General features: G+C 57.1%; 416 protein-coding genes, 22 tRNA genes, 1 other RNA gene and 5 pseudogenes (2 of these 444 running past the window's edge). 286 read left to right on the forward strand and 158 right to left on the reverse strand.

Annotation, left to right across the window (positions count from 1 at the left end; all coding sequences use genetic code 11):
• Positions 1 to 506: the 5' end (the start) of a PhoH family protein gene (locus ABGT66_RS06180; protein WP_346689543.1), read on the reverse strand. 862 nt of this gene lie to the left of the window's left edge; only the first 506 of its 1,368 coding nucleotides appear in the window; its start codon is at positions 504 to 506; the stop codon falls past the left edge of the window.
• Between the two features lie 185 nt (positions 507 to 691).
• Here ABGT66_RS06180 and ABGT66_RS06185 point away from each other — a divergent pair, with 185 nt between their 5' ends.
• The 5 genes from ABGT66_RS06185 to ABGT66_RS06205 all read left to right on the forward strand — a co-directional run bounded on the left by ABGT66_RS06185 (position 692) and on the right by ABGT66_RS06205 (position 3,966).
• On the forward strand, positions 692 to 1,513 hold the full coding sequence (locus tag ABGT66_RS06185; protein ID WP_346689545.1) for a TatD family hydrolase: 822 nt from the start codon (positions 692 to 694) through the stop codon (positions 1,511 to 1,513).
• Entirely contained in the window at positions 1,500 to 2,624 is a 1,125-nt protein-coding gene (gene tgt / locus ABGT66_RS06190; protein ID WP_346689546.1) for a tRNA guanosine(34) transglycosylase Tgt, read from the forward strand. Before ABGT66_RS06185 ends, tgt begins: the two co-directional genes overlap by 14 nt.
• Before the next feature lie 19 nt (positions 2,625 to 2,643).
• On the forward strand, positions 2,644 to 3,651 hold the full coding sequence (locus ABGT66_RS06195; RefSeq protein ID WP_346689547.1) for an L-threonylcarbamoyladenylate synthase: 1,008 nt from the start codon (positions 2,644 to 2,646) through the stop codon (positions 3,649 to 3,651).
• Between the two features lie 149 nt (positions 3,652 to 3,800).
• Positions 3,801 to 3,876 (forward strand) — tRNA-Gly (locus ABGT66_RS06200).
• Between the two features lie 15 nt (positions 3,877 to 3,891).
• A tRNA-Ala gene (locus ABGT66_RS06205) sits at positions 3,892 to 3,966 on the forward strand.
• Positions 3,967 to 4,728: 762 nt separating this feature from the next.
• Here the strand turns inward: ABGT66_RS06205 and ABGT66_RS06210 are convergent.
• Both ABGT66_RS06210 and ABGT66_RS06215 read right to left on the reverse strand, forming a co-directional pair.
• Positions 4,729 to 5,103, reverse strand: coding sequence for a helix-turn-helix transcriptional regulator (locus tag ABGT66_RS06210; protein ID WP_346689549.1), 375 nt, complete (start codon positions 5,101 to 5,103; stop codon positions 4,729 to 4,731).
• Between the two features lie 106 nt (positions 5,104 to 5,209).
• A complete protein-coding gene (locus ABGT66_RS06215; protein WP_346689550.1) occupies positions 5,210 to 6,706 on the reverse strand; it encodes an RNA-binding domain-containing protein in 1,497 nt (498 codons plus the stop codon).
• A 421-nt stretch (positions 6,707 to 7,127) separates the two neighbouring features.
• Here ABGT66_RS06215 and ABGT66_RS06220 point away from each other — a divergent pair, with 421 nt between their 5' ends.
• From ABGT66_RS06220 to ABGT66_RS06370, 31 genes are all read left to right on the forward strand, one after another.
• A complete protein-coding gene (locus tag ABGT66_RS06220; RefSeq protein WP_346689552.1) occupies positions 7,128 to 9,851 on the forward strand; it encodes an Ig-like domain-containing protein in 2,724 nt (907 codons plus the stop codon).
• Entirely contained in the window at positions 9,848 to 11,569 is a 1,722-nt protein-coding gene (locus ABGT66_RS06225; protein WP_346689553.1) for an Ig domain-containing protein, read from the forward strand. Before ABGT66_RS06220 ends, ABGT66_RS06225 begins: the two co-directional genes overlap by 4 nt.
• A gap of 149 nt (positions 11,570 to 11,718) precedes the next feature.
• On the forward strand, positions 11,719 to 13,314 hold the full coding sequence (locus tag ABGT66_RS06230) for a dockerin type I domain-containing protein (RefSeq protein WP_346689554.1): 1,596 nt from the start codon (positions 11,719 to 11,721) through the stop codon (positions 13,312 to 13,314).
• 102 nt (positions 13,315 to 13,416) lie between these two features.
• Entirely contained in the window at positions 13,417 to 14,391 is a 975-nt protein-coding gene (trbB, locus tag ABGT66_RS06235; RefSeq protein WP_346689556.1) for a P-type conjugative transfer ATPase TrbB, read from the forward strand.
• A 7-nt stretch (positions 14,392 to 14,398) separates the two neighbouring features.
• Positions 14,399 to 14,737, forward strand: coding sequence for a TrbC/VirB2 family protein (locus ABGT66_RS06240; protein ID WP_300260855.1), 339 nt, complete (start codon positions 14,399 to 14,401; stop codon positions 14,735 to 14,737).
• Positions 14,738 to 14,742: 5 nt separating this feature from the next.
• On the forward strand, positions 14,743 to 15,051 hold the full coding sequence (gene trbD / locus ABGT66_RS06245; RefSeq protein WP_346689558.1) for a conjugal transfer protein TrbD: 309 nt from the start codon (positions 14,743 to 14,745) through the stop codon (positions 15,049 to 15,051).
• 4 nt (positions 15,052 to 15,055) lie between these two features.
• Positions 15,056 to 17,467, forward strand: a complete 2,412-nt coding sequence (locus ABGT66_RS06250) for a hypothetical protein (protein ID WP_346689560.1) — start codon at positions 15,056 to 15,058, stop codon at positions 17,465 to 17,467.
• A 74-nt stretch (positions 17,468 to 17,541) separates the two neighbouring features.
• Complete coding sequence (locus ABGT66_RS06255) at positions 17,542 to 18,189, forward strand: hypothetical protein (RefSeq protein WP_346689562.1); 648 nt, start codon at positions 17,542 to 17,544, stop codon at positions 18,187 to 18,189.
• 2 nt (positions 18,190 to 18,191) lie between these two features.
• Positions 18,192 to 19,457 (forward strand): type IV secretion system protein, encoded by a 1,266-nt coding sequence (locus ABGT66_RS06260; RefSeq protein ID WP_346689563.1) that lies wholly within the window; start codon positions 18,192 to 18,194, stop codon positions 19,455 to 19,457.
• Positions 19,454 to 20,095, forward strand: coding sequence for a type IV secretion system protein (locus tag ABGT66_RS06265; RefSeq protein ID WP_346689564.1), 642 nt, complete (start codon positions 19,454 to 19,456; stop codon positions 20,093 to 20,095). Before ABGT66_RS06260 ends, ABGT66_RS06265 begins: the two co-directional genes overlap by 4 nt.
• A gap of 17 nt (positions 20,096 to 20,112) precedes the next feature.
• Positions 20,113 to 21,090, forward strand: a complete 978-nt coding sequence (trbG, locus tag ABGT66_RS06270) for a P-type conjugative transfer protein TrbG (RefSeq protein ID WP_346689566.1) — start codon at positions 20,113 to 20,115, stop codon at positions 21,088 to 21,090.
• Positions 21,091 to 21,148: 58 nt separating this feature from the next.
• The gene (locus tag ABGT66_RS06275; RefSeq protein WP_346689567.1) at positions 21,149 to 21,286 is read left to right on the forward strand and encodes a hypothetical protein; all 138 of its coding nucleotides are present in this window, start codon (positions 21,149 to 21,151) and stop codon (positions 21,284 to 21,286) included.
• A 6-nt stretch (positions 21,287 to 21,292) separates the two neighbouring features.
• On the forward strand, positions 21,293 to 21,523 hold the full coding sequence (locus ABGT66_RS06280) for a hypothetical protein (protein WP_346689568.1): 231 nt from the start codon (positions 21,293 to 21,295) through the stop codon (positions 21,521 to 21,523).
• Between the two features lie 413 nt (positions 21,524 to 21,936).
• The gene (locus ABGT66_RS06285) at positions 21,937 to 22,584 is read left to right on the forward strand and encodes a TrbI/VirB10 family protein (protein WP_346689570.1); all 648 of its coding nucleotides are present in this window, start codon (positions 21,937 to 21,939) and stop codon (positions 22,582 to 22,584) included.
• Positions 22,585 to 22,673: 89 nt separating this feature from the next.
• A complete protein-coding gene (locus ABGT66_RS06290; RefSeq protein WP_346689572.1) occupies positions 22,674 to 23,810 on the forward strand; it encodes a type IV secretory system conjugative DNA transfer family protein in 1,137 nt (378 codons plus the stop codon).
• Complete coding sequence (locus tag ABGT66_RS06295; RefSeq protein WP_346690450.1) at positions 23,716 to 25,026, forward strand: type IV secretory system conjugative DNA transfer family protein; 1,311 nt, start codon at positions 23,716 to 23,718, stop codon at positions 25,024 to 25,026. The genes ABGT66_RS06290 and ABGT66_RS06295 overlap by 95 nt, the downstream gene beginning before the upstream one ends.
• A complete protein-coding gene (locus ABGT66_RS06300) occupies positions 25,010 to 25,549 on the forward strand; it encodes a S26 family signal peptidase (protein ID WP_346689573.1) in 540 nt (179 codons plus the stop codon). Before ABGT66_RS06295 ends, ABGT66_RS06300 begins: the two co-directional genes overlap by 17 nt.
• 2 nt (positions 25,550 to 25,551) lie before the next feature.
• Positions 25,552 to 26,784 (forward strand): hypothetical protein, encoded by a 1,233-nt coding sequence (locus ABGT66_RS06305; protein ID WP_346689575.1) that lies wholly within the window; start codon positions 25,552 to 25,554, stop codon positions 26,782 to 26,784.
• Between the two features lie 350 nt (positions 26,785 to 27,134).
• Positions 27,135 to 29,723, forward strand: a complete 2,589-nt coding sequence (locus ABGT66_RS06310; protein WP_346689577.1) for a Helicase associated domain protein — start codon at positions 27,135 to 27,137, stop codon at positions 29,721 to 29,723.
• A gap of 5 nt (positions 29,724 to 29,728) precedes the next feature.
• The gene (locus tag ABGT66_RS06315) at positions 29,729 to 30,352 is read left to right on the forward strand and encodes a sugar transferase (RefSeq protein ID WP_346689578.1); all 624 of its coding nucleotides are present in this window, start codon (positions 29,729 to 29,731) and stop codon (positions 30,350 to 30,352) included.
• The gene (locus ABGT66_RS06320; RefSeq protein ID WP_346689580.1) at positions 30,352 to 31,218 is read left to right on the forward strand and encodes an NAD-dependent epimerase/dehydratase family protein; all 867 of its coding nucleotides are present in this window, start codon (positions 30,352 to 30,354) and stop codon (positions 31,216 to 31,218) included. The genes ABGT66_RS06315 and ABGT66_RS06320 overlap by 1 nt, the downstream gene beginning before the upstream one ends.
• Positions 31,211 to 32,386 (forward strand): glycosyltransferase family 4 protein, encoded by a 1,176-nt coding sequence (locus ABGT66_RS06325; RefSeq protein ID WP_346689582.1) that lies wholly within the window; start codon positions 31,211 to 31,213, stop codon positions 32,384 to 32,386. The genes ABGT66_RS06320 and ABGT66_RS06325 overlap by 8 nt, the downstream gene beginning before the upstream one ends.
• A complete protein-coding gene (locus ABGT66_RS06330; protein ID WP_346689584.1) occupies positions 32,386 to 33,342 on the forward strand; it encodes a glycosyltransferase in 957 nt (318 codons plus the stop codon). Before ABGT66_RS06325 ends, ABGT66_RS06330 begins: the two co-directional genes overlap by 1 nt.
• A 65-nt stretch (positions 33,343 to 33,407) precedes the next feature.
• Entirely contained in the window at positions 33,408 to 34,433 is a 1,026-nt protein-coding gene (locus tag ABGT66_RS06335) for an EpsG family protein (protein ID WP_346689585.1), read from the forward strand.
• Positions 34,434 to 34,479: 46 nt separating this feature from the next.
• On the forward strand, positions 34,480 to 35,538 hold the full coding sequence (locus ABGT66_RS06340) for a polysaccharide biosynthesis protein (RefSeq protein WP_346689587.1): 1,059 nt from the start codon (positions 34,480 to 34,482) through the stop codon (positions 35,536 to 35,538).
• A 31-nt stretch (positions 35,539 to 35,569) separates the two neighbouring features.
• Positions 35,570 to 36,688 carry a capsular polysaccharide biosynthesis protein CapF gene (locus ABGT66_RS06345; protein ID WP_346689588.1) on the forward strand — a complete coding sequence of 373 codons (1,119 nt, stop codon included), beginning with the start codon at positions 35,570 to 35,572 and terminating at the stop codon, positions 36,686 to 36,688.
• A 51-nt stretch (positions 36,689 to 36,739) separates the two neighbouring features.
• Positions 36,740 to 37,879: a UDP-N-acetylglucosamine 2-epimerase (non-hydrolyzing) gene (gene wecB, locus ABGT66_RS06350; protein WP_346689590.1), complete on the forward strand. Its 1,140-nt coding sequence runs from the start codon at positions 36,740 to 36,742 to the stop codon at positions 37,877 to 37,879.
• A gap of 38 nt (positions 37,880 to 37,917) precedes the next feature.
• Positions 37,918 to 39,168, forward strand: a complete 1,251-nt coding sequence (locus ABGT66_RS06355) for a glycosyltransferase (protein ID WP_346689592.1) — start codon at positions 37,918 to 37,920, stop codon at positions 39,166 to 39,168.
• A gap of 2 nt (positions 39,169 to 39,170) precedes the next feature.
• Complete coding sequence (locus ABGT66_RS06360) at positions 39,171 to 40,340, forward strand: glycosyltransferase (RefSeq protein WP_346689594.1); 1,170 nt, start codon at positions 39,171 to 39,173, stop codon at positions 40,338 to 40,340.
• Positions 40,340 to 41,401 carry a glycosyltransferase gene (locus ABGT66_RS06365; RefSeq protein WP_346690451.1) on the forward strand — a complete coding sequence of 354 codons (1,062 nt, stop codon included), beginning with the start codon at positions 40,340 to 40,342 and terminating at the stop codon, positions 41,399 to 41,401. The genes ABGT66_RS06360 and ABGT66_RS06365 overlap by 1 nt, the downstream gene beginning before the upstream one ends.
• 259 nt (positions 41,402 to 41,660) lie before the next feature.
• Complete coding sequence (locus ABGT66_RS06370) at positions 41,661 to 43,145, forward strand: hypothetical protein (RefSeq protein ID WP_346689595.1); 1,485 nt, start codon at positions 41,661 to 41,663, stop codon at positions 43,143 to 43,145.
• A 28-nt stretch (positions 43,146 to 43,173) separates the two neighbouring features.
• Here the strand turns inward: ABGT66_RS06370 and ABGT66_RS06375 are convergent.
• The 7 genes and pseudogenes from ABGT66_RS06375 to ABGT66_RS06405 form a co-directional block, all read right to left on the reverse strand.
• Positions 43,174 to 43,470 (reverse strand): annotated as a pseudogene (locus tag ABGT66_RS06375) (ISAs1 family transposase); the annotation flags it as partial.
• Positions 43,471 to 43,721: 251 nt separating this feature from the next.
• Entirely contained in the window at positions 43,722 to 44,468 is a 747-nt protein-coding gene (locus ABGT66_RS06380; RefSeq protein WP_346689596.1) for an ISAs1 family transposase, read from the reverse strand.
• Positions 44,469 to 45,600: 1,132 nt separating this feature from the next.
• Positions 45,601 to 46,503: a hypothetical protein gene (locus tag ABGT66_RS06385; protein ID WP_346689597.1), complete on the reverse strand. Its 903-nt coding sequence runs from the start codon at positions 46,501 to 46,503 to the stop codon at positions 45,601 to 45,603.
• 40 nt (positions 46,504 to 46,543) lie between these two features.
• A complete protein-coding gene (locus ABGT66_RS06390; protein WP_346689599.1) occupies positions 46,544 to 53,644 on the reverse strand; it encodes an NADAR domain-containing protein in 7,101 nt (2,366 codons plus the stop codon).
• Positions 53,645 to 53,901: 257 nt separating this feature from the next.
• A complete protein-coding gene (locus ABGT66_RS06395) occupies positions 53,902 to 54,264 on the reverse strand; it encodes a TnpV protein (RefSeq protein ID WP_346689601.1) in 363 nt (120 codons plus the stop codon).
• Positions 54,265 to 55,003: 739 nt separating this feature from the next.
• Positions 55,004 to 57,703, reverse strand: a complete 2,700-nt coding sequence (traI, locus tag ABGT66_RS06400; RefSeq protein ID WP_346689603.1) for a TraI/MobA(P) family conjugative relaxase — start codon at positions 57,701 to 57,703, stop codon at positions 55,004 to 55,006.
• Complete coding sequence (locus ABGT66_RS06405; protein ID WP_346689605.1) at positions 57,700 to 58,065, reverse strand: hypothetical protein; 366 nt, start codon at positions 58,063 to 58,065, stop codon at positions 57,700 to 57,702. Before ABGT66_RS06405 ends, traI begins: the two co-directional genes overlap by 4 nt.
• 276 nt (positions 58,066 to 58,341) lie before the next feature.
• Here ABGT66_RS06405 and ABGT66_RS06410 point away from each other — a divergent pair, with 276 nt between their 5' ends.
• Together ABGT66_RS06410 and ABGT66_RS06415 are read left to right on the forward strand one after the other, a co-directional pair.
• Positions 58,342 to 58,665 (forward strand): hypothetical protein, encoded by a 324-nt coding sequence (locus tag ABGT66_RS06410; protein WP_300260962.1) that lies wholly within the window; start codon positions 58,342 to 58,344, stop codon positions 58,663 to 58,665.
• A 313-nt stretch (positions 58,666 to 58,978) separates the two neighbouring features.
• Positions 58,979 to 60,280: an ATP-binding protein gene (locus ABGT66_RS06415; protein ID WP_346689606.1), complete on the forward strand. Its 1,302-nt coding sequence runs from the start codon at positions 58,979 to 58,981 to the stop codon at positions 60,278 to 60,280.
• 40 nt (positions 60,281 to 60,320) lie between these two features.
• Here ABGT66_RS06415 and ABGT66_RS06420 read toward each other — a convergent pair whose 3' ends face one another.
• A complete protein-coding gene (locus tag ABGT66_RS06420) occupies positions 60,321 to 60,770 on the reverse strand; it encodes a helix-turn-helix transcriptional regulator (RefSeq protein WP_346689608.1) in 450 nt (149 codons plus the stop codon).
• A gap of 124 nt (positions 60,771 to 60,894) precedes the next feature.
• Between ABGT66_RS06420 and ABGT66_RS06425 the strand changes: the two genes are divergently transcribed.
• Genes ABGT66_RS06425 through ABGT66_RS06435 form a run of 3 tightly spaced genes read left to right on the forward strand, consistent with a single transcriptional unit; the run spans position 60,895 to position 62,399 of the window.
• The gene (locus ABGT66_RS06425; RefSeq protein ID WP_346689610.1) at positions 60,895 to 61,095 is read left to right on the forward strand and encodes a helix-turn-helix transcriptional regulator; all 201 of its coding nucleotides are present in this window, start codon (positions 60,895 to 60,897) and stop codon (positions 61,093 to 61,095) included.
• A gap of 52 nt (positions 61,096 to 61,147) precedes the next feature.
• Positions 61,148 to 61,924, forward strand: coding sequence for an AAA family ATPase (locus ABGT66_RS06430; RefSeq protein ID WP_346689611.1), 777 nt, complete (start codon positions 61,148 to 61,150; stop codon positions 61,922 to 61,924).
• Positions 61,908 to 62,399: a helix-turn-helix domain-containing protein gene (locus ABGT66_RS06435; protein WP_346689613.1), complete on the forward strand. Its 492-nt coding sequence runs from the start codon at positions 61,908 to 61,910 to the stop codon at positions 62,397 to 62,399. Before ABGT66_RS06430 ends, ABGT66_RS06435 begins: the two co-directional genes overlap by 17 nt.
• Before the next feature lie 233 nt (positions 62,400 to 62,632).
• Here the strand turns inward: ABGT66_RS06435 and ABGT66_RS06440 are convergent, their stop codons facing one another.
• The 7 genes from ABGT66_RS06440 to ABGT66_RS06470 form a co-directional block, all read right to left on the reverse strand.
• Complete coding sequence (locus ABGT66_RS06440; protein WP_346689615.1) at positions 62,633 to 63,445, reverse strand: hypothetical protein; 813 nt, start codon at positions 63,443 to 63,445, stop codon at positions 62,633 to 62,635.
• On the reverse strand, positions 63,405 to 64,241 hold the full coding sequence (locus tag ABGT66_RS06445) for a hypothetical protein (RefSeq protein ID WP_346689616.1): 837 nt from the start codon (positions 64,239 to 64,241) through the stop codon (positions 63,405 to 63,407). The genes ABGT66_RS06440 and ABGT66_RS06445 overlap by 41 nt, the downstream gene beginning before the upstream one ends.
• Positions 64,242 to 65,491: 1,250 nt before the next feature.
• Complete coding sequence (locus ABGT66_RS06450) at positions 65,492 to 65,794, reverse strand: hypothetical protein (RefSeq protein ID WP_346689617.1); 303 nt, start codon at positions 65,792 to 65,794, stop codon at positions 65,492 to 65,494.
• A 576-nt stretch (positions 65,795 to 66,370) separates the two neighbouring features.
• Positions 66,371 to 67,378 (reverse strand): Fic family protein, encoded by a 1,008-nt coding sequence (locus ABGT66_RS06455; RefSeq protein WP_346689618.1) that lies wholly within the window; start codon positions 67,376 to 67,378, stop codon positions 66,371 to 66,373.
• Positions 67,379 to 67,606: 228 nt separating this feature from the next.
• Entirely contained in the window at positions 67,607 to 68,944 is a 1,338-nt protein-coding gene (locus tag ABGT66_RS06460) for a tyrosine-type recombinase/integrase (protein WP_346689619.1), read from the reverse strand.
• A gap of 379 nt (positions 68,945 to 69,323) precedes the next feature.
• A complete protein-coding gene (locus ABGT66_RS06465; protein ID WP_346689621.1) occupies positions 69,324 to 70,661 on the reverse strand; it encodes a sodium-dependent transporter in 1,338 nt (445 codons plus the stop codon).
• Between the two features lie 31 nt (positions 70,662 to 70,692).
• Positions 70,693 to 72,033: a glutamate--tRNA ligase family protein gene (locus tag ABGT66_RS06470; protein ID WP_346689622.1), complete on the reverse strand. Its 1,341-nt coding sequence runs from the start codon at positions 72,031 to 72,033 to the stop codon at positions 70,693 to 70,695.
• 163 nt (positions 72,034 to 72,196) lie between these two features.
• Here ABGT66_RS06470 and ABGT66_RS06475 point away from each other — a divergent pair, with 163 nt between their 5' ends.
• From ABGT66_RS06475 to ABGT66_RS06555, 17 genes are all read left to right on the forward strand, one after another.
• The gene (locus ABGT66_RS06475; protein WP_346689624.1) at positions 72,197 to 74,752 is read left to right on the forward strand and encodes a DNA polymerase; all 2,556 of its coding nucleotides are present in this window, start codon (positions 72,197 to 72,199) and stop codon (positions 74,750 to 74,752) included.
• 127 nt (positions 74,753 to 74,879) lie between these two features.
• A complete protein-coding gene (gene rpmE, locus ABGT66_RS06480; RefSeq protein WP_087363321.1) occupies positions 74,880 to 75,116 on the forward strand; it encodes a 50S ribosomal protein L31 in 237 nt (78 codons plus the stop codon).
• Between the two features lie 102 nt (positions 75,117 to 75,218).
• Positions 75,219 to 75,899 carry an FAD-dependent thymidylate synthase gene (gene thyX, locus ABGT66_RS06485; protein ID WP_346689626.1) on the forward strand — a complete coding sequence of 227 codons (681 nt, stop codon included), beginning with the start codon at positions 75,219 to 75,221 and terminating at the stop codon, positions 75,897 to 75,899.
• Complete coding sequence (locus ABGT66_RS06490; protein WP_294193615.1) at positions 75,896 to 76,852, forward strand: DUF1385 domain-containing protein; 957 nt, start codon at positions 75,896 to 75,898, stop codon at positions 76,850 to 76,852. Before thyX ends, ABGT66_RS06490 begins: the two co-directional genes overlap by 4 nt.
• Positions 76,836 to 77,909: a peptide chain release factor 1 gene (gene prfA / locus ABGT66_RS06495; RefSeq protein WP_300261005.1), complete on the forward strand. Its 1,074-nt coding sequence runs from the start codon at positions 76,836 to 76,838 to the stop codon at positions 77,907 to 77,909. Before ABGT66_RS06490 ends, prfA begins: the two co-directional genes overlap by 17 nt.
• 2 nt (positions 77,910 to 77,911) lie before the next feature.
• Complete coding sequence (gene prmC, locus ABGT66_RS06500; RefSeq protein WP_346689629.1) at positions 77,912 to 78,760, forward strand: peptide chain release factor N(5)-glutamine methyltransferase; 849 nt, start codon at positions 77,912 to 77,914, stop codon at positions 78,758 to 78,760.
• Positions 78,761 to 78,845: 85 nt separating this feature from the next.
• A complete protein-coding gene (trxB, locus tag ABGT66_RS06505) occupies positions 78,846 to 80,039 on the forward strand; it encodes a thioredoxin-disulfide reductase (protein WP_300261011.1) in 1,194 nt (397 codons plus the stop codon).
• Positions 80,040 to 80,195: 156 nt separating this feature from the next.
• Positions 80,196 to 81,305 (forward strand): M48 family metallopeptidase, encoded by a 1,110-nt coding sequence (locus ABGT66_RS06510; protein WP_346689630.1) that lies wholly within the window; start codon positions 80,196 to 80,198, stop codon positions 81,303 to 81,305.
• 51 nt (positions 81,306 to 81,356) lie between these two features.
• The gene (dnaX, locus tag ABGT66_RS06515; RefSeq protein WP_346689631.1) at positions 81,357 to 83,126 is read left to right on the forward strand and encodes a DNA polymerase III subunit gamma/tau; all 1,770 of its coding nucleotides are present in this window, start codon (positions 81,357 to 81,359) and stop codon (positions 83,124 to 83,126) included.
• A 3-nt stretch (positions 83,127 to 83,129) separates the two neighbouring features.
• The gene (dnaE, locus tag ABGT66_RS06520) at positions 83,130 to 86,546 is read left to right on the forward strand and encodes a DNA polymerase III subunit alpha (RefSeq protein WP_346689633.1); all 3,417 of its coding nucleotides are present in this window, start codon (positions 83,130 to 83,132) and stop codon (positions 86,544 to 86,546) included.
• Positions 86,547 to 86,561: 15 nt separating this feature from the next.
• On the forward strand, positions 86,562 to 86,807 hold the full coding sequence (gene mtrB, locus ABGT66_RS06525) for a trp RNA-binding attenuation protein MtrB (protein ID WP_294193622.1): 246 nt from the start codon (positions 86,562 to 86,564) through the stop codon (positions 86,805 to 86,807).
• Positions 86,808 to 86,834: 27 nt separating this feature from the next.
• A complete protein-coding gene (pyk, locus tag ABGT66_RS06530; RefSeq protein ID WP_346689635.1) occupies positions 86,835 to 88,592 on the forward strand; it encodes a pyruvate kinase in 1,758 nt (585 codons plus the stop codon).
• Positions 88,592 to 89,437: a deoxyribonuclease IV gene (locus tag ABGT66_RS06535; protein ID WP_346689636.1), complete on the forward strand. Its 846-nt coding sequence runs from the start codon at positions 88,592 to 88,594 to the stop codon at positions 89,435 to 89,437. Before pyk ends, ABGT66_RS06535 begins: the two co-directional genes overlap by 1 nt.
• Before the next feature lie 91 nt (positions 89,438 to 89,528).
• Complete coding sequence (gene cdaA, locus ABGT66_RS06540) at positions 89,529 to 90,356, forward strand: diadenylate cyclase CdaA (protein ID WP_303150057.1); 828 nt, start codon at positions 89,529 to 89,531, stop codon at positions 90,354 to 90,356.
• Entirely contained in the window at positions 90,349 to 91,662 is a 1,314-nt protein-coding gene (locus tag ABGT66_RS06545) for a CdaR family protein (RefSeq protein ID WP_346689639.1), read from the forward strand. The genes cdaA and ABGT66_RS06545 overlap by 8 nt, the downstream gene beginning before the upstream one ends.
• Before the next feature lie 38 nt (positions 91,663 to 91,700).
• Positions 91,701 to 93,080 carry a phosphoglucosamine mutase gene (gene glmM / locus ABGT66_RS06550; RefSeq protein WP_346689640.1) on the forward strand — a complete coding sequence of 460 codons (1,380 nt, stop codon included), beginning with the start codon at positions 91,701 to 91,703 and terminating at the stop codon, positions 93,078 to 93,080.
• Positions 93,077 to 93,973 carry a UTP--glucose-1-phosphate uridylyltransferase gene (locus ABGT66_RS06555; protein ID WP_346689642.1) on the forward strand — a complete coding sequence of 299 codons (897 nt, stop codon included), beginning with the start codon at positions 93,077 to 93,079 and terminating at the stop codon, positions 93,971 to 93,973. The genes glmM and ABGT66_RS06555 overlap by 4 nt, the downstream gene beginning before the upstream one ends.
• A 332-nt stretch (positions 93,974 to 94,305) precedes the next feature.
• Here ABGT66_RS06555 and ABGT66_RS06560 read toward each other — a convergent pair whose 3' ends face one another.
• Genes ABGT66_RS06560 through ABGT66_RS06570 form a run of 3 tightly spaced genes read right to left on the reverse strand, consistent with a single transcriptional unit; the run spans position 94,306 to position 96,407 of the window.
• Positions 94,306 to 95,403, reverse strand: a complete 1,098-nt coding sequence (locus tag ABGT66_RS06560; protein ID WP_346689644.1) for a hypothetical protein — start codon at positions 95,401 to 95,403, stop codon at positions 94,306 to 94,308.
• Positions 95,404 to 95,437: 34 nt separating this feature from the next.
• Positions 95,438 to 95,971 (reverse strand): Synerg-CTERM system glutamic-type intramembrane protease MrtS, encoded by a 534-nt coding sequence (gene mrtS, locus ABGT66_RS06565; protein ID WP_346689646.1) that lies wholly within the window; start codon positions 95,969 to 95,971, stop codon positions 95,438 to 95,440.
• 10 nt (positions 95,972 to 95,981) lie between these two features.
• Positions 95,982 to 96,407 carry a Fur family transcriptional regulator gene (locus ABGT66_RS06570; protein WP_294193631.1) on the reverse strand — a complete coding sequence of 142 codons (426 nt, stop codon included), beginning with the start codon at positions 96,405 to 96,407 and terminating at the stop codon, positions 95,982 to 95,984.
• 212 nt (positions 96,408 to 96,619) lie between these two features.
• Between ABGT66_RS06570 and ABGT66_RS06575 the strand changes: the two genes are divergently transcribed.
• The 17 genes from ABGT66_RS06575 to ppdK all read left to right on the forward strand — a co-directional run bounded on the left by ABGT66_RS06575 (position 96,620) and on the right by ppdK (position 116,192).
• Positions 96,620 to 96,695: transfer RNA gene (locus ABGT66_RS06575), tRNA-Gln, on the forward strand.
• Between the two features lie 49 nt (positions 96,696 to 96,744).
• Complete coding sequence (glmU, locus tag ABGT66_RS06580) at positions 96,745 to 98,154, forward strand: bifunctional UDP-N-acetylglucosamine diphosphorylase/glucosamine-1-phosphate N-acetyltransferase GlmU (RefSeq protein WP_346689648.1); 1,410 nt, start codon at positions 96,745 to 96,747, stop codon at positions 98,152 to 98,154.
• Between the two features lie 49 nt (positions 98,155 to 98,203).
• Complete coding sequence (locus ABGT66_RS06585; RefSeq protein ID WP_294191963.1) at positions 98,204 to 99,175, forward strand: ribose-phosphate pyrophosphokinase; 972 nt, start codon at positions 98,204 to 98,206, stop codon at positions 99,173 to 99,175.
• Between the two features lie 53 nt (positions 99,176 to 99,228).
• Positions 99,229 to 99,894: a 50S ribosomal protein L25 gene (locus tag ABGT66_RS06590; protein ID WP_294191961.1), complete on the forward strand. Its 666-nt coding sequence runs from the start codon at positions 99,229 to 99,231 to the stop codon at positions 99,892 to 99,894.
• 199 nt (positions 99,895 to 100,093) lie between these two features.
• Complete coding sequence (gene pth, locus ABGT66_RS06595; protein WP_300261049.1) at positions 100,094 to 100,678, forward strand: aminoacyl-tRNA hydrolase; 585 nt, start codon at positions 100,094 to 100,096, stop codon at positions 100,676 to 100,678.
• Positions 100,665 to 103,778, forward strand: coding sequence for a transcription-repair coupling factor (gene mfd, locus ABGT66_RS06600; RefSeq protein WP_346689650.1), 3,114 nt, complete (start codon positions 100,665 to 100,667; stop codon positions 103,776 to 103,778). Before pth ends, mfd begins: the two co-directional genes overlap by 14 nt.
• Positions 103,779 to 104,615 carry a nucleoside triphosphate pyrophosphohydrolase gene (gene mazG, locus ABGT66_RS06605; RefSeq protein ID WP_346689652.1) on the forward strand — a complete coding sequence of 279 codons (837 nt, stop codon included), beginning with the start codon at positions 103,779 to 103,781 and terminating at the stop codon, positions 104,613 to 104,615.
• A 19-nt stretch (positions 104,616 to 104,634) separates the two neighbouring features.
• Complete coding sequence (locus ABGT66_RS06610) at positions 104,635 to 104,868, forward strand: NifU family protein (protein ID WP_294191950.1); 234 nt, start codon at positions 104,635 to 104,637, stop codon at positions 104,866 to 104,868.
• A gap of 14 nt (positions 104,869 to 104,882) precedes the next feature.
• Positions 104,883 to 105,890 (forward strand): PhoH family protein, encoded by a 1,008-nt coding sequence (locus tag ABGT66_RS06615; RefSeq protein WP_346689654.1) that lies wholly within the window; start codon positions 104,883 to 104,885, stop codon positions 105,888 to 105,890.
• Positions 105,841 to 107,955: an HDIG domain-containing metalloprotein gene (locus tag ABGT66_RS06620; protein WP_346689656.1), complete on the forward strand. Its 2,115-nt coding sequence runs from the start codon at positions 105,841 to 105,843 to the stop codon at positions 107,953 to 107,955. The genes ABGT66_RS06615 and ABGT66_RS06620 overlap by 50 nt, the downstream gene beginning before the upstream one ends.
• Positions 107,930 to 108,421 carry an rRNA maturation RNase YbeY gene (gene ybeY, locus ABGT66_RS06625; protein ID WP_346689657.1) on the forward strand — a complete coding sequence of 164 codons (492 nt, stop codon included), beginning with the start codon at positions 107,930 to 107,932 and terminating at the stop codon, positions 108,419 to 108,421. Before ABGT66_RS06620 ends, ybeY begins: the two co-directional genes overlap by 26 nt.
• A 1-nt stretch (position 108,422) precedes the next feature.
• Positions 108,423 to 108,854 carry a cytidine deaminase gene (locus ABGT66_RS06630; protein WP_346689659.1) on the forward strand — a complete coding sequence of 144 codons (432 nt, stop codon included), beginning with the start codon at positions 108,423 to 108,425 and terminating at the stop codon, positions 108,852 to 108,854.
• Positions 108,851 to 109,765: a GTPase Era gene (gene era, locus ABGT66_RS06635; RefSeq protein WP_346689661.1), complete on the forward strand. Its 915-nt coding sequence runs from the start codon at positions 108,851 to 108,853 to the stop codon at positions 109,763 to 109,765. The genes ABGT66_RS06630 and era overlap by 4 nt, the downstream gene beginning before the upstream one ends.
• Positions 109,766 to 109,938: 173 nt before the next feature.
• A complete protein-coding gene (locus tag ABGT66_RS06640) occupies positions 109,939 to 110,478 on the forward strand; it encodes a DNA repair protein RecO C-terminal domain-containing protein (RefSeq protein ID WP_346689662.1) in 540 nt (179 codons plus the stop codon).
• 45 nt (positions 110,479 to 110,523) lie between these two features.
• Positions 110,524 to 111,423, forward strand: a complete 900-nt coding sequence (gene glyQ / locus ABGT66_RS06645) for a glycine--tRNA ligase subunit alpha (protein ID WP_346689664.1) — start codon at positions 110,524 to 110,526, stop codon at positions 111,421 to 111,423.
• A complete protein-coding gene (gene glyS, locus ABGT66_RS06650) occupies positions 111,423 to 113,477 on the forward strand; it encodes a glycine--tRNA ligase subunit beta (RefSeq protein ID WP_346689666.1) in 2,055 nt (684 codons plus the stop codon). The genes glyQ and glyS overlap by 1 nt, the downstream gene beginning before the upstream one ends.
• A gap of 81 nt (positions 113,478 to 113,558) precedes the next feature.
• Positions 113,559 to 116,192, forward strand: coding sequence for a pyruvate, phosphate dikinase (gene ppdK, locus ABGT66_RS06655; RefSeq protein ID WP_303150099.1), 2,634 nt, complete (start codon positions 113,559 to 113,561; stop codon positions 116,190 to 116,192).
• Between the two features lie 625 nt (positions 116,193 to 116,817).
• Here ppdK and ABGT66_RS06660 read toward each other — a convergent pair.
• The 6 genes from ABGT66_RS06660 to ABGT66_RS06685 form a co-directional block, all read right to left on the reverse strand.
• A tRNA-Gly gene (locus ABGT66_RS06660) sits at positions 116,818 to 116,892 on the reverse strand.
• Positions 116,893 to 116,949: 57 nt separating this feature from the next.
• Positions 116,950 to 117,026: transfer RNA gene (locus tag ABGT66_RS06665), tRNA-Asp, on the reverse strand.
• A gap of 32 nt (positions 117,027 to 117,058) precedes the next feature.
• Positions 117,059 to 117,133: transfer RNA gene (locus ABGT66_RS06670), tRNA-Gly, on the reverse strand.
• A gap of 13 nt (positions 117,134 to 117,146) precedes the next feature.
• Positions 117,147 to 117,222: transfer RNA gene (locus ABGT66_RS06675), tRNA-Phe, on the reverse strand.
• A gap of 6 nt (positions 117,223 to 117,228) precedes the next feature.
• Positions 117,229 to 117,305 (reverse strand) — tRNA-Asp (locus tag ABGT66_RS06680).
• 16 nt (positions 117,306 to 117,321) lie between these two features.
• A tRNA-Val gene (locus tag ABGT66_RS06685) sits at positions 117,322 to 117,396 on the reverse strand.
• 209 nt (positions 117,397 to 117,605) lie between these two features.
• On the opposite strand from ABGT66_RS06685, the gene ABGT66_RS06690 reads away from it, so the two are divergent.
• The 5 genes from ABGT66_RS06690 (at position 117,606) to ABGT66_RS06710 (ending at position 122,462) form a co-directional block, all read left to right on the forward strand.
• Positions 117,606 to 118,526, forward strand: a complete 921-nt coding sequence (locus tag ABGT66_RS06690; RefSeq protein ID WP_346689668.1) for a PfkB family carbohydrate kinase — start codon at positions 117,606 to 117,608, stop codon at positions 118,524 to 118,526.
• A gap of 885 nt (positions 118,527 to 119,411) precedes the next feature.
• Positions 119,412 to 120,602 (forward strand): site-specific integrase, encoded by a 1,191-nt coding sequence (locus tag ABGT66_RS06695; RefSeq protein ID WP_346689670.1) that lies wholly within the window; start codon positions 119,412 to 119,414, stop codon positions 120,600 to 120,602.
• A gap of 94 nt (positions 120,603 to 120,696) precedes the next feature.
• Positions 120,697 to 121,548 carry a hypothetical protein gene (locus tag ABGT66_RS06700; protein WP_346689672.1) on the forward strand — a complete coding sequence of 284 codons (852 nt, stop codon included), beginning with the start codon at positions 120,697 to 120,699 and terminating at the stop codon, positions 121,546 to 121,548.
• Positions 121,529 to 122,131, forward strand: coding sequence for a hypothetical protein (locus tag ABGT66_RS06705; protein ID WP_346689674.1), 603 nt, complete (start codon positions 121,529 to 121,531; stop codon positions 122,129 to 122,131). The genes ABGT66_RS06700 and ABGT66_RS06705 overlap by 20 nt, the downstream gene beginning before the upstream one ends.
• Positions 122,132 to 122,186: 55 nt before the next feature.
• A complete protein-coding gene (locus tag ABGT66_RS06710) occupies positions 122,187 to 122,462 on the forward strand; it encodes a hypothetical protein (RefSeq protein WP_346689675.1) in 276 nt (91 codons plus the stop codon).
• 99 nt (positions 122,463 to 122,561) lie between these two features.
• On the opposite strand, the gene ABGT66_RS06715 is transcribed toward ABGT66_RS06710, so the two are convergent.
• The 6 genes from ABGT66_RS06715 to ABGT66_RS06740 form a co-directional block, all read right to left on the reverse strand.
• Positions 122,562 to 123,509, reverse strand: a complete 948-nt coding sequence (locus ABGT66_RS06715; RefSeq protein ID WP_346689677.1) for a DUF1848 domain-containing protein — start codon at positions 123,507 to 123,509, stop codon at positions 122,562 to 122,564.
• Positions 123,510 to 123,516: 7 nt separating this feature from the next.
• The gene (locus tag ABGT66_RS06720; protein WP_346689678.1) at positions 123,517 to 124,452 is read right to left on the reverse strand and encodes a hypothetical protein; all 936 of its coding nucleotides are present in this window, start codon (positions 124,450 to 124,452) and stop codon (positions 123,517 to 123,519) included.
• 26 nt (positions 124,453 to 124,478) lie between these two features.
• Positions 124,479 to 124,694, reverse strand: a complete 216-nt coding sequence (locus tag ABGT66_RS06725) for an Ada metal-binding domain-containing protein (protein ID WP_346689679.1) — start codon at positions 124,692 to 124,694, stop codon at positions 124,479 to 124,481.
• Positions 124,695 to 124,725: 31 nt separating this feature from the next.
• On the reverse strand, positions 124,726 to 124,899 hold the full coding sequence (locus ABGT66_RS06730) for a hypothetical protein (protein ID WP_346689681.1): 174 nt from the start codon (positions 124,897 to 124,899) through the stop codon (positions 124,726 to 124,728).
• Positions 124,900 to 124,962: 63 nt separating this feature from the next.
• Positions 124,963 to 126,126, reverse strand: a complete 1,164-nt coding sequence (locus ABGT66_RS06735) for an ankyrin repeat domain-containing protein (RefSeq protein WP_346689683.1) — start codon at positions 126,124 to 126,126, stop codon at positions 124,963 to 124,965.
• A 32-nt stretch (positions 126,127 to 126,158) separates the two neighbouring features.
• The gene (locus tag ABGT66_RS06740; RefSeq protein ID WP_346689684.1) at positions 126,159 to 126,608 is read right to left on the reverse strand and encodes a helix-turn-helix transcriptional regulator; all 450 of its coding nucleotides are present in this window, start codon (positions 126,606 to 126,608) and stop codon (positions 126,159 to 126,161) included.
• A gap of 129 nt (positions 126,609 to 126,737) precedes the next feature.
• On the opposite strand from ABGT66_RS06740, the gene ABGT66_RS06745 reads away from it, so the two are divergent.
• The 24 genes from ABGT66_RS06745 (at position 126,738) to ABGT66_RS06860 (ending at position 147,778) form a co-directional block, all read left to right on the forward strand.
• Positions 126,738 to 127,016, forward strand: coding sequence for a helix-turn-helix transcriptional regulator (locus ABGT66_RS06745; protein ID WP_346689686.1), 279 nt, complete (start codon positions 126,738 to 126,740; stop codon positions 127,014 to 127,016).
• A complete protein-coding gene (locus tag ABGT66_RS06750) occupies positions 127,013 to 127,324 on the forward strand; it encodes a hypothetical protein (RefSeq protein WP_346689688.1) in 312 nt (103 codons plus the stop codon). The genes ABGT66_RS06745 and ABGT66_RS06750 overlap by 4 nt, the downstream gene beginning before the upstream one ends.
• A 177-nt stretch (positions 127,325 to 127,501) precedes the next feature.
• Positions 127,502 to 128,386: a hypothetical protein gene (locus ABGT66_RS06755; protein WP_346689690.1), complete on the forward strand. Its 885-nt coding sequence runs from the start codon at positions 127,502 to 127,504 to the stop codon at positions 128,384 to 128,386.
• A gap of 199 nt (positions 128,387 to 128,585) precedes the next feature.
• Entirely contained in the window at positions 128,586 to 128,969 is a 384-nt protein-coding gene (locus ABGT66_RS06760) for a helix-turn-helix domain-containing protein (protein ID WP_346689692.1), read from the forward strand.
• Between the two features lie 226 nt (positions 128,970 to 129,195).
• A complete protein-coding gene (locus tag ABGT66_RS06765; RefSeq protein ID WP_346689694.1) occupies positions 129,196 to 129,750 on the forward strand; it encodes a hypothetical protein in 555 nt (184 codons plus the stop codon).
• Positions 129,747 to 129,995 carry a hypothetical protein gene (locus ABGT66_RS06770; RefSeq protein ID WP_300260417.1) on the forward strand — a complete coding sequence of 83 codons (249 nt, stop codon included), beginning with the start codon at positions 129,747 to 129,749 and terminating at the stop codon, positions 129,993 to 129,995. The genes ABGT66_RS06765 and ABGT66_RS06770 overlap by 4 nt, the downstream gene beginning before the upstream one ends.
• Positions 129,996 to 129,997: 2 nt before the next feature.
• The gene (locus tag ABGT66_RS06775) at positions 129,998 to 130,222 is read left to right on the forward strand and encodes a hypothetical protein (protein ID WP_300260414.1); all 225 of its coding nucleotides are present in this window, start codon (positions 129,998 to 130,000) and stop codon (positions 130,220 to 130,222) included.
• Positions 130,223 to 130,561: a hypothetical protein gene (locus ABGT66_RS06780; RefSeq protein WP_346689696.1), complete on the forward strand. Its 339-nt coding sequence runs from the start codon at positions 130,223 to 130,225 to the stop codon at positions 130,559 to 130,561.
• Positions 130,562 to 130,619: 58 nt separating this feature from the next.
• A complete protein-coding gene (locus ABGT66_RS06785) occupies positions 130,620 to 132,887 on the forward strand; it encodes a VapE domain-containing protein (protein WP_346689697.1) in 2,268 nt (755 codons plus the stop codon).
• A gap of 354 nt (positions 132,888 to 133,241) precedes the next feature.
• Positions 133,242 to 133,688, forward strand: a complete 447-nt coding sequence (locus ABGT66_RS06790; protein WP_346689699.1) for a sigma-70 region 4 domain-containing protein — start codon at positions 133,242 to 133,244, stop codon at positions 133,686 to 133,688.
• A gap of 246 nt (positions 133,689 to 133,934) precedes the next feature.
• A complete protein-coding gene (locus ABGT66_RS06795; RefSeq protein ID WP_346689701.1) occupies positions 133,935 to 134,585 on the forward strand; it encodes a terminase small subunit in 651 nt (216 codons plus the stop codon).
• Complete coding sequence (locus tag ABGT66_RS06800; RefSeq protein WP_346689703.1) at positions 134,560 to 135,978, forward strand: hypothetical protein; 1,419 nt, start codon at positions 134,560 to 134,562, stop codon at positions 135,976 to 135,978. Before ABGT66_RS06795 ends, ABGT66_RS06800 begins: the two co-directional genes overlap by 26 nt.
• Before the next feature lie 17 nt (positions 135,979 to 135,995).
• The gene (locus ABGT66_RS06805) at positions 135,996 to 136,487 is read left to right on the forward strand and encodes a hypothetical protein (protein ID WP_346689704.1); all 492 of its coding nucleotides are present in this window, start codon (positions 135,996 to 135,998) and stop codon (positions 136,485 to 136,487) included.
• A gap of 3 nt (positions 136,488 to 136,490) precedes the next feature.
• A complete protein-coding gene (locus ABGT66_RS06810; RefSeq protein ID WP_346689706.1) occupies positions 136,491 to 137,159 on the forward strand; it encodes a hypothetical protein in 669 nt (222 codons plus the stop codon).
• A 15-nt stretch (positions 137,160 to 137,174) separates the two neighbouring features.
• A complete protein-coding gene (locus ABGT66_RS06815; protein ID WP_294191887.1) occupies positions 137,175 to 138,836 on the forward strand; it encodes a portal protein in 1,662 nt (553 codons plus the stop codon).
• 4 nt (positions 138,837 to 138,840) lie between these two features.
• Positions 138,841 to 139,263, forward strand: a complete 423-nt coding sequence (locus tag ABGT66_RS06820; RefSeq protein ID WP_346689708.1) for a hypothetical protein — start codon at positions 138,841 to 138,843, stop codon at positions 139,261 to 139,263.
• The gene (locus tag ABGT66_RS06825; RefSeq protein WP_346689710.1) at positions 139,181 to 139,900 is read left to right on the forward strand and encodes a hypothetical protein; all 720 of its coding nucleotides are present in this window, start codon (positions 139,181 to 139,183) and stop codon (positions 139,898 to 139,900) included. Before ABGT66_RS06820 ends, ABGT66_RS06825 begins: the two co-directional genes overlap by 83 nt.
• Before the next feature lie 25 nt (positions 139,901 to 139,925).
• Positions 139,926 to 140,909 (forward strand): major capsid protein, encoded by a 984-nt coding sequence (locus tag ABGT66_RS06830; protein WP_294191881.1) that lies wholly within the window; start codon positions 139,926 to 139,928, stop codon positions 140,907 to 140,909.
• Positions 140,910 to 140,920: 11 nt separating this feature from the next.
• Positions 140,921 to 141,277, forward strand: coding sequence for a Bbp16 family capsid cement protein (locus tag ABGT66_RS06835; RefSeq protein ID WP_346689712.1), 357 nt, complete (start codon positions 140,921 to 140,923; stop codon positions 141,275 to 141,277).
• Positions 141,278 to 141,329: 52 nt separating this feature from the next.
• Positions 141,330 to 141,929 carry a hypothetical protein gene (locus ABGT66_RS06840; protein ID WP_346689713.1) on the forward strand — a complete coding sequence of 200 codons (600 nt, stop codon included), beginning with the start codon at positions 141,330 to 141,332 and terminating at the stop codon, positions 141,927 to 141,929.
• The gene (locus ABGT66_RS06845; RefSeq protein WP_346689714.1) at positions 141,926 to 144,259 is read left to right on the forward strand and encodes a hypothetical protein; all 2,334 of its coding nucleotides are present in this window, start codon (positions 141,926 to 141,928) and stop codon (positions 144,257 to 144,259) included. Before ABGT66_RS06840 ends, ABGT66_RS06845 begins: the two co-directional genes overlap by 4 nt.
• Positions 144,252 to 144,770 (forward strand): hypothetical protein, encoded by a 519-nt coding sequence (locus tag ABGT66_RS06850; protein WP_346689716.1) that lies wholly within the window; start codon positions 144,252 to 144,254, stop codon positions 144,768 to 144,770. The genes ABGT66_RS06845 and ABGT66_RS06850 overlap by 8 nt, the downstream gene beginning before the upstream one ends.
• On the forward strand, positions 144,770 to 145,843 hold the full coding sequence (locus ABGT66_RS06855) for a hypothetical protein (RefSeq protein ID WP_346689718.1): 1,074 nt from the start codon (positions 144,770 to 144,772) through the stop codon (positions 145,841 to 145,843). The genes ABGT66_RS06850 and ABGT66_RS06855 overlap by 1 nt, the downstream gene beginning before the upstream one ends.
• Before the next feature lie 12 nt (positions 145,844 to 145,855).
• Entirely contained in the window at positions 145,856 to 147,778 is a 1,923-nt protein-coding gene (locus tag ABGT66_RS06860) for a hypothetical protein (RefSeq protein WP_346689719.1), read from the forward strand.
• A 126-nt stretch (positions 147,779 to 147,904) separates the two neighbouring features.
• On the opposite strand, the gene ABGT66_RS06865 is transcribed toward ABGT66_RS06860, so the two are convergent.
• On the reverse strand, positions 147,905 to 148,162 hold the full coding sequence (locus ABGT66_RS06865; protein ID WP_300260367.1) for a Txe/YoeB family addiction module toxin: 258 nt from the start codon (positions 148,160 to 148,162) through the stop codon (positions 147,905 to 147,907).
• Positions 148,163 to 148,166: 4 nt separating this feature from the next.
• Positions 148,167 to 148,466 carry a type II toxin-antitoxin system RelB/DinJ family antitoxin gene (locus tag ABGT66_RS06870; protein WP_346689720.1) on the reverse strand — a complete coding sequence of 100 codons (300 nt, stop codon included), beginning with the start codon at positions 148,464 to 148,466 and terminating at the stop codon, positions 148,167 to 148,169.
• A gap of 67 nt (positions 148,467 to 148,533) precedes the next feature.
• Here ABGT66_RS06870 and ABGT66_RS06875 point away from each other — a divergent pair, with 67 nt between their 5' ends.
• Together ABGT66_RS06875 and ABGT66_RS06880 are read left to right on the forward strand one after the other, a co-directional pair.
• Positions 148,534 to 149,901, forward strand: coding sequence for a hypothetical protein (locus tag ABGT66_RS06875; RefSeq protein WP_346689722.1), 1,368 nt, complete (start codon positions 148,534 to 148,536; stop codon positions 149,899 to 149,901).
• A 4-nt stretch (positions 149,902 to 149,905) separates the two neighbouring features.
• Positions 149,906 to 151,189, forward strand: coding sequence for a hypothetical protein (locus ABGT66_RS06880; RefSeq protein WP_346689723.1), 1,284 nt, complete (start codon positions 149,906 to 149,908; stop codon positions 151,187 to 151,189).
• Here ABGT66_RS06880 and ABGT66_RS06885 read toward each other — a convergent pair.
• Positions 151,163 to 151,432: a hypothetical protein gene (locus tag ABGT66_RS06885; protein ID WP_346689725.1), complete on the reverse strand. Its 270-nt coding sequence runs from the start codon at positions 151,430 to 151,432 to the stop codon at positions 151,163 to 151,165. The genes ABGT66_RS06880 and ABGT66_RS06885 overlap by 27 nt on opposite strands.
• Positions 151,433 to 151,978: 546 nt before the next feature.
• Between ABGT66_RS06885 and ABGT66_RS06890 the strand changes: the two are divergent.
• The 6 genes and pseudogenes from ABGT66_RS06890 to ABGT66_RS06915 form a co-directional block, all read left to right on the forward strand.
• A pseudogene (locus ABGT66_RS06890) lies at positions 151,979 to 152,269 on the forward strand (hypothetical protein); the annotation flags it as partial.
• Between the two features lie 304 nt (positions 152,270 to 152,573).
• Entirely contained in the window at positions 152,574 to 157,325 is a 4,752-nt protein-coding gene (locus ABGT66_RS06895; RefSeq protein ID WP_346689727.1) for a hypothetical protein, read from the forward strand.
• A 53-nt stretch (positions 157,326 to 157,378) separates the two neighbouring features.
• The gene (locus ABGT66_RS06900; protein WP_346689728.1) at positions 157,379 to 158,404 is read left to right on the forward strand and encodes a hypothetical protein; all 1,026 of its coding nucleotides are present in this window, start codon (positions 157,379 to 157,381) and stop codon (positions 158,402 to 158,404) included.
• Positions 158,397 to 158,912, forward strand: coding sequence for a hypothetical protein (locus ABGT66_RS06905; protein ID WP_346689730.1), 516 nt, complete (start codon positions 158,397 to 158,399; stop codon positions 158,910 to 158,912). Before ABGT66_RS06900 ends, ABGT66_RS06905 begins: the two co-directional genes overlap by 8 nt.
• Positions 158,913 to 159,424: 512 nt before the next feature.
• Complete coding sequence (locus tag ABGT66_RS06910; RefSeq protein WP_346689732.1) at positions 159,425 to 159,766, forward strand: hypothetical protein; 342 nt, start codon at positions 159,425 to 159,427, stop codon at positions 159,764 to 159,766.
• A complete protein-coding gene (locus ABGT66_RS06915) occupies positions 159,763 to 160,317 on the forward strand; it encodes a hypothetical protein (protein WP_346689734.1) in 555 nt (184 codons plus the stop codon). Before ABGT66_RS06910 ends, ABGT66_RS06915 begins: the two co-directional genes overlap by 4 nt.
• A gap of 194 nt (positions 160,318 to 160,511) precedes the next feature.
• Here the strand turns inward: ABGT66_RS06915 and ABGT66_RS06920 are convergent, their stop codons facing one another.
• Entirely contained in the window at positions 160,512 to 160,895 is a 384-nt protein-coding gene (locus ABGT66_RS06920; protein ID WP_346689735.1) for a type II toxin-antitoxin system death-on-curing family toxin, read from the reverse strand.
• Positions 160,892 to 161,131: a type II toxin-antitoxin system Phd/YefM family antitoxin gene (locus ABGT66_RS06925; RefSeq protein WP_346690452.1), complete on the reverse strand. Its 240-nt coding sequence runs from the start codon at positions 161,129 to 161,131 to the stop codon at positions 160,892 to 160,894. The genes ABGT66_RS06920 and ABGT66_RS06925 overlap by 4 nt, the downstream gene beginning before the upstream one ends.
• 76 nt (positions 161,132 to 161,207) lie before the next feature.
• Between ABGT66_RS06925 and ABGT66_RS06930 the strand changes: the two genes are divergently transcribed.
• The 5 genes from ABGT66_RS06930 to ABGT66_RS06950 are packed head-to-tail and all read left to right on the forward strand — an operon-like array spanning position 161,208 to position 162,982.
• The gene (locus ABGT66_RS06930; RefSeq protein ID WP_346689737.1) at positions 161,208 to 161,741 is read left to right on the forward strand and encodes an N-acetylmuramoyl-L-alanine amidase; all 534 of its coding nucleotides are present in this window, start codon (positions 161,208 to 161,210) and stop codon (positions 161,739 to 161,741) included.
• The gene (locus ABGT66_RS06935; protein WP_346689739.1) at positions 161,738 to 162,082 is read left to right on the forward strand and encodes a hypothetical protein; all 345 of its coding nucleotides are present in this window, start codon (positions 161,738 to 161,740) and stop codon (positions 162,080 to 162,082) included. The genes ABGT66_RS06930 and ABGT66_RS06935 overlap by 4 nt, the downstream gene beginning before the upstream one ends.
• On the forward strand, positions 162,063 to 162,329 hold the full coding sequence (locus tag ABGT66_RS06940) for a hypothetical protein (protein ID WP_346689740.1): 267 nt from the start codon (positions 162,063 to 162,065) through the stop codon (positions 162,327 to 162,329). Before ABGT66_RS06935 ends, ABGT66_RS06940 begins: the two co-directional genes overlap by 20 nt.
• Positions 162,307 to 162,654, forward strand: a complete 348-nt coding sequence (locus ABGT66_RS06945; protein WP_346689742.1) for a hypothetical protein — start codon at positions 162,307 to 162,309, stop codon at positions 162,652 to 162,654. Before ABGT66_RS06940 ends, ABGT66_RS06945 begins: the two co-directional genes overlap by 23 nt.
• Positions 162,572 to 162,982, forward strand: coding sequence for a hypothetical protein (locus tag ABGT66_RS06950; RefSeq protein ID WP_346689743.1), 411 nt, complete (start codon positions 162,572 to 162,574; stop codon positions 162,980 to 162,982). Before ABGT66_RS06945 ends, ABGT66_RS06950 begins: the two co-directional genes overlap by 83 nt.
• Before the next feature lie 75 nt (positions 162,983 to 163,057).
• On the opposite strand, the gene ABGT66_RS06955 is transcribed toward ABGT66_RS06950, so the two are convergent.
• The 3 genes from ABGT66_RS06955 to ABGT66_RS06965 form a co-directional block, all read right to left on the reverse strand.
• Positions 163,058 to 163,132 (reverse strand) — tRNA-Val (locus tag ABGT66_RS06955).
• A gap of 152 nt (positions 163,133 to 163,284) precedes the next feature.
• Positions 163,285 to 165,327: a ferrous iron transport protein B gene (gene feoB / locus ABGT66_RS06960; RefSeq protein WP_346689745.1), complete on the reverse strand. Its 2,043-nt coding sequence runs from the start codon at positions 165,325 to 165,327 to the stop codon at positions 163,285 to 163,287.
• On the reverse strand, positions 165,324 to 165,548 hold the full coding sequence (locus ABGT66_RS06965; protein WP_294191837.1) for a FeoA family protein: 225 nt from the start codon (positions 165,546 to 165,548) through the stop codon (positions 165,324 to 165,326). Before ABGT66_RS06965 ends, feoB begins: the two co-directional genes overlap by 4 nt.
• Positions 165,549 to 165,751: 203 nt before the next feature.
• Between ABGT66_RS06965 and ABGT66_RS06970 the strand changes: the two genes are divergently transcribed.
• The 14 genes from ABGT66_RS06970 to ABGT66_RS07035 all read left to right on the forward strand — a co-directional run bounded on the left by ABGT66_RS06970 (position 165,752) and on the right by ABGT66_RS07035 (position 173,099).
• Positions 165,752 to 165,835: transfer RNA gene (locus ABGT66_RS06970), tRNA-Leu, on the forward strand.
• Between the two features lie 85 nt (positions 165,836 to 165,920).
• A tRNA-Arg gene (locus tag ABGT66_RS06975) sits at positions 165,921 to 165,997 on the forward strand.
• A 30-nt stretch (positions 165,998 to 166,027) separates the two neighbouring features.
• Positions 166,028 to 166,104: transfer RNA gene (locus tag ABGT66_RS06980), tRNA-His, on the forward strand.
• A gap of 10 nt (positions 166,105 to 166,114) precedes the next feature.
• A tRNA-Lys gene (locus tag ABGT66_RS06985) sits at positions 166,115 to 166,190 on the forward strand.
• A gap of 30 nt (positions 166,191 to 166,220) precedes the next feature.
• A tRNA-Lys gene (locus ABGT66_RS06990) sits at positions 166,221 to 166,296 on the forward strand.
• Between the two features lie 260 nt (positions 166,297 to 166,556).
• Positions 166,557 to 167,138: a glucosaminidase domain-containing protein gene (locus tag ABGT66_RS06995; protein ID WP_346689747.1), complete on the forward strand. Its 582-nt coding sequence runs from the start codon at positions 166,557 to 166,559 to the stop codon at positions 167,136 to 167,138.
• A gap of 4 nt (positions 167,139 to 167,142) precedes the next feature.
• Entirely contained in the window at positions 167,143 to 167,508 is a 366-nt protein-coding gene (gene acpS / locus ABGT66_RS07000) for a holo-ACP synthase (RefSeq protein WP_346689749.1), read from the forward strand.
• A 6-nt stretch (positions 167,509 to 167,514) separates the two neighbouring features.
• Positions 167,515 to 169,047 carry an NAD(P)H-hydrate dehydratase gene (locus ABGT66_RS07005; protein WP_346689751.1) on the forward strand — a complete coding sequence of 511 codons (1,533 nt, stop codon included), beginning with the start codon at positions 167,515 to 167,517 and terminating at the stop codon, positions 169,045 to 169,047.
• Positions 169,022 to 169,528, forward strand: a complete 507-nt coding sequence (tsaE, locus tag ABGT66_RS07010; protein ID WP_346689752.1) for a tRNA (adenosine(37)-N6)-threonylcarbamoyltransferase complex ATPase subunit type 1 TsaE — start codon at positions 169,022 to 169,024, stop codon at positions 169,526 to 169,528. Before ABGT66_RS07005 ends, tsaE begins: the two co-directional genes overlap by 26 nt.
• A complete protein-coding gene (gene tsaB / locus ABGT66_RS07015; protein ID WP_346689753.1) occupies positions 169,528 to 170,190 on the forward strand; it encodes a tRNA (adenosine(37)-N6)-threonylcarbamoyltransferase complex dimerization subunit type 1 TsaB in 663 nt (220 codons plus the stop codon). Before tsaE ends, tsaB begins: the two co-directional genes overlap by 1 nt.
• A gap of 160 nt (positions 170,191 to 170,350) precedes the next feature.
• Entirely contained in the window at positions 170,351 to 170,554 is a 204-nt protein-coding gene (locus ABGT66_RS07020) for a 4Fe-4S dicluster domain-containing protein (protein WP_346689755.1), read from the forward strand.
• A complete protein-coding gene (locus ABGT66_RS07025) occupies positions 170,554 to 171,684 on the forward strand; it encodes a 2-oxoacid:acceptor oxidoreductase subunit alpha (protein ID WP_346689756.1) in 1,131 nt (376 codons plus the stop codon). Before ABGT66_RS07020 ends, ABGT66_RS07025 begins: the two co-directional genes overlap by 1 nt.
• Positions 171,685 to 171,686: 2 nt before the next feature.
• Complete coding sequence (locus tag ABGT66_RS07030) at positions 171,687 to 172,517, forward strand: thiamine pyrophosphate-dependent enzyme (protein ID WP_346689758.1); 831 nt, start codon at positions 171,687 to 171,689, stop codon at positions 172,515 to 172,517.
• A 12-nt stretch (positions 172,518 to 172,529) separates the two neighbouring features.
• Positions 172,530 to 173,099: a 2-oxoacid:acceptor oxidoreductase family protein gene (locus ABGT66_RS07035; RefSeq protein ID WP_346689760.1), complete on the forward strand. Its 570-nt coding sequence runs from the start codon at positions 172,530 to 172,532 to the stop codon at positions 173,097 to 173,099.
• A gap of 230 nt (positions 173,100 to 173,329) precedes the next feature.
• Here ABGT66_RS07035 and ABGT66_RS07040 read toward each other — a convergent pair whose 3' ends face one another.
• Positions 173,330 to 173,842, reverse strand: coding sequence for an O-acetyl-ADP-ribose deacetylase (locus ABGT66_RS07040; RefSeq protein ID WP_346689762.1), 513 nt, complete (start codon positions 173,840 to 173,842; stop codon positions 173,330 to 173,332).
• A 21-nt stretch (positions 173,843 to 173,863) separates the two neighbouring features.
• Positions 173,864 to 174,262: a signal peptidase II gene (locus ABGT66_RS07045; RefSeq protein ID WP_346689763.1), complete on the reverse strand. Its 399-nt coding sequence runs from the start codon at positions 174,260 to 174,262 to the stop codon at positions 173,864 to 173,866.
• 128 nt (positions 174,263 to 174,390) lie between these two features.
• On the opposite strand from ABGT66_RS07045, the gene rlmD reads away from it, so the two are divergent.
• The 16 genes from rlmD to ABGT66_RS07125 all read left to right on the forward strand — a co-directional run bounded on the left by rlmD (position 174,391) and on the right by ABGT66_RS07125 (position 197,448).
• On the forward strand, positions 174,391 to 175,749 hold the full coding sequence (gene rlmD / locus ABGT66_RS07050; protein ID WP_346689765.1) for a 23S rRNA (uracil(1939)-C(5))-methyltransferase RlmD: 1,359 nt from the start codon (positions 174,391 to 174,393) through the stop codon (positions 175,747 to 175,749).
• Between the two features lie 291 nt (positions 175,750 to 176,040).
• Positions 176,041 to 178,758 (forward strand): DNA-directed RNA polymerase subunit alpha C-terminal domain-containing protein, encoded by a 2,718-nt coding sequence (locus ABGT66_RS07055; RefSeq protein ID WP_346689767.1) that lies wholly within the window; start codon positions 176,041 to 176,043, stop codon positions 178,756 to 178,758.
• 2 nt (positions 178,759 to 178,760) lie between these two features.
• On the forward strand, positions 178,761 to 179,969 hold the full coding sequence (locus tag ABGT66_RS07060; protein ID WP_346689768.1) for a hypothetical protein: 1,209 nt from the start codon (positions 178,761 to 178,763) through the stop codon (positions 179,967 to 179,969).
• Complete coding sequence (locus ABGT66_RS07065; protein ID WP_346689770.1) at positions 179,969 to 181,828, forward strand: DEAD/DEAH box helicase; 1,860 nt, start codon at positions 179,969 to 179,971, stop codon at positions 181,826 to 181,828. Before ABGT66_RS07060 ends, ABGT66_RS07065 begins: the two co-directional genes overlap by 1 nt.
• A gap of 1,745 nt (positions 181,829 to 183,573) precedes the next feature.
• The gene (metK, locus tag ABGT66_RS07070; protein ID WP_300260304.1) at positions 183,574 to 184,776 is read left to right on the forward strand and encodes a methionine adenosyltransferase; all 1,203 of its coding nucleotides are present in this window, start codon (positions 183,574 to 183,576) and stop codon (positions 184,774 to 184,776) included.
• A 125-nt stretch (positions 184,777 to 184,901) separates the two neighbouring features.
• On the forward strand, positions 184,902 to 185,531 hold the full coding sequence (locus ABGT66_RS07075; protein ID WP_346689772.1) for a phosphoribosyltransferase family protein: 630 nt from the start codon (positions 184,902 to 184,904) through the stop codon (positions 185,529 to 185,531).
• A 57-nt stretch (positions 185,532 to 185,588) separates the two neighbouring features.
• Complete coding sequence (gene pfkA / locus ABGT66_RS07080; RefSeq protein WP_294191810.1) at positions 185,589 to 186,551, forward strand: 6-phosphofructokinase; 963 nt, start codon at positions 185,589 to 185,591, stop codon at positions 186,549 to 186,551.
• Positions 186,552 to 186,596: 45 nt separating this feature from the next.
• Positions 186,597 to 187,475: a glutamate cyclase domain-containing protein gene (locus tag ABGT66_RS07085; protein ID WP_346689774.1), complete on the forward strand. Its 879-nt coding sequence runs from the start codon at positions 186,597 to 186,599 to the stop codon at positions 187,473 to 187,475.
• A gap of 163 nt (positions 187,476 to 187,638) precedes the next feature.
• Positions 187,639 to 188,016, forward strand: coding sequence for a hypothetical protein (locus ABGT66_RS07090; protein ID WP_294191808.1), 378 nt, complete (start codon positions 187,639 to 187,641; stop codon positions 188,014 to 188,016).
• 595 nt (positions 188,017 to 188,611) lie between these two features.
• The gene (rho, locus tag ABGT66_RS07095) at positions 188,612 to 189,877 is read left to right on the forward strand and encodes a transcription termination factor Rho (RefSeq protein ID WP_294191966.1); all 1,266 of its coding nucleotides are present in this window, start codon (positions 188,612 to 188,614) and stop codon (positions 189,875 to 189,877) included.
• A 47-nt stretch (positions 189,878 to 189,924) separates the two neighbouring features.
• On the forward strand, positions 189,925 to 191,331 hold the full coding sequence (locus tag ABGT66_RS07100; RefSeq protein WP_303149046.1) for a peptidoglycan DD-metalloendopeptidase family protein: 1,407 nt from the start codon (positions 189,925 to 189,927) through the stop codon (positions 191,329 to 191,331).
• 32 nt (positions 191,332 to 191,363) lie between these two features.
• The gene (locus ABGT66_RS07105) at positions 191,364 to 192,983 is read left to right on the forward strand and encodes a CTP synthase (protein ID WP_346689776.1); all 1,620 of its coding nucleotides are present in this window, start codon (positions 191,364 to 191,366) and stop codon (positions 192,981 to 192,983) included.
• Positions 192,980 to 194,107: a hypothetical protein gene (locus tag ABGT66_RS07110; RefSeq protein ID WP_346689778.1), complete on the forward strand. Its 1,128-nt coding sequence runs from the start codon at positions 192,980 to 192,982 to the stop codon at positions 194,105 to 194,107. Before ABGT66_RS07105 ends, ABGT66_RS07110 begins: the two co-directional genes overlap by 4 nt.
• A gap of 113 nt (positions 194,108 to 194,220) precedes the next feature.
• Positions 194,221 to 194,658, forward strand: a complete 438-nt coding sequence (locus ABGT66_RS07115; RefSeq protein ID WP_346689779.1) for a hypothetical protein — start codon at positions 194,221 to 194,223, stop codon at positions 194,656 to 194,658.
• A 50-nt stretch (positions 194,659 to 194,708) separates the two neighbouring features.
• On the forward strand, positions 194,709 to 196,484 hold the full coding sequence (locus ABGT66_RS07120) for a hypothetical protein (protein ID WP_346689780.1): 1,776 nt from the start codon (positions 194,709 to 194,711) through the stop codon (positions 196,482 to 196,484).
• A 22-nt stretch (positions 196,485 to 196,506) separates the two neighbouring features.
• Positions 196,507 to 197,448 carry a D-alanine--D-alanine ligase gene (locus tag ABGT66_RS07125; protein WP_294191794.1) on the forward strand — a complete coding sequence of 314 codons (942 nt, stop codon included), beginning with the start codon at positions 196,507 to 196,509 and terminating at the stop codon, positions 197,446 to 197,448.
• 72 nt (positions 197,449 to 197,520) lie between these two features.
• Here ABGT66_RS07125 and greA read toward each other — a convergent pair whose 3' ends face one another.
• Positions 197,521 to 198,009 carry a transcription elongation factor GreA gene (greA, locus tag ABGT66_RS07130; RefSeq protein WP_300260277.1) on the reverse strand — a complete coding sequence of 163 codons (489 nt, stop codon included), beginning with the start codon at positions 198,007 to 198,009 and terminating at the stop codon, positions 197,521 to 197,523.
• Between the two features lie 436 nt (positions 198,010 to 198,445).
• Here greA and thrC point away from each other — a divergent pair, with 436 nt between their 5' ends.
• The 45 genes from thrC to ABGT66_RS07355 all read left to right on the forward strand — a co-directional run bounded on the left by thrC (position 198,446) and on the right by ABGT66_RS07355 (position 244,770).
• Positions 198,446 to 199,486, forward strand: coding sequence for a threonine synthase (gene thrC / locus ABGT66_RS07135; RefSeq protein ID WP_346689781.1), 1,041 nt, complete (start codon positions 198,446 to 198,448; stop codon positions 199,484 to 199,486).
• The gene (gene thrB, locus ABGT66_RS07140; RefSeq protein ID WP_346689782.1) at positions 199,483 to 200,445 is read left to right on the forward strand and encodes a homoserine kinase; all 963 of its coding nucleotides are present in this window, start codon (positions 199,483 to 199,485) and stop codon (positions 200,443 to 200,445) included. Before thrC ends, thrB begins: the two co-directional genes overlap by 4 nt.
• Complete coding sequence (locus ABGT66_RS07145) at positions 200,446 to 201,678, forward strand: aspartate kinase (protein WP_346689784.1); 1,233 nt, start codon at positions 200,446 to 200,448, stop codon at positions 201,676 to 201,678. It abuts the gene before it with no gap.
• Positions 201,678 to 202,682, forward strand: a complete 1,005-nt coding sequence (locus tag ABGT66_RS07150) for an aspartate-semialdehyde dehydrogenase (RefSeq protein ID WP_346689786.1) — start codon at positions 201,678 to 201,680, stop codon at positions 202,680 to 202,682. The genes ABGT66_RS07145 and ABGT66_RS07150 overlap by 1 nt, the downstream gene beginning before the upstream one ends.
• 131 nt (positions 202,683 to 202,813) lie before the next feature.
• The gene (locus ABGT66_RS07155; protein ID WP_346689788.1) at positions 202,814 to 204,997 is read left to right on the forward strand and encodes a TaqI-like C-terminal specificity domain-containing protein; all 2,184 of its coding nucleotides are present in this window, start codon (positions 202,814 to 202,816) and stop codon (positions 204,995 to 204,997) included.
• Positions 204,998 to 205,052: 55 nt separating this feature from the next.
• Positions 205,053 to 205,973 carry a DMT family transporter gene (locus ABGT66_RS07160; RefSeq protein WP_346689789.1) on the forward strand — a complete coding sequence of 307 codons (921 nt, stop codon included), beginning with the start codon at positions 205,053 to 205,055 and terminating at the stop codon, positions 205,971 to 205,973.
• Between the two features lie 68 nt (positions 205,974 to 206,041).
• Positions 206,042 to 206,119 (forward strand) — tRNA-Pro (locus ABGT66_RS07165).
• A 153-nt stretch (positions 206,120 to 206,272) separates the two neighbouring features.
• The gene (gene tig, locus ABGT66_RS07170) at positions 206,273 to 207,628 is read left to right on the forward strand and encodes a trigger factor (RefSeq protein ID WP_346689790.1); all 1,356 of its coding nucleotides are present in this window, start codon (positions 206,273 to 206,275) and stop codon (positions 207,626 to 207,628) included.
• 39 nt (positions 207,629 to 207,667) lie between these two features.
• Positions 207,668 to 208,252: an ATP-dependent Clp endopeptidase proteolytic subunit ClpP gene (gene clpP, locus ABGT66_RS07175; protein ID WP_300260259.1), complete on the forward strand. Its 585-nt coding sequence runs from the start codon at positions 207,668 to 207,670 to the stop codon at positions 208,250 to 208,252.
• A gap of 64 nt (positions 208,253 to 208,316) precedes the next feature.
• Positions 208,317 to 209,642: an ATP-dependent Clp protease ATP-binding subunit ClpX gene (gene clpX / locus ABGT66_RS07180; RefSeq protein ID WP_346689791.1), complete on the forward strand. Its 1,326-nt coding sequence runs from the start codon at positions 208,317 to 208,319 to the stop codon at positions 209,640 to 209,642.
• Positions 209,626 to 211,956 carry an endopeptidase La gene (lon, locus tag ABGT66_RS07185; RefSeq protein ID WP_346689792.1) on the forward strand — a complete coding sequence of 777 codons (2,331 nt, stop codon included), beginning with the start codon at positions 209,626 to 209,628 and terminating at the stop codon, positions 211,954 to 211,956. Before clpX ends, lon begins: the two co-directional genes overlap by 17 nt.
• 4 nt (positions 211,957 to 211,960) lie before the next feature.
• Positions 211,961 to 212,641: a ribosome biogenesis GTP-binding protein YihA/YsxC gene (gene yihA, locus ABGT66_RS07190; RefSeq protein ID WP_346689793.1), complete on the forward strand. Its 681-nt coding sequence runs from the start codon at positions 211,961 to 211,963 to the stop codon at positions 212,639 to 212,641.
• A gap of 47 nt (positions 212,642 to 212,688) precedes the next feature.
• Positions 212,689 to 215,352, forward strand: a complete 2,664-nt coding sequence (locus tag ABGT66_RS07195) for a valine--tRNA ligase (protein WP_346689795.1) — start codon at positions 212,689 to 212,691, stop codon at positions 215,350 to 215,352.
• Between the two features lie 6 nt (positions 215,353 to 215,358).
• A complete protein-coding gene (locus ABGT66_RS07200; RefSeq protein ID WP_346689797.1) occupies positions 215,359 to 216,657 on the forward strand; it encodes a folylpolyglutamate synthase/dihydrofolate synthase family protein in 1,299 nt (432 codons plus the stop codon).
• Positions 216,647 to 217,426, forward strand: a complete 780-nt coding sequence (locus ABGT66_RS07205; RefSeq protein ID WP_346689799.1) for a polyphenol oxidase family protein — start codon at positions 216,647 to 216,649, stop codon at positions 217,424 to 217,426. Before ABGT66_RS07200 ends, ABGT66_RS07205 begins: the two co-directional genes overlap by 11 nt.
• A 46-nt stretch (positions 217,427 to 217,472) precedes the next feature.
• The gene (locus ABGT66_RS07210; RefSeq protein WP_300260238.1) at positions 217,473 to 218,444 is read left to right on the forward strand and encodes a Gfo/Idh/MocA family oxidoreductase; all 972 of its coding nucleotides are present in this window, start codon (positions 217,473 to 217,475) and stop codon (positions 218,442 to 218,444) included.
• Positions 218,445 to 218,567: 123 nt separating this feature from the next.
• Complete coding sequence (locus ABGT66_RS07215) at positions 218,568 to 218,780, forward strand: flagellar biosynthesis protein FliR (RefSeq protein WP_346689800.1); 213 nt, start codon at positions 218,568 to 218,570, stop codon at positions 218,778 to 218,780.
• Positions 218,781 to 218,843: 63 nt separating this feature from the next.
• A complete protein-coding gene (gene meaB / locus ABGT66_RS07220) occupies positions 218,844 to 219,779 on the forward strand; it encodes a methylmalonyl Co-A mutase-associated GTPase MeaB (protein ID WP_346689802.1) in 936 nt (311 codons plus the stop codon).
• Positions 219,780 to 219,808: 29 nt separating this feature from the next.
• Positions 219,809 to 220,909, forward strand: coding sequence for a uracil phosphoribosyltransferase (gene upp / locus ABGT66_RS07225; protein WP_346689804.1), 1,101 nt, complete (start codon positions 219,809 to 219,811; stop codon positions 220,907 to 220,909).
• Positions 220,910 to 220,949: 40 nt separating this feature from the next.
• Positions 220,950 to 221,813, forward strand: a complete 864-nt coding sequence (locus ABGT66_RS07230; protein ID WP_346689805.1) for an MraY family glycosyltransferase — start codon at positions 220,950 to 220,952, stop codon at positions 221,811 to 221,813.
• A gap of 17 nt (positions 221,814 to 221,830) precedes the next feature.
• Positions 221,831 to 222,955, forward strand: coding sequence for a UDP-N-acetylglucosamine 2-epimerase (non-hydrolyzing) (gene wecB / locus ABGT66_RS07235; protein ID WP_346689807.1), 1,125 nt, complete (start codon positions 221,831 to 221,833; stop codon positions 222,953 to 222,955).
• Entirely contained in the window at positions 222,956 to 224,248 is a 1,293-nt protein-coding gene (gene murA / locus ABGT66_RS07240) for a UDP-N-acetylglucosamine 1-carboxyvinyltransferase (RefSeq protein ID WP_346689808.1), read from the forward strand. It begins immediately after the preceding gene.
• Positions 224,249 to 225,085, forward strand: coding sequence for an Asp23/Gls24 family envelope stress response protein (locus ABGT66_RS07245; RefSeq protein ID WP_346689810.1), 837 nt, complete (start codon positions 224,249 to 224,251; stop codon positions 225,083 to 225,085).
• A complete protein-coding gene (locus tag ABGT66_RS07250) occupies positions 225,082 to 225,744 on the forward strand; it encodes a uracil-DNA glycosylase (RefSeq protein ID WP_346689812.1) in 663 nt (220 codons plus the stop codon). The genes ABGT66_RS07245 and ABGT66_RS07250 overlap by 4 nt, the downstream gene beginning before the upstream one ends.
• 7 nt (positions 225,745 to 225,751) lie before the next feature.
• Complete coding sequence (gene uppS, locus ABGT66_RS07255) at positions 225,752 to 226,444, forward strand: polyprenyl diphosphate synthase (protein ID WP_294191735.1); 693 nt, start codon at positions 225,752 to 225,754, stop codon at positions 226,442 to 226,444.
• Complete coding sequence (locus ABGT66_RS07260; RefSeq protein ID WP_346689814.1) at positions 226,431 to 227,264, forward strand: phosphatidate cytidylyltransferase; 834 nt, start codon at positions 226,431 to 226,433, stop codon at positions 227,262 to 227,264. Before uppS ends, ABGT66_RS07260 begins: the two co-directional genes overlap by 14 nt.
• Positions 227,265 to 228,434, forward strand: coding sequence for a 1-deoxy-D-xylulose-5-phosphate reductoisomerase (locus ABGT66_RS07265; RefSeq protein ID WP_346689816.1), 1,170 nt, complete (start codon positions 227,265 to 227,267; stop codon positions 228,432 to 228,434).
• On the forward strand, positions 228,431 to 229,486 hold the full coding sequence (gene rseP / locus ABGT66_RS07270) for an RIP metalloprotease RseP (RefSeq protein WP_346689818.1): 1,056 nt from the start codon (positions 228,431 to 228,433) through the stop codon (positions 229,484 to 229,486). The genes ABGT66_RS07265 and rseP overlap by 4 nt, the downstream gene beginning before the upstream one ends.
• 27 nt (positions 229,487 to 229,513) lie before the next feature.
• Positions 229,514 to 230,569, forward strand: coding sequence for a (E)-4-hydroxy-3-methylbut-2-enyl-diphosphate synthase (gene ispG / locus ABGT66_RS07275; protein WP_346689820.1), 1,056 nt, complete (start codon positions 229,514 to 229,516; stop codon positions 230,567 to 230,569).
• A gap of 162 nt (positions 230,570 to 230,731) precedes the next feature.
• Positions 230,732 to 231,970, forward strand: coding sequence for an arginine deiminase (locus ABGT66_RS07280; protein ID WP_346689822.1), 1,239 nt, complete (start codon positions 230,732 to 230,734; stop codon positions 231,968 to 231,970).
• 67 nt (positions 231,971 to 232,037) lie between these two features.
• Positions 232,038 to 232,991 carry an ornithine carbamoyltransferase gene (argF, locus tag ABGT66_RS07285; RefSeq protein WP_300260196.1) on the forward strand — a complete coding sequence of 318 codons (954 nt, stop codon included), beginning with the start codon at positions 232,038 to 232,040 and terminating at the stop codon, positions 232,989 to 232,991.
• A 134-nt stretch (positions 232,992 to 233,125) separates the two neighbouring features.
• Complete coding sequence (locus ABGT66_RS07290; protein ID WP_346689824.1) at positions 233,126 to 234,229, forward strand: class I mannose-6-phosphate isomerase; 1,104 nt, start codon at positions 233,126 to 233,128, stop codon at positions 234,227 to 234,229.
• A gap of 89 nt (positions 234,230 to 234,318) precedes the next feature.
• Positions 234,319 to 234,394, forward strand: a tRNA-Gly gene (locus ABGT66_RS07295).
• A gap of 7 nt (positions 234,395 to 234,401) precedes the next feature.
• Positions 234,402 to 234,477, forward strand: a tRNA-Thr gene (locus tag ABGT66_RS07300).
• Between the two features lie 172 nt (positions 234,478 to 234,649).
• On the forward strand, positions 234,650 to 235,360 hold the full coding sequence (locus tag ABGT66_RS07305) for a histidine phosphatase family protein (RefSeq protein ID WP_346689826.1): 711 nt from the start codon (positions 234,650 to 234,652) through the stop codon (positions 235,358 to 235,360).
• A gap of 94 nt (positions 235,361 to 235,454) precedes the next feature.
• Positions 235,455 to 236,060, forward strand: a complete 606-nt coding sequence (locus tag ABGT66_RS07310) for a sigma-70 family RNA polymerase sigma factor (protein ID WP_346689828.1) — start codon at positions 235,455 to 235,457, stop codon at positions 236,058 to 236,060.
• A 34-nt stretch (positions 236,061 to 236,094) separates the two neighbouring features.
• A complete protein-coding gene (locus ABGT66_RS07315; protein ID WP_346689830.1) occupies positions 236,095 to 236,697 on the forward strand; it encodes a hypothetical protein in 603 nt (200 codons plus the stop codon).
• A 43-nt stretch (positions 236,698 to 236,740) separates the two neighbouring features.
• The gene (locus ABGT66_RS07320; RefSeq protein WP_346689832.1) at positions 236,741 to 238,714 is read left to right on the forward strand and encodes a POTRA domain-containing protein; all 1,974 of its coding nucleotides are present in this window, start codon (positions 236,741 to 236,743) and stop codon (positions 238,712 to 238,714) included.
• A gap of 106 nt (positions 238,715 to 238,820) precedes the next feature.
• Positions 238,821 to 239,969, forward strand: coding sequence for a hypothetical protein (locus ABGT66_RS07325; protein ID WP_346689833.1), 1,149 nt, complete (start codon positions 238,821 to 238,823; stop codon positions 239,967 to 239,969).
• A 22-nt stretch (positions 239,970 to 239,991) separates the two neighbouring features.
• Complete coding sequence (gene lpxD, locus ABGT66_RS07330) at positions 239,992 to 241,035, forward strand: UDP-3-O-(3-hydroxymyristoyl)glucosamine N-acyltransferase (RefSeq protein ID WP_346689834.1); 1,044 nt, start codon at positions 239,992 to 239,994, stop codon at positions 241,033 to 241,035.
• Positions 241,022 to 241,846, forward strand: a complete 825-nt coding sequence (lpxC, locus tag ABGT66_RS07335) for a UDP-3-O-acyl-N-acetylglucosamine deacetylase (protein ID WP_346689835.1) — start codon at positions 241,022 to 241,024, stop codon at positions 241,844 to 241,846. Before lpxD ends, lpxC begins: the two co-directional genes overlap by 14 nt.
• A gap of 45 nt (positions 241,847 to 241,891) precedes the next feature.
• The gene (fabZ, locus tag ABGT66_RS07340; protein ID WP_294191701.1) at positions 241,892 to 242,368 is read left to right on the forward strand and encodes a 3-hydroxyacyl-ACP dehydratase FabZ; all 477 of its coding nucleotides are present in this window, start codon (positions 241,892 to 241,894) and stop codon (positions 242,366 to 242,368) included.
• Complete coding sequence (lpxA, locus tag ABGT66_RS07345) at positions 242,365 to 243,177, forward strand: acyl-ACP--UDP-N-acetylglucosamine O-acyltransferase (protein WP_294191699.1); 813 nt, start codon at positions 242,365 to 242,367, stop codon at positions 243,175 to 243,177. Before fabZ ends, lpxA begins: the two co-directional genes overlap by 4 nt.
• 1 nt (position 243,178) lies before the next feature.
• Entirely contained in the window at positions 243,179 to 243,658 is a 480-nt protein-coding gene (locus tag ABGT66_RS07350) for an HAD-IIIA family hydrolase (RefSeq protein WP_346689837.1), read from the forward strand.
• Entirely contained in the window at positions 243,655 to 244,770 is a 1,116-nt protein-coding gene (locus tag ABGT66_RS07355; RefSeq protein ID WP_303147893.1) for an LptF/LptG family permease, read from the forward strand. The genes ABGT66_RS07350 and ABGT66_RS07355 overlap by 4 nt, the downstream gene beginning before the upstream one ends.
• An 89-nt stretch (positions 244,771 to 244,859) precedes the next feature.
• Here the strand turns inward: ABGT66_RS07355 and ABGT66_RS07360 are convergent, their stop codons facing one another.
• On the reverse strand, positions 244,860 to 245,345 hold the full coding sequence (locus tag ABGT66_RS07360) for an Lrp/AsnC family transcriptional regulator (protein WP_346689839.1): 486 nt from the start codon (positions 245,343 to 245,345) through the stop codon (positions 244,860 to 244,862).
• 346 nt (positions 245,346 to 245,691) lie between these two features.
• Positions 245,692 to 246,168 carry an Lrp/AsnC family transcriptional regulator gene (locus ABGT66_RS07365; protein WP_346689840.1) on the reverse strand — a complete coding sequence of 159 codons (477 nt, stop codon included), beginning with the start codon at positions 246,166 to 246,168 and terminating at the stop codon, positions 245,692 to 245,694.
• Between the two features lie 212 nt (positions 246,169 to 246,380).
• Between ABGT66_RS07365 and ABGT66_RS07370 the strand changes: the two genes are divergently transcribed.
• Positions 246,381 to 246,557, forward strand: a complete 177-nt coding sequence (locus ABGT66_RS07370) for a hypothetical protein (protein WP_294191687.1) — start codon at positions 246,381 to 246,383, stop codon at positions 246,555 to 246,557.
• A gap of 83 nt (positions 246,558 to 246,640) precedes the next feature.
• Here the strand turns inward: ABGT66_RS07370 and selD are convergent, their stop codons facing one another.
• The gene (gene selD / locus ABGT66_RS07375) at positions 246,641 to 247,672 is read right to left on the reverse strand and encodes a selenide, water dikinase SelD (protein ID WP_346689842.1); all 1,032 of its coding nucleotides are present in this window, start codon (positions 247,670 to 247,672) and stop codon (positions 246,641 to 246,643) included.
• An 11-nt stretch (positions 247,673 to 247,683) separates the two neighbouring features.
• The gene (locus ABGT66_RS07380; RefSeq protein WP_346689844.1) at positions 247,684 to 248,694 is read right to left on the reverse strand and encodes a biotin--[acetyl-CoA-carboxylase] ligase; all 1,011 of its coding nucleotides are present in this window, start codon (positions 248,692 to 248,694) and stop codon (positions 247,684 to 247,686) included.
• Positions 248,695 to 248,795: 101 nt separating this feature from the next.
• On the opposite strand from ABGT66_RS07380, the gene prfB reads away from it, so the two are divergent.
• Together prfB and ABGT66_RS07390 are read left to right on the forward strand one after the other, a co-directional pair.
• Positions 248,796 to 249,906, forward strand: a protein-coding gene (gene prfB / locus ABGT66_RS07385) for a peptide chain release factor 2 (protein ID WP_294191681.1) whose coding sequence is annotated in 2 segments (ribosomal slippage) — positions 248,796 to 248,867 and positions 248,869 to 249,906 — 1,110 coding nt in all. Because the reading frame shifts where the segments join, the coding sequence is not laid out codon by codon here.
• A 20-nt stretch (positions 249,907 to 249,926) separates the two neighbouring features.
• Positions 249,927 to 252,101, forward strand: coding sequence for a SpoIVB peptidase S55 domain-containing protein (locus ABGT66_RS07390; RefSeq protein WP_346689846.1), 2,175 nt, complete (start codon positions 249,927 to 249,929; stop codon positions 252,099 to 252,101).
• 84 nt (positions 252,102 to 252,185) lie between these two features.
• On the opposite strand, the gene ABGT66_RS07395 is transcribed toward ABGT66_RS07390, so the two are convergent.
• Complete coding sequence (locus ABGT66_RS07395) at positions 252,186 to 252,863, reverse strand: ATP-binding protein (protein ID WP_346689847.1); 678 nt, start codon at positions 252,861 to 252,863, stop codon at positions 252,186 to 252,188.
• Between the two features lie 148 nt (positions 252,864 to 253,011).
• On the opposite strand from ABGT66_RS07395, the gene ABGT66_RS07400 reads away from it, so the two are divergent.
• From ABGT66_RS07400 to ABGT66_RS07475, 16 genes are all read left to right on the forward strand, one after another.
• On the forward strand, positions 253,012 to 253,695 hold the full coding sequence (locus tag ABGT66_RS07400; RefSeq protein ID WP_294191673.1) for a response regulator transcription factor: 684 nt from the start codon (positions 253,012 to 253,014) through the stop codon (positions 253,693 to 253,695).
• 54 nt (positions 253,696 to 253,749) lie between these two features.
• Positions 253,750 to 254,811, forward strand: a complete 1,062-nt coding sequence (locus tag ABGT66_RS07405; protein ID WP_346689849.1) for a lysylphosphatidylglycerol synthase transmembrane domain-containing protein — start codon at positions 253,750 to 253,752, stop codon at positions 254,809 to 254,811.
• Entirely contained in the window at positions 254,808 to 255,392 is a 585-nt protein-coding gene (locus ABGT66_RS07410) for an isoprenylcysteine carboxylmethyltransferase family protein (RefSeq protein ID WP_346689851.1), read from the forward strand. Before ABGT66_RS07405 ends, ABGT66_RS07410 begins: the two co-directional genes overlap by 4 nt.
• A 22-nt stretch (positions 255,393 to 255,414) precedes the next feature.
• On the forward strand, positions 255,415 to 255,876 hold the full coding sequence (locus ABGT66_RS07415; RefSeq protein ID WP_346689853.1) for a low molecular weight protein-tyrosine-phosphatase: 462 nt from the start codon (positions 255,415 to 255,417) through the stop codon (positions 255,874 to 255,876).
• Positions 255,877 to 256,420: 544 nt separating this feature from the next.
• Positions 256,421 to 257,611 carry a DegT/DnrJ/EryC1/StrS family aminotransferase gene (locus tag ABGT66_RS07420; protein WP_346689854.1) on the forward strand — a complete coding sequence of 397 codons (1,191 nt, stop codon included), beginning with the start codon at positions 256,421 to 256,423 and terminating at the stop codon, positions 257,609 to 257,611.
• 7 nt (positions 257,612 to 257,618) lie between these two features.
• Positions 257,619 to 258,302 carry a sugar transferase gene (locus tag ABGT66_RS07425; protein WP_346690453.1) on the forward strand — a complete coding sequence of 228 codons (684 nt, stop codon included), beginning with the start codon at positions 257,619 to 257,621 and terminating at the stop codon, positions 258,300 to 258,302.
• A 15-nt stretch (positions 258,303 to 258,317) separates the two neighbouring features.
• Positions 258,318 to 259,565 carry a glycosyltransferase family 4 protein gene (locus ABGT66_RS07430; RefSeq protein WP_346689856.1) on the forward strand — a complete coding sequence of 416 codons (1,248 nt, stop codon included), beginning with the start codon at positions 258,318 to 258,320 and terminating at the stop codon, positions 259,563 to 259,565.
• Positions 259,566 to 259,600: 35 nt separating this feature from the next.
• Complete coding sequence (locus ABGT66_RS07435; RefSeq protein ID WP_346689858.1) at positions 259,601 to 260,482, forward strand: LicD family protein; 882 nt, start codon at positions 259,601 to 259,603, stop codon at positions 260,480 to 260,482.
• A 21-nt stretch (positions 260,483 to 260,503) separates the two neighbouring features.
• Positions 260,504 to 261,205, forward strand: coding sequence for an IspD/TarI family cytidylyltransferase (locus ABGT66_RS07440; protein WP_346689859.1), 702 nt, complete (start codon positions 260,504 to 260,506; stop codon positions 261,203 to 261,205).
• 10 nt (positions 261,206 to 261,215) lie between these two features.
• Entirely contained in the window at positions 261,216 to 262,265 is a 1,050-nt protein-coding gene (locus tag ABGT66_RS07445) for an NAD-dependent epimerase/dehydratase family protein (protein ID WP_346689861.1), read from the forward strand.
• A 23-nt stretch (positions 262,266 to 262,288) separates the two neighbouring features.
• Positions 262,289 to 263,389: a glycosyltransferase gene (locus ABGT66_RS07450; RefSeq protein WP_346689862.1), complete on the forward strand. Its 1,101-nt coding sequence runs from the start codon at positions 262,289 to 262,291 to the stop codon at positions 263,387 to 263,389.
• A gap of 47 nt (positions 263,390 to 263,436) precedes the next feature.
• A complete protein-coding gene (locus ABGT66_RS07455) occupies positions 263,437 to 264,906 on the forward strand; it encodes an O-antigen polysaccharide polymerase Wzy family protein (RefSeq protein WP_346689864.1) in 1,470 nt (489 codons plus the stop codon).
• Positions 264,903 to 265,922, forward strand: a complete 1,020-nt coding sequence (gene galE, locus ABGT66_RS07460; RefSeq protein ID WP_346689866.1) for a UDP-glucose 4-epimerase GalE — start codon at positions 264,903 to 264,905, stop codon at positions 265,920 to 265,922. Before ABGT66_RS07455 ends, galE begins: the two co-directional genes overlap by 4 nt.
• 70 nt (positions 265,923 to 265,992) lie before the next feature.
• Entirely contained in the window at positions 265,993 to 267,060 is a 1,068-nt protein-coding gene (locus tag ABGT66_RS07465; RefSeq protein WP_346689868.1) for a glycosyltransferase family 2 protein, read from the forward strand.
• Positions 267,061 to 267,070: 10 nt separating this feature from the next.
• The gene (locus ABGT66_RS07470; protein ID WP_346689869.1) at positions 267,071 to 268,579 is read left to right on the forward strand and encodes a hypothetical protein; all 1,509 of its coding nucleotides are present in this window, start codon (positions 267,071 to 267,073) and stop codon (positions 268,577 to 268,579) included.
• 183 nt (positions 268,580 to 268,762) lie between these two features.
• Complete coding sequence (locus ABGT66_RS07475) at positions 268,763 to 269,293, forward strand: hypothetical protein (RefSeq protein WP_346689871.1); 531 nt, start codon at positions 268,763 to 268,765, stop codon at positions 269,291 to 269,293.
• A 165-nt stretch (positions 269,294 to 269,458) separates the two neighbouring features.
• Here the strand turns inward: ABGT66_RS07475 and ABGT66_RS07480 are convergent, their stop codons facing one another.
• A complete protein-coding gene (locus ABGT66_RS07480; protein WP_346690454.1) occupies positions 269,459 to 270,664 on the reverse strand; it encodes an IS256 family transposase in 1,206 nt (401 codons plus the stop codon).
• Between the two features lie 117 nt (positions 270,665 to 270,781).
• Here ABGT66_RS07480 and ABGT66_RS07485 point away from each other — a divergent pair, with 117 nt between their 5' ends.
• Both ABGT66_RS07485 and ABGT66_RS07490 read left to right on the forward strand, forming a co-directional pair.
• Entirely contained in the window at positions 270,782 to 271,816 is a 1,035-nt protein-coding gene (locus ABGT66_RS07485) for an MBOAT family O-acyltransferase (protein WP_346690455.1), read from the forward strand.
• A gap of 15 nt (positions 271,817 to 271,831) precedes the next feature.
• Complete coding sequence (locus ABGT66_RS07490) at positions 271,832 to 273,238, forward strand: hypothetical protein (RefSeq protein WP_346689872.1); 1,407 nt, start codon at positions 271,832 to 271,834, stop codon at positions 273,236 to 273,238.
• 70 nt (positions 273,239 to 273,308) lie between these two features.
• On the opposite strand, the gene ABGT66_RS07495 is transcribed toward ABGT66_RS07490, so the two are convergent.
• The 3 genes from ABGT66_RS07495 to ABGT66_RS07505 all read right to left on the reverse strand — a co-directional run bounded on the left by ABGT66_RS07495 (position 273,309) and on the right by ABGT66_RS07505 (position 275,761).
• Complete coding sequence (locus tag ABGT66_RS07495) at positions 273,309 to 274,070, reverse strand: YdcF family protein (protein WP_346689874.1); 762 nt, start codon at positions 274,068 to 274,070, stop codon at positions 273,309 to 273,311.
• 114 nt (positions 274,071 to 274,184) lie between these two features.
• The gene (locus ABGT66_RS07500) at positions 274,185 to 275,054 is read right to left on the reverse strand and encodes an MBL fold metallo-hydrolase (RefSeq protein ID WP_346689875.1); all 870 of its coding nucleotides are present in this window, start codon (positions 275,052 to 275,054) and stop codon (positions 274,185 to 274,187) included.
• Complete coding sequence (locus ABGT66_RS07505) at positions 275,048 to 275,761, reverse strand: SprT family zinc-dependent metalloprotease (RefSeq protein WP_346689877.1); 714 nt, start codon at positions 275,759 to 275,761, stop codon at positions 275,048 to 275,050. Before ABGT66_RS07505 ends, ABGT66_RS07500 begins: the two co-directional genes overlap by 7 nt.
• Positions 275,762 to 275,830: 69 nt before the next feature.
• Here ABGT66_RS07505 and ABGT66_RS07510 point away from each other — a divergent pair, with 69 nt between their 5' ends.
• The 4 genes from ABGT66_RS07510 (at position 275,831) to ABGT66_RS07525 (ending at position 281,685) form a co-directional block, all read left to right on the forward strand.
• The gene (locus ABGT66_RS07510; protein ID WP_346689879.1) at positions 275,831 to 277,648 is read left to right on the forward strand and encodes a YgiQ family radical SAM protein; all 1,818 of its coding nucleotides are present in this window, start codon (positions 275,831 to 275,833) and stop codon (positions 277,646 to 277,648) included.
• A gap of 48 nt (positions 277,649 to 277,696) precedes the next feature.
• Positions 277,697 to 278,797 (forward strand): ISAs1 family transposase, encoded by a 1,101-nt coding sequence (locus ABGT66_RS07515; RefSeq protein WP_346689881.1) that lies wholly within the window; start codon positions 277,697 to 277,699, stop codon positions 278,795 to 278,797.
• Between the two features lie 119 nt (positions 278,798 to 278,916).
• The gene (locus tag ABGT66_RS07520; RefSeq protein WP_303149275.1) at positions 278,917 to 279,339 is read left to right on the forward strand and encodes an OmpH family outer membrane protein; all 423 of its coding nucleotides are present in this window, start codon (positions 278,917 to 278,919) and stop codon (positions 279,337 to 279,339) included.
• A gap of 258 nt (positions 279,340 to 279,597) precedes the next feature.
• A complete protein-coding gene (locus ABGT66_RS07525; RefSeq protein WP_346689882.1) occupies positions 279,598 to 281,685 on the forward strand; it encodes a glutamine synthetase III in 2,088 nt (695 codons plus the stop codon).
• An 88-nt stretch (positions 281,686 to 281,773) separates the two neighbouring features.
• Here ABGT66_RS07525 and ABGT66_RS07530 read toward each other — a convergent pair whose 3' ends face one another.
• Positions 281,774 to 281,929, reverse strand: a complete 156-nt coding sequence (locus ABGT66_RS07530) for a hypothetical protein (protein WP_294195268.1) — start codon at positions 281,927 to 281,929, stop codon at positions 281,774 to 281,776.
• Positions 281,930 to 282,475, reverse strand: coding sequence for a flavin reductase family protein (locus ABGT66_RS07535; RefSeq protein WP_346689885.1), 546 nt, complete (start codon positions 282,473 to 282,475; stop codon positions 281,930 to 281,932).
• A gap of 176 nt (positions 282,476 to 282,651) precedes the next feature.
• Here ABGT66_RS07535 and ABGT66_RS07540 point away from each other — a divergent pair, with 176 nt between their 5' ends.
• Genes ABGT66_RS07540 through ABGT66_RS07550 form a run of 3 tightly spaced genes read left to right on the forward strand, consistent with a single transcriptional unit; the run spans position 282,652 to position 285,820 of the window.
• Positions 282,652 to 283,572 (forward strand): MBL fold metallo-hydrolase, encoded by a 921-nt coding sequence (locus tag ABGT66_RS07540; protein WP_346689887.1) that lies wholly within the window; start codon positions 282,652 to 282,654, stop codon positions 283,570 to 283,572.
• Positions 283,573 to 283,593: 21 nt separating this feature from the next.
• Positions 283,594 to 284,934 (forward strand): sodium-dependent transporter, encoded by a 1,341-nt coding sequence (locus ABGT66_RS07545; protein WP_294195261.1) that lies wholly within the window; start codon positions 283,594 to 283,596, stop codon positions 284,932 to 284,934.
• Between the two features lie 22 nt (positions 284,935 to 284,956).
• Positions 284,957 to 285,820, forward strand: a complete 864-nt coding sequence (locus ABGT66_RS07550) for a VIT1/CCC1 family protein (protein WP_346689890.1) — start codon at positions 284,957 to 284,959, stop codon at positions 285,818 to 285,820.
• A 76-nt stretch (positions 285,821 to 285,896) separates the two neighbouring features.
• Here the strand turns inward: ABGT66_RS07550 and gltA are convergent, their stop codons facing one another.
• Both gltA and ABGT66_RS07560 read right to left on the reverse strand, forming a co-directional pair.
• Complete coding sequence (gene gltA / locus ABGT66_RS07555) at positions 285,897 to 287,309, reverse strand: NADPH-dependent glutamate synthase (RefSeq protein WP_300260027.1); 1,413 nt, start codon at positions 287,307 to 287,309, stop codon at positions 285,897 to 285,899.
• Complete coding sequence (locus ABGT66_RS07560; protein ID WP_346689892.1) at positions 287,300 to 288,145, reverse strand: sulfide/dihydroorotate dehydrogenase-like FAD/NAD-binding protein; 846 nt, start codon at positions 288,143 to 288,145, stop codon at positions 287,300 to 287,302. The genes gltA and ABGT66_RS07560 overlap by 10 nt, the downstream gene beginning before the upstream one ends.
• A 250-nt stretch (positions 288,146 to 288,395) precedes the next feature.
• Here ABGT66_RS07560 and ABGT66_RS07565 point away from each other — a divergent pair, with 250 nt between their 5' ends.
• Both ABGT66_RS07565 and ABGT66_RS07570 read left to right on the forward strand, forming a co-directional pair.
• Complete coding sequence (locus ABGT66_RS07565) at positions 288,396 to 288,641, forward strand: glutaredoxin domain-containing protein (protein WP_346689893.1); 246 nt, start codon at positions 288,396 to 288,398, stop codon at positions 288,639 to 288,641.
• Positions 288,642 to 288,770: 129 nt separating this feature from the next.
• Positions 288,771 to 290,123 carry a glucose-6-phosphate isomerase gene (locus tag ABGT66_RS07570; RefSeq protein ID WP_346689895.1) on the forward strand — a complete coding sequence of 451 codons (1,353 nt, stop codon included), beginning with the start codon at positions 288,771 to 288,773 and terminating at the stop codon, positions 290,121 to 290,123.
• 90 nt (positions 290,124 to 290,213) lie between these two features.
• Here the strand turns inward: ABGT66_RS07570 and ABGT66_RS07575 are convergent, their stop codons facing one another.
• Entirely contained in the window at positions 290,214 to 290,402 is a 189-nt protein-coding gene (locus ABGT66_RS07575) for a hypothetical protein (RefSeq protein ID WP_294194671.1), read from the reverse strand.
• 279 nt (positions 290,403 to 290,681) lie between these two features.
• On the opposite strand from ABGT66_RS07575, the gene ABGT66_RS07580 reads away from it, so the two are divergent.
• Genes ABGT66_RS07580 through ABGT66_RS07595 form a run of 4 tightly spaced genes read left to right on the forward strand, consistent with a single transcriptional unit; the run spans position 290,682 to position 295,950 of the window.
• Positions 290,682 to 292,082 (forward strand): sodium:solute symporter family protein, encoded by a 1,401-nt coding sequence (locus ABGT66_RS07580; protein ID WP_346689897.1) that lies wholly within the window; start codon positions 290,682 to 290,684, stop codon positions 292,080 to 292,082.
• Entirely contained in the window at positions 292,075 to 293,379 is a 1,305-nt protein-coding gene (locus ABGT66_RS07585) for an ATP-binding protein (protein WP_346689899.1), read from the forward strand. The genes ABGT66_RS07580 and ABGT66_RS07585 overlap by 8 nt, the downstream gene beginning before the upstream one ends.
• Positions 293,376 to 294,725 carry a sigma-54 dependent transcriptional regulator gene (locus ABGT66_RS07590; RefSeq protein ID WP_346689901.1) on the forward strand — a complete coding sequence of 450 codons (1,350 nt, stop codon included), beginning with the start codon at positions 293,376 to 293,378 and terminating at the stop codon, positions 294,723 to 294,725. Before ABGT66_RS07585 ends, ABGT66_RS07590 begins: the two co-directional genes overlap by 4 nt.
• On the forward strand, positions 294,718 to 295,950 hold the full coding sequence (locus ABGT66_RS07595) for a hypothetical protein (protein ID WP_346689903.1): 1,233 nt from the start codon (positions 294,718 to 294,720) through the stop codon (positions 295,948 to 295,950). Before ABGT66_RS07590 ends, ABGT66_RS07595 begins: the two co-directional genes overlap by 8 nt.
• Before the next feature lie 23 nt (positions 295,951 to 295,973).
• On the opposite strand, the gene ABGT66_RS07600 is transcribed toward ABGT66_RS07595, so the two are convergent.
• Complete coding sequence (locus ABGT66_RS07600; protein ID WP_346689905.1) at positions 295,974 to 296,174, reverse strand: hypothetical protein; 201 nt, start codon at positions 296,172 to 296,174, stop codon at positions 295,974 to 295,976.
• A gap of 58 nt (positions 296,175 to 296,232) precedes the next feature.
• Here ABGT66_RS07600 and ABGT66_RS07605 point away from each other — a divergent pair, with 58 nt between their 5' ends.
• Genes ABGT66_RS07605 through ABGT66_RS07625 form a run of 5 tightly spaced genes read left to right on the forward strand, consistent with a single transcriptional unit; the run spans position 296,233 to position 300,883 of the window.
• Complete coding sequence (locus tag ABGT66_RS07605; RefSeq protein ID WP_346689906.1) at positions 296,233 to 297,429, forward strand: NRAMP family divalent metal transporter; 1,197 nt, start codon at positions 296,233 to 296,235, stop codon at positions 297,427 to 297,429.
• A gap of 57 nt (positions 297,430 to 297,486) precedes the next feature.
• Positions 297,487 to 298,218, forward strand: a complete 732-nt coding sequence (gene pxpB, locus ABGT66_RS07610) for a 5-oxoprolinase subunit PxpB (RefSeq protein ID WP_346689907.1) — start codon at positions 297,487 to 297,489, stop codon at positions 298,216 to 298,218.
• 6 nt (positions 298,219 to 298,224) lie between these two features.
• Positions 298,225 to 299,289, forward strand: coding sequence for a biotin-dependent carboxyltransferase family protein (locus ABGT66_RS07615; RefSeq protein WP_346689908.1), 1,065 nt, complete (start codon positions 298,225 to 298,227; stop codon positions 299,287 to 299,289).
• Between the two features lie 14 nt (positions 299,290 to 299,303).
• Positions 299,304 to 300,077 carry a 5-oxoprolinase subunit PxpA gene (locus ABGT66_RS07620; RefSeq protein WP_346689909.1) on the forward strand — a complete coding sequence of 258 codons (774 nt, stop codon included), beginning with the start codon at positions 299,304 to 299,306 and terminating at the stop codon, positions 300,075 to 300,077.
• Positions 300,074 to 300,883 carry a putative hydro-lyase gene (locus ABGT66_RS07625; protein WP_303149228.1) on the forward strand — a complete coding sequence of 270 codons (810 nt, stop codon included), beginning with the start codon at positions 300,074 to 300,076 and terminating at the stop codon, positions 300,881 to 300,883. Before ABGT66_RS07620 ends, ABGT66_RS07625 begins: the two co-directional genes overlap by 4 nt.
• An 85-nt stretch (positions 300,884 to 300,968) precedes the next feature.
• Here the strand turns inward: ABGT66_RS07625 and ABGT66_RS07630 are convergent, their stop codons facing one another.
• Entirely contained in the window at positions 300,969 to 301,826 is an 858-nt protein-coding gene (locus ABGT66_RS07630) for a DMT family transporter (RefSeq protein ID WP_346689911.1), read from the reverse strand.
• A 197-nt stretch (positions 301,827 to 302,023) separates the two neighbouring features.
• Here ABGT66_RS07630 and ABGT66_RS07635 point away from each other — a divergent pair, with 197 nt between their 5' ends.
• The 17 genes and pseudogenes from ABGT66_RS07635 to ABGT66_RS07715 all read left to right on the forward strand — a co-directional run bounded on the left by ABGT66_RS07635 (position 302,024) and on the right by ABGT66_RS07715 (position 311,758).
• Positions 302,024 to 302,380, forward strand: a complete 357-nt coding sequence (locus tag ABGT66_RS07635; protein WP_346690456.1) for a hypothetical protein — start codon at positions 302,024 to 302,026, stop codon at positions 302,378 to 302,380.
• A pseudogene (gene nadE, locus ABGT66_RS07640) lies at positions 302,335 to 302,541 on the forward strand (NAD(+) synthase); the annotation flags it as partial. The gene ABGT66_RS07635 and the pseudogene nadE, both read left to right, overlap by 46 nt.
• 79 nt (positions 302,542 to 302,620) lie before the next feature.
• Complete coding sequence (locus tag ABGT66_RS07645) at positions 302,621 to 302,767, forward strand: hypothetical protein (RefSeq protein ID WP_346689912.1); 147 nt, start codon at positions 302,621 to 302,623, stop codon at positions 302,765 to 302,767.
• A 36-nt stretch (positions 302,768 to 302,803) separates the two neighbouring features.
• On the forward strand, positions 302,804 to 303,361 hold the full coding sequence (locus ABGT66_RS07650) for a YebC/PmpR family DNA-binding transcriptional regulator (RefSeq protein ID WP_346689914.1): 558 nt from the start codon (positions 302,804 to 302,806) through the stop codon (positions 303,359 to 303,361).
• Positions 303,316 to 303,552 (forward strand): YebC/PmpR family DNA-binding transcriptional regulator, encoded by a 237-nt coding sequence (locus ABGT66_RS07655; RefSeq protein WP_346690457.1) that lies wholly within the window; start codon positions 303,316 to 303,318, stop codon positions 303,550 to 303,552. Before ABGT66_RS07650 ends, ABGT66_RS07655 begins: the two co-directional genes overlap by 46 nt.
• Positions 303,542 to 304,063, forward strand: a complete 522-nt coding sequence (gene ruvC / locus ABGT66_RS07660) for a crossover junction endodeoxyribonuclease RuvC (RefSeq protein ID WP_294194647.1) — start codon at positions 303,542 to 303,544, stop codon at positions 304,061 to 304,063. Before ABGT66_RS07655 ends, ruvC begins: the two co-directional genes overlap by 11 nt.
• A 3-nt stretch (positions 304,064 to 304,066) precedes the next feature.
• Positions 304,067 to 304,669, forward strand: coding sequence for a Holliday junction branch migration protein RuvA (ruvA, locus tag ABGT66_RS07665; RefSeq protein ID WP_346689916.1), 603 nt, complete (start codon positions 304,067 to 304,069; stop codon positions 304,667 to 304,669).
• Between the two features lie 12 nt (positions 304,670 to 304,681).
• Entirely contained in the window at positions 304,682 to 305,749 is a 1,068-nt protein-coding gene (gene ruvB, locus ABGT66_RS07670) for a Holliday junction branch migration DNA helicase RuvB (RefSeq protein WP_346689918.1), read from the forward strand.
• On the forward strand, positions 305,746 to 305,976 hold the full coding sequence (locus ABGT66_RS07675) for a hypothetical protein (protein ID WP_346689919.1): 231 nt from the start codon (positions 305,746 to 305,748) through the stop codon (positions 305,974 to 305,976). Before ruvB ends, ABGT66_RS07675 begins: the two co-directional genes overlap by 4 nt.
• On the forward strand, positions 305,882 to 306,202 hold the full coding sequence (locus ABGT66_RS07680; protein WP_346690458.1) for a hypothetical protein: 321 nt from the start codon (positions 305,882 to 305,884) through the stop codon (positions 306,200 to 306,202). The genes ABGT66_RS07675 and ABGT66_RS07680 overlap by 95 nt, the downstream gene beginning before the upstream one ends.
• A gap of 427 nt (positions 306,203 to 306,629) precedes the next feature.
• Positions 306,630 to 307,361, forward strand: a complete 732-nt coding sequence (locus ABGT66_RS07685) for a hypothetical protein (protein ID WP_346689921.1) — start codon at positions 306,630 to 306,632, stop codon at positions 307,359 to 307,361.
• A 49-nt stretch (positions 307,362 to 307,410) separates the two neighbouring features.
• Positions 307,411 to 308,315, forward strand: a pseudogene (gene queA / locus ABGT66_RS07690) (tRNA preQ1(34) S-adenosylmethionine ribosyltransferase-isomerase QueA); the annotation flags it as partial.
• Between the two features lie 76 nt (positions 308,316 to 308,391).
• On the forward strand, positions 308,392 to 308,466 hold the full coding sequence (locus tag ABGT66_RS07695; protein ID WP_346690459.1) for an S-adenosylmethionine:tRNA ribosyltransferase-isomerase: 75 nt from the start codon (positions 308,392 to 308,394) through the stop codon (positions 308,464 to 308,466).
• A gap of 12 nt (positions 308,467 to 308,478) precedes the next feature.
• Positions 308,479 to 308,817, forward strand: coding sequence for a glutaredoxin domain-containing protein (locus ABGT66_RS07700; protein ID WP_346689922.1), 339 nt, complete (start codon positions 308,479 to 308,481; stop codon positions 308,815 to 308,817).
• A 128-nt stretch (positions 308,818 to 308,945) separates the two neighbouring features.
• Positions 308,946 to 309,383, forward strand: coding sequence for an SMI1/KNR4 family protein (locus tag ABGT66_RS07705; RefSeq protein ID WP_346689924.1), 438 nt, complete (start codon positions 308,946 to 308,948; stop codon positions 309,381 to 309,383).
• 370 nt (positions 309,384 to 309,753) lie between these two features.
• On the forward strand, positions 309,754 to 310,227 hold the full coding sequence (locus tag ABGT66_RS07710; protein WP_346689925.1) for a flavodoxin: 474 nt from the start codon (positions 309,754 to 309,756) through the stop codon (positions 310,225 to 310,227).
• A gap of 163 nt (positions 310,228 to 310,390) precedes the next feature.
• Positions 310,391 to 311,758 carry an MATE family efflux transporter gene (locus ABGT66_RS07715; protein WP_346689927.1) on the forward strand — a complete coding sequence of 456 codons (1,368 nt, stop codon included), beginning with the start codon at positions 310,391 to 310,393 and terminating at the stop codon, positions 311,756 to 311,758.
• An 88-nt stretch (positions 311,759 to 311,846) separates the two neighbouring features.
• Here ABGT66_RS07715 and hutI read toward each other — a convergent pair whose 3' ends face one another.
• The 3 genes from hutI to hutH form a co-directional block, all read right to left on the reverse strand.
• Positions 311,847 to 313,097 (reverse strand): imidazolonepropionase, encoded by a 1,251-nt coding sequence (gene hutI, locus ABGT66_RS07720; RefSeq protein WP_346689928.1) that lies wholly within the window; start codon positions 313,095 to 313,097, stop codon positions 311,847 to 311,849.
• Positions 313,097 to 314,020 (reverse strand): glutamate formimidoyltransferase, encoded by a 924-nt coding sequence (gene ftcD, locus ABGT66_RS07725; RefSeq protein WP_294193635.1) that lies wholly within the window; start codon positions 314,018 to 314,020, stop codon positions 313,097 to 313,099. The genes hutI and ftcD overlap by 1 nt, the downstream gene beginning before the upstream one ends.
• A 135-nt stretch (positions 314,021 to 314,155) precedes the next feature.
• The gene (gene hutH / locus ABGT66_RS07730) at positions 314,156 to 315,682 is read right to left on the reverse strand and encodes a histidine ammonia-lyase (protein ID WP_294193636.1); all 1,527 of its coding nucleotides are present in this window, start codon (positions 315,680 to 315,682) and stop codon (positions 314,156 to 314,158) included.
• A gap of 323 nt (positions 315,683 to 316,005) precedes the next feature.
• On the opposite strand from hutH, the gene ABGT66_RS07735 reads away from it, so the two are divergent.
• From ABGT66_RS07735 to ABGT66_RS07750, 4 genes are all read left to right on the forward strand, one after another.
• On the forward strand, positions 316,006 to 318,024 hold the full coding sequence (locus ABGT66_RS07735; RefSeq protein WP_346689930.1) for a urocanate hydratase: 2,019 nt from the start codon (positions 316,006 to 316,008) through the stop codon (positions 318,022 to 318,024).
• Between the two features lie 154 nt (positions 318,025 to 318,178).
• A complete protein-coding gene (locus tag ABGT66_RS07740) occupies positions 318,179 to 318,979 on the forward strand; it encodes an MBL fold metallo-hydrolase (RefSeq protein WP_346689932.1) in 801 nt (266 codons plus the stop codon).
• A 234-nt stretch (positions 318,980 to 319,213) separates the two neighbouring features.
• A complete protein-coding gene (locus ABGT66_RS07745) occupies positions 319,214 to 320,215 on the forward strand; it encodes an MFS transporter (protein ID WP_346689934.1) in 1,002 nt (333 codons plus the stop codon).
• Positions 320,212 to 320,478 (forward strand): hypothetical protein, encoded by a 267-nt coding sequence (locus ABGT66_RS07750; protein WP_346689935.1) that lies wholly within the window; start codon positions 320,212 to 320,214, stop codon positions 320,476 to 320,478. The genes ABGT66_RS07745 and ABGT66_RS07750 overlap by 4 nt, the downstream gene beginning before the upstream one ends.
• An 89-nt stretch (positions 320,479 to 320,567) precedes the next feature.
• Here the strand turns inward: ABGT66_RS07750 and rbr are convergent, their stop codons facing one another.
• The 5 genes from rbr to ABGT66_RS07775 form a co-directional block, all read right to left on the reverse strand.
• Positions 320,568 to 321,101 carry a rubrerythrin gene (gene rbr, locus ABGT66_RS07755; RefSeq protein ID WP_294193640.1) on the reverse strand — a complete coding sequence of 178 codons (534 nt, stop codon included), beginning with the start codon at positions 321,099 to 321,101 and terminating at the stop codon, positions 320,568 to 320,570.
• 171 nt (positions 321,102 to 321,272) lie between these two features.
• The gene (locus ABGT66_RS07760) at positions 321,273 to 322,442 is read right to left on the reverse strand and encodes an ADP-ribosylglycohydrolase family protein (RefSeq protein WP_303149402.1); all 1,170 of its coding nucleotides are present in this window, start codon (positions 322,440 to 322,442) and stop codon (positions 321,273 to 321,275) included.
• Positions 322,443 to 322,485: 43 nt separating this feature from the next.
• On the reverse strand, positions 322,486 to 323,130 hold the full coding sequence (locus tag ABGT66_RS07765) for a histidine phosphatase family protein (RefSeq protein ID WP_346689937.1): 645 nt from the start codon (positions 323,128 to 323,130) through the stop codon (positions 322,486 to 322,488).
• A 4-nt stretch (positions 323,131 to 323,134) separates the two neighbouring features.
• Positions 323,135 to 324,781 (reverse strand): phosphoglycerate dehydrogenase, encoded by a 1,647-nt coding sequence (gene serA, locus ABGT66_RS07770; protein ID WP_346689938.1) that lies wholly within the window; start codon positions 324,779 to 324,781, stop codon positions 323,135 to 323,137.
• Between the two features lie 52 nt (positions 324,782 to 324,833).
• Entirely contained in the window at positions 324,834 to 325,925 is a 1,092-nt protein-coding gene (locus ABGT66_RS07775) for an alanine--glyoxylate aminotransferase family protein (RefSeq protein WP_346689940.1), read from the reverse strand.
• A gap of 372 nt (positions 325,926 to 326,297) precedes the next feature.
• Between ABGT66_RS07775 and mltG the strand changes: the two genes are divergently transcribed.
• The 4 genes from mltG to ABGT66_RS07795 are packed head-to-tail and all read left to right on the forward strand — an operon-like array spanning position 326,298 to position 331,307.
• The gene (gene mltG / locus ABGT66_RS07780) at positions 326,298 to 327,308 is read left to right on the forward strand and encodes an endolytic transglycosylase MltG (protein ID WP_346689942.1); all 1,011 of its coding nucleotides are present in this window, start codon (positions 326,298 to 326,300) and stop codon (positions 327,306 to 327,308) included.
• Entirely contained in the window at positions 327,305 to 327,556 is a 252-nt protein-coding gene (locus ABGT66_RS07785; protein WP_346689944.1) for a DUF4911 domain-containing protein, read from the forward strand. The genes mltG and ABGT66_RS07785 overlap by 4 nt, the downstream gene beginning before the upstream one ends.
• Positions 327,553 to 328,920, forward strand: a complete 1,368-nt coding sequence (locus ABGT66_RS07790) for a TldD/PmbA family protein (protein ID WP_346689945.1) — start codon at positions 327,553 to 327,555, stop codon at positions 328,918 to 328,920. The genes ABGT66_RS07785 and ABGT66_RS07790 overlap by 4 nt, the downstream gene beginning before the upstream one ends.
• Positions 328,917 to 331,307 carry a DNA translocase FtsK 4TM domain-containing protein gene (locus ABGT66_RS07795; protein WP_346689946.1) on the forward strand — a complete coding sequence of 797 codons (2,391 nt, stop codon included), beginning with the start codon at positions 328,917 to 328,919 and terminating at the stop codon, positions 331,305 to 331,307. Before ABGT66_RS07790 ends, ABGT66_RS07795 begins: the two co-directional genes overlap by 4 nt.
• Positions 331,308 to 331,364: 57 nt before the next feature.
• Here the strand turns inward: ABGT66_RS07795 and rpmB are convergent, their stop codons facing one another.
• On the reverse strand, positions 331,365 to 331,559 hold the full coding sequence (rpmB, locus tag ABGT66_RS07800) for a 50S ribosomal protein L28 (protein ID WP_087367852.1): 195 nt from the start codon (positions 331,557 to 331,559) through the stop codon (positions 331,365 to 331,367).
• Between the two features lie 111 nt (positions 331,560 to 331,670).
• On the opposite strand from rpmB, the gene xseB reads away from it, so the two are divergent.
• From xseB to tpiA, 17 genes are all read left to right on the forward strand, one after another.
• The gene (gene xseB, locus ABGT66_RS07805) at positions 331,671 to 331,880 is read left to right on the forward strand and encodes an exodeoxyribonuclease VII small subunit (RefSeq protein ID WP_294193649.1); all 210 of its coding nucleotides are present in this window, start codon (positions 331,671 to 331,673) and stop codon (positions 331,878 to 331,880) included.
• Between the two features lie 4 nt (positions 331,881 to 331,884).
• On the forward strand, positions 331,885 to 332,790 hold the full coding sequence (locus ABGT66_RS07810) for a polyprenyl synthetase family protein (protein WP_346689948.1): 906 nt from the start codon (positions 331,885 to 331,887) through the stop codon (positions 332,788 to 332,790).
• 20 nt (positions 332,791 to 332,810) lie between these two features.
• The gene (dxs, locus tag ABGT66_RS07815; RefSeq protein WP_346689950.1) at positions 332,811 to 334,673 is read left to right on the forward strand and encodes a 1-deoxy-D-xylulose-5-phosphate synthase; all 1,863 of its coding nucleotides are present in this window, start codon (positions 332,811 to 332,813) and stop codon (positions 334,671 to 334,673) included.
• Positions 334,670 to 335,545 carry a TlyA family RNA methyltransferase gene (locus tag ABGT66_RS07820; RefSeq protein WP_346689952.1) on the forward strand — a complete coding sequence of 292 codons (876 nt, stop codon included), beginning with the start codon at positions 334,670 to 334,672 and terminating at the stop codon, positions 335,543 to 335,545. Before dxs ends, ABGT66_RS07820 begins: the two co-directional genes overlap by 4 nt.
• A complete protein-coding gene (locus ABGT66_RS07825) occupies positions 335,508 to 336,395 on the forward strand; it encodes an NAD(+)/NADH kinase (protein WP_294193653.1) in 888 nt (295 codons plus the stop codon). The genes ABGT66_RS07820 and ABGT66_RS07825 overlap by 38 nt, the downstream gene beginning before the upstream one ends.
• The gene (locus tag ABGT66_RS07830) at positions 336,396 to 338,033 is read left to right on the forward strand and encodes an AAA family ATPase (protein WP_346689954.1); all 1,638 of its coding nucleotides are present in this window, start codon (positions 336,396 to 336,398) and stop codon (positions 338,031 to 338,033) included.
• 269 nt (positions 338,034 to 338,302) lie between these two features.
• The gene (locus ABGT66_RS07835) at positions 338,303 to 340,252 is read left to right on the forward strand and encodes a DUF2185 domain-containing protein (RefSeq protein ID WP_346689955.1); all 1,950 of its coding nucleotides are present in this window, start codon (positions 338,303 to 338,305) and stop codon (positions 340,250 to 340,252) included.
• Positions 340,253 to 340,316: 64 nt separating this feature from the next.
• Complete coding sequence (locus ABGT66_RS07840; protein ID WP_346690460.1) at positions 340,317 to 340,490, forward strand: Imm17 family immunity protein; 174 nt, start codon at positions 340,317 to 340,319, stop codon at positions 340,488 to 340,490.
• A 31-nt stretch (positions 340,491 to 340,521) separates the two neighbouring features.
• The gene (locus ABGT66_RS07845) at positions 340,522 to 341,604 is read left to right on the forward strand and encodes a DUF4261 domain-containing protein (RefSeq protein ID WP_346689956.1); all 1,083 of its coding nucleotides are present in this window, start codon (positions 340,522 to 340,524) and stop codon (positions 341,602 to 341,604) included.
• Positions 341,605 to 341,618: 14 nt separating this feature from the next.
• Complete coding sequence (locus ABGT66_RS07850; protein ID WP_346689958.1) at positions 341,619 to 341,945, forward strand: DUF5713 family protein; 327 nt, start codon at positions 341,619 to 341,621, stop codon at positions 341,943 to 341,945.
• A 159-nt stretch (positions 341,946 to 342,104) separates the two neighbouring features.
• Complete coding sequence (gene rapZ / locus ABGT66_RS07855; RefSeq protein ID WP_346689960.1) at positions 342,105 to 342,989, forward strand: RNase adapter RapZ; 885 nt, start codon at positions 342,105 to 342,107, stop codon at positions 342,987 to 342,989.
• Between the two features lie 131 nt (positions 342,990 to 343,120).
• On the forward strand, positions 343,121 to 344,104 hold the full coding sequence (locus ABGT66_RS07860; protein WP_346689962.1) for a gluconeogenesis factor YvcK family protein: 984 nt from the start codon (positions 343,121 to 343,123) through the stop codon (positions 344,102 to 344,104).
• Between the two features lie 8 nt (positions 344,105 to 344,112).
• Positions 344,113 to 345,027 carry a DNA-binding protein WhiA gene (whiA, locus tag ABGT66_RS07865; protein ID WP_346689963.1) on the forward strand — a complete coding sequence of 305 codons (915 nt, stop codon included), beginning with the start codon at positions 344,113 to 344,115 and terminating at the stop codon, positions 345,025 to 345,027.
• Positions 345,002 to 346,960, forward strand: a complete 1,959-nt coding sequence (locus ABGT66_RS07870) for an amylo-alpha-1,6-glucosidase (RefSeq protein ID WP_346689965.1) — start codon at positions 345,002 to 345,004, stop codon at positions 346,958 to 346,960. The genes whiA and ABGT66_RS07870 overlap by 26 nt, the downstream gene beginning before the upstream one ends.
• Before the next feature lie 153 nt (positions 346,961 to 347,113).
• Positions 347,114 to 348,133, forward strand: coding sequence for a type I glyceraldehyde-3-phosphate dehydrogenase (gene gap / locus ABGT66_RS07875; RefSeq protein ID WP_346689967.1), 1,020 nt, complete (start codon positions 347,114 to 347,116; stop codon positions 348,131 to 348,133).
• A gap of 4 nt (positions 348,134 to 348,137) precedes the next feature.
• Positions 348,138 to 349,328, forward strand: coding sequence for a phosphoglycerate kinase (locus ABGT66_RS07880; RefSeq protein WP_346689969.1), 1,191 nt, complete (start codon positions 348,138 to 348,140; stop codon positions 349,326 to 349,328).
• A gap of 178 nt (positions 349,329 to 349,506) precedes the next feature.
• Positions 349,507 to 350,292, forward strand: coding sequence for a triose-phosphate isomerase (gene tpiA / locus ABGT66_RS07885; protein ID WP_346689971.1), 786 nt, complete (start codon positions 349,507 to 349,509; stop codon positions 350,290 to 350,292).
• A gap of 456 nt (positions 350,293 to 350,748) precedes the next feature.
• Here the strand turns inward: tpiA and ABGT66_RS07890 are convergent, their stop codons facing one another.
• The 21 genes and pseudogenes from ABGT66_RS07890 to ABGT66_RS07990 all read right to left on the reverse strand — a co-directional run bounded on the left by ABGT66_RS07890 (position 350,749) and on the right by ABGT66_RS07990 (position 367,958).
• On the reverse strand, positions 350,749 to 351,474 hold the full coding sequence (locus ABGT66_RS07890; protein ID WP_346689973.1) for a 2-dehydropantoate 2-reductase: 726 nt from the start codon (positions 351,472 to 351,474) through the stop codon (positions 350,749 to 350,751).
• A gap of 130 nt (positions 351,475 to 351,604) precedes the next feature.
• A complete protein-coding gene (locus ABGT66_RS07895; protein WP_346689974.1) occupies positions 351,605 to 351,976 on the reverse strand; it encodes an HIT family protein in 372 nt (123 codons plus the stop codon).
• 2 nt (positions 351,977 to 351,978) lie between these two features.
• Positions 351,979 to 352,341 carry a ribosome silencing factor gene (gene rsfS / locus ABGT66_RS07900; protein WP_294194476.1) on the reverse strand — a complete coding sequence of 121 codons (363 nt, stop codon included), beginning with the start codon at positions 352,339 to 352,341 and terminating at the stop codon, positions 351,979 to 351,981.
• Positions 352,342 to 352,431: 90 nt separating this feature from the next.
• Positions 352,432 to 353,739, reverse strand: a complete 1,308-nt coding sequence (locus ABGT66_RS07905) for an LCP family protein (protein WP_346689976.1) — start codon at positions 353,737 to 353,739, stop codon at positions 352,432 to 352,434.
• Between the two features lie 176 nt (positions 353,740 to 353,915).
• Entirely contained in the window at positions 353,916 to 354,386 is a 471-nt protein-coding gene (gene nadD, locus ABGT66_RS07910; RefSeq protein WP_346689978.1) for a nicotinate-nucleotide adenylyltransferase, read from the reverse strand.
• The gene (locus ABGT66_RS07915; RefSeq protein WP_346690461.1) at positions 354,379 to 354,567 is read right to left on the reverse strand and encodes a hypothetical protein; all 189 of its coding nucleotides are present in this window, start codon (positions 354,565 to 354,567) and stop codon (positions 354,379 to 354,381) included. The genes nadD and ABGT66_RS07915 overlap by 8 nt, the downstream gene beginning before the upstream one ends.
• Positions 354,501 to 354,704 carry a hypothetical protein gene (locus ABGT66_RS07920; RefSeq protein ID WP_346689980.1) on the reverse strand — a complete coding sequence of 68 codons (204 nt, stop codon included), beginning with the start codon at positions 354,702 to 354,704 and terminating at the stop codon, positions 354,501 to 354,503. Before ABGT66_RS07920 ends, ABGT66_RS07915 begins: the two co-directional genes overlap by 67 nt.
• 86 nt (positions 354,705 to 354,790) lie before the next feature.
• Complete coding sequence (gene cgtA, locus ABGT66_RS07925) at positions 354,791 to 355,708, reverse strand: Obg family GTPase CgtA (RefSeq protein WP_346690462.1); 918 nt, start codon at positions 355,706 to 355,708, stop codon at positions 354,791 to 354,793.
• Positions 355,709 to 355,842: 134 nt separating this feature from the next.
• Positions 355,843 to 356,104 (reverse strand): annotated as a pseudogene (gene rpmA, locus ABGT66_RS07930) (50S ribosomal protein L27).
• 26 nt (positions 356,105 to 356,130) lie between these two features.
• Positions 356,131 to 356,442, reverse strand: a complete 312-nt coding sequence (rplU, locus tag ABGT66_RS07935) for a 50S ribosomal protein L21 (RefSeq protein WP_294194466.1) — start codon at positions 356,440 to 356,442, stop codon at positions 356,131 to 356,133.
• Positions 356,443 to 356,550: 108 nt separating this feature from the next.
• The gene (aroQ, locus tag ABGT66_RS07940; RefSeq protein WP_346689982.1) at positions 356,551 to 356,994 is read right to left on the reverse strand and encodes a type II 3-dehydroquinate dehydratase; all 444 of its coding nucleotides are present in this window, start codon (positions 356,992 to 356,994) and stop codon (positions 356,551 to 356,553) included.
• The gene (locus ABGT66_RS07945; protein ID WP_346689983.1) at positions 356,991 to 357,191 is read right to left on the reverse strand and encodes a hypothetical protein; all 201 of its coding nucleotides are present in this window, start codon (positions 357,189 to 357,191) and stop codon (positions 356,991 to 356,993) included. Before ABGT66_RS07945 ends, aroQ begins: the two co-directional genes overlap by 4 nt.
• Complete coding sequence (locus ABGT66_RS07950; RefSeq protein ID WP_346689985.1) at positions 357,188 to 358,219, reverse strand: shikimate kinase; 1,032 nt, start codon at positions 358,217 to 358,219, stop codon at positions 357,188 to 357,190. Before ABGT66_RS07950 ends, ABGT66_RS07945 begins: the two co-directional genes overlap by 4 nt.
• Positions 358,219 to 359,370: a bifunctional chorismate mutase/prephenate dehydratase gene (locus tag ABGT66_RS07955; RefSeq protein WP_300263772.1), complete on the reverse strand. Its 1,152-nt coding sequence runs from the start codon at positions 359,368 to 359,370 to the stop codon at positions 358,219 to 358,221. The genes ABGT66_RS07950 and ABGT66_RS07955 overlap by 1 nt, the downstream gene beginning before the upstream one ends.
• Before the next feature lie 33 nt (positions 359,371 to 359,403).
• Positions 359,404 to 360,498, reverse strand: coding sequence for a chorismate synthase (aroC, locus tag ABGT66_RS07960; RefSeq protein ID WP_346689987.1), 1,095 nt, complete (start codon positions 360,496 to 360,498; stop codon positions 359,404 to 359,406).
• Positions 360,499 to 361,743, reverse strand: coding sequence for a hypothetical protein (locus ABGT66_RS07965; protein ID WP_346689989.1), 1,245 nt, complete (start codon positions 361,741 to 361,743; stop codon positions 360,499 to 360,501). It abuts the gene before it with no gap.
• On the reverse strand, positions 361,740 to 362,819 hold the full coding sequence (gene aroB, locus ABGT66_RS07970; RefSeq protein WP_346689991.1) for a 3-dehydroquinate synthase: 1,080 nt from the start codon (positions 362,817 to 362,819) through the stop codon (positions 361,740 to 361,742). Before aroB ends, ABGT66_RS07965 begins: the two co-directional genes overlap by 4 nt.
• Positions 362,816 to 363,664, reverse strand: coding sequence for a prephenate dehydrogenase (locus ABGT66_RS07975; RefSeq protein WP_346689992.1), 849 nt, complete (start codon positions 363,662 to 363,664; stop codon positions 362,816 to 362,818). The genes aroB and ABGT66_RS07975 overlap by 4 nt, the downstream gene beginning before the upstream one ends.
• A gap of 3 nt (positions 363,665 to 363,667) precedes the next feature.
• Positions 363,668 to 364,684, reverse strand: a complete 1,017-nt coding sequence (aroF, locus tag ABGT66_RS07980) for a 3-deoxy-7-phosphoheptulonate synthase (protein ID WP_294194449.1) — start codon at positions 364,682 to 364,684, stop codon at positions 363,668 to 363,670.
• A 395-nt stretch (positions 364,685 to 365,079) separates the two neighbouring features.
• Positions 365,080 to 365,343: a metal-sensing transcriptional repressor gene (locus ABGT66_RS07985; protein WP_294194447.1), complete on the reverse strand. Its 264-nt coding sequence runs from the start codon at positions 365,341 to 365,343 to the stop codon at positions 365,080 to 365,082.
• Positions 365,340 to 367,958, reverse strand: coding sequence for a heavy metal translocating P-type ATPase (locus tag ABGT66_RS07990; RefSeq protein WP_346689994.1), 2,619 nt, complete (start codon positions 367,956 to 367,958; stop codon positions 365,340 to 365,342). The genes ABGT66_RS07985 and ABGT66_RS07990 overlap by 4 nt, the downstream gene beginning before the upstream one ends.
• Before the next feature lie 1,025 nt (positions 367,959 to 368,983).
• Here ABGT66_RS07990 and ABGT66_RS07995 point away from each other — a divergent pair.
• The 5 genes from ABGT66_RS07995 to ABGT66_RS08015 all read left to right on the forward strand — a co-directional run bounded on the left by ABGT66_RS07995 (position 368,984) and on the right by ABGT66_RS08015 (position 375,498).
• Positions 368,984 to 369,181 carry a hypothetical protein gene (locus ABGT66_RS07995; protein WP_346689996.1) on the forward strand — a complete coding sequence of 66 codons (198 nt, stop codon included), beginning with the start codon at positions 368,984 to 368,986 and terminating at the stop codon, positions 369,179 to 369,181.
• Between the two features lie 506 nt (positions 369,182 to 369,687).
• Positions 369,688 to 370,104, forward strand: a complete 417-nt coding sequence (locus ABGT66_RS08000) for a hypothetical protein (RefSeq protein ID WP_346689997.1) — start codon at positions 369,688 to 369,690, stop codon at positions 370,102 to 370,104.
• A gap of 1,222 nt (positions 370,105 to 371,326) precedes the next feature.
• A complete protein-coding gene (locus tag ABGT66_RS08005) occupies positions 371,327 to 373,267 on the forward strand; it encodes a YadA-like family protein (protein ID WP_346689999.1) in 1,941 nt (646 codons plus the stop codon).
• A gap of 645 nt (positions 373,268 to 373,912) precedes the next feature.
• On the forward strand, positions 373,913 to 374,545 hold the full coding sequence (locus ABGT66_RS08010) for a PBECR4 domain-containing protein (protein ID WP_346690001.1): 633 nt from the start codon (positions 373,913 to 373,915) through the stop codon (positions 374,543 to 374,545).
• Between the two features lie 29 nt (positions 374,546 to 374,574).
• Positions 374,575 to 375,498, forward strand: coding sequence for a hypothetical protein (locus ABGT66_RS08015; protein WP_346690003.1), 924 nt, complete (start codon positions 374,575 to 374,577; stop codon positions 375,496 to 375,498).
• 376 nt (positions 375,499 to 375,874) lie between these two features.
• On the opposite strand, the gene ABGT66_RS08020 is transcribed toward ABGT66_RS08015, so the two are convergent.
• The 29 genes from ABGT66_RS08020 to ABGT66_RS08160 form a co-directional block, all read right to left on the reverse strand.
• Positions 375,875 to 376,690, reverse strand: coding sequence for a MogA/MoaB family molybdenum cofactor biosynthesis protein (locus ABGT66_RS08020; protein ID WP_346690004.1), 816 nt, complete (start codon positions 376,688 to 376,690; stop codon positions 375,875 to 375,877).
• The gene (gene moaC / locus ABGT66_RS08025) at positions 376,687 to 377,178 is read right to left on the reverse strand and encodes a cyclic pyranopterin monophosphate synthase MoaC (protein ID WP_303149625.1); all 492 of its coding nucleotides are present in this window, start codon (positions 377,176 to 377,178) and stop codon (positions 376,687 to 376,689) included. The genes ABGT66_RS08020 and moaC overlap by 4 nt, the downstream gene beginning before the upstream one ends.
• A gap of 4 nt (positions 377,179 to 377,182) precedes the next feature.
• A complete protein-coding gene (gene moaA, locus ABGT66_RS08030; RefSeq protein ID WP_346690006.1) occupies positions 377,183 to 378,163 on the reverse strand; it encodes a GTP 3',8-cyclase MoaA in 981 nt (326 codons plus the stop codon).
• Positions 378,154 to 380,067: a molybdopterin biosynthesis protein gene (locus ABGT66_RS08035; RefSeq protein ID WP_346690008.1), complete on the reverse strand. Its 1,914-nt coding sequence runs from the start codon at positions 380,065 to 380,067 to the stop codon at positions 378,154 to 378,156. Before ABGT66_RS08035 ends, moaA begins: the two co-directional genes overlap by 10 nt.
• The gene (locus ABGT66_RS08040; RefSeq protein WP_346690010.1) at positions 380,058 to 381,296 is read right to left on the reverse strand and encodes a molybdopterin molybdotransferase MoeA; all 1,239 of its coding nucleotides are present in this window, start codon (positions 381,294 to 381,296) and stop codon (positions 380,058 to 380,060) included. Before ABGT66_RS08040 ends, ABGT66_RS08035 begins: the two co-directional genes overlap by 10 nt.
• Positions 381,297 to 381,378: 82 nt before the next feature.
• Positions 381,379 to 382,041 (reverse strand): SPOR domain-containing protein, encoded by a 663-nt coding sequence (locus ABGT66_RS08045; RefSeq protein WP_346690011.1) that lies wholly within the window; start codon positions 382,039 to 382,041, stop codon positions 381,379 to 381,381.
• A 42-nt stretch (positions 382,042 to 382,083) separates the two neighbouring features.
• Positions 382,084 to 383,502 (reverse strand): radical SAM protein, encoded by a 1,419-nt coding sequence (locus ABGT66_RS08050; protein ID WP_346690013.1) that lies wholly within the window; start codon positions 383,500 to 383,502, stop codon positions 382,084 to 382,086.
• 111 nt (positions 383,503 to 383,613) lie between these two features.
• Positions 383,614 to 384,933, reverse strand: coding sequence for a cell division protein FtsZ (ftsZ, locus tag ABGT66_RS08055; RefSeq protein ID WP_294194041.1), 1,320 nt, complete (start codon positions 384,931 to 384,933; stop codon positions 383,614 to 383,616).
• A 27-nt stretch (positions 384,934 to 384,960) separates the two neighbouring features.
• On the reverse strand, positions 384,961 to 386,310 hold the full coding sequence (gene ftsA / locus ABGT66_RS08060) for a cell division protein FtsA (protein WP_346690016.1): 1,350 nt from the start codon (positions 386,308 to 386,310) through the stop codon (positions 384,961 to 384,963).
• A gap of 108 nt (positions 386,311 to 386,418) precedes the next feature.
• Positions 386,419 to 387,282, reverse strand: coding sequence for a hypothetical protein (locus ABGT66_RS08065; protein WP_346690017.1), 864 nt, complete (start codon positions 387,280 to 387,282; stop codon positions 386,419 to 386,421).
• Positions 387,254 to 388,138, reverse strand: coding sequence for a UDP-N-acetylmuramate dehydrogenase (murB, locus tag ABGT66_RS08070; protein WP_346690019.1), 885 nt, complete (start codon positions 388,136 to 388,138; stop codon positions 387,254 to 387,256). The genes ABGT66_RS08065 and murB overlap by 29 nt, the downstream gene beginning before the upstream one ends.
• Before the next feature lies 1 nt (position 388,139).
• Complete coding sequence (gene murC / locus ABGT66_RS08075; protein ID WP_346690020.1) at positions 388,140 to 389,552, reverse strand: UDP-N-acetylmuramate--L-alanine ligase; 1,413 nt, start codon at positions 389,550 to 389,552, stop codon at positions 388,140 to 388,142.
• Positions 389,553 to 389,573: 21 nt separating this feature from the next.
• Entirely contained in the window at positions 389,574 to 390,659 is a 1,086-nt protein-coding gene (locus tag ABGT66_RS08080) for a UDP-N-acetylglucosamine--N-acetylmuramyl-(pentapeptide) pyrophosphoryl-undecaprenol N-acetylglucosamine transferase (RefSeq protein WP_346690022.1), read from the reverse strand.
• Positions 390,637 to 391,794 (reverse strand): putative peptidoglycan glycosyltransferase FtsW, encoded by a 1,158-nt coding sequence (locus ABGT66_RS08085; protein ID WP_346690024.1) that lies wholly within the window; start codon positions 391,792 to 391,794, stop codon positions 390,637 to 390,639. The genes ABGT66_RS08080 and ABGT66_RS08085 overlap by 23 nt, the downstream gene beginning before the upstream one ends.
• 3 nt (positions 391,795 to 391,797) lie before the next feature.
• On the reverse strand, positions 391,798 to 393,171 hold the full coding sequence (gene murD, locus ABGT66_RS08090) for a UDP-N-acetylmuramoyl-L-alanine--D-glutamate ligase (RefSeq protein WP_346690025.1): 1,374 nt from the start codon (positions 393,169 to 393,171) through the stop codon (positions 391,798 to 391,800).
• A gap of 56 nt (positions 393,172 to 393,227) precedes the next feature.
• Positions 393,228 to 394,256 (reverse strand): phospho-N-acetylmuramoyl-pentapeptide-transferase, encoded by a 1,029-nt coding sequence (locus ABGT66_RS08095; RefSeq protein ID WP_346690027.1) that lies wholly within the window; start codon positions 394,254 to 394,256, stop codon positions 393,228 to 393,230.
• Positions 394,257 to 394,258: 2 nt separating this feature from the next.
• On the reverse strand, positions 394,259 to 395,653 hold the full coding sequence (murF, locus tag ABGT66_RS08100) for a UDP-N-acetylmuramoyl-tripeptide--D-alanyl-D-alanine ligase (protein ID WP_346690029.1): 1,395 nt from the start codon (positions 395,651 to 395,653) through the stop codon (positions 394,259 to 394,261).
• A complete protein-coding gene (locus ABGT66_RS08105; protein ID WP_346690031.1) occupies positions 395,653 to 397,155 on the reverse strand; it encodes a UDP-N-acetylmuramoyl-L-alanyl-D-glutamate--2,6-diaminopimelate ligase in 1,503 nt (500 codons plus the stop codon). Before ABGT66_RS08105 ends, murF begins: the two co-directional genes overlap by 1 nt.
• Before the next feature lie 41 nt (positions 397,156 to 397,196).
• The gene (locus tag ABGT66_RS08110) at positions 397,197 to 398,879 is read right to left on the reverse strand and encodes a penicillin-binding transpeptidase domain-containing protein (protein WP_346690033.1); all 1,683 of its coding nucleotides are present in this window, start codon (positions 398,877 to 398,879) and stop codon (positions 397,197 to 397,199) included.
• Positions 398,866 to 399,273 carry a hypothetical protein gene (locus ABGT66_RS08115; protein WP_300264229.1) on the reverse strand — a complete coding sequence of 136 codons (408 nt, stop codon included), beginning with the start codon at positions 399,271 to 399,273 and terminating at the stop codon, positions 398,866 to 398,868. The genes ABGT66_RS08110 and ABGT66_RS08115 overlap by 14 nt, the downstream gene beginning before the upstream one ends.
• Positions 399,254 to 400,207 carry a 16S rRNA (cytosine(1402)-N(4))-methyltransferase RsmH gene (gene rsmH, locus ABGT66_RS08120; RefSeq protein WP_346690035.1) on the reverse strand — a complete coding sequence of 318 codons (954 nt, stop codon included), beginning with the start codon at positions 400,205 to 400,207 and terminating at the stop codon, positions 399,254 to 399,256. Before rsmH ends, ABGT66_RS08115 begins: the two co-directional genes overlap by 20 nt.
• Positions 400,204 to 400,629 carry a division/cell wall cluster transcriptional repressor MraZ gene (gene mraZ, locus ABGT66_RS08125; RefSeq protein WP_346690037.1) on the reverse strand — a complete coding sequence of 142 codons (426 nt, stop codon included), beginning with the start codon at positions 400,627 to 400,629 and terminating at the stop codon, positions 400,204 to 400,206. Before mraZ ends, rsmH begins: the two co-directional genes overlap by 4 nt.
• 390 nt (positions 400,630 to 401,019) lie before the next feature.
• Positions 401,020 to 401,988, reverse strand: a complete 969-nt coding sequence (locus tag ABGT66_RS08130) for a mechanosensitive ion channel family protein (protein WP_346690039.1) — start codon at positions 401,986 to 401,988, stop codon at positions 401,020 to 401,022.
• Between the two features lie 132 nt (positions 401,989 to 402,120).
• A complete protein-coding gene (locus tag ABGT66_RS08135) occupies positions 402,121 to 403,116 on the reverse strand; it encodes a peptidyl-prolyl cis-trans isomerase (RefSeq protein WP_346690041.1) in 996 nt (331 codons plus the stop codon).
• Positions 403,117 to 403,229: 113 nt separating this feature from the next.
• Complete coding sequence (locus ABGT66_RS08140; RefSeq protein WP_346690043.1) at positions 403,230 to 405,692, reverse strand: ATP-dependent Clp protease ATP-binding subunit; 2,463 nt, start codon at positions 405,690 to 405,692, stop codon at positions 403,230 to 403,232.
• Complete coding sequence (locus ABGT66_RS08145) at positions 405,693 to 406,187, reverse strand: UvrB/UvrC motif-containing protein (protein WP_300264241.1); 495 nt, start codon at positions 406,185 to 406,187, stop codon at positions 405,693 to 405,695.
• A gap of 12 nt (positions 406,188 to 406,199) precedes the next feature.
• Entirely contained in the window at positions 406,200 to 406,685 is a 486-nt protein-coding gene (locus ABGT66_RS08150) for a CtsR family transcriptional regulator (RefSeq protein WP_346690045.1), read from the reverse strand.
• 331 nt (positions 406,686 to 407,016) lie between these two features.
• Complete coding sequence (locus ABGT66_RS08155) at positions 407,017 to 407,682, reverse strand: nucleotidyltransferase domain-containing protein (RefSeq protein WP_346690047.1); 666 nt, start codon at positions 407,680 to 407,682, stop codon at positions 407,017 to 407,019.
• A 99-nt stretch (positions 407,683 to 407,781) separates the two neighbouring features.
• A complete protein-coding gene (locus ABGT66_RS08160; RefSeq protein ID WP_346690048.1) occupies positions 407,782 to 408,939 on the reverse strand; it encodes an aminotransferase class I/II-fold pyridoxal phosphate-dependent enzyme in 1,158 nt (385 codons plus the stop codon).
• 298 nt (positions 408,940 to 409,237) lie between these two features.
• On the opposite strand from ABGT66_RS08160, the gene ABGT66_RS08165 reads away from it, so the two are divergent.
• Positions 409,238 to 409,313, forward strand: a tRNA-Lys gene (locus tag ABGT66_RS08165).
• 5 nt (positions 409,314 to 409,318) lie between these two features.
• Positions 409,319 to 409,394: transfer RNA gene (locus ABGT66_RS08170), tRNA-Glu, on the forward strand.
• Positions 409,395 to 409,512: 118 nt separating this feature from the next.
• Here ABGT66_RS08170 and bioA read toward each other — a convergent pair.
• Genes bioA through ABGT66_RS08190 form a run of 4 tightly spaced genes read right to left on the reverse strand, consistent with a single transcriptional unit; the run spans position 409,513 to position 413,061 of the window.
• Complete coding sequence (gene bioA, locus ABGT66_RS08175) at positions 409,513 to 410,853, reverse strand: adenosylmethionine--8-amino-7-oxononanoate transaminase (RefSeq protein ID WP_346690050.1); 1,341 nt, start codon at positions 410,851 to 410,853, stop codon at positions 409,513 to 409,515.
• The gene (bioD, locus tag ABGT66_RS08180; RefSeq protein WP_346690052.1) at positions 410,850 to 411,542 is read right to left on the reverse strand and encodes a dethiobiotin synthase; all 693 of its coding nucleotides are present in this window, start codon (positions 411,540 to 411,542) and stop codon (positions 410,850 to 410,852) included. Before bioD ends, bioA begins: the two co-directional genes overlap by 4 nt.
• Positions 411,539 to 412,501 carry a biotin synthase BioB gene (gene bioB, locus ABGT66_RS08185; RefSeq protein ID WP_346690054.1) on the reverse strand — a complete coding sequence of 321 codons (963 nt, stop codon included), beginning with the start codon at positions 412,499 to 412,501 and terminating at the stop codon, positions 411,539 to 411,541. The genes bioD and bioB overlap by 4 nt, the downstream gene beginning before the upstream one ends.
• Positions 412,501 to 413,061: a biotin transporter BioY gene (locus tag ABGT66_RS08190; RefSeq protein WP_346690056.1), complete on the reverse strand. Its 561-nt coding sequence runs from the start codon at positions 413,059 to 413,061 to the stop codon at positions 412,501 to 412,503. Before ABGT66_RS08190 ends, bioB begins: the two co-directional genes overlap by 1 nt.
• Before the next feature lie 147 nt (positions 413,062 to 413,208).
• Here ABGT66_RS08190 and ABGT66_RS08195 point away from each other — a divergent pair, with 147 nt between their 5' ends.
• Entirely contained in the window at positions 413,209 to 414,840 is a 1,632-nt protein-coding gene (locus ABGT66_RS08195; RefSeq protein ID WP_346690058.1) for an NFACT family protein, read from the forward strand.
• Here ABGT66_RS08195 and ABGT66_RS08200 read toward each other — a convergent pair.
• Both ABGT66_RS08200 and ileS read right to left on the reverse strand, forming a co-directional pair.
• The gene (locus tag ABGT66_RS08200) at positions 414,833 to 415,837 is read right to left on the reverse strand and encodes an RluA family pseudouridine synthase (protein WP_346690060.1); all 1,005 of its coding nucleotides are present in this window, start codon (positions 415,835 to 415,837) and stop codon (positions 414,833 to 414,835) included. The genes ABGT66_RS08195 and ABGT66_RS08200 overlap by 8 nt on opposite strands.
• Positions 415,821 to 418,601: an isoleucine--tRNA ligase gene (gene ileS, locus ABGT66_RS08205; protein WP_346690062.1), complete on the reverse strand. Its 2,781-nt coding sequence runs from the start codon at positions 418,599 to 418,601 to the stop codon at positions 415,821 to 415,823. The genes ABGT66_RS08200 and ileS overlap by 17 nt, the downstream gene beginning before the upstream one ends.
• 204 nt (positions 418,602 to 418,805) lie before the next feature.
• Here ileS and ABGT66_RS08210 point away from each other — a divergent pair, with 204 nt between their 5' ends.
• Positions 418,806 to 419,162, forward strand: a complete 357-nt coding sequence (locus ABGT66_RS08210; protein WP_346690064.1) for a diacylglycerol kinase — start codon at positions 418,806 to 418,808, stop codon at positions 419,160 to 419,162.
• Between the two features lie 105 nt (positions 419,163 to 419,267).
• Here ABGT66_RS08210 and ABGT66_RS08215 read toward each other — a convergent pair whose 3' ends face one another.
• From ABGT66_RS08215 to ABGT66_RS08295, 17 genes are all read right to left on the reverse strand, one after another.
• Positions 419,268 to 419,999: a pseudouridine synthase gene (locus tag ABGT66_RS08215; protein ID WP_346690066.1), complete on the reverse strand. Its 732-nt coding sequence runs from the start codon at positions 419,997 to 419,999 to the stop codon at positions 419,268 to 419,270.
• Complete coding sequence (gene scpB / locus ABGT66_RS08220; RefSeq protein ID WP_294195350.1) at positions 419,992 to 420,621, reverse strand: SMC-Scp complex subunit ScpB; 630 nt, start codon at positions 420,619 to 420,621, stop codon at positions 419,992 to 419,994. The genes ABGT66_RS08215 and scpB overlap by 8 nt, the downstream gene beginning before the upstream one ends.
• Positions 420,608 to 421,396 carry a segregation/condensation protein A gene (locus tag ABGT66_RS08225; RefSeq protein WP_346690068.1) on the reverse strand — a complete coding sequence of 263 codons (789 nt, stop codon included), beginning with the start codon at positions 421,394 to 421,396 and terminating at the stop codon, positions 420,608 to 420,610. Before ABGT66_RS08225 ends, scpB begins: the two co-directional genes overlap by 14 nt.
• Complete coding sequence (locus tag ABGT66_RS08230; protein ID WP_346690069.1) at positions 421,383 to 422,174, reverse strand: Nif3-like dinuclear metal center hexameric protein; 792 nt, start codon at positions 422,172 to 422,174, stop codon at positions 421,383 to 421,385. The genes ABGT66_RS08225 and ABGT66_RS08230 overlap by 14 nt, the downstream gene beginning before the upstream one ends.
• Before the next feature lie 131 nt (positions 422,175 to 422,305).
• Positions 422,306 to 422,654: RNase P RNA component class A (rnpB, locus tag ABGT66_RS08235), an RNA gene on the reverse strand.
• Positions 422,655 to 422,684: 30 nt separating this feature from the next.
• On the reverse strand, positions 422,685 to 423,785 hold the full coding sequence (locus ABGT66_RS08240) for an aldo/keto reductase (protein ID WP_346690071.1): 1,101 nt from the start codon (positions 423,783 to 423,785) through the stop codon (positions 422,685 to 422,687).
• A 94-nt stretch (positions 423,786 to 423,879) separates the two neighbouring features.
• On the reverse strand, positions 423,880 to 424,506 hold the full coding sequence (locus ABGT66_RS08245) for a V-type ATP synthase subunit D (protein WP_294192633.1): 627 nt from the start codon (positions 424,504 to 424,506) through the stop codon (positions 423,880 to 423,882).
• 17 nt (positions 424,507 to 424,523) lie between these two features.
• Positions 424,524 to 425,939, reverse strand: coding sequence for a V-type ATP synthase subunit B (locus ABGT66_RS08250; RefSeq protein WP_294192632.1), 1,416 nt, complete (start codon positions 425,937 to 425,939; stop codon positions 424,524 to 424,526).
• Complete coding sequence (locus ABGT66_RS08255; protein WP_346690072.1) at positions 425,926 to 427,725, reverse strand: V-type ATP synthase subunit A; 1,800 nt, start codon at positions 427,723 to 427,725, stop codon at positions 425,926 to 425,928. Before ABGT66_RS08255 ends, ABGT66_RS08250 begins: the two co-directional genes overlap by 14 nt.
• A 24-nt stretch (positions 427,726 to 427,749) precedes the next feature.
• Complete coding sequence (locus ABGT66_RS08260; RefSeq protein ID WP_346690074.1) at positions 427,750 to 428,091, reverse strand: V-type ATP synthase subunit F; 342 nt, start codon at positions 428,089 to 428,091, stop codon at positions 427,750 to 427,752.
• Complete coding sequence (locus ABGT66_RS08265) at positions 428,078 to 429,094, reverse strand: V-type ATPase subunit (RefSeq protein WP_346690076.1); 1,017 nt, start codon at positions 429,092 to 429,094, stop codon at positions 428,078 to 428,080. Before ABGT66_RS08265 ends, ABGT66_RS08260 begins: the two co-directional genes overlap by 14 nt.
• A gap of 16 nt (positions 429,095 to 429,110) precedes the next feature.
• Positions 429,111 to 429,695 carry a V-type ATP synthase subunit E family protein gene (locus tag ABGT66_RS08270; protein ID WP_346690077.1) on the reverse strand — a complete coding sequence of 195 codons (585 nt, stop codon included), beginning with the start codon at positions 429,693 to 429,695 and terminating at the stop codon, positions 429,111 to 429,113.
• Positions 429,696 to 429,714: 19 nt separating this feature from the next.
• Positions 429,715 to 430,212: a V-type ATP synthase subunit K gene (locus ABGT66_RS08275; protein ID WP_294192624.1), complete on the reverse strand. Its 498-nt coding sequence runs from the start codon at positions 430,210 to 430,212 to the stop codon at positions 429,715 to 429,717.
• 40 nt (positions 430,213 to 430,252) lie between these two features.
• Positions 430,253 to 432,265 (reverse strand): V-type ATP synthase subunit I, encoded by a 2,013-nt coding sequence (locus ABGT66_RS08280; RefSeq protein ID WP_346690080.1) that lies wholly within the window; start codon positions 432,263 to 432,265, stop codon positions 430,253 to 430,255.
• Positions 432,252 to 432,578, reverse strand: coding sequence for a hypothetical protein (locus ABGT66_RS08285; RefSeq protein ID WP_294192622.1), 327 nt, complete (start codon positions 432,576 to 432,578; stop codon positions 432,252 to 432,254). The genes ABGT66_RS08280 and ABGT66_RS08285 overlap by 14 nt, the downstream gene beginning before the upstream one ends.
• 557 nt (positions 432,579 to 433,135) lie before the next feature.
• Positions 433,136 to 433,211: transfer RNA gene (locus ABGT66_RS08290), tRNA-Glu, on the reverse strand.
• A gap of 14 nt (positions 433,212 to 433,225) precedes the next feature.
• Positions 433,226 to 433,299: transfer RNA gene (locus ABGT66_RS08295), tRNA-Gln, on the reverse strand.
• Positions 433,300 to 433,488: 189 nt separating this feature from the next.
• Here ABGT66_RS08295 and dpaL point away from each other — a divergent pair.
• Positions 433,489 to 434,700 (forward strand): diaminopropionate ammonia-lyase, encoded by a 1,212-nt coding sequence (gene dpaL / locus ABGT66_RS08300; protein WP_346690082.1) that lies wholly within the window; start codon positions 433,489 to 433,491, stop codon positions 434,698 to 434,700.
• A 230-nt stretch (positions 434,701 to 434,930) separates the two neighbouring features.
• On the opposite strand, the gene ABGT66_RS08305 is transcribed toward dpaL, so the two are convergent.
• The 10 genes from ABGT66_RS08305 to ABGT66_RS08350 all read right to left on the reverse strand — a co-directional run bounded on the left by ABGT66_RS08305 (position 434,931) and on the right by ABGT66_RS08350 (position 448,353).
• Complete coding sequence (locus ABGT66_RS08305; protein ID WP_346690084.1) at positions 434,931 to 435,326, reverse strand: SMI1/KNR4 family protein; 396 nt, start codon at positions 435,324 to 435,326, stop codon at positions 434,931 to 434,933.
• Between the two features lie 16 nt (positions 435,327 to 435,342).
• Complete coding sequence (gene rlmB, locus ABGT66_RS08310) at positions 435,343 to 436,140, reverse strand: 23S rRNA (guanosine(2251)-2'-O)-methyltransferase RlmB (RefSeq protein WP_346690086.1); 798 nt, start codon at positions 436,138 to 436,140, stop codon at positions 435,343 to 435,345.
• 2 nt (positions 436,141 to 436,142) lie between these two features.
• On the reverse strand, positions 436,143 to 438,962 hold the full coding sequence (gene uvrA, locus ABGT66_RS08315; RefSeq protein ID WP_346690087.1) for an excinuclease ABC subunit UvrA: 2,820 nt from the start codon (positions 438,960 to 438,962) through the stop codon (positions 436,143 to 436,145).
• Positions 438,886 to 440,937: an excinuclease ABC subunit UvrB gene (gene uvrB / locus ABGT66_RS08320; protein WP_346690089.1), complete on the reverse strand. Its 2,052-nt coding sequence runs from the start codon at positions 440,935 to 440,937 to the stop codon at positions 438,886 to 438,888. Before uvrB ends, uvrA begins: the two co-directional genes overlap by 77 nt.
• 122 nt (positions 440,938 to 441,059) lie before the next feature.
• Positions 441,060 to 443,048, reverse strand: a complete 1,989-nt coding sequence (ftsH, locus tag ABGT66_RS08325; RefSeq protein ID WP_346690090.1) for an ATP-dependent zinc metalloprotease FtsH — start codon at positions 443,046 to 443,048, stop codon at positions 441,060 to 441,062.
• A 42-nt stretch (positions 443,049 to 443,090) separates the two neighbouring features.
• Positions 443,091 to 443,627, reverse strand: a complete 537-nt coding sequence (hpt, locus tag ABGT66_RS08330; protein WP_346690092.1) for a hypoxanthine phosphoribosyltransferase — start codon at positions 443,625 to 443,627, stop codon at positions 443,091 to 443,093.
• Between the two features lie 64 nt (positions 443,628 to 443,691).
• Positions 443,692 to 444,753 carry a tRNA lysidine(34) synthetase TilS gene (gene tilS, locus ABGT66_RS08335; protein ID WP_346690094.1) on the reverse strand — a complete coding sequence of 354 codons (1,062 nt, stop codon included), beginning with the start codon at positions 444,751 to 444,753 and terminating at the stop codon, positions 443,692 to 443,694.
• Positions 444,719 to 445,405, reverse strand: a complete 687-nt coding sequence (locus ABGT66_RS08340; RefSeq protein ID WP_346690096.1) for an endonuclease III — start codon at positions 445,403 to 445,405, stop codon at positions 444,719 to 444,721. Before ABGT66_RS08340 ends, tilS begins: the two co-directional genes overlap by 35 nt.
• Positions 445,405 to 447,939: an ATP-binding protein gene (locus ABGT66_RS08345; RefSeq protein WP_346690098.1), complete on the reverse strand. Its 2,535-nt coding sequence runs from the start codon at positions 447,937 to 447,939 to the stop codon at positions 445,405 to 445,407. The genes ABGT66_RS08340 and ABGT66_RS08345 overlap by 1 nt, the downstream gene beginning before the upstream one ends.
• A gap of 210 nt (positions 447,940 to 448,149) precedes the next feature.
• The gene (locus ABGT66_RS08350; protein WP_087363698.1) at positions 448,150 to 448,353 is read right to left on the reverse strand and encodes a cold-shock protein; all 204 of its coding nucleotides are present in this window, start codon (positions 448,351 to 448,353) and stop codon (positions 448,150 to 448,152) included.
• A gap of 343 nt (positions 448,354 to 448,696) precedes the next feature.
• On the opposite strand from ABGT66_RS08350, the gene clpB reads away from it, so the two are divergent.
• Together clpB and htpG are read left to right on the forward strand one after the other, a co-directional pair.
• Positions 448,697 to 451,327 (forward strand): ATP-dependent chaperone ClpB, encoded by a 2,631-nt coding sequence (gene clpB / locus ABGT66_RS08355; protein WP_346690099.1) that lies wholly within the window; start codon positions 448,697 to 448,699, stop codon positions 451,325 to 451,327.
• A 148-nt stretch (positions 451,328 to 451,475) separates the two neighbouring features.
• Complete coding sequence (gene htpG, locus ABGT66_RS08360; protein ID WP_346690101.1) at positions 451,476 to 453,347, forward strand: molecular chaperone HtpG; 1,872 nt, start codon at positions 451,476 to 451,478, stop codon at positions 453,345 to 453,347.
• Between the two features lie 50 nt (positions 453,348 to 453,397).
• On the opposite strand, the gene ABGT66_RS08365 is transcribed toward htpG, so the two are convergent.
• From ABGT66_RS08365 to ABGT66_RS08380, 4 genes are all read right to left on the reverse strand, one after another.
• Entirely contained in the window at positions 453,398 to 453,691 is a 294-nt protein-coding gene (locus ABGT66_RS08365; RefSeq protein WP_346690102.1) for a hypothetical protein, read from the reverse strand.
• 174 nt (positions 453,692 to 453,865) lie between these two features.
• Positions 453,866 to 455,026, reverse strand: a complete 1,161-nt coding sequence (locus ABGT66_RS08370) for an MFS transporter (RefSeq protein WP_346690103.1) — start codon at positions 455,024 to 455,026, stop codon at positions 453,866 to 453,868.
• Positions 455,027 to 455,089: 63 nt separating this feature from the next.
• A complete protein-coding gene (gene fusA / locus ABGT66_RS08375) occupies positions 455,090 to 457,177 on the reverse strand; it encodes an elongation factor G (protein ID WP_294192591.1) in 2,088 nt (695 codons plus the stop codon).
• Positions 457,178 to 457,332: 155 nt separating this feature from the next.
• On the reverse strand, positions 457,333 to 458,232 hold the full coding sequence (locus ABGT66_RS08380) for a LysR family transcriptional regulator (protein WP_346690104.1): 900 nt from the start codon (positions 458,230 to 458,232) through the stop codon (positions 457,333 to 457,335).
• A gap of 142 nt (positions 458,233 to 458,374) precedes the next feature.
• On the opposite strand from ABGT66_RS08380, the gene ABGT66_RS08385 reads away from it, so the two are divergent.
• Positions 458,375 to 459,751 carry an MATE family efflux transporter gene (locus tag ABGT66_RS08385; RefSeq protein ID WP_346690105.1) on the forward strand — a complete coding sequence of 459 codons (1,377 nt, stop codon included), beginning with the start codon at positions 458,375 to 458,377 and terminating at the stop codon, positions 459,749 to 459,751.
• Between the two features lie 75 nt (positions 459,752 to 459,826).
• Here the strand turns inward: ABGT66_RS08385 and gatB are convergent, their stop codons facing one another.
• Together gatB and gatA are read right to left on the reverse strand one after the other, a co-directional pair.
• Positions 459,827 to 461,284, reverse strand: a complete 1,458-nt coding sequence (gene gatB / locus ABGT66_RS08390; protein WP_346690107.1) for an Asp-tRNA(Asn)/Glu-tRNA(Gln) amidotransferase subunit GatB — start codon at positions 461,282 to 461,284, stop codon at positions 459,827 to 459,829.
• Positions 461,285 to 461,296: 12 nt separating this feature from the next.
• On the reverse strand, positions 461,297 to 461,373 hold the final stretch of the coding sequence (gene gatA / locus ABGT66_RS08395) for an Asp-tRNA(Asn)/Glu-tRNA(Gln) amidotransferase subunit GatA (RefSeq protein ID WP_346690109.1). 1,381 nt of this gene lie beyond the right edge of the window; the window shows 77 of its 1,458 coding nt (coding positions 1,382-1,458); the start codon falls outside the window, past its right edge; its stop codon occupies positions 461,297 to 461,299.

Here is a 461,373-nt window from a genome sequence, read left to right on the forward strand (position 1 = left end):
TTGAAGCCCTGCATGTTCTCGTCTGCGGTGTAGACGGAGGCGCGCCCCGTGTACTGCTCCGCGAGCTTCGGCGACTGCTCCGTCGTGAAGTCCTCGGCGGCGAGCCCCATCATCTGCGCCTTGAGGCGGACTATTATATCCTTGCTGACGAGTACGACGCGCCCGCCCCTGTCCGCGAGCGCGCGGCAGATTTTCAAAATTCTGTTGTCGCTCTTGGACTCGGGCAGCCCCTCCGGCAGCTCTACTCCGGTGCAGTTCGCCTCGACGCGCAGCGTGCCTCCGCCCGGCAGGGGTGCGCCTTCGAGAAGGTTGCCCGAGACGCGCAGCTTTTCGAGAAAACGGATGCACTCGCGCGCGTTCGCGCCGCGCTCGCCGTCGTCGCCCTTGAGCCTGTCGAGCTCTTCGAGGCACACTATCGGAAGGACGATGTCGTTGTCCTCGAACGAGAGCAGGGCGAGCGGAGACTGTATCATTACGTTGGTATCCAGCACATATACCTTTTTCATGCGCATCCTCCCAGAGCCGCGGCGCGGCGTCGTTTGTTCAAAATCATTGTAATAAGGCAAGGTAACGCGAAGCGCGCGAAAAGCGTAACGCTTCGGTAAAAACATCGCATCGGCGGCGGGCGTTCCGCCGATGATGTATAATGTTACGGCTGATGTAAATTTTGCGGCGAAAGGGAATTTTTGCGATGTTTTTGATAGACAGCCATTGTCATCTGAATAAAGAGTATTACCCCGACGGCCTCGGCGGCGTCTTTGAGCGCGCCGCGGGCGCGGAGGTGAAGCGCATGATATTCGCGTCGGCCGACGCCGCGACGAGCCGCGAGGCTGCGGAGCTTGCGCGCGCGCAGACTGCGGGGCCGGAGATTTACGCGCTTGCAGGCGTACACCCGCACGAGGCCGCGGCGGCGTCGCCGTCGTACCTGGACGAAATCCGCGAGCTGGCGCTTGAGCCGCGCGCCGTCGCCGTGGGGGAGATAGGGCTTGATTATTTCTACGACATCTCGCCGCGCGACACGCAGCGCCGCGTCCTTCACGAACAGCTTGAACTTGCAAAGGAGATAAAAAAGCCGGTCGTCATCCACGTGCGCGACGCGAAGGAGAGAAGCGAAGGCGACGCGAACGGCGAACTGATCGCGATACTGCGCGAGCACGGCGCGGATAAGATAGGCGGTGTCATACATTGCTTCTCCGGCTCCATGCGCGACGCTGAGGCGGCGCTTGAGCTGGGGTTCTACATTTCGTTCGCGGGGCCGGTGACCTATCCGAAGAACACCGCGCTGCGCGAGGCCGCGATGGCCGTGCCGCTCGACAGGATTCTCTGCGAGACCGACTCGCCTTACCTTGCGCCGCAGGGCTTCCGCGGAAAGACCAACGAGCCGTTCCACGTCCGCGAGGTTTACGAATACGTCTCGATGCTGAAGGGCGTCCCGATGGAGGAGTTCGCGGCGGCCGTGAAGGAGAACGTCGAAAGAGTGTTCAGACTGGAGGCGCGCAATGTTCGAGTATAGACTTATAGCCCGGTGCCCCGAGACCGGCGCGCGGGCCGGGGAGTTCGTCACGCCGCACGGCGTTATCGAAACGCCGGTATTCATGCCCGTCGGCACACAGGCGACCGTCAAGGCTATGACGCCCGACGAGCTCGAAGGCCTCGGCGCGCAGATAATACTCGGCAACACCTACCACCTGCACATGCGCCCGGGCGAAGATTTAGTCGATGAGGCGGGCGGCCTGCACCGCTTCATGAACTGGAAGCGCCCGATACTGACCGACAGCGGCGGCTTTCAGGTATTCTCGCTCGCTAAGCTCAACAAGATAGGCGACGACGGCGTGGAGTTCCGCTCGCACATAGACGGAAGCCGCCATTTTATGCGCCCCGAAGATTCCATGACGATACAGCAGAAGCTCGGAAGCGACATAGCGATGGCATTCGACGAATGCGTTTCGCTGCCCACCACGCCCGAGTATTCGCGCGAGGCGATGGAGCGCACGATACGCTGGGCGCGCCGCTGCCATGACTTTCACAGCCGTCCGGACCAGGCGCTCTTCGGCATAGTGCAGGGCGCGCTCTACGAAGAACAGCGCATCGAGTGCATAGAGCGGCTCGAAGAGATAAATTTCCCCGGCTACGGCATCGGAGGCCTCTCGGTCGGCGAAAGCCACGCCGAGATGTACCGCATACTCGACGCGCTCGCGCCGCATATGCCGCAGAACAAACCGCGCTACCTTATGGGGGTCGGCTTCCCGACGAATTTGGTCGAGGGCATAGCGCGCGGCATAGACATGTTCGACTGCGTGCTGCCGACGCGCAACGGGCGCAACGGGCAGCTCCTGACGCGCTTCGGCAAAATGAATATAAAGAACCTCGCCTTCGCGCGCGACTTCACGCCCGTAGACCCGCAGTGCGGCTGCTACGTCTGCCGAAACTTCACGCGCGCCTACCTGCGCCACCTCTACATGGCGGGCGAGATACTCTCGGCGCGGCTCTGCAGCTGGCACAACCTTTACTTCCTCGTCAACCTCGTCAAGGAGGCACGCCGCGCGATAATCGAAGGCCGCTTCCCGGCCTTCCGGCGCAATTTTATGGAAAACTTCATGGAAGGCGCGTATCTCAATGACTGACGGCGGAGAGGTAAAAACAGTGTCAGGGAGGGGAATCGAAGCCGCGGCCTCGAACGTCGATGCGCGCGTGGAAAATAAGATATCGGCGCTCGCGCCCGAGCAGCTCAAAATCGTGAGGCGCGGCGCGGAAATCATAAAGTCCGGCGGCCTCGTCGCCTTCCCGACCGAAACGGTTTACGGTCTCGGTGCGAACGCGCTCGACGCGGAGGCCGTGCGCCGCATATACGAGACCAAGGGCCGCCCGTCGGACAACCCGCTCATCCTGCACGTATCGTCGATAGAGATGACGGAGGGGCTCGTCGAGCTCAACTGGCGCGCGCGCATGCTCATGGAAAAATTCTGGCCCGGCCCGCTTTCGATAGTCCTTCCCGCGAGGGAGGTAATCCCGTCGCGCACGCGCGGCGGCCTGCCGACTGCGGCTGTGCGCATGCCCGACGCAGCGATCGCGCTCGCGCTCATAAAATTCTCCAACCTTCCGATAGCCGCGCCGAGCGCGAACATCAGCGGACGCCCCAGCCCGACCGACGCCGAGACCGTGCGCCGCGACGTCGGCGATAAAATCCCGCTCGTAATAGACGGCGGAGAGACGCGCTTCGGCGTGGAATCGACCGTCATAGACATGACCGGCGAACACGCCGTCCTCCTGCGCCCCGGCGGCCTCGCCAAAGAGAATATAGAGGCCGAGCTCGGAGAAGAAGTCCTCCTGCCGCAGGACCAGACGATAATCAAACGCTCGCCAGGCACGCGCTACCGTCACTACGCGCCGAACGTCCCGCTTATACTCGCCGCGCCGGACGAAATCCCTGCGGACGCCGAGAACTGGGCGTGGATGGGCGTCTCCGAGCCCGCCGGAAATCCGGCGAAAAAAATAAAATTCCGCGACGACGCGGAATACGCGCGTGAGCTCTTCCGCGCGATGCGCGCGCTCGAAAAAAGCGGCGTCTCCGCAATCTACGCCGAAATCCCCGAAGAACGCGGCATCGGCCTAGCGCTGAAAGACCGCCTAGTAAGGGCGGCCGGCGGTTAAACCGGAGAGAATGACGGCGACGCGACGCAAACGCCATACAAACACCCACCGGACCGTATGCGCGTCGGCTCCGGCAAAAAATGTTTGAAACGGCGAAAATTTTTGCTTGACGATTCTGCGCATGGGTGATAATATACTCTGCGTTGCGGGCGGAAATAGCTCAGTTGGTAGAGCGATGGCCTTCCAAGCCGTAGGTCGCGGGTTCGAGTCCCGTTTTCCGCTCCATTTTTCTCGCACAATGGGGCTGTAGCTCAGCGGGAGAGCACTTCCCTCGCACGGAAGGGGTCGGGCGTTCAAATCGCCTCAGCTCCACCAGTAATATCAAGGGTTTTCGGGACTTTACCGGAAGCCCTTTTTTAGTGCCGTATGCTGAGCGTATGCAGAGTCGAATTTCCAAATTTTTTACCATCTTCCCTCTCCTTAACTGAGTGAACTTTTTATGTCAGTTATCTCTAATTTTGCCTCCGATTTTTGATTTTCTTGCAATCTCTTTCTCTCGCTTTGACGCAGAAAATTTTATACTTGTTGATCCATGCAATGGTATCTTCATGCTCCCATAATGAACCAATAGCCAGCTAAAGTTCAGCATTAGCACCATGTTTATAGATCTTGGAATCTCCTAACGTATGCAGAAGTAATCACCCTCTTTCATGCCCCATACCCCAAACGGAAACGCCATAGACAGGACGTCGCGATGTACAAATTTCCCGAATAGGGTATTAAAAACTTTTATTTTTTCTTCTCAAACGTCGCGCAAATAACGATTCTCACAGCCTCCGGAATCAAGCCGTAAAAGATAAGGCATATTCAAACTATATGTAAGACGGGCCACAAATACTGTATGCAAGCAGATATGCTGTAGTTTTCCTGTTTGTCTCATATAGACCCTTTATAGTTGGAGCAATCGCGCCGCTCGCCGCCATCCTTGAAATATTTGACAGCGGCTTAGAGTAACCTCACAGGCTTTCCACAAGCATCACAGTCGTTTTTATCATATCCTCACCTCATAATCCCACAATAATGGATTATATGGAGAAAATCAAGAAATTCATCAGTAACTGTTATTCCATGCGGTTTTTATTTTTCCGCTGCCTCCTTATTCGAGTAGACTTTGAACACGAGCCTTCTCAGTTCTCCTGCCTTTAAGGACAATGCTTCGGCTTCCTCCGGGCTGAAAAATACATATCCGGTGTCTGCGGCGATAGTGTCTTCCAGTTTGGACAAGGCGAGCATGGCCGCAAGCAATTCGGTACGTGCGTCTATGTTTGATTTCGGCGCTGCGCTTGCCGGCTGCATAAATATCTCAGAATCGTCGATATCAAGAATACGGCACAGTTCTTCAAGCCGTTCGTCGGTCGGCGTATATAAATTGCTCTTCCACCCGGAAATCGTTGCGCGCGAGATTCCCATCTCCTTCGCCAGTGAAATCTGGGTGAAATGCTTTTTCTTCATTTGCCGCTCTATCAAAGCCCAATTCAATTCTATAAGCCGTCTTTTTCTCGTGTTTATTTCAATCGCCGCCCTTTCCGGAAATTATCTATATGTGTTATGTCGAAAACTACATGTTGTTTTTGACAAGCCACTTCCCGCTGCGGTTAGAACCTACCCGGGCCACAACGCCGCGTTTTTGCATTTCAGCTAAGGTGCGCTTCACCGTGACCGCAGAGACAGACAAAAGCCGGGCAATATCTTTTTGTGTAATACTTGGATTACTTCTGATAATCTCTAACAACCGTCCCTCTCTGTCATCTTTGCCCCTATGGTTCTTGTAATTATGTGGATTGTGGTCACCGGTATTATTGGGATCTCGATTGGGATCTACGGGGTCATTTATGAGGTCATTGGGTTCATGAGCGGCTGTATTATCTGCCGCCCTTGCGCTTTGATCCCTATATATGTTGACCTTTAAGTCTATATCTCCGCCGATAAATTCTGGGGGGCGAAGCCCTGCCGTATTGATTATTTCAATGATACGCGGAATGCCGCTTCCCCAATGTTCGATTAAGTTCATATAGGAGAAAGCAGAAGCAAGAGCTTCATTCCTGATTCTTGAATAGCCTTGTTTCATACGTTCCAATGTTTGTCCCATAGGCAGTTTGCCTGGCGAAAGAACTTCAAGACGGTCGTCATAGATTGCAATCTGAATATTTCCGTGATCTAAATAGCTGCGATGAACGACAGCGTTGATGATAAGCTCACGTATGGCGTCTGGAGGGATTTCATATATGTCCTGCCGGTAAATCCCTTTTAACGTCGCGCCTAAATGGATGTTTCTCAACACGAATAGATATGCTTGTTCTATCTGTTCCCAAATAGGCCCATTATATTCGCGCCTGTCAACAAAAATAGCTTTGGTCGTCCCTTTAAAAAGTGCGCACTGTATTGCTGTAGGCAATATATCGCAGCCGGTAAGGATAGCGTAAGCGTTAGTTGGGTAAAGGTTTCCATTTTGTTCTATAAGCACGCCCCACGACAGCAGCTGTTGGATGCCTACGCTTTTGATGCTTTCCCTGAACTCGTCGCTGCGCGCGTTCTTTTGCGCTTCACCTTTCATAGACTTGCATAATCTTTGGATGTCAGATTCTGATATTTGCAGCCCCCTGCAAGGCATTTTATCGAAACATACGTTGTTCCCTTCAAAAGAAAGTTCGCGCACAATTGATTCATCCGCCTGGCGGGTGGTTGCTCCAATACGTACATAGACGCCCTTTTCTTTTCCAAGAGCTTTAATATAATATGGACGTTGCCTGCCTTCGCTGATTTCTACACAAATTATTGTTTTCTCCTCTATCGTTTGCAATGTGATATCAGGAATAATAGCTGGTTCGCAGCTATCCGATATAGCGTTGGCTATGGTATCCATCATTTTGAAGACCACGTCATTGGCAATGCCTACTACTTCGTGTGTCTCGTCAGCGATGCCGAAAATGATCCTGCCTCCGATTCCGTTGGCAAAGGCGACCACGGTCTTCATGTACTTTATGCTTTTTTCAGGGAGGCTTTCCTTGAATTCGATATATTTAGATTCTCCGGCAAGTATGTCTTGAATAGTCATACATATCCCCCCATATTTTAAAATCCGCTTGCTGCTTAAACCGTTCATTACGATACACAGCACAATTTTATATATAGTATATAAAAGGCCTTGACAAAGCAAAGCATAAAAACATATTATGAAAAGTAAATACTTAACATAGCTCTTGATTTTCTGCTAATGTTAAGCAATATCTTTCTTTCTGTTGCAGATTATAGCAGATTGACGTAAAGCATTGCAACGTCTGTGTAAAGAAAATAGCTAAACACTATGAGAAGGAGCGAGGCAGATGCAAGAAAATAATTCTCAGCCTATGTACAAAAAGCGGATTTGCGCGTTACTTCAGTTACGAATTGAGGCTGTACAGGATGTGCTTATGATTGCGCGAAGGGCATACGCTGCTCTCATTGCAGCCATATGCACATGCTGCATGCCAGCGTATATGGCGCTCGCCGCCGAACCCGTTAACATCGTCCATGATCCTGCCGCCACTTACGGCGTCAAGGCTGGGACCTATAAAAGCCTGCGTGTAAGCGACAGTCAGTATACACTTACTTTGCCGTCGTATGTCGACAAAGTAAAAGTCACCTGCGTCGGAGCCGGCGGCGGCCCGAGCCATTCAGGCTATCTTTCAACTAAAGCTGTTTACGGCGGCGGAGGCGGGGCTGTCGTACAGAACACTGTAATAAATATTGGGAGCAATAAAACACTTACAATCGTCGTCGGCAAAGCGGGCTCATGGGGCGAAAACGGCGGTGCAAGCTATGTAATTTACAACGGACAACAGTATGGCACTGCCGCGGGCGGCAAAGGCGCAACAACATCGGCGGCCGGCGCTTCGGGAGGAAGCGGCGGCGGAGTCGGCGGAGCCGTGCGGATCAGCGGCGTTATTAACAACGCAGGATCTGGCGTCGACGGTACGGCAGGGGGACGTACCTATGTCCAAAACGCATCGGGGGGGCATATAACGGCTGGAGGCGGCGCTTCATGGAAACCTGGGCTCCAGTTCAACTGGGTCAACGGAGCGTTTGCCGTGAGTTCATCATATGCAACGGCTTGCGGCAGCGGGGCTGCAGTCTATCATTCTCAATCGGAAAGCACAAACTACACTTCCTATGCAGGCGACGGGCTAGTCGCTGTCTCATACGCCGTGCAGGTAACAGGCATTTCTATCTCACGTTCCTCGCTCTCTCTGGCGCCTGGCAGTTCGGCGAATCTCAGCGCAACTGTCTCTCCGGCAGACGCCCAGAACAAAAGCGTTGTGTGGAGCAGCAGCAATGCAAACGTGGCCACGGTGTCCTCCAGTGGAAAGGTCACAGGGGTGGCTAACGGGACAACTATAATAACCGTCAAATCTGCGGACAAGCCGAGTATAAGCAGAACCTGCACCGTCACAGTAACGACGCCCGCAAGCGGCGTAACCGTCACGCCTGAATCGGCGGTCCTTAATAAAGGCGAAACGAAGCAGCTTTCCGCTGTAGTTGCGCCGTCCTCCGCTACCAACAAATCTGTGACGTGGACGTCGGATAATCCAGGTGTCGCTTCAGTCAATTCATCCGGCTTGGTGACCGCAGTATCGGACGGGACTGCTGTAATAACAGCGAAAACCTCTTCAGGCGGCTATACGGACACCTGTAAAGTGACGGTGAAAACGCCGGTATCTGGAATATCTATTTCGTCATCCAGTATTGAGCTGAATAAAGGTGAGACTCAGCAGCTTACCGCAACGGTGACTCCGCCAGACGCGACGAATAAAAAAGTCGTATGGAGTTCGACCGACGATGCAATCGCCGAAGTATCACAGGATGGAACCGTCACAGCCGTAGGCGGCGGAACGGCAGTCGTTACAGCTACAACGGAAGACGGAAGCTACTCAGCTAAGTGCAGCGTCGTCGTAAACGTGCCGGTTACTGGAATCCAATTCAACGACACATCATCGAGCGTCGGAGTCGGGAACGAAACAAGGCTCGGCTACACACTCACTCCGCCGGACGCCACAAACAAGACAGTAACGTGGCAGTCGTCAGATGCCGCCGTCGCATGGATAGACGAGGCGACGGGAATTGTTACTCCTATCTCGCCAGGCGGAGCAGAAATTACCGCAACGACAGAAGACGGCAGATTTACAGCCACGACACTTCTTGTAGTTACTAACACTATGAATCTCGTCAGGCTGAAACTCGTTACCGAAAGCGGAGAATATCCTGCATTCGGCACGGTGCATTTTAAGTCCGCCGGCAACGCCATTGAATACCCAGGAACTATGATAGGCGGAAACGGAGAAATGGACGCCTCCATTCCATCGTCTCCGTCTGGCTGCCGTCTCGGAGTCTCCCTTCTCAACACGCTTATATCAGGCATGACGGTTGAACCGGATACGGAAGACGTTTCCAGCACACCACTTTATATGGTCGAAGGCGATTTCAACTCGGACAACGTAATAGACGGCGCAGATTGGGCGCTGCTCGTTCAGCGCAAGTTATACGGCGGCGGGGAAACGCAATACGGCCTCGTTGGAGACATGAACTACGACGGCGCAGTAGACGACCTCGACCTCCTGCTTTTCAACAGCCCAATAACGCATACCGGCGCGCAGCGTTTTATGTCCTGCGGCTACGCGATACATGACTTCCATGATGGAGAATCGCCGAAAAAGAGCGCCGCCGCTCCGGCTAAAAGCATTATTGCAATAAACAGGGCGGAAGACGGGCGTTACGAAGTTTCTCTAAGCGAACCGTCGGATTCGATCAATATGTTCCAGCTGTCCTTGGAAGGAAATATATCAGACGCGTCATATTCCGCTCCTGACGGGTTCAAGCTTCTGGGATCACATATCGAGGACGGCAGAACGGTTATGGCTATAGGAACGGATAAAGAGGGAGGCGATACGATACCGTCCGGGGAACCTTTCGTCACAGTCGCCGCGTCGGATACGCCCTGCGTGAAATATGGTGCAAACGACACGACTATGCTGCTTGCTGCGGAAGAGGGCGTAGAAGCTGTTTCTATGGAATCCGGCAAAAACGCCGCAGACACCGACAGCGCAGTCTCAAGCGGCGGGTCGTCAGGCTGCAATGCAGGAGTCGCAACCGCAGGATTATTTGTCGTTGTTCCGTTAGTCGTATTCCGTTCATTCAAATCGTTCACAAGGGGGAATAATAAGTGAGAAAAATTTTGTTCGCGGCTCTTTTCACCGCGCTCGCCGTTATCGTGACCTTCGTCGCCGCATACTCCGCGACGCCTGACAAGCCAATGCTCGAGCTAATCGACAAGGGCTCAGGCGTCTACGACCTCGTGCTCAACGAAGATACGCCGAGCATCACGACCTTCCAGATCGCAATCAACGGCACAGTAACGGAAGACTTCGACGTGACAATGCCAAGCGACAGCTGGATGATACTCGGCGGCGCGAAGTCCATCACTTCGGAGCGCACAACATGGGCAATGGGCAATCTTACAAGCGGCGGCGAGGTCTTCCCCGCCGGAAAGATAGCGACGATCAATACGTCGACACCGCTTGAAATCGCATACGACGGCCAGGCGCATACCGCAATGGAAGTCGCAACTCCGCAAGGCTACGATAAGCTGCTGTTCGGTGTTTCGCTCGACGTGACGGAGCGCGGGCTTGCGACAGGAGACACATTGCAGCTTACGGCTTCGCCGTTTCCGGCGGACGCGACGAATAAATCGGTTACATGGTCTTCGTCCGACACGTCTGCCGCGACGGTAGACGGCAACGGACTCGTAACGGCGGTCGCTGAAGGCTCGTCCGTCATTACGGCGACGACGGTACAGGGCGGCCACACCGCGACATGCACTGTTACGGTGCAGGAGAAAGAAATACCGGTGACAGGCGTTTCTATATCATCGGAATCTTTGACGCTTGAAGAAAACGAGGCGCACCAGCTTGTCGTCACATTCGAACCGGAAAACGCCACCAACAAAGCTATAACGTGGAATTCAAGCAATCCAGAGGTCGCAGAAGTAAGCGCCGGCGGCCTTGTTACGGCCATTGCCGCCGGTAGTGCCACGATAACCGGAACGACAGCCGACGGCGGATTCACAGTAACCTGTACGGTCACAATAACCTCAGCCGGCTACGGCAATGAAGATTCAAAGTGGCGGCCTATTCGCCCCATTAAGCCCATACTCCCGACGACCGGAACTCCGGAAGATTTAACGCTTATCTGCGTCAAGCCGGAGGCTACGCTCGTAACAAGCGATGCCACAAGCGACGACCGCTATGCTGCGCTTGAAAGAGTAGCCGGAGAGATGGTCTACACCGAACCGGAAGACCTCACTGTTGACGGCATGGACTACGTAGTCGGCACAGCCGAGCTGCTTGCCGCAGGAGACACGACGGTACTCTCTTCCGACATACTCGGTCTGCCGGTCGTCACGGCTGATATAGACAATGGAACGGTATTAGCCGGAGGCTTCGAAATGGAAGGCGGTTATCTCAAGGTCGAGAAGCCTGAAGACATCCTGTTCTACGTCTATAAGGCTGACCATACTCCGACGCGGTTCTCATACGTATCTAACCTCGGTGAAATTCGCAGCGGCACATTTATCCTCATGGACCGCTGGAACCGCATGGTCTCCGGCGTTATAGATCCGTACCACATGTACAGGCTCGTTTATTTCATAGGAGACGGGAGCCCATACGACATAGACGGACACACGAACGGCCACGTTATCGGCCTCATGTCCATATACACGACTCTCAAAGCTCCAGAAATCCCTGAAGAACCAACTTCAGGCGATGTTGTGCAGCATGGAGGAGGTGGCGGCGGATGTAACGCGGCAGGATACGGAGCACTGGCGCTTATCGCTTTAATTCCCGGATTTTACCTTGCAGGTCAAAAAAACAAAGAAAAGAGGTAAACAAAATGTACAGAATCAAAAGACTCGCACTGCTCATTGTTTCACTAACAATTTTCGCCGCACAAACAGCGTTCGCCGCGACCGCGGTGCCTGTGTATACGCTTACCGTGCCGGAAAGCGTATCGCGCGGCGACATATTCAACGCTACAGTGACAATAAAGTCAGCCGCAGCACCAGGAGTGGATTACTCCGCCGACGCGGGAGAATATAAGCTCACCGGCGCGATGTTCAAACTCACTTTCCCCGCCGACGACCTCGAAATGGTCAACGCGCCGCAGCTTGCATCCGCAATCTCTTCAAGCGGCCTATCTATCACGGATTACTACGTCGTAGGCGGCGAGTTCCACATGACTCTGGACAAGGCTTCGCCTGACACGCAGGTGACGCCGGTCTCCATTCCCATAGATTCAGAGACGCAGTTCATCACTCTGACCTTTAAAGCAATCCGCAACAGCGAAGGTTCAGACGAAACTGGCGTAGACTGCGAAATAACGATTCCGGCAGACGAAGACAATACAGTCATATACCAGACCGGCTATGACAATCCCGATTCTGACGAGACTGAAACGGTACACATCAACTCGGACAGCGAAACCTCCGGCGGCGAGGGCGATCAGACTAAACGCGATATAAAGGCGAAGATTGAGCTTGAATATCCGAAGGACGGATCGCACGCGACTACTCTCTCCGCCCTCTACTGGCAGGCGGACGACTCAAACTATGTATCATACCCCGGCGTGACCTCCACCGCTGAAGGCGAAGTACAGATCCGCATGGAGCGCATAGCTGGCAAGATATACAGAGTCGGCTTCAAACGCGCCTCCAGCCTCATCTCCGGCGTCGAAGGGGCGGACGAGCTTACCTCCGACTTTACCTCTACAGTCTTCAAGCTCGTCGAAGGCGACCTCAACAGCGACAATCTTATCGACGGCACTGACTTTACACTCTTAAGTCAGCTTATCAACTGGCCTCCGCAGTACGTTGAGGGCGTCAACAAGACCGGAGACATCAACAACGACGACGCTGTAGACCAGCTCGACGTATTCGCCTTCAACAACGTAATTCAAGGCACATCAACGCCGCGCTATCTCAAAGAAGGCTTCGACATGCTCAACCCAGGCGGAGTAAATCCTGCCGCCGCTCAGTCTGCGAACGCGCTTATGAGAACCACGTCATTGGCGTCCGTCAAAAGCGTCGCATCGGCGGCATCATCAGCGAATGTGATAAACGGACGCTCATACAGCGCGCCGAAATACTCCATAATCAACGTCACTCCGTCTGAAGAAGAGGGCAAATACAACATAAGCCTTACGGAAGATACAAAGCCTATTACAATGCTCCAGCTATCCGTCTCCTGCACCGCGAACGAAGACGGACTTACGGTAAACACTCCCGCAGGCTGGACTGAGATAGGAAGCAAAGTCGGAACAGACAGGGCTACATTTGCAATAGGCAACACAAATGCTGAAGGCGAAGTCATAACGAAAGACACTGTTATAGCGACGGTAGAATCCACAACCGTTCCCGAAGTCATATACACAGGACGTCCTGCGTCAACGATGGAGCTTGCAACAGAAAACTCCGTCGTTACCTACGACTTTGAAGCTTCGTCAGCGTCGGACGGCGTGCCGACTTCTCCGTCCGGAGGGAATAGCGGAGGTTCAGGCGGATGCAACGCAGGATTCGCTGGACTCGCCATAATCGCCTTCGCTCCATTTGCTGTAAAGAGGATGCGCAGCCGTTAGGCATAGGGCGCGTATTCTGCTTTTCTGTTTTAAATAACGGCACGCTGCCGGAGGCGCGCCGTTTTTTTATGCCTTTACGAAAATCGACGGAGGAAAAACGTTATGCGCGACGATATGTGGATGAAGAGCGCAGGGGAAAAGATAGCGCGAGAACTAGGGGCGGAGATAACTGCGTTCCTTGACGACGAAAGCGTCACGGAAATCATGCTCAACCAAGATGGGACGGTTTGGATAGATCGTATGGGGGAAGGAATGTCGAGAACCGGCGTCGTGATGGCGAGAGAAAGAGCCATGCTCATCATAGGCTCGGTAGCGGCATACAAGCACACGACGGTCAATGAGAAAAAGCCGCTGCTCTCGGCGAACCTCCCGGGCGGACAGCGCTTTCAGGCGATGATAGAACCGGTTACGACGGCTCCCGTGTTTTCAATAAGGTGCGGCAGAAAAGTCGTGCTCGATCTGCTCGACTACGTACCGGAGAGAATGGCGGAGCGGATATACCGGCTCCTGCAAAAAGCCGTATCGGAACGGCGGAACATAATCGTATCCGGCGGCACCGGTTCAGGCAAGACGACTCTTTCGTCCGCTCTGCTTGCAGAGATAGGGAGGCTCTGCCCGGACGACCGAATAGCCGTAATGGAGGACACTCCGGAACTCCAAATCGTCAACAGAAACGCAGTCTTCGAACGCATAACGGACAACGCCTGCGCAAGCGCTCTGCTCGCCGCGAACCTGCGGATGCGTCCTGACAGGATAATCCTCGGCGAGACGCGCGGCGCTGAGGCGATGGAGCTGCTCAAGGCGTGGAACACCGGACATCCAGGCGGAATATGCACGATACACGCAAATTCCGCCACGTCCGCGCTCTCACGCCTTGAAACGCTCATTCTCGAGTCGAACATCTCCGGCATGACGCTCCCATTTATCAGGAGCCTAATTGCAGATGCCGTGAACCTCGTCGTCCACGTGCAGAAAGACAGGCGGATAGGTCCGGTCGTATCGGAAGTGCTTGAAGTATCCGGCCTAGACATCGACGGCGCATACCAGACCTCCGTCGTAGAAAAGAGAAAGGATTGAAATATATATGGTAAACGACAACATCTCATACCGCAGCGTTTTATTCGTATTCTTCTGCGCAGTAGTGCTGCTTGTTATAGCAGCCTCGCCTTCTTTAGCAGGTACCGCCATCGGATGGGAAGGGGAAACGATACTTGAAAAGATAGCGGAGTCATTAAGCGGCCCGATCGCTAGGAACCTGGCCATAATATGCCTAGTCGTCGGCATCGGAGGCCTCGCCATGCAGGGGATAGACTTCGCCTCATGGGGAAGCAGGCTCAGCTGGCTGTTTCTCGGGATAAGCGTTTTCTGCTTCGCGAAGAGCTGGCTCGACAAGCTCGGCGTAAGCGGCAGCCTCATCTTCTAGGCGCTATGGAAAGGACGGTAATCCATCAGAGCCTCGTGCGTCCGCAGCTTTTCATGGGCTGCGACCGCGAGCTCTACTTTGCTTTAGTGGCTCTCGCGCTCGTCCTCGGCGGCCCGTCCGGGATAATGGAGATGAATTACGCGAACGTGGCATACGCCGCAGCCGTATGGTTTATCGGGCAGAACATACTGCTGCGCATGGCGAAAAAAGATCCTTACATGAGACAGGTTTTCAACCGCAGCGTGCGCTACAGACGTTTTTATCCTGCCTGCGGGCGTATCTGGGAAGATCTGCCGGAATATAAAAGATGGTGAGAGAATGCGCGCCGAATCGTTTGAATCGCTTATACGCTACGAAGCGCTCATATCGGATAATGTCGTGCTCATGAAAGACGGCTGTCTGCTTTCTGGCTTCCGTTATATAGGGGCCGACCTGGACGCAGTTCCGGCGGAGGAAAAACAGTCCGTCGCCGCCGTAGCGAACAACGCTCTGAAACATCTCGGAGGCGGCTATATGCTGCACTTCGAGACGGTGCGTGTACGGACGACGGCTTATCCAAAGGGCGAGTTTTCCGAGCTCGTCACGAAGATAATAGATACAGAACGTGAGCTGCAATTCAAAAACTTCGGAAGTCACTACGAGACGGAAAATTATATCTTTCTTACGTGGGAACCTCCAGTCATGGAGAAATCGACGCTTTTGAGAAAAGCAGCTGCGTTCTTCACCGGAACCGGCGCAGAACGGGACTTCGCCGTCGATGCTTGGCTCGAGTCCTTCGAGAACGACTTCGGCGACTTCATGAACTCGCTCTCCGCAATATTCCGAATAGAGCCGCTGCACGGCGAAAAACTTTTGAGCATGCTCAATCTATGCGTCACGGGCCGCCGTTCGATGTGTATGCCGGAAACGCCGTTGAACCTGTCTGCGCTCTTTGCCCGCGACATGACAGTAGGAGATCCTCTTATCTTAGACGACGAATATGTCGCCGTTCTTTCCATAGACGGTTTCCCGCAGCAGTCGGAGCCCTCCGTGCTCGACGTGCTTGGGCGCATGAGGTGCGAATACAGATGGTCCACACGCTTTATCCCTATGGATTTCCGCGCGGCGCATTCCTATATCTCGAAGATACACAGCAAGTGGGCTCTGAAGACGATACCGCTTCTTGCGCAAATCTCGGGCAAACCTACAACGAAGATAGACAAAGACGCGCAGCGCCAGTCCAACGACGCGAACGACGCGCTCCAGCTCCTGAACGAAGGGCTAGTATCCTTTGGGCACTACACTGGAGTCGTGATCCTACGCGCATTTTCCGAGAAAGAGCTTGACGAAACCGCCGCTGCCTTCAAACGCGCTATAGAAGAGATATTTTTCAGCGTCCGTATAGAAAGGCGCAACGCTGTAGAAGCTTTCATCGGCAGCCTACCGGGACACGGCTATGAAAACGTCAGGAAGCACCTCGTCCACTCTCTGAACATCTGCCATTTCGTATCTCTGAGTTCGATGTGGGCGGGGCTGAAATATAACCCGTGCCGCTTCTACCCGGAACGCTCGCCGGCGCTCATGCAGGCCGTCGCCTACGGCGACAACCCATTCAGGCTCCATCTGCACGTCGGAGACGTCGGCCACACTCTCATACTCGGCCCTACGGGGGCCGGAAAGTCTACGCTGCTCGCCGCGATCGCCGCGCAGTTCGACCGTTATCCCGGCTCGCAGATATTCGTATTCGACAAGGGACGCAGCATGTTCCCGCTCATATCGGCGATGAACGGCTCGGTCTTTTACAACTTGGGAGGAGACGATTCCCCGCCGCTTTGTCCGCTTGCCTCGCTCTCCGCGCAGTCGGATGTCACATGGGCCATGGAGTTTATAGAGACTCTCGTTGCGCTGAACGGCGGAGAAATGACGCCGGAACGCCGCAGGATCGTAGCCGGCGCGCTCCGCGTCATGCAGTCGGCGACGCGCGACGCGAGCGAACGTTCCCTGACTGCTCTGCACATAGACATACAGGACGAGCACGTAAAAGACGCGCTTGAAATATACACGCACGGCGGCGTCTACGGGCAGTATCTCGACGGTACCGAGAGCGGGATAACCTATTCTAAGGTTACGGCGTTTGAGATAGGCGAGCTTATGCAGCGCGGAGAGAAAGTCTATACACCGGCACTTCTGCACCTGTTCCACGAAATAGAGCGGAGGGCCGATGGAAGGCCGACTCTCATAATAGTCGATGAAGCGTGGGTTGCGCTCTCCACGCCGCTTTTTGCCGAAAAGCTACGCGAGTGGCTGAAGGTGCTCAGAAAAGCGAACGCCGCAGTGATACTCGCGACTCAGAGCCTTGAAGACATCGCGCGCTCTGAAATAGCCTCGAGCGTCTTCGACAGCTGTCCGACCAAGATACTGCTCCCGAACCCCGCCGCTAAAAGCGACGCTATGCGCGACATATACGTGCGTCAGCTTCATCTAAACAGCGCTGAGATTTCGGCAGTCGCAAATTCTACGCCCAAGAGAGACTATTTCTACATCTCTCCCAACGGACGGCGTATGTTCCGCCTAGACCTAGGCGACGTGGCGCTGGCCTTTCTTGCGTCGTCCGGTCCCGACGAACTCAAGCGTATAGACGAGCTTATAGCCGGACACGGCAAAGAGTGGCCGCCCTACTGGCTCGAAGAAAAAGGCTCGGAAGACTGGGCCGGATATTGGCGAAAGCTCGCAAGGGAGTCGAGAATATGAAGCGCCGGATTCTGATCCTTTCTATATTCCTCTCTATGCTTCCATTCCCTTCGTTTGCAGGAGGCGGCGGACCTATGGGCGGGGCCACTGAGATGACGCAGCTTGCCAATAACACGGAGCTTGTCAATATCCTGGGGCAGGAATACGAACAGGTGGCGAACCAGGTAAAGCAAATAAGCTATCAGGTGCGTCAGGTAGAAGAACTTGTGCGCCAGGGGATGCGGCTGACGGACAGGATAACCACTCTCACTGAAGGACAGTTCGAAAGCTTATCCCGCGCTGTAAACGCTGCGACCGGCCTCTACCGCGACGGGGTAAACTTCGGACGCGCGCTTTCCGACGCATTTGAAAAATCCGAGACCTCCGGCACAACGGCGGAAGAACGTCGAGATTCCTCGAAAGCCACGGCGCAGTCAGCTGCGAACGCAGTCACAGAAACAGCGAAGCAGCAGGAAGACGACATAAGCAGCCTTCAGAAGATGTACGAGCGCAATTACAGTGCGGAAACTCCGATGCAGGCTCAGCAGATACAAAATGAAATAGGACTCATGACGATAGAACAGCTCGTCAAATCTCGCACAGACGTGAGCACGCTCTCGATACTCATGCTTGAAGAGCGCCAGCGCCGGATAGAAGAGATTGAGGCGGGAGAGCGTTTCTACCGGGATCAGAAGACAACGCTCGGAGGCGTCGGCCTCGAGTACAAGAGGCGGGGCGAATAATCATGTACCGTCGTTTAGCTTTAGCTGCGATCATCTGCCTGGCCGCGCTTCAGGCTCCGTCGCTTGCAGCGCCCCTTGAGCCGGTGCAGGCCGTCATAAATTCATTTGAAAGTGCGGTTACGGACAGCGGCATAGAGGCGAGGCTCATAGGCGGAGCAAAGCTTCTTTTCTATTTCCTTGCGCTCATCCAGATAAGCTGGGCCGTAGGAATGGAAATGCTCGGCGGTTCCGGGACGTTCCAGTCAGTCGTCGCCTGCGTGGCGCGTCAGTCGCTGCACATAGCTTTCTTCTATCTGCTGCTCGTACCGACGCCGCTGACAGGGGGAGACAACATTCTGAGAGTCATAGTGGACGGTATAGAGAGCATGGGAGTCAGTCTCACAGGAGTGACGAACTTCAACGACATATTGTCTATGGGCGTCGAGGTCGCCGCGATACTTTGGAAGCAGATAAACGAGCACTGTTCGCTATTTTCCCCAGTAACTTCGCTAGGAGCGATAATCATAGGCGGTCTCTGCACGATAGTCATACTGCTGTCCTTCGCGCTAGCCTCGCTCTCCATTGTGATAACGTTGTGCCGCATATATCTCACTACCTCGGTTACGGTATTCTTCCTAGGCTTCGGCGGAAACCAGTATACGAAAGACATTGCTATAAACGCGCTGCGCTCCGCTTTCATCGCGGGTATGGAGCTTTTTGTTATGTACGTCTTAGCAAGCGTCGGGGGCGACATATTCCGGACGATCGCCGACTGGAGCGACAACGGGATAACGGACGACAATGTATTCGCCGTCACCTTCTCGCTCACAGCCGCTGCAATCATATTCGCAGGCTGCCTCAAAACGCTTCCCGGCTATGTTTCCGGCGTCGTAAGCGGCGCGTCAGGCGGCATGGGCGGCGCTTCGCTTCCAGGCGTCGCCGGAGCGGCTGCAATGATAGCTGGCGCGGCTGCGGCAGGTGCCGGAATAGCGGGAGGAGCGGCGCTCGGCGGCTTCCGCAATTCCGCCGCCGGAGGCGGCGCAGGCGGAGTCGCCTCTGTCTTGAAAGGGGCGGCGCTCGGCGGCTACGCCGGAAGCCAGGGAGGTTTGCAGCAGCTCGTCAGGAGCGCTGGGATGAAGACGCTGCGCGGCAACGGTAGTCCCAAAGCTCCGGACGGTCCGGCGCAGCCTTCGTACAACAACATAACAGGAGCGCCGTCCGGCGGCAGGGTGTCGCCTCCATCGAACGAAAACGCTCAGGAAAAGACCGAAGATGGAGATAAGTCATGAATATCCTAAAAGCAAAAGAACACACGAAAGACATTTTCCGAAACATGAAGAAGACGGCTGACGCGTGGCGGCTCATAGCCTTCGGACTGCTCGCCGCAAATATCGCGCTGGCTGCTGGATTTGCCGCTGTCGCCTCGCAGAACCGCGTCGTCCCGTACATAGTCCAGGTGGACGAACATGGATACGAGATAGCGGTGAAGCCTGCGGAAGTACTGCCACAGATAGACGAACGGATAATCATAGCGAGGGTGGGGACGTTCGTGGAAAGGCTGCGCACGGTAGTATCCGACTCCGGCGCGCAGAAGAACTATATGCGCTGGGTTTACGCCTCCATCCCGGAGGGCTCGCAGGCGCTCGCCGCGACGAACGCGTTTTATAAAGACAACGATCCGTTCAAGGAAACGGCTGCGCTGCGGACAAAGACGGTAGAAGTCCTGAGCGTCCTGCCGATTTCGAAAGACACCTGGCGCGCCCAGTGGCGCGAAACGGTAAGCCAGAACGGGACTCCGCAGGAAAGCTCCGAGTGGAGCGGACTTTTCACAGTAGGCATGTCGCCGGTGAAAGAAATGCGCTCCGTAATACGCAACCCGCTCGGTATCTACATCGTCGAGTATTCGATGACTCCGAATTACAGTTAAATGAAAGGAAGATACAGATGAAAAGATGTGCCGCGATATTCACAGTAGCAGCGATGCTCTTCGTTCAGTCTCCGGCGCTCTGCGCGGAAAAGGCGGCTGACGAGGTCGTATTTGAGGAGATATACGGAACGGTAAAAGAATCCGTACCGCCGAGGGAGATAGACAAGGCGGCATATGAGCTGCACCGGAATTACTCGTCAGGGAAAAGTTCGCCTCCGCCGCAGATGGGACGCGGCGGTACCATCGTCTACGCCTTCGGCACAACCGTGCCGCGGATACTCTGCAAGCCGCTGCGCATAACCGACGTCGAGCTCGAACGCGGAGAGGTCATAACGAATCCTCCGTTTATAGGGGACGGGGTGAACTGGCAGATAATGCCGTCAACCTCCGGCAAGGGCGACACACTGACATTCCATATAATGATAAAACCCTCGATGCCGGACATAAGCACCAACCTCGTCGTCCATACAGACAGGCGGACCTACCACATGGAACTTGTGAGCAGCGCCGGGCGGCACATTCCGCACATAGCCTTCTCGTATCCATATGACTCCGACGATACGGAGTGGAATAAATTCCTTGCGCGGGTGCTTGCGCGCGGTGAAGACGAAGGCTTCACCCCGCCGCACAAAAGGCCGGAAACAGGCGGGACGGTAGACGCCGGCTACGAGGTAACGGCGAAGAACAAAAATATTCCGTGGCTTCCTACTCGCATCTACAACGACGGGCATAAGACTTACATAGTATTTCCAGAAGCCCTCGCTTCGACAGAAGCTCCCGTCTTCATGCTGCTGCGGGGAAAGTCGAAAGAGATAGTCAACTACAGGCTTATGGGGAACACCTACGTAATAGATTATGTCGTGGAAAAAGGGATACTGACTTCGGGCAGCGGCAAAGGCGCGAAAAGCGCCGTGATTTCGCGCGTTCAGAAAGACAGAAAGAAAGCCGCGTCGGACGGCGGACCTGAAGAGAGAGGATCGGAAAACAGAGCTTAAGAAAGCGGCGGTTCAGCCTTCACAGTCCGGCAGGAAATACCCGTTCCCGCTCTCGCTTATGAACTCGATAGATTCCGCAATGGGCGGAAACGCAGCAGGCGCTGCGGCGGAAGGGAAAAACAAGGACGGGTACACCTTCGAGGATTATCTCAACGAACGGAGAAGCGGCGCTGAGCGCGCCGAAGTGGGGAAATAGAGGCTCATGGAGAAGAACGAAGATAAGGTCTACGGAACCGAAGCGCCCGATTACGCCGGCGCGTCGCCGAAGAAGAACCGGCCATACGGCAAGCGTGCTGCGTTTTCAGCTATTTTGGCGGCGGCGTTCATCGTATACGCGATTTTCTCTACGAACGGAGAAGAAGAACAGAAAAACGGCGGCAAGGAGCGCCGGACGAACTATATTCGGCGCTCGCTTCCGCGAACGCGCAGATAGAGAGCCGCCAAAGAGAGGCTCTGAACGCACATTTCAAAGACAATTCGGAGGAACCGCCGACTGTTCAATCGGCTGAAGCGGAAGAACCGGAACTCCATATACCGGAAGAAATTGAGAACCCGGATTATACAGCGCAGCAGGAGAGCGACACAAAAGAAGAATATCTGAAGGAAGAACGCGCCATGCGGCGCGAGTGGGTGGAACGCCAGCGCGAGGCGTTCCTAGCGCGTCCTGTTGCTGAGGGGGAATGGACAGTAAAAGCTTCAGCCGCGCTCCCAGCAAGCGAAGGGAACGGAAGCCGCGCGCCCTACCAGCCCCTTTCTCTTCTTGAGAGATTGCAGACACAGGGTGTGCAGGCCGATATGCGCAGCCGCGCGGAGCGTTTTTTCGAGTCTCCGGCTGAGGGCGGATATTTGAACGCTACAAGGCAGAAGGGCATCTCTCCTTATGTCCTGCCATCCGGCACCGTGATACAGGCATCGCTCGTCTCAGGCATAAACAGCGACCTTCCAGGAAACGTTACCGCTATGGTGACTGCAAACGTCTACGATTGGTCAGATCCGCGCGTATGCCTCATCCCGCAGGGTTCGCGCCTCTTCGGCATTTACGATTCAAACGTGGATTTCGCGCAGAAGCGCATACAGGTGAAATGGAGCCGCCTCATATATCCCGACGGAAGCACCATCGACCTCGGCGGCATGGCGGGAACCGACAAGCAGGGATACGGAGGGCTGCGCGACAAATTCTACGGACATTACGGGCGCATGATGACGGCCGCCGTGCTTACGACTGCATTCGGGATAATACCCGAACTTATAGCGGACAACAACAGCTCCGACGGGACGTATATCTCGGTAGGCGGGCAGACGGTCTACATACCGGAGACCGACGACAATATCCGAGACGCTGGAGAGTCCGTCGCCGACGAACTTGGCGAGATAGGCAACAAGTATTTCGACAAGGCGCTTAACGTAAAGCCTACCGTCTTGGTCCGTCCCGGTACGAGGTTTAACGTCGTGGTGAACAAGGACATTCCGTTCTTCGAAGCCTGGACGCGGTAACGGCTATGAAGCGTTCTCGCACGTGGGTAGAGTCCGGCGAATTTTCGTATCCAAAGAAGCGAACGCTCCCGCCTCCTGCCGTCGGAGCTGTGAAGGCGCTGTTCGCTTTATGCTACGCCGCAGCTTCGTCTCTCGGTCTTTCGCATTTCTGGGGCCGGTATTTCGCTGCCGAGCCGCGCGGACTCGAGCGGCTGTACTGGGGGTGGAAGACGCATATATCTCTCGTACGAAGCTACGGTTTCTCGCCAGACGAGATATTCGGCGTGACGCTCGCCTTGCTCCTGTCTTTCGCGCTCTACGTAGTCGTATCCCGTTTTGTGCTCGGCGGGATATTTACGAAGAACAGAGGACGCATAGACGAACTGCTGGGGTCGGCGCATTGGGCCACGAAACAGGAGATAATACGCGCGGGGCTCATACCGCCTGACGATGCTTGGGGAAAGCTGCGCAACCGCTGTAGGGAACTATGGCACAGAGGCGGAAGTAAAAAGGTTAATCCCGGCGTCGTCCTCGGGGGCTGGGTCGACGAAAACGGCAGGATCATCTATATGCGCGACGCAGGACCGAAGCACGCCATCATCGTCGCGCCGACGCGCTCGGGCAAAGGCGTCGGCGTCATAGTCCCGACACTTCTGACTTGGACGGAATCGGCGATAGTGCTCGATATAAAAGGCGAGAACTGGCTTCTGACCTCCGGCTGGCGCAGCAAGGCCGTCGGGCCGTGCTACCGCCTCGACTTCACGGATCCGGAGAGCGCCTGCACATATAACCCGCTCAAAGAGATACACATAGGCACCGACAGAGAAACGGCGGACGTGCAGAATATCGTTTCCATAATCATGGATCCGGACAGCAAGGAAGAGGGCGACCACTGGAAGGAATCCGCAAAGACGCTTGTAACGGGCGCGATTACTCACGAGCTTTACCGCGCGCGGCGCGAGAAGGACGAGCCGACTTTTGAGAACGTCTTAAACAGCATAATAGAGGACGAGTCGAAGGCCGCGCTCACGAAGATGCAGAGATACCGCCATTTGGACAAGGAAGATCCGATAACCGGCTGGTGCCATCCGGTCGTTTACCGCTGTGCGAACGATATAAAAAAACCGTCCCGACGAAGAGCGCGGCAGCGTCATATCGTCGGCCTCAGCGCAGCTCAATCTCTTTTACGACAAGGTGATAAACCGCAACATTGCGGAGAGCACGGTGCGCGTCGACGACCTCGTTAACGCCGAAAAGCCCGTCTCGCTCTATCTCGTCGTACCGCCTTCGGATATAGTGCGCGTGAGGCCGCTGCTGCGTCTGCTCGTCACGCAGATAGTCCTAGGGCTCACTCGGCAGATGGTCGAGACGAAGCACGGCGTCTCTTCGGGCCACAAGCACAAGCTGCTGCTCATGCTCGACGAGTTCCCGCAGCTCAAGAAACTGGAGGTGCTCGAGTCCGCTATGGCGCAGATGGGAGGATACGGCCTCAAGGCCTTCATCGTCTGCCAGTCTTACCGTCAGCTGTACGACATATACGGACAGCATGAAACTATATCGACGAACTGCCATTATCATGTCCTCTATGCCCCGAACGACGAGGAGACTGCGAAACAGATAAGCGAAAAGGCCGGCAAGACGACGATAACCGTAGGCTCGTCGAATATCTCCGGCAACAGGTTCGCCTTCGCAAGAAACAACGAAAGCATATCGTTCTCACAGCACGTAAGGGATCTCGTGACTGCGGACGAAGCGAAGCGCCTTCCCGGTGCTCTGATACGCGACGGGAAATGGATAGAGTCCGGCGACCTTTTCCTTTTCGCCGCCGGAACGGCTCCCATTTACGGACGGCAGACTCCGTATTTCTTCCCCGAGGGCAACGTACTCCACCTACGGTCGCAGATTCGTCCGCCATTCTCGAAGCTGAAGGAGGAAAAGAAGGATTTCATGGAAACCGTAATAAAAGACAACATTGCAGACGTACCGACGCATCCGCACCTTTCCGAAGAATACCTCGCCGAGCGCGAGAAGCTTATAAATAAGGCAATCGAAGATGAGTACCAAACGGCGAAGAAAACGCTCAAAGATGAAGAGAAACGGCTGAAGGCTCCGGCCTTTATGGCTTCTTTCTGCGATATGGAGTATGAACGGCTCTCCGTCGAACGCCGGTATCTGCAAAGCGATTTGGAGGACATGAGGGCTAAGCGGTACCACGGCGGGCGTTTTAAGAACGAGGAGGAGGTAGCCGAAGCTCTGTCCTCCGTCGAGGGCAGTCTTGTCAACTTTGAAGAGCACGTCTTTGAGCGCATAGCGAAGATTGCGCGCGAGCGTTTCCCGCGCGAGGCCGAGATTGTAGAGAACTGGGAGAAAAAACAACACAATGAAATGGAAGATGCGATGCCTCCGTCTTCCTCCGACGATTCAGAGGCGGAGGAAGAGTTCAGCGATGAATATGGAGAATAACGCCGTGGCGCGTGATAAAAGCTTATTTTACCGTCTTGCCTTAATCGCGGCGCTGGCTGTGTCTGTTAGTTTTATTCCTTACGCAGCAATGCGTTTCACCGGACTTTATATAAACTTGACCGACAGTATGGCCCGCGGAATATGGAAAGCTTATGAAATACATTTAGGAGCGCCGCTTAAAGGCGAGGCCGTCATAGTCAAGCGAGGCGACTTGCCTTTGGACGGAAGGCTTGTTAAAAGCGAATATCTTTTGAAGCGCGTCGCAGCGGTCGAAGGCGACACCGTTGATTACAACGCCGCTAACGAGCGAGTCTATATAAACGGGACGCCTCTGTCTAATTCAAAGATCTTTCTCAGCGGCAAAAACGGAATAACGCTCCCCCATCCTGAATATCCATATGCAGTTCCGAAGGATTGCGTTTACCTGAGCTCCGAGCATATTTACGGCTATGATTCAAGATATTTCGGCCCCGCGCCGCTCTGTTCCGTAATAGCCGTGGCGCGGCCTGTGTGGTGCCGGTGATTATGATGAACCTTAGAATCTCCCTTACGGGCAGATATACAAAAGACGCGGCTTTCGCACTTTTCGGAGCAGTCGTAGGCTTCCTAGCCTTGGGACACGATTCCCCTTCCGCACTGGCCTTCACCGCGCTTTTCCCTGTGGGATGGATTATGGCGCGAGGGCGTTTGCAGGCCTTCCTGTTCGCCTTCTCGTACTACGCGGCGGCCTCGCGCGGCGTTCCTTTAGGGGCTGCGATATTCTTCGGCGAGGGAGCGGGAATCTCCGCCGGAATTGTTATGTGGACTCTCTCAAGCCTGTGCCTCGCCGCTCCGTGGGCGGCTCTTTATTACGGCGGTAAAAAGCCTCATATCTGTGCCGCGCGTTATTTGTTCGCTCTTGTCTGCGTCACTGTGCCGCCTGTGGGGATCATAGGCTGGGCGAGTCCGCTTTATGCCGCGGGCATCCTTCTTCCGGGGAGCGGATGGCTCGGTATAGCGGCGTTCGGCTTGTTGCTGCCGTTTCTGCTCGCGCGGCTGCGTGCGGCACGGAAAAGGACGGGCGCTGCCGCCGCCGCGTTTGTCTTCGTATGCGCCGCCCTTTTCGCCGGCTTTGCGGAAAGCGAAACGAAGCTGCCGCAGGGCTGGATGGCTGTCGATACACATTTCGGGAAATTGAGCCGCAATGGGAATCTGCACCGTCAGTCTCTGCTTCGCGCCGCCGCAATAACGGAGAAGGTCGTGAGCGCTCCGCCTGGCGTCCGGTATATATTATTGCCGGAGACGATAACGGGCGCGTGGTTCGGAGCGTCGGAAGAATTGTGGGAGCCGGTAGGACGGTATCTGGCGCTGAAAGGGCAGACGGTCGTCGTCGGGGCTGAAATCTACGACGCTGTTCTGCGTTACGACAACGCGCTCATATTCCTAGGAGACGACGGCGGCTTTTCTTACCGCCAGAGAGTTCCTGTCCCCGTCTCGATGTGGGTTCCCTTCGGAGGGCGCGGCACAGCCAAGTCGCACCTTTTCGACAACGGGATAATACGCCTGAAAAACGGACTGAGCGTTCTGTGTCTGCTCTGCTATGAACAGTTCATAGCGTGGCCGGTTCTTTATTCGATAGCGCTGGCCTCCCCAGACATGATAGCGGCTTCCGCAAATCTCTGGTGGGGCGGCGGAAGCATAACGAAGATACGGCATCAGGCCGTTGTGGCATGGACCTTGCTGTTTGATTTGCCCGTGGCTTCGGCAAGTAATAACTAAAGTCTGCGACAGATAATAGACCGCCTCGGTACGTTCCTAGTCGTCACATTGCTGTACGACGAAATTGCAATCTAAAGATATTTTATAATCTTACAATAAACAATAAGTAAAAAATAAGTGTAACGCTTATTGTTGTCAGCATGACTACATTTAGTTGTCACTAAGAGAAAGTGGCGAAAAAGGTGTACCTTTCTCGCCACTCAACATCGCTTTATAAAACGTTCCTAAATACATTAAACAACAGCCAAAATTTTCGTTTGGCTTCTCCATATTATTACAACACCTACCACAAAAGTCAATCTCACTCTGGCGAGAAAAGTACACGTTACGAGCCACCGCGAGGCTGAGAGATGAGAGACGACGGAGGTGAGGCTGCGATGATAGATTTGTTCGAACACAATCAAACCGCATACGGCAAGGCAGTCTCTATGCTCGCCGAGCGCGGCAAAGCAGCCGTCGTACACCCTACCGGCACAGGCAAGTCCTTCATAGCCTTCAAGCTAGCGGAGGACAATCCTTCGTCGCGTATACTCTGGCTCTCGCCAAGCGAATATATATTCCGCACGCAGCTCGAGAACATTAAATCCGTCTGCGGCTATGAGCCACACAACATAGAATTCCGCACCTACGCCAAGCTCATGCAGTTGGATATGGAAGCAATCGATGAGCTCAAGCCGTCGTACATAATCCTCGACGAATTCCACCGTGTAGGAGCCGAGATGTGGGGTAAGGGCGTGGAGAGATTATTCGCCGCGTATCCAGATGTACCTGTTCTCGGTCTCAGCGCCACCAACATCCGTTACTTAGACAACCGCCGTGACATGGCCGACGAACTCTTCGACGGCAACGTAGCCTCCGAAATGACCTTAGGCGAAGCCGTAGTCAGAGGCATACTAACGCCTCCAGAATACGTTTTGTCCATCTACTCCTGCTCTAAGGACATAGAAAAATACCAGTCCCGTATTCGCAGAGCTAAGACGAAAGCCACTCGTGACGAAGCCCAGAAAAAACTCGACGCCTTACGCCGTTCCTTAGAAAACGCAGAAGGCTTGGATATGGTATTTACCAAACACATCAAAGACAGACACGGTAAATACATAATTTTCTGCTCGAACGTCGAACACTTGCGTGAAACAGAGACGCACATACACGAATGGTTCAAAGGTGTAGACAGCAATCCAATAATCTACAAAGCCTACTCCGAAGACGCAGAATCATCGAAAGCGTTTGATTCTTTCCGGCAAGACGATTCAGAACACCTAAAACTCCTTCTCTGCATAGACATGCTCAACGAAGGCATCCACGTAGACGGGGTAGCTGGCGTAATACTTCTGCGTCCGACGGTATCTCCTATCGTCTACAAACAACAGATCGGCAGAGCTTTATCCTCCGGTAAAAGCTGTAAAGATAAGAACAGTGTGCCTGTAATAGTAGACATAGTAAACAACATAGAAAACCTGTACTCCATCTCCGCCGTACAGGAAGAGATGAACACAGCCATAAACTATTACAGAGGCACGGGACAGGAAGACAAAATAATAAACGAGACCTTCACCATAACGGACGAGACAAGAGACAGCAAACAGCTCTTCTGCGAACTCGAAGAGACGTTATCCGCCTCATGGGACTCCATGTATAAGCTGGCAAAAGCCTACTACGAAAAACACCATAACCTCGACATAGAAAGACGCTACGTAACCCCCGAAGGCTACACACTAGGCTCGTGGCTTAATACACAGAAGCTTGTACGCGCTGGGAAGATACACGGCATACTCACGGAAGAGAGAATAAAAAAACTTGAAGCCATAGGAATGGACTGGCAGAGCAAATACGACAGAGCGTGGGATAAGTATTATAACGCACTCTGTAAATACCGTTACGATAACGGCAACATAGACATAAAAGCGAACTACGTTACGGAAGACGGAGTAGAACTTGGCGCGTGGATATCCAACCTCCGCACCGCGAAAAACAACCGCAGAAGAGGCTACTATCTCACAGACGAACGCATATCCATGCTCAACAAGCTCGGCATGATTTGGGACAAAATAGACTTTCAGTGGGAAAAGAACTACCAAGCCTGCGTAGAATACTACGAAAAACACAGGAACCTCGACATTCCAGCGAACTACACAACCGCTGAGGGACTTCGTGTAGGCGCGTGGATCAGAAGAATACGCAAAGCCAGAGACGGAAGGCTCAAAGGCGGAGCAATGCTCACCAACGAACAGATAGCACGTTTAGACGCTATAGGCATGAACTGGCAGGACGCCTATACCCAGCGCTGGGAATACGGTTACGGCAAAGCAAAGGCATACTACACGGAACACGGCAACCTTGAGGTACCGACTATGTACGTCACTGAAGACGGCTTTCCTCTGGGCAAATGGCTTAAAGGACACGTACAGATAAACGATAAAACTAGGCGTCTTTCCGTAAAGCTGACATCTGAGCGCAAAGCGAAACTTGACGCGCTCGGTTTCAAATGGGAGCAGGAAGACTCTTGGTTCAGGCGCATATCGGCGTGTAGAGAATATCATCAAGAGCACGGCGACTTAAATGTTTCATCACAATATGTGACAACGGATGGAATATGGCTCGGCAAGTGGTTATACGAATGCAGGCGAGTCTACCGCGGTGAAAACAGCAACATCGTAAAGATGCTGACAAAAGAACAGATTCACGAACTTGAATCTTTAGATATGGACTGGCGCACTTCTGCTGAAAAGGCATGGGAAGAAAAATGCCAAGCCGCTGCGATAATGCTTGAAAAAATGAAACAGATAAATGACAAAGCATTGATAAATACAGAATATCCGCCGAGTCATAGCCTGCGTCAATGGCTTGTGAGACAGCGCAGTCTGTTAAGACAGGGAAAACTAACAAGTGAGCAAATAACGCGGCTCAACGCGCTGAATGTGGTACGCCGGGCGAGGTAATCCTTATGTACAGACGTTACATCAAACGACTTTTAGATATAATATTGTCATTCTGCGGTCTTGCTGTACTGGCTATCCCTATGGCCGTAATCGCCGTCATAGTAAAGCTGGATTCAAAAGGTCCTGTGCTATTCTGGCAGAAGCGTGTCGGAATACATAAGTCTATATTCATGATGCCGAAATTCAGAACTATGTATACTGATACTCCTGCAAACATACCGACACATATGCTGAACGATCCTGATAGATGGATAACAAAAAGTGGTAGATTGCTTCGTAAACTTTCACTAGACGAACTTCCGCAGATATTATGTATCTTAACAAATAAAATGTCTGTCATCGGCCCCCGTCCCGCGCTGTGGAACCAGTACGACTTAATAGCCGAACGTGACAAATACGGGGCAAACGATGTCCTGCCGGGGCTCACCGGCTGGGCGCAGATAAACGGGCGTGACGAGCTCCCCATATCCGTTAAAGCCGCCTACGACGGCGAATACGTCCGCAATATGAGCTTCGCCTTCGACTGCAAATGTTTCTTCGGTACGATAGCCTGCGTGCTCAAAAAAGAAGGGGTAGTAGAAGGCGGCACCGGAACGCTCGAAAAACAAGCGAAAGAGGAAGCCAAGTAATGAAAAACATCCTAATCACCGGAGCCGGCAGCTACGTAGGCACCTCCTTCGAAAAATGGCTCAGCCAATGGCCGGACAAATACCATGCCGACACTATAGACATGATAGACGGAACGTGGAGAGAGAAATCCTTCAAAGGATATGACGCCGTATTCCACGTCGCGGGGATAGCGCACGTATCCGCTGACCCGTCTAAGAAAGACCTGTATTACAGAATAAACAGAGACTTAGCCATAGAAACAGCACAGAAAGCCAAGGCTGACGGAGCAAAACAGTTCGTATTCATGAGCTCCATGATAATCTACGGGGCAGACGAACCTGTAGGCAAAGAAAAAATAATAACAAAAGATACCAAGCCTGCACCTTCTGACTTCTACGGAGACAGCAAACTCCAGGCCGACATCGCCATTCAGAAGCTGGCGGATGATAGCTTCATCGTCTCCATAATGCGCCCGCCGGTGATCTACGGCCCCGGCTGCAAAGGCAACTTCCCGAAACTGCTCAAGCTCGCGAAGTATGCCTTCATATTCCCAAACATAGACAACCGCCGCAGCATGATCTACATAGACAACTTCTGCGAGTGCGTGAGGCAGGTAATAGACGAAAACAAAGGCGGCGTATTCTTCCCGCAGAACGAGGAATACGTCTCAACGAAAGACGTGATAGTCAAAGCCAGAAAGCTGGCCGGACACGGGACGCTGCTACTTCCGTGCCCTAAGTTTGTCATCAATCAGTTCAGCAAAAATGCGACATTCAACAAAGCATTCGGCTCCAAAATATATGATAGAAGCCTGTCTCAATGCAATAAGTATATAACCGTCGGTTTTAATGACGGGCTGAAAAGGATGCTTGCAGACCATGCGTGACAAAGTATTGATGCTCGCATCCGTCGCTTCGATGATAGACCAGTTCAACATCCCTAACATCAAATTGTTGATAGACATGGGGTATAAGGTGGATGTTGCCTGCAACTTCTTAGAAGGCAGCACCTGCTCTGACGCGAAAATTGATAAACTGAAAAACAAACTCACAGCAATGGGCGTGGACTATTATCAGATAGACTTTGCAAGAAGCGTCAGACATATATTGCAAAACCTAAAGGCTTATCGCCAGGTACTAAGACTTATGAAAGCCAACCGGTACAAATTCATACACTGCCATTCTCCGATAGGCGGAGTATGCGGAAGACTCGCCGGACACAAGACATATACGAAAGTCATATACACAGCCCACGGATTTCATTTCTACAAAGGCGCGCCGTTGCTGAACTGGTTCGTGTACTACCCGATAGAAAAATATCTGTCGCGTTATACTGACGTGCTGATAACGATCAATAAGGAAGACTACGCCATAGCCAGAAACAAAATGCACGCGAAACGGACGGAATATGTTCCAGGCGTCGGCATAGATATAGAAAAAATCAAAAGCGTAAAAGTTGATAGAAACAAAAAACGTGCGGAGCTTGGGATTCCTAAAGATGCCATTATGCTCTTGTCTGTCGGAGAACTATCTAGGCGAAAGAACCACGAAGTTGTGATTCGTGCTTTGGCGGAAATGAAGTATAGAAATGTAGTCTATGCGATTTGTGGAAAAGGAACATTGGAATCATATCTAAAAAAACTTGCCGATAATCTTGGTGTTTCAGACAGAGTCTTTTTACTTGGATTCCGAACTGACGTAACAGAGATTTGTAAAGCTGCCGATATTTTTGTATTCCCATCTTTGCAGGAAGGGCTTCCAGTCGCGCTGATGGAGGCGATGGCATGCGGACTTCCAGTTGTGTGCTCAAATATTCGTGGTAACATCGACTTAATTAATGACAATGAAAATGGCATTTTGTTTAATTCATTGGATATCGATGCAATGGCTGTAGCTATGCGAACGATGCTTGACAATATCAAGTTCCGGAAACAGTGTGCTTTAGGTAACATAGAGATTGTAAAACAATTTGACCTCCATCGAAGCCTTTCAGCAATGGAAGAAATATACATAACGACAGAAAAAATTGAAACACTTACAGGAGATAGCAAATAATGGAATATTTACCATTGGTCTCCATAATCATACCGGTATATAACGGCAGTAATTTTTTAAGAGAAGCTATAGACAGTGCTCTTGATCAGACATACAAAAATATCGAAATAATAGTGGTAAACGACGGGTCTTCTGACAACGGTGCAACTGAGTCCATTGCGCTAAGTTACGAAGATCGTGTTCGCTATTACAAGAAAGACAACGGCGGAGTTTCTTCTGCGCTTAATTTAGGCTTGAAACAAATGCGGGGAGATTATTTTTCGTGGCTCTCGCACGATGATAAATATACCTCTGAAAAAATTCAGAAAGAAATAGAATTGCTGGCAGCTTATACGAATAAGAAAGTAGTCGCATATTGCGGCAGTCAATTAATAGATAAGGATTCAAAAGCTTTGGCCTATAGGCATTTACATACGAGTTTATCCGAAGTGCAGCTAAATACATGGCAGGAAGCTTTAAAGCTTTTATTCGTTGAAGGTACATATAACGGGTGTGCTTTTCTTATACCGAGGGCGGCTTTCGATTCTACAGGATGGTTCGATGAGGATCTTAGATTCAATCAAGATGCGTTGATGTGGGCAAAGCTCTTTCTGAATGAATATGGAATAGTTTATACCTCGTATATTGGGGTATTGTCGCGTGTTCATAATGCGCAGCTTACGCAGAGAGGACAGGATATTTTTCACCGGGACTGTTGTCGGATGAGCGACTTCTTGGTACATGAATTACTAAAGATAAAAAGTACGCAAGATAACTTTCTTTACTATTACGCGATGAATAATGCAAAATACCAAAATAAAGAGATAGTAGAAAAATGCCTATGTGCGGCTAACTGCAAGCGACTTTTTTCATGTCGTCAAATAATGTCGATTTATGGAATGTCTGCATATGGATGTATAAGGCCGTTGCTTAGGAAAATATATCATAAAGTATTTAACAATATAAGCACACGATAACAGGGTAAATAGATATGTTAGCCTACTATTTAATGCTAATCCTACCTACGTTTGAGAAATTGTCATTGGCAATAATAGATAAATCAAGACGAGGCCAAAAAATCGTATTGTTTACATTTTTTTTAATATTGATTGTTATATTAATGTTACGTAACACTAATGTCGGATGCGATTTGCCTGCCTATGAGTATTATTTCGACTATATTGCAAAGACGTCATGGCTGGATATTTTAAATCCTTTCTACGTTAGGGATATAGAGTGGGGATACGTGATTTTCAATAAAATTACATCTTTCGTGTATTATAACTTTCATTTCTTTTTGGCTGTAACTGCTTGCTTGGCGGTACTGCCAATCGCTTTTTTATACATAAGTGAGTCAAAGCTGCCTTTTTTGACAATCATCCTATTTGTAAATATGCCGACGTTTGTGTTATTGTTTTCTGGATTAAGACAGGCCATTGCTATTGCGATCGGGGGAATTGCGTTTAGTTTTGTAAAAGCTAGGCGCCCTATAAAGTTCATCTGTGCTGTCATTTGTGCCTGTTTGTTTCATATATCTGCACTTATTCTGTTAGCAATGTACCCAGCCTATCATAAAAGCGTTACCTCAAAATCTCTGCCTTTTATCTTAGTGATATTCATTTGCTTAGTTCTCTTTGCAAAAGAAATATTTCTAACGATTGTACCGTTTTTAGGCTCTAAATACGCTTCACGTTATACTGCTATAGAAGAAACAGGCGCTTATGCTATGTTGCTTTTATTCTTTCTTTTTACAATTTTTTCTTTTGTGTTTGTTAATGAGAAGCGAGTCTCACATGAATTATTAGGGTTCCGTAACTTTTTGCTCATTAATTTATTTATCCAAGCTTTTGCGCCTATTAATGCGATTGCGATGCGTTTAGGCTATTATTATCTGATATATATCCCACTATTGATACCGATGGTTATAACGCAAGGAAAGCGCCGGTATAAATTTATGCTGAATATGGCACATATAGTAATGCTGGTGTTTTTCTTTGTTTACTATTTTTGGAACGCATATCACGGAGAGGATATATTGCATGTATATCCATACGAAATGTTTATTTGATGCTATTTGCTTGGCAAGGCGACTATTGAATAGGAGAATATAAATAATGTTTACAAATAGCATGTTACTCATCACCGGCGGCACGGGTTCCTTCGGCCACGCGGTCCTAGACCGTTTCCTCGACACGGACGTACGTGAAATCCGTATCTTCTCACGCGACGAGAAGAAACAGGACGACATGCGCACCGAATACGGCAACGACCCGAAGATAAAATTCTACATCGGCGACGTCAGGGACATAAACAGCGTCAAAAACGCCATGCACGGCGTGGACTACATATTCCATGCAGCCGCCCTGAAGCAGGTGCCGTCGTGCGAGTTCTTCCCGCTCGAAGCCGCCAAGACCAACATCATAGGCACGGACAACGTGCTGTCCGCTGCTATAGAATACGGCGTCAAAAAAATAATCTGCCTATCGACAGACAAGGCTGCATACCCCATCAACGCCATGGGTACGTCCAAAGCCATGATGGAAAAAGTTGTCATAGCAAAATCGCGTACTGTAGACCCTGTAAAGACCACGATCTGCTGCACTCGCTACGGCAACGTAATGGCCTCTCGTGGATCCGTCATCCCGCGCTTCGTCGAACAGATAAAAGCGGGCAAGCCCCTGACCATAACCGAGCCCGCCATGACGCGCTTCATCATGAGCCTTGAAGAAGCCGTTGAGCTCGTAGTATTTGCATTCGAACACGCTGAAAACGGAGACATCATGGTACAGAAAGCTCCTGCCTGTACCATATCAGTGCTTGCCGAAGCCGTAAAAGAACTCTTTGATCCGCAGGCCGAAACAAAAATAATCGGCATCCGACACGGCGAAAAAATGTACGAAACATTACTCACCAAAGAGGAATGCGCCCACGCCGAAGACATGGGCGACTTCTTCCGCGTCCCCTGCGACAAACGCGACTTGAACTATGAGAAATACTTCGACAAAGGCAGGCCGAAAGAGACAGCCATAAAAGAATTCAACTCGGACAACACGGAACTCCTGGACGTCGAAGCCGTAAAGCAAAAGCTTCTCTCGCTCAAATACATAAAAGAAGAGCTAGCCGCATGGGAAGAACATAAAAACAAAGGCAAAAGAAACAAAATTGGCGAATAGATAAAGACAAACAGGAAGGAGGAAGCGGAAAATGAAAATACTCGTAACCGGAGCAAGAGGCTTCATAGGCAAAAACCTAACAGAAGAACTAAAACGACAGGGACACGAAATCCTAGCCTATGACATAGACAATACCGAAGAACAGCTTGACGAATACGCCTCAAGCTGCGAATTCGTATATCATCTCGCCGGAGTAAACAGGCCCGAAAATCTGGAAGACTTCATGTCCGGCAACTTCGGCTTCACATCGGTACTGCTCGACAGCCTCAAAAAGCACGAGAACAAAGCTCCCGTAATGCTCTCCTCCTCCATACAGGCCGAGCTCGACAACCCGTACGGCAGAAGCAAAAAAGCCGGAGAAGAACTCATATTCCAGTACGGCAAAGACAACGGCGTGAAAGTCTACGTCTACCGCTTCCCCAACGTATTCGGCAAATGGTGCCGTCCGAACTACAACAGCGCGGTAGCCACCTTCTGCCACAACATAGCGAGGAATTTGCCTATACAGGTAAACGAATCTAACCCGACACTGACATTGGTCTACATAGACGACCTTGTCAAAGAACTCGTAAACGCGCTTAGCGGAGAAGCGCATATAAGCACAAAAGACGGCTATACGTATTGCTCTGTACCGGAACAGTACCAAGTCAAACTGCTCGACATAGTAAACATACTCTACACCTTCAAAGAGAGCAGAAAAGACCTATACATCCCGGACATGAAAGATCCGTTTGCGAAAAAACTCTACGCGACATATCTTTCATATCTGCCCGAAGACAAATTCAGCTACGGGCTCACCATGCACTGTGACACCAGAGGCAGCTTCACAGAAATGCTCAAATCGCAGGAAAGAGGCCAGGTATCGGTAAACATCTCAAAACCCGGCATAACCAAAGGCAACCACTGGCACAGTACAAAAAATGAGAAATTCATAGTGGTAAGCGGCAAAGCGAGAATATCGTTCAGAAAGATAGGTTCTGCGGAAGTTATATCCTACGACGTAAGCGGAGACAAAATAGAAGCCGTAGACATCCCGCCTGGCTACACCCACAGCATAACCAACACGGGAGGGACGGAGCTCGTGACCGTAATGTGGGCAAACGAACCCTTTGATCCGAATACCCCGGACACCTACTACGAAGAAGTATAGGTAAAACATATAAAGCAAAGTAAAGAGAATAAGAATAAGGGATAGAAAAAGATGAAAGACATAAAAAAACTGAAACTTATGACCATACTAGGGACGAGGCCGGAAATAATACGTCTCTCCGAAGTCATAAAAAAATGCGACAAATACTTCGACCACATACTGGTCCATACAGGACAGAACTGGGACTACACCCTCAACCAGATATTCTTTGAGGACTTGAACCTCCGCGCCCCCGACTACTACCTTGACTCGGTAGGAGAAGACTTAGGCGAAACCATAGGCAACATAATAGCCAAGTCATACAAACTTATGGGAGAAATAAAGCCTGACGCGCTGCTCATACTCGGAGACACCAACTCCGCGCTCTCCGCCATATCCGCAAAGAGGCACAAGATACCGATCTTTCACATGGAAGCCGGCAACAGATGCTTTGACGAAAACCTGCCGGAAGAGATGAATAGAAGAATAGTGGACCACATAGCCGACGTGAACCTCTGCTACAGCGAACACGCCAGACGCTACCTCAACGCCGAAGGCAGGCCGAAAGAAAGGACATACGTCACAGGCTCGCCTATGGCCGAAGTCCTCACGGCGAACATAGACAAAATAAACAAAAGCAAAGTACTCGAAGAACTCGGCCTTGAGCCCAAGAAGTACATTCTTCTCTCTGCTCATAGGGAAGAAAACATAGACATAGAGAAAAACTTCTTCTCACTAATGAACGCGGTAAACGCCATGGCGGAGAAATACGACATGCCGGTAATCTACAGCACGCACCCGAGGAGTAAGAAGTTCATAGAACAGAGGAACTTCAAATTCCACAAAAACGTAAGAAGCATGAAGCCCTTCGGCTTCAGCGACTACAACCATCTACAGATGAACGCCTACTGCGTGGTCTCCGACAGCGGCACGCTGCCGGAAGAGGCCTCGTATTTCAGGAGCTTCCCCGCCGTATGCATAAGGACCAGCACCGAAAGGCCGGAAGCCATAGACAAAGGGAACTTCATCATAGGCTCCATCACTGAAGAAAGCGTCCTTCAGGCTGTAGAGGCCGCGGTGCAGATGCAGGAAAACCATGACTTGGGAGCACAGGTGCCGGACTACACGGATGAGAACGTATCTACAAAAGTCGTGAAGATCATTCAAAGCTATACGAGTATCGTTAACAGGATGGTTTGGAGAAAAGTATGAAAGTTCTGTGGCTTTGCAACATAATTTTGCCTGACGTTATGAAGCAGTTCGGCAAAGAGCCGACGCCTATCGGCGGATGGCTGACTGGAATGTTGGAAGGAATACTAGACTCAGTCTGTAATGTCCAGATTGAGGTATGTATGCCGTGCAATTGGATCGACAGTTTAGTGATAGAAAAAACGGAGCGATATGAGTATTGCCTGTTTCCATGCTCAAGAAAAGATATATATAGCTTTAACGCAAAAACAGAGAAGCATTTTGAACAAATCCTCTTGCAAAGCTGTCCAAACGTTATTCATATATGGGGTACGGAATATCCCTATGTTCTATCAATGGTTAATGCCTGCAAGAAATTAGGACAGCTCGATAGGGTTGTTATCAATATCCAAGGACTTGTCTCAATATATGCACAGCATTACTACGCTTCACTCCCGTGGAATGTCGTCTACGATTTTATGACCCCTCGCCATCTAGTTTTTCACGATTCTATTGCGCAGCAGAAAAAAGCCTTTGAAAAACGCGGAAAATATGAAATAGAAGCTTTGCGCAAAGTCAAGCATGTCATTGGTAGGACTGACTGGGATAAAGCGTGTGTTACTCAAATAAATCCTGATATTAACTATCATTTTTGCAATGAGATATTAAGAAAAAGTTTTTATAAGCATGAGTGGAATTTTGAAAAATGTGAGAGATTCTCAATCTTTGTCAGTCAGGCTGCTTATCCGATAAAAGGGCTGCATTTCGTCCTTGAAGCGCTCCCCTTGATTCTAAGGCAATATCCGCAGGCACATTTGTACGTTGCCGGTTCGGATGTTACTTGCAGCACTGGAAGCCTCAAAAATAGATTAAAACTCACTGCATACGGTAAATACATAAAGAAATTAATCAAGAAGTATAATCTCGAACAAAATATCACCTTTTGCGGACCGCTCGATGAAGAACAAATGTGCGCAAGATATTTGCGCTCTAACGTGTTTGTGTCCGCGTCGAGCATCGAAAATTCCCCTAACTCTGTTTGCGAAGCGATGATACTTGGAATGCCTGTTGTTTCTTCAGATGTGGGGGGCGTTAAAAATTTACTGGAACATGGTAAAGAAGGCTTTATATATCAGTATGATGCGCCGTATATGCTGGCGTTTTATGTTCTCAATATCTTTAGCGACACAAAATTAGCTTGCCAGTTAGGATATAATGCGAAATTAAAGGCGTTAAAAACAAACAATACAGAGGATAATGTCAAGATTACTTCGATAGTGTATCAGAATATATCTAGCGATAGGGGAGAGTAAATTTGAAGGTTGCTTTTATCTCAAATTATTTATCTCATCATCAGATACCGTTCTGTAAGGCCATGAATAACATACTTGGTGATGATTTTTGTTTTATATCTACGATGCCGATGGAGCAGGAGCGTATTAATTTGGGATGGCAGTCCAATGCCTCTTACTTGTTTGAACTGAAGTCATATCTTACAGACAGCGCGAGAAAGCGCGCCTATGAAATTGCGAACACTTATGATGTCGTAATTATAGGCTCGGCGTCTGACAGCTTTATTGTAAAGAGACTGAAAAATCATAAGCTCACTCTGAAGTATTCAGAACGCTTCTATAAAAAAGGCCTAAGCTACAGGAATTATTTAAGAGCGTATATCGGGAGCTGGCTGCATCACGGCAGATTTCAGAAATATCCGATTTATATGCTGTGCGCCAGCGCATACACTCCTTATGACTGCGCACGATTCGGCAATTATGAAAATCGCTTGTACAAATGGGGATATTTTCCAGAAGCTCGGAAATATGACGACATTGAGGCTTTGATTAGCAAAAAAGAATCAATGTCCTTGCTTTGGGTAGGGCGGATGATTGATTGTAAGCACCCTGAAGCTGCTGTAGAGATTGCCAGAAAATTAAAAACGGACGGGTATGATTTTACCCTTAACATGATAGGAACTGGAATTTTAGAAAATGAAATAAAAACGCTCATAGAATCATATGGACTGCAAAAGCACGTGCAGATGCTTGGCTCTATGTCCCCTGATTCCGTTCGCTCATATATGGAGCGATCTGAAATTTTTCTTTTCACCTCTGACTTTAACGAAGGATGGGGGGCTGTGCTGAACGAAGCTATGAACAGCGGGTGTGCCGTAGTAGCCAGTCATGCAATTGGAGCTGTACCGTATCTCATTCAAGATGGCAAGAACGGCATCATATATGAAAATGGAAACATTTTGGATTTATATTTTAAAATAAAAACAATATTGGAATATAAGTCTCTAGTGACATTAGGTATAAACTCATATAATACGATATTAGGATTATGGAACGCGGAATGTGCAGCAAATAGGTTAATAAATTTTACTAATGAATTAACGGTAACTAGAAAATGTAGCAAATATGATAATGGGCCACTTAGCATTGCTTCAATTTTGCACAACGATTGGATTTACAATAGGTATATGTGATGTGTGCTGTATATGCAAAAAAAAATGCGCCCGTAATTAGTGTTATTGTGCCAGTATATAACGTGGAAACGTTCTTGCATAAATGTATTGATTCAATACTAGAGCAAACGTTTGTTGATTTTGAACTTATAATTATTGATGATGGTTCATCCGATTCATCTGTGATAATCAGCAAATCATATGTTCAAAAAGATGAGAGGGTAAGACTTATTTGTTCTGAGAACGGCGGGGTGTCTATCGCTAGAAATATTGGACTACGTGAGGCAAAAGGACAATATGTTACGTTTGTAGACAGTGATGATTTTTTGGAAAACAGAGCATTAGAAATATTACATTCTGAAATGCTAAAAGGGCAATACGATTTAACATGTGCGTCTTATAACCGACTTTACATAAGTGGAGAACGTGTACCTTATATTTGGCCATCACGTATACTACATTCGCCTTATGATCTTGCATATGTTTCTTATGAAACAAATATGACACTTTTAGGTGGTGTATGGGGAAAATTATATCGCCGTGATATTATCAATCGTTATAATATTAATTTTCCAGAAAAGATAACTTTATCGGAAGATAATATATTTAACATTTTATATTATTCACACGTAAACAATGCGAGATTATTATCAGATACAATATATAATTATCGACAGACTCCAAATTCATTATGCACAAAAATAACTTATAAACGTGCAAAGGATCAGATATTAGCTTTTAAATGCAGAGAAGAATATTTTGAAAAATTTGTAAAAATTTTTGATAAACAGAACTTTGCAAGCCGCATGTTGCCTGTTATTGGTATGTTATTACGCTCTGCAATGTGTAACGAAAAGAGTGTGTTTAAACAAATCCAATTTATAAAAAGCAGTCTAATGATGGAATTTGTTAGTAATTGCATTCGCTTGGGGGAATCATTACCGGGTATGTCGCTAATTGATAAAATTTATGTGCATATATTAAAATGTAATTCGATATTATTTATATTTTTAGCATTTTGTTTGATAAATATGTTTTCTACAGTACGAAAGGCCATAAAAAATGCAATACCCTTAAAATAAATTTGACATGAAAATGCTGGCAAACGACCTAAATAGGGAATTCAAGGATTTAGAAGGTGTAACCTTTTATATCGCTTTATAATTCTCTATCCATTTAAATATACTATTTAAGGTTTGTTTGCTATTGTCATTTTGTCATTTGAAGTGAGTAGCTCGTGAACCTCAGAAACATGATTTTTAATATACATATTCAAATGTTAATTTTAATAGAAAGCTGTTGTTGTACTAGTTGAATAGAACATCAAACACACTCAGAAATATGAAATTTGCCACAGTCGGACAAATTCTTGGAATATTGATCGGCTTTGTCTCACGTAAAGTATTTGTTATGTGTCTTTCCGCCGAATATCTTGGACTCAACGGTTTGTTTTCAAACATTCTCTCTATGCTTGCGCTAGCAGAGCTTGGCGTCGGGAGTGCGATTGTTTACAGTCTTTATAAACCAATCGCACAAGAAAACACAGAAGAAATAAAGTCGCTTATGCGGCTTTATAAACAAATATATACTGCCGTCGGTGTCTTTATACTTATTGCCGGCAGTGCGCTCACACCGTTTCTGCACCTGTTTATAAGAGAATTACCAAATATTCCTAACATCAGGCAGATATATTTTATATATGTCGTCAATTCGGCAATTTCTTATTTTTTCACTTATAAGCGCTCTATTATAATTGCGAATCAAAAATGGTATGTTGTAACAATGTATCATTATTCATTATATTTTTGTATGAATGTAGCTCAGATGTTTGTGCTATGGTTGACACGTGACTTTATATTATTTTTGCTGATTCAGACGGCAAGCACTTTTGCAGAAAATGTTCTCTTGTCTCGGAAAGCAGATTCTCTATATGCATATTTAAGAGATAAAGTGATACAACCACTCTCGCTGGATGTAAAAAACGAAATTAAAAAGAATGTTTTTGCCATGATATTCCATAAAATAGGTAGCGTAGTTGTATTCAGCACAGACAATATACTGATTTCAAAGCTTGTTGGATTGACTGCAGTGGGCATCTATTCAAACTATATGCTTATCCGTGTGGGAGTGAATACAATTACTAGCATTGTGTTTCAATCCGTATCTGCCAGCTTTGGTAATCTCAATGCGCTGGCAAGCGATGAGAAGAAAATAGAAGTATTCCAAATAATAAATTTTGCTGGAGCTTGGATATTTGGCTTTTGCTCTATTTGTTTTTTTGTCCTCGTAAATCCATTTATATCTTTATGGCTAGGTGATGAATACCTCTTCCCCATTACAACAGTTTTTTTATTCGTAACGTCATTCTATCTTACAGGAATGCGGCAGGCATGTCTTACTGTCCGTGATGTTATGGGCTTGTTCTGGTACGACAGATACAAGCCTGTGCTGGAGGTTCTCATCAATCTCATCGTATCTGTCATATTAGGACAAATTTGGGGAGTCAACGGGATTCTAGCCGGAACAGTAATAAGCACTTTAACAACATGTTTCTGGATAGAGCCATATGTGCTTTACAAATATGGCTTTCATTGTCCTATGAGTGAATATTTTGTAAAATATAGTATGTATTTCACAGCTACTTTTCTTGCCGCTATAATAACAACCTTAATCTGTAATATTATACCTGATTATGGAATTAAGGCGTTTTTCGGGAAGCTGGTTGTATGTGGAGTTATGCCTAATTTAATATTTATAGGATGTTATAGAAACACATTGGAATTTAAATATATTATTTCAGTAATACGCATGTTGTTGTCAAGATAGGATGTGATGCTGCTCATGGCGACAGCATTTACTTTTTCAAATCAAACAAGACGTTGAGCATGATCTGAGGAGCTATCTCAGCCCTAAACCTTATTATTCTCTTGCTGACACGTCCGTATCTGGCCTTGTTGAGCAGTGGCAGCGCTGCCTTTTTCAGGACGTTCATGTTCAGCGGCAAGTTGTCTTTTCTGGCTCTCTCCGCGTCTTCCCTGAATATCACGTCTAACAACCAGTGGAGGTTGTTCTCGGTCGACCAATGGCTTCTTATCGCGTGGGCGAACTCTTTCACGCCGGGCAGCGTCGTTATGAAGTGCCTCGTATGCTCACGCGTTGCCCCTTCTCATATATCACGCTTTTTGCTTCGCATACGGGGCTTTGAGCCCTTTCCATTTCCTGCGTGTTTTCAGTCACGATATGTCTGTCAGCAGCCTGTATTTGCGGCGTTCCGTGCGTCCGTGGCCATTGTTCAGGCGCCGCTCCGCTTCTAGCTCGTTTCCGAACGTGTCAAAGTACAGCCTGACGTTTTCGTGCCGTTCCGGCTGGTTGTCTTTTAAGACAAGTACATAGTCTGCTTTTTTACCTACTATTTTTATCTGCTATCTTCTTCTGGTAGCCCGCCGCGTCTATTGTGATTATCTGCCCTTTTATATCTACAAGGTCTAGCAGCTCCGGTATCGCCGTTGTTTCGTTCGTTTTGCCGGGCACAGCTATTTCGCCTAATGTGATTTGATTCTCATGGACGAAGGCACAGACGGCGTGATAGGCTTTGTGCTCCTCGTTAGCGCTGCCGCATATCGTCTTACCGTCGACCGCGACTACTGCACGTTTTGCGTGTTCAACTTCAAGCCAGTATGAAAGGCATTGTGAGAGCTCTTTCGGGTCCAGCCGTTCAAATTTTAGGCTATAAAGTAAATGCTGTTGCCCTGCAAGATAAAGCGCTTTCTGAAGCGCCTGGTCGTGCGGAAAGGCGCTGTGCTCTGACCGTTCATAAGATACCCGCTTTACCATACCGACTTTCCTGAAGTTGTTGTTTTCGATATATTCGTTGACAGCTTGCGGCATTCCGCTGACGAGCATATATAATCTGAAGTCGTGCATAAGCCTGCGATTCAGCTGTTCCCCAACTGACTTACGTCGGTCGGTTAAGTCGCGCAGAAGGGGAGCTGTAGCGCAGTCGCCCAGAGCCCAGAGGAATTCTTCGTAATCCATAGGATACATATTGATTTTGTCCTCTTTGCTGAGGATAAGTATGTTTTTTACATTTTTCTTTATTGAGATGAACGACCTTGTTTCAATATAGTCGTAGCGACCGTCTGTGACCAAAGCTTTGATTGCCTACCTCGCCGGAGGGCACAGCTGTACTTCGTCAAAAACAATCAGGGACTTCCGCTCTGTAAGATCTGTCCGATAAAGAAGCTGAAGGAACAAATAGTTGAGGTCAGATAAATCATTGAACAAATCTTTTACCGTCTGGGATGCCGTTGAGAAATCGACCATTATATAACTTACATATTCTTTTTTACCGAACTCTTCCACTACGGTAGATTTACCAACGCGCCTGGCTCCCTCGATCAGCAGTGCCGTTTTACCTTGAGCCCCGTTTTTTCACTGTAATAACCGATCGTAGATTTTTCTCTTATACATAAGCTTATCACCCCTTTGCAGCAACAGTATATACAAAATATAAGTTTTTAACAAAGCCCAATTATGCAAAATTTATATTTTTATATATCATAAATCACGCAAAATTTATATTTTTTCGACTCTTTGTACTTGTCAATAGCAGTGGACACGGGAAATATTATTCTTGGGATTGGATCTCCAAAAGTGGGCATACGCAGCATTTTTATGAATTTTTGTTTTTCAAAAGTAGACACCGGCGACATTTTAAGATGTATTTATTTTCAAACGTAGACATATGCTGGCAAACGCCTATAAATCCTGTGTTTATAGGCTGTTTAAGCCTGGACCTATCTTAGGTGGCTGGGCACAAAGCGGCAACAACGCTGTCTCTTTTTTCACGCCTCTGATAAAGATGAACATTCTGCTGGAATCGCGCATCGCGTTAGTCACGCGCTGTATAGTCCCATCGGCATCGCGACTCCACAGATGTTGCCGTAGATTATGTTAGATTGTCTATCAGAATCACAGCAGTTGCAGCTTGTTTTATGTCGGCAAAGGCAGTCAATATCCTGCTGAAACGAAACTGTATCATCAAGTAGCGTCAATATGGATTTGCAGAATCCGTCATTAATTTTTCTAATTATAGGTTGCTTTCTATCTGGCAATCGTCATATGAATCGTCGCTTTTTATCTTCAATCGCCACATCGATCATCACATTATTACATCCAATCAACACATTATCAAACCAAACGCCACATAGCGTGAATAAATTCTGCTTGAATGGCTGCAACCTTTGCCCTGCGCGCTGCGTCCAATAGGCAATTAAACAGGCTATCTGCGTATTGCCTTGGATTGCACCTGCTGTTCATTCTGTTCTTTCAGCTCTGCTTCTTTCTTGATATATTTCGATAAAATCACCGGTTCGAACGTCACGATGTTGTTGTGCCACTTCCCGTTTGCGTCTTTGTAATCGAACAGCCTGTAAGCGCCTTTCAGGCTCAGGCGCTGCGGGTGCTCTTTAGTCGAAATAAAAGATTGAACGTCTATCGGTTCTTTCGTTACCATATCGACTTTCGTGTATTCGTATTCGGCTCTGCCATCCTTGCCTACAGCCCTCTTCCCTTCGACGTATTTGGGCGAAGATACGGAAAAGCGGCTGACGTAGCCGTACAGTCCAGCTTCGCCGCGGTCTGTCATGTAGCTTATTCGCTCGTTAAAAACAGAATATCTGCTGTTGAAAACATAGCCTGTAAGCAGCTCGTTCGCCGCTCTGTAAAATTCCGTCTTCGTCATCTTATCTGCTAGGATCACAGTCTCTATTATCTCGGGCCTGTTGTTTTCGCCGAGTACGGCGCTGTGTACCGACCTGGCAAAGAGGACCGGCCTGCGCTCTCCAGCAGTGTGTCCGTCTTTATCGCGCGGCGTGACGAGAAATCTCTGTCCCGTGACGGCGAGCAGCGCGCCGTGTTCGAACGGACTCATGTCTATTGGCTCCATGCTGCGTATATCGACGGAAATCGCCGGGACTTTCGCCTGCAGCGGCTTCAGGTCAAATACCGCCGTGTAGATTTGCGTTCCGTCATCTTTCTTCGTTATCGTGGTCTTCTTCACCTCGCCAGAAATCGTCCCGACTATCGTTTTCCCTCTGTCGTATGACCTGTGGACGAAAGCGCTCCCGCTAAGCAGGTCTTCCGTCTTGCGCTCGTACTGTTCTTTTTCGCGGTTGTCTGCCATATCAGTATCTCCTTCTATACAAAAATATATTTCATTTTCGTTACCTGCATCTCACCGAAACGGCTGTTGACATGACGCGCTCGTCCGCTGTGAGCGGCAGTGTGTGTTTTGCGGACTCTTCCAGCGCGCGGGCTGCCGCTTTGCCGTTAAGATTCCTTAAACCAGCGATGTGTTCCTTGACCAGCATCAGTATCTTGCCAAGATGGTTCTCTCCCTCCCCGGTGTTCGCGTCGACGCTCCAGAATTTGCCCTGTCCTCCGTTTTTGTACGTGAGCGCGCTGTCGTCCGATGCGGCGAGTTTCGCCGCAAGCTCAGGATTCTGCGTAAATTTTGCTTCTACGACGTCTTTCATCGCGTCCAGGCTCCCCGAAAAATACCACCCGTCGCGCACCGGCGCGCCTACGACAGCGGCCTGTGCCTCCGAAGGAGACGCGGCTGCGAGCACCTTTTCGCGGTCGTCCTGTTCTTTGCACATGAAATAGAGATACGCCTGCGACGCTGAGCCAAAGACCTCGCCGTCCAGCTCTATGCGGCATGGAAAGTCGTTGGATAAAAACGCGTCGTCAGAAGCCTCTTCAGCCACAGGCTGCGGAATCGCGATATCCTCGTGTTTTCCGCATCTCGCACCGTCGAGGTTGAGAAGCGTATCAAGCTCGTTCAGTCGTTTGGATTTTTCCTCAAGCTCAGCCTCGTATGCAAACGGCTTACCCAACTCCTTGGAATATCCTTCGAGCTTGCGGTTCAGTTCTTCAAGCCGCATTTGCTCGACTTCGAGCGTTTTCGGTATTTCGTTCAGCGCGTTGTTTACGCGGGTAACGCAGCCGACCGCGTCGCTGCCGAGCGTGACGTGGTGCTGCAGGCCGCCTTCGCGGTGAAGCGTAAGGACATATTCGCCGCCGAAAGTGCGGTAAGTGAGGTACATAGCAAAACCTCTATATTCTCCGATATGAATGGGCTCGTCCTGCTTGGCAAGTTCTTTCGCCATAAGGATGGTTTCGCCCGCTGACTTTCTCGTCGTGCATACCTTGTTGAAAAGAGTCGAGCTCATAGGCGAGAATTTCTCTTCGTTATCGTCGTGCGTATTATGTGTCAGATGCTCGGCGTCTCCCTTGAGCTTCTCAACGACGTCCCTGCACTCAGCGAGCTCTTTGGGAATAGCTACGGCGACCTTGTGCTCAAGGTCATACCTATTGTTTTGATAGGCCGACTTAAGCATCCGAAGCCGTCCCACCTGAACGTCCAAATCCATTTTTTCTTTTATCCTCGGGTCTCCGGCACAAAGCGCTTTGACCTCGGCGTATTGCAGAACCGACTCGTCCACGTCCCCGCAGCTGCGCAGAGGATTCTTGCTCGTCATTATCTGTGCGATGAATTTCTGTTTGTTTTCGATTGTTTGATACAAGTATGCATCGAACGTACGCTCAGTGACGTACCTGTAGATATAGACCTCTTTATTGCGGTTTCCCTGACGGATTATGCGTCCCGCGCGCTGTTCGAGATCCGCGGGCCGCCACGGGCAATCTAAATCGTGCGAGGCTACGAGCCGCTCCTGCACGTTAGTCCCGGCTCCCATCTTCTGCGTGCTTCCCATAAGGACGCGGACGCTGCCCGCGCGCACCTTTGAAAACAGAGCCGCCTTTTTTACCTCTGTATTCGCGTCGTGGATAAAAGCTATTTCGTTCTCGGGCACTCCGGCCTTTATCAGCTTGGCTTTGATATCGTCGTATAAATTGAATTCCCTGGACGGCGTGGAAAAGTCGCAGAATATGAGCTGCGTGGACTTCTGCTCTTTCGTCTCTTCCCATATCCGAAGAACGTTGCGGACGCAGGCGTTGACCTTGCTGTCAGGGTCGTCGTCGAGTCCGCTGTCCATGAGCCTCTGGTCGAGGCCTATCTTCCTGCCGTCTGAGGTGATTTTAAGCATGTTGTCCTGCCACGGCTCGACGCGCTTGTTCCTGACGTCTTCGGCCCGTTCCGCGAGCTTTTCTATCATTTTCAACTGCTCGCCGGTGGGTGGGACGGCCACGTTTTCGAAGTGCGCCTCCGGCACCGGCAGATTCAGAAGATCGGCGGTCTTTATATCTGCCACTTCGCGGAACATGGCCATCAATTCCGGAAGGTTGAAAAATTTAGAGAAACGCGTCCGCGCACGATAGCCGTTGCCCTCCGGTGAAAGCTCTATAGATGTGATCGTTTCCCCGAAAGTGGAGGCCCAAGCGTCAAAATGCGTAAGCCCGTGTTTCTCGAGCTCATTAAGCTGGAGATAGCGCTGCATCGTGTAAAGCTCTACCATACTGTTGCTGACCGGCGTGCCGGTCGCGAATATTATCCCAGTCCCGCCCGTTATCTCGTCTATATAACGGCACTTGAGATATAAGTCGTTGCTCTTCTGAGCGTCGCTCGTGGATATCCCGGCTACGTTCTGCATCTTGGTGTAAACCATAAGATTTTTGAAGTTGTGCGCTTCGTCTATATAAAGCCTGTCCACCCCAAGCTCCTCAAAAGTAATGACGTCGTCTTTTCTCGCGTCCATACGATCGTGCAGACTTTTGAGCTTTGCTTCGAGAGAGATTTTCATTTTTTCGAGACGCTTCACCGAGTAACGCGGCGCGTCGCTTTGTTTCATATCATCTATGCCGAAAACGATGTCGTCTATCTGCTGCTGGATGTACCGTTCCTGACGCTCTTCGCTCACCGGGATTTTTTCAAACTGCGAGAAACCTATAATTACAGCGTCATATTCCCCCGTCGCGATCCTCGCGCAGAAGGTCTTGCGGTTTTTCGTCTCAAAGTCGCGCTTCGTCGTCACGAGTATATTCGCGGCGGGGTATAACTTCATAAACTCAGATGCCGTCTGTTCAGTGAGATGGTTCGGAACGACTATCATGCTCTTGCGGCACAGGCCGAGCCGCTTGCTTTCCATCGCGGAGGCAACCATCTCAAATGTCTTCCCGGCTCCGACGACGTGGGCGAGCAGCGTGTTAGGGCCGTAAAGTATCCTCGCTATCGCGTCCCGCTGGTGCTTCGTCAGCCGTATCTCCGGGTTCATGCCGGAAAATGTGATATGCGAGCCGTCGTATTCTCTCGGCCTCGTCGTGTTGAAGATGCTGTTGTATTTTTCGACAAGCACCTCGCGCCGCGCCATGTCGCCGAAAATCCAGTCTTTGAACTTATCTTTTATAGTCTGCTGTTTCTGCTGCGCGATAGCCGTCTCTTGCTTGTTTACCTCGCGCGTCTCCTTGCCGTCGGGCAGTGTCTCCGTATCGTAGACTGTAGTCGTCCGTCCGTTGAGCGCGTCCTCTATAAGCCTGTAGGCGTTTGCTCGCGCAGTGCCGTATGTCTGCGTCGCCATTACGTTGCCTGCGTCTCGGTTTTTACCGTCTATACGCCATTCTGCTGTATATTTGGAATAGGAGACCTTAAGCTCCCTCTCCACAAAATACGCGCGTGGTTCAAGCAGTTCCACGATGAAATCCCGCACGTACTTTGCGTCCACCCATGTGCTGCCGAGACGCACGTCGATGTCGGCGGCGGTGAGTTTTTCGGGCTGGACCTTTTCAAGCGCGGCAATGTTGTCGGAATATTTGCCTGGACTAGCCTCTTCCGCCATGCGCGCGAAGGCAAGTTTCTGCACCACGTCGCCCGAGAGATACTCGTCGCTGTTCTCGTAAACGCCCTCGCCTTGCGCCGACTTCGCGGGATTTTTGAATATGACGCCGCGCAAATCCGCGACTATTTCATCTTCGCTCTTTCCTGTAAGGCCGCTCATATAAGGGACGTCGACGCAGGCTCTCTCCGATATTGAGACAGCCAAAGCCTCGACCGCCGTATCTACCTTATCCGGCACCGCCTTGAATCCGATGGTCCTCTTCGTGAACATGTCGGCCAGCCCCTTAAGATTGCCTTCGGAGTCCAGTACTTCAAGAGAACATAAAAGGAAATAACCGGAGTCGGCCTCGAAAGCCTGTGCGTTGCCGCGGCTGTTTATGATTCCGTATTTACGCGTATAACCGTCGTATATCTGCCGCAGCTCGCGCTGCTTGGCCTCTATATCCTCGTCGGAGTATCCGTAAAGCTGGTAGTCTATAAGCTCGCGCGTACAGTCGCGCAGCGCGACGAGCCCCTTTATTCGTTCAGCCCTCGTCCCTACGGCCTTTTCTGGTTTATACATAACGGCGTTTTCGCGGTAGTATACTTCGCCGCCTACGATTGTATAGCTGAAATTCCTGACGTTCGGATCGGCCGGTATCGTTTCAAGCGCCCTTTCTTCGTCCTCGTCGAGTACGATAGAGCCTTCCATTACTCGTCCTTCTATATGAGACAGCGCAGAATTGAGCAGTTCATCAAGCGACCCATCTTCTCTTGCGCTGCACGTCGGCACGGGACCGTATGCGGAGCTAGCCAGTTCTATCTTCCCGCATATCATTTCCGGATGCTTGAGATAGTATTCATTTATAGGAATGCCGTCGTCCGTCTTGCCAGTGAATATCCATTCCGGTTCGACGTCCATAAGGCGCTCCCTCTTCTGGAAGATAAGGATATCCGAAACTGCATCCGTTCCAGCCGCGCGCTTAAATACGGTGTCGGGCAGCCTCACCGCGCCGAGCAGTTCCGCCCGTTGTGCGATATATCTCCGTACTGACGGGTTTTCCTTGTCCATCGTGTAGCGCGACGTGATAAAGGCGACGACGCCTCCCGGACGCACCTTGTCCAGCGTTTTTGCGAAGAAGTAATCATGGATGCTGTAGTTAAGCTTGGCATATCTTTTATCGGCGACTTTGTACTGCCCGAAAGGCACGTTGCCGATCGCGGCGTCAAAGAAATTGTCAGGGTAGTCGGTATCTTCATATCCGCAGAGACTTACGGCTGCGCTCTGGTAAAGCTGCTTGGCGATTCTGCCGGTGAGTGAATCCAGTTCGACGCCGTAAAGCCTTGAATTTTTACGCATGTTATCCGGCATCGTCCCAAAGAAATGGCCTATCCCCATAGCCGGCTCCAATACGTTGCCTCCGGTGAATCCCATGCGTTCGAGTGTCGAGTACAGGGCCTTCGTCACGACAGGAGGCGTATAGTACGACGTGAGCGTGGAGGCGCGTGCCGAACGGTATTCATCCTCTGAAAGCAGTCCCAGAAGCTCGTGATACTCTGTGTCCCAGCCGGAATCACGATCGTCGAACACGCCGGATAATCCGCCCCAGCCTACGTACTTCGCGAGGGTTTCCTGCTCTTCGGCTGAGGCCGCGCGCCCGGACGCTTCAAGTCCTTTCAGCAGCTTGATTGCGGCGATGTTGTTTGCGTACCGTTCTTTCGGCGTTCCGACGCCGATATTCTCGTCCGTTATCCGGTAGTCCAGCGGAATATGCGGAGTTTCCGGATTATTTTCATTGCGCGCCGGAACATCGGGTTCCTCGCTCTCGACGTAGCGCTCTTGTACAGCTTCGCGTTCTTCTCGTGTTATATATGTTCCTTTTTCTATTTCTCCAGCTATTACTTTTGCGACTTCTGCATATGAAAATGAGGCTTTTACATCGGCTTTTTCTACGCTGACGTTTCTGCCGTCGTAACTGACAAATCCCCATAGGCCAGAGGGATAAACGAACGTATGCCCGCTTTGCCCGTATATCGCCTTCAAAGCCTTCTGTCTTTCGGATGAAGTCGGAGTCTTTTGAAATGCGTTAAAGATTTTTTCTCTGGTGGAAATATGATCCGCACGGCATATCTCGGCGACATCGGCTTCAGTGATTTGTCTTCCGCCTGCAACGACGTCTTCCGCCAGGCTGCGGTCTTTTTCGTCGAGATACGTTCCGCGTTGTATAAGGTCTTCAAGAATATCGCTGATTCTGCCGCCGTCTATAAGCGTTAGCCTTTGAGCAGAAGGGGCGTTCCATGCACCGTTTTTTGTCTTTTCATAGCGCATTCCGTCAACTTTGTTGATGTTGATGGAGTTGTATATCCTTGCGCCGCCGTCGTCGCGCGTATCAAAGCCGTATCGTGCACCCTCGTATTCCGTAAAAAGCGCCTTTTCCATCGCCTCGCGCCCGCCGGAAACGTAGGCTCCCGCGATGCGGTTTTTCGCTCCCGGGAACCCGGTGCCTCCGCGCAGAAACGCACGTATTTCCTCTTCGTTCACAACAAGAGTCTCGTTGTGAACGAAGTCGGGCCCTGTACCAGACAGATACTTGTCTTCGGCTATGAGCTTTTCTATATGTTCTTTGGCCTCTTCCCAACTGAGAAAAGCATATTCGACGTTTCTGACGCCTCTTTCGCTGACGTTTTCCATGTCGTAGACATGTATTCTCATCCCGTCTTCGTCGTAATATATACAGACAGCTTCGTGCGTGTTATCGCGTGACAGCAGCGTATCCTGCGCGCCTACGGGATAGCAGTTTTTGAGGGCAGACAGCTTCGTCTCGCTATCCAATTCCGAATTTAGTATGTCGCAGATTTCTTTTTTGCCCCACGCAGAAGCCGGGCCTATACAGAGTATGGCGTCTGCCGCTTCATGAGTGAGCAGCCGGTTGTCTTCGTAATATTTTTCGTAATATGTACCGTCTGCGACAAATTCAGCTATCCGCTCATACGCTTGCCGCACGGAGACAAATAACGGCGCGTGTCCCGGTTTTTCTATGTAAACGCCGTCGTCGCCCGCTTCGACGCGCCCAACTGTTCCGTCGCGGAAATGATATTGCAGCGCAGCGTGGGGCGTATAGCTGTTTTTTACGAATATCGAGTCGTATGTAAGGTCTCCGCCCTTATTTTCCGAGACTATTTCGTATACAACGTTTTTGCTGTATTCCGAACTGGAAGGCGGCATTATTATTCTGTCTATATCTTTTTGTGGAATCTGTGGAAGTGAAGAGACGGGATGCCCAGCCCTCACAGACAGTTCTTCTTCGCTGATGAATTTTCTTTCATGTATAAGGTCAAGCAATACAACGCGGGCCTGCGTCCACGATATCTTTATCTCGCTGCTTCGCGAAGTTGCGTCTTGTATTGCGATCCTTATTCCCTTGATGTCGTATGTGGTAAACGCTTTTTTCTGTCCGTCGCCGTCAGGTAGAGTAATCCACGACGGCACAGTGTTTTTATGTATGTCGCGCAGCCAGTTCGACACGACAGCAGCGTTCGGCTCGCGCGTCAAATTCTTGTATACCAGGTATTTTTGCGATAAAAGCGTCTCGTCGGCAAGCAGGATATGCCGGATATCCAGTATCTCATTCGGCGTAAGCTTCTTGCCTCCTGAAGTCTTTATCCTGGATATGTCCGACTGCCGGGATTCTATTTCTTCAATCTGTTCTTCCTCGGTTGGGAAGAGCGACAGCTGCCTAACACTCTCACCGCGAGTTCTGGCTTTCGCCGGAAGAGGTTCCGGCGAAAGCTCAAGTTCCGGTTCATCTTCTAGTTGTAAATCAGCTCTGCCGTAGTCAACTCCGTCGCTTGTTCCCGTATCATGTTCATGTGCGCCGTCCAGCCCATCTGATCCTTTGCCTTGTCCGGCGCGGGGTTCTTCTCTAGAAGCTCTTTCTCCAGACGGCTCACCATTTCTTCCGCTTCCTCGTCGATCCGGCTCAGATACGAGTTCAGCTCGCAGCGGCATATCAGACCGTCGTAAAGAGCTTTCCTGTTCTCGCGTATGAACTTCAGCCTCATTCTTCCGAAGCGTCCCGCCGCCTTCTGTTCCGGTATTTCCAGCTCCGGTATCCAGTAATCTCTCCGTTTCACGTAGGTTATCCCGTTTTCTGTCTTCGTTTCTTGCTGCATTGAGTTTTCTCCTTTCTCTGTGTTCGTTCAAAATCGCCCGTTCTACTGTGCGCAGTATCTCTCCCGCGGCGTAGTTGGAAGCGTTTCCGAGAAGTATGATATCGTCATATTCGATGGTTTCTATAACCCGCACGTCGGGCAGAGCTTCCTCCGTCAATCCCATCCTTGAAAGGACCGCGATGCTAGCGCTGTTTGCGGCGAGGGAGAGAAGCTCGTTTGAATCCACTCCTGCGTCGTTGAGGTAATCGTAGGCCAGCGAGAGGGCAGCCGTTCCGACAAGCCGTCCGATGTCTTTCGCGTCGCTCCCGTAGGCTTCCGATATTGCTTTTGCCGCAGTTTCACGGAATTCCTCTCCGCACAACCAGAGCCGCGGGAAGGCGCTGCGGCCTCCGGTATCGGAGACGTCGAAGACATACCGCAGCTTCTGCGTTCCGCCGTCCTCTTCAAGCAAGGCTATGCCGGTACTTCCTCGCTTTACGTAACGTTCCAGCCTGTTCCACAGCGAAAACGATGCACACGCCGTAGCATCCGGCCTCTGGGCGAATATAAGCGCCTGGTCTGCGAAGTTGTATTTGTAGAATTTCGCTCCGGCTGTAGACAGAAATCCGCTCCACCGCTCGGGCGACGAAGACACGCCGTCTATCGTGCGCGCGAGCAGCTCTTGTACTTTCGCCAGTTTTTCGCTGTGTTGGTAGGCCATGTTCAGCGTCTCTCTTTCATGTCGTAGTTTGGCTGAATATCAGCGGTGCATACGGGATGCGCTTTCTTCAGTCTGCTTTCTGCCTCCGTCGTATCGCCGTTCCAGCGACAGCCATGCGTTCCTCTTGTGTTCTATCTTTCTGGCCTCGGACTGTCCCGCCGGCGTTTCTGGGTACTTCGCCGTCCTCGCGCCGTAGCTTGGCCAATGGTGCTTGCCTTTCTCCGACAGCGGACGGATGTCTTTCGCGCCTTGAGCGATTGCGTCCGCCCTTTCCGCTTCCGAATAGCCCGTGACGTACATCCGTACTGCAATCATGGCGTCTAAGCTGCTCCAGTCGCTTATAGACCCGTAATGTGCGATGAGGTCCTCGGCGTGGCACATATAAGCCTCGTATGGTGAAAGGGAACGCCTGTCGTTTTCTCTAGGCTTGTACATCGCATTTCTTTTGGCTGCCTCGGCTTCTTTTATTTCCTTTTCTATCGCTTGCGCCAGCGAGCGGCTGTGTTCCAGCGCTTTGGCGCATATCTGTTTTCTTGCCGATATGAGTTTTACTTCAGGAAACGTCCCGTCTGGCCTTCTGTGTTTTGCTTTGTTGTTGTGCGTTCCCGGAATCCTGTGCGGGTGCACCGCCGCCCTTATCTTCGGGTCGCCGTACTTTTCGTTGAGTTCGCGCATCAGCCTGTTCGCAGTCTCTCTGTCGAACCCGCAGTGAAGTTTGGGGACGTTCAGTACCGCCTGGTAGTTGCCTGGGCTGCTTTCCAGTATGACGGCTGGAGAATAACCGTCCTTGAGAAGCAGTTCTAGCTTCTCTTTTGTAAGGTCGTCTACAAGTATGTGGTGCATGTCGCCGCTGATAGGCGTGTAATAGAGATTCCTGCCTTTACGATCCAGTACGTCTATTTCGGACATCCTCTCCTCGATTTCTTCTTTCGTAAATCCTACCGACTCCATGCCCGGTTCTTTGTCGAGAATGAATGCGCGGCGTTTGCCGTCGTTTCCTTCGTACATCGCAGTGACGCGGTATCTCTCCGCGCCTATGGCCTCGTCGTATGCTTTGAACGCGGCTCCTAAGCCTCTCATTCTCGCTCCCCATATATGGCGGTCATTGGTGCTGCGTTTTGCCTGTTCTTCTTTTTCTATGCGGATCATCTCCTGTAATTCAGGGTTGGATAACGCTATTCCGTTTTCAACGGCGACTCTGACGCAAAGAGCCTTATAGCAGTCGCTTCCGTTGACAGTAAGTCCTCCGCCCCATTTTTGCGCGGCGAGTTTAAGCGCGTCTTTCAGCGTCTCTTCGTTTCTCCAGTTCATTACGTCGATCCGCTTTCCAAGGTCTGCAAACTGAGCCTGTTCTGCCTCGTCTTTGCTGCCGTTGTAATATAAGAGAGCGCTCAGGCCGCCGTCCCAGCGTTCTTTTATGCATGTCCGGTACTTGATTGGCACGCGGCAGTAGTCTTTCGCTTCTCCTTCTCCTGAAATTGTTCCTGCGGCGCTCGACCGGTAACGCCAGCGCATCGCGCTCCGTTCGTCTTCGTTGGCCGCGAGCCATTCTTTATAAGAAGGGAATGTCTGCTTCTGTTGTTTTCTGAGTTCTTTTCTTCTGATTTGCTTGCTTTTCGCCCATTCTTCGCGTTCCGTCATCTGACGCCACGCTAGGACGCTTCGCAGTGCGTTCAGTTCCGCTCCGGCTCCTCGCCACGAAGCACGCGATTCGAATAGCTCTTTGCGTTCCCGTCTGTGTTTTTCGCGCAGTTCTTTCTGTTCTTTATCGAAGAGGGAATTGAGCGCGCGGCGCGCGCCTTGTCTCGCTTTGTAGAAGGCGCTGCGTTCCTCCAGGTATTTCCTGTTCGCAGTCTCTTCGGTCATAGGCTCGGTACATGACCGGTTTGATTCATTTTCACGCTGCGCCGAGGCTTTGCGGCTTGCCGCCTCGAACGCTCCGAGCCTTGATTCCATTTTCTTCATAGAAAGGCTCTGACTCACGCGCGAGAGCTTTACCGGGATATCTCCGACGAAAAGCACCGCGCCCGAACCTTTCCGTTCGATACGGCACCCATTTTCTGCAAGCGACTCGTGGACTTCTTGCCACGACTGTGCGCCGAAGAGTATCGCCGCGCATCTTTCACGCGCTACGCGCTCTGCGCTTTTTGTCGAGGCCGCGTTCTCAAAGTCTTTAGCTTTACCGCTAAGCGATGTAATCCGGCGTTTGGAAGTGCGTTCGTATATCTCTCCGTCGACGACCTCGTAGAAAACTCCGCTTCTTTCTATCTCCCATCCCTGGGCCAGCTCTATCCTGCGGGCGGCTCTCTCGTCCGCCTTCTTCCAGAGTCCGCCTGCCGGGTCTATTGCTTTCAGCGAAACGGGGTCTACGCGGTTCACGCATAGGTGGATATGTAGATTCTGTGTGTTGCGGTGAGCGCCGTAGAAACACTGGCAGTCCTCCAGTCCCATCTCTGCAAGGTAGATGTTTACCGCCTCGTCTATCTGTTCCGCGCTCGGCTCTTCTCCTTCGCGGAAAGAAAGTATTCCATGAAACACCGCGTCTTTTACTCGTTTATTGAGAGCCGCCGTATACTCCATCTCTTTTGCTATTTCCGCGGCGTTGTTTATCTTGAAGTCGAAGCCTCGGCTGTTTGTGTAAAGCGTTTTCTCTGCATTATCCGACGCCGCTATGTAACTGATTAGGTCACGGAAGCTGCTATTCCCGTCATTTCTGCGCTCTCCGACGACAGCGATCATTTTTTCTCGCCCCTTTCCATTTCCTTCTCGAGGCGTTCGATGAAGAGGCTGATTCTGAATAAAGTATCCGTCTGCTTGTTGAGAGCGGCGGCGCTTTCTTCCGGCGAGACAGGATTTACGTTGTACAGGTGTTTTATAAGCCCGCCCTGACGTGCCGCCTCGCGCCGCAGCGCGCGCAGCTCGGCGATGAATACGGCGTAGTCTCGGTTCGGTATTCTGATGCCTCGCAGCTTTCTGCGTATGATTTCCCTGACAGTAAGGTTGGAGAGGCAGGCGGCTTCTTCAAGAGCGCGTTTCATAGACGGAGTACACCTTATGTTGATAATCTCGCTGAGCCGCTCTGTGTCTGTTTTTCTTCTCACGACTGATCCCCTCCGCTGCTGCGCGCAGCGCCAAGCCCGATACACGAGAAGCGCAGCGCCGAGTGTTCGCAGGAAGTGGTTACAAAACTACGGAAGTAGTTTTGTAACCCACTTCCCGGCTTGTCCGAGTCTTCAGACACACATCCGCATATTTGTTGTATTTCTGTGTGTCTAGTTTATGTCATGTAATATAATTTTATATTCGGCCATTGTCAAGCAAAAGAATAGATATTACTATACATGATACAGAACAAAAGTCGATACGGAGGTAACTGTATGACGAAGATGATTGCAAGGGAACAGATAGAAAAGGTGAAGGATTCGCTCGGCACGATGGAGAAACCGCAAAAGGAGAAATTCAGCCGTAAAGAAGCGGTAGAGCAGCTTAGAGGGACTATACGGACTCTGCTCGCAAAAGGCTGGGATTTCGCCGATATTGCGGCGGTGATAAGGAATGCCTCTGATAAAACGATGAATTATCGGCCTAACGACCTGCGGAAATATTATGAGGAGACAAGCTCGGCAAGCGGTGTGCGAAGACGGAAAATAAAAGGCAGCGGGGAAGATAATGTCAGCCATGATGAGGAGGAGAAAGGGTAAAAATATGGATTCTGTATGTTTTATACCATTATAAGCCGACATGTACCTCTGGAAATCTATGCCGCTAGCTTGCCTGATTGAAATGATATAATACTTTATCGTTAAGTCTACCGTACTTTTGGGAGCCATGTAATTTTTCAGAAGCCGTTTGCTGATTAACGGATTCTTGTTTGTCGGGGTATATTTTACAAATAAAAATTGCGTCTATCCGCAAAAATTTTTCGTGCTATCGTTGACTCTGTACATCGGCTGCCATATACTTATCTCGAAGAGAAAATGCGGATAACCGCAAAAATTTTTCGAGGTATGTCTTATGATAATTAAAAGGGACAGATACTTACAGAAGCTGATTGCGAAAAAGGATAACGGGCTGATAAAAATCATCACCGGCATCCGGCGCTGCGGCAAGTCGTTTCTGCTTTTTAACCTATATCACGAATATCTGAATTCCGTCGGGATAGACGACGTACATATTATCGAGCTTGCTTTGGACGAGGCGATGAACGCACGCTATCGTAACCCGATGGAGCTGGACGCTTATATAAGAAGCAAGGTAAAAGACTCGTCTCAAAGGTATTACATATTTATCGACGAGATACAGATGACCGTAAGCATCCCTAATCCATATATCAACGACAAGTCCGCTAGGATCGGTTTCGTAGATGTCCTACTTGGACTTATGAAAATACGGAACGCAGATATATATGTCACCGGAAGCAATTCTCGTATGCTTTCGTCGGACATAATGACTGAATTTCGGGGACGGGGAGACGAGATACGTGTCAGTCCTCTTACATACGGCGAGTTCTATTCCGCGTTTGAAGGGGATAAACGACACGCATGGAGGGAATATTACACTTACGGCGGAATGCCGTTGATTCTCTCCCAAAAGAGCCACGAGGAAAAGAGCAAATACTTGAAGGACCTCTTTGCTAAAACTTATGTGACGGACGTGCTGGAGCATAACAGAATAGCAAACGATCAATCCGTATTAGAAGACCTGCTCAATGTCGTCTCGTCTTCAGTCGGCTCGTTAACCAACCCGACGAAGTTGTCGAATACCTTCAAAAGCGTAAAGCACACGCAGATCAGCTCGAATACCATAAGCAAGTATCTTGATTTCTTTATCGACGCCTTTATTATGAGAAAGGCTCAGCGCTATGACATAAAGGGCAAGCGTTACATAAACAGTTTGATGAAATACTACTTCACGGACGTCGGTCTGCGCAACGCGCGCTTGAACTTTAGGCAGCAGGAAGAAAATCATATTATGGAAAACGTGATATTCAACGAGCTGGCAGCAAGGGAGTTCGACGTCGATGTCGGAGTTGTAGAGTACAACCACCTGGATGAAAAAGGTAAAAAAGTACGGACGCAGCTGGAGGTAGATTTTGTAGCAAATAATGGAAGCCGGCGGTATTATATCCAGTCGGCCTTCTTAATAGACAGCGAGGAAAAGAGAAAACAGGAGATAAACTCTCTGATGAGAGTACCTGACTCTTTTAGAAAAATCGTAGTTGTAAGAGACGATATTCTCCCGTGGCACGACGATAACGGAATTCTTTATGTCGGGATAGAACAGTTCCTTTTAGATGAACGAATAATGGATATTTAATATGCCGTTTTACGGGGGAGCTGGATTTGACTGCTAAGTATCAGCCAATCGCTCTCCCGAATTCGTTATCATCCTCAGACATAGTTCGCTGACAGGCGGCTAGGGAATCGGATAGCAAACGCCTGTCTGGTTCGGCTAGCATATTGTGGTTCAAGTTTGTAAGATAAACCCGAAGCTCTGAAATCAGCACTATAATCTCAGGTACAGAATATCGGCTCAAATCTTTTGGGACAGAGCTTGCCGGTATCTTTTGCGGTAAGTTTCTCTCGTGTTCTTCACCCTCGGAATAGTCTTGGAGCATCGGAAGCCAGAATGAAGCGTCGACGTCGGCTTTTTGGACGATTTGCAGGAACAGGTTCATCGACGGCTTTTTCTTTCCGCGCTCAAGCTCGCTGTAATACATCGGCGTGATATCGAAAAAAGCCGCCATTTCCCCCTGCGTCCTGTCTCCCCTGTATTTTCTCAGTAGTTCCGCAAACGTCTTTCTCATGTCCTTACTATATGAATTTCAGCTCGCACAAACAAGAAGCTGTTAGCTTATATTATATCCTATTTATATTGACTAAGTAAGCCCTATGCTTATAATATTTATAAAAAACTTGGAGGTGGAGTCGTTGGGATTTAATCGTCATTTGCTGGCGGAATGGCAGAGGCGTAAGGATATTTCCGGCGCACAAGCGGCAAGAAAAATAGGCATATCCGAGATGTTCTATTCAGAGCTGCTGCGCGGCGTAAAAAATCCCAGCCTTAAGATGCTGGATAAAATCAGTAAGAAGACGGGGCTTGCCGTCAAAGATCTTATTTCTGAAGATTAGCGGTGTTAATCGTGCATTGCAGATATTTTGTTAACCGTTTGGGAAATTAGACATGGACGCAAGAATTATTGCAGCAGGCAATCAAAAGGGGGGCGTCGGCAAAACGTCTACAATTCAAACGCTGGCAGCCGCATTGGCCGCTCTTAGGCAAAGGGTGCTGATTGTTGATTTGGATCAGCAGTGTAACCTAACGAGCTGCTATTTTGATCCGTCATCGGTCTCTGCATCTTCATACGATATACTTCTCAATAAAAAGGGGGCAGAACAGTGCATATGCAGAGTTTCGGAACGGATAGACCTTATCCCCGCGTCAAATATGCTTTCGGCTATTGAGATAGATTTAGGAAACAAGGCTGGCAATCAGGTACGCCTTGCCAAAGCTCTGCGGAAAGTAAAAAACGGCTACGATTTCATCCTCATAGATACGCCTCCTGCTCTTGGCCTGGCAAGCATCAACGCCTACACAGCTGCCGACGAGGTTATAATTCCATGTCAGGCGGATTTATTTTCTATACAAGGGCTTGATATGCTCTCTGAGACAATAACTGCGGTAAAGGAATACTGTAATCCAACGCTGAAGATAAGCGGGATTCTTCTTGTCAGATACAATCGTCGCACAGTATTAGGCCGTGAGATAAAAGCTCTACTACACAAGATAGCGGAAAGCTTTGAAACCAAAATATTTAACACCGCTATTTCAGAGTGTATCGCCGTAAAGGAGGCGCAAATCAACCGTACCGACGTTATAAGCTATAAACCGTATTCGACAGCTGCTCTCGACTATAAAGCTTTTGCCGACGAGGTACTGGCAGATGAGAAAGAGCTTTAAGGATTCGCCTGCACTTAGATTTCTAGTGCAGGTTGACGATAACACAACAGAAAATGAGACGAAGCCTTATTCTATTGATGCTTCTGAGAACGAACCGTCCGATATTCAGAAAAAACGGCGCAGACACGTCAAGCATGAATTCACCTTCGAGGAAGAGATGGCACGTGCTGATTACTCGGGGAGACAGGCTCGTATCGCTGGAACAGTTATACTCGATCCAAGGCTAAGCTACAGCGATTTCAAGCTCTTTGCAGTTCTGTGTCTGTATCAGAATTATAAAACAGGGGTGTGTTGGCCTTCATACTCAGAGATAAACCGCAGATTCGGCTTTCCCATTTCTTCAATTAAGGCATCAATAAACCGGCTTATTGAGTATGGGTATGTCTCTCGCCGTAAAGAAGACGGGATACGCACCTATTACACACTCTATCCCTTCAACGTTGCAGAAGAAAAAGAAAAACGCAAAAAAGAATAACGCCCGCCTGCAAAACTTTTCGCTACAGCACTATCTTTCTACAGTTTGTGCCGAATCGGAAATTCAACTGAGCAAAAAACTTCGCTAGAACCCATTCCATTCCATAAAAGTATTTGCAGCCAGTATAAACTTAAGCAACATCATGAGACATCCGCCTTGTTCGATAATAGTCATAATCCTTAGTATTTTCTATAGGACAGCGTACTGTAATTACAGATGGCAATATGACATTACTATGACGGTCGTATTTGCTCTATGTCAGACCTTAGGTATAGACTGTACTTGTCCTTTTCCACGATTGGATTAAGTTTGCCGCGTTTGCGCAGTGCGTTGACGTTTTGAGGGCTGCATGCCAATAGCTTCGCCGCGCCTGCTGTATCGAGAATCCTGTCGCGTATGAATCCTACGACGTCTTCGTAAGACAGTGGTATGCTTATTCCCGAAGAATATAAATCTCCGTACAATATCTCTGTTTCCCCAGTTCCCCAACCGATGCCGTAACCGTCGTGCAGAACGGACAAGGCGCTGAAGACGCTGCCTCTGGCAATAGAACGGAACTCCGGCTTTGCAAGAATCCAATGCAGGTCGCATACTTTCGTCTCTCCATTTTGGAAGAACACGGCAAGGCGGCAGTCGTCCATCGGCATGATGTCGCGGACGCGTTTTGCCAGCCGTTTTCGGAGGTTCGCCGGAAGCTTCGACTCTGAGGTATGTGCGATGTAATAGTCGTCGTGCGAGCATCGGCCTTTTGTATATTCCAACAACTTGAATTCATCGTACGCTTGCAGCTTAAGGTCAGCCAATATCTGCGCGATATTCTGTCTATCCGGCGGGACTATTCTGAGCCTGACCCATTGCATGCTTTCTTCAGAACCTACGGTGCGTATCCCCCTTTTGTACAAACTGTCCAGAGGCATGGGGATATTCAGCGGGTCAACTTCGTCCGGCAGCTCTATGAAGAACATCTTGCCGGCCGGAGAGTATATGAGCCACATGAGCGGAGTCTTACAGATTCCCGCTTCGTCTTTGACTGCGAATATCTTCATACATCTTCCACCTCCCTGATATCATATCCCATATCTTATCGAGCCAGGCTTTGTCGATCGCGCCGTCCAGACCGGCAAATAATTCTTCCCTGCTCAGTTTGCTATATTCCGGTAATTCAAGCATCTCTTCTGGAGGTATGAGTCCAAGATTACGTATCGCCGAATTTCCTCCGATAAACGACTGTACGCGCTTATCCGCAAGTGCGTCGAATTTATCCAGCGTTTCCCTGTCTTTACAACTGAATACAAGCGATAGCCCATTGTCGAAAAGCGGGGCGAGCCGTATTCTCCCATTTCTGCGGTTGCGCAGAACCTCTATATTGGCTCCATGACGGTCTCTGTTTAAAATAAGAAAGTCGCATACCAGCATTTCCCATATATTCCTGCACCAGCCCATACGTACACAAAAATCTAATACAGCCTCACCCTGATAGGCGTTGTTCCTGTAATACGTTTCCAGCGGGATCTTATCCTCACCAGGACGTTTGAAATCCAGCGAAGCGGTCAGCCAAGTGTTAAAGATTTTGTCTCCCACACGTATGTCTGCGTGTATCAGTTTGTATCTAAGGTGCGGAATTTCGAGCAGCGTCAGCAGCCTGTCCGCAATCAGCTCGTTGATGCATTCGTGCCCGACGATGCCGGCGCTCATGTCGCAGTCCGACAGTTTATAGTAGATTTTCCGGCCGTCCTCGGCTGAATAAGATTTAAGAAACGTGCCGGCAGTCCCGGACGATGTGCGCGTAAGGCTCCAGCTCAGCCAAGTCAGATCCTGCGTTTCGAGAATAATATCATCCATATTCTTCACCGCCCAGATAAATTATAGCAATATAGTTGTCGTATAACAATTATATTATTAGAATCAAGTAAAAATATAAAAAATATATTGAAAATCAACAATCTATTATTAGATATATTATTCAGGACAGAAAAAACCGACTACTATATACCATACACTATCGCAGCACTTCATTCATGTAAATATCTACCTTTGGGTATAGTGTTAGGTATTTCATATCGTTGCGCAAAACGGCATAATCCAACCTTGCGTTGTCCAGTTCCAGTAACCCAAATTCACTTATTACCGTGCGTTCTGGCTTTCCATTAGAATAGGCTTTCACAAGCTGAGAGCACAGCTTTTCAAGAGTATGGGACACATGTGCTGGTTGCAAAGCAATCAAGCGGCAATTCGTTGAATGTTACGGCAGAATCTTTCTCAATTTTGATTTTTGCGAATACATATTGCACCGAAACTCAGATAACCAGTCTTGTCTTAATCTCTTGTTTTCTGAAGTTTTGTATCCAGTCCAATTCTTTATCCGTACTTCCTATCCACAATTTTGGTTCTGCGTAACGTCGGTGTGGCAAATATTAACTCGGTTGATTGCAAGCTGAGCTAAAAACGAACACGGACAAAATTTAGCAGTGCTAAAATTTATATATTTCGAGAGTTGTCCACAGCCCATTACTGGGCGTCCCTCGCGCGCGCGTTAGGTTTTTATAATACAAGTTATTAAATACAAGTTCGGGGTCAAAAATTAGCCCTGCTAAAGCTAAAATTAAGCTGGGTAATATGCGACGAATCCAGTTATACACCGACTTATTCACGAAGCTGTCCACAACAGCCGTCCACCTTTCCCTTGGTAATTTCTGCCTCAGCTAAGTTTTAACATGGCCTGAAATAAACCCAGCTGAAAATTGACTATGTTGGTTTTTGCCATGACAAAAATCGGCCCAGTTGAAAATTAGCTGTTTATCGCCGTCTGTGCCTGCGGCAAGACGCAGCGCAGTCACATGTATTTTTTACGAGAAGGCTGAAATATTCTGCCAAGTCGAGATAAGTCCACTCAGGACGCCATCTGCCGTTATCAGCAAGCTCGTCGCGCAGAGCCGCACTTATTTGCCCCCATCCGTAGCCGCGGTCTCTAGCTCCTCTTATTTCACCAATGTAACAACGAATCGTCTCATAGAAATCGACATTGACAGGATTACTGCAACGACAAAACGGTCCGTCCTTATAATCCCCATTCTCAAGCCTATGAAGCAGCGTCATAACTCACAATCCATCCGTTTGCCGTATATGCGTTTCCACTCTTCAAGGTCTGACTTCATGTATCTTATATATCCGTTGGGAAGTGTTATGTACTTGGGCGTTGGACAGTACTTCCTGTGTGCGTCTAGTTTTTCGCGCTTATTCATACGCCCTTTTTCAAGCCAGCTTTTCGACATATTGATGTAAATGGCGGCCTGAACGGTGTCCAGCATATCGGTATACGGTATCTTCGCAAGCCGCCTCTTGAGACGCTCTTCCCTTTCTTCGTAAGCCTGCTGTTCTGTGCGCTTTACCCTCATGATGAATCCTCCCGGCAAAAGCCCGTGCTGACGTGGGCAGAGTATGAAATGCTTTGAATCACATTATAAGCAAATAGCATATTTTATAAAACATATAGCATGATTATTCGTGTGAAAAATTTAGCCGGGTTAAATTTTGGCTAGCCTGATATGCCTGCATAACTTACAAGAATCGCTAAGTTATAATTACATAAATGATAAAAGATGATGGGGTGAATCCTGGACATTTATATTTCTTACATAGCTTTAAAGCAGATCCGCCCAAATATATAGCATAGAGCAGAATTCATAGCTGCGACTTTGGCGGATGTTATGGAGATTTTCATAATACGACAATAGTTTTAAGTTTATCCATCGAGGATGTATGTTCATTACTGCGGTTGGAATCGACCAGCAATATGGACAACCGGCAGGTAGGCATTATTCTGTGCGCCAACAAGGTGGATTACTGACACAAAGAATATTTTGATCTTGAAAATGCTGCTCTGCCGGGAAACACAAAATTGCAGCCTTCGTTAATAACGCACTGTTGTTAGTATTAAACGCACGAACCGTGCGTTTCTGTGCGATATGCGTTTATTGTTCATGTGTCAGCAACTTCTTGACGTATCTCTGATTCCGGCTAGTCGGCCTGTCCGGTACGGTCATCTCGACCATGCCAAGGGCTATGGCCGGGTTTATGTAGTGTTTGCGAAAGGTCTCTTTGGATTTGAGATTCAGCTTCTCCATTATTGCAGAGGCGGTATAAGGCACGCCGTACTCCATGACGGAGAGGAGTTTCTTCACGTATTCAGAGGTTATCTCATCTTCGCCCGCCGTTACGGAGATTTCGTCTAAGAGGCGGTCTGTCTGTTCCAGCATAAACTCAATGAATAAATCAGAATTCCCGGCTTTGTGACATTCCGCAATAGCGCGGTAGTAATCTTTCTGAAATTTCTCGATTTGATTCTCCAGCGGAATGTACGCAAAGACAGGCTTCCATTGTGCGAGGATAGCTGTGTGCCATAATCTTGCCATTCTGCCGTTTCCGTCCGTGAATGGGTGGATGAAGACGAATTCATAGTGGAATATAGATGACAATATCAGCGGGTGTACTGTCTTACGCGCCTCGTTCATCCATCCGAACAGATTTTCCACGAGCTGAGGGACGAGCCGCGCGGGAGGGGCCATGAAGATGCAGCGATCCCCGTTGAACACGCCTTCCTCTCCTTTACGGAAAGTACCGGATTCATCTACTGTGTACTGCGTCATCACCTCGTGCAGTCTAAGAAGGTCGGCTATTCTGTATGGATTGATTTCGTTCAACATTCCATACGCGGCATAGGCGTTCTTCACTTCCTGAATTTCTTTTCTATCTCCGATAACGTTGCGCCCAGCAATAACCTCGCGTACCTGTCCCAGAGACAGAGAGTTCGCCTCGATCTTCAGCGACGAATGGATGGAACGGATTCTGTTGTTCTTCCTGAGGTGCGGCTGAGATTCCAAGTTATGCAGCACGCTTATTCGTCCAAGCTTCTCTGAAATAGAGGCTGTCATGGTCAGCATCACGTCCGTTATTCTGTATGGAGGCTTGTGCTTTTCCATGATCGGCTCCTCAGTCCTCGACTTACTTATTATCTTACGTATTATCTTAGCATATTATAGCTACACATACATGTGTATAGGGATAAATATGAAACAAAGCCTTTGAATAAACTACCGTAGTGGAAATCTAAATATCAGCGCCTTTTACTTGTCCCTGCACCTCACAGGGACGTCTCTTAAAATTTGCGTGAATATTTATTTTATACACCTCAGTCTCAAAGAGTGTCCTCATCGTAGAGAGTTCACAGCCGCTTTCTTACGTTCCGGAGCTAAGTGCGCATACCTCATCGTCATGGTTAGGTTCGAATGTCCCAGCAGTTCGCGAACGGTATTCAGGTCTATACCATTCATAACCAGCCTAGATGCGAAGTCATGGCGCATATCATGCCACCGAAAATTTTTTATATCTGCTTTTATCAACAGCTCGGCCCATGCTTTTTTGAGTGTGTCGAACTTTTTACCTGTCTCTGGATTCGGAAACACGAGGCCATGCGGCGTGCTGGGCTGTGTCTGCTGTTTCCAATGGCTGAGCGTGTTAAACACAACGTCGTTTATTGGTATGATAAGGCTTTTTTGGCTTTTCGCATTTTTTGCTTTAAGAAGAATGCTCCTTGTGCCTAAATCTATATCCTCCCAACGAAGAGAAAATAATGCATTGCGGCGTATGCCAGTATTAATAGCTGTCAATACCATCGGTTTCAAATGGTCTGCAAAGTAAACTTTATCCAAGTCAGGCAAATAACGTCGGTTTTGGTGCATACGTGAGCGTCGTCTTGCGGCGCGCAATTCTTCCTCTCTAGCATCCAGCGCGTCATAAAGGCGTTGCCTCTCATCATCCGAGAGATATCTTGTAACCTCAAGAGAATCTGTTTCGCGTAATTTTTTTAATCCTGCTATTGGGTTGCTTGGGATGATTTCCCTTTCTGCCGCCCAATTCAGCATTGCTTGCAACTGACTCATGTAACGATTGATGGTATTACGTTTTATTGCCTTTTGTGTATGCCTTATCAACTGTCTGGCGTCGTTCGTATTCGTGCGCTGCTGCGGGACAGAGGATATGTCTGTCTCATGCTGAAGCTCATCGCTCGCCTTGTTTTTCTCTAAGAGATTTACACGCCAAGTCTCAATATCGATAAGTCTTAGCTCCGATATCGGCAAGTCCATAAACTCGCTGAAATTGACCGTCATCCTTTCTAATGCTTGTTGTCTTCCGGAATGCAGAGGAGCCCATACCTTTTTATATTCTTCAACGATGTCAGATAGTAATGGATTTTCCTTACGGCGCGCCCTTTTATCTATATTCGCGCCTAAAGTAGCCTGCGCTAACAGGTCTTTTGCCTTTTCCCTCGCTTGTGTAACGGAAAGAACAGAGGCATCTCCAATTTTCATGCTATTGCGTTTTGATGTTCCGTCTGAACTTTCACATGTGTATTGTATATTAAAGGTCTTACGGCCAGAAGGTAGCACTGAGACGAATAACCCTTGCACGATCGAATCAAAGACAATGTAGCGCTTATCCTTAATTTGTAACTGTGATACAAAAGAGTTGGTGAAGCGTTCAGGCATTTTTATACTCCTTTCAAAAACGCGTATGCTGAGCGTATGCAGATAGTTATAAAACAAAGGGAAAAATTATGCAACAAAAAGAAATTGACTAATTTTGAAAAATGTTGATATTACAGAAAAAAGCGTTGTAATGGGTTTCATCTTGTTGCATAGATTTTCACCATTTATCCCGCTCGCACGGAAGGGGTCGGGCGTTCAAATCGCCTCAGCTCCACCAGAAATACCAAGGGTTTTCGGATTTTCCGAGAACCCTTTTTTGTTGCCTGTACTCATTATATACTCAACGCTCTATATTTGGCTATCCGCCGATAACGATAAAGGCCGGCTGCGGTTCAGCTGGCCTTTGAGGTTTTTGCTTATTGACTTCGTGCGTCCGTCTCTACCATTTCAGCCCGGTCGCGAAGATGCAGAGTATTGCGGCGGGGGCTATGACCTTCATCATGATTTTCCAGAGGCCGTAGGTGGGGAAGTTTATCGTGCCGTTGTTGGTGAGCTCGGCTTTCAGCTTCTCGTCTTTGAGGCTCCAGCCCGCGAAGATGCAGCAGAGCATCGAGGCGAGCGGCATCATGATGCTGTCGGTTAGGTATCCGGCGGCGTCGATGAAGTCGCGGCTGCCGATTTTCAGGCCGCCCGCAAGCGATATGGCGGAGGGCAGGCCGACGAGGAATATCAGCAGGGCCATGATGAGCGTCGCGTGCGTGCGCTTGACGCCGTGGTCTATGAGGTATCCGGTCGGCGCTTCGAGCAGCGATATCGACGAGGTGAGCGCCGCGAGGAAGAAGAGCAGGAAGAATATCGCGGAGAATATCATTCCGCCGGGCATCTGCGCGAAGAGCCCCGGCAGCGTGATGAAGGTGAGTCCGGGGCCCGCTTCGGGCGGCGCGTTGAAGGCGAATACGGCGGGGAACACCATGAGCCCCGCGAGGAACGCCACTGACGTGTCGATGAGGCATATCTGCCGCACGGATTTTATGATATTCGCCGTCTTCGGCAGGTAGCTGCCGTAGATGAGTATCGCGCCCGCGCCGAGCGAGAGCGAGAAGAAGCCCTGTCCGAGCGCGGCGAGCACGGTCTGCGCCGTTACTTTGGAGAAGTCCGGATAGAGGTAGAACTCGATTCCCTTCATCGCGCCCGGCAGAGTTACCGCGCGGACGATGAGGACTAGCATCGCTATGAAGAGCATCGGCATCATTATTTTGCAGCTCTTCTCTATGCCGTTTTTGACTCCGAGCAGGACGAGCGCCGCGGTGATGACCATGAAGAGCGCCTGATAGAATACGACCTCGCCGCTGTTTGAGACGAATACGCTGAAGACCTCGGCGCTTTTGCCCTGCGCGGCGAGCTCGATGAGCCCCGTGAAGGAGTGGATCATGTAGCGGATTATCCAGCCGCCTATGACAGCGTAGTACGAGAGGATGATGAAGGCGCAGGCGATGCCGGACCAGCCGACGGGCTTCCAGCGTCTGCCTCCGAGCTTTTCGAAGGAGTCCGCGGCGTTGAGGCCGCCCATGCGCCCTACGACGACTTCGCACATCATCGCCGTCACGCCTATGCAGAGGATGATGACGATGTAGATGAAGAGGAAGGCCGCGCCGCCGTTCATCCCCGCGAGGTAGGGGAATTTCCAGAGGTTGCCGAGGCCGACTGCGGAGCCGGCCGCGGCGATGACGAAGCCGATGCGGCTTCCGAATGATTCGCGCGTTGTCTTGTCCGTCATGGCTTTATGCCGGCTCCCTTCGCGGCGTCCGCTAGACTAAATTGTAGTATTCGAGCCTGCGGCGGCACTCGCCGCGTCCGAGCTGCTCCGCGACCTCGAATACGCCGGGGCTGACCTTGCGCCCCGTGAGCGCCCAGCGCAGAGGCATGCAGACTACCTTCATCGAGCTGTCGTTGGCGGCTATCCACTCTTTCGTGAATTCTTCCATCTTGTCCGCCTTCCACTCGGCGCAGTCCGTGAGCAGCGCGTTGTAGAATTTCTTGACGACGGCGCGCGTCTCGTCCTTTATCTCGGAGGCGTCGTAGCGTTCCTTGACGACGTCGAAGGTCACGAAGTAGTCGCTGTATTCGGCGAGCTGCTTCGTCGTCTGCCCGCGTCCGCCCATTGTGTGGAGCGAGGAGGCGAGGTACTCGTCGCTGAGGCCCGAGAGGTCGAAGCCCATCTCGACCCAGAAAGGACGGATGACGGCGAGGAGCTTCATCGGGTCCATTATCTTCATCTGCTCCTGGTTGATGTGGTTGAGCTTGTCCATGTCGAGGACGGCGGCCTTGCGCGTGACGGCGGAGATGTCGAACATCTCGACGGCCTCCTCTCGCGAGAAGATCTCCTGTCCGTTCTTCGGCGACCAGCCGAGGAGCGCGAGGAAGTTGAAGACGCCGTCGGGCAGGTAGCCCATGTCGTTGTATTCAAAGACGCTCGTCGCGCCCTGGCGCTTCGAGAGTTTTTTCTTGTCCTTGCCGAGAATCATCGGAAGGTGCGCGAAGCCCGGCGCTTCGAAGCCGAGCGCGTCGTAGATGAGGAGCTGCTTCGGCGTGTTGATGATGTGGTCCTCGCCGCGGATGACCATGTTGATGCCCATCGTGTAGTCGTCGATGACGACGGCGTAGTTGTAGGTGGGCATGCCGTCGCGCTTCATTATGACGATGTCCTTTATTGTGCCGTCTTGGTTGACGGAGGCGTTCTCGCTCTTGAAGTCGAGGTTGCCGTAGACCTCGTCGCGGAATTTCAGCTCTTTGCCGGGGACGACCTTGAAGAATACTGCGCCGTCCTTCTCGTAGGCCTTGCCCTCGTCGAGAAGCTGCTGCATATATTTCTTATAGAGGTGCATACGCTCCGACTGGCGGTAGGGGCCGAAGTCGCCGCCCTTGTCGGGACCTTCGTCCCAGTCGAGCCCCATCCAGCGCATGCCGTCGAGGATGCTCTGCTCGTATTCCTTCGTCGAGCGCTCCATGTCCGTGTCTTCTATGCGGAGTATGAACGAGCCTCCGTTCCTGCGCGCGTACAGCCAGTTGAAGAGGGCCGTGTGCGCGCCGCCGATGTGCAGCGATCCCGTGGGGCTCGGCGCGAATCTTACTCTTGGTTTGTCGGTCATTGTGTATTCCTCCAGATTTTTATTTGCTCTTCGTATGCGGCGCCGCGCGCTGAAAATTTCCTTAAAAGCGGACTTTGGAGTATTATAAACCCAAGCGCCGGGCGGGCGCATAACGTGCGCCGCAATTAGCAATTATATCCTAAATATAGTAAGGATGTGTCAAATGAAAAAAGATCTGCTTCTCATAGACGGCCACGGCCTCGCATTCAGGGGCTTCTACGCTCTGCCGCCGGAGCTTTCCGCGGCGGACGGCACGCCGACGAACGCCGTGCTCGGATTTTTCAACATGATGCTCAAGGTTCTGGACGAATGGCCCGTCGAGGGGCTCGGCATATTCTTCGACCCGAAGGGGCCGACGCGGAGGCACGAGCTCTTCACGGAGTACAAGCAGACGCGCAAGCCGACGCCCGAAGCTTTCCGCGTGCAGATGCCGCTTATCATAGAGCTCTGCCGCGCTATGGGCTTCCCCGTCTTTTCGCGCGACGGCGTCGAGGCCGACGACTACATCGTGTCGACCGCGAAGGCCTGCGCGGCGTCGGGCTGGGACGTGAAGATACTCTCGGCGGACAAGGACCTGTTCCAGGCGATAGGCGACGGAATCTCCGTCATCCGCCCGTCGCGCGGCGTGACGGATTTCACGCTCTACGACGGCGTGAACTTCCGCGAAAAGTACGGCTTCGAGCCGCCGTTTATGGCGGACTACCTCGCGCTGCTAGGGGACTCCGTCGACAACATTCCCGGCGTGCCGGGCATAGGGGAAAAGACGGCGCTCGACCTCGTCGGCAAATTCGGACGACTTGAGGATATTTACGAAAACCTCGAAAGCGTCCCGAAGGCGCGGCGCGGCAAGCTCGAGGCGGGACGCGAGGCGGCCTTCATGAGCCGCGTCCTCGTCGTGCCGCAGGAGACGGAGCCAGCGCCGGAGAAGGATCTGACGCCGAAGGAGCCGGATATGAGCGAGCTGTTCGCGCTTTGCGCGCGGCTCGGGCTAAAAAAAATTTACGCGCGCTTCGTAGACGAAACGGAGACTGCAGCTATGGCCGCAGCCGCGGCCGAGGTATCCGAGCCGTCCGGCGAGGAGACGGAGCTGGAAAAGCTGCTCGAGGCGGAGGAGATAGCGCTTTCGCCAGCCGTCATAGACGGAGCGCCGAGGTTCTTCGCCGCGGCGGCCGACGGCAGAGTAGCATCGTTCGACGGACGCGGCGACGAAGAACGCGCGCTGTTCCGCGAATGGGCGAAGCGCGGCAGGCTGCTGCTCTGCGGCTACCGCGAAATCATGAGCGACTATCCCGACTTCCCGCTGCCGGAGCGCGAGCGGATATACGACGTGGAGACGGCGCACTACCTGCTCCACCCGGACCGCGGCGGCGTGGCGGGAATGGAGAGAAGCTTCGGCGAGCCGGTAAAGGCTGGGAGCGGCCTCGCGCTGCGCCTTTTCAGGTACAGGGACACGCTTGCGCACGGAATTGATAAATACGGCCTCGCGAAGGTCATGGACGAGATAGACATGCCGCTCGCTCCCGCGCTCGCCGGGATGCACACGCTCGGGATGCACACGGACGCCGGGAAACTCGAGGCGCTCGGCGCGGAGCTGGCGCAGAGCATCGCGAAAGGCGAGGCCGACATAAAGGAATACACCGGCGAGAACATAAACCTCGCGTCTCCGAAGCAGGTGGGAGACCTGCTCTTCGGCAAACTGATGCTGCCGCCGATAAAGACGACGAAGGGCGGCGGCTCGTACTCGACGAGCATCGAGGTGCTCGAAGAGCTCGCGAAGCTGCCGGAGCCGCTCTGCGTCGTGCCGAAGATGCTGATAAAGCACAGGGAGGAATCGAAGATATTCTCGGCCTTCGTGCAGCCATTCATAAAATATTCACGCGACGGCGGCGGAGTCGTCCATTCGACCTTCGACCACCTCGCGACCGGGACCGGAAGGCTGGCGAGCCGCGACCCGAACGTGCAGAACATGCCGGTCTTCGGCGAATGGGCCGACCGCTTCCGTTCGTGCTTCACGCCGCGCACGGAGGACGGCGTGTTCGTCGCCGCGGACTACTCGCAGATAGAGCTGCGCGTCCTCGCCGAGCTGACGGAGGAAGAGAAGCTCATCCGCGCCTTCCACGACGGCAGCGACATTCATCTCGAAACGGCGTCATGGGTGTTCGGCCTGCCCGCGGAACAGATAACGGCGGAGCAGCGGCGCTTTGCGAAGGTCGTCAACTTCGGCCTGCTCTACGGAATGAGCGCCTTCGGCCTCGCGCAGCGCCTCGGCGTGCCGCGCCCCGCCGCGCAGCAGATTGTGGACAGGTACTTCAGCGTTCTGCCGAGCGTGAAAAATTACATCACTGAAAGCGCGAACGAGGCGAAGGAGCGCGGCTACACGCGCTCGCTCTTCGGACGCATACGCCCGCTCGCCGAGGTCTCGACGACGGAGGGGCGCGGCGCGGGCGCGATAAACCGCGTCGCCGTCAACACGCCGATACAGAGCACCGCCGCGGACATCGCGAAGATAGCGCTCTTCCGCCTCGACGCGGCGCTCGCGGAAAAATTCCCGGGCGCGCGCATAGTGCTCCAGGTCCACGACTCGATAGTCTGCGAGTGCGCGCGCAAAGACGCTGAGGCCGTGCGCGAGCTTCTCGTTAAAACGATGGAGAGCGTGGACATTTTGAGCGTACCTCTCAAGGCCGAGCCTAAGAGCGGAAATTCGCTGAAGGATATATAATATAGAACGGAACCCCGCGCGGGACGCTTCGGCAAAACGCATGTTCCCGTCTTGCGCGCGCGGGGAAAGTGGAATATAATACGTTGCTGTATGTTAGACGTACTTAGTACATCTGGAGGTGCGACAGTTGAAAAAGGGTATTCATCCGAAATACGAAGTCTGCAAGGTGACCTGCGCCTGCGGCAATACATTTGAAACAAGGTCGACGGTGGGCGACATGAGAGTTTCCGTCTGCAGCGCTTGCCACCCCTTCTACACCGGCAAAAAGGGCCGCGTGATCGAAGCCGGACGCCTTGAGAAGTTCCGTCAGAAGTATGCCGGCGTGAACTACGGCCAGAAGAGCGCCAAAGAGACCGCCGAATAGCTTTTTTATCGAAAAGGGGGGAGCGCGCTTTGCGGACTCCCCTCTTTTCTTATCTTTTCAGCCCGGTAAGACAAAGGAGAAGGTGAAGCGATGTCCGTATATGTGAAGCTGATTGCGTCCACGCCGGACGCCGACAAGGTCGTAGCGGCCGCGGCGAAGATATGCTACAGCCCCTCGGGAGCCGCGGAAATACTGGACGGCCTCGACGAGGGGAAAACGGCGTCGTTCCTCGCGATGCTGAGAAAGGCGGGACATTTTTCGCCGTTCGAGCACGCTTCGTTCACCTTCGCTATAGAGGGGCTGAGCCGCGTCGCCACGCACCAGCTAGTGCGCCACAGGGTCGCAAGCTATTCGCAGCAGAGCCAGCGTTACGTTGAAATGAAAGGCAACTGCTGCATAGTGCCGCCGTCGGTCGCGGAGAACGCGGAGGCGAAAGCCGTCTTTGAAAAACAGGCCGAGGCCGCGTTCGAGACCTACCGGAAGCTCGTAGATCTCGGCGTGCCGCGCGAGGACGCGCGCTTCATCCTGCCGCACGGCTTCGAGACGCGCCTCGTCGTAACGATGAACGCGCGCGAGCTGCACCACTTCTTCGCTCTGAGGCTTTGCCGCAGGGCGCAGTGGGAGATACGCGAGACCGCGCGCGGGATGCTGCGCGAGGCGAGGGCCGCCGCGCCGCAGCTTTTCGACATCGCCGGGCCGTCGTGCGTGACGGAGGGAAAATGCGCGGAAGCGCACCCGTGCGGAAATCCCTACAAAGACATGGAGCAGTTGCTCTCCGAATGACCTTTGCGGGCCGCGCCTTTCATCTCATAATTTCCGCCTTCGCCGAAGCCGCGCCGAAAAGAATACCGGTCGGCGGGCAGGCGGTTATTGAAGGCGTCCTCATGAAGGGGCCGGAGCACTGGGGGCTTGCCGTCCGCGAGCCCGGCGGGAAGATATTCCTCAAATCGTGGCTCGGCTCCGAATGGCTCAAAAAAGGGATATGGAAATATCCCGTCGTGCGCGGCTTTGCGACGATGGTCGAGATGATGCGCGTCGGTATGCGCGCGCTCTCGATGTCCGCCGACATAAGCCTCGGCGAAGAGGAGAAGATAACGCCGTTTGAGACGGCTCTTTCCGTCGCCGCGGCGCTGCTCGGAGTCGTCGCCATCTTCGTCGCGCTTCCGATGTTCGCTTCGGAATTTCTGACGGAGCGCTTCGGCTTTACTCACTTTGAAAAAAACATAGCGGAGGGCGTGATACGCGGCGTCATCTTCGTCGCCTACGTCGCGCTCATCTCGCTGTGGAAGGATATAGCCCGCGTCTTTGAGTACCACGGCGCGGAGCACAAGACTATCAACGCCTACGAGAGCGGTGCTGAGCTGACCCCCGAGAACGCCGCCGCATATTCGCGGATACACCGCCGCTGCGGCACGTCGTTCCTGATAATCGTCATCCTGGTCAGCATAATAGTATTCTCCGCAATCGACGGCGGCGGCGTGCTCTGGCGCGTTGGTAGCCGCGTCGTGCTGCTCCCGCTCGTGATAGGCGTATCGTACGAATTTATAAGGGCCGCCTCAAATTCCGACACATGGGGCGTATGGAGCATAAAGCCGGCCCTTCTGCTCCAATATATAACGACGAGGGAGCCATCGCCCGACCAGCTCGAAGTCGCTATAGCGGCGCTCGGCGTGGCCCTCGACCCTTCAAAGGATATTTCTACGGCAGGTGGTGCTGAAGATGGAACTGATAGATAAGCTAAAAGAGATTGAGGCCAGCTACAGGGAACTCGAAAAGAAGATGGCCGACCCGGAAATCGTCAACGACCCGCACGAGATGCAGCAGCTCGGCAAAAAGCACGTCGAGCTGACGCCGATAGTCGACGCCTTCTCCGAGTACGAGAAGGTGCTTAACGGCATCGCCGAGGCGAAGGAGATGGCGGAAGGCGACGACGAGGAGATGCGCGAGCTCGCGAAGGACGAGCTTGCCGAACTTGAGGCCCGCGTGCCGGAGCTCGAGCGCGAGATACGCATCCTGCTTCTCCCGAAGGATATGAACGACGAAAAAAGCGTCATCATAGAAATCCGCGGCGGCGCTGGCGGAGACGAGGCCGCGCTCTTCTCCGCGGACCTCTTCCGCATGTACACGCGCTTCGCGGAACGCCAGCGCTGGAAGACTGAGATAATATCGATGAGCGAAACGGGCATCGGCGGCTTCAAGGAAGTCATCTTCCGCGTCGACGGGACGGCGGCCTTCAGTATGCTCAAGTTTGAAAGCGGAGTCCACCGCGTGCAGCGCGTGCCCGAGACCGAGGCGAGCGGACGCATCCACACCTCTACCGCGACTGTCGCGGTTCTGCCCGAGGCCGCGGAAGTCGACGTCGAAATACGTCCCGAGGACCTCAAGATAGACACCTACCGTTCGAGCGGCGCGGGCGGACAGCACGTCAACATGACCGACTCGGCCGTGCGCATCACGCACCTTCCGACCGGCATAGTCGTTACCTGCCAGGACGAGCGCTCGCAGATAAAGAACCGCGCGAAGGCGATGCAGTTCCTTCGCACGAAGCTCTACGACGCCGAGCTCCAGCGCCAGAACGCCGAGCTCGCGGCGGAGCGCAAGGGACAGGTCGGCACCGGCGACCGTGCTGAGCGCATCCGCACCTACAACTTCCCGCAGAACCGCCTCACCGACCACCGCATCAACCTGACGCTCTACAAGCTCGACCAGATACTCGACGGCGACCTCTACGAGCTCATCCGCATGCTGACGGAGGCCGACCAGGCAGAAAAGCTCAAAGCGCTCTCGGTGTAACGGTGCGCCTGCAGGAGCTGCGCCGCCGCGCGCGGAGCCTTCTCGTAAGCTCCGGCGCGGCGCGCCCCGAATATTCCGCAGATTTGATTCTGGCGTCGGCGCTCGGTCTTCCGCGCGCCGCGCTTTTATGGAAGGACGACGAAGTGCCGCATGACAAGCTTGCGCGCGCCGAGTCCATGACGGCCCGCCGCGCCTCCGGCGCGCCGCTTTCCTACGTTCTTCACGAAGCCGAATTTTACGGATACATATTCAAGGTCGGCCGCGGCGTCCTGATTCCGCGCCCGGAGACGGAGCTGCTCGTCGAAGAGGCACTTCGCCTATTCCCGCGCGGGACGGCGGCGCGCTTCGCCGACTGGTGTACGGGCAGCGGCTGCATTGCCGCCGCGCTGCTCTTGGAGAACCCGGCGCTCTCAGCGCTCGGCGTCGACAAAAGCCGCAGCGCGCTAAAATGGGCCGCGATCAACAGAAAGCTCCACGGCCTCGAGGAACGCTTCGAGCTCCTGCGCAACGCTGAGCCGTCGCTCGCGCCCGTCGAGGACGGCTCGCTCGACTTCATCGTGACGAACCCGCCCTACATACCGCGCCGCGAGCTCGACGGGCTCATGCGCGAGGTGCGCGACTACGAGCCGCGCATGGCGCTCGATGGCGGCGAATGCGGCACGGAGCTCTACGCGAAATTTTTCGCGGCGTTCCCGCGCATACTCAAGCCCGGCGGGCTGCTCATGGCGGAGACCGCGGGCGCGGAGCAGATTTGTTCTCTTGTCGATATGGCTTCGCGCGAGTTTGTTCTCGTGAATAAAATATCGGATTACAACGGAATAATTCGCCATGTAATATGGCGCAAACGATAAAATTTTATATAATATAGTATATGTGAAGAAATTCGTAAGCAGTACGCGCAAAGCAAGATTAAAAATAAGAGAGGATGTTTTCGCTATGGAAAAGAGAGAACTTGTAATACTCGGCGCCGGCCCTGCCGGACTTGCGGCCGCGGTCTACGGACGCCGCGCCGACCTCGACACGCTCATTCTTGAGAAGGGCGCCGCGGGCGGACAGATCAACATCACCGACGAAATCGAGAACTGGCCCGGAACGATTCACTCGACCGGTTCGGAGCTCGGAGAGACCTTCCGCAAGCACGCCGAGCACTTCAAGGCTGAGTTCAGAAGCTGCACCGTGCAGAACATTGAAATCCGCAACGGACACAAGATCGTCGTTACCGACAAGGGCGAGATAGAGGCCGAGGCCATCATCATCGCCACCGGCGCGAGCTTCCGCAAGCTCGGATGCCCCGGCGAAGCCGAGTTCACCGGCGCCGGAGTCAGCTACTGCGCCGTCTGCGACGCCGCCTTCTTTGAGGGCGAGGTCGTCGCGGTCGTCGGCGGCGGCAACGTTGCCGTCGAAGAGGCCGGATACCTCACGCGCTTCGCGGACAAGGTTTACATCGTACACCGCCGCGACGAGTGGAGAGCCGACCGCCACGCCATCGACCAGGCGCTCGCCAACCCGAAGATCGTCCCCGTATGGAACTCCGTCGTCGAGTCGATCGAGGGCGAGGGCGTAGTCGAGAAGCTCGTCCTTAAGAACGTCAAGACCGGCGAAATCTCCGACCTCCCCGTCGCTGGATGCTTCGTCTTCGTCGGCACCGAGCCGAACGTCTCCTACCTCAAGGAGAACGAGCTTGTGAAGCAGTCCAAGGGCGGCTGGATCGTCACCAACGAGAAGATGGAGACCTCCGTCGAGGGTATCTTCGCGGCCGGCGACGTCCGCGACAAGTTCCTCCGCCAGGTCGTCACCGCGGCTGGCGACGGCGCTGTCGCCGCTATGTCCGCCTACGCCTACATTTCCGAGCAGCTCCACCTCAACTCGGTCCTCATCGAGCCCGAAGAGGTAGTCGCGCTCATCACCTCGAGCATTGACCAGGATCAGGTCAAGCTCCAGGTCGAGGCCGAGAAGTTCGCGAAGGAGAGCGGCAAGAAGATCGCCTTCATCGACGGCTACAGAAACGGCAAGATGGTCGAGAAGCTCGGCATCGCCGAACTCCCCGCGATCATCGAGATGAAGAAGGGCACGATGGCCCGCTCCGCGAAGCCCGCGTCGATTGACGACGTCAAGAACTTCGTAGCGTAAGCGCGAGCCGTAAACCAATAAGACCTGCAAGCGGCGGGAGGCGTCCATGCGGCGCTCTCCCGCCGCCGTTTTTTTGTGTTGTATAATATGAATGCGGAAGATTCGCGGCGAGCACGCGCGCCGCGGAATGAATCGCAAAGCAGGGAGCGTGACCGGATGGCGAAAAAATTTTTTTCTTTGATAATCGCGCTCGCGCTTCTCGCGGCGGCCGGAGCGGCATACGCTGCCGCGTCGCCGGAGCCGAGCGATAAGACCATAAAACGCGAAATAAAGCTGGGCCGCAAGAGCGCGGCCGAAATAGAGAAGCACGTGCCGCGCGTCCTCAACCCGTCGGTCGAGGCGAAGCTCTCGATGATAGCCGCGCGCCTCATCCCGCACATGCAGCGCGAGCTCGAATACGAGGTGCGCATACTCGAGATGGAGCAGCCGAACGCCTTCTCGCTGCCCGGCGGCATGACCTACATCACGACGGGGATGCTCGATTTCCTCAAAAGCGAGGACGAGATAGCCGCGGTGCTCTGCCATGAATTCGTCCACGCAGACCGCGCGCACGGCATCGTGCAGGCGCGGCGCAACAACAGGCTGAACCTGCTGACGCTCGCCGGGCTCATAGCCGCAACGCAGGCCGGAGAGGGCGGCGCGGGAATAGCGGCGATGGCCGGCGGCATCCAGACGGCGATGATGAACACTTACAGCATAGATTTGGAAAAAGAGGCCGACGCGATGGGTATCGACATACTTTACCGCGCTGGCTACAACCCGGCGGCGATGCTCACGATGATGGAGCGCATGAACGTCGAGCGCCTTAAGCGCGCGCAGTACGAGCTCGGCATATTCCAGACCCACCCCGAGGCTGACGAGCGCGTCGACGCGGCGCTCAAATATCTCCGCGAAAAAGGCATAGACATACAGCGCAAGGACGTAGTGAAGAAGCTTCGCGTCAAGGTCGACGAAGAGGGCGGCAGGGTCGTGCTGCGCATAGACGAGACGGAGTTCCTTTCCGCGCCTGCCGGCGGCGAAGCGCGCGCGCTTCTCGACAAAACGGCGAAACGGCTGGACGAGACGCTCGAGCTTGAGCTTCTGCCCTACGACATCCGCGTGAGCGAGCTCGGCGGCGAACGCAGCCTCGTCATCGGACGCGAGACGATTCTGCGCGAGGACGAGCTGCTTCCCGGAATGCCGGAGCTTCCGGCGCTGCGCGACCGCGTCATGGAGGCGGTCAACCTTGCGCGCCGCGGAGGCATTCTCACCGATTATTATGAATAAAGGCCGCCTGTCCGCGTCGAGCGGCGCGGCGTGGCTTTGAGGAGGAGTTATATGTATATATCTTTGTACCGCCGTTACAGGCCGCAGACCTTCTCCGACATGGTCGGGCAGAGCGCGGCGGTCGGAGTTCTCATGGAATCCCTGCGGGAGGGCTCACTCGGCCACGCCTACCTCTTCTCGGGGCCGCGCGGCTGCGGCAAGACCTCGGCGGCGCGCCTCGTCGCGAAATCGCTCGACTGTCTGAATCGCAAGGACGACTGTGAGCCGTGCGGCGTCTGCGAAAACTGCCGCGCAATAGCGGCGGGCGAACACCTTGACGTAATAGAGATAGACGGCGCGTCGAACCGCGGCATCGGCGAGATACGCGACCTCAAGAGCCACGTCAACCTGAAGCCGCTCTCCGCGGCCTACAAGGTCTACATCATAGACGAAGTCCATATGCTCACCGAGCAGGCCTTCAACGCGCTGCTCAAAACGCTGGAGGAGCCGCCGTCGAACGTCGTATTCCTTCTCGCGACGACGGAGCCGCACAAGGTCCCCGTCACGATACGCTCGCGCTGCCAGCACATCCCGTTCCACAGAATAACGATAGCGGACACCGTCGACAGGCTGAAATATGTCTGCGCGCAGGAGAACATCGAGGCGGAGGACGAGGCCGTCTGGGAGCTCGCGCGGCAGGCCGACGGCGCGCTGCGCGACGCGCTCTCTCTGACGGAGCAGGCCGTGGCGCTGGGACGCGGACGGCTTTCGCTCGACAGCGTAAAAGAGCTGACCGGCGGCAGTAGCCGCACGGAGCTCGAAAAATGGGTGACGCAGATGCGCGCCGCCCCGCAGGAGGCCGCCTCAGCGCTCCATTCCATAATGGCGCGCGGCATATCGTCGGAACGGCTCTGCGAGTCGCTTTTCGTGCTCTTCCGCGATTTATGGCTCTACTCGCTGTGGGGCGAAAAGGCGCTGGAAGCGCTCGAAACCTCCTCGGCCGAGCGCGATTACCTCGCCTCGGAGGCGGCGCACTGGGACGCGGCGAAGCTCAAGGCCGCATGCGAGCTATGCAACGGCCTGCTGCCGCGCGCGCACTATGGCATGAAGGGCGACATATTCAGCGGAGTCGTATTCATGGAGCTGCAGAGCATAATCAACGGAGAGGTTCGCGGCGAGCAGGCGCGGAGCGTCGCGCAGAGCCGCGCCGCCTCGCCCGCAGCCGCGGCGGTAAGCCGGGCGCCGGAGCCGGAAGCCTACGCCGCGCCGCAGCCTCGCGCTGAAAACGCGCCAGCCGCTCCGCAGCCGGAAAAGCCCGCCGCCGCGGAAACGCGCGCGGAGCGTCCTCAAAGCGCTGCGCAGCCCAAGCCTCGGGTCAACGAGGATGCAAGCTGCCGCCCGGCTGGAGGCGCGGAGCTTTTTATGAAGCTTGCGTCGCTTCTGCCCGAGAGCGACAGGCTCGCGGTCTCCGCCGCGCTGCTCGACGCTGCGCTTGTCCGCGGAGATAAGGGAATAGAGATAGAATTCGAGCGCGAGATGCCGGCGAGGAACTTCCTCTCCGGCGCGCACAACAGGAAGGAGCTGTGCGCCGCCGCAGCGAAGCTGTGGAACATCGAGGGCGCGGCCGAGGCGCAGCTGACGGAGGCCGTGCGCGCGGAGCCGGAACAGGTTCCCCCCGCCGCGCAGCCGGAGCCCAAGCCGCAGCCCCGCGAAGAGGCGCGCCCGGCGCAGCCCTCCGCGGGCGCCCCGCTCTCGGCGATACTGCGCAAGGCCGGAGCGGAGCTGCTCTACGTCAGAAGCGCGGACATGAGCGACGAAGAAACGCCGGAAGGAAATGAATAAATAATGTCTGATAAACCATTCGTACATCTTCACGTACATACGGAATACAGCCTTCTCGACGGAGCCAACAAATGCTCCGCGCTCGCCGCCGCGGCGCAGGAGATGGGGATGGACTCCGTCGCGATAACAGACCACGGCGTCATGTTCGGCTGCGTTGAGTTCTACAACGCCTGCAACGCCGCCGGAGTCAAGCCGATACTAGGCTGCGAGGTCTACGTCGACCCGAACGGACACACCTGCCGCGAAGGCAAGGGCCAGAACCATCTTATACTGCTCGCCGAAAACGAAGAGGGCTACTACAACCTCACGAAGCTCGTCTCAATCGCGAACACCGACGGCTTTTACTACAAGCCGCGCATAGACCATGACCTTCTCGCGCGCTACAGCAAGGGGCTGATATGCTCGTCGGCCTGCCTCGGCGGCGAGATACCGCAGCTCATCATGAGCGGCGACATAGAGGGCGCGGAGCGGCGCGCCGGCATGTACAGCGACATAATGGGGAAGGGCAATTTCTTCCTCGAGGTGCAGTCGAACAGCATACCGGAGCAGGCGCTCGTCAACAAGACGCTCGTCGAAATGTCGAAGAAGCTCGACCTTCCACTCATCGCGACGAACGACTCCCATTACATGAAGCAGAGCGACGCGGAGTGGCACGACATACTTCTCTGCGTGCAGACGGGCAGCCTCGTTTCGGACGAAAGGCGCTACCGCTTTCAGGGGAACGACTACTACTTCCGCTCGCCGGAGGAGATGTGGGCGATTTTCGGAAACGACCTGCCGGAGTCGCTGATCAACACGCAGCGCATCGCCGACCGGTGCAGCGTAAAGCTCAAGATGGGTCACTACTATCTGCCGGAATTCCCGCTCCCCGAGGGCGAGACGCTCACGACGCACCTGCGCAGGATGGCCGCCGAAGGGCTGCGCCGCAGGCTCAAGACCGAAAATCCGCCGCAGAACTATCTCGAACGTCTCGAATACGAGCTCGACATAATAGAGCAGATGGACTTCCCGGGATATTTCTGCATAGTCTCAGACATCATAGTCGCGGCGAAATCGAAGCACATCCCGATAGGGCCGGGACGCGGCTCCGCCGCGGGCTCGCTCGTCGCCTACTCGCTCGGCATCACCGACCTCGACCCGATACGCTACAATCTGCTCTTTGAACGTTTCCTGAACCCGGAACGCATAAGCATGCCGGATATCGACACCGACGTATCCGACAAAGGCCGCGACGAGCTCATCGCCTACATAGTGGAGAAGTACGGCTCGGACAAGGTCTCGCAGATAGTCACCTTCGGACGCATGAAGAGCCGCGGCGCGATAAAGGACGTCGGCCGCGCGCTCGGCATATCGATACCTGAGGTCAACGCGATAACGAAGCTCATCCCGGCGATGCCGACCTCTGACATCAAGGACATCAAGAGCGCGCTCGCAGGCGTGCCCGACCTCAAAGCCGCCTACGACTCGAAGCCCGAGATAAAGAAGCTCATCGACACGGCGATACATATAGAAGGCCTCGCGCGCCACTGCTCGCAGCACGCGGCGGGCGTCGTCATAACGCCGAAGCCGACCAACGACATGGTGCCCGTGCGCAAATTCGGCGAGAACCAGATAGCGACGCAGTACTCGATGGAATACGTCGAGAAGCTAGGCCTCGTCAAGATGGACTTCCTCGGCCTTCGCACGCTATCCGTCCTCGACGGAGCCGTCAAGAACATCGAAAGCAACGGCAAAGGGCACATCGACCTCAACGAAATACCTATAGACGACGCGAAGACCTACGACATGCTCCAGCGGGGTGACACGCTCGGCGTATTCCAGCTCGAATCATCTGGCATGACGGCGCTCGTGCGGCGGCTTCGCCCCGACTGCTTCGAGGACATGATCGCGCTCGTCGCGCTCTACCGCCCAGGGCCGCTCGAAAGCGGAATGGTAGACACCTACGTCAAGTGCAAGCACGGCGAGGAAAAGGTCCACTATCTCCACCCGCGGCTCGAGCCTTACATGAAGGACACCTACGGAGTCATCCTCTACCAGGAGCAGGTCATGCAGAGCGCGCGCGAGCTCGCGGGCTACACGCTCGGCGAAGCGGACCTTCTGCGCCGCGCGATGGGAAAGAAGAAAAAAGAGGTAATGGAGAAGGAGCGCGCCAAATTCGTCGACGGGGCCGTGAGCAACGGCGTCGACGCGAAGCAGGCGGGCGACATCTTCGACATCATAGAGAAGTTCGCGGGCTACGGCTTCAACAAATCGCACAGCGCCGCCTACGGCCTCATCGCCTACTGGACCGCGTGGCTCAAGGCCAACTACGGAGCCGAGTACCTCGCCTCGTACCTCTCGAGCCTTATCGGCTCGAAGATGGAGGTGCTCGGGCAGTACATCCGCGCCGTGCGCGACGCGGGATACGACGTACTGCCGCCAGACATCAACGAATCGAAGGAGGATTTCACCGTCATCGGCGAGGTCATCAGGCTCGGGCTCTCGGCAATCGGCAAGGTCGGAGACGCGGCCGTCGCGAACATCATAGAGAACAGGACGAAGGGCGGAAAGTTCGCGTCGCTGTGGGACTTCCTGTCGCGCATAGACACGCGGCAGGTGAACCGCGGCGTTGTCGAAAACCTCATAAAGTCCGGAGCCTTCGACAGCCTCGACCCGAACCGCGCGAAGCTGCTCAACGCGTTGCCCCAGCTCACGGAGCTCGCCGCGCGCAAAGCGCAGAACACAAACCAGGCCTCGCTCTTCGGCGACGACGAGGAGGACTTCTTCACGCCCGAGATGGAGGAGGTTCCCGATTTCAGCGAGCGGCAGAAGCTCGACCTCGAGAAGGAGAGCATGGGGCTCTACATATCGGGCCACCCGTTCGACCAGTACGAGCCGTCGGTAGAGCCGTACATCACCTGTCCCGTCGGCGACCTGCCGAACTGGCGCTCGCACCAGCCCGCCGTCACCGCTGGGCTGCTGACCAACTTCACGGAGAAATTCAGCAAGGCCGGCAACCCGTTCGGCACCGCGGTCATCGAGGACAACAGAGGCACGGTCGACATGCTCATATTCGGCAAGCGCTGGCCGCTCTACAAGCACACGCTACAGAAGGGCGCGCTCTATTTCGTGAAGGGGCAGCCGAAGGACGACCGCGGCGTCTCGCTGATGGTCGACGACATATATTCCGAGGAAGAGTACAAAGAGAAGCTCGAGCGGCGCGCCGTGATAACAGTCGAAAGCGACGGCCTCGGCGACAAATTCTACGACGGGCTCTTCTCGATACTGCGCGCGCACCCGGGCAGGTGCGAGCTGATAATCAAGCTGCACGGTTCGGCGGAGACTTCCGTCTCGCTGATAAGGAACATAAAGGTAGACGTTACGGACGAGCTCAGAAAAGAGCTCGAAGACTACTCGAACGGGCTTGTGAGCTGCCTTTAGGAAAGAGGGAGAACAATGACGAACAGCGGCGAAAACGGAGGAGCCGGAGACTACATCGCCATCAAGGCGCTTGAAAGCGGCGTCACCGTGACCGGAGTCACGCGCGGCGCGGAGAACAGATTTCTTCACACGGAGAAGCTCGAGGAGGGCGAAGTGTGGATCGCCCAGTTCACGGAGCACATCTCCGCGATGAAGATACGCGGCCACGCAAAGGTGCTGACCGCATACGGCGAGATTGAAAGCGGAAAACAGGAGAAATAGGAGAAAGCACAGAGGTATAGTAAAGGTATGGAAAGAATCAAACGCAACGTAAAGATAGTATGCACCATCGGCCCGGCCTGCTGGGACTACGACAAGCTCTTCGCGCTCGCGAAGGCGGGAATGAACGTCGCGCGGCTCAACTTCAGCCACGGCGACTACGAATCGCATCTGCGGACGCTCAAGAACGTCCGCGCGGTCGAGCAGGAGCTCCAGACGCCGATTGCCGTGCTGCTCGACACGAAGGGGCCGGAGATACGCACAGGAGAGCTGCCGGGTCACGGCAAGGTTACGGTGAAGTCCGACGGCGAATTCACGCTCTTCTTCGAGAAAAAAGAGGGGGACGAGCACGGAGTCTACATCGACTACCCGAAGCTCGCGAACGAGGTCAAGAAGGGCCAGAACATATTCATAGACGACGGCGCGATACATCTCGAGGTCGTCAAGACCTCGCCCGAGGAGATAAAGTGCCGCGTCATAGTCGGCGGCGAGCTAGGCGAGCACAAGGGCGTCAACGTCCCCGGAGCCGACCTGTCGGTGCCCACGCTGACGGAGAAGGATATAGCCGACCTCAAATGGGGCGCGGAGAACAACGTCGACTACGTCGCGGTCTCCTTCGTGCGCAGCAAGGAGGACATCATAGAGGTGCGCCGCGTCCTCGAAGCCGCGGGCGCGTCGGCGAAGATAATCGCGAAGATGGAGACGCGCCAGTCCGTCGACAACCTCGACGCGATACTCGAGGTTGTCGACGGCATGATGGTCGCGCGCGGCGACCTCGGAGTGGAGATGCGCACCGAGGACGTGCCGATGATACAGAAGGAGATAATCGAGCGCTGCCGTATGCAGGGCAAGCCCGTCATAGTGGCGACGCAGATGCTCGACTCGATGATACGCAACCCGCGCCCGACGCGCGCGGAGTCGAGCGACGTCGCGAACGCCGTCATCGACGGCGCGGACGCAGTCATGCTCTCTGGCGAGACCGCGGGCGGAAAATATCCCGTCGAGTCCGTCGAGACGATGAACAGGATAATAGTGCGGACGGAGCAGGACGTCGCGCTCTGGTGCCGCAAGCCGCGCTCGCTCCCCGCGGTCTGCGAGACGGCGGACGCCGTGAGCCACGCGGCGCGCGACGTGGCGAAGGAGGTTGCGGCCGCGGCGATAGTGCCTCTCACCTCGAGCGGCATGACGGCGCGCATGGTCAGCAAATACCGCCCGACCTGCCCGATAATAGCAATGACGCCGTCGCTCTCGACGTGGCGGCAGCTCTCGCTCGTATGGGGCGTAATGCCGTGCATCTGCCCGATTACGCACCAGCTCGAGGAATCTCTGAAAAACGCCATCTCGCTGATAAAGCGCGAGTCGCTCGTCGCGAACGGCGACAACGTCGTCATAATGTCCGGAATGCCGCTCGGCGAGCCCGGCAGCACGAACATGATAAACGTCATCCGCATAGCGAACGTCATAGCGCGCGGCCTCTCGCTTGTGCGCCGCCGCGTCACGGGCGTCGCATGCAAGGCTTCGTCTCCTCAGGAGGCCTTGAAGAAAATTTCCGAAGACAAGATACTCGTCATAAAAAAGAGCGAGAAGGAATACGTCCCGGCCTTAGAGAAGGCCGCGGCGGTCGTCACCGAGGAGGGCGGCCTCACCTCGCACGCGGGCGTCATATCGCTTGACCGCGGCATCCCTTGCATCACGGACGCGGCGGGCATCATGGACAAGATAGAAGACGGAATGACCCTCACGATAGACGGGGTCCACGGCGTCGTCTACGCCGGAAAAGCCGACTGATGGCGCTGATCGGCGCGCACATGTCCGTCGCGGGCGGGCTCGACAAGGCGTTCGAACGCGCGGACGCGCTCGGCTGTGAGTCGATGCAGATATTCACGCGCAGCCAGCGGCAGTGGCAGGCGCGCCCGGTCTCTCTGCAGGAGGCGGAGGGCTTTTACCGCGCGTGGCAGCGCTCGAACGTAAAGGCAGTCGTCTCGCACGCCTCGTACCTCATCAACATAGCCTCGCCCGACGCGGCGGTGCGCGCGAAAAGCGCCGCCGCGCTGCGCGAGGAGGTCGAGCGCTGCCGCCACCTGAACATCGACGACATAGTGCTGCACCCGGGCTTCGCGATGGACGCGGGCATTGACGCCGCGACGGCGAACATCGCGGAGACGCTGCTGCGCCTCTTCGACGCGACGCAGGAATACAAGACGCGCATACTGCTCGAAACGATGGCGGGGCAGGGCACCTGCGTCGGCGGGGACTTCGCGCACTTCACGGAGATTCTCGACAAAGCAAACTGGCACCCGCGCATCGGCCTCTGCATAGACACCTGCCACGTCTTCGCCGCGGGTTACGACCTGCGCTCGTCGGACGCATACGAGCGGCTCGTCGCGGCGGCGGACAAGCACGTCGGCCTTTCGCGCGTGCGCTGCTGGCACCTCAACGACAGCAAGGCCGCGAGGGGGACGCACCTCGACCGCCACGCGCATCTCGGCGAGGGCGAGATCGGGCTTCATCCCTTCGCGCTGCTGATGAACGACGAACGCTTCGAAGAGACGCCGACGATACTCGAGACGCCGAAGGAGGGCGTCGGAGACGAAGGCAACCTCTCATTTCTGCGGAAGGTGCGCGGACAGTAGCGCCGCGCGCCGCCGCGCCTTCTTTTTTGTTCCGCTTCGCGCCGCTCTTGCGCTATAATAGCTGAAAGATACTCGCGAGAGGGGTGCGCCGTTGGCTTTCTTCAACCTGCGCTGGCAGGACTTCCTGGACATACTCATAGTCGCTTTCCTCATATACAGAATCCTGCTTCTGCTCGTCGGCACGCGGGCGATGCAGCTTATCCGCGGCCTTCTGATAATCGGCCTTATCGGCGCGGCGGCGAACCTGCTCGACCTTCGCAGCCTCTCAAACATCATGGGCCGCATGATCGGCGCCCTCATCATCATCATACCGATACTGTTCCAGCCGGAGCTGCGCCGTATGCTCGAAGAGCTCGGCAAGGGCCATCTATGGAAGGTCGGCAGCAGCACGCAGGAGATAGACCAGCGCGCGGAGCAGCTCACGAAGGCCCTGCTCTACTGCCAGTCGCAGCGCATCGGCGCGCTCGTCGTGCTCCAGCGCGACACGAGCCTCAAGGACGTGTGGCGCACCGCCGTTTTGCTCAACGCGGACATAACCGAAGAGCTGCTGATTTCGATATTCTGGCCCGGCACGCCGCTGCACGACGGCGCGGTCGTCATCGACCAGCGCGAGATAGTCGCGGCGGGCTGCTATCTGCCGCTTACGGAGAAGACCGACATCTCGCGCTGGTACGGCACGCGCCACCGCGCGGCGCTTGGCGTCACGGAGATGTCCGACTCGATAGCAATAGTCGTCTCCGAGGAGCGCGGCGAGATAAAGGCCGCAGTCTCGGGCCATTTCTCGCGCCCGCTCAACGAGGCGCAGGTGCGCAAGATGTGCAGCCACTACTTCAGCCACGAGGCGAAGGAGACGAATTTCATGGACCGTCTGCGCGACGAGCTCCAGCAGCAGTGGGCCGGAGGCGATAAGAATGTCTAAGGATACGAAAAGGCTCATCATAGCGAAGCTGCTGTGGCTGCGCGAGTCCGCGGCGAAGCTCGGCGCGAAATTCAACTACAAGGGCGGCAACTTCCTCCAGTCGAAGATGTTTTTGGGCGGCGTCTCGCTCTGCATCTCGCTGCTGCTTTGGTCGCTCGTCGCGCTCGACAACAACGCGGAGTCAGCGCGCACGATGCGCGACGAAATAGAATACAGGAACCTCGGCGCGGGGTACTCGGTCAACGCGCCGGTCAAAGAGGTCGAAATAAAGCTCGAGGGTAAAATCAACGAGCTCTCCGGCATTGAGCCCTCAGACATAGTGTCCGAGGTGGACCTTGCGAATCTCAGGACGGGACGCTACACCCTGCCCGTGCGCTTCGAGGCCCCGACCTTCGCGCGCGTCCGCAGCTGGCAGCCCGCGCTCGTAGAAGTCGAGATATACCGCAACGTCGAGCGCCGAGTCGAGATAACGGCGGAGACGACAGGCGAAGCGCCCGACGGCAAGGTCGTCTCGTCGATAGTAGTCAGCCCGGACCACGCGGTCGTCAGCGGGCCGGAGACCGACGTGCTCTCCGTTCAGGGACTCGAGGTGCGCGTAAACCTCGACCATCTTATGGAGAGCGGCAAGGTCAAGGTCCCGGTTATGATAAAGGATTCATCGTCCTCCGAGGAACCGGCGCCGCGTCACAGGCGCGTCTCCGTCTCGCCGCAGGAGGCCGAAGTCGCAGTCACGTTTGAGGACGAAATCGTCGGCGAGCGCATACCGGTCAAGGTCTCCGTCACAGGCGAGCCGCACGCGGGGCTACAGGTCGAGTCCGTGAAGGTCATCCCGGACAGCGTCTCGATACGCGGCAGCGCCGCCGCCGTCCGCAGCATCGACTCTCTCGTGCTCGCGCCGGTCGACATAACGGGGCTCGAGCAGGACATACAGCTCATGATACCGATGGAGCCGACGCAACTCCCGCCGGGCGTTGAGATAACGGGGACGGACCGCGCTCGCGTCGAGATACATCTCTCCAAGAAAATGAGCGTGAAGACCTTCCAGAACGTCCCGCTGATGATAGCGGGGAACACGGCGTCGAAGGAATGGCGCTTCTCGCCGCCCTCCGTCAGCCTCACGATAGAGGGGCCGGAGACGGCGGTCGAGGCGCTCGAAGGACAGCATCCGCCCTGCGAGCTCTACGTCGACGTATCGAACATAGTTTCGCAGCACTCCGAGCTCCCGGTGCTCGTGCGCGGCCTGAGGCCGGGATTCCAGGTCGTCAGGACGGAGCCGGAGCAGGTCTCTGTGACTTCTGTGGAATAGAATAAACAACGGATAGAATATAAATTTTGCTCTGCGAGGTGGCCCTTTTGAACGAAGCGAAAGGAAAGAAAAGGCAGTTCTTTGGTACCGACGGAGTGCGCGACATCGCGAACCAGGGCATGATGACGCCCGACGCCGCGATGCGCCTCGGCTCCGCATACGCCGTATTCCTCATGGAAAACGGCGTCGAGCGCCCCAAAATAGCGGTCGGGCGCGACACCAGACTCTCCGGCGAAATGCTCCAGTCCGCGCTCATGGCCGGCATAGCTTCGTCCGGCGGCGACGCGGTAGACCTCGGCGTCATACCGACGCCCGGCGTCAGCAGCGCGGCCCTGCGCGGGCCGTTCAGCGGCGGCGCGGTCGTCAGCGCTTCGCACAACCCGGCGGAGTACAACGGGATAAAGTTTCTCGACGGCGACGGCTTCAAGCTCACCGACGACGACGAAGCCGGCATCGAGGAAATATTCCTCGACGACGAACGCCGCCGCCGCGCCGCGCCCGAACGTATCGGCACGGTGCGCGACGGCTCCGAATACCGCGCGGGGTACGTCGAGGGGCTTGGAAAGCTCTTCCGCGACATCAAAGACCGCTCGTACCCGATAGTCATAGATGCGGCGAACGGCGCGGCCTCGTCCTACGTCGGCCCGCTCTTCTCAGAATGGAGCGGCGGCGTCACCTTCATGGCGAACGACCCCGACGGCACGAACATCAACAAAAACGTCGGCGTCACGCACATAGAGACGCTCGCGGCGAAGGTGTGCGAGACCGGCGCGGCGCTCGGCATCGCCTACGACGGCGACACGGACCGCGTACTGATGTGCGACGGCAGAGGACGCGTCCTCGACGGCGACATAATGCTCTGGGTCATCGGCCGCTGGCTCGCCTCGCGCGGAGAGCTCGGCGCGGGCGTCGTCGCCACCGTCATGTCCAACATGGTGCTCGAGGACCTGCTCGCGCAGGAGGGCATAAAGGTATTCCGCTGCCCCGTAGGCGACCGCTACGTCCTCGACACGATGAAGCGCGAGGGCGCGCGCATCGGCGGCGAGCAGTCGGGCCACATCATAGCGCTCGACTACGCGAACACCGGCGACGGCCTCTGCTCCGGAATTCTGTTCCTAAAGGCCGTCGGCGAGCTCGGCGAGGACGTTTCGACGCTCGTCGACCGCTTCGACCGCTATCCGCAGGTGCTGCGCAACATGAAGGTCAAGGACAAGAACGCCGTAATGTCGAGCCCGCTCGTCGACGCCGCGGCGAAGGAGGCGGAACGGCTGCTCGCGGGCAAGGGCCGCATGCTTCTGCGTCCCTCTGGCACGGAGCCGCTCATCAGGATATTTGCGGAATCGCGCGACGCGGAGCTCATGAACCGCGCCGCGGACATAATGGAAGAGGCGATAGGAAAGGTTGTGAACGCACAGTGAGCGCGGCAGCGGAATATAAAAAGATAAGGACGGCGGTATTTCCAGTCGCGGGCCTAGGGACGCGCTTCCTCCCGGCGACGAAGGACATCCCAAAGGAGATGATGCCGCTCATCGACCGCCCGCTCATCCACCACGGCGTAGACGAGGCGGTAGCCTCCGGTTGCTCGCGCGTCGTGTTCGTGACGGGGCAGGGCAAGGAGAGCATCTGCCGCTACTTCGAGCCGTCGTTCGAGCTCACGGCGCTGCTGCGCGAGCGCGGCAAGGCGGAGCTCGCCGACGCCGTCGATTCGATATACAGGCTCGCGGATTTCCATTACGCCTACCAGGCGAAGCCGCTCGGCCTCGGCCACGCGGTGCTCTGCGCAGAGGAATTCTGCCGCGACGAATATTTCGGCCTGCTGCTGCCCGACGACGTAATGATCGCCGAGCCTACGGCGCTGTCGCAGCTTGAGGCCGTCCGCGAAAAATACGACGGCTCCGTGCTCTGCCTCGAAGAGGTCGCGCCCGAGGACGTTTCGCGCTACGGCATAGTCGACGCCGAGGAGATAGAGCCCGGCGTCTACCGCGTCCGCGGCCTTGTCGAAAAGCCGAAGCGCGAGGAAGCCCCGTCGCGCCTCGCAATCATGGGCCGCTACCTGCTCTCGCCGAAAATCTTCAAGCATCTGAAGAACCTCAAGCGCGGCGCGGGCGGCGAGTACCAGCTCACCGACGCGATAGCCTCGCTGCTCGAGGAAGAGCCGGTCTACGCGACGATATACAAGGGCCAGCGACTCGACTGCGGCGTAAAAGAGGGCTGGATTGAGGCGACCGTCGTCAAGGCTCTCGAGGACGAAAAGCTGCGCGAGATAGTGCTCAAAGCAGTGGAGGATTTCAAAGCGGCGCATGGCGCGTAAAAAATAACGGAGCGCCGCGATGTTTGGGCGCTGTGTGTATAGTAATTAAACTTATAAATAAAGACAGCCATATCGTCATGCCGGGCTTGACCCGGCATCCAGCGGCTCTAAATCACGTACGCCACGGTATTTAACGTCGCTGGATTCCGCGTCAAGCGCGGAATGACAAAATAAGCTGTTGTTTCGCTTCAAAAGTTTAACGACTATAAAACTATAAAAGACGGCGAAGCCATCGAGGCGCGCCGTCTTTTTTGTCTTTGCCGAAAAAATGCCGCGGGGGCGAATTTGTCCCGCACGGCGTAGATTTATGACCTTTCTCTGAAATACGCTTCCTACATTCCGCTCTGTATCTCTTCGGTAAACGGATAGTAGATTCGCAGCTCCGTGATGCCGCGCAGTGAATTGTCGTTCCTGCCCGCGGATTTGTGCAGCCGTTCCCAGCCGCCGTTCCCGTAGCGCGCGAGGACCATCGACCTGCGCCCGTAAGAGGACCACATATCCCACAGCTGTTCGCCGCCCGCGGGGCCGGAGACGAGTCCGTGCTTGAAGAGCGGCGGAGTGCCGCCGAGCTTCGATTTCCCGTCCGCGGGGCCGACGACGAGCCACTGCGTCATGGACCATACGCCCTGCATCTCCTTCGAGGCGAGCGCGTGGTCCCACGGCACTATCTGAAATCCGCCGGTCGTTCCGCGCGGCGTCGTGCTCACGTCGATGACGCCGCTGTGGTTCGCGCGTATCGCGCCGACGCGCTGGAAGAGCGTCCCCTCGAAACGTCCCGTGCCTCCGAGCGCCACGAGGACGCGTCCCAAAATTTTATAGCCGTCCGAATACCAGGCGACGACCCTGCCGCCGGGGCGGTTCTCTATATCGACCATGTAGGGCAGCGACGGGTCCTCGAATACCTCGATCACAAGAGTGTCGCCCGCTTTTGGCAGGTTGTCCGCCGCGAGCGGCGCGGTCGAGCCGTCCGTGCCGCGCACGGAAACGCGCGAGCCGACAGCGGGAGCCCACGCGCCGAAGACGCTTTCGCCGGCTTTGGCGTCGAGCACTATCGAAGCGCCGGGGCCCGCCGCGGGCGCAATCGTCTCCTTCGGGATGATGCTGAGTGTGCGCCCCCTGCCCTTTTCGACGGAGACGAGCATGTGCACCGCGTTGACCGCGGAGGCGCAGACGGAGCCGGGCTCGCCCCACGCGCTTGCAGTGTAGCTCGGGTAACGCGTTTTGGTCGGGAGGGCAGCGACAGACGCGACGGAGAAGGTTTTGCCGTTCGCCGCCGTCACAGTGACTTCCGCGCCCTTCTGCATCGGTATGTCGATTTCAAAAATTTTCTTCGCTTCGGCCTCCGCGGCGTCCGCGCAGAAAAGCGCCGCGCAGGCGAGAAGCGCCGCGAACGCGAAGCCGAACGATTTTTTCAGTTTTCGCAGATTCAATGCAACCGCCTTCTTTTATAAGATAATGAAATTTTTAAAATCCCACGGGCGAAGGGAAGAACCATATCGCCCAGACGTTTCCGAGAAAATGGAAGAGCGCCGGAGGCAGCAGGCTGTCGTGCCTGTACTTGAGCCAGCCCATGACGAGCCCGGGGAAGAACGTGCAGAGCGAAATCCAGTAGGGCGCGGCGAAGAGATGCACCGGCGCGAATATCAGATTCACGGCGACGATCGCCGCGTATGGGCCGAGTCTCCTCGCGAACACCGGCTGGAGCCATCCGCGGAAGAAGGTCTCCTCGATGACCGCCGCCGCGAGCCCCGAAGCCGCGAGTTCGAGCACGGCGCGCAGCCCGCGCCGCCTCGGCAGCTCCTCCCACGGCCACGCGAGCGCGACGACAGTCAGCACTGCGAGCACCGCGGCGGTCACGGCGAGCGTCTCGGCGACGGCACGCCTGTCCGCGCTCCACCGGAGGCCATAAAGTTCGGGGTCTTCCCTTCTGTACCAACACCAGAGGTAAGGCCAGTACAAGAGAAGGACCCCGATGCAAAAGGCTGCTATTGAGCCCATGCCGATGGAGCTATATCTTCAGGCAGTCGGAGCACAGGCCGTAGAAGAATATCTCCGTGTGTTCAATCTGGGCGATATTGTCGCGCACTGTCGACGCCGACCTGAAAATCTCGTCCTCGTTGACCGGGATGTCGAAGAGCTTGCCGCACTTACGGCAGAGGAAATGTCCGTGCGTCTCCGTCGTTGGGTCAAAATAGACTCTCTTGTCGTCTATGCTGAGGATTTTGATAAGGCCGGCCTCGGCGAGAAGCTGGGCCGTGCTGTAAAGCGTCGCGACGGACATCGTCGCGTACTCCGAAGAAAGCTCCCTGTAAAGCGTCTCGGCCGAAGGATGGTCCTTGCGCCCCTCAAGCTTCTGAAGGATGGCGATGCGCTGGGCCGTTATCTTCGCGCCTCTCTCCCTAAGTACCGCTATCCCGTCATCTACAGTCCACATAGATAAACTCCCCCAATAAGACTTTAAATGATTTTAATTATTATAAATCACGGCGCGGCGTTTGTGTCAACTCGCGGAGATAAAAATGTATTTTTTTTAAAAACTGAGGAGATGCGGACTGCGCGGGCGCTATTCCGCGCGCGGTCGGGGAAAAATGATTTTCAGACTTGCGGATTTACTCGATTTAACGTTATAATGACCGTTGCACATAATGGGGTGTAGCCAAGCGGCCTAAGGCAGCGGACTTTGACTCCGCCATCGATGGTTCGAGTCCATCCACCCCAGCCATTTTTTTGAAGCCGCAATATCTGGGGCGTTTCTGAAAGGGGCAGGAATCGTGAATCAGCCTGAAAAATCGTGCGGGGTGCTCCTGCTGGCCGCGGGCAAAGGCACGCGAATGCGCAGCAAAACTCCCAAGGTCCTTCATCTTATGTTGGAAGAACCGATTCTTTATTATCCCCTGAGGGCCTCTCTCGACGCCGGGTTCGAACATACGGCCGTAGTGGTCGGCTATGAAGGCGAAGCGGTCGAGCACTGGGTCAAAGAAAACTTCCCCGACTCTTCTATAATCTGGCAGCGCGAACAGCGTGGCACAGGTCACGCAGCGAAGCTGGCCCAGGAATGGTGGAGCGCCTACGAGAACGTGATAGTGCTCGCAGGCGACGCGCCGCTGATAACCTCCGAGACTCTCAAATATTTGGCTGAACGGCACATTTTAGGCGGCAGCGACTGCAGCTTCCTAAGCTTTGTGCTGGACGACCCGACGGGATACGGGCGCGTGATACGCGACGGCGATAAGGTCCGCGTGGTTGAGCACAAAGACGCGACCGAATCAGAACGCGCCGTGCGCGAGGTCAACAGCGGCATGTACATATTCCGTACGGAGGCGCTCGCCTCCGTCATCGACGATTTGTCCTGCAAAAACGCTCAAGGCGAATATTATCTGCCCGACGCGCTTGCGCTCATCGCCGCGCGCGGCGGCAAGGTCGAGGCGGTACTCGCCGGAGACTCGGAACAGTTCCTCGGCATCAACGACCAGATACAGCTCGCGAACGCGTCGCGCATAATGCGCGACAGGATCGTATTCTCTCTTATGAGAGACAACGGCCTTCACTGCATGGACCCGTCGAGCGTGTGGATAGGGCCGAAGGTAAAGGTCGGACGCGACGTTACGATACACCCATCAGTTCAGCTTTGGGGTGAGACAGTCGTAGAGGACGGCGCTTTCATCGGAAGCTTCTCCGTTCTGCGCAATTCCGTCGTCCGTGAAAACGCGAATCTGAAAGGCTCGGTGCGCCTCAACGACTCGACCATAGGGCCGCGCGCCTCAGCCGGGCCGTTCTCCTTCATGCGCGAACACGGCGAACTGCTTGAAAACGCGCACATGGGGCGTTTCGTGGAGATAAAAAAGAGCGTCGTCGGCAAAGATTCAAAGGTGCCGCATCTCTCGTACATCGGCGATACCGTGATTGGCGAGAACACTAACATAGGCGCCGGTACCATAACCTGCAACTACGACGGCGTCAAGAAGAACAGAACCAAGATCGGCAGCAACTGTCTCATCGGCAGCGACACCATGTTCGTCGCGCCGGTTGAAGTCGGTGACGAAGTCTCGACGGCTGCGGGATCGGTTATCACGAACCGTATACCGGACGGCGCCCTCGGCGTCGGCCGAGCGAGACAGTCTAATATAGAAGGCTGGAGCGAAAGGCGCAGAAAAAAGTTGACGGAAGGTAAGGTTTCGTAGCCGAAGGGCGCGGAGCTTTGTTCTTAATTTCTTAAGGAGGATAATCGATATGTCCGCAGGATTGAGAGAAGTAAAAATATTTTCTGGCAGCGCCGACCCACAGTTTGCGGAGAACATCTGCATGAATCTCGGCGTGCCGCTTTCGGCGTCGAAGCTTTTCCGTTTCTCGGACGGAGAGATCGGCGTTTCCATAGAAGAAAGCGTGCGCGGTGCGGACGTATATGTCGTTCAGCCGACCTGCGAGCCGGCCAACGAGCACCTTTTCGAACTTCTGATAATCGTCGACGCGCTCAAGAGGGCGTCGGCCTACCACGTTAACCTCGTCATGCCCTATTTCGGCTACGCGCGCCAGGACAGAAAGACGCGCTCGCGCGAGCCTATCACGGCGAAGCTCGTCGCGAATCTTCTTGAGAAGGCCGGAGCCGACCGCGTGATTTCCGCCGACCTTCACGCCGGACAGATACAGGGCTTCTTCGACATCCCCGTCGACCACCTCACCGGCATTCCGCTTCTTGCCTCCTACTTCCGCAGGACGCTCTCGGCAGAGATGGAGCAGGGGCTCGTCACCGTCGTTTCGCCGGACATCGGCGGCGTCGTCCGCGCGCGCAAATTCGCGGGACAGATGAACAACGCCGACCTCGCCATCGTCGACAAGCGCCGCTCGCATGAAGTTGCTAACCAGTGCGAGGTCATGGAGATAATAGGAAACATCGAAGGCAAGACCTGCGTCCTCGTCGACGACATCATCGACACGGCGGGAACGATAGTCAAGGCCGCCGAGGCCCTCAAAGAGAGAGGCGCGAAGGAAGTCTACGCCTGCGCGACGCACGGCGTCCTCTCCGGCCCCGCCATCGACAGGCTGCGCGACTCCGTCATCAAGGAAGTCGTCCTCACCGACACGATTCCGCTCAAGGAGCACAAGAAGATCGACAAGATCCGCCAGCTCCCCATCGCGCCGCTCTTCGCGGAAGCGCTGAGAAGAATCCACTCCGAGCATTCGGTAAGCATTTTGTTCCGTTAATCAACGGAAGAAATCTTTCATAAAAGTTTTAAAACCATTGAGGAGGAAACACCATGGCATCAAAGCATCAGACTGTAAAACTCGAATTCGCGAAGAGAGAGGGGACGGGCAAAGGCACCTGCCGCAAGCTCCGCTCCAAGGATCAGCTTCCCGTCGTCCTTTACGGTCCCGAATATAAGAACGGACTCGCCGGCGTCATCTCCGCGAGAGCCGTAGCGCCCGTGGCGAACAGCGCCCACAGAGAGACGACGCTCATCGAGCTCGACTTCGCCGACGGCGGCAGCGCGACCGCCCTTATCCGCGACGTACAGCGCCACCCGCTCACCCGCCGCGTAATCCACATCGACTTCTATCAGGTCCTCAAGGGACACATGATCAAGGTCGAGGTTCCTATCCGCGTCATCAACGAAGAGCTCTGCAAGGGCATCAAGGACGACGGCGGAGTCCTCGTCTACGGCGAGCGCGCCATCCTCGTCGAGGTCCAGCCGAGCGACATCCCCGAGGAAATCGTATTCGACGCCCAGGCCCTTGAGGTCGGCTCCGAAGTATTCGTCAAAGACCTCGCCCTTCCCGAGGGCGTAACCGCCGTCACCGACGCCGACCTGCTCGTCCTCCACGTCGAGCAGCCGAAGGAAGAGGCTGAGGCGGCTCCGGCTGAGACCGAGGAGAACACCGAAGTCGAAGTCGTGGCGAAGGGGAAGGCCGCGAAGGAAGAATAACCCAGACCTCTTCCGTTCGACCGTTTTCTGCGGCCCGGCTGCGCCCGTCCTGCGCGGCGGAAGTTTGCGCCGCGGGGGAGATTTCTTCCCCCGCGCGGAAATTCCGGCGCGCGCCCTCGCTTCGAGGGGCGGAGGCCGGGCCGCGGTTTTTTTGCGGATTCGCGGAAAATCCGACAATTTATAGAAAGACCTGTCATATATGAAACTGATAGTCGGCCTGGGCAATCCGGGCTATCAATACGTATGGACGAGACATAACTCCGGCTGGATAATTGTCGACTCCTTCGTCGCGCGTCTCGGCCTCGGCGAACCGCAGATAAAGTTCCGCGGCGCGTACTGGGGGCCCGCGATATGCTGCGGCGAGCGCGTCGGCTTTCTCGAGCCGCACACGTACATGAACCTCAGCGGGCTTTCCGTCGGCGAGGCCGCGCGCTACCAGAATCTCGAGCCTTCGGACATACTCGTGGTCTCCGACGACGTGGCGCTGCCGTTCGGGCGCATCCGTATGCGCAAGAGCGGCTCCGCGGGCGGCCAGAACGGACTGAAATCGGTCCTCGGCGCGCTCGGCACGCTCGACGTGCCGCGCCTGCGCATCGGCGTCGGCTCTCCCGACGTGAAGATGGACCTCGCCGACTGGGTGCTCGCAAAGATACCCCAGGACCAGCGCCGCGAATGGGGCAAAATCGAGGACGCCGCGTGGGAGGCGCTGAACCTCTGGCTCACTGAGGGAATCGACGCCGCGATGACGAAGGCCAACGGTTTCAGACTAAATGCCGGAGAATAAGTCTCTTTACGCAGGAAGCTCGCTCGCCGTTCTCGACGACGGCCTCTGGTACAGAAACAAGGGCGTCCACCTCGCGTCGAAGGGCGCGATGCGCCCTTGGGTCTGCCGCGATATAGACTTCCCTCTACTCGCGCTCCTTCCCGACGCGCGCCAGGTGCGCGACTTCGCCGCCGACGCGGACGAGCTCGGAGTGCTCGGGCGCGTCAAGGTGCTGCCCGAGCTGCCTATGTCCGAGGACGAAACGCGCGGCGACGCGCAGAAGATGGCGCGCGGCGACGTGCTCGAAGATTTCAAGTACCGCGGCGGCGTCCTCGCCGCGACCCCGGCCTCGCTCATGTCTCCTTTTTCGACCGGAGGCGATTTCCGCGAGCTCGAGGTGGGGAAGGAGGCGGGGCGCGACCGCCTCGCAGACTGGCTCGCGCAGAAGGGCTACGAACGCGGCGACCTCGTCTGGACGCCGGGGCAGTTCGCCGTGCGCGGCAGCATCGTCGATATATTCAGCCCCTCCGACATGTATCCGATCCGCGTCGAGTTCTTCGACGACGAGGTCGAGGATATACGCTACTACGTCCCCGACACGCAGAAAAGCCTCAAAAATATAAAAAAATGCTCGATACAGAGCCTAGTCGCCAAGAGCGACAACGTGCTCGAAAACTACTTCCCGAAGGATATGCGCGTGCTCTTCTTCGACCCGCACGGCCTCGACATGACGGCGGAGAACTCCGTATGGCTCTGGAACAACCTCGACCGCGACAGGAAGGACGCCGTGCCGTGGGAGCGCTGGGAAAAGATATGCGCCGCGCTCGCGGCCTACCGGCGGCTCCGCATCCTGCCGGACGTGAAAAACTGCGCCGCGCGCATGAGCGTTTCGCAGTTTCCGAACTTCCGCGGCAAGCTGCGCGAGGTTGAGAGCTACTGCCTTTCGCTGATAAACGACGGATATAAGATAAAGGTTTTTTCCGAGACGGAGCGCAATCTGCAATGGGCCGCCGTCAACGGCTTCGAGCAGAAGCGCGGCGTGCTCAGCGAGGGCTTCATAGATTCCGAGTCGCGCACGGCTGTAATCACCGACCTTGAATTATCCGGCATCACAGTCGCGCGCCGCCGCATCGAGAACCACGCGCCCGCCGACTGGGGCGCGGGGCTCATGCCCGGGCAGTGGGTCGTTCACGACGATTACGGCGTCGCGCGCTACTTAGGCGCTGAGCAGGTGAAGACCTCCGACGGCGAGCAGGAGTACCTAGTGCTGCAGTTCGCCGAGGAACGCCGCCTGCTCATCCCTGTCATGCAGTTCCACAAGATTTCGCCGTGGTCGCCATTGCCCGGGCAGGAGCCGGCGGCGGACAGGCTCAAGGGCTCGCTCTGGAAAAAATCGGCGGCGAAGGCGCGCGAGATGGCGGAGCGCGTCGCCGCGGAGCTGATAAAAATTTACGCGGAGCGCGAGGTCAGCAAGGGCTTCGCTTTCCCGGAGAACCGCGAGATGATGCGCGAGCTTGAGGAAAGCTTCCCGTACAAAGAGACGGCGGACCAGCTCCGCGCCATCGAAGAGGTCGAGGATGACATGGAGCGGCCCGTGCCGATGGACCGCCTCGTCGTCGGCGACGTAGGCTTCGGAAAAACCGAGGTCGCGATACGCGCGGCGGGCAAGGCGGCCTTCGCGGGCAAGCAGACCGCCATAATGGTGCCGACGACGCTGCTCGCGCAGCAGCACTTTGAATCCTTCTCCGCGCGCTTTGCCGAAACCGGCGTACGCGTCGAGACAGTCTCGCGCTTCGTCACGCCCGCGCGCCAGAGGAAGATACTGGCTGACCTAGCCGACGGCAAGGTAGACATAATCATCGGGACACACAGGCTGCTTGCTGACGACGTAAAGTTCAAGGACCTCGGCCTCGTGATAGTCGACGAGGAACACCGCTTCGGCGTCATGCACAAGGACCACATGAAGAAAGCGTTTCCCGGCGTCGACATGCTCATGCTCTCGGCGACGCCGATACCGCGCTCGCTCTCGCTCTCTATGAGCGGCCTGCGCGACATGTCCGTGCTCCAGACGCCGCCGCAGCGCCGGCTTCCCGTCATCACCGTCGTCCGCCCCTTCTCCGAGGAGCTTCTGAAAAACGCCGTGCTCCGCGAGAAGAACCGCGGCGGTCAGATATTCTTCGTACACAACAGAATAAGCGACATAGAGGAGCGCGCCGTGATGCTAAAGCGCCTCTTCCCGAAGCTGAAGATAACCGTCGCGCACAGCAAAACGCCAGAAGCCGCGCTCGAAAAGATAATGTCCGAGTTCGCTGCGGGCGTGACGGACATCCTCGTCTGCACGACGATAGTCGAAAGCGGCCTCGACATACCCGCCGCGAACACGCTCATCGTCGACGATGCGCAGGAGCTCGGCCTCGCGCAGATGTACCAGCTGCGCGGGCGCGTCGGACGGCGCGAGGACCAGGCCTACGCCTTCCTCTTCTATCCGAACGACGTGCATATCTCCGTCGAGTCGAGCGAGCGCCTCGAAGCTATAGCGGAGCTCGACGAACTAGGCGCGGGCTATCAGCTCGCGCAGCGAGACCTGCAGATACGCGGCGGCGGAGACCTCGTCGGAATCTCTCAGCACGGCAACTCCACGAAAATCGGCTACCAGCGCTACTGCGATCTGCTCGCGGAGGAGATTGCGAAGATAAAGGGAACCTACAGGCCGCAGATAGAGCTCGAGGTCGGCTTCCCCGTCTCGATACCGGCGAGCTACCTTCCGCAGGAGAACCTGCGCGTCACGCTCTACCGCAGAATGCTCAAGGCCGAGTCCGACGGCGAGGTTCGCGCGCTGCGCGAGGAGACCGCCGACCGTTTCGGCAAGCTGCCGCCCGAGGTGGAGTTCCTCTTCGACGCGGCTGCGGTTCGTAACGCGGCATACAGGTACGGAATCACGAAGGTCCTCGCGGGCCGCTACGAGCTGATAGTATTCTGCACGCCGGACGAAAATTGGGAGAAGCTCGCGCTTCCGCAGCGCTGGCGCAAGCGCGCCGACGGCCTCATCGGCCCGGGCGGCTTCGCCGGGATGCGCGAAATGGCGCAAATGCTGTGCCGCAGGGACGCAGCCGCGCAATAAATGATAAAATATAGCGGAATTGGGGGAATGTGCGTGACGCAGAACGAAACCGCGATGGCGGAAAAATTTGTGAAGCTGGTTAACGTTATGAAAAAGCTCCGCGAGCCCGACGGCTGCCCGTGGGACAGGGAGCAGACCTACATGTCGCTGCGGCGCTACATAGTCGAGGAAGGCTACGAGCTGATACAGGCGATAGAGGACGGCAACGTTCCGAACATGTGCGAGGAGTGCGGCGACCTCATGCTTCAGGTCGTCTTCGTCTCGTGCATGGCCGAGGAGCGCGGCGACTTCACCGTATGCGAGGTTCTCGACGGACTCACAAACAAGCTGATACGCCGCCACCCGCACGTCTTCGGCGAGGTACACGTCGATAATTCCGACGACGTGCTGAAAAACTGGGAGCAGATAAAATCCGCGGAGCGCAAGAAGAAAGAAGAAGACTCGTCCTACATGGCGGGAATCCCGCGCGGAATGCCCGCGCTGCTGCGCGCATACCGCATACAGGAGCGCGCCGCGAAGCCCGGCTTCGACTGGCCCAAGGGCGACTGCGCGCCGGTGATGGCGAAGGTCGAGGAGGAAGTTGCGGAGCTCAAGGAAGCCGCCGCGTCGGGCAACAAGGCGAAAATCGAAGAAGAGCTCGGCGACCTGCTCTTCGCTTCGGTGAACCTTTCGCGCCACCTCGGCGCGGACCCGGAGATAACGCTCCACCGCGCCTGCGAGAAATTCGCGGCGCGCTTCAGAAAAGTGGAGAAGTCCGTGGAAGAGTCGGGCCGTCCGTGGAAGGACTTCACGCTCGACGAACTTGAAGAATTCTGGCAGAAAGCGAAAAATCAATAAAACCACTGGAGGAATTGCAATGACCACAGAAGAGAAAATCAAAGACGTACTCGCCAACAAGGTTTCGCCCGCGCTTCAGATGCACGGCGGCGACTGCTCGTTCGTGAAATACGACGAGCCGACGGGGACGCTCTACGTCGCCATGCAGGGCGCATGCGGCACCTGCCCCTTCGCGCTCGAGACGCTCCGCATGACCGTCGAACAGGCGATTATCGCCGAGGTGCCCGAGGTCAAGGCCGTAGAAAGGGCGTAGGCTCCACGGAAATAATGAAAGAAACAAGCCGGGAACCGGAGACGCTCCTGTCGTCGACGGACGCCTCCGTAGTCCGGCTGCTCGCCGAACATGACGAAATACTGCGCCTCGTCGAGCAGATCTTTCCCGTAAAGGTCTACGCGCGCGGCAGCTCCCTCTCGATAAAGGGGGGCGACGGGCAGCTGGTCAAAAAAATCGAAAACCTGCTGGTTCAGTACGCGGAGCTCTCGCTGTCGGGACACAAGTTCAACAGCGCAGAGATCCGCTACGGGCTGCACAGCATAGAACGCGGCGAGACGGTCAACCTGCGCTCGCTCTACAACGACGTCGTCTGCATAAGCAACAGGGGCAAGGCGATACGCCCCTACACGAACGGACAGAAGGACTACGTCCGCGCGATACGCGAGAACGACATAACCTTCGGCATCGGCCCCGCGGGCACGGGCAAGACCTACCTCGCCGCGGCGCAAGCCGTCGCATACCTCAAGTCGGCGAAGGTGAGCCGCATAATACTCGTGCGCCCGGTCGTCGAAGCCGGAGAACGGCTCGGCTATCTTCCGGGCGACATGAACGAGAAGGTCGCGCCCTACCTCCGCCCGCTCTACGACGCTTTTTACGAGCTTCTCCCCGCGGAGAAGTTCGACCGCTACTTCGAGAAGGGCGTTATCGAGCTCGCGCCGCTCGCCTACATGCGCGGGCGCACGCTCAACGACAGCTTCATCATCCTCGACGAAGCTCAGAACACGACGCCCGAACAGATGAAGATGTTCCTGACGCGCCTTGGCTTCGGCTCGAAGGCCGTCGTCACGGGCGACATAACGCAGGTCGACCTGCCCGGCTCGAAGGAGTCCGGGCTCAAAGTCGTGCGCGATATTCTGAAAGACATCCCCGGAGTCGCCTTCATCAACCTCAGCGACGGGGACGTCGTGCGTCACGAAATAGTGCAGAGAATAGTGAGGGCGTACGAAGACTATGACAGACGGAGAAGAGAAGAAAAGCAGCCTGCTGCTGGACAGCTTTAAGGAAGTCCTCGGCAGGTTCTCATACAGGCCGGAGAACCGGCAGTACATCATATTCCGCGCCATACTGCTCTGCGTCGCGGCGCTGCTCGTCGGCTTCAACTGGTACCTCTTCGAACGCAAGGAGAACTACCAGATAGGGCTCCCGGCGCAGAAGACTTACTTCGCGCTCACGTCGGCGCGCTACGAGGACAAGGCGGCGACGCTCGAGCTGCGCCAGCGCGCGACCTCGCGCATAATCGCCGTCATGGTGCAGGACGAGAAGATAGCCTCCGAGGTGTCGCGCCGCATCGAGCTTCTGAAGGACGGGCGTCTGACGGAGCTCTTCAACGCGCCGCTGCTGAACATCTACAACAAGCAGAGCGCCGCGTCGCAGAAAGCGATAAGCGAGGCCGTCGCGTCGATAGGGCCGAAGGTGCTCAACGAATCGGCCGACCGCGAGCAGCAGACCTCGCTGATATGGAAGTACCTCAAGCAGACGGCTCTGACGCAGTCGGAGCGCAACGTCGCCTTCCAGATGCTCGACGTAATCATGAACCCGTCGCTCCAGTCCGACAGCGAGATGCTGATGAAGCTCAAGGACGACGTGGCTGCGCAGATTCCCGCCGTAATCAAAGAGATACGCCCCGGCTCCGTGCTCGTCCAGAAAGGCGAGGTCGTCACGCCGTCGACGGCGCGGCTGCTTGCCTCGCAGGGCTATCCGGACGCGGACTTCCCGTGGCGGCATCTGATATTCGTGCTCGGCGTGATAGTCGTATGGAGCTTCTGGCCCGTCTGGATATCCTCCGGCCTCAAGGAGAAGCTCTCGATGCGCGAGTGGATATACATCGCGGTCGTCCTCTCCGTCGTCTGGACGCTCGAGGTCGTCTTCGCGCGCCTCGGCGGCTACTCGATGGCTGTGCTCGGCCTCACGGGCTGGCTCTGTCTCACGATGCCGGTCTCGCTGTCCTTCCACGTGATATTCGGCGGCGGCCTGATAAGCGTCATCATAGGCTACGGGACGAACCCCGGCGTCGTATGCCTCGGCTGCATACTCGCGGGCTTCTCGGGCGGCATAGGGCGCATAATGTTCCTGAACCCGCCGAACCACCGCATCACGATATGGCGCAACCTCTTCCTGCTAGGAATAGCGCTCGGCGTCGTATCGGTCTGCGTTTACTGGGGGCTCGACCTGTACTTCGACCGCAACATAGCCTTCGGCACGGTGCTCTTCAGCGCCGTCTGGGCGACGATCGTCGTCGCGCTGCTCCCGCTGTGGGAGAACATCTTCGACGTAATCTCGCCGCTGCGCCTGCTTGAGCTGAGCCACCCGTCGCAGCCGCTCATCAAACGCCTGCAGATGGAAGCCCCCGGCACCTACAACCACGTGCTGATGGTCGGCACGCTCGCCGAAGCCGCGGCGGACAAGCTGCACATGAACGGCCTCTACGTAAAGGCCGGCGCGTACTATCACGACATCGGCAAGCTTAAGAACCCGCAGTATTTCGTCGAGAACCAGCGCCCGGGCAAGAACATCCACGACAGCCTGCCGCCCGAGCTCTCCGCGAAGGTGCTCATCTCGCACGTGAAGGACGGCCTCGACATCGCGGCGCAGACGAACCTTCCGAAGGCGCTGCGCCCCTTCATACGCGAGCACCACGGCACGACGATTCAGAAATATTTCTACGAAAAGGCCAAGGCGCTCGGCGAGGACGTGAAGGAAGAGGACTTCCGCTATCCTGGGCCGCGCCCGCAGACGCGCGAGACGGCGCTCGTGATGCTCGCCGACTCCGTTGAGGCTGCGATAAAGGCGCGCAACAAGCCCTTCGAGAGCGACGACGAGCTGTCCGCCTTTATCAGGCAGGTCATACAGAGCAAGGTGGACGCGGGGCAGATGAACGACGCGGACTTCACGCTGCGCGAGATAGCGAACATCGAGGAGGCCTTCCTCAACGTATTCCGTTCGACCTATCATTCGCGCGAGGTCAAGGACATCAACGAGATAATAAAAGAGGCGCGGCGCAAGCGCGGCGGCTCCGAAACGGCGAAGGAGGACGAAAAAAATGAAAACGACGATACACTGCGGTGATCTGCGCGGCGGGGCTGAGAACCTCTGGAACGCCGGAATGGCCGAACGCATTGAGAAGGTCATATCCGACTATATCGAAGCGGAGAAGCCTCTGCCCGAGGCGGCGCAGGAGTGCGAGATATCGCTGACCTTCGCCGGAGAGGCCCAGATGGCCGAAATCAACAAAGAATACCGCGAGACGGAGGGGCCGACCGACGTGCTCTCCTTCGCAATGTGGGAGAACGAAGAGGGCGCTTTCGAGCCGCCGGCGGACTGGGAGAGCCTTCCGCTCGGCGACATAGTCGTATGCCCCGAGGCGGTCGCGAAGAACGCCGCGGAGAACGGCAAGAGCGTCGAGAGCGAAACGGTCCTCGTCATATGCCACGGCTTCCTGCACCTCATCGGCTTCGACCACGCCGAAGAGGACGAGCGCGCCGATATGTGGGCGCGGCAGGAGCGCATGGTCAAGGAATTTTTCGGAGAATAACATGAGCGAGAAGAAGGAGAGCGCCGCTCTCCCGGCAGAGACCGCGGAGATGCTGATGGCCGAGGCCGAAAAGGCGCGGGCCAGGGCCTACGCGCCCTACTCGGGCTTTTCCGTCGGCGCGGCGCTGCTGTTCGAGGACGGGAGCGTCGTCTCCGGCTGCAACGTCGAGAACGCGAGCTACAGCCTGTCGATATGCGCGGAGCGCAACGCTATGACCACCGCCGTGGCGATGGGGCTGACGCGCCCGACGGCGGCCGCCGTCGCCGGGCCGGACGGCGTATTCTGCCCGCCCTGCGGCTCGTGCCGCCAGTTCCTCGCGGAGTTCAACGGCGCGATGCCGGTGGTTATCAAGGACGCGCGCGGCTTCCGCATAATCGCGCTCGACGAGCTGCTCCCCTCCGGATTTTCGCTGAAAGACGGTGAAACAGAATGAGCTCTGAACATTACAAAAGCGGATTCGTCGCGCTTCTCGGACGGCCCAACGTCGGCAAGTCCTCTATAATAAACGCGCTGCTCGGCGAAAAGGTCGCGGCCGTCTCGCCGAAGCCGCAGACGACACGCAACGCCGTCCGCTGCATATACACGACGGACAACGAACAGATTATATTCGTCGACACGCCCGGCATACACACGCCGAAGCACGCGCTCGGCGACTTCATGATGAAAGAGGCCGAAGAGGCCCTCATGCAGGTCGACGCAATATGCTACGTCGTCGAGGCGCAGGACAGGGCCGTGAGCGAGAAGGACCGCGTGATTTTAGCGGCGCTCGCGGGCGTGAAGCTGCCGATAGTCCTCGCGGTGAACAAGACCGACAAGCTCGGAAACGCCGCGGATTACATGAAAAGCGCGGAGGTTTACGCGAAGCAGATAACGCCGGCCGCGGTCGTCCCCGTCTCGGCGGCGGAGAAGCGCGGTCTGAAGGAGCTTGCGTCGGCGATAAGCTCCGTGCTCCCCGCGCAGCCCGCGATTTATCCCGAAGACATGCTGATGGACTCGACGGAACGCTTCTTGGCGTCCGAGGTCATACGCGAGAAAATATTCCGCCACACAGACGAAGAGGTGCCGCACGGCGTCGCCGTCGTCATAGACGAGTTCAAAAGCCCCGACGAATATCCCGAGCTCAAGGTCTGCACGATACGCGCCACCGTGGTCGTCGACCGCCCGGGGCAGAAAGGCATCATAATAGGAAAGAACGGTGGCATGCTCAAACTGATAGGCAGCGAGGCGCGCGCCGAGCTTGAAGAGAAGTTCGGCTATAAGGTGTTCCTCCAGCTCTGGGTGAAGGTGCGTCCCGGGTGGCGCAAATCTCCTGAAGAGCTGCGGCGGCTTGGGTACGGCGCGTGATCGCCGGACAGCTCCGTCAGGGATACTATCAGGCGAGCGGGACCGTGCTCCTCAGGAAAGAAGCTTCTAGGGGAGGGCGGTCCCTTCTGTTATTCCTGCGCGGCTTCGGTCCCCGCTGGGCCGGAGCGCCTTCGGCCGGCGGGAAAAACCGATTCGGAGGCGGCGCGGAGCCGATGGTGTGGGGAGCATTCTCGCTCTATCAAAGCCCGTCTCGGCTATATGTACAGTCCGTCGACGTGAAAGAAGATTTTCTGGCGCTGCGTAGGTCGCCCTCCGCGCTGCGCTGCGCCGCGCGCATATATAAGCTCACCGCAGGCGAAACTCCGCAGGGCTGCGAAAACGACGGCCTGCTGCGCACGCTTTGGAGCGCGATGCTCCAGCTCAGCGCTGGAGCTATGCCCGCCGCCGTGGAATTCCGCTACAAGTGGCGTCTGCTCGCCTCGATGGGCATGGCCCCGTCGCTCGAATACTGCGCCGGCTGCGGCGAAAGACTCACGCGCGGCGGCGTCTTTACCGACGAAGGGATACTCTGCGGACGCTGCGCCGCGCAGGCGAAAGGTCTGCCGCTTTCGGAGCGTGAGCTGACTATTATGCGCGCCGCTGCGGCCCTTTCGCATGATAAGTTTGTGGAATGGAGCGCAAACTGCGGCTTCGAAGAAATTTTTGCGACAAATATAAAAAAATTGTCGTCATATTTTAGAAACTTGCTGTAAAATGAGTCAGTAATTATTTGTCTACCATAAGGGAGGTAAGAGAAGGTGAACTTTCAGGATCTAATTATGCGCCTGGAACATTTTTGGGCTTCTCAGGGCTGCGTAATACAGCAGCCGTACGATTTGGAGGTAGGCGCTGGTACTATGAATCCGGCCACGACTCTGAGAGTCCTCGGTCCGGAACCATGGCGCGTCGCATACGTCGAACCGTCGAGAAGGCCGACCGACGGGCGTTACGGCGAGAACCCGAACCGCCTTCAGCACTATTACCAGTATCAGGTCATCATCCAGCCGGCTCCGGACAACATCCAGGAGCTGTACATCGAGAGCCTTAAATACCTTGGCATTGACCCGGCCGAGCATGACATCCGCTTCGTCGAGGACGACTGGGAAAACCCGACCACCGGAGCCTGGGGGCTTGGCTGGGAGGTCTGGCTCGACGGAATGGAGATAACCCAGTTCACGTACTTCCAGCAGATGGGAGCCGTCGATATGGACGTCGTCCCCGCAGAGCTGACCTACGGGCTTGAAAGAATCACGATGTTCGTCCAGAAGGTCAACAACGTCTATGACCTTCAGTGGGTCGACAACGTCACCTACGGCGACGTGCATCACAAAGGCGAGGTCGAGCATTCGACATACAACTTCGAGGTCGCCGACACCGACATGCTTTTCGAGCTTTTCAACAAGTATGAAGCTGAGTCGAGAAGAGTGCTCGAGACGGGGCTTGTGCTTCCCGCCTACGACTACGTGCTCAAGTGCTCGCATTCGTTCAACCTGCTCGACGCGCGCAACGCGATAAGCGTCACGGAGCGCACGAGCTACATCAGCCGCGTCCGCACGATTGCAAGCGCCTGCTGTAAAGCGTATCTCAAGCAGCGCGAAGAGATGGGCTACCCGCTGATGCATAAATTCGACAAATTTATAAAAGGAGGCGCGCAGTAATGACCGACCTTCTGTTTGAAATAGGAACCGAAGAAATCCCCGCGAGGTTTATGCCCAAGGCGCTCGCCGACCTCGCGCAGTACGCCGCGGAAGAGCTCGACGGCGCTCATATCGCCCACGGAGAGATAAAATCTGAGTGCACGCCGCGCCGCCTCGTCCTCAAGGTCAAGGACGTCGCCGAACGTCAGGACGATGCAGTCGAAGTCTCCAAAGGACCGCTCAAAGCTCAGGCATTCGACGCCGACGGAAATCCGACGAAAGCCGCGCAGGGCTTCGCGCGCAGCCGCGGAATCGATGTCTCGGCACTGAAGGTCGAAACGATCGGAAACGCTGAATACGTCGTCGCTGAGAAGCGCACCGAGGGACAGCCCTCAGCCGACGTGCTTCCGCAGCTCCTTGAGAAAATCATGCACCGCCTCTCCTTCCCGAAGAGCATGTACTGGGCGGAGAAGACGGTCCGCTTCGCGCGTCCCGTCCGCTGGCTAGTCGCGCTCTACGGAGACAAGCCGCTCGAAGTAGCCTTCGGCGGAGTCAAGAGCGGCACGACCTCGCGCGGGCACCGCTTCATGGGCAAGGAAGCCGTCGAAATCAAGGACACCGCCTCCTACGACGCCGCGATGCGCGAGAACTGCGTCATCACCGACCCCGAGGAGCGCAAGGCCATGATCCTCGCCGGAGTCGCCGAGATAGAAAAAGAACTCGGCGCGAAGGTCACGGTAGACCCCGAGCTGCTCGAAGAGAACGTACACCTCAACGAGTACCCGATACCCTTCTACGGAAGCTTTGAGAAGGAATTCCTCGACATCCCCGCCGAGGTGCTCATCCTCTCGATGGCGAAGAACCAGCGCTACTTCCCGGTCCACGGCGCGGACGGCAAGCTTATGCCGAACTTCATCGGCGTCAGCAACAACCGCGCGAAGGACATGAGCGTCGTCCGCGAAGGCAACGAGCGCGTTCTGCGCGCGCGCCTCTACGACGCCGCCTTCTTCTGGAAAGAGGACCAGAAAAAGTCCCTCGACGCCCACGCCGAGGAGCTCAAGAACGTAACCTATCAGGAAAAGCTCGGCACCGTCTACGACAAGGTGCAGAGAATAAAGAAGCTCACGCTCTGGCTCGCCGAGACGCTCAAGGCCGACGTCGACATGGCGAAGCTCTCGCGCGCCTGCGACCTCGCAAAGGCCGACCTCGTCACCAACATGGTCTACGAGTTCTCCGACGTACAGGGCATCATGGGCCGCGAATACGCGCGCAAGGCCGGAGAGCCCGAGGAAGTCGCGCTCGCTATCTACGAGCAGTATCTGCCGCGCTACGCCGGCGACGAACTGCCCTCTCAGATGGGCGGAGCCCTTCTCGGCATCGGCGAACGCCTCGACACCCTCTCCGCCATCTACAAGATAGGCATGGAGCCGACCTCGTCGCAGGACCCCTACGGACTGCGCCGCGCCGCGAGAACCATCAACGAGCTCATTTGGGGCCTCTCGCTCGACATCGACCTCGACGAAGCCCTCGGCATGGCGGCGGAACTGCTTGAGATGCCGCAGGAGCGCCTCGAGAAGCTCAAGGCCTTCATCGCGCAGCGCCAGCAGGTACAGCTCCGCGAGAAGGGCTTCAGCCACGAAGCCGTAGCGCTCGCCGTGCAGACCGCGCCGTCGCGCCCGCTCCAGCTCTACCGCCTCGCCGAAGTCCTCACGAAGGCCGCCGGCGAGCCGTGGTTCGCAGAGCTCGTCACAGCCGCCGTCCGCGTAAAGAACCTCCTCGCGAAGGCGGAGGGCGAGCCCGGCAAGGTAGACCCGTCGAAATTCGTCGCGGACGCCGAGCGCAGCCTCTACGAGGAGCTCGAAAAGCTCACCGGCAAGGCGCACGAAGCGGTGGAAAAGTGCGACTGGGAGACGCTCGCCGCGATAATGGCGGAGCTCGCGCCGGTCATCGCGCAGTTCTTCAACGACGTCCTCGTCATGGACAAGGACCCCGAAATCCGCGCGAACCGCATAGCGCTCCTCAGCGCCTGCCAGACGTTCTTCATGCAGATAGGCGATTTCAGCATCTTGAAATAAGAGCCGTCTGTGATATAAATTATACTGTAGTCAATAACGGCCGGAGCCGTTAAATCAAACGATACATTGGGAGGTAACTTGATGTCGTCAACTAAGTACATCTACGATTTCAGCGAAGGCAGCGCGGACATGCGCCTGCTCCTTGGCGGCAAAGGCGCGAACCTCGCGCAGATGTGGAAGATCGGGCTTCCGGTGCCGCCGGGCTTCATAATTACCACTGAGGCGTGCCATCAGTACTGGAAAGAAAACGACTTCATAGCCGGAATCTGGAGCGATGTGGAAGCCGCCATCGGCCGCGTAGAGAAGCTCACCGGAAAGAACTTCGGTTCCTCCGAGAACCCGCTTCTCGTATCCGTCCGTTCAGGAGCCCCCGTCTCGATGCCCGGCATGATGGACACCATACTGAACCTCGGCCTCAACGACGACACTGTGAAGGCCCTCGCGAAATCGTCCGGAAACGAGAGATTCGCCTACGACAGCTACCGCCGCTTCATCCAGATGTTCTCGGACGTCGTTCTCGGCGTGGATCTCGACAAATTTGAAAAGCGCCTCGAGCAGGCGAGAGACGCCGCGGGAGTCAAGGAAGACTACAAAATCCCGGCCGAAGAGCTCAAGAAGCTCGTCGAAGACTACAAGCAGATAGTCGCCGACGCCGGACACACCTTCCCGACCGACCCGTGGAAGCAGCTCCGCCTCGCCATCGACGCCGTCTTCCGCAGCTGGAACACGCCGCGCGCCATCACCTACCGCAAGATCAACAACATCCCCGAGGACTACGGCACGGCGGTCAACGTCGTAACGATGGTATTCGGCAACCTCGGCGACGACTGCGGCACCGGCGTCTGCTTCACGAGAAGCCCCTCGACCGGCGAAAACAAGCTCTTCGGCGAATATCTCATCAACGCGCAGGGCGAAGACGTCGTCGCGGGTATCCGCACGCCTATGCCCATCGCCTCGCTCGGCGAGACCATGCCGGAAGTCTACAAGCAGTTCTGCGATATAGCGAAGCTCCTTGAGAACCACTACCGCGACGCCCAGGACATCGAGTTCACGGTAGAGAAGGGCAAGCTCTACATACTCCAGACGAGAAACGGAAAGCGCACTGCCGCCGCTGCCGTCAGAATCGCCATGGATATGCTCCACGAGGGCCTCATCGACGCCGAGACCGCCGTTTCGCGCGTCGCCCCCGAGCAGGTCGAGCAGCTGCTCCATCCGCAGCTTGACCCGAAAGCCAAGCGCAACGTCCTTGTCAAGGGACTTCCCGCCTCTCCGGGCGCGGCCGTCGGTAAAGTCGTATTCGACGCCGACGAAGCGGCCGAGCGCGGCGGAAAGGGCGAGAAAATCATCCTCGTCCGTCCCGAGACCACCCCGGACGACATCCACGGACTCTTCGCGGCCCAGGGCGTCCTTACGAGCCACGGCGGAATGACGAGCCACGCGGCCGTCGTCGCCCGCGGACTCGGCAAGCCCTGCGTCTCCGGAGCCGAAACCGTAAAGATCGACCTCGCCGCCGAAACCTTCACCGTCGGCGACGTGACCGTCAAGAAAGACGAATACCTCACCCTCGACGGAAGCAACGGCGACGTCATAGTCGGCAAGATGGAACTCATCGACCCGCAGTTCGACGACAACTTCCGCGAGCTCCTCGACGATGCCGACAAGATCGCGAAGCTCCAGGTCTGGGCCAACGCCGACACGCCGGAAGACGCCCGCCGCGCCCGCGCCTTCGGAGCGAAGGGCATCGGCCTCTGCCGCACCGAGCACATGTTCATGGACGCCGACCGTCTGCCCGTCATGCAGGAGATGGTAGTCGCCTCGACGAAGGAAGAGAGAATCGTACAGCTCGACAAACTCCAGGTCATGCAGGAATCCGACTTCTACGGAATCTTCGAGGCCATGGAAGGGCTGCCCGTCACCATCCGTCTCCTCGACCCGCCGCTCCATGAGTTCCTTCCGAAGATACCGGAGCTCACGAAGGCCCTCGAGACCCTCGACCCGAACAGCGCCGAGGCTCAGAAGATACAGGCGACCATCGCCCGCGCCCGCGAACTCCACGAGCAGAACCCGATGCTCGGCTTCCGCGGATGCCGCCTCGGCATGATCTATCCTGAAATCTACGAGATGCAGGTACGCGCCATCTTCGACGCGGCGTGCAAGCTCACGAAGAAGGGCGTCAAGGTCATCCCCGACATCATGATCCCGCTCGTCGGAACCAAGTTCGAGATGAAGGCCATGCGCGACCTCGTGGACGAAGTCGCGAAGCAGAAGCTCGCCGAGCACGGCGTAGAGCTCGAATACATGGTCGGAACCATGATAGAGCTCCCGCGCGCCGCGATGGTCGCCGACCAGCTCGCCGAGTACGCACAGTTCTTCAGCTGCGGAACCAACGACCTCACGCAGACCACCTTCGGCTACTCGCGCGACGACGCGGAAGGCAAGTTCCTCGGACAGTACGTCGAAATGGGCGTCTTCGAGCAGAACCCATTCGCGCAGCTTGACCGCGACGGCGTAGGCGGACTCATGACGATAGCCGCCGAAAAGGGCCGCAAGACCCGCCCCGGAATCCAGATCGGAATCTGCGGCGAACACGGCGGAAACCCGTCGAGCATTGCGTTCTGCAACTCGCTGAACTTCAACTACGTCAGCTGCTCGCCGTTCCGCGTCCCCGTAGCGAGACTTTCCGCAGCCCTCGCCGCAATGGGAGTAATCAAATAACAAACTACGCACAGCGTAACTAAATCAACACCGCGCCCCGTCGTCATACGACGGGGCGCGGTGTTTGTCTATATTACAGTCGCTTAACTACACAATAAAAACTATGTCATGCCAGCAAAGCTTGCGGCTGGCATCTCCGGCATGAATCGTTAGCGGCAGAAACGAAGCGTATAGGGTACTTTACTCTGCCTCAAACGTCTTATGGCCCCTCCAAGCAAAAGATTCTTGGAGCAGGCTGTGCATAAAATTCACGCGGCTGCATATTTTGCATATTTGCCCTGTGCTTATGTTAGTCAAGTTATATATAAAAATCACTCCATACTATGTCTGGAATTAGTAATGCTAATAGCGCTATGAGCGGAAGCTCATCTGATCTATTATAAGGACGTCCGCATGCGTTTTAGCGGCGCACAGAGGCGGCCTAACAGGGCAGTATGAAGACTGGAACAGGCAGAACCCCGCGAAGCCTCCACGAAAGAAAAGGATTCGAAATATATAGACATCACGGTATCATAGGCAGATTGAACAATGAAACTCAGGACGTCAAATCCGCATTCCCGCATTATCAGTATGGAACATGTAAATATTTAATTGTATAAACGAGGTTGCTAGAAAGGCAAAAAAATGGAGCGGAAGACGGGATTCGAACCCGCGACCCCAACCTTGGCAAGGTTGTGCTCTACCCCTGAGCTACTTCCGCTTACTTCTTTATTATATCATTTTTTATCAGCTTTGTGCTGATTTCCGCCTTAAAAAGTGGCGGAGCTGACGGGACTTGAACCCGCGACCTCCGGCGTGACAGGCCGGCGCTCTAACCAATTGAGCTACAGCTCCACGCCTATGACTCAATGTCAAGTTTCTTAAAATGGAGCGGAAGACGGGATTCGAACCCGCGACCCCAACCTTGGCAAGGTTGTGCTCTACCCCTGAGCTACTTCCGCGTCTTTTAATAGATGGTGGCGGGACCCAGAATTGAACTGGGGACACACGGATTTTCAGTCCGTTGCTCTACCTACTGAGCTATCCCGCCATAGAGTGGCGGAGCTGACGGGACTTGAACCCGCGACCTCCGGCGTGACAGGCCGGCGCTCTAACCAATTGAGCTACAGCTCCACTCTTGTTGCGCTTTTGGTGGGCGGAATAGGTTTCGAACCTACGACCCCCTGCGTGTAAGGCAGGTGCTCTCCCGCTGAGCTATCCGCCCGCGACATTGTTGCTTGCCCGTACCGCATCAGCGACAACGAGAGATATTATAGGGTTTTTTCTTAAAATGTCAACTGCGACAAGGCGATTTTTCCGAGATTTTTTATTTTTTCTCTGTGCGCCGTTTGATGCTCTTTTTCACGCGTTTCTGCGCTGCTTCCGCGTTTCATGCTAAGATAGTGCCAATGTTCTATTAAGGGAGCGTGTTACATGCATTCCGGCACTGTTGTATTCGGGACTGTTTTTATGGATTGTAAGGGCTTCGCTGCAAACCGCTACGACCCGCTTGGGCGCAATGTAGGGAGCGTGCGTTTCATTCACGGAGGCGTCGGACGCAATGTCGCTGAAAACCTCGCGCTCGCAGGCTCCTTGCCTGTTTTTGTTTCATCGGTGGACGCCGGCGGCCTCGGCGAAGAAGTTCTTGCACGTCTCTCCGCGGAGGGCGTCGACGTCAGCCGCGTGCGCCGCGCGGAGGCGTCGGGCATGGGAATATGGCTCGCGGTGATGGACGAGCGCGGCGAGCTCGCGTCGTCGATTTCTCAGATGCCGGACCTTTCTATCATGGAGGCGATTATCAGAGAGGAAGGCGAAGAGATCATACACGGCGCGGAAAGCGTCATCCTTGAGATCGACCTCAACGACTTCATCTCGGGCGAAGTGCTTCGCCTCGCGCGCAAGTATTCGAAGAAAGTTTACGGAATCACCGGCAATATGGAGGTCGTCCTGCGCAACAGGCATTTCCTGCGCGAGCTCGAGTGCTATATATGCAACGAGATGGAAGCCGGACGGCTTTTCGGCGCGCCAGTCCCGGCCGGCGAGCCGGAACGTGTGCTGGAGACGCTTGTGAACTACGTCGACGCGGAAAGGCTGAAGTCTATGGTTGTGACGCTCGGCGGGGCGGGCTCGGTTTTTTACGACGGTGCGGAGCGGAACGGAGGCTTCTGCCCGTCGCTGCCGACCGAGGTGCGCGACACAAGCGGAGCGGGCGACGCGTATTTTTCCGGCACGGTTGAAGCTATGATACGCGGCATCCCGCTCGGCGACGCCGTCATGTACGGCACGAAGCTGGCCTCATGGACGATACGCGAGGAGGGACCGACCTGCCGCACGTTGCCTGAGCCGCTTTTCTGATTTTCAGCGGAATTTCGTAGAATTCGCGGCGGCGTAGGGATGTTCTGCGCCGCTGATTTTGATCTGTGCTATGGGGACATCAGTTCTGAATTCTTTTCTTTTCAGAGGTCCCAACTGTAGAGCTTAAGTACGAATTGCCCAATGCTCGCTGATTCCTAGGCTGTAGGGATAGCTTTACGGCGTCGTTGCAGTACACTGTGCTGGGCTGCAAATCTGTGCATCAAAGGCCGCTACTTGCAGATAACTCTTTATAGTGTATATTACAGCGCAGCGCGTAGTTGTTTCCTGTCTTGTTCGGTTCGTTTAAAAAAAGGATTCGGCGGTTACAGGGCCTGCAGCTGCAGGTGCAGGGACTGCGATACAAAGACTTCTATATCCTCTGCGGTAAAAAGAGCTCTTTTTACCGCAAGGACATTTTTCCAAGCCACAGGAGGACATGTATCGTCGGTCGCTGAGACTACGCTGTCGTGCATGTAGGCCACCATAGTTTAGTCTTTAGGCTATACGGTTCTGCAAGAACGTTGTATATCGCTGTATGTGGCTCCTATCCAGCACGGCCTGCTGCGTAGTCACATTACGCATTTGACGTAGGCCCTATGACTGTAAACGTTTGTATGTAAAAAGACAAAGAAAAAGGACTTTCGGAAAAACCCGAAAGTCCTGTATTTCCAATGGTGGGCGATATTGGGTTCGAACCAACGACTTCCACCGTGTGAAGGTCTTTGGGGGTATAAATCAAGGGATTAGCTGAATTTGAAAAATCGCGGTTTCCTTGATTATCACTGAATTTATAGCGTTGTGTGTCTTCCTGCTTTTCTTGCCGTGATATAATTTTTTAAGAAAAATGGTAGACGAACGGTAGACGAAAAACAGGGAGGCGCGGGCGTGAAGGTTAAGCTTACTCAGACAATGATAGCCTCTATTCCCATTCCTGAAAAGAGGACGGATTATCGGGACAGCGCCGTCCAGGGGCTTACGCTGCGCGTCGAGCCTTCGGGGCGGAAGTCGTGGTATCTGGATTACAAGTTCGACGGCAGGCGGCGCTGGTGGTTTATCGGCCGCGCCGCTTATATTTCGCTTTCGGACGCGCGGCGCGAGGCGCATGCTTTTCTCGGGATTCTCGCGAAAGGGAAGGACCCGCTCGCCGTCCCGGAGCCGGAGCTTACCTGCGGACTTTTGCGCGAGAAGTATTACGCGCCGTGGGTGATAGAGAACCGCAAGAGCGGTGGGGAGACCGTGAAGGGGCTGAAACGTTATTTTTCGCGCTTCGACGAGCGTTCGGCGGCGAGCCTTACGGTTGGGGATATGGAGCTGTGGCGGCGCGAGATGCGCGAGACGCGGAAGCTGAAAGCGGCGACGCTGAACCGCGCCGCTACGTACCTGACGGCTATGCTCAACTGGGCGGTGAAGCGTAAGCTGATTTCAGCGAACCCGCTGGAGGAGCTCGACCATCTGAAGGAGACGGATTCAAAGAAGAGCTGGCGTTTCCTCTCGAAAGAGGAGATTGCTGTGCTTAAAGAGGCTCTGAGGGCGCGCGACGAGGCGGTGCGCGCAGGAGCACAGCCGTGCATATATGCTGAGCCGCTGGGCGGCGCTTTCGCTGATCCGCTTGAGCCTATGGTTCTGGTGTCGCTGAATACCGGCGTGCGCTGGGGAACGCTGGTGACGCTGATGTGGCGTAATATCGACCTTGTTCATGGCACTATGTATATCGAGGCGGGCGGCACGAAGTCGGAGACGGCGCAGACGCTGCCGCTGAACAGCGCGGCACTCGATACTCTGAGGAAGTGGCACGACGAGATGCCGGAGGCGGGGCCTGTCTCGCTTGTTTTCCCAGCGCCGATGGGCGGGATGTTCTATAACGTGAACAAGGCGTGGTACAGGCTGCTTGCGGATTCCGGGCTCGGGCATCTCCGCTGGCACGACCTGCGGCATACTTTCGCCTCGCAGCTCGTCATTGCCGGCATCCCGCTGAACACGGTGCGCGAGCTGCTGGGACATAAGAATATAAAGACGACGCTAAGGTACGCGCATCTCGCGCCGCAGGGACTGCGGGCGGCGGTGGAGTGCATTTGATACACTAAGATGGGCATATAAAATTAGACTATTTAAAGTTGTATGTTTAACGTTATAATGGTAGATAATATCTTTTTTATAGGAGATTATTTATATGTCCGAATACCAAGAAGCATATCTATGCAGGGTGAAAGTATTTAAAGATAAACAAGCAAAGCTTTTTGAGTTAGATGATTTGTCTGTTCAAGAACTATTGAAGCAAACTGTTGAGTCTAAACCAAGAGCAATTTTGAAACGAAACGTCGAGTGGGAGATTGCAAATATCGAAGAAGTAGACGAAAATGCGATTTATTTCCGGTTAGGAAGAACGAAGAACACTGTCTTAGGAATGAAAGATAAGGTTAGCGGTGATTATCAAGACGAAGCTGCTCAAATAAATCCCAATACAAGTGTTTTGCTCGATTGGAAAATGGAATTGTTGATGTTTATTCCCAACTCAGATTTGTGTCAGCCTGATGCTTTTCCGAAAAGGCTTCAAGAATTATTGAATTCATGTGAATTTGCAAAGGAAAAGGGAATTATTTTTGAGGTTGGGCTTATTGAAGATCCAATTTCTTTTATTAATTGGATAGAACGAGTCTATAAGGTGATTTCTTTTGGAATGACCTTTACGCCATCTAATCTTTTTGATACAACAGAAGATTTTGAGAAACCGCTGTCTAAAATAGCGGATGCGTTGGGTGCTTCTCCAGATTATAACAGAATAGAGTTATCAAACAAAAAACGTGGGCTGAACAAGAAAGTCATTATCCGTATTGTAAAAGGTGCTGCGGCAAGTGGTGCAAAAGCTTCTGCACGTGCTTTAGTACGACCCGGTCAAAAACCACACACTCGAAAACTAAAAAATAATCTTGCTGTTATGCAGACAGGTGATATACGCGATAAAAATGGCCGTAAAGAAGCCTTATATAAGATGAAGGAGTTATATGAAAAAATCAGGTATTAGCAATGGATTAAATTTTAAATATTGGTTTTTGGTAGGGTATGGGTATAAACCAGGTTATAGGCGTTTGATAGATAGACATTCTTTTATTGATGTCTTTATTGGTACTGTTCTTGCCTGTTGCGTTCCTACTTCATTAAAAGAGGCGGCTACAACGATATTGTTTCCTCTTACTGGTATCTTAGTGGGGGTCTGCGCCTCTTGGGCTGGACCTGCACAAGAAGTGCTAACCTCTAAAGATGTAATTCCTTTTCTCGAAAAGCACAAGGGAGGGATTCAGGAGTATTTTTTCATATTACAAACAGTAATATTTGTCATGTTAGTTTCTATTATTTTGTGGGGACTTGCCGGCATCGGCATTTTTGAGACGTTAGGCAACAATGAAAATAATTGTGTCAGGCACATCTATATCGGTGTTTCGTTTTTATTATATGCGGTTTTAAGTTTGTCTATTAGAACATGTTGGGAAGCTGTATCATACGCTCATCATATAATGTACACAAAAATCCAGCTACAAAAAATCAAACAACAAAAAGAAGGTAGAGAATATAATAAACCTATTATTTACAGGAAAAGATGTAATTAGTCTTACCCACTATACCAGATTATTGTCCCAATAATTCGTACAGTGATTTTTTTTCATGTCTTCTATGGTTTTGCAGTGTTTGCAGCAGGGGACAGCTGCTTTTGCCAAGGATGGCAGCCATGAGTATTATGAAGATTCAGAGTGGCAGGCGAATAATTTTGCCGGAGAGTTGTTAGCTCCGATATATTTGTTGGACGGTATGGGGATTATTCAGATTTCGGAAGATTTTGGCGTCTCTCATACCACGGCGAATATCCAGCGTGATCATGCAGCAAAAATAAAAGCGGCAACCTCAAGTGGGCGCTTAAGGTTGCCTAAACGGTGGAAATGAGAAATTTCCTAACATACACACATACTCTAAACCAAATCGGTATTGTAGGAAAGGGGCTGTAGGCCCCCTTTTTATCATTTATGGCAAAATTTAGGAACGTTATTCTGCCTCGAATATTTTCTGCTGACTGCATACAGCGCAGGATTTTACGGGCCTTTCTGTGATTGTATCTTCGTCCGTAATCTCGCCGCATATAACCGGAGACGTTGGCGAATGTTTGTGCGAGTTGGTCGCTACGGACTTGGGGCTGTAATTTGCGTAACAGTATTTGCAGCCGTTACGGCACGTGTTATACATGCCGATGTCAACGCTGGCGACACATCCGCAGCTGAATCTCTGGTTCTTATCTTTCTCGACCTTCAAAGTGCGCCCTAAAAGTTTCCCGAGCAAACGGTCGTCAACGCATCGAGCGTGCGTTATACCGAACTGGTCGAGGTCAATGTCCTCAGCGCAGGTGTCGATTGAAAGGCCGTAAGAATGTGCGATTTCAGAAAGTCCCTTTGCAATGGCAAGCTTGTGCTCCTCAGTCAGCGTAATAAGCTCAAGCCCTTTGACGTTATTCTGCGTATTCCGATAAAAATCTATGAAGCTGAACGTGCATTTCTTTGTGTACGGGTGCAGCCGCTTGGCAAGATTTGCAAAATATTTCAGATGGTAGCCGATGGAATATTTTGTGTTGAGCAGTATCGGGTCATACCTCCATATTACACGCTCGGGGCCAATCATATCGGACAGCTTCTGAAAGGCTGGAATGATGTATTTTGATTTTAACGGGATGGACGGCTCTATATCGTCCGCGTATGAGTTCAGCGTAAACTGGAAATAATAGGTGTACTCCGAAAGCTCGCCGAGGCGCGGAAGCATTGGTATCGGGTTCTTCGTCCAGAAGACAATACCGTCAACTACATCAGGAGTAATTTTTATTTTGCTCAACTGATGATAGTTCATCGGATTTCTCACAAGGGCATACCCGTCGCGTATTCTGTTGAAGAACCACTCAGAATAGTACGTCGGTATATCTGTTCTTCTGCTTGCACTGAGTATCATTTTCTCCTCACCTACGTCCAGTAACGATTATTCTCTGGGCGCTTGCACAATATTTTTTAGGGGAAAATTTTCGTATTGTATCTAGCGGTATTATTTCAGAAAAATGTAATTTATTCGTGTGGTACTTTTCCCCATATCCGTAAGTTCCTTTTCCTACGCTATCATTATAGTCGTTAGCAAAGTATTTTTTTGTGTCTGAGAGGCGTATTTTGTGTGGCAATTGCTTTACTAGATAATCAAAATAATCTAATCCACCGCCACAGTCGTTTGTGAGATTAATATCATTCATTATTATAACAGAGGACGGCATCTCATTTATTATGTATTCTGCAATTTTATCAGCGTAGTCAAAAATTGTTTTAGGCTCTGAACGCTTTGCCATATCTGAGAATACATACTGGAATACGATAACGTTAGGTTTAATTTGAAAATTCTCTAAATAAGTAAAAATATCATACGCATCATCATAATTAAAAACAGTGTCATATGTATTATCGTGGGCATAGTTGCAAATATCACGATGGATTCTTGACCAGACATCATTATAGTTTAAGTCCGTTCCGTAGTATTGTAACGAAGCAATCCGCTTTTTATGCAATAAGTAATCAAAAGCAAACAAATCCGTACATGGGGCACAACCAAGAGAGAGTACGGATATCTCAGATTCTTGATCGCCCAATACGTTTTCAAGAGCATATAACATTTCACTGGCATAACGTAGGCCAAATTGCAAAACATAATAATCAGCCATGCGGGCGCAATCATAATTTCTGCCTTTAAATATCTCAGGTGCTTTGTGTTGGAAATGGATGTGGCGGAGACATTGTCCACAATCGTTTGAACAAAACTCGTTATATTTACATTGCTCGGTATTATCACATGGCTCGAAGAAATGTCTATACTGACACTTGTCAAAAATATTTTTGATGAGATATTCCGTCATTTCATACACCTTTCTATATATTGAGTTTATGGTTTGCAGACTTTGCAGGGGCGGTGGCCGTCGGCTAGGGCTTGGGCTCGGGTTTCGTAGTAGACGGCGTTTTCGGGGGCGATTTTTGCGGCCCAGCGGCAGGTGACGCGGTGGAAGGGCGTGCGGAGGACCGAGGCCACGTAGGGGGCGGAGGCCTGCGCCGCGGCGGTAAGGATGAAGACGGATAACAGCGCCGTGAGTATGAGTTTCATCTTGTTTCTCCTCCTTTATCTCCTTTACCTGTCAGTTTCCCGTCCACTTGTGCGTCCTTCGGAAGCCGGCGGATTCGGCTTGGAGGATGGTGGCGGCGTAGAATTCGCCGTGGGCGGGGTCTATGACGGTTTTGTCGCAGCCCTTGTCGAACGGGAGGTGGTAGATTTTCTCGCCGCTCAGTCTGTTTATGTTGCACTTGATCATTGGGTGGTCGCCTATCTCTTCGTGCTCGTGGACTTCGATGTTCTGAGGCTACTTTTGTAAAAATTATCTTTTCGACGAACGCCGCGCAATGGTCACGTCATTGATGGCTTTGTTCAATTCCGTGATTTTGTTTGCCATCTCTTGAGTACTAATAAAATTACTGTTTTTGAGCTTTGTTATTTCAGAGATAAACATTTGGCGTAATATCCGCCCTTCAGGACGCAATGAACCTTCGTAGTAATGATATTTACCAGATGCTATCTCTTCATGTATGTTTGATGTGATTAGAGCTGCCAAATACACTTCTGGGCCGCGTCCGCATGAATTGATATGCTGGTACATTGACTCTGGACGCTGTATCAATAATTTATGGAATGTAGATAAAAAATCAAACGCACCAGGGCCTGGATTCTCTCGTTCGACGACTCTTAGATATACAAGTGCGTCTTTAATAATTTTTTGCTGATGTTTTGGTAAATCTTTAATTGCTAGTTGGCTAGTGTCGTTTGCAATATTTTGTTCTTTTAATTGACCTGACAGTTTCCGTGTGTTAAGCGTCATCGTGATTAAGGCTTTGGAAAAATCAACGTCTATTTTGGTGTCATGCAGCTGATGTCCTATAAATGATTCGAATGTCAACGGCATTTTTGCTCCATGAGAGAGCAAAAGATTGTAGACTCTATCTATTTCCCACTGATTTTTACCGGGAGAGTCGTCTTGATGTAGTCTATCAATTTTATCAAATACTGAATCCCCATATTTGTTTACAGCATTTACATCTGCGTTCCATTCGATAAGTTCTTCAACGATTTCATAGACAGGGCAATGATGTGGAAAATTTTTTCTTAATGAAAAGCTAGCAAGGCTAATAGCCCACATAAGAGCGGTGTTGTTCTGGATGTCTTTCGCCTCAATCTCAGCATAGTTTTCACACAGGACGTTTATAACTTCGCGATACGGGCTGACTGCGGCTGAAATCATCAATGGTGATAGCTGCACTTCTCCGTCCTGAACATTGACGTTTGCGCCATGAGCGATGAGTTTCTCGAATACGTCTGGCGTGTAACCGTTGTAAGCTGCTATTTCAATTGGGGTCATTCCATATTTATCTTTGGCTCCAGCATTTGCTCCGCGCGCCAGAGCTTTGTCCATGAGCGCCATGTCTCCATGAGTGAGAGCATCAATTAAGTCTTTGTTGGGGTTGCTGAAAAGGTTGAAAAAAGCCATGTGCATTTATCTCCTTTTAGCGAATATATAGATTACGCCGTCTTTGCCGGTTGTTCTGTTATCGTAGAGTTCTTTTCTCTTAGTTCTATGTCGTTTATATCGGCTAGGGCGGCTTGAAGCGCCGTTTTTATGATTAAGCGGTCTTGCTGGCAGAGCATAGGGTATGCGCGTCTGATGGATTCACGTAGCTTCACCGTGCCGTAGGAAAGCGCTTCTTCGCCGTGCAGGTCATCTGGTATGTATGCACTGTATGACGGTACGGTGGGTTCCGTCACTTCTGCGTCAGTTTCTCCTATGAGGTAAGCTACCGTCGTGTTCAGAATCCGCGCAATTTTTTTTAGAGTCTCTATGTCCGGCGTTCTATTGCCGTTAGCCCAGCGTGTGAAAGTATTTGGCTCGACGTCTAACATTTGCGCGACTTCTTTTTGCGTGATAGCTCTCTCTTTGATTCTCTCTTTGATTCTTTCTCCGATTATATTCATAACTATACAATACCACAGCGGCAATTTATTATGAATTGCCAATTATGATTTGACAATACCGTTTTGTCATTTTATAATAATTGCCGCAACGGTATGACATGAAATTTTCAGAGGTAAGGAGGTGTTATCGTGTCAATTCGCATCAAAGAATATTGTGAAAAAATCGGCATCAAACAGGCTGATTTGGCTGAGCGGCTCGGCGTTGAAGCCAATACTATTTACAGATGGACAAGTGGAGCCCGTATTCCGCACTGGAATGACATATTGGCAATGTGCAAGATTTTTAATTGTACAGCTGATGAGCTTATGGGTAACGATGTCGAAAACCCTCAGATTCCCCGGAAGGTGGCGAGGAAACGTGTTCCGCGGGAGTCCGGGGAGAGGCAGGCGCAGAGCCTCCGGCTTTGAGGCTGGAGATTGTTATACGTGAGGAAGGAGCGAGGATTATGACTAATTTGCAATCTGCGGGAGTTCAAAACGAGGTGAGGGTGCAGCTCGCTTTCGTAGCGGGGAGGCCGCACGTGGAGTTCTGCGGCACTAGTCGTGCGGACGCGAGCGAGGCGGATATTTCCGAACTTTTCGACAAGGCGAAGGGGGCTGCTATCGCGGCGCTTCGGTCCCTGGATGGGGACGGCGGGAATGGTGCCGTTTCAGACGACGCGGGCGGCGATCCGTTCCGCCGGAGCGTGATGCGGAAGTTTACGCGGACGGAGTGAGGCGGGACAACGCCGCTGGATTCCGGCTCAAGGCCGGAATGACTTGAGTGTACGATGCACCTTGACAATCGAATACCGGGCGTTTAGGGAGTTGATTTCCTGTTGTACAGTCTGTTTTATTGTTATAATCATAATCAGCGTCTTTTACGTCATCTTTTGTACAGAGGAATGGTCGGGTTGGCTGAGGAGAGGAAAATCGTATTCAAGTACGAGCTCGCGGGCGATAGACACGACGTCGACGTTGTGGCGCTTTCGAGCGGCTTGGGGCATTTCTGCGCGCTTTTGAATTTTTTCTGCGACAACGAGCGTGAGGACGCCGTGCTGAGTATCAGGGCGGAGGCTTTTCGTTCCGGCAGTTTTGAGGTCTGGCTGAGGCTTTTCGAGATAGGACAGGGCGTGCTTGGAACTGTCGTCGCCAATAATTTCGTCGATTCTATCGACAATGTGCTTGAGATGTTCAAGCAGTATATTGAGCTTAAGATGATGCTTGGGAGCAGCAAGGCCGATTCTGTCACTGCGAACGACGACGGAACGGTGAACGTCATCCACGGCGATAACAATATAATCATTTCACCCAAAGTTCTGAATGTATATATGAGCGATAAGGCGGCTGACTCATTTCTCAGCGGCGGAGCTTCCGCCGTACTTTCCGACGGATGTATCGACGGGCTGCGCGTGCAGGAGGTTGTCGCGGGCGCAATGCGGGATATTGTTTCACTTGATAAGGCGCAGCTTGGGAGGGCGGCTTCGCAGAACGGTTATTTGGCTGAGGAATCACGCGTTTCGACTGTGGAGGACGCGAAGCTGCTTCTTGTCGGCGTCAATTTCGAATTTCGCGGCGTCTGGCGTTTCCAGTATGGGAAGCGGACGATTACGGCAGAGTTTGCCGATGATGATTTTATCAATAAAGTGCGTGGGGGAGAGCTTGATTTCAGGAGTAAGGACATCCTGACTGTGGATATGAGGGTGAAGCAGGTGCTTGACCCGAGGTCAGGTCAGTGGGACGATAAGGATTTTGTTATTACTAAGGTCAAGGCTATCAATAATTTGAGGAATTTGTAGCGCGTTAGTTCTGTTGTAAGTTTATTCAAACGCCCGGTATCCGATTGTCGAGGTGCCGGGCGTTTGTGTGTTTGAGAAGAAAGCGAGGAATAGAGCTGTTTCCCTATGCGGTATTGGCCGTACCGCATAGGGAGGAGCAACAGCTTGTAAAAACAGTGTCCCGTTATTTTATCACGGGGTTTGATTGGAGGTCGAGGTTATGGCGGGTTCGGAGTTGTTTTCTCCTATGATGGCGGTCGATCCGGAGGCGCTTCTGGCGCGGCTTGCGGCTATCGACGAGAAGCTCGGCCGGCTGCTTGATGCGAAGCGTATCGAGATGCTCGCGGACGGGGTGGACCCGAGGAATATGTCTACGGCGGAGGCGGCGGCTTTTCTTAAGGTGTCGAAGGGGTTTCTTTGCAGGAGCAGGATGCCGAAGAGCAAGACCGTGGGGCCGCCGTATCACAAGAAGGGGAGCCTCGTGTATTACACGCTGGAGGACTTGGAGGCGTGGCGCGATTCTACAAAGCGGGAGTGCGTGCAGAGCCTTACGCCTATGGAGCGGCGGCTGCGCGCTGTGTCGGAAGGGGGCGGCGCGCGGTGAGTACTGTCTGCCGTATGGTTGCTTCGTGCGACCGGCTTGAGCGGAAGCATGTTTTCGGCGAGCGCGATAACAGGACGCAGATGTCTGTGCTGCGCGATATCGCGAAGGTCGCGCTGCGGTGCCGGTTCTGCGATTTGTATGAGGAGAGCCCGTATGCCAAGGGGATGTGTCGCGCGATGCATGTGCGGTATGCGCCGGTTAAGCTGGGGAAGTGAGGTTTTCGGTTATGGCTTTTGAGTGTAATTTCGATTTTCTTTCGCCGGAGCAGAATGAGAAGTTCGCGGCGTTCGTGAACGAGATGCGGGATTTTTCAGATAAGGGCGGCGAGGTTATTCGCCTTTCGCGCGAGCTGCGCGCCGTTACTAAGGAGCGCGACAATTATAAGGCTATGCTCGAGGGGGCTTCCAAGGCCTGCGAGAATCTGCGGCGTGAGTATAAGGCTTTCCGCGACGGGGTGGCCGCCGTTTCGGAGAACGCGAATGAGGCGGCGGAGCTTTCCGCTGCTTTGGAGCGCTGGCGTATCGAGGCTGAGGATTTCCGCGAGCGGCTGAAGTGCGCGAACGCGGAGATTGCGCGTCTGCGCGAGGAAGCCTCGTCGCGCGAGGATTCGGCCACTTCACTCGAGAAGATGCGCGAAAAGTATGAGAAGAAGATTGCCGTGCTCGAGGATAGGCTGCGCGGGTATCGCGATTATGCGAAGCGGATGGCGCGCATGGCGGCTATGGAGCCGGAGGCCGGGACAGTACGTGAGTTTATACTGAAGGAGGAGGGCGCGTTATGACGGTGTTCGGGGATAATTTCATGCTTGAGGGGCTTAGGCTGCCGAGCGTGCGCGAACGGGTCGAGGCTGTCGCTGCGCGGCTTATGCGGATAGACCCCGCGTATTTCGCGGTGTGCTGCTGCTCCGACCGCGACTGTTACGTCGGGCGCGAGAGGCCGGAGCGTGTTCCGCTTGAACCTCTGGGGTGTATGAAGTGTCCGAAGTTCGCGCGCGGCTGCTGGGGGCCGAGGGTGGAGAAGCGATAGAGATGGCTGAACTTGAAAAGCGAAAATACGAATATCGCGGAAGGGTTCTGTGCGTATGGCAATTTCTGAGCGACCGTACTTACGGCGTCGTAAGCTTCGACACGCAGGCGATATCGTCTTACCGCTCCGTCAGGAACAAGGACTTGGGCAGGTATAAAGACCGCGACGCGGCGCAGGCTGCGCTCGACGCCTTTGCCGCTAAGAAGGGGCTTAAGGAGGCGCGCTAGATGGCTGACTTTGATATGCCCGGTATAGGCAGGGCGCGGATGGGGCTGACTGAGCTGGCGCGGTCTCCGGCCAGGTGCGGCGGGTGCGCCGCTGTGAAGTATGAGCTCGTGAAGAATCTTTATACGGAGATTCGCGCGGCGCGGCTCGCGGGGCATTCCTGGGAGGTTATCAAGAATTCTATCCGAGGAAGCGTCGACGTCCGTATTTCGGTTAAGGCTCTGGCTGCCTTTTTTACCGAGATAGACAAGCGTTATGAAGCGGAGACTGGCGTGAAGGCTCTTCCGGAAACGGGCGCGAAGCGTAAGCGCGGGCGGCCGAGGAAGTACGTTTCTGAGTAGGCTTCGTTTTTGTTTGAAGGCGAGGTGAGGCAAGATAGCGGATTTCAATTATTACGACGTGGAGCGCGCTTTTCTCGATGCGATGGCGGAGGCTGGGATTCCTCCGGCGGATAATGATACTTTACGCCTGGATGGGCGCAAGCATCGTTATAGGGTGCGCGGCGACAAGGGCCGAGAGAAGTCCGGCGAGTACTGCGTCTATATGGACGAGTCGCCCGCCGGGTATTTCAAGAGCTATAAGGCCTCTCACGGCGTTCCTTATACGACTTGGTTTTTCCGCAACGGAGCTGCTTCCGGCTGGACGGATGAAGAGCGCCGCCGGTATGTCGAAGAGTGCGCCGCGCGCAAGGAAGAGAGTGACAAAGAGAAGGCCATAGCGCGCGAAAAGGCTATAAACGTCGCGCGGGTGAAGTGGGAGACGGCTTCTGAGGCTAATCCGCTTCACAAATATATTCTGAAAAAGGGGCTTTCAGGCGCGCACGGCGCGAGACAGCTTGGGGATTTGCTTGTAATCCCTTATTATTTCCCTGACGGAAGCATCGCTACGGTACAGACTATTTCCGGCGACGGTTCCAAGCGTTTTGAGAAGGACGCTCCCAAGATGGGGAATTTCTGTTTTCTTTCGGGGAAGCGTGAGCTTGCCGAAGGGGGTAAAAAGGCCCTTTCCACGAACGAATGTTCGAAGAGCGGCGGACTGCCGTCTGTGATTTCAGCGCGTTGTTGGGTTTGCGAGGGCTGGGCTACCGGTAGCACCATTGCGGATGCTCTGGGAGACGACGTGATTGTCGCAGCTGATTGCGGTAACCTGCGCCCTGTTATAGACAACGTGCGCGAGAAATGGGGACAGACGGAGTTTGTCGTCGCGGCGGACAACGACCGTTATAAGAGAATGGGCAACTCCGGAGGCGCGGCCGCATTCAAGATATTCGAGGAGACAGGGATTCCGTTCGTCTTCCCTGATTTTGAGGAAGGCGAGAAGCTGTCCGACTGGAACGACTACGCCGCGAAGTACGGGCTGAAGAAGACGCGCGCCGCTATGCTGGGCAAGCTGGAACGTTTCAAGGCGCGCTCGGAATACATAGAGCGGCATTCTTTTCCTCAGTTTGTGCATATAAGCGAGACTACGGGGCGGCCGAAGGGGACTATTGCAAATCTCGAAGCGCTGCTCGCTTACGCGGGTATCAGTGTAAAATATGACGAGATAAAGAAGGAGGGCATCATCGGCGTGCCCGGGCGCGAGTACTGCGGCGACGACGTGAAGAACGCGACGCTGGGGCATATTCTTTCGCTCTGCGCGCAGTGGGGCTTTCCTTCGAGCAACGTTGACCCGTTTCTTTCTGAGGTGGCGGCGCGGAACGTTATCAATCCTGTGCGCGAATGGATTCTCTCCGAGCCGTGGGACGGGATACATCGTATCGGAAACGTTTACGATTCCGTCGTAGAGGAGAAGGGCTTTCCCCGCGCTTTTAAGGAATTGCTCATGCGCAAGTGGCTTGTCTCCGCGGCGGCGGCTGCCTTTCATCCGCGCGGGTTTCACTACCGCGGCGTGCTGGTGCTTATCGGCGGCCAGGGGATAGGGAAGACGACGTGGTTCCGCAATCTCGCGGGGCGCGACGAGTTTTTCAACGAGGGCATAGGGCTCGACCCGAACGACAAGGACAGCCTGAAGCGCGCTATTTCCTTCTGGATTACGGAGCTGGGCGAGCTGGAGGGGACTTTCAAGCGGTCGGATATGTCTGCGCTGAAGAACTTCCTGACGCGCAGCACGGACGTGCTTCGTATGCCGTGGGGGCGGCGCATGAGCGAGTTCCAGCGTCGGACGGTCTTCGGCGCTACGGTGAACCAGCGCGAGATTCTCATAGACGACACGGGGAACTCCAGATGGTGGTGCATTCCGGTGGAGCGCATGGATATGATTGACCGCCGCGACATGCAGCAGATATGGGCCGAGGTCTACGAGGATTATTATCTGCGCGGCACGGAAGACCCGCTCGGGCAGTGGTGGCTTACGAAGGAAGAAGAGGCGGAGCTTGCGCGTCAGAACTGGCAGTTCGAGGCGCCGAACCCGATAGAGGACCTTCTTACGGAAGGATTGAATTGGGAACTTGACCGAGGCTTCTGGCGTGAAATGACGGCCACCGATGCGCTTATACAAGCCGGTTTTGTCGGCGTGCCGCGTCCTGGCGACGCTATGAAGGCGGCGCGTGTGCTTCGCAAGCTCACGGGAACAACGAGTAAGCGCAGTGGGCATGACCGTGCCCGCATGTGGCTCCTTCCTCCCAAGAAAGAGAAAGGCGGCGCGGACATTCCATATCTCTACCGATAAACGTCCGCATTTAAGAATTCAGTCATAGCAAGGTTTTTGAAGGTACGGCGCGGACACTCTGAAAGTGTCCGCAGAAGTGTCCGCAAAAAGAAAGCCGTTGATATGACGGGATTAGTGTACCCTTTACGGACACTTGGACGCTTTTTTTCGGTATAAATTTAGGAATTTTTCTCTCGTATGATTTTTCTAATTTATGAGCTCTAAAGTGTCCGCAGTGTCCGCAAAGTATATATAAATATAGGTATAGACAGGTTTTTTCGTTTGCGGACGTTTTCGCGGACGTTAGGAAAAGCGACCGCAAGTGTCTGCATCTTATAGGCTGATATTGGAGACGAAGGATAACACAGAGGAGGAATGACGGTGGCGTCGTACAGGCACAGGATCGCCGAGGGGGCGGTGAAGGATTTTCCGGCTATCAAGCGGGATTATGACGGGTACAGGCTTATGCTGGACGCGAGGGCGCTCGCCGGCGGCTGTCTTTACGGCGAGCGCGTGGACGGCGGAAGCGCGTCATGCGCGGCGGACAGGTATCTCGACCGATACGACGACTCGGTGCTTCGCAGGCTTTCGGCTCTTATGCTCGGCATTTACGAGCCTTACTGCAAGCTTCCGGCCGATGAACGGCGCATTTTGGCGCTGCGGTATTGGCAGAAGATGGAGGTCGCCGACGTTGCGGTGGAACTTATGTTCAGCGAGAGGAGCGTCTACAGGCATATCAGCCACGCTCTGAACCGCCTTTACCGCCCTGTTCTTGAGGTGCAGCCGCTGCTTGAGGACTGGCGCATGGGCGCGCTGAAATGAACTTTTGCACGGCCTAAGTAAAGCGTATGTCATTCCTCTAGTGTCCCCGGCGGCGTATTGGTCAAAAAGTCAAAGGTCAAATTGTGTCTGAATTGTTGTCAGTAAATTGACAGCTTTTTTTGCTATAATTTTTATGCTGGCGAAAGCCGCAGATAAACGAACCGCCCGCAGGGGCGGAGGACAAGAAGATAGAGCCGCTTTTCCTCGTTTGAGGGGGCGGCTTTTTTCATGCCTATTTTTTGCCGTATGGAGGTGGTAAATGTGGCCGTCGAACTGAACGACAGACAGGAGAGATTCTGCCAGGCGTATGTCTTTGAGTGCCGTGGCAACGGAACGGAGGCGGCCATAAGGGCCGGTTATTCCGAGAACAGAAAGTCGGCAGGCGAGCATGCGTCTAGATTGTCAAGAAACGTCAAGATACGGGCGCGTATTGCTGAGCTCAAAAAAGAACGACTCGCAGCGAGCGGTTGGGACCGCGATATGCTCAAGGACGTCTGCATTGAGGAACTCGTCGGCATGGCTACGGCAAGGCTGACGGATTTCGTGAATATCTCTCCGGATAAGGACGACCCCAATCGCGAGGCGGTTCTTAAGGAACTTGCCGCGTGCCACGGCGGCCAGACGCTGCTCGACTTTGGGGATATGCTCATCACTCCGACGCATGCCCTTACAGACGACGAAGCGGGGGCGCTTAAATCAGTGAAGCAGGGTAAGTTCGGAATGGAGATAGAGATGTACGACCGCATCGCGGCCATTAAGCTGCTGGCCGAGATTGCAGGATTCAAGGAAGCCGACACCTCCGTGAGCGTGAACGTCTCGCCTTCGCTTATCCTTCAGCAGGCGGAGGCGCGGCGGCGGCCGGCCGCAGTACATGAAGGAGTCCCAGGCGATGGATAGCGATATGGAGCAGCTTGTCGGGCTTGTCGAACGCTGGCGGGCTTCGCCTTATGATTTCGTCGTCGAGTGTATCGGGGCGGTGCCTACGGAACAGCAGCGCGGCGTGCTTGAGGCTATGGCTTCGCCGGGGGCGCGCGTCTCCATACGTTCCGGCCACGGGACGGGGAAGTCGTGCCTTTTCGCCTGGATAGGGCTGTGGGGGATTACATGTTTCTGGGACGTTAAAATTCCCGCTACGGCCCCGACGGCTCACCAGCTTTCTGACATCATCTGGCCCGAGGTCGAGAAGTGGCGCTCGCAGATGCTTGAGCCTTGGCGCTCCGCCGTAAAGATAAAAGGCGACAAGATAACGATGGACGGCACGCCGGGCTTTATCGCGGCAAGAACCGGACGCAAGGAAAACCCGGAGGCGCTTCAGGGCTTTCACGCGGAGCACATGATATTCCTTATCGACGAGGCCTCAGGTATTCCAGAGGTCGTCTTTGAAGTAGCGCGCGGCGCGCTCTCCACCGAGGGTGCGCGTATCCTTATGGCGGCGAACCCGACGAGGCTTACGGGGTATTTCTACAACTCGCACCACAAGAACCGCGACCTCTGGACGCGCTTTCAGTTTTCGTGTCTGGATTCGCCGCGCGTCTCGCCCGCTTACGCGAAGGAAATAGCGGAGGAGTACGGCGAGGACAGCGATATGTACCGCGTGCGCGTGCTGGGCGAGTTTCCACACGCCTCGGAGATGCAGTTCATGCCCGGGGATATCGTCGAGGCCGCTATGGGCCGTCACCTGCGCGAGGAGATGTTCGACTTCGCTCCCGTCGTCATAGGCGTTGACGTGGCTATGTTCGGCGGGGACAGGAGCGTCGTATTCCTGCGCCAGGGGCTTATGTCGAAGATTCTCTATCAGAAGCGCGGCGTGAAACCCGAAGAGCTTGCCGCGCGTGTCGCGATGTTCGAGGACGAATACAGGGCCGACGCGGTCATCGTCGACGCCACGGGCGTGGGCGAGGGCGTGATGTCGAGCCTGCGGCTTATGAACCGCTCGCCCATCGCTTTTTACGCCGGCGAGAAGGCGCTGCTCGACAACTGCCACAACAGGCGCGCGGAGGTCTGGTACAAGATGCGCAAGTGGTTCGCCGAGGGCGGCGCGATTCCCGACGATTCGGACCTCAGAGACGACCTCGTTGGGCCGGAGTACAGCACGAACAGCCGCGGTCAGATTCAGCTCGAGCGCAAGCAGGATATGAAGAAGCGCGGGCTCGCGAGCCCGGACCTGGCCGACGCTCTGGCTGTGACGTTCGGCGCGGAGGTGCGGAAAAAAGAACGAAATCCGGTCATGCGGAGCGCAGGACGGCAGCCGGACTACGACGCATATGATCCTCTGGGTCTCGGAGGATGAAAGGAGGGGATACATAAATGGGAGCGGTAGGAACGCTCATCGGGGCAGTCATAGGCGCGGGCGCGACTATATACGGCTCATACCAGAGCAAGAAGGCGCAGGAGGAGGCTGCGCGCATCCAACAGCAGCAGGCTGAACGCCAGGCCGCAATCCAGGCCGAACAGAACCGCCTTCAGGAGGAGTATCAGGCCCGTCAGCTCGAGATGTCCAAACAGCAGGCGGAATACCAGAAGCAGTTCCAGGAGGCGCAGCTCAAACAGCAGCAGGCTTCGCTCGAAGCTCAGCAGCAGATGAGCCAGAGGACTTACGAGCTCCAGCAGGAGCAGCTCAACAGCCAGGCCTCGCAGACGCCGACATACGAGGAGAACCTCACGGCCGAGGTGAACGCCATGACGGAGCTGGAACGCAAGAGGCGCGCCGCGCAGGGCTACAGGAGCACCGACACGACGGGCGGGCTTCTTTCGAGCTCGAGCGCCGCTACGAAGAAGAAACAGCTTTTAGGAGGGTAGAATATGGCGGACAAGTACAGCGACAAGTATGTGGAGCAGTTTCTGAATACGTATGTGCTTCCGGTGTATACGAATCCGGTCAACGGGACTATCCGAAACATCTGGAATCTCATGGGTAAGCAGAGCAATGTGTACGAGGACTATGCAATCGGGCAAGGCGCTCTCTATGCCAAGCAGGCGATGAACGAGCTCAATTCCAACGGTAAACTCAGCGCGAGTACGAAGCAGGGGCTTATCAATTCTTTTTCAAGGACGGACGAGCAGTCTGTCGGAGACTACCGGGAATATTTCGGCTTCGACAGCTACGACAGCGCGGTCAAGTCCTGGGTCGACACGGATACGGAGACCGAACGCATGGAGGCTGAGCTCGAGGCGCAGCGCCAGGCGCTCGAGGAACAGAAGAAGGCGGCCGAGGAAGAGGCGAAACGTCAGGCCGAAGAGCTCGCAAGACAGCAGCAGCTCGCGCAGGAGGCGGCAGCGCGCGAGGCGGCGAATCAGCCGAACCGCTCAGCGGGGAACGTGCAGCGTACTTCTCTCGCCGAGGCGGCCGAGGTCATCTACGGCAACAAGGCGCAGAAGAAGCGCCGAGTCGGCTACGGCGACACGCAGGCGACCGAGGGCGGCAACTTGGGCAATCCGAACGTCGTGCGCAAGCAGCTGCTCGGCATGTAGGAGGCTCGGAATGACGTGAGACGCGAATCTACCGTTACCGAGCTGAACAAAAGGAAGGCCAACCTCATAGCCGAGCGCGAGGACTGGCTGCCGAGATGGCGGAGGATTCAGGAGGTCGTCGCGCCCATCTTCGGCTACTTCCACGACACGGACAGGCAGGGGCGCAGGAAATGGGGCTCGCTCTACAACGACACGCCGCTCTTCGCCGTGCAGGTGCTTTCCGCAGGGCTCCAGTCCGGGCTTACCTCGCCGAACAACCAGTGGTTTCACCTTACGGACGCGGACCCCGCGATTAACGAGGACTACGCCGTCCGCAAATACTGTATGGATTGCGAGGAGATTATGTCCGCGGATATGCTTTCGTGCGGCATATACGACGCATACGCAGGTACGTACAACAACCTCGGGCCGTTCGGGACCGGCGGCTTTCTGCTTCTCGAGGACACGAAGCAGCCTTTTATATGCGTGCCGCTCGAGATAGGCGAATACTGCATCGGAATGGACTACAGGCGGCAGCTGAACGAGTTCTTCCGCACCGTAGAGCTTACGCCGGCGCAGATGGCCGAGCAGTTCGGCAAGGAGCGGCTGCCGGAGACGGCGCGCCGCGCTTTCGAGACGGACCAGCGCGTGAAGTTCAAGGTGCATCACCTTATCGCGCCGAACGACGGCCGCATCGAGGGCGAGCGCGGGCTTAAGGGCTTCGCCTATCTTTCGTTCTACTGGCTCGACGAGAGCGAAAAGCCGCTCGCCGTCGGCGGGTACAACGAATTCCCGTTCATCGGCGGAAGATGGTACCAGATAGGGCAGGACGTTTACGGCTACGGCCCCGGGGAGATGGCCTTCGGCAACTCCGCGCAGCTCCAGGCTATGGAGAAGGACATGACGACGGCTCGGCAGCTTCTGCTTCAGCCGCCTATTCAGATTCCCTCGACCATTGCGGACAAGGTGAGCCTGCTTCCGGGCTCGAAGATATATTACGACCCGACGGGAGCGGACGCGCCTATCAAGCCGGTGCTTGCTGCGGGACTCGACGTGCGCGGCACTATGGAGGGCATTATGCTCGTTGAGGAGCGCATCAAGCGCGCGTTCTTCACGCAGCTGTTTATGGCTATCCTCGACCGCGCGGACCAGAATCCGCAGAAAACCGCCACGGAGATACAGGAGATAATCGCGGAAAAGTCCTCGATGATAGGGCCGGTGCTTCAAAGGCTCGACCGCGAGGTGCTTCGTCCGTCCATCAACCGCGTCTATGCCATCGAGGCGCGCGCGGGGCGGCTGCCCGAACCGCCTGAGCAGCTTGTCGGGCGTGAGCTGAGCATAGAGTACACCTCGCCGCTGATGCTCGCGCTGAAGGCGAAGAAGACTACTAGCATCGACAGATTCCTGCAGTTCTTCAGCGGCGTCGCCTCTGCGAAGCCGGAGATACTCGACATCATCAACGGTGACAAGATGGCGAGGCTTTACGCGAATTATCTCGACGTACCCTCCGAGTGCATCAACACGGAGGAAGAGACTGAGCAGATACGGCAAGCGAGGGCGAGAGCGCAGAACGAGGCGCAGCAGCGCGAGGAGGCGCTCCAGATGGCGCAGATCGCGCCGGGCGCGCTTAAGACGATGAGCGAAACGTCGATAGGCCCCGGCAATCTGCTGGGCGATATCACCGGTATGGGAGGATGAGCCTTTGATTGAGCACAAGACGGCGCTCGAGGTGCAGCGCCAATGGGTTACAAAGGATAACGAAGCTTTTGCGCGGCTGTCCGAGAACGAGGACGGGCGCGCTTTTTTATGCCGTCTCATAGCCGAGTGCGGCGTATTCGAGCGCAATCTTGAAAGCGACGCCGCGCGCATGGCGTTCAATGAGGGGCGGCGCTCGGTCGGGCTTTGGGTGCTCGAGCTTCTCGAAACGGCGAAGCCCGGAAGCTCCGGCGCGCTGCTGTCGCTCTTCGGGAACGCCGGAAGCTTTCTCGGCGGAATAATTAAGGAACAGAACGAAAAACGAATGGAAATGGAGGCAGTCGTCTATGGAAGAAATGAAAGCGGAGAACACAGTACTGGAGACGCCGGCGGAAGCGCAGCCGTCGGAGACGATTCAGCAAAACGATAACGGCGCGGCGGGCGCTGAGCCCGCGCTTGCGCCCGAGAGTACCGAAGGAAAGGAGGAGGGCGGAAATGGTACAGGAAGCAGAGGGCTCTTAGGCGGCGAGCCGTCTCAGCCGTCCGGCGAAGGAGAGAAAGCCGTCGAGGAGCCCGGAAAGGAGGACGGGCCTCCCGAGGATTACGGCGATTTCAACTTTATGGAGGGCGTTACGCCGAACGACGCGGCGCTCGCGGATTTCAAGACGCTTGCGCGCGAATTCGGCCTGAGCAAGGCTAAGGCGCAGAAGCTCGTAGACCTTCAGAACCGCATCGCGCGCGAGGGCTTCGACGCCGCGGTGAAGCGCTACGACGAAGAGCAGAGGGCCATAACGGATAAGTGGGAAGCCACAGTCAAGGCCGACCCGGAGCTTGGCGGTACGGCGTTCAAGGAGAATATGAAAATTGCCAGAAGCGTATTCGCAAAGCTCGATGTTCCTGAGGCTTACGACGTGATTATGGAGACGCCGCTTTCTTCTAACCCCGCAATCCTGCGGCTGCTTTACAGGGCGGGGAAGGCGCTGGGCGAGGCTTCTTTCGTACACGGACGAAACGAGGGCGCGGCTCCCGTGAGCGCGGCTAAGGCTATATATCCCGAGATGAATTAGTTATTTCAAACAAGGAGGAATGCATATGGCGACTATTGGAAGCATTGCGACGCTTCTCGATTTTGCGAGGAGGTCCGACCCGAACGGCAAGATTATGAAGATTGTAGAGCTTATGTCCCAGGACAACCCTATCCTTCAGGACATGCTCTGGATGGAGGGCAACCTTCCGACTGGGCATCTTACGACTGTGCGCGTAGGGCTGCCGTCCGTGGCGTGGAGGATGCTCAACTACGGCGTTCAGCCGAGCAAGAGCAAGACGAAGCAGGTTACGGATACCTGCGCGATGCTCGAGGCCTACGCAGAGGTCGACAAGAAGCTCGCGGACCTCAACGGCAACAGCGCGGAGTGGCGTCTCGGCGAGGACAAGGGCTTCCTGGAGGCTATGCAGCAGGAGATGGCCTCGACGCTCTTCTACGGCGACGACATTGTTGCGCCGGCGAAGTTCGTCGGCCTTGCGCCGCGCTATTCGGCTCTTTCCGGCGCGGACAGCTCCGAGAACGTGCTTTCCGCGGGCGGCACGACGGCGAATAAGGAAACGTCGGTCTGGTTTATCACCTGGGACCAGATGGCGACGCACGGCATTTTCCCGAAGGGCAGCAAGGCGGGATTCCAGCATCAGGACCTCGGCGAGGTGACGCTCTTCGACGCGGACGGCGGGCGCTACCAGGGGTACCGCAGCCATTACACCTGGGACTGCGGCCTTACGGTGCGCGACTGGCGCCGGAACGTCCGTATCTGCAACATCGACACCTCGAAGCTCGGAACTGAGAGCGAGCCGAAGCTTTTCGAGCTTCTGACGAAGGCCTATCACAGGCTTAAGAGGTACGGCGGCCGCAAGGTCATTTACTGCAACGAGACCGTGGCGACTTACCTCGACCTCCAGGCACAGAACAAGAGCAACGTCTTCTTCACCTTCAAGGAGGTCGACGGCGAGGCTATAACGAATTTCCGCAATATACCGATTCGAGTATGCGACGCGATACTCGACACGGAAGCGGTCGTGGCATAGGAGGTTTTGAGATGATACTGGATAAAGAGCTTATTTTCAGCGAGGGGCAGTCTCTTTCTGCGGCGGGGCCTTCTTCGAACGTCGTGGACCAGGGCGCGGCGGGCGACGCCTATGTCGCGCTGTGGCTTGTGGTGAACGCGGCGGACGTTAGCGGGACGCTCGGCTTTGACCTTGAGACGGATTCCGCGGAGGCTTTTTCTTCCGCGGAGACGCTGATGTCCGTCACCGCGGCGGCGCGCAGCGCGGACGGAACCGTTTTCAAGGGGCGCGTGCCGCGCGGGGCGAAGAAGTATCTGCGCGTGAAGTACACGGGGACGCTTACGGCGGCGACCGTGACGGCCTTCCTGACGAAGGACGTAGGCATATAGGCGACGGCGGGCTTTTCGCCCGCCTTTATCTTTTCCTGAGGCGGTGGTTTTCATGACGTCGGACATAAACATCTGCAATATGGCGCTGGGGAATATCGGCGCGGCCCCCATCGTCTCTTTCAGCGACGAATCGCAGACGGCGCGGATATGCGCGAGCTATTACGAGCATGTCAGGAAGTATCTGCTTTCGGCTTATCCGTGGAGCTTCAACCGGAGGCACGTGCGGCTCGTGCCGCTGCCGAAGGGCGAGGAATACGAGGACGAGCCAGTTTTCCTCTACGCGTATCCGACGGAGGCGCTTTATATCAACTGCGTTTACTCGAAGGAGTTCCCAGGCAGAAAGCTGCGCTATGACGTGAGGGTATGCGGGGAGGGCAAGAGACGGCTGTTCGCGGATGTGCCTGGGCCGCTTTTCGCCGATTGCCGCGCCGACGTCGAGGACGTGTCGGTGTGGCCAGCGGTCTTCTGCGAGACTGTTTCTTGGGCTTTGTCGATGAGGATAGCGCTTGCGCTTGCGAAGGACAACGGCGTCGCGTCGAACTGCAACGGGATGTATCTGCAGGCGCTGGGGCGCGCGCTCTGCGAATGCGCGAACGAACCGGATATGCCTATGGACGGCGGCTCTTCGTGGCTTGAGGCTCGGGAAATATGAATCTTTATCAGGGCTCTTTCGTCACCGGCGAGATTACGCCGGAGCTTTACGGGCGCGTTGATTTGCAGAGGTATCAGTCTTCCGCGGCGAAGCTCAAGAATTTCACCTGTCACGTCTACGGCGGCATTTCGCGCCGTCCCGGGACGATTTATCTCGGAGACGTGAAGTATCCTGCTAAGAAGTGCAGGCTTATCCCTTTTGAATACAAGAACGCTTCGAACCAGACTTACGCGATGGAGTTCGGAGACTGTTATATCCGCTTCTGGACGCACGACGGAGTGATCGCGGATGAGGACGGAGAGATATACGAGATTGAATCGCCTTACGCCGAGGACGAGCTGCGCGAGATAACGTGGGTGCAGTCCGCCGACACGGTTTTCCTTTTTCATCCGTCGCACCAGCCGCAGAAGCTCGTGCGCTACGGACATGCCGACTGGGAGATAGCGGATTTCGTCACCTCGGGCGGGCCGTATATGGACGAGAATACGTCGGAGATAACGATAACGCCGTCTGTCGGAGACGACGGCGAGACGGTGACGCTGACGGCGAGCGGAGAGCTTTTCACCTCGCGCCACGTCGGGCGCGAGTTCCGCATACGTCAGCGCGTTTCCGAGAAGAGCGAGACGGACGAGGTGGCCTCGGAGACGGAGGTCTCGGGCACGCTCGGCCCTATGTCGATATGGGGCGACTGGGAGGTTATAACTACCGGCCAGGGGCCTACCGTCTCGGACTGGTGGAGCGGCAGCGTGACGATTTACAGGAAGTACCCTGACGGGGACTGGCAGGCGATACGCAAGTTCTCGGTAGACAAGGACAGGGACCTCGCGATTTCCGGCAACGAGGATTTGGATTTCGCGCAGTATAAGGTCGAGTATACCGTCCGCACGAACATGAAGGAGTCGACGACGAACGGCGAGACGACGAAGACGCCTTCGGAGATGACTATACAGCTTCACAACCTCGCGCATACGAAGATAGGTTCGGTGCGCATATCCGCGGTGACTTCCGCGACTGTCGCGACGGGCGAGGAGGTCGAGGCTGTCGGCGAGTGGAACGTCGCGACGGCTTTGTGGGCCGAGCCCGCGTGGGGCGGAGATTACGGCTTTCCGCGCTGCGGCGCGTTTTTCCAGGACCGGCTTTATATGGCGGGGAGCAAGAAGCAGCCGCAGACTATATGGGCGAGCAAGACGGGAAGCTACGACCAGTTCGGAATTTCCGAACCCATACAGGACGACGACGGCATAAACAGGACGCTCGTGTCGCGCAAGATGTCCGAGATTCTCGCGATGGTGCCGCTGGACGTGCTTATTGTGCTTACTTCGGGTACTGAGTACAGGATATCGTCCTCGGACGGCAACGTCACGCCGGTGAATTTCGACGCGCGGCCGCAGAGCTATTACGGCGCGGCGAACGTTATTCCCGAGGTGCTCGCCGACCATGTTTTCTTCGTTCAAAGCACAAACAGGGAAATCCGCGACCTGAGTTACGCATGGGAGAGCGACGCCTATGCCGCGAGCATCCTTTCGCTGCTTTCGAGGCATTTGCTGAAAGAGCGAAAAGTTATTGACCTTGGCTGGCAATTATGGCCGGATTCCATTTTGTGGTGCATCTGCGACGACGGCGTGCTGCTCGGATGTACTTATCTGAAGGAGCAGGATGTTACGGGATGGCACCAGCACGAGACGCAGGGAAAATTCGAATCGCTCTGCTGCGTCGGCGGCGACGGGCAGACGGACGTATATTTCTCCGTGCTGCGGAACGGCAAGCGTTTTATAGAGCGGCTTTCTCCGAAGATGGAGGGAGAGGCCGAGGATTCGTTCTATGTGGACTGCGGGCTGACCTACGAGGGCGAGCCGGTCTCGGGAGTCTCGGGGCTGTCGCATCTCGACGGCATGACGGTCTCTGTGCTCGCCGACGGCAACGTGGAGCCGGAGCAGACTGTCGTAAACGGGCAGCTGAAGCTGAGCAAGGTCGCTTCGGCGTCGAAGATCACAGTCGGGCTTGCTTATTCGAGCGAGCTTGAAACGCTGGATGTGGAAGTCCCCAATTCCGGCGGGGCTTATCAGGGGACTATGAAGAAGGTCTCGGCGGTCAAGGTGCGTCTGCTTGATTCGCGCGGAGGCGAGTTCGGTCCTAATTTCGAACGCATGGACCGTTTTGCAGAGCATAAAGGAACGCAGACTGGTGCATGCCTGCCGCTTTGGAGCGGGATAGAAGAGATCATCCTGCCGTTTGACTGGAATTCCAACGGACGAGTCTGCATACGGCAGCGCGATCCGCTTCCTATGAATGTGCTGGCCGTCATGGCGGAGGTGAAACAAGGTGGATAGGCGCATTTTTTACGAAGGACGGGGGCGGCTGGTCTCGGCCGTCATGGCAGACGCTTCAGAGCTCGCGCCTTATGTCCGTGAGCGCGAGCTGCGCGAGATGGCCTTTTTTGACGGCGGGTCTGTAGAAGAGCGCATACGGCTGTCTATAGAGCGCTCCGAGAAGGCTTTCGCCTTTTTTTCAGACGACGGCACGGCGCTTATTTTGTGCGGCGTCGCGCCGATTGAGCGCACGTCATGCGTTTCGCGCCGTCTGGGGCTGCTCGCGGGAAGGTGCGGCCTTCCTTGGGCTCTGTCCAGACCTGAGGCGAGCGGGTATAAGCTCGAGATAGTCGGCCGCGCCGCGCCGGTGTTCTTTCGGGAGATAAAGGCAGGATACGACTATTTAACCTGCTGGGCCGGAGGTTGGATGACGGAGCTTTTCAAGCTGTTCGCGCGGCATGATTTCTTTCCAGCGGAGAGCGCAGAGTATATGGGCGAGACGCTTGTGCGTATGGAATGGAGGCGGATGTGATGGGCGATTTTCTTGCGAGCAGCGGCGGGCTTGGGGCGATAGGGACGCTCGCGCAGGGCGTGGGCGGATTCCTTTCCTCCGGTGCCGCCGGCGGCGCGGCGGAAGCCCAGTACGGAGCCGCCGCGACGAACGCGATGATAGAGGCTTCGGCGCTTTCAAGCCAGTATAAGGTCGGGGCCATAAACATGATTTTGCAGGCGGAGGCTCAACAGGCGGAGTACGAGTCTGCCGCCGTGAATTATGAGCTTGAGGGCATGGGGAAGCGCGGGAGCGCCTCCATGTACGATATGCAGGCGGCGCTGTCTCTCCTGAATAAGGCGAACACCCTTCGCAGCGCGGCGTCGCTCGGCGCTTCGGCTCTCGACGCGGTGCGGCAGGGCGCGGAGGCGGAGAGCAAGCTTCGCGAGGAGGGCCGTCTTTTCCGCGGGACGCAGCGCGCGGCCATAGCGGCGGGCGGCACGGACGTGCAGAGCGGGAACGCGCTCGACATCCTGCGCCAGACCGACGAGGGGATTGAGAGCGACAGCGCCTCGATACGGCTTTCGGCGCAGAAGAACAGGTACAGCCTGCTTCAGCAGCAGAAGAATATGTGGATGCGCGCAGAGGCGGAGCAGCTCGAGAGCGAGAATTACCGCATCGCGGCGGAGAATCTGCGAAACGCCGCGGAGGTTTCCGACCTCGCCGCGGACAACATGCGCAAGATGGGCGACCTGGCTTATTCAAGCGGGCAGGCCGGAGCCGATATGTATAACAGGTTCGCGGAGCTCGCATTGCAGTCCGGCCAGATATCCGCCGGCGCTTACAGGCAGCTCGGTTCCGTTGCTTCGGGCGCTGCGCGGACTGCTGGATATGCCGGGCTTCTCGCCTCCGTGGGCGAAGCGGCCGGCATGCTCGCCGTGAAGCCCTCCGGGAATAAGGACGCGGGCGGCGTCGCGGATTTCAGGTATTCGATGCTGACGGAGGACGGATGGGGCGATATTTCGTATTCCGCGGGGACTTCGGACTGGTGGAAGAAGAACGAGTATAAGCTCGGCTCTTTCGTCCCGAAGGTCAAGACTTACGGCGGCATTTAAGGGGGCGTCGTTATGCCGAAGGTGCAGAGTTACAGAAAAAGCGCGGGAAGCGGGGCGCTTCAGCCGGTCCGCGCCGGAACAGATATGAGCCTTGCGAGCCAGGAGGCCGTGCTGCGCAGCGGACTGCCGGACGGGACCGCGGCGCGCGCTCAGCGCGATATGAGCATGGCCGGAGTGCAGCGCGGCCGTCAGGCGGCGGAGCTTATGGCGGCCGGCGCGAAGCTGAACGAAATGGGCGGGCGCGAGACGGCGCGCGTGGCCGATATGTCCGCGCGGGCCGAGCGGCTTGCATTGGATTCTTCCGCGCAGATCCTCACGGCTATGGGCGCGCGGTTCGTGAAAATGCAGGAGGACCACGACGCCGCCGAGGTTATGGAAGCCGCCAACGAGTGGCACGAGTATGTCAACCAGTATTTCAACGACCCCGAGAAGGGTATGAAGGCGACGCGGCAGCTCGCCAACGCGAAGGGGCTTTACGACGACACGTCGAAGTATCTCGAGGTCGTGACCGAGCGCTGCGCGCAGAATCTCCGCACACCGCAGCAGAAGCAGGCTTTTTTGAAGTCCGTCGCCGGAAGCCGCCTCTCCGCAGAGGAGAAGGCGAGCGTCTACGAGGCGCAGGAGATGGGCAAATACGCGAAGCAGACGACGCAGCAGACCGTGCAGAGCGCCATCGCCTCAGTCGCGGAGGACCCGACGCCTACGAATTTCAACGCGAATTTTGAACGCGCGCGCGACGCCGTGCTGTTCTACATGCGCGGCGCGGACGAGGAGAGCCAGAGAATCGCAGTCGAAGGGCTGCGCAGCGACTTCCACGCCGGCATAATCACGAACCGGATGCAGACGGACCCGATAACCGCGGAGAAGTATTTCGAGCAGGTGAAGGGCGAAATTCTGCCCGAGGCGCGCGTGAAGCTGGAGACAGACGTGCGGAACGCGGCGCTTGAGGCGCATCTTCAGCAGGATACGCCGCTGCTTTTCGAGGAGTACGGCTTCGACGGCCTTGCGGACGCGAGGGCGTATATTCGGGACAATTACAGCGGAGACGAAGAAGAGAAGCGTATTTCGGCGGCGGAGTCGTATTGGCGGGAGCAATGGAGCGACAGGAAGTTCCGCGAGGAGAAGTCCGCGGACGACATCCTTGGCATGATGGACGCGGGCGCTTCGCTGAAGGCTGTGAACGACGCAATTTCAGCCGTTGACTGGACTTCAAACGGCGCGCGGCGCGCGTTGGAGCGCGAGCGCGACGAGCATTTCCGAATCGGAGACTTCGCGCCTGGCGGCAAGGGCTTCCGCATAGACTGGGACGCCGTTCTTGAGGTCGACGAACTTAGGAAGAACGGGAAGATTCTAGAGATCTGCCCAACGATAAACGATTTCAAGGACAAATACGGCGCGCGGGTCGGAAGCGACATATTAAAAGAGTTCAGGAAATATTACAACGAGCTGAACAAAGGCGCGTCCGACGTAGAGGTTAAGATGGACATCAACTATTCAGGTATTTTTAAGAAAAAGCTGGAAGAGGCCAAGATAAAAGACCCGGGCGAACAGGGCAGATGGATGCGCATCTATACAAACTATTTCGACGCTATGAAGAACGACCCGAATAAAAAAGGACCGATAACGCCAGACCTGGCTATTGGGCTTATGGATACGATACTTGCGCCTGAGGTCGTCGGTACGACGAAGAACTGGCTCGGCAACACGGTGGAGCGGCGCGTCAGACGCGGCTATATCCCGCCGGGAGCTGAACAGGTGGGCGGAAGCTGGTATATCAAGGACGCCGACGGGCAGTATCACGAGTTGTTCTTCCCCGACGGGAGCGGCGTCGATATAGACGGCCCTGTGGAAGTTTCGCCGCAGGGATTCGATGGCATACCTATGGGGACGATTTCGGCTCCGGTGCCTGACGAGGCTGAGATATGGAGAAGATAGGAAAGATATAGGATAAGCCGGGCGGGGCGGCGCTCCCGCATCTCCTACCTCGCGTATTGCGAGCGGCGACGGCTGCCCGTTCCGTCCTCCGGCTTATAGCTTATTCTAACAGAGTATGAGTATTTGTTATTCGTAGTGACCGCGGCACTGGAGTATTTCGAGCGCATTTTCAGCGATGCGGTAGACGAGGCGGTTGGTTTCGTCTATGCGGCGGCTCCAGAATCCGCTCAGTTCGCCTTTGAGGGCTTCGGGCTTGCCTATACCCTCAAAAGGGCTGCGCTCGATGTCTCTGATGAGTGTGTTGATCCGTTTCAGCGTCTTTTTGTCCTGGGTCTGCCAGTATAGGTAATCGTCCCAGGCTTCGTCGCACCATGTTTTTTTCATGGGGTTAGTCTTCTATCAGCTCGTGTTCTTTGCCTTTGCCGGCGTTGAGCTGCGCTATGCCGCGGCGCAGGTGTTTCATGTTTGTTTCAGAGTAAAAGGGGTCGCGCGTTATCTCAAACGGCAGGCGGTTTTCTCGCAGCATGGCTTTGAAGAAAAGGTTTACTGCGGTCGACGGGTTCATGCCTACGTCGGCGCAGAAGGCCTCGACTTCTCGTTTAGTTTCTTCTTCTACTCTTATTGACATGGTTGCAAGCGTCATTGTTATCACATCCTTTAACGGAATTATAGCATAAAACGAATACATTGTATTGCATTGTAATAAATAGATGCCGCTCTTTACGGGGCGGCTTTTTTGTTGCCGGAGGTGCGTTATGGGAGTTTACGACGAGGTGAGGAGCAGGACGGGGAGCGGCGTTATGGTTGGGCCAGCGCTTTCGGCGGACGAGGCTCACGCGCTGGGGCTTTCTTCGGTCAATCCGCTGGTGGACGAGCTTGAGCGCAGTTACGAGCGTTACGTCACGGAGAATCCCGAGGAGTCGGCGGCGCGCATATGGAACGCCGAGCGCGTGGGCGTGCCGCTGTGGGTGCAGGAGCGCAGCGAGAAGTACGCGGACGAGGCGAAGAAGCGCCTCGCGCTGCTTGAGAAGGGGACGCCGGACTGGAAGCGGCTCGCGGACGCTTCTCCCGTGACGGCTTCGTTTATGACGGGCGACGGCGTTATGGCTTCGGCCTATGACGACGTTCAGGCGCTGGCTGACATCGAGGACGTGACGCACAGCCTTTCGTATCTGCGGCTGAATTATAAGGACAAACTCGCCTATCTGCGAAGCGAACGAATTGCGCCGAGGCTGTCCGTGCCTGCGCTTGACGTGAAGGACCGCCCCGGGATGATAGCTTCTCTACCGGTTATGAATCCGCGGGCTATAGGCAGGGATTTCGACATCAACATCTCTGCGGAGGAGCTTGCGCGCCTGCGCGACAAACCCGTAGCTCAGATGGTTTCTGAGACGCTGACGGAGCTTGACCGTTGGGCGGCGGATACTTCGTTCAGCAGAGGTATGTCTTCCGGCTACGAGATGAGCGCTATAGCGACTGAGGCATATAATCAGTTTCTTTCCAATTCGTTCGGCACTCCCGCCGACGAGGCTAAGTGGGTGGAGCTTGAGAAGCGGGTTCTCGCGCTCGACCGCAGGAAGCCGGAGGGCTGGCTTTCCGGCATGCTATACGAGACTGGGAAGTTTATAGGTCAGCAGGCGGGCGGCGCATGGACTACTGGTATTATGTCGACCGCCGGAGCAGGGCTCGGCGCTTATGCCGGTTCGTTGGGCGCGGCTGCTGTCGGCGGCTCTATGCTTACTCCAGTAGGCGGGGCTATTTTGGCGGGAGCTGCTTTCGGCTGGATGCTCGGCACGAAGGCGGGCGTTTTTACTCAGGCGGCTAAGACGGAGATGGGGCTCGACCTTATCGACCGGCGCATGATGAAAGGGGCTGACGGCGAGTATATTTCGGATTTCGCCGCGGGGCTCGGCAGTCTTGCGGTCGGGGCCGTGAACGGCGCTCTTGAGCTTACGGAGTGGACTGTCGCGGGCCGTCCATTTACCGGCGTAGCGCGGCGCGTGGTTCCGCCGCAGACTATGGCCTCAGTTTCGAGGAATATCGCCTCGAGGCTTTCCGCGCTTCCTAGCCTCGGAAAGTACGGGCAGGCGGCGCGCTACTGGGGGGAGCAACGTCTTTTCTGAGTCTATGACGGAGGTCTTTCAGGAGCTTGTGCCGATAACGATCGACGAGATGCAGAAGCACGCGCTGCTCGACGGCTATAACGCGCGCAGGCTCGGCGACGTTACGGCAGAGCTGACGGAGACTTTCGTGTCGTCCTTGTATTCCTTCGCGCTTATCTCGGCTGCCGGCCCGGTCGCGGGGCTTGCCGCGGGGCGTTTCAACGGCGAGCTGACGCGCAGGGAGTTCGAGGCTGCGCAGACGAAGCTGTTCAATATGAAGATGGACAATTTCAAGGAGCGTATAGGCGCGTCGAAGATTTTGAAACGTTTCCCCTCCATGAGCCGCGAGCACCGCGAGGCGGTTCTTGCCGGCGCGGACCTCAGCCGCGCATATATCGGCGCGGAGAAGGTGGAGACGCTTTTCCAGCAGGGGCTTCTGCCCGGTTCGGAGGAGTACGCGAACGCTTCAAGCTGGGCGCAGGATTATCTCGGCGTCACGGAGGACGAATACAACGAGTCGATGCAGACCGGCTACGAGATGGAGCTCGCGGCCGCAAAGCTCTTCGACGCAGTGGAGTCCGCCGAGGAATCCAAAACCGGGGCGATTTACGACGCTCTCGCGAAGGATATACGTTTCGCTCGCGACGGCATGACGCTGACGGAGGCCGAAGCGGCGGACAAGAGCATCCAAGAGATACGGCGAGAGGACTTCTTCCGCATGGCTCCGGCTATGGAGGCTGCGCAGGAAGAGGAGGCGTCGGCCAATCGCGTATTTGAAGCGGGCCGTATGCAGATGGAGGCGGAAGGGATAGACGCCGAGACTGCGGCGGCCGACTCTTATATAAGGAGCAGGGCGTATCACCGCCTTGCGCGTATGTACAATTCCGCGTTAAACGAAGAGGCGAGGGGCAGCAAAACTTTGCTTGCCGAAGATATGGAGCGAATGTTCCCGCTCGTCATAGAGAAAGACGACGCAGGGAAGGTTACCGGGCTGACGTTCCAACAAACCGCGTGGCACGGCTCGCCCTTCCGCTTCGACAGGTTCAGCACGGAACATATTGGCGAGGGCGAGGGCGCGCAGGCGTTCGGCTGGGGGCTGTACTTTGCGGGAAACAAGAAGGTCAGCGAGTGGTATCGCGACAACCTCACAAGACCGAAATACGAAGATATATTTGAAATAAAGTACGATGGCCGCAATATAGAGGAATGGTGGAATTATTTAGAGGAGCGGGTAACTTCTGACAAAGAAAAAGCTCAGCTATACCGTGATTGTATGGAGATACTAGACACGTTTTCGATACCACGGTAATCCTGTCAAAACGATAAACGAAGCGAAACAAAAAGGCTGTCCCCAGAAGCGATAGAATGGTTTGATAAAACTTTCGCGCATTACAAAATACATCCCGGCGCGTTGTATCAAGTCGATATTCCTGACGACGGGGATTATCTGCTCTGGGATAAAGATGTTCCCACAGAGCAGGCCGATAAGGTCTTCGCGGCGCTCGAAAACAAAGGCGTTGGGCTTCCGAAGGATTTGCTGCTTGACGGCCATAGCTTAGCGGACAGCGATGCAGTGGTCTTAAGGAGATGTACGGCGGCGACGGCGCGCATGTGATACTCCGAATAAAGAACGAAGTCTTTTATGGTTCATCGCTTGAGGAAGCCGTAAATTCGACGCGGCAATATTATAAAAACGGGAAGAACGAAGCGTCAGAAAACAGACTCGCATGGGCTCGAAGAGAATAAAGACCGTTTCTCAGTGCATGATATGCCGCATGATGCACTGGTTAAATTATGGGGCGGAAATGGCAGAAGCTTTTACGAGGAATTGAGCGACCTTCTCGGTTCGGACAGAGAGGCAAGTCTGCTACTTAAAGATGCAGGTATTCCCGGAATAAAATACCTCGACGGGAACAGCAGGTACTTGGGCGAGGGCAGTATAACTACGTCATTTTCGACGACGCGGATGTGAATATCGCCGAGACATATTATCAGGCCGCGCCTGTGAATAACAATCCTGTTCTCGTTGATACTACACTGCTAGGCGCATTGACGTTTCTAAAAAAGACGAGATGAAGGCGCTGAGAAAGAAAGCTCTGAATGGTATCGCGAAAATCTCCAGACGCTGGACGCAGAAGGCAATCAGAAAAATCCGCCCGCCGTTCATCCGGTTTTGGGCGAGGTGCGTTTTTCGAGAAGAGGCGGCGTTGAGAGTACTTTTATCAGAAGGAACGACAAAGAAAAGCTGTATCTCGTCCCTTATCTGAGGGAACTGATTGAGAGCGGAAAACTCGTAGAAAATAACGACGGCGGCGTCGAGTTTTCCTGTAATGGCGGAAAAGAGGAAGAGCGGCGAGGCGGATATTCTTGCATACTGCTACTTAGATAACACCGTTTATATAAGGCGTTCCGGCGACAGCATTCCAAGGCTTTACAATGTGCGGCTTTCTCTTGAAAAGCATACCGACGGGATGTGGCATTACGATATAAGCAGGCTGAACAGAGCGGACGAAGAAGCTCCCTCCGGTACCATCGGGGCTGCCTCCGCGGCGGCTGTCAGCCGAGCTTCGGAAGGAGCTTTCAACGAAGAATCCCCTTCCGGTAACATCGGTCTTGCCTCCGCGGCGGGTACTAGCCGAGCTGCAGAAGGAGCTTCTGACAATATTATAGGACAAGACGGAGACGGCGGCAATTTGCAGCTTTATCAGATAAGCGGCGCAGGCTCGCGCGGCTCCATCACTTTCCCTCAGTACGAGGGCGCGCCCGTCACTATCCGGCTCGGGAAGGACGCGGACCGCTCTACCTTCGTGCATGAGTTCGCGCATCTGTATTTCTGGCATCTGCGGAATCTCGCTTCGCTGGACACTGTGCAGAATAAAGCAACGTGGGACGGGCCCGAGGCGGAGTGGAACAGGGATTTGAAAGTTGTCTCTCGCTGGTGGGAGGAGAACGCGGAGGACATCGCGCGCCAGGCGGCGCAGTTCGTCCCGGACGGCGAACGCGGCGGGCTTTCCGCCGAGGGATTCCGCGCGTGGCTCGCCTCGGGCATGGAGCGGAAGAGCGTCGCCGGAGCGGCCTACGACCGCGCGGCGCAGGAGTATTTCGCGCGCGGCTTTGAGCGCTATCTTATGGAAGGCAAAGCGCCGGTGCCGTCGCGCGAGCTGCTTGCCGTTTTCCGGCGTTTCAAGAAGTGGCTTTGCGAGATTTACAGGGCGCTGACGGAGCTCGACGTGGAGCTGTCCGACGAGGTGCGCGGCGTGTTCGGCCGCATGGTCGCGACTGACGAGGCTGTGGAGCAGCTGCGCGCGGAACGCGAGACCGACGCTCTCATCGCGGCGCGGCGCGAGGCGGCGGACGCAGAGGAGCGAGAAACGGACGAGGCGAACGCGGCTTTCGCCCCTACTCGCGAGCCGGAGCCGGAATACGATATCTCTTACGACCCATACGAGGATGCTAAGGAAAATGTGCTGGGCATACTATTCTCCGAGGATACGCCGGAGCGGCGGCGCGAGATGGCGGAGCGCGCCGAGGAGATACGCCCGCAGGTGCTCCGGGCCGTTCTAGCAGAACCCGGGTACAAGGCTCTCGCAATGATGGAGCAAGAGCCGGAGCTGAGGCTCAATCCCGAGGCCGTGATGGATATGTTCAGCGAGACGGTGCTTTCCGCGATGCCGGAGGGCAGCCTTGCCGCGGACGGCATGACGGACCTTGAGACCGCGGCGCGCAGCCTTAACTTCAACAGCGCGAAGGAGATGATAGACGCGATTGCCGGACGGCGGTCTATAAAAGAAGAGGTGGACGCGCGCGTGCGCGGGATCGTCGCGCGCGAGTTTACGGACACTCTTTCGTCTCCGGCGGCTATGGACGCGGCGGCTGAGGCTGCGCTTTACGACAACGAGGAGCACGGCGAGCGGCTCGCAGCGGAGACGGAAGCGAGCTTCGACGAGGCTCTCGAGCTTGCTGCGCGCGAGGAGGAGGCTGAAGCCGAGTTTCGCGCGATATTCGAGGCCGACGAGGCTGCGCGTGTTGAAAACGAAGACCCCGCGTCTCGGACGAACGTAGTCAAGTGGATGCGCGCGCACGGGCGGCCTCGGTACTCATACGTCGCGCGCGAGATTGGGCAGGAGGACGCGCAGGCCTTGCTCAAACGCTACGGGCCGTCGTTTTTCTCAAAGGAGGGGCGCGGCCTCGACGACATAGCGCAGGAGCTCGACGGCATGGGGATTCACGTCGGCGGCGAGGCAGGGCTTTTCAATCTATTGATGTCCGAGGCTGTGCCGGAGTCACCGCTCGACCTTGCGCGCGAAGAGGGGCGGCGCGAGGTGATGGACGAATACCGCGAACGTTATAAAAAGCACGTCGCGGGGCAGGAGCGCCGCGCCGCACGCAACGCGGAGAGGATAAAAAGGATAGAGGCCAAGGCGGAAGAGAAAACCGGCAAGGAGAAGGCCCGATATAAAGCCGCTGCCGAACGGCTTAAAGCTAAGACACATGAGGATCACCAAAAGACTGTCGCGCTGCGTAAGGAGATACGCGGCAGTTACCAGAGGCGTGTTGCGAAACTTGAAGAGAAATATAAGAGGATGGACGAGCGGCGCAAGGCTTCGTTCATCGAGCAGAAAAATCGTGAATGGACGCAGCGCGCTCTGAAACGTTATCTGAGCGGCTTCAAAACGCACATCCTAAATAATGAACACAGACGCAACACGCTTGATATCGCCAAGTTGAACGCGCGGAACAGAGTCACCGGTATGAAAATCCAAGAGCTTTACAACGTCACAGGCTGGGTGCGCGTTGAGAAGGATTCGCGAGCGGCGGCGGACAAAGCCCTGCGGAATTTCGACGAGGAGGCTTTCCGTGAAGCTCGGAGGAAAGAACTCTACGCCCACGAGATGATACGCGCTATGTACCGCGCGCGGCGCAACGTCGAGTATATCCGCTCGCGCATGGCCAGATACGCGAAGCGCAAGCAGAAGCAGACCTTTGGCATGGACCCGAGGTTTCTGTATCAGCTGGATATGCTGCTGACGAGGTTCGACTTCACCAAACGGACTAAAAAAGAGGTCGAGGCGCTTACGCCGAAGGATATTCTTCAGGAGGCGAAGTCTCTTTCAGATTTCATAAAGGAGCAGGCGGAAGCGGGCGTGCCTCTGCTTATGCCCGACTGGATAGCGCAGAGCATCACTCAGATGAAGTACGAGGGGCTTTTCGTGCATCAGCTTGAGAGCGCTTTCAAGGCCGTCCAGAATATCATGCAGGCGGGACGCGACGAGAAGAAGACTATTGCGCGTCAGAAGAATATCGAGCTTGCCGGAATCGAGGAGAAGGTGGTCGAGCGCGCGCAGGAGTATTTCGGCAAGGATAAGGTCGACGGCGATACGCACGTCGCGGTGGCGCGGAAGGATCCGAACGTCGTCGCGGACGTGCTGCTCGATTTGAATACTATCGAGGCTATGTGCCGCGGGTTGGACGGCTTCGAGGACGACGGGCCGATGCAGGATTATTTCTTCCGCCCTGTGCGCGAGGCTGTGAGCCGCGAGTATGCGGAGCTGAACCGAATGTTCGGCGAGTTCCGGAATCTCAAGCTGCGCGTCTACGGCACGGATTTCAAGGCTGACATGAAGCCGAAGGATATCGGCGTATGCGAGTGCAAGCGCGTCACCGACCGGGAGACGGGCAAGGTGTTCCACGTCCCCACAAAGAAGATGAGCCTTTTCACGCAGGAGAATATCATCTGCGCGGCGCTCAACATGGGCAACGCGGACAACCTCGCGCGCCTGAAGGACGGCTGGGGCTGGACGGACGCGGATATCGAGAAGATAAAGGCGAAGATGTCGCGGAAGGACTGGGAATATGTCCAGGGCGTCTGGGACCTGCTCGATACTATGTGGCCGAAGATAAAGAAGGTACATGAGCTTATGACGGGGACGACTATCGAGAAGGTCGAGGCGAAGCCGGTCGTCACGGAGTACGGCACTTACCGCGGCGGGTATTATCCCATCGTGACGGACCTGCGCTATTCGGAGACGGCGGCGGCGCAGAACGAGCGGCAGGAGATCATGGCCTCAGCGCCATGCAATTTCCTAGATAAGCATACGAAGAGCGGCCATCGCAAGGCGAGAGCGGAAAACGTGCTGGGGCGGCCGCCGCTGCTTTCGTTCTCTGTGCTGGACAACCATGTCGCGAACGTCATACACGACTACGAGATGGCCCCGGTTATCCGCGACGCATGGAAAATTCTGCGGCGCGATACCATAAAAAGCGTCATAACGACGGTCTACGGCGACAGAGGATACAGAAATTTCGGAAAATGGCTGAACGACATCGCGGCGAACACGAAGAACAACGGCGTGGCCTCCGGCTCAGATTCCGGCGGTAGGATAGTAAACGGAATCAAGAGCAAGACGGCGATGTTCGCGCTGGGCGGCAATATAGGCGGCGCGCTTATGCAGCCGCTGGGCTATTTCGCGCTCGCGCACAGGATAGGCTTCGTCAATACGGCTTTGGCTATCGCCGAGGGGCTGAATCCGAATACGAGGACATACGCCTTCGCGCGCGAGAAGTCGGCCTTTATGCGCGAGCAGATGGACGATGGCAATTCCGAGGTGCGCAAGCTGCGGCAGAACTGGACGACTAACGACCACGGCATTTCGCGCGCCGCGGATTTCTTCCTATCCGTCTATCCGCTGTTCCAGAATATGTGCAATGTGCCGGGCTGGGTGCAGTGCTACAAGATAGGGCTCAAGCGCTACGGCGACGAGGCGAAGGCGGTCGCCTACGCGGATTCGGTCATACGTCAGACGCAGAGTGCCTCGACGATAGCGGACCTCTCGACCTTCGAGCGCTCCGGGCCTATAGGGCAGCTGACGACGATGTTCTATTCGTGGTTCCGCGTCATGTACCAGATGCAGAACGAGGCGATCATGCGCGTGAAGTACGAGCACGGGATAAACCGCGTGAAGGACCTCGCGAGCTATGCCTTCTATATCCTTGTAGCGCAGAGCGTTGCGGAAGCGCTGCTTCGCGGCGGCGGGCCGGAGCCGGAAGACGACGAGAGCCGCATGTGGAGCTGGGCGAAGTGGACGACTGCGAGGGTGGCGCTGTCGCCGTTCACGACAGTGCCGATAGCGAGGGAGATAAGCAACGTCGTAAGCGGCGGCTTCAAATACGGCGTGCAGCTTACGCCGGCGCAGGGCGCTCTCGACAGCGTGGCGCGGCTTGTGAAGATAGCCTATAAGCAGGGCGGCAACGCGCTCAGCGGAGAGGATATCGAATGGGGCGACATTGCGGAAGGTGCGGCGACGGTGGCGGGGTACCGCTACGGCGTGCCGAACCGCAAGATGATTCAGGCGGCGAAGGCCTTCTGGGCGTGGTACGACGAGGACGAGGCCATACCGTGGGCCTATCTGGTGCTCGGGAGCGGCTTCAAGCCGAAGGATGAATAAGGAAACAAGCGCTCCGCACGGGGCGCTTGTTTATATGGAAGGGAGATGATGTCGTGACGGTATCTTGCGAGACCAGGCGGTTTACCTATGCCTGCGACGGAGAGACGCGGAAGTGGCCGGTCGAGTTCAACTATATCGACGGCGGGACGGTGAAGGTGTTTCTCATAAGCGCCGGCGGAGATGAAAGCGAAGTGAAGAACATTACTGTCTCCGGCGGCTATGTGACGGCTCCGGCGACGGGCGAGCCGTTTGCGGTGGGGAACAGCGTCCGTGTGGAGAGGATTCTGCCTTTTACGCAGCTCGACGACTACACGGCGCAGGGCAACTTCACGCCGGAGAATATGGAACGGACTGCGGACAACATGGTGATGCTCGCGCAGCAGATCCGCGACGTCGCCGATGATACTGAGGGCTATGTCTCGGACAACCTCGGGAAAATTGAGGAATATAAGGACGCAGCGGCCGCATCCGCCGAGGCAGCCGCGTCGAGCGCGTCGGCGGCTGAAAGCGCGAAGGAGAGCGCGTCTTCGTCGGCTGCGTCGGCCTCGGACGCCAAAGACGACGCTGTATCAGCCAAACAGGACGCGGAGGCAGCTAAAACGGCTGCTGAAACCGCCGCCACGAACGCCGAGACCTCGGAGACGAACGCCGCGGACTCCGCGACAGCCGCGGCGAACAGTGCGACGGACGCAGCGGACGCGAAGGACGACGCCGTAGCGGCCAAGACCGCCGCCGAAAGCGCGAAAACCGCCGCCGAGACAGCCAAAGGACAAGCCGAGACCGCGGCGACGAACGCCTCCGGCTACGCAGACGCAGCCTCGGACAGCGCGGACGCCGCGGCAGAATCCGCCTCTCAAGCGGCAAGCAGCGCCGCGAGCATGACGCCCTCGACCGCCGCCCCGCTCCCCGCCGCCGACGTAGGCAGCGCAGGGACGAGTGCACAGTACGCCAGAGGCGACCACGTGCACCCGCGGGAGGCAGGAGTGAGGTTGTATGTAGACGGAGAGACGGACGAAACGGTAATTGCCGACACAATCATCGATGACTTAGTTGTAAGGAGGGTAACGATAGATGAGTGATGTAATGACTTTCAGCAAACGCACCGCGGCGGGGCTCGAGGAAGTGCTCCGGACGCTGCTGCTCGACTCGGAGAATAAAGTCCCGGCAGACAGGCTGCGCATTGTTGGTGCACTGGCCGACGGAGCGATTATTGAGCAGGGCTCCAATAGTAATGGAGACTGGATTAGATTCGCGAATGGGCTGCAAATCTGCATGAGCACTATTGCGTTGACGGGGATGAATAGAACACCGGATCAATCGATTTGGGACGCCGGCCAGTATACGCCACCTGCAGCTTTTGTCGGAACATATCATAAAATAATCGTCAATGCTACGGCTCTAAATGACGATGCCGACCATCAGACATATTCAATAGTCGGCTTAGTCTTTTCCAATGGCGCCCCAATTTTATATAACACAGGCGCTTCTCATTATCGTGAGAACCTTGGTGAAGGTGTCAGAACTGGCGGGACATTTAACGTAGTAGCAATCACGATACAAGTGGTAGCCATCGGCAAATGGAAATAGCCCTCACGCCTTCCAGCGGCCGATAGCGATAAGTTTCGCCTCTCCGTTGTAAAGTTTACCCCCAACCAATGTTTGAGCAGCAATCATGCAAGACGTGGTAGTTGTCGTAGCGTTTTTCACGGCATAAATTGTTGACGTAGCCAAACTTGAATCAATATTTTCGGCATTTATCGTTATTGCTGGTAATATAACGGGGGGCTCTGAAAATACAGCAGGAAATGTAACGGTTACACTTGCTGTGTAGCTAGCTCCGAGACGCCCCGAAGAAAAACGACATATCTGTAGCCCGTTGGCGAATCTCACATATTCACCGTTTGCATTTTTACCTTGCTCTATAATAGCTCCCGCGCTCAGCGCACCAACAATGCGCAGCGAACGGGGACGCAGAGCAAGCGGACGCGTCTATGTGTAACTAGTGTGTAACAGCTTCAAAAAATACAAACAACAACCACGCAGGCGCGCACCTACTGCATGGCGCGTGGCTGTGTAACTTATGTGTAAGGAGTGATGAAATGTTCAAGATAAACCTAAGCCCGCAGGTGCGGGAAGACAGCATATCCGTCTCTGTCAGCGGCTCCTCGATAACGATAAACGGTCAAACCTTCGACCTTTCTCCGCTTGTCGACGGCGCGACTTTGCCACGGGACGCATTCGCTACGGAGTTTATCGTATCTGACGTGACACGCAGCGGAAACGTCATCGAACTGACGCTATTATATCCTATACCGCACAACGCGACGGAAGAGCAGCGTTTTCCCCAACCTATTTATGTCGACGAATCCGGCCAGGTTGTCACGGTTGATGAGCTCGGTGCGGAAGACCAGGCCATTGAACCGGAGGTGGTGGAAGAATGACGGAGCTTACGCAGCTGATCGACTGGTCGAAAATGATAACGCCGGAAATGCGCGAGGCGCAGAAGCAGGAACAGCTCAAAGCGCAGGCCCAGCGCGAAGCCGACGCCGTCCTCGAAGCCAAGTCCCGCGCGGCACTCGTACAGACCGCGAGCTTCACCGCCGCGGAGTTCTCCCTTCTCGCCAAAGCCGAACTCTTCCCAGTCTGGACGGCGGGCGAGACATACCCGCAGGGCCGCAGAATCCAGCACGAATGCGTAGTCTACGAAGTAGTCGCGGCGGACGGCGTGACGGCGGAGGCCCACCAGCCGCCGAACGGCGAAGGGCTACTCGCAGTCTACCGCCCGCTCTCGGCAGACCCAGAAACAGGTGAAACACCCACGGGCACGCAGGACGACCCCATACCATACATAGGCGGCATGGACGTGGAGGAAGGCAAGTATTACAGCTACAACGGTAAGCTCTACAAAGCCAATCTCACGATGCCCGCCTGCGTCTGGCCGCCGGACACCGCGGGCCTCTGGCAGTGGACGGAGGTGACGGAGACGGCGTAGAATGGAGGCGAGAGGTGAATGACGATGGACGCCTGTAAGCATAAGAGCCTTAAGGAACGTATTGCTGAGTGCGAAGAGGAATATGTTTTTGAGGAATGGGACACAGGAGAACCCTGCGGCGACGAAGTTCTTTAACCTAAAACGACATTATGAGCAGCGGAGAGCCCGGCAGTGCGTCGGGCTCTTTTGCTTATCTATGAGTCTGAGTCATGTTCGTTTATCCAGGCAAGCAGGTCTTCGTATTCCGCCTCTCCTGCTGCAAGCTTCAGGAATATGTCTGACAGCTCCTGCTGCGTGTAGCGCGGCTCGACGCCGTTGAGGGCGAGGAAGGTGAGCATCGCGTGCGCGGCTATCCTTTTGTTGCCATCCACAAAGGCGTGATTTCGGACGAGGCCGTATCCGAGGCGCGCGGCTTTCTGTACGAGCGTAGGATACAGCTCTTCGGAGCCGAACGCCGCGAAGGGTGCGGCGAGGGCAGATTCGAGAAGCCCTTCGTCTCGAAGCCCGGGCTGTCCGCCCGTCTCTGCGATAAGGTGCTCGTGCAGAATCAGTATCTGGCGCTTGCTTAGTGTCCTCACTGTGCGAGCACCTTATACGCCTCGCGGTTCTGTTCTATAAGGCGCTTCGATATGCTCATGACGTCCTCGTCCGAAGCCTCCTGCATCTCCTCTGCGCGGCTGAACTCTACGACGATATAGCGCGGCACGTTGTTCTTGAGAATGACCGCCGCGCCTTTTTCCTCGACCATCCTTGTGACCTTTGAAAAATTCTGATTCGCTTCGGTTATTGAGATAAGGTTGTCTGTGTTTACCATCACAGCAATCACATCCTTTCCGGAAATATTATAACTCAAATAGGAGAAATATAACCTATATAAAGGAGGCGCAGATATGAAAACAATCTGCATCGATGCAGGCCACGGAGGCAAAGACCCAGGAGCCTGCGCAGGCGGCGTCCGCGAGAAGGACATCGCGTTATACACAGTCTTCAAAATTGGCACCCTACTCGCGGATTACGAACTTATCTACACGCGCTTCACAGATGTGTATGTCAGCCTCTCAAAACGCGCTCGGATAGCCAACGCCGCAGAGGTCGACTTGTTTGTCTCAATCCACTGCAACAGCGCGCCCAACTCGTCGGCCAACGGCATGGAGGTTTATGTCCACACCTCCCGCGGCGCAGACTCCACGCGCGCGGCACACGCGATATACGACCGGCTGCTTCCGGCCTCCGGCCTCCGTGGTCGCGGCATCAAGTCCAAAGACCTCGCGGTGCTGCGTGAGACCGACATGCCCGCGGTGCTCGTCGAGCTTGCCTTTATCTCAAACGACAACGACCGCGCGAAGCTCGTCTCCGATGAATGGCAGGAGCGCGCTGCGGAAGCTATAGCCGCCGGAATAATGGAGGTAATAGGCAAACCATGAGCCAGCAGGAGATAAGCGACTTCTTCGAGAGCTGCCGCAGGGTGTTCACGCTGCTATTCCCGTTTCTTATGGTGGGGCTCGTTACCTCTTTTGTCGACTTCTTGCAAAAGCACCTCGGCAAAGAGCGCTTTAAGCTGACGAAACTGATAGTCGGAATGATTTCCGACATGTTCTTAGCCTTCGTCGTGACGTGCATAGGCCGCGAACTTGACCTCGGCTCTTACGGCATAGCCGCGATGGTGGCCGTAGCGGTACACAAGGGCGGCGGGTGGATAGACAGGATTGTCGACCAGAGGCTCGAAGTTGGGAGGATGAAAGACGATGAAGGACGGAAAAATTAGCAGGCTCTTCGGCTTCCTCAACACTTTGCCGTGGACGAAGCCGCTTGCGATACTGACGTGGGGCGTGAATATGCTCGTCTTCGTCGGTGCGTGGCTGCTGTCCAAGGATATCCCGGCGAACGCGAAGGAACTCGGCATATACTTCGGCGGCGTCGTCTTCGCGGCCGCAGCTGGGAAGTCAGGGTACGAGGCCGTGAAGCGGCCGCGAGGAGGATGCTATGAGTGTGAGCCTGAAAGAGATATTTAACGAGCATAAATGGCTGTGGCTTGCCGTGGGTGTCCTCATATTCGCCGCCGGCTGTGTGACGGCAGTGTGGCTCAATGCAAGGAACGCGGAACACATCGACGTGCCAGTCATGGAGGCGACTGTAACCGACGACGCGTCCCGAAAGATAGGCGAATCCATAACAGAGGCGCAGCAGAGAAAGAACAGATTGCCGGAGGTGGTGAAGAATGCGAAGAATAACGTCATGCGCGATGTTGCTGGCGTTGATGATGCTTGTATCGCTGATCGCTGGAACGGCATCCTGGGGCGATACCGGGAAAGTCGAACTCCGACCGGCGGGATATAAGCTGACCGCGCCGGCCTATGTCGTGCCGGTCCGCGACGGGCGCGACACGGTCGAGCTTATAGAAACGCAGGCGGCGGAGCTGAGCGCGTTGCGCGAGTACCTTGCCGCGCAGAACGCGAGCCTCGAGCGGGTAGCGGCTGAGTTCGAAACGCTGGAGACCGCCGTAACGGATGAGCGTAAAGCGTGGCAGAGCGAAGTCGAGAAGCTCGCGCAGCGCAACGAGCGCCTTAGCTCGCCGTGGTCGATTGGCTTCTTCGGTGGATATGACCCGTTCAGAGACGAGGCTGTCTGCGGGGTTGGGGTGACGTATGCGGTTATACGGTTCTGATACGGTTAGGTAGACGAGCGGTAGACGAAAAAGAAAAAGGACTTTCGGAAAATCCCGAAAGTCCTGTATTTCCAATGGTGGGCGATATTGGGTTCGAACCAACGACTTCCACCGTGTGAAGGTGACACTCTACCGCTGAGTTAATCGCCCGCCGCAACAGTTAGATATTATATCGGCAAAGCCGTGATTTTTCAAGAGCGGCGGCGTGGCAATTTGTGAATGCCGTCATCGGAGCCGAAGCTCGGCTTTTGAGGTTTTCCGCAAGTGCTTAGCTTTTACGTCCGCTTCCGTTCTGACGCGCGTTACAAAATCATCGCGCCGATTTGGTACACCGCGAACGTCACGAGCCATGCTACGGCGAGCTGGAAGAAGGCTGCGAAGCACATCCAGCTCCAGCTGTTCGATTCCTTGCGTATGGTGCTCAGCGTTGCGGCGCAGGGGATGTAGAGCAGGCAGAATACCATCAGGCAGAAGGCGTTGAACTGCGTGAAGCCTATGGCCTGGAGCTCGCGGGCGAAGGAGAACATCCCCTCCGGCGAGCTGGCGTTGACTATGCCGAAGAGGACGGCACAGCTCGATACGACGACCTCCTTCGCCGATATGCCGGCTATGAGCGCCACGTCTATCTGCCAGAAGCCGAGGCCGATCGGCTCGAAGAAGGGCACGAGCAGCTTGCCTATGATTGCGCCGAAGCTTTTAGACATGTCCGCGGAATATCCGCCCGGACCGAAATTGAGCAGCGCCCATATAATCAGCGTCGCGACGAATATCGTCGTCCCCGCCTTGCCGAGGTAGTCCTTCACCTTTTCCCAGACGTATATCGCGACTGTGCGCGAGTCGGGCGTCTTGTACTCCGGCAGCTCGATGAGCAGATAGTTGACGTTTTTCTTTCTGTCGAGCAGGTGGATGATTGCGGAGACGGCTATCGCGACCGCGATGCCGATGAGGTACATCGAGTAGGCCGCAGCCATTGCGTTGTCGCCGAAGAACATTTCGGAGAAGAGTATATAGATGGTAAGCCGCGCGTTGCAGCTCATGAACGGCGTGACGAGCATGACCTTGTAGCGGTCGCGCTCGTTTTCAAGCGCGCGCGAGGCCATTATCGCGGGCACGGTGCATCCGAAGCCGAGCAGCATCGGGATGAACGCCTTTCCTGAGAGGCCGAGCCTGCTCATGACGCCCTCCATGATGTAGGCGACACGCGCCATGTAGCCGCTGTCCTCGAGCAACGCAAGGCATAGGAACATTATCAAAATGTTCGGCAGGAAGGTGACGATGCTGCCGACCCCCGCGATTATGCCGTCGATGACGAGCGAGGTGACGACCTCGCCCGAGCCCGTCGCGGCGAGCAGGCTGCCCGCGATGCCGGATATCCAGTCGATGGCGGCCTCGAAATATCCCTTTATCCAGTCTCCGACCGTGAAGGTGAGGAAGAAGATGACCGCCATGATGCCGAGGAATATCGGAATGCTCCACAACGTGCTTGTAAGAACTCTGTCGGCGTTCTCCGTGAGCATATCCTGGCGCTCTTTGTGGAGCATGACCTCTTTTATTATCTCGCTTATGAAGTCGTACTTCTGATTGATGATGTCCGACTCGTAGCTCCTGTCGAGCACCTCGGGCAGCTCTACGGGATATTTCGCGCATATCTCCTTGTCGCCTTCGAGCAGCTTCAACGCATGCCAGCGGTAGTTGATCAGGTCCGGATAGCGTTTCTTGAGCTCCGGGATGAGCAGGTCTATCTTATCCTCGATGGCGTCGGAATAGACCATCGCAAATTCCGAGTGGTGGTCGTGGGCGTGCTGGGATGTGTACTTATGGATATGGATGAGCCTGTCCGTCGTCGCGTGGTCCTTGTGGTGTATCGCCGCGTGGAGAAGTACGTCGAGGCCGCGGCGCTTGCGGGCCGAAACGGGAATGACCGGAATGCCGAGCATCTCCGGCAGGCGGTGAAGGTCTATCTCCATCCCGCGTTTTTCTACGATGTCCATCATGTTGAGCGCGAGCACTACCGGCCGTCCGAGCTCCAGAAGCTGGAGCGTGAGGTAGAGGCTACGTTCCAGCGCCGAAGCGTCCACGACGTTGATGACGACGTCCACCTCGCCGCTCATTATGAACTGGCGCGAAACGGTCTCCTCCATTGTGTACGAGGTGAGGCTGTACGTCCCCGGCAGGTCCACAAGGCGGATGTCGACGTCGTGATCCTTTATCGCGCCCTCCACCTTTTCTACAGTGACTCCGGGCCAGTTCGCCACCTTTAGGTTCGCCCCGGTGTAGGCGTTGAACAGAGTCGTCTTTCCGCAGTTCGGGTTCCCGATGAACCCTATAGTCATTTGTTCGCTCATTGCGCGAGTCTCACTTCTATATTCCTGGTAATGTTGCTCCCGAGCGCGAAGCGCGTCCCGCGGAGCTTTATGATTAAAATGCCGTCGCCCTTCCTGTTCAGGACGGAGACAGATGTCTCGTTCGTCATGCCGAGCGCTTCGAGCCTGCGCTCAAGCTGGAAGGGCAGATTCATCTTTTCGACGACGCATGTCTGGCCGATGAGGGCGTCCTTCAGAAGCATATTTTCCCCTCCTAAGAAACTACGCGGAATTTCAACCGCAAATTTCATTCTACATTGCAGAAAAACGGTAAGTCAACGATAACTATTAGCGGAACGCAACGCGCCGGCGGAGAAAACCGCGTCCGGCACGCTGAGAGAACGGCGGCATTTTCTCCTTGCCTAAAAGTGGAATGCAATGTAGAATTCTTCTAGCCGTGAAGCGTGCGGGAATGGCGGAATTGGCAGACGCGCAAGACTTAGGATCTTGTGTCCATGACGTAGGGGTTCAAGTCCCCTTTCCCGCACCAAATTAAAAAGGCCGCGAATTTTATGTTGACAGAAACGCTTTTTCGGATATAATAATTCGCGTGCTTTGGCAGAGGCAGTGAAGTTGCGCCTGTAGCTCAGTTGGATAGAGCAACTGCCTTCTAAGCAGTGGGCCGGGGGTTCGAGTCCCTTCAGGCGCGCCACTTTCATAGCACAGGGCACAGGCGGTTATGGTGAGTGTAGCTCAATTGGTTAGAGTTCCGGATTGTGGTTCCGGCGGTTGCGAGTTCGATTCTCGTCACTCACCCCACTTTTTTGATGGATCGTTAGCTCAACTGGCAGAGCATCTGACTCTTAATCAGGGGGTTACAGGTTCGATTCCTGTACGATCCACCATTTTTTAAAATTGACTAGCTTCTTTTGTGTGGATCGTTAGCTCAACTGGCAGAGCATCTGACTCTTAATCAGGGGGTTACAGGTTCGATTCCTGTACGATCCACCATTTTTTTATCCTTTTACCTTTAACCTAATAAATTCCCAATCAAAAAACAAACGACGCCTCGCGCCGAATTTGTCGTCTTGTCTCGCGTTTGCTCTTGCTATATCATTTTTACGTAGACTGCGCCGAAGCCGGCGCGGGCCATGTCTGTATGAAAAGGAGCCTGAAAGATGGGACGATTCTATTCAAATTCCGCCTTTGATAAATTTTTGAGAGCAACCGGGCGCGCAAGGCCGCGCGGCGCTGCTGTGTGCTTCGCGGCCGTGCTTCTGGTTATTTTCTGCTTCGCGAGCCAGGCGAGCGCGATGTCTGCGCGCGAGTTTTACCGTTACGCGAAAAAATATAAATGTCAGAATCCCTTCGCCGCCACCGTTCAGAGCGCGCACGAGACGGCGAACTGGACGAGCGAGCTCTGGGTGAAGGCGCGCAACGGCGCGGGCATAAAGGCGGACAAGGCGTGGCGCGCGGCGCGCAAGCCCGTCTATAATAAATCGAGCGTCGAGCACGTCGGCAATCGCAACGTGAAGCGCGTTTCCGCTTTCAGAAAATATTCAAGCACGAAAGCGTTCCTCAAAGACTACGCAAAGAAGATAAGGGAAGATTATCCGCAGTCCGCGAAGCAGAAGGACAACGTCTGGCTCTATTTCGCGGGGCTCTACAAGGGGCGCCACGGCAAATGGGCGACCGACCGCAACTATTATTCAAAGCTCGTTACAAAAGCGGTGAAGATTGCGCCGCAGATATACGGCTCGAAGTGGAAGACGAAGCTGCGCTCGCAGTTCAAGAAGGCGCAGAAGCGGCTGGAGCCGTGGCAGGCGCAGGCCGTCAGAAAAGCGATAGGCTAGCGTCATGGTCCTAGGCATCGGCGTCGATTTGTGCGACATAGGCCGGATGAAGAAGGCCGTCGCGCGCGAGGGCTTCGCCGTCCGCGTCTTCTCGAAGGTCGAAATCGAGTACGCCGAGGGACGCGGAGACCCCGCGGCCCATTACGCCGCCGCCTTTGCAGCCAAGGAGGCCCTCGCGAAGGCCGGAGGCTGGGGGCTCGGCGCTATGGGGCTCGACTCCTGCGAGGTCGTGCGGACGGAGCGCGGGCCGCGCTTTGACTTTTCAGAAGCGTTCAAAAAACGCCTCGAAGACGAGGGAATAAAGAAAGTTTTTCTGAGCATATCGCACGAGGCCGGCATGGCCGTCGCGATGGTCGTTCTGGAGGGGTAACAAAAAATGAAAAATTTCTATATGCCGTCCGACGTGCGCGCGGCGGACGGAACAGCCGCGGAGCGCTATAAGGTTCCGTCCGTCGTGCTGATGGAGAACGCCGCGCGCGCGGCTGCGGACGCGGCCGAGGCTATGGCGCGCGTGGACGGACCGTTCGTCATACTCGCGGGCCACGGCAACAACGGCGGCGACGGCTTCGCGGCGGCACGTCATCTCATGCTGCGCGAGCATTGCGTGACGGTGCTGAAAACGGCGGAGGACGGCAGATACAAAAACGACGCCGCGGTGAATCTGCGGATAATCCGCGAGCTTGAGGGAGCTGAGCTGCGCATAGCGGACTCCCCGTCGCTCGACGACCGCGAGGTGAAAGAGCTGCTCGGCGGCGCGGCGGTCGTTCTCGACGCGCTTCTCGGCACCGGCACGACCGGCGCACCGCGCGGCGAAGCGGGGCGTCTAATAAAACTCTCCGCCGGATGCGAAAATATCCTGGCGCTCGACATACCGTCCGGAATAGACCCGGAGGGCGGGGCCTGTTACGAGCCGTGCGTCCGCGCCGCCGCGACGGTGACGTTCCTCGCCCCGAAGAAGGGCATGGCCTTTTCTCCGGCGCTCGAAGCCTGCGGCAGGATAATAACCGCAGACATCGGCGTCCCCGCTTCAAAGGTTCTTCCGCAAACCCCGGCGCTTTCTTTATATTGTGAAGAAGATATAAAAAATATGCTCCTGCCGCTTTCGCGCTCGATACACAAGACCGAACGCGGCTCGCTGCTTATATGCGCGGGCAGCGCTGCATACCGCGGCGCGCCTTTGCTTGCGGCGCTCGGCGCTCTGCGCGCGGGGGCGGGGCTCGTCTACCTCGCCGTGCCGGAATTCATGGCGTCGGAGATTTCCGCGGCGCTGCCGGAGGCCGTCATCCTGCCCCTGCCTGCGCGCGGCGGCGCGGTCGTCGCGGAAGAGGCCGAGGCGATGATAGCCGAATGGATGCCGAGATGCGGCGCGGCGGCGATTGGTCCCGGCGTGGGGCGCGGCGAGGGGGCGGGCGAGCTTTTCTCGTGGTTTTGGAACAACTGGCGCGCGTCTCTGCTTATAGACGCGGATATGCTATATTTCTTCGCGCGCGATTTTGACAGGCTTGAAGAACGCGGCGACGTCCTGCTGACCCCGCACGGCGGCGAGGCCGCGCGAATACTCGGCGTCAGCGCCGCGGAAGTCGGCGCGTCTCGCGAAAAGTCCGTGCGCGCGCTGACGAAAAAGGCGGGCCATGCGCTGCTGAAGGGGCGCAATACGCTGATAACCTCGTCGTCCGGCGAGCTCCGCATGATAGCCGCGGGGTCTCCGGCGCTCGCCGTCCCGGGCTCGGGCGACGTGCTGAGCGGCGTCGCTGGCGCGCTTATGGCCTCCGGCCTTTCCGTTATGGACGCGGCGACTGTCGGGGCGCTCGCGCACGGCGCGGCGGGGGAGCGGCTGGAAAAGAAAAACGGCGTGCGCGGCACGCTGGCGAGGGAGATTGCGGATGAAATTCCTCAGCTCCTGCGCTAATTCATTTTCGATAATCAGCGAGAGCCCCGACGACACATTCGCCGCGGGACGCGCGCTCGGCGAATCGCTATATCCCGGCCTGCTGATACTGCTGAAAGGCGATTTGGGCATGGGCAAGACGCGCTTCACGCAGGGGATAGGCCGCGCGTTGGGGTACGACAGGGTCAAGAGCCCGACCTTCGTGATAATGAACGAATACGACGCGGAGGTGCCGTTTCTTCACGCAGACCTATACCGCCTCGAGGACGAGGATGAAATAGAGTCGCTCGGCATAGAGGAGTATCTCAACGACGGCTTCGCCGCGGCGGTGGAGTGGGCTGAAAGATGGCGCGAGCGCCCCGAGGAACGGCTCGAGGTCGAATTGCTGCCAGTCCCCGGCGACGCGGAGGCGCGGACGCTCGTCTTTGAAGCCTTCGGAAAGCGCGATACGGGGCTGCTCGCCGCAATAAAAGCAAAATTATTTCCCGGAGAGGATAAATAATGGCTGTACTTGGAATAAACTGTGCGGGACGCTGGACGAATGTCGGCGTCGCGGAGGGCGGCGCGATACTCGCCGAAACGAACAGGGAGCCGGCGCGCCGCCAGTCCGAGCTGCTTCCGTTGATAACGGAGGAGACGCTCGCGTCGGCGGGCGCCGCGCTCGGAGACATATCTTTGGTCGCGCTCGGCACGGGGCCGGGCTACTACACGGGCATCAGGGCCGGGATAGCCTACGGCGCGGCGCTCGCGCGCGCTCTCGGCGTGAAGGCCGTGCCGCTTTCGTCGCTCGAGCTCTTCGTCTGGGACATGAGGGACGAATATGAGCTCCTCGCGCCCGTCTTCCGCGCGCGCGCGTCGCACTGCTACGCGGCGCTCTACGAATCGCGCGGCGGCGCGCTGAACGAACTCATAGAGCCATGCTTCATCCGCGTCTCTGAACTTGCGGAAAAACTCGCCGCATATCCATCCGCCGCCGTAGTCTCTCCCGACCTGGGGCAATATCCGGCGCTTGCGGGGTGCGGCTGCCGCCTCGTGCCGCGCGAGAGCGCCTCGGGCGGAGCATGCGCGCTGATGGGAAGTGAACGCGCCGCGCTTGCGGTCTCGCCGGAGACGATACGCGGGACGTATCTGCGTGCGCCGGACATCGGGCCTGCAAGTTTATAAAATATTTTCAATACTCACAAAGTGTCAGAAAATAGAGAAATCACGCTACACCTTGAATATATGCAAAAGTTTTGGCATAATTAGCGCAGTTATGCCAATCATATATCGTTTCTGGTTGACAGACAAAACTGATTAGATGTGTGGAAGGAAGGTGGGTCTTTTGGCGAAGAAGTTCAGCATCGAGGTAGTTGAAAAATGGTGCAAAGGATGCGGCCTCTGCGTCTCTATATGCCCCAAGAAGGTTCTCGAGCTTAACGATAGGGTTAAGTGCGAAGGCGTCCGTCAGGACGACTGCATCGGCTGCCGTCAGTGCGAAAATATCTGCCCGGACCTGGCAATCACTGTGAAGGAGCGTGAGCAGTAATGGCTCAGAACGAATTCTGGCAGGGCAACAAAGCCATAGCTATGGGCGCTATCGCCGCCGGATGCAGATATTTCGGAGGCTACCCGATCACCCCGTCGACGGAAATCATGGAAGTCATGTCCGAAGAGCTTCCTAAGCTGGGCGGCAAGTTCGTCCAGATGGAAGACGAAATCGGAGGCATCGCCTCGGCCCTCGGCGCGTCGATCGCCGGCAAAAAGGCGATGACCGCGAGCTCCGGCCCCGGAATCTCGCTCAAGCAGGAGCTTCTCGGCTACGGCTACATCGCGGAAATCCCGCTCGTCGTCGCCGACGTACAGCGCGGCGGCCCCTCGACCGGACTTCCGACGAAGGTCTCCCAGGCCGACGTAATGCAGGCCAAATGGGGAACGCACGGCGACCACGCCACGATAGCCTACGCCCCGTGCTCCATCCCCGAGTGCTACACCCTCACGATAGAGGCGTTCAACATGGCGGAGCGCTTCCGCCAGCCCGTGCTCGTCATGGCCGACGAAGTCATCGGACATATGCGCGAGAAGATAACCATCCCCGAACCGGGAACTTACAAAATAGTCAACCGCAAGAAGCCGACCGTCGCTCCGGACGACTTCATTCCGTACCGCCCGGACGAGGACGACGTTCCTCCGATGCCGGCCTTCGGCGACGGCTACCGCTGGCACGTCACGGGACTCACCACCAACGAGTGGGGCTTCCCGACGAACGACGCGCCCGACATCGACCTCAAGGCGAACCGCATCATCCGCAAGGTCGACCGCTACCGTGACGAAATAGTTTCCTACAGAGAAGACTTCATGGAAGACGCCGAGATAGTCGTAGTCTCCTACGGCTCCGTCTCCCGCTCGTCGCTCCGCGCCATCCGCGAGCTCCGCGAGCAGGGCGTCAAGGTCGGACACTTCCGTCCCATCACCATCTGGCCGTTCCCGGACAAAGAGATCGCCGCTTTCTCGAAGAGAGTCAAGCACATCATCGTCCCCGAACTCAACGCCGGACAGCTCGTCCACGAAGTCGAGCGCGCCGTCAAGGGCAACTGCGAAGTCCACGGCAAGAGCCTCATCAACGGCGAACTCTACAAGCCTGCGGAAATTATGTCCTTCATCAAGGAGGTGGCGTAACGATGCCACGCGAAGACGTTAAGAAACTTCTGCGTTCCAAGTTCATGCCCCATATCTGGTGCCCCGGCTGCGGACACGGAATCATCATGCACGCTATACTCCGCGCCCTCGCCGACCTCCAGATACCCAAGGAGCAGATATGCATTTCGTCCGGTATCGGCTGCTCGAGCCGTATGCCCGGATATATAGACGCCTGCACGCTTCACACCGCGCACGGACGTTCGCTCGCCTTTGCGACCGGCGTTAAGATGGCGAATCCCGAGCTCACGATAGTCAACGTCATGGGCGACGGAGACGGAACCGCCATCGGAGGCAACCACTTCATCCACGCCTGCCGCCGCAACATAGGCATCACCGCCGTAGTCATGAACAACAACATCTACGGCATGACCGGAGGCCAGGCCTCCCCGACGACGCCTGAAGGCGCCTTCGCCGCCACCGCCCCCTACGGCGCGATCGACCCCGTCTTCGACATCTGCAAGCTCGCGGAGGGCGCCGGAGCGACCTTCGTAGCGCGCGCCACCGTCGCCAACCCGATGCAGTGCGAGCAGATACTCAAGAAGGCCATCGAGCACCAGAAGAAGGGCTTCGCGGTCGTCGAAATCGTCACCTACTGCCATACGCAGTTCGGACGCAAGAACAAGCGCAGCCGCCCGACCGACAACATCAAGTACCTCAAGGAGCACACCGTCCTCAAGGCCCAGGCCGACAAGATGTCGCCCGAGGAGCTCAAGGACAAGATCGTCGTCGGCGAGTTCGTCAACATAGAGACCGCCCGCGAGTACACTGACCGTTACAACGACGTCATTGCGCGCGCGCAGGGAAAGGCATAGGAGGTTCGGATCATGGGCGATCGTTTTGAAATTCGCGTTGCTGGATCCGGCGGACAGGGAGTCATCCTCGCCGCGGTGATCCTTGGTGAGGCAGCCGCTCTCCGTACGGAAGGCCTCAACTCGGTGCAGAGCCAGGCCTACGGGCCGGAAGCCCGCGGCGGCGCTTCCAAGTCGGAAGTCGTCTACGACCGCGGCGAAATAGACTACCCGAAGGCGGCCCATCCGAACCTTCAGGTAATCCTCACGCAGAAGGCGTGCGACACCTACAGCCACGACACGGCTCCCGGCGCTACGGTCATCCTCGACGACTTCTTCGTCACCGACCCGCCGAAGCTCGACGCCGACATCTACCTTCTGCCGATCGTGCGCACCGCGCGCGAGAAGCTCGGCCGTGAGATAGTCGTCAACATGGTCGCGCTCGGCACCGCCGCGAAGGTCCTCGAAGACAAGGGCCTCGTGAAGCCGCAGGCCGTCAAGGACGCCATCCTCGCGAGAGTCCCGAAGGGAACCGAGGAGCTCAACGAAAAGGCCTTCGACGAAGGCTACAAGATGATGTCCGAAGCGGTAGCCGCCAGAAAGTAACGGCGCGCCGTAAAGACAGCGAAACATAAAAGCGGCGGGGATTTTCCCCGCCGCTTTTTCGTATGCGCGATTTACAAATTTTATTTTTGGATGTTGCACCCGCGTCATCTAGTGACGTGATTTGCGTTTCCGCCGGTTAGACTGAACGGCAAAAATAAATCGCACCGGCTGCGCTTCGGCGAAGCGATACAGTCCAGCCGAGAAAACGCGGCTCGCAGAACGGAATTCGTTCAGCAGCCAGTACACAAATCGCAGAACAGTTCTTTTGCGGTACGGCACGCATCCGCATCGAAAAGCGCGATGTAAACCTTCATGTCGTTATCCCGCAGAAAAGCGCTTATTGTCTCCACGGCGACTTGAAGCGCCTGCTCCTTCGGATAGCGGTAAACGCCCGACGAAATCAGCGGAAAGGCGACCGTCTCACAGCCGCGCTCCTTCGCGAGCTCGAGAGACCTGCGGTAACACGAAACGAGCTTCTCGCGCTCGCCGCGTCCGCCGCCGCGCCACACCGGGCCGACCGTGTGGATTACATATTTGCAGGGCAGATTGTACGCGCCCGTGACCTTAGCATCTCCGGTATCGCAGCCGCCTAGCAGGCGGCACTCGTCGAGCAGCCGCGGCCCCGCCGCCCGGTGTATGCAGCCGTCCACTCCGCCGCCTCCGAGCAGAGAGCTGTTGGCGGCGTTCACAATCGCATCCACCTTCATCTTCGTTATATCGCTGCGTACAATTTCAAGCGGCATTACATCATCCCTCCCAAAATTTCAATCTCGTCCGCCGCGCGGGAAAAACAGCCGAAAGACCAAAATCCCCGCGCCCGCGATGAGCCACAGGTCGGCGGCGTTAATCCACAGCGTCCCGAAAAACGGACATGGCAACGGCAGCCAGTCGACGACGCGGCCGTAGACGAGCCTGTCCGTAAAATTTCCCGCCGCGCCCGCGGCAAGCAGCGCGAGCGGCGCGCAAAGCCCCGCGCCGTTATCTCTGCGCAGAGCGCGCGCGAAAGCGAAAAGCATAACGGCAAGGACGGCGGCGTTCATCAGCGTCGAAGCCTCCGCTCCGCACTCGCGGAACAGGCCGAACGAAACGCCCTCGTTGAACGACAGCGCGCGCCCCGACGCGAGCGCGAAGCACTTGACCGCCGCGTCCGCCGCGTAGAGCATAAGAGCAAAAAATATATAAAAACGCCGCCTTCCGGCCCGAAGCACCGTCGTCCACCACGCCCCTCAAAATCCGCCGCGCGGACGGAATTTATAGCGCCGCGCGCCATATCAATGGTATAGTATCACACATGAGACAGGGAGATATACTTAACGTAACGATAACGGGACTCAACAACGAAGGCGAGGGCGTCGTCCGCGTCGGAGACGAGGGATTCGTCCTCTTTGTGCCGGGAGCGCTCCCCGGCGAAAGCGCCGAAGTGCGCCTAGTGACGAAAAAGAAAAATTACGGCGTCGCGAAGGTTCTGAGCCGCGGCGGCGACGCTCCGGCGCGCGCAAAGCCGCGTTGCCCGCTCTTCGGACGCTGCGGCGGCTGCCAACTCCAGCACATTTCCTATGAAGAACAGCTCGCGATGAAACGCCGCACAGTCGAGGACGCGCTGCGCCGCATAGGCGGATTTGCGGAGCCGCCAGTCGCCGCATGCGTGCCGTCGCCCTCCGTATGGGGATACAGAAACAAAGCCTCGCTCCCCGTGCAGTCCGCGCGCGGCGAAAACTTCGCGGCTGGCTTCTACAAAACGCGCAGCCACGAAATAGTGCCGTACCGCGGCTGCTCCGTGCTCCTTCCCGAAATAGACGAAGGACTGCAAAAAATAACGGCGGCGCTGCGTGCCGCCGGCTTCCGCGGCGCGCGCGAAAACGGAGGACGCCCCGCGGGCCTCGTGCGCCACATCGTAATGCGCCAGGCGCGCTTCACGGGAGAAAAACTCATCGCCGTCATAGCGACGCGCCTCCCGTCGGACAAAGAACGCGCGCTCCTATCGCGCGCCGCCGCAGGAATAAAAGGCCTCGCCGGCATCGTCTGGAACGTCAACGCAAACCCCGGAAACTTTATATGGGGCGGCGAGACAGTCACGATTTGCGGAAAGCCGGTAATAACGGAAAAACTCGGCGAATATTCATTCACCTTTGAAGCCTCGTCCTTCTTCCAGGTAAATTCGGAACAGGCGCTCGCGCTCTACCGCCGCGCCGCGGCCCTCGCCTCGGAGGGCGGCGCGCGCGAAGTGCTCGAACTCTACTCCGGCGTCGGCAGCCTCACCGCCTTCCTCGCCGCGCGCGCCCGCCGCGTCGCCGCGGTCGAAAGCTGGCTCCCCGCCGCGAAATACATAAAACAAAACCTCGCGCGCAACGGCATGGACAACGTCGAGCCGCGCACCGCGCAGGCCGAAGACATAGCCGAAGAGCTGGCCTCGCGCCGCTTCGACACCGTAGTCCTCGACCCGCCGCGCACAGGCTGCGATGAAAAAGTCATCGACGCGATACTGAAAATATCCCCCGAGCGCGTCGTCTACGTCTCCTGCAACCCAGCGACCTTGGCCCGCGACGCAAAGCGCCTCGCCGCCGGCGGCTACAAACTCTGTGATGCGACGCCATTCGACATGTTCCCGCAGACGGGGCACGTGGAGACGGTCGCGCTGATAATACGATAAATTGACAGTGAGCTGCCACTGCAATGGCCGTCATTTTGGTTGGAAGTCTCCCAGGAAAGTCATGGTTTGTTCTTTAGGTTTGATGTAACAGGTGTTTAACAAACCTATAATTTAGTTCTGATAATTTGGATATCTTTTATTGATTTCATTTGCCGGTTGGAGTATCATAACTAATATTCGGTTATATTAGTCTGATAGGAACTGTAGTGATAAAATTTTTTCAGTTCTAAAGGTCGCGGAGCGATATGGTGATGCATCCTGACGCGCAAAAACTCAAACTGACAGAAAGGCGTGGAAGCCACTTTGTCCTACATTACCAGACAAAACGATATTTCTGTGTTACCGCTATCTATTCGCTCATTAAACTGTTTACGAAAAGCTGGTATTCATACGATTGGTGAATTGCTAAAATATCCAAGCGATGAATTTATTGAAATCCCTAGAATGGGTAAAAAAAGCGTCGAAGAGCTTCAATCCTGTATTTATAAATTGAGAGAAGGAACTGGCGAATTTGTGTTGGATGACGCTGGCGATAGTTCTGCTGATTTAGCTACTTTACAAGTAAACAAAGAAGACGTTGTTGCAGTCTTTGTTATTGAGGCTGGTATTGTTGTCCATGATGTCCGTATAGTGGATCTTCCTTTGCCTGACAGAGCAAAAAATCGTTTGACTATCAACGGATATGAATTTGCTTCTCAATTAGCTAACATCACTTGTGGCAAATTGACGACGCTGCGAGGAATGGGAAAAAGCACTGCAGAGGATGTAATTGCTTATATTAAGAAAATTACTGTTCAGAGTAAAACTTGTATTGCACAAATTGAAACTGATGGATACTACAATGATCTTGCAGTCGAAATGTACTGTGCTTATGGTGAAACGAAAAGCATATGGCTGAACGAAATACTAGCTGTTAAAGCACAGTTTCCAGAAGCAATGTGTGAAACGTTAATTGATCATCTCTATGACAGTATTTTTGTGCGCGGCACAGTAAAAGCAGTAATTTTAAAAATGATTGAAGATAACGATGACAGGATTTCTATGGCATCGTTGGAAGAATGTTTGCCCAAACATTTAAGCAATACGACGATATTGGGAAAAATATTGCATGAACTTGAATCTTTTTCCGTTATTGAAATAGACGAAGCTATGATCTATCGTCAATACCTCTCTATCATCCAATATGCTGCACAGATACAAGATGAGCGGCAGCGAGAAGTGCTTCAAGGACGGTTGGGCGGCAAGACGCTCCAAGAGATTGGAGAGTATTATGGTATTACGCGAGAATGGGTTCGCCAGCTTGAGCGGAGTGCATTAAGGGGAAAACCTTATTTGAGAGAAGATAAGTATATATATATTTATGATCATTATGACTTCTCTCTTGAGGATTTTACGCTTGCTTTTGATGAGCAAGCAGAGACCTATTATTATCTGGAAATGATCTGTGCTACCAGTCGGGGACAGAGAAAACCTTTAGATGAAATTCTAACTGATACCACCATTGACCCCAAATTTAGGAAAAAAGCAGAGCGGGCAATCTATAGGTACTATATTTACACTGATGGCGTTTGTTTTAAGAAAACTCGTCCGAATTTAGTCAAGCACTTTGTCAAAACATACTGTAAAGAATTGACAGAGTATAAAGTTTTCTTAGACAAGTACAAAGAATGGCTAGAGACGTTTGGATTAGGTGAAAATACTGCCTTTACCATTGAATCTAATGATTCTTACCAAAATAAGTTAAGCGAGTGCGATTTTGTTTTGTGGCATCAGCGAGAAAGCTTCAGATATTACAATATTCCAGAACGCGATTTTGAGGAGTTACTCTCAACGATTGATTTGGAGAAGTTTGAAGATACTGTGTTTTCAACGTTGAGGCTGTTCAAAGATTATCCTGATTTAATGCGTCAGTACGATATTCATGATGAATATGAATTGCATAATCTTCTGAAAAAGATTTGGCCTGCCGAAAAGAGTGATGTTAAGTTTGGAAGAATGCCTACTATTAAGATTGGGAAGGCTAATGTTTCCGATCAAGTAATATCGTTGCTTCTTCAATATGCACCAATCAGTAAAAATGATTTAGTTGCTCGATATGAAGAAAAATATGGTGTAAAAAGACAATCTGCAATAGGCAATTATTTGAAGCCGATAAATAACTATTATTTTAATGGAGCATATTCTATTGATTATGCTGCTCTGCCTTCTATTCAATTTGATCGAATGAAGTCTATTTTAGATCGTGATTTCTACACTATTTCTGACGTAAAAAAGCTGTATAAGCGGGAATTCCCTAACTCAGATGATTCATTAATCAACCCATATACAATGAAAACTTTAGGGTTTCATGTTTACTCAGGATATTCTGGCTATATTGTAAAAAACACATTTGCAGGCGCAGCAGACTACTTTCGTTCAATATTGACTCACGATATCGTGGATATAAACAACTATGATGAATCAATTAGGAGTATTGCACAGTTTTTCAATGAACTAGGTCGACTGCGCAGCATATATGAAATGATAGAATTTTCCCCTTCGCAATACATCAACATTCGCAGGTTAGAAGAGGCCGGTATTACTAAAGGACATCTAAAAGCCTACTGTAGTGACGTCGCTCACCATTATGAAAAAGGCGAATATTTTACGGTTCTTTCTTTGCAGCAAGAAGGTTTTGTGCATGAATTGGACAAACTTGGGTTTGATGATTGGTTCTATTCTTCAATATTGCTCGAAGATAGACAAAAATTTTCTTATCAAAATATCGGAGGCACTCGTCTATTTCTGTGTGGAAAAACAGGTGCAAACTTAGGGGACATGCTTGTTTGGCTTCTGGGAAAATACCAGAAAATTGATTTCTATGATTTGATGGATATACTCAAAAACCATTACGGTATTAAACTTCCCAAAGACAAATTAATTACCATCATTGGCGGCACAGAGCTTTACTATGATACCATTATGGAAGCTGTTTACATTGACTACGATACTTATTTTGAGGAGATTTGATTATGAATTTATTAAAAGATGGCATTGAAGCAAAAGCTGTTCAAGAAACAACTCAGACCCGCAGACTGACAGTAGATGGGCTGACAGATATCTACAAGGTGTACAAGGTTCGTCTGGATTGGCTTTTTTATAACGACCAGAATGACCGTATTGCTACATGGATTAGTCAGTACAAAGCACAGCATAATGGGAAAGCGCCCGATGTATCTGACAGGGAGAAATACAACCAAATTATCGAGCAGTTTATTGTCGAAAGCAATGCGGATGCAATTCATAGAACTCAGAACAATATCGAAATGGTTGATCAGCGTGAACCTGGTGTCGTTCTGGCTGACGGCAGAATAGTGGACGGCAATCGTCGTTTCACCTGCTTGCGGAGACTGGCAACGAAGAAAGATCGATTCAATTATTTTGAAACGGTTATCCTTGACCGTAATATTGAAAACAGCGCAAAGCAGATTAAAATGTTGGAATTGTATCTTCAGCACGGCGAAGAAGGCAAGGTGGAATACAACCCCGTTGACCGACTGGTAGGTATCTATAATGACATCATCTCAACAAAATTACTTTCCGTGGCAGAATACGCCAGAAGTACTAATGAATCTGAAGCCGAGGTTAGAAAACGCGTCGATGTCGCAAAGCTGATGGTTGAATTCCTGGAATTCATTAATGCTCCAGAAGAGTTCTATATCGCTCGCGATTTACAGCTTTATTATCCAATGGAAGAATTGCAAAAATTAATAAGAAGGTGCAGTAAAGAGGATGAAATCGAGGATCTGAAGATAGCAGCCTTTGACAACATCTTGATGCAGCCTGCCGGTGATATGACTCGTTTTATTCGTGGCATGAAAAGTATTGTCGGTTCCGAATATCAGGAAGAATTTTTTGAGGAACAAAAAGAGCTTGCTGCTAAAGTGATTGATACGCTCCCCAAACAAGGCAAGGTAACAACAGCGGACATTCGTGGTATTGTCAGAGAGAACGACGAAGTTGTTCAAGAGCTGGAACGCTCCATGGAAAAGACTCTGACTAAGGTGAAGAAGAACGAAACCAAAAATAGGCCCATTCAGTTGGCTGAAAAGGCGACTACCTTCCTTGAGGGGATGGATACCAACATTCTGAAAAAGATGAACGACAGTGAGCTGAAGAGGCTTGCTTGTCAACTCGATAGACTGGAACAGATCATTGCTGAGATTCGGGAGAATCTGTAATGTGGGAACTGGACTATGACGGGGGGTTGCTGCTCCGCGTGCCAGCAGAAACAACGGATACCCTGAAAAACAGTGCTTTTTTCAGGATATATCTGCATAGGTATGTACACGAAGTTCTTCTAGGATTCGTGCGTTTCAAACCAACGCTGACCTATGTGGATTACAAAAAAATTATTAAATTGTGCCAGAAGGAAGCGAGCAAACGTAAAGTTTTGCTTGTCGTGAAGGACTCTCTTTGTGAGTATATAAAGAGCCGCGATCTTTACATTGATACACGTTCTCGACTGGGGGTAGAGTTGAAAGAACATCATTCCAAACTCCAAGAACAATTTGAAAGCTACCGTTCGGTCGTGGATAGCGAGATGGCAAGGAAGCTTCGGGATCAGCAGATGTGGGATTCTTTCTTCATGTGCTTCATGCAAAAGTCTGCAAACTTTTCTGTTCCAGGCTCCGGCAAGACAGCGTCTGTTCTGGGAATGTACGCTTATCTCCGGCACAATAACCTTGTAAAGAGAATTATTGTCATTTGTCCGAAGAACGCTTTCGGCTCATGGATGGATGAATTTACTATCTGCTTCGATAGCATTGAACCGCTTCGAGTCCTGAACATCCACGCTCCTGTTTATATAAATGCACAACAACGAAACAATGCACTCCTTTATCGCTCAGGACCGTGCAACCTAATTCTCGTGAATTATGAATCTGTGGGCAGCGTGTTGAATTCTTTGGTGCAGATATTGGACGAACATACGCTCCTCGTTTTTGATGAAGTCCACAAGGTGAAGCGCATCAACGGCGAATATGCTGAAAACGCGCTGCGGTTGTCTCGTAAAGCTAAGTATGTTGTCGCAATGACAGGAACGCCCATTCCGAATTCCTACACAGACATTTATAACTTGCTGCATATCCTATTCCCCGACGAATACGATGAATTTTTTGATTTCTCCGTTTCTATGCTTTGCAACCCCGGTGTACGTGATGTTGCTGCAATCAATGATAAACTCCAGCCATTCTTCTGCAGAACTACAAAGGATCAGCTGGGCGTACCCAAAGCAAACAGCGATATTCTGTGTGTTTCTGAGGCGACAGAGGAAGAAGATAGACTTTTGAAAATTCTGCAAATGCGGTATAGAAACAAGTTAGCTTTGTTTGTGCGAATTCTTCAAATGGAGAGCAATCCGAAGATGCTCTTGGAAAAGCTGGATCTGGCAGACTTTGCTTATTTGCTGGATGATTCTGTGGAGGCTTCTGAAATTGACTATGCCGATTATAGTGAAGAAGTAGAAACACTGATTGAATCTTGTGGCAAAACAACAAAGTTCAAGAGTTGTATTGAACTTGCCAATTCCCTTGCAGGACAGGGGAAAACGATCATTATTTGGTGTATGTTCGTTAACTCTATTCACTTGCTCTCTGATGAATTGGAAAAAATTGGCATTCAGACACGCTGTATTTACGGTGAAGTACAACTGGAAGAGCGTCAACAAATCCTGTCTGATTTCAAAAGCGGAAAAATTCAAGTGCTAATAACTAACCCTCACACATTGGCTGAGTCTGTGTCGCTACATAGCGTTTGTCATGATGCAATTTACTATGAGTACAGCTACAATTTGGTACATCTTTTGCAGTCAAAAGATCGTATTCATCGCTTGGGACTGCCAGATGGTCAATACACACAGTACTATTATCAGCAAATATCCTATAAAACAGATGACGGCCTGTGGTCTTTAGGCGAAGCTGTGTACAACCGCTTAAAGGAAAAGGAACAAATTATGTTAGACGCGATTGACAACCATGTTCTTGAAGCGATGCCAACTAGTGAAGAGGATCTTGAAATTATTTTTTCAAAGTTTTTCTAAATATTGAGAGTATAAGTTTAGTAAGACACCGATGCACCAATCATCATGACTGGTGCGTCGGCTTGCTCTGTTTCTGTATGATGTCGTGCTAGTGTCAATCTATGTTCGCAAAAACATCTGTTCCAAGTACAAACATGGCTCATGTTTATACGGCATTTTGTATAATTCCATGTACCGCTTTAAAAGATATTCCGTTATGCTTTTCTTGCATCGGTAGATTTCTTCCTGTGCGCTGTGCGCAACTATCGTGCCGCCCTGCGTGCCGTCGCCGTGGCCCATGTCCATTATGTAGTCAGCGTTGTGTATCACGTTGAGGTTGTGTTATATGACTATGACGGTTGCACCACTGTCTATCAGGTTTGGGGAAACTTCCAACAAAATTTCTACGTTGAGCTGATACAGGCCGATCGACGGTTCGTTGAGCACATGGAGCATGTTGTCCGTCGTCCTGTTGTGTATGGCGCGTACGAACTACATACGCTGGCACTCTCCAGTTAACAGCATGGATGTGCTGTAGTCGAACTTTGGGTAGGAAAGGCCAAGTCTACCACTCGTTTTGTAGCGCGTGGAACGAGTCGCAGATACTTTCTGCCATCGTCGCATCTCCGCCGGAGGCGAGCCAGGCATTACTGGGACCCATTTGGGCCGTTTCGCGAGCGTCATTTTACAGGCTTTGGCGAGTGATATTCCGCGCAGTCTTGGCGCGCGCCGTTTCGAAGAGCTTCGTGCTGCCGAATGCGGGGACATGTCTTGACGCAGAAATTTCTTGATGCGCTTTATGCTTTTTCGGCTTTCACATGCGCTAGCGCGTTCTCAAGATAGTAAGTCGCGTTGAAGTATGCGAAGGCCATGTTTCCTACAGCTCTGCTGATCTTGTTCTGTAGATGATGTTCTCCTTGACCGCAGGCCGTAAAAGTAGAATACGATGTCGAGCTTTTTGGGCATCAGCTCCTTAAAAGGTACGTTTGTTCTACCGTCTGTCTCGTTGGAGATGGTCGTCTTCCATTAGAAATCACACCAGAGTCTGTCTCAGAGGTACTGCCCCCTGTTTATGGTCAAATTTTTGCTAGGGACGAGCGTCGATTCGTAGAAAACGGTGCGGACTATTCCTGTGCCGTAATAGCGCTTGCACATCTACATGCTGGTGAACGCTGGGCCTTGAGATCCAGGCTCGAAGAAGCGCTCTCCGCATACGGTGTACGTAAGTTCAAGACACGTGGCGACGTTTAGCAACGGCTCGAGACAGTACCCGTTCGGTCAACGGTGACTAACGAGCCACGAATACACCAATTTCAGCCTGTTGGGTAGCTTCGTTCATGTACTAAAGATGCTGTCTGCGCATGCCAGGGATTGTTGGGGGCTTCGCACAACGCGAGTGCCTCGCGGATGTAGAACACGTTGTCGGTCTGCTTCATTCGCTGTCACATATATGAAAGGAGCACTTTGGGTGGCGCTGAGAGCCTGCCGCGTAAAGAATGCCGTAAGCTATCGATGATTTTCATAAGCCGAAAACTCTGGTTATTGCAACGGTTTTTCTGGAAAGGTACATTTCTGCGTCGATATTTTTTAGATTGTGCACACGTTCGCTGCTGCATGGCTTTCTTTGCATCGATGGGGTGCTGAAAATATCACATATGTTTCGGCTCGCTTTTCCCTCAGACTTTTTGCCGCGCACGTATATAAAAATCACAGCACTGATGCTACAATAACCAGGGTATCACAAAACTACACGGAGGTTTTTGTTTATGAGCAAAGAAAGGTATCTTATTTCGTCGGAATCGGTGACGGAAGGGCACCCTGACAAACTCGCAGACCAAATATCCGACGCCGTCCTCGACGCTATTCTCGAAGCGGACCCGATGGGCCGCGTCGCGTGCGAGACGCTTGTGACGACCGGCCTCGTCATGGTCGCGGGAGAGATAAGCACGAGCTGCTACGTCGACATCCCGAAGATCGCGCGCAAGACGGTCAAGGAAATCGGCTACACGCGCGCGAAGTACGGCTTCGACGGCGACACCTGCGCGGTGCTCACGACGATAGACGAGCAGTCGTGCGACATAGCTCTCGGCGTGGACAAGGCGAAGGAAGCGAAGGAGCTTTCTGACGACGAAATCGACGCCATCGGAGCGGGCGACCAGGGGCTTATGGTCGGCTACGCCTGCAACGAGACCGAGGAGCTGATGCCGCTGCCCATATCGCTCGCGCATAAGCTTTCGCGCCGCCTCGCCGAGGTCCGCAAGAACAAGACTCTGCCGTATCTGCGTCCCGACGGAAAGAGCCAGGTGACCGTCGAGTACGAGAACGGCAGGCCCGTCCGCGTCGATACGGTCGTCATCAGCACGCAGCATCATCCGGCCATCGACCAGAAGCAGATCGAGGCCGATATTATAGAGCACGTCATCAAGCCCGTCATTCCGGCGGAGCTTATCACGGCGAAGCCGCGCATCCTCGTGAACCCGACTGGGCGTTTCGTCCTCGGAGGCCCGCAGGCCGACAGCGGCCTCACTGGGCGCAAGATTATCGTCGACACCTACGGCGGCGCGGTGCCGCACGGCGGCGGCGCGTTCTCGGGCAAGGACCCGACGAAGGTCGACCGCTCCGGCGCGTACATGGCGCGCTACGCGGCGAAGAACGTCGTCGCGGCGGGTCTCGCCGACGCCTGCCAGATTCAGGTGGCCTATGCCATCGGCGTCGCGAAGCCCGTCTCGATAATGGTCGAGACCTTTGGCACGGGCAAGATAAAGGACGAGGAGATCACGGAGCTGCTTCGCGAGAACTTCGACTTCCGCCCCGCGGCGATAATCCGCGACCTCGAGCTGCGCAAGCCGCAGTACAAGCGCCTCGCGGCCTACGGCCACATGGGACGCATCGACCTCGACCCGATGCCGGCGTGGGAGCGCACGGACAAGGCCGAGACTCTTAAGAACGCGGCCAAGCGTTTCGCGTAAACGGAAATTTTTCGGGGCGGTCTTCGGGCCGCCCTTTTGACTTGATTTTGCCTTTCCCGCATATTTTCGACGAATTTCTTCATATTTTCTTTCCGAGCGGCTGTCCCGCCTGTGGACGGCTCGCTGTGCCGTTCTGCGAAGAGTGTCTCGATGAGGCCGCGGCGTCGCCGCTTCCGCCGTTCTGCGCTGAGTGCGGCGGCCCTTACGGAAAGCCCTGCTGCGCCGACAGCGTCCCGTGCTTCGCCGCCGCGGTTCACGACGGCGCGACGCGCGATTTTATACTCGCGCTCAAGTATCGCAACGTGCGCGCGCTAGGCTTCGCTATGGGCGAGCGCATGGCGGCGGCCTTCGCGCGTCCCGAGGCAGACTGCGTCGTGCCGCTGCCTCTGCACGTCGGCAGCCGCCGCGCATACAATCAGACGGAGCTCATCGCGCGCGGCCTCGCCTCGCGCTGGGGGCTTCCGGTAGAGGCGCGCGCCGTGAGCTGGGCAGTGCGCCGCGAGCCGCAGACGCGGAGGAGCTCCGCGGAGCGCGCGGGGATTTCGCCCGACGCCTTCGCCGTCTCGGATTCTCTGCGAGGGCGGCGCGTCGTGCTGGTCGACGACGTTTACACGACGGGCGCGACGGTGCGCGCGGCTCTCGCTGCGCTGAGAAGGGCTGGCGCGCGTCCCGCGGCCGTCGCGCTGTGGACGCGGCGGCTCGGCGGCGGAGAAGCGCCGGCGGCGTGGCCGGAGGATGCGGAATCGCTCTTGTAATATCTGCTATAATGTCACTGTATAAAATAATAAAGCGGCGTCAAGGAGGAATAAACTATGCTTCGCAGGGTCGGTGTTTTGACGAGCGGCGGCGACTCGCCGGGGATGAACGCTTCGATACGCGCGGTTACGCGCACGGCTTTATATCACGGGCTTGAGGTTATCGGAATCAGGCGCGGCTACGAAGGGCTGCTCGACGGCGACTTCGTGCCGATGACGCGCAGCACCGTCGGAGGCATACTCATGCACGGCGGCACGATACTGCGCACCGCGAGATGTCCGGAGTTCATGCGTCCCGAGGGGGTCAACGCGGGTGTTTCTAAGCTGAAGGAGAACGACATAGACGCGCTCGTCGTCATAGGCGGCGACGGATCTTTCCACGGCGCGCTCGAGCTTCACAAGCGCGGCGTCCAGGTCGTCGGCGTGCCGGGGACGATAGATAACGACATGGCGGGGACGGACTGCACGATAGGCTTCGACACCGCCTGCAATACGGCGCTCGAGTGCATCAGCAAGCTGCGCGACACGGCGTCTAGCCACGACCGTATGTTCATCGTCGAGGTCATGGGCCGCCACGCGGGCTTCCTCGCGCTCGAAACGGCGGTGGCCTGCGGCGCTGAGTTCGTGCTTGTGCCGGAGATTCCCGCAGATATAGAAGCGATAATAAAGAAGATACATTACGCGAAGGAACACGGCAAAACCCATTCGATAATCGTGCTCGCGGAGGGCGTCATGCCGGCGCACGAGCTCGCCGACAAGCTGAAGGGGCGCTGCGACTACGACCCGCGCATAGTCGTCCTCGGGCACATCCAGCGCGGCGGCGCGCCGTCGAGCTTCGACGCGGTGCTAGCCTCGCGCCTCGGCTACGCCGCGGTGGAATGCCTGCTCGCAGGACAGAGCGGCGTGATGGTCGGGCGCGTCAAGGGCGAGATACTGGCCTCGCCGCTCCAGAGGGCATGGGAGGAGCGCAGGCCGCTCGACCAGGACATGCTCCGCATAATGGATACACTCAGCATTTAGCGCCGGGAAAATATGGACGCCGCGCGCGTAAAGGAGGACTCAGCCGTGAACGAAGCCTTGTTTGAAAGCTTTGCGAAGGAGCTGACGGCTCTCGTCGCGCGCGACGAAGCAGGGCGCGGCGCGTCGAAGCTGAGCAGCCCGCGCGAGCTTATGCGCGCAGCGTCGGCTTTCGCGCCGCTCCGTAAATTGGCGGTCGTGTCGGGGTTTTACGTCCCCGCCGCGGGCGCGCCGGAGACTGACGGCCCCGGCGGCGCTGCGATACTCGCGCGGGCCTTCCAGCGCGAGGGGCGCGAGTGCGAAATCTGGACCGACGCGCGCTGCATCGAAGTCATTGCGGAATGCGCGAAAGCGGCGGGCTGCGCGGAAAACACCGCGCGAATCGCGCCCGCGTCGCTGAAGGAGCGCGCGCCTGACGGAATCATATTCGTCGAGCGTCTCGGACGCGCAGCCGACGGGCGTTACTACAATTTCAAAAAACAGGACATAAGCGAATGGACCGCGCCTCTCGACGCGCTCGCGGACGAGGCGGCGGGCCTGGGAATTCATACTATAGGCATAGGCGACGGCGGCAACGAGGCAGGGATGGGAAATTTCTACGCCGAACTCTGCGCTCTGCTGCCCGGCTACGCGGCGTGCCTCTCCGTCGTGCGCGCGGAGTTCGCGCTGACCGCGGATGTGAGCAACTGGGGCGCCTACGCGCTCGCAGAGGCGCTCTCGTTCGTCTGGGGCGTCCGGCGCGGCATAGAGCCCGGCGAAGAGACGAAAATGCTCGAGGCCGCGGCGCGCGCCGGCGCGGCGGACGGAATCAGCGGAAAATGCGAAACGTCGGTCGACGGCTTCTGCGCCGCGGCGCTTGAAAAGAAAATCACCGAGCTCGACGCGCTGAGCAAAAAATACGCCGCTCTGCGCGCCGCCGGAAATTGAAAAATTTCACCGAAAAATGCACCGCCGTCTATATATTTTCCCATAAACTCATGCTAGAATAACTTTTTAGAGACTGGTGGCACAGATGGAACGAGATCACGGAAAGAGTTCTGGACGTCGGCCCCTTCTATTGCTCGGAGCGGCGGTCGTAGTCCTTGTAATATTGAGCGTTATTAGTCTTAGAACAGGTCTCCTCGGCAGCTCTTTCTCCATTGACAAAGCGGTCGTATGTATCGAACTCGACAGCAACCGGCTCCCGCACAAGGTAAGACAGACGATTCAATACGGCGTGCGCCAGGTATGTCTGTGGTTCCAATATTCCTCGGCCCCCGAGGGGAACCACCTGGAAATTTCATGGTACTACGAAGACGAAAAGGTGCTTTCCGAATCGCTGAAGCTGATGACGAAGGACGGAATGAGAGCCTTCTATCTGCTTCAGGAGGAGGGAACGCCCCTTCCCGCGGGGAAATACCGCGTTACCATTTCAAGCGCGACCAAGGTGCTGAGCAGCCTGGACTTTGAGATCATCAGAAAGAAATAAAAAAGACACAACATAATTGGAGGCTATCGACTTGCCAAGAAAGAAAGCAGAATCAGACGACGAATCGACCAGCGTAAAGCGAAGAACAAGGACGAAGAGCCAAGCCGTCGAAGAGACGGTGGCTGAAGCGCAGGCCGCGCCCGCGGAGGCTGCGGACGGCGAAGAGACGCAGGTCAAAAAGAAAAGAAGCTACGCAAGAAAGCCGGTCGCGGCGGAGGGTGAAGAAGAGACGAAGCCGCGCCGCGGAAGAAAGAAAAAGGAAGAGGCTGAGGCCGCGGCCGCGCCCGAGGCGGCGGAGGCCGAGGAACAGAAGCCCGCGAAGCGCGGACGCCGCGTAAAGGAGGCAGATGAGCCTCGCCAGGAAACCATCTTCGGCGCGGAAGAGGGCGGAGAAGCCCGTCCCGAAGAGCCGAAGGCCGAAGAACCGGCGGCAGCCGCGCAGCCGGAAGAACCACAAGAGCCCGCCGCAGAATACGGCGCCGCGCAGGAGCCGGAAGCGGAATACGACGAAGCGCCGGCTTCTGAAGAACCGTCGGAACAGCCGGCGGAGGCCGAGGCCCCGCAGCCCGAAATACAGCGCAACGAACGCGGGCAGATACGCCACCAGCATCCCAAGCTCGGATTCAGCCAGCTCGCCGGAGAGACCCTCGCGGAGCTCAGAAAGATCGCGAAGGACACCGGCGTCACCTCGATAACCACGAGAAGAAAAGACGACCTCATCAACGACATACTCAAAACGCAGGCGGAGGCGCTCGGCTACCGCTACAACGGCGGAACACTCGAGTGCATGCCCGAGGGCTACGGATTCCTTCGTCCGTCGGGGCTTCTGCCGAGCAGCAACGACATCTACGTCTCGGCCTCGCAGATAAGACGCTTCGGCCTGCGCAACGGCGACGTCGTCTGGGGCATCATCCGCCCGCCGAAGGACCAGGAACACTACGAAGCGCTGCTCCGCGTCGAAAACGTGAACTTCACCGACCCCGAGGAGGCGCGCAGGCGTCCGCACTTCGAAGCCCTGACGCCGATATTCCCGAACGAAAAATTGCAGCTTGAGACTGACCGCCGCCAGATAGCGACGCGCATCGTCGACATATTCGCGCCGATAGGCAAGGGTCAGCGCGCGCTCATCGTCTCGCCGCCGAAGGCAGGAAAGACGACGCTGCTCAAGAGCCTCGCCCACTCGATAACGACCAACCATCCCGAGGTCATCCTCATGGTGCTGCTCATAGACGAGCGTCCCGAGGAAGTCACCGACATGGCTCGTTCCGTCGACGGAGAAATCATCGCCTCGACCTTCGACCGCCCCGCGGAAGAGCATCTCCGCGTCGCGGGCCTCGCGCTCGAAAAGGCGAAGCGCCTCGTCGAAGTCTCGAAGGACGTCGTGCTGCTGCTCGACTCCATCACGCGCCTCGCGCGTGCCTCAAACCTCGTCGTCCCGCCCTCCGGACGCACGCTCTCCGGCGGTATGGACCCCGCGGCGCTCTACTTCCCGAAGAAATTCTTCGGCGCGGCGCGCAACATAGAAAACGGCGGAAGCCTTACGATAATCGGCACGTCGCTCGTCGAGACCGGCAGCCGCATGGACGACGTAATATATGAAGAGTTCAAGGGAACGGGCAACATGGAAGTCCATCTCTCGCGCAAGATAGCGGAGCAGAGGATATTCCCCGCGCTCGACATCACGAAGTCCGGAACGCGCAAGGAAGAGCTCATGGTGCCGGAGGCCGACCTCCAGCGCATCTGGGCGCTGCGCCGCAAGATCGCGAACATGGACGAAGCAGAGGTGCTGAATCTCATCCTCGATAAATTAAGAAATACCCCCACGAACCGCGATTTTCTTGCTACAATAAAGGTCGGTTAAAATTTTCTGCGTTCTGACACGCGGCACAGCTCATAAGAGGTGGACTGATGAAGGATAAGTCCAATATGTATAAAGCCGGATTGAGGAAAAAGATATATCTCATCGTCTTCCTGATGCTCGCCGTCGGAGGCGCGGTCGTCTGCGCGGCCGTCGCGGCCGAGCGTTCCGGTATGTACTGGATAGGGCTGGGCGGGGAGGTTTCGGCGGAGAACCCCGAGGACAACAAGGGCTTCTTCACGGTCGACGTCTCCGACTTCCTCAACACCGCCGGAACTGGCGGAGGCGAAGCCGCGGACGAGGGCTCCGAGCTCGTCCCTCTCGCGATAGGGCCGCTGCCGAGCATACCGACGCTCACCGACGAGGAGCTGAAGCTCTACGGCATCCTCTCGAAAAACGACGGAAGGATATCGGAAGAAGACAAGACCGCGCTCGACAAGGACATACATTGGACTGAAGTCGTCCTCGAACCGGGCGAAACGCTGAAATCCATATCGGAAGAATTCAATATATCCGAAGAAGACCTGCGTCAGGCCAACGGACTGCGGAAGGGCGAGAAGCCCAACCCCTCCGAGGTGCTCTACGTGCCGGACAGCCACGACGACGTAGTCGCGACGCTGCTGTTCGTGCGCAACCTCCAGAAGGAAGAGCTAGCCTTCGCGAAGAAGGGCAAGCTGCTCGAGGTTCACGAGTACGTCGTTAAAGAAGGCGACACGCTCTGGGGAATCTCCGGCAAGTTCGACCTCGACGTCGACACGCTCGTCGGATGCAACCAGCAGGTGCTGGGCGGCAGCATACACAGGCTCAAGCTCGGCATGAAGCTCCGCGTGCCTAACCAGGACGGCGTATTCGTCAAGGTCGCAAAGAACGACACGCTAGGCAAGCTCGCCGACAAGTACGGCTCGTCCTCCGACGCGGTGAAGCTCGCAAACGCTATGAAGAGCGACAAGCTCATCCTCGGCGAGGAAATATTCCTGCCCGGCGGCAAGCTCATCGCCGACACCGAGGTCCGCATAGCGTCGAAGGGACGCGGAGGCGTCCGCCGCGCTTCGGTCAAGATAACGGGCGGCTCGCGCAGCTTCCGCTGGCCGACGATGGGGCGCATATCGAGCAACTTCGGCTGGAGAAAGAGCCCGTTCGGAAAACGGCGCGTGTTCCACTCCGGCCTTGACATCGCGGCTCCGCGCGGCACGGCGATAAAGGCGCCGGCCAACGGCACGGTCGTGCATTCCGGCTGGATGGGCGGCTACGGGCGCACGATAGTCCTCTCGCACTCCAAGGGGCTCACGACGCTCTACGGACACTGCAGCAAACTTCTTGTAAGAAAGGGCGCGAAAATTTCACGCGGCCAGACTATAGCCCTCGTCGGAAGCACGGGAAGGTCGACGGGGAACCATCTGCACTTTGAGGTGCGCGTCGGCGGGAAACCGAGAAACCCGCTGCAGTACCTTAGATAAATAAGATATGCCAGAAGGGGCGTTTGCAATCAATGACTAAGTATATTTTCGTCACCGGAGGAGTTGTGTCATCTCTCGGCAAGGGAATTACAGCCGCGTCGCTCGGCGTTCTTCTGAAACGCCGCGGGTATAAGGTAAGCATCATCAAGATGGACCCTTATATCAACGTAGACGCAGGAGCAATGAGCCCTTTTCAGCATGGAGAAGTATTCGTAACGTGGGACGGGGCTGAGACGGACCTCGACCTCGGCCACTACGAACGTTTCATAGACGAAACGATCAAGGGAGAAAACAGCTGCACGACGGGAAAGGTATATTCCGCCGTCATACAGCGTGAACGCGCCGGCGGCTACAACGGCGCGACGGTGCAGGTCATACCGCACATCACGAACGAAATTCAGGACAGAATAGAGCGCGTCGGCAAGGACAAAGACATCGTCATCGCCGAGATAGGCGGAACGGTCGGAGACATCGAAGGTCTGCCCTATCTCGAAGCGATTCGCCAGTTCGCGAGCCGCGTCGGGCGTTCCAACATTCTTTACTGCCACGTCACGCTCGTCCCATACATTGCGGCGTCTGGAGAGCTCAAGACGAAGCCGACACAGCACAGCGTCAACGAGCTGCGCAGGATAGGCATCCAGCCCGACGTGATAGTCTGCCGCTCGCAGTACACGGTCGGCCCGGAGCTTCGCGAGAAGATAGGGCTCTTCTGCAGCGTCCCTTCGGATTCCGTATTCGAAGCCGTCGACTCCGACACGATATACAGAATACCGATGGTACTGCACTCGCAGAAATTCGACCACCTCGTCCTCAAGAAGCTCGGCCTGCCGACGAAGGGCTCGCCCGACATGAAGGACTGGAAAGAATTCCTGCATAAGTACGACACGCGCAAGGAGGCGCTCACCGTCGCTCTCGTCGGGAAGTACACCGAAATAAAGGACGCCTACCTCAGCGTCAACGAGGCCGTCCTGCACGCCGGCATAGCGAACGGCGTCAAGGTCAACATCTTCCCCGTCGAAGCGGAAGACCTGGAGACCGGGAACGTTGCCGAGATACTCGGAAAGGCTGACGCAATACTTGTTCCCGGCGGCTTCGGACAGCGCGGCGTCGAAGGCAAGATAGTCGCCGCGAGATACGCGCGCGAGAACGGCGTGCCGTACCTCGGCCTCTGCCTCGGAATGCAGGTCGCAGTCATAGAGTTCGCTCGCAGCGTCCTCGGCTTCGCCGACGCGAACAGCCTCGAGATGGACGAAAGCACGACGCACCCCGTCATCCACCTTATGGAAGAACAGAAAAACGTCGCGGGCATCGGCGGCACGTCGCGCCTCGGCACCTATCCGTGCGAGATAAAGCCCGGTACGAAGGCCGAGAAGATTTACGGCACGACGCATATCGAGGAGCGCCACCGCCACCGCTTCGAGTTCAACAACGAATATATAAAGGAGTTTGAGGCCGCCGGAATGCGCGTCGCGGGCGTCTGCCCGATGGGCGGACAGGTCGAGATCATGGAGAACGACAACCACCCGTGGATGGTGGGCGTCCAGTTCCATCCGGAATTCCTCTCGCGCCCCGTGCGTCCGCATCCGCTTTTCAAGGATTTCATAGCGGCTGCTCTCGACATCAAAAAGCAGAAGGAGGCAAAAAAAGCATGAAGAAAACCACGCAGAAAATCGCCGCGCTGATAGCGGCGTTCTCCCTGACCTTCCCGGCCTATTCGTTCGCGGACGATGCGGCTCCCGAGCCCGCAAACGCGCCCGCCGCGGAGTCGGCGCAGACCGAAACGGCCGAGGTCAAAACGCCCGGCCCCGCCGTCATCTCTACCGGGACGGCCAACACGATAATCAAGCCGGACAAATCCGCCCCGGCATTTGAAATGCTCGAAAGGATAGAGACCATCATCTACGGAAGCAAGCGCGAGGGCGGCCTCCTCAACAGGCTCAACGACGTAGAGAGGACAATCTTCGGGCGCGAGCTTCCGGGAAGCCTCACCGAGCGCCAGACGGCGCTGATAGACTTCCTTGAAAGAGGAACGGACACGCAGCCGTCGGTTCTCTTCAAGCTCTCCGTCGCTGAATGGGGTGTAAGCCAGGAGATACATCCGACCTGGCCGCTTACGAGACGCATCGACGCCATGGAGGCGATACTCGAAGGAGCCAACCAGCCCGGACCGCTCGTCTCGCGCCTCGAGCGCCTGCTTATGAAGCTGCTCCCAGAGGGCATCATGGCGACGCAGTTCGAGCTGCCGAAGGAGACCATAGTTAAAGGAATACTCCGCGACACGCTCACCGTCAGAAACGTCAAGGTAGGCGATATAATCATCCTCGCGCTGAACGAGCAGATTATGGTAGGCGACATGCTCGTCGCGCCGAAGGGCAGCCGCGTCTTCGCTCACATCACGACTGTGAAGCCGCCGCGCAGCTTCGGACGCTCCTCGGTAATAGAGATGGAGATAGACGGCGTCGAGGTGCTCGGGCCGTACGTTGTGCCGGTTAACATCGGCGACGCGGCTAAGAAGGCGATGGAGGCGGACAGCGCGATGATAGGCGCGGCCGGCGCGAGCCTCGCGGGCGCGGTTCTTCTCGGCCCCGTCGGACTCGCGGGCGGCTTCCTGATCCGCGGCAACGACAAGCAGCTGAAGGAAGGAACGCTCTTCTACGCGCAGACCTCCGAAGCGACGCCGATAACCGCCTATCAGATCCCCTCGCAGATAGCGCCGCTCACCCAGCCGGGCGGGCTCGCTCCGCAGGGCACGCGCTCGGACCCTAATCAGTACTGAGGCAGTCCGTGCGTATAAAAAAATTAACGAAACGTGAAGCCATCGTCCTGGCGGTGATCCTTGCGGTCGCCGTCGGGGCTTTTTACTTGTGGCGGGACCTCCATCTCGGCGCTATGAAAAACGTGCCGCTGCCCGACATCATCGTGGAGGACATAGAGATAGAGCGCGTCGTGAACGGCAAGACGTGGATAATAATTTCGCCGCGAGCCGAGCACAAGGAAGGCGTTATATACGGGACCTCTGTCGACATAACGATTAAAGACCCCAACGGGCGCAACACGCACATCTACGCCGACGGAAGCACCTTCACGCGCGAGAACAACGACATAACCCTGACCAACGGAGACGGAACGATGACGGAGAAGGGCAAGACATACGACATGCAGTCCGGCTTCGTCGAATACGACGCCGATACGGAGCGCTGGAACTTCTCGAAGGGCGTAACGCTGAGCTCTGAGAATATGGTGATAAGCGGGGACGCTGGCGTCTACGACACGCGCAGCGGAGACTGCTATATAACGAACGGGGGCACAGTGACTTGGACAAATTAAAAATCGGCCGCGCGCATTCCGGCGCCGCGCTGCGCCTGGCCGTATGCTTTTTGCTTATATCTGTTGCCGCAGCTTTCCCCGCAGCGCCGCAGGCACTTGCGTCGGAGCAGGACGACGGCATATTTATGCCGTGGGACGCGGGCGTCGAGCCCATGCCCTACGGTGAGCCGGAGCCGCCTGCGTTAGACGAAGCGCCGGCTGTGACGCCTAAGGTGGAGACGGCTGAAACGGCGCAGTCTGCGTCCGGCGACTCCGCTCAGCAGACGGCTAAAGTTCCGAACGAAGTATTCCTCGACGCCGACGAAATCAGCTTCGACGAATACACGGGCATCGCCATAGCCGAGGGCAACGTTCGCGTCCGCAACAAGGACGTGCGCATGTTCGCCCCCTACGTCGAATATGACACGAAGTCGCACGTCGTCGACGCATACTCCGACTATCGCGAGAACGTCGTCGTCTACTCCGGCATTGAGAAATATATAGGCAAGCACCTGAAATACAACGTCGAGACGCGGCGCGGAATCTTCACGCAGGTCTCCGGCGAGTCCGGGCCGATGCACATGCGCGGCGGAAGAGTCAGGTTCATGCCCGACAGCGACGCCGCCGAGCTCGGCATAATACACGCGCCGCGGCGCAGGAAAAACAGCCCGAAATCTCAGAACGTCGCCGAATGGATGGGCGTCACCTCGACCACCTGCGACTTCACCAAGCCGCACTATAAGTTCGTCACGAAGCGCGCCGTCATATTCCCCGGCAAGAAGACGGTGCTCAAGCGCCCGCGCTTCTACATCGGCGACTCTCTCGTAATTCCCTATCCCTTCGACTACGTCATGACCAGCCGAAAGAAAGAGGGGATCCAGCCCATATTCAACTACGACTCCGACCTCGGAGCGGGCTTCGGGCTGCGCGGCCCGCTCGACCTCGGACAGTACGGGGAGCTCGACCTTGAGGCGATGTACTGGACGCAGGGAGAGTTCGAGACCACCATCAACTACCGCTACCGCTTCACAGACCAGTTCAGCGTCTTCGCCGACATCCGGCGTCTCTACAACGACGACACCGAGGACACCCTGTGGCGTCCGTCGTGGGGAATGGAGTACGAGAACGCCGGATGGAAGGCGCGGCTCTACTGGGCGCAGCGCGAGCTCGTCTCGACTGAGGTCGCGACCGACGTAACGGAAGACCGCGACGTCTGGCGCGATCCGGAATTCTCGATATCGTCCCCGTGGTTCAGCGAGCCGCTGACCGGCGGCGAATTCCGCCTCTACACCGCATGGGGCCGCTACGGCGACAACATTACGCGCCAGGAGTGGACGGAGCGTATCGCCTACGTCGCGCAGTACCGCGGCAGGCCGCAGTGGTCGATAGGCATCTTCAAGCCGTTCTACGGCGCGAGGTACAGATACTTCGATTACTACAACGAGGACAGGAACCAGAAGGCGACCGACGCCTGGGGCGGCTTCAGCTACAAGATAGGCGCGTTCAACTTCGCAAGCTCCTACTACCGCCGCTGGGTCGAAGAGGGCAAGAGCCCGATGGCGTGGGACCGCTATACGAACAGCGAGACGTTCTTCCAGTCCGTCTCGTTCCCGCTGCCGATAGGCGCGCCGTGGGAAAGATGGACGGTCTTCATCGGAGCTAACTACGACATAGAGATAGAAGACTTCTCGTCCATCTTCTATTCGCTCACCTACAACATGCACTGCATGACGTGGGAGCTCTGGTACAAGGACAAGCGCTCCGAGGACGACTATAAGATAGGGCTGACGCTCTTCATCAACGCATACCCGGACCGCAAGCTAGAGATAGGCTCGAAGGACGATTAGCCTGAAGGAGGACTTTGAAGCGATGGACAAGATTGTTGTGCTGTGCGGCGGCGTGAGCCCGGAGCGCGAGGTTTCGCTCAACTCCGGCGCGGCCGTCGCGGAAGCGCTGAACGGCTGCGGCTGGGAAGCGCAGCTCTACGACATAAAATCAATCAAAGAGTTCGTGAGGTTATGGGAAAGCTTCAACGCCTGCGGCGTCTTCATCGCGCTGCACGGCGGCTGGGGCGAGAACGGCAGGATACAGACCGTGCTCGAAGCTCTCGAAATCCCGTACACCGGCTCAGGCCCGGAGGCTTCGATGCTCGGCATGGACAAGCGCCTCGCGAAGACGCTCTTCGCTGAAGCGGGCGTCAAGGTCCCCGACGGCTTCACGGCGACGCGCGAGTGCGCGAACGAAGCGCTCGCCGCGGAGTATCTTAAAAAGTACGGCAAGCTTACGGTCAAGCCGAACGGCGGCGGAAGCACCGTCGGCCTCTCGTTCATTACCGACGCCGCCGATTACGCCAAGGCGCTTGAAGCGGTCTGGCAGCTCGAAGATTTGGCGCTCGTCGAGCAGTACATACCGGGCGAGGAGGCGACCGTCGCCGTATGGGAACGCGAGGACGGAGCAGTCGAAGCGCTGCCCGCGGTGCATATCAAGCCGAAGAGCGGATTTTACGACTACAAGAACAAATACACGCACGGCTGCACGGAGTATATCTGCCCGGCGGATTTCTCGCCGGAGGTGAACGCGCGCATCGCGGCGGACGCCGTCGCGGCGCATCGCGCGCTCGGTTGCCGCGGATACAGCCGCGTCGATTTCAGAATAACGCCGGAGGGCGAAGCCTACGCGCTTGAAGTCAACACCGCGCCCGGCATGACCTCCACGAGCCTCGTGCCGAAGGCTGCGAAGGCGCGCGGCGTATCTTTCGGAGATTTCCTCTCCGCTGTAATCAGACGCTCGTTCTCCATAAAGCGCGGCTAAGCGCGCGGCGGGCGCAAAGGACAGAAAAAAGCGGGGCGCTTTCGCGTCCCGCTTTTCATATATCCGCCGCTGTTACTTGAGCTGAATCTTCGTGACCTTGAGGTGGCGGACGCCGCGCGGCGTTCTCACCATCACCTCTTCGTCTGCGCGCTTGCCCATGACGGCCTTGCCGACGGGGCTCGCCGCGGAGATGCGGTTCTCTTTGATGTCGGCCTCTTCGGTGCCGACGAGCGTGTAGACAAAGGTCTTCTTGAGGTCGAGGTCCTCGAGCGTAACGGTCGTGCCGAGGCTGACGACGCTCGTGTCTATGTCGTGCGCCTCGACGATCTGCGCTTTGCTGAGCTGATATTCGAGCTGAAGGATGCGGTTCTCGAGCTTTTCCTGCTCTTCCTTCGCCGCGTGGTACTCGGCGTTCTCGCTGAGGTCTCCGAAGGCTCTCGCCTCTTCGAGCTTCGCCGCCACTTCCGAGCGTCCGTCGCTGCGGAGGGAGACGAGCTCGGCCTTGAGCTTTTCGTAGCCCTCGCGCGTCATTACGACTTTATCCGATGCAGATTTTGCCATTTGAATTATCCCACCTAAAAACCATAAAACTTAATTCCAGAGAATTCTATCAGAAAGGAGACAAAATATCAAATATCAATTGATACTTGACAATCATAATTGCGAGTAGTATAAACTCTGACATTGAACTTGATAATCTCGCAGCGATGACGGGGATAGTAAAGTTCGGACTCTTCACAGAGAGAGGGCTGAAACGCTGAAAAGCCTTCGTCGAGCCGGATTTGAATACCACCTCCGAGCTGGCGCCGAAGCCGCGCTCGTGTGACGCGCGGATAAGACGTCCGGGAGCGCCCGAAACAGCGCGGACGAGGGCCGTTGGTATGGCGGCCGAATAAGAGTGGAACCGCGGTAAGGATTCAACGCCGCCTCTGTAAACGATGCAGGGGCGGCTTTTTTTGTAACGACAGGCGAAAGCCGCTGGAATGGAGGAGTTTTTATGGGAGTTATCGACAGGTACGCGGAGCTTCTTCCGGTAACCGACAAGACGCCGCGCATTACGCTCGGCGAAGGTTCTACGCCGCTCGTGCATCTCGACGGCATCAGCCGTATGCTTGAGATAGAGCTTTGGGCGAAGCTCGAGGGCTGCAACCCCTCCGGTTCGTTCAAGGACAGGGGAATGGTCATGGCCGTAGCGAAGGCGCTCGAGGACGGCGCGAAGGCGCTCGTCTGCGCCTCGACGGGCAACACCTCGGCCTCGGCCGCAGCATACGCCGCGGCAGCGCAGGTTCCGTGCTTCGTCCTGCTTCCGGCGGGGAAGGTCGCGCTCGGCAAGCTGGCGCAGGCTCTCATGTACGGAGCGAAGGTCATCGCCGTGCGCGGAAATTTCGACCGCGCGCTAGAGATGGCGCGCGAGGCTGCGGAGCGCGAGGGCTTCGCAATCGTGAACTCCGTCAACCCCTACAGGCTCTGGGGACAGCGCAGCGGCGCGTGGGAAATCTGCGAGGCTCTAGGCCGCGCGCCCGACTGGCACGCGATTCCCGTCGGCAACGCGGGCAACATCAGTGCCTACTGGGCTGGCTACAAGCAGTATAAGGAGCTTGGAAAGATAGACAAGCTGCCGCGCATGATGGGCTTCCAGGCTGTGGGCGCGGCTCCGCTCGTGACGGGACAGCCCTGCCCGAATCCGGAGACGATAGCCACCGCGATACGCATCGGCAATCCCGTCAGCGCGCACCTCGCGAAGGAGGCCGTCGCGCAGTCGTCGGGCGAGTTCAACTCCGTCACCGACGAGGAAATACTCGCGGCGCAGTACATACTTTCGTCAAAGGGCGGCGTATTTGCGGAGCCCGCTTCGTGCGCGCCGCTCGCCGGACTTATCAAATTGAAGAAGGAAGGCCGCCTGCCGCGCGGAATCACCGCCGTCATGATACTTACGGGCAACGGCCTCAAAGACCCCGACACTGCCATGTCGCAGGTCGGACGCCCCGTGGAGATCGGGGACAGCTTCGATGAGCTCATGGAGGTGATGAAGGGGTGAACGCGCTGATAACGCTCCGCGTTCCGGCGACGAGCGCCAACCTCGGCTCTGGCTTCGACACGATAGGCATGGCGGTCTCGCTCTACAATATATTCAAGGTCACGGAGCTTCTGCCCGAGGGCGAATATAAGGTCGAGGCGCTCGGCGAGGGCGCGCGCGAGCTTTCTTCGCCCAAGGCCAACCTCGTAGTCAAGGCATACGAGGAAACCTGCAAAAGATGGAACGTCGCCGGGCCGGGCTTCGCGCTCTGGTGCCACAACATAATACCGCTCTGCCGCGGCCTCGGCAGCTCGGCGGGCGCGGTCGTCGCTGGCGTGCTTATCGCGAAGTACCTCACGGGCTATGACGCGGACGACGACGAGCTGCTGCGAGCGATGACGGTGATAGAGGGACATCCCGACAACGTCGCGCCCTGCTTCCTCGGCGGCATGGTCGTCAGCTGCTGGGACGGCAAGGAGCTGCGCTACGTCAAACTTCCCGCGCTTCCGCCCGAGGTGCTCTGCGTCGTCGCGGTGCCGGACGAGCGCGTGAAAACTTCCGACGCGCGCAACGCGCTGCCGAAGGAGGTCCCCTTCAGCGACGCCGTCTTCAACGTCGGGCGCGCCGCGCTGCTGACGGCGGCCTGGGCGACCGGCAAGTGGGACTATCTCAAATGGGGAATGGACGACAGGCTGCACCAGCCCTACAGGAGCAAGCTCTTCTCGGGAGGCGAGGTCATCTTCTCGCGCGTCGAGGCTCTGCCGGAGTGCATAAGCGTCGCGATAAGCGGCTCCGGGCCGAGCGTCATCGCGCTAGTCAAGGGCTCGACGCAGCGCGTCGCCGAGGCGATGTGCCGCACCTTCACGGAGCACGGCGTGCGCTCGCAGTTCTTCGTCCTCGACGGCAGCGCCCAGGGCGCGCGCGTCGACGTGGATATGGAGTTCCCCAACATGCTTGAGGAATACCGGAGGTGCAGATAGATGGAATGGGAGAAACTTCCGCTGACAGTCCTTAAATTCGGCGGCTCCTCCGTCGCTGACTCGGCGCGCATGAGGCACGTCGCGCAGATAGTAAAGAAAACGCGCGAGGAGGGCTACCGCGTCGCCGTCGTCGTATCCGCGATGGGCAACACCACGGACGACCTGCTCGCGCTCGCAAGCGACGTAGCCTCAGAGGCCGACGGCCGCGAAATGGACCAGCTCTTGGCGACCGGCGAGCAGCAGAGCGTCGCGCTCTTGGCGCTCGCGCTGAAGCAGTTCGGCCTTCCTGCGCAGTCCTTCACGGCGCAGCAGGCGGGCATACGCGCGAAGGGCTTCCCGATGGAGGGACGCATTTACAGGATAGAGCCGGACGCCGTCGAAAAGGTGCTTAACGAGGGCAAGGTCGCCGTCGTCACCGGCTTCCAGGCGATAACGGACAACGGCGACGTGATAACGCTCGGACGCGGCGGCTCCGACCTTTCGGCGGTCGCGCTCGCGGCCTCGCTCGGCGCGCAGTCCTGCCGCCTGCTGAAGGACGTGACGGGCGTCATGACCGGCGACCCGCGCGTCGTGAAAAATCCGCGCAAGCTGAAGCAGATAGGCTTCGACGAATGTATGGAAATGGCGGTGCAGGGCGCGAACGTCCTTCAGGCCAGGAGCGTCGAGATGGCGGCGCGCTACGACGTGCCGCTTTACGTAGGTTCAAGCTTTGTAGAAGAGGAGGGCACATGGGTAATGAGCAATCCCGTAACGGAGGGACTTATCATAAAGGCCGTCGTCCATGACATGAAGGCGGCGAAGGTCGTGCTGCTGGGAGTTCCCGACATCCCCGGCGTCGCGGCGCGTCTTTTCGCGAACCTCGCGGAAAAAGGCGTCGGCGCGGAGATGATAATTCAGAACAACATGCGCGGAGGCGTCAACGACATCGGCTTCCTCGTCAAAAAGACGAACCTCGAAGTCGCCAGCCAGGTCTGCCGCGAAATGTGCCGCGAGGTGGACGCGCAGGGCGTCTCCTTCGACACTGAGATAGCGCGCGTCTCGATAGTCGGCGCTGGCATAGCCAACCATCCAGAGATACCGTCTAAGATGTTCAATATACTCGCGGAGGCGGGCATAAATATAGAGATGATCGCCTCAACCGCGCTCGCCATCACCTGCGTCGTCGGCTCGTCGCGCGCGGAGGACGCGGTGCGCGAGCTGCACGACCACTTCATAGACGAGGTGGCCTTCTGATGAGCGGCAGGAGAGTCGCCGTCCTCGGCGCGACGGGCCTCGTCGGGCGCGAGATGCTGCTGACGCTCGAGCAGCGCAATTTCCCCGTCTCGGAGCTCGTGCCGCTCGCCTCTGAGCGCTCCGAGGGGAAGAAGGTAACGTTCCGCGGCGAAGAGGTCACCGTGCGCGCCGTAAAAGAAGACTCCTTCAAGGACGTGGATATAGCGCTCTTCTCTGCGGGCGGGAAAACCTCCAAACGCTGGGCTCCCGTCGCTGCCGCCAGCGGAGCGACGGTCGTCGACAACAGCTCCGCATGGCGCATGGACCCCGAAGTGCCGCTGATAGTGCCCGAAATCAACCCCGGCGACGTAAAGCTCGCGGAGAAAAAGGGAATCATAGCGAACCCGAACTGCTCCACGATACAGGCCGTCGTCGTGCTCTATCCGCTTCACAAGGCGGCGGGGCTCAAATATATAAACATCAGCACCTACCAGTCGGTGGCGGGCACGGGCAAGGCCGCGATAGAATCTCTGCGCGACGGCTCGAGGGCCGCGCTCGCGGGCGAAGGCTACGACGAAAAGGTCTATCCGCACGGCATAGCCTTCAACCTGCTGCCGCACATCGGCCCCTTCGACGACGAGGGAATCTCCGAGGAAGAGTGGAAGATGGTCAACGAGTCGCGCAAGATAATGCACCTGCCGGAGCTGCGCGTCAGCGGCATCACGGTGCGCGTGCCGATATTCCGCTGCCACGGCGAGAGCGTGACGGCGCAGTTCGAGCGCCCAATCACGCCCGACGAGGCGCGCGCCGTGCTCTCGAAGGCTCCCGGCGTCGTCGTGCGCGACGATCCGAAGTCCGCGGAGTATCCGCTGCCGCTCGACGTGGCGGGCACTGACGCCGTCTGCGTCGGACGCATCCGCCGCGACACGGGGCTCGACAACGCGCTCGCGATGTGGGTCGTCGGCGACAATTTGAGAAAGGGAGCCGCGCTCAACGCCGTCCAGGTCGCGGAGCTGCTTCTGTAAAATATTGAAGGCCGGGGCCACACGCTCCGGCTTTTTTCATAAATTCGCACGCCGCGCAAAACGGGATATATTTTTAGCGCGCTATGCCTTATACTTAAAGGCACGAATACTGCGAGCGGGTGGTGTCTGATATGCCGAAGGGAACTCCGTCCCTGTTGTACAGCGCGCCGTGCGAAGCCGGCTTCGACGCGGAAAAATTTCTCTCGTTGGCGCATTCCGTCTTTTCCAACGTCTCCGCCGGAGACGGACGGATACGCTCCGGCCGCCACATCCCGCGCGGATTCAAAAACCTCGTCTCGTCTTACAAAATAATCGGAAGCCACACGCCGCTCATGGGCGGCGGCAGAATAGACGTCGCCGTCGTGAAGCTCTGCCCCGGCGCGGAGCTGACGCCGGAAAAGGGAGAAAGCGTCGTCCGCTTCGTCGAGGCCTGCGCGGCGTCGGACGGCTGCGGCGGCGTGCTCGCATGCGTGCCGCCGGCGGGAGAGCGGCGCGGCCTCGTCGCGCTCGCCGTATCGTCGCCCGTCAAAAGCGTCGAAGTCCCGCGCGAGCTGATGGATTTCATCTGCGCCGAGGGGCTCAAGATGTACATCCACAAAAGCTGCGGCCTCAGCGAAGCCGCGCTCGACGGCTACGTCGCGGACGACAGGATACTCTTCGACGACAGCCTCGTGCGGCTGCACGCGGTGCAGATAGACGAGGCGCTCGCCTCGATGCGCTTCTGCGACGTAGCGGCATCGGACGGGAAGATAGCGCTCGCCTTCGTCGAAAAGCTTGCCGAGGCGCGCGTCAAGCTCAACAAATACCTCGGCGCCGCGGGACGGAGCGCCGGGAGGTTCGCGGCGGAATTTGTCGCAAACGGCCTTTGCGCCACGGACTGCTCCGCTGCGGCGCTCGACGCGCTGCGCGCCGCGCTCATGCTGAAATACGGCGCAGCCCCCGCGGACGGACATTTCGCGTGGGGCAGCGTCCTAGTCGACGGCGTCATGGACGGCGAGGAATTCGATCTGATAATCTCCAAGCCTCCGCACGTCCGCGGCGAGCACTTCTCATCCATAAAGCCGCTGCTCGGCGGCTACGCCTCGTCGCAATTCGGCGCCGACCTGTACTGCTACTACGTGGAGAAGGCGGCCGCGATGCTCTCCCAGGGCGGAAGCGCCGTCATGCTCGTTTCCAACAAATGGATGAAGTCGCGCTACGGAGAGGGGCTGCGCCGCTTCTTCGCGCTGCGCCCGCCGCGCATGGTCGCGGACCTCGGCAGCGCGCCGCAGATAACAGGCTCCGCGATGCCGCTCTGCGTGCTCTCGTTTTATAAAGAAGCAGTACACGACGAGCCGGTCCTCGTCATAGAGGCCGAAGGCGCGTGGAACGGGCTGCCGCGCGGCCGCGCCTCGGTGCAGCCGTATGTGCGCGGCGCGGAAGAGCTAGGCGAAGCGCCGTGGAACTTCACCGAGGGCGATAAAAAAAGCCTTGAGGAAAAAATTTACGAAAAAAGCATACCGCTCGCCTCGTGCGCCGGCGGCGTCTACCGCGGAGTGCTGACCGGCCTCAACGAAGCCTTCGTCCTCGACGCGGCGGAGGCGGAGGAGATAGCGGCGAAGGAGCCGGCCTCGGCCTCCATGCTCGTCCCCTTCTACACGGGGCGCGAGGTGAAGCGCTACTATCTGCCGGAGGCGAAGAAGCGGCTTATCTTTATGCCGAAGGGATACACCGACCGTCGCCGTGAGCTTGAAGAGCCGGACCGCTGGTTCGCCGCCGCCCACCCGCTCGTCGCATCGCGCCTCGCTCCGTTCGAGCGCAGGGCCGCGAAGCGCCGCGACAAAGGCGACTACTGGTGGGAGCTGCGCCCGTGCAAATACTACGGCGTTTTCGAGCGCGGCAAGATAATCCTGCCCGTCATCACGAAGCGCCTCTCCGCCGCGGCTTCAGAGGGCGCGGCCTACGTCAACGACAAATGCTGCGTCATAGAGGGCTGCGACTGGTTCCTGCTCGCGCTGCTCAACTCCAAGCTCATGGACTACGTCTTCCGCGCGCGCTCGCCCGAGCTGCTCAACGGATATTTCGAGCTGCGCACCTCCGCGCTCTCGGCGCTTCCCGTGCGCCGCGTCAACCTCGAAAACGCATCTCAGCGTGCGCTCAAGGAAGAGATAGAGGCCGCTGGCAGAAAGCTCTCAACGCTCTACTCGCAGAATCCGCCAGGGAAATACAAAAAAATTTCCTCCGAGACGGCGGAGGCGGAGAAGTCGCTCGACAGGGCCGTCTACAAACTATATAATCTTTCCGCTAAAGAGATAAAGCTCGTCGAAGACAACTGAGCCGTACGGCCTGTCGCTCTCCGGCGCGGCTCTGAGGACTCGGGAGGATTTCGCAATGCTAAAAAGACGCGCCGTTTCGACCGCAATGCTGGTCTCCTGCGCGCTAATATGGGGCACGTCCTACATAGCCCAGATACTCGGGATGCAGGAGATCGGGCCGCTGACCTTCTGCGCGAGCCGCTACGTCGTGAGCGTCGCGGCGCTCTCGCTGATGCTCGCGCTGATGGGAAAACGCAGCGGCTTTGATGAAGCGCGCGGCGAACTCACGCCGGAGGAAAAACGCGCCGAAAGAATGAAAATACTCCGCCACGGCGCGATATGCGGCCTCGCGCTCTTCTCAGGCTCAGTGCTCCAGCTTGCGGGAATGCAGGGAACGACGGCGGGGAAGGCGGCCTTCATCACCGACACCTTCATCGTCATCGTCCCGCTGTACGGCATCTTCGCCGGCAAAATTCCGTCAAAGACCGCAGTCTTCGCCATCTTCATGAGCATGGGCGGCCTCTACCTGCTCTCGATAAAAGACGGCTTCACTGTAGGGCGCGGCGACCTTCTCATCTTCCTCAGCGCCTTCTTCTGGGCGGCGCACATCATGGCCTGCTCGGTATTCTCGAGAAAGAGCGACCCCGTGAAGCTCTCCGCGGTGCAGTTCGGCACCGTGGCGCTGCTCGCCACGACAGGCGCTCTGATATTCGAGCGCCCGGACCTCGCCTCCGTCGCGGCCTCGTGGCCTCCCATCGTCTACGCGGGCCTCGTCTGCACATGCGTAGCCTACACCTTCCAGATGTCGGCGCAGCGCTACGTCCAGCCGCTGGCGACATGCATCATAATGAGCACCGAATCCGTGTTCGCGGCGATTTTCGGCTACCTCGTCTTCGGCGAGGTGCTCTCGGCGCGCGAGCTGACCGGCTGCGCCGTCCTCTTCGCCGCGACGCTCATCGCCCAGCTCGACGACGTGAAGAGCGGAACGGCGGATTGACGCGCGGAGGACAAAATAAGCTTCATCCTCTTTAATATCCGCAAAGTCATGGTATAATCTCATAGTCTCGGGATGTAGCGCAGTCTGGTTAGCGCACCTGCTTTGGGAGCAGGGGGTCGTCGGTTCGAATCCGACCATCCCGACCAGAATTAAGCAATTCTTGCGGGGTTTACCGAGCCTCGCATTTTTTATGCGCCGGAAAATATTTTTCCTGGCGCATAGTGTATAATGCGCGCTGTTATGGTACAATGCGGTGGTTATGCTATGGCAGTCGTAATATTGGGAAAGGGGAAAATAAATTGAAGACCGAGATTTTATCGCAGGAAAAAAATGTTGTGGAGGCCAAGGCCCAGTTCACGGCAGAAGAGGTAAACAAAGCGATAGAAAATACATATAAGGATATATCGAAGAAAGCCAACATCAAAGGCTTCCGCAAGGGCAAGGTGCCCCGCAGAATGCTCGAGCTCTACTTCCCGAAGGACGCGGCCTGCGCCGAGACCCTTGAGAAGCTGCTCGGCGACGCGATAGACAACATGGTCGAAGAGTTCGAGCTCAAGCTCATCGCCGACCCCGACCTCAAGCCGGAGCCGCTTAAGGAGAACGAGCCCTACGAGTTCACCGTCACCTTCGAGGTCACTCCGGAAGTCACGCTTCCCGAGCTCGGCGAGATAGAGGCGGAGAAGACCATCTACGAAGTGACCGACGCTATGGTCGACGAGAGAATAGCCAACATCCTCGACTCGCGCGCTGAGATAGTCCCGACCTATGAGGAGCGCCCGCTCGCGAAGGACGACTACGTCTCCGTCAAGTACGATACCTATGTGACCTACGAGGACGGCGAGGAGAAGAAAGAGCAGGACGGCATGAAGACCGAAATATTCCTCGGCTCAGAGACGATCCGCCCCGAGGTCGCCGAAGCCCTCATCGGAAAGAACCCCGGCGAGAAAGCTTCGATAGAGCTTCCGAACGAAGGCGAAGAGGCCAAGAAGGCGAAAGCCGTAAAGAGCCGCTACGAGATAGAGGTCCTCGGCATAATGAAGAAGAACACGCCGGAGCTGACCGACGAGCTTGCCGCCGAGATTACGCACAACGCGCATAAGACCGTCGATGAGTTCAAGGCGAGCATCAGAAAGCAGCTCGAGACCTCCGCAGAGCGTCAGAGCGAGTCGAGCCTCAAGGACTCCGCGGTAGAGAAGGCCGTCGAGCTCTCCGAAGTCGAGATCCCCGAGAAGATGATAGAGCGCCAGAAGGACGCCATGAGAGAGCAGCAGGCCGAGCGCATCAAGCGCGAGAACGACATGACCATGGAAGACTTCTTCGCGAAGAGCGGCATGGACAAGGATTCCTACGAAGCCGAGCTCGACTCCGCGGCAAGAAAGATAGTGAAGCGCTCGCTCGTCCTCGAGGCGATAGCCGACGAGAACGACATCAACTGGACCCCCGACGAGCTGAAGCAGGAGATCAACTCGCTCGCGCTCATGTCCGGCGTCGAGCCGCAGAAGCTTCAGGAATACATCTACGGAGACCGCAACAGGCTCTACGATATAGCCGAGAGACTCCGCGCGCGCAAGACGATAGACTTCGTCGCCAAGGCGGTGAAGAGCGTGGACGTCCCCGAGAAGAAGGACGCTCCCGCGGAGAAGGAAGCGGAATAGCGTCCGCACGCAACTTTGCAGAGAAGGAGGAATATTATAATGTCCTATTACGTGCCTATAGTAGTTGAGCAGTCAGGGAGAGGCGAACGTTCCTACGATATCTACAGCCGTCTCCTGAAAGACAGGATAATATTCCTGGGCACGGCTATCGACGACACGGTGGCCAATTTGGTCGTGGCGCAGCTTCTCTTCCTGGAGAGCGAAGACCCCGACAAAGACATCTCAATTTATATAAACAGTCCCGGAGGTTCGGTTACGGCCGGGCTCGCGATATACGACACAATGCAGTATATCAAGCCCGACGTTTCGACGATATGCATCGGTATGGCCGCGAGCATGGGGGCGGTGCTCCTCACGGCGGGAGCCGAGGGCAAGCGCATAGCTCTTCCCAACTCGCGTATAATGATCCATCAGCCGATGGGCGGAATGCAGGGGCAGGCTTCGGACATAGAGATACACGCCAAGGAAATTCTCAAGACGAGGGCGAAGCTGAACGAGATACTCGCGAAGCATACAGGCCGGCCGCTTGAGAAGATAGAGGCGGACACGGACAGAGATTTCTATATGTCAGCCGAAGAAGCTCAGCAGTACGGGATCGTCGATAAGATAATCGAAAAACGCTAGGACACAGTCTGACGGGGGGATTCCGTACGGGGTCCCCTCGTTTTATTGCGAGGTGCCAGTTCGCATGTACGAGAACGGAAATATATTCAAAGACAGAAAAAAGAATTATTGCTCGTTCTGCGGAAAGTCGCAGGACGAAGTGCCGAAGCTCTTTTCCGGCCAGCTTCCCAACGTTTTTATCTGCTCAGACTGCGTGCATATATGCAGCATAATGCTGAGGGGCGACCGCCCGCAGCCGGATATTCCCGCAAAAGGACGCAGGAAGGCCGAAAAATATGATTATGTCTCGCTTCCGGCGATGGAAGAACTGCCCAAGCCCGCCGAGATAAAGGAATTCCTCGACCAGTACGTCATAGGGCAGGCGCAGGCGAAGAAGGTCCTTTCAGTCGCGGTCTACAACCACTACAAGAGACTGCTGAACCCGGCCTCGGACGACGACGATGTGGAGCTTCCGAAGAACAACGTCCTGCTCGTCGGCCCGACGGGCAGCGGAAAGACACTGCTCGCTCAGACGCTGGCGAAGATGCTGCACGTCCCGTTCGCTATGACCGACGCGACTACGCTTACGGAGGCGGGCTACGTCGGCGAAGACGTCGAGAACATTCTGCTCCGTCTGCTTCAGGCCGCCGATTTCGACATTCAGTCCGCGGAGCGCGGAATTATATACATAGACGAAATAGACAAAATCGCGCGCAAATCCGAGTCCACCTCGATAACGCGTGACGTCTCCGGCGAAGGCGTCCAGCAGGCGCTGCTCAAGATAATCGAGGGCACGGTTGCGAACATTCCGCCGAAGGGCGGGCGCAAGCACCCGAGCCAGGAGATGATACCGATCGACACGAGCAACATACTATTCATCTGCGGCGGAGCATTCGACGGCTTGGAAAAAATCATCTCGCACCGCGTGAACGAAAAGCAGCTCGGTTTCGGCGGAGACATAAACTCCAACGTCAACAAGCACAACTCGACGGAACTGCTGAAGAAACTTGAGCCGGACGACCTGCGCGCCTACGGTTTCATACCGGAGTTCATCGGACGTCTGCCCGTGCTAGTCGCTCTCGAAGCGCTTACTGAAGACGCTCTCGTGCAGATACTCAAAGAGCCGAAAAACGCTCCTCTGAAGCAGTATAAGAAACTCTTCAAACTTGAAGGAATAGATTTGGAATTCACCGACGAAGCTGCGAGGACGATCGCGCAGAAAGCGCTCAAGCTCAACACGGGCGCGCGCGGCCTGCGCACGATTCTCGAAAAGCTTATGCTCGATCTGCAGTACGAGATACCGAGCAAGCATTCGCATGTAGCTAAGCTGACGGTGACGAAAGAGGCTGTCGAAGGAAACGCGCAGCCGGTAGCTGAAACGGACGGGACGAACAATGACGGAGCAGAATAAGACGCTTGTATATCCTGTGATCCCGATTCGGGATCTCGTCATATTCCCCGGCATAGTATCGCCGCTTTTCATAAGCAGGCCGAAGTCCATCCGTGCCGTAGAAGAGGCGGCCGACCGTGACCGCACGCTCTTCATCGTCTCGGAAAAGCGTCCGTACAGCGACACGCTCCAGCCTGAGGGGCTTTATAAGGTCGGCACGGTCTGCAAGATGCTCCAGAACGTCCGCCTGCCGGACGGCACGCTCAAGGTCGTCGTCGAGGGCGGACGCCGCGCCGAGGTCAAGAAAATGGCGTCTAACGACTCCTTCATGCTCGCGTCCGTCGTTATCTTGGACTCCGAACGTCCGGCGGTTTCGACTGAGCTGCGCGCGCTGATGCGTGCCGTCCTGCGCGGATTTGAGGAGAACGTGCGCCTCGACCCGAAGCTCCCGGAGGAGATAGCGCGCTCCGTGCGCGACATCGACGACCCAGAGGTGCTCTGTGACATCATAGCCTCGCACGGGAACTTCGACATCACTGACAAACAGAAAATTCTCGAAACGGTCGACGCCGAAGACAGACTCAACCTTTTGATGAAGATGCTCGTGAACGAGAACGAGCTGCTCGGCTTTGAGCGCGACCTCGAAGAAAAGGTCCGCTCCGAAATCGACCGCGACCAGCACAACTATTATCTGCGCGAGCAGCTAAAGGTGATAAACGACGAGCTCGGCGAAGAAAGCCCGACCTCGGAGGCCGACGAGCTGAGGGAGGCCGCAGCCAAGTGCGGGATGCCCGAGGATATTTTGCAGAAGGTCAATAAGGAAATAGGCCGCTTCTGCAAGCTGCCGCCGCTTTCGCCCGAGGCCGCTGTCGCGCGGAACTACATCGAGACGCTGACGGAGCTCCCGTGGAACGTCTCGACGGAGGACAACCTCGACATTGCGAACGCGCGCAAGGTTCTCGACGAAGACCACTACGGACTCGAAGACGTAAAGGAGCGCATACTCGAATTTCTTGCCGTCAAAAAACGTGCGGGCGACGATATGCGCGCGCAGGTCATCTGCTTCGTCGGTCCGCCCGGCGTGGGCAAGACCTCGCTCGGAAAATCCATCGCGCGCGCGATGGGGCGCAAGTTCGTCAACATTTCGCTCGGAGGCATGCACGACGAGGCGGAGATACGCGGACACCGCCGCACCTACGTCGGCGCTCTTCCCGGACGCATCATCCACAAGCTCAAACAGTGCGGGACGAACAATCCGCTCATACTCATGGACGAGATCGACAAGCTCGCCTCGGATTACCGCGGCGACCCCGCGTCGGCGCTGCTCGAGGTGCTCGACCCCGAACAGAATAAAAACTTCACCGACAACTTCCTCGAAGTCCCCTTCGACCTCAGCCGCGTGATGTTCATCACAACGGCCAACTCGACCGCGACGATACCGCGGCCGCTGCTCGACCGTATGGAGGTAATTTCGCTCCCGGGCTACGTGATGGAGGAGAAGCTGAAAATCGCGAAGAAGCACCTCATTCCGCGCATCCTGAAGGAGCACGGCCTTTCGTCCGAAGAGTTCTCCGTCACGGACGCGGCGATAAAGGAGATAATTTCTTCGTACACGATGGAGGCCGGAGTGCGCGGCCTTGACCGGCAGCTCGCAAAGGCTGCGCGCAAGGTGACGGCATCGCTCGCCGGCGAGGGCGAAGAGATTAAAGGCCAAATAACGAAGGAAAAGCTCCACCTGCTCCTCGGCGCGCCTAAGCTCTACGCGACGAAGATACCGAAGGGCGGCTCGGTCGGCACGGCCATCGGCCTCGCATGGACCGAGGCCGGAGGCGACGTGATACTGATAGAGTCGGCCGTCATGGACGGCGCGGGCAAGGTCGCCTACACGGGCAACCTCGGCGACATCATGCAGGAGTCGGCGGTCACGGCGCTCGCCTACCTGCGCTCCAACGCAGAGCGCTACGGCCTTGCGAACTTCGAATGGAACAAGAAGGACATACAGATACACGTACCCGCGGGCGCTGTGCCGAAGGACGGCCCGTCGGCGGGAATCACGCTCGCGCTCTCGCTCTGCTCGTCGCTCACGGGACGTTCGATAAACACCGAGTACGCGATGACCGGCGAGATGACGCTGCACGGCAACGTACTGCCGATAGGCGGCGTCCGCGAGAAGATACTTGCGGCGAAACGCCTTGGCATCAGAGACGTAATACTGCCCGACGACAACAAACCCGACGCTGCGGAGCTGAGCCCGTGGGTGCTGAAGGGCATGAAGCTCCATTACGTCTCAAACGTCACGAAGGTTTTCGAGCTCGCGCTGAGGCCGGGCGAGTAACGCTATGGCGCACTGGAAGTCGGAGCTTTTCTGCACGGCGTTCAACAAAGGCCAGCTTCCTCCGCCCGAGAGGCCGGAGATAGCTTTCGTCGGCCGCTCGAACGTCGGGAAGTCGACGCTCATCAACGCGCTGCTCGGCAGGAAGATAGCAAAGGTCAGCTCGAAGCCGGGCAAGACGCGCAGCATAAACTTCTACAACGTCGACTGCGGCGAGCGCAAGTTCTCGCTCGTCGACCTTCCGGGCTACGGCTACGCCGCGCGCGGTATGGACGAACGACGCAGCTGGTGGAAATTTATAGAGGAATACTTTAGCGCGGACCGTCATATATCCTACGTCGTGCATCTGATAGATTTCCGCCACGGGCCGCTCGCGAACGACGAAGAGCTGATCGCGTGGCTCGACCGCATGGATATGCCGCGGCTCGTCGTCTTCACGAAAGGCGACAAAATATCGCCGGGCCGCCGCAAGGGGCAGTATAATACGATAATGCGCGGAGGCCTTGACTCCGTGCTGCCGCCCTTCATCACCTCGGGGATCAACAACGCGGAGATGGAGAAGCTGCGCGAAGGGATAACGGACATCCTGAGCGAGATGGAGCGGCTCGACGCTCTCGAAGCCGCGCGCGGGAGTAACTTACGCATACGCATCCCGATGTTCCGGAACGGCCGGCTGTCGGGAATGTGAATAGAAATGACGCGGCCACCAGGCGCGTCTGTTGAGGAGGAACACGGATGGATTCCGAGAGAACGCAGTTGGGCAAGAGTTACGACCCCGCGCCCATTGAGGACAAATGGTATTCCCAGTGGGTTGAGAACGGGCTCTTCAAGGCCGACGCTTCGTCGCCGAGGCCGGCATTTTCGATAGTCATTCCGCCGCCGAACGTCACGGGTTCGCTGCACGTCGGCCACGCTTTGGACAACACGCTCCAGGATATACTGAGCCGCACGAAGAGGATGCAGGGCTACGAGGTTCTCTGGCTCCCCGGCACTGACCACGCCGGAATCGCGACGCAGAACGTCGTCGAGCGTTCGCTCGCGAAGGAAGGAATCTCGCGCCACGACCTCGGACGCGAGGAATTCGTCAAAAAGGTCTGGGAGTGGAAGGAGCTCTACGGGAGCACGATAATCAACCAGCTAAAGAAGCTCGGCGCGTCGTGCGACTGGAGCCGCGAGCGCTTCACTATGGACGAGGGCCTCTCGCGCGCCGTGCGCAAGATATTCGTCCAGCTCTACAAGAAGGGGCTCATCTACCGCGGCAAATATCTTATAAACTGGTGCCCGCGCTGCCAGACGGCGCTCTCCGACCTCGAAGTCGAGCACGAGGACGAGGACGGCAAGTTCTACGAGGTCGCCTATAAGTTCGCGGACGGCTCCGACGGAGCGGTCGTCGTTATGACGACGCGTCCCGAGACCATCCTCGGCGACAGCGCGATAGCGATACACCCGCGCGACGAAAAGAACCGCCATCTCATCGGCAAGAAGGTCGTCGTGCCGCTCGTCGGCCGCGTCATCCCGGTCATCGAGGACAACATGGTCGACCCTGAGTTCGGCTCCGGCTGCGTCAAGATTACGCCGGCGCACGACCCGAACGACTTCCTCGTCGGCCAGCGCCACAACCTTGAACAGATACAGGTCATCGACGGACGCGGCATAATGAACGAGAACGCCGGCAAGTACGCCGGAATGGACCGCTTCGCCGCGCGCGACGCCGTCGCAGCCGACCTTGAAAAAGAGGGCGCCCTGCTCTCCGTCAAGGACCTCCGCCACTCCGTCGGACACTGCTACCGCTGCCACACCGTCGTTGAGCCGTACCTCTCAGAGCAGTGGTTCGTCCGCACGCGCACGCTTGCGGACGCCGGCGTCGCATCGGTGCAGGCCGGAAAGATAAAGTTCATCCCAGAGCAGTGGACGAACGTCTACTATCAGTGGATGGAGAATATACGCGACTGGTGCATCTCGCGCCAGCTCTGGTGGGGCCACCGCATCCCGGCGTGGTACTGCGAGGAGTGCGGCGAGGTCATAGTTGAGGAGACCGCGCCGGAGAAATGCCCGAAGTGCGGAAGCACGCATCTGCATCAGGACGAGGACGTGCTCGACACGTGGTTCTCAAGCGGACTCTGGCCCTTCTCGACGATGGGCTGGCCCGACGATACGGAGACGCTGCGCAAGTTCTATCCGACCTCGGTGCTCGTGACCGGCTTCGATATAATCTTCTTCTGGGTTGCTCGCATGATAATGTTCGGCCTCGAAGCGAAGCATGAAGTTCCGTTCCGCGACGTCTACATCCACGCGCTCGTCCGCGACGAAAAGGGACAGAAGATGAGCAAGTCGCGCGGCAACGTCATCGACCCGCTCACGATAGTCAAGGACTACGGCGCGGACGCGCTGCGCCTCACGCTCGCGGCGCTCACTGTGCAGGGACGCGACATATTCCTCTCGACGGAGAGAATTTCGACCTACCGCCTCTTCATGAACAAGCTCTGGAACGCGAGCCGCTTCGCGCTCATGAATCTCGAAGACGCGGAGGCCGGTCAGAGGATAGACGAGAACGAGCTTCAGCTCCAGGACAAATGGATACTCAACCGCATCTCGCAGGTCTCCGCTGAGATGACGCGGCTGCTTGACGGATACTTCTTCGGCGAGGCGGCGCGCCTCATGTACGACTTCACGTGGAGCGAGCTCTGCGACTGGTACATCGAGCTTGCGAAGCCCGCGCTGCGCGGCGAAGAGGGCGAAGCGCGCAGAAAGACGGTGCAGGCCGTCATGCTCGCGGTGTTCGAGGACGTCCTCAAGCTCATGCACCCGATCATCCCGTTCGTGACAGAAGAGCTGTGGCACGCCTTCCCGTTCGGCACCGACTTCATCATGCGCAGCGGATGGCCGAAGCCGAGGCTCGCGGAGATAGACGACAAGGTCATCGCCGACATGAACTTTGTGCAGGAGACGATACGCGCGGTCCGCAACCTCAGAGCCGAGGCGCGCATCGCCCCGCAGCAGACGATTCCCGGCGTCACGCTCGCCGTCCACGACGCGGTGAAGCTCGCGCTGCTCAAGGAATGCGAGAAGCAGCTGAAGCTCCTGACGAAGGTCGAAGCCGTGACCTTCGCGGGCGAAGGCGACGGAAAGCCCGAGAAGAGCCTCGCCTCCGTGCTCGACGGCGCGCAGATATACCTGCCGGTCGGCGAGCTGCTCGATGTCGAGAAGGAGATGCAGCGCCTCAGGAACGACCTCGCGAAGCTCGAAAAGGACATCGAGAAGAGCAAGGCGAAGCTCGCGAACGAGAAGTTCGTCGAGCGCGCGCCCGCGGAAGTAATAGAAAAGGAGAAGAACACGCTCGCGGACAACGAAGCGAAGGCCGCGAGAATGAAGGCGAACCTCGCCAGCCTCTCCGAATAAGACGCGATGAACGAAAAAAATAATTTTGAGCTTGTCGAATCAAAGCTGGCTCAGCTCGCGAGCCCGGGCATACGCCCCGGGCTCGCCCGTCTTGCGCGCCTTCTGCGCGAAGCCGGCTCGCCGCAGGGGAAGTTCCCCATCGTCCACATCGTGGGGACCAACGGCAAAGGCTCGACCGCGGCGGGAATTTATTCCGTGCTGCGCGCGTCGGGCTATAAGGCCGCGCTATATACGAGCCCGCATCTCGTAGACTTCTCGGAGCGGCTCGTGATAGACGGCGAACGCGCGGCGGCGCGGGAGTGGCTCGACGCCGCCTCCGAGCTCGAAGATATAGTCCGCAGGACGGACTACTTCAAGGACAACCATCCGACATATTTTGAATTTATAACGGCCGCCGCGATTATGATACTCGCGCGCAGGCAGCCCGACGCCGCAGTATTCGAGGCGGGAATGGGCGGACGGCTCGACGCGTCGAACATCCTGACGGACGTCGCGCTCAGCGTCGTCGTGCCTATAGGCATGGACCACACGGACTTCCTCGGCGACACGCTCGAAAAGATAGCGGCGGAGAAATTCGCCGTCATGCGCAAAGGAACGCCCGCGCTCTTCTTCGGTGACGAACGGCTCGACGGGCAGTTCCTCGACGCCGCGGCGCGCTGCGGCGCGGAGCCGCACATCTTCCGCGGCGAATACAGGATAACGGGGCGCGCCTACTCGCTCGACGGTACGCGCTTCACTTTGTCTGACGCTGCCGGCTCGCGCGAATATTTCACGCCGCTCGTCGGCTCGTTCCAGGCGGACAACGCCGCGATGGCCGTCGCGGCGTCGCGCCTACTTTCGAAGCGTTTCCCGCGCGTCTGCGAAGATACGATAAAGCGCGGGATTGCTGAGACTCAGTGGCAGGGGCGCATGGAGATAGTGCGACGCTCGCCGCTGGTAATAGTCGACGGAGGGCACAACCCGCACGCGATGAAGCGGCTTTCGGAGACGCTGGCGGGAATTTTCCCGAACGGCGGCCTTTCGATAGTCCTCGCAATGATGAAGGACAAGGACATAAGCGGCGCGCTGTCGCTGCTGCGTCCGCTCGGCGCGGAAATCTACTGCACCGAGGTGCCGGAGCTCGAACGCTCGCTGAGCGCCGCGGGGATGAGAGAAACTGCGGAGCGCGCCGGCCTTTCCGTCGCGGGGACCTACGGCGACCCGCTCGACGCGATACGCGCCGCGTCTGGCAAAGGGCTGCCCGTCGTCTGCTGCGGCAGCCTCTTCCTCGTGGGATACGTGAAGGCCCATCTCGATGAGCTGTAACGAATACGAAGGCTTCCGTCTGAGCCGCACGGCGCGCGGCGTGGAATTGGAATTCGTCATGCCGCGCGAGCTTGAAGGAAAATTCTTCGCGCGTCTCTACGCGCGCGGCCCGCTTAACGACGAAGCGCAGGGCGACCCCTCGCGCGTCTGGGCCGCGCTCTCTGCCGAGTACGGCGGACGCCCGCTCGCCGCGCCGCATCAGGTCCACGGCGTAAATATTATAGAGGCGTCGAAGCGCGAGGCGCTTCCGGCAAGGAGCGAGGCCGACGGAGTTTTCATCGGCGCGGGCTGCCGCGCGCTCGCGAGCCTGCGCTTCGCGGACTGCACGCCCGTCGTCATAGCCGGAGCAGGCGGCGAGCCGTGGATGATGATTCTGCACTCGGGCTTCAAAGGCACGCTGCTGAACATATCCGCTGCCGCGCTCGAGCGTTTCGGCGGCGGGCGCGCAGGCGGGAAGATCTGGGCGTGGATAGGGCCGCGAATCGGCGCGTGCTGCTACTCGCGCCGCGCCGACGACCCGGTGACGCGCGAGGCGCTCGCGAAATTTTCGCCCGAGTGCGCGAAGGAGAAGGACGGCCTCGTATTCTTCGACATCGGCGGCGAGATACGGCGGCAGCTTTCGGCGAGCGGCGTGCCGGAGGAAAATATATTCGACTTCGGCGGCTGCACGCGCTGCGAAAACGAAATATTCTATTCGTACCGCGCGGGCGACGAAGAAAAAAGGAATTTTTTACTTGCGGGACGCTCCACAAACCGCGAAAATATGTGAAAATAATTATATAGGCAGCAAACCGCGTTCCGAGGAGTGAAGCATTGTGGACACAGTACGGGTAGGAGTCGTGGGCGTAGGGCATCTCGGAATGCACCACGCGAGGGTTTATACGGAGATCTTGGGAGCTCAGCTCGTCGGCGTCGCCGACGTCAACGAGGAGCGCGCCCAGTCTATAGCCGAGCCTCTCGGCGTCAACGCCTACGGCGACTTTGAAAAGCTCATAAAAGAAACGCATCCGGACGCCGTCAGCATCGTCGTGCCGACGGTCGGGCATTACGAAGTGGCGAAGCTTGCGATGGAGCACGGCATACACGTGCTCGTCGAGAAGCCCGTGACGACGAGCGTCGACGAGGCGGAGAAGCTCCTGAACCTCGCGGTCGAGAAGGACGTGATACTCCAGGTCGGCCACATCGAGCGCTTCAACAGCGCGGTGCAGCACGCGCGCGAATTCATCAAAGACCCTTATTTCATACAGACGCGCCGCATGGGCCCCTTCTCGCCGCGCATCAGCGACGTCGGCGTCGTCCTCGACCTCATGATACACGACGTGGACATCATCCTTTCGATGGTGCATTCCGACCTCGTCTCGATATCGGCGGTCGGCAGCTGCATACGCACGCCGCACGAGGACATCGCCTCCGTGCAGCTTCAGTTTGCGAACGGCACCATAGCGCAGATACTCGTTAGCCGCGTCTCGGAAAAGCGCCAGCGCCAGATGGAGATAACGGAGGCCGAGCGCTACATCACGGTCAACTACGAGGCGCAGGACATCACGGTGCAGCGCTGCGTGCGCCAGAGCGGCGGCAACATCGTCGAGGTCATGGAGCACCCGGTCTTCCCGAAGACCGAGCCGCTCAAGATGGAGCTGCAGCATTTCGTCTCCTGCGTGCGCGACGGACGCCAGCCGATGGTCGGCATCAAGGACGGCAAGCGCGCGCTCGAGGTCTGCGTCGCAGCGCTGCGCCAGATACACGAGGAAAAGCGCCCCGCAGCATCCATTCTTTCCGCAATATAGCGCGAAAGGCATGACATTCGGCAAAATAAGCGTTATCATGTAAGAGAGAGGGACGTTTCCTCTCTCTTTTGTTTATTTCTCGTCCGCGAAAGGGTGAGCTCGTTGTTCGATTTTCTTAAAGACGTGCCTTCCGTAAACCTTCAGGCGTTTGTGGCGCTCGCCCTCTTCGGAGTCTCGCTCTTCCTCGCGCGCATGGTCGTCAACATCAGCTCCGGCAAATGGCCAGGCGGCGCGATGTGGGTGACGTACCTGCGCATGGTCCTCGGCTTCACCTTCGCGGCGTCGATCGGCCTCGGCATATACAGCTTCGCCGGCGTCGACATACTCTTCAAATAGCGCAGTCATGAATGAAGGCAATGATTTCACCTCACAAAATAAAAACAGGGAGCGTTCGATACCATGGATAAGTTGCTAACTCGCGCTTTCGACGGCGACCCGAGATCCATCGGCCGCCTTATCAGTCTTGTGGAGGCAGAATCTCCAGAGTCCAAAGAAATTATGAAAAAGATATATCCGAGGACCGGCAAGGCCCACGTCATCGGAATCACGGGAAGCCCCGGCGCGGGCAAGAGCACCTTCGTCAACAGGCTCATCTCGCAGTTCAAGGCCGAGGGCAAAAAGGTCGGCGTAATAGCGATAGACCCGTCGAGCCCCTTCACGGGCGGCGCTATTCTCGGCGACCGCCTGCGCATGCAGGACCACGCGGTCGAGGAGGGCGTCTTCATCCGCAGCATGGGCTCGCGCGGAAATCTCGGCGGCGTCAGCCGCGGAACGCACGAGGCCGCGCTCATACTCGACGCCTGCGGCTTCGACGCGGTCATCATAGAGACGGTCGGCGTCGGCCAGTCCGAGGTCGACATCGTGAAGATAGCGGACACGGTCTGCCTCATCCTCACGCCGGGAATGGGCGACGACGTGCAGATAATGAAGGCCGGCATCATGGAGATAGCCGACGTCTTCGTCGTCAACAAGGCCGACAAGGAAGGCGCCGACAAGGTGGCCGCCGACGTGCAGGTCATGCTCAAGATGCTCAGCGAACGCGAGTGGGTTCCGCCCGTCGCGCTCGTCTCGTCCAACAAGAACACCGGCGTCGACCGCGTGAAGGAAATCATCACGGAGCACGCGAAGTACCTCGCCGAGAGCGCCGAGGGCCGCCGCCGCCGCTGGTCGCAGCTCGAGATGGAGGTCGAGTCGATACTGCGCGGAGAGATATCCGCGATAGTGGAGAAGTCGTGGAAGGCGAGGAAGAGCGACGAACTGATGCAGAGCCTCTCCGAGCGCCGCGCCGACCCGTATACGCTCGCTGGCGAGATAATGGAAGAAATAATAAAGTAAAAAATAAAATTTCTGACGGAGGAATAAAAATGAAAATATCGATGGGCGCTGACCACGCCGGTTATAAACTCAAAGAGGAAATCAAGGCCTCTCTTATAGAGGCGGGGCACGAAGTCATAGACTGCGGCACGGCGTCGGGCGAGGTCCGCGTCGATTACCCCGACTGGGGCTTCATGGCCGCCGAGGCCGTCGCGAGCCACAAGGCGGAGCGCGGCATACTCGTCTGCGGCACCGGCATCGGCATGAGCATCGTCGCGAACAAGGTCAAGGGCGTCCGTGCGGCGCTCTGCCACGACCATTTCACGGCTGTCATGAGCCGCCGCCACAACGACGCGAACGTGCTCGTCCTCGGCGCGCGCGTGCTCGGCTCCGACGTCGCCGCCGACATGGTCAAGGCGTGGCTTGCCGAGCCCTTCGAGGGCGGCCGCCACATCTACAGGCTCGAGAAGATAAGCGCCTACGAGAGCGCGAACTCGAACGCCATCGAGTCGGCTCCCGCCGGCGGACGCACAGTCGTCATCGACCATCCGCTTGTGCGCCACAAGCTCGGCCTCATGCGCAACAAGGAGACCTCGTCGAAGGACTTCCGCGACCTCGTGCAGGAAGTCGCCGGCCTCATGGTCTACGAGGTGACGCGCCACCTGCCGCTCGAGGAGATCGAGATAGAGACGCCGGTTGCTAAAACGAACGTCTTCACGCTCTCCGGCAAGAAGCTTGCGATAGTTCCCGTCCTGCGCGCGGGCCTCGGCATGGTCGAGGGCATCCTCAAGCTCGTGCCTAACGCGAAGGTCGGTCACATCGGCCTCTACCGCGACCCCGCGACGCTGAAGCCGGTAGACTACTACTGCAAGCTCCCCGCCGACATATCGGAGCGCGACATCTTCGTCGTCGACCCGATGCTCGCGACTGGCGGCTCGGCCGCAGCTGCGGTCAGCCACATCAAGGCGCGCGGCGGAAAGCGCGTCTCGCTCGTCTCTCTGCTCGCCGCGCCCGAAGGCATCGCGAAGTTCCACGAAGAGCACCCCGACGTCGACATCTACGTCGCCGCCGTCGACAGCCACCTCAACGACCACGGCTACATAGTGCCGGGACTCGGAGACGCGGGCGACAGGCTCTTCGGCACAAAGTAAAACGGAGGCGTTCTTGTTTCCCGTATACCTTTTTACGCTTATGACCTTCCTCTGGGGGCTCGTCGGCACGCCGATGGCGATTGCGCTCGCCGAGAAGTTCCGGCTGCTCGACGTCCCCGGAGGCAGGAAGAAGCACCGCAGCGTTATGCCGCGCGGCGCGGGGCTCGTGCTGTGGAGCGGCTACCTGCTCTGGGCGCTCTTCACGGGCAACCCCGGCGTCGAGGTGCCGTATATCGCGACGGGCGCGACGATGATTTTCATCGTCGGCTACATGGACGACATGCACCCGCTGCCGCCGCTCGTCCGCCTCATCTTCCACCTGATGGCGGCTGCTTGGGTCGTCTGGCCTCTGCCCGTGCCTCTGTGGCAGCGCGCTCTGTTGATACTCTGGATTGCCGGCGCGACGAACGCCTACAACCTCATCGACGGCATGGACGGGCTGTGCCTCACGATAACTTTGATTACGTCGCTCTGCGCGCTCATCGTCGGAAGCGGCGGCGTATGGCTGCCGTTCGCGGGGCTCGTCTTCGGCGTGCTGCTCTGGAACTTTCCGCAGCCGCGCACCTTCCTCGGCGACGGCGGAAGCACGCTGCTCGGCTATATATGTTCGTCGCAGCTCGCGTGGAGCATTTTCCCGAATATCTTTGAAACCGGATTCTTTCATATCGCCTTTGTGCTATTATTTTTAGGCGGCGTCCCCGTCGTCGATACGCTCGTCGCGATGACGCGGCGCATATTGACGCATAAGTCGCCCTTCGAGCCGGACCGCGGACACGCGCATCACAAGCTCCAGGACGCGGGACTGCCGAAGTTCGCCGTGCTCATCGTTCTGGGCGCGGCTCACGGCGTCTTCCTGAGCTGCGGAATGCGGTTGCTGGGGCTGCCGGTCTTTAATTTTTTATAGAATAACGGAGGTTCCCTATGGATAGAAAAAAAATCGTCTGCGTGGTTGGAACCCGTCCCGAGGCCATAAAAATGGCGCCCGTCGTCATCGCTTTGCAGAAGCAGGACGCTTTCGACGTGCGCGTGCTCGCGACTGGGCAGCACGCGGCGATGCTCGACCAGGTGCTCGACTTCTTTAAGATAACGGCCGACAAAAATCTCCATATAATGAAGGAGCGCCAGTCGCTAGACTACATCACGGCCTCCGTGCTCACGGGCGCGGGGGAGTACTACGACGAGGCGAAGCCCTCCGCCGTGCTCGTACACGGAGACACGACGACGACATTCGCGGCGGGGCTCGCGGCCTTCTACCGCGGCATACCCGTCGGCCACGTCGAGGCGGGGCTGCGCAGCTGGAACATGCGCCTGCCCTTCCCCGAGGAGATGAACCGCGTCCTCGTCGACAAGTTCGCGGCCTGGGGCTTCGCGCCGACCGAACTCGCCGCCGAGAACCTGAGAAGAGAGGGGATGGCGGAGAGCGCGATAAGCGTCACGGGCAACACCGTCATCGACGCGCTTTTCTACACCGTCGCCGCGCGCACGAAGCCGGACTGCGAAGAGCTGAAGGCGCTGCCCGACGGCGCGCCGTTCGTGCTCGTAACGGCGCACAGGCGCGAGTCGTGGGGCGCGCCGCTCGAGGGAATCTGCTCCGCGCTCACCGACATACTCGACGCGCATCCCGAGCTCTGGATGGTCGTACCGATGCACAAAAATCCCGCCGTGCGCGAGATTATACATAAACACCTCGACGGGCGCGGCAAGGTCATACTCTGCGACCCGCTCGACTACCCGGACTTCGTCTGGGCCATGAACAGTTCGAAATTCATCCTGAGCGACAGCGGCGGAGTGCAGGAGGAGGCCTCCGCGATAAAGAAACCGGTCCTCATTCTGCGCGAAGTGACCGAACGCCCCGAAGCCGTGGAACACGGCAGCGGCGTGCTCGTCGGCGTGGACAGGGACAGAATAAGAGAAGCCGCGCTGAAGCTGCTTGAAGACGCGGAGGCGATACCGGCGATAGAACGCCGCTGCGCCGCGCAGCCCTTCGGCGACGGCACGGCGTCGCTGAAGATCGCCGAAACCTTGAAGGAGAGTCTGCTTAATTAAATGGGGACGCACGGAGAGAAGAGACTAGCTGACGAAATGACGCTGACGGGCGGCAGGCCGCTCGCCGGCACGATAAACGTACAGGGCGCGAAAAACGCGGCGCTCCCCGTAATGGCCGCCGCGATACTGCTGCGCGGGCAGAGCCTGAGGCTTGAATGCGTGCCCGACCTTTACGACATCAGGACCATGTGCCGCCTGCTGTGCCATCTCGGCGCGGAGGTGGAATTTGAAAACGGCTGCATGACGATAAACGTCCCGGACGAAATAGAGTGCGAGACGCCGGTCGAGCTCGTGCGCAAAATGCGCGCGTCGTCGCTCGTCCTCGGCCCGCTCACGGCAAGATGCGGGCGCGCCGTCATGCCGCTGCCCGGAGGCTGCGACCTCGGAAGCCGCCCGCTTGACTTCCATCTCAAAGGGCTTGCGAAGATGGGCGCGGACATCGAGCTGAAGGGCGGGGCCGTGACAGCGACGGCGGGACGTCTCAAGGGCGCGACGATAACGCTCGACTTCCCGTCTGTCGGCGCGACTGAGAATTTAATGATGGCGGCGTCGCTCGCCGAAGGCACGACCTTTATAGAAAACGCAGCGAAGGAGCCGGAGATTTCCAACCTGGCGGAAATCCTGCGACTCATGGGCGTACAGATAAAGGGCGACGGCACGGAGATAATCCGCATAACCGGCATGAACGAGCTGCACTCGGCGAGCGGCGAGATAATCCCCGATCGCATAGAGGCGGCGACCTACCTCATGGCCGGAGTCATAACGAAGGGCTGCGTCACGGTGCGCGGCATCGGGCCGGAATTTCTTGAATCGGTCCTCAACAAGATGGAAGAGGCTGGCGCGGACATCGACGTCTTCAACGGCGAGATAACCGCCAAATGGAAGGGGCCGCTTCAGGGCGTCACGGTCAAGACCCTGCCCTACCCGGGCTTCCCGACCGACACGCAGCCGCAGATGATGGCGCTGCTGACGCTCGCGAACGGCAACAGCGTCATACACGAGAGCGTATTCGACTCGCGGCTGCTGCACATAGACGAATTCAGAAAGATGGGCGCGAAGATAGAAGTCCAGGACAACGTTGCCATCGTCACGGGCGTGAGCAAGCTGACGGGCGCGGATGTGCTTTCGTCGAACCTGCGCGCCGGAGCCGCGCTCATCATGCTCGGCCTGGCGGCGGAGGGAAAGACGACCGTGCGCGGCCTTGAGCACGTCTGGCGCGGATACGAAGGGCTCGTCGAGAAGTTCCGCTCGCTCGGCGCGGAGATAGAAATAGCGGAGCCGGCGGTGGATTAAATGGCGGGCGGCGCCTTCATCCACGGAGTAAAAACATCTGCATTCGTCGGCCCCGCCGGGACCGGCAAGAGCCAGCGCGCGCAGCTCGTAGCCTCGCTCGTCAACGCCGACTTTATCATCGACGACGGCCTCGTTATACACAAGGGCAGCATCGTCTGCGGCAAGAGCGCGAAATCCGAGCGCAACCAGATAAGCGCGATACGCCGCGCGCTCTTCGAGTTCGACGACCACCGCCGCGAGGTCGTCTCCTACTTCCGTTCCGTCGCGCCCTGCTCCGTCATGGTCATTGCGACCTCGGACAACATGGCGCTGAAGATTCTTAGAAAGCTCGACCTTCCCGCGCCGGAGCAGATAGTCCACATAGAGGATGTGGCGACGCCGGAAGAAATAGTAAAGGCGCGGCGCGAGCGCTTCGGCAAGGGGCAGCACGTCATCCCCGTCTCGCACGTGCTCGTGCGCAAAAATTTTGCCGGCAAGCTCGTCGGCCAGCTGCGCGTATTCTGGAAGTCGAAGGACAAGCACGAGGGCGAGAAGACCATCGTCCGCCCGCCGTTCAGCTTTTACGGCGAAGTGCATATAGAGACGGAGGCGATAGAGCAGCTCGCCTCGTTCATAGCGGGGCGCACCTCGCAGGTCGTGAAGGTCAACGAGGTCAAGGCCTCGCCGGGCGAGGAAGAAACGCTCTCGATCGACCTCAAACTCACAGTCACGGTGGGCGACAAAAACCTCATCGGCGTAGCGTCGCTCGTCAAGGAGCGCATCGCGGCGAGCCTGCGCTACTTCACCGGCCTCGACGTGAAGAGCGTCAACGTAGTCATCGCGGAGGTGGTCGTATGAGCGAAGAGAGAGAGGTTCTTCTGAAGCTGTCGCCGGAGGAGCGCGCCGCGGTGAAGCGCACGCTCTGGGACGAGACGTGGAAAAGCACCCTCGCCTGTACCGCCTGCCCGCTCGCTGAGACGCGCCACAAGGTCGTCTTCGGCGACGGAGACCCGGACAGCAGGCTGATGTTCATAGGCGAAGGGCCCGGCGCGGACGAGGACGAGCAGGGGCTGCCTTTCGTCGGGCGCGCGGGCCAGCTTCTCACGCAGATACTGAATGCCGCGGGAATCAGCCGCAAAGAGGTCTATATAACGAACATAGTCAAGTGCAGGCCGCCGGGAAACCGCGTGCCGACCCCGGAGGAGAGCGTGATGTGCGGACGGCATCTCCAGACGCAGATAATGCTTATCAACCCAATGCTGATCGTACTGCTCGGCAACACGCCGACGCGCTGGATGCTTCAGACGACCGAGGGCATAACGAAGCTGCGCGGCCGCTGGTTCGAATGGCGCGGAGCGGCGGTCATGCCGATGTTCCACCCGAGCTACCTGCTGCGCAACGCGAGCTCTAAGGAGGGCAGCCCGAAGCATCTGACCTGGATAGACATACAGGAGGTAAAGCGCCAGTGGGAGGCAGTGAAGCGCACCGGCACGCTGGACTCCGTTAAGTTCGGATAAATCTGAGATGGAAACGACGAAGAAACTCGAACACGTAGCGATAATAATGGACGGCAACGGCCGCTGGGCGAAGTCCCGCGGGCTGCCGCGCGTGATGGGCCATCACGCGGGAGTCAAGGCCGTCGAGCGCACCGTGCGCGCGGCGAAGGAGCTGGGCATTCCCTACCTTTCGCTGTACGCATTCTCGACCGAGAACTGGAAGCGCCCGCGCGGCGAGGTGCTCGGCCTCATGGGGCTCTTCCGCTACTATCTGCGCTCGAAGCTTGAAGAGCTCTGCAAGGAAGAGGTGCGGCTGCGCTTCGCGGGAGAGCTGACGGCGCTGCCGGAGGACATCGTCGCGATACTCGACGAGACCGCGGAGAAGACGAAGGAATTCCGCGGCACGCAGCTGATAACCTGCGTTAACTACGGCGGACGGCGCGAAATTCTCGACGCGGTGAACAAAATGCTCGCGGCGGGAGAGACGGGGCCGGTGACGGAGGAGACGCTTCAAAGGTATCTCTATCTCCCCGACGTGCCGGATCCGGACCTGATTATACGCACGAGCGGAGAGCTGCGCCTCTCGAACTTCTGGCTCTGGCAGAGCGCGTACAGCGAATATTATTTCACCGATAAATACTGGCCCGATTTCGACAAGCAGGACCTTCTCGACGCGGTCGGAGATTATTACGAAAGGGAGCGGCGTTATGGAAAAGCTTAAGGAATTTTTGAACTCGAGCCCCGACATTCAGCTTCGGGCGTTCAGCAGCGTCTTTATCGTGCTCGCCATAATGGGCGGCGTCATACTCGGAGGCTTCGTCTGGGACGTCATCGCCTCGGCCGCGGCGCTCTTCTCGCTCTGGGAGTTCTATAAGCTCCAGTCGCCGCGCGTACACTCCTCGCTGCTGCTCGTTATGGGAGCCGCGGTATTTATCCTCTTCGGCACGTCGCTGGGGCTCATGGACCTGACCGCGATACTCTGCTCGATATCGGCCGTCGCCTTCATCGCGCTGTTCCTCGAGGTCATGCGCCGCCAGGTCTCCGGCGAGAGCGACGCGCTCGCCTCCGTCGGCGCTACGGTCGGCGGCATCGTCTACATCGTTCTGCCGTGGACCTTCATGATGCTGATACGTATGCGCGAGCACGGCGCGATGTTCCTGCTCACGCTCTTCTTCTGCACATGGTGCTGCGACGTCGCGGCGTACTTCACCGGCAGCCACTTCGGCAGGACGCCGCTGTGCAGCCAGGTCAGCCCGCATAAGACGTGGGAGGGCTTCGCGGGCGGAGCCGCGGCGAGCCTTATGTGCGGCGGCCTGCTCGCGCTGATATTCTCCTTCCCGCCGCTTCCGCTGCTGCTGCTCGGCCTTCTCTGCGGAGTAGCGGGGCAGCTCGGCGACCTTGGTGAGTCGGTGCTCAAGCGCGAGGCCGGCGTCAAGGACACGGGGAATATAATTCCGGGACATGGCGGCATGCTCGACAGGTTCGACAGCATACTTGTGAACGGCACGCTCGCCTTCGTAATTTTCGAGCTGGTGGGATAAGTGGCTGAAAAGATACGCCTTGCGATAACGGGAGCGACGGGCAGCGTCGGCGGCGCTGTCCTCGACATCTGCGCGCGCTTCCCCGAGATTTTCGAAATAACGGCGCTCGCCGCGCGGCGCGACGCGAAGAAGCTCGCGGAGCTCGGACGCAGGCACGGCGCGAAGATCCTCTGCCTCACCGAGCCGGACGGCCCGGCGTGGCGCGAGGAGGGCTTCGTCTGTATGACCGGCGAGGCGGCGCTGACGGAGATCGTCCTCGACGCGCATGTGGACCACGCGGTCTTCGCGTCGTCGGGCATCACTGCGATAAAGGCGCTGCAGGCGGCGCTCGAACGCGGAATAGACGTATCTCTCGCAAATAAAGAAAGCATAGTGGTCGGCGGCCCGTGGGTCATGCCGCTAGTGAAGCGGCGCGGGCAGCTGCGCCCGATAGACAGCGAGCACAGCGCCGTATGGCAGTGCCTGCGCGACACGGAAAACGCCGAGGTCTCGCGCGTATGGCTCACGGCGTCTGGCGGCCCGTTCCGCAGCTGCACGGCGGAACAGATGGAGAAGGTCACGGCGGCCGAAGCGCTGAACCACCCCGTTTGGAGGATGGGGCCGAAGATAACGATAGACAGCGCGACTCTGATGAACAAGGGCATCGAGTGCATCGAGGCGATGCAGCTTTTCGGCCTTCCGGCGGAAAAGGTCGGCGCGCTCGTACATCCGAAGTCGCAGATACACGGCGTGGTCGAGTTCATAGACGGCACGGCGAAGCTGCTTCTGTCGCAGGCGGATATGCGGCTTCCCGCCGCCGCCGCGATAGCGTGGCCGCGCAGGCTTCCGCTCGAGGCGAAGGGCTTCGCGCCCGTAGAGCCGTCCGCATGGGATTTGAATTTCAGCGAAATAGACGAAAGCCGCTTCCCTTGCTTCGCGCTCGCGCGCGAGGCGGGACACATGGGCGGAGCATACCCCGCGCTGCTCGTCGGCGCGGACGAGAGCGCCGTCGAACATTTCCTGAACGGAGAAATTTCATATCCCGGCATTGCGCGCCTCATATCGTCGGTGCTAGAGGAATACCGCGGCGGCGCTCCGTCGTCGCTTGACGAGGCCGTAGCGCTCGTGGAAGAGGGGCGGCGCGCCGCGGACGAAAAATGCAAAAATTTCAGCGGAGGCATAAATAGTTGATAAGTCTGATATCTTTCCTGATAGTCATAGGCATATGCGTCATCTCGCACGAGGGCGGCCATTTCCTCGCCGCGCGCTTCCGCGGCGTGCTCGTGCACGAATTTTCCTTCGGCATGGGGCCGGAGCTGTGGCATCGTAAAAAGGGCGAAACTCAGTACTCGTTCCGCGCATTCCCGATAGGCGGCTACGTGAAGCTCGAAGGCGAGGACGCCGACGACGATTCCGAGCCGAAGGAGCCGGGCTTCGACCCGAGCCGCTCGCTCGCGAACAAGAAGCCCTGGGAGCGCATGCTGATAATGGGCGCGGGCGCGTTCGTGAACATAGCGCTCGCGTGGCTGCTCACAGCCTTCTACCTCGCGGGACACGGCGCTTACGACATGAGCGTGCCGCAGCTCGGCAACATCATGGAGAACACCCCGGCCTACACGGCGGGGCTGAAAAGCGGCGACATAATCAAAAGCATCGACGGCAAGCCGCTCGAAAAATGGGTGGACATACAGAAAACGCTCCGGAGCAAAGACAAGGCAGGCGACGACTTTGAAATCGTGATTTCGCGCGACGGTCGGGAACAGAAGCTTTCGATAAATATTCCTTTCTCCGAAAAAGCCAACGGGCGTCTGCTCGGAGTCCAGCCGGTCTATAAGAAATATCCGCTCATCCAGGCGCTCGGCGCGTCGTTCAGCTACTCGTGGAGCATGAGCATAACGATACTCAAAAGCCTGTGGCTTACTGTTACGGGACGCATAGCGGCCGACGTGACGGGGCCGGTCGGCATAGCAGTGATGGCGGGCGACGCCTTCACAGCGGGCTTCTGGGCCTTCATAGGCTTCCTCGGCATCATCAACCTCAACCTCGGCTTGCTGAACCTTCTGCCGTTCCCGGCGCTCGACGGAGGACGCATAGTCTTCGTCCTCATCGAGATGGTGACGCGGCGCAAGGTCCCCGAGAAGGTCGAAACGATAATCCACTACGGCGGCTTCATCGTGCTCATAGCGCTGATTGTGCTCGTCACGGGCAAGGATATTTTCAGACTGTTCCTTTCCAACCTATAACATATACAGCGACGGAGGCTGATAAAAATGGGAAGCGCTCGCTCGGTAACGATAAACGGATTGAAGATTGGAGGGGGCGCTCCCGTAAGGGTCGAGAGCATGCTCAAAAGCCGGCTCACAGACCTCTCGGCCTGCCTGAGTGAGACGGAGCGGCTCGCCGCCGCGGGCTGCGAGCTCGCGCGCGTCGCGCTGCCGGACATCGCGCTCGCGCCTGCCTTCGCCGCGCTCGTGAAGCAATCCCCGTTGACGCTCATGGCCGACATACACTTCGACCACAGGCTCGCGCTTGCAGCAATCGACGCGGGCTGTCCCTCGGTGCGCATCAACCCGGGAAACATGAGCCATGCGGCTGGGCTAGCCGAAGTCGTCGCGGCGGCGGAGGCGAACGGCGTCGTCATACGCATCGGCGCGAACGGCGGTTCGCTCAACAACGCGCAGCTCGAACGTTGCGGCGGCGACCGCGGCGCGGCGCTCGTCCTCGCTGTCGAAGAACAGCTGCGGCTGCTGCTCGACAAAAACTTTTCAAACGTCATCATCTCGGCAAAATCTTCGTCGGTTGCGGAGACTGTGCGCGCGAACCTCCTGCTCGCGAACAAATACCCGTTCCCGCTCCACGTCGGCATAACGGAGGCCGGCAACGGCAACTCCGGCGTCGTCAAGGGCGCGGCGGGCATCGCGCTCATGCTCTCGCAGGGGGCGGGCGACACGCTGCGCGTCAGCCTCACCGCGCCGGGCGAGGAAGAGGTAGAGACGGGCTACAACATCCTTGCGGCGCTCGGCCTCCGCAGCCGCGGCTGGGAGCTCGTGAGCTGCCCGACCTGCGGCCGCCGCCGCGTCGAGGTCGCGGAGCTCGTCGCGCGGCTGAAAAAGCTGCTGCCGCCAGCGGCCGCGCCCGGCGTCACGGTCGCCGTCATGGGCTGCGAGGTCAACGGCCCGAAGGAGGCCGCAGGCGCGGACTTCGGCGTGGCGGGCTGCCCGGACGGCTTCATCGTATTCAAAAAAGGCGCCTTCGTCTGCCGAGGCTCGATGGACGAATTTGAGGAAATCGTCACGCGGGAATTCGCGGAGCTTCTAAACCAATAAAAATAAAAAGTTCATAATATCTTTTCGTCTTCGTGTGTTGACTTATCTTCGATAAAAATATAAGATAAGTGTGCAACGTTGATAATTCAGTTTTTTCGCTCAAAGTAACAATTTGCGCCGCAGATTTGCGTTCTGATGCCGGAAGTTAAAAGAGGAGTAAAAATGAACCAAAAATCTGAGTTTAGTGTATTCTCGGAGACCGGACAGCTCAAGCAGGTCATGCTTCACCGCCCCGGACGCGAGATCGACCGCCTCACCATCGACAACATGGACGAGCTTTTGTTCGACGACCTTCTATGGCTCGAACAGGCGCAGCGCGAGCACGACAACTTTGCGGATATACTGCGCGCCAACGGCACGGAGGTCCTCTATTTCAACAGGACTCTCGCCGAGGCGATAGCGCGTCCCGAGGTCAGGGAAGAGCTGATCAACGACGTCTTCCGCTTCGAATGCCTCGACAGGCGCATATCCGACGAATTCCGCCCCGTGCTCATGGATATGGCGGCGCAGGAGCTCGCCGACCACCTTATAGAGGGCTGGACGAAAGAAGAGGTCAACGGCGTCTGCGACCGTTCGCTGAGCCTCGTCGCCTCCGTGTCGAACGGCAGCAGCTTCGTCATTCACCCGATACCGAACCTCTATTTTCAGCGCGACCCGGCCATCACCGTCGCCGACGGCATAATCCTCGGGCAGATGACCTTCGAGGCGCGCAGGATAGAGCCTCTCTACTGGAAATATATTCTGCGCTTCCACCCGAGATTTTCTGGAATGCGCATACTCTTCGGCGACGCGCCGGACGAGGTATGGCCGCAGAAGGCCGAGGGCGGCGACGTACTCGTGCTCTCGGATAAGGCCGCCGCTATAGGCGTCTCGCAGCGCACCGCTCCGACCACGGTGCAGCGCATAGGCCGCAACCTCGCAGCGAAGACATCGATAAAGCGCGTATTCGCATTCGAGATACCGCGCGGGCGCTACTGCATGCACCTAGACACAGTCTTCACGATGGTCGATAAAGACGCCTTCTGCATCTATCCGCCGCTACTCGAGTCGCTCAAGGTGTGGCAGCTAGATTATTCCGACGAGGGAATACTTATGAAGCTCGAGCAGAAAAAGGACTGGCGCAGCGCCGTCGCAGAAACGCTCGAAGTCGAGAAGCTGCGCCTCATAGTCATGAACGGGCGCGACGAGGCCGAGACGGCGCGCGAGCAGTGGCACGACGGCTGCAACACGCTCGCCGTGGCCCCGGGCAAGGTAGTCACCTACAACCGCAACAAGAACGCCTCGAAGCTGCTACGCGACAACGGCGTAGAGGTGCTCGAGCTCGAAGGGCCGGAGCTCGGGCGCGGACGCGGCGGCCCTCGCTGCATGTCGATGCCGCTGAACCGCGGCCCCGTCCGCTGAACGCCGAAAATCAAAAGCGCAATAAGAACCACAAACCAATACAAAACTCATGAAGGGAGCAATCCAAATGCCTGTGAATCTTCGCAACCGCCACCTTATCTCTCTGAAGCACCATACGCCGGCGGAGATTGAATATCTCCTCGACCTTGCCGCCGACCTCAAGAATAAAAAGCGCGCCGGCATAAAGGGCAACCTGCTTGAGCGCAAGAACGTCGCGCTCATCTTCGAAAAGCCATCGACGCGCACACGCTGCGCCTTCACCGTCGCGGCGATCGACGAAGGCGGACATCCCGAGTACCTCGGCAAGAACGACATCCAGCTCGGCCATAAGGAAGACGTCGCCGACACGGCGCGCGTCCTCGGCCGCATGTTCGACGGCATCGAGTTCCGCGGATTCAGCCAGAAGGTAGTCGAAGACCTCGCGAAGTACGCGGGCGTCCCCGTCTGGAACGGCCTCACCGACGACTATCATCCGACGCAGGTCCTCGCCGACTTCCTCACGATTCGCGAGAACTTCGGACGCCTCAAGGGCATCCGCCTCGTCTACGTCGGAGACGGACGCAACAACGTCGCGAACTCCCTCATGATAGGCGCGGCGAAGATGGGCATGCACTTCGTAGTCGGCTCGCCGAAGGAACTCTTCCCCGATCCCGCGCTCGTCGCCGAGTGCGAGCAGATCGCGAAGGACTGCGAGTCCGGCGCGACGATAACCATCACCGACGACCCGAAGGCCGCCGTCAAGGGCGCCGACGCGATATACACCGACGTCTGGGCGTCGATGGGCGAAGAGGCGAAGGCCGCCGAGCGCAAGGCGCTGCTCCAGCCCTACCAGGTCAACAGAGAACTCATCGAAGCGACCGGCAACGACGACGTCATCTTCCTCCACTGCCTCCCCGCGGTGAAGGGCAACGAAGTGACCGAAGACGTCTTCGAGTCCCGCCACGCGCGCCAGTTCGACGAAGCCGAAAACCGTATGCACACAATCAAGGCCGTCATGGTCGCGAGCATCGGCAACTTCTAACGCCGCAGCTTTTGCCGCAAAAGTAAATTCAAGGGAGCGTCCGCCGCTGGCGCTCCCTTTTCGTATCTCGGAAAGACGCGCAGCACTCTCGTCCACGGCGGCGATGTGCTAAACTGTAGCGAGAGGTGTTGAACGTGGAAAACATTGCGAAAGACAAAGAAGCTCTCATCCGCCTGGACAACCCCAGAGTCTGGAGAACCTACCTCGGCGGACGCATGATAGACGCGCTGCACGGAAAAACGAACGGCGAGGATGGACATTTTCCTGAGGAATGGATAATGTCCGTGGTCGCCGCAAGAAACGTCGGGCGCGAGGACGTGAAGGACGAGGGGCTCAGCCATATATACGGAACGCAGACCGCGCTGAAAGAGCTGATTGAAGCGAATCCCGCGGAATACCTCGGCGCGGGACACGCGGCGGGGGAGAAGTGCGACCTCGGCGTACTCGTCAAAATCATCGACAGCTCCGAACGGCTTACGATACAGGCGCACCCAGACATCCCGACGGCGCGAGCGCTCTTCTCAAGCCCGCACGGCAAGACGGAATGCTGGCACATCCTCGGCGGGCGCGAAATAAACGGCGAAAAGCCGTGCATCTACCTCGGTTTCAAGCGCGGCGTCACGCGCGAGCGCTGGAAAGAGCTCTTCGACAAGCAGGACCTCGACGGCATGCTCGACTCGCTTGAGCGCTTCGACGTCAAAGCCGGCGACACGATACTCATCGAAGGCGGAATGCCGCACGCGATAGGCGCGGGATGCTTCCTCGTAGAGATACAGGAGCCGACGGACTTCACCATTCTCGTTGAGCGGACGACGCCGAGCGGCTTCGCCGTCGACGACTTCCTCTGCCATCAGGGGCTCGGCTTTGACAAAATGTTCGACGTGTTCCATTACGAAGAGACGAGCCGCGAAGAGATAATGCGGAAGTACTTCATCAAGCCGTCGAACGTGAAGACCGGCGAAGCAGGCGAATCGGCTACGCTTGTGGGATACGAAAACACGCCGATGTTCCGCCTCGACGAGCTGCGTGTCTCAGGCAGCCTTACCGTCCCCGGCCTGCCGTCGTTCAGCGGCCTCTACGTACTCGAAGGATGCGGAAGCTGCGCGGCGGGAGGACGCGAATACCGCCTCGAAAAAACGGCGCAGTTCTTCGTCCCCGCCGGAGCCGGAGACATGACCTTCAGCGCCGGGCCAGGCAGCCCGCTGCGCATACTGCGCTTCCGCGGCCCGCGCGCGTAATGGAGAAAAAACGCGAAAATTCGCCGCCAAATTTGAAAAAAACAGTGGCGCTAATTCAAAAGATGTGATATTATATCCCGCGTTGAATCGCGGACATAGCTCAGTTGGTAGAGCATTAGCTTCCCAAGCTAAGGGTCGCGGGTTCGAATCCCGTTGTCCGCTCCAAAGAGAGGCCAGCGTAGCTCAGTTGGTAGAGCAGCGCACTCGTAATGCGCAGGTCTCCGGTTCGAGTCCGGACGCTGGCTCCATTCATAGAATATATAGCTCTCCGTTACGGAGGGCTTTTTTATTGCTTTTGTGCAGCAGCGCTTCCGTAATATAAATATGAAACTTTTCACGCTGCGCGCCTCGGATATTGTCAACTTAATGAACGGTTGATATTATAAAATTAAGTGAAACTTTGAAAAGAGGCGCAAAGGATTGACAGTTGATTATAAAAAGGACATAGACGAGGCGCCGGGGCTGAGCGCGCCAGACGGCGGGCGGAAGATATACTTCGTCCGTCACGGCAAAACCGAGTGGAACAATCAGTTCCGTTATCAGGGAGCGACGAACGTTCCGCTCTGCGCCGAAGGAATGGAGCAGGCGAATCGCGCGGGGCTTCGTTTGTCAAAGCTCGATATAGACGCCGTTATATGCAGCCCGCTCGACAGAGCCTTCGAGACGGCCGGACGTATCGCCGCCTATCATCCCGGGCTCCGGATAGAAAAGAATCCGCTGCTTTCGGAGGTGAACTTCGGCGAGTGGGAGGGGCTCACCGTCCCGGAGATAAAAGCGCACAGCGGCGAGGAGCTTTTCTATAAGTGGCGCAGGAACGAGCTTCACGTCAGCGTCCCCGGCGGCGAGTCAGCCGACACCGTTTACGAGCGCGCGTCGCGCGCGGCGGAAGAGCTGGTGTCGCGTCACGAGGAGCGTATAGTCGTCGTAGGGCATGGCGCTATGTTCCGCGCGCTTTTCCTGCCTCTGCTCGGCATCCCCCGCTCGAACATCTTCTGGAAAATGCGCATCGACAACTGCTCTATATCGGCGGTCAGCGTGGATAAGAACGGAAAGGTCACGCTGTCGTTCCTCAACGATACGCTGCACATGCTCGTCCCGGAGGATGAAATCGCAGATTTGCCGCTCGCATAGCGCAGATGCGCGCCGCGTGTGGTAAAATAGAAAAAATTGTGCAGACCTTCGTCCGTCCGCAGTTATGCGGGCGTGGGCAAAAAGGCGGGATAGCATGAAAAAAACTACGGAATACGAAGCCGGCGCGCGCCGGGACGACTCAAAGCTCTGGGCCGAGTGCGCCGCCGGAAGCGACGAAGCGAGAGAACAGCTCATACTCGCCAACAGGCCGATGGTCTATTGGCTCGCGAAGAAATTGAAGGTTCCCTACAACACCTACCAGGATTTGATTCAGGAGGGAATGCTGGCGCTCATAAACGCCGTCGATTCCTTCGACCCAGGCAGGAATATCTGTTTCTCAACGTACGCCTATTATAAAATCAACGGCAGAATGATAAATTTCCTGCAGCGCGTGGAGGCCAAGGCCCCGACGCCGGTCGAGGACGCGGCCTTTGAGAGCCGCGAGGAAGAGGGCGCGGCGTTCAGCGACGCATCGAGCCGCAGCGAGTGGTCGATAGACCTCGAAAAGGCGCTTTCGCAGCTTTCGGAACGCGAGTCGGATATAATCAACGCGCTGGTCATGGAAGGGCGCGTCGCAAACGAAGTTGCGGCGGAGAAGTCTCTCGACGTGAGCAACGTTTACCGGATACGCAGAAAGGCCCTGTCGAAGCTGAAGACATGGCTTGGCATCGAGGGCTCGCAGGCGGCATCCAAGGCCTAGACGCAGGCCGCTGAAGCGGCCGGGGATGATTTAAATGACTAACAAAACAGCAAGACTTCAAAGATGGCTCGACCGGCTGACGGCGGCCTGTGAAAATAAAAAGTGGAAATCCGCGGTCGCCGAGGCTGACTGCCTGTCGGCGGAGCTTCGCATGGTCCGCGACGAGCTGTGGGAGAAGGCGGAGGAATCCGTCGAGCCGAAGCGTTCGTTCAATTTCAGAACGTGCGCTTCCTTCGGCGCGCGCTCCTTCGGCATCGCGATGGCGATTGTGTGTCTCTGCACATTTCCGATAGCCGTCGAAAGCGGAAAACCGCAGAATATAGCCGCGCTTCCGACTGGAGCGGAGAATAAATTCGAGGAATTCACGCTCGTCACAGCGGAGGAAAAAGAGCTTCTGCAGATGCTTCGCGCTAATCTGAAGGAAAGCAACGTCGCGATTCGCAAGGCGGAGAAAGAAGCGCCCGCAGCAAAGCGCAAGCTGACGGCGAGGATGGTGGAGCGCCAGATTACCGACGTTCCGGAAAAGGCTCCGGCGCCGCGCGCCGACAGAATCAAGCCGGAAGAGCTGCTGACGCTGATACAGATTGGAGAAAAAAGCCTCAGAGGGGACACCCCTGCTATAAAGATAATAAATTAGGCTTGAAGCTGATTCAGTTTTTTGTTTCAAGGAGTGGTATTTTGTGTTGAAGCGAACCAAATTGCTGGCGCTCTCTCTAGCCGCGCTTATGATGGCCTCGCAGACGGGGTATGCGGCTGACGGGAGCCCGGATGCCCAAGACAGTATGCCGTCCGGCTTCTCTTCGGGAGCTTTCAGCGGCGGCTTCTCTTCTCCGAGCGGCATGCAGACGCCGCAGCATGAGGAAGCCCTTCCCGAGCCCCCGTCTATGGCGGAGCTCGCAGGGCCTGTCATAATGAACATAGGCCTCGAAGGGAACAGCGAAGTGGCGTCCGAGCACATTATGAGCGTCGTAACGACGAAGGTCGGCGAGCACGTAGACGACGAGAAGCTGCGCAAGGACGCCGAAGCGATATTCGAACTCGGTTTCTTCAACGCAACCGACTATAGAGTCACAGATGTCGAAGGCGGTGTGAACGTAACCTTCCTCGTCCAGGAGAACCCGAAGGTCGGAGAGATACGCTTCGTAGGCAACACGGTCTACTCGAGCGAAGAGCTGAGCAAGATCGTATTCACGCAGCCGGGAATGATCTTCAACCGCACATTCTTCCGCAACGACCTCCAGAGAATCAAAGAAAAATACCAGGCTGACGGCTACGTAATGGCTAACGTCCGCGACGTAAAGATCGACGGCGACATCATTACAGTCGAAATACTTGAGCCGAAGGTCTCAGAGATAGTCATTCAGGGCAACAGAATCACAAAGACGAAAATCATAGAGCGCTACATAAGGGTCAAGGTTGGCGAGAAATTCAACTCGAACGAGCTGCGCCTGACGCTGAACCGCCTGCAGGGGCTCGGATATTTCAGCGACGTGAACGTCAACTTCGAGCCGGGCGAGAATCCGGACGAAGTCATCCTAGTTCTCACAGTTGAAGAGGCACGCACGGGCCGTCTCGGCTTCAACGTAGCCTACGGAACGCAGAGCGGCTTCGGCGGCGGTATGAGCTACGAGAACTCAAATATTTGGGGAACGGGCAACAGGCTCAGCGTTGGCTTTGAGCTGGGCGACCGTGAAGAGTATTGGCTCACAATCGAACAGCCGTACATGAGCAGCAAGATTTTTGCATGGCGCGTCGGAGTTTATAAACGCGCGTGGGACGACATTTACTACTATGAAGACGATACGGAATATATTGAGTATGACAGAGAGCGCTTTGGTGCCTTTGTCGGGTTTGGTAAGAAATTTGCAGAGGAATCTCAGTATAACTGGTATTTGCTGTTAGACTGGCATAATACAAAAAATGATAACCTCAGATTTGATGAGAATAGTTCTATATGGGACCACTATCCGGGGCGTCAACACTATAATTCCGTGAACGAGATTATACGAGATATAAGAGAAGAAGAATTAGGTGAAGGCGACTACTATTCTGCGACAGCGACTTTCCGTCGTTTCAATCTTGATGAGTATCTGCCTTACCAAAAAGGTGATATTGAGTCCATCAACGTTCAAGTCGGACAGGCAGACGTTGAGGGAGTCAGCTATGACTATGTTAAATACTGGTTCGAAGGCCGTTTCTACTATCCGATCGGGAATTTCCTCAAAGATATATTCGAGACCTCATTCCTTGACGGTGTAGATGGCAAGCCTGTCATTCTTGCTGCGCGTGTAGTGGCTGGTTCTTCGAGCGGAGACGTGCCGTACGACGAGCTTTATGAGGTCGGCGGAGACACAACTCTACGTGGCTATGATGACGACTACTACCACGGACGCAACATGGTGCTCGCTAATGTTGAGCTTCGCATCCCTGTCCAGAAGATGTTCAGTCTAGTATTTTTCTACGATATAGGTAGGGCATGGGATTCTGGACGGACTTACCCAGGAACAGGTGAAGAGAAAATTTACGGAGATGATGATTGGGGAGACTCTCCCGGGGTTGGGATAAGACTCAACACTCCGCTCGGCAACCTGCGTCTCGACTATGCAAGTGGTAATGAAGATAGATTTGTTTTTGGCTTCGGAGAGCTCTTCTAAGTCTCTAAAAAAGTCATATAAGAGTATAGTTGCGGCAATTTTTATTGCCGCAACATTTTTGCTTGCCTCCGGACCGGCGTGGGCCGTTTCTATAACGGCCGAAGGGTTGAAGGAGTGGCAGGAGGAGCTTGCCGTTCAGACGCTGACCGCGGTTGCGGAAAGTATTCCGCAGTCCGGCAGCCCGGCGTATCGCGCGGAGATTCTGCAGACGGTGGCTCGGAGGCTCTTTTCGGGCTACCGCATATCGGCTGTGTCGCGCGGGAGCGGCTCCGCGGTTGTGAAGTTCGACGCCGCGGGCGAGGAGCTTTTCTGGCGCGTCGACGTGTCCGTGCCGTCGTTGCGCGATATGCCGCTTGAATGGTTCCAGGAGGACATGGTTGGGCTTGCGGATGAAATTTCCGTGCTTCTTCAGGGAGTGCCGCTTGCGTCCCTCTCGTGGTCCGACAGGGCTCTGCAGGAAAAAATCAACGCGCTCGCAGAGGAGCGGCTTCCCGGCTGGACGCCGGAGATGCTCGTCACGCGCGGCGACGCCGAGGCGGTGCTTTCAGTCTCGTTTGTCCCGCAGATGCCGATGATCCTCGCTGTCAACCCGTCGTTCACGTCGACGTCGCTCCCGACGCTTCTCTACGGAGAGTTCCGCGACGACCTTCAGGGGCATCTCGCGCCGCTCGTGGGACTTCCGGTCAAATGGGCGTCCAAACATTCGGCGGACCTGGCGCGGTGGACAGAGGGCTATATCAACGACCAGATGCTGGTGCGGCGTTCGAACTCGTCCGCCGAGGCGTCGTTCCAGGCCTCGCAGATATCCAACATGAACGTCAGGATAGAGAGCCGCAACTACACAATCGCCGCCTGGGCGACGATTTACGCCGGCACCTCCGATAAGTCTGCGGAGCTTGGGCTCCACCTTGGGCGCAAGGTCGAAATTATCCGGGATTTGGATATGGAGGCCTACGCGGAAGGAATACTAGGGCTGCGCGATTGGGATATCGACGGGCGTTTCGGCCTGCGCTGGAGGCCTATGGTGCGTAATCTCTGGCTCGGCGGCGAATGGGACACCGAGGACGAAATGTGGTGGGGAAAGCTGTCGCTCGACGCGGAGCTTCACAAGCCGTACGCATGGATTCGCCTGCGCGAGGACGGCGTCTTTAACGGCGCTCTCGGCTGGCGCGCCACGGAATATATATCTTTTGAAGTCGAATACGACGAGCGCGACGAAGACAGGTGGAGCCTGAAAATGATAGGCAACCTGTAGCGCGCGGAGAGGAATGAACGACATGGCTAAAGTCATAACTCTTGCACAAATCGTGGAGCTCACGGGCGGGAGCGTGGTCGGCGACCCGGAAATTAAAATATCCTCCATATCCGACCCGAGAAGGCCGAAGGATGGGGCGATTTCCCCGCTCTGGGAGAAAAAGCTTGAAAAGTTCGCCGCAGGATGCCCCGTGCTCTTTACGAAAAAAGGCTGGGTCAAGGAAGGGCAGAGCGGCGTCGAGCTTGACGAGCCGCGCGCCGGGCTCATCGCGCTGCTGAAATTCTTTGACGAAGCGCCGGAGCGCGAGCGTACCGTCTCGGAGCGCGCGCTCGTCGATAAAGACGCGACGCTCGGAGAAAACGTCGCCGTCGGCGCGGGAAGCGTGATAAAGGCCGGAGCCTCGGTCGGCGACGGCACAGTCATTATGGAGAACGTGTTTATCGACTGCGGCGTGACTGTCGGGAAAAACTGCGTAATAGAGCCCGGCGCGGTAGTCTTTCACCACAGCGTGCTCGGCGACGGCTGCGTGCTTCACGCGAACGCCGTGGTCGGATGCGACGGCTTCGGCTTCCTGCCGGACCCGAAGGCGGGCATGGTGAAGATTCCGCAGATAGGCATCGCGCGCCTTGACGACGGCGTAGAGATCGGCGCTTTCAGCTCGGTCGACCGGGCGACCTTCGGCGAGACCTACATAGGCAAGTGCACGAAGATTGACAGCCACGTGAAGATAGGCCACAACTGCCAGATAGGCGCCTACACGATAATAGTCGCGCAGTCCGGCATAGCCGGCAGCAGCCATATAGGGAACAGGGTCATCATGGCCGCGCAGTCCGGCACGGCGAACCACGCTTCGGTCGGCGACGGCTGCACGGTCGGCGGGCGCGGCGGCGTGACGGCCGACGTTCCGGCCGGCTCAATAGTCTCGGGCTTCCCGGCCCAGGACCACAGGAAAGAGCTTCGTCTGCAGGCGGCGGTCCGCCAGCTTCCGGAGATGGCTTCGAGCGTGAAGGAGCTCGGCAAGCGCATGGCGGCGCTCGAAAAGAGGCTCGAAGATGAAAACGCTTAAAAACGAGATAAAAATATCGGGCGTCGGCCTTCATTCCGGAGAGAAGACGACGGTTCGCCTCATGCCGTCGGAGCGGCCCGGCATCTGGTTTGCCAACAAAGCTGGCGAACTCTCCAACGTCGTCGAGGCGGTAGTCGAAGAGGACCAGCGGCTTACCGGCTTCTCGCTTCCGAACCGCGTCGCCGTAAGGACCGGCGAGCACATGCTCGCGGCGATAGTTGGCATGGAGCTCGAGGCCGTCGAAATAGTCCTCGAGGGCGGCGAAGTGCCGATAATGGACGGCAGCGCCTTTCCGTTCGCGGAAGCGATAAACGAAACCGGCTTCGCCGACGCGCCGGGCGAAACGCCTCGCCGCGCGCTCTCCGCCCCGATAGCGCTCGAGGAGAACGGCGGAAAGCGCTTCCTCGCCGCCGTCCCCTCGGAAAAGCTCTGCGTCAGCTACGTCATAGATTATTCCGGCACTCCGGTCGGCACACAAAATGTCACTTACGATGTCACACGCGAGACTTTTTATAATATAATCTCTAAAGCAAGAACGTTCGGACTCACGTCCGAGCTTGATTATCTTAGGCGGAACGGCCTCGCAAAAGGTGGAAGCCTCGACAACGCGCTTGTATTCGACGGCGAAGGACTTGTGGGGGACGCTTCACTGCGTTTCCCGCTCGAGTGCGTCACGCATAAGGTGATAGACCTGCTCGGCGACCTGACGCTCGCCGGACCTATTCCGACGGCGCATTACGTCGCGATAGCGGCAGGCCACAGTATTCACGGCAAGCTCGCGAGAAGGATACGGACGATTTTTCCATTATAAATTTTTCAGGCGCTGCCGAGGCACCGCCAGGGAGGAAGATTTTTCATGCAAATTAACATCAACGAGATAATGGGGCTGCTTCCGCACAGATACCCCTTTCTGCTTGTTGACAGGATCGAGGAGGTCATCGACACCGACACGGTGAAAGAGGTGACGGGCTACAAGAACGTCACCTTCAACGAGCCTTTCTTCCAGGGACATTTCCCCGACGAGCCCGTGATGCCGGGAGTGCTCATCCTTGAGGCGATGGGGCAGGTCGGCGCGGTGCTCATGAAGATGCAGAAGGAATTCCAGACGGGCGAGCGCAAGCTGGTCTATTTGACTTCCATAGACAACGCAAAATTCCGCAAGCCCGTAAAGCCCGGCGACCAGCTCCGCACGACCGCGAGGCTCAAGAGACGCCGCGGCAGCATGGGCAAATTCGAGTTTGTGGCTACGGTCGACGGCGAGATAGTCGCGCAGGCGGAGATGGGCTTCCATATCGCTTCGGGCCTTACGCTAGAGGCGGAAGACAAGAAATGAGCGTTCAAATACACCCTACCGCGATAGTCGCCAAAGAGGCGAAGCTCGGCGAAAACGTAAAGATAGGCCCCTACTGCATAGTCGACCCTAAAGTCGAGATAGGCGACGGCTCCGAGCTGCGCGCCTTCTCGCGCGTATGCGATTACACGAGGATGGGCGCCGGCTGCGTGATTCACGAACACGCGGTTATCGGCGGGTTGCCGCAGGACCTCAGCTACCGCGGCGAAGAGACGTGGGCCATCCTCGGCGACAGGGTCGTCTGCCGCGAGTTCGTCACGGTGAACCGCGCCGCGGGCGAGGGCAACGTGACGCAGGTCGGCGACGGATGCTTCATCATGGAGAACGTCCACCTCGCGCACAACGTCCGCATCGGCCATGACTGCACGATAGCGAACAAGTCCGGCATCTCGGGCCACGTCGTCGTCGGCGACTACGTCGTAATAGGCGGCATGACCGGCTTTCATCAGTTCACCCATATAGGCTCCTACTGCATGATAGGCGGCCTTTCGCGCATAACGCAGGACGTGCCGCCCTACTGCCTCGCGGCGGGGATACCGCTGCGCGTATTCGACATCAACAAGGTCGGCCTGCGCCGCCGCGGCTTCGAGTCGTCCACGCGCCGCAAGATTCGCGACATGTACAAGCTCATATACAATTCGGCGCTTCCGATGAAAGAGGCGCTGAAGCAGCTCGCGGAGAAGTACCCCGGCGACGCGGAGGCGAAGATGATACTCGACTTCGCCGCGGAGAGCACGAGGGGCTTCACGCCGCGCGTGACGCACGACTGGGAGCGCAAGGCGGAGGAATAGCTTGATAAAACTGTTCGCGATGGACGTCGACGGCACGCTGACCGACGGCGGCATCTACATGGACGGCGCGGGCGGCGAGATGAAGCGCTTCGACGTGCAGGACGGGCAGGGGATAGCCCGGCTCCTGAGGAAGGGCGTCAAGGTCGTCTTCATCAGCGGGCGCTTCTCGGCCCCGACGCAGAGGCGCGCGGAGGATTTGAAGATTACGCGCTGCGTCAACGGCATAAAGGACAAGCTGCCTGAGCTTGAAAAAATCGCAGCTGAGTTCGGAGCGAGCGCGGCGGAGACCGCGTACGCCGGCGACGACCTGCCCGACATCGACTGCATACGCTGGGCGGGCCTCGGCATAGCTGTCGCCAACGCGCGCCCCGAGGTGCTCGAAGCCGCGCGCTACGTTACGCGCAGCGCCGGAGGGCGCGGCGCGATCCGCGAGTGCGCCGACATGATAATCAGAATCAACGACGGAGAGAATATCTGTTGAATATATCATCGTTTAAGATAAGAGCTCTTGACCGTTTCATACTGAACGAGCTGAAAGCGCCGTTTTTCTTCGGCCTCGTCGCCTTTACGATAATCCTCGTCGCGGGCGGCCTGCTCTTCCAGATGGCGGAGCTCATAATACAGCAGGGCGTTTCTATAGGCATAGTCATAAGACTCTTCATCTATTACATGCCGAGGCTCGTCGTCTTCACTATACCGATGAGCTGTCTGCTCGCCGCGCTGCTCGGCTTCGGAAAGCTTTCCGCGAACTCCGAGATAGTCGCGCTCAAGTCCGCGGGGCTCTCGTTTCAGCGCATCGTGCGCCCCGTCGTCGCGGCAGCCTTCGTCATATCGATATGCGCCCTCGTCATCAACGAGAGCATCGTCCCGATGAGCGAACGCGCGGCGGCGAATGTCATGAAGTACGAGGTGCTCCACGAGTCCGCGCCGGTCTTCAAGGCGAAGGTCTTCCTCAAGGAAGAGGGCGGCGGCGCGGTCGAGCGCGTCATCTACATCGACAAGATGGACAACAAGACTAAGCAGATGGAGAACGTCGTCGTCGAGGAATTCGAAGGCGGCCGCCTGGCGCGCGTCATCGCGGCTAAGACCGGCGAATGGATCTCCGGAAGCTGGTGGCTCACCGACGGCGCGGTCTACGAGATAAAGGAGACGAAGGAAGTCGGCCTGCTCTTCAAGTTCAACCGCCAGGCGCTCATGCTCAACATGGCCCCGGACGAGATTTCAGCGAACGACAGAAAGCCGGACGAAATGACGATACCGGAGCTGCTGCGCGCGATAGAGATACGCGGCAAAACAGGCGCGGAGGCGGGAGACCTCTGGATGGCCTTCCATCTGCGTCTCGCGGTGCCGTGGGCCTGCCTCATCTTCGGCATACTCGGCGCGGCGCTCGGCAGCAGGCCGCAGCGTTCCAGCTCGAGCGTCGGCCTCGGCTTCAGCGTCATAATAATCTTCGTCTACTACGTGATAATGTCCTTCGGGCGCGCGCTCGGCGAGAGCGGCTCGCTCCCGCCGCTGCTTGCGGCCTGGGTTGCGAACCTCGTCTTCCTCGCGATAAGCGTCTTCTTCTGCCTGAGGGCGAACCGTCTCGGCTGAGGCGAGTTTCAGAAACTTCGCGGCGGCTTCCCGACAAAACGGAAAGCCGCCGCTTTTTTGTGCTTTTTACGCCGTAACGTCTACGTGCGTTACTTTGCGGCCTCCGGCGGAAAGGCCGGAAGCTCGCCCGTATCTTCGAAAACTATGTAGGTCGTCGTGTGAAGCTCGAGGTGGTGCAGCTTGTCGAGAAGCTCGTCCAGCTCCTTCATCGAGGGCACGGCGGCCTCCGCTATGCATACGACGTCGCCAGTCACGTCCCACGCGCGCACGATGCCCTCCAGCTCGCGCACGGCGGGGAGCAGGCGGAAGTAATGCTTTTCGGCGACGCGGGAGTCGCTCTTCGACTTCATCAGGATTATCGCCTTTATGCCGATGCCCATCACGGAGTAGTTAAACACGGGACGGTAACCCTCTATCAGCCCAGCCTCCTCCATGCGCCGCACGCGCTCGCGCGCGGCTGGAGAGGTCAGGCCGACGGCGCGCCCTATCTCCGTGAAGGTCGCCCTTGCGTTCTCCCTGAGAGCCCTTATTATGCGCCAATCCGTCTCGTCAAGCTGTATAGTCCTTTCGCGCACCGCGCCGCCCGCCTTTCGCAGAAAAAATAACCGCGTCTGATTATACCAGAGCGCGCGCGGCAGCCGCGGAGAAGGCGGAAAAAGAATTAAAGCGCCGCGGCCGATTTAATTTAATTTTGTTGAAAAACGGGGCGAGACGCTTTCGTCTCAGCGTGGCGGCGAAAAAATTTTTTTGATATATTTACAGCCGCCTCGGGGCGAAGGCGTTTTAGGGGAAACGCGGCCGCCCGGAGCAACACCTCAAACTCTCGCCGTCATGCACCGGCGGCGACAAATAATCAACGGGCGTGTGGTGACTCCGCGCCCGTGATTTATTTTTCCCGTCCTGGATTTTTGTATGAACCTGCTACTTGCCGCTGCCGTCTGGGGAGGCCGGAAGCTCGCCCGTGTCCTCGAGCACGAGGTATGTCGTCGTCGCGAAGCCGAGCGCGGAGAATTTCGCGAGGACGGCGTCGAGCTCCTTCATCGACGGCACCGCCACGTCGGCGATGCACTCGACGTCGCCCGTCACGTCCCACGCGCGCACGACGCCGTCTATCTTCCTGACAATAGATACGTTGTGCCTTTCTGTCAGCCTGTCGTAGCTCTTGACCTTGAGCATGACCATCGCGCGGAGCTGGCGTCCGAGCATCGTATAGTCGATGTCGGCGCGGTAGGATTTTATGAGCCCCGCCTGCTCCATGCGCACGACGCGCTCCTTGACGGCGGGGGAGGTGAGCCCGACGGCGCGGCCTATCTCCGTGAAGGCCGTCCTCGCGTTTTCCTGAAGTATCGCGAGTATCCGCCGGTCCGTATTGTCGAGGGTTATTCTGTAGTCGTCCATTCATCCTCCGCCTTTTCGGAAATCTCCGATTTGATTATATCAGAAAGGGTTTTGAACGCCATAATAATTAAAGCGGGATTTTTTATTCGGATTAATGATTAAAGCGAAACGGCTTCGCCGCTTTGACGGAGGGGTGGCGAAAGCGCGCGTCCTCTGCAATAATATGTGCCGCCCGATAAGTGGCGCTGATTTTGAAAAAGAGGTGCGCAGCAATGAATGAAGTAAGAAAGACGATAATAAATCCGCAGGAGACCGCGGGCGAGGGCATGAAGGTTAACGGCATGACGCGCGGCATGCTCTACGGCAAAGATTTCAGCAAGGCCGCCGCTCTCTGCGCGAAGATCGCAGTCCCGATGGCGGTAATTCTCGCGGTCGCGGTAGCGTTCTAAGGCATCAGACGCAAGCCGTTATGAAGGCGATATAAAAGCGGGTCTTTCAACAAGGCCCGCTTTTTTCGTGCTTTCTGATTTTTTTACTTCAAATAGAGCTTCTCGTCGCCCGCGACGAACCTTCCGATTATCTCTGAACGCTCGAAGCCGTTTGCGCGCAGAATGGGGAGCATCTCTTCGCAGGCCTCGCGCGGCGCGGCTATGAGCAGCCCGCCGGAGGTCTGCGGGTCGAAGACTATATCCTCCGCGAAGCGTCCGAGCGGCGACTGATTTATCACCCTGCCGCCGACGTATTTTTTGTTCTCGTAAGAGCCCGCGGGGATGAGCCCCATGTTCGCCATCTCGCCGATGCCGGGAAGCAGAGGCACCTTCGCGCAGTCTATTTCGAGCGACGTGTGCGGCGACGCGAGGTCGAGCGCGTGGCTGCCGAGGCCGAAGCCCGTCAGGTCGGTGCAGGCGTGGACCTTTTCGCGCAGCTCCTTCGGGAAGAGCGGCGGCACTGCGTTCAGCTTCGCCATGTTTTCCTCGGCAGCCTTCACGTTTTCGGGCGCGAAAAGCCCCGCCTTTATCGCCGTCACCGCGATGCCGGTGCCGACGGGCTTTGTGAGCAGCAGGCAGTCGCCCTCCCGCGCCGTGCCTACGGTCCACATAGCCTTGGCGTCCACCTCGCCGAATACGACGAGGCCGTACTTCGGCTCTTCGTCCTGCACGCTGTGTCCGCCCGCGAGCATCGCGTTTGCCTCGATTATTTTGTGCGCGCCGCCGTCCAGTATCTCCTGAAGGACGGAGATGGGCTCGCACGAGGTCGGGAAGCATACGACGTTGAGCGCGATCAGAGGCTCGCCGCCCATCGCGTAGACGTCGCTCAGCGAGTTCGCCGCGGCGATTTCGCCGAAGCGCCTCGGGTCGTCTACGACCGGCGTTATAAAATCTATCGTCAGTATGCCTATTCTGTCTTCGGTTATCTTCCACAGCGCCGCGTCCTCTCCGTGGTTCCACGACGCGAGCAGCCTGTCGGTCTTGAGGACCGGCAGCCCTCTCAGAATTTTGTCAAGCTCCGCCGGAGCTATCTTCGCCGCTCAGCCGCTTGTGCGCGCGCGTTCCGTCAGCCGCATTTTCACCACTCCTATACCGCGCGCAGATGCTGCACGTCCGCCGCGGCGAATATTTTTTCTTCGGAATTTATCTCGACGACGAGCGCCCCCTCGGCGGTCACGCTCTTCGCGCGCCCCGTGAAGGTTTCGTCGTCCTGTATGACCTTTACCTCTTTGCCGAGCGTGTCGCACTCGCGCCTGTATATCGAAAGCAGCTCCGCGCCGCCGGACTTCGTGTCGAGCAGCTCCGCGTATCGCGCGAAGGAGCCTAGCAGCGTCACGAGCACGCGCCAGCGGGGCAGTATCTTGCCGCTCTCAATCAACGCCGAGGTCGCGACTTCGCGCAGCTCCGGCGGCAGGTCGTCCGTCTCCATGTTCACGTTCAGGCCGATGCCGGTCGCGGCGTAGTATATCCTGTCCGGCTCGCCGGCCGCCTCGCTGAGTATGCCGCAGAGTTTGCGCCCGCGGCAGAGTATGTCGTTCGGCCATTTGAGCTCGGCCGGTATGTTGTACATCGAGCGCAGCGTCTCCTTTACCGCGAGCCCCGCCGCGAGGTTCAGCAGCTGCACCTCGCCTGGCTTGAGCTTCGGGCGCAGAAGGACGGAAAAGGTGAGGTTCTTCCCCGGCGTTCCGGCCCAGCTGCGGCCGCGCCGCCCGCGCCCCGCGCTCTGCGTTTCGGCGCACGCGACTATCCCGGCCGGAGCCTCCTGCCGCGCGAGGCTTTTTATGACGCTCTGCGTTGTGTCTGCCTCTTGGAAATATAGGAATTTGCCGAAAAGTGGATTCGCGCGAAGAAAATACTCCACTGCCGTCGGCGCGAGCGCCTGCACGGCCTCCATGTCGCCGAGGCGGTAGCCTTTCTGCGGCAGCGATTCGACCGGCAGCCCCTCGTCGCGCAGGGCGCAGGCGGCTTTGAATACGGCCTGGCGCGACGCGGAGAGGCGCTCCGTCACGCGCGAGCTTGAAACGACCTCGCCCGGGTTCTCGATCAGCAGCTCAAACAGCTTCGTCCTGCTTGTCTCCTCGCCTGCGGTTTTCGCCATCGCGCGTTTCCTCCTCGTCTAAAAATCCACTAGATTATATACGATTTTGCGCCGGTGAGGTTATAATAAAGGTTAATTTGTATATTGGGGAGGGGTAATCGATGGTTTCGCTTCCAACGTCGACCGTCATTACAAACCTGCGTTCATCGTTCGATGAGCTGCGTGAGAGTCTTTGACCTGCCCGCGTCAGAGACAAGAATCGAAGAACTTCGCAAAATAACGGAAAAGCCGGACTTCTGGGGCTCAGAGGGCTCGCAGGAGGTCACGCGCGAGCTTTCGCGCCTTCAGAACAAGCTCGACAAGGTCTCCGAAATGAGCGGCGAGCTTGACGAGATATCGGCGATAGCGGAAATTCTGGCCGAGGAGGCCGACGCCGAGCTGGAGGAAGAATTTTACGCACGCGCCGAAAAACTTTCAAAAACGATAGAAGATTACCAGACCTTCGTCCTTCTCGACGGCGAGTACGACGCGGGGGACGCGATAATGACGATACACGCGGGGGCCGGCGGCCTCGACTCGCAGGACTGGGCGCAGATGCTCTGCCGCATGTACATGCGCTGGACCGAGACGCGCGGCTACGCCGTGAAGGTCATAGACGAGCTTCCCGACCAGGAGGCCGGCATCAAGAGCGTGACCTTCTCCGTATCCGGCGACTACGCCTACGGCTACCTCAAGGGCGAGCAGGGGGTCCACCGTCTCGTGCGCATATCGCCCTTCGACTCCGCGAAGCGCCGCCACACGAGCTTCGCCTCGGTCGAAGTCGTGCCCGTCCTGCCCGAAAGCGTGCAGATAGAGATACGCCCCGAGGACCTCAAGATGGACACCTTCCGCTCGAGCGGCGCGGGAGGCCAGTACGTCAACATGACCGACTCGGCGGTGCGCATCACGCACATCCCGACGGGGATAATAGTATCCTGCCAGACGGAGCGCTCGCAGCACATGAACCGCGCGACGGCTATGCAGGTCCTGCGTTCCAAGCTCTTCGAGCGCATGATGCGCGAGCGGCAGGAGCAGCTCGACAGTATCCAGGGCGAAAAAAGGTCGATAGCGTGGGGCAGCCAGATACGTTCGTACACGCTCCAGCCCTTCCAGCTCGTGAAGGACCACCGCTCGGGCTGCGAGATAGGCAACGTCCAGGCCGTCCTCGACGGCAGCATCGACGAGCTGATAATCGCCTACCTGCGCTTCCTGAAAAGCGACAAAAAACAGTAACGGAGATGAGATTCCATAAGATGAAAAGATTTACAGCCATAGCGGCGGCGCTCGTCCTCGCTTTCGCGCTCTGCGCGGGCGCCTGCGCAGCCGAAAAGCCGCAAAAATTCGTCCCGACCGAGCCTGTCATGCCGCTCTCGCAGATAAAGCCCGGAATGACGGGATACGCGAAGACGGTGTTCTCCGGCACGAAGATAACGCCCTTTGAAATCAGCGTCATAGGCGTGCTGCCGCGCAAGACGAGCCCGAAAAACCTTATCGTCATAGAGGTCAAGGACGAATATGTGCGCGCCCACGGCGGCATAGCGGCGGGCATGAGCGGCTCGCCCGTCTACATAGACGGAAAGCTCATCGGCGCGATAGGCTACGGGTGGACCTTCGCCGACAGCAACCTCGGCATGGTGACGCCGATAGAAGAGATGGTGCAGGCGATGAACTGGGAGGACGAGATACCGGACTTCAAAATCCCGCCCGTGCCGCTCGAAAAGCCGCTGAGCGCAGACGTAAAGCCGAAGCCCGCGGCAAAGGATAAAACTGCCCAGAAAGCCAAGAACGACAAGAAGCCCGAAGCCGCGGGCGAGCCGAAGCTCCCCGCCGAAGGTAAGCTTGAAAAGAAAATGATGCCGCTCATGGTCGACGGCATAAGCGATAGGATGTCGAAGCGTCTTGAAAAGCAGTTCGGCGTCGAGGTCGTCCCCTTCGGCACGAAGGCGGAGGCCGGAAGCTCCGTCAACCTCGGCTGGAGGCCCGAGCCGGGCGCGGCGATAGGCGCGGCGCTCGCGTGGGGCGATTTCTCCGCTGGCGGCATAGGCACGCTGACGGCTCTCTCGAAGGACGGGCGCTTCGTCGCCTTCGCGCATCCGATGTTCAACCGCGGCGCGGTCTCCTACGCGATGACCGAAGCGGGAATCGTCAAGATAATCCCGAGCCTCACAAGCTCCTTCAAGCTAGGCTATATCGACTCGATAGCGGGCGTCATAACGCAGGACAGGCCGCAGGCGATAGGCGGACATCTCGGACGGCTCGCCGCGGCCTACAGCTACACGGTGAACTTCAAGGACGCCGACACGGGCCGCAGCGCGACGAAGCGCTTCCAGACCGTCGCTGACCCGTTCATCGGCCCGGAACTCGGCGCGACTGGCATAGTCGGCCTGATTGACGCGGAATGGTCGCACAAGGGGCAGGGCACCGCGATGCTCACATATTCGGTCGACGGCGGCAACATGAAGCCCGCGTGGGCGCGCCGCGACATCTTCTTCTCGGAGAAGGACATAGTCAAATCCCTCCAGAAAGAGGTCGAGGCTATGAACAAGGTCATCGCGCACAACAAATTCCGCGAGATAGCCCCATACGGCGTGACGGTGAATGTCGAGCTGACGCAGGAGCCGCGCATAGTCTACGTGGAGAAGATTGAAATCCGCGACAAGAAGGAGCTCTACAGCCCCGGAGACAAGCTGACCGTAGACGTCACCTTCCGCCCATGGCGCAAGGACGCCGTCGTCAAGACCTTCGAGCTGACCGTGCCGGAGAACGCCATGGCCTTCTGCGAAGTGACGGCGCGCGGCGGCGGCATAGAAGAGCCGGTGCAGGAGCCGCTAGTGACCGGAACGCGCGCGATAACCTCGTTCAAGGAGCTCATTCGCGAGCTCAGCGCGAAGGAGGCCAACAACCAGCTGATAGTCGAAATAGGCGGCCCGGAGGACCCGACTGAGGGCAAGGACGAAAAGGCCGAACCCGGCAAGAACCGCGGCAAGCTCGCCTCTGACGCGACGGCGGGCAAAGACGGCGGGAAGGACAAGGCAGGCAAGGCTGGAGCGCAGCGCGGCAAGAAAGACGCAAAAGAATCCTTCTCGCCCGCAGACCTGCTCGAAGACCGCTTCGTCAGCGAAATCAAGGCAGAGCGCATCAAATCCGGCGCTCTGGTCATCGCAGACACGAACTACTACGTCGACGGCGTGCAGCGCACCTTCATCAAAATCAAGCCGAACGCCGGCGGCGAAGAGATGAGCGACGAACAGCTCGCCGCGCTGATAGCCGCCGTCCAGTCCTCCAAATCAGAGGAAAAGGTCAAAACCGCCGATGGTGAAGACTCCGAATCGCCCGACGGCGACGGCGATGAGGGCGACGGCGGGGACGACGACGATGACGGCGAGGATGAAGAAAGCTTCACGATAGTCTCGCAGAGCCGCAGATAAATCCGGAAACGTAAAATAAAAGCGGGGGCCGTCCTAGACTAACGGCTCCCGCTTTTTGTAATTCCCGCGCGCATCGCGCAAATGCTACCCGTTCAGCATCCCGTCGGGCCAGCCCTCGGACTCGCGCATATTTTTCAGCGCGTGGATGATGTTGCTCTTCAGCTCCGGCGTCTCCGCCATCAGGCGCGCGAGCGTCTCCTTCGCCTCGTCGCGCTTCGTCGCGCCGCCGAAGGGACAGCAGGAGCTCGTGACCGGCAGGGCCAGCCGCTCCGTTTCGAGGCGTATGCTGCGCTCCTCGACGTAAATCATAGGGCGGATTACGCGAATCTGCGTGCGGCTCATGTAGAGGTGCGGGTGGAAGCATTTGAAGCGCCCGCCGTAAAACAGATTCATCAGCACCGTCTCCGCCGCGTCGTCCTTATGATGGCCGAGCGCGAGCACGCCGCACCCCGCGGCGCGCGCCGCGTTCGCGAGCATCCCACGCCTCATGTTCGCGCAAAGGCTGCACGGCGACCGTTCCTCGCGCTCCTTCATTATCTGGTATGTCGGGTGAGTAATCGTCGTGACCGGGATGCCGAGCTCCGCCATGTAGCCGAGCACGGCCCCGGTCTCCATCGAGCCGCCTGACTGGTCTATCATGCAGGCGCGCAGCTCGAACTTCACCGGGCTGCGCTTGCGCAGCGACGCGAGCGCGAGCGAGAGCAGCAGGCTGTCTTTCCCGCCCGAAAGGCCTATCATGACGCCGTCTCCCGCTTTTATCATGCTATAATCCCTTATGGCTTCTCCTATGAAGCGGGATATTTTCTTTGAGATGGGGTAATGTTCCTCAAAATCCTTCAGCTGGATCGCTCCCCTTCGAAGATGTCATATTACGATATGCTAGCATAGATTTTGCCGGAGGTGCGCCGTAATGAAAAAAATTGAGATAATTCTCGCCGACGCGGATTCTCTGTTCACCGACGCGCTGCGCGCGGCGCTCCGCAGCGTCGAGGATTTCGAAGTAAGCGCGGCGGACGGCGGCGCCGCGGGACTGCGCGAGGTGTTCGTGCGCGGCCAGGGAATCGTCGTCATCCACCGGCAGATACCGGACGCGGAGACCATACACATGCTGCGCGAGGGAAAGCGCGACAGGAAAGAGCTGCGCGCGCTGCTCATAGTGAAGGAGCCCACCGGCGACCTTCTGTCTCTCGCGGGCGAAAACGCGGGCATCGGCGTCATGTCGAGCTCGTCGGATATAGAGGAGCTAGTCTCCGCGCTGCGCTCGCTCGCGCGCGGCGAGCGCTACGTCAGCAAAAAAGTCCTCGCCGCCGCCGGCGGCAGAAGCGGAGCGGAGCGGCTGAGCGACCCGCTCGGCGAGATAACGCCGCGCGAACGCGAGGTACTCTACTGGCTCGCGCTCGGCCTTACGAATAAGGAAATATCGAAAAAAATGATTCTTTCCGAAAAAACGATAAAGAACCACGTCAGCCACATTCTGAAAAAGCTCGAGCTCACCGACCGCACGAAAGCCGCCGCGCTCGCGTGGCGCGAGGGGCTGCCGCAGATATCGGAGGATTTTTATTCCCTCTCTTCCGCAGAGCCTATGTTAAAATAGTAAGGTGCGCGGCGGCATTGCTTCGCCGTTCCGTTTTGTCTTAGGGAGGACAGAATGAGCGTAAAAAAGAGCTTTTCGATATTTGTCATAATCGTCGTACTGTCTATAGTCGGCGTGCTGTTCTGCAGTATAGACGCTTCGACCTTCGCGATGCTCGGCGACGCGAACCCGTCGCTTCTCGCATGCGCGGCGGCGCTCGTCGTACTCATGTGGTTCCTCGACGCCTTCAAATTCATGACGCTCGCGCGCGCCGCCGGCGAAAAATTGTCGCTGCGCTGCACGCTCTCCGTCGTCTGGATAAACTACTTCGGCAGCGCCATCACGCCGATGCAGAGCGGCGGCGGCCCCTTCCAGGTCTACCTGCTCTACAGGAACGGCGTATCGGTGGGGAAGTCCGTCGCGATAACGCTCGTGCGCACGCTGCAGGTGCTCTTCCTCCTCGCGATGGTCGTCCCCTTCTCGATGATCGCCGAGCCCGACCTTCTGCAAAAATACTCATATCTGCGCTGGTACGCCTGTTACGTCGTGATCTTCATCGGCGGCTGCGCATTCCTGCTCGTCGTCAGCATAGTGCGCCCGCGCTGGATAAAACGCTGGGTCAACGCCGTGCTCGTCTGGGTCAACAAAATAGGCTTCCTCAAGTCGAAATACCTCCTGCGCGCCGCGCGCTGGATAAACCATGAAATAACCTCGTACAACGACAACATCAAGCTCTTCACCTCGACAGGCAAGGGCTGGTTCGCGCTCTCGGCGCTGCTCGCCGCGGCGCACCTCGTCACCTACATGTCGGTGATGCCCTGCCTCATACTCGCGGCGGGCTTCAAGGTCAACTATCTCCAGTGCCTTCTCGCTGAATCGCTGCTTCTCTTCATGCTATACTTTATCCCGACGCCCGGCGCGAGCGGCGCGGCCGAGGGAGGCGCGGTGGCCGTTTTCGGACTCTTCGTTCCGTGGAGCGTCGCGGGGGTCATGGCAGTCACATGGCGGCTGCTCTCCGAATACACGGGGATCGCGATAGGCACCTTCATAGTGGTAAGAATGCTCGGATGGGGCGGAGCGGATAAAGTCCTTTCCGACGAGAACAACAAAATAGAAAAAGGCGGATGCGGCGAATGAAAGTAAGCAAAAAGGTAAGTTCAACGGCGTTTAAGTGCAGAGGGCTCTTCTGGGGCGTCTTTGCGGCGGGTATATTGATATTCCCCGGCGAGTTTGAGATAGTGCGTTTCACGATAGGTCTCGCGCTCGTCCTCGGCGGCCAGCTCCTTCGCTTCTGGGCGGCGGGCTACATCCCGAAATACCGCACCGAAGTCATCGGCGCGCCCGTGCTCGTGACGTGGGGCCCATATAAATGGGTGCGCAACCCGCTCTACGCCGGCAACGCGATAATGGGGCTCGGCTGGTCGCTCATGGTCGGCTGGGGTTGGGTCATAGCCTTCGTCATAGCCTTCATGCTGCTCTACTCGATGATAATCATCCCTGCGGAAGAAGAATTCCTCGCAGACAAGTTCGGCGCGGAATACGCCGAATTCAAAAAGCGCGTGCCGCAGCTAATCCCCTTCCCGCGCGGCGGCTTCCCCGACAAATCCCCGAACGAAAAACCCTTCGACTCAAAACGCGCGCGCGAAGAAGAAATCTACTCCATCCGCGTCAACATAATCGTCACAATAGTCATCATCGTCAGGCTATTCCTGTTCTAACACAGCCGGCCAAATAACTCAGATGAAAAAGATATTATTTGTCTGTCACGGGAATATATGCCGCAGTCCGATGGCCGAGTTTATCATGAAAGATATGGCGGAGAAGGCCGGGCTTGCGGGAAAACTTGAAATCGCGTCGGCTGCTACGAGCGCGGAGGAGATAGGTAATCCGGTTTATCCGGAGGCGCGGCGCAAGCTTGCGGAGCATGGGATAGACTGCGCGCGGAAAACCGCGCGGCGGCTGACGCGCGCCGACGGCGTGGAATATGACCTGCTTATCGGTATGGACGCCGCCAACATACGCGACATGAAGCGCATCTGCGGCGCGGAAGCCGAGGACAAAATCCACCTTATGCTCGACTACGCAGGACGCCGCGGCGCGTCTGTCTCCGACCCGTGGTACACGCGCGACTTCGACAAAGCGTGGAGCGATATAGAGGCAGGCTGCAGAGGGTTGATCAAGTTTTTAGAAGCTCAATTATAGATTTGTCAATCAGTTGCTGCTGCAAGCAGAGAACGAGAAAAATTATAATTTCCCAATGAGACTTCAAACATAGAGGTATCATTGGGAAATTGTTGTATGGATGGTTATGGATGGGCAGCCATATAACAAAATACGCATTCATAACTTTTTCTGTACAACACTGTGTATATCTTATCCAATGAAAAATTCAGAGAGCGTATGCTCGACGTGACTCTTACTCATGTCACTTATGTATGAAAAATCTATATGAAATTATGCTATTTTTCTTACAACAAGATTGACATTTGAATATAGTCCTTGGCATAATATATAGAAGCCAAATGAGATAGATTGGCTGTTATTTATTGCTTAATGCAATGGTAAGCATAAACAAATAATATATGAAAGAAGATTTGCAGAACTGACAAAAAGCCGGACGTCTCTTAAAAATTATTATTAGATGAGTTATCATAAATTATAAATTTATTAACAAGTAAAATCTGTGAACATGCCCTTGTATAGCATAGGCGTAACGCGGTAGGGAGCAGGTAAGAAGATGACACGAATGATACCGTTTAGCCCTCCGGATATAACGGAAGCTGAAATCAACGAAGTCATAGAGACGCTGAAATCAGGCTGGATAACGACAGGCCCCAGGACTAAAGAGCTGGAACGTCATGTCGCCGACTGGTGCAATACGTCAAAAGCCGTTTGTCTGAACTCCAACACAGCATGCTCAGAAATGACGCTCCGCCTCCTCGGAATAGGACCGGGCGATGAAGTTATAGTTCCCGCGTATACCTATACAGCCACGGCAAGCGTAGTAAATCACGTCGGTGCGAAAATAGTCATGGTTGACTGCGAACCAGGTCAATACTCTATGGACTACGAGGCGCTTGAGCGCGCCATCACGGACAAGACTAAGGTCGTAATCCCTGTCGATCTCTTCGGAATCCCGGCAGATTACGACCGTATATTCAAAATAGCTGAAAGCAAAAAAGCGCTCTTCAAGCCATCCTCTAACGAAATACAGTGGGCTATCGGTCGTGTAATAGTGATGGCGGACGCAGCGCATTCATTCGGTGCTTTATATAAAGGCATGCCAGTAGGCGGTATCGCGGACTTTACCAACTTTTCCTTCCATGCCGTCAAAAACCTTACTACGGCAGAGGGCGGAGCGATAACGTGGAAGGACATAAACGGCATAGACAATGAAGAAATCTATAAGCAATATATGCTCTTCAGCCTCCACGGGCAAAACAAAGACGCATTGGCAAAAACAAAAGCCGGGGCATGGGAATATGACATCGTCGGCCTCTGGTACAAATGCAACATGACCGATATACACGCAGCCATAGGCTTGTCGCAGATAAAAAGATATGACGGGATACTCAAAAGAAGAAAAGAAATCATTGAGTATTGGGACAACGCATTCAAGAACATGCCGGTTGAGACCGTCAGCCACTACACCGCAGAATACTCGTCGTCAGGCCATCTCTATCCGATAAGATTATTAGGCAAGTGCGAGAAAGAAAGAAACAAATTCATAGAAAAAATGGCGGAACTTGGCGTATCGACCAACGTCCACTACACACCGCTGCCGATGCACACCGGGTACAGGAAACTGGGCTTTGACATAAAAGACTACCCGAACGCATACGAACAGTACAAAAACGTAGTCACTTTGCCGCTCCACACAAAATTGAGTGACGATGATGTTGCTTACGTGGCCGACTGCGTAAGGAAATGCCTGTAAGACGATGCTGAGAAAATGGGAGGAACTGCCTGACTTCATGAGAACCGAAGCTGTGCGCCCGTACTACGATATATTGAGCAAAAAGAAAAAGTCGCTCGCCGCGAAGCGCGTCTTTGACATAGCTATGGCCTCGCTTCTGCTCGTGCTTCTCTCACCCATCATGCTAATCATCGCTGTAGCTGTGAAACTCGACAGCAAAGGCGAAATCTTCTTCCGTCAGGAAAGAGTGACGCAGTACGGAAAGATATTCAAAATCTATAAATTCAGAACCATGGTCAAAGACGCGGACAAGCTGGGCAGCCAGGTAACAACCCAAAACGACGCCAGAGTGACGCGCATAGGCAGATTCCTCAGAAAGTACCGCCTGGACGAGACCGCGCAGCTGCTCAATGTGCTCTCAGGCGACATGAGCTTCGTAGGCACCCGACCGGAAGTGCCGAAATATGTAGAAAGATACACCGATGAAATGTACGCGACGCTGCTGCTACCCGCCGGCATAACTTCTGAGGCAAGCATCATGTACAAGGACGAGGAGAAGCTGCTGGCTGAGGCGGTATCGGCTGATGATGTGTATGTCAACCATGTATTGCCCCAGAAAATGGAATTCAACTTAAAAAATATAAAGAATTTTAGTTTGTTAGGCGATATAAAAACTGCGCAGCACACGGTATGTGCTGTCTTAGATATATAGGAATGGGTAAGTACTATGAAAAAACCTATGGTGTGGATTATTAGCTATTTTGCTGGAGGTCCATCTTATTGTCCAAGAATTCCTGATTACAGCCTAGCAAAGTATTTACGTGAGCATGGGTATGATGCCTTAGTATTTGCTGGAAGTGCGCTCCATAACACAGATATTAACTTTATTACAGATAGAGGAAAATACAAAGAGCAGATAGTAGATGATGTTCCTTTTGTGTATATCTATACTCGCTCATATAAAAGCATGAAGGGTGAATGTCTAAGTTTTATAGATTTTTATCTAAATTTGATGAAAAGCTATAATGAGTTTAAAAAACCAGACATTATTATTGCCGCTATGCCACAGCCACTGGCATGTCTTGCTGGTTATAGAATAGCTAAAAAACTGAAAGTACCATACATTACGAGCATAGTTGATTTATGGCCATTATCAATAGTAGAATACGCAGATTTCTCTCCCAGAAACCCTATTATCTTAGCGATGTATATGTATGAAAAATGGCTCTATATGCATTCTGATGAGCTAGTTTTCACGTGGGAAGGTGCTTACGATTATATTGTAGATAAAGGCTGGGATAAACAAATACCACACAACAAATTTCATTATATTAATATAGGCGTGAATTTAAAAGAATTTTATGAGAATATGATGAAGGTTAAGATCGATGACGCAGATCTTCAGGATGACAAATTTCGTGTCATGTATTGTGGAAGCATAAGAACAGCTAATGATATAGGGACTATCGTATCTTGCGCTAAACGTCTAAATGCAGATGGATACATGGATAAAATAAGATTCATTATTTATGGAGATGGCCCCGATAGAGAAATATTAAAAAAACGTTGTGAAGATGAAAAAATTTCTAATGTTGTATTTAAGGGAAATATAGAGAAAAAATATATTCCATATGTCCTTTCAAAAAGTAGTCTTAATATTTTAAATTTAAAACCATCATCTACACAAAAATATGGGAATAGCTCAAATAAATTATTTGAATATCTAGCGGCTGGCAATCCTGTTATTGCCAATATAGATGAAGGTAAATATCCAATAATCACAAAATACGGATGTGGAATAGTTGTAAAAGCCGGTTCTGTTGATGACTATGCAAAAGGAATTGAATATTTTTGTAATTTATCTAGCGAAAAATTGTCAGAATACAAAATACGGTCTCTAAAGGCAGCGCAATTATTTGATACAGATAAATTAAATGAAGTTTGGATGAAAATAATCAGTTGTAAACTTACATAGTATCCTATAAATTTTATAAAAGGCTAACATTTATAATGGCAAATTATACATCAAACGAACTTAAAAACTTGCAACAAATCAATCTGTTTATGGCGCAGTACTTTGTCTCATTCTGTAACGAGCATGGGCTACTTTGCTATTTGGCTGGCGGCGGCTGTATCGGAGCCGTTCGTCATCATGGATTTATCCCATGGGATGACGATCTGGATTTTTTCCTTCCTAGAGAAGATTATGAGAAATTGTATCCTCTCTGGAATAAATATGCAGATAATTCACGATATCGTATATGTAAACAATCCATAAATTTTTTTGACGCCAATCAATTTATCACTATTCGTGACTGTAGCACTACACAGGTAAAACCATATCAGCAGCATTTGGATATTCCTCATGGCGTCGCTCTTGACGTATTTCCTCTTGACGGATGCCCAGATGGGACTTTTGCACGCATATCGCAGTATTTTTGGGCAATGGTTTACTCACTTTTTTGTACACAGCAGATTCCACGAGCACACGGTACTTTAATGCGGTTTATTGCGACGCTGTTGCTGTGCATAGTTCCATCTCAGAAATATAAATACAAAATATGGAAATATGCAGAAAAACAAATGTCGAAATATTCTATATCAAAGTGTAATTGTATAACTGAATTATGTGCTGGGCCGCACTATATGAGGAATAAATACCCTAAAACTATATTTGATAAGGCAAAATATATGCCGTTTGAGAATATAACGCTTCCTGTGCCAATTGGATACGACAAATATCTGCACATTGCATTCGGGGATTATATGAAGCTTCCGCCAGAAGAAAAACGACGGGCGCAGCACGACTGTGTCTTCATGGATTTGGTCCATGGCTATGAGCGTTATAAGGGAATTTATTTTTGTACACCAAGTTCAAACACAAATATTTGACTATAAAGAGAGGCTCTTAGTATGAATGTAGCTTTGATTTTAGCTGGCGGTGTTGGCGCTCGAATGAACTACGAAATTCCTAAACAGTTTATAAACGTCAATGGCAAGCCGATTTTAATATATACACTTGAAGTGTTTCAAAAACACCCTAGCATAGATAAGATAATGGTTGTATGCCTCGACGGATGGACAGATCTTCTTAGCAAGTATGCTCAGCAGTACGGAATTGCAAAACTTAGCTGGATTGTTCCTGGCGGTAATACAGGACAGGAATCAATCAGAAATGGTGTCTATAATCTTAAGAATTATTGTAAAGATGATGATATTGTAATTATACATGACGGCATACGTCCAATGGTCGACGACGCGGTATTGTCAGATGTGATAGTAACTTGTCAAAAATATGGCAATGCCGTCACTTCTCTACCATATAACGAGCAAATATTTATAAAATGCGATGAATACAGCACCAATAAATATATTCCACGAGAAACGCTGCGCCGAGTATCGACACCTCAGGCATATCGATTTGGAAAACTACTTTGGGCTTATGAAAAGGCTTTTTCCGAAAAAATAGGAATATATGGCTCGTCTTATACAAATACAATGATGGTTGACCTTGGAGAAACCTTATATTTCGCTATTGGCTCAGATAAGAATATCAAAATTACGACAAGAGACGACCTTGAATTATTCAAGGCATTCCAAAATATGCAGAAATAGGAGACTAACAATGTTCAGTACGCATCCTCTTTATACTGAGGATATAGACAATATCTTAAAACTTAATATTCAGTGGAACGCTCTTGATGGCGCAAAGGTATGCATCATTGGAGCTACAGGTATGATTGGGACGGTTATAGCTGATACCATCATGGCGTTGAACGAGCGCAGTAATGCATGCATTGACTTGTGGATCATGGTTCGAGATAAAAATCAAGCTATAACGCGATTCCGGGATTACATAGGATCAAAAAATTTTCATGTTTTTGTAAATGATGTCAATAATGGAATAAACGCAAATATTAGTTTTGATTATATCCTTCATTGTGCAAGCAATACTCACCCACTGGCGTATTCGTCTGATCCAATCGGTACTATTATGACGAACATTATAGGTACCTATCATGTTTTAGAATATGCCAGAAAAATTTCTGCCAGAAGAGTCATGTTTTTATCGTCCGTGGAGATATACGGAGAGAATAGAGGCGACACTGAGAGTTTTTCTGAAAATTACTGCGGCTATATAGATTGCAATACATTGCGCGCTGGTTATCCAGAAGGCAAACGCGCGGGGGAAGCATTATGTCAAGCGTATAGAGCTGCATATGGCATGAACATCGTTATTCCAAGAATAAGCCGCGTATATGGGCCGACAATGAGGATGACGGACAGCAAGGCCTTATCTCAATTTATAAAAAAAGCGATTAATCATGAAGATATTGTTTTAAAAAGCACAGGCGAACAGCTCTTTTCTTATTGTTACGCGCTATCTCAGAGTTCGGCCCTCATGTATATATTGCTAATTGGTGCAGATGGTGAAGCCTATAACGTAGCTGGCCCTGATACACACGTGCGCTTAAAAGATATTGCTGCATTTCTTGCACAGCAGAACGGCAAGGAGGTCCGGTTCGAGATCCCTAACGTTATGGAAGCGAGAGGGTATTCAAAGGCGCAAACGGCAATTCTAGATACGGACAAACTGGCAACTTTAGGATGGAAGGCAATGTATAGCATGAAAGACGGACTAGAGCGTACTATTAAAATATTGAGCCGTGACTGAATTGATTAGGTTTGAATTCTATTATGAAGATATGTTTTATTAATATGGATATGTCAATCATAGGAGGGGCTCAAAGCGTTACAAATAAGTTAGCATCATCTTTGTCACCATTCTATGATGTATATATAATGAGTATCCAACATCAGACAGATAATACACCATATTTATGGCCGAAAGGTACATCTTTCACTTACTTGTTGCCATTTGGAAGATCTCAAAGGCTTCGAAAATGTTTTTATAGTGTATATAAACAAATCATAGAATATATCAATGAACATGAAATTGATATTGTTTTTATGATGGGAGAATATGCAGCAAGTATATCTATTCTAACGAAATTTAAAACAAAGGCTACGTACATATATTGTGATCATTCGAGCTTTACAAAGCAAAGCAACAAAAAGGAATTGTTGATTCGTTTTTATAGTGCTGTGTTGGCCGATAGAATAGTAGTACTTACAAAATATTCTATGTATATTTATATCAATCTATTGCATATAAAGAAAAGTAAAATTACTTATATATATAACTGGATTGATAATAATCTAATAGATAACAGCCGACAATATCATAGACAATCTAAAGTTATTATTACAGTTGGGCGTTTAGCTCCAGAGAAAGGATTTGATTTATTAGTTAAAGTGGCTCAAAAAACGTTGCCATTTTTGCCTGATTGGGAATGGCATATTTATGGAGACGGCCCATTACATGACGACATCTGCAAGAATATAAAAGAGTCTGGATTGGACAAGCAATTATTATTAAAAGGTTGTTCTAATGATATAGAAACAATATATGGCAGTGCATCGTTAATAGTCCTTACTTCATATAGGGAGGGCTTGCCTTTGGTATTACTTGAAGCAAAAGCATATAAACTGCCGTCTGTTGCTTTTGACGTTATAACAGGTCCAAGTGAAATTATTGCCAATAATGTAAACGGTTATCTGATAACGCCGTTTGACATAGACAACATGGCGCAGAAGATTAAGTACCTTGCAACACATGAGGATGTTCGTGTAAATATGTCGTCGCATTCTTATGACGGCATTGATAAATTCAGTCAATCAATGATTCTGGATCGTTGGAAAATGCTGATCGAACAATTATCTGAAAAAAATATATAACTTGGTTAAGACTACATAAAATTAGAAGAATCAGGTGGCATGGCGCAATGGCTGTAATTATGCAAAATATATGTCTAATATTGGCATCTCTGTTTTTTTGTATCTCGCTACTTTTGGGAAATTATCTGTTGCTTTTATTGTGTTCTGTCATGATGTGGAGCAATAATATGATATATGCAGTACGGAGCATCAATAAACGCGTCATTTTTTTGTTTCTCAATATTACTATCGGCATCTTTCTATTATTTCGGCCAGTTATAGATTATTGTATAGGCAATGATTTTGTAAGTGTTGTAAAGAATAGTTATTGTTCCAAGGCCGATGTATGGACTGGGCTGGTACTGTTATGCGTGGCGTTGTTTTTCCTATTTTGCGGCACGGTGATCGGTGGCATTAATGAAGTACGCGATAATATATGGCATATTGGTAAGTCATATAAATTTGTTTACAGCGTTAGATTTATATCGCTAGTTATATATTGCATATCATTAGTATTCTCTTTTATCCTAGGATATGAACAAATTCAATTCAGACAGACGCATTCTTATACAGATTATTATATTTTATATCGAAGTCACTTACCGTATTTCGTTTATGTTATAGCATCCTTCACACGATATTGCATGTGTTTCTTTCTAGCTACATTACCTTCTAAAAAATATGCGTTTATTGTATTGGCGTTTTATGTCTTGTCTACTATTCCGACTCTTATAGTTGGGGCTCGCAGTGACTTTGTTGCCGCCTTGATGTTTTCTTTAATTTATTATATTTTACGCGACTTGCATGGGCACAGCAAAATGTGGTTCGGAAAAATAGAGAGAATTTTGTTGATTATTTTTGTGCCGTTAGGACTTTTCTTTTTAGGGCTCTATAACTATCTGCGTGACGGTGTTTTTTATAGTATTGATAGCTTTTTCAATGTGATTCTTGATTTATTTTATAAGCAGGGAGTATCGTTTGCGTGGTTCTGCTCCGGACTTGGAGTTTACGAATCCTTGCCTCAAAATACCGTATCGTATACTTTTGGCGGATTTATAGATTATTTACATTATGGCGTCATAGGACAAATACTGTGGGGGAATAACGGCCTAGGCGTTGGTAATAATTTAATGCGTGGAGAAATGGGCAACAGTATGGCTCATCACTTATCTTATCTGCTATTGGGCGATGCCTATTTACAAGGGCATGGATGCGGGTCTTCCGGTTTTTTGGAAGTATTTGTAGATTACGGATATATAGGTATTATTATATATTGTGTATTACTCGGGATTTTTTGCGTACGTGCCTTTAATTTTTCACAATATAATCTTATAAAACTTAGTCTTGTATTATTAACGATAGACGGCATCCTGTATATGCCAAGAGCGCAGGCAATGCAGCCGTTTTTATTCGTACTACAATTACAGTTCATTTGTCCTTTTATTATATGTTTTGGTTATGCACTGTTAATATCTTCTGGAATTGTACATTTGTGGAAAAACAATGCATCAGATGTCCATGGGGTGAAGTTGTCATGATATTGCTTACAGGCGGAGCCGGGTATATAGGATCTCATACAGCGACGCTATTGCTGAACAATGGTTATGATGTTGTAATCGCAGATAATTTTTATAATAGTACGCCGGATGTCATTCGCTTCATCGGCCAAATAACAGGGAAAGTTTTTCAAGTATATAATATCGATGTTACTGATAAGGATGCCTTAGCGCAAATTTTTATATGTAATCCGATAGAAGCTGTCATCCACTTCGCCGGTTATAAAGCTATAGGTGAATCCGTACAGCATCCTGTTAAATACTATCGGAATAACATCGATTCTACATTGTCATTGCTTGAAACAATGAACGAGTATCATGTAAATCATCTGATATTCAGCTCTTCTGCAACAGTCTATGGGCAATCTCCGATTATACCGATACCAGAATCGGCACCAACTGGACATTGTATAAACCCATATGGCTGGTCTAAATATTTTATTGAACATATCCTTACGGATACAGCGAATGTTTCGTCGAACATGTCAGTCGTAATTTTAAGGTATTTTAATCCTATCGGGGCTCATGAAAGTGGTTTGATTGGAGAGCGTCCTAATGGCGTTCCCAATAATTTAATGCCATATATAACACAAACAGCAGCTGGAATACGCAATATCCTTCATGTATTTGGCAATAATTATCCTACTAGGGACGGTACATGTGTGCGTGATTATATTCATGTAATGGATTTAGCTCAAGGACATATTTCGGCCTTAGAGTATTTATTGGGACATCGTAATCATGGCAATACCGAAATCTTTAATTTAGGGACAGGCAAGGGATATAGCGTACTCGAAGTAATAAAAACTTTTGAGCTCTCGACTGGCATAAAAATACCATTTATTTTTGCACCGCGACGTGCTGGTGATGTACCTGAATGTTACGCAGATGTAAAGAAGGCTGCCAGATTATTAGGCTGGTCATCCCGAAAAACGCTTGCCGATATGTGTATTGATGCGTGGCGTTGGCAGGAATTTTGTCTTAAACAACATATTTAATTTATATATAATGTTTTATATATAATGTTGAAAATCTGTTTGTTAAATAACCCAAAAGGGAAAAATTCTAATGAAGAAAGATATAATGACGATCATTAATCACCCTGCAATTAGCGTTATTGTACCATTCTATAATATGGAACAATTCCTTAGTCGTTGTATTGAAAGTATTCTGCATCAGACTTTTGACGATTTTGAATTAATTCTAATCAACGACGGTTCATGTGATAATTCTGTACTGATAGGTGAAAATTATACATATGATAAAAGAGTTAGGATATTTCACCAATCGAACCGAGGCGTATCTGCTGCGAGAAATGTTGGCCTAGACAATTCGAAAGGTGAATATGTCCTTTTTGTTGATGGTGATGATTATCTTGACCCTAATGCATTGGAAATTCTATATACCAATATGCGCTGCGGATATGACTTAGTTTGTGGATCTTACCGGCGTGTTACGAATACATGCTGCCTGTACGAGCGTAAATTCAACTTAAGTTGTGTCTCATCAGGACAACTAGCGCAACTATGTTGGGATATGCATTTCGATATCATTCTAGGAGGTGCATGTGGTAAATTATACAGCAATAAAATTATAAAAGAAAACGATATATATTTCCCTAAAACGATATCATATTCAGAGGATAGTATATTTAATATCCGATATTATCAGAGAATTAATAAGGCTATGTTGTTAGATTCTGTTGTTTATAACTATTTTTATAATACAGAATCGCTGACAAGTGTAATTAGCAAAAAATCATTTTTTGATCATTTAAGAGTTTCCAAAATAAGAGAGGAATATTTTAAGACTTCTTTGCCCGATTTTTTCGAACTCGAGAATTTTTCTAATCAATATATAGCCTTGTTACTAATACCTAGCCTCAGACTAATGGCAAGGCAATATAACAGGAAAAATTCATATAAACTAATACAATGTTTACTAAAAAATAAAAAAATTAAGAGATATATTTATTATAGTCGTCCTACAACTAAATTAAATATATATACTAATATATTAATATTTATCCTTAAATTGGGAAAAGCTAGCTTGCTTTTATACTCTTTAGCGTTAATCAATTATATTGCTTCTATTAATATAATCAGAAATCTCTATAGCAAATTGGCTATAAAATAAGGGGTTATGAATGGGACGTATCTCTAATACTATTCGCAATATGAAAGTTGCTTTATTTGGGCAATTCTTAGGTATTATCATCAATATTATATCTCGTAAGGTTTTCGTTTTATTCTTGCCAATTGAGTATTTAGGTCTCAACGGTTTGTTTTCTAATATATTATCTATGCTTTCCTTGGCCGAGTTAGGAATAGGCTCGGCTATTATATATAGTCTATATAAGCCTATTGCAGATAGCAATATAGATGAAATCAAATCTTTAATGCGGTTGTATAAAAATGTTTATTGCGCTGTAGGGATATTCATCCTTGCGGCTGGAGCTTCTCTTGCTCCTTTTTTAGATCTATTTATTAAAGAATTGCCTGATATACCTAATATCAGGCTTATATATCTGATTTTTGTCATAAATACTGCAATTTCATATTTTTTTACCTATAAGCGCTCTCTTATTATAGCAAATCAGCAACAATATATTGTAATCGCATACCACTATGCATTTATGGTTTTACTGAATATAGAACAAATACTTATTTTATATATAACGCAGAATTTTATTCTATATCTGCTTTTACAAGCGGTTAACACACTACTTGAAAATTTTTCACTTTCAAAAAAAGCCGAACGCACGTTCCCATATATAAAAGAAAAAGACATTTTACCACTGAATAAAAATGTAAAGGCAGAAATAAAGAAAAATGTATGCGCTATGTTTTTTCATCGTATCGGTGGTGCTATGGTATTTGCCACTGATAATATTTTAATCTCAAAACTTGTAGGACTAAGTACCGTAGCAATATACTCAAACTATATGCTGATTAGAACTGCTCTTAGTAGTATCACAGGTCAGATTTTTCAATCGGTATCTGCAAGTTTCGGTAATCTTAATGCGCAGGGGACCGCACAACAAAAGCTTGATGTTTTTTATGTCATGAATTTTGCAGGTGCGTGGATATTTGGTTTTTGTTCAATCTGTTTCTTTAATTTAGTGAATCCGTTTATTACCGTATGGTTGGGAGAAAAATACCTTTTCCCTAAAACAACAGTTTTTTGGATAGTGCTTGTGTTCTATATATCTGGCATGCGCCAACCATGCCTTACGGCAAGGGAGGCGATGGGGTTATTCTGGTATGATAGGTACAAGCCTGTATTTGAGATCATTATAAATCTTTTTTTCTCAATTACGCTTGGAATAAAATTCGGTGTTTGCGGTATTATGGCCGGAACAGTGATAAGTACTATGGCAACTTGTTTCTGGATCGAACCATATATTGTGTATAAATATGGCTTTTGTACTTCTATGCAGACATATTTCATAAAATATATTATTTATACAACCATTACACTTATGTGTGCCGTCATTATTTATATACTATGCAACTTTATAACATATAAGGGTGTATATGAATTGGCTGCAAAATTGATTATTTGCGGAATAGTCACAAATATTATATTTATATTGTGTTATATGAACACATGGGAATTTAAATATATTTTTACAATAATACGAAAAATAACATGACATATCTAGACGATTATTATGGAGCTATATAGTAATAAGTTCGTGTATAACATGAACAATGTATATATGCTTTTGTGTTACGGACGACGTAAATCAACATATTAATAAATTCCGTGAAAGCTTTGCAATGTTGTAAAACGTAAATTAAAGAAAGAATTAATTAATTAAGGGGAGAGAAAAACTGTGGTATTCACAACAACAATTTTCTTATTCATCTTTCTGCCGATAAGCATGTTCATATATCTTGCAGCGTATAAACTGGAGAGGCTGAGCATGTTCGCCGTCTTGCGCAAATGCAGGATAAGCGACTGTATTTTAATTGTGCTCAGCCTTGGGTTTTATGGCTGGGCCTGTTTTGATAATATTCATAAACTGTGTGGTTACATTGCCATAGTATATTTGCTGACATTTTTGATGGGGAGGGGCACTAAAGTTCAATATTTGTTAATTGCGGACTGTCGGCCAGATGGAAATCAACGACGCATCCTACGTTTTGATAAGACAAAGGTAGCTTATATCATAGGACTGTTGCTTACACTGTCCGCACTTTTCTATTATAAGTATTTCAATTTTACGATAGACAATTTAAATGCGCTCTTCGGGTTAGGTATGAAAGATAAAACGATTCTTGCGCCGTTGGGGATATCTTTCATTACTTTTTCCGCGATTTCATACCTATCGGATGTTTTTACAGGAAAGGCAAAGAGCCTGTGAAGTTCTTTCTGTAAGTTATCCAAGACTGCCGCTGCTGTGGCAGTTGATTTTGATGTGGCGGCGTCTTTTCGCCAGACGCCGTCACGTTTCTACTATAGGGTATAGGCCGCTAAGCGTCAATTTCTCAATTTGACACCGGTATCGTTTTTTAGCATGAAGTCACGGCTACTCAGGCAGCCTCCCCTCGTACATTATCGACAGTTCTCCGTATATTTTCCCCCAGTCGCGTATTGGAAGCCTCCATTTCTTCGTGGCTTCCATTGTGGCGAGGTACAGCGCCTTGAGTAAAGACTGGTCTCCGGGAAATGAACTGCGCTGGCTGTTCAGACGCCGGTATATGGAATTCAGGCTCTCTATGGCGTTCGTCGTATATATGACGCGTCTTGTCTCTGACGAAAATTTGAAGATTGGAGATATGGCGTCCCAGTTCTTGTACCACGATTTCATCGAGTTAGGATATTTCTGCTGCCATTTCTCAGCGGCTCGGTCAAGCTCGCCAAGGGCGAGTTCTTCGCTGGGTGCGCCGTATATCCTGCGGAGGTCGTTCGCGAACGCCTTGCGGTCTTTGTCGCTTACATATTTCAGCGTGTTCCTGACTTGATGTACAATGCATCTTTGATATTCGGTCTGCGGGAAGGCCGCCTCTATGGCGTCTTTGATACCGGTAAGGCCGTCGGCGCAGACAATGAGGATGTCTTTGACGCCTCGGTTCTTGAGCTCATTAAGTACGGACAACCAGTATTTGGCGCTCTCGTTCCCTCCAATGTAAATGCCAAGAACGTCTTTGTGTCCGCTCGCAGATATGCCGAGAACAATATACGCGGCCTTCCTGCGGACTCCGACTTCATCTCTCACTGCATAGTGGATGGCGTCGATGAAGACTACCGGATATACATCTTCGAGCGGACGTGACTGCCATTCCTGTATCTTAGGCAGAAGCTTATCAGTAACGTCTGAAATGAATCCCTCTGACACCTCAAAGCCGTATATATCCATGATAGTGTCGGAAATATTGCGTGTCGTCATTCCTCGTGCGTACATGGCGATTATCTTCTGCTCGATGGCGTTGATATCCTTCTGTCCCTTCTTCACAACATTTGGTTCAAAGGCTGAGTCTCGATCCTGAGGAACGTCTATAGTGATGCTGCCAGCGCTGCTCATGATTTCCTTTGATTTGTATCCGTTACGGCTGTCGGGGTTGTCTGAATGTTTATACTTCTCGTAGCCCAAGTGCTCGTTCATTTCCTCTTCGAGCATATCCTCGATGGTGTCTCCGAGAAGGTCTTTGACGGCATCCTGGAGATCCGCCGCCGTCTTAATATCGTACATACCGACGAAATTGCGGAGGAACTCGCGCTTTTCCGGGCTCATCTCGGAACGGTGCTGACGTCTGGTTTTCTTAGGCTCATCTGAAGAAGAACTCTGCTGTTTGCTGACTCGTGCCATAATAAATCGCCCTCCTAGGCAAGTCTACCATAGCAGGGTGGCCTGGTTGCTAACTTACAGAGTTCTGTTCACACTCTCAAGGCAAAGCCTGGCAGCTTGATAGACTGCGCACTATATATAACGTTTTTCCCGAAAGTTGTGTCCGGGCCTATCGTGCTATGGCGCGATTTTGTAGGAGAATTTCCTAAACGAGTAATCAGCATTGACAACTGTGTCGACGGCGTGAATAGAATAATCATAGGCTTTGCAAAGAAGCTGATTCTTGCCGACATGTTCGGGCTTTATATCAGTGAAATAGAGCGTTCCGGTGCTTACGGCATAGATTGCCCGACCGCTTGGCTCAGCGCTCTGCTCTATATGCTCCAAATATACTACGATTTTGCCGGGTACTCTGATATCGCAATCGGACTGGCGAAAATAACCGGCTTCGATTTTAAGGAGAACTTTAACTTCCCGTATCGTTCCAGGTCAATCAGCGAGTTTTGGCGCAGATGGCACATTTCTCTCGGGACGTGGTTCAAGGAATATGTCTATATTCCGCTTGGCGGCAGCCGCGTAAGTAAGAACAGGACTTTGCTGAACTTGGCTATAGTCTTTGCTCTGACAGGTATATGGCATGGGGCAAACTGGACTTATATATTGTGGGGAAGCATCAACGGCATTATGGTTATTATTGAGCGTGTTGCAGAAAATAAACGCTTCTATCAGAAAACGCCTGATGTGCTGAAATGGCTGTTCTCGATGTTCGTCACGCTGATCTGCTGGGAACTTTTCAGGTTCCACCATATTAAGGATTTCTGGAACTGGGTGCTGATTGCCATTGGACATATTACATATCCGTCCGTCAACTTCACATGGGAGTATTTCTTGGATTGCCGCTTGCTTGTGTTAGTTGTAATCGGCATTGTAGGGGCGACTGTGCTAGGACGCGGATCTGTGCAGGAATTTCTGCGCAAATATGAAAATTCGCAGGCATATTTTATCGTGCGCGAGATAATGCTGCTTGCTCTCTTTGCTGTTTCTATATTGTGCATGGTCAACTCAACATATTCACCGTTCATATACTTCCAATATTAAGAAGGAGCTTATGCTATGCGAGCAGTAAAAAGTTTTGCGATTATAGTTTTTGTATTGATGATCCTGACGCCTGTGACTATGATGAACACAGAGCCGGATTCTATTTCCAAAATCGACAATCGCGCTCTTGCAAAATTCCCATTTGGTGAAGGCGCTCCTAAAGGAGATCTAACAAGGAATATTGAAAGCTACGTACAGGACCGTATTGGATTCCGAGAGAAAATGATATTGGCGTTTACCATGCTGAATGATAAGTTGTTCGGGAAGATGGTGCATCCGACGTATTGTTATGGTAAGGATGGCTATGTATTTTTCAAAATGGGCGCCAATGTACGATATGGAGAGTTCCATGAGACTTTTGCCGATATGGTTAAGAAGATACAGACGTACTGTGAAGAACGAGATATCCCGTTTTTATTCGCATTTGACCCGGCGAAGACCTCTGTATTGACGCAATACCTACCGCGCGGCGCTAATTATGACAGCAGTTGGGTGAAAACGTTCTCTGCTGCGCTTGATAAGCGAGGTGTCAATTATGTAGACAACACAGGCCTGCTGATTCAGAAAACGCAGAATGGCGAGGCTGTGTTCAATCAGAAATTCGACGCTGGACATTGGAATGATTTGGGGGCTTTTTACGGCGTTAATAATATGCTGTCTGCGATGCACGACAAACTCAGCACAGTCCACGTCAACAGGATGGATGAGTTTAATATCACAAAGAGGCTGGAGACATCATTGCCGGTGTCGACGTTCCCCATCCATGAGTATGTCCCGGTGTTTTCTTTTAAAAACCTCTCGGAAGAGAACTATACAAAGCTATACATAGATGAAGTAGAACGTAACCCAAGGTTTAGAGGTTTCAATTATTTTGTGAATAACGAGCGTCTGAGCCAAGGCAGTCCGAAGGTACTTGTCTTTCAGGGAAGCTACATGAACGGCAAGGGAAACAAATATTTGAGAAACAGCTTCGGGGAATATGTTGCTGTGCATAATTATCAGAATGTCATAAATTTCCCCTATTACTTTAATATTTTCAAGCCGGACTATGTGCTTTTTGAAGTGACGGAATATACCTTTAACAACGGCTACTTTGACATGAAGCGCATGAAATCAATGAATCTGAATCCGCCGCCTGCAGATGTATTATCAAATAATGACGAACAGATTGTGCGTCAAACATTAAATACTTCAAATATAAAAGTTGAAGAAGGCAAGATGCTGACAAAAATAACTTGGTCCGGCGGTCCGAAAAGCGGCTTTGTATGGCTTTTGCTTGGCGATGAGGAATTCGATATGATCAGAAATCAAGATAAAACTGATACATATTCTGCAACTGTGCCGACGTCTACTTATCAAAGCGCATTGCAGGAATTAAAAATAGTCACTGAACTGGACAAGCAGATTGTAATATACGAATGACATATTAGCAGCTTATAACACATAGGACTGTCTTCGAATAACGGCGAGATTATAACAGAACTGACCTATATTATAATCTCGCCGCTATTATGCCGATTTGCTCATGCAGCCGCGAGCAGACAAAATTCAGCGCTCTCATATTCGGGATGAGCATCGTAGACTTGAAGCCTATGAAGCGAGATTTATCGCTGCCACTGCTCGGGTAAGCGTAGACGTAGATATCTTTAGGAATATACTTTTCCGCTAAATCCATAGATCTTTCCATGTGGAAATTATTGGTGATTAATATTACGTTTTTTATTCCCAACTGTTTTATTATTTCCGCGCTGTATTCCAGATTTTCTTCAGTCGTCCGAGACTTGCCTTCGAGAATTATCTTGGCTGGACACCCCATTATGTCCAATGCCTGTTTCATAACGTCCGCACCGCTGATGCGGCTGCGTTCGTAAACATCTCCGCCGGATACTATCATAGCCGAATATTCTCTGTGCTCTTTTGCGAGTTTCAGCGCAGCATAAAGTCTTTCCATGGTACTAATAGAAGGCTGGAAAGGCTCCCCATTTTCATTCCAAGATGACCCGCCTCCCAGAACCAACAACACTGCCTCTTCACCTTTGGGCGGCAGCTGTGGTGTGAATTTATAATCCAGAGATTTACTTAAGAAAATGGCGAAGACAGGCGAGCTGAGTATGTAAATCCCTGCCGCCACGAGTAAAAGCAATCCTGCTAATAATTTTTTAGGCGGACGGCGAAGAGCTAAAACAGAAAGTATCAAAAGTATTACGACAAATATTCCCGGAGGCGTTAACAGAGATTGAATGAGGCTTACCACGGCAAAATTGCCCTCCCGTGCTGTCTGTATCTTGCGTCTGCTATCTTAATGTACTGAATGAACCTGTGTCAATATGGAGTAAATTGACATTTTATGGACATTATCATAACGCCGCTATCTCTCGGCATATTCTATAATTTGCGACGTCACGCGCTCCTCGTATACCTTCAGCGTATCTAGGTCGATCGTCATGCCGTCGGTCGCGGCGAGGAGTTTCGTCTCAGGCAGGTCGAGGTTTTCGAGGAAGTGCGCGCCGTCGCCGGAGGTGAGCATTGCGCCGAGGTGCGTCAGTACGGCGAGCTTCGGATGGATTTTTGAGAGCAGCTCGCGTGCTTCGGCGATTGAGATGTGGTCGAGCCGCGGCTTTCTGTCCGGGAAGGTCGCGTTTATCGAGATGAAGGCGCAGGCGGAGTAGCGCGAGCGGAAGTAGGGCATCATACGGCTGTCGCTGATGATTCCCCATTCGTGCAGACCTTCTTTGCGGAAGATGTAGCCGAAGCAGTCTACGCCGTGGTGCAGGTGTATAACGGGCTCGACCACGACGCCGCAGCCGAGCTCTATTTTCCCGCCCTCTTCGGGGATTTTGATTTTCGGTATTCTCTTTTGCGAATACTTGAGTACGACGGGGTCGTTGCCGCGCAGCGCGTCGTCGGGGGCGACGAGCATGCCGCGCGAGTCGAAGCCGCCGTGCGTCATGCCCTCGATGACTACGTTCACGTCGGTGCTGTGGTCGATGTGCTTGTGCGTGAGCATCACTACGTCGGCGGAGGCGATTTCGAGCGCGGGACGCGCCGCGCAGATGTGCGCGAGGCTTCCGGGGCCGGGGTCTATGACGCCCTGCACACCGCCGTAGCGGAACCAGAGGCCGCCTGTGCTTCTGAGTTGCCGTATCATCGAAAAGCGTCCGCCGCTCGTGCCGAGATATTTTATAAAGTTCTCCGGATATTCAAATTTTTTAGCCGTCTCCATCGCGCACCTCACCACCTGTATTTCCCGCCGTCGGTTTTTAACTCTTTTCTTCTCTCTGCGTAGTCCGGGCAGTATTTTGCGACTTGAGCCCAGAATTTCGGCGAGTGGTTCATCTCCGCCATGTGACAGAGCTCGTGTATCATAACATACTCCGCGAGCGGCGGCGGGACGAGCGCAAGACGGATGTTGAACGTGACGCCGCCGGACGACGAGCAGCTTCCCCACAGAGTTTTCGCGTTTTTCAGCGAGACGCGGCGCGGCGCGGCTCCAATCCTTTTGCACCACGCGGGGAACTCGCGCTGTATTATCTCGCGCAGCCGCAGCCTGTACCAGACTTCGAAGTTGTGGCGAATCTCTTCCGCGTCGAGCCCATCGAACGAAAGAAAGGCTCCGTCCTCGAGCTTCAGCGGATATACGCCTTCGCGCCGGACGAAGCGCAGCGGGTATTCTTCTCCGCGGTAGTAGAAGAGCTCGCCCTCTTCGTATCTGTGTTCCCGAGCCTGCGCCGCCGGCCTACGCATGAGCTTTTTTCGCAGCTCCTCGCCGCTTTGCTTTATGGCTGATGCGAGCGCTTCGCGCGAAGCCCGAAACGGCGCGGCGATGAAGAACGAGCCGTTGTCGACGCCGAGCGCGACGTTCTTCCTTCTCGCGTTTCTTCTTATCTCGTATCTGATTCCGTCTACCGTAATATATTCCGGCGTCGCGTCCCGCATGCTTCCCATAATGATAGAATTATAATGCATCGCTGATATTTCTGTCAGCGTGCGATAACAATTTACGGGGACGTGGATATGAAGACGAACGTTAAGAAAAACGCTTCGCGCGGCGCATTTCTGCCTGTGAGCACGGAGGATGTGCGGGCGCGCGGATGGGACGGAATAGAGATACTGATAATAACCGGCGACGCGTACGTCGACCATCCGAGCTTCGGGCACGCGATAATCGCGCGCTGGCTCGAGGCGCACGGCTTCCGCGTCGGCATCGTTTCGCAGCCGGACTGGCGCGGGATGGAGGATTTTGCGAAGCTCGGCCGTCCGTCGCTCTGCGTCATGCTCGCGGCGGGAAACTTGGACTCGATGCTGAACCACTACACGGCGTCGAAAAAGAAGCGCCGCTCTGACGCCTACACGCCGGGCGGAGAGGCGGGGAAGCGCCCAGACCGCGCGACGATAGTCTACTGCAACAGGATACGCGAGCTGTGGGGCGACATTCCGCTGATAATCGGCGGCGTCGAGGCGAGCCTGCGCCGCTTCGCGCATTACGACTTTTGGAGCGATTCAGTGCGCCGTTCGATACTTGCGGACAGCCGCGCCGACCTGCTCGTATTCGGCATGGGGGAGCTGGCGTCGCTCGAGATAGCGGAGCGGCTCGCGGCGGGGGAGCCGGTCTCGGCGCTGCGCGACGTGGCCGGAACCTGCTGGAAGACGCACGACGCCGCGCTCGCGAACGACGCCGTGACGCTGCCGTCGTTCGGCGAAGTCTGCGCGGACAAGAAAAAATTCGCCGAGGCTTTCGCCGCCTACTACGCTGAGCAGGACGCGCTGCGCGGCAAGCGGCTGATACAGGACCAGGGCGCGTGGCGTGTCGTGCAGAACCGCCCTGCGCGTCCGCTGACGCAGGCGGAGATGGACGAGGTCTACGCGCTGCCGTACGCGCGCGCGTGGCATCCGGACTACGACGCGAAGGGCGGCGTCCCAGCCTTCGACGAGGTCCGCTTCAGCATAGTCACGCACCGCGGCTGCTTCGGCGAGTGCGGATTCTGCGCCATCGCCTCGCATCAGGGACGGATTATACAGCGCAGGAGCGACGAGTCTATTCTGCGCGAGGCTGAGCTTTTGACGAAAGAGCCGGGCTTCAAGGGCTACATCAACGACGTCGGCGGCCCGACAGCGAATTTCACCGAGCCGTCATGCCCCGACTCCCTAAAGCGCGGCTCGTGCAAGGGTAAATCCTGCCTCTATCCCGAGCCGTGCCGCAAGCTCCGCGCGGACCATACGGGCTACATAGAATTGCTGCGCAAAATACGCGCCCTGCCGAAAATCAAGAAGGTATTCATCCGCTCCGGAATCCGCTACGACTACATACTCGCGGACAAGAATGACGATTTCCTCGAAGAGCTCTGTCGCTGGCATGTCAGCGGACAGCTCAAGATAGCGCCGGAGCACATAAGCCCGAACGTGCTGAGATACATGCGCAAGCCTGGCCGCGCGGCGACGGAGGAATTCATGCGCCGCTACGCTAAGGTCAACGAGAAGCTCGGCCTCAAACAGTTCCTCGTGCCTTATTTCATCTCGGCTCACCCCGGCTCGACGCTCAAAGAGGCGGTGGAGCTCGCGGAGTTCATACGCGACAGCGGCCTGCGCCCGGAGCAGGTGCAGGACTTCACGCCTACGCCCGGCTCGCTCTCGACCTGCATCTACTACACCGGCCTAGACCCCTTCACGCTCGAGGAAGTCTACGTGCCGAAGGGCGCGGAGGAGCGCAAGATGCAGCGCGCGCTGCTTCAGTACTGGATGCCTGAAAACCGCGAATACGTCATAAAGGCGCTCATGCGCGCCGGCCGCCGCGACCTGATAGGCAGCGGCCCAAAGTGCCTCGTCCGCCGCTGACAGGGCTACAGCATTTACTTTTCTCCAAATAAGCGCTACAACTAAAGCATGAAAATAGAGACATTAAAAGATTTAATTGCGCATATCACGGAACCAAGACGTACCAACTTCGGCAACATCAGACATAAGCTCGAGGATATTATCATCATCGGGCTGTGTACTGTAATTTGCGGCGGGGACGACTTTATCGAAATGGAGGATTTCGGCAGAACAAGGGAAGAATGGCTGAAGCAGTTTCTTGAACTGCCTAACGGCATCCCCGACAGCGACACGTTCCGCCGCGTCTTTGAACGTTTAAACCCTAAGGAATTGTCGCAATGTCTTGCAAACTGGCTTGATGTCGAGCACAGAAAACGTTCCGTCGTCGCAGTCGACGGAAAGACGATATGCGGAAGCGCCAATGCGGAACACAAAGCCTTCCATGTCGTCAGCGCCTTCGTTACGGACAACCAAATCACACTGGGAGAAATAGCCGTACCGGAAAAGACAAACGAAATAACGGCTATACCCGAGCTGCTCGACCTTGTGGATATAAAAGACCAGATAGTTACGATAGACGCGGCAGGCTGTCAGAAGAAAATAGCGGAAAAGATAGTCATGAAGAAAGCCGACTATGTATTGGCGCTTAAAGACAACCAGCCAGAACTGCATAAAAACGTCAGGATGTACTTCGACTCATTCCGAAATGAAATGGAATCCGAAGAAACGCTCGACAAAGGGCACGGACGTATGGAACGCCGAGAATACAGACTTCTGACAGACATCTCGTGGCTGGAGGGGCGTAAGGAATGGAAGGGCTTAAAGGCGGTGGGCGAGGCAAAGAGCACAGTATATGAGAAAGACGCCGTGTGTGAACATACGAGATACTTCATAACGACGCTGACGGACATAAAAGAATTTGGCAATGCGGTAAGAAGCCATTGGGCGATAGAAAACAACCTGCACTGGTCGCTAGACGTAATATTTCGAGAAGACGCGGCGAGAGCCAGAAAAGACAACTCGCCGCTGTGTATGAACGTTCTGAGAAAAACCGCACTGTCCCTGCTCAACAATGCCAGATACGGACGCGTGAGCAAGAAAAGGATAAGGTTTATGGCCGCTATGACGCCAGAGCTTATGCTTAACGTGCTGTTTGGGATTAAGAGGTAAATGCTGGGGCCCTGCCGCCGCTGAGCGCAGCTATGGACAATAAAGGCGATAGGTTATAAAATTCTGCTGTGCGTCATAACGTATGAGCAAGAGCAAAGAAATCAACAGGAGGTAACGTAATGAAAAAATTTGTGGCATTACTGCTGGCGGTAGTCGCCCTCTTCGCGGCCGGCGCGGCTTCGTACGCGGCGGAGGACGTAGTGGGCTACGTTGACGATATGATGGTGCTCCAGCAGTATTCAAAATTCGAACAGGCGCGCAAGCAGCTGAACGACCTCGGCAACAAGAAGTCAAACGCCGCGAAGGCCGCTTTCGATAAAGAGACCGACGAGAAGAAAAAGAACGAAATAGTGCAGAACCTTCAGCTCGAAATGCGCGAGGAAGAGGCGAAGATAATGACGCCGATCCTCAAGGAAGTCAACGAGACTATAGCGAAGGTAGCGAAGAAAAAGGGCGTCACGATCGTAGTCAACAAGGCGCTCGTCTACTACGGCGGCACGGACCTCACGCAGGACGTCATCAACGCGCTGAAGACGAAGTAGTACGGATTTTACAGAGAATCATAAGAGCAAGGCGGCCGCGCACATTGAGGCGCGGCCGCTTTTTCATGCCTGCACCGCAGCCTTTACGCGCGCGTTTTACATTACAGAGACGCTTAAAAAATACAAAATCGCTATTATGATGAATGTTAGATTTTATAAGCAATAAATTTACAAAAAATATATGCTTAATTATTGACATCATGCGCATAGAGTAATATTATCTGCGCATTGAAAAAAGCTATTCGCGAGGTGATGTTGATGGCAAAGGTGGAAGAAATTTTCGGCTCGATGGTTTTCAACGACGCGACGATGAAGCAGCGTCTTCCGAAGGAGACCTACCGCGCGCTGAAAAATTCCGTCAGGGAGGGCACGCCGGTGCCGCGCGACGTCGCGAACGTCGTCGCGAACGCGATGAAGGACTGGGCCGTCGAGAAGGGCGCTACGCACTTCACTCACTGGTTCCAGCCGATGACGGGAATCACCGCCGAGAAGCACGACAGCTTCATCTCGCCGATCGACAACGGCACGGTGATAATGGAGTTCTCCGGCAAGGAGCTTATCAAGGGCGAGCCGGACGCGTCGTCGTTCCCCTCTGGCGGCCTGCGCGCGACCTTCGAGGCGCGCGGCTACACGGCCTGGGACCCGACTTCCTACGCGTTTATAAAAGAAAACACGCTCTGCATCCCGACCGTCTTCTGCTCATACGGCGGCGAAGTGCTCGATAAGAAGACGCCGCTGCTGCGCTCGATGGAGGTCATCAACGCGCAGGCGCTGCGCATTCTGCGCCTCTTCGGCAACAACTCCGCGGCGCATGTCACGACGACCGTCGGCCCGGAGCAAGAATATTTCCTCATAGATAAAGAGCTCTACAAAAAGCGCAAAGACCTGCGCTACACGGGGCGCACGCTCTTCGGAGCTAAGCCGCCGAAGGGACAGGAGCTTGACGACCATTACTTCGGCGCGATAAGGCCCCGCGTCGCGAAGTTCATGGCGGAGCTCGACGAGGAGCTCTGGAAGCTCGGCATAATGGCGAAGACGGAGCACAACGAAGTCGCGCCGTCACAGCACGAGCTCGCGCCGGTATTCAGCGACACGAACATCGGCTGCGACCACAACCAGCTCACGATGGAGATGATGAAGAAGGTCGCCGACCGCAACGGCCTCGTCTGCCTGCTGCACGAAAAGCCCTTCGCCGAGGTCAACGGCTCCGGCAAGCACGTCAATTGGTCGATAGCGACCGACACAGGGACGAACCTCCTAGATCCGGGCAAAACGCCGTCCGAGAACGCGCAGTTCCTGCTCTTCCTCTGCGCCGTCATAAAGGGAGTAGACGAATATCAGGACATGCTGCGCGCGACCGTCGCGACCGCGGCGAACGACCACAGGCTCGGCGGCCACGAAGCGCCGCCCGCCGTCATCTCGATGTTCATCGGCTCGGAGCTGACCGAGATACTCGGCGCGATAGAAGAGGGCCGTCCCTACAACGGGCGCGCCGCGAGCCACATGAGGATAGGCGTCGACATGCTGCCGGTCTTCCGCAAGGACGCGACGGACCGCAACAGGACCTCGCCATTCGCATTCACCGGAAACAAATTTGAATTCCGTATGCTCGGCTCCAGCCAGTCGATAGCTGGTCCCTGCATCGTGCTCAACACCGTCGTCGCGGAGGAGCTGGAGCAGTTCGCGGACGCGCTCGAGGGCGCGCAGGACTTCAACGCCGCGCTCAACGAGCTGATCCGCAAGACGATACGCGAGCACAAGCGCATACTCTTCGACGGCAACGGCTACGACGAATCGTGGATTGCGGAGGCGGAGCGGCGCGGGCTGTCGAACTACCGCACGACGCCCGAGGCGATGCCGCACTACGTCGACGAGAAAAATATAGCGCTCTTCTCGAAGCACAAGGTTTTCACCGAGGTTGAAATGCGCTCGCGCTGCGAGGTGCACCTCGAAAATTACTGCAAGGTCATACGCATTGAGGCGCTGACGATGGCGGAGATGGTGCGCAAGGACATCATCCCGGCCTCGTACACCTACCTGAAGCGGCTCAGCGAAACGGCTGTCGCGATAAAGGAAGCCTGCCCTGACGTCGACTGCGCGATGGAGATAAATATGCTCAAGCACCTGCGCGGCTACACCGACTCGCTCTATATGAATTTGGGAAAGCTCGAAGAAGCCCTCGGCCGCGTGCCGGAAGCTGGAGAGCTTGAGAAAGCCGTCTACTACAAAGACAGCGTCATTCCGATAATGGACGCGCTGCGCGCGGCGGCCGACGAAATTGAGAAGTTTGTCGGGGAAAAATACTGGCCGTACCCGACTTACGGAGAGCTGTTATACAGCGTCTAAAAACCCCTTACTACTGTACCGCGCGCGGGACGCTTCCCCCAACAGAGCGTCCCGCGCGTACTTTTTTCGGCTTTATGCGGCGGCGAATCTAATTCTCTTCCGCGCCCTCGTCCTCGAACGGAATCTTGTGTTCTTCGGCGCATTCGTAGCAGATTACGACGGTTTCGCCGTTTTCGTCGGTCGCCTCGTGGAAGAGGTCGCAGCATTCGCGCAGCGGCTTCTGGCATATCGCGCATCTAAGCATTTATCTTTTCGCCTCCTGTTTTTTCTGAACGGAAAATCCGAATTTGCCAAGCTCGCGGCCCAGCGCGCGGTAGCGCCCGTAGACGTATGCGGCGAGGCCCGCGCGCTCCAGGTGGAGCACGCCCTTCGCGTCGAGCAGAGCTTCGTCGACGTCTACGGCGAGCACCTTCGCGAGGAACATGTCGTGGCTTCCGAGCGCCAGCCGCTGTTCCACGCGGCATTCAATATTTACCGGGCTTTCGGCGATGAGCGGAGCGGAGACCGCCGAGGCCGGAGCGGGCGTTAGGCGGCAGAAACGGAATTTCTGCAGGTCGCGGCCCGACCTGACGCCGCATAGGTCGGCGGCGCGCACGAGCCGCTCCGTCGTCAGGTTTATGACGAACTCGCCGCTCTCTTTTATCATAGCGTAGGAGTGGCGCTCTGGGCGCACGGAGACGTATGTCATCGGCGGCTCGCTGTTCACAGTCCCGGTCCACGCCACTGTGATGATGTTAGATTTCTCCATCGTGCCGCACGACACCATGACGGGCGGCAGCGGGTAGAGCATCGTGCCGGGTTTCCACGTGAGCTTTGGCAGTGTTATCTCTCCTTTGTCTTTACGTCGCCGGAAAATTTTTATTTTCCGCTTTGGATATTATAGTACCGTATCGCCTTTCGCGCTAAAATTATTCTGCGCGCCCTACGGCGGCGCGCGGCGGAAATTTACTGAAGGGACGTAATATCATGGCTTGTTCGGAGCTTTTCCCGGGATTTTATAAAATCAATCTGCCGATACCGCGAGGCGGCTTTGAGTCGTTCCTCGACGGCTGGTTCATAAAGGACGAGGCGCGCGCGCAGAACATCCTCGTCGAGACGGGGCCGGCGAGCGCCGTGCCGGAGCTGTTCGCGCGGCTCGAAGAGCTCGGAAATCCCAGGATCGACTATCTCATCTACACGCACATACATCTCGACCACGCGGGCGGCGCGGGGCATTTCATCCGGCGTTACCCGGATACGAAGCTGCTCGCGCCCGCGAAGGGCCGTCCGCATCTCGTAGACCCGTCGAAGCTCATCGCGGGAAGCCGCACCTCGCTCGGCAGCCTCTGCGACGTTTACGGCGAGCCGCTGCCCGTTCCTGCGGAGAATATGCTCGGCGACGGCGGCGAAATTCCGGGCCTCACCGTCAGCGACACGCCGGGCCACGCGCCGCACCACAGCTCATATATCTACGAGTTCGGCGGGCGCAGGATACTCTTCGCGGGCGAGGCGGCGGGCTGCTGGTTCCGCCTCGACGACGGCAGCTATTTCACGCGCCCGGCGACGCCGCACAAGTTCTACTACGACACGGCGATGGCTTCGCTTGAAAAGCTGCTTGCGCTGAAGGATGTCGATATAGTATGCTTCCCGCACTCCGGCTGGCTGACGGATTATCTCGCGGCTTTCGAACGCGCGAAAAAACAGATGGAGCTGTGGCTTGAGATTTTGTCGCAGCTTCCGCCGGAGGCCGGACGTGAGGAGGCCGTCGCGGAGCTTTTGCGCCGCGACCCTGTGATGGAAAAGCTGGAAAAACTGCCCGAAAACGTCAAAAACAGAGAACTGTTCTTCATCGGACAGTCGGCGAACGGCTATCTAGGCTGGATAAGAAGGGCCGCGACGGCGCGGTAAACTGCGAAGGGACTGGTGCATTTGGGAAAAGATAAAAATTTCGGCGGCCTCGAGAGCCGCGACCAGTGGGGGAGCCGCTGGGGATTCATAATCGCATGCGTCGGCTCGGCGGTCGGAATGGCGAACGTCTGGGCCTTCCCGTACCGCGCCGCGAGATACGGCGGCTCGTCGTACCTAATACCCTATATAATCTGCGTCGTCGTGCTCGGCTGCACGGGCGTCGTCTCCGAGATAGCCTTCGGGCGCTGGGGGCGCAGCGGCCCTTACGCTACATTCCGCAAGGCGCTCACGGAGCGCGGCAAGCCTTTGAAAAACATCGGCCTTATCCCCGTCGTCGGTTCCTTCGCGATGGCGACCGGCTACGCGATAATCATGGGCTGGGTGCTGCGCTACCTCTGGGGCTCGCTTTCGGGCGCGATGTTCGCGGCGGAGGACGTCGGTGCGTACTTCGGCGCAATATGCGGAGATTTCGGCAGCTTCGGATGGCACATGCTCGCGCTCGCGACTGGCTTTGCGATGGCGACGGCGGGAATATCGAAGAGCATCGAACGCGTCTGCAAGGTCATGATGCCGCTCTTCTACGTCATGTTCATATATATGGCGGTGCGTGTCGCGATGATGCCGGGCGCGTCCGAGGGTTACAAATACCTTTTCATACTTCCCGACGCGAAGCACCTGCTGAACCCCGAGACGTGGATTTTCGCGCTCGGACAGGCCTTCTTCTCGCTCTCGCTCGCTGGCAACGGGACGATAGTCTACGGCTCGTACCTTGATAAAAAGGAAAACGTGCTCTTCTGCTCGATGAACATAGCGGTCTTCGACACGCTCGCGGCCATGCTCGCGGCGATAGTCGTCATACCGGCGGTATTCGCGTTCGGACTCGACCCGGCCTCCGGGCCGCCGCTCATGTTCATAACGCTGCCGATGATTTTCCGCGAGATGACGGGCGGCATGATGTTCGCGATAATTTTCTTCGCGGCGATACTTTTCGCCGCCGCGACCTCGCTCGTGAACCTGCTGGAGACGCCTATAGAGATGATACAGGAGCGCTTCGGCTTCTCGCGCCCGGTATCTGTCGGCCTAGTCATAACGGCGGCGGCGCTCTGCGGCGTTTTCCTTGAAAACGGGAACGTCATCGGCGAATGGATGGACGTCGTCTCGATTTACGTCTGTCCTGTCGGCGCGTTCATCGCGGCCTTCATCTTCTACTGGATTATGGGGCCGCGCTTCGCGCGTGAACAGATCGGACTCGGCAGGGGCGGCCTCGTGCCGGCGTGGATTCTGCCGCTCGGCAAATACCTGTACTGCGGCATAGCCCTGCTTGTGCTCGCGCTCGGCATAATGCTCGGCGGCATAGGCTAGGAAACGGGAGGAATTTTACACCATGAACGAACAATCGCTCGCAGCGATAAAGGCGATGCAGCTCGGCGAAATAACTGAGCATGTGATATACGGCTATATGGCGCGCCGCGTGCCCGGCGAGAACGGCAGGACGCTCGCGCGCATCGCCGCGGAGGAGAAGAAGCACGCCGAAATATGGAGCGGCTTCACGGGCGAGATGCCGAAGCCGAACCGGCTAAAAATCGCGCTCTACAGGATATGCGGCGTCATATTCGGCCTCACCTTCGTCATAAACATGATGGAGACGGGCGAGCAGAAGGCTCAGGCCGAGTACGCGAAAATCGCCGAGGCCGCGCCCGTGGCGCTCGAGATATTCAAGCAGGAGGAGGAGCACGAGCAGGCGCTCATCGCCATGATCGACGACGAGCGGCTCCAGTACATCAGCTCTATGGTGCTCGGCATCAACGACGCGCTTGTGGAGCTGACGGGCGCGCTCGCGGGCTTCACCTTCGCGCTCGGCGACTCCGCCGTCATCTGCATGGCGGGCTTCATAACGGGAAGCGCCGCGACGCTCTCGATGGCGGCTTCGGAGTATCTGTCGAAGAAGAACGACCCGTCGGAAAAACAGCCGCTGAAAGCCGCCGTCTACACCGGCCTCGCCTATATGTTCGCGGTCTGTATGCTGCTCGCGCCCTTCGCGCTGATTTCCTCTCCGCTGCTCGCACTCGGCGGCTGCCTGCTCTCCGCGGCCTTCGTCATATTCCTCTTCACCTTCTACGTCTCCGTGGTGCGCAAGGAGCCCTTCGCACCAGCCTTCCGCGAGATGATATTCATCAGCTTCGGCGTCGCCGCCGTCTCCTTCATGATAGGCTGGGGCGCGCAGCGTCTGCTCGGCATTTCGATGTAAGCGGGAACAATCAAAAGGCAAGAAAAAATCCCCCGCGCGAAGCGGGGGATTTTTCGTATGTTCTGCCGTTCGTTGATTACTTCGCGGCTTTCTTCTCGGTGATGTACTTGTCGATCGCGACTGCGGCTTCTTTGCCCGCGCCCATCGCGAGGATGACCGTGGCGGCGCCTGTTACGATGTCTCCGCCCGCGAATACGCCGGGGACGGAGGTCGCGCCGGTCACGGGGTCGGCCTCGATGTAGCCGCGCTTGTTGAGCTTCATCTCGGGGAAGGTGGAGAGGAGGACCTTGTTAGCGCCCTGGCCTATAGCCTCGATGGCGCAGTCGGCCTCGATGAAGAACTCGCTGCCCTCGACGGGGACAGGGCGGCGGCGTCCGGAAGCGTCGGGCTCGCCGAGCTCCATCTTGATGCACTTGACGCCCTTGAGCGAACCGTTGCCGTCGTCGACGTACTCGGTCGGGTTCGTCAGCCAGTTGAAGATGATGCCCTCTTCGACGGCGTGGTGGTACTCTTCGATACGCGCGGGGAGCTCCGCGAGCGAGCGGCGGTAGACGACCGTCACTTCCTCGGCGCCGAGGCGCTTCGCGGAACGGGCGGCGTCCATAGCGACATTGCCGCCGCCGATGACGACGACCTTGTGGGCCTTCTTAGCCGGCGTGTCGAACTTCGGGAACTCGTAGCCGTGCATGAGGTTGATGCGCGTGAGGTACTCGGAGGCGGAGTAGACGCCGTTGAGCGTCGTTCCGGGGACGCCCTGGAAGTGCGGCGCGCCGGCTCCGACCGCGATGTAGCAGGCGTCGTATTCCTTCATTATCTCCTGCATCGTGATCGTCTTTCCAACGACGACGTTGGTCTCGATGTCGACGCCGAGCTTCTGCATGGCTTCGATTTCCATCTTGACTATTTTCTTCGGGAGACGGAACTCGGGGATACCGTAGATAAGGACTCCGCCCGCGGCGTGGAGGGCTTCGAATATCTTGACTTCGTAGCCCATCTTCGCGAGGTCGCCAGCAACGGTGAGGCTCGACGGGCCGGAGCCGACGACGGCTACCTTGCCCTTCTTCTCGCCCTCGTAGGGCTTCGCTTCCATGTTCTCCTGCGCGTACTTCCAGTCGGCGACGAGACGCTCGAGCTTGCCTATCGCGACGGGCTCGAAGTCCTTCATCTTACCGACGGTGCACTTGCCCTCGCACTGCGACTCCTGCGGGCAGACGCGGCCGCAGACGGCGGGGAGGTTCGTGTACTGATCCATGACTGCGGCGGCGCCGGCCATGTCGCCCTCTTTGATGCACTTGATGAAGGCGGGGATGTCTATTTTAACGGGGCATCCGGCGACGCAGGGCTTCGTCTTGCACTGGAGGCAGCGGCCAGCTTCGGTCATGCCTTCTTCGAGCGTGTAGCCGAGGCAGACTTCGCCGAAATTGCTCTTGCGGACTTCGGGGTCCTGTTCCTTGATGGGGGTCTTCCACTTCGAGAATGTTACAGCCATGTCTCTTCACCTACTTCTTCAATGTACTTGTCCATCGAAATCTTCTCTTCGTCCTTGTACTGGCGCATACGGCTCATGAACTCGTCCCAGTTGACCTTGTGTCCGTCGAACTCGGGGCCGTCGACGCAGGCGAAGAATATTTTGCCGTCGACGGTGACACGGCAGCAGCCGCACATTCCCGTGCCGTCGACCATGAGCGGGTTGAGCGAGACCCAAATCGGCAGGCCGAGCTCCTTCGCGGCCTTCGTGCCGAACTTCATCATGATGGAGGGGCCGATGCACCAGCAGCGGTCGACCTTCTCGCCGCGCTCGACGACCATCTTCATCGCGTCGGTGACGACGCCCTTCATGCCCTCGGAGCCGTCGTCGGTGGTGACGATGAGCTCGTCGGAATACTTCGCGCACTCGTCCTTCATGACGACGAGGCTCGAGGTGCGTCCGCCGAGAATCGTGATGACCTTGTTGCCCTGCTGCTTGAGGGCCTTGATGATCGGGTAGAGCGCCGCTATGCCGACGCCGCCGCCGACCATGAGCACCGTGCCGTACTTCTCGACCTCGCTGGGCGTGCCGAGCGGGCCGGAGATGTCGAGAATGGCTTCGCCGGGCTCGAGGCGCGACAGAGCCGCGGTCGTCTTGCCGACGACCTGGAAGACGAGGCGGATCTGGCCCTTTTCTTCGTCGTGGTCGGCGATGGTGAGCGGGATTCTCTCGCCCATGTCGTTCACGCGCAGGACGACGAACTGTCCCGCCTTCGCGTGGCCGGCGATGCGCGGAGCTTCGACCCACATATCGAACTCTTTAGGCGCAATCTTCTGTTTTGACACTATTTTGAACATGACGTACCTCCTTAAGAGTGTAAGAGCAAAATACTCACGATTATCCCCATTTTCACAAACTGCATATAAATGTAGCGCAATTCTGCGTTTTTGGCAATGTTCAAAGGCATAAATACGCGCGCCGGCAATAAAAATTTCCGCAAATTTTTCGTGCGGACAGAGATTTTTAAATTCCGCGCGGCGGCCTGCGCCGCGTCGTGTATAATGGTAAACGATAAAAATTTCAGTTTCCGCGAACGGAGTGATACTCATGGAAGTCAAAGTATATTCGACGCCCTCATGCCCGTGGTGCGTGCGCGTAAAGGAATACCTCACTGGCCTCGGCGTGGCCTACACCAACGTAGATATAACGACCGACAGGGCGCTGGCGATGGAGCTCGTCAAAAAAACGAAGCAGATAGGCGTCCCCGTCACCTTCATCGGCGACAAATTCGTCGTCGGCTTCAACGAGCCGGAGCTCGAAGCTCTGCTCAAGGCGAACGGCCTAATAGCCTGACGGCCCTGCGCGAAAAGCGCGTGAAGAAATCAGAATAGTGTATAATATTGGCGGCGCGGCGCTTGACGCGCCGCCGTCTGTTTGCTTTATGAAAAAATATATAAAACGGAAAGAGGCCGGTGATTACAGATGAATAAAGTTTCATTCTCCTTCGGCGCGGCGTTCGGCAAGAGCGCCCTTGATTCGTGCGCTCTGCGCGCCAAGTACGAAAAGGCGGCGCTCGAAGCCCAGCGCTGGATCAACGAGACGTCCTTCGACACGGAGGGCCACGGATGGATGGCTCTGCCGGATTGTTCCACCGCACAAGTGACCGAGACCGCAGAGTGGCTGCGCGGCTACGACAGCGTGATACAGGTCGGCATAGGAGGCTCCGCGCTCGGCAACCTCATGCTCAATCAGGCGCTGCTCGACGGATTCTACAACGAGACCGAAGCGAAGCCGAAGTTCTACCTCGCCGACAATCCAGACCCGGACAAGACGCTCTCGATATGGGAGCGCGTGAAGGGCGGCAGAGTGGCCCTCGTCGGCGTCAGCAAGTCCGGCTCGACGGCCGAGACGATGACGCAGTTCCTCTGGTACCGCGACGAAATGCTCAAGAAGGGCCAGAGCGACAAGGACATCCTCGTAATCACCGACCCCGAGAAGGGAATCTTCCGCGCCTTTGCGAAGGACTCCGACTGCCGTGTGATGGAGCTCCCCGCATCTGTCGGCGGACGCTACTCCGTGCTCTGCCCGGCGGGGCTCGTCACCGCCGCGGCGCTCGGCATAGACGCCGCCGCGCTGCTCCGCGGAGCCGCCGCCATGCGCGAGCTCGTCGCTAAAGAGACGGACTTCGCCAAAAACCCAGCGATGCGCCTCGCCGCGCTGCACATGACCCACGCTGACGAACACCGCCCCATGTCCGTCCTCATGCCCTATTCCAGCAAAATGGCCTACTTTGCGGAATGGTATGCGCAGCTCTGGGCCGAAAGCCTCGGCAAGCAGGGACTCGGCACGACGCCCGTCCGCGCGCTTGGCTCAATCGACCAGCACTCGCAGGTGCAGCTCTACACCGAAGGCCCCGACGATAAATTCTTCACCCTCATCAGCCTCAAAGACCACGGCCCCGAAGCCGTCGTCCCGAACATCGACCACGAAGCGCTCAAGCCGCTCGAATACCTCAACGGCCAGGGCATAGGCGCGATGCTCAACCTCGAAGCGAAAAGCACCGCCGCCGCCATCGTCAAATCCGGCCATCCGCTCATGTGGATAGAGCTCGAAAAGCTCGACGAAGAGACCGTCGGCGCGCTCGTATTCTTCTACGAATACCTCACCGCGCTCACAGGCCGCATGATGGGCATCAACCCCTTCGACCAGCCCGGCGTCGAACAGGGCAAAAAATACACCTACGGCCTCATGGGCCGCGCCGGCTACGAAAAAGACGCCGAAGAAGTAGGCGAGTGGTTCGGAAAGATAGCCGCGGACAAAGTCGAAGCGTTCTAGTTTTTTCGCAAAGACATATACGCATATATAAAAACATCCGCGCGGTCGCTATAGGCTGCGCGGATGTTTTGTGTCTTTGAGTGTAAAAAATCAGTCCGAAATCTTCAGCCTGATAAAATCGCCGGTCAGGTTCCAGCTCTTTTCGATGATGTTGTCGGTCTGGCCCGGCTGCATCCACGGGAGCATATTCGCGATGCCGAAGGCGTCGACTATCGTGATGAATCTCTCTCCGCTGTCGTTTATATAAAGATATACGCCCTCGGGCTGCTGTTTCGCCATCGTGCCGCCTCCAACTTTCAGCTTGTACGGTTAGATTATACTACAGGCGCTTTCGGTTTTGCCAAGGCCGCCGTTTTGCCTGACCGCCGCGGCTTTCCCGTTTTGAGCAAATGATATAATATAGCAAAACGGTAAAACGACAGCCTTAAAAATTTGCGTGCAGCCGAAGGGACGGCGGTGAGATGAGGATCAGCTCGGTGATTTGGTTGGTGTTCGTTATACTGATAATAGCGCCGGGGTGCGTCGTGCATTTCGTCTCTTCAAGGAGGCGGCGTTAGGATGCCCCCTCTTGCCTATTACCTCGCCGCGTTCGCAGTCTATACGATTTCAATAATCCTGCTCACGGGGCAGTCGTTCCCGCAGCGAGAGAGCCTGCGTTCGTTTTATATCGGACGGCGCGGCGTGCCGCTTTGGCCTACGGTCGGGACTTTCTGCGCGACGTGGATAAGCCCGCTTTCGCTTGTAGGCTTCAGCATGTGGTACTACAGAGAGGGCTATATAGCTTTCTGGGCTTCGGTGAACGGCTGGATGCTCGGCTTTCTGCTGTTCCCGTTCATCGTCAGGCGGCTTCGCCGCGCGAGGGTCGTCTCGCTGCCGGAGTGGCTTGAGAAAACTTACGGCGACGCGCGCGTGCGGAAGCTCGCCGCCGCGGCTATGGTTCTGCTGTACACTATATATCTCGTCATACAGTTCCGCGCCTTTGGCATTATTGTGTCGTATATGCTTGAAATCCCGAGAGGCTTCGCTTCGACGTCGCTGATTTACCTTTTCGTGCTTTACACTACGTTCGGCGGCTATCCGTCGGTTGTGCGCAGCGACACGCTGAATCTGCTGCTTATCGTGGCCGGGGTCAGCGCCGCTGCGTGGTTTGCGCTACCCGACGGTTTCAGCCTCTCCGCTGCGGCCGACGTGCTGAAGTCGGAGGGCGGACGCTTCGCCGCCGAGGGTCTTTCTCTTTCAGACGCGCTCTCCGGCACTGTGATTATGCTCGCGTGGGGGCTGGGCGTCGCCGGAAATCCTCAGTATGCCATACGGATAATCGCCTGCCGCAGCAAGAAGGAAGCCTTCCGCCTGATTTCCGTGTCGCCCTACATAATCGGCTGGGTCTATCTTTGCGTTACGTTTTTCGTTATGGCGTGCAGGACGGCGCATCCGTTTATAGGGAATATTGAAGAGACGCTCGGCTTTGCGACGCTGGGGCAGTTTCTTCCGCCGTTTGCCGCGATGCTGCTGCTTATTTGCGTCATAGCTTCTGCGGTGAGCACGGCCAATTCGCAGCTTCTTCTAGCCGCATGCTCGCTTTGCTACGATTTGCTGCCGATGAAGCGCGAGGGCGAAGGCGGCCCGTTCGGCGGCGAGCGCTTTCTTCTGGCAAACCGCATAGCGATTACGGTCATCGCATCCGTAGCGCTTTTGCTCGGCAACGCCGGGCTTCCCGGATATATCAGGCTCGGGACGATAAGCTGGACGCTCGTCGCTATTCTGTATTTCTATCCGCTTTTTACTCCGAAGCTTGTGGCGCGCGACATTTTGTTTTATGTGCTGCTGTTCGCTCTCTCGGCTCAGCTAATCCTCGTCATGATCTTCGGCGTCGAGCCGGAATACGCGATGCTTTACGTAATGCTCGCCGAAGGGCTTGTCTTTGCGGTAAGGCGCGCAGCCGGAGGCCGTCATGCGTAGGGCGGTAAGCCTCGAAAGCTTTATGAAATGGATGTTTCTGCTCGTCGCGCTTTCGACGGCGGCTCTCATCCTTGGGACGCGGCTGCACCAGAGCTATACGCGGAAGCTCGACGAGGCGGCGTTCATGGCCGAAAGGGCGGAGCGTTTGCTCAGCATTTACCGGTTCGAATATTCGTCCGTCGCGGAGGCGGAGGAGGAGCTCGGCCCGTACTGGCGTCCCTGCATGGAGGGCGAGCCGGCGGAGATGCAGCTTGCAATCGGAGGCGGCGTCTGCGGCTTCGTCATAGATTATGAAGCGATTTATGCCGATATGGTGGAGGAGGAACGCTATCTCATCCTGGTCGGGATACTCGGCCTCATCGTCGCGGTCGAGCTAGCGGTTTTTTTATCCTACATTCTGACGCGGCCGCTGCGGCGGCTAACGTGGATGTGCCGGGAGATAGCGGCGGGGAAGTCCGTCCGCGTGCCGCAGTCGCTTTTTTCGCCTTCGGAATTTTCGGAGCTTATCGGCAGCTTCAACGACATGTCTGCGCAGCTCGCGCGCTGGCGCGAGGTGCAGCGCCAGCTCAGCAGGATGGACAGGCTCGCGGCCCTCGGAGAGATGATGTCGGGGCTGTCGCACGAGATACGCAATCCGCTCGCGAGCATGAGGATACAGACCGACCTGCTGCGCGACGAGATTGAAAGAATCGGAGCGGGAGATTTCCGCGGCGAGGATATACGCGACGCGGAGGAGCAGATAAGAGTGCTCGGCGAGGAGATGGACAGGCTGAACAACATCGTCGTGCAGCTTCTTTCGTTTGTCAGGCCGCGCCCCGCGGTCGTAAGCCCGACGAGGCTCGACGACATCCTCCCGTGGGCGAGTTCGATGATCGGCCCGCAGGCGCAGAAACACGGTGTCCGCCTCGTCCTCAAATGCGGCGCGCCCGACGTGAAAGTGATGGCGGACGGCGAAGCGCTGCGCCAAGTCGTAATGAATCTTGCGATCAACGCTATTCAGGCGTCGGGACGCGGCGGCGCGCTTTCCATATCCGTCGGGCTTTCGCAGAGCGCTGACGGAAGGGAGGAGCGCGGCGTGATAACGGTATCGGACACGGGCGGCGGCGTGCCGCCAGGCATCGAGCACAGAATATTCGACCCTTTCTTCACTACGAAGAAGGAGGGGACGGGGCTCGGCCTCAGCATTGTTCAGAGGATAACGGAAAGCCTGGGCGGCGAGCTGTCGCTTGAGAACGAAGCAGGCGGCGCGACTTTCAGAGTATATTTGAAGCTTGCGGAACGGAGGATTGAAGGATGAGCGTTTGGATAGTGGACGACGAAACGAACCTGGCGAACGGATTGAAACGCGCTTTCGAGCGTAAGGGCCACAGCGTCGAATGCCTCGGAAGCGTCGCGGAGCTTTACGACGCGCTGAACAGCTCGATACCGTCGCTGATATTTTTGGATCAGTGCCTGCCCGACGGCGACGGCATAGACGCGCTGCCCGTGATACTGAAAGCGGCGCCGCGCTGCAAGGTCATTATGATGACGGCCTTCGGAGACTCGAACCTTATCGTAAGGGCCATCCGGCAGGGGGCCTATAACTACCTCGACAAGCCGTTCCCGCTCGACGCGGCTATGAACATGGCGGAGCACGCCTTCGAGTCGATTCGCTTCCGGAACCGCGTAGCGCCCGCCTACTGCGACAGCAATCTGCTCGGTTCGTCGCCCGCGATGATGAAGATTACGGAAGCGCTGCTAAAGGTCGCCCCATATCAGGACACGACGGTGCTTCTGACCGGAGAGAGCGGCACGGGCAAGGAGGTCGCGGCGCGGATGCTTCACAGCGCGTCGAAGTGCAAGGGAGAGTTCGTCGCCGTCAACTGCTCCGCGATACCTGAGGCGCTGCTCGAAGCGGAGCTCTTCGGCTATATGAAGGGCGCGTACACCGGCGCGGATTCCGACAAGGCGGGGCTTATCGAGGCGGCGGGAGGCGGGACGCTCTTCCTCGACGAAATAGGAGACCTGCCGCTTTCGCTTCAGGCGAAGCTCTTCCGTTTCATCGACCAGCGGACGGTGCGCCCGATAGGCGGGACGAAAGAAAAAAAGGTAAACCTCAAGCTGGTATGCGCGACATGCCTCGACCTTGAGCAGAAGGTGCGCGACGGCAGCTTCCGCAAGGACCTCTATTTCCGCATCTCGGTCTTTCCGATCAAGCTTCCGCCGCTGCGCGACAGGGGCGGCGACGTCGTCGAGCTTGCGGCGTATTTCCTTGAAAACATCTCGCAGCGCATGAACAAAAGCGCGCCGGAGCTCTCGGAAGAGGTGCGCGAGGTGTTCACGAGCTACCCGTGGCCCGGAAATGTGCGCGAGCTGCGGAACGTCGTTGAGCGGATTCTGATTCTGCGCAGCCCCGACGATCCCTACGTGCGGCTCGCCGACCTGCCCGCGGAGATGCTCGAATGCGGAGCGCAGCCGCGCGCCGGCGGCTCTGAAGCGCGCGGAGCGGGCGCGGCGCTCGGGGAGACTCTCGACTTGGCAGAGCGGCGGCTTATCGCGGAGGCGATCGCCAGATGCGGCGGGAACAAGACGCAGGCAGCCGCTGAGCTTGGAATTTCGCGTTTCTCTCTGATAAGAAGGATGCAGAGGCACGGCCTTGAATGAGCTGAAGCTTCTCCGTTCCATTTATAACGCGCCGAGGCCGTCTGTATCTCCGCGGCTTTTCCACGGCGCGAATCTTCTGCTGACGCCTCTGCCGGAGCTCACGGCTGCATGCCGCGAGCTTGCGGAGGGCAACATGTTTATATCGTTCGCTCCGCCGCGAAATTTTTCCGCGCGCATTGAGAGCGAGGCTGATTTCTACGAAAATCTGCCGGAGCGCCCGTCGCTCGACTCGGCGCTTTATCCGCAGATATGCTCGTGCCCGGGCTACGCGGAGGTGAGCGCCAGAGCCCCCGCCGCCTTTTGGAGCTCGATGCTCGGCGCGGACGGATTTCTTAATTGCACGTTCGAGCAGGCGGCGGAGCATTCCGGCCTTACCTTGGCCGAAACGCGGAGTTTTATCGAGAATCTGCAAAATTACGTGGAGCCGGCGGGGCTTTTCGCGCAGGGGCTCGCGGAGTCGCTTAGCATACAGCTGCGCCGCGCGAGGCTTGAGGGGAGCGCGGCGTGGACGCTGCTGACGGATGGACGCGGCGCGCTGCTTGCGGGAAAGACGGTCGAATGGGGCGCTGCGCGCGGCCTAGACGAAGAACAGGTCGCCGCGGCGATGCGCACGCTGCGCGGCCTCGACCCAGCGCCCGGCAGAAATTTCGCGCGGACGCATTACATCGTCGCCGACGTGGAATTCGTAATCGACGACGGAAAGGTTTCGCCGCGCCTTCTGACGGACAACATGCCCGTAGTCGAAAGCCATTTCGGAGAATTCGGCCTCGCCTCCGGCGAAGCGCCGTCCGAGCCGTGGATGCGCGGCGAGTGGAGCGCGGCGCGGCGCGCGCTGAAGCTTCTCGGCCTTCGCTGCCGCACCGTCATGAGGTGCGCGCTCTACATCGTCGCCGCGCAGAGCGAAAAAATCATCGACATGAGCCTCCCTCCCAGACCCATGACCTACGCCGGAGCCGCCTCGGCGCTCTCTCTTCACGCATCGACGCTGCACAGATGCGCGCGCGGCACATACTGCGAAATAAAGGGCCGCTGCTATCCGATGAGCGTATTCTTTTCGCGTCCCGCCGCCTCGAACGGAGGTTTGAGCGTGGCGGAGCTGCGCGCCCGCGTTGCGGAACTCCGCGCCCAGGGCATGACGAACGGCGCGATAGGGCGGATGCTCGGCGTGCCGGAGCGCACCGTCGCCTACCACAGCGCGAAGCTGAGAGCGCCGCGCGTCCGCTGATTTCGTTCTTCCCTTAATTTCCTTTATTTATCGATTACATATAAATCTGCCGGCTTTGACCTCCCGCCGCGTTTTTCTGCCGTGCGGCTTCGCACTTCGTGCGGCGCGTGCGATTCCGCACGCCGCATAAACCGCACGCCTTTTTCGCCTTTTTGAGCAAAAGCAGCCGGACAGCCGCTTTTTCGCGTTTTTTGATTTTCTCGTTCGACGTATTTCTTCGGCAACTTTTTTGCATATATAAAGATGAGGATTTAATTCCATCATCCATAGGAGGTAAGAAAAATGAGCGAGAAGAAAGAATCTGCTGCCAGCGTACTTATCGGAGCGGCCTTCCTTATGGCGACCTCCGCCATCGGGCCGGGATTTTTGACACAGACGACCGTTTTCACAGACCAGCTGAAGGCGGCCTTCGCCTTCGCAATCGTTGTTTCCATCATCATCGACATCATCGTCCAGCTTAACATCTGGCGCATCCTCGGCGTCTCCGGGAAGCGCGCGCAGGACGTAGCCAACGAAGTCTTCCCGGGCCTCGGCTATTTTATTGCGATACTCGTCGCCATAGGCGGCCTCATTTTCAACATCGGAAACGTCGGCGGCGCGGCGATGGGCCTTAACGTCATATGCGGACTTCCGCTCGCTCCGGCCGCAATCATAAGCGCGCTCTGCGCCATCGTGCTGTTCATCAGCAAAGAGGCGGGCAAGGCGATGGACATGTTCACGAAGGTTCTCGGCATCATCATGCTTGCGATGGTCGGCTTCATGGTCGTCAAGACGCAGCCGCCCGTCGGCCTCGCGCTTAAAGAGACGATTATTCCGTCGCAGATAGACTGGCTCACGATACTGACGCTCGTCGGCGGAACGGTCGGCGGCTACATCACCTTCTCCGGCGCGCACAGAATCATCGACGCGAACATCACCGGCGTCGACAACCTCGGCAAAATTTCGCACGGCTCCATTTCCGCCGTCTGCATCACGGGCGTCATGCGCTATCTGCTCTTCCTCGCCGTCCTCGGCGTCGTGGTCGGCGGCGCGGTCCTCGACCCCAGCAACCCACCGGCGTCGGCCTTCCGCATCGGAGCCGGAGAGCTCGGCTACAGAATATTCGGCGTAATCCTCTGGTGCGCCGCCGTCACCTCCGTCGTCGGAGCTTCGTACACCTCAATATCCTTCCTGCGCACGCTCTTCGCGCGCGTCGAAGCGAAGCACCGCTACTGGATAATAGGCTTCATCTGCATCTCGACGGCGATCTTCACGACGATGGGAAATCCCGTCACGCTGCTCATCTTCGCGGGCTCCGTCAACGGATTGATACTCCCGATATCGCTCGGCGCGATTCTGCTCGCCGCGCATAGGAAGAGCATCATCGGCGAAGGCTACAAGCACCCGATGGTCCTCACGATTCTTGGATGGATCATGGTCGCATTCACGGCCTGGATGGGCGCGAAGTCTTTCACCGGAATAATGAAGCTGTTCGGCTAGCCGCTGTTATAAAATATCGGCAGAGATAAAATTTCTGCACGCAGAGAGGTGATTGCCTTGGCGATATACATAGACGAACCGAAATATCTTGCGGCCGGGGAGTCGTGCGTAGTGGTGGAGTTTGCGGACGAGATAAGCCGTGCGGCGAACGACGCGGTGACGGCGCTGACGAAGCACATGAGGTCGCAGAAGCGCGTACCGCTCATGGAGTGCCTGCCCACCTACAGGTCGCTCGCGATTTACTTCGACCCGACTAAGACGACGCGCGAGGCCGTCGTTAAAGAGGCGAAGTCCGCGCCCGCGCCTTCGGCGGAGGGCGGAGAGGCCGGGACGGAGATAGAAATCCCCGTCTGCTACGGCGGCGAGTACGGCCCCGACATCGCAAACGTCGCCGAGCACGCGGGCATATCGGAAGAGGAAGTCGTCAAACGCCACAGCGCGAAGGCGTGCCACTGCTACATGATAGGCTTCCTGCCCGGCTTCGCCTACCTCGGCGGAATGGACGAAAGCATAGCGACGCCGCGCCTCGCAAATCCGCGCACCGTCATCAAGGGCGGCAGCGTTGGCATCGCCGGAAAGCAGACCGGCATCTATCCGATAGACAGCCCCGGAGGATGGCAGCTCATCGGGCGCACGCCGCTGCGCCTCTTCACGCCGGAGGCGGAACGCCCGACGCTCATCGAGGCGGGCTACGAGGTGCGCTTCGTGCCGGTTTCGGAAGAGGAGTATAAAAAAAATCGAAGCGGAAGTCGCTGCGGGCACGTACAAGCCCGTTCTGAAAGGAGCTGACGCGCAATGACCGAGCTTAAAGTCAGACGTGCCGGAATGCTTACCTCGGTGCAGGACCTCGGGCGCTGGGGCTTCCAGTCGAGCGGCGTTCCCGTCGCCGGGGCGATGGACCTTCCGGCGCTGCGCCTCGGCAACGCGATGCTCGGCAACCCGGAGGGGGCGGCGGCGCTCGAAGTGACGCTGCTCGGCCCGGAGCTTGAGGTCTGCGGCTGCGGAGCGGCGGTTTTCGCGGGGGGCGACCTCGGCTTCTCGGTCAACGGGCGGCCCGTAGGCTCGTGGCGCGTCGTCGAACTGAAGGACGGCGACGTGATTTCTTTCACCGGGCCAAAGAGCGGCTGCCGCGGCAATCTCTGCTTCGCGGGCGGCGTCGATGTGCCGCTCGTGATGAACAGCCGCTCGACATACATGCGGGCAAAAATAGGCGGCTTCGATGGACGCGCGCTGAAAAACGGCGACGTCGTAAAAATCGGCGAGCCTTCGCCGCTCTGGAAAAGACTCGACGGCTTTACGCTGCCGCCAGAGCTCAACCCCGCGTTTCCGCCCGACGCGCCGCTGTCGCTGATGACGGGGCTTCAGGAGGATATGTTCACGGAGGAGGGCAAATCGACGCTCTTCTCGTCAGAATACACGATAACCTCCGATTCGGACAGAATGGGCTGCCGCCTCGAAGGCGACAAAATCGCGCACAGCGGCAAAAGCGGGGACATCGTCTCCGACGCAATCCCGCTCGGCGCGGTGCAGGTGCCGTCGCACGGCATGCCGATAGTGATGCTCGCCGACCGACAGACGACTGGCGGCTACACAAAGATAGGCGTCCTCACGCCGCTCTCTATAGAGGCGTTAGTCCAGAAAATGCCGGGCTCGGCGGTGCGCTTCATCAAAGCGTCGCCGGACGACGGAACGGCGGAGCAGATGAAAATCGCCGACGCCGTCCGCCGCGTGAACGAGCTGCGCTGCACCTACGTCTCGCGTCCGCGCGCGGCGCAGACGTCGGGAGGCCTCGCGTCGACGCGCCTCCGCCTCACAATCGACGGCAGAGAGTACGACGTAACCTGCGAAGAAATAAAATAGGGGAGGGGTTCATAATGTACAAGATAGACCTGAACAGCGACATCGGCGAAAGCTTCGGGGCCTATAAGCTCGGAGACGACGCGGCGGTAATGGAGGCCGTGACGTCGGCGAACGTAGCCTGCGGCTTCCATGCGGGAGACCCGCTCGTAATGAAGAAAACTCTCGAAAACTGCGCGAAAAAGGGCGTAGCGGCGGGCGCGCACCCCGGCTATCCGGACCTCGTCGGATTCGGGCGCAGAAACATGAAATGCACTCCCGACGAGGAGTACGCCGACTGCCTGTACCAGATAGGCGCTTTGCAGGCTTTCTGCCGCGCGAACGGAATGACGCTCCAGCACGTAAAGCCGCACGGCGCGATGTACAACCAAGCCGCGAAAGACCCGGCGCTCGCCGCGGCTATAGCGCGCGCCGTCCGCGACGCCGGCGAGGGAATAATCCTCATGGGACTCGCGAACTCGGAATTTGAGAAGGCCGCCAAAGAGCTCGGCGTGCCGTTCGCGGCGGAGGCGTTCGCAGACAGGGGCTACATGCCCGACGGCTCGCTCGTCCCGCGCTCGCAGCCCGGCGCCGTCATTCACGACCCGGCGAAGGCGGCGGAGCGCGTCGTCAGAATGGTGACGGAAGGCACCGTCGAAGCCGTCGACGGCACGATCATCAATTTCCGTCCCGACTCGATATGTATGCACGGAGACACGCCCGAAGCCGTCGAAATGGCGAAGGCTGTCCGCGCCGCCCTCGAAGCGGCCAGAGTTAAAGTAACTAATCTGAAGGAGGTTGTACTGGGATGACGCTCCCGTTTGACGTAACGCCGTACCGCGCGACACACCCGAAAGAAATGCGCCGCATTATACGCGAAGGCGAGTGGACGCACCCGACGTCGGGGCTCTGCCACTGCCACGTGCAGGCGAACATGATAGTCCTGCCGAAGGACTGGGCCTATGACTTCCTCGTATTTGCGCAGCGCAACCCGAAGCCCTGCCCGATACTCGACGTGACCGAGCCCGGCGACTGGGAGGCGCGCCTCATCGCTCCCGGCTCCGACGTGCGCACCGACATTCCGAAGTACCGCGTCTGGAAAGACGGCGAGCTGATAGACGAGCCGACTGACGTAGTGAAATACTGGCGCGACGACCTCGTCGCCTTCCTCCTCGGCTGCTCCTTCAGCTTCGAAGGCGCGCTGCTCGAGGCAGGAATCCCGATACGCCACATCGACATGAACCGCAACGTTCCGATGTACGTCACGAACATACAGAACAAACCCGCAGGACGCCTCTCCGGCCCGATGGTCGTCAGCATGCGCCCCGTGCGCCACGACCAGGTGCCGAAGGCCGTGCTCTCGACGGGACGCTTCCCCGCGGTACACGGCTCGCCGGTACACATCGGCGACCCCGCCGCGATAGGCATCAAAGACGTAAACAAGCCGGACTTCGGCGACCCCGTCGAGATACGCGAAGGCGAGACGCCCGTCTTCTGGGCATGCGGCGTCACCCCGCAGGCGGTCGTCATGAACGTCAAGCCGCCGTTTGCGATAACGCACGCTCCGGGGTACATGTTCATCGGAGACCCGAAGGACGTGGACTACGCGGTATTCTAGGAAAAACAGCCAAACGCTCAAAAAGCGGCGCGGGACACACTCCCGCGCCGCTTTTTCGTGCCGCTCCGTAAATTTTGCGCGTGCGTCAGTGCTCGCGCGTCGAAATCCAAAGCACGCCGCCGAGCATCAGCGCCGCGCCCGCGAACTGGCCCAAGCCGAGCCGCTCGCCGAGCGTGACGTAGGCGAAGAGCGCGGAAAAGACCGGCTCGAGCGAAAGCGTAATGCCCGCCGCCGTAGCGGAGACATGCTGCTGAGAAATCACCTGCATGATGAAGCAGTAAGCCGTGCCCAAGACAACCATGACGGCCATGCTGCTCCAGAAAACGAAGGAAGTCGGGAGCGTAAAGCCTCCCGCTATCAAGCTGGCGGCGGCGGAGTAGAGCCCCATGAAAAGGAACTGCATGACGCCGACCGCGACGGGGTTCAGCCCGCAGAGAGAGCTTCCCGTGAAGACGATATACGAAGCGTAGCAGACCGCGCAGACGAGACAGAGCAGGTCGCCGCTGTGAAAGCCCATCTCGCCGCCGAGCGTCAGCAGGCAGATGCCCGCCATAGACATCGCGAGCGCGATGATTGTATGAACGCTTATCCGTACCTTATAGACGATCCGCAGAATGACCGGCACGAAAACGACGGACATGCCGACGATGAAGCCCGCGTTCGTCGCCGTCGTCGATTTGACGCCGAGCACCATCGTGAGACATGCGACGAACATCAGCGTCCCGAGCTTCGCCGCGCATTTGATTTCCTGTCTATTGAGCGGAGTGATGCTCTTATAAAGAATAGGGAAGGTTATGAGAAAAGCGCCGAGGAAGCGCAGCGTCAGCAGCGTATAGGCGTTCGCGTATTCCTGGCAGATTTTCGAAAGTCCGTACGACGTGCTCCAAAACGCCGCGACCGAGACGAGACAGAGCGTATATTTATATTTCTCAGCGAGCTTCATAATCCATCATCACCGGCGGTATTATACACCAGCCGCGGCGAAATATGCGGAGGCACGGGACGTCGCTTCGCCTGCGCTCGCGGAGATAAGCGACGCATAATTTTTACGCGCGCTATTTTTCAGTAAAAGCATTTGTGTTAAAATGTAGTTTGCGAAAAAGTTGGACGCGCTTTGAAAGAGAGGTCTTGTTTATGTCGATGTACCGAAGCCCGGAAAAAATCGCAGATTATTTGGAAAACTGGATAAGAGAAAGATTTAAGGAAGCGAAGGCGGAGCGCGCGGTTCTCGGCATAAGCGGTGGGATAGACTCGGCGCTTCTCGCCGCGCTGCTCGCTAAGGCGCTCGGCCCGGAGAACGTGACGGGCGTCATGATGCCGTGCCACAGCATGCCGATCGACGAGGAGTACGCGGCTCTGCTCGCGGACGCCATAAAGGTTAAGCGGCGAAGGTCGACCTTTCCGCCGTTTACGACGCGGAGGTCGCCGCGCTTGAGGCCGGAGGCGCGAAGCCCGACGGACTGGCGGCGGCGAACATCAAGCCGCGCCTGCGCATGATTACGCTCTACTCGATAGCGCAGCAGCAGGGCGCGCTCGTCTGCGGCGGAGGCAACAAGGACGAGATAACGATGGGATACTTCACGAAGTACGGCGACTCCGGCGTAGACCTTCTGCCGCTTGCGGACCTGCTCAAGGGCGAGGTCTGGGCCGTCGCGGAATATCTCGGCGTGCCGCGCGAGATAATAGACCGTCCGCCGACTGCGGCTCTTTGGGAAGGGGCAGACCGACGAGGCCGAGATGGGGCTCACCTACAAAGAGCTCGACGCCTACATCGCGACAGGCGAGGCGTCGGAGACGGCGAAGGAAAAAATCGAACGCGCGAACAAACGTTCGGCGCATAAGAGGCTTTTCCCGCCGATGGCAAAACTGCCCGATAATCTGTAAGCAAAAAATTTTAAATATATTTATGAGGTGATTTTCTTGTCAGGACATTCACATTGGGCGGGTATCAAACACCGCAAAGCAGCGCAGGACGCTAAGAAGGGCGTCGCCTTCCAGAAGCTTATAAAGGACGTAATCGCGGCCGCGAAGGCCGGCGGCGGAGACCCGAACTCGAACTTCCGCCTTAAAGTCGCAATAGACAGAGCCCGCGCGGGCAACGTCCCCGTGGACAATATCGAGCGCGGAATCAAGCGCGGCACCGGCGAGCTCGGCGGAGAGATGGAGGTCGTCCTCTACGAAGGCTACGGGCCGAACGGCGTCGCCGTAATGGTCGAGGTCATGACCGACAACCGCAACCGCACCGCGCCGGAGATGCGCTCGCTCTTCACGAAGACGGGCGGCGCCATCGGAGAGATGGGCTGCGTCGCGTGGAACTTCGACCGCAAGGGCGTCATCGAGGTAACGGGCGAAGGCATCGACGAGGAACGCGCTATCTCAGAGTCATCGACGCGGGCGCAGACGACCTCGAGGCCGAGGACGGCGGCTTTGAAATCACCTGCGACCCCTCCGTGCTTTCGCAGGTCGGCGAAGCGCTGAAGAACGACGGCTACAACGTCGACACGATGGAGATCCAGATGGTCCCGAAGAACACCGTCTCGATCACCAACAAGGCCGACGCGCAGAAGCTTCTCGCGATGGTCGAGCGTTTCGAAGATCACGACGACGTTCAGGCCGTCTACTCGAATTTCGACATTCCCGAAGAGATACTGGCGGAGATTGAAGAATAACGAAGAGGGCGGAATTCGCGCTTTAGGAATAGACCCCGGGCTCGGCACGCTGGGCTACGGGGTCGTTTCGCAGTATGGGAACGCGCTGCGCTGCGAGACCTACGGCGTGATAAAGACGCCGCCCGACTTATCGCTTGCGCAGCGCCTCGCGATGCTCTACTTTGAGCTGAAAAAGAAGGCCGAGGAATTTCCGCCCGACATGGTGGCCGTCGAGAAGCTTTTCTTCGGCAGGAACACGACTACGGCGGAGATGGTGTGGCAGGCGCGCGGCGTCGTGCTGCTGCTCGCGGCGCAGCTCGGCTTCGAGCCCTACGAGATAAAGCCGAACGAGGTCAAGCTCGCGGTCTGCGGCTACGGCGGCGCGGAGAAGGGGCAGGTGCAGGGAATGGTCGCGCACATGCTCGGCCTGACGAAAAATCCGAGCCCCGACGACGCGGCGGACGCGCTCGCGATAGCGATAGCGGGCCTCGCGGTCCACACCTACGACAGAAATATTATGAAGGGCTATTAGGCTATGATAAATTTTCTCAGAGGCACTCTCGCCGAAATTTCCAAGGAAAGCATAATAATCGACGTCTCCGGCTTCGGCGTCGAGGTCTATCCGACGAAGGCGCTGCTCGCCTCCGCGGTAGTCGGCGAAGAGATAAAGTGCCGCACCTACATGCAGGTGAGCGACGCGGGCATAGCGATGTTCGGCTTCGCGAACGAGACGGAGCGAGACTTCTTTATGGAGCTGCTTCACGTCAAGACGATAGGCGGAAAGCTCGCGATTATGCTGATGCGTTATCTCGACCTCGCGCGCATCGTCGAGGCTATAAAGGCGGGGAACGTCTCCGCGCTTTCCGTCCCGGGTCTCGGCGCGAAGCGCGCGGAGCGCATCTGCTTCGAGCTCAAGAGCAAGGTCGAGAAGGAATTCGCCTCGATAGGCGCGGAAATTTCGGGCGGAGCGCCCTCGTCCTTCGATTCCTTCGTCGCGGAGGCCCTCGCGGGCCTCGGCTTCTCGCACGGCGAATGCGCGCGCGCGATAGCGACGGCGAAGGCGCAGGCCGACGACGACACGTCGTGGACGGAGGAGACGCTGCTCAAGGCCGCGCTCGGCATCCTACAGCGCAGGTAGCGAGGTGTTGAAATGGAAGACAACGAACGTTCTCATAAGCTCATAGAAACGATGCGCCGCGAGAAGGAGGACGAAATTTACACCCTCCGCCCGCAGGCGCTCAACGACTTTATCGGACAGAGCGCGCTCAAGGACAAGCTGACGATTTTCATGACGGCGTCGCTCCAGCGCGAGGAGCCGCTCGACCACACGCTCTTCTACGGGCCGCCCGGCCTCGGAAAAACGACGCTCGCCGGAATTATCGCTAAAGAGATGAAGGGCAACCTCCGCGTCACGACCGGACCGGCGCTTGAGCGCGCGGGAGACCTCGCCGCGATTTTGTCCAATATTCAGCCGAACGACGTGCTCTTCATAGACGAGATACACAGAATGTCGGCGAACATCGAGGAGATACTCTATCCCGCGATGGAGGATTTTTCGCTCTCGATAGTCGTCGGCAAAGGGCCGCTCGCGCGCAGCATCCGCCTCGCGCTGCCGAAGTTCACGCTCATAGGCGCGACGACGCGCCTCGGCCTGCTCACCTCTCCGCTGCGTGCGCGCTTCGGCATAGTCGAGCAACTTCATCTCTATTCCCCCGAGGAGCTCACCGCGATAGTCAAGCGCGGCGCTGGCGTGCTCGGGCTGAAAATTCTCGACGACGCGGCCGAGGAGATAGGGCTGCGCTCGCGCGGAACACCGCGCGTCGCGCTGCGCCTTCTGCGCCGCGTGCGCGACGTGGCCGAGGTCAAGCGCGTCCCGCAGGTGGAACGCGACCTCGCGCGCTACGCGCTCGACATGCTCGGCGTCGACCCGCAGGGGCTCGACGACGGCGACCGCAAATTCCTGCGCGCGCTGATAGAGCTCTTTGACGGCGGCCCGGTCGGACTCTCGACGCTCGCCGCCGCGCTCAACGAGGACGCGCAAACGATAGAGGACATCTACGAGCCGTACCTTATCCAGAAGGGGCTGCTCGAGCGCACGCCGCGCGGACGGCGCGCGACGCGCAACACGTGGGACTATCTCGGCATCCCGGTATCGCAGCACTTCATGCAGTACCAGCAGAACCAGCAAAGCCTCTTCACGCAGGAGGACGAACAATGAACCAGCTCGGCAAGGCGCTTATAGGCATGGGGCTGCTGATCGCGGCGATAGGCGTCGTCCTAGTCCTCGCGGGCAAGCTCAACATCCCCGTTCGGAAAGCTGCCGGGCGACATCACATACCAGAAAAAGAACCTGACGGTCTTCGCCCCGTTCGGGACGATGCTCGTCGTCAGCCTCGTGCTTTCGATAATCTTCAATATCTTCTCACGCGCTATCTCAGAGTATGAAAAAACAGATCTTTGCGGCGGCGATAATATTCGTCCTCCTTTGGAGCATCCCCGCCTCAGCGCGCGAAATCACGGTGCTGCTCAAACAGCGCGTGACGCAGGGCTCAATCGGCGGCCAGGGCGTCGTGCTCACCGACGCGCGCGGAATGTACACGAAGCCATTCAACGGCACCTTCAAGATATCATATTCGAACGGCGCTATGAAGGCGGGCAAAGTCACATATAAACTGCCCGTGACGATGAAAAGCGGTTCCGGCGTCGTCGTAGACGGCGTAAAGTACAAGGGAGCGCTCGTCATAGAACGCAGCGGAAACGGCCTCAATTTAGTCAACAAGGTCGACGTCGAGGAATACCTCAAAGGCGTGCTCAAATCCGAAATGCACCCGACATGGCCCAAAGAGGCGCTCAAGGCGCAAGCCGTTCTCGCGCGCACCTACACGCTCGCGTCGAGAAGCACGGCGCCTACGACATATGCGACGAGACGCACTGCCAGGTCTATCGCGGCACAGCGGACGAATCGCCCTCCATAACGCAGGCCGTCAACGAGACGAAGGGGCAGATACTCACTTACGGCGGCGCTCCGGCGCAGACCTTCTTCTTCAGCGACAGCGGCGGCATGGACGACGAGCTCGGAGTCGGTATGGGGCGGCGTCGTGCCTTACCTCAAACCGAAGGCCGACCCCGTGCCGAACGACAGCCCCAACAAAACATGGCAGACCACGCTCACGATGGCGCAGATCGGCAAAAAGCTGACCGCGGCGGGAACGGGAGTCGGCACGCAGAAATCCCTTCGCCCGCACAAACGCGACAAGAGCGGCAGAATCGAGCAGATAGAGCTCAAAGGCAGCGCCGGGACGAAAATCATAAGCGGCAACAAATTCCGCACCGCCGTCGGCGCGTCGGTCGTCAAGAGCACGCTCTTCGAGTTCAACCGCCGCAGCGCGTACAAGGTGAACACAACGTCGGTCTCCAAGCCCGCGGCGAACGTCGTGCAGATACCGAAGCAGAACGCCGCCGCGCCGTCCGCGCAAATCGCCGGAATGCCGGAGAACGACGCCGACAAGCTCTACTGGATGGCGAAGAACAACGTCTTTACGATGAGAGAGCTGCTTTCGATGATAGGCGACGACACGAAATATCCTCAGTACGTCGCGGAAGGGCTCGCGCGCATGGCGAAGATGAAAAATCCTCCCGCGAAGGCTGAAAAGCCGAAGCCGGAGGTAAAGCCCGCGCCGCAGGCGACGCACGGAGCCGCGGCCTCACGCGCTCTCGATGGACGGCACCTCGGCGCAGACGGTCGTGATGTACGGCAGGGGCTACGGCCACGGCGTCGGCTTCCCGCAGTGGACGGCGAAGGCCCTCGCGGAAGCGGGCTGGGATTATAAACGATGCTCGAATATTACTTCCAGGGCACGAAGCTGGAGACGAGATAAAATGGAACGCGACCTGACGAAAACAGCGGCCTACGACTACAATCTGCCGAAAGAGCTGATAGCGCAGGACCCCGCTGAGCCGCGCGACTCCTCGCGCCTCATGGTAGTACATCGCGGAAACAGAGCCACGGAAGACAGAATATTCCGCGACATCCCTGAATATCTTAACCTGGGGATCTGCTGGTCCTCAACGACACTCGCGTGCTTCCCGCGCGCGTCGAGGGGGTCAAAAAAAGCTCTGCGGAGCACGGCGCGCACGTCGAGATATTCTTCCTCAATCCCGGCAGCTCGCCGAACGAATGGACGGCGCTCGTCCGCCCGGGGCGCAAACTGCCCGAAGGCACGAAGGTCGCACTCGACGCCGATACCGAGGTGACGGTCGGCGCGCGCCTTGAAGACGGCCTGCGCACGCTGATATTCGCAAAAGACGCAGACCCGCTCGCGATAATACACAAATTCGGCAAGACGCCGCTCCCGCACTACATTACTGACACCCACGCGGAGCCCGAGCGCTACCAGACGGTCTACGCAAAGGCCGAGAAAGAGAACTCCGTCGCCGCGCCGACCGCGGGGCTGCACTTCACGCCGGAGCTTCTGCAAAAGCTCGAGGACAAGGGCGTGCCGCACGTCTTCGTCACGCTGCGCGTCGGCCTCGGCACATTCCGCCCCGTCAAGGCGGAGAACATCGCCGACCACATAATGCACGAGGAGTTCTGCGAGATACCGCCCGAGACCGCAGAAGCGATAAACGCGGCGAAGGAGCACGGCGGGCGCGTCGTCGCGGTCGGCACGACAGTCGTGCGCACGCTCGAATCGTTCGCGCAGCGCTGGGGGAAAATCGTCCCGGGCGCGCTCGACACGCGGCTCTTCATAAGCCCCGGCTTCGAGTTCCGCGTCATAGACGCGCTCATAACAAACTTCCATCTGCCTATGAGCACGCTGCTGATGCTCGTCTCTGCCTTCGGGCGGCTACGATACGATGATGAGCGCTTACAACGAGGCCGTGCGCAAGCGCTACCGCTTCTTCTCGTTCGGCGACTCGATGTTCATCGAATAGGAGGAACATGAAATGACGGTAAAGATGATAGGCACCAGAAACTGCCCCGACTGCACGGCGGCGCTTGAAACGATAGCGGAGAAAGGGCTCGACGTGGAATTCGTCAACATCGACGAAAGCACCGCAAACCTCAAGCTCTTCCTGCGACTGCGCGACAAAGCGCCCGAGTTCGACGAAGTCAAGAAAAAACGGCGCGATAGGCGTGCCCTGCTTCGCCGACGGGAAGAGGATATTCTTCGACATAAACGAACTGTAAGACGAAACGAAAACGCGCGGCGGGGAAATCTCCGCCGCTTTTTCGTAACAGTTGCGCTGAGCTTGAGCGCCTGCAAAATTGCTCATGCACTGTAATGCGGCACAAGCAAGATAAATAAACGTCGTCTCTATACTATATAGCTGACTGATAGAAAAAATCATTCCGAGGGTGTTAAAGTGGAGCATAGGAGCGAGCGATAAAGCTGGATAGGGGAATAAAGATTATGGATTTAGATACATTTAAGGAAATTATAAGAAATATAAAAACAAAACATCCTCATTTTTTTGAATTGGAACGCGCTATCTCAGAGTCAATGGAAGATGTGATTGCATTCCAAAGGCAATATCAAATTATTTTACCTGAGAAATATATACAATTTCTCTTAAATTTCGGCGGCGGTTATTTTGGAGCTACAATAATTTATTCCTTAGATAAAAACAGCTATTTTTCTATTTATAGTCATAACCCAGATAAAGTGAAAGGTTTGCTATTCATGGCTGACAATGAGTGTGGAGATTATTACGCTTTCCAAATAGAAAATGGTAAGTGTAAGGAAGAAATTGTCTTTTATAACCACGATAGCAATGCAATAGAGCAAGGAATAGAGTTTTCTGATGTTTTTGAGTATCTTGTAAAAACCGGATTGTGTAGTGTTATATGATTCATATTGAATAAATCCGCGATAAAGAAACAGATTTGAGCGCATAGGCAAAACTAAAGCCTATCGTTTTTGCTATTGTGCTGGTGCTGCTGATATGGACAGCGCTATGCCTTGATGCCGGCTTGCGTTATCTGACCGCTGTCAGCCCTGCGTCAGCCTTATCCCAACCGGCCTGAGAAAGCGTGTGATAGCGAGGCTGCCAAACGGGGGCGTCGGCTCAATAATTAGTTATACATCTCAGGCATAAGTTTGGCATTTAGAAAAAGCATTTTACACTTCAACACTCGGATACTACAGTATATTTTGTCTACAAAACGGCCCGGCGCAGCGGATGAAGAACCGCGCGGGCATTGGAAACGGAGGAATTGAAATGAAAAAACTGGTTGCATATTTTTCGGCGAGCGGCGTAACGAGGGCGGCGGCGAAGCGCGTCGCGGAGGCGGCGAGGGCGGACTTGTTCGAGATAAAGCCCGCGCAGCCCTACACGCACGCGGACCTCGACTGGACGGACAAGAAGAGCCGCAGCACGATAGAGATGAACGACAAGACGGCGCGCCCAGCGATAGCGGAGAAGCTGCCTAACATGGAGGACTACGGCGTGGTCTTCGTCGGCTTCCCGATTTGGTGGTACGTCGCGCCGAGGATTATCGAGACCTTCCTCGAAAGCTACGACTTCGCGGGCAAGACGGTCGTACCGTTCGCGACATCGGGCGGCAGCGGAATGGGCCGCACCGTCGACGAGCTGAGGCTGCACGCGCCGAAGGCGAACTGGAAAGCCGGACGGCTGCTCAACAGATGCTCGGAAAGCGAGGTCAGGAGCCTCGTGGAGCAGGCGGAGAAATAACTTCGCGCAGCGGCGCGGAATGCGCTGAAATTTCAAACGCGGCGGGCGCACGGCGTCACGCCGCTTTTTTATCCGTTGCTATGCGCGCCCGCGCGAGCTAAATATTTCGGCTGCGGTTCGACGCGCGAGCCGCGGCTATGAAATATGAAAAGGTCTTGATCTTATGAAGCGCAGCGCCGAAACTACGGCCGTTTTTGAATCGCTGCCTGTCCTGCAGGCTCTGAAAATAATGGCCCTCCCGACAATAATCAGCCAGCTTATCGTCCTCATTTACAACTTTGCGGACACCTTCTACGTCGGCAAGACAAACGACCCGCACATGGTGGCGGCGCTGTCGCTCATCCTGCCGGTATTCAACATATCGCTCTCGCTCGCGAACCTGACGAGCGTAGGCAGCGGCACGCTCATATCGCGCCTGCTCGGAGAGAAACGGGAGGACGAGGCGCGGCGGGTGGGCGCGTTCAGCGTTTACGCCGCGATACTCGCGGCAGCGCTTTTCTCGCTCGTCATGGCCGCCTTCATGGAACCGATACTTTATCTGCTCGGCGCGGACGAGCACACGATGCTCTACGCGAAGCAGTATTCCTACTGCGTCATCGTCTTCGGCGGCGTCCCGACCGTCCTGTCGAACGTCCTCTCCAACCTTCTGCGCAGCGCCGGGGCGTCAAAAGAGGCGGGCTTCGGCATAACCTTCGGCGGGCTGATAAACATCGCGCTCGACCCGCTTTTTATGTTCGTCCTGATGCCACGCGGCTGCGAGGTCCTCGGCGCGGGCGTCGCAACCTGCATATCGAACTTCATCGCCTGCTTCTATTTCGCCATCGTTATATTCAGAATGGGGAAGGATTCCGTCGTCACCTTCAGCCTCAAGGGCGGGATGCCGTCGCCGCGCAGCATACGCTCGACCTTCGGCGTGGGCGTTCCCGCGGCGCTTACGACTTTTCTTTTCGACCTTGACTACGTCGTCATCGACAGGCTCATGGTGGAGTACGGCAACGTTGCGCTCGCCGCGGTCGGCATAGTGCTGAAGGCCGAACGCCTGCCGCTGAACTTCGGCGTCGGACTCTGCCAGGGCATGATGCCGCTCGTCGCCTACAACTATTCCTCCGGCGACCACAAGCGCATGAGGGCCGTCATGCTCTGCGCGCTGAAGGTCGGCCTCATAACCTCGGCGCTGAGCATCGCTATGTACGAGCTGTCGGCTCCGTACATCATGAGGGCTTTCATAACGGAGGCGGGGACGGTCGAGCTCGGCACGGACTTCTTGCGCATAAGGGTGCTCGCGACGCCGCTCATGTTCATGAGCTTCTTCACAGTCTTTCTCTTCCAGGCCTTCGGCAGGGGAGACAAGTCGTTCTTCCTCGGCGTTTCGCGCTGGCTCGTGCTCAATATCCCGATGCTCTTCATACTGAACGGCATCTTCGGAATGTACGGCATCGTTTGGTCTCAGACGGCCGCCGACATCCTGACCGTCGCGCTGTCGTTCTATGTTTACAGGCAGTACGAGCGCGCCTCTCTGAAACGCTTATGACGGCGGCGAATCCGGCATAAGGATACGAAAAAGGCGGCCTTTCGCGGGCCGCCTTCGCTGTTTCCTGTTTTATATTTTTGTCCGAAATTTACGCCACGTGCTCGCCGAGCTTGTAGACCTCTTCGATCGAGGTCGCGCCGGCGTGGTAGGCTAGCGTCGTCGGGCTTTCGCCGTCGAGGACGAGGAAGTCCGCCTGCTTGCCCTCTTCGAGGCTACCGAGCTTTTTCGCGCGGTTCACGGCGTAGGCGGCGTTCAGCGTCGATGCTGTGAGCGCCTCTTCGACGGAGAGGTCCATGCACATTACGCCGAGGCCGAAGATGAAGGGCATCGACTCGCAGAAGCAGGAGCCGGGGTTGCAGTCCGTCGCCATCGCGACCGGCACGCCCCAGTCTACCATTTTGCGGCCGGGCGCGTAGGGCTTCTTAAGGCTGTAGGCCGTCGCGGGGAGCAGAACAGCTATCGAGCCGGCGCGTCCCATCGCGCGGAGGTTTTCCTCCGACGCGGCAAGAAGGTGCTCCGCGGAGCGCGTCGCTAGCTCTGCCGCGAGCCCCGCGCCGCCGAGGTCGTTGACTTCGTCGGCGTGTATCTTCGTGTCGAAGCCCATCTCCTTCGCGGCCTTGAGCAGCCTGCGGCTCTGGTCGACGGAGAATACGCCCTCCTCGCAGAATACGTCGCAGAACTCCGCTATGCCCTGTTCCTTGACCTTCGGCAGCATCTGCTTGACGAGTACTTCGTCGACGAACTCGTCGGCGCGGCCCTTGTATTCCTGCGGAACGGCGTGCGCGCCCATGAAGGTCGGCACTACGTCGAGCGGCGTTTCGCGTCCGACGCGGCCTATAACTTCGAGCATTTTCAGCTCAAGGCCGAGCTCGAGGCCGTAGCCGCTCTTTATCTCGACGGTGGTCGTTCCCTTCGCGAGAGCGGAGAGCGCAAGCTTTTTCGTCGTCTCGAAAAGTTGCTCCTCCGTCGCGGCCTTTACGGCGTTGACCGAGGAGAGTATGCCGCCGCCGCGCGCGAGTATCTCAAGGTAGGGAAGTCCCGCGAGGCGCATCCCGAACTCGTCCTCGCGGCGCTTCGCGAAGCACATGTGCGTGTGCGGGTCGACGAAGCCGGGGATGACGCAGGCCCCGCCGAAGTCCTTTTCTATCGCGACCTCGCAGGGGCAGACGTTTTTGAGGATTTCTTCCTCTTCGCCTATTTTCTCGATGATTCCGCCGCTGACGAGCATCGCGGCTTTTTTGATTTCCTTGACGTTGGCCTGCTCTTTGCCCGCGAGCGGATGTCCGCCGTCGACGGGGGTGAAGAGGCGCATGTTGCGGTAAAGTTTTTTCGTACCCATTATTCAGCATCCTTTCCCATAAGTTCAAGCAGACGGAGCTCGAGCACCTGCTCGGGGTCGAAGCCCGCTATCTGGAGATAGTACGCGGCGCTTTCGAGAATCGCGTTCACCGGTATCATGCCGTAGACCTCGGTCTCGACGACGCCGACGCCCCAGCGCTTCGCCTCCATGCGTATCGTTTCGAGCACGCGGTAGAGCGAGTTCTTCTCGTAGTCGACGAGGTTCATGCTGACCTGCGTGATGCCGCGCTCCTCGAGCGCGAGGCCGATGCCCTTGACGTGGCAGAAGCCGCCGGACGATGCGCGGACTGCCGCCGCTATCTTCTTCGCTATATTTACGTCGGGCGTGTCGAGGTTCACGTTGAATGCGACGAGGAACTTGCGCGCGCCGATGACGGTCGCTCCCGCGGTGGGGTGCAGGCAGGCCTCGCCGATGTCCGGCCTGCGGTCGGGGTTCGTCTTCGCCTCGTCCTTGAGCACCTCGTACTGTCCCTTGCGGATGACCTCGAGGCGCTTCCTCTCGGGACGCAGCGCGGCGTCCTCGTAGAAGTAGACGGGGATGCCCGTCTCTTTGTAATAGCGCTCGCCGAAGCTGTGCGCGAGCTCTATGCACTCTTCCATCGTGATGCCCTTTATCGGCGTGAACGGCACGACGTCGACTGCGCCGATGCGCGGATGGCCGCCCTGGTGCGCGTTCATGTCTATGTGCTTGAGCGCGACCTTCGCTGCTTCGAGAAGGGCTTCCTGAATCGGAGTCGGCGCTCCGACGAGACTTATGACCAAGCGGTTGTGGTCTTCGTCGGCGCGGTGGTCGAGGAGATACACTCCGCGTTTGCCTTTGAAGCAGTTCACAATTTCGTCTATGACATCCTGTCTGCGCCCTTCGCTGAAATTAGGTACGCATTCGATCAGCTGCACTGCCATTTTTGCGATCACGCCTTTCGCGGTTTTTATAAAATATCGTCCCTATAGTATAGTCTTTTTATAAAATAAATGTAAAAAGCGATGGTGCCGCTTTTTACATTTATCGTGCGTCTTATTTCGTTTTAGGGCGCGCCCTTACTTGAGTTCGCCTATCTCCTTTTCGACCGCTTCGACCATCGTGCCGTTCTCGACGAGCTCGAGCGACTTCAGAAGTAGCGGCTGCATGAACTGGTCCTTCTCATAGAAGGGGACGTGCTTGCGGAATTCCGCGTAGGCCGCGCCGGAGCCTTTGCCGGGCTTCAGAGGAGCGCGGAAGTCCATGCCCTGCGCCGCGTTGACCATCTCTATCGCGATGACGCGGTTCGTGTTGTTGAGTATCTGACGTGCCTTGCGCGCGCTGTATCCGCCCATCGAGACGTGGTCTTCCTGGTTCGCGGAGGTCGGTATCGAGTCGACGACAGAGGGATGCGCAAGGACCTTGTTCTCTGAGACGAGCGCAGCCGCGGTGTACTGCGGAATCATGAAGCCGCTGTTGACGCCGCTGTCGGAGACGAGGAACGGAGGCAGGTCGGAAAGCTTGTGGTCGACCATGCGCGCGATGCGGCGCTCGGCGATGTTCGCGAACTCCGCCGCGGCGATGCCGAAGAAGTCCATAGCCATAGCCATCGGCTGGCCGTGGAAGTTTCCGCCGCTGACCGCGTCGCCGTCCTTGTGGAAGATGATCGGGTTGTCAGTGACGGAGTTGATTTCAATTTCTATCTTTTCCTTGACGTAGGCGATGGCGTCGCGGCTCGCGCCGTGGACCTGCGGCAGGCAGCGCAGCGAGTAGGCGTCCTGGACGCGGTCTTTCTTGTAAGCCTCGACGATTTCGCTGCCTTCGAGCAGGCGGCGCATGTTCTCGGCTACGATTCCCTGGCCGACCTGCGGACGGAGGTCGTGGGTTCTCTTGTCGAAGGCGTAGGGAACGGCGTGGAGCGCCTCGGCGGACATCGAAGCGGCGATATCGGCGTTCTTCTGCATCGTGAGCGCGTCGACGATGCAGAGGGCAGCGACTGCGTTCATAACGGTCGTTCCGTTGTTAAGCGCGAGCCCTTCCTTCGGCTGGAGCTCGACGGGCTTCATTCCGGCCTTGACGAGCGCTTCGGAGGTCGGCATCACCTTGCCCTGATAGACGACGTTGCCGTGGCCGATGAGCGATATCGCGACGTGCGAAAGCGGGCAGAGGTCGCCGCTCGCGCCGACGGAGCCCTGGGTCGGGACGACGGGATGGATGCCGAGGTTGAGGTAGTCGACCATCTGCTGGAGCGTCTCGAGGCTGATGCCCGAGTAGCCGCGGGAGAGCGTGTTGATGCGGAGCAGCATTATCGCGCGGACTACGTCCTCGGGATAGGGCTCGCCGAAGCCGCAGGAGTGGCTCAGAAGAAGATTCTCCTGAAGCTGGCGGCATTTGTCGCGCGGGATGACGACGGAGGCGAGGTCGCCGAAGCCCGTCGTAACGCCGTAGACGACGCGGCCTTCGTCGGCCCACGCGAGGACCGCCTTGGCACATTCCTTTATCTGTTCCTTCGCTTCGGGGGAGATTTCAACCTTCCAGCCCTTGCGCGCGACGTTCACGACGTCCTGAAGAGTGAGTGACTTACCGTCCAAATAGAGTGTCGACATAAAATTTCCTCCTTAGATTGATTTTTATGACATGTCGCCCTGTTATGCTATAATATATTTCAGTCTTATCTTAGAGTGCAGCCGGAAAATACCTCTTTCGCACTTTAAAACTTTTAGACCCTAAAATTTTGCGCTACAATTAGTATAGTATGAAACTCCGCTAAGTCAAGAAGGAAAATATAAAAGCGGCGCGGGGCGTAAAAAGCGCCGGATAGGTCTTTTTACGTTTATTTTATAAAAGCGCGCTATATTATATGCGAAGATTATGATAAAGGCGGCAAGCCTCATATATTTTGATATATCTATGGGAGGAGTAATGAACTATGCATGACGCGGCAGGAAAAGCGCTTGAACTCAGGCTGGAATTTCCGGACGGACTTCCGGAGATGCCGGAATTTGAGCCCGGAATAAGAAGGGCTCCCAACAGGGGACAGGTCCTCAACGACAAGGAAGTCGTCCTCGCGCTCAAGAACGCGCTGCGCTACATCCCCGAGAAGTACCACAAAGAGCTCGCCCCCGAGTTCCTCAAGGAATACCAGGAGCACGGACGCATCTACGGCTACCGCTTCCGTCCGAAAGGGAAGCTCTACGGCAAACCCATCGACGAATATAAGGGCAAGTGCATCGAAGGCAAAGCCCTCCAGGTAATGATCGACAACAACCTCGACTTCGACGTGGCGCTCTATCCTTACGAGCTCGTCACCTACGGAGAGACCGGGCAGGTCTGCCAGAACTGGATGCAGTACCTTCTCATCAAGAAATATCTCGAAATCGTTACGCAGGACCAGACGCTCGTAGTGCAGTCGGGCCATCCGCTCGGACTCTTCCGCTCGCATCCTTCCGCGCCGCGCGTCATCCTCACGAACGGCCTTATGGTCGGACTCTTCGACGACCCGGAGAACTTCCGCCGCGCGACCGCGCTCGGCGTAGCGAACTACGGACAGATGACCGCCGGCGGCTGGATGTACATCGGGCCGCAGGGAATCGTACACGGAACCTACAACACGCTGCTCAACGCGGGCCGCAAGAAGTTCCACCTCGCCGAAGGCAAGGGACTTGCGGGACACCTCTTCATTTCGTCCGGACTTGGCGGAATGAGCGGAGCTCAGCCGAAGGCTGCCGAGATAGCCGGCGCCGCCGCGATCATCGCCGAAGTCGACCCGTCGCGCATCGACACGCGCTACAACCAGGGCTGGGTCAGCAAGAGGACGAAGGACCTCGCCGAGGCTTTCGCGTGGGCCGAGGAAGCAATGGCCGAGGGCAAGCCGCTCTCGATAGCCTACGAAGGCAACATCGTCGACCTTCTCCAGTACGCGCTCGACAACGATAAGAACGTCGAGCTCCTCTCCGACCAGACCTCCTGCCACGCCGTCTACGACGGAGGCTACTGCCCGCAGGGAATCAGCTTCGAAGAGAGAACGCGCCTCCTCGCCGAAGACCACGACGAATTTGTCCGCCTCGTCAACAAGACCCTCAAGAAGCACTTCGAGCTCATCAAGGCCCTCGTCGCGAAGGGAGCATACTTCTTCGACTACGGCAACGCCTTCATGCGCGCGGTATTTGATTCCGGCGTGAAGGAAATCGCCAAGAACGGCGAAAACACCTTCGAAGGCTTCATCTTCCCCTCCTACGTCGAAGACATCATGGGACCGCTCCTCTTCGACTACGGCTACGGACCGTTCCGCTGGTGCTGCCTCTCGCGCAACCCCGAGGACCTCATCAAGACCGACCACGCCGCGATGGAGTGTATCGACGAAAACCGCCGCTTCCAGGACCACGACAACTGGGTCTGGATCCGCGACGCGGAGAAGAACAAGCTCGTCGTCGGTACGCAGTGCCGCATCCTCTATCAGGATGAAGAGGGCCGCATGAAGATAGCCCTCCGCTTCAACGAAATGGTCCGCAACGGCGAAATCGGCCCCGTCATGCTCGGACGCGACCACCACGACGTATCCGGCACCGACTCGCCCTACCGCGAGACCTCGAACATCTACGACGGCAGCAACGTCATGGCCGAAATGGCGATCCACACCTTCGCCGGAAACTGCGCCCGCGGCATGAGCCTCGTCGCGCTCCACAACGGCGGCGGCGTCGGCACCGGCAAATCCATCAACGGCGGATTCGGACTCGTCCTTGACGGAAGCGAGAGAGTCGATAGAATAATCCTCGAGTCCATGAGCTGGGACGTCATCAGCGGAGTCGCGAGACGCGCCTGGGCCCGCAACGAGCACGCCATCGAGACGGTCGAGACCTTCAACGCGAAGCGCAGCGACGGACACATCACGCTCCCGTACATCGCGGACGACGCCTACCTCACCGACCTCGTAGCGAAGAGCAAATAACGTTACAAAAATTATATGACATAATGGAAAGCCGCGGCATCGCAAAGAAGCCGCGGCTTTCTTGCGTCCTGCGCCCGCGGTGCTATCATTGTCCCGTCGAAGGGCGCGCCGCGCCCGAGGCGTGAAATCAACGAAAAGGCGGCAAGATACAGAAATGAAAATAACGATGCTCGGAACCGGCAACGCGACAGTGACCGAATGCTACAACACCTGCTTCGTGCTGAGCGGCGATGGAAAACATATGCTCGTCGACGGCGGGGGCGGAAACACGGTGCTGCGCCGGCTGAAGCAGGCCGGAACAGACTGGAAGGATATACGCGACATATTCGTGACGCACAAGCACATCGACCACCTGCTCGGCATAATCTGGATGGCGCGCATGATATGCCAGAACATGAGCCGCGGCACATACGACGGCGAGGCACGCATCTACGCGCACGACGAGGTCATAGCCCTTATAGACGACATGGCGCGCAAGCTGCTCAGCGCGAAGGAGTCCGCCTTCATAGGAAAGCGGCTGCACCTGATAACGGTAGGCGACGGTGAAGAGCGCGAGATAATAGGCAGGAAATTCGCCTTCTTCGACATACTTTCGACGAAGGCGAAGCAGTACGGCTTCTGCATGGACTTGGGCGGCGGCGAAAAGCTCACCTGCTGCGGCGATGAGCCGTACAACGAATGCGAACGCCGGTACGCCGAGGGAAGCAAGTGGCTGCTGCACGAAGCCTTCTGCCTCCATTCGCAGGCCGGAACGTTCAAGCCCTACGAAAAACACCACTCGACGGTAAAGGACGCCTGCGAGCTCGCGGAGCGGCTCGGCGTGAAAAACCTCCTGCTTTACCACACCGAGGATAAAAACATCAAAAACCGCAAAGAGCTCTACACGGCCGAGGGGCGGCGGTATTATCACGGAAATCTTTACATCCCCGACGACATGGAGACAATCGAGCTATAACGCGCGACGAAAAATACGGGCGAGGCCGTGTAATATAATGTTATCAATATTATGAGACATTATATATATTTCAGCAGCTCACTGCGAAATCTGCAAATTTGCGGCGGGGCCGTGGGGACATACTCACGCCCAAACTTTTAGCGCACACTCTTCGCGCTTCGGAGAATGCTATAATTTCACGCGGGCGCGCCGGACACACGCGCCCGCATCATTTTTTGACAGGAACGCGATTTTATGAAAAACGACATAGAAGCAAACGAAGGCAGACTTTTCTCGCCGCTTTTTCTGCGGGCTGCTTATCCCGTTCGGGTTTTCTTTCTTTATAAGTACCTCATCGGGAGTATAACGTCGATAACGGCGCCTTATATTACGGCGGACTTCGGCCTCTCTCCGGCTCAGCTCGGGGGATTCATCTCGGTGAACCTCGCGGCCTTCGGCCTCGCGCAGTTCCCGCTCGGCGTCATGCTCGACAGGTACGGCGGTAGAAACACGCTAGTCGCCATGCTTTTGCTGGCCTGCGCCGGAACGCTGCTCTTCGCCGCTGCGGAGAGCTACGCGGCGCTGCTCGCGGCGCGCGCGCTCATCGGAGCCGGCTTCGCGGGCGCGCTGCTCTCGTCCTTCAAATCGTTCACCCACTGGCTGCCGAAGAGGCGGCTGCCGCTCGCCTTCAGCATCCAGAGCTTCGTCGGCGGCGTCGGCTTTATGGCGGCGACGCATCCCGTGACGCTGGCGCTCGAATATTTTACGTGGCGGCAGATAATGTTCGCAAGCGGAGGAGCGGTGGCGCTCTCTATAGCTATGCTGCTGTTCTGCGCGCCGCGCGAGGATTGCGGAACTGAGGGACGCGTAGAGACGCTGCTGAGCTCCGCCTGCGGGATGCTGCGCTTCGCGTGGGACAAAAGGCTCTGGTACGTCGCGCCCGTCGTCACGGCGACCGAGGCCGTATTGTATTCCTTCGCCTATCTGTGGATAGGGCCGTGGATGCGCGACGCTGCGGCGCTCGGCGAGCGCAGCGCGGGGCTCATGATGCTGCTCAGCTCCGCGGGAATAGCGGCGGGCTATCTGCTCAACGGCGTGACCGCGGATTTCTGCTCGCGCTGGAAATGGATGACGTGGGAAAGGCTCTACGCCTGCACCGGCGTGCTGTTCTCCGCGCTCATGGGGGGGCTCGCGCTTTTCGGCGGAAGGGCCGCGCCGCTTTGGTGTCCCGTTATGTTCCTTTCCACGATGCGATGATCTCGTTTCCGATAATAGGACGCCTCTTCGCCGTGGAGGAGACAGGGCGCGTCTTCTCTCTGCTCAATTTTATAATCTTCGCGGCGTCGTTCCTGATGCAGTGGCTCGTCGGCGTCATACTGAATTTCTATCCCGTCGCGGGCGGCCATTTTTCGCCGGACGGATACAGGGCAGCGCTCCTCGCCGTCTTCGCGGTGAACGCCGCCGCGGCGCTGCACCTCTGCGTATATCTTCCCAAAATAGAAAAGCTGAGGAAATTTTAGAAAGCGCGGAGATTTATATACGAAAGACGCCGCTTCCGCGAGGGAGGCGGCGTCTGCGTTTTCAGCTGAAATAACGTGAAACCGGCGGTTTACCAGTTCTTCGCCTGGATCTCGAAGTAGGCCTGCGGGTGCTGGCAGACGGGGCACTTCTCGGGGGCCTTGTCGAGTTCGAAGACCGCGCCGCAGTTACGGCACTTCCAGAAGAGCTTGCCGCCCTTCGCGAATACTGTGCCGTCCTCGACGTTCTTCGCGAGCTCGCGATAGCGCTTCTCGTGCTCGGCCTCTACCTTCGCGATGCCCTCGAACATAACGGCGAGGTCGTTGAAGCCCTCTTCGCGGGCCTCCTTCGCCATGCGCGGATACATCTCCGTCCACTCCTCATGCTCGCCGGCTGCGGCCGCGAGGAGGTTGGCGAGCGTGTCGCCTATGCCGGAAAGGGCCTTGAAGTGAAGCTTCGCATGCTCCTTCTCGTTGTCGGCGGTCTCCTGGAAGATAGCCGCGATCTGCTCATATCCGGCCTTCTTCGCAGCCGACGCGAAATAGGTGTACTTGTTGCGGGCCATAGACTCGCCGGCAAAAGCTTCCCACAGGTTCTTCTCAGTCTTGCTTCCCTTTAATTCCATCGCAAATTCCTCCTAAGAGTTAGAGTTGCCACACTAGCTTATATTGTATAACTATCGGAAAAATAATCAAGAAAGAATATTCCGCGCGCGAATGTAAAAACGGGAGGGCGCCGACGTTGCTGGCCGCTCCCGTTTTTTGCCGCTGTTAATAATTTTGCAGAGATTGCTTCCTCAGCTCCACTCGTCTCCCGCGGAGAAGAGCGGGTGCTCTTCTATCTCGAAGCGGCGGCGCGGCGGGCGGAGGCCGTAGTCGTAGACGTTGATATCTCCCTCGGAATAGTTTTCAAAGTAGAGGTCGAAGCCGTTGCGGTTCAGCGCGATGAACGCATCCTCGAAGGTTTTGAAGGAGAGGTAGTCGAAGATGACGGACGTGCCGGTGCAGAAGCAGACGACGGGACCGGATTTTTTGCCGGAGCCGGCGGCGAAGGCCCAGACCTCTTCGTCTGTCTCGGGAGAGCGCACCCACCAGCGGCAGTCCGACGGGTCGAGCCTGAGCAGATTGTGCGGCGCGCCGTTTTTGCACGGCTCTCCGGAGCTGCCCTCGACGGCGCAGGCGAAGAAGTTGTAGCGCGAGCCGAGGTATTTTTTGTTGAATTCCTCGGCGACCTTGATCGCCTCCTGCGGCAGCAGGACGTTGAGCAGAGAGACCCATTTTTCTGATATCGGGCCGTAGAAGGCTTCCGCCACTGCGCCCGCGATGCAGGCCTGAGTGTCGGAGTCTCCGCCGAGAGAGACGGCGTTGCGCAGCGCGTCCTCGAAGGAGTCGGAGTCGAGGAACGCTATGAGCGCCTCGGGCACGCTGCCCGGGCATGTGGCGTCGAATTTGTAGCCGCGTCTTATCTTGCCGACGGTGCGGCTCAGGTCGTAGCCGAATTCCTTTTCGACGTATTCTTTTATCTCGTCCTTGGACTTTCCCGTGCGCGCGAGGAATATCGCCGCGGCGACGGCCGACGCGCCCTTTATGCCCTCTGGGTGGTTGTGGCTCGGTTCGGCGCTTTTCTTAGCCTCGGCGAGGACTTCGTCGAGCGTGTCGAAGGCCCACGCGACGGGGGAGACGCGCATCGCGGAGCCGTTGCCGAAGCTTTCGCCTTGTTCCTTCTCGTCGGAGAGGCACCATCTGAAGAATTTGTCGCCGTATCCGGCGTTCGGGTAGCAGCGCCCCCAGTATTTGAATACCTCCATGTAGCCGTAGCCGTGCAGTATCGCGTCCGCCGTCGCAAGCGTCAGGACGGAGTCGTCCGTGAAGCGGCTTTTTTCGGAGATGAAGTCGAACTCTTTGCTTTTATGCGGGGCGCGCTCAAAGACCGAGCCCACTATATCGCCTACGAGAGCTCCAAGCATTTCGTATCACTCGCCTATTGCCGTAGATTTTTCAACAATTATACTACAAGCCCTTTTGCTCGGGGCTTTCGAAGTTTCCGCCTAGATGCGCGGCGTCGCCCATGAGGCTCATTCTCGGCGCGCAGCCTTCCTTCATCTCGACTATCGTGATGCTGCAGTTCGGCACCTGGAATCTGAAAAAGCTCGAAAGCGGGGCGTCGAGCCAGTAGCAGAGCAGGACCTTGATGACCGCGTCGTGCGAGGCGAGGAGCACGTCGCCCTTGTATTTTTTCGCCGCCGCTTCAACCGCGGGAACCGCCCTGCGCGCTATGTCCTCGAGGCTCTCGCCGCCTTCGCCGGGCATCTTCACAGTCTCGGGCGCGGTGTGCCAGCGGCGGAGAAGCTCGGGCCATTCTTCCGCAACTTCGGTCGAGAGGCGGCCCTCCCAGTCTCCGTGGTTGATTTCCGTGAAGGCCGGAATTTCCGTAAATTCTCCGAACTCGCACTTCGAGGCGGCGAGCTCGGCGGTCTTTTTCGCGCGGTCGAGCGGGCTTGTGAGCACCGCTTCGAAGCTGTGTCCGGCGAGCCGCTCTCCGAGCGTAGCGGCCTGCGCGAGCCCCTTTTCGTTCAGCGCTGTGTCCTTCTGCCCCTGGAAGCGTCCCTCGACGTTCCACGCCGTCTCGCCGTGGCGTATTACGAAAAATCTCATGCTTTTATCCCGCCTTCGTGAAGTCTACAGTCGCGACCCAGACCATGTCGCCGCTCTTGATGAGCTCGCCGTTGAGGCTGTCGTCCGTCTCTCCGTCGATTTCGAGCGCGCCGAGCGCGAGGCCGCTGCCTTCCTTGCGTCCGAGCGCGAAGTTCGCGATGTTGACGCCCGCTTCGCCGAGGATGCTTCCTATCTTGCCTATGACGCCGGGGCGGTCGTGGTTCTGGAAGATGAGCAGCTTGCCGGTCGGCACGAAGTCGACCCAGTAGTCGTTGACGCGGACTATTCTCTGGCGGCCCTCTTCCGTTATCGTCGCAAGCAGCGAGACGGAGCCCTTTGCGGTCTCGAGCTCGACCTCTATCGTGTTCTTGTAGGTACGCGGCTCTCCATAGCTCTCGTCGATGGAGATGTCCCTGTCCTTCGCGAGCAGCGGCGCTAGCATGTAGCTGACCGGCGTGCCGATGCTGATCTCGAGCATGCCTTTGAGCACCGCGATGGTGTAGGGGCGCAGCTTGTTCGCAAGGCGCTTTTCCTCGTCGTCGAAGAGCGGGCCGCGCAGCGTGACGTGGCATTTGTGCGGAGCGGAGCCGCGCACCTGCGCGAGCTTCGCCGCGAGCAGGCCTATCTTGCGCGAGAGACTGAGGTACATGCGCTGGTCGTTGTTGAGCGCCTGTTCGAGGAAGGGCAGGTTCACCGCGTGGTTGTAGGGCTCGCCGCGCAGCACGCTGAGCATGTTCTGCGCCGCTATGCGCGAGACCTCGGACTGCGCCTCGACGGTGTTCGCGCCGATGTGCGGCGTTATTACTATCCTGTCCGCTATGTCCTCGGCGAGGAACGGGTGCCCCGGCGTGAGAGGCTCCGCGCTGTAAACATCGGTCGCGAAGCCGCCGAGCCGCCCGTCGCGCACCGCCTGCGCGACTGCCGCCTCGTCGACGATGCCGCCGCGCGCGCAGTTCACGAGGTACGCTCCGTGCTTGAAGACGCGCAGCATGCTTTCGTCTATCATGTTCGCCGTTTCTTCGGTGAGCGGCGTGTGTATCGTCACCATGTCGGCGAGAGATACGGCCCCTTCGAGGTCGCTCATGAGCTCGACGTGTAGCGAATCGGCCTTCGTGTGCGGGATGTAGGGGTCGTAGGCGACGACCTCCATGCCGAATGCGCGCGCGCGCTTCGCGACTTCGCTGCCTATCCTGCCGAGGCCGATGACGAGCAGCTTTTTGCCGCTGAGCTGGCGGCCCGTGAATTTGTTCCTGTTCCATTTTCCGGCGTGGAGCGAGGCGCAGGCCTGAGGAACCATGCGAACGACGGCTAGCATGTTCGCCATCGTCAGCTCCGTCGCCGCGAGCGTGTTTCCGCTCGGCGCGTTGATGACTATTATCCCGCGGCGGCTCGCGGCGGGCAGGTCGATGTTGTCGACGCCGACTCCCGCGCGGCCTATGACCTTGAGCCTGTCTCCGGCCTCGATTTTTTTCTCGTCCATCGTCGTGCCGCTGCGCGTCAGTATCGCGTCGACGCCGGCGAGCTGTTCTATTATCTGCTCGTCCGTAAGGCCGAGGGCGACTTCAAGCTCCACCTCGGGCGCGTTTCTGAATATGTCGAGGCCGGCCTCTCCGACCTTCTCCGTTACAAGGACTTTCCATTTATTATCCATCTTGTTTCAGCCGTCCAATCCTTCGTTGATTTCGCCTGTGTTCGCCGCGGCGTTATTCCGCAGTCTCTTTCAGCGCTTCGCCGAAAGCGCCGAGTATTTCCGCAAGCTCAGCCTCGCCCCAGTCGCTGTAGTGCGCGGAGCGTATTATCTTACCCTTGAGCGCGCCCTGTCCGCCCGCCGTCGTCAGCCCCATGCGCGAAAGTATTTTGCGCACGGCTTCGCTCTTGCCGTCAGGCGCGAAAAAGGCCGTGACGCCGGCGGAACGAATCGCCGGGTCTTTTACGAGAAGCTCGAAGCCCATAGCCTCGAGGCCTGATGCGAAGCCGTCCGCCCAGCGGCGGCGCTTCGCGAACCATTCGCGCGCGCCGTCCTTCAATATGACGCCGAGCGCCGCGTCGAGCGCGTAGTAGAGCGACACCGGCGGCGTGTAGGGGTTTTCGTAGGAATCTTTTTTCATATATTTTAGATGAAGCTTGAGGTCGAAGTAGTAGCTCGGGCAATCGCGCTTTTCGAGCGCGGCGAGCGCGCGCTTCGAGAGCCAGACGAAGCCGAGGCCTGGCGGCGTCATAAGGCCCTTCTGCGATGCGGTGCAGAGCACATCGATTCCCCATTCCTCGGGGAAGCATTCCATCGCGCCGACGGAGCTGACGCCGTCGACTAAAATCAGCGGGCGGTTCTCCTCCGGCAGAGCCGAGATGATTTCGCGCACCGGGACCGTCACGCCGGTCGAGGTCTCGTTGTGCGTGACGAGCAGCGCCTTGGCGTCGGGGTGCGCGCGCAGCAGCGCCGCCGCGTCCTCTGGCGTAGGGGCGCGCCCTTCCTCGTAATCGCCGAAGACTCCCTGCGCGCCGGTGCGCAGCGCTATCTCGCGGAATCTTTTGCCGAATGCGCCGCAGGAGAGCGAGATGAATTTATCTCCCGCGCCGAGAAAGTTGACCGCGGCGCACTCGAGCGCCCCCGTCCCCGAAGAAGGGAGTATGACGACGGGCTGGGAGCTTTCGAGCAGCTCTCCGAGCTTCTCCGATATTCCCATGAAGAGCGACGAAAAAGCGGCGCACCTGTGGCTCTCCATCTGCGCGCCCTGCGCGGCGAGGACCGGCGGCGGAACCTCGACGGGCCCGGGAGTCAATAGATATTTTCTCAAGATAAAACCTCCCTCATAAAATAAAAAAGAGACCGAAAGAATCCTCCGGTCTCAAAACGTTTCTGCTTCATGCGCCGGTGTACGGCGCGTCAATGCTGTTCGCTTTGAGACGGGCGCGCGGAACAAATACCGCTCCACGAGGAGAGGCGCGACGAACTGCATGACGACGAAGAATATGCGAAGTATGACACCGGCGGCCCTCCCGTACTCAAAGACTTAACTAGCTAACTTTTATACGCCAAAGCTCCGTCAATGTCAATACAGGGAAGCACAATCAAAGTTTACAAAGCGTTCGCCGCGCTTTAGCTTACAGACTGTCAATTATCATATATAATAAGTAACGCTTTGAACGGCGCGCGGGAGGGCTGTGCATTGAAGGACAGGATTACGGATATCATCGTTTACATAATCGCGGCTTCGGCGTATTGCTTCGTCTGCCTCTATCTGCCGTATGCATATCCGGAGCTGCCGGACGGATATTTCCGAAGCTTCGAGGTCGTCATACCGTCGGGAGCCTCGGCGGGCGCAGCGGCGCGCCTGCTCGAAGAGGCGGGCGTCGTGGACGACGCGGGCGCGCTCGTGCGCGAGATGGCCCGCTCCGGGCTCGACAGGAAGATAAAGCCCGGGCTTTATACGCTGCGCCGCTCTACGCCGCGCGGAGCCGTGAAGCAGCTCGAAAAGGCGAAGCCCGTCGTCGAGCGTGCGGCGCTGATCCCAGGCTCGCGCTTCGACAGGCTCGCGGCGCTCTTCGCGGAGGAGGGCGTGACCGCGGCGGATTTCTATTCCGCTATGGCGAAGGCCGAAAATTTTTACGAGCCGGTGCGCAAATGGCTGCCGGAGGACGTGCGCGCGCGGATGGTGTTCCTTCTGCCCGAGACATATTTTGTAGCGCCCGGCCCCGCCGTCGCTGACGGCTTTATCGCGTCGGCCTCGCGCCTCTGGTTTGAGAGAGTCGGTAAAGACATCCCCGAAGACACGCCAGCGAACGACGTGCTCATGCGCGGCGTGCTCGCCTCCGTGGTCGAGGGCGAGGCCCGCGTCGCGGAGGAGCGCCCGATACTCGCCGGGATATTCCTCAAAAGGATAGAAAAAAAGATGCGCCTACAGTCCTGCGCGACGGTCATATACTGCTGGGCCGAGCGCGGCGAAAAGAAGACGGCACTCACGTACAAAGATCTTGAAATCGACTCGCCGTACAACACATACCGGAACGACGGCCTGCCGCCGGGACCGATATGCGTGCCCTCCGAAAGCTCATGGAAGAGCGCGCTCGCGCCGCAGGAGACGGAATATCTCTTCTTCTTCGCGGACGGCAGGGGAAGGCACATATTCAGCAGGACCTATGGCGAGCACATTGCGAAGCAGCGGGGGATGACGCGATGAAGCCCGAGATAAAAGCGCTGAAGTTTACCGTCCCGCACGAGGACATATATTATATAAGCTGGATAATCGACGCGGCAGAGGGCATCGGCTTCCTCCAGACCGACGATGCGAAGGCGGGGAAGATAACCGTCTTCACGCCTGTCGGGCAGGAGCAATACCTGCTGAGCCTTATGGAGTCGCTGAGGGCGGAGGGCATTCCGATAACTGAAAACACTGAGGACGAAGAGACGGGAGAACTGAAAGAATGAATTGCAGCCTTGATTTTTTCCATGAAAACATAGCGAAGGCGATGAAGAACGGCGCGCAGTACGCCGACGTCTACATACAGAGCGGCGAGGGGCACTCCGTCCACTTCGAGGACGGGAAAATCGACGAGATTTCTTCGTCGACCGCGGACGGCTCCGGCAGCCGCATCATCGTGAACGGCAAGACCTTCTACTCGCACGCGCCCGGCGGCGGAGCGGCGGCTATAGCCTCGGCCTTCGCGCGCTGCGCCGAGATGGCAGGCGTCGGAGCGCCGTCGGGCGCGGCACCTGACGGCTTCGCAGTCGAGCAGGCCGAAAATCCGGCGAAGCAGCCCGACGCGTCGTTCCTGCGCGAAATTGACGAAACGATAAAAAAGGAATCTCCCTATATCCGCCAGTCGTCCTACCGTTACACGGTGTCGCGGCGCAGGATACTCGTCGTCAAGCCCGGCGGCGAAATCGCGGAGGACGAAAGATACTACACGTCGTTCGCGGCGCAGGTGATAGCGGAGCGCGACGGCGTCGTGCAGACAGGCTCCGAGCGCCGCTGCATGACGCTGCCGCAGGAGCTTTTCTGGAGCGGCGCGTCGCCGCTCGAGCTCGCGCGCACGGCGCTGCGCCGCGCTCTGCTGATGCTCGAGGCCCGTCCCTGTCCCGCCGGGAAAATGCGCGTGCTCATGGCGGGCGAGGCCGGCGGCACGATAGTCCACGAGGCCTGCGGACACGGCCTTGAGGCCGACATAGTCGAGAAGGATTACTCGACCTACCGCGGCAAAATAGGAGAGAAAGTCGCCCACGAGACGGTCACAATGATAGACGGCCCGCTTACGGAAGGGCTCTACGGCAACTACCGCTTCGACGACGAGGGCACGCCCGCGCAGCGCACGGTGCTGATAGAGAACGGCGTGCTCAAAAATTACCTCACGGACGTGCTCTCTTCGCAGCTCTACGGCCTACCGCTCACCGGCAACGGGCGGCGCGAGTCCTACCGCTGCGTCCCAGTCCCGCGCATGAGCAACACATACCTGCTGCCTGGGCGCGACGACCTCGACACCATGCTCGCGCGCACGGAGCGCGGCCTTTTCGTAAAGAAGATGGGCGGCGGGGAAGTGGACCCAACCTCGGGAGATTTCGTCTTCTACGTCAGCGAGGCATATCTCATCGAAAAAGGAAGGCTCGGCGCTCCGGTGCGCGGCGCGATACTGACGGGCAACGGCCCGGAGGCGCTGCGCAACATCTCCGCGCTCGGGAACAACCTGGTCATGGACCCCGGAATGTGCGGGAAATCGGGGCAGAGCGTCCCCGTCACTGACGGACAGCCCTCGATGCTCATAGAAGGTCTCACGGTCGGAGGCAGCGAAGCATGAGAGAACAGGAAGCGGCCCCATCGCGCCGCAGAAGAAAGAGCACGCCCAAGGAAAAGGCGAAGGCGAGAAAATTCGACATAAAGGAGATTTTCGGAGAGCTGCGCACGGCCTTCAAAATATTCAACATCGTCGCCGCGCTCGTCACGCTCTACGTAATAGCCTCGCTCTACACGCCGTGGACCGGAGACGCCGGCGCGGCGACGGCCGGCTGGCTGCTCTCAAACATCGGCGGCGCCGTGATAATCCCGCTGCTCTTCCTGCTTTACACGGAGGTCAAGCTGATACTCGCGTCGCCGATGAACGGCTGGCTGCGCCATCTCTGCGGAATGTTCTTCATATTCATCTTCCTCTCCATGACGCTCGGCCTCAACAGGCTGACGGGAGGGGAGCGCGAGCTTGCGCTGCCGTTCCTCGCGGCGGGGAAGTTCGGCTACGGAATGAGCTCCGCGATATACAAATCCACGGGGATACTCGGCACCGTCCTCGCGGGACTTCTAACGATATATCTGACGCTTATGGCCTTCAACATTCATCTGTTGTCTTTCATAAAACTGCCCAGCATTTCGCTTCCGAGCTTCAGCCTGCCTAAATTCGGCCGCCGCGCAAAAGAGGGCGGCGAACCGGCGGAATATGAGGAAGAGGCGGACGTCGAGTACGACGAGGTATACGACGGCGAATCAGATGAAAACGACGCGCCGAACATCTCCGAGTTCGACGGCGACAAGGATTATTTCGACTACGACGAAGAGAGGCCGGAGCGCGATAAATACGACGCGCCGCCCGTCCTGCGGCGCGGACGCGCGGCAAGCGCCGCCGCCGAAGCGGAGGAGGACGAGGAGGGAATAGACTACAACGACCCCGAATCTCTGAAAAAGGCCGGAGAGCCGGCTCTGCATCCTACGATACAGGACCCGAACTTCAATTTTGAAGAGGGCGGCTCGCGCCGCGTGAAGCAGGGAATTTTCCCGCCGCCGATTGAAATTTTCGGACCGAGCGAATCGCGCGACGGCGAGATGGACGAGGAGAAGGCCGCGCCGCTCGGCGAGAAAATCGTGCGCGCGCTTGAACAGTTCGGGATTGAGTCGCATCTTGCGGAAATCCTCGTCGGGCCGACGGTCATACAGTTCCGCATACAGCTTGCGCCCGGCATCAAGGTCAGCAAGGTCGCCGCGCTCGCCAACGACATCGCGCTCGCGATGGCCGTGCCGAGCCTGCGCATAGAAGCGCCGATTCCCGGCAAGCCCTACGTCGGCATAGAGATTCCGAACCCGAAGCGCCGCGGCATACCGCTGCGCACCGTCATCGAGGACGACGGCTTCCAGCACACGAAGCTCGCGCTTCCGCTGCCCTTCGGCGTCGCCGTCAACGGCGACTCGATAATAGTCGGCCTCGAGGAGCTTCCGCATCTGCTCGTCGCGGGGACTACCGGCTCGGGAAAGAGCGTCTTCGTCAACTCCTGCATAGTCGGCCTCTGCTCGAAGCGCACGCCAGAGGAGCTGCGCATGATACTTGTCGACCCGAAGCGCGTCGAGATGGCGGTCTACGACAAGCTGCCTCATCTGCTGACGCCGCCCGTCACCGACCCGAAGAAGGCGGTGCAGGCGCTAGCGTGGCTCATACGCGAGATGGAGAACCGCTATACGACCTTCGCGAAAATCCGCGTGCGCAACCTCGAAGGCTACAACGAAAAAGTCCTGCCGAAGGACCGCCTGCCGCATATCGTCATAGTCGTCGACGAGCTCGCCGACCTTATGATGACGGCCGCGAAAGAGGTCGAGGAATACATCTGCCGCCTCGCGCAGATGGCGCGCGCGACAGGCATACACCTGATGCTCGCGACGCAGCGTCCGTCGGTCAACATAATTACGGGGCTTATCAAGGCGAACATTCCCGCGCGCGTCGCCTTCACGCTTCCGAGCAACGCCGACTCGCGCACGATAATCGACTGCGCGGGCGCGGAAAAGCTGCTCGGCAAGGGCGACATGCTCTTCCTTTCGACGAAGCATCCGAAGCCTATACGCATCCAGTCTCCGTGGATTGACGAAAAAATCCTCGCGGGCTGGCTCGCCTACATCACGAACACCTTCGGAGAGCCGGAGTTCATCGAGATAGAGGCGCAGGGAGAAAAGGGCGGAAGCGGCGGCTCCGGCGGAACCTTCGACGACGACCTGCTCGAGGAGGCGGTCGAAACTGTGCTCGCCACGGGCATAGCCTCGGCTAGCGGCCTCCAGCGGCGGCTGCGCGTAGGATTCTCGCGCGCGTCGAGGCTTATAGACATGATGGAACAGCTCGGGATCGTCGGCCCCGCCGACGGCTCGCGCCCGCGCGACCTGCTCGTCGACGAAGAGGGCGCGCAGGAGCTGCTCGACGAAGCGAGAGGGAAGTAGTCTATGGAATTGAAATGCGGAATGACGGAAGTAAAAGGGAATAAAAAAAGAGCCGTGTTACACGGCTCTCTGTACTTTACCGGAACGGAGGCACTTGGTGCAGATATGGAGCTTGCGGGTCTCCCCTCCGCCTACGTCGACTCTGACGCTCTGAATGTTGATGAGCCAGCGGCGTCTTGTATGGCGGTTCGAATGGCTCACCGCGTTTCCCGTAACGGGCCCGCGGCCGCAGCAGTCACAGAATTTTGACATTTGTTTCCCCCCTTGTTTCCTTGAAACAATCAACCAGCACATTGTATCATAGCAATACGGAAAGTGGCAACATCACAAGGCAGATAAAAGAAATAAAGGAGAGCGTTTTATATGAATTTCGCTGAAAAGATGGACGAACTGGAAAAGATACTGAGGGATCTCGAAGGAGACTCGCTCACGCTCGACTCGGCGCTCGCCGAATACGAGAGGGGAGTCGCGCTCGTTCGCGAATGCCGCGCCTATCTCGAGGACGCGCAGAAAAAGATAACGATGCTCTCCCAGGAATACGCCGCGCCGCAGACGGGCGCGGAGGAGGCGTAACGAGATGAAGGAAGAACTTCGCGCTTATGTAAAAGGCGAGCTCGAAAGATACAGGCTCGCGGTCGAGGGCTACATTATAGAGACGTGCGAAGAGCGCGCCGCAGGAGTGCCGGCGGAGCTCTTCGAGTCGATGGAATATTCGCTGCGCGCGGGCGGCAAACGGCTGCGTCCCGCGCTCTGCCTCGCAGCGGCGAAGCGCGCCGGCGTGGACGAGGAAAAGGCGATGCCGATGGCGCTCGGCCTTGAAATGCTGCACACGGCGACGCTTATACACGACGACCTGCCGTGCATGGACGACGACGACATGCGCCGCGGCAAACCGTCGAACCACGCGAAGTTCGGCGAGACGCTCGCGCTGCTTGCCGGCGACGCGCTCTTCGTGCAGTCGCTCGAGTTCCCGATGGCAAAGCTGAAGGACATAGCGCCCGCGAACGTCCTGCGCGCGATGCACATCTTCGCGAAGGCTATCGGCCCCTCCGGCGTCTGCGGCGGCCAGGTGCTCGACATCGACGCCGCGAAGGCGAAGGACGAGCCGGACTACGTGCGCCGCATAGCAAAGCTCAAGACAGGCGCGCTGATTCAGGCCGCCGTGCTGACGGGCGCGGCACTCGGCGGAGCGGACGAAGCGTCGCTCTCCAGATACGCGGACTACGCCGCGCATCTCGGCTCCGCGTTTCAGATAGTCGATGATATACTTGACGTGACGAGCACGGCGGAGGAACTCGGCAAAACTCCGGGCAAGGACGAGCGCGACGGCAAGGTGACGCACGTGACGGTCTACGGCCTCGAACGCGCGCGCGAGATGGCGGCGCGGGAGTCGGAGGCCGCGAAGGCGGCGCTCGCGGGAATTTTGCCGGAGGACGATTTCCTCGTTCTTCTCCCCGAATATCTCGTCCATAGGACAAAATAAAGACTGGTGGAATAGAAGGCATGAGTCTTTTGGATTCCGTCGAGGACTTCAGGGGCCTCTACGGACTCAGCGAAGAGGAGCTCGGCGCGCTGTGCGCGGAGCTGCGCGAAAGAATACTCGACGTCACGCTCAAAAACGGCGGACACCTGAGCTCGTCGCTCGGAGCCGTCGAGCTGACGGTCGCGCTGCTGCGCGTATTCAACCCCGACTCCGACAAGATAATATTCGACGTGGGCCATCAGAGCTACGCGTACAAGCTGCTGACGAAGCGCCTCGACCGCTTCCCGACGCTGCGCCGCAAGGGCGGCATCGCGGGTTTCCCGCGCATGGACGAAAGCCCTTACGATTTCTTCACGACGGGCCACAGCAGCACGTCCATCTCCGCGGCTATGGGCTACGCGAAGGCGCGCGACCTCAAGCGCGAAAGCTACGAGGTCGTCGCGGTGATTGGCGACGGCGCGCTGCTCAACGGAGTTTCTTTCGAGGCGCTCAACGCGATGGCGAGCGTCAAATCCAAGGTGATAATAGTCCTCAACGACAACAAAATGTCGATAAACCCGCGCGTCGGCGGCATGGCCTCGCACCTCGCGAAGCTCGCCGTCAACCCGACATACAAAAAATTCAAGGACTACGTCAAATACCAGTGCGCGGGACGCAGGAACGGCGAGAGCGTCCATCAGGCGCTTTCGCAGATAAAGCAGAAGCTGAAGTCGCTGCTGCTGCCGACGAACATTTTCGAAGAGCTCAACATAAGCTACTGGGGCCCGTTCAACGGCCACAACGTCACGGAGATGGAGGAGGTTTTCCGCCTCGCGCGCCATTACGACGAGCCGTTGCTCATCCACGTGCTGACGCAGAAGGGCAAGGGCTGCAAGGCGGCGGAGGAAAACCCCGCTTTCTTCCACGGCGTCGGGCCGATGACGAAAATCGACGCTCCGGCGGAGAAGGCCGGAGGCGAGGATAGCTGGAGCGGCGTCATGGCGCGCGCGCTCTGCGCCGCAGCCGAGCGCGACCCGAAGGTGATGGCCGGGACGGCGGCGATGAAGGACGGCACGAAGCTCGACGCCTTCGCGAAGCGCTATCCGCAGCGATTCTTCGACACAGGCATAGAAGAGGAGCACATGCTCGTCTACGCCGCGGGGCTCGCCGCCGCGGGAATGCGCCCCGCCGTCTGCATCTATTCGACCTTCCTGCAAAGGGCTATGGACCAGGTGATGCACGATATATGCCTGCCGAAACTGCCCGTGCTGCTCGGGATCGACCGCGCGGGACTCGTCGGCGAGGACGGCGAGACGCATCACGGCATCCTCGACGTCTCGTGGCTGCGCGCCGTTCCGAACATGACGCTCGCCGCGCCGCGCGACGCCGTCGATTTGGAATTTTTCGTAGAAGAATGGCGGCGGCGCGGAATCCCGGCAGCGATACGCTATCCGCGCGGCAAGGCGCCGCTCTCGCTAGCGCGCGAAACCGGCGCGGCCCCCGCTGAATGGGGAAAGTGCGAAGTCCTGCGCGAAGGCTCCGAAATCTGCCTCATCGGCGTCGGGAGCACAGTTCCCATGATGCTCGAGGCGGCGGAAGAAATTTCAAAACGCGGAGCAGCGCCGACGGTCGTAGACCTGCGCTTTATAAAGCCGCTCGACATTGAGGGGCTTCTGCCGGTTTTAGCCTCGCACAAAACCATAGTGACGGCGGAGGAAAACGCGCTCGCCGGCGGCGTAGGCGAAGAGATAGCCGCGCTGATGAAGGAGCGCGGAATCGCCGCATCGTGCGCCTGCGCCGGAGTGCCGGACAGGTTCATCGCGCACGCGACGCGCGCGCAGCAGTGGGAGGAATGCGGCCTGACCGTCGAAAATATCATGAAGCTCTGCGGTGTGGAAAAATGAGCGCGAAGCTGATACGTCTCGACAAGCTGATAACGGACAGAAAGCTCGCGCCGTCTCGCACGGCCGCGCAGCTTTTAATAGAAGAAGGGCGCGTGAAGGTCGACGGCGCGGTCGCGAAAAAGCCCGCCTCTATGGTGAGCGCCGCGGCGGCGATAATCGTCGACGCGCCGGAAAAAGAATGGGTCAGCCGCGGCGCGTACAAGCTTCTGCGCGCGTTCGAGCGCTTTCCGATAGATGCGCACGGAAAACGCTGCGTCGACGTCGGTGCCTCGACGGGAGGCTTCACGGACGTGCTTCTCGCCAACGGCGCGGCGCTCGTCTACGCCGTCGACGTCGGCTACGGCCAGCTCGCGTGGAAGCTGCGCAATGATCCGCGCGTCCGCGTCATGGAGCGCACAAACGCGCGCAATCTGACGCTCGACATGATAGACGGCGAAAAGGCCGACGTTATAGTCTCCGACGCCTCGTTCATATCGCTGACGCTGCTCTTCGGCGCGATGGAAAATCTGCTCGCTGACGACGGCGTCATGGCGGTGCTCGTGAAGCCGCAGTTCGAGGCGGGGCGCGAGCGCGTCGGCAAAGGCGTCATAACGGACCCGAAGCTTCACGAGGATATACTCAACGAGGTCGCGGACTTCATAGACGAGCACACGGGGCTCGCCCTCGAAGCGGCGGACTATTCTCCGATACGAGGCCCCGAGGGCAATATAGAGTTCCTGTTTTTCCTGAAGCACAAAGCCGCCTCGCGCGGCGGCGCGCGCCCGGACTTCCGCAGAATAGTCGAAGAGGCGCACGCGCACGCGGCGCAGCATCCGAACCGGAGGAGCAACGCAAATGACGAAGGACATGAAAAAGATAGGACTGCTCTTTAACACGCAGAAGCCCGAAGCCATCGAAACGGCGTGGCGGCTCTGGCACTGGGGGAGGGACGAGGGGATAAGCTTCCTCTTCCCGCCGCACGAGGCGTCGGCCATCTCCATTCCCGGCGTAGACGACGAGACGTGGCGCAAAGAGGCGGCCTTCGCGGTAATCCTCGGCGGCGACGGAACTTTCCTGCGCGCCGCGCGCTACACCTTCGGCAACGCGATACCGCTCTACGGCATCAACCTCGGGCGGCTCGGCTTCCTCGCGATAGGCAGCCCCGAATCCGCCGAAGAGGACATAAAATCAATTATAGCGGGCCATTACACGCTCCAGCGCCGCCATCTGCTCAAGGGGCAGGTCTGGCGCTCAGGCAGGCTCGTCCACGAGCTCCACGCGCTGAACGACTTCGTAATATCGAAGGGCAGCATCGCGCGCGTCACGGACCTTGAGGTAAAGGTCGGCGGCGAGACGCTGACGCTCTTCCTCGCCGACGGCCTCATACTTTCGACGCCGACCGGCTCGACCGCCTACGCGCTCTCGGCCGGCGGCCCCATAGTGCCGCCTCACGTGCCCTGCATGATAGTCGCGCCGATATGCGCCCACACGCTCTACGCGCGCCCCGTCATACTGAGCGGGGAGGACAGGGCCGTAGTCATACCGAAGGGCGACGCGCGCAGCCTCATGCTCACGCAGGACGGACAGCTCGGCTACGAGCTGCTGCCGGGCGACGAGCTGCACGCAATGCTCGACCCCGACATTCGCGTGCAGATGATACAGCTCAACGGCAGAAGCTACTACGACCTCCTGCGCAAAAAGCTGCGCTGGGGATTCAACGGCATAAGCGGTGGAGGCGAATAAATGTTAGAAGAGCTCTCGATACGCGGAATAGGCGGAATAAAAAGCGCGTCGCTCGCCTTCGGCGGCGAATTCATAGTAATCACCGGCGAAAGCGGCGCGGGCAAAAGCAGCCTCGTGCGCGCGCTCGAATTCATATCCGGCCGCCGCGCGCAGGCGAACCACATACGCAGCGCCGACGATTCGTGCGAAGCCGAAGCCGTGCTGACCTCCGCACCCGTCGAGGGACTCGAAAAACGTTACCAGCCGCAGGAAAACTCGCTGATAGCGCGCCGCACCTTCACGCGAAGCGGCAAAGGCCGCTGCACGCTCCAGGGGCAGAACGCGCCGCTCACCGTGCTCATAAAGGCGATGGAGCGCAATATCGTCATACAGAGCCAGTTTGCGCAGCTGAGCCTGCTCGAACCGGCGCGCCAGCTCGAACTGGTCGACTCGTGCGGTGGGGCGGAGACGTCCGCGCTGCTCGCAGAGCTTGACGAGACCTTCACAGCCGCGCTCGCGGCGGAGAAACAGATCGTCGCGCTCAAAAAAAGGCGGCGCGAGAGCGAACAACGCTACGAAGGCGCGCCAACCGTCATCCGGCAGGTCTCAGCGCTCAGGCTCGAAGAGGAAAGCGAGCGGCAGTGGGAGGCCGAGCTCGCGAAAATCGACGCCGAAGAGGCCGCGAACCGCGCGATGCGCGCGGCTTCGATGCAGATGAACGACCCGGAGCACGGACTGCTCGACCGCCTCGAAAACGCCGCGAAAAGCGTCTACGCAGCGGCAGGGCGCGACGGCGAAAAATGGCGGCCAGTGATAGAGAAAATGCTATCCGGCGCGCAGGAATTTTCGTCTATGCTCGCCGCCGAGTGCCGCGCCTCAGACGGCGCCGACGCCGAAGAGGCGAAAGAAAATCTCGAAAAAAAGATAGGCGCGCTGCGGAAAATCAAAAGGGCGCTCTCGCTTCCCGACGCCGCGGAGGTCATGGAATACGCGAAGACCGCCGCCGCAGAGCTCGAATGGCTCAAAAAAAGCCGCGAAGAGCTCGAAGCGCTCGGAAAAGAGGCCGCCGAGCTGCGCCGCGAAACCTCGCGCCTCGCGATGGAGCTGCGCGCGCGGCGCAAAGAGGCCGCCGCCTCGCTCGCCGCCTCGGTCAACGGCCACCTTCGCGAGCTCGGCATGGAATATGCGGAGTTCGGAATAGAGATAGAGCCGCTCGACCGCGTCCGCGCGAACGGCGCGGAAAACGTCTGCTTCACGCTCGCGCTGCCGGAGCAGAAGCCGCTGCCGGTAGGCAAAAACGCCTCGGGCGGCGAACTTTCACGCATCCTCATCGCGGTGCAGCTCTCCGCTGGCGACGACAAACTGCCCGGAACCCTCGTCTTCGACGAAGTTGAGGCCGGCCTCGGCGGCAAAACGGCGCTCCTCGCAGGCTACAAGCTCCGCGAGCTCTCGAAGCGCTGCCGCACGATACTGATAACCCACCAGGCGACGATAGCCGCGATGGCGGACCAGCACTTCGTCGTCAAACGCACCGGCGACGACACGGAAATATCCGAAGTCGCGGGCGAAGCGCGCGAGCGCGAAATAGCGCGTATGCTCTCCGGCGACGAAGAATCCAGAGAAGCGCTCGAACACGCGCGCGCGCTGCTGGGACATTAGGCGCAGAGCCCGGAAACGTAGCCGTTGCCCGCGGCGGGAATTTCTGCTTTAATATGCGGGAAATCGCCCGACGAAGGGATTGACGGAAGCGGTGAATCGCGTAATCCTTAACCAACCAACCAACCAACCAACCAACCAACGCGGCGCGGTGAGCCTCTAACGCCGCGATTTTTTCGTGCCCTACCGGCAAAATTCACGCTTCTCTCTGCGCGCCGCGCCGCGCCGAAAGAGGCGTTTTTTATTATTGCAGCCCATAAGGAGGCAAGTATATGAAAAACCTGGAAGAACAGATCAGGCAATGGAACGACGAAAACGAGTTTGAAAAATGCGTCGAGGCGATAGAGGCGGTGCCGGAGGCGGAGCGCGGGTATGAGCTTACGCTTCTGCTCGGACGCGCCTACAGCAACATAGCGGTTCTCGGCCCGCACTGCGAACGCCCCGACGGCGACGCGGACAAGGTCGACCGCGAACTGCTCGACAAGGCTATATCTATCTTCGAGTCAATCCGCGCCGGGGGAGAGAGCGACCCGTTCTGGAATTCGCGCATGGCATACGCGCTCTGGATGGCGGACGGACGAGAGGCCGAGGCGCTGGAGTACGCGGAACGGTGGCTCGAACTTGAGCCGGACAGCGAAGACGCTAAAAAACTTATAGGAAGCATACGGGAGTTCCTCGACGACGACAACGAAGACGGCGGCGAAAACTTTACGCTTGAGACATACGACGACGCCGATTGGAACACAGTGCAGGACCACATAGCAAAATACTTCGGCGACTACGGCAATGTGATGCACGAAATCGCGTCGGAGGGCGTACACCTCGACGTATGCGTCATACCGCCGCGCGAGGAGCACAACTATTACACGCTCGTCACGCTCGGCATGGGCGCGCACAAAATGAACGTCCCGGAGGAGCTTGCGGACCAGAAGCTCGAACGCGCGGAGCTTCTTATAAATCTGCCGCCAGACTGGAATCTCACGAAAGAGGCGTTTGACGACGACAAATGGTTTTGGCCTATCCGTATCCTGAAATCTACGGCGCGCTATCCGCTGAGGGACAGAGACACATGGCTCGGCTGGGGACACACGCTCGGAGACGACGACGGAGTTCCGTTCTCGGACGATACAAAGCTCTGCGGCGCGCTGCTGCTCTCGCCCGGCGTGTTCGGCGAGGATTCCTACACCTGCCGGCTCGCGGACGGCGACGAGGTAAATTTCTATCAGCTCATCCCGCTCTATAAAGAGGAGATAGATTTCAAACGCGAGCACGGTGTCGACGAACTTCTCGAAAAATGTTCCGACGAAACGCTTGAGGTAATCGACCCGCAGAGGCTTAACGTCATCACCGACGCGGACAAAATAGATTACGACGACGCGCTCATGGAATCGGCTGAGGAGTACGCCAAGACCATAGAAGAGAAAAAACTGCCCGTCGATGAACTTGCAGCCTACAACCATCTGGCGATTTACCTGCGCTGGTGCATAGAGCATGATTTGATGAGCAATCCGTTCCTCCGCAGCCACGGCGAAACAGTCGAGGCGGTGAAGAAAGGCGAACTTACTGACCTGCGCGAGTTCATGCGGGACGACGATAATATAAACGGCAAACTTTCGCTGACGTACTTCAACCATGAGGGGACGGAGTTCGCTAAATGGTACAGCTGGGGAAGCCGCGCCACGCCCTACGCATATATAAAGGACGTGAAGGCTCACGCCGCGGCGTACTTCGGCGAGGAGCGCGCGAAAAGCGAGGAGTTCGGCGGCGCTGCCTATCTCTTCGTGCCGTGGAGCGAGGACTATTACCGCGCGATGGCGGAGGTAATCGACCGCCGTTACGCGCAGTGGAAGGCGCTCGACGAAAATCAGATGCCGGAGAAAAATTTCGCGATAAAGCCCGAGGATATAAAGCCTCTGCTCAAAGACTGGGAGGGCGCGGCAGAGTGCTGCGCGAGCGACAGGATTCTAGTCGACGGCTGCAAGGTCGGGTATTGCGAGAGATTCAGGCCGTCGCGCTGCGACGAGGGCTGGAAAAGCGGCTGGCTGTTCCTCGCGGGAGACGAGGACGAAGAGTATCTCGACGACGAGGACAATTTCAGTATCTGCGACCTGAACACAATCTGCAACTACGACCCGGAGATAATGCCGTTCCTCACGCGCTCCTACGGAGAATCTCTCGACTTCCGCAAGCTTGACGGCGGCGGGGAAGAGGACGAAGAGTAGGCGCAGGCATGGATGCTGAACGCGCTATCTCAGAGTCATCGGAGAAAACCGCGGCTTCGTCTGCATTGCGGCGGGCGCGCTCTTTGTCATGGGCGCGGTGCGGAATTGGTGTTGGCTCTGCGACCCGGTGGGCAAGCCGTACGCGCACCTGCTTGGCAGGACGGGACGGCGGATATTCTTTTTCGCCGCAGGCTCTCTGCTCATAGTCTGCGGCGTAATGATTGAGTTCCATTCATAAAATATGGAGAAATGCGAAAGGGGAAACAACGATGAACGAAAAACAGATGCAGGCGGCGCGCGACGCCATGATTGAATGGCTCGAGCACCCGCACGAGCTCGGCGAGGCTCCCGCCGAAATAGAGTGCGCGGGGACCTTCGAGCTGCATGACATGACCTATTACCTGTTCAGGTACAAACGCGAGGTCGGCGGCAAATGGCTGCTCGGCGTATGCGGCGGCTACGAGGGCGGAGATTTGGAACACAGCGGCCATGTCTACAGCGAAATGGAGGAGTACGACGAATCGACGGCGGTCGAGAAGGCGACAGCGATGGTCGAGATGATACGCTCCTACTGGATGGAGCAGGCGAAGCTCGCCGAGGAGCGCAAAGAGAAGGCCGGGGCGTTCGTCGGCTTCGTGCTGCTCTCAGAGGAAGAATGGGACAAAGAACAGCTCATCCGCGACTTGAATGAAGAATGGGACATCGACGCAACGGAAGATGACGACGACGAAGTGAGCGACGACTCGCTTGTATTCCAGATAGGCGATATGATAGCCGCAGCTAGCCTCATGCAGATGCCCGTCCCCGACGGCGAAGCTGAGGAAAACGCCGAAAGCAATTACATGTGGCCCGAGGCGGTCAACGTTGCGAAAGCGCATAAAGCTCACATCATGGTCGGTGTTACGGGAAAGGAAGCGAGCCTAGTCGAACGCGCGGAGCTCTACGTCAAGCTCGCCGCCTGCTGCTGCCGCCAGAAGCGCGCGACCGGCATCTACACGAGCGGCACCGTCTTCGAGCCGAGCTTCTTCTATAAATTTGCGGATATGATGAAGGGCGGAGAATTCCCGATATTCAACCTGATATGGTTCGGCCTCTACCGCAGCGAGCGCGGCGTCTGCGGCTACACATACGGAATGGAGTGCTTCGGCAAGGACGAGATGGAGGTGCTCGACGCCGATGCCGAACCGTCGGACGTTCAGAACTTCCTTTCGAGCATGGCGGCCTATGTCATAGAGTACGACGTGACGCTGAACGACGGCGAGACGATAGGCTTCTCGGCGGAGGACAAGCACGCGATAACGCGCAGCGAAGGCGCGGCGCTGCCGGGCATGACGCTGAAGATAGAATATTAAGGAGGGACACAGCGATGAAAAAATTCGACGAAAACTACGTTCTGCTCAAAGATATGGTCGAGGACGACTATTACCCGAAATTCCTAGTTGAGAAGGTGAAGGACTGCATCACGCCAGTCATCGCTCTGCTCGAAAGCGACGAAACCGACAAAGAAGTCATACAGGCGAAGCGCGACGAGATGACGCTCGCCATCAACGATTTGCAGGAGGAGTTCGACGAAAACGACAGCGAAATAGAGACGGTGGCGCGCGACAGCATAGGCGTGACCGTCGGCTATATCCTCGACTGGTTCGGCATAGACATCGACGTTGAGGACGCGATAGGGGAGCGCGACTGGTAAACTCCGCGGTGGCGGAACGGCATAAGGCGGCGGCTTCGCGCAGTTTGATTCGAAGCCGCCGCTTTTTCTGCGCTGCGCCCTTAAATTTGTTATAATTCGCTTGTAGGCCGCTTTCGGCCTTATCTTCCGGCTGCGCCGCTGTAAGTGAGATGATTCAAAATGGATGGGAAAAGGGAGATAAAGCGCTGCATCATAATCACGGGTATGTCGGGGGCGGGGAAGTCCTCGGCTCTCAACGTATTTGAGGATCAGGGCTTTTACGCTATCGACAATCTTCCGCCCGCGCTGCTTCCGCAGCTCATGGACGTGCTCGCAAACCACCCCGCGGCCGTGAATTACGGCGTCGCCGCGGTTGTGGACGCGCGCGGCAAGGAGCTGCTCAACGACCTCAGCTGCGTCGTGGAGAAGCTGCGCGAGAAGGGCGTGGACGCGGAGGTGCTTTTTATAAACGCGTCGGACGAGGCGCTCGTGCGCCGCTACGAGACGACGCGCCGCCGCCATCCGCTCGCAGACGGCAACACGATACTCCAGGGCATACGCGAGGAACGCATGACGCTCTCGGCGATTATGGAAAAAGCCGACATCGTCATCGACACGAGCAAGTTCAAACTGCCCGAGTTCAAAGCCCGCGTGCTTGAGTCGACCGGGGTCTCCGTCGCGGAGCCGTCGGTCATCGTCAGCTCGTTCGGCTTCAAGTACGGCGCGCCGCAGGACGCGGATTACATATTCGACGTGCGCTTCCTTCCCAACCCGAATTACGTGGACGACCTGCACATGCTTTCCGGCAAGGACGAAGCCGTGCGGAGGTACCTCGACGGCTTCCCGTCGCTGAAAAAATTCCTCGACATGGCCGTGCCTCTGCTCGACTATATCGCCTCGGTCTACTGCGAGACCGGCAAGAAGCAGCTTCATATCTGCTTCGGCTGCACGGGCGGACGCCACCGCTCGGTCGCCGTGGCGGAGATTGTCGGAGCGGCGATAGCCTCCGCTGGCAAGCGCGTCGTAATCACGCACCGCGACATAGACAAGGGCAATATGCGGTGAGCGGAGCCCTCTTTTTCCTCGTTTTTGCAGCAGCTTTCGCGGCGGGTGGGGCGTCCGTCTATTTCGCCTCCTCCAAGCGGCTTCGGCTGCGCCGCGCAAAGCATTCGAGGAGCAGCATAATCACGAACGCGATGGAATACAGGCTCTCGATGGGGCCGCGCATAGTCGCCATAGGCGGCGGCACGGGCCTTTCGACGCTATTGGGCGGCCTCAAGGGCTTCACGCGAAACATCACGGCGGTCGTCGCCGTCACCGACGAGGGCGGAAGCTCCGGACGCCTGCGCCAGGAGTGGGGGATGCTGCCGCCCGGCGACATCCGCAACTGCATCGTCGCACTCGCGGAGAACGACAGCTCGCTGAACAGCCTGCTGAATTTCCGCTTCGACAGAGGAGAGCTGAAGGGGCACAGCCTCGGCAACCTCATCCTGCTTGCGACGACGGAGATGATGGGGGACTTCCAGCGCGCCGTCGAGGAGCTAAACAAGATGCTCGCCATCCGCGGGCAGGTGCTCCCGGTTACGACGGAAAACGTAGTGCTGAAAGGCGAGACGAAGGACGGCGAAAGGCTCACGGGCGAGCTTGAAATTTCCGACCACGGGCGCGAGCTCGCGAAGCTCTGGATAGAGCCGTCGGACGCGGAGCCGCTCGACGCGGTGAAGCGCGCGCTATCCGAGGCCGAGGTGATAGTGCTCGGCCCGGGCAGTTTATTTACAAGCGTGATGCCGAACCTGCTGCTCACGGAGATGGCGGCGCTGCTGCGCGACGTGAAGGTCCCCATCATTTATATAGCGAACCTCATGACGCAGCCGAAGGAGACCGAGGGCATGAACATCGTCGCCCACGTCGACTGGATAGCGAGCATCCTCGGCGCGGTGCCGGACTACATACTCGCGAACCAGTCCGCGATACCGGAGGAATTCGTGACGCGCTACGCGAGCATCGGCGCGGAGCCGCTCTACCTGTCGGCAAAGGAAGAAGAATACCTCGAATCTCTCGGCAGCGAAATCATATACGGCGACTACTGCGAGATAAAGAACGGAAAATACCTGCGCCACAACGCGAAGCACCTTTCCGAGACGATAATGGAAATAGTGCGCGGCAACAGAAAGAACTGAGGCCTACAATGGAAAGCGTCAACAGAACTATTTGGGACGAATGGGGCGCGATGCCGTCGAACGAGCAGGCGCGCGACGAAGCTGCGGGCATTCTCGACGGGTTGCCTTCGCGCGCGCGCGGCGAGGAAATCATGTTTATATCGCCGCGCCTCTTCGCGGTCAGGCGGCTCATGCGGCTGTGGGGCGAGTGCTGCTCATGTCCCGCGGACGGACAGCAGGGCATAAGGCTCGTCGACACGCAGATAAAGGGCAAGATAGTATTCGCGGCGGACAAGGAGCGCACTGCGGATATACTAGCCGTCACGCGCGCAACGGCGAAGCGCACGCGCAACTGGGGCTGGGTGCGCGGCATCTTCGGAAGCTGCGGCGCGCTCTACATGCCGAAGGCCGGATATTACCTCATCATGCGCCCGCAGACGGCGAACGGCTCGGCGGAGCGCCTCCAGGCGATACTGAAATCCTGCGGCTTCACCGTCGGCGTGCGCAAGCGAGCGACCTACAGGGAGCTCACGCTGCGCGACCAGCAGCAGATAGTAACCCTGCTCTCGCGCATGGGGCTCGTCAAGACGGCGCTCTCGCTCGAGGAGACGGCCATCTACCGCTCGATGCGCAGCCACGCGAACAAGCTCGTCAACTGCGACGCCGCGAACATAAACAAAAGCATCGAGGCGGCGCGCGGACAGATGGAGCTGATACGCCGCATGGACGAGCTGGGCATAACGGAAACGCTTCCGGAACCGCTTTTCGAGCTCGTCGCGGCGAGAAAACGAAATCCGAGCATATCTTTGAAAGAACTTGGCCAAACTTTACCGAGACCAATTAGCAAAAGTACGGTAGAATATAGATGGCGAAAGTTAGAACATATACTTCAGACGCAACTAAAGGGGGATGATGCCAATGTACTTAGGAAAAGCGGACGTTAACACCTACGACAAAGGCGCCGGGAGAGAATTTCTGATTTCAAACGGGCGCGGGAGTTACGGCTTCTCCACAGTCATAGGTGCTAACACGAGAAGGGAACACGGACTCCTGGTCGTCAGGAACGGAGAAGAAAAACAGCATTCCGTCCTCGTCAGTAAAATCGAAGAAACGCTCTTCGACCGCAACAAAAAATACCAGCTTTCGACAAATAGATACAAGGATCTGGTTTATCCCGACGGTTACAGATACCTTCAGGAATATCAGGGAAATCCATATCCGAGCATGCTTTTCGTTATTCACAGCATCCTCCTGAAAAAATCTATATTTATGCCGCGCGGCAAGGAATGCACGGTGATCAAGTACGAGCTTCTCGCTGCTCCGGACAAGATCCGCCTCGACCTGCGCCCGCTCGTCGCGCACAGGTACAGCAACGCCGTCTGCGCCGAGTCGAACAGCGCCGATTTCAGCGTATCGTCCGACGACGCGCACAGCATCAGCATCAGCGGCAAGGGCCGCACGAGCCGCGTCTCCGCTACGGCTGGCACGTGGTCGCTCAAGCCGCTCTGGTTTGAGAACCTCATCTACGAGCAGGACGACCGCATCGACGCCCCGTCGGTGGACCACCTCTGGTCGCCTGGGCTCATCTCGAACGAGCTCTCCGAGGGCGACGTCCTCTACGTGGTTCTCTCGCAGGAACCGCAGAACTTCAACGCGAAGCAGCTTGCGGCGATGGAGCAGGAAGCCGCAGCCCGCTTCGAAGACATACTCGAACAGGCCAACATTCCGGCGAACAACAGCGCCGAACAGGATATGATAGTTTCCTCGTACCACCTCGTCGACGACCGCGAAGAGTGCACAGCGCCGATATACACGGGCTATCCCTCGGTCGACGCGAAGCCGCGCGACACCTTCATCGCGCTGCCGGGCCTTCTGCTTGCGACGGGCCGCGAGGCGGTCGCGCTCAAGACGCTGAAATACTGGCTCGGCGCGGCGGAGAAGAACGGCTGGGTCATGCCGGAGAGAGTGTCCGGCTGCGGATGCGCCTTTGAAAACGGCGGAGCCGACAACGGACTCTGGTTCGTTTACGCGGCGGGCAAATACCTCGGCCACGTGAAGGACGCGGGAGCCGATGCCGAAACGCTCGCGAACGGCGTGAAACAGATCGTAGACAGATATCTCAACGGAGTGCCGCAGCTCGACGTCGTCTGCGACTCGAACATGCTCCTCAAGCTCACGGTCTCCGACACGGCGCGCCACTGGATGGGCGCGACCGCGGGCGACGAAGTCGTCGTCGCGCGCAAGGGCTACCTCGTCGAGGTCAACGCGCTCTGGTACAACGCGCTGAAGACCGCCGAGCAGCTCACCGGCGACAAGCAGTACGGAGAAGCGGCGGAGAAGTGCGCGAAGTCCTTCAACGACACATTCTGGAGCTTCGACATGAACGGCCTCTACGACTGCGTCGATCCCGAGACCTTCAAGACCGACAACTCAATCAGGCCGAACCAGATACTCGCGGCGTCGCTGCCCTACAGCCCGCTTTCGCCCGAGACCGCGCAGAAGGTCGTACGCCTCTGCTGGAACGAGCTCTACACGACCTACGGCCTGCGCACGCTCGACCCGCGCCACGATAAATTCAAGGGCCGCTTCGAGGGCCGCCTCGACCAGCGCATCAAGGCCTGCTACCGCGGCATGGCGTGGCCCTGGCTCCTCGGCCAGTTTATAACGGCCTACCTGAAATACAACCCGACGAGGAAGGACCTCGGCTGGGCGTTCATCCGTCCGTTCAACTCGCACCTGCGCCACGGATGCCTCGGCGGAGTGGCCCAGCTCTTCGACGGCATGATGCCGTACCGCCCGCACGGAGACGTGCTCAGCGCCGCGGCTCTCGGAGAGCTTCTCCGCGTGCTCCACGAAGACCTCGAAACGGAAGCGTAAATTTTTCGCAAAGCTTTAGCTTCAAGCCTCCGTCCGCCGTTTGACGGACGGAGGAAAAAGCGTCAAAATCACCGTGAGAGGGATAAGCGGAAGTTTATCCCTCTCCGGCAAATATAATGCAAAGGATATAACCTATAAGGAGGGCATTTTATCATGGCCAAGTATAAGGTTGCAATCAACGGTTTCGGACGCATCGGGCGTCTCTCCCTTCGCGCGTTCTTCACGAACGGCAAGGAAAACGAATTTGAAATAGTCGCTATCAACGACCTGACGCCGCCGTCCTCTCTCGCGTATCTTCTCAAGTACGACTCGGTCTTCCGCCGCTTCCCGGGCACCGTCGAAGTCGACGGAGACTACCTCGTCGTAAACGGACAGAGAATCAGAGCCCTCGCCGAGCCCGATCCCGCGAAGCTCCCGTGGAAGGAAATGGGCGTTGACCTCGTCATCGAGTCGACCGGACGCTACACCGACGCCAACCAGGCTTCGGCCCACATCGCCGCCGGCGCGAAGAAGGTAATCATCTCCGCCCCCGCGAAGAACCATGACGCGACGATAGTCATGGGCGTCAACGAGGAAGTCTACGACCCCGAGAAGCACAACATTATCTCCAACGCTTCCTGCACGACGAACTGCCTCGCGCCAGTCTGCAAGGTCCTCCAGAGCAAGTTCGGCATCAAAGAAGGACTTATGAACACCGTCCACGCTTACACGAACGACCAGAAGACGCTCGACTTCCCGCACAAGAACCTCTCGCGCGGAAGAGCCGCGGCGCTCTCCATCATCCCGACCAGCACCGGCGCGGCGAAGGCCATCTCCGAAGTCATGCCGGAGCTCAAGGGCAAGCTCAACGGCTTCGCGCTCCGCGTCCCGACGCCGGACGTCTCCGTCGTAGACCTCACCGTGGTGCTTGAGAAGCCCGCGACGGCCGACGACGTGAACGCCGCGATGAAGGAAGCCGCCGAGACCTACCTCAAGGGCATCCTCGAGTACGAGCCGGAAGACCTCGTTTCTATGGACTTCGTCGGCGACACGCACTCCTCGATATTCGCGCCGCGCCACACGATGGCTATGGGCGACAAGATGATAAAGCTCCTCTCGTGGTACGACAACGAGTGCGGCTACAGCAACAGAGTAATAGACCTCGCGAACTACATCCTCAAAAAAGGACTGTAACGCTATGCGCCTCAAGACCTTTTCTCCCTCGGACGTAGCGGGTAAAAAGGTTCTGGTCAGGGTGGACTTCAACGTCCCCCTGGCCGACGGCAGGGTCAGCGACGACACGCGCATAAAGGCGCATCTTCCGACGCTGACGGCTCTGCGCGACGCGGGCGCTAAAATCGCGCTCGTCTCGCACCTCGGCCGCCCGAAGGGAACGGTCAACCTCAAATACACGCTCGAGCCCGTCGGCGAAGAGCTCGCGAAGCTGACAGGATGGCCCGTGCGCTTCGTCTCCGACTGCATCGGCGAGAAGGTCGACGAAGCCGTCGCGGACTGGAAAGACGGAGAAGTGCTCCTGCTCGAAAACGTCCGCTTCCATCCGGAAGAGGAAAAGAACGACATGGAGTTCGCGAAGAAGCTCGTCAAGAACTTCGACGTATTCGTCATGGACGCCTTCAGCGCCGCGCACAGGGCGCACGCCTCGACGCGCGCTGCGGCGGAGCTCATTCCGTCCTTCTCGGGCAAGCTCATCGACCGCGAGATAACGATGCTCTCCGCGGCGCGCGACGAGCCGAAGAAGCCCTTCGTGCTCATCCTCGGAGGAGCCAAGGTCTCCGACAAAATCGCGGTCGTCGAGAACATGCTCAAGAAAGCCGACACGATACTCATCGGCGGAGGAATGGCCTTCACCTTCCTCAAAGCCCAGGGGCTCGAGATAGGCAAATCGCTCTGCGAGACGGAGAAGCTCGACTTCGCGGCCAAAATGCTCGAAGAGGCGAAGGCGCTCGGCGTGAAGATACTTCTGCCGGTTGACGCAATAGTCGCGCCCGAGTTCAAGGCCGACGCTCCCGCTAAGGCAGTCAAGGCCGATGCCATCCCGCAGGACGAGATGGGACTCGACATAGGCCCCGAGACGGCGGAGCTCTTCGCGAAAGAGATACTCGCCGCGAAGACCGTCCTCTGGAACGGCCCGATGGGCGTCTTTGAAATGCCCGCTTTCGCGAAAGGCACGGAGGCGGTAGCCAAGGCGCTCGCCGACGCGACGGCGAACGGCGCTCTGACGGTCGTAGGCGGGGGAGACTCCGCGGCGGCGATAGCGCTCTTCAAGATGGAAGACAAGGTATCGCACGTCTCGACGGGCGGGGGAGCGAGCCTCGAATTCTTCGAAGGCAAGAGCCTTCCCGGCATAGAGCCCTACGTCGTAGAGTAAGACAAACGATAAAATAAACGCCTTCATCAAAAGTGGAGGCGTTTATTTATATCTAACGTTATCAACATTATATGACAATAATATAACGTTAGAGCAAAGCGCCCAGCGGTGTGGGAAAATGGCCGTTTCGCCGCGATTTCCGCACCAGACGATATGACGATAATTGGAGGAATATAAAATGCGCAGAAAATTCATCGCCGGAAACTGGAAGATGAACCACGGCCCGGCGGCGACAAGTGAATTCTTTAGCAAATTCGGCGCCGAACTGAAGGACGCGAAAGAGGTACAGGAAGCCGTAGCCGCAGGAACCGAAGAGATAGCCTTCTTCGTTCCAGCAGTTTCCCTGCTGACGGCGGTAAACGCGGCAAAAGAACTGCCCGTAATAGTCGGCGCGGAAAATATGCACTGGGAAAAGAGCGGAGCCTTCACCGGCGAGACCTCCGGCCCAATGATTACCGAGATAGGCGCGACGCACGTCCTCATAGGCCACAGCGAGAGACGCCACATATTCCGCGAAACCGACGAAGAACTTAATAAAAAGGTACACGCCGCGATAGAATGCGGCCTCGTAGCCGTTCTCTGCGTCGGTGAAACGCTCGAAGAGCGCGAGGGCGGCAAAGCCTTCGACGTTATCAAGAGGCAGTTCGTCGAGGGGCTCAAAGGTATAGACGGAGAGACGCTCGCTCATAAAATGATAATCGCCTACGAACCGGTATGGGCTATAGGCACCGGCAAGACCGCGAGCGACGCCGATGCCGAAGAGGTCTGCGGATTCATACGCGGACTCGCGAAGGAAAACTTCTGCGAAAAGACCGCCGGCGAGCTCATCATCCTGTACGGCGGCAGCGTCAAGGCCGACAACACGAAAGGCATAATCTCGCAGGCCGACATCGACGGCGTCCTCGTAGGCGGCGCGTCGCTCAAGCCCGACAGCTTCATGCAGATCGTGAAGAACGCTTTGTAAGATATAACGTTATAATAAACGTTACACAAGCGCAATATTATATAAGTCTTAAAGGTTAAGAAGTCATATATAAAAATACGCTAAAAATCATCATAAAACCCCTCTCTTAAGTTTCGAGAGGGGTTTTATGTAACATAACATAAATTATAGGACATTATTATAAAGACGCTCCCCCTCTTCAAACGCCTGTCATTTTAGAGATTTTACGGGGATGCGCCGCTTATAAATCTATTTAGTATTCCCGCCTTATTGTAATTTTATCGTTTTTCTGGTGCGAAGCGTTTATACGCCATCTCATGGTACGGCGTCGGAATGTTCGCCGCGCGGCCCATTTCTATCATTCTGCCTATAAGGTGGTCAAGTTCGGTTTTCTGCGGAGGTTTGCCGGAGCTCAGGTCACGGTACAGAGAGTTAACCGTTTCGGGCGCAAGCTTCATAAAGTTCTCAGCGCACAAGTCAGCGGAGCCTTCGGGCAGTTTTTACGCCGTTTGCAGCAGCAACGGAAATTATTTCGTTCGCTGCGGCGCGCACAGTGTCCTTATAATCTGCGTGCTCGCGCACCTTCCACGCCGGGCCGTCGTAGTAACAGAAGACGACGCTGTTGCCGCACATTATCAGATATTTGCGCCAGCTCTCGAAAAGTATGTCCTCGCTGACGCTCGTCTTTATCCCCGCACCGTTGAGCGTTTCCGCAAGTTCGTCGAGCTTTTGCGGACGTTCGCCCTCCTTCATGCCTATGATGACATGGCACGGGCCGTAGCTCTGGACAATATGGCCCGGCTCCTCTATGTGGCTGAAGACGTGGATGACTCCGTCCGTAAGGAGGCATGGAGGAAGCAGCGGTTTCATCATGTCGGAGACTCCGACGCCGTTGAGCAGCGGGACGACGAGCGTATCCTCGCCCACCATCGGAGAGACGATGCGGCAGGCATCTTTGAGGCTGTATCCTTTGCAGGAAATTATGACGGCGTCCATCTTGCCGAAGCCGTCCGCCGATTCGGCGGCCTCTTTCGGCCTGACGGTGAAATCGCCTAGCAGCGCGGATTCTACATACAGGCCGCGGCTGCGTATGGCTTCAAGCGTTTTTCCGCGCGCTATGAAATATGTCTCTGCGTTCTTCCGCGCCAGAGCGCCGCCGACCAGACCGCCTATGCCGCCTATCCCAAATACTGCTATTTTCATCTTCGCGTCCTCCAATCATTTTGCTGCCAAGCTGTCACGGCTCTTATTATAAACCGCAGCGTGTAAATAAAAAATCCGGCGGCTGTTTCACCGTCGGATTATAACGTCTTATAACTCTGATAACGTTGTGTTATTTTTCGAGATCTGACATCTTCTCTGGAATTACACCGCGCACTCCCCCGTGTACGAACTTCGTGTCGCCTTTATAACGCGGGATGAGGTGCATGTGGACGTGCATGACGGTCTGGCCGGCGCACTCGTTGCAGTTGACGCCGAAGTTGTAGCCGTCGGGAGAATATTTCTCGTCGATGAGCTTTTTGCCCTTGTGCAGAAGGTCGTGCATCGCCAGCTCCTCTTCGGGCGTTATGTCGAAGTAGTTCTGCACGTGACGCTTCGGGATTATCAGAAGATGCCCCGGATTGACGGGCATCACGTCGAATACGGCGTAGGCGAGCTCGTTTTCGAGCACGTAGTCTTTAAGCTTGCAGAATACGCAGTCCATAATTATTCGTCCTCGTCGAAGAATCTTTCGGTCGGAGCGTCGCCCCAGAGCGAGTCGAGACGATAGAAGTCGCGTCCCTCGCGGCTCAGTATGTTCACGATGAGGTCGCCCGCGTCAAGCAGCGTCCACTTCGTGCTGGTCTCCCCTTCTATTCTGTAGGAGAAGCCCATTTCGTCGAGCGTGTCCATAGCCGTGTCCTTGAGCGTCCTGCCGTGGAGCTCGGAGCGCGCTATCGCGACGATGAAGATGTCGGCGAAGCCCGAGACTTCGCTGAGGTCGTGCGCCGTCACCTCGAGCGCGTGCTTGTCGATCAGGGCGTCTATAAGCTTTTTGTACGGTGCGCAAAAGTCTTTCTTGTCCGCCATTCCTGGCTCCATCTCCTTTTCTGTCGTTCGGTTATATTTTAATGTTCGCCGCTTATCTTTACCAGCTCGTCGAGCAGCGTCACGAGACGGTTATAAGTCGTGGCCCGCGACGAGCGATGCGTAGAATGCCTGCTGTCCCGGTCTCACGAGCCCTTCCGGTATCCGAAGCAGCTTTCCGAGCGTCTTCGCCGTATCCTTGACGCTCGACGGAGCGTCGGAGGGATAGACTATGTTGCTGTAGCGGTAGTCGAAATGCTTCGCGTTGCCGGTGTGTACGACGTCGACGCCGATTTTCTGGAGGCGCGTGGAAATTTCGCCCGCGACTCCGCTTTTGCCGGTTCCATTGAGGACCGCGACCGATTCGGGCATCGACTTCACAAGCTCCGCGAGCTGTTCTGCCGTCATTCCCGGCTTCTCCGCTTTTTCATCCTCCGCGGGCTGCTGCTCGCCGGCACCGCCCTCTCCCGCTTCCGTCTTTTCGCCGGTCAGCTCTTCAAACGGCGCGTTGAGGAAGCGCTTCGCGTCGCGCACGTCGCCCATCCAGTAGCTGAGGCCGTCGATGGTCGCAGGCGTTCCGCGCAGCGTCGAGAAGAGCATCTTGTCGCGCCCCACTTCGTTCTGTATGAATCCAGCGAGCTGAAGCGCGAAGGAGGTGGACATATCCGTCCGGAATATCTTCATAGCCTGAGCCGCAAGCTCGGGAAGGCGGATTATCACGCGCGGGTCGTAGGCCTTTTTCAGCATAGCCTTGAGGAACTGCTGCTGGCGCTGTATGCGTCCGATGTCGCCGAGCGCGTCCTTGCGGAAGCGCACGAAGTGCAGGGCAGTTTTGCCGTCGAGCGTCTGGAGGCCGGGCTGTATGTTTATGTCGAGGCCGCCGGCGCGGTCGACGTAGCGCATACGCTTCGGCACGTCTATCTCAACCCCGCCGAGCATGTCGACGAAGGCCGGGAAGCTGTCGTAGTCCACTATCATGTAGTAAAGTATCGGCTCGCCGAGGTAGTTCGTGACGGTCGCGCGCATGAGGTCCTGTCCGCCGTAGGCGAAGGCGTGGTTGAGCTTCTGCGTGCCGTGGCCCGGTATCATGACGCGCGTATCGCGCGGCAGCGAGAGCACCCTGATGTTCTTGTCGTCGATGTCGACCGTTATGAAGAGTATCGTGTCGGAACGTCTCGAACCGTCGACGTTGTCTTCGCCCATGAGCAGGATGTTGAATTTGCCCTGGCTTTCGAGGGCGTCGTATGAGGCGCTGTTTTCCGCCGACTTTTTAGCCGCGTCTATCAGCGTCTCGCCCTTTGAGTTCCATGCCGTGTAGAGGCGCACCCCCACGCCGGCCGCCGCCGCTATGAATCCGAGCAGGACGGCGAGTATAATCGTTTTCGTTGTCGAACGCCTCAAGACCTATTCCTCCGTGTTGTTTCTGTACAGAGATTTTTTTCTTATGAACTTCTCCACCGCCGGAGGCACCATGAAGCGGATGCTTCTGCCGTTTCTCGCGCGCTCCCTGAGCTCCGTGCTCGATATCGCGAGCAGCGGAATCTCCAGCGGGATTATTTTTGTTCTGAGCTCACGCGCTATCTCAGAGTCATTTTCTTCGGCGAATATCCGTAGCGGCTGACCGCTACGAAACGGCACAGCCTCATTATTTCTTCGGGATTTTTCCAAGAGACGATGTCGAGCACCGCGTCGAGCCCCGTTATGAAATAGAACTGCGCGCCCGCGTATTCCGGCATCGCGCGCAGCGCCCGCAGCGTGTCTATCGTGTAGCTGCTGCCCTGCCGGTCTATCTCGACGCGCGAAACGCTGAAATACGGGCAGTCGACTGTCGCCAGCTCCGTCATCAGGTAACGGTCCTCGGGCGAGGTGAGCTTTTTGTTCGCCTTGTGCGGCGGGTGTCCCGACGGGATGAATATGACCTCGGAGAGGCCGAAGGCCGCGTGCGCCTCGTCCGCGGCGAGAAGGTGGCCGTAATGGATCGGGTCGAAGGTCCCGCCCATTATTCCTATCTTTATACCGTCGGGGCTTTCCGCGGCGCGGTTATTCATCTTCGTCCTCTTCGCCGCCGTCCTCGAATTCCTCAAGCTCCGGCTCGGGCTCTTCGTCGTACGTCTCTTCGGGATAGTAATCCGGGTAGAAATTGAAATCCTTGTAGCCGATGCTCACGAGGTCGCCTGGCTGAGCGCCGGCGGCTTCGAGCAGTTCTTCGACCTTGTAGCGGCGAAGCAGCTTCGTGAAGCGCGCGACGTTCTCTTCCTGGCTGAAGTCGTAGCGCTCGACAGCCTTTCGAGCTTGTAGTGAAGCACGCGGTAGCCGCCGCCGTGCATGGAGATTATCTGTATCTTCATGCGCTTGCGGTTCAGCATTTTTTCAAGCGGCTTTTCTTCAAGCGCGTATAGCCTTACGCTGCTTTCCGGCCGCGGATGGTCGGCGGTGAATTTTGTAACGCGCTTTACGAGCTCGGGATTCCCTCTTCCGTGAGCGCGCTCAGCGTCATGAAGGATACGCCCTTTTTCTCGAAATAGTCCGAAAGCTGCGCCGTCAGCTCGGGCACGAACTCCTCGGGGACTTCGTCGAGCTTGTTTCCCGCGACGAAGAACGGACGCTCGTCAAGCTCGGGGTCGTACTTGCGCATCTCGCTGCGCACGACCTCAAAATCCTCGACGATGGTGTCGAAGTCGCCGCTTTCGAGGCTCAGCACGTGTATCAGAAGCCGCGTCCTGTCCACGTGGCGCAGGAATTCGAGGCCGAGCCCCTTGTTTTCGTGCGCGCCCTCGATAAGGCCGGGGATGTCCGCGATGACTATTCTTTCGTCGCCCGTGTTTATAACGCCGAGGTTCGGCGAGAGCGTCGTGAAGGGATAGTTCGCAATCTTCGGCTGCGCGTTGGAGATGGCGGCGAGTATGCTCGACTTGCCTACGTTGGGCAGTCCTACGAGGCCCACGTCCGCGATCAGGCGCAGTTCGAGGCGGAGCTTGACCTCCTCGCCCATCTCGCCCTGCTCGCAGAAGCGCGGGGCTTTTCTCGACGAGCTTGCGAAGTAGCGGTTGCCGCGCCCTCCCCTGCCGCCGCGCGCCGCGACGAAGCGGTCGTGCGGCTCGACGAGGTCTGCGCAGCCTTCGCCGGTCTCCGCGTCGTAGATGAGCGTCCCGCACGGGACGTAGATTATTTTATCCTCGCCAGCGCGCCCGTTTCTCGCCGCGCCCTTGCCGTGATCGCCGTTCTCGCCCTTGATGTGGTGCATGTACTCAAGGTCTGCGAGCGTCTGAAGGTTCGACGTCGCTTCGAATATAACGCTGCCTCCGCGTCCGCCGTTGCCGCCGTCGGGGCCGCCGTTGGGCTTGAAGCGCTCGGCAGGAAGCTCATGCAGCCGTTGCCGCCGCGTCCGGCTTTGACGGACATTATCAGAGAGTCAACGAATTTCATCTGTTCACCTCTTAAAATACCAGAAAAGGGGGCCTGCTCCAGCAAGGGCCCCCATGACAAAATCGGTCGGTAGATATATTAGAGCGTTTCCTGCTGCTCGATCGTGACGTACTTGCGGTCGGCCTTCGTCTGGAAGCGAACTTTGCCGGGCACGAGCGCAAATATCGTGAAGTCGCGTCCGAGGCCGGTGTTCTCTCCGGGATGGTACTTCGTGCCTCTCTGACGCAGGATTATCGTACCGGCGTTTACGAACGAGCCGTCGCCGCGCTTGATGCCAAGGTACTTAGGCTGACTGTCGCGGCCGTTTGGTTGAACTTCCCTGTCCTTTTTTATGCGCCATAATTCATTATCCCCTTTGCGTAGAAACTAGCCGTTGATGGACTCGATCTGGACGAGCGTGTACTGCTGGCGGTGTCCGCGGAATTTGCGGTAGTTCTTCTTTCTGCGGTACTTGAAGACGATGACCTTGTCGTTCTTTCCGCTTTCGACGATCTTCGCGCTGACGGAAGCGCCCTCGACGTAGGGAGCGCCGATGACTGCGCCTTCGTCTTTGCCGAGAAGGATGACCTTGTCGAAGGTTACGACCGCGCCGTCCTCGGCGTGGATCTTCTCGACCTTGAACTTGTCGCCCTCGGAAACTCTGTACTGCTTTCCGCCCTGTTCAATAACTGCGTACATTCTTTCGTTTACCTCCTCCGCTGTGTGTCAGGCAGCCCTTTGGACTTTTCAAGCCCGCACCAAGCGTATTCTAAAACTAGAAGATTATAGGCATAAAGCCGCCGTCTGTCAACTTCTGCGCGCGCCGTACTTCTCCGCGAGATATTTTATCGCCTCTCGGTAGCCTTCGAAGCCCATGCCGCTGAATTTTTTTTCGCAGGCCATGCCCGCGTAGGAGACCCGGCGGAACTGCTCGCGCGCGTCGACGTCGGAGATGTGCACCTCGACGGCTGGCAGCGCGACGGCCTTGAGCGCATCGAGAATCGCAACGCTCGTGTGCGTGTAGGCCGCGGGGTTTATCACTATGCCGTCCTTCGCGCCGTAGGCTTCCTGTATTTTATCTACGATGGCGCCCTCGTGGTTCGACTGGAAAAGCTCGACTTCCGCGCCGCACTCGCACGCGCTCTCGAGGATGAAGCTTTCCAAATCCGCGAAGGTTTTGCGCCCGTAGATGTCGGGCTCCCTGATGCCGAGCATGTTGATGTTCGGTCCGTTTATTACGAGTATCTTCATAGTCCGAGCCTCCTTATTATTTCGTCCGCCGTCTCTCGCGCGCTCGCGTTGTTGTAGACCGTGAGCTCCGCGAGCTCTTCGTAGAGCGGCGCGCGGCGGCGGTAAAGCTCGTCCGGCGGCGTCGCCTGCGACAGAGGCCGCCCCGCCGAGGGAAGCTTGTCGAGGTCGCGGCGGATGTAGACGACGGTCGAATTCATGCGCATCGCCTCGCGGTTGTCCTCGCGCAGCACGGAGCCGCCGCGGTGGCTATGACGAGCGACGATTTCTTCGCCTCGCGCGCTATCACGGAATGCTCTAGCCCGCGGAAGGCCGCCTCGCCGTCCGATGCGAATATGTCGGGAATCGAGCGGCCGCCCTCGCGCACTATCATTTCGTCGGTGTCGGCGAATTCTCTGCCGAGGCTGCGCGCGAGCAGCTTCCCCACCGTCGTTTTGCCGCAGCCGGGCATTCCTATAAGAATGATGTTTTTCGTGCGCTTTTCTATAACGGAAGTGATTTCGTCGATTCGCGCGTCGGGGATGTCTCTCCCGAGGAATAGCTCCGCCGCCGCCTTCGCCTGCGCGACGAGCATCGGCAGGCCGTTCGCGCACGGGATGCCGCGCGCTTCGGCGTCGAGCAGAAGCTTCGTCCGCGACGGGTTATATATGATGTCGGCGACGGCTTCGCAGTCCGGGAAGATTTCGAGCGAGAGCGGCGCGGCTTCGACCTTCGGGTACATCCCGACGGGCGTCGTGTTGACTATGAGCCGCGCGTCCGAGTGGCGCTCTAGGTTGCCGTAGTTGTCTTCTCCGCCGCGCGATATGACCGTCACGCTTTTTGCGCCGAGGTCGTGCAGCGCGGTCTGAACCGTAAGCGAGGCCCCGCCGCTGCCGAGGACGAGCGCTTTCTTGCCTTTCACGTCGATGCCCGCTTTTCGCAGCATGCAGACGAAGCCGAAGTAGTCAGTATTGTATCCGCGCAGCAGGCCGCCGTCGTTGACTATCGTGTTGACGCTGCCGATGCGCCGCGCTTCTGGCGAGAGCCACGCGCAGTAGGGAATCACGTCCTTTTTATATGGGACTGTGACGTTTATGCCGCGGAAGGCTCCGCGTTTGAGGAAGCGTCCGAGGTCGCCGCGCTCGAGCTCTATGAGGCTGTAGTCGTAGCCGCCGAGCTCGCCGTGAATGTACGGGGAAAAGCTGTGTCCGAGCTTTTCCCCGATAAGGCCGTATCCGGCTTCAGCCATCAGCAGATTGCCTCGTTGTAGGTGCCGAGGTAGCGCAGATGCTCGCTCTCGCACTCGAGGTCGCGGAACAGCTTCTCCATCTCGGGCGCGTAGACGGAGCACTCGAGATCGAAGTAGAACATGAATTCGAATTCGCGGTCAGGCAGCGGGCGGCTTTCGAGCTTGCGGAGGTTGATGCCGAGCGCGTAGAACTTCGAGAGGACGTTGTAGAGCGAGCCGGGCTTGTGCGGCAGCGTCATCATGAGCGAGGTGCGGTCCGCGCCGGGATAGACCTCGAGGTTCTTCGAGATGCAGATGAAGCGCGTGTAGTTGTTGTCCTGATCCTGCACGTTGGCCTTGAGCACGTTGAGGCCGTATTCCTCGGCGCAGAAGCGCGAGGAGAGCGCAGCGAGGTCGTTCCGCTCCGACTGCGCGACGGTGCGCGCCGCGACTGCGGTGTTCTCGACGACGGTCGCCTTGACGTTTTTGAGGCCGGCGAGGAAGTTCGCGCACTGGCTCAGAGCCTGGCCGTGCGATAGCACTTCGCGGACGTCCTCAAGCTTCACGCCGTGCTTAGCGAGCAGGTTGTGCGTCACCTTTAGCCGCACGGCGCGCACAATGTAGAAGTTGTGGCGCGTCATGAGGTCGTATATAGCGTTGACGGAGCCCGCCGTGCTGTTCTCTATGGGCAGTATTCCATACTGGCACATGCCGCTTTCTACGGCTTTGAAGACGTGCTCAAAGGTGTTGAAGTAAAGAATCGTCGGCGCTTTGAAGAGGCTGTCGCAGGCTATCTGCGAGTTTGCGCCCTCGATGCCCTGGCAGGCTACCGTCGGGCGCTGCGGGAAGAGCTTCGGCGTCGAGTCGAGCGTCGCGCGGATGCTGTCGTAAGTCCCAGACGTCACGCCGTTGCAGAAGTTCTGGTATGAGCGCGTCGTCGCCATGACCGTGCGGTAGACCGACTGGGCGTAGTCGGCGAGGTCGTCTCCGGCGAGCTGGCCTATCCTGGCGAGCACCGCGCGCTCGCGTCCGGCGTCGAGCACGGGAAGCTCCTTTTCCTTTTTGTAGGCCGCGATGTCCTTCGTCACGTCCATGCGCTCGCGGTAGAGCTTGACTATCTTTTCGTCGATTCCGTCGATTTTTTCGCGAAGTTCCTCAAGTTTCTTTGACATTTTATTTTTCCTCCTTGGAAATTTTCCGAGCTTTTATATTTTATCCGTATTGCGTTCAAGCAACGCGTCGAGCGTCACCATCGCCGCCGCGGCTTCGACCACCGGAACGGCCCTCTGCACCACGCACGGATCGTGGCGTCCTGTTATCTGCAGCTCCTCTTCCTTCATCGCCGAGAGCGAGACGGTGCGCTGCGGCTTCAGTATCGAGGGCGTGGGCTTGAAGGCGGCGCGGAAGATTACCGGCATTCCGTCGCTTATGCCGCCGAGTATGCCGCCCGCGTTGTTCGTGCGCGTCGCTATTTCGCCGCCGTCGAGCGTTATTTCGTCGTTGTGCTCCGAGCCGCGCATGAGCGCCGCGCCGAAGCCCGAGCCGAACTCCACGCCCTTGACCGCAGGGATTGCGAATATCGCCGCGGAAAGCCTGCTCTCAAGCCCGCCGAACATCGGCGAGCCGACGCCCGCGGGCAATCCGGTCACGATGCACTCGACGACGCCGCCGACGGAATCGCCATCGGCCTTCGCCGCGAGTATTGCCCCGCGCATCCTCTCCCCCGCCGCCTCGTCGAGCACCGGGAACGGCGCGGATTTGACGCGGTCGAGCGTTTCCTTCGTCTCGCCGAGCGCGTTGAAGCGCCGGTCGTTTATCCCCGCTATCGAAAGTATATGCGCGCCTATCTCTATTCCGCGCCGCGCGAGAAGCTGCGCGCAAATTCCGCCCGCTATGCAGAGCGGCGCGGTCAGGCGGCCCGAGAAGTGTCCGCCGCCCCGTCCGTCCTGAAAGCCGCGGTATTTTATTTCGGCGGTGAGGTCTGCGTGGCCGGGGCGAGGCAGGTCGCGCAGCTTGTCGTAGTCCTTCGAGCGCGTGTCGCCGTTTTTGATTATCGCGGTCAGCGGAGCGCCGCAGGTGCGCCCGTTGTGCAGGCCGCAGATTATATGCGGCTCGTCGGCCTCGCGGCGCGCCGTCGATTCCGCGGAGCGCCCCGGCGCGCGGCGCAGCATGAAGGAGCGCAGCGCCTCTTCGTCTACCGCTTCGCCCGCCGGCAGGCCGTCTATCGTCACGCCTATGCACTCGGCGTGCGACTGCCCGAATATGGAGATGTGAATTTCTTTTCCGAAGTACGAGCCCATCTATTCGTCCTCTAATTCTTCGACATATCCGCCGAGGCGTTTGTATTCCGTCCAGAAGCTCGGATACGACTTTTTGACGCACTCCGCGCCGTCGAGCACGATGCGCTTGCTGCAGCGCGTCGCCGCCACAGCCGCCATCATCGCGATGCGGTGGTCGCCGCAGCAGGATATCTCGACGCCGCCGTTCAGGCTGTCGAGGCCGCATATCGTTATGCCGTCGCGCTCCTCGACCGCGCAGCCGCCGAGCGCGTTGATGACGGACGTGACCGTGGAAAGCCTGTCGCTCTCCTTCATGCGCAGCCGCGCCGCGTTGCGGAAACTCGTCACCATGCCCTCTCCGCGCACCGCCGCAGCAGCAGCCGCGGGCGGCAGAAGGTCCGGACAGTCCGATATGTCGATTTCAACGTTCTTCAATTCTTTATCGGCGAGGGTCTCCGCGATGGCTAATCCGTGCGCGCGGTCGCCCTGCATAGAAGCGTCGTCCATGCCCCTGATCCTTATGCCGCTGCCGAGCACGTTCGCCATCATCCAGAAGGCCGCCTGCGACCAGTCCGCCTCGACAGAGGCGCTGAACGGCGCGTAGCTCTGTCCGCCGCGTATCGCGTAGCTTCCGTTTCCGCCCTCTATCTCGACTCCGGCCTTCATCTGCGCGCCCCTCGTCATATCGACGTAGGGCAGCGATTCGAGCCTCGTCGAAGCTGCGAGCGCCGAGTCGCCGGAGAGCAGCGGCAGAGCGAAGAGCAGTCCGCTGAAGAACTGGCTCGACACGTCGCCGCGCATCAGATATTCGCCCGGCGTAAGCTTGCCGGAAACCTCGAGAGTTTCCTTCGCGTAGGAAAAATTTATCCCCTTCTCCATGAAGAGGTCGAGATACGGCCCCTGAGGCCGCTTCATAAGGCGTCCCATGCCGGTGAAGCGCCCGTGTCCGTAGAGCGCCAGCGCTATCGGGATGAAGAAGCGCAGCGTGGAGCCGCTTTCGCCGCACTCGAAAAGCTGCGTCCCGTCGGCTCCGCGTCCCGCCGTCCCCGTCACCTCGATGATTTTGCTGTCTATGCGCCGCCAGCTCGCGCCGATGCATTTGAGGCTTTTTAGCGTCGCCTTGACGTCGTCGGAGAAATGAAGGTTAGAGATTACGGAGCTTCCGTCGGCGAGCGCCGCGCATATCAGCGTCCTGTGCGCCATGCTCTTGCTGGGCGGAGGCGTCACGCTGCCGAACAGCGGACGCGGCTTAATAAGAATCTTCATCTTACGTCCTCCGCCAGCGCGAGCAGCCGCTCGCGTTCAATCGGGTAAATCTCAGCCTCGCCGAGCGCCTTCAGCAGAATCAGCCGTACCGACGAGCCCGAGCCTTTCTTGTCGAGCGACACGGCCTCGCGCATAATCTCGGACGGACATTCGATTTTTTCGGGCAGTTTATATTGTTCGAGTATCTCTCTAATCTGCGTTTCTGTCTCGCGCGGCGTGGCTCCGAGCGCCCTTCCGATCCGCGCGGCGGAGACCATGCCAGCGGCGACGGCCTGTCCGTGCGTCCATGTTTTGTAGCCGCCGGCAAGCTCGTAGGCGTGGCCGAGCGTGTGTCCGAAATTCAGTATCATGCGCGCGCCGGTGTCGCGCTCATCCTCCATTACGAGCGCGCGCTTGATGTCGCAGCAGGTGTAGATTACGTCCTCGATTTCAGACATGACGCCATCTCTGCCGCCGAGCGCCGCGAGCCTGCGGAAGAGCGCCGCGTCGCGGATGCAGCCGTACTTTATGACCTCCGCCATGCCGTCGGAGAAGGTCCCGTCGCTCAGCGTTTCGAGGCAGTCCGGGTCGATGAGCACGCCCTTCGGCTGCCAGAAGGCCCCGGCGAGGTTCTTCCCCGCTTTCAAATCTATGCCGACCTTGCCGCCGACGGAAGAATCGACCTGCGCAAGCAGCGTCGTCGGAACCTGTATGAAATTCACGCCGCGCAGGACCGTCGCCGCGGCGAAGCCCGCGAGGTCTCCGACCACGCCGCCGCCGAGCGCGACTACCGCGTCGCTGCGCGTGAAGCCGAAGGCCGCCATCGTCTCCCATATTTCGACAAGCTTCTCCGGCGACTTCGACTCCTCGCCCGCCGGCACGACGTGCAGGCGGACCTTATAGCCCGCGGCTTCGAGCGAAGAAACCGCGCGCCCGCCGTAAATCCCGCCGACGGTCTCGTCGGTGACGGCGAAGACGCGCTCCGCCTTCGGCATCAGCTCGCGGCACTTTGCGGGAAGCGAGCCGAGAGCGCCGCGCCTTATCTCGATGTCGTACTCCCTTCCGGGAAGAGCGACTCTCAGCGTTCTGCCGTTCATCTCCCAGCCCTCCTTTCGCATTCGACGCCCTCGGCGAGGAGCGCGGCAAGGCGCGGCTCGTCCGAGGCTTCGAGCGCTTCGCGGTATTCCGCAAGATGTTTTATCATCAGGTTGATTTCATTTATAAGGTAATCTTTGTTGTCGATGAAAAGCTCCGTCCACATAGACGGGTTGAGCTTCGCGACGCGCGTGAGGTCAGCGTAGCTTCCCGCAGAGTAGCCGGCGTGCTCCTGCGCGCGCGGGCTCTTGACGTATGCGTTCGAGACCACGTGGCACATCTGCGAGGTGAAGGCTATCATCTCGTCGTGATGCTCCGCCGTCGTTATCGTAAATCTGCCGAAGCCCGCGGGCGCGAGCAGCTCCTGCGCCCTTTCAACGAGGGCCGCGCCGCCCTCCGCGGGCGGAACTATTATCATCGAAGCGCCTTTGAACATATCCGCGCGGCTGTTGGAGAAGCCGGAAAACTGTATCCCCGCCATCGGATGACCGCCGAGGAAGCCGAAGCCGTGCTCCTTCGCGAGGGCGAAGCCCGCTTCGCATACGGAGCGCTTCACGCCGCAGCAGTCAATGACGAGGCCGCAGCCGCGGAGATGCGGGGCAGTTTTTGTCAAATACTCGACGGCGGCCGCGGGATATAACGCTACGAGAATTAAATCGCATTCCTTCGCGTTCTCGTTCGTCAGCTCCCCCGCAATGGCTCCGGCCTCAGCCGCTTCGCGCATGACGGCGGCCTCCGCGTCGTAGCCGAGTACGCGCGCGCCGCCAGCGGCGTAGGCGCGAGCGAATGAGCCGCCTATCAGGCCGAGGCCCGCTATTCCTACCGTGAGCCGGACTTTGTCCGCCATAGCTTAATCTTCCGCGAGAGCCGCGGCGCGGACGCGGCGCACGGCCTTCACCACGTCGTCGAACTGCTCCGGACGCAGCGACTGCGCGCCGTCGCAGAGCGCGTGCTGCGGGTCGTTGTGGACCTCGATGATGAGGCCGTCCGCGCCGCAGGCCGCCGCCGCCATCGACATGCTCTTAACGTAGCGCGCGACGCCGGTCGCGTGGCTCGGGTCGACTATCACGGGCAGGTGCGAAAGCTCGTGCAGCACGCATACCGCGCTGAGGTCGAGCGTGTTGCGCGTCGCGGTCTCGAAGGTGCGTATGCCGCGCTCGCAGAGGATTATGTTCTCGTTGCCGTTCGACATGATGTACTCCGCGCTCATGAGCAGCTCTTTAATCGTGTTCGCGAGGCCGCGCTTGATGAGTATCGGCTTGCGCGTCTTGCCGAGCTCCTTCAGCAGCTCGAAGTTCTGCATGTTGCGCGCGCCGACCTGAATCACGTCCACGTCCTCGAAGAGCGGCAGATGGTTCGCGTTCATGATTTCCGTGACTATCGGCAGCCCCGTCTCTTTTTTGGCCTCGAGCAGAAGGTTGATGCCGTCGGCCTTGAGCCCCTGGAAGTCGTAGGGCGACGTGCGCGGCTTGAACGCGCCGCCGCGCAGCATCGTCGCGCCGGAGGCCTTGACGCTCTTCGCGACGGAGATAATCTGCTCCTCGCTCTCGACCGAGCACGGCCCCGCTATTATCGCGAAGCTGCCGTGGCCTATGGGAATCTGATCTTCTCCGACCTTCACGACGGAGTCGAGCGGATGGAACTTCCTGTTGGCGTTCTTGAAGGGTTCGGAGACGTGCTTCACGCTCTCGACGATGTCGAGGCCGGAGAGCAGCTCGTCGTCGAGCTTGCTGATGTCGCCGATTACGCCGATTATCGTCGTGTAGTCCCCCTTCGAAAGGTGCGTGCGCAGCCCCTGCGCCTCTATCCACTTCACAAGGTCGTGTATGCGTTCTTCCTTAGCATCCGGTTTTACTATAATTATCATCTCTGTGTCCCTCCTGAAAATTTTCCGCGCCTTACGCGGCCAATAAAAAAAGCCTGCGGTGAAGTTGTACATTCACCGCAGGCTTTGATTTCTCTTGATTCCGTTTGTTTTGAGAAAAGCGTTTCGCAGCAAAAGACACCTTCACTTATTTAGCTTTGGTTGCTAAAAAAGTAAAAGTATCCAAAAAAGAACTGATAAGCCGCGAACTGCTTCATTATCCAAAAACTCTCCTTTTGTTCGGGTTTGACCCGACGGTGAGAATCCTAGCACCGCAAAACTTTGTTGTCAACAGGAAATTTGTAACGAAAAGCTGAACAAAACGCCCGCTGCATAAAACGCGCGCCGCCCCGTAAAGCTTCGCGGAGCGGCGCGCCTTCGTCCTTCTGCCGGACTTGCTACTGCGCCATGCGCTCGAGCAGCTTCAGCGCCTCTTCTATCTTCGGATTCGGCTCGTCGGTCTGGAGCGCCTCGCGCACGCAGTGCCTTATGTGCGCCTGCAATATATCCTGATTCGCGCGCTTCAGCAGAGACTGCGTCGCGACGAGCTGATAGGAGATGTCCACGCAGTAGCGGTCCTCCTCTATCATGCGCAGGATGCCGTCGAGCTGCCCGCGCGCGATCTTGATTTTGCGGCTTACCTCGGCTTTGTCCGCCTTCATGCGGCCTCTACGCCCGTGACCTCGTATCCCGCGTCGGTGACGGCCTTCGCGAGCACGGCGTCCTCGACCTCAGCGCCGAGCGTCACCGCCGCCGTCTTGGCTTCGAGCGACACCTCCACCGCATCCACGCCCGCGACGTTCTTCAGCGCCTGCGTCACGTGCTTCACGCACATCTGGCACATCATACCCTCTACATGCAGAACCTTCTTCATCTTCACATCTTCTCCCTTCGTCTCTTTTATAACCTCCGTCTTGTCCTCGACGGTTATTGCCGCGATATTGCACCGCGCGCCGGATTTTTCGCCGCCGTCTTCGGCGACTGCCGCGGCGGCGAATTTAGGCTTGAACAGGCGCAGCCGCAGCGCGTTCGAGACCACGAACACCGAGCTGAAGCTCATCGCCAGCGCGCCGATCATGGGGCTGAGCTTGAGGCCGAACGACGGATAGAAAATCCCCGCCGCGACCGGAATACATATCGTATTATAGAACAGCGCCCAGAAAAGGTTCTCTTTTATGTTGCAGATGACGGCCTTGCCGAGCTGTATCGCGCCCGCGACGTCGAGCAGGTCGCTGCGCATCAGCACGACGCCCGCCGACTCTATCGCCACGTCCGTCCCTGCGCCTATCGCAATGCCCACGTCCGCGCGCGCGAGCGCCGGAGCGTCGTTGATGCCGTCGCCGACCATCGCTACCTTCTGTCCAGACTCCTGAATGCGGCGGACTTCTTTCTCCTTGTCCTGCGGCAGCACCTCGGCGATAACCTCGTCCGCGCCGACCTCGCGCTGTATCGCGCGCGCCGTGCGCTCGTTATCGCCGGTCAGCATGACGACCTTTATACCCATTTCGTGCAGCTCGTTCACGGCGCGGCGGCTCGTCGGCTTCACGACGTCGGCGAGCGCGATTATGCCGATGAACCTTCCGTCGCGGACGAAGAAGAGCGGCGTCTTGCCCTCGTCGGCGAGCTTTTCTTCAAGCTCCTTCTCCATGCCGCCGTAAAGGCCGAACTCCTCCATCAGCTTTCTGTTGCCGCCGCAGACGAGCGCGCCGTCGATTTTTCCCCTCACGCCCTTGCCCGGCTCCTGTGCGAAATCGGCGACGGGCTTCATGGGCAGTTTATCCTCCGCCGCTTTCGCCGCTATCGCCTCGCCGAGCGGATGGCCTGAGTATTTTTCAAGCGACGCCGCGAGCGTCAGGAACTCCTCCGCGCTCATATCCGAACGATGAAACACGTCCGTCACGGCGGGCTCGCCGCGCGTTATCGTCCCCGTCTTGTCGAGGACGACGGTCTTTACGTCGTGCGCCGTCTCGAGAGCTTCGGCGGATTTTATCAGGATTCCGTTCGTCGCGCCGCGCCCGGTGCCGACCATGATCGCAGTCGGCGTAGCGAGGCCGAGCGCGCAGGGACATGAAATTACCAGCACCGCGATTGCGACCGAAAGCGCGAATTCGACGCTCTCGCCAGCTATCAGCCATCCCGCCGCGGTGACGAGCGCTATAACGATGACGACCGGCACGAAAACGCCGCTCACCTTGTCCGCGAGCTTCGCGATCGGGGCCTTCGAGCTCGTCGCCTCGTCAACAAGCCGCACTATCTGCGCGAGCGCCGTCTCGTCGCCGACGCCCGTCGCGCGCATTTTGAGATATCCGGACTTGACCGTCGTAGCGCCTATCAGCTTGTCGCCCGGCTGCTTCTCGACCGGTATGCTCTCGCCCGTTATCGCCGACTCGTCGACCGCGGCGTGGCCCTCCGTCAGCACGCCGTCGACCGGCACGGCCTGGCCGGCTCGCACCACGACGGTCTCGCCCTTCTCGACCTCTTCGACCGGAACTTCAGCCTCGACGCCGCCGCGCACTACGAAAGCCGTCTTCGGCGCGAGGTTCATAAGCTTGTTGATGGCGTCCGACGTGCGCCCCTTCGCGCGCGCCTCGAAAAACTTCCCCACCGTGATGAGCGTCAGTATCATGCCCGCCGACTCGAAATAAAGGTCCATCGAGAACTGGCTCACCATCTCGAGGTCTCCGTGGCCGAGGCCGAATGCGATTTTATAGAGCGCGTACACGCCGTAGACGAGAGCCGCGCTCGAGCCGAGAGCGATAAGCGAATCCATGTTCGGCGCGCCGTGCGCCAGCGACGTAAAGCCGACGCGGAAGAACTTGAAGTTGATGAACACGATGGGAACGGTCAGCAGGAACAGCGTCAGCGCGAAAATCATAGCGTTCTCCGTCCCGTGGAAAAACGCCGGAAGCGGCCAGCCCATCATGTGCCCCATTGAAATATAGAAAAGCGGCACTGCGAATACGACAGAGGCCATAAGCCGCCGCCATATCTTCTCGTATTCCTGTTTCGCGATATCCACGGGCGACGGCGCAGCCTTAGCCCTCGGCCCGGCGCTCCCCTTCTCCTCGCGCAGCGAAGCGCCGTACCCGGCCTTCACGACCGCCTCGACGATTCCCTCCGAAGTCAGCGCGGCCTCGTCGTACTCGACGGTCATGCTGTTCTTCAATAAATTTACGGAAACCTCTTTTATCCCCGGCAGCTTCGCGACGCTCTTCTCCACGCGCGCAGAGCAAGCCGCGCAGCTCATGCCGGTAACGTCGAAATGATCCTTTCTCATACATCTATGCTCCTTTGCCTCAAAGCTTCAATACCCACCCCCTGTGGGGGGTATATGGATTATACCGCGCTAACTCGCCTTTGTACAGCGGGCGGGAGTGCTTCGACATACAAGGTTGGATAACAAAATGGAATTCTGTTGTCGCTCTGTTGTATAATATCTGCGGAAGGGCCTTTGGCAGTAATGCCGGGTCTGCCAGAACGCGCTATCTCAGAGTAAGGGGGAATGAGAATGGCTAAGAATGATAAAGGCCGCTCATTTTATGAATGGGCGACCCTAATCATTAAACTGCTGACAGCGCTGGCGGCGCTCGTCGCAGCCGTGACGGAATTGCTCCGTCTCTCTTAGTTTGACTCAAAGCTCGGCCTTAAGCGTCTAGGCTGAGTTCCCGTCTCAGCTTGACAGGCCGGCCGGGAGAGGATTCATCCCCGTTATCCCTTCCGGCGGGGGCCTCTCTTTACTTCATATTATACCATCTTTCCCGCCTCGCGCTATCTATCGGACATTCCACCCCCCAGCCCAACCGCACAGATTTGTAAAACTTCTGCCGGCATGTTCCCCACTATGTCGCCCCTGAATGCTTCTGTCGGGGGCCCCCATCCCAAACGCTAGAGACCGCATTCAAAAACAGAGCCTATATATCCGAAACGCCTGTCAACCGTCATTCCGCGCCTCCGCAATTTTCTGCTTTTGTAAAAACCTCGCCGTTTCCCCACCATTGGAGGCAATTTCATCCAAAGGAGGGGACTGTCATGTCCTTTACGGAAAATCCGCGGAGCGCGCTCTGCTTCCGCTAGCGTGTGCTGCGGGACGTGCGGCGTGGAGGCGGAGCTTGAAGCTTACGCGCCGCTCGTTGCGTTCGGTCGCCTGGCGCTACGCGGGGCGCGGCGCGGAATTTGAGGATCTGGTGCAGGAGGGGTGCCTCGCGCTGCTCGTGCTGATACCGAGGTGCCCGGACAGGCGCTGGCTCGCGCGTTACCCTCAAAACCAACCTTCCGGGCTATGTGCGCGACGCGGCGGCGAGAATGAGAAAACCGATAACGAACGGAGGAGAGACGATGACGGAAGAGCTTGAGGCGACGCTCGGCAGAGACGAGGAACGCTACGAGGAGACGGAGCTGCGCGAAACGTTGGAGCGTTTGCTCACGCGCGAGGAGCTCGACATAACGCAGGCGCTCGTCGAGGGCTTCACGCAGGCGGAGATAGCGCGCGCCTCGGCGTGACGCAGCAGGCAGTAGCCGCGCGCGTCAAGAAAATCCGCGCGAAGCTGCGAAGCTCCTTTTACGACGAAAACGGCGAAACGCGACGAAGGTGACGCGCAGACGAGACAAACGGAAAAATCAAACTCTTGCAAAAATATGTAACTTGTGTAAAATACAGACAAATATGCTTGAAACGTGCGGATTTTCCAAAGAAAGGGCGGGTGTAAGATGTCAACAATAAGAAGCATTTATTGCGATTGTACAACAAATACCCCCCCCCCGTTTACATTCTTCTCAGTATGTTAACAATTTTTATACTATAACGGACTTCGCATTGGGCGAAGAAGGGCGCGAAAACGCCTCTGCTTTCGCGTGCTCTTACGCCATGCAGTATCTCCCGTACTTTGACGACGGATAGGGAGCTCGGGGCTTCGCGCCCCGTTTCCTCCGCCGTCAATTTTTTTTGAAAGGATGACAAAAAACAATGCGTTTGATAAAGGCAGTTACGGCACTGCTGTTGGTGGTGTGTGCTCTCGGCCGCCCCGGCCTTCGCGGAGGTCGCCGTCGTCGACGTAGCGCGCGTGATAGACGCGAGCGCGCCGGGCAAGTCGGGACAAAAGTATGTAGACAACCTGAAAGCCTCGCTCGAAGCGGAGCTCGAACGCTTCGTCAACAAAACTGCGAAAGACAAGGACGCGCAGGCGAAGGCCGCGAACAAGCAGGCCGAGCTCAACGCGCAGTTCGCCGCTGAATACGACCGCGTTACGGCGCGCGTCATGGACGAGCTGAGAAAAGTCGTCGCGCAGTGGATAAAGACGAACAAGAAGGGAATCACCGTCGTAGTCCCCGCGCATACGGCTCTCGGCTACGCCCCCGCCGCCGACGTGAGCGGCGAGATTTTGAAGAAGCTCAACGCCGTGGCGATTGATTTCACGGCGAAGTAGAACAGAAAGAAGAGACGGCAGTTCCGTCACCCCACGCTTCGACGGAACGGCTTGTCAGCGTAGCTGACATTTTAGATTTCATTTAGCCGTTCCTAGCATCGGCGGCGTTTTCGCCGATGGACGCGGGGCCCAGCGGCTTTTGATTCCGATACGTTACGGAATTTAACGACACTGGATTCCGCGGCAAGCGCGGAATGACGTTTTTTCCGTCTCACGTATAAAACAAACCTCAAATACGCAAAGGAAGGATAACATGAAAAGCAAGAAATTATTCCTCTGCCTGCTCGCGGCGGTGTTTGCGATATCTTCCTGCAATGTAGCTATGGCCGATACATACACGCTGGTAGGCGGAGAAGTCACAGGGGAAGATCCAATTGCAATAGGCGTGGGGTCTTCTGCGGAAAATCACTACGATATCTCGTTAGGCGTCAACGCAGTCTCAAACGGATATGCCCATCTCAGCAGCGAAACCCCGGCCATCGCCATAGGCTATAACGCGGAAGCCGTAGGCGCGGGGTTCATCGCTATAGGCAACGGCGCAACGGCAACGTCGGATGCCGATACAAGGCAAAAAACCGGCAATATAGCTATCGGCGATGGAGCGCAGGCTACAGGCAGATACTCAAGTCTGGCCGTAGGATATTCCACGAAGGCAGAGAGTCACGCGGCTGCGATTGGCCCATACGCTGAGGCAACCGGCGATCAATCGGCGGCTTTTGGATACCAGGCCTGGGCCACAGACTCCAACGCGGTCGCAATCGGATCAATGTCGAGAGCTCAAGGGAAGTGGAGCACGGCGCTGGGGCGCGACGCGCAAGCTACGGAACAATACACAACGGCGCTGGGATACTTCGCGCGAGCGACAGATGTAGGCAACGTAAGCGTCGGCGCTAGATCGGAAGCCAGAACTAGCAGATCTGTCGCCCTCGGATACGAAGCCAAGGCGTACGGAGCCAGTAGTATAGCAATTGGCAGCGGCACAATAGCGGGACAAGGTGAAGCAGACGACAGCGGCAAATGGGTCTCATCAACACAATCTGCTACTGCGATTGGATCATTTGCAAAAGCCCATGGCACAGACAGCACGGCTGTAGGAGTCTCAGCGGTTGTTAGTGAAGGCGTTACAAATTCCGTTGCCATAGGCCACGGCTCTCGGGCGAACGAAGACAACGTCGTATCGGTAGGCACGAGCACCAACAGTGGATATCGCCGCATCGTCTACGTGGACGAAGGCATCAACGGCACGGACGCCGTGAACGTAAATCAGCTGAAAGACCTAAGCGAGCTCCTCGGCGGTTCGACCCTTACCAACGGTCAGTGGGGCGAGAAGTTCGCGGTCGACGGGACGGAGTACGACAGCGTAGCCGACGCAATATCGTCTCTCGCGGGCGGCTCTGACAACGCCGTTCTTTACGACGGAGACGATAAATCCGCCGTCACGCTCCGCGGAACAAACGGCACGAAGATAACGAATCTCGCGGCAGGCGTGAACGACACCGACGCGGTGAATTTCAAGCAGCTTTCCGCCGTCAGCGAGGAAGCAAAGAATAAGGGAAGTTGGACGCTGAATGCCGGAGAGAGCGCAAATGTCATCGGCGACGGCGACAGCATCACGATAGCCGAAGGCTCCAATCTCAAAATAACCGCGGAGGGCGGCACGTACACATTCGGCGTGGTAGATAATCCCGAGTTCGCCTCCGTCAAGATAGGCGATTACACGATCAGCCACAATAACGGCCTCGATATGGGCGGCGCGGTGCTGGACAACGTCGCGGCGGGAAGCATCGCGAGCGGCAGTATGCAGACTGTCAACGGCGGTCAGCTTTTCACGACGAATACGAATCTCTCAAACCTCGGCGGCAGTGTCGCGAACGCTTTCGGCGGCGCGTGGAATTATGAAGACGGCGCGCTGTCCGGCGAGTTCACGTACAACGGAAGCGGGACGACGCTGCAGGGCGCTCTCGACAGCATCAGCGCCAAGCTCGATGAGCTTTCGGAGGGCTGGTATTTTGAAGCGAATGACGGCGGCGCATCCGGCGAGGCCGGAACCGGCGCGGGCGAGTCGCAGATAAAGCCCGGCGATAAGCTCACCGTGAACGCAGGCGACGATATCAATATCACGCAGAACGGCGACAAGGATTACACAATCAGCGTAGACCCGAACCTCAAGGAAGAAATCAAGGACGGGTACACTACGGCGGATAATATCCTGAAGGAAGAAATTACCGACGATTACACCACCGCCGACAATATTCTTAAGGAACAGATAAAGAACGACTATACGACTGCCGATAACGTTCTCAAAGAACAGATTGAGAATGATTACACAACGGCCGACAACGTCCTTAAAGAAGAAATCACCGACGCATACACCAACGCGGACAACGTCATGAAGGAGGAAATCACTGACGCTTATACGACTGCGGACAATGTGCTGAAGGAACAGATAAAGGACGACTACACGACTGCTGACAATATCGTGCGCGAGGAGTTCAAGGCTGCCGACTCCGAGCTTCGCGCCGATATCGACAAGAGCGCGGCGACTATTGAGGAGATAGGCGGCGTGCTCGGCGGAGCTGAGAACGGCTATATGACGCCTACGTTCAACTCCGTGACGGCGAATTCGCTGACAATGGGCAATTATACGATGAGCGCGACGAACAGCGGCTTCGACATGGGCGGCGCGCGGCTTTCCGGCATAGCCGACGGCGGCATATACCGCGGCAGTTCCGACGCGGTGACGGGCAATCAGCTGTGGGAGGCCTATAACCGCATGGACGACCTCGGCGAGCGCATCAACGTGGTCGGAGCGCACGCGGCGGCTCTCTCCGGGCTTCACCCGATCGACTATAACCCCTATGAGCCGACTACGCTTTCCGCCGCGGTCGGCACGTACCGCGACGAGTACGCCGTGGCGGTCGGAGTTTTCCACTACACGCGCGAGAACGTGATGTTCAACCTCGGCGCGTCGCTCTGCTCCGACGGCGACATCATGGGCCGCGCGGGCGTGAGCTTCACGGTCGGCAAGTCTTCGAAGAAGCAGCCGCTTCCGCCGAAGGATATGAACGAGGTGCAGGCTCAGCTCGCGCAGGTTCAGCAGGCGCTGTTTGAGCTGAAGGCGGAGAACAAGGAACTGAGGGAAAAGCTCGAAGCGCAGCGCTAGACGCCCGGCTTCGGCTACAACGCGCTCCCAACAGCGCACGGCTGGGAGCCCCGGCGCTTCCCCGCCGTTTTATGTTCTTACCTAACCTGATACAAGAGATAACCATTTCGTCACCCCGCGCTTGACGCGGGGCCCAGCGGCTTCTGATTCCGATACGTTACAGAATTTGACGACACTGGATTCCGCGTCGGAGCGCGGAATGACGGTTAACAGGCGTTTTCTTAAATAGGTTAAACAGATATAAATCCGCCGCGCCCGCGCGGGCGCGTGAGTTGAAACGCTTATGTTACGTTTAAGGCGCAGAAAGCGGGCCGCTCCCCCGGCCCGGGCGGGAGAGCGGACAGCAGAGCCCCGACGCGCTTCGGCACGTCTGGGCTCTCCGCGTTTTGACGAAAATTGACGCCGTCTTTAGAAGCATATATAATGAAGCCAGTAATAAAGGTGGGCTAACACCAGAATAAACCCGATATCATTCCCGGACGGATGTGCCGGACGGTCGGCGGGCGACGGAAAATCCCGATACTTATTGCCGGACGAATGTGCCGGACAGTCGGCGGGCGACAGAAAAATTAGCCGTGAAAGAGGCTATGCGGAGCTGCGGTTCCGACGCGCCTCTTTCTTTTTTGCCTGAAAGGCGGTTGCCGAGTGAGAGACAACGAAATAATCAGTAAAATTTGCCGCTGTGCTGCGCTTTACCGGCAGAATTTAGTCAATAAAAACTATATGATTGTCTATGACGTTTCAGACAAGGAAGCCGCGCTCTCGCCTGAAATGATAGAGACTGTGTTCGCCGCGCAGAATTTTTTGCATCTGACCGGCGTATTCACGCATTTGAAGCCTGTACAGTTTTACGAAAGATGCGCGGACTCAAGACTGAAAAAATCCGATTTTATCAAGCCGTCCAACGGCGTTCACGAGCAAAAGCTGCGCGTGCTTCACGAGCTTGTCTTCCCGCATATATACTGCAAGATGATAGGCGGCTTTAACGGCAATGGCTTCTATCTCGAAACGTCCCGCGTAATGGGCAGCGTCAGAGGGGCGATGGGCTTTAAGATTCCCGAACAAGCCCCAAATTTTTACGTTCCGAACACAGTTCTCGAGGGCGACGTGCGCAACCGCGTATGTAAGCCGTACAGAATCCTTGCTATGCTCCGCAAACAAATCAAAGAGGCTCGATACGAAAGAATATGCTATGTCGCGAAGGGCGTCGAGCTCTGCGATATCAATCCGTTTCTGCAAAGCACGGGAAGGTGCGCGGAGAATTTAATAATTGAGTAACGGCGTTCGACTGGGTGGTGTGCGGCTTTATGCGTGAAACTGAAAAAATAATGGAGTACGCCAGGCTTTCGGGGGCGTCGTACAAAGCGCCCGCGGAGATGGCGTATTTTCTCACGTCCGACCCGACCGACATGAAGTACGCAATGGCGGGATGGCGCGACGTGAAGGCGAGCGGCTTTCAGTGCTATCTGCTGAAGGACCGCTCGGAGGGAGGCTATGTCTTCGCCTTCCGCGGCACGGAGTTTATCCGCGAGCCTGTCAAGGACACTATCCTCACCGACGCGCGCATGATGCTTTTCGGCCCGCCGCCGCAGATGTATGACGCTCTTGCGTTCGCGGCGGAGATGCAGAAGAAATACGGCTTTTCCGAAAGGGAGGCCGTCTGCACTGGCCACAGCCTCGGCGGCACGCTCGCCGCTATGACGGGCTACGTCTTCGGCTTCGAGGCCTACGCCTTCAATCCATACGGCATAGGGAAGCTGACGGGCTCGGCGGACGGCGGCGCGGAAGGCAGCGGAGATATAGCCGCGTATATGAAGAAGCTCGGCGTCACGGTGAGGAAGAACCGCGAGACGATTCACAGCTTCGTCAACATCGGCATGTTCGAGCAGGATTTCGTCGCGGGTCTGCTCACCTCCGCGACGGCCTCGCACCATGTCGGCAGCGTCCATTATCTCAGGGACGCGCCGGGCAACTGGTTCAGCATCGCCGACAAGCACACTATAGGAAAAACGCTCGAAAACCTCGGCGAGCAGCGCTGGGCCGACGAGTCGGAGGCGCGGAACTACCTGCTGAGGCGCTGCGAGGAGTGGCTTGGCTGCGGCGATCTGCCGCGCGCCGTAAGGACGGCGCTGCGCCCGCGCGGGAACGCGGCCTGGAAGTACAGACGCGAGCGGATAAGACACCGGATAAGCGCTTTGCGGGAAAGGATTTTGCGCGAAAGGGACGAATGAGCGGCTAAGCTCTGCGGCGTTATGGAATTATAGTGACTAAACTTTTGAGAAAAACAGCACTTTCGTCATGCCGGGCTTGACCCGGCATCCAGTGTCGTTAGATACCGTAACGTATAGGAATAAAAAGCCGCCGGGCTCCGCGTCCATCGACCAAACGTTGCCGATAGGGTCCGCCCCGTTTCATCGGGCGCTAGGAACGGCCTAAGGAAATTTTTAATGTCCGCTGCGCGGACAGGCCGTTCCGTCGGAGCGCGGAATGACGATGTGCGCCGCGTCTTGTATGAGGTTAAGCGGCTGTACAAATGCAAGCGCCGCGCCGTTCCGTACAATCGGAAACGGCGCGGCGCTTTTATGCCGGGCTGGATTTAACTCGTCGTTAATGCTTGTGTCCGCCGCACTCGGTCGCGTCGCCGGTCAGGGTTTCTACGGCGTGGCGCAGGCCGCCTTCTATCGCTTCGAAGCACTGCTCTACTCCGCGGCGGCTTCCTGGGAAGGCTACGGCTAGGGTGCGGCCCGTTATTACGGCGACGGAGCGCGTGAGGAAGGAACGGCCCGTGTATTTGAGCGTCTCGACGCGCATCATCTCGCCGAAGCCTGGGACGACTTTGTCGGCTATCGAAAGGAGCGCCTCGGGCGTGTTGTCGCGCTGCGAGAGGCCGGTGCCGCCGGTCGTGAGGACGAGGTTTATCCCCGCTTCGGCCCACGCCATGACGGCGGCGCATATTTCCTCGGGGTCGTCGGGGACGATTTTTTTGTCCTCGGTGACGCAGCCGCGCATGAATGCGAGACGTTCGAGCTCCGGCCCCGCGGTGTCCTCGCGCTCTCCCCTGCTGCCTTTGTCGCTGACCGTGAGAACGGCGGTGCGTATCGCGGGCCATATCTCCGCGGGCTCGGAGACGCCGAGGAATCCCGCGCGGCATACGCGGAAATGTCCATCCTGCCAGCGCAGCAGCGTCGCGCCGTATTTGCCGACGGAGAGGAAGTCTCCTTCGTTGAGCTTGGCGTCGGGCGGAAGCACGACGGTCATCGCCGCGGCGCGTTCCTCGCCGTCGAGCGGTTCCCCGGCGCGGGCCCAGAGCACCGGCGTCTCGACGTCGTTGATGCAGACGTTTCCCTCCCTGTTTGTGCTGACGTAGCAGAGCGTGTGGTCGCCTATCAGCGACGGCGCGTAAAGCCTGAGTATTCTCATCATTCTCCGTAACCCCTTCCGGCGTTCCATTCGCCGCTCTTGCCTCCGGTCTTGCGAAGCAGGCGGATGTCCTTGATTATCATTCCTTTGTCTATTCCCTTGCACATGTCGTAGAAGGTGAGCGCCGCGACGGATACGCCGGTCAGCGCCTCCATCTCCACGCCGGTCACCTCGGAGGCCGTGGCCTCGCAGGTTATCTTCAGCGCTTTTTTCTCGTGGTCAAGCTCGCAGCGCACCTTTACGTTGTCAAGCCTTATCGTGTGGCAGAGCGGTATCAGGTCGGGCGTGCGCTTCGCGCCCATTATGCCGCCGAGCTCCGCTATCGAGAATGGGTCGCCCTTCTTGACGGCTCCGTTCGATACGGTCTTGTATATCTCGTCGGGCAGATAGAGCCAGCCTTCCGCCCACGCCGTGCGTTTCGTGACGGACTTGCCGCTTACGTCTACGAGCGTTGGCCGCCCGTCTGCGTCGAAATGCGTGTATTCGCCCATGTTTTTAACCTCCGATTCCGGACATGCGGAGCGTCCCGGTCTTTACGTCGCTCCAGCAGCGCGGCTTGGCGCGCGCCGCGGAGAGCAGCGTTTCGCGCAGCGCATCCGCGTCCCTGCGTTCTATTATATCCTTCAGCGGCGTTTCGTTCTCGCTGAAAAGGCATGTCCGCAGGCCGCCTTCCGCCGAGACGCGCAGGCGGTTGCAGCTTTTGCAGAAATGGTTCGAGACGGCGTCGATTACGCCGATTCTGCGCCCCGTCGCTTCGTTGACGAAATACTGCGCCGGACCGTCGGAGTTTGTGCCGCCGCGCTCTTCCTTTATCCAGCGGCCGCCGGGGAGCATGGAGAGGATTTCTTGCCCGCTTATGAAGGCTTCCTTCGTCCACACGTCGTCCTCGAGCGGCATGAATTCTATGAGCCGCAGCAAAAGGCCGTGCTCCTCCGCAAATTCAAGCAGCCGCTCCACTTCTCCGTCGTTGAAGCCGCGGATGAGCACCGTGTTGAGCTTTATGTTCGAAAGCCCCGCGCGCTTCGCAGCCCTGATTCCCGCGTAGACGCGCTCAATGTCGCCTATGCGCGTGATTTTGCGGAATTTCTCCGGGTCGAGTGTGTCGAGGCTGATGTTGAGCGAGTGAAGCCCCGCCTGCGCGAGCCCCTCCGCGTATTCCTCAAGTAGCGAAGCGTTGGTCGTGAGGGCAGTTTTTATATGCGGCATCTCGGCGTGAAGGCTCTGCAAAAACGGCACAAGCCCTTTGCGCACGAGCGGCTCGCCGCCCGTGAAGCGGAATTTTCCCACGCCGAGCTCCGCGAAGGCCCCGCACAGAAAGGCGATGTCCTCGTAGCGCAGTATGTCCCTGTGGCTGAGGCATTTGACGCCCTCCTCCGGCATGCAGTAGGTGCAGCGGAAGTTGCAGCGGTCCGTCACCGATATGCGGACGTAGTTCAGCCTGCGCCCGAAGCCGTCGACGAGCTCGCCTAGGGCCATCTGTAGCCGCCCATTTCCTCGACCTTCGCGCGCCACTCCGCGTCGTGCAGGCTGTCGAGCAGCGCGACAATGCCGGGATGGTTCATGTATTCCTCTGGGATGACGAGCTCGTAGGGCTCTTCGGTCAGCGGGATGAAGTCGAGGCCGAGCGCGTCGGCGGCGGATTTTATGCCGAGCGTCGCGTCGGCGAGGCCTGTGTAGACGCGGTTCGCCGCCTCCATGTGCGTCGTGCATATCTGCGAATAGCCCTTTATTTCGTCCGCGGGCTTTCCGTGCTCTTTGAGCAGGTGGTCGAAGAGGACGCGCGTCCCCGCGCCGGGCTGGCGGTTCGAAAATACCACGTCCTTTTCGCAGAGATCCGCGAAGTTGTGGATTCCCTTCGGATTGCCGCGCGCGACGATGATTCCCTGCGTCCGGTAGAATACGAGGACGCGGTTCCATTTTCTGCCGTTCGAGAAGCGCTCTATGAAAACGTCGTTGTAGCCGCCGGTCGATTCGTCTAGCAGATGCGCCGCAGCGAAGTGGCATTCGCCGCGCGAGAGCGCCGCAAGGCCGCCCATGCTGCCGACGGTGCGCGAGGCGAAGTCCGCGCCGCGCCGCCGGACGGGCGTCACGAGCAGCTGTATCGCGGGGTCGTCGGAGCCCTGGAAGAGCGCGCGGCGGTCGTAGTCGACTTTGCGCGTCATCCACAGGTTTATCTCGGTCTCTTTCTCACATTCGAGCGCCGAGGGCGGCAGCATCGCTATCGCGTCCGACTCGGCGAGCGCCCAGAGCACGCTCGCGCCGGAGGTCAGCGCCCAGGCGTAGAGCTTGTCGCCGACGCGTGCCGTTTTGACGCGCAGCCATTCTTCTATGCCCGCGGGCGAAGAGTGCTGGACGAGCAGCTTTGCGGGGCGGCTTTCGAGCGTTCCTATCGCGTCCTTTATCATTTCCGTCTGATCCGCCGCGCGGCCCGTGAGCAGGCGCAGCAGAGGATAGACGAGCGACCAGAGCGTGACCGCGGTGGACATCGGGAAGCCGGGAAGGCATATAACGGGTTTGCCGTTGATGGCAGCCGCCATCGCTGGACGGCCCGGCTTGACGCGCACGCCGCGGAACAAAACTTCGCCGAGCGACTCGAACACTTCAATCGTGTGGTCGCGCCGCCCCTTCGCCGAGCCCGCGCCGACGAGGACTATGTCGTACTCCTTCGCGCCGCGCTCGACGTATTCTTTCAGAATTTCAAGATTGTCCGGGAGCACCGGCGCGACGTCTATCGAGCAGCCCCAGCGGCGGAACGACGCCGAGATGAACAAGGAGTTGCTCTCCGCGACTGTTCCCGAACGCTGCTGCTCGCGCGCGAGCCACTCGTCGCGCGGTATGATTTCATCGCCGGTCGGGATGAAGAGCGTCCTCGGCGCGCCGTAGACTGGGACTTCGTCGATTCCGGCGCAGAGGAAGAGCGAGATAAGCGCGGGAGAGACGGTCTCGCCTTCGCGCGCGATTATCTGCCCCGCCATCACATCCTCGCCGAGCGGGCGGACGTTCGCCGAAGGCGTCAGCGGCTTGAAAACGGAGAGCGTCTCGCCCTCCATAGACGAATCCTCCACCATGAGCACGCAGTCGGCCCATTCCGGCAGGGCCGCGCCGGTGTTCATCCACTGCCACTTCCCCGCCCCGACCTTAGCGGGCGTCGCGGCGGACGCGCCCGCCGTATCGGCTGAACGCAGCGCGTAGCCGTCGACCGCCGAGGCCGCGTAGTGCGGCACGTTGCGCCCCGCCAAGATGTCCTCGGCGAGCACATGGTCGAGAGCCGCCGTGATTTCCATTTTCGTCTTGAATTTGTCCGCGTCCTTCGCGAACCTCGTCTCTAAAATTTTCCACGCTTCCGCGAGCGTGATATGTTCGGGGAAATTTACCGCCATAGCCACACCTCCGCAAATTCTCCCGCGCGCGCGGTCTCGCGGTCCTCGGGTATTCTGATGAAGCCGCACGCGCCCGATAGTATCGATATATAGCCAGACTTCGCCGCGAGCGGCGAGACTGTGCCGTCCGCGTTCACGGCGCAGGGAAAGAACTCCTCCGGCCCCGTGCGCGCCGCAAGGTCGCAGGAAAGCGGCATCCGCGTCCGCGTCCAGCACTCGCGCTCCTCCGCGCCTATGAGACGCAGAAGCAGCGGAATAAGCACCGTAAAGCCTACGGTGAAACACGAAAGCGGGTGTCCCGGCAGGCTGACGGCGAGCTTATGCGCCGCCGCGTCCGCCGCTATGAGCGTCGGCTTTCCCGGCGCGACGTTGATTCCTCGCACAAGCAGCCCCGGCTCCGGCAGCGACTCGAAGAGCCGCGAGCAGTGGTCGCGCACGCCGACGGACGAGCCGCCGCTCAGAATCAGGACGTCACAGGCGGCGAGCTCCTCGCGGAAGCGGCGCTCGAATTCCGCGCCGTCGTCAGAGGCTATGCCCCTGTACTCGGCGGGAAAGCCGAAGCGCGAGAGCAGCGTCTTGACGCTCCATCCGTTCACGTCGCGCACCGCGCCAAGGCGCGGGTTCTGCTCCTCGGCGGGCACTATTTCGTCGCCGGTCGATAAAATTGAAATCTTCAGGTCCGCGACGGGCAGTTTTGCGCGGCCTATAGCGGCGAGGACGCTTATCGTCCGAAAGTCTATGAGGCTTCCCGCGGGAAGGAGCTTCTCGCCCTCGGCGACCTCCTCGCCCCTGCCGATGACGTTCTCTCCGGCCTGCACGCCGCGCCGTATCTCTACCCAGCCTCCGGCCTCGGAGGTGTCCTCGAGCATGACGACGGAGTCCGCCCCCTCCGGCAGCATTCCGCCGGTCGGTATCGGGCACGCCTCCGTCAGCGAGAGCTTGAAGTCCGGCGCTTCGCCCATGCGCACCTCGCCCTTCTTCGAAAGAAAGAGCGGCGTGCCGGGCGTCGCGCCCGCCGCGTCGAGATGGTTCACGGCGTAGCCGTCGCGCAGGCTGCGGCTGAAGGGCGGATAAGGCGCGGGGCTCACGACCGCTTCCGCGCAGCGGCGGCCCGCGGCTTCGCCGAGCATTACTTCCGTTTTTTTATAATTCCATGGGAAATTGAGACGTTTTTCTATTTCGTCGAGCGCGGCTTCGCGCGGCGCTACCTCTTTTACAAAACCCGCCATAGGATCAGCGACCTTTCGTAAGCTTTTGCATAAAGAAGGCCGGCTTCGCTTCCGTTTGTCGGAAGGAGGCCGGCTGTGATATCTATTTCACGGAGACGACGTAGACGGGGAATCCGGCTGCGGCGAGCTTCTGCGACAGCGCGCGCGCCTCGTTCTTGTCCGCGTGTCCGCGCACCCTGACCTTGTAGAACGGCTTGCCGTCGAGCTTCTCGTCCACGACGTAGGCAGAATAGCCCTTTTCGCGCGCCTGCTTCACCGTCAGCTCCGCGCCGGAACGCGCGCGGAACCCGCCTATCTGCACGTCCCACCTCGGCCCGGAGGACTGCGACGGCTTCGGCTGCTGCGTCACTGCCGGTTTCGGCTTCGGCTTTTCCGCAGGCTTCTGGACGGGCTTCGTCACCGCGGGCTTCGGCTTTTCGGCCGGCTTCACGGTCTCCGCGGGCTCAGGCTTCTGCTCGGCGGGCGGCGTCTCGGGCGTTATCGTCGAAGTGTCGTCCATGTCGTCGATGGGCGGCAGCTCGTCGCCGTAATCGTCTCCGCCCTCATAAGGCTCCGTAACCGCCGGAGGATTGACCGTGCTCGGCAACGGATGCTGTTCCTCGCGCGGCGGCGAGAAGAAGAAAAGCTTTATGCTGAAATAAAAGAGCGCGAGCGCCATGACGACCGCCACCGGCATTATCAGACGGCCGAGGATGTTCGACGCCGTGCTTTTTTCCTTGAAATTGCGAGTCCTGCGAGTGACCATGAAGAGAATACCTCCGTACCTGTTCCGGACGCGCCGCGCCCGCTAGATGAACCTCGCGATCTCCTCCGCCGCCCGCGCCCTGTCCCCCTCGGGCAGGCGCGTTTCGCCGTTTTCGACGGCGGCGGCGAGGGCCGCGCTTTCTTTATATCCGTACCATGCGAGACGGAATTCCGTCTCCGCTTCCTTGACTCCGGTGAGACGGAGCTGCGGGGTCTTCTTCGTTATACTCCGCATCTCCTTTTTTATTTTCTCATATTTTCCTTTAATTGTGCGGACTTCGGCGAAATTTTCCGCGCTCCACGGCGTCCGCGGCTTCGGGACGAACGGATTGACGGAGAGCGTGAGCGCGAGCCCCGTCTCGTCGATTATGCGGCGGCATAACGCCGTTATCGCGGATACGTCCTCGTCCGTCTCGCCGGGGAGGCCGACCATGAAGTAGAGCTTCGCCTTGTCGATGCCGAGGCCGCGCGCCATCGCGAGCTTTTCGACGACGAGGTCGTTCGTGAACTTCTTGCCGCATGCGAAGCGCAGGCCGTCGCTTCCGGTCTCCGGCGCGACTGTGACGCTGCGCCGTCCGCTCTCCGACGTCGCCGTTATCATATCGGGCGTGAGCCTGTCGAGCCGCAGCGACGCGAACGATACGCCTATTTCTTTTTCTCTGAGCTTCGCGAGAAGCGGCGCGATGAACGGGTAATCCCCCGCCTCGGGCGTGACGAGCCCCGCCTGCGGAATGTCGAAGCGCGCTGTTATATCGTCGACGGCCTTTTCCACCGCCTCGAACTTCCTGAAACGCATACGCCCGAAGCACTGCGGGAGGGTGCAGTACGAGCATGAGCGCGCGCATCCGCGCTGAAGCTCGAGCAGCAAGGTTTTGCCGAAGGCCCCGCGCGGCGTCGTCCAGACGCTGTGCATCGGGTACGGCCCGTCGAGAGAAAGCTCGCGCGCTATGCGCAGATTATATTTTTCGAGCCCTTCGCGCGCGTGCAGCGGCGGGACGAAAACCGTCGGAAGCTCCGCGAGCTCGCGCCACAGCTTCGCGCGGCTGCCGCCGCCGTAACGGCGCAGAACGTCCGCAATGCCGCCCATGACGTCCATGCCGTCGCCGAGCACGACGAAATCGCAGACGCCGGAGGCCGCGAGCGGGTTGATGTAGGTCAGAGCGCCGCCCATGCCGACGACGGGAAAGCCGCCCTCTTCGCGCTCCTCGGGAAGAAGAGGAATACCCGCGCCGCGCAGCCATCTGAAGAAAACAGGGATGTCGCATTCGTAGGCTATGCTCGCCGTTATCACTGGAAAGCGTTCGAGCATCGTGTCGGCGTCGGCGGAGCGGTACGGCACAGGCGAGGCGAAGAAACGCTCGGCGGCCGCGCCGAGCTCGCGCAGCGTCTGAAAGACGTACTGATAGCCGAGGCTCGCCGAGCCGATGGAATAGTCCGCCGGATAAAAGAGAGCCCAAGGCAAATCTCCTCCCTTGGGCAGTTCTTTTATCCATTCTTCGTCTCTTCTGTACTCGTCCCAGCTCTGCCAGGCCGTGACCTTGGCGGGACGGGCAACGGACGCGCGCTGTTTTTTTCAGGAGTCGCGCCTCCGTCTCAGGAACGACGGTGTGTCGTACTGGTCTACCGGCGCACCGCTTCTCTGGAAGAGGTCCTCGTCGCCCTGCTGCGGCGTCACGGGCTTCACCTGCTCGACCTTTTTAGGCTGCGGCTCGGGCTGCTTCTCCGGCTCTGGAGCCTTTGGCTGCTGCGGGGCGGCCATCTTCGAGGCTGTGTAGTTGTTGAGGTTCTTCACCGCCGCGATGTCGAGCCCCTGCGTCGTCACGCCAGTCGAGGCGGGACGCTGCGGCTGCGCGGGCTGCCTGTGCGGGAAGGCGGTCCTCGCCGGAGGCGTCTGCGGAGCGGGCTCCGGTTTTTCGTCCTTGTCGTCGAAGCCGGTCGCGATTACCGTAATCTGTATCGCGTCCTCCATTTCGGGGTCGAAGACGTGGCCCCAGATGATGAAGGCGTCCTCGTCGGCGGCCTCTGTGATTATGCTTATCGCTTCGTTTATCTCGTGGATGCCGACGCTCGCGCCGCCCGTGATGTTGAAGAGGATGCCCTTCGCGCCGCTCATACGGCAGTCCATGAGCGGGCTGTTGATGGCGTTGTAGGCGGCCGTGGCGGCGCGCTTCTCGCCGTAGCCCTCGCCGATGCCCATAATCGCGGTGCCGGCGTTCGACATGATCGTCTTGACGTCAGCGAAGTCGACGTTGACGAGGCCGGGACGCTTGATGAGGTCCGTCACGCCCTGAACGGCCTGATGAAGGACGCCGTCCGCCATCTTGAAGGCGTCGTTGACCGAGGTCTTCTTGTCGGTGACGTTGAGCAGCCTGTCGTTCGGTATCACGATAAGCGCGTCGACCTTGTCGCGCAGCTGCTCGATGCCCATGTTCGCCTGGCGTATCCTGCGCCGGCCCTCGAAGGTGAAGGGCAGCGTGACGACGGCGACGACGAGCGCGCCGGCTTCCTTCGCGATTCCCGCGATGACGGGCGCGGCCCCGGTGCCGGTGCCTCCGCCCATTCCGGCGGCGACGAAGACCATATCCGCCCCTTCGACGACGGAGCGCAGCTCCTCGCGCGACTCCATAGCCGATTTGCAGCCGACCTCTGGATCGGAGCCCGCGCCGAGCCCCTTCGTCAGCTCCTTGCCGAGGATGATGCGGCACGAAGCCTCGGACAGTTCGAGGTGCGCGATGTCGGTGTTCGCGGCGATGAATTCAACGCCTGTGACGCCGCCGCGGATGATGTGGTTCAGCGCGTTGTTGCCCGCGCCGCCGACGCCTATGACCTTGATGACCTCACGCGCCGGGAAATTCGATTTATCTAGCTGGAAAATTTCGGACATTGAATCCATAACTCAAACCTCCGCACAAAACCGCCTCTAAAAGAGGTCCTTGAACATATCGCCTATCGACTTCAAGGGGTTGAAGCCGCCCTCTTTCTTTTCCTTCGGGCCCGCCTGCGAGCCTTCGCCGACCGGCGGCGCGTAGACCTGCATCTTCGGCGCTTCCGCCTTTCCGCCGCCTATCGCCGGATTGTCGAGGTAGCGGAACGGGTCGCGCTCTCTCGTCAGGATGTATTTGATTATCCCCGCCGCCGAGGAATATTCCTGCGTGTTGCGTCCCGGCGGCATACGGTTAGCGTCGACCGGCATCGCTATTCTCGCGGGAAGGTCCATGACGTCGAGCATAAATTCGTCGATGCCCTCGGTCTTGGAGACGCCGCCCGTGAGAAGCATCCCGCCAGGCAGCAGCGCGACGCGCGAAGCCTTTATCTGCGGCTTCACGAGCTCATCCGCGAGCTCCTCGAGACGGCACTTGACAATGTCGTAGAGGTCGGCCTTCGATATGTCGAACTCGCGCGAGCTGTGCGTGAAGCTTATCATCTCGTCGGGCGCGAAGTCGGGGCGCAGCGAGACCGTGCGCTTGAGCTCCTCCGCCTTGTTGAGCGGAAGGCGCAGTACGTTGCCGAGGTCGTTCGTTATGTGGTCGCCGCCTACGGGGATAAGCCCGAGATGCTTCGGCCGTCCGTCGGCGAATACCGCGACGCCCGTAGTGCCGCCGCCGATGTCTACGACCGCGGCTCCCGCGAGCGCGTCTTCCGGCGTAAGCACGCCGAGCGCTGCTGCGAGCGGCTTTATGACGAGGCCGTTAACATCAAGGCCCGCGCGGCTGACGCAGTTCATGACGTTCTGTATAGTCGCCGTCGGCACTATTATCGACTGCACCTCGATGTCGAGGCGCATCGCGTTCATGCCCAGCGGGTCGTCGATGCCGACGTTGCCGTCGAGAGAATATTCGACAGGTATCGTGTGCAGTATCGTCTGGTTCGCGGGGACGACGACGTCGGCCTGCGCCGCGTCTATGACGCGCTCGATGTCGAGGCGCATTACGGGGCGCGGCGTGCGTCCGAGCGAGACCATGCCCTTCGAGCGGACGCTCGTCACCTCTCCGCCGCCGAAGGCGACAGTGACCTCGCCGATGTCCTGCCCTACCATGTTCTGCGCGTCGCTGACTGCCTGCCGCACAGACTTCACGGCCTGGTCGAGGTTGACGATGAGCCCCTTGCGGATTCCGTTCGACGGAGCCTGCCCGACACCGATTATCTGCGCCTCGTCGCCCTCGGCGCCGCGCTCCGCGACTACGACTGTGACCTTGCTCGTTCCCAGGTCGAGGCCGACGAGCAGGTCCGGTTCTATATCATGACGGTAGCTTGAAGTCTTCTTAAACAAATTAAAACCCCTCTCTCTAGGGATATAATCTCACGTCTATTCTACCTTATAAACCTTCTTATATAAATATATTCGCGCCCTTGGAGTAAGGTCAAGGACGTTGTTTTTTTATTTTTTCGCGCCTTCCGCCTTCTTTTCCTCCTTTTCGCCCGCGCCGGTGTTGCGCAGCAGTATTTTCTCCTTGTAGGTGCAGTCGATGAAGATGTCCGGCGGCATATTTTCGAGCGCGCCGTAGAGCTTTCTCACCGCGAGCACGGCTTCGGCCCAGCGCTCCGCCTCGTCGGGGAGCAGCAGCTGCGCGCCGTTCTCCTTCGTGCCTGGGCGGTAAAGGATAAGCCGCACGACGGGCGTCCCCTCCTTCACTCCCGCCTGCACGTATTTGACGTATGGCGCGAGCTTTAGCGCGTTGATCTGCGCGTACCAGCGCGAGATGAGCGCGAGCGGGAGGCTCGAGTGGAAGACGTTGCCCTCGGAGTTCGCCATGTCTATAGGCGTCGCGCGGTCGGCCCCCCAGGCGAGCACCGGGCGCTTGTCAGCGCCGCCGCCGTCGACGAGCCTGTTCTCCGCGAGCGAGGCGAGCCAGAGCTTGCCTTCCGCGGACAGATACCAGAAGCGGCCGCCCCAGTAGACGCGGTAGACGGGGACGAGCGGGCGCGCGCTTACGAGAAATTTGCCCCAGCCCGTGAGCGACACGTCGATCTCTACGGGATAGTAGGCCTCTATCAAAGCTTTATACTCTTTGCGGTGCAGCCAGAACGACGGCCAGAAGCGCTCGCGCTCCGACGGTATAGTCCCCCACAGCACGTACTGCGGAAGGGCGTTCGCCGGCCTCTGTTCTATGAGGCTGACGCGCGAAACCGCGAAGCGCGCCTCGGCGGCGGCGAGCAGCCCCGCGGCGAGCGCGCAGAGGATTATCAGAAATTTTTTGAGCTTCCTCCTGCGTCTAAAACGCCCCAAAGAATTTGATTTCATATTCCAGCTTTATCCCAAACTCGTCAAAGACGCGCGCGCGGCACATCTCCGCGAGGCTGAAAATTTCGGACGACGACGCGCCGCCGCGGTTTTCGATAAAATTCGCGTGGTGCTGCGAGACGGCGGCGTCTCCGACAGAAAGCCCCTTGCAGCCGCACTTGTCGAGAAGCAGCCCAGCGGGAGCCTGCGGCGGATTTTTGAATACGCAGCCCGCGGTCTTCGCGCCTATCGGCTGCCCCTTCTTGAGCGACGAATAATGTCTTATATTGTTGATAATATTATCTTTGGATGAAAACGGGACGCGCAGGAAGGCGCGGGTTATCATAAAGGGCGCTTCGCCTCCCCACGGCGACGCGCGGTAGCTCCAGCTGAGCTCGCCGGTCTCCCATAGGCGGATTTCGCCGCGGTTCGAGACGGTCTCTATCCTTTCGACGAGCGGCGCGAAGCTTACGCCTCCGGCTCCCGCATTGCCGCAGAGCGCACCGCCGACGGTGCCGGGGATTCCGGCGAGGAACTCGAAGCCGCCGAGATTTTTTTCAACGGCGAGCGCGAGCAGCTTTTTGACGGGAAAGCCCGCCTCAATCTCAGCTTCGGCGAATCCGCGCGCCTCGGTCAATTTTATGCCGGTCATGCGCGCGCAGGAGACGACGCCCGCTTCGAGCAGCCCGTCCTGGACGAGGACGTTCGACCCGCCGCCGAGCACGTAGACCGCGCCATCAGACGCGGCTCCGGAACGCGCGAAAGCGGCGGCTTCGTCCGCCGAGCGCGGCGAGGCGAGCCAGAGGCAGCGGCCTCCGCTGCCCCACGTGTTGAGCTCCCTCAGCGAGAAATTTTTGAAAACCTCGCAGGCCGCCATATCAGGCCGACATCTCCCCGAGCTTTTCGGCGATTTTCTGTCCGAGCGTGCCGACAGAGCCCGCGCCTATCGTGAGGATGATATCCCCGGAGCGCGCGGCCTTGCAGACTGATGTGATGAGGTCGTCGAAGTTGCCGGAGAGCTCGTAGTGCGAGCGCATGTCGTCGGAGGCGGCGTCGAAGATGAGCTGCGACGAGACGCCCTCCATCGGCCGCTCGTCCGAGCCGTATATGGGCAGTATAAAAGCTCTGTCCGCAAGCGAAAGCGCCTCTGCGAACTCTTTGTAGAGCGCCGCGGTGCGGCTGAAGCGGTGCGGCTGGAAGACCGCGACGATACGTCGGTCGGGGAATATCCTGCGCACGGTGGAGAGCGTCGCGGATATTTCGTTCGGGTGATGCCCGTAGTCGTCGTAGATCATTATGCCGTTGACCTCGCCCATCTTCTGGAGGCGGCGTTTTGCGCCGCGGAAGCTCTTGAGCCCCTTGAGTATCGCTTCGTGCGCTATCCCCATCTCGTGCGACGCGGCGTAGGCGGCGAGCGAGTTCAGCACGTTGTGCTCGCCCGATACGGAGAGCTCGACGAGGCCGAGGTTCTTTCCGTCATGGAAGAGCCTGTAGCCGACGCCGCCGCCCTCATGGTGCGACACTTCCGCCGCGCCCCAGTTCCACGTGCGGCCCCAGCCGTAGGTCTCTATCGTGCCCTTCACGTCGTATTCCTCGCGCAGGCGGCGGATGCCCCCGTCCTCCATGCACATGATGATTTTCCCCTCGCGCTTTGAATTCGAGAGGAACTCGGCGAATGCGTCCGTCACCGACTTGAAGGTCATGTAGTGGTCGCGGTGGTCCCAGTCTATGTTCGTGATTACGGAAATTTCAGGATGGAAGTAGACGAACGAGCGGTCGCTCTCGTCGAGCTCGGCGACCATGTAGTCGCTCTGGCCGAGCTTCGCGTTCGTGCCTATCTGGAGCACGTCGCCGCCGATCGCTATCGTCGGGTCGGCCCCGGCTTCCTCGGCTATGAGCGAAATCATCGACGAGGTCGTCGTCTTGCCGTGCGTCCCCGCGACGCCGACGCCGCGGCGGACGTTGAATATCTGGCTCAGCACCTCGGCGCGGCGCGAGACCTGTATGCCCTGCTGCCACGCCTTGAGTATCTCGGGGTGGTCGTTCGGTATCGCGCTCGAATAGACGAGTACGTTCGGCATGAACTCGTCTATGTGCTTCGCTTCGTGTCCTATAATTACAGGAATGTTGCGTTCTTCAAGATGCTTTACGTACGAGGTCTTGACGGCGTCGCAGCCCGAGACCTTGCAGCCTATCTGGTCGAGCAGCAGGGCGAGCCCGCTCATGCCCGCGCCGCCGATGCCCATAAGGTGGATGCTTTTATTTTTAAGGTTTACGTCCCTGTTCTCCATCTTCGCGACTTCTCCCTTCGCCTATACCGCGGGAAAGAGCAAGCTCCACAGATTTTCGCAGATCGCCCCTCCGCGTCCGCGCAAATCTCCCGCCCTGTCGTGATTTTTCCCCTTTATCCCGTTCAACCTGACGAGCGACGAGACGAGCGCTTCGTGTCCGTCGTTCTCGGTCCATATCATTCCTTCGTTTTCGCCCGCAAAGGCGAGCGCGTTGTGAAACTGGTGGTTGTCCGCTGCCTGCATCCACGGCACGACGAGCGCCGGCAGGCCGAGCACCGCGGCTTCCGTCAGCGTCGAGCCTCCGGCGCGCAGCACAAGCATGTCCGCGAGGCCGTAAAGCTGCGCGGCGTCCCAGACCTTGGGCAGCAGCCATACGTTTTCCGAAGGCCGCTCAATCTTGTCCGCGACCGCGGCGAATACGAATGTCCAGCTCTTGAAAGCTTCCTCCCCCGCCGCTCTGCACAGCTCGTCCTTCACGGCGCGGCTGCCGAGCGAGCCCGTCATCACCACGACGACGGGGCCGCCGGGAGCTTCGCCCTCCAGCCCTAAATTTTTCCACGCTTCGCCGCGCGCGGGAAGCGCAAAATCGCGCACGGGGACGCCCGTGCGGATAAATCTCTTATTCGGCAGCGGCTCGCATTCGCTCCAGCCGCTGTAAATTTCCATCCCGAGCTTCGACGCGAGGCGAGTCACCTTTCCGGCGCGCGCGTTCTGCTCGTGCAGCGCGCAGCGCACGCCCGCGCGGCGGCAGGCCATTATGACCGGCAGCGAAAGATAGCCGCCGAAGACGAGCGCCGCATCCGGGCGGAAATCTTTTACGAGCGACGCCGCCTTGCCGTAAGAGGCGAGCAGCGCGCGCATACGCGCGAACTTCTGCCCCATGCCGCGACCCGCAAGCGGCGAGCCGTCGACGGGCAGCACGACGGGCTCCGCCTGCGCCGCCGCGTAAATCTCGCGCTCAAGCGGACGCGAGCCGCATACGTACCGCACCTCGCATTCCGCATGATTTTTATTTATCCACTCGCCGAAGGAGAGCGCGGGCCATATATGGCCGCCCGTGCCTCCCGCGGCGAGTATTATCTTTTTAGGCCGCGATTCGGCGGTCATCGTCCTCATCCTCCAGGTAGCTGTCCTTTTCGAGCCTCAGTATCAGCCCGACGCGCGCCCACATCGTGACGAGCGACGTTCCTCCGTAGCTTATGAAGGGCAAGGCCATGCCCTTGAGCGGCATCATCTTCGTAACACCCGCGATATTTATGACGAAGGGCAGAAACACCGTCAGCGTTATCCCCCATATCAGCGACGCCTTGAAATCGTCCTGCGTCCTGAAATATGCTGCGCGCGTCTGCAAAATCCAGAAGCCGAAGAGCGCGAGCACGCAGGCCGTGCCGATGAAGCCGAGCTCCTCGCCTATCGCTGCGTATATAAAGTCTGTGTATGCGGCGGGAAGGTAGTTCAGCTTCTGAAAGCCGTGGCCGAGCCCCGAGCCCCACATGCCGCCGTTCGCGAAGGCTATCAGCCCCTGAATAGCCTGAAAGCCCTTGTTGAGCGGGTCGGCCCACGGGTCGAGGAAGGCGAATACGCGCCTCATGCGGTAGGGCTCAAGCAGTATCAAGAGCGGGAAGGCGACGCCGCCGATGAAGCCTCCCGCTATCAGCGGATAGCGCCAGCCGATGCGCTCTACGTACATCCCCATCGCTACTGTGAATATAAGTATCGTCGTGCCGAGGTCCGGCTGCGCGAGCAGCGGAAGAGAGGTAAAGACGACCAGAATAAGCACGCGCGTGAAGGTTTTCAGCGGATCGCGGTCGCCGTCGCGCGTCAGCAGCTTCGCTATATGAAGCGCGAGAGCGAGCGCGAGAAGCTCGCCGGGCTGGAGCGACACGCCGAGGCCGGGAAGCCGTATCCAGCGGCTCGCACCGCCCGCCGCGTCTCCGATTCCCGGAATCAGCGGCAGCCACGTCATCAGCCACATCATTATGTATAGCGGCGCGGAGAAGCGCTTCCATATACGCACGGGCACGGAGTAGACGAAGAACATGCCGAACATCGCGATGGCGAGCCAGCGCAGCTGGCGCAGCCCCGTCTGGAACGGCGTGCCGGTCAGCACGAACGAGTTCGGGCTCGTCGTCGACGTGATCATGAGGATGCCGACGCCGCTCAGTATGAGCGGTATCACCCAGATGAAGGGGTTCGCCCTGTATCTGTGTTCGTTCGGCTCTTCCTGCCCGCGCGGAATCATCTGCTAGCCTTCCGACTTGATTATCTCTTCAACGACGCGGCAGAAATCCTCGCCGCGCGCCTTGTAGCTCGGGTACATATCCCAGCTTGTGCAGGCCGGCGAAAGCAGCACCGTGTCGCCCTCCTGCGCGAGCTTCCATGCCGCGCGGACGGCTTCGTCCATATCTTTTACGAGGCTGTAATTTTCAAAGCCCGCGGCGGCGAGCGCCGAGGCGATTTTTTCCTTTTCAGTGCCGAGTATGACGGCGGCGCGGGCGTTCTCTTTCACGGCCTCCGCGAGAGGGTCGTACTCCTCGCCCTTGCCCTGTCCGCCGAGTATCATAACCTTCGTGCCTGGCAGCGAGGTCATCGCGGTTATCGAGGCGGCGACGTTCGTACCCTTCGAGTCGTCGACGAAGGTCACGCCGCGCAGCTTTCCGGCGAAGGCGCAGCGGTGCTTCGGCGGCACGTAGGAACCCATCAGCTCCGGCGTTATCTCGGGCGTGTTGAATATCGCGAGCGCCCCCGCCGCCATGGCCGCGTTCTCAAGGTTGTGCCTGCCGAGCAGCTTCACGTCGTCGAAGAGGAAGAGCCTGTGCTTCATGCGGCAGCCGCCGCCGTTGATCCACGCGGCGCCGACCTGCTCGTCGAGATAAATTCCCTGCGCGTGCGGGTCGTCCTCGTGCCACGCGAGCGGGAAGCACTCCACGCCGTCCTTGATATGCAGCGCCTCTTCGTCGCGCTTCTGGTAAATCGCCGCGCCGCCGGGCGCGAGGCAGTTTATGAGGTTGGCCTTCGAGGCCACGTAGTTTTCGTATGAGCCGTGCCAGTCTATATGGTCGGGCGCGAGGTTCGTAACTATCGCGAGGTCGCACATGAATTCGCGCGCCCAGTAAAGCTGGAAGCTCGAGAGCTCCAGCACGATGAAGTCGTAGTCGCGCCCCGCCGCGTGCGCGACGGCGTTGCCTATATTTCCGCCCGTCATGACGGAATATCCGAGCTTTTCAAGGAAATAGCCTATCATCGAGGTCGTAGTGGTCTTTCCGTTGCTTCCCGTCACGCCGATGACGATGCCCGAAAGGTAGGGATTTACGAAGTCAAGCTCGCCCGTCACCCTCATGCCGCGTTTTATGGCCTCCGCCACAATCGGAGCCTTCGGCGAAATTCCCGAGCTGACGACCACCTCGTCGGCCTCGAGCGCGCGCTCCGTGTTACCGCCGCACTCGTAATCTATTCCGGCGCTTTCGAAGAGCTTCTTCGTCTCTTCGGGCAGCTCCTTCGCGTCGGAGACAAAGACCTTCGCGCCGAGCTTCGCCGCGAGCTCAGCGAGCGCGCGTCCGCTCACGCCCGCTCCGACGACCGTTATCCTTTTGCCCTGAATCTGCGATTCCTCACACATCTGACATCACCAGCAGCTTTCTTTATTAAAACACCAATTTGTAATGATAGCTCAAATCAATAGGCGAACACAATATAGGCCATGCACAAAATTACGACGCCTATCAGATGGATTATCCAGAAGCGCGTAACTATCTGCGTCTCCTTCCAGCCCGACATCTCGAAATGATGGTGAATCGGGCTCATCTTGAAGACCTTTCTGTGGAAGCGGCGTATCGCGACGATCTGTATCGCGACGGAGCAAATTTCTACGCCGAAGAAGAAGCAGACGGGAATGATATAAAAGACCGCGCCGGAGCAGATGCAGAGTGAGAGCATGAGCCCCGCGAGGAAGTGCGCGCCGACGTCGCCCATGAAAACGGAGGCCGGGTTGCAGTTGTGCCAGAGGAAGCCGAGGCAGAGCGCTATCGCCATAAGGTTGTACAGCACCGCCGACGTGCTCATACCGGCGCAGAATGCAGTCAGCGGCAGAAGCGCGACGAAGGTGATGAACGAGCAGCCCGCGGCGAGGCCGTCGAGGCCGTCGGTCACGTTGACGGCGTTCTGGAGGCCGACGCCTATGAAGGTCACGACCGCGACGAATACGACGAACGAGCGCATCACGCCTATATCGGCATAGCCTACATAGAAGTACATCCACGCGGCCCACGGCAGCGTCACAAGTATCTGAAGCGCGAGCTTCTGCTTGCTTGTGAAGCCGTCGCTCGAGTGGCGGCGGTATTTCAGCCATTCGTCGGCGAAGCCGACCGCGCCCGCGAGAATCGGATATGAGAGTATCGCGGCGGAATTGATCAGCGTCGCGCAGAGACGCCACCAGTCAAAAATACTGTCTTCCCTCGGAATGAATAAGAACGCGCCGCTCTGCCACATCCACAGCATAACCACAGGCACGCAGAGCAGCGCGACTGCGGCGAAGACAACTCCGCCCATCGTCGGCGTGCCGAGCTTCGTCTTCTCGTGCCACGCGGGGCCGTAGAGCTTCGTCACCTGCTCTATCTTCTCCTTGTGCATCACCTTTATCCACCAGTTCTGGAGGAATATCTCGGCGAAAAAGACGAAAAGCAGAAAAAATATGACGAAAAGCATCTTTATTCCTCCGTCAGAGCCACGACGGCTTTCTTCAAGCCGTAGGAATTCGAGCCTTTGACGAGGATGAGGCCGCCCTTCGCGCTTTCTTCCAGCGCGCGCGCAACAAGTTCGTCAAGCGTTTCGCACAACCTGACGTTTGGGGCCGCCTGCGCGCCGCATGCCCTCCATTCCTCTCCGAGCAGCAGGACGGAGTCGAAACCGGCGGCGGCTTCGAGAATTTCGCGGTGCCACTCGGGCGCGCTCTCGCCAAGCTCGCGCATTCCTCCGAGCGCGGCGCATTTGCGCAGGCCGAGGCTCTCCGCCGCAACGCGCGCGTTTCGTATCGCGGCGCGCATCGAGGCGGGGTTCGCGTTGTAGGCCTCGTCGATGACCCAGACGCCGCGCGCCGTGCGGCGGCAGAGGCCGCGCCCGCCGAGCTGCGCCATGGAGGCGAAGCCGCGCGCCGTCTCCTGCGCGCTCACGCCGCAGCTCTCCGCCGCGGCGAGGGCGAAGCACATGTTGTACGCGTGCTGCTCGCCGAAGAGCGGCGCGGAAAGCGTAATTTCCCGTCCCGCCTCGCGGCAGCGCACGGAGGCCGAAGGGCCGCCTTCGCTCAAGGTCACGCGGCATTCTTCAATTAAAATTTCAGCGCCCGCTTCGCGCCCGACGCCGATTTTTATAACGTTATCATAATTATGGGACATTACCTCGCGCAGCAGCGCGTTGTCGCAGTTGAAGATGATTTTCTTAAGCTTAGCGCTTCCGCATATTTCGAGCTTCGCGCGCAGAACGCCCTCAACGCTGCCGAAGCCCTCCAGATGCGCTGGCGCCACCTCGGTTATTATCACGGTCTCCGGCGGGAAATATTTCACCATCTCGGCTATTTCGCCGAAGTGGTTCGTCCCGAGCTCGAGGACTAGCGCCTCCGTCTCTTCCGCCATAGAAAGAACTGTCAGCGCGCAGCCGATGATTGTGTTGAAGCTGCGCACGGCGCTGTGGACCTTGTACCGTTGGGCCAGAGCCGCGGCGGTCAGCTCGCGCGTAGTCGTCTTGCCGACGCTGCCGGTTATCGCGATAGCCTTCGGCGCGACGCGGCGCAGGTACTCCGAGGCGGCGAGGGCGAGCGCCTCCTCCGTGCGGCGCTCCGTCACGATGAACGAGACTCCGGGGAAATCCGCAGGGCGGATTCCCGCGCCTTCAAGCCCTTCGCGCTCCGCGAGGACGACGCGCGCGCCCTGCTCAGCCGCCTGCTTTATGTAGAGATGTCCGTCGGTCTTCGCCCCGCGTATGGCGGCGAAGCCGTCGCCCCCGCGCACCTCGCGGCTGTCGCATCTCCACGCGCGCGTTGCTTCCGCCTCCGGACCGTATGATATTCCGCCGCAGGCCGCGGCGGCGTCGGAGACCATGAAAGCCATTACAGTATCTTCCTTCCGCGCAGCGCGCACCAGTCGCCGACGACTTCCTTATCGACGAGATGAATCGGCCCGTCCTTCAAAATCTGCTTCGTTTCCGGGCCGCGCCCCGCGATTACGACGACGTCGTCCTCGCCGGCCATGTCGAGCCCTTCGTAGATCGCCTCGCGGCGGTCCGGCGTGACGCTGTAGGGCGTGTCGTGCTTCTGCACGCCGGGCAGTATTTCGGAGATTATCGCCATCGGCTCCTCCGTGCGCGGGTTGTCCGACGTTACGATTACGTTGTCGGCGAGCCGTGAGGCTATCTCGCCCATGATGGGGCGCTTCGTCCTGTCGCGGTCTCCGCCCGCGCCGAAGACGGCGATGAGCCTGCCCTTGCATATCGGCCTTACGGCGGTCAGCACCTTTTCCAGCCCGTCCGAGGTGTGGGCGAAGTCTATGACGCAGGTGCCGCCGCCCTCGATTTTGTAGCGCTCGAGACGCCCCGGAACCTGCGGCATATGCGCAAGCGCGTCGAGCGCGCAGTTCGCAGATACGCCGACGGACCATGCGAGCGAAAGCGCCTGGAGCGCGTTCAGCACGTTGTAGCCGCCGAGCAGCGGCAGCTTCAGCGCCTTAACGCCGCCCGCGCCGGGCATCTTTATCTCAATGTCGAGGCCGTCGAGCGAGAAATTTTTTATCGATGCGAAGAAGTCCGCGCTCTCGTCGAGCATCGCGTAGGTTATCGCGCGCTTGCCGAGGAAGTCGCGCAGCCTGCGCCCGTATTCGTCGTCGATGTTCACGGAGCCCTGCCAGTTGTTTCTCATATATTTTTCGAAAAGTATTTTTTTCGCGTTGAAGTAATTTTCCATAGTTTTATGGAAGTCGAGGTGGTCTATCGTGAGATTCGTGAAGCCGGCCCTGTCGTAGGCCGTTCCGCTGACGCGCCCCTGCACGAGCGAATGCGACGAAACTTCCATGACGCAGGCCTTGCAGCCGTTCTTCACCATGCGCGCGAAAAGGTTCTGCAGGTCCGCGCCCTCGGGCGTAGTGTGCTCGGCCTCCTCTATGACCGCGCCGTCGTCGTATATGACAGTCCCCGCGAGCCCAGTCTTTATTCCGCAGTGGTTCAGTATCGCCTGAGTCATGAAGGCCGAGGTCGTCTTTCCGTTTGTTCCGGTCACCGCTATCATCGTCATCCTGCGCGAAGGCTCGTCGTGTATCATCGAGCAGACGTAACCCATCGCGGAGCGCACGTCTGGCGTTATAATCTGCGGGACGGGCGCGGCGCTCTCGCGCTCGCAGAGCACAGCGGGCGCGCCCTTCGCGACGGCCTGTTCTATGAAATTGTAGCCGTCGGCGTGGTCTCCCTTCGCCGCCGCGAACATAAGCCCCGGCGCGGCCTTGCGGCTGTCGCAGACCATCCCTTCAAGCTCCACGGAATCTATGTCGCAGCCCTCGGGGATATGGATGTGTTTGTCTAGCGGGCTTTTATCCAGAATATGAACGAGTTTCCTGAAATTCATCAACGGCATCTCCTTTTTGCGTTTTATGCTCAAACCGCAGCTCAGTCTGACAGCTGCACGACGTCTTCCACTATATTCTTAAATACCGGAGCGGCTACCTGCCCTCCGTAATATTGCTTGCCTTTCGGCTCGCCTATGCTTATCAGCATAACATAACGCGGCTTCTCCGCGGGCCAGAATCCGACGAAGGAGGCGACGTACTGCCCCTTCGTGTACTTTCCGGACTGCGCTATCTGCGCCGTGCCCGTTTTGCCCGCTATCTCCGTCCTGTCGCTGTTTGCGAGGCGTCCGCCGCCCTCCGCGACGACGCGGCGCATCGCGCCCCGCACGAAGTCGGCGGTCTCCTTTGAGATAACCTGATAGCGCACACGGCGCTCGCCCTTATGTATCAGCTTGCCGGTGCTGTCGCGCACCTCGGCGACGACGTAGGGCTTCAGCAGCTTGCCGCCGTTCGCGATGCTCGCGATCGCCATCACCTGCTGTATCGGCGTCACCGCTATACCCTGACCGATGAATATGTTCGCTGGCACCGTGCCGAGCCATTCCTCCGGCTCCTTTATGAGGCCGGCCTCCTCGCCCGCCATCTCGACCTCGCTTTTCTCGCCGAATCCGAACTGCCGCAGCATTCCGTAGGCCTGGTATTTCGGCACGTTCATCGACATCAGCGACATGCCGATATTGCACGAGTTCATCAGCACCTGTTCGAGGTTCTGCACGCCGTGCGCGCGCTTGTTGACGTCGCTCATGGTTTTGTCGAAGAGCTTCATCGTACCCTTGCATTTATAGGTCGTCGAGCGCGACGTCGCGCCCGTTTCGAGCGCTATCGACATGGTGATGGGCTTGAATATTGAACCCGGCTCGAATACGCGGCCGAGCGCGTTGTTGCGCACCGCGTCCGTGTTGGAGAGATTTTTTCTGTCGTTGGGGTTGAGCGTCGGATAGCTTGCGAGCGCGACTATCTCGCCGCTGTACGGGTCCACGCAGACGCCCGCGGCCCATCCCGCGTTCACGGCCTTCGCGCCGTCGCTGAGACGCCATTCGAGTATCTGCTGGATTCTTGAATCTATCGTAAGCTTTATCGAGCCGGCCGTGTCCTTGACTATGCCGGACTTGCCGCCCATTATGTCCATCGTCTTGCCCTTCGAGTCGCGCGTAAGGAAGCGCGTGCGCGGCGGCGAATAGAGTATATGGTTCCAGGCCAGCTCGACGCCGGCCTGTCCGTATTCGTCTATGTCGCAGAAGCCGAGCACGTGAAAGGCGAGCGACTCGTGCGGGTATATTCGCTGTTTTTCGGAAAGCGTGTAAAGTCCGGGAATTTTCTTAGCTTCGAGCGAGTCGGCCTTCTCTTTGGGGAGATTGCGTCCGACCCAGTGGAAGCGCCCGGGGAGCTGGCTCGAGAATTTTTTTACCGTCTCTTTGCCGAAGGTCGGCGCGAGCTTGTCCGCGCTCGCGGGGTCCCAGTATTTCGGGTCGATGAAGAAGCTCGTCGTCGGCACGGAAATCGCGAGCGGGATGCCGTTCCTGTCCTCGATGCGCCCGCGCGAGGCGCTGACCGCGACGTTGGCCCAGTACTGCTTCTGCGACTGCTGGACTATGCGGCGGTCGGGCCAGAGCTGAACCTTCGCCGTCCCCGCGGCGAGCACGCACAGCACCGCGACGACGGCGAACCATATAGAATGTGAACGTCTCGGCCCGTCATCCTGCGGACGCTTAATCCTTGGCATGCGCCCTGTTCACGAACGGATTCAGGTTATCGATGAAGCCGCCCTTCGCCTCCGCCGCCGGAACAAGCCCCGCGTTGGCCATCATGACGGCCCTGCTTTCTATTTTTACGACCTTGATGTTCTCGGCGTTGTTCATCCCGAGATTCGTGCGGGCGTAGCTGTATATCCTCGCGGGGGAAAGGAGCTGCGCGTAGCGGCGCGAAAGCGCGAGGTTTTCCTCGCGGCAGGCCTCGATGCGTCCCGAGGTCTCCGAAATACGATGCTCGAGATAAAGCCCGTAGAGGCGCAGCGTGCCGAGCGCCGCCGCGCATAAAAACACGCAGAGGAAGCTCAGTACGAACAGCGAAGAATGTCTGTTGCTCTCGCACTCGTGCTTATGCCCGTTCCGGCGCATCGTCCAGTCCCTCCTCTTCGTCAGTTTCTTCTTCGTATTTCTGGAATATCCGCATCTTCGCGCTCCGCGACTTGTGGTTCAGCTCCGTCTCCTCTTCCGTCGGGAGAAGCGGCTTTCGCGGATTCGGCTCGCCCGCGCCGTCGTCCTTCCATTTTCGGAACCGGTGCTTCACCATCCTATCCTCGAGCGAATGATACGAGATGACTATAATCTTCCCGCCCGGATTCAGTATCGAAAGAGCGCCGTCGAGCGCCTCGTCGAGCGCGCCCATCTCGTCGTTCACCGCTATCCGCAGCGCCTGGAAGACGCGCCGCGCCGGGTGTCCGCCCATCTTGCGCTGCACGGGCGCGGGAAGTATTTTTCTTATGAGCTCCACGAGCTCCGCCGTCGTCGTCAGCGTTCCGCCGTGCTCGCGGTTGCGGACGATTCCCTTCGCTATCTGGAAGGCGTAGCGCTCCTCGCCGTAGTCTTTGAATATGGCCGTCAGCTCCGCGATGTCCGCTTCGGCGAGAATGTCCGCCGCCGTCCGCCCTTCGGCTCCGGCATCAGCGTTCATCCTCATGTCGAGGGGGCCGTCGTTCTGGAACGAAAATCCGCGCTCCGCCTCCGTGAGCTGCAAATTGGAAACCCCGAGGTCGAAAAGCACGGCGTCCGCTCCAGCGAAATCCGGCTCGTCCGCAAGCTCCGCCATGCGGCGGAAGTTGTCGGCTACAATCGTCCATCTTCCCGCGAACGGGGCGAGGCGCTCGGCCGCTATCTCGCGCGCTTCGGCGTCCTGGTCGAAGCCGTAGAGCTTCGCGGACGGGAACGCTTCGAGTACGCGCGAGCTGTGGCCCGCGAGGCCGAGCGTCGCGTCGACGAATACGTCCAGCTTCTCAAGAGAAGCGGCCGCGGCGAGAACTTCGTCAAGCATTACGGAGGTGTGCTCTTTCATATCTCTTCAAGCTCCTCCGCCATGTCGCTGAAATCTGCGAGAACCTCCGCGCGGTGCTCTTCCCATTTCGCCGTGTCCCAAATTTCAAGATGGTCCTCGGCTCCGATCAAAGTGACCTCAACCTCGGCGCCCGCGTAGTCGCGCAGTATCTGCGGCACGAGGATGCGCCCGGCTCCGTCGATCTCCTGTTCGGTAGCCATCGAGAGGAGGACGCGGCGGAAGTCGCGGGCTTTTTTCTTGAACGAGGACAGGTCTTTCAGCTTTTCGAGAAGCTCTTCCCAGCGCGGTACGGGATAAAGGGCGATGCAGCGGTCTATTCCGATGGTGGCCACGACCGACGAGCCGAGTTCCCCGCGGAACTTGGCGGGCAGGACTGTTCTGCCCTTGCTGTCGATCTTGTGGTTGTAGCTTCCCACCAACATCTATAATACCCCCACTTTATGCCACTTTATTCCACTACGCAACACATTAACCTCTAGCACGGCAATCCGCAACGCTTTGAAATATAAAGCGGTAAACATAATTAAGACTATAGACCTATTATTTTTGTAGTCTGGATTTATTCAGTGACAGAGCGGATTTTTCGAGTTTTGGGATTTTATGATGTCTGTCTGTATGCATACAAAGCGATTCATGCAGACTTATATTCTTTAAGCAAGCTCCCAAAAAGCTTAAAAACTTGAAAAAGCGCGCGGCGTTGCGCCCGCAGCGCTTTCCGGCACGAAAGCATGAGCGCGCTGGACGGCGCGAACGCATCAAAAAAGCGCGGCATGACCTCGCCGCGCCGAAATTGCGTGATTGTGTGAAATTTTCTAGCCGCGCTTCTCCTCCGCGCCGCTTCCCTGCTGCGGCGCTGAAGCCGCGGCGGCTGGGCGCAGCGGCTGCGAGCCGATGTAGTTGCTGACGGCGGGATAGGCGAACTTGATGCCAGCGGCGTTGTAGCGCGCGCGGAGCTCCTCGCGGAATTTGTAGCCGACCTTCCACTGATAGCCGGGCGCGGTTTTTATGAGGCAGCGGAATTTTACGCCGTCGGATACGTAGTCCGTGATTCCGCTGAAGGAATAGGGGCCGTATATCTGCGGGTCGCCGCTGTTCACGGTCTCCTCCGCTAGCGCGAGCATTATCTCCTTCGCCTTCGGGTAGTCGGCTTCGTAGGGTATCGTCACGTAGATCGCCGAGTACGACCAGTCCTTCGTGTAGTTGATGACGTCCTGTATCGTACTGTTCGGTATCATGATGAGGTTGCCTTCGAGACTGCGCAGCCGCGTGAGGCGCAGCGTGAAGAGCTCCACCGTTCCTTCGTAGCTGCCGATGCGCACCCAGTCGTTGACGTTGTACTGGTCCTCGACGACTATGAGCACGCCGTTGATTACGTCTTTTATGAGGCTCTGGGCCGCGAGCGATATGCCTAGTCCCGCGATTCCGATACCGGCGAGGACGGGGCGTATGTTGATGCCGACTGAGGCGAGCAGCGCGAAGCACATCGCGAGGCCGAGCGCGGCGCGCGCGAGCTGCGTCGTGAGCTGGCGCAGCGTCGCCATCCTGTATATAACCATGTCGCGGCGCGTCTCGTCCTTGCCGCGCATCGACTGCTTCGCGCGTTCTTCGGCGAGGCGGAAGAGGTGGCGCAGCACGCGCTTTACAAAATTGTCCAGGAAGCACCAGAGGACGAGCGTAAAGACGACGAGCACTATCGTCGCCATGTTTTTCAGAATAAATTCCGCGAGAGCTTCGCCGTTTGCAAGCGGCGTGCGCATCATGATTTCAGTGAAAACCGACAAGATTTCCGCCTCCGTCTCTTCCCGTCGTTCTGCCGCCTATTATACCAAAGCGCCGCGCGCGGGGCGGCAAACGAAAAAACCCGGCCGCGATGCGCAGCCGGGCTTTGCGTTTCAGAAATTTTCCGCGTTTCGTTACTTCTTCGCCGCGTCCTGCTGCGCAGGCTCGGTTTCCTGCGGCGGCACGTCGCCCGAGGCGGGGGCGGCGTTCTCCTCTGGGAGCTCAAGCTTCGGCTCCTCGGACGGGGCGGCGGGGATTCCCGCAAGGTTCTCGAGGGCTTCTTCGTTCACCTGGACGCCGAGCTTTTCGCGAAGCGCCTTGAGGTCTTCGTCGATATAGTACATCTGGAGGCGCTGGGCCACTTCGTTGCGCGCCTCGTCAAACGTAAGCTGCTTCGCGGGGCGGCGCTCGAGCACTTCAAAGACGTGCCAGCCGAGGTCGGTCTTGACGGGAGCGGAGAGCGACTTGAGCTGCGCTTTTTCTATCTCCGATGCGAGCGGCTCCGGCATCATGCCCTTTTCGACCCAGCCGAGGTCTCCGCCGCGCGCGGCGGTCGTCGTGTCGCGGCTGAATTTCGCGGCGGTCTTGACGAAGTCTTTGTTTTTATAAATATCGAGTATCGCGTCGGTGGCTCCGCTCTCCGTGTTGGTCAGGATGTGGCGCACGTGCGCGCCCTCGGCCTGCACGAACTCGTCCTTGTGCGAATTGTAGTAGTCCTTCATCGCCTTTTCGCTCATGTCCCATTTCTGGCTGCGCTCGTTGATGTACGCCTCGACGAGCAGCTGTATCCTCTGCCATTTCAGCTTGAAGGCGATGTCCTCGCGCTCCGTCAGTCCGTCGAGGCGCGCGCCCTCGGCGAAGAGCATCGTGTCCGCCATCTGGTTCGCCATCTCGGTTCTGTCGGCGAGCGTCGACTGCGTGAGCATGAGGCCGACCATCATGATGTTGCCGTTTGCGGAGCTCTGGAGAAGCTGGAGCATCTCCCTGTCGCTCAGAGTTTCATTGCCTACCGCAACGACAGTCTTCGCTTCCGGCGTCTCGCTCTGTTCCTCGGCGAAGCCGGAGGCGGCGAAGGCCGTGACGCAGAAGGCGGCCATTACCGCCGCGGCGATTTTTTTCTTTCCAAACATAAAGAATCCCCCTCGATGTGCAATTAGTCTTTTGACGCGGATATGCTAGCATAAAAAAAAGAATCCGAGAAGGTGGGCCTCCCCGGATTCTTCGCGCATTTTGTGCCGCGCCGTTAAATTTTCGTAAATTCGAGCTTTTCTCCGTCCGACGAGACTTTTATCCTGTCGCCGGCGCTGAGCTCGCCTTCGAGCAGCCGGTTCGAGATTTCGTCCTCGACCATGCGCTGTATCGTCCTGCGCAGCGGGCGCGCGCCGTACTTCGGATCGTAGCCCTTGTCGAGTATGAATTTTTTCGCGCTCTCGTCCGCCGCTATCTCGACGCCGTTTTCGCGCGCGCGCTGTTCCACCTCGCCGAGCATTATATCGACGATGCGGATCAGCTCGTCCTTGCCGAGCGGGTCGAATACGAGTATTTCGTCTATCCTGTTGAGGAACTCCGGACGGAAGGCCTTGCGCGCCGCCTCCGTGACGGTCTCGCGCATTTTGCGCCTGTCCGCCGCCGCGGCCTCCTCCGCTCCGCCGAAGCCGAGCGCACGCGTGCGCATGTTCTCCGTCACGCCGACGTTGCTCGTCATTATCACGACGCAGTTGCGGAAGTCGCTGACGTGGCCCTTGCCGTCCGTCAGCCGCCCGTCCTCCAGGAGCTGGAGCATGACGTTGAAGACGTCGGGATGCGCCTTTTCTATTTCGTCGAAGAGCACGACGGAGTACGGGCGGCGGCGTATAGCCTCCGTCAGCTTGCCGCCCTCCTCGAATCCGACATACCCGGGCGGCGCGCCTATGAGCTTCGCCGCCTCGTGGCGCTCCATGTATTCGCTCATGTCTATCCGTATCATCGCCTCTTCGCTGCCGAAGAGGAATTCCGCGAGCGACCGCGCGAGCTCCGTCTTTCCGACGCCGGTCGGACCGAGGAAGAGGAAGCTGCCGACGGGGCGCTTCGGGTCCTTCATTCCGCTTCTCGCGCGGCGCACGGCGCGCGCTACGGCGTGGAGCGCCTCGTCCTGCCCGACGACGCGCTTTCTCAGCTCCTCCTCCATTCGCAGCAGGCGGCGGCTTTCCTCCTCCGTGAGCTGCGTCACGGGAATTCCGGTGCTTTCGGCTACTATTTCGGCTATCGCCTCGGCTGTGATTTCAGGCTGGATTTTGTTCTGTTTCTCCGTCCATTCTTTGCGCCACTGCTCGCTCTGCTCCTTCGCCTTGCGCTCCTCGTCGCGCAGGTAGGCGGCTTTCTCGAACTCCTGCGCCGCGGCGGCCTCTTCTTTTTCCTTGCGGAGGTCGTCGATGCTTCTTTCGAGGGCTTTGAGCTCGTCCGGCGCTTCGAGCGTCTTTATGCGCGCGCGCGCCGAGGCTTCGTCTATGAGGTCTATCGCCTTGTCGGGGAGGAATCTGTCGGTGACATAGCGTTTCGAGAGCGACGCCGCCGCTTCGAGCGCAGCGTCGGTTATGCGCACGCGGTGGTGCTGCTCGTATCTTTCGCGCAGCCCCTTGAGTATCAGCACCGTCTCCTCGACCGATGGCTCGTCCACCTGCACGGGCTGGAAGCGCCGCTCAAGCGCCGCGTCCTTCTCTATGTACTTGCGGTATTCGTTTATCGTAGTCGCGCCGATTACCTGGAATTCGCCGCGCGCGAGGCTCGGCTTCAAAATGTTCGCCGCGTCCACCGCGCCCTCGGCTCCGCCCGCGCCGACTATCGTGTGTATCTCGTCTATGAAGAGGATTATCCCCTTCGTCTCGCGTATCTCCTTTACGAGCCGCCGCATACGCTCCTCGAACTCGCCGCGGTATTTCGTTCCAGCGACGAGGTTCGCGACGTTGAGCTGCATGACGCGCTTGCCCTTGAGTACCTCCGGGATGTCGCCGGAGAATATCCTCTGCGCGAGGCCTTCGGCGACCGCGGTTTTGCCGACGCCGGGCTCGCCTATAAGCACGGGATTGTTTTTAGTGCGGCGAGAGAGTATCTGAACGACGCGCTGAATTTCCTTCGCGCGCCCTATTACGGGGTCAAGCTCGCCCTTCGCGGCAAGCTTCGTAAGGTCCGTCGCCAACTGGTCCGTTATCGGCGTGTTCGACGGCGCTTCGCGCTTCGCGCTCTGTTCGCTGCGGCGCGGCTCCTTCGGAGCGCCGGAGCCGACGGTGCGGCCGCCCTCGCGCAGCTCGGCGATGAGCGCGCGGCAGCCCTGGAGCGTCATTCCGTGAGAGGCGAGCACCTGCGCCGCCATGCCCTCGCGTTCCGCGAGGATGGCGAGGAATATGTGCTCCGTCCCGATATAATTCATGCCCATACGCCGCGCCTCGCGCATCGCAAGGTCCATGACGACCTTCACGCGCTGGCTCGTCGGCAGGTCGCGCTCCTCCTCGTATGGCGTACCGACGCCGGCATTGCGCTCTATCTCGCTGACGAGGGCCTCCGGCGACGTCCTGTGGTACATCAGCACGCGCGAAATTATCGTGTCGTTGTCGTAGAGCAGCGCGAGCAGCACGTGCTCCGTCCCTATGACGTCGTGGCCCATCCGCAGGGCCTCTTTATGCGCTATCTGGAATACGCGCTTTCCGCGTTCCGTGAAATCCTGCCACATCTATATATTCTGTTCTCCGTTCGTATCGTGGGAATTTTTCAGCTCGCTTATCCTGTCGCGGAGCTTCGCGGCGTATTCGTAATCCTCCGCCTTTACCGCTTCGAGCATTTTCTTTTCGAGCGCCGCCATCTCTTCCTCGGCGGTCATGACTTTATCTTCGGCGGCGTCGGGCCGGGCCGTCTCCTTATCTTCCGCGTCCCTGCGCTCGAACATAGAATCCGGCAGGACTCCGCCGCAGTGCGGGCAGATATGCTTGGCGCTTTTCTTTTGAGCATAGGCGCCGCGCAACGCCGGCATCACCAGCTCTCTGAAAGCTTCGTCTATACCCATCAGCCCTTCGACCGATAATGACAATTTCATAAGATTAGTCACGTCGTTCGTGCTGAGAAACTCTCCCGCGCACTCCCTGCAAAGGTGCTGCACGCGGCGCTCCCCGTTCACGACCTTGACGAGATGTATGTCGGCATGCCTCGTGCCGCATCGTTCACACAGCATATAACCCGCCTCCTAACTGAGCGCAAGGCTTGTCAGCAATTTTTTAAGCAATGACGCTCTCATTATTTCTCTTTTATGTATAGATATGTCGTAGAGATTTTTCCCGTTTTCCTCCTGATCGCGCAGCGCGACCTCTATGATGAGGCGCTCGCGCGGGGAAAGCATCTTCCTGTTCTGGAGGTTCATCAGCAGCCGCCGCGAATCCTGCTCGGAAATTTTGTTTCCGACCAGGTCCTCCAGATGGACGGCCTCTTCGTCGCAGTTCTTGAAGGTCAGCTGCACGACGCGGATGTAGCCGTGGCCGCCGCGCTGGCTCTCCACGATGAATCCGTTCTCGGGCGCGAAGCGGCTTCTGAGCACGTAATTTATCTGGCTCGGCACGCATTCGAAATATTCGGCGAGGTCTTTCCGCCGGAGAAGAATCGTTCCGCCTCCGTTCTCTTCAAGAAGATGACCGATGTATTCCTCTATCTTTCTCGTAAGACTTGACGACGCCACCGCGCTCACTCCGTTTCAAAAATTCGGCCCGCACGGGCCGCGCATTTTACAAATTACAAAACACAGCTTCTGACTGTCGTTACCGTCGGCGAGCGTGCCTTCGACAGTTTCCGCCCTGCGAGATTCTCCGCCGCTTCTTTTTCGGCCCGCCGCAAATTTTAGGCTTGATTCCGCTCGCTTCCGTTTAACAGAACGTTTTCATTCTGTACCATTGCGCGTATTTTACTCTATTACAACAAAAAGGTCAAGAAAAGGCAAAGATTTATCACTGCCCTTCCCTGACCTACTATATGAAGCAAACGGATAATATAGGCTGAAATTCCGCGCGGCGTCAGCTGCGGCGTATCACGCCGGCGCTCCATTTTATGAGCGCGTCTAACAATTTGACGAAATCGTCTTCTTTCGTGCGTCCGGCGCGGAAGTCCGCGAAAGCCGACAAAATCTCCTTGTCCTCGCCCTCAGTCTCAAGCGCAAGCTCGCTCAGCTTTTTGACGAAGCGTCCCGTCTCGCACCAGCGTTTCACGCGCATGACGAAAAACGCCGATTTATAGAGCGCGCCGAGGATATCCATGCTCTTTTCGTAAAGCCTGTTGTGGCAGCAGCCGTGGTATATCGCGCATGCGCCGTCCTTGAGCGCCTTCTCCGCCGCGTCCTCGCCTATGAGCGGGACGATGAAGTCAAGCGAACCGTAAAGCGGCGCAGTGTCGTGGTAGAGCAGAAACAATTCCGACGCGCTCCACGCGCGCAGCTCTTCCTCGCCGCAGATAAATCCGCACGCTTTTTCGGCGAACGGCATTGAGGCGACGGCATCGGCGTAAAGGCCGAGCTCTCGCGGCGCGAGCTCCTTCAGCACGACTACGAGGTCCACGTCGCTCTCCTCCGAAGCCTCTCCGCGTCCGCGGCTGCCCTGGAGACCGACGAATACGAGGCCGCCGCCGAAAGCATCCTCCAGCTTCCGCAGAAATTCCGCGCACCATTCATGAACGTTAAAATCCATAGCTTCTCCTCCTTCGCGCCCGCTCCAAACATACAAAAACGGCGGGCAACAATTTTAGCATGTTTCCCGCCGTTTGGATTTTTTATATTTGCCGCCCGCTCACGCCTCTCTGGAAATTTCCGAGCGCCGCGAGAGAAAGGCTTCAATCCTGTTCATCGCTTCTTTGATAGTCTCCATGTCGTACGAATACGTTATCCTGACGAAGTTCGTGTAATCGTCGCCGAAGATAGTCCCCGGCATCAGCGCCACCTTGCATTCCCTGATAAGCGTATGCACCAGCTCCTCCGCCGTCCAGCCCGACGGCGACACGTCGGCCCAGAGGTAGAACGCGCCGCTCGGAGGGCTGCACCGCCAGCCGAGCCTGTGCGCGCGCTCACAGATGTAGTCGCGCCGCGCGCGGTACTCCTCCGCCATACGCGCAATCTCGCAGCGCCCCTGCTCCAGCCCGCGCAGCGCCGCATACTGCGCCACCCCCGGAGCGCACATCACCGTCGCCGCGTTGATCATCGCTATCGGCGCGAGCAGCTCCTTCGGCGCGCAGAGGTAGCCGAGACGCCACCCCGTCATCGCCATAGACTTCGAAAAACCGGAAATGAATACCGTGCGCTCGCGCATTCCCGGCTGGCTTAGAATGGTGCAGTGCTCTCCATCGTAGACGAATTCGGCGTAAACCTCGTCCGAAATCACAATGATATCCTTCTCACGTATGACGCCGGCTATCTTCGCGAACTGCGCGTCGGACATAACGCTACCAGTCGGGTTGTTCGGATAATTGAGAATCAGCAGCTTCGTCCGCGGCGTTATCGCGGCCGCAACGTCCGCGGCGTCGAGCGCCCATCCGTTCTTTTCGTATGTAGGGACGAAAACCGGCACGCCGCCCGAAAGGCGCACCAGCGTCGCGTAAAAGCCGTAGGCCGGCTTCGGCAGAAGCACCTCGTCGCCGTCAGAGACGAAAGCCCTTATAGTATCGTCGAGGCCGAGCGACGACCCCGGCGTAATCAACACCTCGCCGCTCGAATAGGAGATTCCGAAACGCTCGTCAAGATACTCCGATATCTTCTCCTTAAGCTCCGCATAGCCGTTGCTCGGAGGATAAAAAGTCTTCCCCGACCGAATGGCGTCGATCGCGCCGTCCCCGACCACCGAAGATGTAGAAAACCCCGGCTCGCCCAATCCAAGCGAGATAACGTCCGGCGGAAGATTAAAAAACGCCGCCATTTCAGGAACCGGAATCGCGCGCACTTTATCAGAAATCATAGAAGATATATCCACTGCCCCATCCCCTTTGCAAAATAAAATTTATCCTCTCGTCCCGCCGAAGATTACATACTCTGCTTTCTCTTCCGATTTTTATCGCTTCTGCCATTCTATCATAGCGAACACACCGAACTAAACCACCGCCCTATTTTGACCGGTTTAGTTCGTTTTCTTCAAATTAAGTTCCGCACCTCGCCACGTCGCCCAACAGAGCATTGTAAAAAGTAATGAGCAATGGAAATTAACCCGTTGACAAAATCATAAAATGCTGTAGAATATCTCCTCGTGATGTGCGAGTGAATCGCTAGCTCAGTTGGCAGAGCACCGGACTTTTAATCCGGGTGTCCCGGGTTCAAGTCCCGGGCGATTCACCACTTGCGGTCCTATCGTCCAGAGGCCTAGGACACCGCCCTTTCAAGGCGGCGACACGAGTTCGAATCTCGTTAGGACCGCCATTTTTATGGCCTTAAAAAGGGAATTCGATTTCTTAATCGGATTCCCTTTTTTGTATATTCGGCGGGCCAACATCCTTGTCTATACTCAATACTAAAGGCGGCAGCGTTTACGCTGCCGCTACCCCACTACCGCGTCGAACGCCACTTTCGCGCGGCTTACTGCTTCGTCTATCTCCTGTTCGTTTATTATCAGCGGCGGGTTGAAGTATATTACGTCGCCGAGCGGGCGCAGGATCAGGCCGCGTTTGAGCGCTTCTTTGTAGACGGCGTAGCCGAGGCGCTTTTTGCCGTCGAAGGCTTTTTTCATCTTTTTATCCTCCACCAGCTCGATTGCGTTGATGAGGCCAATGTGCCTTATCTCTCCCACGTTCGGGTGCGCGGCGAAGGTCTCGTTCAACAGCGCGTTCAGGTATTTCGCGCGCGGCGCGGCTTTTTCTATTATTTTGTCCTCGCGCAATATCTTCTGTACGGCGAGCGCAGCGGCGCAGCCGAGCGGGTTGCCGCTGTATGTATGGCTGTGCATGAAGGCTTTGCCCTCGCTGTAACCGGCGTAGAATGCGTCGTAAATTTTGTCGGTCACGACGGTTATCGCCATCGGCATATAGCCGCCGGTCAACCCCTTCGATATGCACATGATGTCGGGGCTGACGCCCGCGTGGTCGAAGGCGAACATCTTTCCGGTGCGTCCGAAGCCGGTCGCAATTTCGTCGGCTATGAGCAGGACGTTGTGCTCGTCGCAGAGCGCGCGCAGCTTCGTCAAATATTCGGCGGGATATATCCTCATGCCCGCGCTGCCCTGAAGCAGCGGCTCGACTATCACTGCGCAGCATTCGGCGGCGTGCTCCTCAAAGAGCCGCTCCGCGAAGGCGAAGCACTCGACCGAGCAGTTTCCGCGCTCCCTGCCGCAGGGGCAGCGGTAGCAGTCCGGAGCCTGGATGCGCTCCACATCCATCAGCATCGGCTTGTATATCTTCGCGTAGAGGTCGAGGCAGCCGACGGAGAGCGCGCCTATCGTCTCGCCGTGGTATCCGTCCGAGAGGCAGATGAATTTCGTCTTCTCGGGATGTCCCGTCTGGTGCTGGTACTGGAAGGCCATCTTGAGCGCGCATTCGACGGAGGCGGAGCCGTTGTCGGAGAAGTTGAATTTCGTCAGGCCGCGCGGCACGATTTCGGAAAGCTCCTCGCAGAGCCGTATCGCGGGCTCGTGCGTGAAGTTCGCGAATATCACGTGCTCAAGGCGGTCTAGCTGCGCCTTTATCGCATCGTTTATCGCTGGGTTGCAGTGGCCGAGCAGGTTGCACCACCATGAGCTGACTATGTCGATGTACTCTTTGCCGTAAACGTCGTATAGGCGGACACCGCTCCCGCGCGCTATCGGAATCGGCGGCAGCTCCTCATAATCTTTCATCTGCGAGCACGGATGCCAGATGTGCCGCAAATCTCTCTCTTCAAGCGTCAATTCGCCGCCTCCTTGAAAAGTCCGCAAAGTCCCTCAACGGGAATGTCCAGCTCCGTGTCTCCCTGTTTTACGCATGTCGCGACTTGGACGCCCGTGATCCGCTCTATCATATATTTGTTGTCCCTGTGCATGAGCTGCGTTTCGTCGTATCCGTTCATGATTATTCCGCGGACTTCTATCCCCGCGGCGCGCGCGTGTTCGACGGTCAAAACCGCGGAATTTATCGAGCCGAGGCCGGAAGGCGACACGATTATGACCGAAAGTCCGCAGGCTTTGATTATGTCTTCGAGCATGATTTTCCGCTCGTCCCAGCGTATCGGGCATACGATTCCGCCGCAGCCTTCGACGCAGAGATAGTCGTATTTTTTAAGCGCGCGGGCGAAGTCGCGCTTTATCGCGTCGAGCTCCGGCGGATTGCCTTCGATTTGCGCCGCGAGGTGCGGCGACAGCGGATTTTTGTAAACATAGGAGACTAGGCTCTCGGGCGGCTCAGTCATGCCGCTTGCGCGCGCGACGAAATCCGCGTCGCCGGGGACGAGTTTGCCGCCGCGCTCCTCCGCCCCGCTGAGCGCCGCCTTGTAGTAGCCCGCGTTGATTCCCGCCTCGCGCAGCCGCTTCACGATGAGCGCAGTCACGTAGGTCTTTCCGACATCCGTGCCGGTCGCCGTTATGAATACTGCGCGGCTCACGGCCTTTTCACCTCGTATCCGAGTTCTTTTATCATTCTCATGTCCTCCTCGGCGGATATTCCCGCGGTGGTCAGCATGTCGCCCGATATCGCGGCGTTCGCGCCCGAGCGGAAGACGGCGCGCCCCTTGTCGGCGAGCAATCCGCGCCCGCCCGCCATGCGTATCGCCGCGTCGGGCAGGATGAAGCGGAAGAGCGCCGCGGCACGACGCACGCCGTCGTCTGTGAGCCGCGGCAATTTTTCGTAGGGCGTGCCCGGAATAGGGTTCAGCACGTTGAGCGGGACGGATTTCACGCCGAGCGCGCGCAGCTCGAAGGCCATGTCGGCGCGGTCGGCGAAGCTCTCGCCCATGCCGATTATGCCGCCGCTGCAAACGTCGAGCCCCGCGCGCATCGCGGCCTTTATCGCGGAGATTTTGTCGTCGTAGCTGTGCGTCGTGCAGACGTTCGGGAAGTTGCGGCGCGAGGTTTCGAGGTTGTTGTGGATGCGCGTCACGCCCGCAGCACAAAGTTTTACGAAATCATCGTAAGCGAGCAGGCCGTGCGAGGCGCAGAGGCTGATGCCGCATTTTTCGCGCAGAGCCGCGTAAATCTCGCAGACCTTGTCGACCTCGGCCGCGCCGAGCCTTCTGCCGGAGGTGACCAGCGCGACGCGCGCGATGCCGCGTTCCTCGTTGTATTGCGCCTCGCGCAGCGCTTCTTCCGCGCTTATCAGCGAATATTCCTTCGCGCCGGAGCGGTAGGCCGCCGACTGCGCGCAGAATTTGCAGTTTTCCGTGCAGCGTCCGCTCTTCGCGTTGATTATCGTGCATGCGTCGAAGCCCCCGCCAGCGAAGCGACGGCGTATTTCGTCGGCGGCGCGCGAAAGCTCTTCTACGTCAGCGCTTTCGAGTGCGAGCGCCTCTTCTCTCGTCACGCTGCCGCCAGATAGGATTTTTTCTTTGAGCTCTTCGATTTTCATTACAGACCGCCGCCTCCGATGCGTGGGAGAATTTTCGCCGCGAGCGCCGCCGATACGAAGCAGAGCGCAATATCGCCCGGCGCGGCGAGCGCGACGCCGTAGAGCAAAAGCGCGGACACGGCGACGTGCGAGCCGGCGAAGTACGACGCGGCGAACCAGTAGTAGACTATGCCGAAAAGGTAGACTACCGCGATGTTCGCGAAGCTCGCGGCGAGAAGAAGACGAAAGCTCCTGCGCGCGCGCAGCCGCGAGATTTTCCCAGCGCACCACGCGCCCGCCGCAAAGCCTGCGAGGTAGCCGAAGGTCGGGTTCAGCACGTACCACGGGCCGCCGCCCTGCGTGAATACGGGAACGCCGATAAGCCCCGCCGCCATGTAGACGCCGGCGGCCGCCGCGCCGCGCTTCGCGCCGAGCAGAAGCCCCGCGAGGTTCGTAAACAGAAATTGCAGCGTGAAAGGCACGACGGGGACGGGAATCCTGATGAAGGCCCCCACAGCTACAAGCGCCGCGAAAAGCGCGACGAGCGCCATGTCTCTGCTCCTGTTTCCCGCGTCCGTCATTCGCCATCCCCCTTTGTCAACTTTATTGCTGCGATAGTATGACATAGCGGCATTACCATGTCAACTGGTTTATAATTTCATAGTTGACGTTAGAGAAATGCCGATGGTGTATAATTTCGTCGAAAGTTTATGTTTGGAGGTATCGCTTTGTCCTTCGGTCCCGAACTTATATGGAGCTGGAGCCGCGAGCTTTCGGCGCTCGCGGGCCGCCGCGTCCAGCGCGTCGAGGGCGGCGGCAGCGCCGTCATAATTTCCCTCGCGGGCGGCGCGGAGCTGCTGCTTTCGTGGGGCGCGCAGAACTGCGGCGCGGCCGTGATAAGCGCGCGCGACAAAAAATCGCTGCTCGCAGCCGCGCGCCAGACGCCGCCGATAACGAACGCAGTCAAGAGCCACCTGACCGGCGCGCAGCTCGTCTCCGTCGCGCAGCTCCATCGCGACAGGATTCTCGAATTCACCTTCAGAAAGACTATAGGCGCGGGCTTCTCCACCGAGCGCCGGCTCGTGCTCGAGATAATGGAGCGCTTCAGCAACCTCGTCATGACGGACGAGAACGGCCTGATAATAGAAACGGCGAAGCACATCCACCCCGCCGACAACAGCTTCCGCACCGTGCTGCCAGGCGTGCCGTACCACATGCCGCCGCTCTTCGGAGGCACGCCGCTCGAAGAATGGCTCGCCGCGCCGCGCGAGGACACGCTGACGAAGGTCGCGGGCGTCGGCAGGCCTCTGCTGAAAATCCTCGCCGCCTACCCCGCAGGGCTCGCCGCGGAATATCTTCGCGGGCTTTACGACGATTCGAGCGCGCCGGTGACGGCGCAGAGGATCGGCAAATACGTCACGGCGCTGCCGGAGCTTTTGCCGGAGGCCGAGAAACTGCCCGACGGCTCGACCGGCGCGCTGATTGCGCTCGCGCCGATGAAGGACGGCACGATAGAGAACCACAGGAAAAATATCATCAAGCATATAGAAAAAGAAATCACGCGGCGCGAGCGCCAGCTCGGCGACATCCGCCGCCTGCTCGCCGACGAAAGCCCCGCGCGCTTCAAGCTGTGGGGCGAGCTCATCGTCGCGAATATGTGGAACGTCAAGCACGGCGTTTCCGAAGCGGTGCTGACCGGCTACGACGCGGAGGGGAACGAAATTTCTCATAAAGTTCCGCTCGATCCGCGCATATCTCCCTCGCAGAACTCGGCGGCGTATTTCGCAAAATACAAAAAAATCGTCTCGGCGCAGGAGCGCGCCGCGTCGCTCGTGCAGAAGGTAGAGGAGGAGCTCGAAGACCTGCGCGAGGAGCTTGCGCTCGCATCGGCGGTCGACGACGCGCAGGCGCTCGTGATGCTCGAAGAGGAGCTCGGCATGGCGAAGCCGCAGCAGAAGCGCGGCGGCAAAAAAGAGCCGCAGCTTCCGCCGCACGTGCGTTTTGAATTTGAAAAGGCGATAGTCTGCGCGGGGCTTTCCGCTAAGGGCAACCGTTGGCTGACATTCCGCTTCGCCTCGCCCGAGGATTGGTGGTTCCACGCACAGGGCGTGCCCGGCGCGCACGTCATAATGCGCCAGACCTCCGCGCTGACGGACGAAGAATTTGAAGAGCTCGCGGCCTTCTGCGCCTCGCTCGCGGTTTTCTACAGCAAGGCTAAAGCCGAGCCGCGCCATCGCGTCGACTACACGCGCCGCAAATACGTCAGCCCGATACGCGGCGGCGAGGCGAACGTAACCTATAAGGAATTTTCGACGATTGCAGGAGAACCGGCGCTGTGGAGCGAAAGAGCGCCTAAATAGAATTCGTCCCCGCGCGCAGCTCTTTGAGATAATTTGCAAGCTCCGGCGGCAGCGGCCGGACGAAGCGCATTTCCTCGCGAGTGCGCGGATGTGTGAAGCCCAGTCTCCACGAATGTAAGAATACCCGCTCGGGGCCGAACGGCGACGGGCGCGACGGCGCGTAGAGCCTGTCTCCGACGAGCGGGCAGCGCAGCGCCTGCATGTGAACCCTTATCTGGTGCGTCCGCCCGCTGTGCAGGCGGCATATTACTAGCGATTTTCCGCCGAAGCTCCGGAGCTTTTTGTAATCGGTCCAGGCCTCGCGCCCATCCTCGACGCAGGCCATTTTCAGGCGGCTGTACGGGTCGCGCCCGATCGGATATTTCACCGAGCCTTCCGCGCGCGGCGGCTCTCCCCAGCAAAGCGCGAGGTATTCCTTATGCACGCGCCTTTCCTTGAAATCCTTGAAAAGCCCCTCCTGCGCCAGGCCGTTGCGCGCGACGACCATCAGCCCCGAGGTCGTCGCGTCGAGCCTGTGCACTATGCCGGGGCGCTGGACGCCGTTGAGCGCGCCTAAATCAGGATAGCGGAACAGAAGGCCGTGAACCAGCGTTCCGCTCCAGTGGCCCGGCGCGGGGTGGACGACGAGCCCGGCGGGCTTGTTGACGACGATTATATCCTCGTCGTCGTATACCACCTCGAAAGGCACGTCCTGCGGCTCGAGGTCGAGCGTCTCCGCAGGCGGCACGATGACGCCGAGCGCGTCTCCCGCCGCGACCTTGACGGAGGGCTTTATGCGCCGCTCCGGCGTCAGCTTCGCGTTGCCCTCTTTGATGAGCTTCTGCGCGTAGCCGCGGCTGATGCCCATGAGGCGGGAGAGCGCGAAATCGAGCCTGTGGCCGTCGAGCTCCGCGCCTATCGCAAATTCCTGAAAAGAAGAGGGAGCGGACTCGCGCCCCTCCCCCTCTTCCTCAAGGCAGTTGTTTATCGAAAGTTCTTCGTTATTTTCCGACGACATCGGCGCAGCGGTCACAGATACCCTTTTCGGCGACTTCGTGGCGGTGCTTCCAGCAGCGCGGGCATTTCTCGTCCTTCGACTTGCTGACGCCGACGGTGAGCCCCGTCGTCTCGTCCTCGTAGACGTTCTCCGCGCCGGAAATCTCATCGACGACGTGGCATCCGGAGACGATGAGGATGTTCTCCCACGTCTCGTCGCTTATCCTGCCCGCGAGCGGCTTGTAGTAGTCGCTGAGCTTCACCTGCACGTCGGCGTCGAGCGGATGTCCGATGATGCCCTTTCCGCGCGCAGCCTCGAGGCCGCGCAGCACGCCCTGGCGCGCCATGAGCAGAAGGTCCCACTCCTCCTCGACGGCGGGGTCGATACCCTCCGCGAGCGGCTCGGGCCAGTCGGCGAGCAGGACGCTCTTCGCAAGCGTCGGGTCCATCTCGCGCATCTTCTGCCAAATCTCTTCCGCAGTGAACGAAAGGACGGGCGACATCATCTGCGTGATGGTCTCGAGCACCTGCCACATGACGGTGCGTATCGAGCGGCGGCTCTTCGCGTGCTCCGCGTCGGCGTAGAGCTTGTCCTTGCTCACGTCGATGTAGAACGACGAGAGCTCGTTGTCGCAGAACTGGTGAATCAGCGTCATCGGCTGATGGAACTCGTAGTTGTCGAAGCCGTCAGTCACGCGTGAACGCAGACGCTCGAGCTTGAGCAGTATGTACTGGTCGACGGGCGCGAGCTCCTCGTGCGGCAGCATGTCCTCGGCGGGATTGAAGCCCGCGAGGTTCGCGAGCAGGAAGCGCGCCGTGTTGCGTATTCTGCGGTAGGATTCGATGAGGTTGCGGAATATCTCTTCCGAGATGCGCACGTCGCCGCGGTAGTCGGACGAGGCGACCCAGAGGCGAAGTATGTCCGCGCCGTTCTTTTCGATTATCTTCTCCGGCTTCATGACGTTGCCGAGGGATTTCGACATTTTCTGACCGTCGGGGCCCATTATGAAGCCGTGCGTCAGGACCATCCTGTATGGGGCCGTGCCGCGCGTCGCGACGCTGTTCAGCAGCGAGGTCTGGAACCATCCGCGGTGCTGGTCGCTGCCCTCGAGGTAGAGGTCGGCGGGCCAGCTGAGGTCCTCCCAGTTGTCAAGGACGGCGGAGTGGCTCGTGCCGGAGTCGAACCACACGTCCATGATGTCGGAGTCCTTGCGCAGGTGCTTGCTCCCGCACTTCGGGCATACCGCAAGGTCGCCGACGAGCTCTTCGGGCGTCATCGTCCACCAGCAGTCGCTGCCGTGCTCGCGCACCTTCTCCGCTACGCGGCGCACGCGGTCGCCCGTGAGGATGACCTCGCCGCAGTCCTCGCAGTAGAAGGCCGGTATCGGAACGCCCCATGTGCGCTGGCGGCTGATGCACCAGTCAGAGCGGTCGCGCACCATGTTCGTGATACGATCCTTGCCCCAGTCGGGAATCCATTTAACCTCGTCGATGCACTTGAGCGCCTGGTCGCGGAATTCCGAGACGGCGACGAACCACTGGTCGGTGGCGCGGAAGATGACCGGCTTCTTGCAGCGCCAGCAGTGCGGGTAGGAGTGCGTGATTTTCAGCTTTCCGAGCAGGCGGCGCGATTCTTCGAGAAGCTCGAAGACCTTCTTCTCGCCCTCGGCGAGCGACATGCCGCCGAAAATCGGAGTGTCGGCGTAATAATGTCCCGTCGGGTCCACTGGGTTGTAGACCTCTATGCCGTAACGTACGCCCGTCTCATAGTCGTCGCTTCCGTGGCCGGGGGCGGTGTGGACGCATCCGGTACCGGAGTCGAGCGTGACGTAGTCGGCGAGCACGAACGGAACGGCTCTGTCATAGAACGGGTGCTTCGCGAGCGAAAGCTCAAGCTGCTGTCCCTTGCAGACGAGGACAGGCTCGCCGAGCTCAAGCCCAGTCGCCTTCTCGACCTCGGCCTTGAGGCCGACGGCGATGAGGTAGACCTTGCCGCAGCACTCGTAGAAGCCGTAGTCGTAGCGCGGATGGACCGCGACCGCCATCGAGGCGGGAAGCGTCCACGGCGTCGTCGTCCAGATTATGACGTTGACGTCCTTTCCGGCGAGCTCGGGGAAGACCTTCGCGGCGTCGGTGTACTCGTAAGCTACGAAGATGGAGGGCGATGTCTCGTCGCCGTACTCGATTTCCGCCGCGGCGAGCGCCGTCTGGCAGTCGGTGCACCAGTAGATCGCCTTGCGTCCCTTGTAGACGAGCCCCTTGTCCACCATTTCGGCGAGGCCTTCGAGCTCCGTCGCCTCGAACGCAGGGACCAGCGTCATGTAAGGATGCTCCCAGTCGCCGATGACGCCGAGGCGCTTAAACTGCCCCGTCTGCACATCGGCGAACGAACGCGCGTAGGCGGCGCACTTCTGGCGCAGCTCGACTGGCGAGATTTCGTCCTTGCCGACGTTCAGCTCCTTGAGAACCTTGAGCTCGATGGGGAGCCCGTGCGTGTCGTAGCCCGGAACGTATGGCGTGAAGTATCCGCGCTGCCATTTATACTTAACTATGAAGTCCTTGAGAATCTTGTTCGTCGCGGTTCCGATATGGATGCTCGCGTTCGCGTAAGGCGGCCCGTCGTGAAGGATGAAAGAGGGCTTGTCCTTGTTCTTTTTCTTCAGCTCGCCGTAAACGTCGATGTCGTACCAGAATTTCAGAAATTCCGGCTCCCTCTGCGACAGATTCGCGCGCATCGGGAAATCCGTCTTGGGCAGGAACAGCGTGTCCTTATAGTCGTTCGCCATAAAAAAACCTCCGTCTAAAGAGAATGGAATCCGCGGCGGGACTCCACAATATACAACTTTGTTATTATAGCGAAACGCGGACAAATATACAAACGCGGCGGCGGACGGCGCGCTTATTTTTTCCGCGGCGGCAAATATACCCATCGGACGCGCGCCTGCCTTTGCTATAATTAGCGCGTGGCTTCGGCTTCGGAGGTGCGGACGTTGGAGAAATGGAAGAACGGCAATCTATTCAATAAGACGCTCTACTCGCTGAACGGGCTGCGCGTCTCGTTCATGACGGAGAAGGCGGTGCGCAATGAATTTCTTGCGGCGGCGGGCTTCGTCGCGCTCGCGCTGTTTTGGGGCTGTGATTTCGACGACGTGTTCCTCGTGTTCCTCGCGTCGCTCTCCCCCATCGTCGTCGAGCTTATCAACACGGCGGTCGAGCGCCGCATAGACACGAACGACGGCCCGGCGTTCCGCGAGGACGTGCGAATACAGAAGGACACGCTATCCGCCGCAGTCTTCCTCAGTCTTTTCATAGCCTACGGCCTCTGTCTGAAAATCATATTTTTTTAAGCGGCCGGCGTTATTGAAGCGCGGATAAAAATATGCCGCTCCGGACATCTTCGCCCGGAGCGGCCTGTTTTTGCTTTGCCTGATGAACTGTACGCGCGTGCTTCGCTATACGGTCTTTCCCTCTTTTATGTAACGCCAGAGCGTTTCGCGGTCTACGGATATAAATTCGCCGGCGGGCAGCGTCTTCAGCGTCAGTTTGCCGATTTTGCGGCGCAGCAGGCGGCGCACGTCGTTTCCAAGCGCGCGCGCCATGAGGCGGATTTCGCGCTTTATCCCTTCGCCCAGGACAACCTCGAACCAGCACTGCATAGGATTGCGCGCGAGGCGGCGCACCGAGAGCGGCTTGAGGAACGTACCCTCCGCGTCGACGCCCTTCGTCCACTGTATCAGCGTAGGCTCGTCCATCGGGCGGCGAAGTTCCACCTCGTAGGTCTTTGTGAAGCCGTTGCGCGGATGTATCAGCTCCTGCGAGAACATTCCGTCGTTCGTCAGGATTATCAGCCCTTCGCTGTCGCGGTCAAGCCGCCCTACGGGAAAGAGACGCAGACGGTCCATAGACGGCGGCAGAATGTCGATGACGGTGCGCTCGCGCGAGTCCTCGACCGCGGATAGCACGCCCTTCGGCTTGTTGAAGATGAGGTACGTCGGTTCCACCGGAGAGAGCTCGCGTCCGTCGAGCTCCACGACGTCGCCGGGCGCTACCTGCCGCCCGGGCTCGTCCACAATTTCGCCGTTTATGCGCACGCGCCCCGCCGTTATAAATTCCTCAACCTTGCGCCGCGCGCCTGCGCCGCACATCGCGAGGTATCTGTTGAGCCGTATCGTTCCCTCACTCATCGCCGTTCGTCTCCTCCGTCGTTTCATTCTCCGGCGCGCCGTTTTCCGGCTCCGGTTCGTCCGTTCCGTCGTCCTCGTACTCTCCGCGAAGCTCTTCGAGCGTCGGGAGCGCGCTTATGCTTGAAAGGCCGAATATTTCGAGAAATTTGTTCGTCGTGCGGTAGCGGCGCATGGATTTCTTGCGGCTGTCGCTGCGCGGCCTGTCTATAAGGCCGTTTTTCAGCAGCGTCTCGACGACGCGGTCGCAGCGCACGGAGCGGATTTCCTCTATCTCCGACATCGTTATCGGCTGATTGTAGGCGATTACGGAAAGCGTTTCGAGCGCCGCGCGCGACAGCCTGATGCGCTGCGTCGAAAGGAAGGCCGCGAAGCTTTCGACCGTGTCCGCCAGGTCGGGCGCGGTCGCCATCTGCCAGCCGCCGCCCAGATGCAGCAGCGTTATGCCGCGTCCCTTCGCATACTGCGCGCGCAGCGTCTTTATCGCGGCTTCGGCGCGTTCCGCGGAAATTCCGAGATGCGCCGCTATCGTCTCCGCCGCCACGGGCTGCGGAGAGACGAAAAGCAGCGCTTCCACCTGCCGTTCTATCAATCCGAGCGAGTAATTTTCATCAACAGGCGGCAATTTCAACACCTCCGAGCGTCTCCGGCTGGATTATATGGACCATGCCGAGGCGCGAAAGCTCGAGCAGCGCAAGCAGCGTCACGATAAGCGTCTTTTTGCTGCGCTCGGCCAGCAACTCGCCGAGCGGCAGCCTGCGCCCCGCGACTATGCGCATCAGCTCATCCATGCGTTCTTCTATCTGGCGTTCCTCGGGCACGGCGTCGGGGATTTCGTCCCAGAGCATCGTATCCTCGTCGTACTGCGCCGCGGCGCGGCTTTCTTCGATGCGTGCCTCCAGCTCCCACCATTTGGAGGCGAGCATCTCAAGGTCGCCTATGTCGTAATAATAATTGTCCTCCTCGTCCGTCACACGCAGGAAGCAGCGCTCGCGTTCCTCTTTCGCGGCCGCGAGCCAGCGCGCCGCCGCCCTGTACGGACGGTAGCGGTTCATGATGAACGCAAGCTCCTCCTCCGAGACAAAATCGTCTTCCTCGGGGAGGATTTCGTCCGGCGCGGGCGCACGGTCGGGAAAGAGCGAGTCCACCTTGCGCAGCAACAGACGGCTCGCAAAGGAGAAAAAGTCGGCGAGCTCGTTCAGCGTCGCCCCCTTCGCGCGCACAAGGAAATCTATATACTGCGTGACCAGCTCCGTCAGGTTCAGCTTCACGGCGTCCATCTCGCGCGACTCCACGAGATGGCAGAGCAGGTCGAGCGGTCCGGAGAAGCTGCCGAGATGGACCTCGAAGCCGGCCTCGCTGCGCTCTTCCGGCGCGGACGCCGCGTTACCTTCCGCCAAGGCCGTCCTCCGTATCCGCGTCAGCGCCTTCCAGGAGAGTCACGGGGAGCCCCGTCTGCTCCGCGACGAGCGCCGCGAGCGCGTGAAGCGACACGCGCTCCATCTCGCCGTGGTCGCAGGCCGCGACGCAAAGCCCCGCCTCCTGCGCCTCCTCGCGCGGATGGTACGAAACGTCGGCCGTGATGAAGCACTGGACGCCGAGCGCCAGAGCCTCGGGCCAGAAGTCCATGCAGGCACCGCCGCCGAGCGCGACGCGGCGCACGCAAGTTTTCAGATTTCCGTGGAGCGAGAGCGCGGACAGATTCCAGCGCTCGCGCAACAGCTCGCCGAGCGCGCCGAGACGGACGGGACGCGGCAGGTCGCCGGCGGCCCCGAGCCCCCACGCGCCGCTCTGCGAAGGAGCTAGCGGCTCGATATTTTTCAGCCCGAGCTCCGAAGCGAGAACGAAATTCACGCCCTCGGGCGATGAGTCCCAGTTCGTATGCGCCGCGTAAAGCGCGACGCCGCTTTTTACCGCGGAAAGCAGCGTCCGCCCCGCATGGCAGTCGTCGACTACCGACTTGACGGGACGGAAAATAATCGGATGGTGCGTGACGAGCAGGCCGCAGCCGCGCTCAGCAGCCAGCGCCACGGTGCGCGGCGAGGCGTCCAGCGCGACGGCTATCTTCTCAACCTCCGCGCCGCGCTCCCCCGCAAGCAGCCCCGGATTGTCCCACGGCTCCGCCCACTCCTTCGGCACTCTTTTCTCTATAGCTTCAGCAATTTCATAAAGTTTCATGACGGCACCTCGAATTGTCTGGTTGATTTATTTTATAACGCCGTTATACGTAACGTCAAAGCGCGTGCGCGCAGCCGGGGACGTCAAACTGGCGGGACACGAAAAAACCGCGGGCCGTTTGCACGGTCCGCGGCGCAGAGCACCCTGTAAGCCGGGTTTTGTAAGGGGACGTCCCCCGCCAGCCATTTATCTAATCCCGCGCTTGCGCGCGGGCTTCAGCGGTCGTACCCGGGAGTCGGCGGGCCGCCTCATCCTCCCCTATTCGACCTTGCTCCTGATGGGGTTTGCCAGGCCCGCGGGTTCCCCTCGCGGCCGGTGGGCTCTTACCCCGCCTTTTCATCCTTACCGCTTTCGCGGCGGTTTGCTTTTCTGCGGCACTTTCCCTGGGTTCGCACCCGCAGGAATTTCTCCTGCATCACGCCCTGCGGAGCCCGGACTTTCCTCCCGCGCTGCGCGCCGGCGGCTGGCTCGGATACTCTGAGTCGTTATTATAACATAGCGCCGCGCGGCTCAGTTTGAGAGGACGGCGTGGACTTCCTTCAGCAGCTTCGATATCTCCAGACCCTGCGGGCAGTGGCGTTCGCACTGGCGGCAGCCGACGCAGAGGTCGGCCTTGCGGCTGCCCGACATGTAGGCTTTCTTGATGCTTTCGTCGCGCGTCCTCATGTAACGGTTGTAGTAGGCGAAGGCGCTCGGTATGAGGACCGTTTTAGGGCACGGCAGGCAGTATTTGCAGTCGGTGCAGCAGATAAGCGCCTGCGCCTCGAAGGTCCTGCGCAGCTCCGTTATCAGCCTCTCCTCCGCTTCGCCCATGACGTTCGGCGCGGCGTGCTCGAAGATGCGCAGCTGGTCTTTCAGCTGGTCGAGCGTCGACGTTCCGCTCAATATGACGCTCGCCTCGGGCTTGCTGTATAGCCAGCGCATGCACCATTCGACGAAAGTGCGCTTCTCGGGGAATTCCTCTATAAGCTTTCGCCCTTCGTCGGAGAGCTCCTCGACTAGTGAGCCGCCGCGCAGCGGTTCCATGATTACGACGGGCAGTCCCTGCGCCGCGGCGTATTTGAGCCCCTGCGTGCCTCCGGCCTGGTTGTACTGGTCGAGGATGTTGAGCTGTATCTGCGTCATGCTCCAGTCCGGCGCGCTCGCTATTATTTCTTTGAAGGCCTCGAAGGTGTTGTGGATCGAGAAACCCTTGAAGCGTATCTTTCCTTTTTTGCGCATTTCTTCGAGGAACGGTATGCCGTCGTATTTTTTAACCTTTTCCCAAACGCCTGGGCTGAGGTTGTGAAGCATGTAGACGTCGACATAGTCGACCTTCAGACGGCGAAGCTGTTCGTCGAGGAACTTTTCGAAGTCCGCGTGCGACTGCGAGTATATGACGGGGCATTTCGTCACGAGCGTGACCTTTTCGCGGTAGCCGTCAGCGAGCGCCTTGCCGAGAAGTTCTTCGCTCCCCGCGTAGATGTAGGCCGTGTCAATGTAGTTTACGCCGTGGTCTATCGCATAGCGCACGATCTCCATCGCGGCTTTTTCGTCGGCGGGCAGGCGCATCGTCCCGAGGCCGAAGCGCGAGACCTTCAGCCCTGTCTTTCCAAAGTCTGTGTACTGCATGATAAATCCCTCCCAACACACAATAATTATACGCCCGGTGGCATAGAAAAACGGCGCGCCCGAAAGCGCGCCGTGCGGAAAAAACGTGGTGCTTTTAGTGGTTTCTGACTATTTCCTTGATGACCATGAGCCTGCTCAGCGTCGAGCGTTCCATCTCTTCGAGCTTCATCGAGATGGAGCGTATCGCCTCCGTGAACGACGGAATCATGACGTGCTCGAGCGCGTTGACGCGGCGGCGCGTGCGCTCTATTTCGAGCGCCATCGCGCGGACAGCCTTTTCCTCTGCGGCGAGGTGGACGAGCTTCGGCATCACGGCGAGGAATTTTTCGAGCGCGACGTCGAGGCTTCCCGGCGAGGCCGCGAGGCCGTAGTTTAGCTCGGACTGCTGCTCGGGCAGTTCGTACTCCGGCACGCGAACGCTCATTACGTTTCTGTATTCGACGTTGACGCGAAGGTCTCCGCTCGCCGCCATGAGCGTCTGCTCCAGCACCTGCGGGAGGGTCTGCGCGCGGGCGAGCAGGAATCCGCCGTAGCATTCGCCGAGTTCCTTTTCGACGCTGAGGCGCAGCTCGTAGGTAGACCTCGCGCGGACGAGGAATTCCTTGACGAGCGCGTCCTGCTTGTCCTTCAGCAGCTTATGGCCGCGCTTCGCGACTACAAGCTGACGCTTGAGCCGCGAGAGCTCCATTCTATTGGGGTTGACGTTAAGCGCCTTTGCCATTGAAGGTCACCCCTTCCCTACTGTTCCTGGTGCGCGAGTTCCTCTTTTGCCTCTACGAGCGGCTTAAGGTACTTCTCTATGTACTCGTCTCTGACGCGCTTAAGTTCTCTGACCGGTACGATGGTGAGGAGCTCCCAGCCGAGCTGGAGCGTGTCCTCTATCGTGCGGTTGTCGTATTCGCCCTGACGCACGTATCTGTCCTCGAACTCGTCCGCGAATTTCGCGAAGGCCTTGTCCTCTTCGGAGAGCGCGCCTTCGCCGAGGATGACGGCGAGTTCCTTCGCTTCCTTACCGCGCGAGTAGGCGGCGAAGAGCTGGTTCATGAGGTCGGCGTGGTCCTCGCGCGTCTTGCCCTTGCCTATACCCTTATCCTTGAGTCGCGAGAGCGACGGCATGACGTCGACCGGCGGATAGATGCCCTTGCGGTGCAGCGTGCGCGAAAGGATGATCTGTCCCTCCGTGATGTAGCCCGTAAGGTCGGGGATCGGGTGGGTCTTGTCGTCTTCGGGCATCGTCAGGATAGGAATCTGCGTGATGGAGCCTTTCTTGCCGCGCAGGCGTCCGGCGCGCTCGTACATCGTCGCAAGGTCGGTGTAGAGGTAGCCAGGGTAGCCGCGGCGTCCGGGGACTTCCTTACGCGCCGCGGAGATTTCGCGGAGCGCTTCGCAGTAGTTCGTAAGGTCCGTCAGTATGACGAGGACGTGCATTCCCTTTTCAAAGGCGAGGTACTCCGCCGCGGTCAGCGCGAGGCGCGGCGTCGATATACGCTCGATCGCGGGGTCGTCCGCGAGGTTGACGTACATGACGGTACGCTGGAGCGCGCCGGTCTTGCGGAAGTCCTCCATGAAGAAAGAGGCTTCTTCAAAGGTGATGCCCATCGCGGCGAAGACGACGGCGAAGTCGGAGTGACCGCTGATAACCGTAGCCTGACGCGCAATCTGCGCGGCCATTCTGTTGTGCGGCATACCGCTTCCCGAGAATATCGGGAGCTTCTGTCCGCGGACCAGCGGGTTCATTCCGTCGATGGTCGAAATACCGGTCTGGATGAATTCCGACGGGTAGTCGCGCGAGAAGGGGTTCATCGGGTTTCCGTTGACGTCGAGCGTCGTCTCCGGAATTATCGCGGGGCCGCCGTCGATGGGGTCGCCGCGTCCGTTGAAGATACGTCCGAGCATGTCGCGCGAGACGGGCAGCTTCAGAACGTCTCCGAGGAAACGCACCTGCGTCGTGTTTACGTCTATTCCGCTGCTTCCCTCGTAGACCTGGACGAGGGCGCGGTCTCCGCTGATTTCGAGCACGCGGCCGCGGCGGTGCTCGCCGTTGGCGAGCGTTATTTCGGCGAGTTCGTCATAGCTGACGTCGCTCACCTTGTTGACCATCATAAGCGGGCCCGAAAGGTTGGAGATGGTCTTATATTCCTCAGGCAACCTCATCGTGCTCACCTCCCATTGCAAGCAGTTTGCCGAGTTCCGATTTTATTCTGGTTTCGAGCTCGTCGAGCTTCGCCAGATCGTTCTCTTCCGTGTAGCGCATGCGGGAAATCTCTTCGCGTATCGGCAGCTCGAATACGGAGCGCATAGTGCCGCCGCGCTTTAAGACCTGCATCCCGAGCGAATGGAAGGTGAGGATATTGCGCAGCATCTTGAACTGCTTGTCCATCGAGGCGTATGTGTCTATCTCGTGGAAGGAGTTCTGGTGCAGGAAGTCTTCGCGTATGGACTTGGAAGTCTCGAGGACCATGCGCTCTTCCTTGGAAAGTGCGTCGACGCCGACGAGGCGGACGATTTCCTTGAGCTTGTCTTCGTCTTCTAGCAGCGACATCGCTTCCGTGCGGTAGACGCTCCACTCTCCGTCGTAGAAGCCGTCCCAGTATTCACCGAGCTTCTGCGCGTAGAGCGAGTAGCTGTTGAGCCAGTTGATCGCCGGGAAGTGGCGCTGGTAGGCGAGCTGCGAGTCGAGTCCCCAGAAGACCTTCGTGACGCGGAGCGTGTTCTGCGTTACAGGCTCGGAAAGGTCGCCGCCCGGAGGCGAAACGGCTCCGATGACGGAGACGGCGCCCTCGCGCCCGTCCTTGCCGAAGCAGATCGCGCGTCCGGCTCTTTCGTAGAAGGAGGCGAGGCGCGTACCGAGGTAGGCCGGGTATCCTTCTTCGCCGGGCATTTCTTCAAGGCGTCCGGACATTTCGCGGAGAGCTTCCGCCCAGCGCGAGGTCGAGTCGGCCATAAGCGCGACTGAGTATCCCATGTCGCGGAAGTACTCGGCTATCGTGATGCCCGTGTATATGGACGCTTCACGCGCCGCGACGGGCATGTTCGAGGTGTTTGCGATGAGCAGCGTTCTCTTCATAAGCGGCTGGCCGGAGCGCGGGTCTTCGAGTTCCGGGAATTCGAGAAGAACGTCCGTCATCTCGTTTCCGCGTTCGCCGCATCCGATGTAGACGACGATTTCGGCGTCCGCCCACTTCGCGAGCTGGTGCTGAATGACCGTCTTGCCCGAGCCGAACGGTCCCGGGACGCAGGCGGTGCCGCCGCGCGCTATCGGGAAGAAGGTGTCGACGACGCGCTGTCCGGTCGTGAGGGGAACCTCAGGCGGGAGGCGCTTGACGACGGGGCGCGGCGTACGGACGGGCCAGCGCTGGAGCATCTTGACCTCGTGGTCGCGTCCTTTCGCGTCCGTGATGACGGAGACGGTTTCTTCTACGGTGAATTCGCCGCTCTTTATTTCTTTGACGGTTCCCGCAACTCCGTGCGGAACCATTATTCTGTGCTCGACGAGGACGGTCTCTTTTACGATACCGATGACGTCGCCGGGGCCGACTTCGTCTCCGGCCTGCGCCTTGGGCTCAAAGTTCCATTTGCGCGTGCGGCTGACGGCGGGGACGCTGATGCCTCTCAGGATATAGGGGCTCTGCGCCTTTTCCTGAATGGCTTCGAGCGGACGCTGGATTCCGTCGAAGAATTCCTCGATAAGCCCCGGGGCCAGCTCGACGGAGAGCGGCTCTCCGGTGCTGACGACGGGCTCTCCCGGCGCAAGGCCGGAAGTTTCTTCGTAAACCTGGACGGACGCCTGGTCGTCCTTGAGTTCTATTATTTCACCGACAAGGCCGGCGTGCCCGACTTTAACGACGTCGAACATACAGGCTCCGGCCATGCCGCCGGCTATTACAAGCGGGCCGGATATCTTTTCAATATATCCGGTAACGGCGTTTGGTGTGGTCAAATTAAATCGCCTCCATCATAATCATCATTTATCACCGAATATGTCCATTCCAACCGCGCGCTCGACGTTGCGGCGTATCGACTGAAGCCCTACGTCCATCGACCCTGTCTGGTTGGGCACGGGAATTATGCTTATATCGGAATATTCGTTTATCTCGTCGACGGTCTCCCTGAACTCGGCGTAGAGCGGCTCTTCGAGGAAGAGCGCCGCGTAGCCCAAACGCGAGAACTTGCTCAGCGTCTGGGGAACTGCCGCGCGGTTTTCTTCCGTGACCACCACCACGTCCAGCCCTATCGCCTTGAAGGGCAGAATGCTCTCGTAGCTGCCGACCGCCGCCATCGGGGCTCTCTGTTTATGCGCAGACATTACGCAGAAGCCTCCTTACCTGATCGTTGTCTTTGCCGGTCGACTTGGATACGACGATCATGCGTATATTTTTGACTTCAAGCTCCTTCGCCCAGAGGTACGCTACGACGTTGCCGGGGGCGTTGGGGCTGTAGCGGCTTCCGGAAATGGAGCTCAGATAGTAGTCGTCGAGCGCCTTTTCCAGATTCATCGTAACGTCCGCGAACGACGCGCCCGCGTCTATCGACGCGAGGAGCCCCGCGAAGTCGGAGTAGTCTATCATCCTTCCCCACGTCTCGAACGGCTCGGCTATCATCGGCGCGAGCGTGCCGGCGTCGACGTTGCCGCCTTCGTGCAGGAAGGACGCGGCGCGCGACGAATCAAAGCCGAAGCGTTTGAGGCGCATGAGCGAGCGGATGTTTTCTCCGTCGATGCGCAGCTTCACCCACGCGAGTATCTCCGGGATGGCGAGCTTCTCGGCCTCTTCGAGCATAACCGCGAACATCTGCCTGTCGAGGAGCCTTTCGGCTTCGAGCACGTCGCGGCTCTGCTCCCATACGGAGAGGCACTTCGGGAAGAGCGTGCTGAGCCCGAAGGGAAGCAGCTGATAGTCTTCCGTCTCTACGTCGGAGATCAGCTTGTCCACCGGGTAGGACGCAAGCGAGGTGAGGAGGTCCCATCTCTTCTTTCCGCCGCTCCTCACGCTGAAGACGCTCTTCAGCATGACCTTGGCGTTGCTGAAGTCATACGGCAGCCGGAGCAGAGCGACAAGCTCCTTCTGCGGCACGAACGAATTTACCTCTTCATAGGTGTCGTGCAGCACTGTTTCAAGGACTTTATCGATTCCGCCTTCGCCGGAGACTGATGTCAGCGCTGCCGCGTAGGAAGTCTCGCCGAGAACCTTCAGCACCGAAGCTGTATCTTCGGCGTCGAGCATCCTCGTGAAGACCGAGGCGTCAAGAAGGCGCAGCTCCATAGCGCGTATGCGCGCCACGGCATATCCGTAAGCCTCCTTATATGACATCAGACCACCTCCCTCTTCACGCGGACGGGAACAAACGCTTTACAACGTCAGATTCCTGTTTTTCCTGAGAGACCTTGAGAAGCATCTTCCACGAGCAATTTACGCTTATTCTGCCTCTTCTGAGGATAAACCCGCCGGATATCTCGGCACGCTCGTCCGCGAACGCGAGCTTCGTGCCGTGGGCGGCGTTGTACGAGTCGAGCCACGCGCCGTCGATGTACTTTTCATCCTCGCCGACGACGACCTGCTCGTCCTTCGTGGAGACCGCGCCGTCGAGAAGATTGGTACAGAAGGCGAGGTACTCGTCCTTCGGAAGAGCCTTCATCTTCTCGAGAGCGCCGCGGTAGACGTCTTCGATAAGCTCGCGCTTCGCGCTGAGCATCATCTTGCTGACGTCGATGTTAGCGACTATCTCCCTGCGCTTCATTATTTCGGGACGTTCCGCTCCGAAACGGTCGTCGAATCCCGCCTGTATCTCAGCGCACTCCCTGTCGGCCCTGCTTGTGAGGGCTTCGGCCTGGGCCTTGGCTTTGGCAAGGATTTCGTCCGCTTCTTTCTGAGCGTCGTTCCTTATCTTTTCTGTAATCTGAGCTAAAGACATGACGTTCAGTCTTCTTTGCTTAGAGCTGGATTCCGTTGAGCAACAGAATGCTTATAAGGAGGCCGAAGACCGCGTACGTTTCGCACATGGCGGGGAGGATGACGGCCTTACCTATCTGGTCGGGGCGCTTGGCTATCATGAGTATGGAGGCCGCGGAGGACTTACCCTGCCAGATGGCCGAGTAGAATCCGACTATCGCGATGGGGAGGCAGGCGAAGCAGATGCCGAGACCCTGCCATACGGTGAGGGCCACGTCGCCGCCGAGAAGGCCGGACTTCTGCATCGCGAGGACCGCTACGAGAAGGCCGTAGATACCCTGCGTTCCGGGAAGGGCGAGAAGGACGAGCGCGTAACCGAATTTCTTCGGGTCCTCTGTCATAATGCCGGCCGCCGCTTCGTTGGCGAGCCCGATGCCCCACGCCGAGCCCGAACCTGCAAAGCCGACCGCGAGAGCGGCGCCCAGAATAACGAGCATCTGTCCAAGCTGATCACCCATTGTTGCGAGAATTGTTTCCATGATAAACTTTACCTCCTTGAAAAATTGTGCTGCTTGTCAGCTAATTTGTAGATTTATCGGAAATCTGTGAGTACTGAGCCGCGTTGCTCAGCGGAGCGAAATCGTGTCCGGCGGCGTCGTAGAACTTGCCGAAGAACTCGACGTACTGAAGCCTCAGCGGATGGATGAACGCTCCGAGGAGGTTCACCGCGATGCTGAAAAGATGCCCCACTACGAAGAGCAGCACTGCGAGCACTATTCCTACGTACGGCACGTCGGCGACGAGCTTCGCAAGCAGGTTGATGACCATGCCTACCGCGGCGGAGCCGAGGCCGAGCGCGAGAAGGCGGCTGTAGCTCAGCACGTCTCCGAGATAGCCGGTGACGTTATAGAGGCTCATGACGCCGGAGAAGATTTTGCCGAAGATGCTCGGTTTCTCCCTGCCCTGCGTCGCGACGAGTATAACGGCTCCGGCGGCGGCGACTATCTTGCCCGGCAGAGCGAGCGATGCGGATACGTAGCCTCCGGCGGCGCAGCCGAAGAGCACGAGGCCGCAGAGGAAGAGTATCCAACCGCCCTGGTCGGCGCAGGCCGCGAACTTGTCGCCGGCCTTCCAGTTCTCAGAGAAGGCGATGAAGAGCCCGTAGAGAATCTGGATGAACCCAAGCGCGAGCGAAATCATGAGCAGCGTCATCGGGTCGCCCATCGGGTTGAGCAGCTGTATGCTGGTCAGCGCCGGGGCTATTCCGCTGAGGAACGGGAACGCCGTGACGGAGTCGCCGAACCACGACACCGTTATCGCGCCGAAGGCGACAGAGACGCACATGCCGACCGTCACCATTACGAAGAATTTGCGCAGAGTGTCCGGCAGCTGGTACCTCACGAGGAAATAGCCGAGAATGCCGGCGACGACGAGGCCGTAGCCCGCGTCTCCGAAGCACATCCCCATGAAGAGGAAGAAGAACGGAGCCATAGGCGTGGTCGGGTCCACCTTGCCGTAGGTCGGCGTGCCGTACATTATCGTAAGCGGCTCGAGCGACGAGGACCAACGCGGGTTCTTGAGGAGCGTCGGCGCCTCCTCGCCCTCCTCCGGCTCAACCTCCGCAAATTCCGTATACTGCTCGTAGCGGGAGACGACGGCCTTCACGCGGCCGAGCTCGGACTTCGGCGTCCAGAGCTCCCAGATAAGCACGTCGTCGGTCGGCTCTCCGGACTCCATAGCCTCGAGCCTGCGGCCCACGATGTTCCAGTAGTCGCAGTGGTCGCGCGCCGCGGCAAGAGCGGAATCGGCGCGCGCGGCAAGCTTTTCGGAAAGCTCGCGTTCCTTGTCTTCGCAGGCGGCTATCTTGGCGGACAACTGCTCTTTTTCCTCCGAAGAGGTGAGCGTAAAGTCCTTCGGCACCTCGACGCGCGAAGCGCCGCTCTCCGCGAGCGCGCCCTGAAGCTTCTCCGCGTCGCACTTTCTGTAAAGCAGCGCGAACACGGTGTTCGGATCTTTCTCCGCTCCGGGGATTTCCTGAAGCTCCGCCATCTCTCCGAGCTCCGCCGCGATTTTCTCGCGCAGCGCGGGAGCCGCGTTCTTTGAAACGCTGTAGATAGCGCCGCTTATGGTCTCTGTCCCCGTTGTAAAAAATTCAAGCGGATATTTGATCTTTTCCAGCAAAACGGCCTGAGTCAGAAGCCCTTTCAGGCGCGAAAGCTCAGCCCTCGTCTCCGTGAGGTCCTTTTCGATGTCCCTCAGAGAAGACGTAAGTTTTGCAAATTTCTGTTCGTCAATCTTAGCTGCCAGCTCGCCGAAAGTGAGCGACGGCGCGCCGCTCAGCATCTTGCCGAGACCGCCCTCGTGCGTTTCGTAAGGCTCCAAAAGGCGGATTACGAACTTCGCGTCGCCGATCTGTTCGTCGATGCGGCGTTTTTTCTCACGAAGCGGTTCGGCTGCTCCGGCCTGCTGCGGCTGTTCGCCCGTCTTCGCGGCGAACTCGCAGCATCCCAGCGCCTGAAGGCTGGCCGCTAATTCATCGGCTGCGGATTTATGGACGGCAATCCGCGCCTTACACATTTCAGCGAGAGCCATAAGACGCCATCACCTCTCTTACCAGCCAGTCTGCAACCTCGTCGGTGTCCTTCTTCTTACCTTCGTAGAACGCCTTAGCGTCCTGCTCGCCCTTTTTCGTTATCTCCAGAGCCTTCGCTTCGGCCTCTTTTTCAGCCTCGGCGACTCTTTCGCGCCACTGTCTGTGGCACTGCTGTTTTGTGCTCTTGACAGACTGCTCCGCTTCGGACTGAGCGGCGGCGATCATTTTCGCGGCTTCCGCTTTCGCGTCGGAGACGATGCTCTTCGCCGCGGCTTCCTGCTCGCGAATTTCCTGTGCAAGATTATCCGCCAATCAAGTCACCCCCTCCCATGCTCCTATAAATCAGAAGATATTTCGCAGTACAGTATATGATTCTACTTGTAATCTTAAATTGCGTCAATTTTCACACATTAGTATAAAATATAGCGGCACGATAAAAAAGCTCTTTTTATACGTTCCATAACACAAAAACGGCCTGTCTTAAACTATATAGTTAAATTCGTATGAAAATTCATTAAAAAAGGTCTTTCATTCTATTTGCTTAACTAAAGAAGTCGATATTCGCGAATTATGCGGATTGACCTTTTCAAAAAACGCATGATCGGGCTGCAGCAGCGCCGTGCCGGGCGCGCCTGCGCGGCCTGCGCGCCGGAGGCCGTCCAGCAGCGCAGACGTGCGCACAAAAGCGGCTCGCTGATACTATTTTCCTTTTTAGTCTTTAGAACAAAGTTAAAAAGTTCTCATATTGAGCGGCATATAAAGGAAAGAGCGCGCCGCTGAATAGATTGACGGGAACGGTAAATTTTGTTAAATTCTACAAGATACGCAAAAAGCGGAACATCTTTCGACATTCCGCTTTCGCTTTATGATGGCAGTCCCTAGGAGATTCGAACTCCTGTTAACGGGCTGAGAACCCGCCGTCCTGGGCCCCTAGACGAAGGGACCGTCTTGCAAAGAAGTGGCTGGGGTACAAGGATTTGAACCTCGATTACCTGATCCAGAGTCAGGCGTGCTGCCGTTGCACCATACCCCAATCGGGCCGGACGAAGAGTATTATATATGAATTCGCTGTAATGTCAACAACGAAATTCAAAAGTTTTTCCGAGATTTTTCGCGCCGCGGAAAACGCCGTTTCGCCCCGCCTCAGCCCCTACGTTGACGGAGCGCCGCGCTCTTGTTATATTCAGAGCGTTCCGAAGCAAACACACAGGGAGGACGAAAGATGTACGGCATCAAGTGGACTGAGAACATAATGCCCAAGGGCGAGGACAAAGAGCTTGAGATAATGGCGCCTGCGAACGTCAGAGCGGCGCGCGCATTTCACGAAAGCTTTCCGCAGTACGCGGAGACTCCGCTGGCCGGCCTCGACCGTCTCGCGGAGTTCCTCGGCGTCGCGAAGCTCTGCGTTAAGGACGAGTCGTACCGCTTCGGCCTCAACGCCTTCAAGGTGCTCGGCGGCTCCTTCGCGATGGCGCGTTACATATCGAAGCTCACAGGCCGCCCGCTCGAAGAGCTCAGCTACGCCGCGCTCACCTCGTGCGAACTGAAAGAGCAGACCGGCGAGATAACGTTTTTCAGCGCGACCGACGGCAACCACGGCCGCGGCGTCGCGTGGGCCGCGAGGGTGCTCGGACAGAAAGCCGTCATCATGATGCCGAAGGGCTCGCAGCCGGCGCGCTTCGAAAACATCCGCGCCGAGGGCGCGTTTACGACGATAGAAGAACTCAACTACGACGACTGCGTGCGCAAGGCTGCGAAGGCCGCGGCGGAAACGCCGGGCGGCGTGCTGATACAGGACACGGCGTGGGAAGGCTACGAAGAAATCCCGTCGTGGATAATGCAGGGCTACGGAACGATGGCGATGGAGGCGGACGAACAGTTTGCGGCGGCTGCGAACGCCGCGCCGACGCATGTATTCGTACAGGCGGGCGTCGGCTCGCTCGCCGGGGCGGTCGTCGGATACTTCGCGAACAAATATCACGACAATCCGCCCGTTTTCGCCGTCGTCGAATCGGACCAGGCCGACTGCCTCTACCGCTCCGCCTGCGCGGGCGACGGAAGCATCCGCACCGTAGGCGGCGACATGCGCACGATAATGGCGGGGCTCGCATGCGGCGAGCCAAGCATAACATCGTGGCAGATACTCAAGGACAAAGTCACGGCCTTCGCGTCATTGCCGGACCGCGTCGCCGCCGACGGCATGCGCGTCCTCGGAGCGCCGCTGCCGGGCGACCCGCGCGTCATCTCGGGCGAATCGGGCGCGGCCCCGCTCGGCTTCCTCTACGCGCTGATGCGCGACGGCGAATTAGCGCCGCTGCGCGAAAAGCTCAAGCTCGGCAAAGATTCGCGCGTCCTGCTATTCTCCACCGAGGGCGCGACAGATCCCGAAAATTACCGCAAGGTCGTCTGGGAGGGCGCGTGCGGGAGCCGGTGAGGTAAGAGGTAGAAATTTCCTTGAACTATCCGGCGCGCCATACGGTTGATTGTTGAGCGGCAAAAATGCGGGGAAGCCATTGCGTTAGGCTTCCCCGCATTTTTTAATGTCAGGCATCTTTTATCCGGAACGCAGCGGCGGCGATTAACATTCCGCACCTCTAAGCGCCGCTCTTTAAGGCCGGACGCCGTCCAAAAATTCGCCGAAGCTGACATCGTAGAACTGCTTTATCAATTCATAGAGAGAATCTGCGGCCGCGCCTTCGCAGTCGAAAATTTCGCCCGTCTCGTGGTCCCAGAAGACGAGCTTTGAGCTTTCCGCGCCGCCGTCTTTTGCTGCATAGCCGTAAAGGCGCCCGCGCCGTCCGTCGCAACGAAGAGGGGCTTCGCTCCGGCGAACCGCTCGGAGGGCATGGCCTCGTTGTATTCGATAATCTCTTCCAGCGAGAGCAGAAAGTCGCAGTCGCCGTCCATCTCAAGCATCATGGCGCGCAGCTCTTGCGGAAAGCGCGTGCAGAGACGCTCCTCCGCCCCGGCTATCTGTGCTTCGCTCACGGGAGGACGCGGCTTTATATCTTCGCCGTACTTCCTCGTCGTCCTGTAACAGTTTACCAATTCCAGGTACATATAACTTTAGCCTGTTTTATGAAATCTTCCCCACGCTGCGCGCCCATTCGAACATTGCGAGCGCGGCGGCTACCGAGGCGTTGAGAGACCCCGCTGTTCCGCGCATCGGGATGAAGCGCACGTCGTCGCAGGCTTTCGCCGTCGCGGTGCCGAGGCCGCTTCCCTCCGCGCCGACGACTATCGCGCTGCGCGGCGGAAGGTCTTCGCGGAAGAGCGTGTCGCGTCCGTTCATGTCGAGGCCCGTCACCCAGAAGCCGGCCTCCTGGAGCTTGCGCACGGTCTGCGCGACGTTGCCGGTCAGCGCGACGGGAACGCGCAGCGCGGCTCCGGCGCTCGTCTTGATTACCGTCCCTGTCGGCAGGCAGCCGCCGCGCTTCGGGATCAGGACTGCGGAGGCTCCCGCGGCCTCAGCGCTGCGTATCATCGCTCCGAGGTTGTGCGGGTCCTGCACGTGGTCGCAGAGCAGTATCATGACGGGTTCGGGCGCGGCGGGAAGTTTTTCGAGAAGCTCGTCCGCGTCCCAGAGCTTCGCCTGCGTCAGGTAGGCCGCGACGCCCTGATGGTTTTCGCCGTTCGTGAGGCGGTCGAGCGCGGCCTGTCCCGCGTTCTGGAATACTACGCCCGCCTCGCGGCAGAGCGAGATTATCTTCGTTTTGACGTGCGGCTGCATCGTCTCGGAGACAAGCACCTTCATGCAGCGCTCGGGCGATTCTTCGAGCAGCGATATAACTGGGTTGCGCCCCCAGCAGAGCTCCCCTTCCGGCGCGGCTTCGCGCTCGCGCGGCTTTTCGTTCTTCTTTCTGAATTTATCCATCGTTACGCTCCCCTTTTGATTTCGTTCAAGAACTGCGCGAGATACTTCGAGGTCGGGCCGTTCGCTTTCGCGACCTCTTCGGGCGTGCCCTTCGCGATGAGCTTTCCGCCGCCCTTGCCGCCCTCGGGGCCGAGGTCCATTATGTAGTCCGCCGATGCGAGCACGTCAAGGTTGTGCTCTATCGCGAGCACGGAGTTGCCATGCTCGACGAGCTTGTGCAGCAGGATGAGCAGCTTTTTCACGTCTGTGTAGTGCAGCCCCGTCGTCGGCTCGTCGAGCAGGTAGAGCGTGTTGCCGCGGAATTTTTTGCCTAGCTCGGTCGCTAGCTTGACGCGCTGCGCCTCGCCGCCAGAGAGCGTCGTCGCGGGCTGCCCGAGGCGGATGTAGCCGAGGCCCGCCTCCTGTATCGTCTTGAGCTTGTTCGCTATGCGCGGCACCGCTCCGAAGAATTCCGCCGCCTCGTCAACGGTCAGCTCGAGCACGTCCGCAATCGAAAGGCCTTTGTACTTGACTTCGAGCGTCTCGCGGTTGTAGCGTTTGCCCTTGCAGACATCGCATTTTACGTAGACGTCGGGCAGGAAGAGCATCGAGACCTTTATGACGCCGTCGCCGTTGCAGGCCTCGCAGCGCCCGCCCTTGACGTTGAAGCTGAAGCGCCCCGGCTGGTAGCCGCGCAGCTTCGACTCCTGTAGCTCGGAGAAGAACTCGCGTATGTAGGTGAAGACGCCCGTGTAGGTCGCGGGGTTCGAGCGCGGCGTGCGTCCTATCGGGCTCTGGTCTACGAGCACGATGTTGCGCAGCGGCTCGTAGCCCGTTATCGAGTCGAATTTTCCCGGGCGTTCGCGGAAGTCGCGGTCGAACTTGCCGCGCAGCCCCTTGTAGAGAATTTCGTAAAGCAGCGTGCTTTTGCCCGAGCCGGACACGCCGGAGAGGCAGGCGAAGGTGTTGAGCGGGATGTCTATGTTGAGCTTCTTGAGGTTGTTTTCGCGCGCGCCGCGCACCTTTACGAACGACGAGGGTTTGCGCCGATTCGGGTGCGGAATGTACGTCCCGTCGGCCTCGCCGCGCAGGTAAAGCGCGGTGCTGGAGTTTCCCTTCATTATCTCCTCGGCGCTGCCGTTCGCTATCATCTCGCCGCCGCGCTCGCCCGCGCCTGGGCCGAGCTCGAGTATGTGGTCCGCGGCCGCCATCGTGTCGCGGTCGTGCTCGACTACGAGGACGGTGTTTCCGATGTCGCGTATCGCGCGCAGCGTGTCGAGCAGCCTGTTCGTGTCGCGCGGGTGCAGCCCTATCGTCGGCTCGTCGAGCACGTAGAGGACGCCCGTGAGCTGCGAGCCTATCTGCGACGCGAGGCGTATGCGCTGGCTTTCTCCGCCGGAGAGCGTGTCCGCGCGGCGCGAGAGGCTCAGATAACCCGCGCCGACGTCGTTGAGGAAGGCGAGGCGCTTTTTCACCTCGATGAGCGCGACGCCGACGATTTTCTGCTCGCGCGCGCCGAGCTCAAGGCCGTCGAGCACCTTTATAAGCTCGTCGACGGGCATCTCCGTGAGCTGCCTGATGTTGTAGCCGCCGAGCGTGACGGCGAGCGCCTCGGGCTTGAGCCGCGCGCCTTTGCAGGCCGCGCAGACGTCCTCGACGCGGTAGCGGTCAAGCTCTTCTTTGTAATTTTCGGATTCCGTCTCGTTGTAGCGCTTTTCTATCCACGGGATGAGCCCCATATACTTGCCGTTGTACTCCCAGTCGCCGCTGCGGTCGGTGAATACGAGCGGCAGAACTTCGTCAGAGCCGTAGAGCAGCGCCTCTTTCGCCTCGTCAGGCAGCTCGCCGAAGGGCCTGCTGATGTCCCAGCCTTTTTTCTCCGCGAGCTTCTCGGCCTTCTGAATCATGTGCTTCATCGACTTCCACGGTATGAAGCCCCCCTCCGCAAGCGGAAGCTCGGGGTTCACGGCGAGCTCCGGCGAGAAGTGCATGTGAAAGCCGAGGCCGCCGCAGTCGGGGCAGGCTCCCGCGGGAGCGTTGAACGAGAAAAGCCGCGGCTCGATGTCCGGCAGGCTTATCTCGCAGACGGGACAGACGTACTTCTCCGTCAGCTCGTTGTCGGGCATTCCCTCGGAGACGAGCAGCACGAAGCCGTCCGAGAGCTTGAGCGCCATCTCGACGGCTTCGCTGAGGCGCGAACGGTTGTCCTCGCGCACCTTCATGCGGTCGATGAGGCACTCTATCGTGTGGCGGCGCTTTTTGTCGAGCTCGACCGTCTCTTCGAGCCAGTAGAGCGTGCCGTCGATGCGCGCGCGCATGTAGCCCTGCTGGTGCAGCTTCAGCAGCAGGTTCTTGTATTCGCCCTTCTTAGCCTTGACGACGGGCGAGTATATCTCGAGCGGCTTCCCGTCATATTCTTTGAAAATGAGGTCTATTATCTCGTCGACGCTGTAGCGGTGGACCTCGCGTCCGCATTTCGGACAGTGCGGCGTTCCCGCGCGGCCGAAGAGCAGACGCAGATAGTCGTATATCTCAGTGACGGTGCCGACGGTCGAGCGCGGGTTGTGGCCCGTGCCCTTCTGCTCTATCGAGATAGCCGGGGAGAGGCCCGTTATGTCGTCGACGTCCGGCTTGTCGGACATTCCGAGGAATTGCCGCGCGTAGGATGAAAGCGACTCGACGTAGCGGCGCTGTCCTTCTGCGTAAATCGTGTCGAAGGCGAGCGACGATTTGCCGGAGCCGGAGGGCCCCGTGACGACGACCAGTTTATTTTTTGGGATATTTACGCTTACGTTTTTTAAATTGTGCTGTCTTGCTCCTGTAATTTTTATTTCCTGTTCCAATCGCGTTTCCGCCTTTCAGTTTCTGTATGTCGTCCCTGAGCTGGGCCGCGGTCTCGAAGTCGAGCTTCTCCACAGCCTCCCACATCTTCCGCTCCATCTCGGCGATGCTTTCCCTGCTCTCCGCGACCGGAGACGCGGCGCGCATTCCGGCGTAATGTTCCTCGCCGTCGTCGGTGAGCTCGTCGGGCAGAAGATTCCTGACGGATTTTATAATCGTCTTCGGCTCTATATGATGTTCCTCGTTGAAGGCTATCTGCGCCTCGCGGCGGCGTTTCGTCTCCTTCATCGCGAGCGCCATGCTGTCCGTTATCACGTCGGCGTAGAGTATGACCTTGCCTGCGCTGTTGCGCGCGGCGCGGCCTATCATCTGTATCAGCGAGCGGTGCGCGCGCAGGTAGCCCTCGCGGTCCGCGTCGAGTATCGCGACGAGCGAGACCTCCGGCAGGTCTATGCCCTCGCGCAGAAGGTTGACGCCGACGAGCACGGCGAAGACGCCGAGGCGAAGGTCGCGCAGCAGCTCCGCGCGCTCGAAGGTGTCGAGCTCCGAGTGGATGTAGCGCACCTTTATGCCGAGGTCGGCCATGTACTCCGCGAGGTCCTCGGCGGAGCGCTTCGTCAAGGTGGAGACGAGCACGCGCTCGCCGCGGTCTATTATCGGGCGTATCTCGGCGAGCAGGTCGTCAACCTGCCCAGTAGCTTTATGCACTTCAACCTCCGGGTCTGGGATTCCCGTCGGACGTATGAGCTGTTCGACGACGTGGTCCGAGTGCTCGAACTCATAGTCGCCGGGCGTCGCGGAGATGAAGAGCGCGTTTTTCAGCACCGGCTCGAATTCGTCCCATTTCAGCGGCCTGTTGTCGAGGCACGACGGCAGGCGGAAGCCGTGCGCGACGAGTATCTCCTTGCGCGCGCGGTCGCCGTTGTACATTCCGCGCACCTGCGGCAGCGTCATGTGCGACTCGTCTATGAAAAAGAGCGCGTCCTTCGGAAAGAAGTCGAGCAGCGTGCCGGGCGGGTCGCCAGCCTCGCGTCCGTCGAGATAGCGCGAATAGTTCTCGATGCCCGAGCAGTAGCCGACCTCGAGCAGCATTTCGAGGTCGTACTTCGTGCGCATGCGCAGCCGCTCTTCTTCAAGATATTTGCCCTCGCTTGTGAAGCGCGCGCAGCACTCCTCCATCTCTTTTTCTATCGCGCCCGCGGCGTTCTTTATCGCGTCGGGGCTCGTGATGTAATGCTTCGACGGGAAGATGCCGGCCTTCTCCTTGCGCATCACGCTGTTGCCGCTGACCGGGTCTATCTCGTCTATGCGTTCTATCTCGTCGTCGAAGAAGTATATGCGCAGCGCCGTGTCGCTGTACGACGGGAATATCTCCATCGTCTCGCCGCGGCTTCTGAACGTTCCGGGGACGAGCGTCATGTCGTTGCGCTCGTAGTAGTTCGCGAGCAGCTTCATCATGAAGTCGCGCCGCTCCCAGCGCTCGCCGCAGGCGAAGCGAAAAATCGCGTCCTCGTAGTTCTTGCGCTTGCCGAGTCCGTAGATGCACGAGACGCTCGCGACGACGACGACGTCGCGCCGCTCGAGCAGCGCCTTCGTCGTCATGAGGCGCAGCTTCTCTATGCGCTCGTTGACGGAGGCGTCCTTCTCGATATAAACGTCGGAGGCCGGTATGTAGGCCTCGGGCTGGTAGTAGTCGTAGTAGGAGACGAAGTAATTAACGGAGTTTTCCGGGAAGAACTCCTTGAACTCGCTGTAGAGCTGCGCGGCGAGGGTCTTGTTGTGGGCGAGGACGAGCGTCGGGCGGTTGAGCCGCGCAATGACGTTCGCCATCGTGAAGGTCTTGCCGCTGCCCGTGACGCCGAGCAGCGTCTGATGCGTCCCGTCCTTTTCGAGAAAGCCGCGCACAAGCTTTTCGACGGCCTGCGGCTGGTCGCCGGAGAGGCCGAAGGGCGCGGTCAGCTTAAATTTATCTTCCATTTTGTCTTTCGCGCACATCCTCCGCTATCTAACTAAAACCGTTAAATTCTAGCACAAACGGTCAAGTTGTGCGCGGCGCATAAAAATCGGGCCGCCCTTCGCGGAGCGGCCCGTGCGATTTTTTATTTGTTTTCGTCCATCGGGGCGTTGAGCGTCTTTTCGTCGACCTGTTCGATGTCGGGAAGCTCACGCACGACTTCGTCTCCTGACTCTGAGGAGGAGCCGCCGCCGTTCTCTTCCTTTGGCGCTTCTCCGTCCTCCGCCGCGGCGTTTTTTTCCTTATCGCCCTCGGCGTGATGCTCTTTCTTCGGATAACCGAGAAGCTCGTCGAGCTCGTCGCCCTCGAGCACCTCTTCTTTGAGCAGCCGCTGCGTTATCTCTTCGAGGCGCTCGCGGTTCTCGGTCAGTATCTCCTGCGCCTTGTTCATGCAACTGTCGATTATCGCGCGGATTTCAAGGTCTATCGTATGCGCGACCTCTTCGCTGTAGTTCCTGTCGTCGACTATGTCGTGGCCGAGGAACACCTCGTGCTGCTTGCGTCCGAGCGTGACGAGGCCGAGCTTGTCGCTCATGCCGAACTGCGTCACCATCTGGCGCGCTATCTGCGTCGCGCGCTCGAGGTCGTTCGACGCGCCGGTCGTAACGTCGCCGTAGCGTATCATCTCCGCGACGCGGCCGCCGAGCAGAACGCAGATCCTGTCGGAAAGCTCCTGCTTCGATACGAGGAAGCGGTCCTCCTCAGGCAGCTGCAGCGTGTAGCCGAGCGCCATGTGTCCGCGCGGGATTATCGAAATCTTGTGGACTGGGTCGGTGCCCTTTATCTTCGCCGCTACGAGCGCGTGGCCCGCCTCGTGGTAGGCGATTATTTCGCGTTCCTTCTCGCTTATGACGCGGCTCTTGCGCTCGGGGCCGGCCATGACGCGGTCGATGGCCTCTTCGAACTCCGGCATGCCGAGCTTTTCCTTGTCGCGGCGCGCCGAGAGAAGCGCGGCTTCGTTGACGAGGTTCGCGAGGTCCGCTCCGACGAAGCCGGGCGTCCTGCGCGCAATCACGTCGATGTCCACATCGTCCTCTATCTTCTTGTCGCGGAGGTGGACCTTCAGAATGTCGCGGCGTCCGTTCACGTCGGGGCGGTCGACGACGACCTGGCGGTCGAAGCGTCCGGGACGCAGAAGCGCCGGGTCTAGTATGTCGGGGCGGTTCGTCGCGGCGATGAGTATTATGCCCGAGCCCGCTTCAAAGCCGTCCATCTCGACAAGCAGCTGGTTCAGCGTCTGCTCGCGCTCGTCGTGTCCGCCGCCGAGGCCGGCTCCGCGGTGGCGTCCCACCGCGTCTATTTCGTCTATGAATATTATGCAGGGTTGATATTTGCGCGCCTGCTCAAAAAGGTCGCGGACGCGCGCCGCGCCGACGCCGACGAACATCTCGACGAAGTCGGAGCCGCTGATGCTGAAGAAGGGAACGTCGGCCTCGCCCGCGACGGCTCTAGAGAGGAGCGTCTTACCCGTTCCGGGAGCGCCGAGCAGAAGCACGCCGCGCGGCACTCTCGCGCCGAGCTTCGTGAATTTCGCGGGGTCTTTGAGGAACTGCACGACCTCCTCAAGCTCTTCCTTCGATTCGTCGCAGCCCGCGACGTCGTCGAAGGTCACCTTCGGGCGGTTGTCGAGGAAAAGCTTCGCCTTGCTCTTCGCGAAGCCCATGACCTTGCTGCCGCCGCCCTGCATGTTGTAGATGAAGTAAATCCAGACGCCGATGAGCAGGAGCGTCGGAAGCAGCGACGTGAGCAGCGCCGTCAGCCACGAGTTCTTCGGCGGCGGCACGACCTCGACCTCCACACCCTTGGCGGCGAGGATCGAGGGCAGCGTCGAGGCGTCGAGTATGAAGGTCTTGAACTCGCCGCCGGACTTCAGCGTTCCGGTGAGCTGTTCATGGTCGATGCGCACCCTCGCGACGTTGCCGTTGTTGACCTCGTTCAGCATCGCGCTGTACGGCATCACGTTCGTCTGCGAGGATTTCTGATTGCTGTCAGGGCCGAGGAATACATTGACGAGGCTGACCACAAGCACGATCAGCACAATGTACATCCCCACGTTCTTAGAAATTTTCTTCAATCTATGTTGTCCTCTCTTTCCTGTTCTTCCTTTTTTATAAAACTAATCGGCGGGCTCGGCGACGTGTATCGCGGGGAGCTGGCGGAAGCGTCCCGCGTAGTCGAGGCCGTAGCCGATGACGAATTCGTCCGGGATGACGAAGCCGGAATATCTCACGTCTACCGGCTGCGTGCGGCGCTCCGCCTTGTCGAGCAGAACGCATATTTCAAGCGACGCGGGGCCGCGCCCGCGGAGCAGCGCGCTTATGTAATTCAGCGAGAGCCCCGTGTCGAGGATGTCTTCGACTATCACGACGTGCTTGCCGCGGATGTCGGTGCTGAGGTCCTTCTGTATCTTTACGACGCCGCTGCTTTTCGTCGAAGCGCCGTACGAAGCTATGGCGAGGAAGTCGAGCTGCACGTCTACGTCCGGCCCGATCTCGCGTATAAGGTCGGAGAAGAATACGACCGCGCCCTTCAGCACGCAGACGAAGACGACCTGCTTTCCGGCGTAGTCTTCGCGTATCCTGGCTCCGAGCTCTTTAACTTTTTCTCTTATTTTCTCTTCGGGGATAAGCGTTCTGCCTATTCTATATTCCACTCTCAAGCACTCCTTTGCGGAGGAAAATTAGTCTGCAACAATAGAGAATGATACCACACTTTAATTATCCCGCCCACCACGGGAGAGAATTTTCGCCGCGGCTTTTTCCGCGCGCGCGCGCTTTCTCAACGTCGGCGCGCCGCAGCCAGCCGGCTCCGCGCTCCGAATAGCAGACCTCGACGTCCAAGGCCCACTGGAAGCGCCAGAAGCCGCCGCGGCGCATCAGAGCCGCGAGTTCCTCGGTGCGGCGGCGCGAGAGCACGGGAAGCGATAGCAGAGCGCCCTGCGCGCGCAGCATCTCGTAAAGCATACTGTCGGGAAAATCCTTCAGCGCGGAGACGCGCCACGCGGCGAGCGCCGGAGGCTGCGCGTAGGAAACGCTTTCAAGCGCGCGGCGAATCGCCGCTTCGCGTTCCTCAGTTTCGCGCGCGACCTGGCGGGCGAGGCCGAGCATGACGTTTTCAAAGCCAGGGTTGAGGTTGTCCTTTATCCACGGTATCAGTATATTTCGGATTTTATTGCGCATGTAGTCGGATTCGTCGTTCGTCGCGTCGTCGCGCCACGGGACGCCGTTTTCCGCGAGCAGCGCGCGCAGCTCGGCGCGCGTGAAATCTATGACGGGGCGGACGATGCTTCCGCGCCGCTCCGGTATTCCGCGAAGCCCTGCAAGCCCCGTGCCGCGCGCGAGATTCAGAAGCTGCGTCTCCACCACGTCGTCGGCGTTGTGCCCGACCGCGATGAACGGCAGTCCGTAACGGCGCGCCGTCTCTTCGAAATGCTCGTAGCGCGCGCGGCGGCCGGCCATCTCGAACGACTCGCCCTTCTCGCGCGTCTCGTGCACGTCGACCACCTTGACGGCGCACTCTATCCCCCACCCGCGGCAGAGCTCACGCGCGAATTCAGCGTCGCGGTGCGATTCGCCCTCGCGCGTGCAGTGGTCGAGGTGCGCGGCTACGACGCGCCCGTTGAAAAATTCCCTGAGCATCCAGAGCGTCGCGACAGAATCGCCGCCGCCGGACAGAGCGCATACGACGCCCTCCGCGCCGGCCCAGCCCTGACGCTCCGCGGCGGCGAGGAACTTCTTCCTCGCCTCAATCAGAGATGCCTTCGAGCTCTTTCCGTCCAAACGGGCACCACCGTATCATAGTGCATTCGCCGCAGCGCGGCTTGCGCGCGTTGCATATTCCGCGCCCATGCTCCAGGAAATTCAAATGTCCGCCGCGGAAGCGTTCATTCGGCAGCTCGGCTTCGAGAATTTCCTGAATTTTATCGGGCGGCAGCTTCTCCGCGGCCCAGCCGAAGCGCTTGCTGAGGCGCGTGATGTGCGTGTCGACCGGGAAGCCCGGAAGGTCGAGGTCGAAGCACTCGACGATGGCCGAGGTCTTCGGGCCGACGCCTGGCAGCGAGGTCAGGTAGGCGCGCACCTCTGGCTGCGTCCAGCCTCGGAGTTCCTTTATAGAGTAGACGCCGAACTTGTCCTTCACGGCCGCGAGTATCTGCTGTATGCGCGGCGGCTTCGTTCCGCTCATGCCCGCGATGCGCAGAACGTCCTTTAATTCCTCGATGTCGGCGTGCGCGACCTCCTCCCACGACGAATAGCGCGCCTTCATGTTGGCGAACGCCTTGTCGCGCAGCTTGTCGTTCGTGTTCTGCGAGAGTATCGTCAGTATGAGGTCGTCGAGCGGCTCCTCGTAGCAGAAGTCGCTCGCGGGGCGCGCCTCGTTGCCGTAGAGCCTTTCAAGCTCGTCGAGAATTTCCTTAACGTCGTGCAGCGCCATCACTCGGCCTCTTTTCCGCCCTGCTCCGGCGCAGCTTCCGAGGCGGATTTCTTCGGCGCTCTCTTTTTCTTCGGCGGGTCTATCCTGTCGCTGATGACCTTTTTGTAGCGGTACGAGCGTTCGAGCCAATCCTCGAGAGCGGCCTGCACGCGCCCGTGTACGCTCTCCTTCGGGTAATCGCCGTTCTTGTCTGGCGTTCCTGCCGGGACTCCGGTCAGTATCTCTATGCCTTCGTCTATCGTCGATATGCTCCAGATATGGAATTTGCCTTTTTTAACGGCTTCCGTAACCTCGTGGCTCAGCATCAGGTGCTGTTCGTTCTGCACCGGTATCATTACGCCCTGACGCCCAGTCAGGCCGTTGTGCTTGCAGTAGCCGAAGAAGCCTTCTATTTTTTCGTTGACGCCGCCTATAGGCTGGATGTTGCCGCGCTGGTCGACCGACCCGGTGACGGCGATCCCCTGATTCAGCGGTATCTCGGATATCGCAGAGAGCAGGCAGTAGAGCTCCGTCGAAGAGGCGCTGTCGCCCTCGATGCCGCCGTAGGTCTGCTCGAAGGCTATGCGCGCGCTTATCGAAAGCGGATATTTCTTCGCGTACATGCGCCCGAGGTAGCTCGACAGCGTCATGAGTCCCTTGTTGTGTATCGGCCCGGTCATGCGCACCTCGCGCTCTATGTTGACGACGCCCTCGGTACCCATAAAGACGTTCGCCGTTATGCGCACCGGCGAGCCGAAGGAATGGTCTATAAGCTGCGAGACGGTCAGGCCGTTTATCTGGCCGACCTCAAAGCCGTCCGTGTCGATGCGGATGACGCCGTTCCTGTATTCGTCGAGGACCTTCTCCTCCCACATGTCGTAACGGAATATTTTTTCCGAAAGCGCCTTTCTGACGTGGTCGATGCCGACCTGACGCTTGCCCTCCGCCTTAGCGAGCGCTGTCGATTCGACGAGAATTTCCGCGATTTTATTGAGCTGCGTCGAGAGCTTGTTTTTGTCCTCGACGAGGCGCGCGGCCCATTCGATGACCTCGCCGACCGCCGCCGCCGTGAAATGCAGCTTGCCTTCGCGCTCGACGAACCCCGCGACGAAGCGCGCTATCTGCATCTCGCTCTCGTCTGTGCGCGCCATCTCCGAGTCGAACTCGGCCTTTATCTTGAAGACCTTCGAAAATTCCGGGTCGTATATATTCAGCAGGTAATATAGGTACGGCGTGCCGACGATGACTACCTTCATGTCGACCGGTATCGGCTCTGGACGCAGCGACGAGACCGGGATGTAGCCGAGCTGCTCCGCAAGGTTTTCTATCGAGAGCTCGCGGTAGCGCAGCACGCGCTTCAGCACGTCCCACGACATGAACTGGCGCAGCAGCTCGTCCGCGTCGAGCAGCAGGAAGCCGCCGTTCGCCCTGTGCATTGCGCCTGGCGTTATGCGGCGGAAGTCCGTGTAGAGATTTCCCTGACGGTTCTCGTAGTCGACCTTGCCGACGAGGTTGTAGTATATCGGGTTCGTCTCACTGATGACGGGCGCGCCTTCGTTCGGATTGTTGCAGACGAAGGCGTTTACCTCGTAGCGCGAGAAATCTACGTCGGCCTGATCGTCGCGCACCGCGGCGAGGAATACGTTGAAATTCGCGATAAGGTCTTCCGTGAAGTCGTCGAGCCAGCGTTCAAGCTTTTCGTTGGGCTGGTATTTCGCGCGCAGCTCCGACATGACCGGCGCGATCGCGACGCGGCATATCTGGCTTTCAAGCTCGTGTATCTTGTCCTTGAGATCCTTTTCCTTCTCGCGGATGAGGCGCAGTTTTTCGAGAGTCTTCTGCGAGATTTCCTCAGAGGCTTTCTGCAGCTCCGCCTGCTGCTCTTCGGTGAGTTTTTCGAATTCCTCCTGCTGCATCTCGCGCAGCACCGGCTCCTGCGCCTTAGGCTCTTCGCCCTCCGCGTCGCCGCCGTTCTGCGGCGCGACAGGCGGAGCCATAATCAGCGGCAAGTTGACGAAGCCCTGCGGCGTGCGCTTGATGGCGAAGTTTTTCGACTCGGCCCATTTGCGCAGCTCGTCCATTATCGAGTTGACTTCGTCCTGGAATGCCTTGACGAGGTGCGCCTTGCTGTCCTCGAACTCGTTGTTGTCGAAGGCCTTCGAGAGCGCCGTCTTCAGCTCCTCGACGGCGTCGGCCGCGTCCTTCGTCAGCTCGCGCCCCTTGCCGGCCGGCAGGTTTATCGCAAGCGGCACGCTCGGGTCGTCGAAGTTATATACGTAGACCCAGTCGTCCGGCGCAGGCATCGAGGCGGCGGCGCGCTTAAGCTCGTTCATCGCGTAGGTGGTGCGCCCGCAGCCGGGCTCTCCCACCATGAAGATGTTATATCCTTTGCTCTGTACGGATAATCCGAAATTGACCGAACGCACGGCGCGCTCCTGCCCGATGAGGCCGGAGAGCTGGTCGAGCCCCTTCGTCGTCCTGAAGCCGAGGGCCTTCAGATTCGCGGGGCGGCGCAGGCTGTTCGCCGAAAGTTTTCTATCTTCTGAAAGGGACATTAAGCTCCTCCTGAGTTCCCGCCTTAACGGCGGCAAAAGTTAATATTAGTCAGATGTTGATTATAGCACAACGAAACAATATTGCGGGCAGACATCTTATATTTCGGCGGTGCGGGTATAAAAATAAGGGAGAACGGCGAACGCTCTCCCTTTCGATTCGATTTCTTTATATCTATATATAAATACGAAAGAAATACTAGTTGATGAAGCTTACAGCTTTTCCACGTTGGAAGCCTGGGGGCCTTTGCTTCCCTGCGTGATTTCAAAGCTTACCTTCTGGCCTTCGTCGAGGGTCTTGAAGCCCTCGCCCTGGATTGCGCTGAAGTGTACGAATACGTCGTTGCCCTCATCGGTGGTGATAAATCCGTAGCCCTTCGTCGCGTTGAACCATTTTACTGTGCCGTTGCTTTTCAAGGTGTTGCCTCCCAACAGGAAATATTGTCTCATCGGCTTGCACCGACTGCCTAACATTATACTTTTATTATGCGCTTGTCAAGGAGAATCACTGAATTTCCAGTTTTTTTCATCGTTTTTCATCAAATGTTTGATTCTATAACAAACGGCTGAATAAATCAACGCCCATGTGTAAAGTCATCCCCTCTTCGAAAAATGATTCCGTAGACCTATGAATTTTGCCGGAAAGCAAAAATTTTTATTTGTAATTTCAGCGAAAAGTATTGTTTGATATTCGTTGATGTATTATAATACCAGCATTAAGTCAGTATTGGTTAAATACGACTTGCAGGGAGGGATCCATATGGATATGAATAAACTTACGCAGAAGTCGCAGGAAGCTTTTTACGACGCGCAGAACCTCGCCGTCCGCTACGGACATCAGGAGGTAGACGCCGAAAACGTAGCTCTCGCTCTTATAAAGCAGGAGAACGGGCTCATTCCGCGGCTTCTCGAAAAAATGAACGTCCCCGTGTGCAACATAGCGGGAGCAATAGAGAACGAGCTGAACCGTAAGCCGAAGGTTTCCGGCGCGGGTCAGGAAAGCGGCAAAATCTACATCTCGCAGCGCCTTTCGAAGATTCTGGTGCGCGCCGAGGACGAGGCTAACGGCCTCAAGGACGAGTACATATCGGTCGAGCACATCTTCCTCGCGATACTGTACGAGACGAAGGGCAGCCCGCTCGGCAAGATATTCGAGACCTTCGGAATTACGCCGGACAATTTCCTCAAGACGCTTTCCGAAGTGCGCGGCAACCAGCGCGTGACGAGCGACAACCCCGAGGACACCTACGACGCGCTTGAAAAATACGGGCGCGACCTCGTGAAGGCCGCGCGCGAGAACAAGCTCGACCCGGTCATCGGACGCGACGAGGAGATTCGCCGCACGATACGCATATTGAGCCGCAAGACGAAGAACAACCCCGTGCTCATAGGCGAGCCGGGCGTCGGCAAGACGGCTATAGCCGAAGGGCTCGCGATGCGCATAATGCGCGGCGACGTGCCGGAGAACCTCAAGGACCGCATCATCTTCGCGCTCGACATGGGTTCGCTCATCGCCGGCGCGAAGTTCCGCGGCGAGTTTGAGGAACGGCTCAAAGCCGTGCTCGACGAAGTCAAGAAGAGCGACGGACGCATCATCCTCTTCATAGACGAGCTGCACACGATAGTCGGGGCCGGAAAGACCGACGGCGCGCTCGACGCGGGCAACATGCTGAAGCCGCTGCTTGCGCGCGGCGAGCTGCACTGCATCGGTGCGACGACGCTCGAAGAGTACCGCCAGTACATAGAGAAGGACGCGGCGCTTGAAAGACGTTTCCAGCCGGTGCTCGTAGAGCCGCCGAGTGTCGAGGACACCGTCTCGATTCTGCGCGGCCTCAAGGAACGCTTCCAGGTCCACCACGGCGTGCGCATCAAAGACAGCGCGCTCGTCGCGGCGGCGGTGCTCTCGAACCGCTACATCACGGACAGATTCCTGCCCGACAAGGCAATCGACCTTATCGACGAAGCCTGCGCGATGATACGCACGGATATCGACTCGCTTCCGGCCGAGCTCGACACGGCGAACAGGCGCGTCATGCAGCTTGAAATTGAAGAAGCGGCGCTGAAGCTCGAAAAGGACAAGGCGAGCATGGAACGTCTCGAACATCTCCAGAAGGAGCTCGCCGACGCAAAGGAGAACGCGAACACTCTGCGCGCGCAGTACGAGGCTGAAAAGCAGGACATCTCGAAAATCCGCAATGTGCGCGAGGAAATAGAGAAGGTCCGCCATCAGATAGAGGATGCGGAACGCAGCTACGACCTGAACCTCGCCGCGCAGCTCCGCTACGGCACGCTGAACAAGCTCGAAGCCGAGCTCAAGGCCGAGGAGCAGAAGCTCCAGGATGCCGAAGGCGGAAAGCCGAAGCTGCTGCGCGAGGAGGTAACGGAGGAGGAGATAGCCGAAATCGTGTCGAAGTGGACAGGAATTCCGGTCGCGCGCCTCGTCGAAGGCGAACGCGAGAAACTTCTCCACCTTGACAGCATTCTGCACGAGCGCGTGGTCGGGCAGGACGAGGCGGTCAGCTTGGTCGCCGACGCCGTGCTCCGCGCGCGCTCCGGAATCAAGGACCCGAAGCGTCCGATAGGCTCCTTCATCTTCCTCGGCCCGACCGGCGTAGGCAAGACGGAGCTGGCTCGCGCGCTCGCCGAAGCGCTCTTCGACTCGGAGGACAACATCGTCAGGATAGATATGTCCGAGTACATGGAGAAGCACACAGTCTCGCGCCTCGTCGGAGCGCCTCCGGGATACGTCGGATATGAAGAAGGCGGCCAGCTTACGGAAGCGGTTCGCCGTCATCCGTACTCGGTCGTGCTCTTCGACGAGATTGAAAAGGCGCACCCAGACGTCTTCAACATCATGCTCCAGATACTCGACGACGGGCGCGTAACGGACAGCCACGGGCGCACGGTGAGCTTCAAGAACTGCGTCATAATCATGACGAGCAACATCGGCGCGCAGATACTGATAGAGGGCATGAACGACAAGGGCGAGCTGCCGCAGAGCGCGATAGACGAAGTTATGTCCATCATGCGGTCGAAATTCCGCCCCGAGTTCCTGAACCGCATAGACGAGATAATCTGCTTCAAGCCGCTGACGCTTGAGAACCTGCGCAAGATAGTGCGCCTCATCCTGCGCCAGCTTGAGCAGCGCCTCAACGACCAGGGCATCAAGCTCGACGTCTCCGACGCAGCGCTCGACCTCTGCGCTAAGAACGGCTACGATCCGGTCTACGGTGCGCGTCCGCTGAAGCGCTACGTGCAGAAGGCGCTCGAAACCCGCATCGCGCGCGCCATAATCGGCGGCGAGGTGCGCGACGGAGGCACGATACACGTCATAGACAACGAGGGCAAGCTAGACATGACCTTCGAGAACGCCCCCGAAGAAGACAAATAAGCGGCTCTCCGCTTATAGCACACAAGCCGGACGGCGGCAATCCAGCCGTCCGGCTTTTTACGGCCTGCGCCTCATAGGCTAAGCTGTGAAAAAATCCAATTTTTACTTTATAATAGACGACTGAAAAATTTCGGAAGGGAAGATACAGATGGCTGAGAAAATGGAATTTCAAAGCGAAGCTAAACAAGTCCTGGAGCTGATGATCAACTCCGTCTACTCAAACCCCGACATATTCGTGCGCGAGCTCGTCTCGAACGCCTCCGACGCGCTCGACAAGCTGCGCATCGAAAGCCTCAGCGACCAGTCTCTCGCGGAATACGCGAAGAACGGGCGCATCGACATAACGATAGATAAAAAAGCCGGAACGCTGACCTTCTCAGACAACGGCATCGGAATGAGCCGCGACGACCTCGTCTCCTACCTCGGCACGATAGCGCGCAGCGGCACGGGCGAGTTCATAAAGGCGCTCAGCGAGGCGAAGAACGGCTCGGCCGGCGACCTCATCGGGCAGTTCGGCGTCGGCTTCTATTCGAGCTTCATCGCCGCAGACAAGGTCACCGTGGAGACGCGCAAGGCCGGCTCATACGAAAGCTGGAAGTGGGAGTCGACCGGCGACGGCACGTACACGATAGACGACGGCGCGCGAGAGACGAACGGCACTACGATAACGCTGCATATGAAGCCCGCCGGAAAGGACGACGACGGCGAGGAGCTCAAAGACTACCTCTCCGAGTGGACGATACGCAGCATCATCAAGGAATACTCCGACTTCGTCACCTACCCGATCTACGTCAAGGATACGGAGGACGACAAAAATGACGAAAAGGAAGAGCCCGTCAACTCGATGAAGGCGCTCTGGACCCGTCCGCAGAAGGATATAACCGACGATGAATTCAACGAATTCTACCGCCATATCTCACATGACTGGGAAGACCCGCTCGAACGCATATACTACAAGGCCGAGGGCGTAAGCGAGTTCCGCGCGCTGCTCTTCATCCCGTCGCGCCCGCCGATGGACCTCTTCTATCAGGACGGCAAGCACGGCGTGCAGCTCTACATCCGCCGCGTATTCATAATGAACGACTGCAAGGAGCTCATACCGGAATACATGCGCTTCATCAAGGGCGTCGTAGATTCCGAGGACCTCTCGCTCAACGTCTCGCGCGAAATGCTCCAGCAGGACCGCCAGACGGCTCAGATAAAGAACAGCCTCACGAAAAAAGTGCTCGACACGCTGTCGAAGCTGCGCAAGGACAAGCCCGAGACCTACGCTAAATTCTGGCAGACCTTCGGCGTCGTCCTCAAGGAGGGCATAATCTCCGACACGCGCCACCGCGAGGAGATAATGAAGCTCTGCTCCTTCGAGACCTCAGATGGCGAAAAGACGACGCTCGAAGACTACGTGATAAAGATGCCGGCGGGCCAGGACAAGATATACTACCTCACCGGCTCGTCGCTCGACAACCTGCGCAACTCGCCGAAGCTCGAAGCCTTCAAAAAGCGCGGCGTCAGCGTCCTGCTACTCAGCGACCCCGTAGACGAAATATGGGTCAACAACGCGCGCAAATTCGACAAATACGACTTCGTATCGGCGTCGGCCGAAAATGTCGACCTGCCGAAGGGCTCGGAAAAAGACGGCGAACACTCCGAAGAGGTCGAAAAGAGCGGCCTCGTCAAGAAGCTCAAGGACGCGCTCGGAAGCCTCGTCGAAGACGTGAAGGTCTCCGACCGCCTCGTAGACTCCCCCGTCTGCTTCGTGCAGAAGGGCGAGGAGATATCGCCTCAGATGCGCAACTTCTTCAAGGCGATGGGACAGGACGTTCCCGAAGAGAAGCGCGTCATGGAAATCAACCCCGACCACGCGCTCATCAAGAAAATCGCAGAAGAATCCGAAAAGCCGGACTTCAACGCGAACGACTGGTCGAGCGTCCTCATGGGTCTAGCCTCGATAGCCGACGGCCAGCCCGTCCCCGACGGCAAAAAGTTCACAGCCCTGCTCAGCAGAATGCTAGAAAAATAACGCCGCACAATCGAAGCGCCCTCCGCACGGAGGGCGCTTTTTCGTATATTTCAGAAGCTCATCTTGTAATAGTACCAATTTCCCTTAATTCTGCGAGTGACATAGCGGTTGTCGCCGCCGGGCTCGTCGTACCGCCATGACTCGCCGTCGGGGCGGAGCTCGATTTTCGCGTTCTGAAAGGCTTTCGGCGCACCGTCGGGCGAATGGTAGAACCCCGTGTAAAATCCCGCCGGGGCGATACCGAAGGAAAAGCAGGCGAAGCCGACCGTGCCGTCCGCACTCTCAAGGGAAACGCCGCGCACTCCGCGCAGCTCGGGCAGCGTTGCGGCGCAGCCCGCGCGCAACGACGCAACTGCGCGTTCGAGTTTGTCTTCGTTGATTTTGTATATCAGCGAAACATAGCAATAAGAACCGGCAATGCGCGGAAACGCGAAAAAGCATAGGCAGAAAAGGCATAAGGCCGCCGCCGCTGATTTTGCGCCGCGTTTCATGGTTTTAGGCAGCTGCGCGCGACGCGCTCAGCGGCGCGAGGCCGCGCGCGGCGTGAACGTGCGCCAGTATTTCCAGTAGATTGCGGCGGCTGCGGCGAATACTAGGAGGCCTGTAAAGCGGTAGGTGTTGCTCGCGCCGAGCACGGGCGAGATGTAGCCGTACATGAGCGGGCTCACGATCCAGCCGACGTCTATGACGAGCAGGACGAGCCCCGTCGCTTTGGGGTGGTACTGCGGCGGCATGAGGTCGCCGACGAGAGAGAAGTTCGTCGGGTACGCCACGCCGATGGCGAGGCCGAACACCGCGCCGAAAAAGGCGAACATCCACGCCGAAGAGCAGAAGGCGAGACCGAAGAGCGCGAAGCCCATGAGCGCGACGGCGGGCGCGGCGAGCTTGACGCGCGGCGCTTTCGATATGAGGCCGAAGCCCAGCGTGCGTATCACGACGGCGCCGGCGGCGCTCGCTATCATGAAGTACGAGACGGAGACGCCGCGCGCTCCGGCCAGAGACGCGACGGAAAGTGTGCCAGCGTCTGCGAGCGACATCGTTATCGCGGTGAGCAGCAGTACGGTGAAGCCCTTCGTCCGGAAGAGGCCGGAATAGCTTCCCCATTCGCTTTTTTCCTTGCCGGTGTAGTTGAGGTTGCTCACCTTCCAGCCGACCGCGGCGCAGAGCAGCGAAATCACGACAGGCGTCCAGATGTAGAGCGCGCCGAAGCCTCCGCTGATGAACCATTCGCAGAGCGGCACGACGGTGGCGAGCGGGAGCATCGAGCCCGTCGTGAATAGCGCGAAGCCTATGCCGCGGGATTTTTCGTCGAGCAGTATGGACTGCGCCGCGACCGTCGCGACGATGAATACGCTGAAGAATATTCCGCTCAGCGCGCGGAAGACGAGCAGCGAAGCGCCGCCGCCGAGCGTCAGCGCGATGCCGGCAGTCGCCGCGGCGCAGAGCAGCGCGCTGCCTATCAGCGTGCGCCGTATGTCGAGCCGCTCCATAACTATGCTGCCGAGCGGGCGGCAGAAGAGCGTCACCATGTAAAACGCGCTGAGGAAAAGCCCGGCGCGCTGCGGCGTGGCGCCGAGTGATTCGTAGTACGGGCCGAAGAGGAAGTAGGCGTTCGAAACGCAGGTCATTCCATAGTAGGCCAGGAAAATGAGAAAAATCTGGCGGCTGTTTTTACTCATCCGTCTCACCCTTCAAAAAAGGCGCCCTCATGCGAGGGCGCCTCAGTCCTTTCGGCGAAAAGCTTATTCTTCTTCGTCCTTGCGTTCCTGGGCGGCCTGGTCGATGACCTTCTTCGCGATGTCGCCCGGGACCTCTTCGTAATGGCTGTACTCCATCGAGAAGGAGCCGCGTCCCGAAGTCATCGAGCGCAGGATGATCGCGTAGCGGAACATTTCCGAAAGCGGGCACTGCGCCTTGACTATCTGGAGCTTTCCTTCGCTGTCGATGCCCATGATGCGTCCGCGGCGGCTGTTGAAGTCGCCCATTACGTCGCCGAGGCAGTCCTCGGGGACGGTGACTTCGACGTTCATGACGGGCTCCATGAGTATGGGGTTGGCCTGCTCCATGCACTTCTTGAAGGCTATCGAAGCGGCGATCTTGAACGCCATTTCCGACGAGTCGACGTCGTGGTACGAGCCGTCGAATATCGCGCAGGAGAAGTCCGTCGCCGGATAGCCCGCAAGATATCCGCGCGCCGCGGCCTCACGAAGTCCCTTCTCCGCCGCCGGTATGTAGTTCTTCGGAACCGCGCCGCCAACGACTCTGTCGATGAATTCGATGCCCGCGTTCTTCTCAAGCGGCGCGAGCTCGAACCAGACGTCGCCGTACTGGCCGCGTCCGCCGGACTGCTTCTTGTGCTTGCCCTGCGCGCTCGCCTTTTTCTTTATCGTCTCGCGGTAGGGGACCTTCGGCGTGCGGGTGTCGAGGTCGACCTTGTAGCGTTCCTTTATCTTCGAGAGGACTATGTCGAGGTGCATGTCTCCCATGCCGGAGAGGACCGCGTCGTTCGTCTCGGGGTTCTTCTCATAGGAAAGCGTGCGGTCTTCCTTGAGCATCTTCGTGATGGCGTTGCCGAGCTTGTCTTCGTCGGCGCGGCTCTTCGGGAAGACGGCGACGCTGTAGACGGGCTTCGGGAACTTTATCGGGCGGAACTTGAGGATCTCGCCCTTCGTGCCGAGCGTGTCTCCGGCTATCGTGCTTTCGAGCTTCGGTATAGCGACGATGTCGCCGAGGATTATCTCCTTGCCCTCGGTGCTGTCCTTGCCGCGCATGAAGCGGAAGGTGCTGATGCGCTCTTCGGTCTCTTCGTTGACGTTGTAGACGGTCTGGTCGCTCGTGAGCTTGCCGGAGAAGACCTTGACGAACGAAAGCTTTCCGACGTAGGGGTCGACCATGACCTTGAAGACGAAGGCGAGGAACTTGCCGTTCTCGTCGGGCGGGATGTTGACGACCTCGTCTCCGTTGAGCGCCGCGCGGTGGAGCATATCCTTCGGCGACGGCATGTAGTCGCAGATCATATCCATAAGCTGGACGACGCCGATGTTGAGCGAGCCGGAGCCGGGGATGATCGGGAAGAGCGCGCGGGCGCAGACGGCCTTGCGCAGTACGCCGAGAAGCTCGTCAAGAGAGAGCTCTTCGCCGTCGAGGTAGCGCATCATAAGCTCGTCGTCGGCTTCGACGGCGCGCTCGACGAGCGTTTCGCGGGCCGAGGCCACGGCGTCGGCCATATCGGCAGGCGCGTCGCCCTCGGTGAACTCCTTGCTTCCGTCGCCCTTATACATATAGGCTTTTCCGGTGAGGACGTTGACGAGGCCCTTGAAATTCTGCTCCTTGCCTATCGGCAGGTAGAGCGGCACGGCCTTGTCCGAGATGTTTTCCTGTATATCTGCCACGACGTTGTCAAAGTCGGTATGTTCTCTGTCAAGTTTGCTGATGAAGAAAATGGCCGGAGTCTCAAACGTCTCGGCAAACTCCCACACGTTGTGGGTCTGCACTTCGACTCCGGAGGTCGCGTTCACGAGGACGAGCGCGCCGTCCGAAACGCGCATCGCGCAGCGCTGTTCTCCGACGAAGTCGGCGAAGCCCGGCGTATCCAGAATATAAAACGTTTTGTCTTTATAAGGAACCGTCGAGAGAGAGGTGCTGATGGAAATACCGCGTTTCTGTTCTTCCGAGTCGAAGTCGGAAACCGTGTTCTTGTCCTCGACCTTGCCCATGCGGCTGACGAGCCCGGCGTCGAACAGGAAAGCCTCGTTCAGAGTGGTCTTCCCGGCACCTCCATGTGAAATGAGCGCGATGCTGCGAATGTCTTCAGGTTTGCGTGTCCCCATTACTTTCACTCCTTCTGTGCTTTGAAGCATGAGATACAACTGGTTTAGTTATGACGTAATGAATGATACTTGCATTGTATGTTTACGTCAAGGAAAGACTCGCGCAAAAGGATGAAAATAATATATAATGATGGTTTTTTCAATTTGGCAGAGGTCTATCCGCAATACGCCGCGGCAGGCGGGAAATTTTCTTTCAGGCGTTGAACGAATGTCTTCAGGAGTTTGTTGTTTTGGAACGGTTTGTGATAGACGCCGAAGGAGACGGGAGCCGCTCCCGTGATTGGAATTTTTGCCGCAGGCAGCCTTTCCGGCAGGTATAGGTCGGGGATGACGGAGACGCCGAAGCCCGCGCCGGCAAGCACGACGGCGGCTTCGCCGGTGTCGCAGAAGTGGAATTCGGACGGCGCGCGCCCGCCCATGAGGCGGCTTTGGATTTCCGCGACAACCGGCGAAGTGCGGCTCTGGGCGAATAGAACGAGCTTTTCATTTTTCAGCTCGTCAAGCGTTACGCTTTTGCGCGAGGAAAATTTATGCCCAGCGCCGCACAGGCATACCAACGGAACTTTGGCAAGTTCCTTGTAGGCTGCTGGAATTCTCATAGAGCTTGACTCGCGGAAGCTGATTACGGCGTCGAGCCCGCCTTCGGAGAATACGCGGTAAATTTGCAGCGGCGGCACGACCTGCAGGCTTGGGTGCAGGGACGGGTATTCATGCGCAAGCTTTTCGAGGGCGGCTGAAAGCAGGAAGAGCGCCGGAGTGTTGCCGCAGCCTATTGAAAGCCTGACGATTTCCCCTTCGGATGGTTTTTCAAAGCGCTTTTTGGCCTGTTCGGAAATTTCGACGATGCGCCGCGCGTCGCCATAGAAGCTGCGCCCCTCTTCCGTGAGCCTGACGGTGCGCGTCGTTCTGACGAACAGCCGCACGCCGAGCTCCTTTTCGAGCGCGCGTATCTGCTGCGTGACGGCGGGCTGCGTTATGTGCAGGCCAGCCGCCGCACGCGCGAAGCTGAGATTGTCCGCGACAGCGAGAAAGCATGAGAGCTGGAATACGTTCAAGGCGCGCGCCCCCTTATTGATAAACTCTGCTTATCAATAATAACATATATTGAATTAACAGCGGCGGAAAAATAAATATAATTGACAGAACGACGCGGCCGCGTCGCCAGCTGCACGGCGCGGCTGAAATTATGGGAAACGAGTGAAACGATTGATGTCGGGAAAAATTTTGAAACAAGAAAAATCTTTTACTGAGGGGCCGGTCACATATTCGCTGGTGATGTTCGCGCTGCCCGTGCTCGGCGCGCTCATCCTGCAGGCGGCCTACGGGGCGGTCGACCTGCTGGTCGTCGGGCGCTTCGGCGACGCTTCGAGCATAGCGGCGGTCGGCACGGCGAGCGCCTTTATGCAGATGGTGACGTTCGTGATTACGAGCCTCGCGATGGGTATAACTGTAGTCGTCGGCCATCACATCGGCGAAGGGCGGAGCGATTTGGCGGGCGACGCCGTCGGCGCGGCGGTCGTTCTTTTCGCCCTGCTCGGCGTCGTTATGACGGCGGCGCTTGAATTTTTCGCCGGGGATATAGCGTCGCTGCTGCGCGTCCCAGCGGAGTCGCACGCGAAGGCCGTCGTTTATCTGAGGATTTGCTGCGGCGGGACTCTGATAATCATTTTCTACAACGTGATAAGCGCCGTTATGCGCGGAGCGGGCGACGCCAACACGCCGCTGCTGTTCGTCGGCGTGGCGTGCGCGGTCAACGTTGCGGGCGACCTGCTGCTCACGGGGCTGCTCAGCATGGATGTCGCGGGCGTAGCTGTTGCAACCGTTTTCGCGCAGTTCGTTTCCGTCGCCGCGGCCCTTGCGTTTTTGCGGAAGCACAGGCCGCCGTTTGAATTTTCGCCGGAGCGCGTGCGCTTTCACCCGAGCGAGCTGCGCAGGATTCTGCGCGTCGGCGTGCCGATCGCACTTCAGGAGGCGACGGTGCAGCTTTCTTTCCTCGTAATCAATATGGTCGTGAACGGCATGGGGCTTATGCCGTCGGCGGGCTACGGCGTCGCGCAGAAGGTCGTCTCGGTCATTATGCTTGTGCCGTCGTCGATTATGCAGAGCGTTTCGGCCTTCGTCGCGCAGAACATCGGCGCGGGGCGCGCGGACCGCGCCGTCAAGGGCGTCTTATCCGCAATCGCGGTGGGCTGCGGTCTCGGCGTCTTTATGTTCGGCGCGGGGTTCTTTTTCGGCGGCTCGTTGTCTTCGTTCTTTACGAGCGACAGCGGCGTAATCGCGCAGAGCGCGGCGTTCCTAAGGGGTTTTTCACCCGAATGCGTGCTGACCTGCGTGCTTTTCAGCGTCATCGGATATTTCAACGGGCGCGGGAACAGCCTTCCGGTCATGGCGCAAGGCGTGACCTCGGCGCTGCTTGTACGTATCCCGCTCTGTTTTTTCATGGCGTCGCTGCCGAACGCTTCGCTCACTCTCATCGGCCTCGCCACGCCTATTACCACCGTTTACGGAATCATTTTCTTCGCTCTGTGCTTCGCGTGGATGAAGCGCGCGCGGCGCAGAGCATCCTTCATATAGCGGAGCAAGAAAAAATCCCGGGGCTTGGGCCTCGGGATTTTTTATATGTCTGGGATTTTCTGGCGAAGCGGCGGACTATTTCAGCTTTTCGGCAATCAGCATCGCGGCCTCTGCTGGGTCGGCGCTTCCGCGCGTTTCGCGCATTACTAGGCCCTGGAGGAATTTCGCCTTCGCGCCTTTTTTGTCTGCGCCTTTTTTGATTGTTTCGACGGCTTCGGGCTGCTCGTCGAATACCTTGTCGATGACGGCGGCGAGCGCGTCGCCGGTCATGCGTCCGCCGGCGGCTCCGCATTTCTTCATCGCTGCTTCGAGCGAGAGCTTTTCGCCGAACATCGCGGCGAGAACGTCCTTCGCCTGCGTGTTGGAGAGGTCGCGCTTCTCCACCTTCGCTATGAGCGTGCCGAGCTCTTTTGCGGGAATCGGGAACTGCGTGATGTCGAGCTGCTCTTCGTGGAGTATGCGCTGCACCTCCATGCGCGCCCAGTTCGCGGCCTTCGCCGCGGGCGCTCCGGCCTTCACCATCTCTTCGTAGTAGTCGGCCATTTCGCGCTGCTCGGTGATCTGCTGGCTTTCCTCGAGCGAGAGGCCGTACTGCTCCATGAAGCGGTCGCGCTTGTCCCACGGCATCTCGGGAAGCGAGGCGCGGATGCGCTCTACGTAGTCGGGCTTCGCGTCTATCGGCGCGAGGTCCATCTCGACGTAGTAGCGGTAGTCGCGCACGCCCTCTTTGCTGCGCATGGAGCGCGTGACGCCCGCCGCGTCGTCCCAGAGGCGCGTCTCCTGCACGAGAGTGCCGCCTTCGTCGAGCACGCGGTTCTGGCGCGCGATTTCGTATTCGAGCGCGCGTTCTATCGACTTCAGCGAGTTTATGTTCTTGAGCTCGACGCGCGTACCGAAGGAGCCGTCGGGGTTGCATAGCGAGACGTTGACGTCGACGCGCAGCGAGCCGGATTCCATTTCGCCGTCGGAGACGTCGAGGTAGCGCGCGAGCTGGCGTATCTGCGTAACGTAGGCTATCGCCTCAGCGGGCGAGTTCATGTCGGGCATCGAGACTATTTCTGAGAGCGGCATGCCGCCGCGGTTGTAGTCGACGAGCGAGTAGGCCGCGCCCGAGAGGCGTCCGTCGGCGGTCGGGTGGACGAGCTTTCCGGCGTCCTCTTCGAGGTGCAGATGGTCGAGGCGGATGCGCTTCGGCTTGCCGTCGGCTATGACGTCAAGGTAGCCGCCCTGCGCTATCGCGTGCTCGTACTGCGTTATCTGGTAGGCCTTCGGCAGATCGGCATAGAAATAATGTTTGCGGTGGAAGCGCGTGCCGTCCTGTATTTCGCAGTGGAGGCCGAGGCCCATTTTCACGGCGAGGTCTACCGCGTGGTCGTTGATGACCGGAAGCGTGCCGGGAACGGCGAGGCATATCGGACAGACGTTCGTGTTCGGCGTCGCGCCGATGTAGTCGGTCGAGCAGCCGCAGAAGAGCTTCGTCTTCGTTTTAAGCTGGAGGTGTATTTCAAGTCCGATGACAACTTTTCTTTTCATCTCAAATACCTCCTATTCAACCGCCTCGGGCGAACCGGCGGCTTTTTCTATCACGGAGGCGCAGGCGAGCAGCTCCGCGTCGCCGAAGC

This window comes from uncultured Cloacibacillus sp., from assembly GCF_963926575.1.
Taxonomy (GTDB): domain Bacteria; phylum Synergistota; class Synergistia; order Synergistales; family Synergistaceae; genus Caccocola; species Caccocola faecigallinarum.

Bases quoted from the DNA above. Each gene is read 5' to 3' on its own strand.
- ABGT66_RS07825 (WP_294193653.1), top strand. From the start codon at position 335,508: ATGACGAAGGACATGAAAAAGATAGGACTGCTCTTTAACACGCAGAAG.
- ABGT66_RS06885 (WP_346689725.1), bottom strand. From the start codon at position 151,432: ATGGCCGTCAAGCAGCAAATCCTTCGGAAGCCCAACGCCTTTGTTTTC.
- dxs (WP_346689950.1), top strand. From the start codon at position 332,811: ATGAGTCTTTTGGATTCCGTCGAGGACTTCAGGGGCCTCTACGGACTC.
- ABGT66_RS06795 (WP_346689701.1), top strand. From the start codon at position 133,935: ATGGAGGTGGTAAATGTGGCCGTCGAACTGAACGACAGACAGGAGAGA.
- ABGT66_RS08155 (WP_346690047.1), bottom strand. From the start codon at position 407,682: ATGGATTTTAACGTTCATGAATGGTGCGCGGAATTTCTGCGGAAGCTG.
- ABGT66_RS06320 (WP_346689580.1), top strand. From the start codon at position 30,352: ATGAAAAACATCCTAATCACCGGAGCCGGCAGCTACGTAGGCACCTCC.
- ABGT66_RS06280 (WP_346689568.1), top strand. From the start codon at position 21,293: ATGGAGAAGAACGAAGATAAGGTCTACGGAACCGAAGCGCCCGATTAC.
- ABGT66_RS07195 (WP_346689795.1), top strand. From the start codon at position 212,689: ATGGATTCCGAGAGAACGCAGTTGGGCAAGAGTTACGACCCCGCGCCC.
- ABGT66_RS08215 (WP_346690066.1), bottom strand. From the start codon at position 419,999: ATGAGTGAGGGAACGATACGGCTCAACAGATACCTCGCGATGTGCGGC.
- ABGT66_RS07150 (WP_346689786.1), top strand. From the start codon at position 201,678: ATGAGCGGCAGGAGAGTCGCCGTCCTCGGCGCGACGGGCCTCGTCGGG.
- ABGT66_RS07710 (WP_346689925.1), top strand. From the start codon at position 309,754: ATGAAAAAACTGGTTGCATATTTTTCGGCGAGCGGCGTAACGAGGGCG.
- ABGT66_RS07615 (WP_346689908.1), top strand. From the start codon at position 298,225: ATGACCGAGCTTAAAGTCAGACGTGCCGGAATGCTTACCTCGGTGCAG.
- ABGT66_RS07440 (WP_346689859.1), top strand. From the start codon at position 260,504: ATGAATGTAGCTTTGATTTTAGCTGGCGGTGTTGGCGCTCGAATGAAC.
- ABGT66_RS06440 (WP_346689615.1), bottom strand. From the start codon at position 63,445: ATGAAGATATTCGCAGTCAAAGACGAAGCGGGAATCTGTAAGACTCCG.
- rplU (WP_294194466.1), bottom strand. From the start codon at position 356,442: ATGTACGCAGTTATTGAACAGGGCGGAAAGCAGTACAGAGTTTCCGAG.
- ABGT66_RS07365 (WP_346689840.1), bottom strand. From the start codon at position 246,168: ATGGACGACTACAGAATAACCCTCGACAATACGGACCGGCGGATACTC.
- ABGT66_RS08265 (WP_346690076.1), bottom strand. From the start codon at position 429,094: ATGTCATATAAGGAGGCTTACGGATATGCCGTGGCGCGCATACGCGCT.
- ABGT66_RS06965 (WP_294191837.1), bottom strand. From the start codon at position 165,548: ATGCTTCTGAAGGACGCCCTCATCGGCCAGACATGCGTCGTCGAAAAG.
- ABGT66_RS06260 (WP_346689563.1), top strand. From the start codon at position 18,192: ATGTACCGTCGTTTAGCTTTAGCTGCGATCATCTGCCTGGCCGCGCTT.
- ABGT66_RS07445 (WP_346689861.1), top strand. From the start codon at position 261,216: ATGTTCAGTACGCATCCTCTTTATACTGAGGATATAGACAATATCTTA.
- ABGT66_RS08280 (WP_346690080.1), bottom strand. From the start codon at position 432,265: ATGGCTCTCGCTGAAATGTGTAAGGCGCGGATTGCCGTCCATAAATCC.
- ABGT66_RS08345 (WP_346690098.1), bottom strand. From the start codon at position 447,939: ATGTCCCTTTCAGAAGATAGAAAACTTTCGGCGAACAGCCTGCGCCGC.
- mtrB (WP_294193622.1), top strand. From the start codon at position 86,562: ATGACGAACAGCGGCGAAAACGGAGGAGCCGGAGACTACATCGCCATC.
- ABGT66_RS07845 (WP_346689956.1), top strand. From the start codon at position 340,522: ATGAACGAAAAACAGATGCAGGCGGCGCGCGACGCCATGATTGAATGG.
- metK (WP_300260304.1), top strand. From the start codon at position 183,574: ATGAGCAAAGAAAGGTATCTTATTTCGTCGGAATCGGTGACGGAAGGG.
- ABGT66_RS06800 (WP_346689703.1), top strand. From the start codon at position 134,560: ATGAAGGAGTCCCAGGCGATGGATAGCGATATGGAGCAGCTTGTCGGG.
- ABGT66_RS07035 (WP_346689760.1), top strand. From the start codon at position 172,530: ATGGGCGATCGTTTTGAAATTCGCGTTGCTGGATCCGGCGGACAGGGA.
- gap (WP_346689967.1), top strand. From the start codon at position 347,114: ATGGCCAAGTATAAGGTTGCAATCAACGGTTTCGGACGCATCGGGCGT.
- ABGT66_RS06345 (WP_346689588.1), top strand. From the start codon at position 35,570: ATGAAAATACTCGTAACCGGAGCAAGAGGCTTCATAGGCAAAAACCTA.
- ispG (WP_346689820.1), top strand. From the start codon at position 229,514: ATGGGAAGCGCTCGCTCGGTAACGATAAACGGATTGAAGATTGGAGGG.
- ABGT66_RS07155 (WP_346689788.1), top strand. From the start codon at position 202,814: ATGCCGAAGGGAACTCCGTCCCTGTTGTACAGCGCGCCGTGCGAAGCC.
- ABGT66_RS07125 (WP_294191794.1), top strand. From the start codon at position 196,507: ATGGACAAGATTGTTGTGCTGTGCGGCGGCGTGAGCCCGGAGCGCGAG.
- ABGT66_RS07415 (WP_346689853.1), top strand. From the start codon at position 255,415: ATGAAAAAGATATTATTTGTCTGTCACGGGAATATATGCCGCAGTCCG.
- ABGT66_RS07515 (WP_346689881.1), top strand. From the start codon at position 277,697: ATGAAAATAGAGACATTAAAAGATTTAATTGCGCATATCACGGAACCA.
- ABGT66_RS08230 (WP_346690069.1), bottom strand. From the start codon at position 422,174: ATGAAACTTTATGAAATTGCTGAAGCTATAGAGAAAAGAGTGCCGAAG.
- ABGT66_RS07870 (WP_346689965.1), top strand. From the start codon at position 345,002: ATGTACTTAGGAAAAGCGGACGTTAACACCTACGACAAAGGCGCCGGG.
- ABGT66_RS07380 (WP_346689844.1), bottom strand. From the start codon at position 248,694: ATGGCGAAAACCGCAGGCGAGGAGACAAGCAGGACGAAGCTGTTTGAG.
- xseB (WP_294193649.1), top strand. From the start codon at position 331,671: ATGAATTTCGCTGAAAAGATGGACGAACTGGAAAAGATACTGAGGGAT.
- ABGT66_RS06810 (WP_346689706.1), top strand. From the start codon at position 136,491: ATGGCGGACAAGTACAGCGACAAGTATGTGGAGCAGTTTCTGAATACG.
- ABGT66_RS06925 (WP_346690452.1), bottom strand. From the start codon at position 161,131: ATGGTAAACACAGACAACCTTATCTCAATAACCGAAGCGAATCAGAAT.
- nadD (WP_346689978.1), bottom strand. From the start codon at position 354,386: ATGAATAACCGCGCCGCGGAAAGCCCCGACGGTATAAAGATAGGAATA.
- ABGT66_RS07405 (WP_346689849.1), top strand. From the start codon at position 253,750: ATGAGCGTAAAAAAGAGCTTTTCGATATTTGTCATAATCGTCGTACTG.
- ABGT66_RS08045 (WP_346690011.1), bottom strand. From the start codon at position 382,041: ATGGTCACTCGCAGGACTCGCAATTTCAAGGAAAAAAGCACGGCGTCG.
- ftcD (WP_294193635.1), bottom strand. From the start codon at position 314,020: ATGGCAGTGCAGCTGATCGAATGCGTACCTAATTTCAGCGAAGGGCGC.
- ABGT66_RS07395 (WP_346689847.1), bottom strand. From the start codon at position 252,863: ATGATAAAAGCGGGAGACGGCGTCATGATAGGCCTTTCGGGCGGGAAA.
- ABGT66_RS08105 (WP_346690031.1), bottom strand. From the start codon at position 397,155: ATGAATTTCAGGAAACTCGTTCATATTCTGGATAAAAGCCCGCTAGAC.
- ABGT66_RS07465 (WP_346689868.1), top strand. From the start codon at position 265,993: ATGAAGAAAGATATAATGACGATCATTAATCACCCTGCAATTAGCGTT.
- ABGT66_RS07435 (WP_346689858.1), top strand. From the start codon at position 259,601: ATGGCAAATTATACATCAAACGAACTTAAAAACTTGCAACAAATCAAT.
- gltA (WP_300260027.1), bottom strand. From the start codon at position 287,309: ATGGCTGTAACATTCTCGAAGTGGAAGACCCCCATCAAGGAACAGGAC.
- ABGT66_RS06585 (WP_294191963.1), top strand. From the start codon at position 98,204: ATGTCCGCAGGATTGAGAGAAGTAAAAATATTTTCTGGCAGCGCCGAC.
- ABGT66_RS07535 (WP_346689885.1), bottom strand. From the start codon at position 282,475: ATGCTCTACCCGCTGCCGCCCGTCATGGTGTCGTGCGGCACGATGGAG.
- thrC (WP_346689781.1), top strand. From the start codon at position 198,446: ATGGGAGTTATCGACAGGTACGCGGAGCTTCTTCCGGTAACCGACAAG.
- ABGT66_RS07470 (WP_346689869.1), top strand. From the start codon at position 267,071: ATGGGACGTATCTCTAATACTATTCGCAATATGAAAGTTGCTTTATTT.
- ABGT66_RS07550 (WP_346689890.1), top strand. From the start codon at position 284,957: ATGAACGAACAATCGCTCGCAGCGATAAAGGCGATGCAGCTCGGCGAA.
- ABGT66_RS07890 (WP_346689973.1), bottom strand. From the start codon at position 351,474: ATGAAAATAGCAGTATTTGGGATAGGCGGCATAGGCGGTCTGGTCGGC.
- ABGT66_RS08115 (WP_300264229.1), bottom strand. From the start codon at position 399,273: ATGCGCCGGAACGGGCATAAGCACGAGTGCGAGAGCAACAGACATTCT.
- ABGT66_RS08040 (WP_346690010.1), bottom strand. From the start codon at position 381,296: ATGGCGGGTTTTGTAAAAGAGGTAGCGCCGCGCGAAGCCGCGCTCGAC.
- acpS (WP_346689749.1), top strand. From the start codon at position 167,143: ATGGTCCTAGGCATCGGCGTCGATTTGTGCGACATAGGCCGGATGAAG.
- ruvB (WP_346689918.1), top strand. From the start codon at position 304,682: ATGGAAGACAACGAACGTTCTCATAAGCTCATAGAAACGATGCGCCGC.
- ABGT66_RS06715 (WP_346689677.1), bottom strand. From the start codon at position 123,509: ATGATACTCAGTGCAAGCAGAAGAACAGATATACCGACGTACTATTCT.
- rpmB (WP_087367852.1), bottom strand. From the start codon at position 331,559: ATGTCAAAATTCTGTGACTGCTGCGGCCGCGGGCCCGTTACGGGAAAC.
- ABGT66_RS07510 (WP_346689879.1), top strand. From the start codon at position 275,831: ATGAAGACGAACGTTAAGAAAAACGCTTCGCGCGGCGCATTTCTGCCT.
- ruvA (WP_346689916.1), top strand. From the start codon at position 304,067: ATGATAAATTTTCTCAGAGGCACTCTCGCCGAAATTTCCAAGGAAAGC.
- uvrB (WP_346690089.1), bottom strand. From the start codon at position 440,937: ATGGAAGATAAATTTAAGCTGACCGCGCCCTTCGGCCTCTCCGGCGAC.
- ABGT66_RS06220 (WP_346689552.1), top strand. From the start codon at position 7,128: ATGGCGCTCGCCGCCGAACCCGTTAACATCGTCCATGATCCTGCCGCC.
- ppdK (WP_303150099.1), top strand. From the start codon at position 113,559: ATGTCGTCAACTAAGTACATCTACGATTTCAGCGAAGGCAGCGCGGAC.
- dnaX (WP_346689631.1), top strand. From the start codon at position 81,357: ATGTATATATCTTTGTACCGCCGTTACAGGCCGCAGACCTTCTCCGAC.
- ABGT66_RS07065 (WP_346689770.1), top strand. From the start codon at position 179,969: ATGTGGGAACTGGACTATGACGGGGGGTTGCTGCTCCGCGTGCCAGCA.
- ABGT66_RS07005 (WP_346689751.1), top strand. From the start codon at position 167,515: ATGAAAAATTTCTATATGCCGTCCGACGTGCGCGCGGCGGACGGAACA.
- tgt (WP_346689546.1), top strand. From the start codon at position 1,500: ATGTTCGAGTATAGACTTATAGCCCGGTGCCCCGAGACCGGCGCGCGG.
- trxB (WP_300261011.1), top strand. From the start codon at position 78,846: ATGGAAAAGAGAGAACTTGTAATACTCGGCGCCGGCCCTGCCGGACTT.
- ABGT66_RS07990 (WP_346689994.1), bottom strand. From the start codon at position 367,958: ATGAGAAAGGATCATTTCGACGTTACCGGCATGAGCTGCGCGGCTTGC.
- ABGT66_RS08250 (WP_294192632.1), bottom strand. From the start codon at position 425,939: ATGAGGTTGCCTGAGGAATATAAGACCATCTCCAACCTTTCGGGCCCG.
- ABGT66_RS07880 (WP_346689969.1), top strand. From the start codon at position 348,138: ATGCGCCTCAAGACCTTTTCTCCCTCGGACGTAGCGGGTAAAAAGGTT.
- ABGT66_RS08140 (WP_346690043.1), bottom strand. From the start codon at position 405,692: ATGTGGCAGGATTTCACGGAACGCGGAAAGCGCGTATTCCAGATAGCG.
- ABGT66_RS06370 (WP_346689595.1), top strand. From the start codon at position 41,661: ATGAAATTTGCCACAGTCGGACAAATTCTTGGAATATTGATCGGCTTT.
- ABGT66_RS06735 (WP_346689683.1), bottom strand. From the start codon at position 126,126: ATGGCTTTTTTCAACCTTTTCAGCAACCCCAACAAAGACTTAATTGAT.
- ABGT66_RS07635 (WP_346690456.1), top strand. From the start codon at position 302,024: ATGTACCGAAGCCCGGAAAAAATCGCAGATTATTTGGAAAACTGGATA.
- rlmD (WP_346689765.1), top strand. From the start codon at position 174,391: ATGAGACAGGGAGATATACTTAACGTAACGATAACGGGACTCAACAAC.
- ABGT66_RS08340 (WP_346690096.1), bottom strand. From the start codon at position 445,405: ATGGCGCTGCACGACGTTAAGGAAATTCTCGACGAGCTTGAAAGGCTC.
- ABGT66_RS06775 (WP_300260414.1), top strand. From the start codon at position 129,998: ATGGCTGAACTTGAAAAGCGAAAATACGAATATCGCGGAAGGGTTCTG.
- hutI (WP_346689928.1), bottom strand. From the start codon at position 313,097: ATGGGTACGAAAAAACTTTACCGCAACATGCGCCTCTTCACCCCCGTC.
- ABGT66_RS06855 (WP_346689718.1), top strand. From the start codon at position 144,770: ATGGGCGATTTTCTTGCGAGCAGCGGCGGGCTTGGGGCGATAGGGACG.
- ABGT66_RS07795 (WP_346689946.1), top strand. From the start codon at position 328,917: ATGAGAGAACAGGAAGCGGCCCCATCGCGCCGCAGAAGAAAGAGCACG.
- ABGT66_RS06805 (WP_346689704.1), top strand. From the start codon at position 135,996: ATGGGAGCGGTAGGAACGCTCATCGGGGCAGTCATAGGCGCGGGCGCG.
- ABGT66_RS07750 (WP_346689935.1), top strand. From the start codon at position 320,212: ATGATCTCGTTTCCGATAATAGGACGCCTCTTCGCCGTGGAGGAGACA.
- ABGT66_RS07530 (WP_294195268.1), bottom strand. From the start codon at position 281,929: ATGCTTAGATGCGCGATATGCCAGAAGCCGCTGCGCGAATGCTGCGAC.
- ABGT66_RS07850 (WP_346689958.1), top strand. From the start codon at position 341,619: ATGAAAAAATTCGACGAAAACTACGTTCTGCTCAAAGATATGGTCGAG.
- ABGT66_RS08275 (WP_294192624.1), bottom strand. From the start codon at position 430,212: ATGGAAACAATTCTCGCAACAATGGGTGATCAGCTTGGACAGATGCTC.
- ABGT66_RS07630 (WP_346689911.1), bottom strand. From the start codon at position 301,826: ATGAAGCTCGCTGAGAAATATAAATATACGCTCTGTCTCGTCTCGGTC.
- ABGT66_RS06470 (WP_346689622.1), bottom strand. From the start codon at position 72,033: ATGACCGACAAACCAAGAGTAAGATTCGCGCCGAGCCCCACGGGATCG.
- uppS (WP_294191735.1), top strand. From the start codon at position 225,752: ATGGAAACGACGAAGAAACTCGAACACGTAGCGATAATAATGGACGGC.
- ABGT66_RS06610 (WP_294191950.1), top strand. From the start codon at position 104,635: ATGACCACAGAAGAGAAAATCAAAGACGTACTCGCCAACAAGGTTTCG.
- ABGT66_RS07585 (WP_346689899.1), top strand. From the start codon at position 292,075: ATGCGTAGGGCGGTAAGCCTCGAAAGCTTTATGAAATGGATGTTTCTG.
- ABGT66_RS06825 (WP_346689710.1), top strand. From the start codon at position 139,181: ATGGAAGAAATGAAAGCGGAGAACACAGTACTGGAGACGCCGGCGGAA.
- mazG (WP_346689652.1), top strand. From the start codon at position 103,779: ATGATAAAATATAGCGGAATTGGGGGAATGTGCGTGACGCAGAACGAA.
- htpG (WP_346690101.1), top strand. From the start codon at position 451,476: ATGGCTGAGAAAATGGAATTTCAAAGCGAAGCTAAACAAGTCCTGGAG.
- upp (WP_346689804.1), top strand. From the start codon at position 219,809: ATGAAAATATCGATGGGCGCTGACCACGCCGGTTATAAACTCAAAGAG.
- trbB (WP_346689556.1), top strand. From the start codon at position 13,417: ATGCGCGACGATATGTGGATGAAGAGCGCAGGGGAAAAGATAGCGCGA.
- mrtS (WP_346689646.1), bottom strand. From the start codon at position 95,971: ATGGGCTCAATAGCAGCCTTTTGCATCGGGGTCCTTCTCTTGTACTGG.
- ABGT66_RS06185 (WP_346689545.1), top strand. From the start codon at position 692: ATGTTTTTGATAGACAGCCATTGTCATCTGAATAAAGAGTATTACCCC.
- ABGT66_RS08370 (WP_346690103.1), bottom strand. From the start codon at position 455,026: ATGAGTAAAAACAGCCGCCAGATTTTTCTCATTTTCCTGGCCTACTAT.
- ABGT66_RS07280 (WP_346689822.1), top strand. From the start codon at position 230,732: ATGAACCAAAAATCTGAGTTTAGTGTATTCTCGGAGACCGGACAGCTC.
- ABGT66_RS07115 (WP_346689779.1), top strand. From the start codon at position 194,221: ATGAAAAACGTGCCGCTGCCCGACATCATCGTGGAGGACATAGAGATA.
- ABGT66_RS07760 (WP_303149402.1), bottom strand. From the start codon at position 322,442: ATGCTTGGAGCTCTCGTAGGCGATATAGTGGGCTCGGTCTTTGAGCGC.
- ABGT66_RS07250 (WP_346689812.1), top strand. From the start codon at position 225,082: ATGAGCGAAGAGAGAGAGGTTCTTCTGAAGCTGTCGCCGGAGGAGCGC.
- ABGT66_RS07745 (WP_346689934.1), top strand. From the start codon at position 319,214: ATGAAAAACGACATAGAAGCAAACGAAGGCAGACTTTTCTCGCCGCTT.
- ABGT66_RS07575 (WP_294194671.1), bottom strand. From the start codon at position 290,402: ATGGCGAAACAGCAGCCCGAGGGCGTATATCTTTATATAAACGACAGC.
- ABGT66_RS06315 (WP_346689578.1), top strand. From the start codon at position 29,729: ATGTACAGACGTTACATCAAACGACTTTTAGATATAATATTGTCATTC.
- ABGT66_RS07505 (WP_346689877.1), bottom strand. From the start codon at position 275,761: ATGGGAAGCATGCGGGACGCGACGCCGGAATATATTACGGTAGACGGA.
- clpB (WP_346690099.1), top strand. From the start codon at position 448,697: ATGGATATGAATAAACTTACGCAGAAGTCGCAGGAAGCTTTTTACGAC.
- mraZ (WP_346690037.1), bottom strand. From the start codon at position 400,629: ATGTTGGTGGGAAGCTACAACCACAAGATCGACAGCAAGGGCAGAACA.
- ABGT66_RS07420 (WP_346689854.1), top strand. From the start codon at position 256,421: ATGATACCGTTTAGCCCTCCGGATATAACGGAAGCTGAAATCAACGAA.
- ABGT66_RS06410 (WP_300260962.1), top strand. From the start codon at position 58,342: ATGACGAAGATGATTGCAAGGGAACAGATAGAAAAGGTGAAGGATTCG.
- ybeY (WP_346689657.1), top strand. From the start codon at position 107,930: ATGAAAACGACGATACACTGCGGTGATCTGCGCGGCGGGGCTGAGAAC.
- murF (WP_346690029.1), bottom strand. From the start codon at position 395,653: ATGGCTTTCATGGTCTCCGACGCCGCCGCGGCCTGCGGCGGAATATCA.
- ABGT66_RS07110 (WP_346689778.1), top strand. From the start codon at position 192,980: ATGAAGAAAACCACGCAGAAAATCGCCGCGCTGATAGCGGCGTTCTCC.
- ABGT66_RS07560 (WP_346689892.1), bottom strand. From the start codon at position 288,145: ATGTTCAAAATAGTGTCAAAACAGAAGATTGCGCCTAAAGAGTTCGAT.
- ABGT66_RS08080 (WP_346690022.1), bottom strand. From the start codon at position 390,659: ATGACCGCCGAATCGCGGCCTAAAAAGATAATACTCGCCGCGGGAGGC.
- hutH (WP_294193636.1), bottom strand. From the start codon at position 315,682: ATGTCGACACTCTATTTGGACGGTAAGTCACTCACTCTTCAGGACGTC.
- ABGT66_RS06780 (WP_346689696.1), top strand. From the start codon at position 130,223: ATGGCTGACTTTGATATGCCCGGTATAGGCAGGGCGCGGATGGGGCTG.
- ABGT66_RS07565 (WP_346689893.1), top strand. From the start codon at position 288,396: ATGGAAGTCAAAGTATATTCGACGCCCTCATGCCCGTGGTGCGTGCGC.
- ABGT66_RS07580 (WP_346689897.1), top strand. From the start codon at position 290,682: ATGCCCCCTCTTGCCTATTACCTCGCCGCGTTCGCAGTCTATACGATT.
- ABGT66_RS06730 (WP_346689681.1), bottom strand. From the start codon at position 124,899: ATGATCAAGTGCAACATAAACAGACTGAGCGGCGAGAAAATCTACCAC.
- ABGT66_RS06455 (WP_346689618.1), bottom strand. From the start codon at position 67,378: ATGGAAAAGCACAAGCCTCCATACAGAATAACGGACGTGATGCTGACC.
- murD (WP_346690025.1), bottom strand. From the start codon at position 393,171: ATGTGTGAGGAATCGCAGATTCAGGGCAAAAGGATAACGGTCGTCGGA.
- era (WP_346689661.1), top strand. From the start codon at position 108,851: ATGAGCTCTGAACATTACAAAAGCGGATTCGTCGCGCTTCTCGGACGG.
- ABGT66_RS07525 (WP_346689882.1), top strand. From the start codon at position 279,598: ATGGCAAAGGTGGAAGAAATTTTCGGCTCGATGGTTTTCAACGACGCG.
- ABGT66_RS07965 (WP_346689989.1), bottom strand. From the start codon at position 361,743: ATGAAGATTCTTATTAAGCCGCGTCCGCTGTTCGGCAGCGTGACGCCT.
- ABGT66_RS06860 (WP_346689719.1), top strand. From the start codon at position 145,856: ATGCCGAAGGTGCAGAGTTACAGAAAAAGCGCGGGAAGCGGGGCGCTT.
- ABGT66_RS06640 (WP_346689662.1), top strand. From the start codon at position 109,939: ATGGTGTGGGGAGCATTCTCGCTCTATCAAAGCCCGTCTCGGCTATAT.
- ABGT66_RS06385 (WP_346689597.1), bottom strand. From the start codon at position 46,503: ATGGCAGACAACCGCGAAAAAGAACAGTACGAGCGCAAGACGGAAGAC.
- ABGT66_RS06870 (WP_346689720.1), bottom strand. From the start codon at position 148,466: ATGTATTCGTTTTATGCTATAATTCCGTTAAAGGATGTGATAACAATG.
- ABGT66_RS07260 (WP_346689814.1), top strand. From the start codon at position 226,431: ATGGAAAAGCTTAAGGAATTTTTGAACTCGAGCCCCGACATTCAGCTT.
- rsmH (WP_346690035.1), bottom strand. From the start codon at position 400,207: ATGAAAGAGCACACCTCCGTAATGCTTGACGAAGTTCTCGCCGCGGCC.
- ABGT66_RS07830 (WP_346689954.1), top strand. From the start codon at position 336,396: ATGTTAGAAGAGCTCTCGATACGCGGAATAGGCGGAATAAAAAGCGCG.
- ABGT66_RS06725 (WP_346689679.1), bottom strand. From the start codon at position 124,694: ATGAAACTCATACTCACGGCGCTGTTATCCGTCTTCATCCTTACCGCC.
- ABGT66_RS06705 (WP_346689674.1), top strand. From the start codon at position 121,529: ATGAAAAAATCAGGTATTAGCAATGGATTAAATTTTAAATATTGGTTT.
- ABGT66_RS08240 (WP_346690071.1), bottom strand. From the start codon at position 423,785: ATGCAGTACACAGACTTTGGAAAGACAGGGCTGAAGGTCTCGCGCTTC.
- prfA (WP_300261005.1), top strand. From the start codon at position 76,836: ATGGAACTGATAGATAAGCTAAAAGAGATTGAGGCCAGCTACAGGGAA.
- ABGT66_RS06570 (WP_294193631.1), bottom strand. From the start codon at position 96,407: ATGTGGACTGTAGATGACGGGATAGCGGTACTTAGGGAGAGAGGCGCG.
- ABGT66_RS07230 (WP_346689805.1), top strand. From the start codon at position 220,950: ATGACCTTCCTCTGGGGGCTCGTCGGCACGCCGATGGCGATTGCGCTC.
- ABGT66_RS07895 (WP_346689974.1), bottom strand. From the start codon at position 351,976: ATGGACTGCGTATTCTGCAAGCTTAAAGACTACGTGCTCGAAAACGAG.
- lpxC (WP_346689835.1), top strand. From the start codon at position 241,022: ATGAAAACGCTTAAAAACGAGATAAAAATATCGGGCGTCGGCCTTCAT.
- mfd (WP_346689650.1), top strand. From the start codon at position 100,665: ATGCCGGAGAATAAGTCTCTTTACGCAGGAAGCTCGCTCGCCGTTCTC.
- galE (WP_346689866.1), top strand. From the start codon at position 264,903: ATGATATTGCTTACAGGCGGAGCCGGGTATATAGGATCTCATACAGCG.
- ABGT66_RS07705 (WP_346689924.1), top strand. From the start codon at position 308,946: ATGGATTTAGATACATTTAAGGAAATTATAAGAAATATAAAAACAAAA.
- ABGT66_RS07820 (WP_346689952.1), top strand. From the start codon at position 334,670: ATGAGCGCGAAGCTGATACGTCTCGACAAGCTGATAACGGACAGAAAG.
- aroC (WP_346689987.1), bottom strand. From the start codon at position 360,498: ATGGGCTCGTACTTCGGAAAAGAAATTCACATCTCCATATTCGGGCAG.
- argF (WP_300260196.1), top strand. From the start codon at position 232,038: ATGCCTGTGAATCTTCGCAACCGCCACCTTATCTCTCTGAAGCACCAT.
- rbr (WP_294193640.1), bottom strand. From the start codon at position 321,101: ATGGAATTAAAGGGAAGCAAGACTGAGAAGAACCTGTGGGAAGCTTTT.
- ABGT66_RS06300 (WP_346689573.1), top strand. From the start codon at position 25,010: ATGAATATGGAGAATAACGCCGTGGCGCGTGATAAAAGCTTATTTTAC.
- ABGT66_RS06840 (WP_346689713.1), top strand. From the start codon at position 141,330: ATGACGTCGGACATAAACATCTGCAATATGGCGCTGGGGAATATCGGC.
- ABGT66_RS06935 (WP_346689739.1), top strand. From the start codon at position 161,738: ATGAGCCAGCAGGAGATAAGCGACTTCTTCGAGAGCTGCCGCAGGGTG.
- ABGT66_RS06395 (WP_346689601.1), bottom strand. From the start codon at position 54,264: ATGCAGCAAGAAACGAAGACAGAAAACGGGATAACCTACGTGAAACGG.
- ABGT66_RS06490 (WP_294193615.1), top strand. From the start codon at position 75,896: ATGACCTTTGCGGGCCGCGCCTTTCATCTCATAATTTCCGCCTTCGCC.
- ABGT66_RS07430 (WP_346689856.1), top strand. From the start codon at position 258,318: ATGAAAAAACCTATGGTGTGGATTATTAGCTATTTTGCTGGAGGTCCA.
- ABGT66_RS06435 (WP_346689613.1), top strand. From the start codon at position 61,908: ATGAGAAAGAGCTTTAAGGATTCGCCTGCACTTAGATTTCTAGTGCAG.
- ABGT66_RS07045 (WP_346689763.1), bottom strand. From the start codon at position 174,262: ATGCTCTACGCGGCGGACGCGGCGGTCAAGTGCTTCGCGCTCGCGTCG.
- ABGT66_RS06590 (WP_294191961.1), top strand. From the start codon at position 99,229: ATGGCATCAAAGCATCAGACTGTAAAACTCGAATTCGCGAAGAGAGAG.
- gatB (WP_346690107.1), bottom strand. From the start codon at position 461,284: ATGAAAAGAAAAGTTGTCATCGGACTTGAAATACACCTCCAGCTTAAA.
- ABGT66_RS07945 (WP_346689983.1), bottom strand. From the start codon at position 357,191: ATGAATTCGACCGTCGTCTACATCCGCCGCGACCTCGACAAGCTTCCC.
- ABGT66_RS07030 (WP_346689758.1), top strand. From the start codon at position 171,687: ATGCCACGCGAAGACGTTAAGAAACTTCTGCGTTCCAAGTTCATGCCC.
- ABGT66_RS07540 (WP_346689887.1), top strand. From the start codon at position 282,652: ATGGCTTGTTCGGAGCTTTTCCCGGGATTTTATAAAATCAATCTGCCG.
- ABGT66_RS06305 (WP_346689575.1), top strand. From the start codon at position 25,552: ATGATGAACCTTAGAATCTCCCTTACGGGCAGATATACAAAAGACGCG.
- ABGT66_RS06215 (WP_346689550.1), bottom strand. From the start codon at position 6,706: ATGACTATTCAAGACATACTTGCCGGAGAATCTAAATATATCGAATTC.
- clpX (WP_346689791.1), top strand. From the start codon at position 208,317: ATGTACGAGAACGGAAATATATTCAAAGACAGAAAAAAGAATTATTGC.
- fusA (WP_294192591.1), bottom strand. From the start codon at position 457,177: ATGGGGACACGCAAACCTGAAGACATTCGCAGCATCGCGCTCATTTCA.
- ABGT66_RS06740 (WP_346689684.1), bottom strand. From the start codon at position 126,608: ATGAATATAATCGGAGAAAGAATCAAAGAGAGAATCAAAGAGAGAGCT.
- ABGT66_RS06450 (WP_346689617.1), bottom strand. From the start codon at position 65,794: ATGAGGGTAAAGCGCACAGAACAGCAGGCTTACGAAGAAAGGGAAGAG.
- greA (WP_300260277.1), bottom strand. From the start codon at position 198,009: ATGGCAAAATCTGCATCGGATAAAGTCGTAATGACGCGCGAGGGCTAC.
- ABGT66_RS06760 (WP_346689692.1), top strand. From the start codon at position 128,586: ATGGCGGGTTCGGAGTTGTTTTCTCCTATGATGGCGGTCGATCCGGAG.
- ABGT66_RS06445 (WP_346689616.1), bottom strand. From the start codon at position 64,241: ATGGATGATATTATTCTCGAAACGCAGGATCTGACTTGGCTGAGCTGG.
- ABGT66_RS06710 (WP_346689675.1), top strand. From the start codon at position 122,187: ATGTCTTCTATGGTTTTGCAGTGTTTGCAGCAGGGGACAGCTGCTTTT.
- ABGT66_RS06240 (WP_300260855.1), top strand. From the start codon at position 14,399: ATGGTAAACGACAACATCTCATACCGCAGCGTTTTATTCGTATTCTTC.
- ABGT66_RS07205 (WP_346689799.1), top strand. From the start codon at position 216,647: ATGAGCTGTAACGAATACGAAGGCTTCCGTCTGAGCCGCACGGCGCGC.
- yihA (WP_346689793.1), top strand. From the start codon at position 211,961: ATGGCGCACTGGAAGTCGGAGCTTTTCTGCACGGCGTTCAACAAAGGC.
- ABGT66_RS07985 (WP_294194447.1), bottom strand. From the start codon at position 365,343: ATGAAGGCGGACAAAGCCGAGGTAAGCCGCAAAATCAAGATCGCGCGC.
- ABGT66_RS06630 (WP_346689659.1), top strand. From the start codon at position 108,423: ATGAGCGAGAAGAAGGAGAGCGCCGCTCTCCCGGCAGAGACCGCGGAG.
- ABGT66_RS07570 (WP_346689895.1), top strand. From the start codon at position 288,771: ATGAATAAAGTTTCATTCTCCTTCGGCGCGGCGTTCGGCAAGAGCGCC.
- ABGT66_RS07995 (WP_346689996.1), top strand. From the start codon at position 368,984: ATGAGAAAACCGATAACGAACGGAGGAGAGACGATGACGGAAGAGCTT.
- ABGT66_RS06365 (WP_346690451.1), top strand. From the start codon at position 40,340: ATGTGTGCTGTATATGCAAAAAAAAATGCGCCCGTAATTAGTGTTATT.
- ABGT66_RS07450 (WP_346689862.1), top strand. From the start codon at position 262,289: ATGAAGATATGTTTTATTAATATGGATATGTCAATCATAGGAGGGGCT.
- ABGT66_RS06420 (WP_346689608.1), bottom strand. From the start codon at position 60,770: ATGAGAAAGACGTTTGCGGAACTACTGAGAAAATACAGGGGAGACAGG.
- ABGT66_RS06790 (WP_346689699.1), top strand. From the start codon at position 133,242: ATGACGGTGGCGTCGTACAGGCACAGGATCGCCGAGGGGGCGGTGAAG.
- ABGT66_RS06460 (WP_346689619.1), bottom strand. From the start codon at position 68,944: ATGCCTGAACGCTTCACCAACTCTTTTGTATCACAGTTACAAATTAAG.
- pth (WP_300261049.1), top strand. From the start codon at position 100,094: ATGAAACTGATAGTCGGCCTGGGCAATCCGGGCTATCAATACGTATGG.
- ftsZ (WP_294194041.1), bottom strand. From the start codon at position 384,933: ATGGATTCAATGTCCGAAATTTTCCAGCTAGATAAATCGAATTTCCCG.
- ABGT66_RS07390 (WP_346689846.1), top strand. From the start codon at position 249,927: ATGAAAAGATTTACAGCCATAGCGGCGGCGCTCGTCCTCGCTTTCGCG.
- ABGT66_RS07400 (WP_294191673.1), top strand. From the start codon at position 253,012: ATGAAAAAAATTGAGATAATTCTCGCCGACGCGGATTCTCTGTTCACC.
- ABGT66_RS08245 (WP_294192633.1), bottom strand. From the start codon at position 424,506: ATGGCAAAGGCGCTTAACGTCAACCCCAATAGAATGGAGCTCTCGCGG.
- ABGT66_RS07625 (WP_303149228.1), top strand. From the start codon at position 300,074: ATGACGCTCCCGTTTGACGTAACGCCGTACCGCGCGACACACCCGAAA.
- ABGT66_RS08260 (WP_346690074.1), bottom strand. From the start codon at position 428,091: ATGTCTGCGCATAAACAGAGAGCCCCGATGGCGGCGGTCGGCAGCTAC.
- ABGT66_RS07370 (WP_294191687.1), top strand. From the start codon at position 246,381: ATGAATGAAGTAAGAAAGACGATAATAAATCCGCAGGAGACCGCGGGC.
- moaA (WP_346690006.1), bottom strand. From the start codon at position 378,163: ATGGCCCTAGGCGAGCTCGTCGACGGCTTCGGGCGCAGGCTGAACTAC.
- aroF (WP_294194449.1), bottom strand. From the start codon at position 364,684: ATGATAATTATAGTAAAACCGGATGCTAAGGAAGAACGCATACACGAC.
- fabZ (WP_294191701.1), top strand. From the start codon at position 241,892: ATGCAAATTAACATCAACGAGATAATGGGGCTGCTTCCGCACAGATAC.
- ABGT66_RS06875 (WP_346689722.1), top strand. From the start codon at position 148,534: ATGGGAGTTTACGACGAGGTGAGGAGCAGGACGGGGAGCGGCGTTATG.
- ABGT66_RS06940 (WP_346689740.1), top strand. From the start codon at position 162,063: ATGAAGGACGGAAAAATTAGCAGGCTCTTCGGCTTCCTCAACACTTTG.
- ABGT66_RS07735 (WP_346689930.1), top strand. From the start codon at position 316,006: ATGCATGACGCGGCAGGAAAAGCGCTTGAACTCAGGCTGGAATTTCCG.
- ABGT66_RS08190 (WP_346690056.1), bottom strand. From the start codon at position 413,061: ATGACGGACGCGGGAAACAGGAGCAGAGACATGGCGCTCGTCGCGCTT.
- ABGT66_RS06620 (WP_346689656.1), top strand. From the start codon at position 105,841: ATGACAGACGGAGAAGAGAAGAAAAGCAGCCTGCTGCTGGACAGCTTT.
- ABGT66_RS06325 (WP_346689582.1), top strand. From the start codon at position 31,211: ATGCGTGACAAAGTATTGATGCTCGCATCCGTCGCTTCGATGATAGAC.
- ABGT66_RS07675 (WP_346689919.1), top strand. From the start codon at position 305,746: ATGAACCAGCTCGGCAAGGCGCTTATAGGCATGGGGCTGCTGATCGCG.
- ABGT66_RS07100 (WP_303149046.1), top strand. From the start codon at position 189,925: ATGAAGGATAAGTCCAATATGTATAAAGCCGGATTGAGGAAAAAGATA.
- ABGT66_RS07835 (WP_346689955.1), top strand. From the start codon at position 338,303: ATGAAAAACCTGGAAGAACAGATCAGGCAATGGAACGACGAAAACGAG.
- serA (WP_346689938.1), bottom strand. From the start codon at position 324,781: ATGGATAATAAATGGAAAGTCCTTGTAACGGAGAAGGTCGGAGAGGCC.
- dpaL (WP_346690082.1), top strand. From the start codon at position 433,489: ATGTACGGCATCAAGTGGACTGAGAACATAATGCCCAAGGGCGAGGAC.
- ABGT66_RS07765 (WP_346689937.1), bottom strand. From the start codon at position 323,130: ATGAGATTTTTCGTAATACGCCACGGCGAGACGGCGTGGAACGTCGAG.
- ABGT66_RS06210 (WP_346689549.1), bottom strand. From the start codon at position 5,103: ATGAAGAAAAAGCATTTCACCCAGATTTCACTGGCGAAGGAGATGGGA.
- ABGT66_RS07810 (WP_346689948.1), top strand. From the start codon at position 331,885: ATGAAGGAAGAACTTCGCGCTTATGTAAAAGGCGAGCTCGAAAGATAC.
- ABGT66_RS08035 (WP_346690008.1), bottom strand. From the start codon at position 380,067: ATGGCGGTAAATTTCCCCGAACATATCACGCTCGCGGAAGCGTGGAAA.
- wecB (WP_346689807.1), top strand. From the start codon at position 221,831: ATGGATAGAAAAAAAATCGTCTGCGTGGTTGGAACCCGTCCCGAGGCC.
- ABGT66_RS08015 (WP_346690003.1), top strand. From the start codon at position 374,575: ATGCGTGAAACTGAAAAAATAATGGAGTACGCCAGGCTTTCGGGGGCG.
- traI (WP_346689603.1), bottom strand. From the start codon at position 57,703: ATGATCGCTGTCGTCGGAGAGCGCAGAAATGACGGGAATAGCAGCTTC.
- ABGT66_RS08135 (WP_346690041.1), bottom strand. From the start codon at position 403,116: ATGTTTGGAAAGAAAAAAATCGCCGCGGCGGTAATGGCCGCCTTCTGC.
- ABGT66_RS07200 (WP_346689797.1), top strand. From the start codon at position 215,359: ATGAACGAAAAAAATAATTTTGAGCTTGTCGAATCAAAGCTGGCTCAG.
- ABGT66_RS06430 (WP_346689611.1), top strand. From the start codon at position 61,148: ATGGACGCAAGAATTATTGCAGCAGGCAATCAAAAGGGGGGCGTCGGC.
- ABGT66_RS07490 (WP_346689872.1), top strand. From the start codon at position 271,832: ATGCGAGCAGTAAAAAGTTTTGCGATTATAGTTTTTGTATTGATGATC.
- lon (WP_346689792.1), top strand. From the start codon at position 209,626: ATGACGGAGCAGAATAAGACGCTTGTATATCCTGTGATCCCGATTCGG.
- ABGT66_RS07740 (WP_346689932.1), top strand. From the start codon at position 318,179: ATGAAAATAACGATGCTCGGAACCGGCAACGCGACAGTGACCGAATGC.
- trbG (WP_346689566.1), top strand. From the start codon at position 20,113: ATGAAAAGATGTGCCGCGATATTCACAGTAGCAGCGATGCTCTTCGTT.
- ABGT66_RS06415 (WP_346689606.1), top strand. From the start codon at position 58,979: ATGATAATTAAAAGGGACAGATACTTACAGAAGCTGATTGCGAAAAAG.
- lpxA (WP_294191699.1), top strand. From the start codon at position 242,365: ATGAGCGTTCAAATACACCCTACCGCGATAGTCGCCAAAGAGGCGAAG.
- ABGT66_RS07920 (WP_346689980.1), bottom strand. From the start codon at position 354,704: ATGCTGAACCGCAAGCGCATGAAGATACAGATAATCTCCATGCACGGC.
- ABGT66_RS08145 (WP_300264241.1), bottom strand. From the start codon at position 406,187: ATGCTGTGTGAACGATGCGGCACGAGGCATGCCGACATACATCTCGTC.
- murB (WP_346690019.1), bottom strand. From the start codon at position 388,138: ATGGCGGCCTGCGAGGTTTTCAAAAATTTCTCGCTGAGGGAGCTCAAC.
- wecB (WP_346689590.1), top strand. From the start codon at position 36,740: ATGAAAGACATAAAAAAACTGAAACTTATGACCATACTAGGGACGAGG.
- ABGT66_RS07700 (WP_346689922.1), top strand. From the start codon at position 308,479: ATGACGGTAAAGATGATAGGCACCAGAAACTGCCCCGACTGCACGGCG.
- ABGT66_RS07975 (WP_346689992.1), bottom strand. From the start codon at position 363,664: ATGGCGGACAAAGTCCGGCTCACGGTAGGAATAGCGGGCCTCGGCCTG.
- ABGT66_RS08305 (WP_346690084.1), bottom strand. From the start codon at position 435,326: ATGTACCTGGAATTGGTAAACTGTTACAGGACGACGAGGAAGTACGGC.
- ABGT66_RS08085 (WP_346690024.1), bottom strand. From the start codon at position 391,794: ATGATTCCGCGCGGGCAGGAAGAGCCGAACGAACACAGATACAGGGCG.
- ABGT66_RS06905 (WP_346689730.1), top strand. From the start codon at position 158,397: ATGAGTGATGTAATGACTTTCAGCAAACGCACCGCGGCGGGGCTCGAG.
- ABGT66_RS06255 (WP_346689562.1), top strand. From the start codon at position 17,542: ATGGGCGGGGCCACTGAGATGACGCAGCTTGCCAATAACACGGAGCTT.
- pyk (WP_346689635.1), top strand. From the start codon at position 86,835: ATGGAAAGAATCAAACGCAACGTAAAGATAGTATGCACCATCGGCCCG.
- tsaB (WP_346689753.1), top strand. From the start codon at position 169,528: ATGGCTGTACTTGGAATAAACTGTGCGGGACGCTGGACGAATGTCGGC.
- ABGT66_RS07620 (WP_346689909.1), top strand. From the start codon at position 299,304: ATGTACAAGATAGACCTGAACAGCGACATCGGCGAAAGCTTCGGGGCC.
- ABGT66_RS07860 (WP_346689962.1), top strand. From the start codon at position 343,121: ATGGAATACAGGCTCTCGATGGGGCCGCGCATAGTCGCCATAGGCGGC.
- ABGT66_RS08020 (WP_346690004.1), bottom strand. From the start codon at position 376,690: ATGATGAGAATACTCAGGCTTTACGCGCCGTCGCTGATAGGCGACCAC.
- ABGT66_RS06690 (WP_346689668.1), top strand. From the start codon at position 117,606: ATGCATTCCGGCACTGTTGTATTCGGGACTGTTTTTATGGATTGTAAG.
- ABGT66_RS08110 (WP_346690033.1), bottom strand. From the start codon at position 398,879: ATGCCAAGGATTAAGCGTCCGCAGGATGACGGGCCGAGACGTTCACAT.
- ABGT66_RS08200 (WP_346690060.1), bottom strand. From the start codon at position 415,837: ATGTCGTCGGAAAATAACGAAGAACTTTCGATAAACAACTGCCTTGAG.
- ABGT66_RS07715 (WP_346689927.1), top strand. From the start codon at position 310,391: ATGAAGCGCAGCGCCGAAACTACGGCCGTTTTTGAATCGCTGCCTGTC.
- rlmB (WP_346690086.1), bottom strand. From the start codon at position 436,140: ATGGATAAATTCAGAAAGAAGAACGAAAAGCCGCGCGAGCGCGAAGCC.
- ABGT66_RS07310 (WP_346689828.1), top strand. From the start codon at position 235,455: ATGAAAAAAACTACGGAATACGAAGCCGGCGCGCGCCGGGACGACTCA.
- ABGT66_RS06770 (WP_300260417.1), top strand. From the start codon at position 129,747: ATGACGGTGTTCGGGGATAATTTCATGCTTGAGGGGCTTAGGCTGCCG.
- ABGT66_RS07245 (WP_346689810.1), top strand. From the start codon at position 224,249: ATGGCGGGCGGCGCCTTCATCCACGGAGTAAAAACATCTGCATTCGTC.
- clpP (WP_300260259.1), top strand. From the start codon at position 207,668: ATGTCCTATTACGTGCCTATAGTAGTTGAGCAGTCAGGGAGAGGCGAA.
- ABGT66_RS07790 (WP_346689945.1), top strand. From the start codon at position 327,553: ATGAATTGCAGCCTTGATTTTTTCCATGAAAACATAGCGAAGGCGATG.
- ABGT66_RS06765 (WP_346689694.1), top strand. From the start codon at position 129,196: ATGGCTTTTGAGTGTAATTTCGATTTTCTTTCGCCGGAGCAGAATGAG.
- ABGT66_RS06720 (WP_346689678.1), bottom strand. From the start codon at position 124,452: ATGACGGAATATCTCATCAAAAATATTTTTGACAAGTGTCAGTATAGA.
- dnaE (WP_346689633.1), top strand. From the start codon at position 83,130: ATGTCTGATAAACCATTCGTACATCTTCACGTACATACGGAATACAGC.
- tpiA (WP_346689971.1), top strand. From the start codon at position 349,507: ATGCGCAGAAAATTCATCGCCGGAAACTGGAAGATGAACCACGGCCCG.
- aroB (WP_346689991.1), bottom strand. From the start codon at position 362,819: ATGAACGGCAGAACGCTGAGAGTCGCTCTTCCCGGAAGGGAGTACGAC.
- pfkA (WP_294191810.1), top strand. From the start codon at position 185,589: ATGCTTCGCAGGGTCGGTGTTTTGACGAGCGGCGGCGACTCGCCGGGG.
- tsaE (WP_346689752.1), top strand. From the start codon at position 169,022: ATGAAATTCCTCAGCTCCTGCGCTAATTCATTTTCGATAATCAGCGAG.
- ABGT66_RS07040 (WP_346689762.1), bottom strand. From the start codon at position 173,842: ATGCCGCTTGAAATTGTACGCAGCGATATAACGAAGATGAAGGTGGAT.
- ABGT66_RS06340 (WP_346689587.1), top strand. From the start codon at position 34,480: ATGTTTACAAATAGCATGTTACTCATCACCGGCGGCACGGGTTCCTTC.
- feoB (WP_346689745.1), bottom strand. From the start codon at position 165,327: ATGAGCGAACAAATGACTATAGGGTTCATCGGGAACCCGAACTGCGGA.
- ABGT66_RS07520 (WP_303149275.1), top strand. From the start codon at position 278,917: ATGAAAAAATTTGTGGCATTACTGCTGGCGGTAGTCGCCCTCTTCGCG.
- ABGT66_RS08160 (WP_346690048.1), bottom strand. From the start codon at position 408,939: ATGATTTCTGATAAAGTGCGCGCGATTCCGGTTCCTGAAATGGCGGCG.
- ABGT66_RS07785 (WP_346689944.1), top strand. From the start codon at position 327,305: ATGAAGCCCGAGATAAAAGCGCTGAAGTTTACCGTCCCGCACGAGGAC.
- ABGT66_RS07315 (WP_346689830.1), top strand. From the start codon at position 236,095: ATGACTAACAAAACAGCAAGACTTCAAAGATGGCTCGACCGGCTGACG.
- ABGT66_RS07410 (WP_346689851.1), top strand. From the start codon at position 254,808: ATGAAAGTAAGCAAAAAGGTAAGTTCAACGGCGTTTAAGTGCAGAGGG.
- ABGT66_RS06475 (WP_346689624.1), top strand. From the start codon at position 72,197: ATGAAAAAAGATCTGCTTCTCATAGACGGCCACGGCCTCGCATTCAGG.
- rsfS (WP_294194476.1), bottom strand. From the start codon at position 352,341: ATGGCGGACAAGAAAGACTTTTGCGCACCGTACAAAAAGCTTATAGAC.
- ABGT66_RS06265 (WP_346689564.1), top strand. From the start codon at position 19,454: ATGAATATCCTAAAAGCAAAAGAACACACGAAAGACATTTTCCGAAAC.
- ABGT66_RS07160 (WP_346689789.1), top strand. From the start codon at position 205,053: ATGCTAAAAAGACGCGCCGTTTCGACCGCAATGCTGGTCTCCTGCGCG.
- ABGT66_RS07105 (WP_346689776.1), top strand. From the start codon at position 191,364: ATGACTAAGTATATTTTCGTCACCGGAGGAGTTGTGTCATCTCTCGGC.
- meaB (WP_346689802.1), top strand. From the start codon at position 218,844: ATGGATAAGTTGCTAACTCGCGCTTTCGACGGCGACCCGAGATCCATC.
- ABGT66_RS07455 (WP_346689864.1), top strand. From the start codon at position 263,437: ATGGCTGTAATTATGCAAAATATATGTCTAATATTGGCATCTCTGTTT.
- ileS (WP_346690062.1), bottom strand. From the start codon at position 418,601: ATGGCGAACGACTATAAGGACACGCTGTTCCTGCCCAAGACGGATTTC.
- whiA (WP_346689963.1), top strand. From the start codon at position 344,113: ATGGAAAGCGTCAACAGAACTATTTGGGACGAATGGGGCGCGATGCCG.
- ABGT66_RS06535 (WP_346689636.1), top strand. From the start codon at position 88,592: ATGGCGCTGATCGGCGCGCACATGTCCGTCGCGGGCGGGCTCGACAAG.
- ABGT66_RS07480 (WP_346690454.1), bottom strand. From the start codon at position 270,664: ATGAGCCCGGAAAAGCGCGAGTTCCTCCGCAATTTCGTCGGTATGTAC.
- ABGT66_RS06275 (WP_346689567.1), top strand. From the start codon at position 21,149: ATGAACTCGATAGATTCCGCAATGGGCGGAAACGCAGCAGGCGCTGCG.
- bioB (WP_346690054.1), bottom strand. From the start codon at position 412,501: ATGAAAATCGAAGAGCTCAAAGAAAAAATCCTATCTGGCGGCAGCGTG.
- aroQ (WP_346689982.1), bottom strand. From the start codon at position 356,994: ATGAAGATACTCGTAATAAACGGACCGAACATCAACATGCTCGGCATC.
- ABGT66_RS07955 (WP_300263772.1), bottom strand. From the start codon at position 359,370: ATGTCAAAGAAACTTGAGGAACTTCGCGAAAAAATCGACGGAATCGAC.
- trbD (WP_346689558.1), top strand. From the start codon at position 14,743: ATGGAAAGGACGGTAATCCATCAGAGCCTCGTGCGTCCGCAGCTTTTC.
- ABGT66_RS06915 (WP_346689734.1), top strand. From the start codon at position 159,763: ATGACGGAGCTTACGCAGCTGATCGACTGGTCGAAAATGATAACGCCG.
- moaC (WP_303149625.1), bottom strand. From the start codon at position 377,178: ATGGGCGAATACACGCATTTCGACGCAGACGGGCGGCCAACGCTCGTA.
- ABGT66_RS06250 (WP_346689560.1), top strand. From the start codon at position 15,056: ATGCGCGCCGAATCGTTTGAATCGCTTATACGCTACGAAGCGCTCATA.
- ABGT66_RS08095 (WP_346690027.1), bottom strand. From the start codon at position 394,256: ATGCTTTTCGTCATATTTTTTCTGCTTTTCGTCTTTTTCGCCGAGATA.
- ABGT66_RS07025 (WP_346689756.1), top strand. From the start codon at position 170,554: ATGGCTCAGAACGAATTCTGGCAGGGCAACAAAGCCATAGCTATGGGC.
- ABGT66_RS07605 (WP_346689906.1), top strand. From the start codon at position 296,233: ATGAGCGAGAAGAAAGAATCTGCTGCCAGCGTACTTATCGGAGCGGCC.
- rapZ (WP_346689960.1), top strand. From the start codon at position 342,105: ATGGATGGGAAAAGGGAGATAAAGCGCTGCATCATAATCACGGGTATG.
- ABGT66_RS08270 (WP_346690077.1), bottom strand. From the start codon at position 429,695: ATGTCTTTAGCTCAGATTACAGAAAAGATAAGGAACGACGCTCAGAAA.
- ABGT66_RS06545 (WP_346689639.1), top strand. From the start codon at position 90,349: ATGTCTAAGGATACGAAAAGGCTCATCATAGCGAAGCTGCTGTGGCTG.
- ABGT66_RS06910 (WP_346689732.1), top strand. From the start codon at position 159,425: ATGTTCAAGATAAACCTAAGCCCGCAGGTGCGGGAAGACAGCATATCC.
- ABGT66_RS06510 (WP_346689630.1), top strand. From the start codon at position 80,196: ATGGCGAAAAAATTTTTTTCTTTGATAATCGCGCTCGCGCTTCTCGCG.
- ABGT66_RS06310 (WP_346689577.1), top strand. From the start codon at position 27,135: ATGAGAGACGACGGAGGTGAGGCTGCGATGATAGATTTGTTCGAACAC.
- ABGT66_RS06880 (WP_346689723.1), top strand. From the start codon at position 149,906: ATGACGGAGGTCTTTCAGGAGCTTGTGCCGATAACGATCGACGAGATG.
- ABGT66_RS07950 (WP_346689985.1), bottom strand. From the start codon at position 358,219: ATGGCTGAAGCCGGATACGGCCTTATCGGGGAAAAGCTCGGACACAGC.
- ABGT66_RS06700 (WP_346689672.1), top strand. From the start codon at position 120,697: ATGTCCGAATACCAAGAAGCATATCTATGCAGGGTGAAAGTATTTAAA.
- ABGT66_RS06930 (WP_346689737.1), top strand. From the start codon at position 161,208: ATGAAAACAATCTGCATCGATGCAGGCCACGGAGGCAAAGACCCAGGA.
- lpxD (WP_346689834.1), top strand. From the start codon at position 239,992: ATGGCTAAAGTCATAACTCTTGCACAAATCGTGGAGCTCACGGGCGGG.
- murC (WP_346690020.1), bottom strand. From the start codon at position 389,552: ATGGAGAACAGGGACGTAAACCTTAAAAATAAAAGCATCCACCTTATG.
- ABGT66_RS07060 (WP_346689768.1), top strand. From the start codon at position 178,761: ATGAATTTATTAAAAGATGGCATTGAAGCAAAAGCTGTTCAAGAAACA.
- ABGT66_RS06830 (WP_294191881.1), top strand. From the start codon at position 139,926: ATGGCGACTATTGGAAGCATTGCGACGCTTCTCGATTTTGCGAGGAGG.
- glyS (WP_346689666.1), top strand. From the start codon at position 111,423: ATGACCGACCTTCTGTTTGAAATAGGAACCGAAGAAATCCCCGCGAGG.
- murA (WP_346689808.1), top strand. From the start codon at position 222,956: ATGGGGACGCACGGAGAGAAGAGACTAGCTGACGAAATGACGCTGACG.
- ABGT66_RS07590 (WP_346689901.1), top strand. From the start codon at position 293,376: ATGAGCGTTTGGATAGTGGACGACGAAACGAACCTGGCGAACGGATTG.
- ABGT66_RS06465 (WP_346689621.1), bottom strand. From the start codon at position 70,661: ATGACGGACAAGACAACGCGCGAATCATTCGGAAGCCGCATCGGCTTC.
- ABGT66_RS06330 (WP_346689584.1), top strand. From the start codon at position 32,386: ATGGAATATTTACCATTGGTCTCCATAATCATACCGGTATATAACGGC.
- ABGT66_RS06835 (WP_346689712.1), top strand. From the start codon at position 140,921: ATGATACTGGATAAAGAGCTTATTTTCAGCGAGGGGCAGTCTCTTTCT.
- ABGT66_RS08065 (WP_346690017.1), bottom strand. From the start codon at position 387,282: ATGAAATCAAATTCTTTGGGGCGTTTTAGACGCAGGAGGAAGCTCAAA.
- ABGT66_RS06845 (WP_346689714.1), top strand. From the start codon at position 141,926: ATGAATCTTTATCAGGGCTCTTTCGTCACCGGCGAGATTACGCCGGAG.
- ABGT66_RS07645 (WP_346689912.1), top strand. From the start codon at position 302,621: ATGGGGCTCACCTACAAAGAGCTCGACGCCTACATCGCGACAGGCGAG.
- ABGT66_RS06865 (WP_300260367.1), bottom strand. From the start codon at position 148,162: ATGAAAAAAACATGGTGCGACGAAGCCTGGGACGATTACCTATACTGG.
- ABGT66_RS06355 (WP_346689592.1), top strand. From the start codon at position 37,918: ATGAAGCAGTTCGGCAAAGAGCCGACGCCTATCGGCGGATGGCTGACT.
- ABGT66_RS07145 (WP_346689784.1), top strand. From the start codon at position 200,446: ATGGAATGGGAGAAACTTCCGCTGACAGTCCTTAAATTCGGCGGCTCC.
- ABGT66_RS06615 (WP_346689654.1), top strand. From the start codon at position 104,883: ATGAAAGAAACAAGCCGGGAACCGGAGACGCTCCTGTCGTCGACGGAC.